We start from the raw sequence: 459,964 nt of genomic DNA, 5'->3' as shown, positions 1-459,964 counted from the left end.
CAGCGGGCACTTCGTGCCCAGGGAAGCCGCCGTCATCGGGATGGTGACCGTGCAGTGCAGGTCGTCGCCGCGCCGCTGGAAGGTGCTGTGCGGCAGCTCGTGGATCTCGACGTAGAGGTCGCCGGCGGGGCCGCCGCCGGGGCCGACCTCGCCCTCGCCCGCGAGCTGGATGCGGGTGCCGTTCTCGACGCCGGCCGGGATCTTGACCGTGAGGGTGCGGCGGGAGCGGACCCGGCCGTCGCCCGCGCACTCGGGGCACGGGGTGGGGACCACGGTGCCGAAGCCCTGGCACTGCGGGCAGGGGCGCGAGGTCATGACCTGGCCCAGGAAGGACCGGGTGACCTGCGAGACCTCGCCGCGGCCGCGGCACATGTCGCACGTCTGCGCCGAGGTGCCGGGAGCGGCGCCCTCACCGGAGCAGGTGGTGCAGACGACGGCCGTGTCGACCTGGATGTCCTTGGTCGTCCCGAAGGCCGCCTCGTCGAGTTCCAGGTCGAGGCGGATCATGGCGTCCTGGCCGCGGCGGGTCCGCGAGCGCGGTCCGCGCTGCGAGGCCTGGCCGAAGAAGGCGTCCATGATGTCCGAGAAGTTGCCGAAGCCCCCGGCTCCGAACCCGCCCGCGCCGCCGCCGCCCGAGTTGGACAGCGGGTCGCCGCCGAGGTCGTAGACCTGCTTCTTCTGCGGGTCCGAGAGCACCTCGTAGGCCGCGTTGATCTCCTTGAAGCGCTCCTGCGTCTTCGGGTCCGGATTCACGTCCGGGTGGAGTTCACGCGCGAGGCGCCGGAAGGCCTTCTTGATCTCGTCCTGGGAAGCGTCGCGGCGCACGCCGAGTACGGCGTAGTAGTCCGTGGCCACTTACGACTCCGCCAGGATCTGTCCGACGTAACGTGCCACTGCGCGTACCGCTCCCATCGTTCCGGGGTAGTCCATGCGGGTCGGTCCGACCACGCCGAGTTTGGCGACTGCTTCGCCGCCCGAACCGTAACCGACCGAGACGACCGACGTGGAGTTCAGCCCCTCGTAGGCGTTCTCGTGCCCGATCCGTACGGCCATTCCCGACTCGTTGGCCTCGCCCAGCAGCTTGAGGAGCACGACCTGCTCCTCCAGCGCTTCGAGCACCGGCCTGATCGTCAGGGGGAAATCGTGGCCGAAGCGGGTGAGATTGGCGGTTCCGCCGATCATCAGCCGTTCTTCGGCGTCCTCCACGAGGCATTCGAGGAGGGTCGCGAGGACGGTGGAGACCGTCGCCCGGTCCTCGGTCTCGAAGGACTCGGGAAGGTCCTGCACCAGCGGCGGCACGTCGGTGAACCGGCGGCCGACGATCCGGCTGTTGAGCCGCGCCCGCAGGTCCGCGAGCGAGGTCTCCCCGAAGGGCGTCAGGCAGTCGACGAGCCGCTGCTCGACCCGGCCGGTGTCCGTGATCAGGACGAGCATCAGGCGGGCCGGGGCCAGCGAGAGGAGCTCGACGTGCCGGACGGTGGAGCGGGTCAGGCTCGGGTACTGGACGACGGCGACCTGCCGGGTGAGCTGCGCGAGCAGCCGCACCGTGCGGCCGACCACGTCGTCGAGGTCGACGGCGCCGTCGAGGAAGTTCTGGATGGCCCGCCGCTCGGGGCTGGACAGGGGTTTGACGCCCGCCAGCTTGTCGACGAAGAGGCGGTAGCCCTTGTCCGTGGGGATGCGCCCCGCGCTGGTGTGGGGCTGGGCGATGTAACCCTCTTCCTCCAGCACGGCCATGTCGTTGCGCACGGTGGCGGGCGAGACGCCGAGCCGGTGCCGCTCGGTGAGCGCCTTGGAGCCGACCGGCTCCTCCGTCCCGACGTAGTCCTGGACGATGGCGCGCAGCACTTCGAGTCTGCGTTCGCTGAGCATCGCGCACACCTCCGTCTGTGATGCCTGTTGCCGTACTGCCCCTGCCCGGACGGGCTGGTCACCGGGTTCTCGTGGTGAGTGCCGCTGGCACTCGCGGACGGCGAGTGCCAGAGATCCCCCGGTCAGTGTACGGCGGGTACGTACGGCGATAGCAAGGGCCGCCCCTCGCGGCCCGCAAAGGTACCGCGCGGGGAGCGGCCGCTCGACTAGCGTCGCGGCATGGACATCGGTTGGGAAGACGCGGGGTGGGAACGGCTGACGGCGAGGTCCGGACGGCTGCGGCTGCCGGTGTGGGACTGCACCGCGGGGCTGGTGGTGGGCGATGACGCGGTCCTGCTGATCGACCCAGGATCCTCGCTGCCGGAGGGGGCCGGGCTGCGGGCGGCGGCGGAGCGGATGACGGGCCGCCGGGTGACGCATCTCGCATTCACGCACGCCCATTTCGATCACGTGCTGGGCTCGGCGGCGTTCCCGGAGGCCGAGGTGTTCGGCGCGGTGGGGCTGGACGCGTTGCTGGACACGGGGCGCGAGGAGCTGTGCGAGGACGCGGTGCGCCAGGGGCTGGCGCGGGCCGAGGCCGTCGAGGCGGCGCGGGCGCTGGTGCTCCCGCGGCACCTGGTGTCGGGCGAGTGGACCCTGGAGCTGGGCGGGGTGCAGGTGCTGCTGGCCAACGTCGGGCCCGGGCACAGCGGGCACGATCTGGCGGTGTGCGTGCCGGGCGAGCGGCAGGTGGTCTTCTGCGGGGACCTGGTCGAGGAGTCCGGTGAACCCCAGGCCGGGCCCGACGCGGTGCCGGGGCAGTGGCCCGCGGCCCTGGACCGGCTGCTCTCGCTGGGCGGGGACGACGCGCTGTACGTACCCGGTCACGGCGCGGTGGTCGACGCGGGCTTCGTGCGTGCGCAACGCGACACACTGGCCCGGCGGTTCGGCGTGTCGCGTGCGTGAGGGCGCCGGGCCTCCTAGCGTCGGCCGGATGCGTGAGTACTCGCCCGACCTGACCCCCGCGTGGAAGCGCCCCCGCCCCGTCCCGGAGGTCCCCGCGGACCCGGACCTGGTGGTCGAGGAGGCCGGTACGGGCTTCTGCGGCGCCGTGGTCGGCTGCGAGGCGGGCACGGTGACCCTGGAGGACCGTTTCGGCAAGCGGCGGGTGTTCCCCATGGAACCGCGCGGCTTCCTGCTGGAGGGGGCCGTGGTGACCCTGGTGCGCCCTTCCCGGGCCCCGGCGGCCCCCGCGCGCACGGCGTCGGGGTCGATCGCGGTCCCGGGGGCGCGGGCGCGGGTGGCACGGGCGGGCCGGATCTACGTCGAGGGGCGCCACGACGCCGAACTGGTCGAGCGGGTGTGGGGCGACGACCTGCGCATCGAGGGCGTGGTGGTGGAGTACCTGGAGGGCATCGACGACCTCCCGGCGATCGTGGCGGAGTTCGCCCCGGGGCCGGACGCCCGCCTCGGCGTCCTGGTCGACCACCTGGTGCCCGGCTCGAAGGAGTCGCGCATCGCGGCCGCGGTGACCTCGCCGGACGTCCTGGTCGCGGGCCACCCGTACGTCGACGTCTGGCAAGCGGTCAAACCGTCCGCCCTGTCCATCCCGGCCTGGCCGGTGGTCCCCCGGGGCCAGGACTGGAAGACGGGCATCTGCCGCGCCCTGGGCTGGCCCGAGAACACGGGCGCCGCCTGGCAGCACATCCTCTCCCGCGTCCACACCTACCAGGACCTGGAACCGGCCCTCCTGGGCCGCGTGGAAGAACTGATCGACTTCGTCACGGCCCCCTGACCCCGCGCGGCCCAGGTCGCGGCCCGGTCCGGTGCCGAAACCCGCCTCGCGGACGTTCGAGGCCGCGCAATCCAGCCTCACTCGCGTGCGACCCAGCCTCGCTTACGTGCGACCCAGCCTCGCTCGCGTGCGATCCAGCCTCGCCGGCGTTTGAGGCGCCCCCGGAGGGCAGACGGAGCGGCACCTGCCCCGCGACCCAGGGTTGGACGCCGTGTGCGGCTGGTGGGCCCTCCGGGGGCGCCTCAAACGCCGGCGGGGCTGGATTTGGCGGGCTAAGCGCCCCCAGGGATACGGGCGCCAGCCGGGCGAAGCCCGGAGGGACGCGGAGGGGCAGCCGGGCGAAGCCCGGAGGAGCGCGGGGGGCAGCGGGCCCGGCCCGCGACCCAGGCTGGACGCCGGGTGCGGCTCGTGGACCCTCCGGGGGCGCCTCAAACGCCGACGGGGCTGGATTTGGCCGGGCTCAGCGCCACAGATGCGGGCGCGGACGGGGCGAAGCCCGGAGGGACGCCGAGGGGCCAGCGGGCTGGCGGGCCAGGCCCGTGAGCCCGGGCCCGGGAGGCCGAGCCCGGCCCGTCAGTCGACCAGGTCGCGGACCACCGCGTCGGCCAGGAGCCGCCCGCGGAGGGTGAGGACGGCCCGGCCCTCGCCGAAGGGCACGGGCTCCAGGAGCCCGTCCGCCAGCGCCCGCCCCGCCGCGGCGCGCCCGGCCGCGGCCAGCAGGGACAGCGGCACGCCCCCCACCAGCCGCAGCTCCAGCAGGATCCGCTCGACCCGCCGGTCCTCGTCGGAGAGCCGCTCCCGCCCCGCCCCGGGCGACCGCCCCGCGGCCAGCGCGGCCGCGTACGCCCCCGGATGCTTCACGTTCCACCACCGCACCCCGCCCACGTGCGAGTGCGCCCCCGGCCCCGCGCCCCACCAGTCGGCCCCGCGCCAGTACAGCTCGTTGTGCAGGCAGCGCCCGGCCTCGGTGGTGGCCCAGTTCGACACCTCGTACCAGTGGTAGCCGGCCTCCGCCATGACGGCGTCCGCGATCAGGTAGCGGTCGGCGTGCACGTCGTCGTCGGTCATCGGGACCTCGCCCCGGCGGATCCGGCGGGCCAGCTGCGTGCCCTCCTCGACGATTAGGGCGTAGGCGCTGATGTGGTCGGGACCGGCGCCGAGCGCGGCGGCGAGCGTGGCCCGCCAGTCGTCGTCGGACTCCCCGGGGGTGCCGTAGATCAGGTCGAGGTTGACGTGCTCGAAGCCCGCCGCCCGCGCCTCCGCGACGCACGCCTCGGGGCGCCCGGGGGTGTGCGTGCGGTCCAGCACCTTCAGGACGTGCTGCTTGGCGCTCTGCATGCCGAAGGAGACGCGGTTGAAGCCGCCGGCCCGCAGTTCGGCCAGGTACGCCGCATCGACCGAATCCGGATTGGCCTCGGTGGTGATCTCGGCGTCCTCGGCCAGGCCGAACTCGTCCCGGATCGCCGCGAGCATCCGGACCAGGTCGGCGGCCGGCAGGAGCGTGGGCGTACCGCCGCCGACGAAGACCGTGCGGACGGCCCGCGGGTCGTCGCCGAGCACCTTGCGGGCGAGGCGCACCTCGTCGATGAGGGTGTCGGCGTAGTTCTCGCGGGAGGCGAGGACCCCGCCGGTGCCGCGCAGCTCGGTGGCGGTGTAGGTGTTGAAGTCGCAGTAGCCGCAGCGCGTGGCGCAGTACGGGACGTGCAGGTAGAACCCGAGCGGCCGGTCCGCCGCACCCGCCAGGGCGTGCGACGGCAGCGAGCCGTCTTCGGGCATGGGTTCCCCGTCGGGGAGGGCGGAAGGCATGCCCCCATTGTCCCGCACGCCGCCCCGCACGCCCGCCGCGGTCGGCGCTGCGTGCGGGACGGCCCGGTCCGGGGCCCGTCAGGCCTCGTTCGCGCCCGCGTACATCTCGTCGATGAGCGCCTTGAACTCGCGCTCGACGACCGGCCGCTTCAGCTTGAGGCTGGGCGTGAGGTCGCCGTGCTCGACGTCGAGGTCGCGCGGCAGGAGCCGGAAGGTCTTGACCGTCTGCCAGCGCTGGAGGCCCTCGTTGAGGGTCTGTACGTACGTCTCCACCAGCCGGTTGGTCTCGGGCGCGGCGACGACTTCGGCGTACGTCTTGCCCTCCAGCCCGTTCTCGGCGGCCCAGCCGAGGATGGCGGGGCCGTCGAGGGCGATGAGCGCGGAGCAGAAGTTCCGGTCGGCGCCGTGGACGACGATGTTGGAGACGTAGGGGCAGATCGCCTTGAAGCGGCCCTCGACCTCGGCGGGAGCGACGTACTTGCCGCCCGAGGTCTTGATCAGGTCCTTCTTGCGGTCGGTGATGCGCAGGTAGCCGTCCGCGGACAGCTCGCCGATGTCGCCGGTGTGCAGCCAGCCGTCCGCTTCGAGGACCTCGGCGGTCTTCTCGGGCTGGTTGTGGTAGCCCTCCATGATCCCGGGGCCGCGCAGCAGGATCTCGCCGTCGTCGGCGATGCGGACCTCGGTGCCGGGGAGCGGCTTGCCGACGGTGCCGGTGCGGTAGGCCTCGCCGGGGTTGACGAAGCTGGCAGCGCTGGACTCCGTCAGGCCGTAGCCCTCCAGGATGTTGATGCCGGCGCCGGAGAAGAAGTAGGCGATCTCGGGGGCGAGGGCCGCGGAGCCGGAGACGGCGGCGCGCAGGTGGCCGCCGAAGGCGTCGCGGAGCTTGGCGTAGACGAGCGCGTCGGCGACCCGGTGCTTGGCGGTGAGGGCGAGGGGGGCCTTGGCGTGGCCGGTGCGGCGGAAGTTGTCCTGGGTGACCTTGGCGTATTCGCGGGCCACGGCGACCGACCACTTGAAGATCTTGTACTTGGCACCGCCGCCGGCCCTGGCCTTGGCCGCGACCCCGTTGTACACCTTCTCGAAGATGCGGGGGACGGCCGCCATGTAGGTGGGCTGGACGATCGGCAGGTTCTCGATGATCTTGTCGATCCGGCCGTCGACGGCGGTGACGTGCCCGACCTCGATCTGGCCCGAGGTCAGCACCTTGCCGAAGACGTGCGCGAGCGGCAGCCACAGGTACTGGACGTCGTCCGCGGAGATCATGCCGGTGGCCACGGTGGCCTTGGCCATGTACGACCAGTTGTCGTGCGGCAGCCGCACGCCCTTGGGGCGGCCCGTGGTGCCCGAGGTGTAGATGAGGGTGGCGAGCTGGTCGGCGGTGATCGCCGCGATCCGCTCGCGGACGGCCTCGGGGTGCTTGGCGAGGTGCTCGGCGCCGCGCGCTTCGAGGTCGGCGAGGGAGAGCACCCAGCCGTCCGGGTCCCCGTCGGCCGCGATCGCGTCGGCGGCGTTCAGCACGATGACGTGCGCCAGGCTCGGCAGGTCGGCGCGGTGCGCGCGGGCCTTGGCGAGCTGGGCGGCGTCCTCGGCGATCAGCACCCGGCTGTCGGAGTCGGCCAGGATGAACGCCGACTCCTCGCCGTTGGTGCTGGGGTAGATGGTGGTGGTCGCGGCTCCGGCGCACATGACGCCGAGGTCGGCGAGGATCCACTCGACGCGGGTGCTGGAGGCGAGGGCGACGCGCTCCTCGGGCCGCACCCCGAGGGTGACGAGGCCCGCGGCGATGGCGAAGACCCGTTCGGCCGCCTGGCCCCAGCTGAGCGACTTCCACTCGTCCGGGCCCTGGCCGGGGGCGGCGATGACCGGGTAGCGGTAGGCCTCGCCGTTCGGAGTCGCGGCGACGCGCTCAAGGAAGAGGGCCGCCACGGTGGGCGGGCGGTTCTCGATCATGGTCTGTGTGTCGCTCACGACATCCTCCGGACCGGTCCACGCGGCTAGGGCGTGAAGACGTGGGGACTGGCGGGTTTCTTGTGACTGGCGAGTAACCAACGAGCAGTGATCAGAGTAGATGGCCGCCCCACCCACGCGTAAGGGTCGGCAGGCGGCCGGTTCATAACGAAACGGGCCCCCGCGCGTGTGCGCGGGGACCCGTTCCGGTGACGCGGGGCGGCGGGGGGCGGGGCCGCGTCCCGGCCCTCCCCCGGCACGCCGCGGGGCACGTTCCGGCCTGCGGCTACTTCTTCTTGCCGCCGGACTCGTCGCTGGACAGCACGGCGATGAAGGCCTCCTGGGGGACCTCCACGGAGCCGACCATCTTCATCCGCTTCTTGCCTTCCTTCTGCTTCTCCAGCAGCTTCCGCTTACGGGAGATGTCACCGCCGTAGCACTTGGCGAGGACGTCCTTGCGGATGGCGCGAATCGTCTCGCGGGCGATGACCCGGGAACCGATGGCGGCCTGGATCGGGATCTCGAAGGCCTGCCGCGGGATGAGCTCGCGCAGCTTGGCGACCAAGCGCACGCCGTAGGCGTAGGCGGCGTCCTTGTGCGTGACGGCGGAGAAGGCGTCGACCTTGTCGCCGTGCAGCAGGATGTCGACCTTGACCAGGCCCGAGGCCTGCTCGCCGGTGGGCTCGTAGTCGAGGGAGGCGTAACCGCGCGTCTTGGACTTCAACTGGTCGAAGAAGTCGAAGACGATCTCCGCGAGGGGCAGCGTGTAGCGGATCTCGACGCGGTCCTCGGACAGGTAGTCCATCCCCAGGAGGGTGCCGCGGCGCTGCTGGCACAGCTCCATGATCGCGCCGATGAACTCGGAGGGCGCGAGCAGGGTGGCGCGGACGACCGGCTCGTACACGTCCGAGATCTTGCCCTCGGGGAACTCGCTCGGGTTGGTGACGGTGACTTCCTTGCCGTCCTCCATGACGACCCGGTAGACCACGTTCGGCGCGGTGGCGATCAGGTCCAGGCCGAACTCGCGCTCCAGGCGCTCGCGCACCACGTCGAGGTGGAGCAGGCCGAGGAAGCCGACGCGGAAGCCGAAGCCGAGGGCCGCCGAGGTCTCCGGCTCGTAGACCAGCGCGGCGTCGTTGAGCTGCAGCTTGTCGAGGGCCTCGCGCAGGTCCGGGTAGTCCGAACCGTCGAGCGGGTAGAGGCCGGAGAAGACCATCGGGCGCGGGTCCTTGTAGCCGCCCAGGGCCTCGGTCGCGCCGTTGTGCAGGCTGGTGATGGTGTCACCGACCTTGGACTGACGGACGTCCTTCACGCCGGTGATGATGTAGCCCACCTCGCCGACGCCGATGCCGTCGGCCGGGGTCATCTCCGGGGAGGAGACACCGATCTCCAGCAGCTCGTGGGTGGCGCCGGTGGACATCATCCGGATGCGCTCGCGCTTGTTGAGCTGTCCGTCGACCACACGGACGTACGTGACCACGCCGCGGTACGAGTCGTAGACCGAGTCGAAGATCATCGCGCGGGCCGGGGCGTCCTTGGGGCCGACGGGGGCCGGAACGGTGGCGACGATCTTGTCGAGCAGCACGTCCACGCCGAGACCGGTCTTCGCCGAGACGCGCAGGACGTCCTCGGGCTGGCAGCCGACCAGGTTCGCGAGCTCCTCGGCGAACTTCTCCGGCTGGGCGGCCGGCAGGTCGATCTTGTTCAGGACCGGGACGATCGCGAGGTCCTTCTCCATCGCCAGGTACAGGTTGGCGAGGGTCTGCGCCTCGATGCCCTGGGCGGCGTCCACGAGGAGGATCGTCCCCTCGCAGGCGGCCAGCGAGCGGGAGACCTCGTAGGTGAAGTCGACGTGACCGGGGGTGTCGATCATGTTCAGGATGTGCGTGCTGCCCTGGTCGTCCCCCGTGGTGGGGGCCCAGGGCAGACGGACCGCCTGCGACTTGATCGTGATGCCGCGCTCACGCTCGATGTCCATGCGGTCGAGGTACTGGGCACGCATCTGCCGCGAGTCGACGACGCCGGTGAGCTGGAGCATCCTGTCGGCGAGGGTCGACTTGCCATGGTCGATGTGCGCGATGATGCAGAAATTGCGGATCAGCGCCGGGTCGGTACGGCTCGGCTCGGGCACGTGGCTGGGGATCGCGGGCACGCAGTGTCCTGATTCTCGGGTCGCAGTCGGAAGCGTGGTCGGGAGCGGAAGTCGGTTCTCGTCGCCTTCGTCGGCGCGATGTCGGATCCATACGCAGACTCCCATGGTCCCATGGCCGGGGCAGTGCGGCCGGTTTGGGCCGGTCGGAGCGCGGCTGGTAGCCTGGGCAGCTGTGTGTCGCATGCCCTCTCAGCAGACGGCACACAATCCGAAGATCAAACTCTGAACCTGAAAAGGCTCTTTCGTGGCGAACATCAAGTCCCAGATCAAGCGGAACAAGACCAACGAGAAGGCGCGCCTGCGTAACAAGGCCGTCAAGTCGTCGCTCAAGACCGCGATCCGCAAGGCCCGCGAGGCCGCCGCCGCCGGTGACGTCGAGAAGGCCACCGTGGCTTCTCGCGCCGCTTCGCGTGCGCTCGACAAGGCTGTCTCGAAGGGTGTCATCCACAAGAACGCCGCCGCCAACAAGAAGTCGGCGCTGGCTCTCAAGGTTGCCGCCCTGCAGGGCTGAGCTTTCTGATGTGAACGCCGGAACGGAACCAGCGGGCCCTCTCTCCCGCTCCTGACCGGCACCCCGCGCCGCACACGGCCTGCGTTCGCCACGCGGGTGCGGCGCACACCAGCAGTACGCAGTACCAGCACCACCCGAAGGCCCCGGTCGCCCCCCTTCCCCAGGGGAGCGACCGGGGCCTTCGCACGTGCGGGCGGGCCTCCGACCCCAGCAGGCCGAACCCAGCCCGGCCGGGACCGGCGAACCTCAGCCCCACCGGACGAACCCAGCCCCGCCGGACGAACTCAGCCCCGCCGGCGTTTGAGGCGCCGCCGGAGGCCCGGGCGACCGATCGGCCGAACTCAGCCCAGCCCAAGACACGGGCGAACTCGGCCCGGCCGGACGAACTCAGCCTCGCCGGCGTTTGAGGCGCCGCCGGAGGCAGGGAGGGCCGAGGGCCACCCGCAGGGCACAGCGGCGGGGCCGAAGTGCGGGCCGGAGCCGGGCCCGGGGGCAGCACGGACCGGGGGCAGCCCAAGACCGGGGCCACGGGCGAGGGCAGCCCGGGATCGGGGCCACGGGCCGGGGGCGGGCCGCGCCCGGGGGCAGCGGGACAGGGGCGGCGCGCCCGGGGTCAGCGGGTCGGCTGGTGGGGGCGGGCGGCGCGGGCCACCGCTACGACCGCCTTCTCCAGCGCGTACGCCGCGTCATCGCCCCCGCCCTTCACACCCGCATCGGCCTGCGCCACAGCCCGCAGCGCCTCCGAGACGCCGTCCGCGGACCAGCCCCGCATCTGCTGCCGGACCCGGTCGATCTTCCACGGCGGCATGCCGAGGTCACGGGCCAGGTCGCCGGGCCGGGCCCCGCGGGGGGCCGACGCCAGTTTGCCGATGGCCCGCACCGCCTGGGCCAGGGCACTGGTGATCAGCACCGGCGCCACCCCCGTGGACAGGGACCAGCGGAGGGCTTCGAGCGCCTCGGCCGCACGGCCCTCGACCGCCCGGTCCGCGACGGTGAAGCTGGAGGCCTCCGCCCGGCCGGTGTAGTAGCGGCCGACCACGGCCTCGTCGATGGTGCCCTCGACGTCCGCGCACAGCTGGGCCGCCGCGCTCGCCAGCTCCCGCAGGTCGCTGCCGATGGCGTCGACCAGGGTCTGGCACGCCTCCGGCGTGGCCGACCGGCCCAGCGTCCGGAACTCGCCCCGCACGAAGGACAGCCGGTCCGCGGCCTTCGTCATCTTCGGGCAGGCGATCTCCCGGGCACCCGCCTTGCGGGCCGCGTCCAGCAGGCCCTTGCCCTTGGCGCCCCCCGCGTGGAGGAGGACGAGGGCGATGTCCTCGTAGGGCGCGTCGAGGTACGCCTTGACTTCCTTGATCGTGTCCGCGGACAGGTCCTGCGCGTTGCGCACGACCAGGACCTTGCGCTCGGAGAAGAGCGAGGGGCTGGTCAGCTCGGCCAGCGTGCCGGGCTGGAGCTGCTCGGACGCGAGGTCGCGCACGTCGGTGTCGGCGTCGGCGGCCCGGGCGGCCGCCACCACCTCCCGCACCACGCGGTCGAGGAGCAGGTCCTCCTGGCCCACCGCGAGGGTGAGCGGGGCGAGCGGATCGTCGGTTGAGTTCTTCCTGGTGGCCATCGCCTCCAGCATCCCACGCCGTACTGACAGCACCCCGCCCCGCATACCGGAGAATGATCCGGTGAACGTGCGACATGTACTGGTCCTGCCCGACCGCGACGCCGCCGACGAGGTGGCCCGGGAGCTGGTCGACCGCTTCGGCCTGCCCGAGGAACCGCAGCTGGTCCGCGACGCCCTGGCCGGCGAGGACGACGCCGAGGACGCCCAGTGGCTCGTGGTCGTGGAGGACCCGAAGGAACTCCTGGACACCGCCGCCCTGGACGACCTCGCCGCCGATCACGACGGCTGGCTGGAAGCCCCTTAGCCGCGCCCCCAGCCCGCGCCGCGGGGCTCCCGTGCTCCTGCGGTCCGTCAGGCCTTGTGGATGATCTGGACGTCCAGCGCGACCTCCACGCTCATGCCGACCGCCGCGATGCCGTGCGCCAGTATCGACTGCCAGTTCAGGGTGAAGTCCTCGCGGTGCAGCTCGGCCGTCGCCCGGCAGGCCGCCCGGGTCTCGCCCTCCATGCCCGTGCCCACGCCCAGGTACTGGGCGTCCAGGGTGACCGAGCGGCTGACGCCGTGCAGGGTCAGGGCTCCCGCGACGGCCCAGCGGCTGCCGCTGCGGTGGATGAACCGCTCGCTGTAGAACTCCACCGTCGGGTGGCGCTGCGCGTCCAGGAAGTCCGCGGAGCGCAGGTGGTCGTCGCGCAGCCGGACCCCGGTGTCGATGCTCGCCGCGTCCATGATCACGTGCATGGAGGAGTCCTCCATGCGGTCGGCTATCCGCACCGCCCCGGCGAAGGTGTTGAACCGGCCGTGGATCCTGGCCATCCCGATGTGCCGGGCCGTGAAGCCGATGGAGGAGTGGGAGGGGTCCAGCTCCCAGTGCCCGGGCTTCGGCAGCAGCGGCGGCTCGACCGCCGCGAGCACGATCTCCGCCCCGCCGTGCTGCGTGCCGTCCCCGATGGTCGTCGCCCCCAGGTAGGGCGCGTACCCCTCGGCCGTGACGGCCAGCCGGTACTCCCCCTCCGGCACCGCGGCGACGAATCCGCCGTAGGGGTCGGTCTCCCCGCTGACGATCCGTCGGCCGATCGGATCGGTGACCTCGAACCGGGCCTGGCGGACCGGCTGGTGGACGGCGTCGAGCACCCGGCAACTGAGCAGACCCGCCATCGGCGGCAGCGTCAGCGTCGCGGATCCGGGCGGGCTGGAACCCGCACCCGTCTCCATACCCCGTCGGCGACTGAACATGGTTGATGCACCCCCGTGCGCTGTGTGAACTTAAGTGGTCGTGAATCGGTCTGGCGGAAACGCATTCGATCACGCTGTCGAGTTGGGAGCAAACAGAACGGTCACACCCCCTGCCGGTCCCGGGACGCCTCCGCCTCCCGCGCCGGCGACCGGCCGGAAATGCACGTAGCCCGGAGCCCGATCCCGTGACCGCCACCGCCCCGTCGGCATCGGTGCGCAGGACGGCCGCCCCCGCCGCCCGCAGCCGCGCGAGCGTCACCGGCGCCGGGTGACCGTAGCGGTTGTGCGCCCCGACCGGAACGATCGCGATGCGGGCGGCGATCCCCGCCTGCAGCGCGAAGTCCTGGTGCGCGGAGCCGTGGTGGGCCACTTTCAGGACGTCCACGGGCCCCCACCGGGGACGGTCCCTCAGCAACCGGCCCTGCGAGGCCGGTTCGAGGTCGCCGAGCAGGAGCAGCCGCAGCCCGCCGCTGTCGACCAGCAGGGCCACGCTCGCGTCGTTGGGACCCTCGGGCGCCGGTCCCGCTCCCGGCCCGGCGGGCGGCGGCCAGAGCACCTCCCAGGCCAGCGGCCCGATCCGGCGCCGCTCCCCCGCGCGGGCCACCTCCACCGCGATGCCCGCGGCGGCCGCGGTCCGCCGGACGAACTCGGCCTGGCCCGGCGGCTGCGCCAGCGTGGTGGTCTGGATCAGGCCGACGGCCCGCCCGCGCAGTACTCCGGCCAGCCCGCCCACGTGGTCCGCGTGAAAGTGCGTCAGGAGCAGCAGCGGTACCCGCCGCACCCCCAGGGCCCGCAGGCACGCGTCCACCGGCCCCGGATCCGGACCGGTGTCCACGACCACCGCGGTGCCCGGCCCGGCGGCCAGCACGCCCGCGTCCCCCTGGCCCACCGCGCACTGCACGTACCGCCACCCCGGCGGCGGCCAGCCGGTGAGGGTCCGGGTGAGCTGCGGGGGCCGCAGCAGGGCGAGGAGCAGGAGCAGGGCCGTCGCCGCGCAGGCCCAGCGGTACCGGCCCAGGCGCGCCGCCAGCCCTACGGCGCCCAGGGTGACCAAGGCCAGCAACAGGCCGCCACCGATCCCGCCGGGCCAGGACAGCTCCGCCCCGGGCAGCCCCGCCCCCGTCCGGGCGACGGCGGCGATCCACCCGGCGGGCACCCCGGCGCACCAGGCAAGCACCCGCGCCCCGGCCGGCCACACCGGGGCCACGGCGAGCGCGCCGAAGCCCAGCACCGTCGCGGGACCGGCGGCCAGCTCGGCCAGCAGATTGCACGGGACCGCCACCAGGCTCACCCGGGCCGCGAGCACCGCCACCACCGGCGAACACACCGCCTGCGCGGCCGCGGCGGCGCCCAGCGCCTCGGCGAGCCGGAACGGCACCCCGCGCCCGCGCAGGGCCTCGCTCCACCGGGGCGCCAGCGTCAGCAGGGCGCCCGTGGCCAGTACCGAGAGCAGGAAGCCGTAGCTCCGCGCCAGCCAGGGGTCGTACAGCACGAGCAGCACCACGGCGGCGGCCAGGGCGGGGATCAGGGATCTGCGCCGCCCGGTGGCGAGGGCCAGCAGGGTGACCGCCCCGCACGCCGCGGCCCGCAGCACGCTGGGCTCGGGTCGGCACACGACCACGAAGGCCAGGGTGAGCGCCGCCCCGCCCAGCGCCGTGCCGCGCAGCGAGAGCCCGAGCCGGGGAGCCAGCCCGCGCCGCTCGGCCTGTTGCGCGGTGCTCGCGGGGCCGATCAGCAGGAACAGGACGACGGTGAGGTTGGACCCGGACACCGCCAGCAGGTGCAGCAGGTCGGTGGCGCGGAAGGCGTCGTGCAGATCGGGCGCCACCCGCGAGGTGTCCCCCACCACCAGCCCCGGCAACAGCGCCCGCGGATCGGGCGCGAGCCCGTCGGTGGCCGCGCGCAGCCCGGCCCGCAACCGCCCCGCGACCCGTTGCGCGAGATCCGGGCCCCCGATCAGCACGGGCCGGGCGTCCTCCACCGGGCGCAGCAGCGCCACCGCCCGCTCCCCCGCGCGCCCCGGAGCCAGCCGGACCACGGCCCGCACCCGGGTCGACGGCAGCAGCCCGGCCCAGCCGGGGTGTCCCGCCATGACCCGGACGGGGCTCTCCACCCGTGTCCGCCTCCCCTCGGGGTCCGTCACCCGGGTCACTTCGGCGTCCAGCATCAGCACGGGCGGTCCCGCCCCGGACGCGGCCCGCCGGGGGTCCGAAGCGACCGTCAGCTCCGCGGTAACCAGGGCGTGCTGCCGCGCGAGCCCGGCCACCGGACCGGAGCGGTCCCCGGCCCGCTCCAGGGCGGCCACGGCGGCTCCGGCGGCGGCGCACAGCAGGACCGCGGCTACGGCCACCCCCGCGGCCCACCGGGGTTCGCCCCGGCGGCACGCCACCAGTACGAGCACCCCCGCACCCGCCACCGCCAGCCCCACCCCGCAGGCCGTCCACAGGGCCGGTGCCTCCAGCGCGAGCGCCGCCGCCCCCCACACACCGAGGGCCGGCCCCACGAGCCGCAGGTCCACCACGGCCGGCCGGCGGCCCGGCGAACGGGCCACCGACCCGCCCGGGACCAGGCCCGACACCTCGCCCGGCACCTCGCCCGGCGGCCCGTTCGCCCCGGTCACGGCCGGACCAAGGGGCGCAGATCGGCGAACCGTCGTTCCCCGATGCCGTTGACCTGGCGGAGTTCCTCCACGGAACGGAAACCACCGCGCACGGTGCGGTAGTCGACGATGTGCCGGGCCAGCACGGGCCCGACGCCGGGAAGTCCGTCCAACTGCTCGACCGTGGCGGTGGCGAGGCTCACCGGAGCCGTCCCGGCACCGGCGGAACCGCCCCCGCCGCCCCCTCCCGGCACGCCCCCGACCGGCGCGGGTGGCGCCGGGACACCGACCAGCACCTGTTCGCCGTCCACCAGGATCCGCGCCCGGTTCAGCCCGGAGAGGTCCGTACCCGGCCGCGCGCCCCCGGCGGCGGCCAGCGCGTCCTCGACCCGCGACCCGGCGGGCAGCCGCCGGATCCCCGGGTCCCGGACCTTTCCGCTGACGTCCACCACGATCCGCGGCCCGCCGGACGGAGCTGCGGGCACCGGCCCCGCCGCGACCCCGCCCGGGGAGGCGAACGCGGGAAACGGGGTGGACGCGGCCCCCGCCGGAGTCAGCGGCGGAGCGTCGACGGCGGGCGCGGTCACCGGCTTCGGCCCGGCCGACCAGTACTGCTGTCCGGCGAACCCCACGGCCGCCACCAGCACCACCGCGACGGCGCCGAGGGTCTTCGGCTCCAGCCCGCACCGCGTCTGCACCCACACCGGCATCCGCTCCCGCACCCCGAGCGCCCACCCGACCCGATCCGCTCGCGGCCCGACCGGACCCACACCCTCAGGACCACCAGCACCACCAGCACCAGCACCAGCACCAACGGAGTCGACACCGGAGCTGACCCCGGAGCCGCCCTCCACCCCGCCGTCCGGCGGGGCCTCCCGCGCACCCCCGGAGCCGTTCAGCAGGGCGTCCGCCCGGCGGCGCAGCGCCGGGGAGACCGGAGCGGCCCCCCGACGGCCCGCACGGCCGTCAGAGGCACGGAACCGGCCGCCGGCAGTGCGGGACCGGCCGTCGGAGGAGTAGGGGCGGCCCGGGCCACTGGTGGCTCGGGAGGTCGGTGCGGTACGCGTACGAAGAGTCATGCGAACGACGGTAGGGACGAATCCGCCGCTCGGTTCGGAGCCTTCGATTCCGGTGGACGGCAGCCCCGTTGTGGACAACTCCGTCACCCGTGAGGGGGAAGCGGGACCCGTCGGCGCGGGTCAGCGCGGCGAGACGACCGCCGCCAGCAGCCCCGGCCCGGTGTGTGCGCCGATCACCGCGCCGACCTCGCTGACGTGCAGTTCCACCAGCCCGGGGACGCGCTCGCGGAGCCGTTCCGCCAGCTTCTGGGCACGCTCCGGGGCCGAGAGGTGGTGCACCGCGATGTCCACGGCCCCCGAGCCGGCGCGCTCCACCGCCAGCTCTTCCAGGCGGGCGATGGCCTTGGACGCCGTACGCACCTTCTCCAGCATCTCGATGCGGCCGCCCTCCAGCGTGAGCAGCGGCTTGACGGCGAGCGCCGAGCCGAAGAGGGCCTGGGCCGCGCCGATGCGGCCGCCGCGGCGCAGGTAGTCCAGGGTGTCGACGTAGAAGTACGCCGACATGCCCGCCGCGCGCTTCTCCGCGGCGGCCACGGTCTCGTCGAGGGAGCCGCCCGCGTCGGCGACCTCGGCGGCCGCGAGCGCGCAGAAGCCGAGGGCCATGGCGACCATGCCCGTGTCGACCACCCGCACGGGCACGGGCGCCGTCCGCGCCGCCACCACGGCGGCGTCGTAGGTCCCGGAGAACTCGGCGGAGAGGTGCAGGCTCACGATGGCGCTCGCACCGGCGTCCGCGGCCGCTTGGTAGGCCCGTACGAACTCTTCCGGGCCGGGCCGGGAGGTGGTGACCGACCGGCGCTTCTGGAGGGCCAGGGCGAGGCTGCGGGCCGAGATTTCCGTGCCCTCTTCGAGGGCCTCGTCACCGAGGACCACGGTGAGGGGCACGGCGGTGATTCCGTGCCGCGCCATCGCCTGTTGGGGCAGGTAGGCCGTGGAATCGGTGATGATCGCGACATGGCGGGACATGAGCCGGAGGGTACCGCCAGCGGGCCGCGTCCGGCAGCCCGGTCCGGCGGTGGCCCGCCCCGCCGCCTGTCCGGACCACCGGCCAAAGGCGTCCGGCGTCCGGCGCCCGCACGCGACGCGGCACGGCCTTACGAGCCCTGCGAGTCGGGCCGGTCGGGCCGGCCGCGCCTCGACCCGGGCACGAACCCCCGTCGAGCCCGTCTCAGGTGGTCGTCCGAAATGGTCGTCCGAAGTGGTCGTCTCAGGTCGTCGTCTCAGGCCGCGCGGCCTTGTCCCACGGGTAGGACGCCCGCCGCGCGGACTTCGGCAGCGCCGCCGCCGGCCCCTGCGCCCGCGGCGCGTCCGGAGCGGCGGAAGGCGAAGGGGCCGACCCGGTGGGCGGCTCGGCCGCCCAGCCCGCGAGGTCGTCCACCGACGGGCGGGACCAGTCCCGCAGCGCTCCGGACTCGACCTCGATCTGCGCCGACAGCACGCTCAGGTCGTCCTCGGCGAACCGCCGGGCCCGGTCGCGCGCGGCCCAGCGCAGCGAATCCGACCCCTGGGTGACCTGGCCGACGCGTTCCCGCAGGTCCGGCAGGCGCTCGGCGATCCGCTTCTTGTCCGGTTCCTGTTCGAGCCGCTTCAGCTCGTCGTCCAGCTCGTGCCCGTGGGCGCTGAGCCGTTCGAACAGGGCGATCGACTCCTTCAGCGAGGCGTCCGTCTGCACGCCCTGGTAGAGGGCCTGCTGCGTGGACCTCATCGACATCCGCAGGTCCAGCCGCATCTGGGCGAGCGCCCCCGCCACCCCGACCTGGCCGAAGCTGCGCGCCTTCAGGCTGGTGTCCTCCACCGTCCGCCGCGCCTGCGTGATCGTCCGGTCGACGCCGCGCTTCGCCGCACCGACCACCTTCACGGTGACCCACACACCCAGTCCCAGGGTGAACAGCACCATCAGGGCCATGATGATCAACGCGGCCTCCATGAGGTTCCCTTTCCCCTGAAACGAGTGAAACGAATGCGGCGGCCGGAGCCGGTACTTCTCCGCCCTCCCACCGTAAACGCCGCGGGCAGGCCAGGGGTTCCAATCGAACCCCCAACCTGCCCGTACGGGATGACCCCTAGACCGGGACCGCATGTTCCCGGTCTGCCAGCGGCCGACCTCAGATGACGATGTTCACCAGCTTCGGCGCCCGCACGATCACCTTGCGGATCTCGGCCCCGCCCAGCGCCTCGACGACGCCCGCGTCGGTCACCGCCAGCTGCTCCAGGTCCGCGTCCGAGATCGTCGGCGGCACCTCCAGGCGGGCCTTGACCTTGCCCTTGACCTGCACGACGCAGGTCACGCTCTCGTCCACGACGTACGCCGGGTCCGCGACCGGGAAGTCCTGGTGGACCACCGAGTCCGAGTGGCCCAGCCGGTGCCACAGCTCCTCCGCGATGTGCGGGGCCAGCGGCGCGACCAGCAGCACCAGCCGCTCGGCGACCGAGCGCTCCAGCGGGCGGCCCGCCTTGGTCAGGGCGTTGTTCAGCTCGGTGATCTTCGCGATCGCCGTGTTGAACCGCAGCCCCGCCAGGTCGGCGCCCGCGCCGTCGATCGCCTTGTGCAGCACGCGCAGCGTGTCCTCGGCCGGCTCGGCGTCGACCACGGTGACCGCGCCCGTCTCCTCGTCGACGATGTTGCGCCACAGGCGCTGCAGCAGCCGGTACTGGCCGACCACCGCGCGGGTGTCCCAAGGACGCGAGACGTCCAGCGGGCCCATCGCCATCTCGTACAGGCGCAGCGTGTCCGCGCCGTACTCCTCGCAGATCTCGTCGGGCGTGACGGCGTTCTTCAGGGACTTGCCCATCTTGCCCAGCTCGCGCTTGACCGGCTCGCCCTCGAAGAAGAACTTGCCGTCGCGCTCCTCGACCTCGGTGGCGGAGACCGGGAAGCCGCGCGCGTCACGGTAGACGTACGCCTGGATCATGCCCTGGTTGTACAGCTTGTGGAACGGCTCGACCGAGGACACGTGGCCCAGGTCGAACAGCACCTTCGACCAGAAGCGCGCGTACAGCAGGTGCAGCACCGCGTGCTCGGCGCCGCCGACGTACAGGTCGACGCCGCCGTGCGGCTGGCCCTCGCGCGGGCCCATCCAGTACTGCTCGACGGCCGGGTCGACCAGGGCCTCGGAGTTGTCCGGGTCCAGGTAGCGCAGCTCGTACCAGCAGGAACCGGCCCAGTTCGGCATGGTGTTGGTCTCGCGGCGGTAGCGCCGGACGCCGTCGCCCCGGCCCAGGTCCAGCTCGACCTCGACCCAGTCCGCCTTGCGCGACAGCGGGGTCTCCGGCTTGCTGGTCGCGTCGTCCGCCTCGAAGGTGCGCGGCGAGTAGTCCTCGACCTCGGGCAGTTCCAGCGGCAGCATCGATTCGGGCAGCGCGTGCGCGACGCCGTCCTCGTCGTAGACGATCGGGAAGGGCTCGCCCCAGTAGCGCTGGCGGCTGAACAGCCAGTCGCGCAGCCGGAAGTTGACCGTGCCCTCGCCGATGCCGCGCTCGGCCAGCCAGTCGGTGATCTTCGCCTTGGCGTCGACGACGCCCAGGCCGTCCAGGGACACGCCCTCGCCCGTGGAGTTCACCACGGCGGCGTCGTAGGAGACGAAGGCGTCGTCCCACTCCGCCGGGTCGGTGCCGCGCCCGTCCGAGGGCTGCACGACGCAGCGCATCGGCAGCTCGAAGGCGCGCGCGAAGGCGAAGTCGCGGCTGTCGTGCGCCGGGACGGCCATGATCGCGCCGGTGCCGTAGCCCATCAGCACGTAGTCGGCGATGAAGACCGGGACCTGGTCGCCGCTGACCGGGTTGACCGCGTAGGCGCCGGTGAAGACGCCGGTCTTCTCCTTGGCGTCCGCCTGCCGCTCGACGTCCGACTTGGACGCGGCCTGCTTGCGGTACGCGTTGACCGCCTCGGCGGGGGTGGCGTGGCCGCCGGTCCACACCGGGTGGGTGCCCTCGGGCCACGCGGCCGGGACGATGGAGCCGACCAGCTCGTGCTCGGGCGCCAGCACCATGTAGGTGGCGCCGAACAGCGTGTCGGGGCGGGTCGTGAAGACGGTGATCGCGCCGGCGCCGCCGACGGCGAAGTCGACCCGCGCGCCTTCGCTGCGGCCGATCCAGTTGCGCTGCTGGAGCTTGATGGCCTCGGGCCAGTCCAGCGCGTCCAGGTCGTCCAGCAGGCGGTCCGCGTAGGCGGTGATCCGCATGTTCCACTGGCTCAGCTTGGCCTTGAAGACGGGGAAGTTGCCGCGCTCGGACCGGCCGTCGGCGGTGACCTCCTCGTTGGCCAGGACGGTGCCCAGGCCCGGGCACCAGTTCACGGGCGCGTCCGAGGCGTACGCCAGGCGGTACTCGTTCAATACGTCGGCCCGCTCGCCGGCGGTCAGCGCGGCCCAGGAGCGGCCGCCCGGCACCTCGCGGGAGCCGTCCTCGAAGGCGGCGACCAGTTCGTCGATCGGGCGGGCCGTCTTCGCCTCGGTGTCGTACCAGGAGTTGTAGATCTGCAGGAAGATCCACTGGGTCCACTTGTAGTAGGCCGGGTCGATCGTGGCGAAGGAACGGCGCTTGTCGTGGCCCAGGCCGAGGCGGCGCAGCTGGACCTTCATGTTCTCGATGTTCGCCTCGGTCGACACGCGCGGGTGCGTGCCGGTCTGCACGGCGTACTGCTCGGCGGGCAGGCCGAAGGCGTCGAAGCCCAGCGTGTGCAGCACGTTGTGGCCGGTCATCCGCTGGTGACGGGCGAAGACGTCGGTGGCGATGTACCCGAGCGGGTGGCCGACGTGCAGGCCCGCGCCGGAGGGGTACGGGAACATGTCCATGATGAACTTCTTGGGGCGCGCCACCACGGCCGGGTCCCCGGCGAGGTCACCGGTCGGGTTCGGGGCCTCGTAGGTCCCCTCCGCGTCCCATACGTCCTGCCAGCGTGCCTCGATGTCGGCGGCCATGGCAGCCGTGTAGCGGTGCGCCTCGGCCGCCTCGGGGGCCGTGGTGTTCGTCTCGCTCATGATTTCTGAAGCTCCATCGATCGTCTCTGCCGTCTCTGCCTGCCCAAACGAAAAAACCCCTCGCACAGGAGGGGGCGCCGCGCCGATGCCGACCGTCTCGCAGGTCGGCGCTCTTCAGCGCGGCTCGGTAAGCAGAAGGCGTACGGCACGCATGGCGTCAGGGTACCGCAGCGGCCCCGACGCCCGCTCGGCCGTCCGGCGGGCCGGGCACGACGAGAAGCGGGCCACCCGATCCGGGTGACCCGCTTCTCTTCACTGTGGAGCTATGGAGAATTGAACTCCAGACCTCCTGCATGCCATGCAGGCGCTCTACCAACTGAGCTATAGCCCCTCGATGCTGCTCTGTACTGCCCGTCGCCCCGGTGTTCCTCGCGGTTTCCCTTGGCGACGTCCCAAACATTACACGGTGATGGCCCTGGTCCAAAAATCGGTTTCGGCCGGGTTCCGGAGCCGCCCGGTCCGCCCGTCCAGGGCCTCGGTCCGCACCTGCGTCACACCCCCGTCACGCCTGCCCCGCGCCCGCGGGTCAGGCTCGCGCGAACTGGTAGAACCGCTTGAGCGTGCAGTGCTCGTCGAGCAGCCGGCCGTAGATCGGCTCCCCTTCGAGTTCCCGGTACGTCTCGATCGGGTCGCCCTTTATGATCAGCGCCCGCGCGCACTCTTCGCACCAGTACTGGTAGTCGGGGTTGACCGGGTCCATGTCCCGCACGATCGGCGTGCCGTTGTTGCACCAGTCGCACCGGCGCCGGTGTGCACCCATCCGTCAGCGACTCCCTCCCGCCCGGGGCCGCCCTCTCCCCTCCGGCCGTCCGATTCTGCCATGCCGTTGGCGGGCGGGGCAGCCGGGACAAAAGCAAGGATCCCGCCCCCTGTTGGGGACGGGATCCTGATTGTGGAGCTATGGAGAATTGAACTCCAGACCTCCTGCATGCCATGCAGGCGCTCTACCAACTGAGCTATAGCCCCGCTCTCCGCCGCGCTCCCCCCGTTTCCGGTGTTCCGCGCTGCGAACAAGAAGAACTCTAGCCTGCGACCCGCCCGAAAGTGAAATCCGGGTCTGCGGGCCGCCGGGAGCAACGTCAGACGTCGTCGCCGAGCACCGGTTCCGGCAGCGTGCCGGCGTTGTGCTCCAGCAGCCGCCAGCCCCGCGCGCCCTCACCGAGCACGGACCAGCAGCAGTTGGAGAGCCCGCCGAGGCCCTCCCAGTAGTGCGCTTCCAGACCGAGCAGACGGCCGATGGTGGTGCGGATCGTGCCGCCGTGGCTGACCACGACCAGCGTGCCGCCCTCGGACAGTCGGTCCACGTGCTTGAGGACCACGGGAGCCGCCCGGTCGGCGACCTCCGTCTCCAGTTCGCCGCCGCCGCGCCGCACGGCCTCGCCGCGCTTCCACGCCGCGTACTGCTCGCCGTACTTCCCGAGGATCTCCTCGTGCGTCAGGCCCTGCCAGGCGCCGGCGTACGTCTCGCGCAGCGCGGCGTCGTGCTCGACGGGCAGACCCGTGACGTCGGCCAGCTCCGCGGCGGTCGCGGCGGCCCGCTTGAGGTCGGAGGCGACGATGGCCTCGGGCCCCAGCGAGGCCAGCAGCCGGGCGGCGCGGCGCGCCTGCGCCACACCACCCTCGGTCAGCTCGATGTCCGTGGAGCCCTGGAAGCGGCGCTCCAGGTTCCAGGCGGTCTGGCCGTGGCGCCACAGGACGATCTTGCGGCCGGTCTTCTTGTCTCCGCCGGTGCCGGCGCCCGCGCCGGTGTCGATCGCGCTCAGAACAGATCACCGTCCAGGTCCTCGTCGCCCTGCGCGGCACGCAGTGCGGCGTGCTCCTCGGCCTTGCCCTTGGTGAGCTTGGCGTCCTCGGGCAGGTCGATCTCGGGGCAGTCCTTCCACAGGCGCTCCAGCGCGTAGAAGACGCGCTCCTCGCTGTGCTGCACGTGGACGACGATGTCGATGTAGTCGAGCAGGATCCAGCGGGCGTCGCGGTCGCCCTCGCGGCGCACCGGCTTGGCGCCCAGCTCCTTCTGGAGCTTCTCCTCGATCTCGTCGACGATCGACTTGACCTGGCGGTCGTTGGGCGCCGAAGCGAGCAGGAAGGCGTCGGTGATCGACAGCACATCGCTGACGTCGTACGCGATGATGTCGTGCGCGAGCCGGTCGGCCGCGGCCTGGGCGGCGGCGGTGATGAGCTCGATGGAGCGGTCCGTGGCGGTCACTGGCCATGCTTTCGGGTCGGCGGGCAGATCCTTACAAGGGTCTCATGTACCGCCGACACCGCCCGCGCCAAAGCCGTGGCGCGGGCGTAAATGCCGGTCAGGGGCGTGATCGGCGGCGCGATCGGGGGTCCGCCGCGGCCGATCAGGGGGCCTTGTAGTCCTTGCCCAGGGTGACCACGACGTCGGCGTTCACCGCGTTCTCGGCCTTCTTGACCACCGTTTCGGGCAGCCCCAGCGTCTTGGAGACGTCGATCGCCTTCGGCCGCTGGGCGTCGTCCTGGTAGGTGATCTGCGAGGTGCTCAGGGCCGTCGCGGCCTTGCCGCCGTCCACGAAGCCGTAGCCGGCGTTCTGCAGCGCCGCCTTCGCCGCGAGCTGGGTCTTGTCGCTGCCGGTGGCGTCGCGCAGGCCCACCCGCGGGGCCGTGCCGGGTGCCGGGGCGGTCAGGGTGCCGCCGAGGACCTCCTTGACCACGGTCTTGTTGGCTTCGTCGGTCAGGGCGCCGTCGGCCTTCACCGGGAGCACGTCGGTGCGGTAGTCGCCGACCTTGGCGTGCTCGGCGAGCTTGGCCAGGGAGCTGCCGAGAGCCTTCTCGTTCAGCGAGGGGTCCAGGATCTGGGCGAGCGTCTCCACGGTGACCGTGGCGGCCGCCGGGTCGCTGGGGATCTTGCGCAGCACGGCGTAGAGGACCTTGCCGAAGCGCTCCAGCTGCTTGGCCTCCGGTTCGCCCTGCGCCCGGTAGGTGGCGTAGGCGACGGCCATGGGCCCGCTCAGGGTCTGCTTGGCGCCCTGGGCGACGGCCGGGGTCTTGGCCTTGTCGTCGGCGGGGACGGCTGCGTCCGTGTCCACCTCGATCCCGCTCTCCAGCTCGACGAGCCGCTCCAGGAAGGGCGTGTCCAGCCGCCAGGTGCCGCCGATGCGGGTGCCGAGCATGGTGTCGAGGGCCTCTCGGGTGCCGCCGAGACCGTCCTCCTGCACGGAGGTGGCGAGGGGGGTGGAGGTGCCGTCGTCCTTGGGCACGACGAGGGTGTTGGGGAGCAGGACGGTGGCGCCGCGCTTGGTGGTGACGTTGTCGACCAGGAGGGCCGTGGAGGTGCCGCCCCGCTTGGTGTTGTGCAGGTGGACGACGATCATGTCGCGCTTCTGCGGCCCGGTGGCGGCCGCGGCGCCCTTCGGCTTCGACGACGCGTGCAGGAAGGGCAGCTCGTCCGCCCACCAGAGGTAGCCGAGGCCGCCCACGACGAACAGGGCGAGCACGACGATCAGCGCGACCACCCGGTTCTTGCCCCGGCGGCGGGCCTCCTCGCGGCGCTCGGTGCGGCTCTCGGTGAACTTGAGCCAGTCGATGACGTCCTCGGAGTCCTCGTCCGGCTGGTCGATGAAGGCGAACTGCGCGGTGTGGTAGCCGTCGGCGTCGGCCCGGCGCGGTTCGGGCACCTGCGCGGATCCGGGCGCCGCGGCCCGCTCGGGCTCCGGTTCGGGGGCCGGCTGCTGCGCGGGGGCGCTCTGCTGCGGGATCCACTGCTGCGTCTGCTGTTGCTGCTGCTGCGGCTGTTGTTGCTGCTGCTGCGGGTAGTAGTACTGCTGTTGCTGCGGGTCGTAGCCCTGGTAGTCGTACGGCTGGACCGGCTGCTGGTACTGCTGCTGGTCGTACGCGGGCGGTTGCTGCTGCTGAGCGGGCACCGGGCCGTACACCGGCTGCCCGTACGCGTCGTAGCCGAGGAGCTGCTGCTCCTGGGCGGCGTACGGGTCGTACGGCTCCTGTCGGTCGTTCACCGCGGGGCCCCTCTCTGCGGAAGCGGAAGCTCAGGCTCCCCGGTACAGCTCACGCTTGTCGATATAGCGCACGACACCGTCCGGTACCAAGTACCAGACGGGGTCGCCCTGGACCACCCTCGCACGGCAGTCCGTGGACGAGATCGCCAGCGCGGGCACCTCGACCAGGGACACCCCGCCCTTGGGCAGGCCGTCGTCGGTGAGCACGTGCCCCGGCCGGGTCACGCCGATGAAGTGGGCGAGGGCGAACAGCTCCTCGGCATCGCGCCAGGTGAGGATCTGCGCGAGGGCGTCGGCGCCCGTGATGAAGAAGAGGTCCGCGTCGTCGTTCAGCGCGCGCAGGTCCCGCAGGGTGTCGATCGTGTACGTCGGACCGCCGCGGTCGATGTCGATGCGGCTCACCGAGAACTGCGGGTTCGACGCCGTCGCGATGACCGTCATCAGGTAGCGGTCCTCGGCGGCCGAAACGGCCCACTGGGACTTCTGCCACGGTTCGCCCGTCGGCACGAAGATCACCTCGTCGAGGTGGAAAAGGGCGGCCACCTCGCTGGCGGCCACCAGGTGTCCGTGGTGGATCGGGTCGAATGTGCCGCCCATCACCCCGAGCCGGCGCTTGACCGGGCCGGTAGGCATTTCCTGCTCTCCCATGAGCGCAGAGCCTACTGGCCCGGTGGCGCGACCAGGACCCCGGAATCGAGCACTTGCGCGACGGGCCGCGCGCGGGTCCCGGGGACCGGCTGGGGGGCGACTAGCGGTCGCGGTTCAGGCGCGTGGTCACCCAGAGCATCAGCAGCAGCAGGAAGAAGGCGCCGCCGCCGGTCAGGTAGGGGTTGAGGCTGTCGTGGCTGCCGCCGTGCTCACCGGCGCCCTCCGAGGCGAGCAGGACCAGGTCGTGGGCGGTGGACTGGAGGCTCATCAGGCTGGTTACCTATCGAGTCGGGGAGCGGGCGGAGACTTCCCTCACATCGTATGCGGGGCCCCGGGGCACGCTCACGCCGACTCAGGCGTTGGAGACGATGGACGCACGGCACAGAGCTGGACCGAGGGGGAAGCGCGATGACAGACGGCACGTCGTTCGAGAAGGCACCGGCCCGGGACCGCAGGAGGTTCCCCGGCATCTCGTCGCGGGCGTACGAGCACCCGGCGGACCGCTCGGCCCTCGTGGCCCTGCGCAGACTGAGCGGTTTCGACACCGTCTTCAAGGCCCTCAGCGGGCTCCTGCCGGAGCGCAGCCTGCGGCTGCTGTTCCTGTCGGACTCGGTGCGGGTGGGCGAGACCCAGTTCCCGCACCTGCACGCGATGCTGCTCGACGCCTGCTACGTCCTGGACCTGGAGAAGGTCCCGCAGATGTACGTCCAGCAGGACCCCAAGCCCAATGCCATGTGCATCGGGCTGGACGAGCCGATCATCGTGGTCACCACGGCCCTCGTCGAGCTGCTGGACGAGGAGGAGATGCGGGCCGTCGTGGGGCACGAGGTGGGTCACGCCCTGTCGGGGCACTCGGTGTACCGCACGATCCTGCTGTTCCTGACGAATCTGGCGCTGAAGGTGGCGTGGATCCCGCTGGGCAATGTGGCGGTCATGGCGATCGTCACGGCGCTGCGCGAGTGGTTCCGCAAGTCCGAGCTGTCGGCGGACCGGGCCGGGCTGCTGGTCGGGCAGGACGTCCAGGCCTCGATGCGCGGTCTGATGAAGATCGCGGGCGGCAACCACCTGCACGAGATGAACGTGGACGCCTTCCTCGCCCAGGCCGAGGAGTACGACGCGAGCGGGGACCTGCGCGACTCCGTCCTGAAGATCCTCAACGTCCTGCCGCGGACCCATCCCTTCACCACCGTGCGGGCCGCGGAGCTGAAGAAGTGGGCCGAGAGCCGCGACTTCCAGCGGATCATGGCCGGTCACTACCCGCGCCGCGAGGAGGACAAGGACACCTCGGTGACGGACTCCTTCCGCCAGTCCGCGGCTCATTACGCCGACGCGGTGCGCACCAGCAAGGACCCGCTGATGAAGCTGGTCGGCGACATCGCGGGCGGTGCGGGCGACCTGGGCGGGATGCTGCGGGACAAGTTCACCGGCGCCGGCGCCGGCGCTCCTGGTCCGCGGGGTGACGGCGGGGACACCGGCGAGGGCGGCGCCCCGGGCAGGGGCGGGGCTACGGACCGGGGCTGACCGCGGGGCCGGCGGTCGGCGGCGGGGCGAGGACCCCGCAGAGGCCGGAGGTGCGTCGCGGCCTGCCCCCGGCGTACGGGTCGGTCGCGGCCGGGCCCACCGTGGTCGCGGCCGCCCCCGCGAGCAGCGGGCGGAATCCGGTGGCCGGGTCGGCGGAGCAGGCCTGCGGCCCGGCCATCACGTAGGCCGACAGCAGCTCCACCCGGTGGGCCACCAGGTCCTCGCGGTCGAAGCGCATGCGCAGTTCGCGCCGGACCGTGAAGAGGGAGGCGCTGTCGAGGCCGGGTCCGGCCTGGGCCGCGCGGACGGTGTAGGCGAAGGTGTGGTCGGTGGTGACCTCCAGGACGTCCGGCGTCACCTCCTCGAAGTGCAGGGTGCCGTTCACCCGGACGCGGGAGTCGGCGAGCACCGCGGTGGCCGGGTCGAAGCGGACCAGCCAGCCGGTGGCCGCGTGCTGCCCGTCCCCGCTGGGGGCGGTCATGCTGCGGTCGAACTGCGCCAGCAGGTCGGGGTCCAGCAGGACCCGCACCGGCCGGGAGGCGGCGCCGCCCAGCACGTCCGGGTCGAGCGAGGACTGGACGAGGTAGTCCTTGGCGGTGGCCAGGGCGGTCAGCACCTGGGGCTCGCTGAAGTGATCGGTGCGGCGCACCGCCGGGAGGGTGATGCCGGCCGCGCCGACCCGGTAGGAGGCGGCCGGGCCGTTCGCGTACAGGTCGGCGGGCTTGCCGCCGGGGACGGTCGTGGTCGGGGCCAGCGGCACGACGGTGGCGGTGAGTGGCTGGGCGCGTCCCGGGGGCGGGGGCACGTACGGATTGCTCAGGCCCAGGTAGACGGCCACGCCGAAGGCCGTGGCGATCAGCAGCACCAGCAGCAGCCCCTGGCGGGCGGCGCGGCCCGGGGCGCCGGTGGGCGGCCGGGGCGCGCCGGAGGACCACATGGAGCGGCTGCGCACGGCCCTGGCGTGCTCGCCCATGCGTTCCTCGGCGGAGAACTCCTGGAGCCGGGCAGCCCGGACGAAGTCCTCGTCGAACACCACCGACCGGTATTCGTCCGGCCGGTACTCGTCCTCGCCACCGCCGACGCCCTCGGGGGTGCCGTCGGGTGGGTCTCCTGGCACGGCCATCGCTTCTCCCCGCTGTCCCCGCTTCAGAGAAGCCCCCTGCCCGGACGTGCGCCGCAATCCGGTCGCGCGCGAGAGGGGTCGTACCTTCAGGGTTGGCGAACGGCGGGGTGCGTAAACTCGCCGGACCCGGTGACTTCCGTCAGCGGGGTACTGGCGGGGGCCGGCGCCGGGTGCGGAGCCGGGTCGGGGTCGCCCGAGGCACCGCGGTAGACGGCGGTGAAGGCGAGCGTGACCATGCCGACGCCCATCACGACGGCGAGCACCCAGGCGACGGGCCGCAGCCACCGGGCGCGGCCGCGGTAGGGGCGCAGAGAGCCCCCGTAGGCCCCGTACGGACCGTACCCATAGCCGTAGCCGTAGTCGCGCCCGGACTCGTCGAGGCCGTAGCCCTCGGGCCCGTAGCCGTACGGATAGCCCTCGGGGCCCTCGAAGTCGTCGTCGGCGACCCAGCCGCCCGCGACGGCGGCCGCGCGGGCCTCCGCCTCGGCGCGCGCCCGGTCGCCCGCCCGCTGGCGCTCCAGGGCGCTCGGCTCATGGATCTCGGCGTTCCGGACGAAGTCCTCGTCGAACACCACGGAGGCGAAGTCCTGATCCGCGCCTCCGCGGTCGTCGTCGGGCTCCCCGTCGTCCGGGAACGGTTTGCCCCCCACGTCGTCCGGCACATCGCCAGCGTAGCCCCGGGGGGCCGCTTTGGGCAGGTCATCCGCCGAAATCCGGCCACCCGGGGTACTCGGGGCCGCTACCGGACGTGACCGTCGCCGGTGACGATGTACTTGGTCGAGGTCAGCTCCGGGAGCCCCATGGGGCCCCGGGCGTGCAGCTTCTGGGTGGAGATGCCGATCTCCGCGCCGAAGCCGAACTGACCACCGTCGGTGAACCGGGTGGACGCGTTCACGGCGACCGTGGTCGAGTCGACCAACTGGGTGAAGCGGCGGGCGGCGGCCTGCGAGGTGGTGACGATGGCCTCGGTGTGCCCGGAGGTCCAGCGCCGGATGTGGGCGACGGCGTCGTCGAGGGAGTCCACGACCCCCGCGGCGATGTCGTAGGACAGGTACTCGGCGGCCCAGTCCTCGTCGGTGGCGGCCAGCGCGGTCACCTTGGATTCCTCGGCGTACGAGAGCACCTCGGCGTCGCCGTGCACCGTCACCCCGGCGTCCGCGAGGGCGTCCAGCGCCAGCGGGAGGAAGGCGTGCGCGATGTCGCGGTGGACCAGGAGGGTCTCGGCGGAGTTGCAGACGGAGGGGCGCTGCGCCTTGGAGTTGACGAGGATGTTCACCGCCATGGCGAGGTCGGCCTGCGCGTCCACGTAGACGTGGCAGTTGCCGGTGCCGGTCTCGATGACGGGGACGGTGGACTCCTCGACGACCGTCTTGATGAGCGAGGCGCCGCCGCGCGGGATGAGGACGTCGACGAGGCCGCGGGCGCGCATCAGCTCGCGGACGGAGTCGCGGCTCTCGCCGGGGACCAGCTGGACCGCGTCGGCGGGCAGGCCCGCGCTTTCGACCGCGTCGCGCACGATCGCGACGAGGGCGGTGTTCGAGGCGTAGGCGGAGGAGCTGCCCCTCAGCAGGACGGCGTTGCCGGACTTCAGGCAGAGGGCGGCGGCGTCGACGGTGACGTTGGGGCGGGCCTCGTAGATGATGCCGACGACGCCGAGGGGGACGCGGACCTGGCGCAGGTCGATGCCGTTGGGGAGGGTGGAGCCGCGCAGCACCTCGCCGACCGGGTCGGGCAGCGCCGCGACGTCGCGGACGTCGGAGGCGATGGCCGCGATGCGGTCGGGGGTGAGGGTGAGGCGGTCGATGACGGTCTCGCTGGTGCCGGCGGCGGCGGCCTTGGCGGTGTCGACGGCGTTGGCCTCGATGACCTCGGCCGTACGGGCCTCCAGCGCGTCCGCGATCGCCAGCAGGGCCTTGTCCTTGGCGGACCGCGGGAGGGGGGCGAGGGTGGCTGCGGCCGTCTTCGCGCGGGTGGCGGTGGCGGTGACGGGGGTGGCGTCGTTGAGCGAGGTCATGGGTGCAGGGTAGTCCCAGGGGGCGGGTCGGTGGCCGGGCTTCCACCCCGCGAGACGGGTCCCTCCGGGCTCCGCCCGGTCCCGGTCCTCAAACGCCGGACGGGCTCGGTGTGCGCCGGGCTCCGCCCGCACCCGCGCCCACCCCGCGAGACGGGTCCCTCCGGGCTCCGCCCGGTCCCGGTCCTCGAACGCCGAACGGGCTCGATGTGCGCCGGGCTCCGCCCGCACCCGCGCCTCAAACGCCGGCGGGGCTGGACAACGCCCCCGGGGCTCCGCCTGACCACGTCCTCAAACGCCGGACGGCTTGAGGTACGGCCGGCGGGACCGGAAGCCGCTCCGGGGCTCCGCGCCCACCCGGTCCTCAAACGCCGGACGGGCTTGGAGTACGGCCGGCGGGACTGGGAGCGGCCCCGGAACTTCGCCTGACCATGGTCCTCAAACGCCGGACGGGCTCTATATGGCCCGCCGCCGCGGCGGGTCAGTACGGGTGGACGCCCACCGGGTGGGCCGGGGGTGGGCCGTAGCCCTCGGCCACGCGTTGGTGGTAGGTCGCGCGGTCGATGACCTCCAGGCCGACGATCTCCCAGGCGGGGAGCTTCGCCGAGGAGCGGTGCTCGCCCCACAGCCGCAGGGCCACGGCGGCCGCGTCGTGGAGGTCGCGGGCCTCCTCCCAGTACCGGATCTCGGCGTGGTCGTCGGCGTACCGGCTGGTCAGCAGGAAGGGATGGTCGTGGGCCAGCTGTTCCAGGCCGCGCCGGACCTCGGACAGCGGGACCGGCTTGCCGGAGACGCTCAGGGTGATGTGCCACAGCCGCGAGTCGTCCCGCTCGTCGCCGCGCCCGGAGCCCGCTCCGTCGCAGTCGCCCGAGCCGACGCTGGTCAGCGCTCGTCTCACCAGCCGCCTCCTGTCTGCCCGCTCCGCGTGTCCGCCCCTCACAGTTGACCAGTCGCCGACCGGCCGCGCGGGGGTTTTGCCCAACATCGCCTCCCGCGGGCCCGGTCCGGCTTCAGTCCTGGAGCAGCACCAGGTCGTCCCGGTGGACGACCTCCCGCTCGTACGCGGGCCCCAGTTCGCGCGCGAGTTCCTTCGTGGAGCGGCCCAGCAGCAGGGGCAGTTCCTTGGCGTCGAAGTTGACGAGGCCCCGGGCGACGGCGCGGCCGCGCGCGTCCCGCAGCTCGACCGGGTCCCCCGCGATGAAGTCGCCGCCGACCGAGGCGATGCCCGCGGGCAGCAGCGAGCTGCCGCGCTCGGTGACCGCGCGGACCGCGCCGTCGTCCAGGACCAGGTGCCCTTGGGGCGCGGAGGCGTGCTGGAGCCACAGGAGGCGGTCGGTGGAACGGCGGCCGGTGGCGTGGAAGTGGGTGCCGGTGCCGCCGCCCGCGAGGGCGTCGGCGGCCTGGCTGGCGGAGGTCAGGACCACCGGGATGCCGGCCGCGGCGGCGATCCGCGCGGCCTCGACCTTGGTGACCATGCCGCCGGTGCCGACGCCCGCCTTGCCCGCGCTGCCGATGGAGACGTGCGCGATGTCCTCGGGGCCGCGGACCTCGTCGATGCGGCTGGTACCGGGGAGGGCGGGGTCGCCGTCGTAGAGCCCGTCGACATCGGAGAGCAGCACCAGCAGGTCGGCGCGGACCAGGTGGGCGACGAGGGCGGCCAGCCGGTCGTTGTCGCCGAAGCGGATCTCGTCGGTGGCGACGGTGTCGTTCTCGTTGACGACGGGCAGGGCGCCCATCGCGAGCAGCTGGTCCAGGGTGCGGTAGGCGTTGCGGTAGTGCGCGCGCCTGCTGGTGTCGTCGGTGGTCAGCAGCACCTGGCCGACGCGGACGCCGTAGCGGGCGAAGGAGGCGGTGTAGCGGGCGACGAGCAGGCCCTGGCCGACGCTGGCCGCGGCCTGCTGGCGGGCCAGGTCCTTGGGGCGGCGGCGCAGTCCGAGCGGGGAGAGCCCGGCGGCGATCGCGCCGCTGGAGACCAGCACGATCTCCTTCTCGCCGCCGCTGCGGGCCTTGGCGAGGACGTCGACCAGGGCGTCCACCCGATCGGCGTCGAGCCCGCCCGCCGCGGTGGTGAGCGAGGAGGAGCCGACCTTGACCACGATCCTGCGGGCGTCGGCCACGCCCTGCCTTGCCGCCGCTGACACGTCTGTCCCCTTGCCCCTCGCCCGATGTACGGGCCTCAATCTACGGGGTGCCCTCCCGGCCGTGCCCGCCGGTTTCAGACCGTGGACGCGGGCGAGGCCTTGGGCGGCTGCGGGTCGGCGGCGCCCTGGTCGGCGGCCGCCGCGGGGTCCGTCCCGGGGATCAGGATGCGCCGCGAGATCACGTAGGTGAAGGGGATCGCGATGACCGCGGCGACGAGCGGGGCGATCTTCTCGTTCATCCCGGCCCAGTCCACCAGGAGCAGCAGGCCCACGGACTGGATCACGTAGTTGGTGATGTTGGTCAGCGGGAAGAGCAGGAACTTCTTCCAGGTGGGCTTGGTGCGGTAGGTGAAGTACGTGTTCATGAAGAACGAGCCGACCATCGCCAGCACGAAGGCCAGCGAGTAGGCGGCGAAGTACGGCATGTACGGGTGCAGCAGCAGGTACAGCACGAAGAAGGTGCCGGTGTTCACGCCGCCGACGAGGCCGAAGCGGACGATCTGGCCGAGCTGGCTCCTCATCGGGCGTCCTGCTCCGTCGGGAGCGCGGTGGGCCGCAGCGTGCGGGGCGGCGGTTCCACGGCGACGCCGTGCGCTTCCTTGACGAGGAAGTGCGGGCGGCGCTTGGTCTCGTAGTAGATGCGCCCGATGTACTCGCCGATCAGGCCCAGCATGATCATCTGGACCCCGCCGATGCCGACGATGATGGCGACCAGCGTGACGTAACCGGGTGAGTCGATGCCGTTCGTGATCGCCATGACGGTGATCCACAGGGCGTACAGGGCCGTCAGGGCGACCAGCGACACGCCCGCCCAGATCCCGATCCGCAGCGGCCGGTTGTTGAAGGAGATCAGGCCGTCCATGCCGTAGTTCAGCAGGGACCCCAGCTTCCACTTCGTCTCGCCCGCCTCGCGCTGCGCGTTGCGGTAGTCGAAGTGGACGGTGTCGAAGCCGATCCAGGAGAAGAGGCCCTTGGAGAAGCGGTTGTACTCGGGCAGCGAGAGCAGCGCGTCCACGGCGGGGCGGGACAGCAGCCGGAAGTCGCCGACCCCGTCGGCCAGCTCCACGTCGACCCAGCGGTTGATCCCGCGGTAGTAGAGCCGGCTCAGGGCGCTGCGCAGCTTCTTGTCGCCCTCGCGGGTGCGCCGGGCGATGATCTGGTCGTGGCCGTTGCGGTAGTGGTCGAGCATGGTCGCGATGAGGTCCGGCGGGTGCTGGAGGTCCGCGTCCATGATCACGACGGCGTCGCCGGTGGTCTCGCGCAGGCCCGCGAGCATGCCGGCCTCCTTGCCGAAGTTGCGGCTGAAGGAGACGTACCGGGTCCGCTCGCCGTGCTCGGCGGCGATCTTCCGGAGCTTGGCGAGGGTGCCGTCGCGGCTGCCGTCGTCGACGTAGCAGACCTCGTACTCGACGGGGAGGGCGTCCAGGACCCTGCGGATCTCGGTGTCGAAGCTGTCGATCACCGCTTCTTCGTTGTAGCAGGGAACCACTACGGACAGCTTCGTCATGAACACTTCCTGCTGGATCCGAACGGGTGATCGTCAGCGGCCGGACCCGACGCTCACCTCTTCCTCAGAAGTATGCACGCCGCCGGACGGCCTGCCTGAGGTGACTGCGGTACACGGTAGCTTTGAACTGGTGGGGGTCCCTCCGGACGGAGTCCGGGGGCGGAAGGAACAACAAGATCGAGGTGCACGTGCCTGACGTCTCCGTGGTCGTCATCGTCTACAACGACGCAGAGCGTCTGCCGACTGCCGTGCGGTCGGTTCTCAACCAGACTCTCAACGGGGTCGAAGTCGTGATCGTGGACGACTGCAGCAAGGACGGGTCCTTCGAGGTGGCCCAGGAACTGGAGGCGGCCCATCCGGGCCGGATCCGGGCGTTCCAGCTCCCCGAGAACAGCGGCGGCTGCGGCGCTCCCCGCAACCACGGGATCGGGCAGGCCACCGGTACCTACGTCATGTTCCTGGACAGCGACGACGTCCTGGAACCCAACGCCTGCCGCAACATGCTCGACGCCGCCGAGCGGACCGGCTCCGACCTGGTCTCCGGCATGTGCGTCCGGGTCCACCTGGACAACCGGTTCGGCAAGACGACCGAGTGGTACCCCTGGATCTACTCCCGCACCCGCACGCTGGAGTCGATCACCGAGTACCCGGACCTGCTGGTCTACGACACCCTCTCGACCAACAAGTGCTACCGCCGCGCGTTCCTGCTGGAGCAGGGCCTGGAGTTCCCCGTCGGGATCCACTACGAGGACCTGCTCTTCTCGGCCCAGGCGTACGTCGCGGCCCGGCGGATCACGCTGATCCCCAACCAGGTCTACTTCTGGAACGTGCTGGAGAACACGGCCGCCAAGTCGATCAGCAACCGGCGCCACGAGATCGCGAACTTCGTCCACCGGATGGAGATCCACCGCCGGGTCGACGAGCTCCTCGCGAGCAAGGGCCACGACGAGATCAAGTCGGCCAAGGACGCCAAGTTCCTCAAGCACGACCTGGTGCTGCACCTGCGCGACCTGCGGCTGCTGGACGACGACTACCGCCAGGAGTTCGCCCGCCTGGCCAACGGCTACCTGGCGGGCATCGACCCGGCCGCCTACGAGCACGTCACCGCGCTCCAGGCGATCTGCGCGTACCTGCTCGGCAAGGAGGACTGGGACAACCTGCTCTCCGCCGCCGACGCCATGACGAACAAGGGGCGGCTGTCCTCCCCGCTCGCCGAGCGCGACGGGCGCGTCTACTGGTGCGCCGAGCACCTCGACGACGCCGAGGGCCGCCGGATACTGGACGTCACCGACCAGGGCTTCCACACCACGCCGCTGACCTCCCTCATCCTGGGCAACCGGCTCACCTCCTACGAGGACGACGGCCGCGGCACGGTCACCGTGGCGGGCTCCGTCGTGAACCCGCTCGGCCGGATCGCGCCCGACGCGGAGCTGAGCGCCGAGCTGGAGTTCCGGGCCCGGCGGCAGATCGGGGTGCGGTCCTTCCGCTTTCCGGTGGCAACCGTGCGCCACGCGGGTGACACGATCGAGTGGACCGCGACGGCCGACATCGGCTCGACGGTGCGCCCCCTCGGCATCATCGACGCCGTCTGGGACGTCCGGCTCAAGATGAAGGCGGGCGGGGACCGCCTCTCCACCCGTGTCTCCGTCGGCGACGTGGACCTGGAGTCGGCCGCCGCCCTGCGCGTGCGCCCGCGGCTGACCCGGCTGGTCTCCGACCGCTTCGAGCCGGAGATCACCAAGAAGGGCAACCTCTCCTACGTCCTGACCGCCGAGGGCGCCGCCGCCGTCCGCACCCAGAACCTGATCAACAACGCCATACACGGCAAGGCCGCCGGCGTCGTCAAGCGGGGACTGCGCAAGGCACTGCGGGCCCGCCGCAACATCGGGTCAGGCGAGCAGAAGGTGAAGGTCTACCACGAGGTCTTCTCCAAGCTGCCCGTCAAGAAGGGCACGGTCGTCTTCGAGAGCCACATGGGCAAGCAGTACAGCGACAGCCCCAAGGCGATCTACGAGGAGATGGTCCGCCAGGGCATCGCCTTCGAGGCGGTGTGGTCCTACGCGGGCGCCCGCCCGACCGGCTTCCCCAAGGAGGCGACCCTGGTCAAGCGCTGGAGCTGGCCCTACCTGCGCGCGCTCGCCCAGGCCGAGTACTGGATCGACAACCAGGGCTTCCCGCTCGCGCTCGCCAAGCGCCCGGGGACGACGTACATCCAGACCTGGCACGGCTCCGCGCTCAAGCGGATGGGCTTCCACGAGCCGCGCACCAAGGCGCAGGGACGCGCCGGGCAGGCCAAGTTCCAGAAGGCGGTGGACCGTTTCGACCACTTCCTGATCCGCTCGGAGCACGACGCCCGCACCCTCGCCAAGGGCTTCCGGCTGCGCGACGAGGTCCTGCTGCGCACCGGCTACCCGCGCAACGACGCGCTGGTCGCGGTGCACCGCGCCGAGACGGACAGCGGGGAGCGGGTGCGCGGTCCGCTCGCCGCGGAGCTGGGCATCGACCCGGAGAAGAAGGTGCTGCTGTACGCGCCGACCTTCCGGGCGAACGCGGACGGCGCGGTGGAGGGCTTCGCCTTCCCCTTCGACGTGGAGGAGTTCGCCGACCGCCTCGGCGACCGCTTCACGCTGCTCGTGCGCACGCACTACCTCAACAGCGTCTCGCTGCCGCCGTCGGTGGCGGGCCGGGTGATCGACGTGTCCCGCAGGCACGACATCACGCCCCTGCTGGAACTGGCGGACGCGCTGATCACCGACTACTCCTCGGTGATGTTCGACTACGCCGTCCTGGACCGGCCGATGCTCTTCTTCGCCTACGACTACGAGAAGTACTCGACGGACATCCGCGGCACGTACTTCGACCTGAAGGAGAAGGCCCCCGGCCCGGTCGTGGCCACGGCCGACGAACTCCTCCAGGCGCTGGGCGCCTTCGAAGAGGCCGACACCAAGTACGCGGAGGCGCGCGCGCGTTTCCTCGCCGAGTTCGGCGAGTACGACCGCGGGGACGCGGCCCGTCAGATCGTCGAGAAGTTCTTCACCAGGGGTGGCAAGTGAGCCAGCAGAGCGACGGGTCGCCGACGGCCGGCGGCCGGGACGTCTTCATCGTCTCCAACAGCGTGGACGAGCTGGGCGGGGTGACGACCTGGTCGCACCAGATGGCCGGGCTCCTCACCGACCGCGGCCACCGGGTGCACGTCATCGGCATCGCCCCGGTCGCCGAGGAGATCCGCCAGCGGCTCCCGGCGGACCTGCCGTACGACACGACCACGCTGTACGACGCCCACCCGCCCGCGGCCCGCCGGCTGCACGGCATCAAGGGGCGCCTCAACGCGCCCGAGCGGCGCCGCCAGGCGGCCCGCCGGGCCGGGATGCGGGCGAAGGCCGAGCAGCTGAGCGCCATGTTCCAGGCGGCCCGCCCCGGCGCGGTCGTCATCGTCACCCAGGTCTGGGCGATGGAGTGGGTGGCGCTCAGCGACACCAAACGGCTCAGTGTCATCGGCATGAGCCACGAGTCCTTCGAGGCTAGCCACAAGTCCACCCGCGCGGCCCGCGTCCGGCGCCACTACCGCGACGTCGACCGGCTGCTGGTGCTGACGCCCGAGGACGCGGACCTCTGGATCCGCTCCGGGATGCAGAACGTCTCCAGCATGCCGAACCCGCTGCCCTTCATGCCGGACTCCCCCGCCCCGCGCACCGGGAAGGTCGTCGCCAGCGTCGGCCGCCTCGCCGACGAGAAGGGTGTCGACCTGCTCCTCGACGCCTGGGCGGACGCCGTCCCGCACCACCCGGACTGGACCCTGCGGATCTACGGCGCGGGCGTGGACGCGCAGATGCTGCGCGAGCGCTGCACCTCGCTCGGCCTGGACGACTCGGTCGAGTGGATGGGCAGCACGGACGACGTGCTGGGCGCCCTGCGCGGGGCCTCGGTGTTCGCCCAGGCCTCGCGGGCCGAGGGGTTCCCGATCACCCTGCTGGAGGCGATGGCGGCGGGCGTGCCCTGCGCCGCCTTCGACTGCGCGCCGGGCGTGCGGGCGATCGTCAGCCACGGCGAGGACGGGCTGCTGGCGCGGCTCGGCAACACCATGGAACTGGCCGGGCACCTGCGCGTCCTGATGGCGGACAAGGAGCTGCGCGACCGGATGGGCGACGCGGCCTTCCAGAGCGTGCGCCGCTATTCGAGCGCGGAGATCACCGACCGCTGGGAGCGGCTGTTCGCGTTCCTGGAACGCTGACCGGCCCGTACGTACGAAGCCGCCCGCCCCGGTACCGGTACCGGGGCGGGCGGCTTCGTACGTGGCGGTGCGGCGCCCGGTCAGCGGCCGCGGTGGGCTTCCCAGCCCGCCCACGCCGAGGTGATCATCTCGCGGACGTCGTGGCGGGCCTTCCAGCCCAGCTCGGCCGAGATCCGGTCGGCCGAGGCCACGACCTTGGCCGGGTCGCCGGGGCGGCGCGTGGCGACGACCGGGGCGATGTCGTGCCCGGTGTGCTCGTTCATCAGCCGGACCATCTCCCGTACGGAGACGCCCTCGCCGCGCCCGATGTTGACGGTCAGGTCCCCGTACTCGCCCCGCGCGGAGCGTTCGACGAGCTTGCGTGCGGCCACGAGGTGGGCCTCGGCCAGGTCCTCGACGTGGATGTAGTCGCGGATGCAGGTGCCGTCCGGGGTCGGGTAGTCGTCGCCGAAGATCAGCGCGCCCTCGCCGGCGTCGTAGCGCTCGAAGACCATCGGGACCAGGTTGTAGACGCCGGTGTCGGCGAGTTCGGGGGTGGCCGCGCCCGCCACGTTGAAGTAGCGCAGGCACGCCGTGGAGATGCCGTGGGCCCGGCCCGCCGCGCGGACCAGCCACTCCCCCGCCAGCTTGGTCTCGCCGTACGGGCTCAGCGGCGCGCACGGGGTCTCCTCGGTGACGAGGTCCACGTCGGGCATGCCGTACACGGAGGCCGAGGAGGAGAAGAGGACGTTGCGGATCCCGGCGGCGGCGACCGCCTCCAGGAGGACCACGAGCCCCTGTACGTTCTCGTGGTAGTAGTACGCCGGCTTCTGGACGGACTCGCCGACCTGCTTCTTGCCCGCCAGGTGCACCACGCCGGTGATGTCGTACTGCTGGAAGGCCTCGTCGAGGACGAGACGGTCCAGGACGGACCCGATCACCAGCGGAACGCCCTCCGGGACGCGGTCGGCGTTGCCCGTGGAGAGGTCGTCGAGGACGACGACCTCCTCACCGGCGAGCAGCATCGCGCGGACGACGTGTGCGCCGATGTAACCGGCGCCTCCCGTGATCAGAAACGTCATGCGGTTCTCCCGAGCTCTAGCGCGGCCGACGGCCCGGACGGGCCCGGCCGAGGCGGTTGCGTACGAAGGTGGCGGCGCCCTCCGCGCCGGGTGCGAGCCGCAGCGCCAGCGATCCCGCGGCGGTGCGGTAGGGCTGCGTCAGCAGAACACCGTACCGGCCGCTGAGCAGTGCCCGGCGCCGCAGCAGGTCGCCCAGCGGGCGCAGGGCGGTGAGCAGGGAGCTGCCGTCGGCGCAGTCGACGCTCACCCGGACGTCCCACGCCTGGATCCCGCGCAGACCGCGACGGCGGCCGGTCGCGGCGAGCGAGGCGAGCCGGAAGGGCAGCTCGGCGCTCCAGCCGTCCGCGCCGTCGGGGCGCAGGGCGACCGCCGGGACGACGACCGGTTCGCCGCCCGCGCGCGGTACGAAGCGCAGCTGGGCGGTGCGGGGCGGGGCCTCGGCGAGGCGTCCGTACAGGTCGTGGACACGCAGGGTGAGACGCGCGCCGCCGCCCGCCGGTTCCGCGTCGACGGTCACGGGCAGCTCGGCGACGGGCAGCTCGGCCAGTCCGTCGAGGACGGCGGGGGTCTCCTCGCTCCACACCGGGACCCCGTCGGCGTTCCGGGCGTACGGGGGCAGCAGCCGGGGCGGCTCGGCGGCGAAGCGCATCAGGCGCCGCACGTCGGCGGGCGGCGCCGGGGCGGCGCGCAGCACGCGCACGATCCAGCGGGCCCGGGCCCCGGCCGCCTCGACGGCGGCCTCGTCGAAGCCGGCGACGTAGTCCCGCGTCAGGGTCCACCAGGCTGCCTGGTAGCCGGGGTCGGTGCCCAGCTCCCGCAGGTACATCCGCAGGTCGTACTCCAGGAACTTGACCTGGCAGGCGAGGCCGAGCGCCGGATCGGCGGCGGTGAGCACGGCGGCCGCGGCCGCGTGGGCCTGGACCCGCGCCGCCCAGTTGCCCACGTCCTTGCGGTCCAGGGAGATCGACACCCGGGCCGCGGCGCGGCGCACGTGCCAGACGTAGACCAGCTCGGGGACGACGGCGATGCGCGGGGCGGCGGCGAGCACGCGGGCGGTGAAGACGAAGTCCTCGTAGACGAAGCGGCCGTCGGGGAAGCGGATCCCGTGCTTGTCGAGGAAGGACCGCTCGTACAGCTTGTTGACGCACAGGGTGTCGCGGACCAGGCCGGGCCGGTCCGCGGGCCGCTCGATCACCTCGCCGGGGGTGTGCAGCCCGGGCATCCAGGGCACGTCGTGCCCCTGCGGCAGCTCGCGCCGCACGCACGCGCCGACGGTGACGGGCGACCGGTGCTCCTCGGCTCCGCGCACCAGCGCCGCGGCGGCCCCCGGGGGGAGCACGTCGTCGCTGTCGAGGAAGAGGACGTACGGCTCGGTCGCGGCCGCGATCCCGTCGTTGCGGGGCGTGCCGCAGCCCCCGCTGTTCTCCGTGCGGTGCACGACCTTCAGGCGCGGGTGGACGGCGGCCAGCTCGTCGAGCACCCTGGCGGTGCCGTCGGTGGAGGCGTCGTCGACGGCGATGACCTCGCCCACCACGAGGCCCTGGGCGAGGGCCGAGGTGACGGCTTCGCCCACGAGCGCGGCGTCGTTGTAGGCGATCACCACGACGGAGACGCGGGGAGTGTTGGTGCTGCTCACCCCAGGATCCTATGGGACGTCCGGGGAGGGGTGACCGGTACCGGCGCACTCCGTGCGAAAGCCCCCGCAAAGGTCCCGGACGGGACCCCGGCGGGGGCTTTCAACGCACGCGGGCCTCGGTCAGGCGCCGGTCTGGTTCTGGCGGAACGCGTCGTACTCCTGCTGCGCCGTGTCGCCGCGCTCGGCTTCCTTGTCGCGGCGGCGGGTCGCCGCCGGACGCGGGGCCTCCAGGCGGTGGTCCTCGCCGCGACGGCCCAGCATCTCGGCGCCGGCCATCATGGTCGGCTCCCAGTCGAAGACGACCGCGTTCTCGTCGGAGCCGATCGCGACGCCGTCACCGGCGCGGGCGCCGGCCTTGCGCAGCCCGTCCTCGACGCCGAGGCGGTTGAGGCGGTCGGCGAGGTAGCCGACGGCCTCGTCGTTGTTGAAGTCGGTCTGGCGGACCCAGCGCTCGGGCTTCTCGCCGCGGACCTTGTAGACGTCCTCGACCTCGTCGTAGGTAATGGTGAAGCCGGAGTCGTCCACGGCCTTCGGCCGGATGACGACGCGGGTCGCCTCTTCCTTCGGCTTGCGGGCGCGGGCCTTCGCGATGACCTCGGCGAGGAAGAAGGACAGCTCCTTCAGGCCGGTGCGGGCGACCGCGGAGACCTCGAAGACCTTGTAGCCGCGGGCCTCCAGGTCCGGGCGGACCATCTCGGCGAGGTCCTGGCCGTCGGGGATGTCGACCTTGTTCAGGACGACGAGGCGCGGACGCTTCTCCAGGCCGCCGCCGTAGAGCTTCAGCTCGTTCTCGATGGCGTCGAGGTCGGCGAGCGGGTCGCGGTCGCTCTCCAGGGTGGCGGTGTCCAGCACGTGCACGAGGATCGAGCAGCGCTCGACGTGGCGCAGGAACTCCAGGCCGAGGCCGCGGCCCTGGCTGGCGCCGGGGATCAGGCCCGGGACGTCGGCGATCGTGTAGACCGTCGAGCCCGCGGTGACCACGCCGAGGTTGGGGACCAGGGTGGTGAAGGGGTAGTCGGCGATCTTCGGCTTGGCCGCGGAGAGCACCGAGATGAGCGAGGACTTGCCCGCGCTCGGGAAGCCGACGAGCGCCACGTCGGCGACGGTCTTCAGCTCCAGGATGACGTCGCCGCCGGTGCCGGGGACGCCGAGCAGGGCGAAGCCGGGCGCCTTGCGGCGGGCCGAGGACAGCGCGGCGTTGCCGAGGCCGCCGCGGCCGCCTTCGGCAGCGACGTAGGTGGTGCCCTGGCCGACGAGGTCGGCGAGGACGTTGCCCTCCTTGTCGAGGACGACGGTGCCGTCCGGGACGGGCAGGATCAGGTCCTGGCCGTCCTTGCCGGAACGGTTGTCGCCCGCGCCGGGCTGGCCGTTGGTGGCCTTGCGGTGGGGGCTGTGGTGGTAGTCGAGCAGGGTGGTGACCGCCTGCTCCACCACGAGGATGACGTCACCGCCACGGCCGCCGTTGCCGCCGTCGGGGCCGCCGAGCGGCTTGAACTTCTCCCGGTGTACGGAGGCGCAGCCGTGGCCCCCGTTACCCGCGGCGACATGCAGCTCGACGCGGTCCACGAAGGTGGTCATGGTTGTTCCTCCAGATACAGCGGGAATATCCCGGAAAGCCCGGGGGGTAGGCCTTGCTACCCATTAAACGTGTCTATGTGACAACGCGCCGAGGGCGGACCTCTCTTCCCGGCTTTCACCGGAAAGAGCTGAGATCCGCCCTCGGGAAGTTACGTACGCGAGACCAGCAGGAGCTGGATCAGGCGGCCGGAACGATGTTGACGACCTTGCGGCCGCGGTGGGTGCCGAACTCGACGGCACCGGCCTGCAGCGCGAACAGCGTGTCGTCGCCGCCACGGCCGACGCCCGCACCCGGGTGGAAGTGCGTGCCGCGCTGGCGGACGAGGATCTCACCAGCGGAAACGACCTGACCGCCGAAGCGCTTCACGCCGAGCCGCTGGGCATTGGAGTCGCGCCCGTTCCGGGTGGAAGATGCGCCCTTCTTGTGTGCCATGTCTCAGTCCCTCTTACTTCGCAGCCGCGGGGATACCGGTGACCTTGATCGCCGTGTACTGCTGGCGGTGACCCTGGCGACGGCGGTAGCCGGTCTTGTTCTTGTACCGCAGGATGTCGATCTTGGCGCCCTTGTGGTGATCCACAATCTCAGCCGTGACCTTGATGCCGGCCAGGACCCACGGGTCGCTGGTCACGGCTTCGCCGTCGACGACGAGCAGGGTCGAGAGCTCGACCGTGTCGCCAACCTTGGCAGTGGGAATCTTGTCAACTTCAACGATGTCGCCGACAGCAACCTTGTGCTGGCGACCACCGCTGCGCACGATGGCGTACACGCGGATCTCTCTCTCACTCGAAGGGAACCCCTGAAGCCAGCCGGCCACCGCGGGAACCCGCAGGCCGGCCTCCCCCGTACCGCCAGGCGGTACGGGAGGTGAGGTGCTCAGTGGATGGCGTATGCATAGACACGCCAGCGACCCAGGTTACGGGCCCCGGTCCGAGGAATCAAACCGGGGCCCGTGGGCGGCGATAGCTCAGAGCGGGCCCGTCACCGGAGGCCACCCTGGGGCGACGTCACCGTACCCGCACACCGATCGTCACGACTTCGGCCATCTCCGGCTTGTCGAGCCCGACGATGACCTCCACCCTGTCGGCGCCGACAGGGAACTGCAGGTAGGACGTGTCACCCACGACGTCCGAGACCTCAAGGACCCGGCTCGGACACTCGATGAGCCCGGTGAACGCGACTTGCTCCTCCTCCACCACCACGTCATGCCCGATCCGTACGCGCACCTGCCCGAAGTCTCCGTGCAGGACCGTGACGGTCACACAGGCCTCGTTGGCCGAGACCGGCCGTCCGTCCGGATCCGCTTCAGGGATGTCTCCAGACCCGCCCACCGACTCGAGCTTCAAGATTCCCCACGGCACGTTTGCCAGGAATTCTTCCACCTATCGCACTCCTTACTCGAACAAGATCCCGCACATTCCGCAGGGGGACGCTACCAATCCCTATAGGGGTTTATGCCGTCCCGCTTCATTTGAGCCGCCGCTCTTCCTTGCTTCCCGCTGCACTCCATGCACTGGGGGAACAACTGCTGCTCGATGTCCTTATCGACGAACGTAGAGACCGGCTGATGGTCCTTGACCCACGTCCCCTTCGGGTAGCCGGACGTCTTGGTACCGCAGGTGTGGCAACCGTGGGTGTTTCCGTTCACATTCGTCTGGTCGATCTCCGCCTGCGTCCAGGACCGGCCCTGATTGCGTGCCGGAATCGTCCCTCCAGCATATTCACCGGGATAGAAGAGCTTACATGCGTCGCCGTATCCGCCCTTCTTACCGCCGATGTTGTGCACGAGGAGGGGAGTGGTGCCGGCGAGCACGTAGTAGGCGTGGATGTCGTCGATGGTGAGGTCGTGCGTCCGGCGCACTTCATTGAAGAACCGCATACCGGACAGCTCGACCGTGGAACCGGCGGGCGTACGCAGGATCATTCCCGGCCGGAGGTCCCCGGCGTCGACGAACCGCTGCTCCGCCTCGACCCAGAAGGGATGTGTCACCGTCGAGACGAGGGAGGCCTCACCGGAATCGCTGTTCACCGTGAGATCCACGAAATGCTTGTCATCCTGGGTGACGATCGTGGCCACGACTTCCCGGGTGACGGTCTCGCCAGTGGTCAGATCCGTGGTGGAGACACTGTCTCCTATCTCGACGTCCTCGATCTTCTTCGTCGATCCGTCACTGAGTAGGACTTCCGTACCGGGCAGGAAGCTGTGCGGGGTGGGACAACCGCCGGAACCCGCCAAACGCTCCGTTGCGGCGGCCAGGGCGCCCTTGGCCTTCTTGACCTTCTCGGAAGCGTTCCACCACGCTTTCGCGCCGTCGATCAGGTCGCCTGCGAGGCCGGCCAGGCGCTTGATCAGCTTTCCGGCCTTCTCCCACTTCCACGGGGCGCCGTACTTGGCCAGGACCTTGCCCGCCAGGCCTCCCGCGAAGCTGCCCGCGATGTTGAGCGCCGTCTCGCCACACGAGCCGAGGTCACCGCTGGAGAAGCAGTCGAGCGCGGCCGTGACGCCGAGCTCGTCCATCAGGATCTTGGTGATCTGCTTGACGGCCTGCTTGACCTTGCCCTTGGCGCTGTTGAGGTTGCCCTCCGCCTGGTTCAGGTCGTCTGTGGCGTCATTGACGTCCTGCTGGTCCGGCGTGGTGTCCGTGTTGACCTTGCCGCTCGTGCAACTGCTCGGGTGCTGCGAGCAGTACGCGCGCTCGTCCGGGTCGTACAGACCCGTCGGGTCGCTCGCCGAGACCGGGCGGTTGTGGGCGTAGGCGTACGCGTTGAGCTGTTGTGCGTCGTTCGTGTCGACGACCGGGTCAGGGGTGGTGAACTTGCCCAGGAACGGGTCGTACTCACGGGCGCCGATGGTCGTCAGACCGGTCGACGCGTCGACCGTGCCGCCGACGAAACCCTTCTCCCCCGGCCAGGTGCCCTGCGGGGTGCCTCGGTTGTTGCCGTACGGGTCCATCCGGCGCTGGGTGACCGCGCCGGTTGTCGAGTCGATGGACAGCTCCGCCGTGCCGTGGTGGTCCGAGGCCAGGAAGGACAGCTTGTTGTCCGAGGTGCGGATGGCGATGTTCTGGCCCGCGAAGGCGTAGTACCGCGTCGCCTTCGCCGTGGTCGCTCCCGCGTCCAGGCGCAGCTCCAGGCCGGGCAGGTACACCGTGGTACCGGTGGCATCCTTGCGCTGGACACGGCTGCCGTCAGCGCCGTAGAGGAAGGTCGTCTCCGACGCCTCGTTCTTGCCCGGGGTGGTGACGTCGTCCGGCTGACTGTTCTTGACCGGGTTGCCGAGGGCGTCGTATTCCAGGGTCTGGGTGTTGCCTCCGATCGTGCGCTTTTCGGTGTTACCGGCCGCGTCGTAGCCGTAGGTGTACTGGCGGGCGCCGCTCGGGGTGTTCTCCAGAACCTGCTGAAGCTGGTGGGTGCCCGCCTTGTAGGTGAAGGTGCGCTTGACGTCCTTCGACGCGTTCAGGCCGGTGTCGTGGGCCGTCTCGGAGAGACGGTTGCCGACCGTGTCGAAGGTGTACGAGTTCCAGTACGGCGCCGGACCGCCCAGGGCGGCGGAGCCGGGAGCCTGGTTGCAGGCGGCGGGACCCGAGCCCGAGACCGGGACCTGGCTGCCGACCGTGCCGACTGCGGCAGCCGCGGCCTTCGTGGTCGCCGGGGTCCAGGACTCCGTCATCCGGTTCTGGTAGTCGTACGCGAAGCACTGCAGGTCGGGCGCGCCCGAGCCCGCCGTGTCTGCGATGGACTTGACGTTCCCGATCTGGTCGTAGGAGTAGTTCGACTCCTTGGCCGGGCCGGTGGTCGAGCCGTAGACGTCCACCTTCGACTGCACCAGCCGGTCGGTGCCGGTCTCGTACTGGAAGGTCTGCCAGGCCTTCTTGCCGCCCGTGTTCAACTCCAGCTGCTGGAGCAGGGTGCGGCCGGACCAGATGGTGTTGGTGACGTACGACGTCGTGCCCGTCATGGACTTCAGGCGTTGGATGTCGTCGTAGCCGTAGGCGAGTGCCTCGGCGGGGAGACCGCCTGCGGCGGGGAGACCGTCGCTCTGCTTGGTGCCGTCACGGTTGTAGGCGCTGGTGAAGACGTAGGTGCCCGTGAGGCCCGTGCCCGAGGAGGCGGGGACCGTGTAGGCAGTCTTCAGCGGCTGGTAGAACTCGTCCATCGCCTGGACGATGGAGGCGAAGTACTCCGTCGCGTTGGTGTAGCGCAGCGACGCCCATTCCTTGCCGAGCCAGCCCGCCTTGTCGTAGCGCTTTTCGGTGAGCTTGACGCCCGTGGTCGCCGGACCGTCCCACGTCGTCAGGATCCGGCCGAGCTTGTCGTAGACGGAGGAGATCGTCTTGCCGCGAGCGTCCGTCGCCGTGACCGGGCGGTCCACCTCGTCGTACGTAGTGGTCCGCTTGCCCGAGTCCGGGTCCACGGCCTCGGTCATACGGCCCAGCTGGTCGTACTTGTAGGTCCAGCTGTTGCCTGCGGCGTCGGTGAGCTGACGAAGCTTGCCCGCCGGCGTGTACGCGTACTTCGTAGTGTCGTATCCCGACGTCGGCCCCACCGGGACCGGAGCGGCGCCCTTGTAGTGGCGGACCTCCGTCGTGCGGTCCTGCGCGTCCGTCAGCGTGGTCGTCGGGGTGCCGCCGACCGGCGGGTCGATGTGGACCCGGTCGCCGCCGTGGACGTACGTCGTACGCCACTGCTCGCCGCCCGCCACCGCGAAGATCTCGGCGGTGGTCCGGCCCAGACCGTCGTACTCGTAGAGGGTCTGCGCGCCGACGTCGCCGTTGCGCACGATCAGCAGTTCGTCGGACGGAGTGCCCGCCGCGTTGTACGTGGCGTTGGCCTTCGCCATCTTGCCCGTCGGGCTGTAGAAGGTGTCGGCCACCATGCGGGTGCCGCTCGGGCCCTCGGTCTGCTTCTGCCTCGGGCGCAGCAGGCTGTCGTACAGCTGGTACTCGGCGCCGTACGAGCCGTCGATCTCGATCTTCTCCGTCTTGACGGAGACCGGCTTGTCGGTGCGGAAGTTGTAGCTGTACTTGATGCTCGGGGTCTGCGGGGCCGCCTTCGAGCGGTCCGGCAGCCAGACGGAGACCAGTCGGCCTAGCGGGTCCAGCGCGAGGTCGCTGCGCTTGCCGTTGGGGTCGGTCTGGCCGAGGGACTGGCCCCAGGCGGGGGCGTAGTCCGTGGTGGTGATGTGGCCGAGGGCGTTGGTGACCTGCACCTGCGAGATGAGGCCGTTGACGTCGGTGTACGCCGTCTTGGTCTCGGCGCCCGAGGCGTCGGTCTGGGAGGTCGGGCGGCCGAAGCCGTCGTACGCCGTCGTGCCGGTGACCTGGTAGGTGGCGGTGGTCCCGTCGTGGGAGGTCATCCGCTCGGTCTTCGTCGCGTTGCCGATGGTGGGCGCGGCGCCGAAGGCCAGGTCGTCGTAGGAGGTGCGCTCGTCGGAGAGCACCTGCGTCTTGCGGTCGGGGGTCGTGGCGCACTTGACCGAGACGGTCTCGACGCGCGAGGCGAGGCTGAGGACGTTGGCCGCCGCGTTGTCCGCGTAGGACGTGCGGGTGCAGGTGTCGTCGGCGGTGGTGGACAGATCGCCGAGGTCCTCGGAGGTGAGGATCCGGCCGGTGCCGTTGGCCAGGTCGTACGTGGTGTTCGACTCGGTCTCGCGGCGGCCGTCGCCGCCCTCGGTCACCGTGTAGCCGCGCGTTTTGACGGTCTTGGTGAGCGAGGCGTGGCTGGTGCCCCAGGTGTTGGTGTCCGTCGCGGTGTAGTGCCGCATCGGGGTCTTGATGACCTTGGAGACGAGCTTGTTGCCGTCGTAGGTGGCGGCCTCCAGCTCGTGGCCGCTGAACTCCTTGTGGTCGGTGTAGGTGCCGCCCTCGGAGTCGGTGATCACGGACGAACGGGCGGTGCCGTCGGGCAGCTTGTCGCCGTCCATGCCCTGGAGGTAGGTGTAGTCGATGCGGGTCGGCTTGGTGGTGGTGCCGCCGGTGGTCACCTTGACCTTGCCGTAGCCCTGCCAGCCGCCCCAGGTGAGGTACTTGTCCTCGGTCATGCCGTCCGGCTCGGCCTTACGCCAGGCTGCCGGGCCCTGGTACTCGTACTGCGTGACCTGCTCGGGGGCGCCGCCGGTCCGGTCGGTCTCGATGACCTGCGCGACGACGTACTTGTGGAACCAGTCGGTGATCGGGTCGAGGAAGCCCGGGGGCGACCAGACGACCGGGTAGCAGCGCTTCGTGGACTCGCCCGGCTTGGGCAGGGCGTCCTTGGTGCACTCCGCGGGGGCGTAGTTGACGTCCAGCTGGGCGCCGGTCTCGCTCAGTACGGTGGAGAGGCGGAAGCGGTGGAAGGGGGCGATGGACTCGTCGAGACCGTCCACCCGGTTGGCCAGCTGGGTTCCCATCAGTTCGACCGAGGGCACCTTGGCGCTGCCGCCCTTGCGCCCCTCGTGGTCGATCTTGGAGAGCCACAGCGTCTTGGACTGGTCACCGTTGTCGGTGAACTCATGGGTGAAGGTCCACGCGTCCACGTCCTCGTAGGTCGTGGCGTCCTTGCGGATCTGGGTGGTGACACCGGTCAGGCGCTGACGGGTCCAGAAGGAGGCGGCGACCTGGGTGGCGTTGCACTTCGTGCTCGGCGCGCAGTACCGGTCCATCGGGACGTCCGGCCAGTAGGCGGCGTTCGCCGTCTTGAAGTCGGTCGGCAGGCACTTGAAGGTGTCGGTGGGCAGGCAGCGCTCCTGCGTCGTGAAGGCGACGCGGGCCGGGGCCTTGGCCGAGTAGACGGTGGCCTCACGCTGGCCGTAGTCGATGCGCTTGACCCAGCCGCCCGAGGTGTACGCGGTGCCGTTGACGTCGGTCTTGCCGTTCAGGGCGTAGTGGTTCGTCTCCTTGCCGTAGAAGTACGACATGACGTTGCCCTGGCGGTCCTTGACGTAGTCGAGGTTCCACCGCCAGCCCTGCTGGCACGACGCGCTCGCGAACGTCGCGTTGTAGCAGGGCTCACCGCTGTTGTTCCCGAAGACGGGAGTGGTCCAGACGGACGAGGTCTCCTCGTTGCCGGCGGCCCAGCCGGGCAGCCGGTTCTTGCCGAAGTAGTACTCCGTGCCGTCGGTCGTGGTGATCTTCCAGTGCTCGCCGTTGTTGTCGCCGTTGACGGCGCCCGTGAGCTGCTCGACCTTCGAGCCGTCGTCGGCCGCGAACCGCCACTTGCCGTCGGCGTCGCCCTTGATCAGCTCGGTGGACGTGCCGTTGAGCATGACGGTGGCGTTGTCGAAGGCCCAGCACTGCTCGGCGGAGGATGCCTGGCCGTCCTTCGCACAGGGCTTGTAGCGGCGCTCTACGTACCCCGCTTCGTACGAGAAGCCTTCGCCGAGCCAGGAGCCCTGGTTGTTGGTGTCGGAGGTGCGGCCGTCCGCGGACTGCGAGGAGTAGCCGAGGCCCACGGTGGGTACCAGCCCGCCCGGGGCGGGCGGGGTGCGCAGCGGGTAGGACCAGGAGAACCCGCCCGAGGAGGTGGCCACGTTCCACTTGGCCGAGGGGGCCAGCGGGGTCGCCGCGTACGAGCCCTGCGAGGAGGAATCGCCGGCCGCGAGGGCGACCATCGTGCCGCTCGCGGAGGGACCGGCCGCCATCGTGGTCATGCCGGCCATGCGCGCCGGGGCGGTGAGGTCCGCGGAGACCGTCTTCGTCTTCGGATTGTTGACCGTCTTGAGCGGCGTGGGCAGCTCGGGGCAGGCGGCGGTGCCGGGTTCGGCGACCGCCGCACAGGCCGGGAGCTCGACCAGCTGGAGGCGCGATCCGTAGCTGCCGCCGAAGCCGTCGGCGAAGGCCGAGTAGTCGACGTTCAGCCGGACCCGGCCCGCTTCGGCGGCCTGGTCGGCCCGCTGGACGCGCAGCAGCGCGCCCGCGCCGAGCTTGGCGGCCCGCTCGGGGGCCAGTACGTCGACCTGGACCTTGCCGGGCTGCTTGGCCCCGGCGACCGCGGCGGCCTTGAAGGAGGCGGCCGGAGCCTTGGCTCCGGCCTCCTTCGGGGCGGTGACGGTGACGGGCAGGCCGCCGACCTTCACTTGGGCGGCGGCGACGCCCAGTTCGGCGCTGCCGGTGCCGGGCCATACCGGCTTGTCCAGGTTCTTGACGGCTGCCTTGGCGGTGGCGTTCGCCGGGCGGCCCTTGGGCTTTGCCTTGGTCCCCTTGACGGGGTCGCCGAAGTCCTGGACTCCGGGCCGCTTGGCGCCGCCGGGGGCGAGTTCCAGTGCCTGGACCGAGGAGGCGGACAGGGCCAGGCTCAGGCCGATGACGACCGAGCCGAGTGTTCGCCGGGACATGCGCCGATTGAGCAATCGGCCGCGTAGAGACATCAGTGCACTCCACAGAAAAGGGGTGGGAAGGTACTGCGGGAGGGGACAGGTGTGCCCGCCCCTCTCCGGGGCGGGCACACCTGTCCGGGGAGGGCCTAGCTCTCGGTCAGTTCGATGGCTGCGGCGAGCTGCGCCACGCCCACCGGGTCGACGGCTCCGTTGTAGGCGCGGACCTCGTCGATGGCTCCGGCGAAGTACTCGGCGTTGCCGAGGGCCGAACGGCCCACCTGCAGACCGCCGTTGGCCGCCCACGTGGTGTTGTCCACGCCCTGCGCGGTGGCCGCCAGCTGTCCTGAGACGTACAGCCGGATCTGGCCGGCGAAGGCGTCGTAGACCACGGCCAGGTGCTGGCCGCCCGGGTTGGCGCTGGGCAGTTCCTGAGCGTCGGAGAAGGCCTTCACGGGGGCCCCGGCCGTGTCCGAACCGGCGACGGCCAGCTCCCAGCGCTTGCTGGAGGCCTGGTAACGGACCTGGACCCGGTTGGTGTTCGTGCCGGGCAGCGAGAACACGGTCTGCGAGACCGTGGCGTCCTGCGAGGCGATCTGGACCCGCGCCGAGAGCGTGAAGCTCGCGGCGCCGGTGACCGGGGCGGCCGCGGTCGAGGCGTAGTCCCCGTTGCCGTCGAGGACCAGGTGCCCGGCGCCCACCATGGCGCTGGTCGCGAGCTCGTCCAAGGGGTCCGGCACGTACGTGTAGGCGTTGCCGGCCAGCGTCAGGGCCTGACCGCCGACGACCTCGGGAGAGACCCCGGACGTCTGCGAGTTGAGCTGCCAGTAGCCCTTGCGTTCGGGCTTGACCGTCTTGATGTCGGTGATCTGTGCAGGCAGCAGGGGCCGGCTGAAGACCCGGACCTCGGCGAGGTCACCGACGAAGGCGTCCTCGTAACCCGCCTTGTCGATGTGGCGGCCGATCTGCAGTGCGCCGTACGACTTCCAGGTCGAGCGGCGGACCGTCTCGCCCTTGAGGTCCTTGTCGACGTACAGCTGGACCTTGCCCGCGGCGCCGTCGTAGATGCCGGTCAGCAGCACCCACTGGTCCTTGACCGGGGTGACCCCGGTGGACAGGGCCTTCCACTCGCCGAGGGTCTCGACATCGCCGACCGGGACGGAGAACTTCCAGGTCTTCGCCATGGCGTCGTAGCCGAGGACGAAGCCCGGCTCGCCGGTGCCGTCCTGGCTGACCATCGTCATGTCCCGGCTCAGGTCCGTGGGCCGGACCCAGGCGCTGACGCTGAAGCCCTTGAGGGTGTCCAGCACCGTGCTGCCCGCGTCGACCCAGCTGCCGTCGGTGCCGTCGAAGCGGGCCGCGCGGTCGATGCTCCCGCCCGGTCCGGGGACACCGAAGGTGACGCCGGGGCCGAAGCCGGCCGGGTACTTGCCCTGCTCTTCGTCGGCGGCGTTGCCGCCGACGTCGTCGGCGAGGTTCCACTGGGCGGCCGCGGCCGCGCCCGCGGCGACGTAGAAGGAGTGACGGGCGGTGGCGCTGGGGTGCGCCGCCTTGTCGACCGCGACCACGTCGACCCAGTGCGGACCGGGGCGGGTGGGCGTCCAGGTCACCGAGGCGGGACCGCCGGCGACGGTGTTGGCGATCTCCTTGTTGGGCTCACCGTCGAAGGAGTAGCGGTACTTGACGACGTCCGTGTCCGGCACGGTGTCGTTCGGGTTGGGCGAGAACTCGAACGTGCCGGCGGCGCCGACACCGTCGTGGTACTCGTTCGTGGCCGGGTACTGGGCGGTGGCCACGTTCGGCTTGCCCGGGAAGGACTTGTCGTACATGAACTCGCACTTGCCGCTCCACGGCCCCCATCCGTCTCCGTCATGGGCGGCGACGCTCCAGGAGACGGGCGTGTTCTCGGGGATCGTCGACCGGACGGTGTGCTCGAACGGGGTCGAGGTGGTCGGCGCCTTGTAGAGCGTGTCCTCCTCGTAGGACTTGGCGACGCCCGCCACGTCCTTCCACTCCACCTTGAAGCGGACCTTGACCTGCTCGCCCGCGTCGACGTCGTTCGCGATCGCGCGCAGCGTGGGCGGTACGTCGGTGTAGGGACGGCCGGTGCCCGTGACGCACGCGCCCCCGGGGTTGGACGACATGGCGGAGGTGTTGATCAGGCCCGGCAGCGTGTTGTAGCTGATGCTCAGGTACGCGTTGCCGCAGACCCGCTTCCAGCCGCCGAAACTGCCCTCGTCCTGGGCCCGGAGGTTGAGGAGGATCGAGGGCCAGCGCTCGTTGGCCGCCGTGCGCACCGCGTTGGTCAGGCCGCCGCCGGAGCCGGACGAGAAGTTCATGTTGGCCTGCGACGTGCAGCTCGTCGGCTGGATCTTCTGGTCGAGCGTCTCCAGCGTCGTCAGCGTCGCGCCCTGCGTGTTGTTCCAGTTGCTCTGGCTGTCGATGTGGGCGGTGCTGCCGCCGATCCGCTGGAGCTGGACGGGTTCGGCACGGGCGTCGGCCCAGTACACGTGCTGGACGCGCGCGCTGAAGGTGGCGCCGAGGATCTGCTTGCCGCCGTAGAAGGACAGCGGGATCTGGAAGGCCACCCGGCGTACGCCGACTCCGGCGCAGGAGGCGGCGCTGTAGTCGGTCGGGCACTTGCCGACGCCGGCGCTGCCGGAGTACTGCCACTCGCCGGTCGTGGGCTTGCCCGACATGACGCCGAGCCAGCCGGAGCGGTCGGCGGTCTTCTGGATCGGGTCGATGACCACGGGGAAGACCGTCGCACCGTCGCGCAGCAGCTTCTGGTCGGGGACCAGGGTCAGCTTGTCCTTGGACACCTCGATGCCGAGGGCCGCGGCCTTGCCGCCGCCGCCCGGGCCTTCGAGGGCCGGAGCGAGCGCCGCGGCGGTGGCCGGCCCCGTGGGCGCGTCGGCGCGGGCCGCGGACAGCGACTGCGCGACGGCCTTGGCGCCCTTGGCGCGGGCCGCGGCCTCCTGGGAGGAGGCCGAGTCCCACATGGACGGGGCGCCGGACTGGAAGACGGTGCCGCCGACGGTGCTGTCCTCGGCGGCGACCGCGCCGTTCCCGTCCTTCTTGTACGTCAGTCCCTTGGCCTTCAGGCCGAGGTCCAGGCGCGCCAGGCGCGGATCGGCGGCGGCCTGCGGGGTCTTGACGACCAGCAGGTGCCCGAAGCCGTTGGCCTCGGCGCGCACCTTGAGGTCGACGCCCGGCAGGGCGTCGGGATAGGTGGCGGTGTCTCCGTCGAGCACGGGCGCGGGCAGCGTGCCGTAGGGCCAGGTCAGCGCCATCTCGTGGGTGCCCCGGCGCATCGTGACGAACGGCTTGGCCGCCGCGCCGTCGGAGAAGGACAGGGCGACGGTGGTCGCCTTCGGGACGACGCTGCCGTCCGCCCGCTTGACCAGGGTCTTGTCGATGTCGACCCACTTGCCGTTCTGGACGGCGTGCACCGGTTCGGTGTACTCGCGGGCCGTGTACGAGCCGTCCGGCGCGGCGAAGATCTCCCGCTGCTCGGTGCGCAGGCCGAGGACCTCGATCTGCTTGCCGCTCTTGCGGGCGACCACCCGCGCCTCGGCCTCCGTCTGGACGGGGCTGCCGACGGCGACGGGCTCCGGGCCGCGGGCCTGGTCGGAGCCGGCCCCCAGGTCCAGGCCGAGGGTGGTGGCGACGAGGGCTCCGGCCGAGACGGCCGCGAACGAGGCGCGGCGCAGCAGGGTGCGGCGCGGTCCCGTGGGCTGGGTCGTCATCATCGGACCACCGTTCCGAAGGTGTTGCGATCGGCGGGCAGACCGCCCTCGCCGGGCTTGAACGTCGCGATGGGCGCGCCGCCCGCGCCGCTGATCGTCCACGGGAACAGGTAGACCGCGCGGCCCTCCGCCGGGCCGTAGGGCATGCCGACGTAAAGGCCGGCCGAACCGCCGCCGATGCTCGATCCGGCGTACTCACGCGGAGCTGTCGGGGTCGGGATCTCGGAGCCCGGCTCCAGTATCTTGTCCGTCTCTCCGGGCGGTCCGACCATCCCGAACAGCTGCACGTATCCCCGGTCCTGGACGCCGATGAGCGAGTCCTCACCCGGAGCGCCCACGGCGAGCCGGACGTTGGCGCCGGTGCTCGTGCTGGTCGGGGCGGTGTTGAAAGCGGCGACGCGCTGACCGAAGGCATCGCCGGCCTCGGCCTCGCCGCCGACGTCGGTGGTGTTCTGGTCGATCCAGTTGACCTCCGTGTACGCGCCCGCCGCGTCCAGCTTGAACACCTGGACGGCGCCCGCGTCGACGGTGGTGGACAGGTCCTCGCCCGGAATGCCGACGGCCAGGAGCGACTCGGTGGTGCTGGTGGCTCCGGCGGCGCGGTAGGGCACCGCTGCCAGCGACGTGCCGAAGCCGTCGCCGCTCTCGCAGGCGCCGAGCACGCTGGGGGTGTCCTGAGTGATCACGTTCAGCGGCTTGGGCGCGCCCGAGGTCAGGGTGTGGCTGAAGATCGTCACCGATCCGGCCTCGCCGAGGACGCCCTGGGCCTCGCCCGGGGCTCCGATGGCGAAGTGCGTGGAGGTCGCCGTGAGGGAGGCGCCGAAGCGGTCGTACGACTCCACCACGTCCGGGACATCGCCGGCCGTCGTGACGTCCTGGTTGATGACGCTGGCGGTCACGGTGGTCGCGCCGGAGAAGTAGACGACGCTGCCCGCGTCGACCGACGTGCCGAGGTCCTCACCAGGGGCCCCGACGAGGAGGAAGGGCTGGCCCGTGGAGGACTTTCCGGCCGCGAGGGAGTAGCCCATCCAGTCGTAGGCCTCGGCTGCGCTCCCGGTCATCAGGCCCGCGCCCTGCACGTATTGGGCGGTCGCCTTGCCGGCACCGAGCCCGGCGGTGGAGCCGTGGACCACGACGGCCCACCCCGCGTCGACGGCAGTGCCGACGTCCTCGTTCGGGACACCGATCGCCAGATCGCTGCAGCCGTCGAGATCGGCGTCGTAAACGGCCAGCGCGTAGCCGAAGAGGTCGCCCGACTCGGACGCGCCGGCCGCGGCGGCCTCCTGGGTCAGTTCCAGGACTCCCTTGCCGCCGCCGTACACGATGTGCACGACCCCGGCCTTGGTGACGCCGTTGACGGTCGCCGCAGGGTCGGCGATCGCGGTGTCCCGGATCCCGTCGCCGTTGAAGTCCGATTCGCCTCCGGCGCACGGGGTGGCCGCCGCGGCCTCGGTCACGAGGGGCGTCGGCCCTGCGGTCAGGGCCAGGGCGAGGACCGTGGCCGTCAGTGCCCACGCCCTTCTGGCGGCACTCCGCCTCGCCGCGCCGTACGGCGCGGTTGTCGTTCTGCTCACGTGTTGTTCCGTTTTCGTCGATTTTCGGAAGGCGCTGAGCGGCAGCCGGAAACCAGGAAGGAGCAACGGAACGTGAAAGATGTGCGACACAGAGCGACGCAAGCGCGGCCCGGCGCGCGTACGTCAGCCCATCCCCCCGCTCGCCATGAATCCCCACCCGTGACAAGCCGCTAAACAGAAAGCGTCCAGCCACCCTGGCCTGAACCTGTCCGGTAAACAAGAGGCAATGTCCGACATCGCATGATCTCGATTTTTAACGGATTGATCACGTGCGAAAACGGCCCCGCCCGGCACCGTGTTCTGGTGCCGGGCGGGGCTCGGTGGGGCGGGGGCCGTGGATCAGGCTTCGGTCGCCGGAGCCGAGACGGACGGGAGCGACTGCTGCTCCGCCGCCGCGGTCTTCTTCGTCGCCGCCTTCTTCACGGTCTTCTTGGCGGTCGCCTTCTTCGCGACCGTCTTCTTGGCAGCCGTCGCCGTGGTCTTCTTGGCGGCGGTCGCCTTCTTGGCCGGGGCCTTCTTGGCGGCCGTCTTGCGGACCGCCTTCTTGGCCGCAGCGGGCGCCTCGGTCTCGGCGTCGGCCTCCGCCTCCGCGACGGGCGCGGCGGCCGGGGCCTCCTCCGCCGCGGTGGCGACCACGACGATCGCGGCGTCCGCCGCACCGGCCGGGGAACCGGCGGGCGCGGTGGCCTTGCGGGTCGCCCGGCGGCGCGGGCGCGCCGGGGCGGCCTCCGCCACGGGCTCGGCGGCCGGCTCGGCCACCGGCTCCGGGGCCACGACGGGCTCCGCGGCGGCCGGGGCGGCCTCGACGACCGGCTCCGGTGCGGGGGCCTCCGCGACGGCCTCGGCCGTCTTGGGGGCACCCGCCGGCGCGGTGGCCTTGCGGGTGGCGCGGCGGCGGGTACGGCCCTGCGGAGCTGCCTCCTCGACCGGGACCGCCTCGACCGTCTGCGCGGCCTCGACGGCCTCGGTGACGACCTCGGAGACCGGCTCCAGGACCGTGTCGGCCGGCTCGGTCACCGGCTCGGCGACGACCTCGGCCACGGGGGCCGCTGCCGGGGCCGGGGCTGCCTGGGGCGCGTTCCGGTCGCTCCGGTCGGTCCGCTCACCACCGCGCGGGGCGCCCGCCGGAGCGGTCGCCTTGCGGGTGGCGCGGCGGCGGTTGCGGCGGCCGCTGATGCCCGCCGCGGCCTCGGCCTCGCCGGGGCTGCTGTACAGCTCCTCGTCCGGAACGAAGGGCGGCTCCGGCAGGGCGCGCGGCGCGGCGGCCTCGGCCGCCACCTCCGCCTCGGTCTCTACCAGCTCCACCTCGGCGTCGATGTCCGCCTCGGCGTCGAGCTCGTGCTCGTGCTCGTGCTCGTGCTCGTGACCGTTCTCGTGGTCGTGCTCGGAGGTGCGGCCCGCACGCTTCTTGGCGCGCTTGCCGTTGCCACCGCCGCCCACGGCCGTCGGCTGCTCCATGTGCACGATCACGCCGCGCCCGTTGCAGTGGACGCAGGTCTCGGAGAAGGACTCCAGCAGACCCTGGCCCACCCGCTTGCGGGTCATCTGCACGAGGCCGAGCGAGGTGACCTCGGCGACCTGGTGCTTCGTACGGTCGCGGCCCAGGCACTCCAGCATGCGCCGCAGGACCAGGTCGCGGTTGGACTCCAGGACCATGTCGATGAAGTCGATGACGACGATGCCGCCCAGGTCGCGCAGCCGCAGCTGGCGCACGATCTCCTCGGCCGCCTCCAGGTTGTTCCTGGTGACGGTCTCTTCGAGGTTGCCGCCCTGACCGGTGAACTTGCCGGTGTTGACGTCGATGACGATCATCGCTTCGGTCTTGTCGATCACCAGGGAGCCGCCCGAGGGCAGCCACACCTTGCGGTCGAGCGCCTTGGCGAGCTGCTCGTCGATCCGGTACGTCGCGAAGACGTCGACCTCGGAGGTCCAGCGCGAGAGGCGGGGGGCCAGGTCCGGGGCCACGTGGTTCACGTAGCCGTGGATGGTCTCCCAGGCGCTGTCACCGCTGACGATGACCTTCGAGAAGTCCTCGTTGAAGATGTCGCGGACGACGCGGACGGTCATGTCCGGCTCGCCGTAGAGGAGGCTCGGCGAAGAGGTCGAGATCTGCTTCGCCTTCTTCTGGATCTCCTCCCACTGGCCCTGCAGGCGCTCGACGTCGCGGCGCAGCTCGTCCTCGCTCGCGCCCTCGGCGGCGGTGCGCACGATGACGCCCGCGTCCTCGGGGACGATCTTCTTGAGGATGGTCTTCAGACGCGCGCGCTCGGTGTCGGGCAGCTTGCGGCTGATCCCGGTCATCGAGCCCTCGGGCACGTAGACCAGGTAGCGGCCGGGCAGCGAGACCTGGCTGGTCAGGCGGGCGCCCTTGTGGCCGATCGGGTCCTTGGTGACCTGCACCAGGACCGACTGGCCGGACTTGAGGGCGGCCTCGATGCGGCGCGGGCCGTGGGCCATGCCCAGCGCCTCGAAGTTGACCTCACCGGCGTACAGGACCGCGTTGCGGCCCTTGCCGATGTCGATGAAGGCGGCCTCCATCGACGGCAGCACGTTCTGGACCTTGCCCAGGTAGATGTTGCCGACGTACGAGGTGGCTTCTTCCTTGTTGACGTAGTGCTCGACGAGCACGTTGTCCTCGAGGACGCCGATCTGGGTGCGCTCGCCGCTCTGGCGGACGACCATCACGCGCTCGACGGCCTCGCGGCGCGCCAGGAACTCGGACTCGGTGATGATCGGGACGCGGCGGCGGCCCTGCTCGCGGCCTTCGCGGCGGCGCTGCTTCTTGGCCTCCAGGCGGGTGGAGCCCTTGATGGACTGCACCTCGTCGGAGGAGGTGGAGGTGGACGCGGACTCGGCGCGCTCACGGGCCGGGCGCGGCTCGCGGACCTTGACGACGGTGCGTACGCCGTCCTCGTCACCCGCGTCGCCCTCGGCGCCGGAGTCACCGCTGCGGCGGCGACGGCGACGGCGGCGACGGCTGGAGCTGGAACCGGCGGGGCCGTTCTCCTCGTCCTCGGCGGACTCGTCGTCCTCGTCGGACTCCTGCTCGGCGGCGGCTTCCTCGCCCTCCTCGGACTCCTCCTCGACGGACTCGTCCAGGTCGGCGGACTCGCCACGGCGGCGACGGCGGCCACCGCGACGGCGGCGGCGCGACGGGCGGTCACCCGACTCGTCGTGCTCGTCCTCCTCCAGCTCCGCGGCCTCGGTCTCGGCCTCGGGCTCCTCGTCCAGGACGGAGGCTACGGAGATCGGGCCGGCGGCCGGGGCGGCGGGCGCCGGGGCGGCCTCCGCCTGCTCGGGCGCGGCGCCACCACGGCGGCGGCGACGACGGCCGGCGGCCGGTGCGGCGGGGGCCGGGGCGGGGGCGACGGCCTCGGTCTCGAAGTCGAGCTCGTCCTCGTCCTCCTCAACGTCCTCGGCGACGCGCGCGGCGGCGGCGAGCATGGCGGCGGTCTCGGGGGTCTGGAACATCGGCTCGGCGAAGACCGGCGCCTGGAAGACGGCGACGGCGGGGCGCGCGGCGCGGCGGCCGCGCGGCTCGGCGGCGGGGGCGGGCGCGGCCGTGGGATGCGGGGCTGCGGCCGGGGCGGCGGACCGGGTGGCCCGGCGGCGCGGGGCGCGGCCCTTCGGGGAGTCCACGGCGTCGGCGACGGTCACGGGGGCCTTGGCGGCGGGCTCCTTGGCCTCGGCCTCCTCGACCGGCTCGGCGGCCTGCGGGGCCGGCGCCTGCGAGGTCTGCGGGGCGGCGGTCTCGGCGGCCGGGGCCGCGACGGCGCGGGTGGCGCGACGACGGGCACGCGGCGCGGGAGCGGCGTCCTCAGCAGGCGCGGCGGGAGCGGCGGCAACCGGCTCGGCGACCGCGGGGGCCTCCTCGACCACGGGAGCGGCCTCGGCAGCCGGGGCGGTGACGGCGCGGGTGGCGCGACGACGGGCACGCGGCGCCGGAGCAGCGTCCTCGGCGGGAGCGGCGGCGACCGGTGCAGCGGCGACCGCGGGGGCCTCCTCGACCACGGCAGCGGCCTCGGCGGCCGGAGCCGCAACGGCGCGCGTGGCACGGCGACGGGCACGCGGCGCCGGAGCGGCGTCCTCAGCGGGCGCGGCGGCAACCGGTGCAGCGGCGACCGCGGGGGCCTCCTCGACCACAGCTTCGGCAGCCTCGGCGGCCGGAGCCGCAACGGCACGGGTGGCACGGCGACGGGCACGCGGCGCCGGAGCAGCGTCCTCAACAGGCGCGGCGGGAGCGGCGGCAACCGGCTCGGCAGCCGCGGCGGGAGCCTCCTCGACCACAGCAGCGGCCTCGGCGGCCGGAGCGGCCACGGCGCGCGTGGCGCGACGACGGGCACGCGGCGCCGGAGCGGCGTCCTCGGCGGGCGCGGCGGCGACCGGCTCGGCAGCCGCGGCGGGGGTCTCCACCGTCTCGGTGGTGCCGACGGCGCCCGGCGGACCGGCGGGCCGCGAGGCGGCGCGGCGCCGCCTGCGCGGGGGCAGGTTGTCGCTGGGGCCGCTGCCGTCGGCGGTGGTGTCGTTGGTGGTGTTCTCGTTGTTGAGCATGTGCGGGGTTCTCCCGTCGCGCTCCCGGGCGCCGCGGCTGACATCCGGTCCGGCACGGCCCCGCACGATGAGCGCGGATCCGGCCTCCGGGGCGCGTGCGCCACACGGGAGCTTGTAGTCCATGGCCGCCGGTTCCGTACGTGGTTGTCCGTACGGCCTGGCGGAAGTCTTCAGGTCTGTGCGCTGCCCGACCCACGGGAATCCCGGATGTCAGGGCGGCGCGGCAACGGCGGTCCTTACGCGGCGGGACCTTCCGGCGCCTTCGCGTCGGCCGCTACGGCAGCCGTGGGTGGGGCGGCCGTGACGGCTTCGCGGTCGGGCGCGAGCGGGTCGGTCACCGTGCCGGACTCCTCGTCGAAGGGCCCCTGCGCCAGCCTGGTCACCGCTGCGGGGACCGGCGGCGCCAGGTCGGCCACGGCTCGAAGACCGGACAGGACGTCGTCGGGTCGCACGGCAGGTGTCAAATGCCGAACAACCAGCCGCAGTATCGCACAAGCACTGTCCAGCGGCCTATCAGCCGCTACAGCCGGTGCCGCGGCCACGTCGAGACTGACTACGGCGCCGCGCGTGTCGAAGGTGCGCATGCCGTTCTTCGTCCGGCGCTGGACCTCGACGGTCTCGGCGGCCAGGAAGAGGGCCACGGCGCGTTCGGCCTCGGCGGGGTCCGTGCCGTCCAGGCGCAGCTCCCAGACCGAAGCGGTCAGCCGGTCGGCCAGGCCCGAGGTGCGGGCCTCTACGGCGTCGGTGATGTCGAGCCCGACCGGCATCGACTCGTCGAGCAGCTCGCGCAGCTTCTGCGGGTCGCGGGCCTCGGCGAGGGCGATCTCCAGGTACTCGGCCTCGCTGCCGGTCCCGGTGGGGGCGGCGTTCGCGTACGAGACCCGGGGGTGCGGGGTGAAGCCCGCCGAGTACGCCATGGGGACCTCGGCGCGGCGCAGGGCCCGCTCGAAGGCACGCTGGAAGTCTCGGTGGCTGGTGAACCGGAGGCGGCCGCGCTTGGTGTAGCGCAGTCGGATGCGCTGCACCACCGGTGCGGGAGGGGGGCCTTCGGGCTGTCGCTTGCCCAGTGGTTCTTCTCCTTGTGCGGGGCGGCCGCTCTCGCGCGCCGCCCGGAGGTCTGTGGAGCCGTCCGGCCGTGCCCGCTGCTCCGGCTCACCCCCGCTGGTGCGGGGAGATCTCGGGTGCGGGCGCGTTGCCGACAGCTGTCGTCCTACCCACACTACGCGTCCGTGACCTCCCCGGTTGCACGGAAGGTGAACCGAACAGGGCCCGCCGTACGTCGGCACGCGCCTCCCGCGCCACCGCGCGGGCCGTCCGCCACACCTCGCGCACGGCCCGCCCGGCCGGAGCGAGCGCGTAGCGGTACACCCGGGACGCGGGCCACCCGACCAGTACCCACCCCGCCCGGCGCAGCGCGCGCCCCACGGCCCGGGTGATCCGCCCGGCCACGCCCCAGGCCCAGGACAGGAGCCGGCCGAGGGGAACGAGCACGTACCGCAGCAGCATCCCGCCGAGCCACGCCAGCCCCCGGCCCACCGGAACCAGCAGGTACCGCAGCAGCAGCCCGCCGAGCCACACCAGCGCGTGCCCGGCCGGGGTCAGCACGTACCGGTGGAGCAGACCGGCCGCCCAGGCCAGGGCGTGTCCGGCGGGGGTGAGCAGGAAGCGGTAGAGGGCCCGGCCGGTTGGAGCGAGCACGTACCGCCACAGCGCGGCCCACGGCCAGACGAAGACCAGCTTGAGCAGCGTCCCCACCACCCACCCGAGCGCCCGCAGCACCGGCCGCAGCAGGTGCGCGTACACCCACCCGATCCCCGCGCCGAGCGGCCGCAGCAGATGGCGGCGCACCAGCCGCCCGAGCGCCGCGAGCACGTCCCACACCGCCCGCACCGGCAGCACGACGAGCACCGCGACCACCTTCGCGACCCCCCGCACCACCCCCACCAGCCATCCGCCGCCGCTGTGCTGACGGTCCGTGTATCGCGTATCCCTTGCGTGCCTTTCCATACAGCCGAGGACACGCGGAAGGCCCCCACCGTTGCGGTGGGGGCCTTCCGGTACTCAGTTGTTACGCGTGGTGCGCGCACACTTCACGCGCTCACTTCATGCGCTCACTTCACGACCGACAGCGGCAGCAGTTTCTGTCCCGTGGGGCCGATCTGGATCTGCGTGTCCATCTGAGGACACACGCCACAGTCGAAGCACGGGGTCCAGCGGCAGTCCTCGACCTCGGTCTCGTCCAGGGCGTCCTGCCAGTCCTCCCAGAGCCAGTCCTTGTCGAGGCCGGAGTCCAGGTGGTCCCAGGGCAGGACCTCTTCGTAGGTGCGCTCGCGGGTCGTGTACCAGGGCACGTCCACGCCGTACGCGGGCAGGGTCCGCTCGGCCGCCTGCATCCAGCGGTCGTAGGAGAAGTGCTCGCGCCAGCCGTCGAAGCGGCCGCCGGACTCGTAGACCGCGCGGATGACGTCGCCGATGCGGCGGTCGCCGCGGGAGAGGAGGCCCTCGACGATGCCGGGCTTGCCGTCGTGGTAGCGGAAGCCGATGGAGCGGCCGTACTTCTTGTCGCCGCGCAGCTTGTCGCGCAGCTTCGTCAGCCGTGCGTCGGTGTCCTCGGCGGACAGCTGCGGGGCCCACTGGAAGGGGGTGTGCGGCTTGGGCACGAACCCGCCGATGGAGACCGTGCAGCGGATGTCGTTCTGCCCGGAGACCTCGCGGCCCTTGGCGATGACGTTGACCGCCATGTCGCCGATCTGCAGGACGTCCTCGTCGGTCTCGGTCGGCAGGCCGACCATGAAGTAGAGCTTCACCTGGCGCCAGCCGTTGCCGTAGGCGGTGGCGACCGTGCGGATCAGGTCCTCTTCCGAGACCATCTTGTTGATGACCTTGCGCATGCGCTCGGAGCCGCCCTCGGGGGCGAAGGTGAGGCCCGAGCGGCGGCCGTTGCGGGTGAGCTCGTTGGCCAGGTCGACGTTGAAGGCGTCCACGCGGGTGGAGGGGAGGGAAAGGCCCACCTTGTCCTCCGTGTAGCGGTCCGCGAGGCCCTTGGCGATGTCGGCGATCTCGCTGTGGTCCGCGGAGGACAGGGAGAGCAGGCCGACCTCTTCGAAGCCGGTCGCCTTCAGGCCGCGCTCGACCATTTCGCCGATGCCGGTGATGCTTCGCTCCCGCACGGGGCGCGTGATCATGCCGGCCTGGCAGAAACGGCAGCCGCGGGTGCAGCCGCGGAAGATCTCCACGGACATGCGCTCGTGGACGGTCTCGGCGAGCGGAACCAGGGGCTGCTTCGGGTAGGGCCACTCGTCGAGGTCCATCACCGTGTGCTTGGACACCCGGTGGGGAACGCCGGATCGGTTCGGGAAGACACGCGCGATGCGGCCGTCCGGGAGGTACTCGACGTCGTAGAAGGCGGGGACGTAGACGCCGCCGGTCTTCGCGAGGCGCAGCAGCACCTCCTCGCGGCCGCCGGGGCGGCCCTCGGCCTTCCACGCGCGGATGATCGTGGTCATGTCGAGGACGGCCTGCTCGCCGTCGCCGATGACCGCGCAGTCGATGAAGTCCGCGATCGGCTCGGGGTTGAAGGCCGCGTGGCCGCCCGCGAGGACGATGGGGTGGTCGACCGTGCGGTCCTTGGACTCCAGCGGGATGCCCGCCAGGTCCAGGGCCGTGAGCATGTTGGTGTAGCCCAGCTCCGTGGAGAAGGACAGGCCGAACACGTCGAAGGCTCCCACGGGACGGTGGGAGTCGACCGTGAACTGCGGCACCTTGTGCTCGCGCATCAGCTCTTCGAGGTCGGGCCACACGCTGTAGGTGCGCTCGGCGAGGACGCCCTCTCGCTCGTTGAGCACCTCGTACAGGATCATGACGCCCTGGTTGGGGAGCCCGACTTCGTAGGCGTCCGGGTACATGAGCGCCCAGCGGACGTCACATTCGTCCCAGTTCTTGACGGTGGAGTTCAGCTCCCCGCCGACGTACTGGATCGGCTTCTGGACGTGCGGAAGCAGGGCCTCGAGCTGAGGGAAGACCGACTCGGTCATCACGCGACTTTCGTGAAGCGGGCAGGGGGCGACTCTCAAGCGTACCCCGGGGCGCGGTCGCCCCCCGCCGCGCCGACGGGAGGGCGGCCGCTCCCCGGTCAGGCCGACATGGGCCGTTGCACCCTGATCGACTGGAGCAGTCCGATGGCCACCCACACGGCGAACATCGAGGATCCTCCGTAGGAGACGAACGGCAGCGGCAGCCCGGCCACCGGCATGATGCCGAGCGTCATGCCGATGTTCTCGAAGGCCTGGAAGGCGAACCAGGCGATGATCCCGGCGGCGACGATCGTCCCGTACAGCTCGGAGGTCTCGCGGGCGATCACGCAGGCCCGCCAGAGCACCACGCCGAGCAGGACGAGGATCAGTCCGCCGCCGACGAAGCCCAGCTCCTCCCCCGCCACGGTGAAGACGAAGTCGGTCTGCTGCTCCGGCACGAACTGGCCGGTGGTCTGGGAACCCTGGAAGAGCCCTTCGCCGAGCAGGCCGCCGGAGCCGATCGCGATCCGGGCCTGGTTGGTGTTGTAGCCGACGCCCGCCGGGTCCAGCGCGGGGTTGGCGAAGGCCGCGAAGCGGTTGATCTGGTACTCGTCGAGGATGCCGAGCTGCCAGATGAGTACGGCGCCCGCCGCGCCGGAGCCGAGCAGTCCGAGCACCCACCGGTTGGAGGCCCCGGAGGCCAGCAGCACGCCGAGCACGATGACCAGCATGACCATGACCGAGCCGAGGTCGGGCATCAGCATGACGATGCCCATGGGGGCGGCGGCCAGGCAGAGCGCCTTGACCACGGTGCGGTGGTCGGGGTGGTCGAGGTCGCCCGCGTCCACCCGGGCCGAGAGCAGCACCGCCATGATCAGGATGATGGTGATCTTGCAGAACTCGGAGGGCTGGAGCGAGAAGCCGCCGCCGATCACGATCCAGGCGTGCGCGCCGTTGATGGTCGCGCCGAGCGGGGTGAGCACGGCGAGGACGAGGACCAGCGAGAGCCCGTACAGGACCGGCACGGCGCCGCGCAGGGTGCGGTGGCCGAGCCAGATCGTGCCGATCATCAGCACCAGGCCGATGCCGGTGTTCATGGCGTGCCGCAGGAGGAAGTAGAACGGGTCCCCGTTGTTCAGCGTGGTGCGGTTGCGGGTGGCCGACCACACCAGCAGCGAGCCGATGAAGGACAGCGCCAGGGCGCTGAGCAGTATCGGCCAGTCCAGCCGGCGCAGCACCGAGTCACGGGCGGTGAGCTTGCCGAGGGCGCCGCGGTCGGGGGCGTAGCGGGAGACGGAGAAGGTGTTGGGTCCGGGCATCAGTCCTGCCTCCCGGTTCCCGGGGCGGGCGGTCCGGCGAGGGGCGGCGGCGCGTCCTCGGGGCTCGGGGGTACGTAGGGCTTGATCTCGGGTGCGTCGATCGAGCCGTCGGCCTGGATCGTGGGCAGGGTCGACTGGGGGCGCGGCAGGAGGGCCTTGGCGGGGTCCTGCTTGCCGGCCATGTCGAGGCCGTAGATGGCGTTGTAGATGTTGCGCACGGCGGGGCCGGAGGCGCCGGAGCCGGTGCCGCCCTGGGAGATCGTCATCACGACCGTGTAGTCCTCGGTGTACGTGGCGAACCAGGACGTCGTCTGCTTGCCGTACACCTCGGCGGTGCCGGTCTTGGCGTGCATGGGGATCTGCTTCTGCGGCCAGCCGCCGAAGCGCCAGGCGGCGGTGCCGCGCGTGGCGACACCCTCCAGCGCTTCGTTTATCTTCGACCGGGTCTCCTCGGTCATGGGCAGCTTGCCGTGTGCCTTGGGCTTGATCTCCTCGACGTTCTTGCCGTCGGCGCTGATGACGGCCTTGCCGATGGTCGGGTTCCAGAGGGTGCCGCCGTTGGAGATGGCCGCGTAGATGGTGGCCATCTGGATCGGGGTGACGAGCGTGTCGCCCTGCCCGATGGAGTAGTTGACGGCGTCACCGGCGCGCATGAGGTTGCCTTCGAGGCAGTTCTCGTAGGACAGCAGCTCGACGTAGGTGCCGCCCTTCTTGCCGGTCTTGCACCACTGGTCCTTGTTGGCCTCCCAGAACTTCTGCTTCCACTCGCGGTCGGGGACGCGGCCCTTCTCCTCGCCGGGCAGGTCCACCCCCGTCTCCGCGCCGAGGCCGAACTGGTGGGCGGTCTTGTAGAAGATCTGGGCCGGGTTCTTGATCGGCTTGAGGCCGCCGTCCTTGAGCCACTGCTGGTGGCCGAGGGCGTAGAAGACGGTGTCGCAGGACACCTCCAGGGCGCGGCCGAGGGTGATGGATCCGTGGCCCTGGGACTCGAAGTTCTTGAAGACCTGGCCGCCGATGGAGTAGGAGCTGGGGCAGGGGTAGTTGCCGTCGAAGTCGTATCCGGCGTTGACCGCGGCCGCGGTGGGGATGACCTTGAAGATGGAGCCGGGGGCTGCCTGGCCCTGGATGGCCCGGTTCATCAGCGGGACGTTGGACTCCTTGGCGGTGAGCTTGGCGTAGTCCTTGCCGGAGATGCCGCCGACCCAGACGTTCGGGTCGTAGGTCGGGTTGGAGGCCATCGCCACGACGCGGCCGGTCTTGGACTCCAGGACGACGACGGCGCCCGCGTCGGCCTTGTAGTTGACGCCGGTGTTGCGGTCGTTCTGCTTGCGGGCCTCGACCATGGCGGCGTTCAGCTCGTACTCGGCGACCGCCTGCACGCGGGCGTCGATGCTGGTGACCACGTTGGCGCCGGGGACCGCGGGGTCGTTCTTGGCCTCGCCGATGACGCGGCCGAGGTTGTCGACCTCGTAGCGGGTGACGCCCGACTTGCCGCGCAGCGCCTTGTCGTAGGTGCGTTCCAGGCCGAAGCGGCCGACCTGGTCGGAGCGCAGGAAGGGGGAGTTGGTGGTCTTGGCGGCCTGGATCTCGCTGTCGGTGACGGGCGAGAGGTAGCCGAGGACCTGGCCGGTGTTGGCGCCGCCGGGGGCCGGGTAGCGGCGTACGGCGGTGGGCTCGGCGGTGATGCCGGGGAAGTCCTCGGGGCGCTCGCGGATCTGCAGGGCCTGCTGGGTGGTGGCTTCCAGGGTGACCGGGATCGGCTGGTAGGGGGAACCGTTCCAGCAGGGCTGGGGGGTCTTGGAGTCGCAGAGACGGACCTTGTCCATGACGTCCTGCGGCTTCATGTCCAGGACCCCGGCCAGCCGGGTGAGGACGCCCTTGCCCTTGTCCTTTATCTTCATCAGCTCGGTGCGGCTGGCGGAGACGACGAGGCGGGTCTCGTTGTCGGCGAGCGGCACCCCGCGGGCGTCGAGGACCGAGCCGCGCACGGCGGGCTGGACGACCTGCTGGACGTGGTTGTTCTTGGCCTCGTCGGCGTACTCGGCGCCGTTGCGGATCTGCAGGTACCACAGCCGCCCGCCGAGGGTGAGCAGCAGCGAGAAGACGAGCACCTGGATGATGACGAGCCGGATCTGCACCCGGGGGGTGCGGCCGGTCTCGGGAATGTTGGTCACGCGTGATCCCCCGTCACAGCTTCTTGACGCTCTTCACGCCCTTGAGGCCCTTGACGCTCTTGACGCCCTTGACCCCCTTTATGCGCACGGCCCGGTCCGCGCGGCCGCGCGCGCTCTTGAGCCGCAGGCCGCCGCGCTGGCTGCCGATGCGCAGGCCCGTACCGCCGGAGAGCCAGCCGGAGGCGACGTCGGCGCCCTGCGCCGGGCCGCCGTTGGCCTCGACGGCCATCGGGTCGTTCTCCGCGCGCCGGGCCAGCGCCATCAGGAACGGCACGGTGAACGGTGCGAGCAGCAGGTCGTAGAGGACCGCGGTGAACAGCAGGCCGGTGAGCCCGACGTGGCGGGCGGCGGTGTCGCCGACCAGCGCGCCGACGCCCGCGTACAGCAGGGTGGAGCTGACGGCGGCGGCCACGACGGTGAGCATCGGCCCCCAGGCGGAGCGGAAGCGGCCGGTGTCGGGCCGCGCCAGCCCGCAGGCGTAGCCGATGAGGCAGAGCACCAGGGCGTAGCGCCCGGCGGCGTGATCGGCGGGCGGGGCCAGGTCGGCCAGGAGTCCGGCGCCGAAGCCGATCAGGGCGCCGCTGACCGGTCCGTAGACCAGGGCGAGGGCGACGACGGTGAGCAGTACGAGGTCGGGGACGGCGCCGGGCAGCTGGAGCCGTCCCAGCACGGTGACCTGGACGACGAGGGCGACCACGATCAGCGTGGCGGAGAGCAGGATGCGGTTGAAGCGCATGACGTTCGGCTCCTACTCGTCGGCCGGCTTGAGGGACGCGCCGGCGGACGGCGTGACGGTGACGGTGACGGTCGGCGTCGGCTTGGGTCCTTCGGGCTTGGGCGGCAGGACGGCGTCGCGCGGGTCCTGGCGGGGCGGCATGACGACGACGCCGACGATGTCGAGGCGGGAGAAGCCGACGTAGGGGCGGACCCAGACCGTGCGGGTGAGGTCCCCGCGGGAGGGGTCGACCTTGACGACCTCGCCGATCGGGACGCCGGGCACGAAGGGCTTGTTGCCGCGCGAGCCGAAGGTGACGAGGCGGTCGCCGGGGCTGATCTTGGCCTTGCCGTTGAGCATCTGGACGGACAGGGCGCGGTCGCCCTGGCCGGTGGCGAAGCCGAGTTCGCCGGTCTTCTCCAGGCGGGTGCCCACCGTGAAGTCGGGGTCGTTGGCGAGGACGACGGTGGCGGTGTCGGGGCCGACGGTGGTGACCCGGCCGACGAGGCCTTCGCCGTTCAGGACGGTCATGTCGCGTTCGATGCCGTCCTTGCTGCCGGCGTCGATGGTCACGGTCCAGGAGAAGCCCTGGGCCGCTCCTATGCCGATGACCTCGGCGCCCTTGATGCCGTACTGGCCGGAGCCGGCCCGCTTGAGCATCTCGTCCAGTTCGCGGATGCGGCTCTTGTTGCGGTCGTCGCTGCCCAGTTTGGCCTTGAGCGCGGCGTTCTCGCCTTCGAGCGCGGTGATCCGGTTGTGGCGCTTCCCGGAGTCCCGCACCGCCCCTATGGCGTGGGCGACCGGGTCCACCGCGGTCGCCATGCCCTTCTCGACCGGGCCGAAGGCCGCTGCGGCGGCCTGCCGGGCACCGTCGACCGGTGACTCCTCGCCCGCTCTGATGTCCACCGTGATCAATGCGAACGCGATGGCGATCAGAAGCACCAGGAGCAGCCGGCTCTCTCGTGTGTCCCTCACGTGCGGCGGCCGTGCCTTCCTCGTCGGAATAATTCCCTGCCTGTATATCAACGATCCGCCGTACGGGAGCGGCAGCACCCGTACGGCGGATCCTTGTGTTCCGCGGCCCTCGGCCGGACGGGTCAGCGACGGGGCTGCGCGTCCAGGACCTGCTGGAGCGCCTCGAACTCCTCGACGCACTTGCCGGAGCCGAGGGCGACCGAGTCGAGCGGGTCCTCGGCGATGTGGATGGGCATGCCGGTCTCCCGGCGCAGCCGCTCGTCGAGGCCGCGCAGCAGCGCGCCGCCGCCGGTCAGGACGATGCCGCGGTCCATGATGTCGCCGGACAGCTCCGGCGGGCACTTGTCCAGGGTCGTCTTGACCGCGTCGACGATGGCGTTGACGGGCTCCTCGATGGCCTTGCGCACCTCGGCGGCGGAGATGACCACGGTCTTGGGCAGGCCCGAGACGAGGTCGCGGCCGCGGATCTCGGTGTGCTCGTCCTTGTCGAGGTCGTACGCCGACCCGATGGTGATCTTGATCTGCTCGGCGGTGCGCTCACCGAGGAGGAGCGAGTACTCCTTCTTGATGTGCTGGATGATCGCGTTGTCCAGCTCGTCGCCGGCCACCCGGATGGACTGTGCCGTGACGATTCCGCCGAGGGAGATGACGGCGACCTCGGTGGTGCCGCCGCCGATGTCCACGACCATGTTGCCGGTGGCCTCGTGGACGGGCAGGCCCGCGCCGATGGCGGCGGCCATGGGCTCTTCGATGATGTGCACCTGGCGGGCGCCGGCCTGCGTGGACGCCTCGATGACGGCGCGCCGCTCCACTCCCGTGATGCCGGAGGGTACGCAGACCACGACGCGCGGACGGGCCAGGTAGCGGCGCTTGTGGATCTTGAGGATGAAGTACCGGAGCATACGCTCGGTGATCTCGAAGTCGGCGATGACGCCGTCCTTGAGGGGTCGTACGGCGACGATGTTGCCGGGCGTGCGCCCGATCATCTTCTTCGCCTCGGTGCCGACCGCCAGGATGCCACCGGTGTTCGTGTTGATGGCGACCACGGACGGCTCGTTCAGGACGATTCCCCGGCCCCTCACGTACACCAGCGTGTTGGCGGTCCCGAGGTCGATCGCCATGTCACGGCCGATGAACGACATGTTGTTCCCCTTGTTCCCCATGAGGAGCGTCTGGCCTTCCAGTTGATAGCGGCTGCTGTCAGGGTCGGCGAGGTGGGTGTGTGGGTGGAGGCCCCATCGTAGTGCCGGTGGTACGGGCACCGCGCTGCGGGACTCCGGCAATCCCGCCGGAACGGAAACCCGCCCCCTTGGTGGTGACGTCGTGTCCTGCTGATGCGTTCCCGGGATCCGCCGTTCATACCGAAGGGCGACCGAAATTACTTCGGTCGCCCCAGGTCATGAGCGCTATTCGGCTGATGTCGCGTCAGTGGCGGGCCGTCGCTGAGCCATCAGAGGGCCGGGAAGAACAGCTTCAGCTCGCGCTCGGCGGACTCCTCGGAGTCCGAGGCGTGGATCAGGTTCTCCCGGACGATGGTGCCGAAGTCACCCCGGATGGAGCCGGGCGCCGCGGCGATCGGGTCGGTGGGTCCGGCCAACTGGCGGACACCCTCGATCACGCGTTCCCCTTCGACCACCAGGGCGACCACGGGACCGGAGGCCATGAAGCCCATGAGGGGCTCGTAGAACGGCTTGCCCTTGTGCTCGCCGTAGTGCGCCTCCAGGGTCTCCTGGTCCAGCGTGCGCAGCTCCAGCGCGGGGATGGTCCAGCCGGCCTTGCGCTCGATGCGGCCGATGACCTCGCCGATCAGGCCGCGACGGACCGCGTCGGGCTTGAGCAGGACGAGAGTGCGCTGGGTCATGTTCGAACTCCTTGCGGCATACGGGTGCGGTGCGTCGAGGCTACAGGGGCCGTACGGGTCCCCGTCACGCAGCGTCAGGTGCGGACGCCTCCGCCTGCGCGGCCCAGCGGGCCTTGATGACGTCGATCCTGCGCCCGTAGTGCACCGAACACCACCACAGGCCCGCGAACACCGCACCGAGGATGAACATCATCGGAACGACGAACCCGCTCAGCACGAGCCCGATCTGCAGCGCCCAGCCGATCTGGACCGCGCCGGGACGCGAGAGCATCCCGCACAGCAGCACCGACAGGAGCATGGCGACCCCGCAGACCGTCCAGACCGCGGCCTGGCCGAGGTCCGGGTTCTTCATCGCGACCAGCCCGGCGAAGCCGATCACGAAGAACTCGCCGATCAGCGTGCTGGCACACAGCGTGCGCATGTCCTCAGCCCCTCTTGAGCAGCAGGCGGGCCTCGCCCACCGTGATCACGGAACCGGTCACCAGGACCCCGGCCCCTCCGAATTCGGACTCTTCCTCCGCCAGGGTGACGGCCGCCTCCAGCGCGTCGTCCAGCCGGGGCTCCACCTGCACGCGCTCGGCGCCGAAGACCTCCACCGCGATGGCGGCGAGCTCGTCCGCACCCATCGCCCGGTGGCTGGTGTTCTCGGTCACCACGACCTCGGCGAAGATCGGCTCGAAGGCCTCGAAGACGCCCCTGACGTCCTTGCCCTCGCTCGCGGCGACCACGCCGATGAGCCGGCTGAAGCCGAAGGACTCGGTGACCGCCTCGGCGGTGGCCCGGGCGCCGGCCGGGTTGTGCGCGGCGTCCAGCACCACCGTGGGGCTGCGCCGTACGACCTCCATCCGGCCCGGGGAGGACACGGAGGCGAAGGCCTTGCGCACGGTGTCCACGTCCAGCGGGCGCGCGTGCTCGCCGCCGACCCCGAAGAACGCCTCGACCGCCGCCAGGGCGACGGAGGCGTTGTGGGCCATGTGGGCGCCGTACAGCGGCAGGAACAGGTCGTCGTACTCGCCGCCCAGGCCGCGCAGGGTGAGCCGCTGGCCGCCGACCGCCACCTCGCGGGAGACGACGCCGAACTCCATGCCCTCGCGGGCCACGGTCGCGTCCACTTCCACGGCCTTCTTCAGCAGCACCTGCGCCGCGTCCACCGGCTGCTGCGCCAGGATGACGGCGGCGCCCTGCTTGATGACCCCGCCCTTCTCCTGCGCGATCTCGCCGGTGGTGGAACCGAGCCGGTCCGTGTGGTCCAGGCTGATCGGGGTGATCACCGCGACCGTCCCGTCGATCACGTTGGTGGCGTCCCAGCTGCCGCCCATGCCGACCTCGATGACCGCCGCGTCGACGGGGGCGTCCGCGAAGGCCGCGTAGGCCATCCCGGTGAGCACCTCGAAGAAGGACAGCCGGTACTCCTCGGCCGCGTCGACCATCTCCACGTACGGCTTGATGTCGTGGTAGGTCTCCACGAACCGCTCGTGGCTGATCGGCAACCCGTCGAGGCTGATCCGCTCGGTGATCGACTGCACGTGCGGGCTGGTGTAGCGCCCGGTGCGCAGCTCGAAGGCGACCAGGAGGGACTCGATCATGCGGGCGGTGCTGGTCTTGCCGTTGGTGCCGGTGATGTGGATGGAGGGGTACGCGCGCTGCGGTGCGCCGAGGACGTCCATCAGCGCCTCGATGCGCGTGACGGACGGCTCCAGCTTCGTCTCGCCCCAGCGGCCGGCCAGCTCCTGCTCCACCTCGCGCAGGGCCCGCTCGACCTCCGGGTCCTCGGGACGGGCGGGGGCCTGGTCGCCCTGCGGCGCCCCGCCATGGGCGCGCAGGGTGCGGCTGCCGGCCTCGATCACCGCCAGGTCGGGGTCGCGGTCGGTCTCTTCGGCCACGATCTCGTCGAACTCGTCGGGCCGGTCGTCGCTCTCAGGCTGCTGCTCACTCACGGACCCCAGTCTACGGACGGGGAGCGGGAGGACTTTCGGCCCGGCCGGTTCGGGACCTTGGGCGCGCGGGCCGAGGGGTACGCCGTGCGAGTGTTGCGGCAGGAGATAGGGGAACGAATGCCGCAGGCCAGCAGCAGCAAGACGGGTTCCAGCCGCGACATAGGGATGGATCTGGGCACCGCGAACACCCTCGTCTACGCGCGGGGGCGCGGCATCGTGCTCAATGAGCCGTCCGTGGTGGCGGTCCGGGCGGGGACGGCGACGGCCGTGGCCGTCGGCGCCGAAGCCAAGGAGACCATCGGCCGCACCCCCGGCTCCATCACCGCGATCCGGCCGCTCAAGGGCGGGGTGATCTGCGACTACGAGGCCGCGGAGGAGATGATCCGGCACTTCGTGCGCAAGGCCGTGCCGGGCCGCAGGACCCGCACCCGCATGGTGGTCTGCGTACCCTCCGGGGTCACCCCGGTCGAGCGGCGGGCCATCGTCCACGCCTCGACCCGGGCGGGGGCCAGGGCCGTCCACCTGATCGAGGAGCCGATGGCGGCGGCGATCGGCGCCGGGCTGCCGGTCGGGGAGGCGCGCGGTTCGATGGTGGTGGACATCGGCGGCGGCACCACCGAGGTGGCCGTGATCTCGCTCGGCGGGATCGTCACCGCGCGGTCGCTGCGGGTCGGCGGGGACCGGTTCGACGCCGCGATCACCGACCACGTCCGCAAGGCGCACGGACTGCTCATCGGCGAGCGGACCGCCGAGGACGTCAAGTGCGCGATCGGCACGGCCTGGCCGGTGCCCGGCGAGCCGGAGCGCGAGGAGCGCACCTTCATGGTGCGGGGCCGTGCCAAGGTCGCCGGGATGCCCACCTCGCTGGAACTGACCGCCACCGACGTGCGCGCGGCCCTCGACGAACCGGTGGAGGCGATCATCGCGGCGGTCCGCGCCACCCTGGAGGAGTGCCCGCCGGAGCTGTCCGGGGACGTGATGGAGCACGGGATCGTGCTGACCGGCGGCGGCGCGCTGCTGCCCGGCCTGGACCTGCGCCTGGCCTCGGCCACCGGGATCCCGGTCTTCGTGGCGGACGACCCGCTGGACTGCGTGGTGCTGGGCACCGGGATCTGCGTGGAGGACATGGACACGCTGAACTCGCTGCTGCCCCCGGCGGCGAAGTAGGCGAAGTAAGCGAAGGAACGGTTCTGCGGACGGGGCGCGGCCCCGGGCGTCGCCCCGGGCGCGGCCGCGTGACGGCTCAGCCGCGCGGGAGGGTGGCGACGACCCGGTAGCGGTCCTCCGTGCGCGTCGCCGTCAGGGTGCCGCCCAGGCTGCGGACCCGCTCGGCCATGCTCGCCGTGCCCGAGCCCGCCGAGACGGGCGCGCGCACCGGGCCGCGCACCGGCAGGCCGTTGCCGACCGAGATCCGCACCTGCGGCCCGTCGAGCGCGATGGACACCTCGATGGTCTCGCCCCGGGCGTGCTTGGCGGCGTTCGTCAGGCACTCCTGGACCACCCGGTACACGGCCGCCTGGCGCAGCGGCGAGAGCGCGCGCACCTCCGGGTCCATGACGAGCCGGACGGGCGAGCCGGCCCGGCCGCTCTCGTCGGCGAGCGCGGCCAGCCCGTCCACGCCCGGGGTCGCGGCCCGCTCGCCGCGCTGCACGATGATGTCGTTGAGGACCAGGTGGGCGCGGCGCGCGGTGTCGGCCAGTTCCTCGAAGTCCTTGGCGTACGCCGTCTCGCGCGCCCGCATCGAGAGCACCTCGGAGCGCACCGTCAGCAGGGTCAGTTCCCGCCCGACGAAGTCGTGCACGTCCCGGGCGACCGAGCGCCGCTCCTGCTCCACGGCCTCGTAGACGGCCGCCTCGCCGCGCCGGACGGCCAGCTCGCGCACCAGGTCGTGCCGGTAGGCGGCGATCCCGACGGCGGCGGCCAGCACGCCGATGGGGATGACCAGGCTGAGGAACCCGCTGAGGGTGTCCGCCCGCTCCTCGGGCCAGCCGGGCAGGTTGAAGAGCGCGAAGGCGAAGAGGACGTACCCGGTGGTGGCCAGGACCCCGGCCCGCCGCCCGCGGTAGCGGCCGACCGAGTACAGGGCGAACTGGATCAGGGTCAGTTCGTGCAGCCAGCCGATGAAGAGCAGCGCGGTGAGGTACGCCGCCCACGGCGTGCGGCGACGCAGCAGCAGCGTGGCCGCTCCGGCGGTGAGCACCACCGCGGCCTGCGGGGCGCTGAGCGAGTTGTCCTCGGCAGCGAGTCCCGGCAGGTCCAGGGCCATCAGCGCGAGGCAGCCGAGGGCGGTGAGGACGTCGAGCGCGCGCGGCGAGGCGGCCCGGCTCCCGGTGAGCCGGCGGCCGGTGTCCCGGACCCACTGGAACGCCGAGGCGACGGGCTTGACGTGCATGTCCTCCATCATCCGTGGTCGGCGGGGCCGATCGGATCCGCCCGGCGCCCGGAAGAGGTGATATGCCGCACTCCGTCCCGGACCGGAAGGAATTCCGGCTGTCTGAATTTCCGCACACGGTGTTCGAATCTCCTGACGGTTTATCTAAGATCGGGGCTCTGCGGCCCTCCGGTCCGGCAGCACACCGACCACCCGAGGCCCGCATCGCGATGAGCACCGCCCCGACCACCGCCGTCGCCCTGCCCGGGGCGGCGGGCAGCCGCACCGGAGCGGAGCGCCCCGCCGCGCCCGCGGGCCGCCGCCGCGCGGGCGCGCTCGCCGCCCTCGTCTCGGCCCTCATGTCCATGGCCGCCTACTGCGCGGGCCTCGCCCTCCACGGCAGTTACCCCTTCGGGCCCTCGCCCCGCGCGGACAACGACCTGCGCCACCAGTACGTCCCCTTCCACACCCACTTGTGGGACGTCCAGCACGGCGCCGCGCACGGCGACCTCCTCTACAACTGGCAGAGCGGCTACGGCGTCGGCTTCCTCGGCGACTTCTTCACCTACCTGGCCAACCCCTTCTCCTGGCTCGTCGGCCTCTTCCCCCGCGACCAGAGCGAGTTCCCGGTCTTCCTGGTCAGCCTGTTCAGCATGGGCCTGGCCGCCGCCGCCATGACCGTCTGCCTCGGCAGGCTGCGCCCCGGCTCGCCGTGGCTGCGCGCCCTGATGTCCGTCGGCTACGCCCTGTGCGGCTGGAACACCTCCGAGGGCGCCATCGTGCCCATGTGGATGTGGGGGCTGGTCGCCCTCCCGCTGCTCTGCATAGCCGCCGACTGGTGTCTGACCGGCCGTCATCCCATCCTCGGCAGCCTCGTGGTCGCGCTCTGCTGGTACGCGAACTTCTACACCGCAGCCATGGCCACCCTGGCGGCCGCGCTCGTCCTGCTGCTGCGGCTGACGAGCGCCGGCACCGACCGGCGCACCCGGCTGCGGGTCCTGGGGCGGGCCGCGGCCAGGACCACCACCGGCATGCTGCTGGCCGCCCCCGCCATCCTGGTGTGCGCGCTCGCCAACGCCCAGGCGCAGCCCACCGACAAATACGTCGTCAGTGTGGCCACCCCCGTCCGGACCTACCTGGCGATGTTCCTGCCCGGCAGCATCGCGAGCCCCTCCGCGCCGAACGTGTTCACGGGCTCCCTCGTCCTCCTGCTGGTCCTCGCGCTGCCCTTCCAGTCCCGCGTCCCGGTCCGCGAACGGGTGGCCTGGGCCGTGCTGATCACCGCCACCGCGCTCTCCTTCGTGTGGACCCCCACCGCGAAGCTGTGGCAGGGCCTCGCCCTCCCGCACGGCGCCCCCTTCCGCGAATCCTTCGTCCTCAGCGGCTTCCTGGCCATGGCCGCGTGGGTCTGCCTGGCCCGCATGCCCCGCCCCCGCGCCCTGCTGGGCGGGGCCGCGCTGCTCGCCCTCCTGCTCGCCGTGACGTACGACGCCCAGCCGGTCGGCGGCCACGCGCTGACCGGCGCCCTCGCGGGCGGCGCCGCCGTCACCGCGCTCCTGCTGCTCTACGCGCGCGGGCTGCGCCGCCCGGCCCGCAGCGCCGTCGTCGCGCTGCTCGCCGTCACCGTCCTGGCGGGGGCGACGTACTCCGCCTACGGGCTCACCGACCTCCTCGACCCCGCCCGGCGCGGCCCGGTCCGCGCCCAGACCATGACCCAGCTCGGCCTGAACACCCGTCGGGCCCTGGTGCCGCGCGAGGACTGGCCCGCCGCGCGCACCGACCCCGGACCCGGCGTCTTCGTCACCAACAACGACGCGATGCTGCTGGGCACCGGCGGCGGCTCGTACTACAGCAGCTACATCACCAAGGAGACCGCCGGGGCGCTGGCCGGACTCGGCCTCGGCGAGGCCATGGGCGGCCGCCACTTGTGGCCCGCCCGGGACCCCGTCCTGCAGGCCCTCCTCGGCATCGGCACCACCCTCGACGTGATCGGCACCGACGGGGTCCGGGTCCGCGAGACGGCCGCCGTGCCGCTGGTCGCCGTACGGCCGCCGGGCAGCGACCGGGCGTACGGCGCCCCCGCGGACTCGGTGTGGGCCCGGCGCCAGGCGGCGCTCGGCGCCCGCGTGTACGAGGTCCCCGCCCTCGCGGCCAAGGACCCGCGGCGCGGGCTGCGGCTGGCCCCCGAACCGGTGGGCACCGCGGGCGAGGCGGCCGGGGACCCGGCGGGGAACACCTTCACCGCCCGGTGCGCGCCGGGGGCGCGCGCCTTCTTCCACGCGCCCGCGCTGCGCGCCGATGTCGCGGCCGCCGGCGGCGCCTCCGAAGGCTTCTACGGCGACCCGCCGCAGCGCCTGGCCCCGCTGAAGGAGCTGGGCACGGTCCCGGCCGACGGCCGCTTCACCTTCACCGTCCACACCGGCGAGGACGGCCAGTCGCTGCCCGCCGACGCCCTCGGCTGCCTGGACGTCCCGGCCTTCGAGCAGGCCGTCAGGACGCTCCGGGAGACCGGCGGCGCCGCCGTGGAGACCAGTGGTCACGCGCTGACCGCCCACCTGCCGAAGGGCTCCACCGGCACCGCCGTGGTCGCCACCACGGCTCCCCCGGGCTGGACCTGCTCGGTCGACGGCGGCCCCGCCCGGCCGCCCGTCCCGTACCAGGGGCTGCTCGGCGTACCGCTCGGGAAGGGCGGCGCCGCACGGATCGACTGCGCCTACCGCCCTCCGGGCCTGACGGCCGGGCTCGCGGGGACGGGCGCGGGCGCGCTGGCACTCGTGGCCACCGCCTTCCTCACCCGGCGGCGCGGCCGGCGCTGACGGGCCGCGCACACGGGGAGGGCCCCGCACCGTCACCGGTGCGGGGCCCTCCCCGTGTCTGCGCCACCCGTCCTCAGGCGGCCGGCAGGGACTCCAGCTGGGCCTTGATCCGGGCGATGTCCGCCTCGGCCTTGGTCAGCCGGCCCTTGATCTTGTCCACGACGTTGTCGGGGGCCTTGGCGATGAACGCCTCGTTCCCGAGCTTCGCCTCGGCCTGCTGCTTCTCCTTCTCGGCGGCGGCCAGGTCCTTGCTCAGCCGCTTGCGCTCCGCCGGGATGTCGATGGTGCCCGACAGGTCGAGCGCGACCGTGGCCCCGGCGACCGGCAGGGTCGCGGTGGCGCTGAAGTCGTCGCCCTCGGGCTGCAGGCGCAGCACCTGGCGGATCGCGGCCTCGTGCGCCGCCAGCGCGGTGGCGGACAGGTCCAGACGGGCCGGGACCTTCTGCTTGTCGTCGAGGCCCTGCTCCTTGCGGAACCGGCGGACCTCACGGACCAGGCTCTGGACGCTTTCGATCTCGCCCTCGGCGGCCGCGTCGCGGAAGCCACTGTCCTTCGGCCATTCGGCGATCACCAGGGACTCGCCGCCGGTCAGCGCGGTCCACAGGGTCTCCGTGACGAACGGGACCACCGGGTGCAGCAGGCGCAGCATGACGTCGAGGACCTCGCCCAGGACCCGGGCGGACGCCTTCGCCGGCTCGCCGCCCGCGAAGAAGGTCGTCTTCGACAGCTCCACGTACCAGTCGAAGACCTCGTCCCACGCGAAGTGGTACAGGGCGTCCGACAGCTTCGAGAACTGGTAGTCCTCGTAGTAGGCGTCGGCCTGCGCGACCGTCTCGTTCAGCCGGGAGAGCACCCAGCGGTCGGTCGCGGACAGTTCCTCGACCGGCGGCAGGTCGCCCTCGATCGTGGCGCCGTTCATCATCGCGAAGCGCGTGGCGTTCCAGATCTTGTTGGCGAACTTGCTGGAGGCCTGGACCCAGTCCTCGCCGATCGGGACGTCGACACCGGGGTTGGCACCGCGCGCCAGGGTGAAGCGGACGGCGTCGGAGCCGTACTTGTCCATCCAGTCCAGCGGGTTGACCGCGTTGCCGAAGGACTTCGACATCTTCTTGCCGCGTTCGTCGCGGACCATGCCGTGCAGGGCGATGGTGCCGAACGGCGGGGTGCCGTCCATCGCGTACAGGCCGAACATCATCATCCGGGCGACCCAGAAGAAGAGGATGTCGTAGCCGGTGACCAGCACGGCGTTCGGGTAGAACTTCGCCAGGCTGTCGGTCTGCTGCGGCCAGCCGAGCGTGGAGAACGGCCACAGGCCGGAGGAGAACCAGGTGTCCAGGACGTCCGTGTCCTGGGTCCAGCCCTCGCCCGACGGCGGCTGCTCGTCGGGGCCGACGCAGACGATCTCGCCGTTCGGGCCGTACCAGACCGGGATGCGGTGGCCCCACCACAGCTGGCGCGAGATGCACCAGTCGTGGAGGTTGTCGACCCAGTCGAAGTACCGCTTCTCCATCTCCTGCGGGTGGATCTTGACCTTGCCGTCGCGGACCGCGTCACCGGCGGCCTGGGCGAGCGGCGCGACCTTGACCCACCACTGGAGCGACAGGCGGGGCTCGATGGTCGTCTTGCAGCGCGAGCAGTGGCCGACCGAGTGGGTGTACGGGCGCTTCTCGGCGACGATCCGGCCCTCGGCGCGCAGCGCGGCGACGATGGCGGAGCGGGCCTCCAGCCGGTCCAGGCCCTGGAAGGGGCCGTGGACGGTGATGACGGCGTGCTCGTCCATGATGGCGAGGTTCGGCAGGCCGTGGCGCTGGCCGATCTCGAAGTCGTTCGGGTCGTGCGCCGGCGTCACCTTGACGGCGCCGGTGCCGAACTCGGGGTCGACGTGCTCGTCCGCGACGACCGGGATGCGGCGGCCGGTCAGCGGCAGCTCGATCTCGGTGCCGACGAGGTGCTTGTAGCGCTCGTCCTCGGGGTGGACGGCGACGGCCGTGTCACCCAGCATCGTCTCGGCGCGGGTCGTGGCGACCACGATGGACGCGTCGCCCTCGCCGTAGCGGATGGAGACGAGCTCGCCCTCGTCGTCCTGGTACTCGACCTCGATGTCGGAGATCGCGGTCAGGCAGCGCGGGCACCAGTTGATGATGCGTTCGGCCCGGTAGATCAGCTCGTCGTCGTAGAGCTTCTTGAAGATGGTCTGGACGGCCTCGGACAGGCCCTCGTCCATGGTGAAGCGCTCGCGCGACCAGTCGACGCCGTCGCCGAGGCGGCGCATCTGGCCGGAGATCTGACCGCCGGACTCGCCCTTCCACTGCCAGACCCGCTCGACGAACGCCTCGCGGCCCAGGTCGTGGCGGGACTTGCCCTCCTTGGCGAGCTCGCGCTCGACGACGTTCTGCGTCGCGATGCCCGCGTGGTCCATGCCGGGCTGCCACAGCGTCTCGTAGCCCTGCATGCGCTTGCGGCGGGTGAGGGCGTCGATCAGCGTGTGCTCGAAGGCGTGCCCCAGGTGGAGGCTGCCGGTGACGTTCGGCGGGGGGATGACGATGGCGTACGGAGGCTTCTCGCTCTTCTCGTCCGCCTCGAAGTACCCACGCTCTACCCAGCGCTCGTAGAGCTTCCCCTCTACGTCGGCCGGCACGTACGCGGTCGGCAGTTCGGAGTCGGGGCTGCTGGGTGTCTGCGCGTTCTCGGTCACGCGCACAGGATACGGGCGGCCCCGGCCCCGTTACGAATCGATACCGCGTGGGGCCATCTGTTGACCTGCGCATGGCAGGTCGGTGTCACTGGGCACATGAGCGAGAACGATCAGCAGCTGACCCAACCTCCCGCCCAGGCGCCTCCGAGCCCCTACGCGGCCCATGTGTCTCCGCCTCCTCCCCCCTCGAAAGCGAAGCGCCTTCTGTGGACGAGCGTGACCGTACTCGCGGCCGTGGCGGGCCTGTTCGGCGGCCGACTCGCCATGAATGCACTGCTCGCCGACGACAGGTCGGCGGACGACGAGCGCTCCGAGCAGCACCAGTCAGTCACAGCGGCCCCCGAATCAGCCGACTCCGGCCGCTACAAGCTGGCGCCGCCCACCTCCTTCCAGGGCCTGACCCTCCAGGACTCCGGGACGCGGGTCGACGCCATAAAGCAGGGTCAGGGGACCGCGAGGCCGGGCACGACGCCAGTAGCCGTCGTGTACGCGGATGAGTCAGGCGACGCCCAGCTACTGGTCAGCGGGTCGGCGGGCCGTTTCGGCGGCAAAGACCCGGCCGCCATGCTGGACAGCGCCTTCGCTTCCCTGGAGATCCAGTACGGGCAGATCGTCACGCACGACGCGGGCACACCGGCAGGCGGCACGATGCGCTGCAGCACACCGACCGTGCAGAAAATGCCGATCCCGCTGTGCGTGTGGGCCGACCACAGCACGGTGGTGACGGTCACGGTCCCGGTCGAAAGGAACGAGTCGGTCACGACCGGTGCACTCGCGGCTCAGGCCCGTGCCCTACGCCAAGCGATGGAAATCCCCGCGTCGTAGTTCGGTAACGCCGGGGGCCCCGGGGCGCGATCGCGCGCGTCCTTCCGCGAGGATGTGAGCAACATAAGAGGTTCCTAAGGGGGACGCGGGTATGAGTTACAACCAGCCAGGGCCGTACGGCGGCCAGCAGCCGCAGCAGCCGGGACCGTACGGCGGCCAGCCGGGACCGTACGGACAACAGCCCGCGCCGCAGCCCGGATACGGCTACCCGCAGCAGCAGCCGGGGTACCAGCAGCCCGGCTACCCCCAGCAGCCCCCGCCCCCGCCCGCCCCGGGCTACGGCTACCCCCAGCAGCCGGGCGTCCCCCCGCAGGGCTACCCGCAGCAGCAGCCCGGCTTCCCCCAGCAGGGGTACCAGCAGCCCGGCTACCAGCAGCCCCCGAAGAAGTCCAAGACGGGCGTGATCATCCTCTCGGTGGTCCTGGCCGTCGCGGTCATCGGCGGCGCGGGCTACTACTTCACGAAGGGCGGCGGCGCCTCGGGCGGCGCGGTGGCCGCGGACACCAAGGGGTACAAGCTGGTGGCGCCCGACACGGTCGCCGAATTCAAGAAGGACCCGGCCTACCAGCAGAAGCCCTTCACCGACAAGGACAAGCAGGAGGCACAGGCCGCGGGCGTCAAGAACCCCGCGCAGGTGGGCATGACGTACCAGGCCGGTGACCCGAAGAACCCTCTGCTGGCCAAGGGCCTCAACTTCCAGGGTGTGTACGGCGAGATCGCCGACCCCGAGAAGGCAGTGGACGGCTACTTCGCCATGGCCAAGCTGAACACCGCGAAGGACTCCAAAAGCACGGAAATGGAGCTCATCGGCAGCCCCAAGACGATGAGCCCGGCGGGCTTCAAGGGCGCCGTGCTGAAGTGCCAGGAGGCCAAGTTGACCTCCAAGAGCACCGTTTCCAAGGGCCCCCAGTCGGCCACGCTTCCGATCTGCATCTGGGGTGACTACAGCACCCTGAGCGTGGTCAGCGCCACGGACTTGGCCTCCGTGCTCGCCGGCAAGCCGGGCTACACGCTGGAGCAGGCCGCAGATCTCACGGCCAAGCTCTACAACACGGCCCGCGTCAAGGCCTGATACCGGCCCGGCGGCCAGACGGCACGCACACGAAGGAGGGGCGCCCCGGCGATCCGGGGCGCCCCTCCTCGTACGTGCTCGGCCGCGGCCGTTACGCCGACTTCTCCTGCGGGCCCTGGTCCTTCGGGACGATCCGCGGGACCAGCGTGGGGTTCACGTTGGAGCGGACGACCTCGGAGGTGATGACCACGCGGGCCACGTCGTTGCGCGACGGGACCTCGTACATCACCGACATCAGGACCTCTTCCATGATGGCGCGCAAGCCCCGCGCACCCGTCTGGCGGAGGATCGCCTGGTCCGCGATCGCTTCCAGCGCCTCGCGCTCGAAGTCCAGCTCGACGCCGTCGAGTTCGAACAGCCGCTGGTACTGCTTCACCAGCGCGTTGCGCGGCTCGATGAGGATCTGGAGCAGCGCCTCGCGGTCCAGGTTGTGCACCGAGGTGATCACGGGCAGGCGGCCGATGAACTCCGGGATCATCCCGAACTTCACCAGGTCCTCCGGCATGACCTCGTGGAACTGGTCGCTGGCCTCGATCTCGCGCTTCGAGCGGATCGTGGCCCCGAAGCCGATGCCCTTGGCCCCGGCGCGCGACTCGATGATCTTCTCCAGGCCGGAGAAGGCTCCGCCCACGATGAAGAGCACGTTCGTCGTGTCGATCTGGATGAATTCCTGGTGCGGGTGCTTGCGGCCGCCCTGCGGCGGGACGGAGGCGGTCGTGCCCTCCAGGATCTTCAGCAGGGCCTGCTGGACGCCTTCACCCGACACGTCGCGCGTGATCGACGGGTTCTCGCTCTTGCGGGCCACCTTGTCGATCTCGTCGATGTAGATGATCCCGGTCTCGGCCTTCTTGACGTCGTAGTCCGCGGCCTGGATCAGCTTGAGCAGGATGTTCTCGACGTCCTCGCCGACGTACCCCGCCTCCGTCAGCGCCGTCGCGTCGGCGATGGCGAACGGGACGTTGAGCATGCGGGCGAGCGTCTGGGCCAGCAGCGTCTTGCCGGAACCCGTGGGTCCGAGCAGGAGGATGTTGGACTTCGCGAGTTCGATCGCGTCGTCCCGGCCCTGCGCGCCGCCGTTCTCGCCGGCCTGCACGCGCTTGTAGTGGTTGTACACCGCTACGGAGAGCGCCTTCTTCGCCGGCTCCTGGCCGACGACGTAGCCCTCCAGGAACTCGTAGATCTCGCGAGGCTTGGGGAGTTCCTCCCACCTGACCTCGGAAGTCTCGGCCAGCTCCTCTTCGATGATCTCGTTGCAGAGGTCGATGCACTCGTCGCAGATGTACACACCGGGACCTGCGATGAGCTTCTTCACCTGCTTCTGGCTCTTTCCGCAGAACGAGCACTTGAGCAGGTCGCCACCATCACCGATGCGTGCCACGAGGTGCTTCCCCTTCGCCTGGGAGACGCCTGGTTCAGCGCTCCTGGTGCCTCTATCCGACGGTACCTTGCCAAGTGCCCCCTGCGGGGCCCCCTTGACGTGGTTCACATCGCCTTCTGCGACGAGCCTCCACGCCAAGGGGCGGCAAGGATCAGACCGCGTTGCTCTTGCGGGTGGAGATGATCTGGTCGACCAGACCGTAGGCGAGCGCGTCCTCGGCCGTGAGGATCTTGTCGCGCTCGATGTCGTCGCGGATCTTCTCGATCGGCGTCGTGGAGTGCTTGGCCAGCATGTTCTCCAGCTGGTCACGCATGCGCAGGATCTCGTTGGCCGCGATCTCCAGGTCGGAGAGCTGCTCGCGGCCGGTGCCGCCGGACGGCTGGTGGATCAGCACGCGGGCGTTCGGCAGCGCCATGCGCTTGCCGGGCGTACCGGCGGCCAGCAGGACGGCGGCGGCGGAGGCCGCCTGCCCCATGCAGACCGTCTGGATGTCCGGCTTCACGAACTGCATCGTGTCGTAGATCGCCGTCAGCGCGGTGAAGGAGCCACCGGGGCTGTTGATGTAGATGGAGATGTCGCGGTCCGGGTCCATCGACTCCAGGCACAGGAGCTGCGCCATGACGTCGTTGGCGGACGCGTCGTCGATCTGCACGCCGAGGAAGATCACGCGCTCCTCGAAGAGCTTCGCGTACGGGTCGTACTCGCGCACGCCCTGCGAGGTGCGCTCGACGAAGCGCGGGATGACGTAGCGGTTGTCCACCTGCGGACCGGTGTGGAGGCCGCTCGCGGAAGAGAGGTTGTTCATGTACATCGGGGTTTTCACCATCCTGGTGGCGTTCTGCGGGCTGTCGGCCGGGTACGGGCGGTGCCGCCGGGGGTCGGGCCCCGGCGCTGCCGGGGACGGGGCCCCGGCGTGCCGGGGGTCAGGCCCCGGTGCCACCGCCGCCCGGAACGTTGGACGCGGCCGAGATGATCTCGTCGATGAGGCCGTACTCCTTGGCCTCCTCGGAGGTGAACCAACGGTCGCGGTCACCGTCGCGGATGATCGCCTCGACAGTCTGGCCCGAGTGGAACGCGGTGATCTCGGCCATGCGCTGCTTGGTGCGCAGCAGGTACTGGGCCTGGATCTTGATGTCCGACGCGGTGCCGCCGATGCCCGCGGAACCCTGGTGCATCAGGATGTCGGTGTTCGGCAGGGCGAAGCGCTTGCCCTTGGCGCCACCGGTGAGCAGGAACTGGCCCATTGAGGCCGCCATGCCCATGCCGATGGTGACGACGTCGTTCGGGATGTACTGCATGGTGTCGTAGACGGCCATGCCGGCCGTCACCGAGCCACCGGGGCTGTTGATGTACAGGTAGATGTCCTTCTCCGGCTCGGCGGCCAGGAGCAGGAGCTGCGCCGTGATCTTGTTCGCGATGTCGTCGTCTACCTGCTGGCCGAGGAAGATGATGCGCTCGCCGAGCAGCCGGTTGTAGACATGGTCGCCGAGGCCGCCACCGATGGACGGCTCACCCGCGGCGTAAGGCTTCAGATTCGTCACGTATCCACCTGCTCGTCTCCGACGGCTAACGTGCCGTCTCAGCGTCTCTTTCAGGGGCCGCGGCTCGGCCGGCGCGGACCTGTCCGCCGGTGTCCGGGTACTCCCGCAACCCTCGTATTCATGGACCCTAACGCGCAGGTCGGACAACGCCATCCCGCTTCCCGAACTGTTCGCTCGGAGCGCAAGGTACGAAGCCGGTGCCCGAGCGGTGTCCGGGCGGTGCGCGGCCTCCCGCGGGGCGAAGCCGAAGGGCCCGGACGCGCGTGCGTCCGGGCCCTTCGGATACCGCTCAGGGGCCGTGCGAGGAGGCCGTCGCCGGCCTCCCGCCTGGGCTTACTTGGCCTCTTCGGCCTTCTCCGCGTCGGCCTCGTCGGCGTCGGCGGTGACGGTGGCCTCGGCCGCCTCGGCGGCCTGCTCCTCGTCCTCGTCCTCGTCCGTCAGGTCGACCTCGACACCGTTGGTGTCGGTCACCTTGGCGGCCTCCACGACGACCGCGAGGGCCTTGCCGCGGGCGACCTCGCCGACCAGCATCGGGACCTGGTTGCCTTCGACGACGGCCTGGGCGAACTGGTCCGGGGACATGCCGGAGGACTGCGCGCGACGCATGAGGTGCTCGGTGAGCTCCTCCTGGTTCACGTTCAGCTTCTCCTTGTTGACCAGCTCGTCGAGCAGGAACTGGGTCTTGATGCCCTTGACGGCCTGCTCACGGGTCTCGGCGTCGAACTCCTCGACCGTCTTGCCCTGGATCTCCAGGTACTTCTCGAGGGTCAGGCCCATCTGGCCCAGCTGGTGGTGCTCCAGGCTGTGCTTGCGGGTGTTGACCTCGTCCTCGAGGAGCTTCTCGGGGATCGGGACCTCGGCCAGCTCCAGGAACTTCTCCAGCACGCGCTCCTGGGCCTGGGTGGCCTGGTCGTACTGCTTCATGTTCTCGAGGCGCTTGCGGCTGTCGGCCTTCATGTCCGCCAGCGTGTCGAACTCGCTCGCGGTCTGGGCGAACTCGTCGTCCAGCTCCGGCAGCTCACGGGCGGAGACCTTGGTGACCTTCACGGTGACCTCGGCGTCCTTGCCCTCGGCGGAGCCGCCCTTGAGCTGGGAGGTGAAGGTGGCCTCGCCACCGGCCTCCAGGCCGGTCACGGCCTCGTCGATGCCTTCGAGCAGCTCGCCCGAGCCGATGGTGTACGAGACGTCGGAAGCGACACCGTCCTCGAGCACCTCGCCGTCGACCTTGGCTTCCAGGTCGATCGTCACGACGTCGCCCTCGGCGGCGGCGCGCTCGACGACGCTGGTGGTCGCGAAGCGGCCGCGCAGCTGCTCGATCGACTTCTCGACGTCCTCGTCGGTGACCTCGACCGCGTCGACCTCGACCTCGATGCCGGAGTAGTCCGGGATCTCGACGGTCGGGCGGATGTCGACCTCGGCGGTGAAGGCCAGCAGTTCGCCGTCCTTCAGCTCCGTGATGTCGACCTCGGGCTGACCCAGCGGGTTGACCTCGGCTTCGTTGACCGCCTCGGTGTAGAACTTCGGGAGGGCGTCGTTGACGGCCTCCTCCAGGACAGCACCGCGGCCGAAGCGCTGGTCGATGACTCGGGCCGGGATCTTGCCCTTGCGGAAGCCCTTCACCGTGACCTGCTGGTTGATCTTCTTGTACGCCGCGTCGAGGCTGTCCTTGAGCTCCTCGAAGGGCACCTCAACAGTGAACCGAACCCGAGTAGGGTTCAGGGTCTCCACGGCGCTCTTCACGGTTAGGTCTCCTTGTGGCTGACTGCTGGGGTTCTGCTGTCGCTGCGATTCAGCGGTTCAGCGGATCGGGCCCGGTACATCAGACACACGGGCACGCAGCTTGCATAGTAACCGCAAGCGGTCAGCAGCCCACAACGCGATCATCAGGTCGACGGTGACGGCGGTCGACGGTGAGGGTGGGGCGCGCGTGACGGTGGAGGCGGGGCGCATACGCCGGCAGTCCCGCCGGACCGCTCCCGCGGGGGCCCGCCGGCGACGGCGCCGGAGGTGAATGTGCGGCGGTGCCGCGTGATGCTGGTCGGGGTGGCCGGATTCGAACCGACGACCTTCCGCTCCCAAAGCGGACGCGCTACCAAGCTGCGCCACACCCCGTCGGTGCGACACGTAGGGTACATGCCCGGAGACGTTCCGACACGCGCACGTGAAGGAAGCGGGCACCGCGACGCGGGACACCCGCCGGGATCGCCGCGCGACACGGACCCGGGAATGCGGTGTGCACCCGCCCACCGGAACCCGCTAGGATGCTGCGTGTGCCACGGTCTGCGACCTGCGGCACGCGCTGTGCGGGCGTAGCTCAATGGTAGAGCCCTAGTCTTCCAAACTAGCTACGCGGGTTCGATTCCCGTCGCCCGCTCTTGATGGCTCAGGGCCAGGTCAGAGGATGCTTCCTCGGACCTGGCCCTGAGGCGTTTCCTGAGAGGGACCCATGACAGAACACGTCGCTCTGCATTTCGAGCGCGTCCGTACCCGAGGGGCTCATAGCGATCTCCGGCTGCGGATCGGCCCTCATCGGCACATCTGCGATTCGTACTATTTCGCACTGGACGACGCCCCTGAGGCGCCGGGCGGCTTGGGGGCGAGGCTTGCGCGCCTCTTGGAGCAGTGGAGCGCCCACGTGCGCGGGCTCACGGATGGAGGCGGCACCGCCTACCTGCCGTATGACTTCTCCGATCAGTGCACGGCATGGCTACGGGTGTCATCCGTAGACGGGCAGCGAGCCGAAGTGCAGGCCGGGTGGAGCCTGATCGAAGCCTGGGGGATCGCACCCTCCGACTACCTGGCCACGGCTCCGGAGGTAACGGACTTCGACCCGATCCCCCGTGCCCGCACCGAGTGCTCACTGACCGATCTGCTGGCACGCATCGAAGCCGACCGCATCACTCTCGCCGCCACGGGGCCGTAGGCCGTCGCACGCAGCTGCGCTGGGCCCGGCCCCGGTTTCGGGGGGCGGGGGCGGTGCGTAGGGAGGATGGTGGGAGGAGGCGCTGTGCGCGGCGTCGGTGTCGGCGGTCGGCTCGGTGGCCGGGCGCGGGCGCGGTACCCATCGGAGGCACGTCATGCGCAAGGTCATCGACTGTCGGGACTACCCGAGTGAAGCCAAGTGCAGCCTCGCCATCTCGGGCGAGGCGGATGAAGTGGTGCGGGCGGCGGCGGAGCATGCCGTGTCCGTGCACAGTGAGGTCGACACGCCGGAGTTCCGCGCGACGCTGCGGACCCTGCTGAAGGACGAGGCGCCGCAGCACGCGTGACGGCGCCGGTCCGGGCGGAGGAGGCGGGCTACAGCTTGATGCCCGCGATGGTGTCCGCGAGGGAGTTGAGGAAGCGGTTCACGTCCGGTGCGATGGAGCTGGACGCCAGGAAGAAACCGAAGAGGACCGCCACGATCGCGGGGCCCGCCTTGATGTGGTTCCCGCGGATCAGCACCACCAGGATGACCGCCAACAGAACCACCACTGACAGCGAAATGGCCACTACTGATCACACCTTCGGTCGTCCCCTGGTCGGCCCGGGGGCGCACGGCCACGCGCGTCCCCAGGAACATCGTGCCACCAACGGGGCCCCGCTATCCGCCCGGTGACGGCCCTTTCTGCCAACAGGGCCCGTTTCAGAGGCCGAGCAGGGAGCGCACGCGGGCATATTTGCCGGTCAAGCGCCGCCGGGTGGGCTCGTCCAGTACGGACAGCCGGGCCGGGTCCGCGTTGTGGGCGAGGTCCGCTTCCTTGACGAGCAGGGCTCCCGGGGTGGCCAGGATGCGGGCGGTGTACGCCTCGACCGGTTCGCCCGGGCGTTTGGTGACCGCGAGGACGATGTCCTTCACGGACTGCGGGAGGGCGGCGGAATCCAGCCACTCGCGGCTGAGGGCGTCGTCCTCGACCGCGTCGTGCAGCCAGGCCGCCGCCTGTTGGTCGGCGCTGCCGCCGCGGACGCGGACGCCTTCCGCGACGGCGGCGAGGTGCTCGGCGTACGGGCGGCCGGCCTTGTCGGTCTGCCCCGCGTGCGCCGCGCGGGCCAGGGCCTCGACCTCGGTCAGGGTGAGCGGTGGGCGGCGGTCGGTCATGCGATCCCCTCGGCGGCGCGGCGCAGGGCCCCGGCGGCCCGCCGCACATCGGCGGACGTGGTGCGCCAGTTGGAGAACGCGGCGCGCAGGGCGGGGGTTCCCGCGTACACGGTGGGGGTGACGAAGACCTCGCCGTTCGCGGCCTCGCGCAGCGCGGTCAGGCGGGCCGGGGTCGGGTCGTCGGCGAGGGTGAAGCAGACGACGTTCAGCCGGACCGGCGCGAGCAGCGTGAAGGCCGGGTCCGCGTCCAGGGCGGCGCCCAGTTCCCGGGCGCAGGTGATGTCCCGTTCGACGATCTCCCGGTGGCCCTGGCGGCCGTACGCGCGCAGCGTGAACCAGGCCGCCAGGGCGCGCAGCCGGTGGGAGTTCTCCGGGGTGAGGTGGACGAGGTCGGGGTGCTCGCCGAGGGGGCCGAGGTAGGCGGCGGCGTTCTGGAAGACGCGGGCCTGGAGGTCGCGGCGGCGGGTGAAGAGGACGGCGCTGTCGTAGGGGACGTTGAGCCACTTGTGGAGGTCGACGGTGACGGAGTCGGCGGCGTCGAGGCCGTCGGTGAGCGGGGCGTGCTCCGGCGAGAGCGCGGCGAAGGCGCCGAACGCGGCGTCGGTGTGCAGCCAGAAGTCGTGGCGTGCGCGGAGTGCGGCGACGGCGCGCAGGTCGTCGAAGTCGACGGTGTTGACGGTGCCCGCGTTGGCGACGACCACGCAGGGGCCGGGGGCGTCGGCGAGGGCGCGGTCGAGGGCGGCCGGGTCCACGGCCTCCCGGCCGGGCAGGGTCGGTACGGGCACCAGGGCCGCGCGGCCGAGGCCGAGGACCGCGAGGGCTTTGGCGATGGAGGAGTGCGGGGCGCCGGAGAGGACCCGGACGGGGCCGAGGGCGGCCACGCCGTCCTGGGCCGGGGAGACCCCGGCGCGCTCCCCCAGCCATTCGCGGGCGATGGCGAGGCCGGTGGTGTTGGACATGGTGGCGCCGCTGACGAAGACGCCGGTGTGGGCGTCGGTGAGGCCGAAGAGGTCGCGGAGCCAGCCGGTGGTCTCGCGCTCCAGGTCCTGGCCCGCCGGGTCGAGGGCGGAGTTGGAGTTCTGGTCGTGCGCGGCGGTCAGCCAGTCCCCGGCGAGGGCGGCGGGGGTGGCGCCGCCGGTGACGAAGCCGAGGTAGCGGGGGCCGGCGGAGGCGGAGAACCGCGGGGCCCAGTGGTCCTGGAAGGCGGCGAGGGTGTCGGCGAGGCCGGTGCCGTGGGTGGGGAGGCGGGCACCTGCCGGTGGGGGCGCGGTGGGGTCATCTACCGGCGGGGCGGTGGGCGTTGCGGTGGCAGGCGGTGCGGTGGCGGAGTGCGGTCCGGTGGTGGGCGGTGCGGTCCGCTGTGCGACGGGTGGCGGTACGACGGGACGTTCGGCCAGGGTGGCCAGCGCGTCGGTGGCTGCGCGGCGGGTGGCGTCGAGCAGGGCGGGGAGGTCGGCGAGATCGGCGGCGAGCGTGCGGTCCATGGGGGCACGCTAGGCCGGTCCGCGGCGCGGGGCCCCGGCCAATCGCCGAGGAGTGGCCGGGCGGGGCCCCTCGCCGGGGGCGGGGGCCGTTGCCGGAGTGGGGCCGTCGCCCGGGGGCTACTGCGGGGGCGGGTCCCCTCGCGGGTGTGGGGCCGTCGCCCGGGGGCCACTGCGGGGCCCCTCGCCGGGGGCGGGGGCACCGCCCGCCCTGGCAGCGGGCCGCGGTGCCGAGGGGTGGGGGCTGCCCCAGAGGGCCCGGGGTGTGCCCCCTGAGCCGGTTCCGACGGAGGTTGAGCGGGGGGCGCGGCCCCGGGCCTAGGACCGGGTCCCGGGCCGGGAGCCCGGAGCACGGGTACCGCCCCCGCGTGCCGCTACCCCGGCCAAGAGGCCCGGCCCAAGGGCCCAACAGCCCCCGAGCCGAGGCGCCCGGGCCGGGCGCCCGCCGCCCCGGGCGCTACGGCCGGCGCTCGGCCCGTCGTAGGGTCGCCGCATGACGGGGAACAGGATGCGGGGCGTGGCGGGCCGGGCGGCGCGGGAGCGGGTGCCGGGGTGGGCGCGGCGGGCGGGGGTGCGGGGCGGGGCGGTCGCGGTGGTGGCCGGGGTGGTGCTCGGGGGGTGCGCGACGCCGCCGGCGCCGCCGGTGGCGCCCGGGCCGACCGGGGTGCCGACCGCGGGGTTGCCCCGGCCGACCGGGAGGCCGAGCGGGGTGGCCACGCACCCGGGGAACCCGCGGCTGACGGACGTCCCGTCGGTGGATCCCGGCGAGGCGTGCCCCGAGGGCGGGATCCGGCTCGTCGAGGAGCAGGGGGACGCGGCGATGGGCCTGCGGGCGGGAGGTGTCCGTCTGGTCAACTGCGCCGCCGGGGCGTACCGGTTGGAGGGGTACCCCGAGGTGCGGGTGCTCGACGCGGAGCAGCGGCCGGTGCAGGTGGCGGTGGTGCACGGGTCGGGCGGGATCGCCACCGAGGTGGCGGGCATGGACGGGCCCCCGCAGGCGCTGGAACTGGCGCCCGGGGACGCCGCGCGGGTCCCGCTGCTGTGGCGCAACACGGTCACGGACGGGGCCGCGGTCGAGGGCCGGTACGTGGACGTGGTGCCGCGGCCGGGGGCGGCGGCCGTGCGGCTGAAGCTCGTCGAGCCCCTCGACGTCGGGACGACCGGGAAGCTCGGCATCGGGCCCTGGCAGTCCGTGCGGAGCGCCCCGTGATCGTCTGGCTCAACGGCCCCTTCGGCGGCGGGAAGACGCAGACCGCCCACGCGCTGCTGCGGCGGCTGCCCGGCAGCGTGCTGTGCGATCCCGAACACATCGGCTTCGGGCTGCACCGCGCGCTGCCGCCCGCGCTGCGCGGGGACTTCCAGGACCTGCCGGCCTGGCGCCAGGGCGTGTTCGAGGTGCTGGACCTGGTGGCCGGGCGCCACCCGGGGGTGGTGCTCGTCCCGATGACCGTCACGGAGCCGCGCTACTTCGCCGAGACGGTCGGCCGGCTGCGCGAACGGCCACGACGTCCGGCACTTCGCCCTGCTGGCCGACCGCGAGACCGTACTGCGGCGGCTGCACGAGCGCGGCCTGGGCCGCGGGCTGAAGCGCGAGAGCTTCGCCGTCGCACGTCTCGACGGCGCCCTGGAGGCCCTGCGCGCACCGGAGTTCGCGGAGCACTTGTGGACGGACCGGCTGCCCGTGTCCCGGGTCGCCGACCGGATCGCCGCGCACACGGGCCTGGCGCTGACCCCGGATACGGACGGCCCGCTGCGCGGACGGCTGCGGCGCGCGCTGGTCGGCGTACGCCACATCCGCTTCGACTAGGAACGGGTCTCTGCTAGGCCGGGCGCCGCAAGGCGTGGCGGGCCGGGAGGGACGTGGCCAGGAGGGTGAGGGCCAGGGCGCCGGCCGCGAAGGAGCCGTAGACCAGCGGGGGGACGTACGGTGCCTCGCCGGTGAGGGCCTTCGCCATCGGGATCAGGGTGGCGGCGGCGATGGCGGTGCCGAGGACCAGGCCCGCGCCGCCGATCAGGAGGGCTTCCCAGCGGATCATGCGGAGCACCTGGCGGCGGGTGGAACCGACCAGGCGCAGCAGGGTCAGTTCGCGGCGGCGGTCCAGGACGGTCATGGTCAGGGTGTTGGCGGCGGCGAGGGCGGCGAATCCGCCGAGGACGGCGGCCATGACGGTATTGGCCCAGGCGCCGAGCCGCCGGTCCAGGCCCTGGGCGGTGGCCCAGCCGCTCTTGTCCGTGACCGCGCCGCCGAGTTCCGCGAGGCCGGGCGAGGAGCCGCGGACCAGGAGTTCGGTGGCGGCGGATGAGGTGCGGTGTCCGGCGAGGTCGGCGGCCGGGAGGGTGACCTCGCCGAAGCCGAGGCCGCGGCCGTAGACCGCGACGATCTCGGGGGTGACCCGGACGCCGTCGGGCAGCCGCAGGGTGATCCGGCCGCCGAGGCGCGCCCCAGCGGCTTCGGCCAGGCCCTGGTCGACGGCGACGGTGCCCGGCCGCAGGGCGGCGAGGGAGCCGCCGCGGACGGCGAGGTCCTGTACGGGGGTGAGGTCGCCGCCGGTGACCTGGGCGGGGGCGCTGCGCAGTTCGGCGCCGGACCCGCTGCCGGTGGGCACGAGGACGGAGGTGTGGCCGAGGGGGACGGCGGCGGTGACGCCGGGCAGGGCGGCGGCCCGGGCCGCGGCGTCGGAGGGGAGGCCGCCGGATCCGGCGGGGGCGGTGACGATGCGGTCGGCCAGCAGGCCCGCGCTCTGCTGGTGGCCGGTGGCCCGGTCCGTGCTGGTCTGGAGGAAGACCAGGGTGGAGGAGAAGGCGACGGCGAGCACGATGGGGGTGAGGGCGGAGGCCAGTCTGCGGGCGTTGGTACGGGAGTTGGCGGCGGCGAGGGAGCCCGCCGGGCCCGTGGCGCGCAGCGGGAGGCCGAGGACGGCGGCGCAGGCGCGGGCGATCAGCGGTCCGAGCAGGGCCACGGCGAGCATGAAGAGCATGACGACGCCGGGTCCGGCGGTGGCGGCGGCGGTCACGGAGCCGCCACCCGCCAGGCCCGCGCAGGCGAATCCGCCCGCCAGGGCGGCGATGCCGAAGGAGGTGCGGATCCGGCCCTGGCGCGGGCGTTCCACCGCGGCTTCGGCGAGGGCCGCGCCGGGGCGGATCTTCGCGGGGCGGCGGGCGGCGCAGCGGCCCGCGAGGAGGGCGGTGCCGAGGCCGACGGCGACGGCGGCCGCGAACGGGATCCAGGAGGGGTGGAGCGTCAGGGCGGCCGGGACGGCCCCCTTCTCCTGGAGCGCGCCGAACCACCACTCGGCCAGGAAGACGCCCGGTACGCAGCCCAGGGCGCCCGCGAGGGGAGCGACCAGGAGCGCTTCGGTGGCGATGGAGCGGCGGATCTGGCGCGGGGTGGCTCCGATGGCGCGCAGCAGGGCGTATTCGCGGGAGCGCTGGCCGACGCAGAGGGCGACGGATCCGGTGGCGGTGAAGACGGCGACGAGGGTCGCGACGCCGCCGAAGGAGCCGCCGAGGCCGATGAGCACTTCCCTGGCCGAGGCGAGCGGCGCGTCCAGGACGCGCGCGTCGCCGGTGAGGACGCGGGCCCGGTCGCCGACGGCGGCGCGCGCCCGGTCGGCGAGGGCGGTCGCGGCGCCGGGCCCGGCCGGGTCCGCGCCGGGGGCGGGGAGGAGCGCGATGGCGTCGAGGGCGAGGGGGTGGCCGGAGAGGGTGCGGGCCTGGTCGTCGGAGAACCAGGCGCCGGGGGCGTCCGTACGTCCGGAGACCCGAAACTCCCGCTTTCCGGCCGGGGTGTCGAGGGCGATCCGCTCCGGGCCGCCGCCGGTGTCCGCGCGCCCGGAGGCGCCGCCGCCGAGGACGACCTCGCCGGGCCCGGGCGCGCGGCCCGCGGTGAGCCGGGCACCGGTGAAGGCGGTGGAGCCCCAGCCGTACGCCGTCAGCGCGCCCGCGCCGGACCGTACGGGGAAGGACACGTCGGGCACGGCCCGGCCCAGCGGGGCGAGCGCGCCCAGCAGTTCGGCGTCCACCCGGGCCAGGTCGGGGACCGGGACCGAGAGTTCCTCGGCGTCCTCCCCGCGTCCGGCGGTCATGCGGATCCGCTGGTCGGCGGCGATGACGACGGGGGCGTCGGCGTACCGGGTGGGCGGGACGGAGGCGCGCAGTCCGCCCTCCAGCAGGATGCCGCAGGCGCAGACGATGGCCACGGTCATCAGGAGGGCGAGGAAGGTGCCCGCGAAGGCGGCGGGTCGGAAACGCACCGCCGCCCGCGCGAGGCCGTTGGGCCGGGAGGGGCGCAGCATCAGGCGGCCGCTCCCGCGTACGCGGCGTCGCCGGTGGTGGGGACGGCGGCGGTCGTCGGGGCGCAGCGGCGGCCGGTGAGCGTGGCCATCCGGGCGGCGACGGCGTGGGCGGGGCTGCGCGGCAGCCGGTCCGCGATCAGGCCGTCGGCGAGGAAGAGCACCTGATCGGCGTGGGCGGCGGCGGCCGGGTCGTGGGTGACCATGACCACGGTCGCGCCGAGGCTGTCGACCGCGCCCCGGAGCAGGGCGAGCACCTCGGCCGCCGTGGTGGTGTCCAGGGCGCCGGTGGGCTCGTCGGCGAAGACCACGTCCGGGCGGGTGACCAGGGCGCGGGCGATGGCCACGCGCTGCTGCTGGCCGCCGGAGAGTTCCCCGGGGCGGCGGTGGCCCTTGCCTTCGAGGCCGACCTGGGCGAGGAGGGCGGCGGCGCGGGCGGCGCCGTCCGCCGTGACCCGGCCGCCCGCGAGGCGCAGCGGGAGCAGGACGTTCTCCTCGACGGTGAGGGAGGGCAGCAGGTTGAAGGCCTGGAAGACGAAGCCGAGGCGGCTGCGGCGCAGCACGGTCAGCTTGTTCTCGTTCATGCCGGTGATCTCGGTGCCGCCGAGGCGGACGGAGCCGGAGCTGGGGTGGTCCAGTCCGGCGGCGCACTGCAGGAAGGTGGACTTGCCGGAGCCGGAGGGGCCCATGACGGCGGTGAAGCTGCCGCGCGGCAGGCTGAGGTCGATGCCGCGCAGGGCCTGGACGGTGGCGGAGCCCCGCCCGTAGGAGCGGCGTACGTCGCTCAGCTGGACGGCGGGCGCGGTGGCGGCGTAACCGGCTCCGGATGTGCGACCGGCGGCGGCCGCGGCTCCGGACGCGTCCCAGGGGCCCTGCCCGCCGCGGGACCGGTCGTCGCTCCCGCCGTGCCCCTGCTGCTGCCTGCCGCGCCCGAACCCCATGGTGTGCCGCCTTCCTCGTCTGCCGTCTGCGTCTCGTGACCTTGACGCTACGGAGCCGGGGGCGGTGCCCGCCATGGTGGAAACGGGCCGGTCAGGGGTGGGGTAAACCCCACCCGGCGCCTTCCGGTGGGATGCGGGAGGGTCAGGGCGAGCGGCGGATCAGCAGCAGCGCGCGGTCGTCGTTGACGTCCTTGGCGACCTTCTCGATCAGGTGCCAGGTCGAGCCCTCCCAGCCGGAGGTGACGTAGCGGTCGGCTTCGCCGGTGAGCCGGTCGATGCCCTCGCTGATGTCGCGGTCGGCCGTTTCGACGAGGCCGTCGGTGAAGAGCAGCAGGACGTCGCCGCGGCGCAGGTTGCCGTGGGCGGCCTCGAAAGTGGCTCCGTCGTAGACGCCGAGGAGCGGGCCCTCGCCGCTCCTCTCCTGCCAGCGGCCGGTGCCCGCGGAGAGCTGGAGGGCGGGCAGGTGACCGGCGGAGAGGAGGTCGTAGTCCCCGGTCTCCAGGTCGAGGACGAGGTGGATCGAGGTGGCGAAGCCTTCGTCCCAGTCCTGGCGCAGCAGGTAGCCGTTGGCGGCGGGCAGGAAGTCCCGCGGGGGCAGCGAGCCGAGCAGTCCGCCGAAGGCGCCGGAGAGGAGCAGGGCGCGGGAGCCCGCGTCCATGCCCTTGCCGGAGACGTCGGTCAGGACGACTTCGAGGGTGCGGCCGCCGTTGGTCCGGGCGGCGACCACGAAGTCGCCGGAGAAGGACTGGCCGCCCGCGGGGCGCAGGGCCATCTCGCGGTGCCAGCCGCGCGGCAGGGCGGGCAGCTTGCTCTGCACCCGGATGCGTTCGCGCAGGTCGAAGAGCATGGTGCCGCCGCGTCTCCAGGGCACGCCGACGCGGCTGCGGAACTGGGCGATGACCAGGCCGAAGAACCCGCAGGCGGCGACGACGAGGATGGTGCCGGGAGTGACCCGGGCGGGGCCTTCGGTGTAGGGACCGAGGGCCAGCGCCTCGACGATCAGCGCGGTCGCGGCGGCGGCGTAGAGGGCGAGCAAACTGGCGGGGCGCAGCAGTAGTCCGCCCGCGACGATGGGCAGGACGAGGGCCGACGGCGAGAACCAGACGGGCAGCAGGAGGGTGCCCCAGGTGATGGCCGGGACGGTGAGGAGCAGGCCGCCGAAGGCGAGCCAGTCGGAGGCGTCCCCGCGGAAGTAGTCGACGGCGGATTTGCGCAGCGCGGTGCGGGCCCGGTGCGAGGTCTTCCGCAGCCGTGCCGTGAGGGTTTCCATCCGTGCTCCGCCCATTGTTCCGGGACCCTATCCATCCTGACTGTGAGCGCGCAGGGGTACCCCCGGACCGCATGGAGATTTCCGGACCAAAACGGGTCGACCAGGATGGATTGCCCTGATAGGGATGGCCCCATGGCTCATGAGACGAGGGTGCTGCGGCCCGAAGAGTGGGATGCCTGGTACGACCATCTGGAACTGGCGTTCGGCGGTGTGCCGGAGGAGGAGGAAGAGCGTGAACTCTACAAGTCCCTGACCGAGGCGGAGCGTTCGCTGGGGGTCTGGGACGGGGACACCTGCGTGGCCTCGGCCGGCGCCTTCACCTTCCGGGTCACGGTGCCCGGCGGGGCGCTGGTGCCCGCCGCGGGCGTGACCATGGTCGGCGTGACGCCGACGCACCGGCGCCGGGGTCTGCTCACCGCGCTGATGCGGCGCCAACTCGACGACATCCGGGCGGGTGGCGAGCCGGTCGCCGTGCTGACGGCGTCGGATCCGGCGATCTACGGGCGGTTCGGCTACGGCACCGCGGCGTACTCGCTCGCCGTGGACATCGACACCAGCCGGGTCCGGCTGCGGCTGCCGCCGGGGGCGGACGGCGTGCGGCTGCGCCTGGTGGATCCGCAGAAGGCGCTGACCGCGTGCGAGGCGGTGTACGCGGAACTGGTGCCGCGACGACCGGGCATGACGGCGCGTCAGCCCGGCTGGGAGCGGCAGGCGCTGCTCGATCCGGCGTCGGGGCGTGCGGGCCGGTCCCCGCTGAAGTGCGTGCTGGCCGAGCGGGAAGCGGACGGGCGCGTAGTGGGGTACGCCCGCTACCGGGTGCGGCCGGGCTGGGAACTGAGCGGCTCGGCCGGGGTGGTGGAGGTCGAGGACCTCGACGCGCTGGACCCGGCGGCGTACGGGGCGCTGTGGGCGTACGTGTTCGGGATCGACCTGACCTGGACGGTACGGGCGCGCAAGCGGCCGGTGGACGATCCGCTGCTGCACCTGGTCAGTGACGTGCGCCGGACCCAGCCGCGCACCCGGGACGCGCTGCACCTGCGCCTGGTGGAGCTGGGGGCGGCGCTGGAGGCCCGGACGTACGGGGCTCCGGTGGACGTGGTCTTCGAGGTGGCGGACACCTTCTGCCCGTGGAACGCGGGGCGCTGGCGGCTGACCGGCGACGCGAAGGGGGCGTCCTGCGTGCGCACGGAGGATCCGGCGGAGCTGGCCCTGTCGGTGGCGGAGCTGGGCTCGGCGTACCTGGGCGGGGTCACCCTCGCGTCGCTGGCGGGCGCGGGCCTGGTCACCGAACTGCGCCCGGGCGCCCTCCAGGAGGCCTCCCGGGCCTTCACCTCGGACCTGGCGCCCTGGCTCCCGCACGGGTTCTAGGCCGGCGCGGTTCAGCGGGGCTGGCAGCCCGGGCACCAGAAGAGGTTGCGGGCGGCGAGGCCGGCGGTGCGGATCTCGCCGCCGCACAGCAGGCAGGGCAGGTGCGCGCGGCGGTACACGTAGACCTCGCCGCCGTGGTCGTCCACGCGCGGCGGGCGGCCCATGGCCTCGGGGGTGTGTTCGGGGCGGACGGTGTCGATGCGGTTCAGTCGGACCCCCTCGCGCATCAGCGCGGCGAGGTCGTGCCACATCGCGTCCCATTCGGCGCGCGTGAGGTCCCGGCCGGGCCGGTAGGGGTCGATGCCGTGCCGGAAGAGGACCTCGGCGCGGTAGACGTTGCCGACGCCCGCGACGACCTTCTGGTCCATCAGGAGGGCGGCGATCGTGGTGCGGGAGCGGGAGATCCGCGCCCAGGCCCGGTCGGGGTCGTCGGCGGGGCGCAGCGGGTCCGGGCCGAGGCGCTCGTGTATCGCCTGCTTCTCGGCGCCGGTGATCAGCGCGCAGGTGGTGGGGCCGCGCAGGTCGGCGTAGTGCTCCCGGCCGACGAGGCGCAGACGCACGGTGTCCGTGGCGGGCGGGGCGGGGACGGGGCCGAAGCCGTACTTCCCGAAGAGGCCGAGGTGGATGTGGATCCAGTCCCCGGCGGGGCCGTCGAAGCCGAGGAAGAGGTGTTTGCCGTGGGCCTCGGCCGTGTCGAGCTCGCGGCCGTCGAGCAGGGCGGCGCTCTCGGCGAAGCGGCCCTGGGGGCTGCTGACGCGCAGCGGCCGGCCGGCGAACCGTTCGGCGTGGTCCTGGGCGAGGCGGTGGATCGTATGCCCCTCGGGCACGGCGCTGCTCCTGGTGCGGTCGGGGCCCGTCGCGTGCGGACGCGACGGCGGCGCCGGGGGTCCCGGCGCCGCCGTCGTACGTCTCGTGTGCGGGGCGGGGGTGTCAGCCCTGCGGGTGGTGCGCCGGGATCGGGGGCAGCTCACCGGTGGTCTCGTAGGCGGAGAGCATCTCGATCCGGCGGGTGTGACGCTCCTCGTCGGAGTACGGCGTGGCGAGGAAGATCTCGACGAACTTGGTCGACTCCTCCACCGTGTGCATGCGGCCGCCGATGGAGAGGACGTTGGCGTTGTTGTGCTCGCGGCCGAGGGCGGCGGTCTGCTCGCTCCAGGCCAGCGCGGCGCGGACGCCCTTGACCTTGTTCGCGGCGATGGCCTCGCCGTTGCCGGAGCCGCCGATGACGATGCCGAGGCTCTGCGGGTCCGCGGCGGTCTTCTCCGCGGCGCGCAGGCAGAACGGCGGGTAGTCGTCCTGGGCGTCGTAGATGTGGGGACCGCAGTCGACGGCCTCGTGGCCCTGGGCCCCCAGCCACTCGACGAGGTGGTTCTTCAGTTCGTAGCCGGCATGGTCGGAGCCGAGGTAGACGCGCATGGGCACGAGTGTGACACGAGGGGCCCGGGCGGCACGCAAGGGGTGCCGGGGCGATGTCGCGTAAGTCACTTCTAAAGCTCAAGTAAACCCAAAGGACGCAGTTGGGGCGGGGTGCAGCGGTTCGGGACCTTGGTCCCGGAGGTTCGTCCTACGGACACGATCCGGATTCAGGTCTTCCGTCTTACGTTCATCCCGGGTTTGAATGCCGGAACTCGCAACCCGAGAACCTAAGGATTCGTCCATGAGCTCCACGACGACCCTTCAGAAGTCAGGCGGCCCCACCGGTGAACCCGATGGCACCCAGCCCTCCGACGGTCTGAAGGCCGGTCTCAAGAACCGGCACCTGTCCATGATCGCCATTGGCGGCGTCATCGGCGCCGGCCTCTTCGTCGGTTCCGGCGGCGGCATCGCCAAGGCCGGTCCCGCCATCCTGATCTCCTACGCGCTGGTCGGCGCGATGGTGGTCTTCGTGATGCGGATGCTCGGCGAGATGGCCGCGGCCAGCCCGAACTCCGGATCCTTCTCCGCCTACGCCGACCGGGCGCTCGGCCGCTGGGCCGGCTTCTCCATCGGCTGGCTGTACTGGTTCTTCTGGGTCGTCGTCCTGGCCGTCGAGGCCACCGCGGGCGCGAACATCCTGGAAGGCTGGGTCCCGGCCGTCCCGCAGTGGGCCTGGGCGCTGATCGTGATGGTCGTGCTGACGGTCACCAACCTCGGCTCGGTCGCCTCGTACGGCGAGTTCGAGTTCTGGTTCGCGGGCATCAAGGTCGTCGCCATCGGCGGCTTCGTGATCGTCGGCCTGCTGGCCGTCTTCGGCGTGCTGCCGGGCTCGGACAACCCGGGCGCGGGCTTCGCGCACCTCACGGACACCGGCGGGTTCATGCCCAACGGGGTCGGGTCGATCCTGACCGGCGTCCTGATGGTCGTCTTCTCCTTCATGGGCAGCGAGATCGTCACCCTGGCCGCCGGTGAGTCCGAGGACCCGCGCCGCGCGGTCACCAAGGCCACCAACTCGGTGATCTGGCGCATCGGCATCTTCTACCTCGGCTCGATCTTCATCGTGCTGACCCTGCTGCCGTGGAACGACAAGTCGATCACCGAGAAGGGCTCGTACGTCGCCGCCCTCGACTCGATCGGCATCGCGCACGCGGGCCAGATCATGAACGTGATCGTGCTGACGGCCGTGCTGTCCTGCCTGAACTCGGGCCTCTACACCGCGTCCCGCATGGCGTTCTCGCTGGGCGAGCGCGGCGACGCCCCCAAAGCCTTCGCGAAGGTCTCCAAGAACGGCGTGCCGGTCGCCGCGATCCTGGGCTCCGTGGTCTTCGGCTTCGTCGCCGTCTACTTCAACTACGCCTTCAAGGACACGGTCTTCAGCTTCCTGCTGAACTCCTCCGGGGCCATCGCGCTCTTCGTCTGGCTGGCGATCTGCTTCACCCAGCTGCGGATGCGCGCGATCCTGCTCCGCGAGGCGCCGGACAAGCTGACGGTGAAGATGTGGTTCTTCCCGTACCTGACCTGGCTGACCGCCGCGATGATCAGCTTCGTCCTCGTCTACATGCTCTTCGACGACGACAACCGCGAGGTGGTCCTGCTCTCGACGCTGGTCGCCGCCATCGTGATGGTCATCGGCACGGTGCTGGACTTCGTCCGCCGCAGGAACGCCGCGCGCGCCTGACCGTACGGAGGAACACGGCGGCCCCGGACCACGCGCGTGGTCCGGGGCCGCCGTGCGTCGCGGTGGGGTCAGCCGCGGCCGGCCAGCTTCCAGGCGGCCGGGAGCAGCCCCATGGCGAGGAGCGCCTTGAGCGCGTCGCCGATCAGGAACGGGGTCAGGCCCGCGGCGACGGCCGCGCCCGACGACATCCCGGTGGACAGGGCCAGGTACGGGACGCCCACCGCGTAGATGACCGCGGAGCCCGCCGCCATCGTCAGGGCGGTACGGACCACCGAGCGGTCGGCGCCGCGGCGCGCGAGGGCTCCGGCCAGGGTGGCGGCGAGCAGCATGCCGAGCACGTAGCCGAAGGAGGCCCCGCTCGCGCCCGAGGTGCCCTGGGCGAACCAGGGCATCCCGGCCGCGCCGGCCAGGGCGTAGAGGGCGAGCGCGAGGAAGCCGCGGCGGGCGCCGAAGGCGGTGCCGACGAGCAGGGCGGCGAAGGTCTGCCCGGTGACCGGGACCGGCGAGCCGGGGACCGGTACGGCGATCTGCGCGGCGAGGCCGGTCAGCGCGGCGCCGCCCACGACGAGCGCGATGTCGCGGACCCGGCTCGCGGGCAGCAGGTCGGCGAGGACGGCACCGGGCCGGAAGGCGGCGGTCGTCGGGACGGAAGCGGTGCTCATCGGGACTCCGGAGGGTCGGGTGCTGAAGGGCGGGGCGGAGGTCGGGTCGCGCGGGGCGATCACGGGACGGGGTGGCCGGACGGGCCGGACAAGGCGACGTTAGTCCCGGCCGGCGGGCTGTCCGGCGTCGCGCGGAGACAAAGCGGTGATCCCCCGCGTGGTGGGGATTCCACAACGAAAGGGCTCCCCGCATCCCGCCGCGGGGCCGAAGTGACCTGGGTCACCCGGCGCTTTGGCCGTCGGTCAGGCGTTTTGCGTCGCCGCGTCCCGCTCGGGGAGACTGTGGAAATGTCACAAGCACCCCTGCCGGAACTCGCTCCGGAGCCGGAACCCCTGGGTCACGGGCTCAAGCAGCGCCACCTGACGATGCTGGGCCTGGGCGGCGTGATCGGCGCCGGGCTCTTCGTCGGCTCGGGCGCGGGCATCACCATCGCCGGGCCCGCGATCGTCGTCTCCTACCTGCTCGCGGGCACCCTCGCGCTGCTGGTGATGCGGATGCTGGGCGAGATGTCGGCCGCCCTGCCCGCGTCCGGGTCGTTCTCGGTGCACGCGGAGCGGGCGCTGGGCCGCTGGGCCGGCTTCTCGGTCGGCTGGCTGTACTGGTTCCTGCTGGTGGTGGTCCTCGCGGTGGAGGCGACCGGCGCGGCGAAGATCGCGAACGGCTGGGTGCCGGGGATCGCCCAGTGGGCGTGGGTGCTGATCTTCATGGTGGTGTTCACCGCGAGCAACCTGGCGGCCGTGCGGAACTTCGGCGAGTTCGAGTTCTGGTTCGCGACCCTCAAGGTCGGCGCCATCGTGCTGTTCCTGGTGCTCTCCACCCTGGCGATCTTCGGCGTGCTGCCGGACACCGATCCGGTCGGCGCGGCGAATCTGACCGGCCGGGGCGGATTCGCCCCCAACGGCCTCGGCGGGGTGGTCGCGGGCATGCTCGCCGTCGTCTTCGCCTTCGGCGGCCTGGAGGTCGTCACCATCGCCGCGGCCGAGTCCGACGACCCGGCCCGCTCGGTGGCGCGCGCGGTGCGCAGCGCGGTGTGGCGCATCCTCTTCTTCTACATCGGCTCGATGCTGGTCATCGTGACCCTGCTGCCCTGGGACTCGATGAAGGCGGGCGCGAGCCCCTACGTGGCCGTCCTGGACTCGATCGGCATCCCGGGGGCCGGGCAGATCATGAACATCGTGGTCTTCGTGGCGCTGCTGTCCGCGCTGAACGCGAACCTGTACGGGTCCTCGCGGATGGTCTTCTCGCTGGCCGAGCGCGGCGAGGCGCCCGGGGCGCTGCTGAAGGTGTCGGGCGGCGGGGTGCCGCGGCGCGCGGTGTTCGCGTCGGTGGCCTTCGGCTTCGTATCGGTGCTGCTGAACCTGCTGTGGCCCGACACGGTCTTCCTCTACATGCTCAACGCGGTCGGCGCGGTGCTGCTGTTCGTGTGGGCGCTGATCGCGGTCTCGCAGCTGAGGCTGCGGCGCCGGATCGAGCGGGAGATGCCGGAGCGGCTGACGCTGCGGATGTGGTGCTTCCCGTATCTGACGTGGGTGGCGCTGGCGGGAATGGCGGCGGTGCTGGTGCTGATGCTGTTCGACGATGCGGCGCGGCCGCAGCTGCTGTGGTCGGGCGGCGCGGCGGTGGTGGTGCTGCTGGTGGCGTGGGTCCGGGAACTGCGGTCCTCCCCCGCGGGCGGATGATCACTTCGCGTGAAGGAGTCGTCCGCATGCTGGACGGGAAACGTCCGGTAATCGGACGGTAGGCAGACTGGTGCGCCGCACCCCGTCCACCCGCACACCGGACAGGCACACCTCCATGAGCCAGCGCACCGCCACCCCTTCCGAGCACCAGCAGCAGGGCCCGGCGCCCGGGGACGGCCCCGGATCCCCCCTCGGCAACGGCCTCAAGCAGCGCCACCTCTCGATGATCGCCCTCGGCGGGGTCATCGGAGCCGGCCTCTTCGTGGGCTCGGGCGCGGGCATCGCGGCCGCCGGTCCCTCGATCGTGCTCGCCTACGCGGCGTCCGGGCTGCTCGTGATGTTCGTGATGCGGATGCTCGGCGAGATGTCCGCCGCGAACCCCGCCTCCGGCTCCTTCTCCGTGCACGCCGAACGCGCGATCGGCCCGTGGGCCGGTTTCACCGCGGGCTGGATGTTCTGGATCCTGCTGTGCGTCGGCGTGGCCATCGAGGCCATCGGCGCGGCGCACATCGTGACGGGCTGGCTGCCGGGCACCCCCTCGTGGATGTGGGTGCTGATCTTCATGGCGGTGTTCTGCGGCGCGAACCTGGGCGCCGTCTCGCACTTCGGCGAGTTCGAGTTCTGGTTTGCCGCACTGAAGATCGCCGCGATCGCCCTGTTCCTGGGCCTGGGCGTGCTGGCCGTCCTCGGCCTGCTGCCCGGCACCTCCTCCCCCGGCGCGGCGAACCTGCTGCACGACGGCGGCTTCCTGCCCAACGGGACGGACGGGCTGCTCGTCGGCCTGCTGGCCTCGGTCGTCGCTTACGGCGGGCTGGAGACGGTGACCATCGCCGCCGCCGAGTCCGAGGACCCCGTCCGCGGCGTCGCCAAGGCCGTGAAGACCACCATGTGGCGGATCGCGGTCGTCTACGTCGGCTCGATGCTGGTGATCGTGACGCTGCTGCCGTGGCACGACCCGGCCGTCACCGGCGAGGGCCCGTACGCGGCCACCCTGAACCGGCTGGGCATCCCGGCCGCCGGCGAGGTCATGAACGTGGTCATCCTGATCGCGCTGCTGTCCGCGATGAACGCCAACATCTACGGCTCCTCGCGCATGGCCCACTCCCTGGTCTCGCGCGGACAGGGCCCCCGCGCGCTGGGCAGGCTCACCCGCGGGGTGCCGCGCCGCGCGGTCCTGGCCTCCTCGGGCTTCGGCTTCGTGACCGTGCTGCTGTCCTACTGGTACCCCGAGACCCTGTTCGCGTGGCTGCTGAACATGGTCGGCGGCGTGGTCCTGGTGGTCTGGGGCTTCATCGCCGTCTCCCAGTTCGTCCTGCGCCGCCGGACCGAGCGCGAGGATCCCGGGAAGCTCGTCGTGCGGATGTGGGGCTTCCCGTACCTCACCTGGGTGTCCCTGGCCGGGGTGGCCGGGGTCCTGGCCCTGATGGCGGCGGGCGAGGACACCCGGGTCCAGGTCCTGTTCACCGGCGGGCTCGCGGTCGCCCTCGCGGTCACCGGGTACGTCCGCCAGCGCGCGGCGGCGGCGCGCACGGCGGCGTAACGACCCTTCACGCACCACCCCGGAGGCCGGGTCCGCGCAGGTCGCGGACCCGGCCTCCGGCGTACCCGGGGCGCGCCGGAGCCAGGGGACCCTTAGCTGCCCGGGCAAACAGATACTGCTAGCGTGCAGTTGCGCATGTGTTGCAATAAGACACTGAGGGGACCGGATACCCGCATGGCCATCTACACGCTTCCCGAGCTGCCGTACGACTACGCGGCACTGGAACCGGTGATCAACCCGCAGATCATCGAGCTGCACCACGACAAGCACCACGCCGCCTACGTCGCGGGCGCCAACACCACGCTGGAGCAGCTGGAGGAGGCGCGCGACAAGGAGAACTGGGGCGCGCTGAACGGCCTGGAGAAGAACCTCGCGTTCCACCTCTCCGGCCACATCCTGCACAGCATCTACTGGCACAACATGGCGAACCCGAAGACGGACGAGGGCGGCGGCGTCCCGGACGAGAAGGACGGCCTCGGCGACCTCGCGGACGCCATCACCGCGTCCTTCGGCTCGTTCGAGAAGTTCCGCAAGCAGCTCACCTTCGCGGCCTCCGCGACGCAGGGCTCCGGCTGGGGCGTGCTCGCGTACGAGCCCCTCAGCGGCCGTCTGATCGTCGAGCAGGTCTACGACCACCAGGGCAACGTCGGCCAGGCCTCGGTGCCGGTCCTGGTCTTCGACGCCTGGGAGCACGCCTTCTACCTGCAGTACAAGAACCAGAAGGTGGACTTCATCGAGGCCATGTGGAAGGTCGTCAACTGGCAGGACGTGGCCAAGCGCTACGCCGACGCCAAGGCGAACACCCCGCTGCTGATCCCCGCCCAGGGCTGAGCGGCCACCGAGCCGCCCGCCTCGTGATCGTCTTCTCACCCTTCACGTGCGGGCGTTTCCACCGGAAGGCCCCCGCGAGGACGTGACTCGCGGGGGCCTTCCGCGTGCGCCGCTACGCGAAGTTCGGACCGACGGTACGGGTCCGCTTGATCTCGAAGAAACCGGGCGTGGAGGCCACCAGCAGGGTGCCGTCCCACAGCCGGGCCGCGGCCTCGCCGCGCGGGGCCGGGGTGACGACCGGGCCGAAGAAGGCCACGTCCTCGCCGTCGGCGCCGGGCACCGAGATCACCGGGGTGCCGACCTCCTGGCCGACCCGGTCTATGCCGTTGTTGTGCGAGGCCCGCAGGATCTCGTCGTACTCGTCGGAGTCGGCGTACTCGATCAGCTCGGCCGGCAGGCCGACGTCGGCGAGGGCGGCGGCGATGGTCTCGCGGCCGGCGCCCTGGTCCTCGTTGTGGAAGCGGGTGCCCAGCGCCGTGTACAGCTTGCCGGTGACCTCGCTGCCGTGCTTCTGCTGGGCCGCGACGACCACGCGGACCGGCTCCAGGCCCTTGGGGCCGAGCAGGTCGCGGTAGCGCTCCGGCAGCTCCTCCAGCTTGTTCTCGTTCAGCACCGCGAGGCTCATGACGTGCCAGCGCACCTCGATGTCACGGACCTTCTCGACCTCCAGCATCCAGCGGGAGGTCATCCAGGCCCAGGGGCACAGCGGGTCGAACCAGAAATCGACCGGGGTCTTCTCGGGCACCTGGGTGTCGGGCATGACTCTCCTCGCGGCGACGGGACTCGGGGGGGCACATCGGGGGCGCACCGAGGTGCACGCCCACGGACGCCAACCGCCCGGCGGTCCGGCGCATTCCCCGTGGGAGGATTCGAACCGAAAACGTGAACACGCACGAAGGAGTGCCCGTGTCCGGTGAAAACCTGTCCCGCGACGAGGCCCGCGAGCGGGCCGAGCTGCTGTCCGTCCAGGGGTACGAGGTGGTCCTCGACCTCCGGTCCGCCGTGGACGAGAACGAACCGGCCGAGGGGCCACGGACCTTCCGCTCGGTGACGACGATCCGCTTCCGCTCCGCGGTCCCCGGCGCCGCCACCTTCGCGGACCTGATCGCCCCCTCCGTGAACGCGGTCACCCTCAACGGCGCCGCCCTCGACGTCGCCGCCGTGTTCGACGGCTCGCGGATCGCGCTGGCGGACCTGGCCGGCGACAACGTCCTGGTCGTGGACGCGAACTGCGCCTACAGCCGGACCGGCGAGGGCATGCACCGCTTCGTCGACCCGGAGGACGGCGAGGTCTACCTCTACACCCAGTACGAGCCCGCCGACGCCCGGCGGGTGTACGCGAACTTCGAACAGCCCGACCTGAAGGCCCCGTACCGCTTCGAGGTGACGGCGCCCGAGGGCTGGCAGGTCTGGAGCAACGGCGTGGAGGAGTCCCGCGAGGGGGACACTCGCCGCTTCGCCGAGACCGCGCCGATCTCGACGTACATCACCTGCGTGGTCGCGGGCCCCTACCACTACGTCACGGACACCTACACGCGCGGTGACCTGACGATCCCGCTCGGCGCGATGTGCCGCAAGACGCTGGCCAAGCACTTCGACGCGGACGACGTCTTCCTGGTCACCAAGCAGGGGTTCGACTTCTTCCACGAGCACTTCGACTACCCGTACCCCTTCGGCAAGTACGACCAGGCCTTCGTGCCGGAGTACAACCTGGGCGCCATGGAGAACCCGGGGATGGTGACCTTCCGCGAGGAGTACATCTTCCGCGGCAAGGTCACCAAGGCCTCCTACGAGCGGCGCGCGAACGTCATCCTGCACGAGATGGCCCACATGTGGTTCGGCGACCTGGTCACCATGAAGTGGTGGGACGACCTGTGGCTGAAGGAGTCCTTCGCGGACTTCATGGGCTCCTTCTCGATGGTCGAGGCGACCCGCTTCGACAACGGCTGGGTCACCTTCGCCAACAACCGCAAGGCCTGGGCCTACCGCGCCGACCAGCTGCCCTCCACCCACCCGATCACGGCCGACATCCGTGACCTGGAGGACGCGAAGCTCAACTTCGACGGCATCACCTACGCCAAGGGCGCGGCCGTCCTCAAGCAGCTCGTCGCCTACGTCGGCCGGGACGCGTTCCTCGACGGCGCGCGCCGCTACTTCAAGGCCAACGCGTACGGGAACACCACCCTGGACGACCTGCTGTCGGTCCTGGCCGAGGTGTCCGGGCGGGACATGGCCGAATGGTCGCGGGCCTGGCTCCAGACGGCCGGCGTGAACGCGCTGACCCCGCTGGTGACCCACGACGCCGACGGGCGGATCACCGAACTCGCCGTGCTCCAGGAGGGCGACGAGCTGCGGCCGCACCGGGTGGCCGTCGGCCTCTACCGGTTGCAGGACGGCGCCCTGGTCCGCTACGCGCGCACCGAGGCCGACGTCGCGGGCGCGCGCACGGTGGTCCCGGAGCTGGCGGGCGCCGAGCGGCCCGACCTGGTCCTGGTCAACGACGACGACCTGACCTACTGCAAGATCCGCTTCGACGAGGGCTCGCTGGCCACGCTGCGCGCCCACCTGGGCGAGCTGACGGACCCGCTGGCGCGCGCGCTGTGCTGGTCCGCGCTGTGGAACCTGACGCGCGACGCGCTGATGCCCGCCCGGGACTTCCTCGCGCTGGTCCTGGCCCACGCGGGCCGGGAGACGGACGTCGGCGTGCTCCAGATGCTGCACGCGCAGGCGCAGAGCGCGGTCACCCACTACGGCGCGCCCGAGTGGCGCGAGCAGGGCGGCCGCGAGCTGGCGGCGGGCGCGCTGCGCGAACTGCGCCGCGCCGAGCCGGGTTCGGAGCACCAGCTGACCTGGGCCCGCTTCTTCGCGGCGGGCGCCGCGACCGAGGGCGACTTCCAGCTGCTGCTGGGCCTGCTCGACGGCAGCGCCCGGATCGACGGGCTGGAGGTGGACCAGGAGCTGCGCTGGGACTTCCTGCTGCCGCTGAGCGCGCACGGCGCGGTGGACGAGGGCGTCCTGGCTGCCGAGCTGGCGCGGGACGACACGGCGTCGGGCAAGCGGCACCAGGTGCGCTGCCTGGCGGCGCGGCCGTCGCAGGCCGTCAAGGCGCAGGCGTGGGCCGTGGTGGTGGAGTCGGACGCGCTGTCGAACGCGCTGGTGGAGGCGACGATCGCGGGGATGCAGCAGTCCTCGCAGCGGGAGCTGCTGGCGCCGTACGCGCAGCGCTACTTCGACGCGATCGAGCGGGTGTGGAGCGAGCGGTCGATCCAGATCGGCATGGACGTGGTCCGCGGGCTCTTCCCCGCCCTCCAGGACCCCGAGCCGACGCTGGCCGCGGCGGACGCGTGGCTGGCGGGGCATGCCGAAGCGGCTCCGGCGCTGCGCAGGCTGGTGCTGGAGTCGCGTGACGACCTGGCCAGGGCGCTGCGCGGGCAGCGCTGCGACGCGGCGGCCACGGCCCGCTGAGGCACCCCGGGGCTCCGCCCCGGACCCCGCGCCTCAAACGCCGGCGGGGCTGAATACGGCCACTGCCGCGGGGCTGGTTTGCCGCTCAGCGGCAATTCCAGCCCCGCCGGCGTTTGAGGCGCCGCCGGAGGCAACAGCCGCGCCCCGGGCGCCAGCCACAAGGGCTCCGGGGACCGCCGGCGGCACGGCGCCCCTATCGACACTCGAACGCCCGTACTTTAGCCCGGGCTTGTCCCGGTTTGTCGACGAGCGTGTAACAGCGGTTAGCGGGGCGGCCGGATGCGGAATCCCCGGCTCATGAACCACGACACGCCCCTCCCCCTCCGGCACCTCACCGGCAGCCGCCCCCGCGTCCTGACCCTCGCAGAGCTCCGCGAGCACGGCGTCACCGCCTCCGACGCCGCCGGGCGGCCCTGGCAGCAGATCCTGCCCGGGGTCTTCCTGCTCCACTCGGGGCCCGCGACCAGCGAGGAGCGGCTGCACGCGGCGCTGCTGTACGCGGGCCGCCGCGGCGGGGAGGTCATGATCACGGGGCTGGCCGCACTCGCCCTGTACCGGTTCACCTCCGCCCCCACCCTGCTCGCGCTGCCGCAGATCGACGTCCTGGTCCCCGGCACCCGCAGGCTCCGCTCCACCGGCTGCGCCCGGGTGGTCCGCGCGCAGGTCCCGCCCCGCCCCCAGGAGGTCACCGGGCTCCCGGTGGCGCCCGTGGCCCGCGCGGTGGCCGACGCCGTCGCGCAGCTCTCGGACGCGCAGACCGTGCGCCGCCTGCTGAGCGAGGCGGTGCGCGGCGGCCACTGCGAACCGGCCGCTCTGGTACGGGAGCTGACGGTGGGCCGGCTGCTGAGCCGTCCGCACGTGGTGGACGCCGTCGAGTCGCTCCTGGCGGAGGGGCGGGCCATCGCCGAGGACCGGCTGTACGACCTGGTGCGCCTGCACGGCCTGCCCGAGCCGCTGTGGAACGTGGACCTGCGGGTCCCCGGCGGCCCGCACCTCGGCGGAGTGGACGCCTACTGGCCCGACCAGGCGGTCGCGGTGGAGCTGGACACCCGGGCCCCGCGCCAGGGCGAGGACGAGGAGTGGTCGCAGTGCGCGCGCAAGCGGGACGCCCTGGAGCGGCTCGGGGTGACCGTCCTGCACCTCACCCCGCGCAAGCTGCGCGACCACGCCGAGCAGCAGGCCGCGGTGGTCCGGACCGCCCTGACGGCGGCGGCCGACCGCGAGCCTGCCGCCTACCTCGTGGTCCTGCCGCGGTGATCCCGAGCGGGCCGGCCGCTCACGTACGCTTGAGGGGATGGGCGCGGCGGACGGTACGGCGCCCCGCTCGGCCCCTGGAGCAGGCATGACGACGACGGACCCGCGGCCGCTGACCGGGGAACCGATCGCCCTGGACCTGCTGAACACCCGCTGGACGCGGGACGGGGTGCCTGTGGACCTCTTCGCCGGGGCCGGAGCCGCCGGGCTGACCCGGGTGGAGGGCGTGGCCCTCTGGCTGCGGTCGACCGGGCTCGACGACCGCTTCCGGGCGGACGCCCCGACCCTGATCCACCTGCTGACCGCGCGCGAGGCACTGGCCCGCGCGGTCGCCGACCCCGCCGACGAGGGGGCGCGCGCGCTCGTCGACGCGGTGCTGGAAAACGGCCGGATCCGGGTCACGCTCACCGCCCAGGGGCCCGGCGAGCGGGCCGAGTTCGCCGACCCGGCCTGGGGTCCGGCCTGGACGGCCGCCCGCGGCTACCTCGACCTGCTGGCCACCGCGCCCGGGCGGATCCGTAGCTGCGCCGGGGAGGACTGCACCCTGCGCTTCTTCGACGCCTCGCGGGGCGGCACCCGGCGCTGGTGCGCGAAGGGCGCCTGCGGAAACCGGGCGCAGGCCCCGCGCCACCCCGCGCGCACGCGCGTGCGCTAGAAGCCCGGAAACTGTCACACCCGGGCCGCGGCCGGGCCGCCGCCATGCGCTGACATCCGGTCAGCGAGTCTACAAATCGCCTCTTCACCGGCCTCGGTTGGTGCGGGTCTGCCCGCCTATGAGCCCGATGGCGCATACCCCGTGGTGGCGAATATCCGCCATGACAGGTCACGGTCAATGACAACCCTCCCCAAAGAGCGGTCACGTGCACCAAGCTGACCGGTCATCCGGCACCGAAATCCGGACCGTTTCTTTCACTACCCAGGGATGCTGATGACCCTCGAATCCCCCGGCCCCATATCCGGCTCGCGACGCGTGGCACGCGTCGCGGCCGCCGCGGGCCTGGTGGCCGCCCTCGCGGCCACCGGCGCGGTGCCCGTGTTCGCTGCGGGTGGCACCGTCGACCCGGCCGCTTCCGCAGCGGTCAAGTCCGCGGACCAGAAGCTCGGTTCCGCCGACGCCGAACTCCTGCAGCAGGCCCAGGCCAAGGGCGAGAAGACCGTCACCGTGATGGTGGCGACCGCCCCCGGCGAGACCAAGCAGGTGGCCCAGCAGCTGGACGCCGTACAGGGCGCCTCCGTGGGCCAGACGTACGACAAGCTCGGCTACGTGCGCGCCACGCTGCCCACCGACAAGGCGGACGCGGCCCTCAAGGCCGCCGCCAAGCTGTCGGCCGTGCACGGCATCGACCTGCGGCACGAGATCGAGCTGCCGGACCCGCGCCCCGACGCCAAGCAGGAGAACGCGGCGGCGCGCAAGACGGCCGCCGAGACCTACCCGGGGCCCGGCAAGGACACCCCCGCGAAGAACCCGTACAACCCGTCCTTCGAGACGGGCGCGGTCGACTTCGTGCAGCAGAACCCGCAGGCCGACGGCCGCGGCGTGACCATCGGCATCCTGGACTCCGGCGTCGACCTCGGCCACCCGGCGCTCCAGAAGACCACCACCGGCGAGCGCAAGATCGTCGACTGGGTGACGGCGACCGACCCGATCGCGGACAACGACGCGACCTGGCGTCCGCAGATCACCCCGGTCACCGCCGCCGGCGGCACCTTCACCGCGGGCGGCCAGAGCTGGAAGGCCCCCGAGGGCTCCTTCCAGTGGAGCCGCTTCAGCGAGTCGATCACCGCCGCCGGTGACATGAAGGGCGACGTCAACCGCGACGGCGACACCACCGACAAGTTCGGCATGCTGTACGACCCGGTGGCCGGCACCGTCCGCGTGGACACCGACCAGAACGGCGACTTCACGGACAACGAGCCGATGAAGCCGTACAAGGACGGCTACCAGGTCGGCTACTTCGGCACCGACAACCCGTCGACCGACGTCGCCGAGCGGATCCCGTTCACCATCGAGATCCGCAAGGACGTCCCGATGGACCCGTACGGCGGGGACTGGGTCGGCAAGAAGGCCGACTTCGTCAACATCGGCATCATCGAGTCCGAGCACGGCACCCACGTCGCGGGCATCACCGCGGCGAACAGCCTGTTCGGCGGCAAGATGAACGGTGAGGCCCCGGGCGCCAAGCTCGTCTCCTCCCGCGCCTGCTCCTGGTCCGGCGGCTGCACCAACATCGCGCTGACCGAGGGCATGATCGACCTCGTCGTCAACCGCCACGTGGACATCGTCAACATGTCCATCGGCGGCCTGCCGGCGCTGAACGACGGCAACAACGCGCGCTCCGAGCTGTACGGCCGCCTGATCGACACCTACGGCGTCCAGCTCGTCATCTCGGCGGGCAACGAGGGCCCGGGCGTCAACACCATCGGTGACCCCGGCCTCGCCGACAAGGTCGTCAGCGTGGGCGCCGCGGTCTCCAAGGAGACCTGGGCCGCCAACTACGGCTCCGGCGTGACCAAGAAGTACGCGCTCTTCCCGTTCTCCTCGCGCGGTCCGCGTGAGGACGGCGGCCTGACGCCGACCATCACCGCCCCGGGCGCGGCCATCAACACCACCCAGACCTGGCTGCCCGGCTCCCCGGTGAAGGAGGCCGGCTACACCCTGCCGGCCGGTTACTCGATGCTGCAGGGCACCTCGATGTCCTCGCCGCAGGCGACGGGCGCCAGCGCCCTGCTGATCTCGGCCGCCAAGCAGCAGCACCTCGCGCTGACCCCGGCGAGCCTGCGCATCGCGCTCACCAGCACCGCGAAGAAGATCGACGGAGCCTCCGCGATCGACCAGGGCGCCGGTCTGATCGACGTCAAGGGCGCGTGGGAGTCCATCCAGCGCGGTCCCAAGGCCAACGACTTCGCCGTCAAGGCCCCGGTCGACACCGCGATCGACCAGTTCCTGAAGACCCCGGGCTTCGGCACCGGCCTCTACGACCGCGAGGGCGGCCTCAAGGTCGGCCAGAAGAAGGTCTACGACGTCGTCGTCACCCGCACCACCGGCGTCAAGTACGGCACCCGCCACGACCTGACCTGGCGCAACAACGACGGCACCTTCAAGGTGGTCGGCGGCTACGACTACGTCACCCTGCCGCTGAACAAGCCCGTCACCATCAAGGTCGAGGCCAACGCGAAGACGGCCGGTGCGCACAGCGGCATCCTGCAGCTGGACGACGCCACCACCGAGGGCATCGACAAGCAGATCATGACGACCGTCATCACGGCGGCCCCGCTGGCGAAGCCGTCCTTCGGCCTCTCCGACACCTCTTCGGTGCAGCGCAACAGCACCAAGTCGTACTTCGTCACCGTGCCGCAGGGCGCCAAGACGCTGGAGGTCGCGCTCGGCGGTCTCACGGCGGGCAGCCAGACGCGCTTCATCTCGATCCACCCGTACGGCGTGGGCGTCGAGGACAGCGCGACCACCCAGTGCTACCCGAACTACGACAACCCGGCGAACACCTGCCGCCCCGACCTGCGGTCGTACGCGGCCCCGACGCCGGGCGTCTGGGAGATCGAGGTCGAGGCGCGCCGCACGTCGCCGCTGCTCGACAACCCGTTCAAGCTGGACGTCAGCGTCCTGGGCGCGGCCTTCGACCCGGCGGTCAAGGTGCTCCCCGAGGTCAAGCTGGGCACCCCCTCGCAGGTCCAGTGGACCGTCAAGAACGAGGGCGCGGCCATCACCGGCGGCAAGCTCAAGGGCGGCCAGCTCGGTTCCGCGAAGGTCGCCAAGCCGACCATCGCCAACGGTGAGGTCCAGACCTCGACCGTGACCATCGGCGAGGGCGTCTCGCGCCTGGACATCGGCATCGGCAACGTCTCCGACACCGCCGCCGACCTGGACCTCGAGGTCCAGCTCAATGGTGTCAAGGTCGCCTCGTCCGCCGACGGCGACTCCGAGGAGTCCGTCAGCCTGGCCAACCCGGCCGTCGGCACCTACACGGTGATCGTCACCGGTTACGCCGTTCCGTCCGGCTCCACCACCTACGACTACCGCGACGTGTACTTCTCGGCCGGTCTGGGCTCCGTCCAGGTCGACGAGGCCGCGGCCGTCAACCTCGCCAACGGCGCTTCGGCGAACGTCTCGGCGAACGTCCTGGTCAGCAGCGCGGCCCCCGAGGGCCGTCAGTTCTTCGGCCAGGTCCAGCTGCTCAACGGCCGCGGCACCGCCGCGGGCACCGGCAGCGTGCAGATCGAGAAGGTCCTCCCGTAGCGGTCGACCGGATCACGGCATGACGGAAGGGGCGGCGCTCTCGGAGCGCCGCCCCTTCCCCGTGTTCCCCGGGCCCCCGCCCGCCGCCGGGGCGCTCCCGCGGCCCGCCGCAGCCGTGCGCCGTCCGGACACCGTCCGTTCCTCGGACAATGGATTGGACAAGGCTCGTGGGGTCGAACGCATGATGGCCTCACGCGCGCCCGCGTCGTACGGACAAGAGGAGTCACCGTGAGGGTCGGAATCGTCGGAGCCACCGGACAGGTCGGCGGAGTCATGCGCGGCATCCTCGCCGAGCGGAAGTTCCCGGTGGACGAGCTGCGGCTGTTCGCCTCTGCCCGGTCCGCGGGCACCGTCGTGGAGTGGGAGGGCCGCGAGATCACCATCGAGGACGCCTCCGCGGCCGACTACTCCGGCCTGGACATCGTGCTGTTCTCGGCAGGCGGATCCACGTCCAAGGCGCTGGCCGAGAAGGTCGCCTCCCAGGGCGCCGTGGTCATCGACAACTCCTCCGCCTGGCGCCGCGACCCCGAGGTCCCGCTCGTGGTCTCCGAGGTCAACCCGCACGCGATCGCGAACCGTCCCAAGGGCATCATCGCCAACCCGAACTGCACCACCATGGCCGCCATGCCCGTGCTGCGCCCGCTGCACGACGAGGCCGGTCTGACCGCGCTGATCGCCACGACCTACCAGGCCGTGTCCGGTTCCGGCCTGGCCGGTGTCGCCGAGCTGGACGGCCAGGTCAGGGCCGTCGCCGAGGGCGCCGCCGGGCTGGTCCACGACGGCGGGGCCGTCGACTTCCCCGAGCCGGGCGTCTACCAGCGCCCCATCGCCTTCAACGTGGTCCCGCTCGCGGGCTCGATCGTCGACGACGGCTCCTTCGAGACCGACGAGGAGCAGAAGCTCCGCAACGAGTCCCGCAAGATCCTGGAGATCCCCGGCCTCAAGGTCTCGGGCACCTGCGTCCGCGTCCCGGTCTTCTCCGGCCACTCCCTCCAGGTCAACCTCCGCTTCGAGCGTCCGCTGAGCGTCGAGCGCGCCTACGAGCTGCTGGCGGACGCCCCGGGCGTCGAGCTCTCCGAGATCCCGACCCCCCTCCAGGCGGCCGGCAAGGACGCCTCGTACATCGGCCGCATCCGCGTGGACGAGACCGCCGACAACGGCCTCGCCCTCTTCCTCTCCAACGACAACCTCCGCAAGGGCGCCGCGCTGAACGCGGTCCAGATCGCGGAACTGGTCGCCGAGGAGCTCCGCGGCTGACCCCGCGCGCACACCCGGAGGGCGGCGCCGCCGTGGCGCCGCCCTCCCGTGCGCCGGTCCTCGGCCGATTTCGCCCGTGGATTACTCCGACGCGGTGACGCGTACCGCATGGAAGGATGGCCGGGCAACGTCACCATCAAAGGAGATGCCGCGTGCCTGGCACGAATCTGACCCGTGAAGAGGCGCAGCAGCGCGCGAAGCTGCTGACCGTCGACTCGTACGAGATCGATCTCGATCTGAGCGGCGCACGGGAGGGCGGCACCTTCCGGTCCGCGACCACCGTGCGCTTCGAGGCGTCGGAGGCCGGCGCGGAGACCTTCATCGACCTGGTCGCCCCGGCCGTGACCGAGGTCGTGCTGAACGGCACCCCGCTGGACGTCGCGTCCGTGTTCGCGGACTCCCGGATCGCGCTGGCCGGTCTGGCGGCCGGGCCCAACGAGCTGCGCGTCGTCGCCGACTGCGCCTACACCAACACCGGCGAGGGCCTGCACCGCTTCGTCGACCCGGTCGACGAGCAGACCTACCTGTACACCCAGTTCGAGGTGCCCGACGCGCGCCGCGTCTTCGCGAGCTTCGAGCAGCCCGACCTGAAGGCAACCTTCCGGTTCACCGTGACGGCCCCCGAGGGCTGGACCGTGATCTCGAACTCCCCGACCCCGGCGCCCGCGGACGTCGAGGACAACGTCTGGCGCTTCGAGCCGACACCGCGGATCTCCACCTACATCACCGCGCTGATCGTCGGCCCGTACCACGCCGTCCACAGCTCGTACGAGGGCCCGGACGGCCAGTCCGTCCCGCTCGGTATCTACTGCCGCCCCTCGCTCGCGGAGTTCCTCGACGCGGACGCGATCTTCGACGTGACCCGCCAGGGCTTCCGGTGGTTCCAGGAGAAGTTCGCCTACGGCTACCCCTTCGCCAAGTACGACCAGCTCTTCGTGCCGGAGTTCAACGCGGGCGCGATGGAGAACGCGGGCGCGGTCACCATCCGCGACCAGTACATCTTCCGCTCGAAGGTGACGGACGCGGCGTACGAGCTGCGCGCCGAGACGATCCTGCACGAGCTGGCGCACATGTGGTTCGGCGACCTGGTCACCATGGAGTGGTGGAACGACCTGTGGCTGAACGAGTCGTTCGCGACCTACACCTCGATCGCCTGCCAGGCCTACGCCGAGGACTCGAAGTGGCCGCACGCCTGGACGTCCTTCGCGAACTCCATGAAGACCTGGGCGTACCGGCAGGACCAGCTGCCCTCGACGCACCCGATCATGGCCGAGATCAATGACCTGGACGACGTCCTCGTCAACTTCGACGGGATCACCTACGCCAAGGGCGCCTCGGTCCTCAAGCAGCTCGTCGCCTATGTCGGCATGGACGAGTTCTTCAAGGGCGTGCAGGCGTACTTCAAGGCGCACGCCTTCGGCAACACGCGCCTGTCCGACCTGCTGGGCGCCCTGGAGGAGACCTCCGGCCGCGACCTGACCGCCTGGTCGAAGGCATGGCTGGAAACGGCCGGCATCAACATCCTGCGCCCGCACGTCGAGACCGACGGGGACGGGGTCATCACCGCCTTCGCCGTCCGCCAGGAGGCCCCGGCGCTGCCCGCGGGCGCCAAGGGCGAGCCGGTCCTGCGTCCGCACCGGATCGCGGTCGGCTTCTACTCGATCGACCGGGCCAGCGGACGGCTGCGGCGCGAGCACCGGGTCGAGCTGGACGTCGCCGCCGCCGAGCTGACGGACGTACCGGAGCTGGTCGGCCAGCGGCGCCCCGACGTCATCCTGCTCAACGACGACGACCTGTCGTACGCCAAGGTCCGCCTCGACGAGCGTTCGCTGGCCACGGTCACCGCGCACATCGGCGACTTCGAGGCCTCGCTGCCGCGCGCGCTGTGCTGGTCCGCCGCCTGGGACATGACGCGGGACGGCGAACTGGCCACCCGCGACTACCTCGCCCTCGTCCTGTCGGGCATCGGCAAGGAGTCGGACATCGGCGTGGTGCAGTCGCTGCACCGCCAGGTGAAGCTGGCCATCGACCTGTACGCCGCCCCGGCCTGGCGCGAGGAGGGCCTGACGGCCTGGACCGAGGCCACCCTGGAGCACCTGCGCGCGGCCGCCCCGGGCAGCGACCACCAGCTCGCCTGGGCCCGCGCCTTCGCGGCGACGGCCCGCACCGAGGGCCAGCTGACCTTCCTGGCGGCGCTGCTGGAGGGCACGGCGGAGATCAAGGGCCTGGCCGTGGACACCGAGCTGCGCTGGTCGTTCCTGGAGCGGCTGGTTGCGACGGGCGTGGTCGGCGAGGCGGCCATCGCGGCGGAGCTGGAGCGGGACAAGACGGCGGCGGGCGAGCGCCACGCGGCGACCGCCCGTGCGGCGCGGCCGACCGCCGAGGCGAAGGCCGAGGCCTGGGCCTCGGTCGTGGAGTTCGGCGACCTGCCGAACGCCGTGCAGGAGGCCGTGATCGGCGGCTTCGTGCAGACGGACCAGCGGGAGCTGCTGGCGCCGTACGCCGAGAAGTACTTCGCGGCGGTCAAGGGCGTGTGGGACACCCGCAGCCACGAGATCGCGCAGCAGGTCGCGGTGGGCCTGTACCCGGCGCTCCTCGTCTCCCAGCGGACGCTGGACGCGACGGACGCGTGGCTGGCCGAGGCCGAGCCGAACGCGGCGCTGCGGCGGCTGGTCTCGGAGTCCCGCGCGGGCGTGGAACGCGCCCTCCGCGCCCAGTCGGCCGACGCGGCGGCCGCGTAACCCGGCCGCCGCCGCGCCCTCGAACGCCGGCAGGCTGAATCTCCGCCCCCAGGGGCGGCACCTCCAGCCCCGCCGGCGTTCGAGGCGCGGGCCCGGGCAGAACCCGGGACGACCCTCCGCGGCGGCCCGCCCTCGCCTCCGGCGGGCCCTCAAACGCCGGGCAGGCTGAATTTCCCGCCCCGGCGGCGGTCCGCAGACTCGGTGCAGGCTGCATTTCCGGCCCCCGGAGCAGCACCTCCAGCCCCGCCGGCGTTTGAGGCGCGGGTCCGGGCAGAGCCCGGGACGGCGGCCCGCGGCCGCTCGTGCTTGCCTCCGGCGGGCCCTCAAACGCCGGGCAGGCTGAATTCCCCGCCCCGGCGGCGGTCCGCAGACTCGGGGCAGGCTGACTTTCCGGCCTCAGGGCGGCACACCCAGCCCCGCCGGCGTTTGAGGCGCGGGTCCGGGCGGAGCCCGGGGGTCAGGTGGGGGCGGCGGTGCGGAGGGCGGACAGGACGCGGGCCACCGCCGGCCCGGCCTCCGCCCCCCGCCGCAGCGCGGCGATGACGTGCCGGGCCGGCCGGTCCGCCTCCAGCACCCGCACCGCGACCCGGTACACCCGCCCCGTCACCGCCATCCGCGGCACCAGCGCCACACCCATCCCCGCCTCGACCATGGCCAGGATCGCGGTCCACCCGGCGGCCGAGTGCGCCTGTTCCGGGACGAAGCCCGCCCCCTCGCACGCGGTCCGGGTGATCTCCGACCAGGGCCCGCTGCCGCCGAAGATCCACCGTTCGCCGGAGAGGTCCGCGAGCCGCAGCCCCGGCGCGCCGGCCAGCGGGTGGTCCGCCGGGAGCGCCACGTCCAGCGGGTCCGCGAAGAGCGGGATCCGGGTGAACCGCGCGTCGCGGGCGGTGGGCGCGTGGGCCGCCAGGGACAGGGCCAGGTCCACCGACCCGGCGGAGAGCAGCTCGTACGCCTCCGCCGCCTCGGCCTCCCGCACCCGGACCTCGATCCCCGGGTGGCTGGCCCGCAGCGCGGCGACGGCCGGAACCACGAGCGCCGGAACGGCGGTGGAGAAGGCGCCCACCCGCACCTCGCCCGCTTCCCCGGCCAGGTACCCGGCCAGCTCGGCGTCGGCCCGTTCCAACTGGGCGAAGACCGCCTCGGTGTGCCGCAGCACCAGGTGCGCGGCGTCCGTGAGCCGGACCCGGCGCCCCTGCGCCTCCAGCAGGACCACGCCCAGCTGCCGGGCGAGGTTGGTCAGCTGCTGCGAAACGGCCGAGGGCGTCATCATCAGCGCCTCGGCCGTCGCGGTCACGGTCCCCCGTTCGGCGAGGGTCCGCAGGATCCGCAGCTTCTTGATGTCCCAGTCGTGCATGGCACCGAACCTACCGGCGGGCACCCAGCGTCACACCGCCCAGGATCAGGCCCATGCACAGCAGCTTCGTCAGGCTGGTCTCCTCGCCGATGAGGAGGAAGCCGAGGACCGCGACGAAGACCGGCTGGAGGTAGTAGACGACGCCCGCGCGGGCCGCGCCGATCATCGAGACGGCCTTGTTCCAGGCGAAGAAGGCGACGGCGGAGGAGAAGATCCCGACGTAGAGGAGCGGGCCGACCGTGCCGGCGGCGACCTCGAAGCCGCCCTGGGCGCGGACGGAGACGGCGTAGACCGGGGCGAGCATCAGGGCGCCGAGGACGAAGGTGGTCAGCAGGAAGGCCGGGCCGCCGATCTCGGCCGGCTTGCGGCGCAGCAGCGCGCTGTACGAGGCGAAGGACAGCGCGGCACCGAACATCCACAGGTCACCGGCGGTGAAGTCGAAGCCGAGCGAGCCGTCGCCGACGAGGAGCAGCACGCCGAAGGCGGCGAGCAGCATGCCGCCGGTCCGGCGCACGCCCAGCTTCTCGCCGCCGATGCGGGAGTAGACGGCCATGACGACCGGGGAGGCCGCCATGATCATGCCCATGGTGCCGGCCGGGGTGGTGAGTCCGGCCTGGTGGACGAGGGTGTTGTACAGCGCGATGCCGAGCAGCGAGGCGAGCGCGAGGTAGCCGAGGTGGCGGCGGATCAGGGCCCGCTGCCGCCAGGCCTGGCGCGCGGCGAAGGGGGCGACGGCGAGGATCGCGATGATCCAGCGCCAGAAGACGGCCTGGACGGGCGGGACGGAGCCCGCCATGTCCCGGGTGGCGACGAAGCTGCCGGACCAGACGACCGTGGCGGTCAGGGCGAGCAGCACGCCGAGTCCGGCGGCGCCCTTCCCGGCCGCGCCCCGCCGGTTCTCCGAGGCGTTCGAAGCGGTACGGACGCGGTCCATGACGGCCACTGGTGTCTCCTCCTGGGATGGGTGTTCCGGTACTCCCGGTGTGTGTCGTGCCGCTACCGTCGCACCTGCCCATTCACCAGGTCCATCGAAATGTTTCGATCAATCTGTTCAGATATCACGAACGATCGCCGGGAGCCGAGGCCGGAGCGGGAGCCGAAGCCGGAGCGCGGACGCGGGGTCCGGCCCGGCAGCTGCCCCACGATCGTCGCCGTGAAGGCGATCGCCATCCCGGTCACCTGGACCGGCGAGAGCGCCTGGCCGAGGGCGGCCCAGCCGATGACGGCGGCGGTGAGCGGCGAGAGCGGGCCGAGCAGGGTCACGGAGGTCGCGGTGAGGCGGCCGATCCCGCGGAACCAGAGCCAGTACGCGATGCCGGTGTTGATCAGCATCATGTAGCCGTAGCCGAGGAAGGCCTTGCCGTCGAGGGCGGGCGGGGCGCCTTCGACCAGGGCGGCGACCGGCAGGAGCAGCAGCCCGCCCGCGGTCAGCTGCCAGCCCGTCAGGGCCAGCGGACCGACGCCGTCCGGGCGGCCCCAGCGCTTCGTCATGACCGTGCCGGCCGCCATCGAGGCGGAGGAGGCGACTCCGGCGAGTACGCCGACCAGGTCGAGCGCGGCGCCGGCCTTGAGCACCACCATGCTGACCCCGAAGGCGCCCACGATCGCGGCGAGCAGCGCCTTGGTACCGGCCCGCTCCCCCAGCAGCAGGGCGGCGAGCCCGATGACCACCAGCGGACCCATCGAGCCCAGGACGGCGGCGACCCCGCCGGGCAGCCGGTAGGCGGCCAGGAACAGCAGCGGGAAGAAGGCACCGATGTTCAGCGCGCCCAGGACGGCGGACTTCCACCACCAGGCGCCCTTCGGCAGGACCCGGGCCACGGCGATGAGCATCAGCCCGGCGGGCAGCGCGCGCATCACCCCGGTGAACAGGGGCCGGTCGGGCGGCAGCAGTTCGGTGGCGACGGCGTAGGTGGAGCCCCAGGAGACGGGGGCGAGTGCGGTCAGGGCGACGGTGGCGAGGCGCTTCATGGCGGACTCCTCGGACGGAAGGCGGAAGGCGGGCGGGACGCAGACGTACAAACGGAGGCGGACGGGATTCAGACGGCGGCCGGGACGCGCGCGACCACGGCGGCCGGGACCGGAGCGACCGCCGGGGCCGGGGCGGCCACCGCGGTCGCGACCGGCGGCTCGGCGTACACGGCCTCGGTCGGCAGGTGCCGTTCCAGCCGGACCAGGGCCCCCGCCGCGCCCAGCGCGGCGACGGCGAGCACGGCCCACGGCAGCCGCCCGTCGACGTCCAGCAGGGCGGTGAACAGGGACGGCGCCAGGGCTCCGGCGAGCGAATAGGACAGCTGGTAGGTGGCGAGGTAGCGGCCGCGCACCGCCTCCGGCGCGGCGGAGACCGAAAGGGCGCCGCCGGAGGGGCTGTGGACCAGTTCGCCGAGGGTGTAGACGGCCACGATCACCAGGAGTCCGGCCAGCAGGCCGGCCGAGCCGGGGCGCAGGGTGCCGAGGACGATCTGGCCGGTGAAGGCGGCGGCGAAGAGCAGGGCCCCCAGGGCGGCGGAGCGGGTGCGGCGGGCGCCGGAGCGGCGGACCCGGCCCGCGATCAGGACGCCGACCCCGGCGCACAGGACGGTGTTGAGGGTGAAGGCGGCGCCGGTCAGCGAGTCGGGGCCGCGCAGCCAGGTGGCGATGTACAGCGGGAAGAGGACCGAGAGGGCCGCGTACCCGAGGGCGGTCAGGAAGTTGGCGGCGGTCAGCGCGAGGAAGGGCCGGTCGGCCAGTACCGTCCGGTACCCGGCGGCCGGGCGGCGCGCCGTGGCGGCGGGCGCACCGGCGGGGTCGCCGACCGGCCGGACGGGGCGGATCCGGGCGGCCAGGAGACCAGCCAGGGCGAAGGCCAGCGCGTTGGCCCAGGCGGTCCAGGAGAAGCCGCCCGTTCCCCACAGGGCCAGCACCCCGGACACGATCATGGCCCCGGCGCCCATCCCGGCGTTCTGCAGGGCCCGCAGCGAGGCCTGGAGCCGGTCCCGGGCCGCCCCGCGCGCCACCTCGCCGATCAGCGACTGCTGGACCACCGCGAAGGAGCGGTCGGCGAGGGCGGTGAAGAGGGCGACGGCGGCGAAGGCGGCCGGCGCGGTCGCCAGCGGGTAGAGGAGGAAGCCGAGCGTGCGGATCCCGTAGAGGACGAGGACGGCCGGCCGGGCGCCGAACCGGTCGACGGCCACGCCCGCCAGCGGCATCAGCGCGAGCCCGGCCAGTCCCGTGAGGGTGAGCACCAGGCCGACGGCCGCGAAGGAGAGGCCGGTGACCTGGTGGAAGAAGACCAGCGTGAAGGGGACGTACATGCCGGTCCCCACCGCGCTGATCCCCGCCGCCACGAGCAGTTCCCGCTCCCCGGCGACCCGTTCCCCCGCCGCTGTCCCGTGCCACCGCTTCGCCGACATCACTGCCCCCCAAGTAGATTGTCAGGAAGTAGCTTACCGCTAAGCTACTTATCGTCAAGCAACTTTCTTGCGGTCGATCGACCGGACTCGGGATACTCCACACATGAGCGAAAAGGACGCGGTCGACGCGATCACGGACCAGTGGAACGCGGTCCGCCCGGAGCTGGACGTGACGCCGATGGCCGTCTTCGGCCGGATCTACCGGATCAGCCGGGCTATGGGCGACGCCATGGACCGGACCTACGCCCGATACGGCATCTCCCGCGGCGAGTTCGACGTCATCGCCACGCTGCGCCGCTCCGGCGCGCCCTACACCCTCTCGCCGCGCCAGCTCTCGGCCACGCTCATGCTCACCACGGGCGGCATGACCGGGCGGCTGGACAAGCTGGAGAAGGCCGGGCTGCTCGCCCGCAGCCCCGACCCGCACGACCGGCGCGGGATCCAGGTGACGGTCACCGAGCGCGGCCTCGCGCTCATCGACGAGGCGGTCACGGCGGGGCTGGAGGTCCAGCGGGCGGGCCTGGCCGGGCTGGACGAGGAAGAGGTCACCGTCCTGACCGCCCTGCTGCGCAAGCTCCTCGGCGGCCTCTGAGCCGGTGCCGCGGCGGCGCCCGGCGGGTACGCGAAAGGGCGCCGGAGGTCCACGAGCCGCCGGTACCTGACGCGTCACGCGTCACGTACCGGGCTGCGGACCTCCGGCGCCCCGGAAGCCTTGAGGGGGCCGACCCCGCGGGGTCAGCCCTGCTGGTCCCGCGTCTTGCGCGACTTGTCGCCGACCATCACGAGACCCGCGATGACCAGGAACAGCACGAGGGGCGCGGCCACGTACAGGCCGAGCGTCTCGGCGATGCTCAGGCCCTTGCCCGGGTCGGCGCCGTCGTCGCGGGCCGCCGCGAGCGCGGGAGACGTCATCAGCAGCATCATCAGCGTCGTTCCGGCCGTGACGGCGCCGGCGCGCAGAGCGTTCTTCTTGTCCACGGTGCAAACGTAGCGAACACCTAAACAGTGCGCGCGCCCGGGGGTGCCGTACGGGGGTGACCGGCTCCGTGCACCGCGCTCAGCAGGGCGTTCGCCCGCGGCGACGCGATCAGCCGCTCCAGCGTGAGCGGCCGCCCCGCCGCGTCGGCGACCGGGAGCCGCCAGTTGGGGTACTGGTCCCAGGTCCCCGGCAGGTTCTGCGGCCGCCGGTCCCCCACCGCGTCCGGGAGCCATACGCCGACCAGCCGGGCCGGGGTGCGCAGCAGGAACCCGTACAGGGCGCGGACGGCGGCCTCCTCGCCCTTGGTGTCCAGGCCGAGCCGGTCCAGCACGGCCAGCCACTCCTCGGTGTCGGCGGCATCCTCCGACCGCTCCTGCGCGGCCGGACGGGTCAGCAGGCCCAGCCGGTCGCGCAGTTCGACGTGACTGCCGGCCAGTTTCGCGGCGCTGGGCGGCAGATCGTGGGTGGTGGCGGTCGCCAGGCAGTCCGCGCGCCACCGCTCCGGGGGCAGCGGGGCCCCGCCGCCCGCCCAGTCCCGCTCGAACCACAGCACGGAGGTGCCCAGCACCCCGCGCCGGGCGAGCGCCTCGCGGACCCCCGGCTCCACCGTCCCGAGGTCCTCGCCGATGACCAGCGCCCCGGCCCGGTGGGCCTCCAGCACCAGCACCGCGAGCATGGCCTCGCCGTCGTACGAGACGTACGTGCCCTCGGCGGGCGGGGTGTCCCGGGGGATCCACCAGAGCCGGAACAGGCCCATGACGTGGTCGATCCGCAGCGCTCCGGCGTAGCGGAACACCCCGCGCAGCAGGTCGCGCAGGGGCGCGTAACCGCTGGCGGCGAGCCGGTCCGGGCGCCAGGGGGGCAGGCCCCAGTCCTGCCCGCGCGCGTTGAAGGCGTCCGGCGGGGCGCCGACACAGGCGTCCACGGCGTACGTGTCCCCCGCGGCCCGGACGTCGGCGCCCAAGGGATGCACCCCGACGGCGAGGTCGTGGACGATGCCCACCGCCATGCCCGCCTCTCGGGCCCCGCGCTGGGCGGCGGTGAGCTGGGCATCGGTGAGCCAGGCCAGCCAGCGGTGGAACGCGAGGTCGGCGGGGTCCGGCTCGGCGCCCTCCGGCCAGGCCGCCGGGTCCGGGCCGTGCCGCTCGGCCAGCGCGCACCAGGCCGTGTGCCGGGCCAGCGCGGTCCCGCCCTCGGCCGCGAAGCGGGCGAGGTCCGCCTCGCGGTCCGGGTCGCGCGGGACGGCGTACAGCAGCTCCAGGGCGGACCGCTTGAGGGCCCAGACCGCGTCCCGGTCGATCAGCGCGTCCTTCTCCAGCACCCGGCGGTTCAGCTCGGCCCCCCGCACGGCCAGCGCGTCCAGGGCCTCCCGGTCCGGGCAGGCGGCGTACTCGGGGAGGTCCGCGATCCGCAGGTGCACCGGGTCCGGGAAGCGGCGGGAGGAGGGCCGGTAGGGCGAGGGGTCGGTCGGGGTGCCGGGGACGGCCGCGTGCAGCGGGTTGACCTGGATGAACCCGGCGCCGTGGGTCTGCCCGGCCCAGCGGGCGAGGTGCGCGAGGTCACCGAGGTCGCCCATGCCCCAGGAGTCCTCGGAGAGCAGCGAATAGAGCTGGACCAGCAGGCCGTGGGCGCGCTCCGGCGCGGCCGGGGCCCGGTCGGGCGCCACGATCAGGGTGGCCCCGCCGGTCCGCCCGTCGGGGTGCGTCACCGTGATCCGGTGCACCCCGAGCGGCAGCCCGCCGGCCGGGAGCGGCCCGCCCGGACCGGTCTCCCACGCGGCGGCCTCCCCTTCCTCCGGGTCCAGCAGGATCCGCGTGCCCGGGGGCAGCGCGGCCAGCGCGGCGGGGGGCGCGGCGCCCTCCCAGTGGACCAGGGTGGTCGGCAGCAGCCGCTGCGCCGCCTCCCGCTCGGCGCGCGCGAGCGCGTCCCGTACGGCCTGCGGCGTCGCCGCGTCCACGCCCAGCAGCCCGAGCACGGTCACGACGGTCCGCTCCGGGACCTGGACGCTCACGCCGGCCGAGGGGTGGTAGGAGGTGGCGACTCCGTGGTGGGCGGCGAGCCGGGCCAGGTCCATGCGTATCCCTCGGCTAACCCGCGGCGGCGGCGGGGGTGGTCGGCTCGCAGGTCAGCGGAGCCTCGTCGGTGAGCGGCGGTTCACTGGTGAGCGGCGCGTGGGCGGTGTCCGCGAGCGGGGACTCACTGGTGAGCGGGCCGGGGGCGTCGCCCCCGGTCACGGAGAGCCGCCGGGGCAGATGGGCGAGCAGCGGTACGGAGCCGGCGGAAGCCGGCCCGGCCCGGACGGGGCGGACAGGACGGACAGGACGGACAGGAACGTTCACGGCGGTACTCCCGGTGTGCTGACGACGCACGGCCGCCCCCCGTTACGGGGAACACCGCAGCCCTACCCATCCGGCGGTACCGCATTCCCGACCCTTCGCCCAGAACCCCTCCCTCGACCGGAACACCAGCCAAACCCAGCTCCGACCCGGCGCAACTCCAGCCCGCCCGGCGTTTGAGGGCCCGCCGGAGGCCCCACAAGGCCGCACGGCCCCACCGCAGACGGAAGCACGGACCCGGCTGGACCAGGACATGGGCAAGGCTGATCCGGGGATGGCGAAGGGGAAGGGGAAGGGGACCCCGGGGACGGCAAAGGCCCGCCCCGGAACCCCCGTCAGGACGCCGCCGCCCCGATCCGCGCAGGATCGGACACCCCGACCCCGATGCGGTCGAGCGCGTCATCGGCCCCGTACGGCTGGAGATACGGCATCCAGCACGGATCCCGGTGCCCGGTCCCGATGATCCGCCAGGCCAGCCCCGACGGCGGCGCCGGCTGGTGCCGCAGCCGCCACCCCAGCTCGGGGAGGTGCCGGTCGGCCTTGACGTGGTTGCACCGCCGGCAGGCGGCGACGACGTTGTCCCAGGCGTGCTGGCCACCCCGGCTGCGCGGGATGACGTGGTCGACGCTGGTGGCGACGGCGCCGCAGTACATGCAGCGCCCGCCGTCCCGCGCGAAGAGGGCACGCCGGGTGAGCGGAACGGGCCCCCGGTAGGGGACCCGCACAAATCGCTTGAGCCTGACCACGCTGGGCGCGGGGACGACTCTCGTCGAACTGTGCAGAAAGGCGCCGGAGTCCTCCAGGGAGACCGCTTTGTTCTCCAGGACGAGGACGAGCGCGCGACGGAGCGGTACGACGCCGAGGGGCTCGTACGACGCGTTGAGGACCAGGACGTGCGGCACGGACTGCCTCCTTGTACGCCGGCGGCGCGTGGCTCGCGCCGGGACGATCTGCTTTCCAGTTTCTCCTTACCGCTGGTCGAAGCGCCACCACGCGCCCGTAACGGGTCGGAGGTGTTTTCGACCACACGGGGGCCGTCCTCGGGTGAGTCCGGTCTCTCCCGGGCGACACGGCAACGGGACCGCTGGATTGCCCCGTTAGTGTGGTTGGTCTGCCCGCGCAAACCCCCGGACACGTCCTGGGGCCCCCGGCGGGCAGACCGCTATGCCTGGAGGTTTTCTGCCGTGCCCTGGCCCGCCGCCCCGTTCCCGCTGGCCGATGACGTCCCCGCCATGCCCCGCAACGCCGAGGAAGCCGGTCAGAGCGTCGACAACGCCGCCGGTTTCATCCAGCAGAACTGGGCCGACTGGCTCTTCCTCGGCCTGAAGATCCTGCTGATCATCGTCATCGCGGCCGCCCTGCGCTCCGTGGTCCGCAAGTCGCTGACCAAGCTGATAGGGCGGATGAACCGCGGCGCGGAGGCGGTGGAGGGCACGGCCCTCGGCGGGCTGCTGGTCAATGCCGAGCGGCGGCGCCAGCGCTCCGAGGCGATCGGTTCGGTGCTGCGCTCGGTGGCGTCCTTCCTGATCCTGGGGACCGCCGGGCTGATGGTGCTCGGCGCCCTGGACATCAATCTCGGTCCGCTGCTGGCGAGCGCCGGTGTGGCCGGTGTGGCGATCGGTTTCGGCGCCCGGAACCTGGTGACGGACTTCCTCTCCGGTGTGTTCATGATCCTGGAGGACCAGTACGGCGTCGGGGACAAGATCGACGCCGGGGTGGCCTCGGGCGAGGTCATCGAGGTCGGCCTGCGCGTGACCAAGCTGCGCGGGGACAACGGCGAGATCTGGTACGTCCGCAACGGCGAGATCAAGCGGATCGGCAACCTCAGCCAGGGCTGGTCGACGGCGACCGTGGACGTCCAGGTCAAGCCGTCCGAGAGCATGGCCCGCATCCGCCGGGTGATCGAGCGGGTCTCGGAGGACATGGCGAAGGAGACGCCGTGGAACGAGCGGCTCTGGGGACCGGTGGAGGTGCTGGGCCTGGACGAGGTGCTCCTCGCCTCGATGACCCTGAAGGTGTCCGCCAAGACCATGCCCGGCCAGCAGTTCGCGGTGGAGCGCGAGCTGCGCTGGCGGATCAAGGAAGCCTTCGACGAGGCGGACATCCAGATCATCGGCGGGATGCCGCCCGCGGAGGACGAGACGGAGGCCCCGGATCCCTCGGCCGCGGTCGCCGCGCCGTCCGCGCTGGCCAACCCGGCCTCGCCGCAGTCGCTGGCGACCGCCCCGATCCCGGCGCCGGTCACGGGTCCGGGGATGCCCCGCATCACCAAGTAGGACCGTTCACGGAGTACGACCGCGTTCGCCCCGCGGGTCCGCGCCCACCCAGTAGGCTCGCGGCCCGCACCGGCGCCCGCACCGCCGCTGCCCCGTCGACCCGCCCCGCCGACCCGCACCGCCGCTGCCCCCGCCGATCGTTTTCCGCGGGGGCAGCGGCATTGTCGCGACCGCCATTGACATGGGCCGACGGCTGATAGGAAACTTACCTAACAGTTCACACCTGATTCAGGGAGAGAACACCCCATGGCCGGCACCACCCCCGGAACCCCCAGCCTGCTGCGCGCGATGAACGACCGCGCCGCACTGGACCTGCTGCTGGCCCACGGTCCCCTGTCCCGGACCCGGATCGGCCGCCTCACCGGCCTCTCCAAGCCCACCGCCTCCCAGCTGCTGGCGCGGCTGGAGGCCCGGGGACTGGTCGTGGCCACCGGCACCGCCACCGGCCGCCCCGGCCCCAACGCCCAGTTGTACGCCCTCAACGCCCGGGCCGCCTACGCCGCCGGACTCGACGTCACTCCGGGCCGCATCATCGCCTCCGTCGCCGACCTGGCCGGGGAGGTCGTCGGCAGCTGCGAACTGCCCAACCCGGGTCCCGGTACACCCGTCGTCGACCAGGTCACCGAAGCCCTGGGCGAGGCCGTCAAGGCGGCCGGCCTCCAGCGCTGCGACGTCCAGCGCCTGGTGATCGCCACCCCGGGCTCCTTCGACCCGCGCACGGGGGTCCTGCGCTACGCCGACCACCTCCCCGGCTGGCACTCCCCCACCCTCCTGGACGAGCTGGCGGCGGCGCTGCCGATGCCCGTCGAGTACGAGAACGACGTGAACCTCGCCGCGGTCGCCGAGCAGCGCCTGGGCGCGGCCCGCGGGCACGAGGACTTCGTCCTGCTCTGGAACGAGGAGGGCCTCGGCGCGGCCCTGGTCATCGGCGGACGGCTGCACCGCGGCTGGACCGGCGGCGCGGGCGAGGTCGGTTACCTGCCGGTCCCCGGGCGTCCGCTGGTGCGCCACGTGACCCGGGAGAACTCCGGTGGCTACCAGGAGCTGGCGGGCGTGGAGGTGCTGCCCGGCCTGGCCGCCTCGCTGGGCCTGGAGATGCCGCACGCGGATCCGCCCGCGCCGGGCACCCCCGGGCACGCCGCCGACGTGGCGAGCGCGGTGACGCTGCTGGAGCGGGCCGCCGCCGAGCCCGTGGGACCGTACCTGCGGCTGCTGGAGGCGTACGCCACCGCGCTCGCCACCGGTCTGGCATCGCTGGTCGCCGTCCTGGACCCGGAGATCGTGGTGCTCTCCGGCGCCGTGACCGCCGCGGGCGGGGACCGGCTGCGCGAGCTGATCGAAGCCGAACTGGGCGACCTCGCCCCCTCCCGGCCGCGGCTGGTGACCGGCGAGGTGCGCACGCGCCCGGTGCTGCGCGGCGCGCTGGAGACCGCGCTCGCCGCGACCCGCGACGAGGTCTTCGACACCTCCCGCTGATCCACCGCGCCCGGCCCTGCCGGGCGCGGCACCGCATCACCCCTCACGCGTCACGCATCACCGCATGACGAAGACCACCCGGCCCACCCGTCCCCCACGCCCCACCCGCACCGCCGGCTCCTCCCCGCTCCTCCCGTTGGACCCCGACCGGACGTTCCCCGCGCAGAGAGAGACACAGCCATGCCCGGACGCACCCGCCGCCTGACCACCCTCGCGGCCGCACTCGCCGCGATATCCGCCCTCGCCACCGGGTGTACCGGGCAGAGCGGTGCCGCGGCCTCCGACGACCCGAACAAAGAGGTCACCCTGAACTTCTGGCACGGCTGGGTGGAGCCCCGCGAGGTCAAGGCCATCGAGGACAACGTCGCCCGGTTCCAGAAGGCGCACCCCAACATCAAGGTCAAGGTCACCGGCAACATGACCGACGACAAGATCAACCAGGCTTTGCGGGCGGGCGGCAGCAAGGCCCCGGACGTGGTGTCGTCCTTCAGTACCGACAGCGTCGGCAAGTTCTGCACCTCGAAGGCCTTCGCGGACCTGAACCCCTTCCTCGCCAAGTCGGACATCGACAAGACGAAGGTCTTCCCCAAGACCCTGCTGGAGTACACCCAGTTCAAGGGCAACCAGTGCACCCTGCCGCTGCTGAACGACGCCTACGGCCTCGTCTACAACAAGACCGCCTTCGCCGCCGCCGGGATCACCGAACCGCCCAAGACGTGGAGCCAGTTCGTCGCGGACGCGCAGGCGCTGACCAAGCAGAGCGGGGACACCTACCAGCAGCTCGGCCTGATGCCCACCTTCCACGGCTACGAGACCACGCCGATGCGGCTGGCCGCACAGTGGAGCCCGACGTACTTCGCCGCCGACGGCAAGTCGAACCTGGCCAAGGACCCCGCCTTCGCCAAGATGCTGAACGCGCAGAAGGACCTGGTCGCCAAGCTGGGCGGCTACGAGAAGCTGGAGAAGTTCCGCACCACCTTCGGTGACGAGTGGAGCGCCGAACACCCCTTCAACAAGGGCCTGGTCGCCATGCAGATCGACGGCGAGTGGCGGGCCGCGATGGCGAAGGCGGCCGGGACGAACTTCGAGATCGCCACCGCGCCGATGCCCGTGCCGGACGACCAGCTCGCCGACTACGGGAAGGGCTACCTGTCCGGCACCGTCATGGGCATCGCCTCCGGCAGCACCAAGCAGAACGCGGCCTGGGAGCTGGTGAAGTACATGACCACCGACACCGACGCGGTGGTGGCCTTCGCCAACGACATCCACAACATCCCCTCCACGCTCGCCGCACTGGACTCGCCGAAGCTCCAGGTCGCGCCGGAGTTCAAGACCTTCATCGACATCGCCAAGCACCCGAAGTCGAACACCACCCCGGCCCAGGCCGACGGCGGCACCTACCAGCTGACCTTCGCGGACTTCGCGTACGCGGTCGAGAAGGGCGCCGTGCCCGACCTCCAGGCCGGCCTCGCCAAGACCGACCAGCAGATCGACACGGACATCGCGAAGGCCGAATAGCCGATGACCACCTTCACCCCGCGCGCGAAACGGCGCCGCTCGGCGCTGCGGACCGCGGCCTTCATGTCCCCGTGGCTGATCGGGTTCGCGGTCTTCTTCGCCTACCCGCTGCTGTCCACGGTGTACTTCTCCTTCACCCAGTACGACGGCTTCCGGCCGCCGGTCTTCAACGGCCTGGCCAACTGGTCGTACGTCTTCACCGACTCCCCGATGTTCTGGCCGGCGATGCGCAACACGCTGTGGCTGGTCGTGGTGATGGTGAGCTTCCGGGTGGCCTTCGGCCTCGGCGTCGGCCTGCTCATCACGAAGATCAAGACGGGGACCGGGGTCTTCCGCACCCTGTTCTACCTGCCCTACCTGGCCCCTCCGGTCGCCGCGACGCTCGGCTTCGTCTTCCTGCTCAACCCCGGCACCGGGCCGGTCAACACCGGGCTGGAGGCCCTCGGGCTGCCGGCGCCCGGCTGGTTCACCGACGCCGACTGGTCCAAGCCCGCGCTGACCGCGCTGGCGCTGTGGGGGGTGGGCGACCTGATGGTGATCTTCATGGCCGCGCTGCTCGACGTACCGAAGGAGCAGTACGAGGCCGCGGAGCTGGACGGGGCCGGGCCCTGGGCGCGCTTCCGGCACATCACCCTGCCGAACATCTCCCCGATCATCCTGTTCGCCGTGGTCACCGGGGTCATCCAGGCCATGCAGTACTACACGCAGCCCCTGGTCGCGGGGAAGGTGGCGGCCGGGGTGATCGGCGGCTCGGGCCAGCGCGTCGAGCCCGGGTACCCGGACAAGTCCACGCTGACCCTGCCGCAGCTCGTCTACAACCTGGGGTTCCAGCGCTTCGACTACGGCACCGCCTGCGTGGTCGCGCTCGTCCTCTTCGCCCTGTCCATGGCCTTCACCGCGCTCCTGCTGCGGCGCCGTGGCGGACTGATCGGAAGCGGTGACTGAGATGGCCGTGACCACCGGCACGACCCCGTCCCCGCGGACGGTCCCGGCCCCCGCCCCCGGCGCCTCCGGCCGGGCGGCGGCCCGCCACCGCCGCAAGGAGGTGCTGCACTGGGTCGCGGTGCACTCCCTCGGGGTGGCCGCCGCGCTCTTCTTCGTCCTCCCCTTCGTCTTCCTCTTCCTCACCTCGGTGATGAGCAACCAGCAGGCCCTCACCCGCGACCTGTGGCCGCACACCTGGGAGTGGGGCAACTACGCGCGGGTCTGGCACACGCCCGGATTCCTCCTGTGGTGGCGCAACACCCTGCTGTACGCGGGACTCGGGACGCTGCTCACCGTGGTGTCCTCGGTGCCCGTCGCCTACGCCCTCGCCAAGTTCCGCTTCCGCGGCCGGCGGCTCTCGCTGCTGCTGGTGGTCTCGATGATGATGCTGCCGCCGCAGGTGGTGGTCATCCCCATGTACCTCTTCTGGGCCAAGCAGCTCGACCTGTCCGGCACGCTGTGGCCGCTGATCATCCCGATGGCCTTCGGCGACGCCTTCTCCATCTTCCTGCTGCGCCAGTTCCTGCTGACCATCCCCGACGAGTACCTCGACGCGGCGCGGGTCGACGGCTGCGGGGAGGTCCGCACCCTGCTGCGGGTCGTCCTGCCCATGGCCAAGCCCGGGATCGCCGCCGTCGCGCTGTTCCAGTTCTTCTCCGCCTGGAACGACTACTTCGGCCCGCAGATCTACGCCTCCGACAACCCGGCCGCCTGGACGCTCAGCTACGGGCTGGAGTCGTTCAAGGGCGCGCACCAGACCAACTGGAACCTGACCATGGCCGCGACCGTACTGGTCATGGCCCCCGTGATCATCCTCTTCTTCTTCGCCCAGAAGGCGTTCGTCGAGGGTGTCACGCTGACCGGAGTGAAAGGCTAGACATGAAACTCGCAGTGGTGGGCGGCGGTTCCACTTACACCCCCGAACTGATCGACGGCTTCGCGCGGCTGCGCGACACCCTGCCCATCGGCGAACTGGTGCTGATCGACCCCGCCGCCGACCGGCTGGAGCTGGTCGGCGGGCTCGCCCGGCGGATCTTCGCCCGGCAGGGGCACCCCGGAACCATCACCACGACCTCCGACCTGGACGCGGGGGTCGCGGACGCCGACGCCGTACTGCTCCAGCTGCGCGTCGGCGGACAGGCGGCCCGCCAGCGGGACGAGACCTGGCCGCTGGAGTGCGGCTGCGTGGGCCAGGAGACCACGGGCGCGGGCGGCCTCGCCAAGGCGCTGCGCACGGTCCCCGTCGTCCTCGACATCGCCGAGCGGATCCGGCGCGCCAACCCGGACGCCTGGATCATCGACTTCACCAACCCGGTCGGCATCGTCACCCGCGCCCTGCTGGGCGCCGGGCACAAGGCGGTCGGGCTGTGCAACGTCGCGATCCACCTCCAGCGCACCTTCGCGGCCCTGCTCGACCTCGCCCCCGGTGACCTGCACCTCGACCACGTCGGCCTGAACCACCTCACCTGGGAACTGGGCGTGCGCCGCGGCGGACCCGGCGGGGAGGACCTGATGCCCCGGCTGATCGCGGAGCACGGGGACTCCGTCGCCGCCGACCTGCGGCTGCCGCGCGCGGTCCTGGACCGCCTGGGCGTCGTACCGTCCTACTACTTGAAGTACTACTACGCGCACGACGAGGTGGTGCGCGAGATGGGCCAGAAGCCCTCGCGCGCCGCCGAGGTGGCCGCGATGGAGCAGGACCTGCTGAAGATGTACGGCGACCCCGCGCTCGACGAGAAGCCGGCCCTGCTCGCCCAGCGGGGCGGTGCCTTCTACTCGGAGGCGGCCGTCGACCTGGCGGCGGCCCTGCTGGGTGACGGCGGCAGCCCCGTCCAGGTGGTCAACACGCTGAACAACGGCGCCCTGCCCTTCCTCGCGGACGACGCGGTCATCGAGGTGCAGGCCCGGGTGGACCGCACCGGCCCGGTGCCGCTGGCCGTGCCCCGGCTGGACCCGCTGTACGCGGGGCTGATCGCGCACGTCTCCGCCTACGAGGACCTCGCGCTGGACGCCGCCCTGCGCGGCGGCCGGGAGCGGGTGGCCAAGGCGCTGCTCGCCCATCCGCTGGTCGGGCAGTTCGACCTCGCCGAGGGGCTGACCGACCGGCTCCTCGCGCACAACAAGGAGCACCTGGCATGGGCGTGAGCGACGCGGTGCTGCTGGCCGTCGACGCGGGCAACAGCAAGACCGACCTCGCCTTCGTCGACGCGGCCGGGTCGGTGCTCGTCACCGCCCGCGGGCCCGGCTTCCGGCCGCAGGCGGTCGGCGTCGAAGGGGCCTTCGACGCGATCGCCCCGGCCCTCGACGAGGCCCGCGCGAAGGCGCGGGCGCTCGGCCTGCCGCTGGACTCGGCCGACTCCGTGGCCCACGTGTCCGCCTGCCTGGCCGGCGCCGACCTGCCGGTCGAGGAGGAGGCGCTGACCGACGGCCTGCGGGCGCGGGGCTGGGGGCGGACCGTCGAGGTCCGCAACGACACCTTCGCGATCCTGCGCGCCGGTCTGGTGGGCAGCGGGCCGCCGCTGGGCGTCGCGGTGGTGTGCGGCGCGGGCATCAACTGCGTGGGCATGCTGCCCGACGGGCGCACCGCGCGCTTCCCGGCGCTGGGACAGCTCTCCGGCGACTGGGGCGGCGGCGGCGGGCTCGCCGCCGAGGCCGTGTGGTGGGCGGCCCGGGCGGAGGACGGCCGGGGCGGCCCGACGGGGCTGGCCGCTGCCCTGCCGCGGCACTTCGGGCTGGCCGCCATGTCCGAGCTGATCGAGGCGGTGCACCTGGGGGAGATCGCGCCGGAGCGCACGCACGAACTGGTCCCGGTGCTCTTCGCGGTGGCCGCCGCGGGCGACCCGGTGGCCCGCGCGCTCGTGGAACGGCAGGCGGACGAGGTGGTGGCGCTGGCCGCGGTGGCCCTGGAACGGCTCGGGCTGCTGGACCGGGAGGCGCCCGTCCTGCTGGGCGGCAGCGTCCTGGCGGCCGGTCACGCCCGGCTCAACGACCGGATCGAGGAGGGGCTCGCCGCGCGCGCCCCGCTGGCCAGGGTGTCGGTGGTGACCGCGCCGCCGGTGCTGGGTGCGGGGCTGCTGGGGCTGGACGCGATCGGTGCGCCTGCCGCCGCGTACGGAAAACTCCGTGCCCATTTCGGGTGAACCCGCCCCGGGCCGGGACAACTCTGGAACCGTGGCGGCCGTAGGAACGTATTGACGGTGAAGGAGTGGCGGGGGCGCTCCGGCCCAAGATCCAGCACCTGGTGCTGTGCGGGGCCGGGAGTACGGCCATACTGCTCCCGAGCAGTCCACGACCGAGGGGGAGGTCACGGTGGCCATCACATCGCACGCACCCGCGTCCGCGCCCGCGTCCGCGCCTTCTGCCGCGCCCGGCCCGGTGGGGCCCGGCGGCGGCGGTCCGGCGCTGCCGGGGCGCCGCAGCGCGTGGGCGGAGGGCGTGGAGCGGCTGCGGGACGCGGCGACCACCGAGCCCGGCCGGCTGCGGATCATCGGGGCGGCCCTGGCCGTCCTGGTGCTGCTCTTCGGGGTGGTGACGGTCTGGGAGGTCTCCGGCCGGTCCGGCGCCGCCGACGACGTGGTCGGCCGCAGCCAGCCGCTCAGCGCGGACGCGGCGAGCATCTACCGCTCGCTGGCCGATGCGGACACGGCCGCTTCCAGCGGGTTCCTCGCGGGCGGCCAGGAGCCGCGCGAGGTCCGCGAGCGGTACGAGAAGGACATCGCCAACGCCTCCCGGCTGCTGGTCAACGCGGCGGCGAACACCGGCGGCGACACGGAGTCCCGCAAGGAGATCGCGCTGCTCGGCGAGCAACTGCCGCGCTACACCGGCCTGATAGAGCAGGCCCGGGCGACCAACCGGCAGGGGCTGCCGCTCGGCGGCGCCTACCTGCGCTACGCCAACGAGCAGATGAGCACCCAGCTGCTGCCCGCCGCACAGCGCCTCTACCGGGCGCAGACGGCCCGGCTCTACCAGGACTACGACGACGCCCGCGCCCTCCCCGTGGGCTCGTTCGCCACGGGCCTGCTCGCCCTCGGGGTCCTGGGCTGGGCCCAGCGGCGCAACTACCTGCGCACCCACCGCGTGTTCAACCACGGGCTGCTGGCCGCGACGGCCGCCTCGGTGGTGGTCCTGCTGTGGCTCGTCGTGGGGCACACGGTGGCGCGCGCCGAGCTGGGCGAGGCCCGCTCGGGCGGCCAGGAATCGCTCAAGGTGCTGAACGACGCGCGGATCTCCTCGCTCCAGGCGCGGGCCAACGAGAACCTGACGCTGATCGCGCGGGGCGCCGTCCTCGCCGACGACAAGAAGTCCGACAAGTACGACGTCGACTTCGCCAGGAACATGAAGGACCTCGACGCGGGCCTGGCCGAGGCCGCGCGGCTCGCCGACGACACCACCGGGCGCACGCCCGTCGCGCGCGCCGCCGACGGCGTGAAGCAGTGGAAGCAGCGGCACGCGGCCGCCCGGGAGACCGACAACAAGGGCGATTACGACCTCGCGCTGCCCCAGGTCATCGGGGGCAAGGACAGCAGCGGGGCGTCCTTCGACACGGTGGACGCCTCCCTGGAGCAGGCGGTCGCCCACGAACAGCGGCAGTTCACGCAGGCGGCCCGGTCCGGACTCGGCGCCCTGGGCGGTCTGGTCACGGGCGCGGCGGCCCTGGCGGTCCTCGGGGCGGCGGCCGCGCTGCTCGGCATCGGGCGCAGGCTTTCGGAGTACAGGTGATGCGGATGCGAGGGCGCCGGGTGGAGCGGAACGACGTCGGCGGGCCGGGCCCGCGACGGCTGCGCGGCTGGGGCGGGGTGAGCGCGATGGCCGCCGCCTGCGCGGTGACGGCCGTCGCCGTCCTGCTGCCGCTCGCCCAGGCAGCGCCGGAGACGGCACAGGCCGGTCCCGCCGCGCCCGCGGTGGCGCCGGCCGCCCCGGCGGTGCAGGAGACCTGCCAGGACCCGGAGGCCAGCCTGCGCCCGCCGGGCGTGGACGGACCGGCCATCGCCCGGATCAAGGCGGCGGGCAAGCTCGTCGCGGGCGTCGACCAGAACAGCTTCCGCTGGGGTTACCGCAACCCGGTCGACGGCAAGCTCGACGGCTTCGACATCGCCCTGGTCAAGGCCATAGCCAAGGACATCCTGGGCGACGAGAACGCGGTGATATACCGGGCGATCCCGACCAGCCAGCGCATACCGGCGCTGGTGGAGGGCCGGGTCGACATCGTCGTACGGACCATGACGATCAACTGCGACCGGCTCAAGGACGTCGCCTTCTCCACGGCGTACTTCGAGGCGGGCCAGCAGGTCCTGGCCCCGAAGGGCTCGCCCATCACCGGCTACGACGACTCCCTCAAGGGCCGCAGGATCTGCACGGCGGCCGGTTCCATCGCCGAGAGCAAGCTCAAGGAGAACGGCTACGGCTCGGTGTCCGTCACCGTCCCGAACCAGCTGGACTGCCTGGTCAGGCTCCAGCTGGGCGAGGTCGACGGCATCGTCACGGACAACGCGCTCGCCGCCGGACAGGCCGCGCAGGACCCGACGGTGCGGCTCGTCGGCTCGCCGTTCACCCGCGAGTTCTACGGCGTGGCCATGAACAAGGACGCGACCGACCTGGTGCGCCGGATCAACAAGGTGCTGGAGAACTACCGGGCGGGCGGGGACGCCGGCCAGTGGGCCAAGGCCTACCGCACGCACCTGGAAGCCGTCCTGCCCGGCATCCCCGGCCCCCCCGCGCCCAAGTACCGGGACGGCTGAGCGCCGTGGCGGGAACAGGAGGGGCCGTGCCGGCGGTGATGGACCGGGACGAGGTCGACCGCGCGCTGGCCCGGCTCGACGCGGAGCACGAGGCCGTGGAGTCCTCGCTGCTCGCGCTCCAGGACCACGCCGGGCGACGGCTCCTGGAGGGCGCGGCGCTGACCGGCACCACCCGCGAGCGGTGGGCCGTCACCGACGCCGCCATCACCCGTCTGTGGACGTACTTCGACGCCTACAGCGGGGCGCTCGCCGCCGCCCGGGAACTGCGCGAGCGGCGCCGCTGGCCCACCCGCGAGGACCTGGCCGAGCTGACCGAACGGCTGCGCGGCGCCGGGGTGGTGATCGCGGGCGGCGCGGTGGAGGGTGCCCAGCTGGCCGAGCGGTTCTCGCTGGCCGAGCTGGTCGCGCGGATGAACGAGCTGTACGCGGCCTCGCTGGACATGGTGGTCGCCGCCGACGCGGTGTGGTCGGCGCTGCCCGCCCGGATAGACCTGCTCGCCGCCGAACTGCACCGCACGCGTGCGCTGGCCCACTCCGTCGGCGTCCGCCCCGGCGAGCACCCTTCGGGCGACGACCTGGAGGAGATCACCGCCGAGCTGGCCGATCTGCGCGCCCGGGTCATCGAGGACCCGCTGGCCTTCTGGACCCCCGCGCCCGGCAGTTCCGCGCCGGGCGGCGGGCGGCCGGACACCGCGCGGTACGACCGGGCGGCGCGCGCGCTGGAGGACGTACGCCGCGAAGTGGAGGCGGTCCTGGCCGTGCGGCAGGACGCCGAGCAGCGGCTGATCAGCCTGCGCGACGTGCTGTCGCGGGCCGACCGGACCCTGGCGGAGGCGCGGACCGCGCGCGTCGAGGTGCTGGCCAAGATCGCCGCCTCCGAGGTGCCCGCGGTGAGCGGGCCGCCGACCGTGCTCCAGGAGCAGCTGGCGGCGGCCGCCGACTACCGGCGGCGCTCCCAGTGGCACCGGCTGTCGCCGCTGCTGGAGTCCCTGGAGGAGCGGGCCGAGGACGAACTGCGCCGGGCCCGCGCCTCCTTGACGGCGGTGACCGCGCCCCTGGCGGTGCGGGCCGAACTGCGGGGCCGGCTCGACGCCTACCGGGCGAAGATGGTCCGGCACGGGACGGCCGCAGACCCCTTGCTCGTCGAGCGGTACGACACGGCCCGGCGGATGCTGTGGAGCGCGCCCTGCGATCTGCGCGCCGCCGAACAGGCCGTCCTGCGCTACCAGCAGGCGGCCGCCGAGTCACTGGTACCGCAGCAGGACCGGCCCCTCGGGCCGGGGAAGGAGAACGCGTGAGCCTGACCGGGACTCCGTGCGGCCGGCCCGGCTGCCCGGGCGCGTACGAGGACATGGGCGGCGGGGAGCTGTACTGCGACACCTGCGGCCTGGCGCCGCTGCCGGGCGCGCCCGCCGCGGCGTCGGCAGGCGCCGCCGAGCTGGTGTCGCCGCCCACCGGGATGACCAGCGCGGCCCGGGGCGCCGGGGCGCGCGGCTCCCAAGGGTCGCAGGCCTCGGCCCGGGGTTCCGGTTCGGCCCGCTCCGCCCGGTCCTCGCGCTCGTCGTCCTCGCGGCGTTCGGTCTCGGGACGGCTCTCGCGCGCCCTGTCGGGGACCGCGGCGTCCGGCCGTTCGGTGTCGGTGCGCAGTTCGGGTTCCTCGTCCGGGCCCTCGGGCCGCGGGCGGCTGGGGGCCGGGCTGGTGAGCGTGCCGGAGGTTCCGCGTCCGGATCCTTCGGCTTCGGTGCTGGCCAATCCCGAGGTGCCGGAGCGCAAGCGGTTCTGTTCGAAGTCGGACTGCGGGGCCCAGGTCGGGCGGGCGCGCGGCGACCGCCCGGGCCGTACCGAGGGCTTCTGCACCAAGTGCGGGCACCCGTACTCCTTCGTGCCGAAGCTCGCCTCGGGCGACGTGGTGCACGGGCAGTACGAGGTGGCGGGCTGCCTGGCGCACGGCGGCCTAGGCTGGGTGTACCTCGCCGTCGACCGGGCGGTCTCGGACCGCTGGGTGGTCCTCAAGGGCCTGCTGGACACCGGGGACCAGGACGCGATGGCCGCGGCCATCTCGGAGCGGCGCTTCCTCGCGGAGATCGAGCACTCCAACATCGTGCGGATCTACAACTTCGTGGAGCACCTGGACCAGCGGACCGGCTCGCTGGACGGGTACATCGTGATGGAGTACGTCGGCGGCAAATCGCTCAAGGAGATCGCCAACGAGCGCCGCCAGGCGGACGGCCGGCGCGATCCGCTGCCGGTGGAGCAGGCCTGCGCCTACGGCATCGAGGCGCTGGAGGCCCTCGGCCACCTGCACAGCCGCAACCTCCTCTACTGCGACTTCAAGGTCGACAACGCCATCCAGCAGGCCGACCAGCTCAAGCTGATCGACATGGGCGCGGTCCGGCGGATGGACGACGACGAATCGGCCATCTACGGCACGACCGGCTACCAGGCGCCCGAAGTCGCCGAGCTGGGCCCCTCGGTGGCCTCCGACCTCTACACCGTCGCCCGCACGCTGGCCGTGCTGACCTTCGACTTCCAGGGCTACACCACCGTCTTCGTGGACAGCCTGCCGGACCCCGACCACATCGAGGTCTTCCGCCGCTACGAGTCCTTCTACCGGCTGCTGGTGCGGGCCACCGACCCCGACCCGGGACGGCGGTTCGCCTCGGCGCAGGAGATGGCCGACCAGCTGACGGGCGTGCTGCGGGAGGTGGTGGCGCTCCAGACGGGGCGCCCGCGCCCGCAGCTGTCCACACTGTTCGGGCCCGAGCTGCGGGTCCCCGACACCGGGCTGTTCGCCGAGGAGGCGGGGGGCGCGATGCCCCGGCTGGGCGCGCGCGAGCTGACGGCGTGGCGCGGGGTGCTGCCGGGCCGCCGCCGCGCGGTGCCCGCGGTGACCGGCGCAACCGCTCCTGCGGGCGGCCGCGCCGGCGCGGTGTCCGAGCTGGCGCCCGTGCCCATGGCGGGTGCGGTGCCCCTCGTGGGCGCGGCGGCGGTGCCCGCGCCGGCGACGACCGCCACGCACGTGACGGTTGCCCCGGGAGCCCCCGGGGCGGCCGCGCGGCCGGCTCCGGCCGAGGTGTCCCTGCCCGCGCCGCGGGCGGCGCCGGCCGCGGCGGCGCCCGTCGTGGCGTACCCGGCCGCGCTCCCCGGATCGGCCGTGCTGGCCGCCCTGGACGCGCGGGCGGCCTCGCTGGCCCTACCCGTGCCGCTGGTGGACCCGGCCGACCCCAACGCCGGTTTCCTGACCGCGCTGCTGACCTCCGCGCCCGCCGACCTGCTGGGCGCGCTGGCGTCGGCGCCCGCCGACTCCGCCGAGCTGCGGCTGCGCGCACTGCGGGCCCACCTGGAACTGGGCGAACTCGCGGTGGCGGGCCGGACCCTGACGGAGCTGGAGGCGCGCCACCCCGACGACTGGCGCGTGGTCTGGGCGCGCGGCATCGCCTCGCTGGCCGCCGGGGACGACGAGGTCGCGGCGCTGTCCTTCGACGCGATCTACGACGCCTTCCCGGGCGAGCCCGCGCCGAAGCTGGCGCTGGGCCTGTGCGCGGAGATCCTGGGCCAGTTGGACAATGCCGCCGAGTACTACAGCCTGGTGTGGGCCACCGATCCGGGATTCGTGAGCGCCGCCTTCGGGCTGGCCCGGGTCCAGCTGGCCGCCGGGGACCGCACGGCGGCGGTGCGGACGCTGGAATCCGTACCGGAGTCGTCCATCCACTACACGGCCGCGCGGGTGGCGGCCGTACGGGCACGCTTGCGCGACCGCTCCCCCGAGGAGCCGCTCCTGGACGACCTGCTGGCCGCCTCGGGGCAGGTGGAGGCGCTGCGGCGGTTCGGCCTGGACGCCGTCCGGTACGAGGTGCTGACGGCCGAGGTTCTGGGCTCGGCGCTCGACTGGGTACTGTCGGGTAGCCGGGGCGCGGACCCCGGCCGGACCTCGCTGCTCGGCAGCCAACTGGACGAGCGGGGGCTGCGCTTCGGCCTGGAACGCTCGTACCGGGTCCTGGCCCGCCTGGCGCAGCGGGGCGAGGAGAGGATCGAACTGGTGGAACGGGCAAACCGTTTCCGTCCACGGACGTGGGTGTGAGTGATGTCGATGCATCGGCCGTCGGGCTGCCCCAGCTGTGCGGAACCCCTGGAAGAGGGTGACCGTTTCTGCGGAGTCTGCGGATATTCCCTCTCCGCGGAGCCCCCGCCCCCGGACGACCACCCGACGGTCGCCCTGACCCCGGACGCGGCGGCGCCCCGGCCCGCCTTCCCGCCCGCCGTCGGCGCGCCCGAGCCCTCGGGCCCCGCCGGCTGGTCCGACGCGTCCCACACCCCGGGTCCGGCATCCGCCCCGCCCGGCTACGGCGCGCCCGAGGCGACCCCCGCACCCGGCGGCTACGGCGCCCCCGCGCCGTCGGCCGCACCCGAGCCCGCCGGGTACGGCGCGGCCCCGGCGCCCGGCGCCGCTCCCGCACCGGCACCCGCACCCGCACCCGCACCCGGCCACGTGCCCACGCTCGTCGACGAGCCCGGCGGCTGGGGCCCCGCCGCCCCGCAGGGGGCCACCACCGGCCACCCGGGCTCGGGCAGCGGCGACGGCGGCGGCAGCGGCGACCCGGCCGGGACCGACCCCGTCGGCGAGCCGACCGGCGGCAAGACCTGTGTCGCCTGCCGCGCCGGCCGGGTCGACACCGACGGCTACTGCGAGCACTGCGGCCACGCCCAGCCCCGCGAGCGGGACCACCTCGAAGAGGAACTCGGCAGCGTCGCCGCCGTCAGCGACCGCGGCCTGCGCCACCACCGCAACGAGGACTCCTTCGCCGTCGCGGCCACCGCGCTGCCCGACGGCTCGGCCGCCACCGTCGCCATCGTCTGCGACGGCGTCTCCTCGGCCAGCCGCCCCGACGAGGCCTCCGCCGCCGCGGCCGTCGCCGCCAACGAGGCCCTGCTGGAGGCGCTGCCCCGCGGCGCGCTGCCTCAGCAGGCCATGCACGAGGCGATCCTGGCCGCCGCCACTGCCGTCAACGCCCTGGCCCCGGAGGTTCCCGGCGCGCAGAACGCCCCCGCCTGCACCCTCGTCGGCGCGGTCACCGCGGGCGGCCTGCTGATCATCGGCTGGGTCGGCGACAGCCGCGCGTACTGGGTGCCCGACGACCGCTCCGCCCCGCCCGCCCGCCTCACCGAGGACGACTCCTGGGCCGCCCAGATGGTCGCGGCGGGCCTGATGAACGAGGCCGAGGCGTACGCCGACGTCCGCGCCCACGCCATCACCGGCTGGCTCGGCGCCGACGCGTACGAACTGGAGCCGCACACCGTCGCCTTCAAGCCCGACCGGCCGGGCGTGGTGGTCGTCTGCACCGACGGGCTGTGGAACTACGCCGAATCCGCCCAGGAAATGGCCCGGTTGCTGCCCACCGACGCCGCCGCCCGGCCGCTGCACAGCGCCCAGGTGCTCGTCGGCCACGCCCTGGACGGCGGTGGTCACGACAACGTGACCGTGGCCGTCGTCCCCTTCGCCGTGTCCGAGGCGGCCGCGGCACCCGCCGCCTGACCGCACCGTCCCCGCCCGCCCCGCACACCGAGGAGACCGTCCTGATGGCGAACTTCGCCAAGCCGAGCGCCCCGCGCTTCACCGTGGAGGTGTACCAGAACGAGTTCCTCCCGGTGGGCGGGCAGGACGTGCACGCCATCGTGACGGTGACGTCCACCGGCGGCGCCGCCGCGACCCGCGCCGCGACCTCCGGCAGCGGTGCGGCCGTCGTGATCATGGTCGACTGCTCGGGGTCCATGGCGTATCCGCCCGCCAAGATGACCGGCGCCCAGGAGGCCACGGCCGCCGCGATCGACACCCTGCGCGACGGGACCTCCTTCGCCGTGATCGCCGGGACGCACGTGGCCCGGGAGGTCTACCCCGGTCAGGGCCGCCTCGCGGTCGCGGACCCGGTCACCCGCGCCCAGGCCAAGGGCGCCCTCGGCGCCCTGACCCCCGGCGGCGGCACCGCCATCGGCACCTGGCTGCGGCTGGCCGACGGCCTGCTGCGCCAGTCCCCCGCCACCATCCGGCACGGCATCCTGCTGACCGACGGCCGCAACGAGCACGAGGACCCGGAGGTGCTCCGCGCCACCCTCGACGCCTGCGCCGGCCGGTTCACCTGCGATGCCCGCGGGGTCGGCACCGACTGGGAGGTCAAGGAGGTGACCGCCATCGCGAGCGCGCTGCTCGGCACCGCCGACATCGTGGCCGACCCGGCCCGGCTGGCCGAGGACTTCACGCTCATGATGGAGAACGTCATGGGCAAGGAGGTCGCGGACGTCGCGCTGCGCCTGTGGAACCCGGTCGGCGCGGAGATCCAGTACGTCAAGCAGGTCGCGCCCGCCGTGCAGGACCTCACCGACCGCCGCACCGAAGCCGGTCCGCGCGCGGGTGACTACCCGACCGGGTCCTGGGGCGACGAGTCCCGCGAGTACCACGTCTGCGTCCGGGTACCGGGCGCGGACGTGGGCCGGGAGATGCTCGCCTCGCGGATCTCCCTGGTCCTGCCGGGCCGCGGCGGCGAGGACGCCACGGTGCTCACCGAGACCCCGGGGCTGGTCCGCGCGGTGTGGACGGCCGACCTGGCCGCGTCCACCAAGATCAACGCCCAGGTCGCCCACTACACCGGCCAGGCCGAGCTGGCCGAGGTCATCCAGCAGGGCCTGGAAGCACGCAAACTGGGAGATCTCGACGGCGCCACCGCCAAACTGGGCCGCGCCGTGCAGCTGGCCAGTGCGTCCGGGAACGAGGACACTGCGAAACTGCTGGCAAAGGTGGTGGATGTCGTGGATGTCGCGGCGGGTACTGTGCGGCTGAAGGCGAAAGTCGCCGACGCCGACGAGATGACCCTCGAAACGCGGTCGACGCAGACCGTCCGCGTGAAGCGGAACTGAAGCGGCACCGAAGCGGTACCGAAGCAGTACGACAGCGCCACGACAGCGGCACCCGAGCGCCACAGAAGCGACACTGACGTCCCGACGCAGGGGAGAAGGGGGAACGGCCGACATGCCGACCTGCCCGAACGGGCACCAATCGGTCTCCGACGACTGGTGCGAAGTATGCGGTCACCGCATGGCCCCCGCGGCCGCGCCCCCGGGTGCCCACGAGCCCCCGCCGCCGCCCTCCTACGACTACGGCTTCCCGATGGCCGGGGGCGAGCCCACCGCGCAGGCGGAGCTGTGCCCGCAGTGCCGGACCCCGCGCGAGGCGATGGCCCCGTACTGCGAGGAGTGCCGCTTCAACTTCCTGACCCGGACGGCGACCTCGTACACGCCGATCGCCCCGGATCCGGACCGCATTCCGGGTCCGCCCGTGAGCACGGGCGCCCCGCACGCGCCGATGCCGACCGCCGAGGCCTCGTACGCGCAGGATCCCTACGACCACCACGTCTCGCGGCCCTCGCAGGTCAACCGGCCCGCCGAGTCCTTGCAGCGCGAGGACGACTGGCTGCTGCCGCCGCCGGTGCAGGAGCAGGAGCCTCGGGGTTACTACGAAGCGCTGCCGTCCATGGCGCAGCCGGGATACGAGCAGCCCGCGCCGGAGCAGCCCTCGATCCCGCCCCAGGGCGGTGCCTGGACCGCGACGATCGGCCCCGACCGCTCGTACTTCATGGCGATGATGCAGCGCAGCGGCCCCGAGGCGGCGGGTCTCAACCTGCCCGCCTACGCCCCGGAGCAGCACCTTCCGCTGTCCGGCGGCCAGATCACCATCGGCCGCCGCCGCGCCTCCACGGGCGAGTCCCCGGACGTCGACCTGTCGGTCCCGCCGGAGGACCCGGGCGTCTCGCACGCGCACGCGGTCCTGGTCCAGCAGCCCGACGGCAGCTGGGCGGTGGTGGACCAGAACTCCACCAACGGCACCTACATCAACGGGGGCGAGGAGCCGATCCAGCCCTACGTGCCGGTCCCGCTGCGCGACGGCGACCGCGTCCACGTCGGCGCCTGGACCACGGTCACCGTCCGCCGCGGCTGAGCGTCAGGCGGCGGCATCCCCCAGGGGCCAGACGTACGGCCCCTGGGGATCGTCCAGCCAGGACCACTGGCCCTCGTCGGTGACCGTCACGCCGAAGCGTTCGCGCGCCGGCCGGTCCTCGCTCCGCCACAGGTCCAGGGCCTCCCGCGGGTGCAGCGCGCCCGCCGTGAGGATCAGCATGAACTGGAAGCGCTCGTTCTCCAGCAGGTCGTACGGCAGCCCGCCCGCCACCCACGCGGGCGCGGCCGCGGCTCCGCGCAGCGGGACGAAATACGCCGGGGTGTGCAGGAAGTGCCCCTCAGCGAAGGCCGCGTCCCGCACGCGCAGCGCGATCAGCCCCGTCGACAGCGGCGCCAGGATCCGCGCGCCCGCTCGGCACTGGGGCAGCCAGGCGGCCGGGATCTGCGGCAGCGTGCAGGTGACGATGATCCGGTCGAAGGGGCCCCGCGCCGGGCAGCCGCGCGCACCGTCCCCGGTGACCACCACCGGGTGGTGGCCGAGCCGGGCCAGGTGGACCCGCGCCGATTCGGTGATCTCCTCGTCCAGGTCCACCGTGGTGACCAGGTCCTCCCCGAGCCGGTGGCAGAGCAGGGCGGCGTTGTAACCGGTGCCCGCGCCGATCTCCAGCACGTTGTCCCCGTCCCGGACCTCCAGCGCGTCCAGCATCCGCGCCATCAGGGACGGCTGGCTGCTGGAGGAGACCAGCTCGCCGTCGCGCAGCCGGGTCGCGAGCGGAGCGTCCGTGTAGACCCCGCGCAGCCAGCGGGCCCGGCGCTCGGGATCGGGGTCCTCGGCCCACAGCCGCTCGTGGCCCGCGCCGCGGCCGGTCCAGAAGTAGGGGACGAAGACGTGCCGGGGCACGGCGGCGAAGGCCGCCCGCCAGGCCGGATCGGGCAGCGCCCCGGCGGCGACCAGCTCGCGGACCTGGGCCGCGTGCGCCGTCTCCCGCAGGTCCCGCGCCGCTCCGGCCTCCGTACCTCCCATGCTTCCACTGTGCTGCCCGCGCCTCCGGGCCGCCCGTCGGACACGAGGGGCCTGCGCCGGGCGGCCGATGGTCCTAGGACCCCGGTCCTCCGTCCGGGCGTCTGAGACGATGGTCGGGTGAACGAGATTCCGCGGGGCACCCTTCAGGAGCAGACCTTCTACGAGCAGGTCGGCGGCGAGGAGACCTTCCGCCGCCTGGTCCGGCGCTTCTACCAGGGGGTCGCCGAGGACCCGCTGCTGCGTCCCATGTACCCGGAGGCCGACCTGGGCCCCGCCGAGGAGCGCTTCGCGCTGTTCCTGATGCAGTACTGGGGCGGGCCGACCACCTACAGCGACCAGCGCGGCCACCCCCGCCTGCGGATGCGGCACGCCCCGTTCCAGGTGGACAGGGCGGCCCACGACGCGTGGCTGCGGCACATGCGGGACGCGATCGACGAGCTGGGCCTGGCGCCGGAGCACGAGGCCCAGCTGTGGCGGTACGTGACGTACGCCGCCGCCTCGATGATCAACACCGAGGGCTGAGCGGAGGCACGGCGCGGGCGGGGCGTACCGGCGTCAGACCGGGCGGACCTGGAGGGCGCCCAGGCCGCCGCCCGGGCGGCGGGTGACCACGGAACCGTACGGGGTGCGCAGCCGCAGCCAGCTGCCGGATGCCAGCAGCGCCACCGGCTCCGGGGCGTCGGGCGCGGCGCTCTGCGCGGGCACGGTGGACCGTACCGGCCGCAGGAAGCCCAGGGACTGGGCAGCGTGCACGGCGCGCAGCGGGAGGGCGGTCTCGCCCACGGTCCGGGACCAGATCTCGCGGCCGATCCGGTCGCGCTCGGAGCGGGTGCGGTGCTGCGGGGGCAGGGCCTCGTCGCGGCTGCGGAACTCCGCGACGGCCAGCGCCACCTGCGCGCGCATCGCGTCGGCGCCGGGCAGCCCGGGCACCTGCTGCCAGCCGCCGCGGGGCGGCAGTACGCCCGCCCAGGGGGGCCCGGTCACGGCCGCGGGCACGACCGCGCTGCCCTCGGCCTCGTCGATCGCCTCCAGGAGTTCCCCGGCGGAGACGGTCCGGTCCAGCGGCAGGGCCGGGGGCTGCGCGAGCCGGGCCGTACGGATCGCCAGCACGTCGAAGGACGGCGGGCGGCCGAACACCGCCAGCGCGCCGCCGCCCACCTGGAGGCGGACCGCGGCGGCGCGGTCGTAGTGCACGAGCCGGCCCAGGAAGGCGGCGAGGTCCGCCGCCTCCCCGGAATCGGCGAGGCGCAGCCGTTCGCTCATGCGGCGACGGCCCCTTCCGGGCCCGTGGGCTCGTCGAGGTACTTCTGCAGGAACTGCTTCTCCTCGGCCGTGATGCGGCGGGGCCGCCCCTCGGCGAGGTTGTAGGGCACGACGACCGTCGAGGCCCGTACGTAGACCTTCTCGGGCCGGCCGTCCTCCGCCACGTCCTTGACCTCGTAGCCGATGGTCAGGGACGCCGCGCCTATCCGGGTCACCCAGGATTCGATGAGGACCGGCTCGTGCCGGTGCACGAGGGGCAGCTTGTAGTCGATCTCGTGGCGGGCCACGACGGAACCGCCCGTGAAGGACTCGCTGCCCTCGCCCGGCGCGAGCCGGAACATGAAGTCGATCCGGGCTTCCTCCAGGTAGCGGAGGAAGACCACGTTGTTCACGTGCCCGAAGGAATCCATGTCCGACCAGCGCAAGGGGCACCGGTAGAGGTGTCTGGCCATGCTTGTTCCAGCCTCAGTCTCAGCCTCGGGTGAGCTTCTTGTACGTGGCGCGGTGCGGGCGGGCCGCATCGGCGCCGAGACGCTCGATCTTGTTCTTCTCGTACGACTCGAAGTTGCCCTCGAACCAGTACCACTTCGACTCGCCCTCGTAGGCGAGGATGTGCGTCGCGACCCGGTCCAGGAACCAGCGGTCGTGGGAGATGACCACGGCCGCGCCCGGGAACTCCAGGAGCGCGTTCTCGAGCGAGGAGAGGGTCTCGACGTCGAGGTCGTTGGTGGGCTCGTCGAGGAGCAGCAGGTTGCCGCCCTCCTTGAGCGTCAGCGCCAGGTTGAGGCGGTTGCGCTCACCACCGGACAGCACGCCGGCCGGCTTCTGCTGGTCCGGACCCTTGAAGCCGAAGGCGCTGACGTACGCGCGGGACGGCATTTCGACCTGGCCGACGTTGATGTAGTCCAGCTCGTCCGACACGACGGCCCAGAGGGTCTTCTTGGGGTCGATGTTGGCGCGGCTCTGGTCGACGTAGCTGATCTTGACGGTGTCGCCGACCTTGATGGCGCCGGAGTCCGGCGTCTCCAGGCCCTGGATCATCTTGAACAGCGTGGTCTTGCCGGCGCCGTTCGGGCCGATGATGCCGACGATGCCGTTGCGCGGCAGCGTGAAGGACAGGTCGTCGATGAGGACCTTGTCACCGAACGCCTTGGAGAGGTTGTTGACCTCGACCACGATCGAGCCCAGACGCGGGCCCGGCGGGATCTGGATCTCCTCGAAGTCCAGCTTCCGCATCTTGTCCGCCTCGGCGGCCATCTCCTCGTAGCGGGCGAGGCGTGCCTTGGACTTGGTCTGGCGGCCCTTGGCGTTGGAGCGGACCCACTCCAGCTCTTCCTTGAGGCGCTTCTGGCGCTTCTCGTCCTTGCGGCCCTCGACCTTGAGGCGGGTGGCCTTCTTCTCCAGGTACGTGGAGTAGTTGCCCTCGTAGGCGATGGCGCGGCCGCGGTCCAGTTCGAGGATCCACTCGGCGACGTTGTTGAGGAAGTACCGGTCGTGGGTCACGGCGATGACGCAGCCCTTGTACTGCGAAAGGTGCTGCTCCAGCCAGTTCACCGACTCGGCGTCGAGGTGGTTGGTGGGCTCGTCGAGGAGGAGCAGGTCCGGGGCCTCGATCAGCAGCTTGCAGAGCGCCACGCGGCGCTTCTCGCCACCGGAGAGGTTGGTGACGGGCCAGTCGCCGGGCGGGCAGCCCAGGGCGTCCATGGCCTGCTCCAGCTGGGCGTCGAGGTCCCAGGCGTTGGCGTGGTCCAGGTCCTCCTGGAGCTTGCCCATCTCGTCCATGAGCGCGTCGGTGTAGTCGGTCGCCATCAGCTCGGCGACCTCGTTGAAGCGCTTGAGCTTGCCCATGATCTCGGCGGCGCCGTCCTGCACGTTCTCCAGGACCGTCTTGGACTCGTCGAGCTTCGGCTCCTGCATGAGGATGCCGACGCTGAAGCCGGGAGACAGGTACGCCTCACCGTTGGACGGCTGCTCCAGGCCCGCCATGATCTTCAGGACGGTGGACTTACCGGCGCCGTTCGGACCGACCACACCGATCTTCGCGCCGGGCAGGAAGTTCAGGGTGACGTCATCAAGAATCACCTTGTCGCCGTGCGCCTTGCGCGTCTTGCGCATGGTGTAGATGAACTCAGCCAAGAGAAACCGTCCGGCAGATCGATGGGTGGGCAGATACACCCCATCTTGCCAGTCGTCCATACCTCGGGGCCAATGGGTAGGTCAGAGGCCCCTGACCTGGGGCGGGCCCGGCGCGGGGTCTCACGCCCAGGTCACCTCCGGTCGACATGGGTCGGCGCCGGGGGCCCCGGACGGCCCACGGGCGGCCCCGGACGGGCCCTCGAGTGCCTGGCAGCGACGGATTTCTCCCCTGAACGGCACCCCCACCGCAGGACCAAGCTGCAAGATGCCCTTGCCGTGAGGGATACGCGTCGTCATCCAGGGGGTCCAGTGGGAAGCACGCTCATCGGGTTGGCAGTGGCTGTAGTGGGTGTCGCGGGGACGCTCACAGCGTCCGTCCTGTCGCCACGCCTGCTGGCCCGCGTGCAGGCGGAACAGTTCGTACGTCAGCAGCAAGCGGGTGAGGCCCAATGGGTCCGTGAGCAGCAGGTGGCCGAACTGGCCCGCCGGCGCGAGAGCTACATGAGCGTCAACGCGGCCTTTCGCCGGTACCGGACTCATCTCATGAACTTTCTGTGGATCGTGCACAAGGGCGCGGTGACCACGGAGGCGAGAGAGGTGGTCGAAGAGGCGCGCCGGGACCACCACTCGGTCTTCGCCGCGGCTCAGCTGGTGGCATCGGGTGAGGTACTGGTCGAGCTGAACGCCATGACCAAGTCACTGTCGGAGGTCTATCGGCGCATCATGTGCCTGGAAGAGGGCGTACCGGATCCGGACGGCTCGTTCGATGGAATTCGCACAGATTTCGTTCGGCTCTGGGAGCAGTGGGAGAGGATGCTCGACGCCATGCGGGCCGACGTGGGCGCGGGAAGCGCGACGGCAGGGCAAGCCCGGATCGGCTGACGGGCCGGGCGGAGCCAGGGCCGGGTGGGAGCGGGGTTCCGGTCCTGGCTTCGGGGTGCTCCGGGGAGTCAGCGGGGGCGGTAGACCGTGAGGGCGTCGGGCAGCTCGTCCAGGACGCAGGACCTGGGGGCCAGCGCGTACTCCCCGTCGTAGGCGAGCGGGGTGCCCTCCGGGATCTCGGAGAGGCGCAGGCTGCGTAGCTTGGTCGCCGTGTGGACGGGCGAGCGCGTCAGCGGCCCGGCGAGGGCCGCGGCGAGCAGGCGCGGGCCGGGGCGCCCGCCGCCGAACACGAGCCGTACGTCGAGCAGCCCTTCGCCGAGGCTCATCCGGTGCCGCGGGGTCGCGCCGCTGCCCTGGTAGGTGCCGTTGCCCGCGAAGAGCAGCCAGACGGCCCGCTGCCGCCCGGCCAGCCGCATCCGTACCGGCCGCTCCGCGCGCAGCACCTTCCAGGACGCCAGCAGCGCGGCGGGGCCGCCGCCGATGCGGTGCCCCCAGCGCAGCCGGTGGCCGAGCAGCTCGGGGTAGGCGCCGATGCTGAAGTTGTTCAGGAAGTACCCGAACTCCTCCCGTTCCGCCGTGGCCTGCGCGACCGGCACGGCGGGGCCGGCCGAATCGGCCGGGGGAACGGGGACGGCGCTCGCGTCGAGGGCCGGTTCGGCCCGGGCGGGGCCGGGGGTGAAGCGGCCCACGCCCACCTTGACGGCGTGGCCCGCGGCCACCGCCCGGCAGGTGTCCTCGGGGCCGACGAGCCCGAGGTCGAGCGCGAAGTGGTTCAGGGTCCCGCCCGGGAACACCGCGAGCGGCACCCCGGCCTTGAGCGCGGCGGTGGCGGCGGCGTTCACCGTGCCGTCGCCCCCGCACACCCCGAGGACCTTGCTGCGGGCGGCCGCCGCGGCCAGCTCGGCGGGCACGTCCGGCCCCTCGCACTCGACCACCTCGGCCTGGGGCAAGGACTTGAGCAGCCGCTCGATCCCCGCTTCGGCGGCGGTCCCGGACCCCTTGTTGACGATCACGGTGAGCCCCTCGCCGTCGGGCAGCGCGGGAGCGTCGGCGGCCGGGCGCTCGTTGCCCGGGGTGACCCGGTGCCGCTCGATGCTCCGGGCCACGAACCGGACGGTGCACGCCGCGGCCACGCCGAAGCCCGCTCCCGCCAGGACGTCGGTGGGGTAGTGGACGCCCGTGTACACCCGGGAGAACGCCACCGAGGCCGCCACCGGCGCCACGACCGCGCCCCAGCCCGGGGATTCCAGCGCCAGTCCGGTGGCGAAGGCGAAGGCGGAGGCCGAATGGCCGGAGGGGAAGGAGGTGGTCCGGGGTTGCCGGGCGAGCCGCCGCGCGGTGGGCACGCCCTCCAGCAGCGGCCGGGCCCTGCGCACCGACCACTTGCCGACGGTGTTGATGGTGGCGGAGGCGAGCGCCAGCGAGGCCATCCCGCGCACGGCCCCGCGCCGGGCCCTGACCGAACCGAACACGGCGAGCGCCGAGGCCGCACCGGCCCAGAGCACCCCGTGGTTGGCGGCGCGGCCGAGTCGCGGCAGCACCTTTTGCGCACCGGGCCACTGCCTGTGGGCGACCGCGTCGAACAGCGCACGGTCGCCCCGGGCGACCGCACCTTGCCAGGTCAGTTCCTGATCAACCATTTCACGCCCTTACCCGCCGCCCCCATTTCGAACCAGCCTCCCCCAGACCCGGCCTCGTCGCGCGCGGGCAGGGCTGGGCGGGGGCCCGTAGCGGCGGGCTAGGGCGTGTTTTAAAAGTAGCGCCGGGGCGCCCGGAGGGCGCAGGCCTGCGGCGTCTGGTGCCGTGCATCGCAAGGCGGAGGGGCGCCCGTGTACTGGAGTACTCGGGCGCCCCGACAACGCGGCGAGGTGCGGTGCCAGGCGTCGCAGGCCAGGCGGGACTTTTAAAACACGCCCTAGGCGTCCTGGTCCGCCCGGGCGGCCGGGGTGTCCTCCTCCAGGGGGCGCTTGCGCAGGAGGAGGACGACCATGCCGCCCAGGACCACCAGGCCCACCGCCAGGCCGGCGATGACCGGGGTGGCCCCGGAGCTGCCGCTGGCCGCCAGCCGCTCCTCGTCACCGCGTCCCGCGGTCCCCGTCGTGCTCCGGGTCTGGCCGGTCGGCGGCCCCACCGAGGTCCCGGCCGAGCCCTGGGCCCCCTGGCCCCCGGTGGAAACCGGGACCACCCGGGTCGGCCACTCCGCGGTGGCCACGGCCGAGGCCGCCGAGGCGCTGGACCCGGCCACGATCAGCGCCCGGGTCTGCTCACCGCCGGTGAAGACCCGGCCCACGGGCACCTTCATCGCGCCCTGCACCGTCACCGACGCCTCCCCGTCGGGCGTGCCCGCCGGGACCTCGAAGTACAGCTTGCTGCCGTTCCCCGCGGTGGTGAGGGGCTGCCCGTCGGCGTCCACCACCCGCACCCCCATCGCCAGGGCCGCCGCGTCCGGGGTGACCGTCACGCTCTGCGCCCCGGTCCGGACGGTCACGGGCCCGATCCTGCCGCCCACCGGCCCGGACACCTCGCCGGGGTCCAGGCCCAGCGAGGCCGGGGGCTCCGGCAGCTGGGCCGCCGCGCGCTGGAGGTAGTCGGCCAGCTTCTCCGCCTCCGGGTCGGCCGCCTCCACCTGCGCCGACTCGGCCAGCCGCCAGATCGCCACCTGGGTCCCGGCCGCCGCGCTCTCGGCGGTGAGCGATGCGGCCCCGGCTGCCCTGGCCAGCCCCGCCAGGTCGTTCAACTGCGGGTAGGAGTGCTCCAGCACCCATCGGATCCGGCCCGCGTCCCCGTGGTCGCCGAGCGGACTGCGGCTCCACGCGGTCTCGGTGTAGTGCGCCTCCGGCTGGGCGAAACCGGTCAGGCCGACCCCGTACGTCTGGAGCATGCCGCCCCCGTCCACCCGCATCTCGTACAGCCCGGCCGGGATCTGCTGCACCGCTCCGTCCTGGGTCCGCAGCACCGCCTGGCCGTACGTCTTGAGCCCGTCCAGCACGGCGCTCGCGCCCTCCGGTGGCCGGGTGGCCGAACCGTCCGCCCCGGCGGCGGCCGCGGCGGTGCCCGGCGCGGTGGCGATGGCCGCCGCCAGCAGGGCCGTGGCGAGCGGCCGTCTCGCGGCGGCCCGCACCCCGCCCCCGGACGCGCCGGGCGCGGCAAACGCCGCGGACGTAGCCGCAGCAGACGTAGACGTGGACGTAGACGCAGAGGATGCGGGAACGGCGATCGACACAGTCTTCCCCTCCGGGCCAGAGACCCAGGTGCCCGTGAGTTCCGGGGAATCCTATCGGCCCCGAACACTCAGCCCACCGCCGCCTTCTGAGGTTCCGTCAGTGGAGTCTCCGCGCGGACGATGCGGCGGAACGCCGAGGTCCCGCGGTTGAGGTCGTGGCCGATGGCCACCGCGTCGATCTCCGCCGAGAAATACCGTTTGCCGTCGCCCTCCTCGTCCCGCACCCGCAACCGCCCGTGCACCACCAGCGGTTCGCCCGACGCGACCGATCCCGCGAGGTTGGCGGCGAGCGCACGCCGTGCCCACACGGTGTAGAAGCTGGTCGCGCCGTCCTTCCAGCCCTCCCGCTGCCGGTCCCAGTACCGCGGGGTCACGGCGAACCGGAATCTGACCACCGCCCCGCTCGGCGATTCCCGGTAGTCCATGCCCGTCGCCACGTTCCCCACCAGCGTCACCAGGGTGTCGTTCATCCCGGCCGCCCCCTCCCCCGCACCCGTCCAGCCTCTCGGACACCCGGCCATCCGCCCCGATCGGCACGTCCGCACCTCGCGTCCGCCCACCCATGCTGACCCGGCCGGCCCGCACCCGCTCCGGCCTGTGGACTACTGACGGGTTGTGGACAACCGCGCCACCGTCGCGTACTGCTCGCGCACCTCCCGGTAGCGCAGCAGCTCCGCCGCCACCGGCTCCAGCACCCGCGCCCGCCCGCACCCGGCGGCGGCCTGCCGCAGCCGCTGCTCCGCGTCCTGCCCGTACCGCCGGGCCGGTCCGCGGGCCGCGATCGAGCAGGCCCACTCCACCAGCGGGCCGCCCACGATGCCCGCCACCATCAGCAGCACCGGCGGCAGCAGCCGCGGCTCCAGCACCCCGGCGATCTGGCCCACCAGCCACAGCCCGCCGAAGATCTGGAGCAGCGTCATGGCCGCCTGGGTGAGCACCGCGGCCGGCCACCACGCGGGCCGCGGCGGCTTCCCGGCGGGCACGCCCAGCGTCGCCGTCAGCTCGTCCAGCGCCTCCGGCAGCCGCTCGCCGCCCCGCACCGCGGTCTCCCGCACCGCCTGCGCCCAGGGGTCCGGCAGCCCGTTCACCGCCTCGTCGGAGACGGTCCGTACGGCCTGCTCCACTCGCTGCCGGGCGGTCACCTCCTCGCCGACCGGCGCCTCCACGATCCCGGATCCGGGGTGACGTCCTCCGATGGCGGCAAGGGCGGCGAGCCCGGCCAGCGTGCGCGGGGCGCGCTTGCCCTCGTACCAGCGCCACAGCCGCAGCCACGGCGTCCCGCAGGCCTTTCCGGCATTGCGCCGCCAGGCCCGTTCGGCGGCGAGCCCGGCGGCGTACGCGCCGACCGCCTCGGCCAGCCGGTCCTCGAACTCGGCCCGGGCGGCCTCGCCGATCTCCGGCCCCGAGTGCCCGTCGGCCACGTACAGCGGGCGCAGCCGCACCGCCGCCTGGTCGACGTCGGCGGCGATCCGCCGGGTGGCGGCGCCGCGCTCCTGGGTGAACTGGCCGAGCAGTTCGCGCAGTTCCCCCAGCCCCTCGCCGGTGAGGGCGGAGAGCCCGAGCACGGTCGCGCCGGGTTCGCCGTGCTCGCCGAGCGCGATGCCGTCCTCGTCGAGGAGCCGGCGCAGGTCGTCGAGGACCAGGTCGGCGGCCTCGCCGGGCAGCCGGTCCACCTGGTTGAGCACGACGAAGGTGACCTCGGCGTGCCCGGCCAGCGGTCGCAGGTACCGCTCGTGCAGCACCGCGTCGGCGTACTTCTCGGGGTCGACGACCCACACCACGGCGTCCACCAGCGCCAGCACCCGGTCCACGTGGTCGCGGTGTGCGCCGACCGCCGAGTCGAGGTCGGGCAGGTCCACCAGGACCATTCCGCGCAGCGCCTCCGCCTCGGAGGTCTCGCGCGGGCGCCGCCGCAGCCGGCCGGGGATCTCCAGCCGGTCCAGCAGGCCGGCCGCCCCGTCGGACCAGCTGCACGCGATGGGCGCGGCGGTGGTCGGGCGGCGCAGGCCCGTCTCCGAAATCTGTACCCCTGCGAGTGAATTGAAGAGCGTGGACTTGCCGCTTCCGGTGGCTCCGGCGATCGCGACGACCGTGTGCTGCGCCGACAGGCCGCGCCGCGCGGCGTACTCGTCGAGCACCCGGCCCGCCTCGGCCAGCGTCTTGCCGTCGAGCCGGGTCCGGGACAGCCCGACCAGCTGGCGCAGGGCTTCGAGCCGGGTCCGCAGGGCCTGTCCCTCGGGGCTGAGCGGCGGCGCGGCGGGCGACTTGCCGCCGTCGTTCCCGGCTCCGGAGACGGCGCGGACGAGCGCCTCGTCGGCGCCCCCGTCGGCGTCCGGGTCGTCGTCCGTACCCGCCCGGCGCGACCGCGCGATGAACCCGTCGTCCCAGCGCGGCCGCCCGTCCGCGCCCTGCTCGGACTCCCCCTCGGGCCCGCGCCCGCTGTCGGGGTCCCCGCCGCGGTCGCGGTCGCGCAGGTGCTCCACCTCCCGCTCGCGGTCGCGGTCACGGTCGTCGGTTCGGTCGGTCAGGGCGGTCACCGCGTCACCTCTCCTTCTGCAGTAGGGACAGCGCGGCGATCAGTTCTGCCTGGGGCTCCGGGGTCACGTCGAGCGCTTCGAGGGGGGCCAGGCGGCGGTCGCGTTCGGCCCGCAGCACCTGGTCGAGGTGGGTCGCGACGAGTTCCGCGCCGCGGTCGCGCAGCCGCAGGGCGACCTGTACGCCGACCCGCTCGGCCAGCTTCTCGCCCGCCGCGCGGGCCCGCTTGCCGCCGAGCAGCACCGCGACGAGGAGGGCGGCCACGCCGTCCGGATCGGGCCCGGGCTGCTTCTCCAGCCGGGCCACCTCCTCCTCGGCCAGCTCCTCCAGGACGCGCCGCCAGCGCCGGACGGCCATCCCGATGCGTTCGCCCGCCTCCCGGTCGGGCGCGGGCAGCGGGACGGCGGCCGCGGCCGGTTCGCGGCGCCAGGCCTGCGCGATCCGCTCGTCGGCGGCGGCCACGGCGCATTGCAGCAGGGCGGCGAGCGACTCGGCGAGGGAGTCGAGGAGTTCGTCGGGAGTGGTGTCGAGGGGGTAGCCGCGCCAGCGGGTGAGGGCGTCCCCGGCGAGTACGGCGCCGTGGTCGAGCCGGTTGCGGACCCGCTTGCCCTCCCGCTTGTAGGCGTCCTCGACGGCGAAGGTCAGCCGTACGGCGGCGGCGTGCTGGGCGGCGACGGCGGAGGCCAGTTCGGGCATCCGCCGCGAGAGCGAGTCCAGCACCCCGAGCGCGGTCCGGCCGACGGCCTGCTGCCGCGCGGCGGGGTCCTGCGCGTGGTGGCTGAGCCAGGCGAACAGCGGCGCCACCGCGCTGGCGGGCAGCAGCCCGCCCTCCCCGGCCGATTCGGGCAGCTCCGGGACGGTGAAGCGCGGTACGTCGCCCAGCCCGGCCCGGGTGAGCAGCGCGGCGTACTGCCGCGAGACCTCGCCGAGCACCTGGTGCGGCACCCGGTCCAGGACGGTGACCAGGGTCGCCTTGTACTCCTTGGCGGTGCGCAGCAGGTGCCAGGGGACGGCGTCGGCGTAGCGCGAGGCGGTGGTCACCATGACCCAGACGTCGGCGGCGCAGATCAGCTGGGCGGCCAGGGTGCGGTTGTCGACGACGAGGGAGTCGATGTCGGGGGCGTCGAGGACGGCGAGGCCGCGCGGCAGGGTGCTGACGGTCTCGATGCGCAGTTCGCGCGGCTGCCCGCCCCCCGGAGCGGCCGGCCGCCGGCCGAGGCCCTTGCGGCCGACCGGAACGGCTTCCTCCTCGCCCTGCGGAAGCCAGACGCGCATCAGGTCGGGCAGCACCCGCATCCCGGCGAACCAGTGGTGGTCGTCCGGATGGCAGACGAGGACGGGCGTGCGGGTCGTGGGCCGGAGCACGCCGGCCTCACTGACCTGACGGCCCACGAGGGAGTTGACGAGGGTGGACTTCCCGGCTCCGGTGGACCCGCCGACGACGGCGAGCAACGGGGCTTCGGGGGCTTTGAGCCGGGGCACGAGATAGTCGTCGAGCTGTGCGAGCAGCTCCGATCTGGTCTGCCGGGCGCGCGGGGCACCGGGCAGAGGCAGCGGCAGACGCACGGAGGCTACCCGGTCGCGCACGGCGGAGAGGGCATCGAGCAGCTGGGGCCGAACATCCAAGGTCACCACATGTGAAGAATGCCCAATTTGTGACCTTTTTTGAAGCTTATACGCCCCCTGCGCGGCGAACGCGACTCCAGTGGTGCATTCCGGGCACTCCGGACAGCCCACCGGCGGGGCCCCGCCGAGACATCACAGACAGACGGGACGAGTGGGGCACAGGCATAACGAGTACACAACACCCGGGGCGCCGCGGCGCAAAAGCGATGCGCGAATCGCACCTGCCTGCGATTATCGGGACCGCTTCACCGAACCTCCACATCGTGGCACGCGGGGGAAGCAACCGGGACAAGGCGGCCGGAGCCCTATCCTTGACCCGGCACGGACCGCAGCCCCACCCCCACGCCGGGGCTCCAGGCCCCACACGGCCACCTTCCGGCCCCCGTAGCTCAGTGGATAGAGCAGGTGCCTTCTAAGCACTTGGCCGCAGGTTCGAGTCCTGCCGGGGGCACCACTTCTCCACCACTCGAAGCCCTCCCCCCGGGGAGGGCTTCCGTGCAGGTCAAGGCACCTTATCGGGGCAGCCGTAGCGCGGCGGTAAGCGCCGGAGCCGCGTGATGTGCCACGCCGTGCCGCTGCGGTGGGGGCCGGGGGCGCGGGAGGATCGGAGCATGACCGTCCACCTCGCGGAGCCGCTCGGCGTGGGGGCTGCCGCCTGCTCCGGCGCGCCCGGGCGCGTCTGGTACGCGTCCTACGGTTCCAACATGCACCTGGACCGGCTGACCGCCTACCTCGCGGGCGGGAGGCCCGCGGGGGCGACGCGGACGTATCCGGGCTGCCGGGACCGCCGGGGGCCGGAGCGGTCGATCGCCGTCGAGCTGGCGGGTTGTCTGTATTTCGCCACCGAATCCCCCGTGTGGACGGGAGGGAGGGGCTTCTACGACCCGACGGCGCCCGGCCGGATGCGGGGGCGCGCGCACCTCGTGACGGTGGGCCAGTTCTCGGACATCGCCGCGCAGGAGATGTACGGGGAGCCGGGGGCCGACCTGGACCTGACGGGCGTTCTGCGCCTGGGGCGGGGGGCGTTGGGCCCGGGGCGCTACGAAACGCTGATCTGCCCCGGGACGATCGAAGGGGTACCGGTGCTGACGCTGACCGCGCCGTGGACCCTGCGGGACGTCGCACCGCTCGCGCCGTCCGCCGCGTACCTGCGGTACCTCGCGGGCGGGCTGCTGGAGTCGGGCCCCTGGGACGAGCCCGACATCGCGGAGTACCTCTCCTCCCGCTCCGGAGCGGCCGGCCACTGGGCTCCGGCGCAGGTACGGGGGCTGCTGACCGACGGCGCCCCGCCTCGCTGACCTCCAGCACCTCCCGCGCCCGTCAGGCCCCGGGCGGCGCCCCGGTCGCCCGGCGCTGCCGTTCGCGGTAGCTGCGCATGGACACCTGGGAGCCGCAGCCGGGGCTGCAGTACAGCCCTCCCCCGTTGCGCGTGCGGTCGAGGAAGCCGAAGTGGCAGGGGGGATTCCGGCACGCCTTGACGCGTCCCCAGTCACCGCTGCCGACGAAGGCCGCCACCGCGGCCAGTACGGTCCCGAACGCGCCCGGCACCCCGGTCTGGGGCGACGCCAGTTCGACACCGTCGGCCGTGATGACCGTCGCCAGCGGGTAGAGCGCGCCCGCGCGCCGCAGGTGCCGTTCGGCGCGGCGCAGCGGTTCGCCGCGGCCCTCCTCGTCGCCCGCGTGCGCGAGCAGGACGGTCACCAGCGCGTCGCGCAGCTCGCGCGCGGCCGCGGCGTCGGCATCGGTCGCCACCGTCGCGCCGCCGAAGGCGTCGTGGCGCGCGAGCCATGCCGCGAACGCGTCGCCGTCCGCGAACGACTCCTCGCGGCCGGAGCCGTCGGCGCGGGTGTTCACGAAGGCGAGCACGGTCTCCACCTCCGGCGTGACCGCGCGGGGGCTGAGTTTGGAAGGTCCGGCCGTCGCACCGCTCATGGTTCCCACCCTACCCCAGCGACGAGAGGCACTAACGCCTCTAACAGGCAACGCAGAGCGCCCACTTGCTTGACTCGTTATGAGCTAACCACTTACGGTCGCAACATGAACGAGACGACAGCACAGCAGACCCAGCCCCGTCCCCGCGTCTGGCTGATCACCGGCGCGACGTCCGGCATCGGCCGCGAACTGACCCTCCAGGCACTGGCGAACGGCGACGCCGTCGCGGCCCTCGCCCGCGACGCGTCCTCCCTGGCCGAACTGGCCGAACTGGCCGAACCACATGGAGCGGCCGACCCCCACAGCCCCCGCGGCCCGCACCACGACCGCCTGCTCGCCGTACCGACGGACGTGCGGGACGAGCAGGCCGTCCAGCAGGCGGTGCAGCGCACCCTCGAACGCTTCGGCCGCATCGACGTGGTCGCCAACAACGCGGGGTACGGGCTGTTCGGAGCCGTCGAGGAGGCCTCCGACGCACAGGCCCGCGCCGTCTTCGACACCAACGTCTTCGGCGTGCTGAACGTCCTGCGCGCCACCCTGCCCGTACTCCGCGCCCAGCGGTCCGGGCACGTCCTCCAGGGCTCCTCCGTCTACGGACAGTCCGCCCACCCCGGCGTGGGACTGCTGGCCGCGACCAAGTACGCGGTCGAGGGGCTGTCCGACGCGCTGGTGGCGGAAGTCGCGCCGCTGGGCATCAAGGTCACGCTCGTCCAGCCCGGGATGGCCGCGACCCCCTTCCTGTCCCACCTCGACGTCGCGGCCGGCCTCGGCGACTACGACGGGACCGTCCGCGAGGTCCAGAAGGGCATCGGCGAACTGCCCCCCTCCGCCTTCTCCTCCGCGGCGCGGATCGCCGAGGGCATCCGGAGCGCGGTCGACAGCCCCAACCCGCCGCTGCGCCTGGCCCTCGGCTCCTCCGGCGCCTCGGTCATGCGCGCCGCGCTGGAGGCGCGCCTCGCGGAGCTGGACCACGGGAAGCAGGTGGCGGACGGCGTCGACGGGTGACCGTGCGGCGGCCCGCCGGAGCGCCCTCCCCGAGCGGGTCCTCGCGCCACGCGGCGGCCCCGGTCCCTGCACCCGCGCAGATGACGCGCAGGGGGTACGTACCCTTGGCCCGTCAGCAGCGGCACGGCGACGAACGGGGACCGGACCATGGCGGATGGGCCACAGGGCGAGCAGACCGGCGCCGAAGCGGCCGCCCCCGGCACCCCCGCCCCCGGAAGCTCGGATTCCGCAGGCGGTAACGGCGGCACGGATTCCGCAGGCGGTACGGGCGGCGAGCCGGTGCGCGATGCCCGGCGGGACGTCTTCCGCGACTACGTCGACGCCGTCGGGCTCCACGGCATGGCGGCGGCGGAAGCGGCCGGACTGCACGCCTCCGAGTGGTACGCCCTGAGCCGGATCACCCTGACCGGCGGGCTGACCTCCGGTGAACTGGCGGCCGGAACCGGCCTGACGACGGGGGCGACCACCCGCCTCATCGACCGCCTGGAGCGCGCGGGCTACGTACGGCGCACCGCCGACCCGGCCGACCGCCGCAAGGTGGTCGTGGAGGCCGTGCCCGGCTCGCTCGCGGCCGTCGAGCACGCGGTGGGGCCGGCCCGCCGCCGCGTCGCCGACGTACTCGCCGCCTACACCCCGGAGCAACGCGACCTGATCTTCGACTACTTCAGCCGCGCGACCCCCGCGTTCCGGGAAGCCACGGAAGAGATCAGGACGGCGTCGGGCGGCAGGCGGATCCGGCCCGCGACGGCGGGACCGCACGCTGCGGGCGGGCCGTTGTGACAAGCCACGGGTGCCGCTGTTATTCCTGTTGTTCCGGGATCCGCGCAGTCCCTACATTGCGGGGGTGACCACCTCGCTCTCGCCGGAACGCTCCGCGACGGACCGCCGGGCCCTGCTCGCCGCGGCCGCCACCGTGCTGCTCTGGGCTTCCGCCTTCGTATCGATCCGGGCGTCCGCCGGGCACTTCACCCCCGGCGCGCTCGCCCTGGGGCGGCTGCTGGCGGGGTCCGTGGTGCTGGTGCTCCTGTTGCTGGCGCGGCGCGGCGGGATTCCGCCACGGCAGGCGTGGCCCGGGATCCTGGGGTCCGGGATCCTCTGGTTCGGCGCCTACATGGTCGTCCTGAACTGGGGCGAGCAGCTGGTGGACGCCGGCACCGCGGCGATGGTCGTCAACATCGGCCCGGTGCTGATCGCACTGCTGGGCGGCTGGTTCCTCAAGGAGGGCTTCCCGCCGCTGCTGCTGGCCGGGATGGCCGTGTCCTTCGCGGGCGCGGCCATCGTCGGGTTCTCGACCTCCGGCGGCGGCTCGTCCTCGCTGCTCGGGCTGCTCCTGTGCCTGCTGGCCGCCGTGGCGTACGCGTCGGGGGTGGTGCTGCAGAAGCCCGCGCTGCGCCACGCGACCCCGATGCAGGTGACGACGTACGGCTGCCTGACGGGGACGGTCGCCTGCCTGCCCTTCAGTGGGCAGCTGCTCTCCGACCTCTCGCGCGCTCCGGCGTCGGCCATCCTCAACGTGGTGTACCTGGGGCTCTTCCCGACCGCGCTCGCCTTCACCACCTGGGCGTACGCGCTGTCGCGGACCACCGCCGGGAAGATGGGGGCGACGACCTACGCGGTGCCCGCCGTGGTGATCCTCATCTCCTGGATCGCGCTGGACGAGGTCCCCGGGTGGGTGACCCTGCTCGGCGGCGCCGTCTGCCTGAGCGGGGTGGCGGTGTCCCGGTCCCGGCCGCGCCGACCGGTTCGCCCGGCGCCGCCGGAGGCCTGACACCGGTCGCCGATGCCGAGCCGCCGGGGCGGAGAGCGGCCCGGTGGGGTTTGGTCGTACGCCTCAAGAATGATGCGATCGCGTCCCGCCGGCCGGCCCGCGGCGGGGACCGCGGGGCCGCACGGAAGGGGCATTTCGCCGATCGCCCGAGGCCGCGGGGGTGCGCGCGGCCACCGCGCAGGGGTCCGGCCTCCCCGGCGCCGGGGGGAGCGGGGAACCGGGCGGGGTGGGCGCATCAGACTTGCGGCGAATACGAGTTCGTCCGCAGGGCGGACCCGCTCGGGGGCCGCCGGAGCAACACTGGAGGCATGAAGCGTCCCTTCGTCATCGCCCTCGCCACCGTGGGAGTCATCGCCACCGCCGCCGTCGCCCTGCCGAACCTGCCGCCGAACCCGCTGACCGACACGGCCAACGCCCGCCTCTTCGGCAACGAGGAGAAGACGTTCGCCACCGCGGCGGACGCGCCGAAGAAGGGCGACCCCGCCTTCGTGCTGCCGGACTGGATCCCGCAGGACGCCCAGAAGGTCAAGGTGAAGGCCCACACGGCCGGCGACGCGAAACTGATCCGCTTCACGCTCGGCCGCACGCCGCTGGACGGCCCCCGGTGCGCGGGCGTCCCGGCCCCGCGGACCGGCGCCCCGAAGCTGGGCGCGAAGTGGTGGCCGAAGGACACCGCGAACGGGAGCCGTCCGCAGTGCCGGGGCCACTACCAGGTCGTGGTGCGCGGCGGGAAGGTCTACGCCTGGACCAACGGCGCGGTCCCGCCCGTGCCGGCCCGGTCCGGCGCCACGATGGCGGGAGCCGCGGCCACGCGCTGAGCGGTGGCCGGACCGCCCTGGTCGACCGTGACCGGCCTCGACTACCCTCGGCCGGGTGATCGAGTACGTGAACCAACTCGGCGGCGCCGCCCCGCGGATCGGCGCGCTGCCCCAGGGTGACGCCGTGTCCCTCTGGGCCCTGGACACCACCCTGGAGGTGGTCGGCGGCCACCGCGTCGCCGGTGCGCTGCCGCTGCTGGACGCGGCCGAACGCGACCAGGCGGGCCGCCGCCGCCAGCAGGCCGACCGGCACCGCTACCTCGCCTCGCACGTCGGGCTGCGGGTCCTGCTCGGCGCCCATCTGGGGCTGGCTCCCGAACGGGTCGAGCTGGTCCGCGAGGTCTGCCCCTGCTGCGGCGGTCCGCACGGCCGCCCCGCCGTCGCCGGGGGCGCGCTCCACTTCTCCCTCTCGCACAGCGCCGACGTGGCGTACATCGCCCTGTCGCGGGTCCCGCTCGGGGTCGACGTGGAGGCCATACCGGGCGCCGATGCGGTGGTCGACGTACTCAACACCCTGCACCCCGATGAGACGGCCGAGCTGAACGCGCTGCCCGAGCCGGGCCGCCCGGTGGCCCTGGCCCGCGTGTGGTGCCGCAAGGAGGCCTACCTGAAGGGCACCGGCACCGGTCTCGCCCTCGGCCTCGTCGAGCCGTACGTCGGCTCCGCGCCCGCGCCGGCCGCCGTCCCGGGCTGGACCCTGACCGACCTTCCGGCGCCCCGCGGCTATGCGGCCGCGCTGGCGGTCCGGAGCGCCTAGGCTGCGCGCATGGACATCCGCCGGGCCCGCACCGTCGCAGAACTCGTCGCCGCCGAGGGCCTGTTCGACGGTCCCGTCCGGGAGGAGTGGGCCACCCGGTTTCTGGCCGCCCCCGGGCACCTGATGCTCATCGCCTCCGTGGCGGGCGTACCGGTGGGGATGGTCTCCGGCGTCGAGATGAGCCACCCGGACAAGGGCACGGAGATGTGCCTGTACGAACTGAGCGTGGACGAGGGCCACCGCCGCCGCGGCATCGGGCGCTTGCTGACGCGCGCCCTCGCGGACGAGGCCCGGGCACGCGGCTGTTACGGCATGTGGGTGGGCGTGGACACCGACAACGAGGCGGCGCTCGCGACCTACGCCTCGGCCGGCGCCGTCGACGAGGGCGTCTTCACGATGCGCGGCTGGGCGCTGCCCCCGGACCCCGCGGCCGGCACGCCGTAACCCCCGTGCGCGGCGTGTCGTGCGCCCACTCGGCGCACCCTCCGCGCGCCCCGCCCCCGCCTCGCCGAGCATCGCCGCATGACCGCATTCACCGCGCTGCTCCCCGCCGCCGCCCTGCTGGCGGCGACCGCCATGCCCCCGCAGACACCCCCCGGCGCGAGCAGCGGCCCCGCCACCGGCACCGCCCCCTATGTCGTCGTCCTCAAGGACACCACCGCGCGCGCCCCCGCACGGGCCCTGGCCGCCGAGGCCGCGCGGGCGGGCGACACCGTCGGCCGGGTGTACGACAACGCCCTGAGCGGGTTCTCCGTACGGACCACCGCGGCCCGGGCCGCCGCGCTGGCCGCCGACCCGCGCGTGGCGTCCGTCGAGCCCGACGCCCTCGTCCACACCACCGCCCGGGCGACGGGCGCGGCGGACGCGCCCGGTTCCCAGACCCCGGCGCCCTGGCAGCTGGACCGCCTCGACCAGCGCACGCTGCCGCTCGACGGGGCCTACGCGTACCCGGGGACCGGGGCGGGCGTGACGGCGTACGTCATCGACACCGGGATCAACACCGCCCACACGGAGTTCGGCGGCCGGGCCGTCTTCGGGGTCAACGAGACCGGCGAGCCCGCCGAGGACCTCAACGGCCACGGCAGCCACGTGGCGGCGAGCCTGGGCGGCGCCACCTACGGGGTCGCCAAGGGGGTCACCCTGATCGCGGTCAAGGTGGCCGACCGGCGGGGCGACGGCAGCGTCTCCGACATCATCGCGGGCATCGACTGGATGATCGGCCACGCGCGCGCGGCCCGGCAGGCGGGCGGGCTCCCCGCCGTCGCCAACCTGAGCATGGGCGGCGGCTACAGCTACGGCATGAACCGCGCCGTGGCCAAGGCCGTCACCTCCGGCGTCACCTTCACCGCCGCCGCGGGCAACGACGGCGCCAACGCCTGCTACTCCTCCCCCGGCAGCACCCCGAGCGCCCTGACGGTCGGCGCGACCGACGCCGCCGACCGGCGGTCCTCCTTCTCCGCTCACGGTCCCTGCGTGGACCTGTTCGCGCCTGGCTCGCGCGTCACCTCGGCCTGGAAGGGCTCGCCGACCGCCCTCCAGAGGCTGTCCGGGACCTCCATGTCCGCCCCGCACGTCGCCGGTGCGGCCGCCCTGGTCCTGGCCGCCGGGACGGCGAAGACCCCGGCGGAGGTGACCCGGGCGCTCCTCGCCGGGGCCGCCGTCAACAAGATCACCGGGCTGCCCGCCGGGACCCCGAACCTGCTCCTGCAGACCCCGTCCGCGCCCGCGCCCGTACCGGCCCCCGCGCCCGTCGTCCCGCCGGTGGCCGCGCCGGTGCCGGCGCCGGTGGTGACGCCCGTGGTCCCGTCCGTCCCGCCCGCCCCGTCCGCATCGGACGTCCCGTCCCCCGCCCCGGCCGCCCCGTCCGTCCCGCCCGCACAAGCCGCTCCCTAAGGCAGGCCCGTACGGCCCGCACTCCGCCCGCCCTCGCGGCCGGCTCGCCGCCCCGTCCTGATGGGACATCAATGTCTGAGTGCTTCGGGCGAAAGCAAGTCATTGACTTCTCATCACCGCGACGCGTCAATATCGGCCACCGCACCGGCTCGGCCTCTCCCCCACAGCGGGTGGGGGGAGGGTTCGTTTGACGAAGGAGTCGCGACCCAGTGAGTACGACAACGTTCCGACGAAGAGTTCTGGCCGGGGCGGGCGCCCTTTCCCTGGCCCTGACGGGTGGCGTGGTGGGCCTGGCGGGTACGGCTCAGGCGGCGACCAAGACCACCCCGGTCGCCATGAAGTGCGTCGCCCCCGCGCCGCAGCCGGGCGCCAACGGCAACCAGGACTACACGATCACGCTCCCGGACGGCGCCAAGGCCGGGCAGTCCGTACCGATCACCATCGACCCGGGCGAGACCCCGGTCATCCCGATGTTCACGATCGACACGGTCAACACCATCAAGGCCAAGCTGTTCGTCGGCGGGGTCGCCCAGACCGTCACCAGCCCGGCCGTGCCCAGCCACCAGGAGGCCAACAAGAAGTCCGACCCGCCGGCGTTCAGCGGGAGCATCACCATCCCGGACGGCACCGAGGGCAGCAGCGTCCAGATCACCATCGACCAGGTGGTCACGGACGCCGACCTCGGCGGCACGGTCTACACCACGACCTGTACGCCGGACCCGCGTCCCAGCGGTCCGGTCGGCTCGGTCGCCGTGGAAGCCCTGCCCAAGGACCCGGTCACCACGAAGGTGACGCCCAACAGCGGCAAGGCGGGCACCTCCGTCGTCGCCACCGGCGCCAACTTCCCGGCCGGGCCGGTCACCTGCTCCGCCCTGCTCGGCGGCGCGGCGACCGGTGACACGGGGGCGGGCACGGCGGACGCCTCGGGCGTCGCGAGCTGCACCCTCACGGTCACGAAGAAGGCCGACGCGATCCGGATCGACGGCTCGGTCACCCCGTACAAGTCCTTCGTGTTCCTGGAGGACCAGGCGGGCGTGCGGAACCCGGTCGACGTCGAGGTGCTCCCCGGTCCGCTGGCGCTGGGTCCGAAGGACGGCCAGCCGGCCGTCAGCTTCGGCTCCGTCACGATCAACGGCAAGGCCCAGTCGGTGGTCGGCATGTTCAACGCCGCGGCCGTCCAAGACTTCCGCGGCGGCAGCCTCGGCTGGGACGTGACGGCAACCCGTACGCCGTTCCTGAACCAGACCACCGGTCACTCCATGGCCAAGGCCCAGATCGGCATCCAGCCGACCTGCACCGTGACCAACCCGGACAGCCCGAGCACCTGCTCGGCCGGTACCCCGGGCGCGATCACGGACACCCCGATGAAGGTGGCCTCGCAGGCGGCCGGCGGGGACGAGCTGACCGGTGGCGAGTTCGCGGTCGGCGGCGCCGGGATGATCCAGCTCCCGCCGTTCATGTTCGCGGACACCTACCAGTCGGTCGTGACCTTCTCGATCGCCTGACCGGCACCACCGCACGGCACAGCCCGGCTCCGGGTGGTGCGGCGCTCCGGCGCCGCACCACCCTTCCCCTTCCCGTTCCCGTTCCCTTTCCCGCTCGCGTTCGCGTTCCCCGTCGCGTCCTGTCGCGTCCCGTCCCGTGGCGTCCCGTCCCGTCCGTCTGGAGCCCGCCCATGCGCCGCACCCGCATCCGTATCCGCCCCCGTCACCATGGATCCCTGATCCGAGGCCAGTTGCTCGGCCTGCTGCTGCTCGTCGGGCTGCTGCTGCCGGCCGGGGCCGCGGACGCCGCCGAGAACGGCACCTGGGGCGTCTTCCCGACCCCTGCGGCGGGTGCGGCGATGACCGACCGGGCGTACTTCTTCCACCAGGGCGCGGCCGGGTCCACCGTCGGCGACAGCGTGACGATCCTCAACACCTCCGCGAAGGACCTCACGTTCCAGGTCTTCGCCACCGACGCCGTGAACACCCCGGCCGACGGCGCCTTCGCGCTGCTGCCCGTCGAGACGAAGCCCAAGGACGTCGGCGCCTGGCTCGCCCTGCCGCCCGGTACGGCGACCGTCACCGTCCCCGCCAAGGGCCGCAAGGACATCCCCTTCACCGTGAAGGTCCCCGAGGACGCGACGCCGGGCGACCACGTCGGCGGGATCGTCGCGCTGAACACCGAGGTGGAGGGCGTCCAGCGGGAGGGCAAGGTCCAGGTCGGGGTGAAGCGATCGGTCGGCGCGCGGCTCTACTTCCGGGTGCCGGGGCCGCTCGCTCCCGGGCTCAGCGTCGAGGACGTCCGGGTCCGCCGGGACGCGCCGCTGCTGCCGTGGCTGCACCGGGCCTCCGCCACCATCACGTACGCGCTGGTCAACCGGGGGAACGTGGTGGTCGAGCCGAAGGTGGCGGTGAGCGCGGAAGGCCTGATCGGGCGGAACGTCCTGAACCGGACGGGGCGCGATCCGCGGCTGACCCTGCTGCCGGGTCAGCGGATCGAAATGAGCGAACCCTGGCCGGACGCACCTCAGTTGGACTGGGTCACCGTGAAGGTGGAAGCGCGTGCGGCGAGGTACGGGGACCTGGTCACCGCCGGTTCGGCGGAGTTCGTCGCGGTGCCGTGGCCGGCGGCCGGCGCGCTGCTCGTCCTCCTGGGAGCCGGGACGGCGTTCTGGGTGCTGCGCCGCCGGCGCCGCCCGGAGGCCGAAGTCCCGGCTCATGACGCGGACTTGGCCGAGGCACGCTTCTAGTGCCTTCGCCGCCTGCTGGCCCTTGTGGATGCCGGCTCGCTTGAGGAGACGCCACGCGGTGGCCTCAGTGGTCGCGGCGCGGGCCGCTTCCGTGTACTCCGCCTTGATGGCGTCAGAGACGCCTATGGCAGTGAGGACGGGCTCCACGTCCGTGGCGCTGGGAAGGAGATTGGCGTTCTCAATCTTGGAGAGCTCGGACGGAGACATGAGGGCGCTACGGGCGACCGCTTTGGCTTCCTTGCCGGATGCCTCTCGCAGTGCCCGCAGCGCGGCCCCGAGCTGTGCCTTGTTCACTCGCCGTACTTGGCCCACCAGTCGGTGAACGGCTCCGCGTGGGCGAGTGCCGTTTCCCGGTAGGCGACGTAAGGGGCAGCTTCGTCCTGTGGCAGAACGTCGGCACCGAGGTACGCCCCGGCTTCGTACCGCATCACGGCCGTGTCCTTGGAGTCGAAGAGCCAGAAGTCCGGAACGGCGTCGAGCGGGTTCAGGGCGTCCGTAACATCGAAGATGAAGAACTCTTCCCCGCCGGTCATGTTCGTCCGGTAGCCCCACGCCAGCTCGAATCGGAGGTACTCCGTGAGGGGGCGCTTGAGGACGTGCACGCGGTACACCCGCTTGCCCTCGTGCGTGAGTCCTCGGAGTTCTTCGACCCATCCGGCGTTGTAGCCCTCAGGCCGCTCCTCTCCGGCCTGGAAAGCACGGTAGGCATCAACGTTCCCGGAGCCGCTGTAGTCGTCGAGAGTCTCCAGGCGGAACGCTTCGTGCTGGAACCGCTCGAAGAGTTCGGCCAGGGTGCTAGACGAGGCCATCGGCAATGGCCTTCTTGATCAGCTCGACGGGGATCTCCACGAGGGCTTCGTGAGCGGGAATCTTGAGCCCGTGGTCGTCGGGCGCCTCGCCCTGCACGAGGAACGTACCTCGGTCGGTGGCGTAGATCGTCGGGCAGTCCTTGAGGTCACAGGTGCTGATCAGCTTGGTCACCTTCATGGCTTCCAGTTCCCCTCTCCCGTTCGGCGTAGTGCCGCGTTCGATGCTCCCGAGCCGGTGGCCCGGGGGTCAAGCGATCACGATTGAGAGAACGGGAAACCGGCCCGGGACAGCAGGAACCCCCGGCCGGTGAGGGTGGGCCGGGGGCTCCTGGGTGCGGGGGTGGCGGGGTGGGTCAGTGGTTGCGGGGGAAGCCCAGGTCTACGCCCGAGGGGGCTTCCGAGGGGTCCGGCCAGCGGGTGGTGACGACCTTGCCGCGGGTGTAGAAGTGGATGCCGTCGTTGCCGTAGATGTGGTGGTCGCCGAAGAGCGAGTCCTTCCAGCCACCGAAGGAGTGGTAGCCCACCGGGACCGGGATCGGCACGTTCACGCCGACCATGCCGGCCTCGACCTCCAGCTGGAAGCGGCGCGCGGCGCCGCCGTCGCGGGTGAAGATCGCGGTGCCGTTGCCGAAGGGCGAGGCGTTGATGAGGGCGACGCCCTCCTCGTAGGTCTCGGTGCGCAGGACGCACAGGACCGGGCCGAAGATCTCGTCGCGGTAGGCGTCGGAGTCGGTGGAGACGTTGTCGAGGAGCGAGAGGCCGATCCAGTGGCCGTTCTCGTTGCCCTCGACCGTGTAGCCGGTGCCGTCGAGGATCACGTCCGCGCCCTGGGCGGCCGCGCCGGTGACGTACGAGGCGACCTTGTCGCGGTGGGCCGCGGTGATCAGCGGCCCCATCTCGGAGGTGGGGTCGTTGCCGGGGCCGATCTTGATCTTCTCGGCGCGCTCGCGGATCTTCTCGACCAGCTCGTCGGCGATGGCGCCGACCGCGACGACCGCGGAGATCGCCATGCAGCGCTCGCCGGCCGAACCGTACGCCGCCGAGACCGCCGCGTCGGCCGCCGCGTCCAGGTCGGCGTCCGGGAGGACCAGCATGTGGTTCTTGGCGCCGCCGAGGGCCTGGACCCGCTTGCCGTTGGCGGAGGCGGTGGTGTGGATGTGGCGGGCGATCGGCGTGGAGCCGACGAAGGAGACGGCGGCGATGTCGGGGTGCGCGAGGAGCGCGTCGACGGCGGTCTTGTCGCCGTGGACGACGTTCAGCACGCCCGCCGGGAGCCCCGCCTCGGTGGCCAGCTCGGCCAGCTTGTTCGCGGCCGAGGGGTCCTTCTCGCTCGGCTTGAGGATGAAGGAGTTGCCGCAGGCCACGGCCAGCGGGAACATCCACATCGGCACCATGGCCGGGAAGTTGAACGGGGTGATGCCCGCGACGACGCCGATCGGCTGGCGGATCGAGGCGACGTCCACGCGGCTGGAGACGGAGGTCGACAGCTCGCCCTTGAGCTGGGTGGTGATGCCGCAGGCCAGCTCGACGATCTCCAGGCCGCGGGCGACCTCGCCCAGCGCGTCCGAGTGCACCTTGCCGTGCTCGGCGGTGATCAGCTCGGCGATCGCGTCGCGGTTGGCGTCGAGGAGGGCGCGGTAGGCGAACAGCACCTTGGTGCGGGCGGCCAGCGAGGACTGGCCCCAGCTCAGGTACGCCTCTTTGGCGACCCGTACCGCCGCGTCGACCTCTTCGGCCGAGGCGAGGGCGACCTGGGTGGTGACTTCGCCGGTGGCGGGGTCGGTGACCGGGCCGTAGTTGCCCGACGCGCCCTCGACGGTCTGGCCACCGATCCAGTGGTTGACGGTCTTCATGCCTTGCTCCTTCACAGATGGCGACGTCGCTGCGCGGCTTGCCGGTCGTACTCTTCACGGGCTCCGGCCGCCGACGCACGGGTCGCGGTCTCGGCCACGGGAACATCCCACCACGCCGCCGCGGGGGGCGGGCCCGACACAGTGTCGGGCGTTCGGGTCTCCACGTAGACACATGTGGGACGGTCCGCATCGCGGGCCGCCGTCAGGGCTTCCCGCAGGTCACCGACGGTGCGGGCGCGGAAGACGGCCATCCCGAGGGAGGCCGCGTTGGCCGCGAGGTCCACCGGGAGCGGCGCGCCGTCGTACGCGCCGTCCGGCCCCCGGAAGCGGTAGGCGGTGCCGAAGCCCTCGGCGCCCACGGCGGCCGAGAGCCCGCCGATGGAGGCGTAGCCGTGGTTGTCGAGGACCACCAGGCGCAGCGGGACGCGCTCCTGGACTGCGGTGACGATCTCGGTCGGGTTCATCAGGTACGTGCCGTCCCCGACCAGGGCCCACACCCGGTCCGCGGGCGCGGCGAGGGCGGCTCCCAGGGCGGCCGGAATCTCGTAGCCCATGCAGGAGTAGCCGTATTCCACGTGGTACTGGTGCGGCGAGCGGGCCCGCCACAGCTTGTGCAGGTCACCGGGGAGGGAGCCGGCCGCGTTGACGAGGACGTCGTCCTCGGTGAGCAGGGCGTCGAGGACGCCGAGCACCTGGACCTGCGTCGGTACGGCGCTCTCGTCGGGCGCGGCGTACGCGCGGTCCACGCGAGCCTCCCAGTCCTCCTTCGCCCGGGTGTAGCCCGCGCGGTACTCCGGGCTCACCCGGTGGCCGGCCAGCGCCTCGCGCAGCTCGTCCAGGCACTCGCGGGCGTCGCCGACCAGGGGCCGGGCGGCCAGCTTGTGGGCGTCGTACGGGTCCAGGTTGAGCCCGACGAAGCGGACCGCGGGGTGCTGGAAGAGGGTCGCGGAGGCGGTGGTGAAGTCGGTCAGCCGGGTCCCGGCCGCGATCACGAGGTCGGCCTCGCGGGCCAGTGCGGCGGCGGTGTCGGTGCCGGTGTGGCCGATGCCGCCGACCTCGGCGGGGTGGCCGTGGAGCAGGGCGCCCTTGCCCGCCTGGGTGGCCGCGACCGGGATGCCGGTGGCCTCGGCGAAGGCGGCCAGGGCGGCTCCGGCCCCGCTGTGGTGGATGCCGCCGCCCGCGATGAGCAGGGGGCGCGCGGCCGACCGTACGGCCGCGGCGGCCCCGGCCAGTTCGGCGCGGTCGGGCCGGGGACGGCGTACGGACCACACGCGCTCGGCGAAGAACTCCTCGGGCCAGTCCCACGCCTGCGCCTGGACGTCCTGCGGGAGGGCGAGGGTGACGGCGCCGGTCGCCACCGGGTCGGCGAGCACGCGCATCGCCTGGAGCGCGGCCGGGATCAGCGCCTCGGGGCGGGTGATCCGGTCGAAGTGGCGGGAGACGGGGCGCAGGGTGTCGTTGACGGAGACGTCCCCGGCCCAGGGGACTTCGAGCTGCTGGAGCACCGGATCGGCGGGCCGGGTGGCGAAGGCGTCCCCGGGGAGCAGGAGGACCGGGATCCGGTTGATGGTGGCGAGGGCCGCTCCGGTGACGAGGTTGGTGGCGCCGGGGCCGATGGAGGCGGTGACGGCGTGCGCGGAGAGGCGGCCGCTGCGCCGGGCGTAGCCGACGGCGGCGTGCACCATCGCCTGCTCGTTGCGTCCCTGGAGGAACGGCATGGCCTCCGGTCCGCTCTCCAGCAGCGCCTGGCCGATCCCCGCGACGTTGCCGTGGCCGAAGATCCCCCAGGTCGCGGCGATCAGGCGGGTGCGGCGGCCGTCGCGCTCGGTGAACTGGCGGGCGAGGAAGGCGACGAGGGCCTGCGCGACGGTGAGGTGACGGGTATCGCTCACCGGACCTCCTCCGATCGGTGCGCTGTGACGGGCCGACCCGGCGTGTCGGACCGCTCCGCCGTGCCGGCCCGGTCCGCCGCCGGGAAGGGCAGCCGGGGGTCGACGGCCTGGCCCGGCCAGGTGTCCCGGATCCAGCCGTGGTCGGGGTGGTCCCGGATGAGCCACTCCCGGGACTCCCCCGGGCCCGCCATCACATTGAGGTAGTACATGTCGTGGCCGGGCGCGGCCATGGACGGTCCGTGCCAGCCATCGGGGATCAGCACCGCGTCTCCGCTCCTCACCTCCGTGAGGATGTCGGTCTTCCCCGCCGGGGACGGACTGACACGCTGGTAGCCGACGCCGGGGGCGGCGCCGTGCGGGGCGATTTCGTAGTAGTAGATCTCCTCCAGCTCGGACTCGGTCCCGGGGTGGTGCTCGTCGTGCTTGTGCGGGGGGTACGAGGACCAGTTCCCGCCCGGGGTGAGCACCTCGACCGCGATCAGCCGGTCGCACGCGAAGACACCCGCGGCGGCGAAGTTGTTGACCTGGCGGGAGCAGCTGCCCGCTCCGCGCAGTTCGACGGGCACCCGCTCGGCGGGGCCGTGGCGGGCGGTCAGCCTGCGCGTGGCGAGGGCGCCGGCGAGGGCGAAGCGGCCGCCGGCGGGCGAGGTGATCCGGGCGCTGCCGTCGCGCGGCAGGTACGCGAAGTCGGTGACGCCCGCGAACACGCCGGCCCGGCCGCGCAGGTCGAAGAGCTGCCCGGGGTCGTCCGGGGCGGGCCCCAGGCTGCGCACCGCGCACGCCCCCGCCAGCGGGAGGACGATCCACTCGTGGTCACCGCACTCCAGCCGGTACGTCTCCCCCGGCTCCAGCTCCAGCACGCGCAGCTGCGTGTACGCCATCGCCCACGCCCCGGTCACCGCCATGACGCCAGCACCTCCTCCACCTCGTCGGTCCGCGGCATCGCCGTGGAACAGGCCAGCCGGGACGCCACGATGGCTCCCGCCGCGTTCGCGAAGCGCACCACCCGCTCCAGCTCCCAGCCGCCGAGCAGCCCGTGGCACAGCGCTCCCCCGAAGGCGTCCCCGGCGCCCAGCCCGTTGACCACCTCCACCGGCACCGGCGGCGCCTGCACCGCGCGGCCGTCGCGGTGGACGGCCAGGACGCCCTCCGGGCCCCGCTTGACCACGGCCAGTTCCACCCCGGCGGCCAGCAGCGCGCGGGCCGCCGCCCACGGCTCGCTCTCGCCGGTGGCGATCGCGCACTCCTCGACGTTCCCCACGGCGACCGTGGCGTGGGCCAGGGCCCGCGCGTACCAGGCGTCCGGCTTCGAGGACCACAGCATCGGACGCCAGTCGAGGTCGAAGACGGTGGTCCCGGCCTTCGCCCGGGCCTCCAGCGCGGCCAGGGTCGCCGCCCGGCTCGGCTCGGCGCTCAGTCCCGTGCCCGTCACCCAGAACACCCGGGCGGCGCGCACCGCTTCGAGGTCCAGCTCCTCCGGGTGGATCTCCAGGTCGGGGGCCTTGGGCTGCCGGTAGAAGTAGAGGGGGAAGTGGTCCGGCGGGAAGATCTCGCAGAAGGTCAGGGGGGTCGGGTAGGCGGCGACCTCCCCGACCCAGCGGTCGTCCACGCCGAAGCCGCGCAGCTCCTGGCGCAGGTACGCGCCGAAGGGGTCCGCCCCGGTCCGGGTGATCACGGCGGTGCGCCGGCCGAGCCGGGCGGCGGCGACCGCCACGTTGGTCGGTGAGCCCCCGAGGAACTTGCCGAAGGTCTCGGCCTCGGCCAGCCGTACGCCGGTTCTCAGGGGGTAGAGATCCACCCCGATCCGGCCCATCGTGATCACGTCGAACGGGTCGGTGGTCACAAGCGTCCTCCCACTCCTCTTCCGGTCCCTGCGGCCTGTCCCGTCGAGCCTCGCACCCTAAGGTGGCGTCATGACGTCCTCCCCGCCCGCGTTGACCCGTATCCGCATCGGTTCGGCTCCGGACTCCTGGGGGGTGTGGTTCCCCGATGACCCCCGGCAGACCGGCTGGCCGCGCTTCCTCGACGAGGTCGCGGAAGCCGGGTACGAGTGGATCGAGCTGGGCCCCTACGGCTATCTGCCCACGGATCCCGCGCGGCTCGCCGAGGAGACCGGCAGGCGCGGCCTGAAGGTCTCGGCCGGCACGGTGTTCACCGGACTCCATCACGGACCCGCCGTATGGGAGGAGACCTGGGCGCACGTGTCGCGGATCGCCGGACTGACGCAGGCGATGGGCGCGGAGCACCTGGTGGTCATCCCCTCCTTCTGGCGGGACGACAAGACGGGGGCGGTCCTGGAGGACCGCAACCTCGACGCCGGGCAATGGCGCGAACTCGCCCGGCAGACCGAGCGGCTGGGCCGCGAGGTGCGCGAGCGGTACGGGCTGCGGATCGTGGTCCACCCGCATGCCGACACCCACATCGACACTCCGGAGAACGTCGCCCGGTTCCTGGACGCGACCGATCCGGACGCGGTCTCGCTGTGCCTGGACACCGGGCACTACGCCTACTGCGGGGGCGACAGCGTCGAACTGATCGAGACCTTCGGCGAGCGCATCGGCTACCTCCACCTCAAGCAGGTGGACCCGCAGATCCTCGCCGAAGTCGTCGCGGAGCAGCTGCCCTTCGGGCCCGCGGTGGGCCGCGGGGTGATGTGCGAGCCGCCCGCCGGGGTGCCCGCGCTGGAGCCGGTGCTGGCGGCGGCCCAGCGGCTCGGGGTGGACCTCTTCGCCATCGTGGAGCAGGACATGTACCCGTGCCCGCCGGATCGGCCGCTGCCGATCGCCCGGCGCACCCGCGCCTACCTCCGCTCCTGCGGCGCCCGTTAGCCCCCCTGGTCGCATCGAACCCTGGAAGAAGAGGTAGCCATGAGCACGCTCGGCATCGCCGTCATCGGCACGGGGAAGATGGGCAGCGACCACGTCCGCCGGATCGGGCGGACCGTCGGCGGGGCCCGGGTGGTGGCCGTGGCAGACCCCGACGGCGACCGGGTCAAGGAGATCGCGGCGGCGCTGGAGGGCGCGAGCGCGCACACCGACCCGGCGGCCGCCATAGCCGCGCCCGGGGTGGACGCGGTCCTGATCGCCTCGCCCGGACCCGCGCACGAGGAGGCCGTCATGCGGGCCCTGGCCCGGGACCTGCCGGTGCTGTGCGAGAAGCCGCTGACCCCGGACCCGGCGGGGGCGCTGCGCATCATGGAGGCGGAGCAACGGCTCGGGCGGCGGCGGGTGCAGGTCGGCTTCATGCGCCGCTACGACGCCGAGTACGAGCGCCTGAAGGAACTGCTGGACGCCGGGGGCATCGGCCGGCCGCTGTTCCTGCACTGCCGCCACCGCAATGCCTCCTCGCCCTCCTTCTTCACCAGCGACATGCTGATCACCGACTCGGTGGTGCACGAGGTGGACGCGGCCCGCTGGCTGCTGCGGCAGGAGATCACGGCCGTCACCGTGCTGTCCCCGACGCCGTCGGGTGCGGCCCCCGAGGGGTTGCGCGACCCCCGGCTGGTGCTGCTGGAGACCTCGGGCGGCGCGATCGTCGACGTGGAGATCTTCGTCAACTGCGGTGTGGGCTACCAGGTGCAGTGCGAGGCCGTGGGCGAGGCGGGCAGCGCCCGGATCGGCGACGGCCACACGATGGTGGTGCAGTCCGGGGGCCGCTGGGGCGGTGAGATCGTCCAGGACTACACCGTGCGCTTCGCCGATGCCTACGACCGCCAGCTGCGCCGGTGGGTGGCCGCCGCGGCGGCGGGCCGGGTCGAGGGGCCCGGCGCGTGGGACGGCTACGCGGCGGCCGCGGTCTCGGAGGCGGGCCTCGCCGCCTCCCGCAGCGGGGCGCGGACCGTCGTCGAACTGGCGGAACGGCCCCCTCTCTACCGCTGATCGGCGCCGTGGCCCGCCGCGACACGCCCTTGCCCCTTCCGACCCTTGTGCCGCTTGTGTCACGGAGGTCGGGGTCTCGTCACACGTGTCCGCATTACGCGGGTCTTGCGTCACAGACATTCGACAGCCCCTCCCCTGCGTTCACTCCGTGTCGTTCTCCGGGCACAACCTTGATTGATCGTCAGTGTCCACGCTCTGGCTCCCCCGACGGCCTCCCGGCCGCCCCCGCGGCGTGGACGAGGAGGTGCCCCAGATGACCGACCGGAAGCTGTGGTCGTACAAGGAGATCGCCGCCCACATCCAGGTCCAGCCGGACACCGTGCGTTCCTACCGCAAGCACGGGCTGCTCCCCCCGCCCGACCACGTCGAGGTCGGCAAGCCCTACTGGTACGCCGACACGATCCGCGCCTGGGTCGCCCGGCGCCCCGGCAACCGGGGCCGCCGCGACGACTGACTCCCGCCGCGCGGAGCGCCGTTCGCCGCCCGGGCCGGGGTGCCACCACCCCGGCCCGGACACCGCCCGCGAGATCCGCGGGCCGTGCTACGGCGCGACCGGCACCCGGCCGGAAGGCTCGGCGGGCTCTACGCGCTCCGCGGCCCCGGCGGCGGGCTCGCGCGGCGCACCCGCCTCCCCGCCCTCGCTCAGCCCGAACCGGTCGTGCAGCCGGCGCAGCGGCCCGGGGGCCCACCAGGTGGCCCGTCCCGTCAGCTTCATGACCGCAGGAACCAGCAGGCTGCGGACCACCATCGCGTCCATCAGCACGGCCAGCGCGATCCCGAGCCCCAGCATCTTGGTGTTGGTCACCCGCGAGGTACCGATGGCCACCATCACCACCGCCAGGATCACGGCCGCCGCGGTGATCAGGCCGCCCGTGCGGGCGAGCCCCGTCCGCACCGCGCCCTCGTGGTCCCCGGTGCGGTCGTACTCCTCCTTGATCCGGGATATGAGGAACACCCCGTAGTCCATGGAGAGTCCGAAGGCGATGGAGAACATCAGCACCGGCAGGGTGGTCTCGATGTCTCCGGTGGAGGTGAAGGAGAGCAGGCCCGAGAGGTTGCCGTCCTGGAAGACCCACACCACCGCCCCGAACATCGCGGTCAGGCTGAGCGCGTTGAGCAGCACCGCCTGGAGCGGTATGAGCAGGCTCCCGGTGAGCAGGAAGACCAGCAGCAGCGTGGCCAGGACCACCAGGGCCAGCGCCCACGGCAGCCCCCTGGCGATCGCGTCCTGCCCGTCGACCAGGACCGCGGCCTGCCCCGTCACGGACGTCTTGAAGTCCGCATCGACCCCCCGGACCTCGCCGACCAGCTCGCGGGCCTGCTGCCCGGCGGCCTCCCCCTCGCCGACCACCGAGAAGTAGGCGTACTGCCCCGGGGCCCCGCCCGGACCGGAGCCCACCGGCCCGTCGACCCGGACCACCCCGGGCAGTTCGCTGAGCCTGCTCCGGTAGGCGGTGTACGCGGACGCGTCGGCCGGGCCCTCGGCGAGCACGAGGAGCCGCGCCGCGGGGTTGCCCGGGAAGCCGTCCCGGATGTGCTGCTGCACCACGTGCGATTCGGCGGTGGCCGGGAGCTGCCGGTCGTCCACCGTGCCGAACTTCACCCCGAGGAAGGGGACGCCGAGCAGCAGCAGCCCGGCGGTGGTGATCACCGCGAAGACGGGCGCCCGCCGCATGACCAGCGCGGCGGTACGCGCCCACCCCCGGCCCTCGCCGCCGCCGGCTTCCGCACGGGGCCCGCGCCGCCCGCGCCGCCACAGCGCCCGCAGGTCGAAGGAGTTGACCCGGTCCCCCAGCAGCACGAGCGCCGCGGGCAGCAGGATCAGCGCGGCTCCCGCCGCGAGCAGCACCACCGCGACCCCGGCGTAGGCGAAGGAGCGCAGGAAGTACATCGGGAAGAACAGCATCGCCGAGAGGGACACCGCGACCGTCAGGGCGGAGAACAGCACCGTCCGCCCGGCGGTGCGCAGGGTGGCGCCCACGGCCTCCCGGGGCTCCCGCCCGGCCGCGAGTTCCTCGCGGAAGCGCCGCACGATGAACAGGGCGTAGTCGATGGCCAGTCCGAGCCCGAGGGCGGTGGTGAGGTTCTGGGCGAAGACGGAGACCTCGGTGATCTCGGTCAGCCCGCGCAGGACCGCGTTGGTGCCGATGATCGCGACGATCCCGACCCCGAGCGGCAGTGCGGCGGCCACCGCGCTGCCGAAGACCAGTACCAGCAGGACCAGGGTGACGGGCAGGGCGATCATCTCCGCCCACAGCAGGTCTTCCTGGATGGTGCTGGTGACCTCGCTCTGTACGGCGACGGGCCCGCCGAGGGAGACCCGCACCGGGCCGTGGGTCCCGCGCAGCGCGGGGGCGATCCGGTCGAGCACCTCGGCGGTGGTCTTCTCGTCGCCCTCGACCCGGGCGGCGATCAGCGCCTGGTGACCGTCCTCGGAGCGCAGCGCGGGCGCGTTGGCCTGCCAGTACGAACCGACTCCGGCGATCCCCTCCTCCGCGGTGAGCCGCGCGATCAGCCGGCGCGCCTCGGCGGCGACGGCCGGATCGCCCACCCCGGCCGCCCCGGCGTCCACGAGCAGCAGCAGATTGGGCTGCGAGGCGGGGAACTCGCGCTCCAGTGCCTTGGTGGCGTAGGTGGACCGGGCGGCCGGATCCTGCCAGCCCCCGCTGGCCATCCGGTCGGCGACGCCGCTGCCCGCGAACACGGCCAGGGCCGTGACGACCAGGGCGAGCAGCAGCGACAGTCCCGGCCGGGCCGTGACGAACCGCGACCAGCCACCGATCTCCGGCCCGGGGACGGCTCCGCGCCCCGGCGGCCCGCCTCCGGGCGAGGGGCGCGGCCCCTCCCCCTGGTCCCGCCCCTGCTCACGCGCTCGCCCCGACGGCGGTTTCTTGACTTCGGACATGTCTCGGTGTCCCCTTCACCGTGATTGCCAGAAGCTAGACTGGCAAACACGAGCAGTCGCTCGCGTTCCCACAGAATGCGAGCGGTAGCTCGCGTTTGTCAATCACCCTCGGGAAGGACGGGGAGCGAAGTGCCCGACATGCCGGAAACATCCGCACCCGGGAAGGCCGTGCAGACGTCGCCGAAGTCGCCGAAGACGCGGAAATCCGCCCCCGGAGCCACCCCGGACCCCACCGGCCCCGCCGCCCCGGACCCCGCCCCCCGCCGCCGACAAGCGCGCGGAGAGCGCCGGATCGCACAGCTCCTGGCAGCCGCCGCGGGGGTGTTCTGCCGTACCGGTTACGCCGCGGCGAGCACCAACGCCATCGCCCGCGAGGCCGGCGTGTCCCCGGGCACGCTCTACCAGTTCTTCCCGAACAAGGAGGCCATCGCGATCGAGCTGGGCGGCGAGCTGCTCAAGCGCGCCCACGACACGCACGGCCAGGCCTTCCTGCCCGAGAACCTGAGCAAGCCGCTGCCCGAGCTGCTCGACGCGGTCCTCGACCCGGTCATCGCCTTCAACTGCGAGAACCCCGCCTTCTGGGCCCTGATGCACGGCTCGGGGGTCCCCGGCATGACCCAGGAGCACGAGGAGCTGCACTCCGGCCTGCTCACCCGGGTCGAGGACGTGCTGCGCGCCTACGCGCCGGACTTCTCCCCCGAGCGGCTGACCCACGTCTCCAACATGGTGCTGGGCATCTTCAAGTCGTCCCTGGACCTGGTGCTCGCCAGCGAGGGCGCCGAGCGGGACGCCTACGTCGCCGAGCTGAAGGACGTACTCCTGCGCTACCTGGAGCCGATGATCACCACGACTCCCCATCGCTGACCGGCACCCGCTCACCCCGGCCGGCCTTCACCCCCGCCCGCCTACCGCCCGCCCGCAGCCGCAGCGCCAGCAGCGGGAACACCAGCACCGAGATCATCCCCGCCCCCACCAGCGCCGCCGCCTCCCCCGCCCGCACCATCCCGTCCTGCACCCCCAGCGTGGTGATCGCGACCACCAGGGGCAGCGCGGTCGACCCGAGCAGCACCAGCGCCGCCCGGTCCCGCCGCCCGAGGTCCCGGGGCGCCAGCCACCAGATCGGCAGCCCGCGCACCAGCAGGAACAACAGCAGGAACACCGGCAGCAGGAGCAGCACCCGACCGCCCCCGAGCAGGGCCTTCAGGTCGAACTGGATCCCGGTGAGCACGAAGAACAGCGGCACCAGGAAACCGAAGCCCATCGCCTCGACCTTGGAGAGCACCACCTCGCCGCTGTCGGGCGCGGCGCCGCGCAGGACCAGTCGGGTGATCAGCCCCGCGGCGAAGGCCCCGAGCAGCACGTCCAGGCCGAGCGCCTGCGCCAGCCCCAGCATGGCCACCAGCAGCAGCATCACCAGCCGCACCGCGAACTGCGCGCTGCTGTCCAGGGTCCGGGTGATGACGTGCGAGAGCCAGGGCGCCTTCGGGCGCAGCGCCCAGAACACGGCGGCCGCCGTGAGCACCCCGAAGGCGGCCAGCAGGGCGGCGGAGCGGGCGGGGGCCCGCCCGCTGAGCAGCAGGGCCATGGCGATGACCGGCCCGAACTCGCCGATCGAGCCCATGGCCATCACCACGGACCCGAACCGGCCCCGCAGGTCGCCCGCGTCGCGCAGCACCGGCAGGACCGTGCCCAGCGCGGTGCTGGTCAGCGCGGTGCCGACGTAGACGCCCTTGCCGAAGCCGCCGCCCTGCGCGAGCAGGGTGCCGGCCGTCAGCCCCGCGGCCAGGGCGATCAGCCAGGCCGCGGCGGAACGCTTGAGGGTGTCGCCGCCGATCCGGTCGAACCGGATCTCGTACCCCGCCAGGAACATCAGCATCGCCAGGCCGAGCTGGCCGAGCACGTCGATCACCTGGCCCGGCGCGGCCCATCCCAGCACGTCGGGCCCGACGAGCACTCCGAGCAGGATCTCGAAGATCACCAGGGGTACGGACAGCCATCGGGAGACGCCGTGGGCGAGCAGGGGCGCCAGCACCGCGATCGACATGATCAGGATCAGCGTCAGACTTCCCGAAGCGGACATACCCGCCATTTACATACGGTGAACACGCCCTGTCCACCGGTCGTCCCGGGCGTCGGGGCTCGCCTCGATACCCCCTAGGGGTATAGTCTGGAGCTGTCGGCAGAAGGGTGGAGGGATCCACCGCCTTCCGGCGACCGCACATGCCCCCGATGAGGAGAACGACATGAGCGCCGAGACGGACACCCGGACCACCACCGTCTACCGGGTGACCGGCATGACCTGCGGCCACTGCGAAGGCGCCGTGACCGCCGAACTGACCGCCCTGCCCGGCGTCGACTCGGTCAAGGCCGTCACCGCGTCCGGCGAGGTCACCGTGGTCTCCGCCGCCCCCCTAGCCGAGGACGACGTGCGCGCCGCCGTCGACGAGGCGGGGTACACCTACGCCGGCCGGGCCTGACCCTCCGCGGCGGGCCCGGCCTCGACGACGGACCGGGCCCCGCGCAACACCCGCAGCACCCGCAGCACCCGCCGGGCCGTACCGTCCAGCTCATACTGGTTCCGTACGGACCCGGCCCTCCCCCTGGAGCCGGACATGACCAGCACAGTGCACGACGGACCGATGACCACCGAGGTCGAGCTGACGATCGGCGGAATGACCTGCGCCTCCTGCGCGGCCCGCATCGAGAAGAAGCTGAACCGGATGGACGGCGTCAGCGCCACGGTGAACTACGCCACCGAGAAGGCGCGGGTCTCCTACGCGCCCGAGGTGCAGGTGGCCGACCTGATCGCCACCGTCGTCAAGACCGGGTACACCGCCGAGGAACCCCCGCCGCCGGCCCCGGCGCCGCAAGCGGAATCCGGCGCGGCGGCGGACGGGGACGCGGCGCCCGATCCGGAACTCGCCGCGCTGCGCGGGCGCCTCCTCGTCTCCGCCGCCCTGGCCCTGCCCGTCGTGCTGCTCGCGATGGTGCCGGCCTTCCAGTTCGACAACTGGCAGTGGCTCTCGCTCACCCTCGCCTCGCCCGTCGTCGTCTGGGGCGCCCTCCCCTTCCACCGGGCCGCCTGGACCAACGCCCGGCACGGCGCCGCCACCATGGACACCCTGGTCTCGGTCGGCACCCTGGCCGCCTTCGCCTGGTCGCTGTGGGCGCTGTTCTTCGGTCACGCGGGCATGCCCGGCATGCGGCACGGCTTCACCTTCTTCGCCGTCCGGTCAGGCGCCGTCTCGCGCGTCGACGGTTCCTCGGCCATCTACCTCGAAGTCGCGGCCGGCGTGGTCGCCTTCATCCTGCTCGGCCGCTACCTGGAGGCGCGCTCCAAGCGGAGGGCGGGCGCCGCCCTGAAGGCGCTGCTGCACCTGGGCGCCAAGGACGTCGCCGTACTGCGCGGCGGCGCCGAGGTCCGGATCCCGGTCGGCGCGCTGGCCGTCGGCGACCGGTTCGTCGTACGCCCCGGCGAGAAGATCGCCACGGACGGCACGGTCGTCGAGGGCAGCTCCGCCGTGGACGCCTCGATGCTGACCGGCGAGTCCGTCCCGGTCGAGGTGGGCGTCGGCGACGCGGTCACCGGCGCCACCGTGAACACCGCCGGACGCCTGGTCGTCGAGGCGACCCGGATCGGCGCGGACACCCAGCTCGCCCGGATGGCCACCCTGGTCGAGCAGGCTCAGAACGGAAAGGCGCAGGTCCAGCGGCTGGCCGACCGGATCGCCGCCGTCTTCGTCCCCGTCGTGCTGATGCTCGCGCTCGGCACCTGGGTGGCCTGGCTGCTGCTCACCGATGACCCGACCGCCGCGTTCACCGCCGCGGTGGCGGTCCTGATCATCGCCTGCCCCTGCGCCCTGGGACTCGCCACCCCGACCGCCCTGCTGGTCGGCACCGGCCGCGGCGCACAGCTCGGGATCCTGATCAAGGGCCCGGAGGTGCTGGAGTCGACCCGGCGCGTGGACACCGTCGTCCTCGACAAGACCGGTACGGTCACCACCGGCCGGATGACCCTGGCCGGGGTGCACCCCGCCGAGGGCACCGACGCGCGCGAACTCCTGCGCCTGGCGGGCTCGCTGGAGCACGCCTCCGAGCACCCGATCGCCCGGGCCGTCGCCGCCGGGGCCGCGGATCGCGCGGGCTCGCTGCCCGTGCCGGAGGACTTCCGTGCCCTCGCCGGTCTCGGCGTCCAGGGCGTGGTGGACGGCCACGCCGTCCTGGTGGGCCGCGAGCAGCTGCTGGCCGACTGGTCGATCACGCTGCCCGAGGACCTCGCGCGGGCCCGGGCGGAAGCCGAGGCTGCGGGCAGCACCGCCGTCCTGGTCGCCTGGGACGGGGCGGCGCGCGGCGTGCTGACCGTCGCCGACGCGGTCAAGGAGACCAGCGCCGAGGCGGTGGCCCGGCTGCGCGCACTGGGGCTGACCCCGGTGCTGCTGACGGGCGACAACCGGGCGGTGGCCGAGACGGTGGCCCGCGCGGTGGGCATCGACGAGGTGATCGCCGAGGTGCTGCCGCAGGACAAGGTCGACGTCGTACGCCGGCTGCAGGCCGAGGGCCGTACGGTCGCCATGGTCGGGGACGGGGTCAACGACGCGGCGGCGCTGGCTCAGGCCGACCTGGGTCTGGCCATGGGCACGGGCACGGACGCGGCCATCGAGGCGGCCGATCTGACTCTGGTCCGCGGGGACTTGAGGGTCGCGGCGGATGCGATCCGGCTCTCCCGGCGTACCCTGGGCACCATCAAGGGCAACCTTTTCTGGGCCTTCGGCTACAACGTGGCGGCGCTGCCGCTCGCGGCGGCCGGGCTGCTCAACCCGATGATCGCGGGGGCCGCGATGGCGTTCTCCTCGGTGTTCGTGGTGAGCAACAGCCTCCGGTTGCGTTCGTTCCGTTAGAAAGCGGCCTCCGCAGCCCGTACACATTTCCTTCACAGGAGACGCAGATCACAGTGATGGGAACGTAACCATCGGGCGTCGGCGCGGGTCTAATGGGGCGGGTGCCAGGAATGTCTTGGGGGACGTTCACGGAGGTCTTGGGGGACGTCCGCAGGCACCGGCCGGCCGGGACACGTGCCCGCGGGAAGCCCGTACGACGCGGGCCTTCCCGAACCGAACGGGTCCCGGCGGACACCCCTGACGGAGCGCCGTTCGCGCTCCTCACCGACACCCTGGTCCGGGTCCCGTGGGGGGAATCCGTACCGGGGAAAGGAAAGCGCCCCGACCGTCGACCCGTGGGGGGATCGACGGCGGGGCGCTTTTCGTACGCGCGGGGCCGGTGACGCGGTCAGCGGGCCTCGACCGGGACGAAGTCGCGCAGGACCTCGCCGGTGTAGATCTGGCGCGGGCGGCCGATGCGGGAGCCGGGCTCCTTGATCATCTCGTGCCACTGGGCGATCCAGCCGGGGAGGCGGCCGAGCGCGAAGAGCACGGTGAACATCTCGGTCGGGAAGCCCATGGCCCGGTAGATGAGACCGGTGTAGAAGTCCACGTTCGGGTAGAGGTTGCGCTCGACGAAGTACTCGTCGGCCAGCGCGTGCTCTTCCAGCTTGAGCGCGATGTCCAGCAGCTCGTCGCTCTTGCCGAGCGCCGAGAGGACGTCGTGCGCCGCGGCCTTGATGATCTTCGCCCGGGGGTCGAAGCTCTTGTAGACGCGGTGTCCGAAGCCCATGAGGCGGACGCCGTCCTCCTTGTTCTTCACCTTGCGGATGAAGGCGTCGACGTCGCCGCCGTCGTTCTTGATGCCTTCCAGCATCTCCAGGACGGACTGGTTGGCGCCACCGTGCAGCGGGCCCCACAGGGCGCTGATGCCGGCGGAGATCGAGGCGAACATGTTCGCCTGCGAGGAGCCGACCAGGCGCACGGTGGAGGTCGAACAGTTCTGCTCGTGGTCCGCGTGCAGGATGAGCAGCTTGTCGAGCGCCGAGACCACGACCGGGTCCAGGTCGTACTCCTGGGCCGGCACGGAGAACGTCATGCGCAGGAAGTTCTCGACGTAGCCGAGGTCGTTGCGCGGGTAGACGACCGGGTGGCCGACCGACTTCTTGTACGCGTAGGCCGCGATCGTCGGAAGCTTGGCGAGCAGCCGGATCGTCGAGAGGTTGCGCTGCTTCTCGTCGAACGGGTTGTGGCTGTCCTGGTAGAACGTCGACAGCGCGCTGACCACGGAGGACAGCATCGCCATCGGGTGCGCGTCACGGGGGAAGCCGTCGTAGAAGCGCTTCACGTCCTCGTGCAGCAGCGTGTGCTGGGTGATCTCGTTGCGGAACGACGCGAGCTGGTCGACGGTCGGCAGCTCGCCGTTGATCAGCAGGTACGCGACCTCGATGAAGGTCGAGCGCTCGGCCAGCTGCTCGATCGGGTAGCCGCGGTAGCGCAGGATGCCCTGCTCGCCATCGAGGTAGGTAATGGCGGACTTATAGGCGGCGGTGTTCCCGTAGCCGCTGTCCAGGGTGACCAGACCGGTCTGGGACCGGAGCTTCGAGATGTCGAAGCCCTGGTCGCCGACGGTGCTTTCGACCACCGGGTAGGTGTATTCACCGTCCGCGTACCGCAGTACTACAGAGTTGTCGCTCACGTCATCCCTCACCGACGTAGTGCCTCTTCTTCGAGGTGCCCTGACTGCCTCTACCTTCCCCCATTTGGCACAGGTGAGTGCACTCGGGGTCGGGGTTTGGTGTGTGTGACGGCACTGAGTGCCTTCAAGCTGCTCATCCTGCCCCCTCCGAAGGGGTGGGGATAGCCCAAATGATCGATCATTTAGGTGATGTTTCCCACCGGTATGCGTCCGGAGAGCCTGGCGGCCACGGCTGTGTACCTCCTGCCTGCGGAAACGGTACGCACCGCCTGGCCCAGCGCCTTGCGGGACCCGACGAGGACGACCAGTTTCTTCGCCCGCGTCACCGCGGTGTAGAGCAGATTTCGCTGGAGCATCATCCAAGCCCCGGTGGTGACCGGGATCACGACCGCGGGATATTCACTCCCTTGGGACCGGTGGATGGTGACGGCGTAGGCGTGGGCCAGCTCGTCGAGCTCGGAGAACTCGTACCCCACCTCCTCGTCCTCGTCCGTGCGCACGGTCAGGCGCTGTTCCACCAGGTCGAGGGCGGTGACGACGCCGACGGTGCCGTTGAAGACGCCGTTGGCCCCCTTCTCGTAGTTGTTCCGGATCTGGGTCACCTTGTCGCCGACCCGGAAGACCCGGCCGCCGAACCGCTTCTCGGGCAGGTCGGGGCGGGCCGGGGTGATCGCCTGCTGGAGCAGGCCGTTCAGGTTCCCGGCGCCCGCCGGGCCCCGGTGCATGGGCGCGAGGACCTGGATGTCGCGGCGGGGGTCGAGGCCGAATCTGGCCGGAATGCGACGGGCGGCCACGTCCACGGCGAGCAGCCCGGCCGCCTCGGTGTCCTCCTCGGCGAAGAGGAAGAAGTCCGGCAGCCCCTCGGTCAGCGGCGGCAGCCCGGTGTTGATGCGGTGCGCGTTGGTGACCACGCCCGACTGCTGGGCCTGCCGGAAGATCCGGGTCAGCCGGACGGCCGGTACCGGCCCGCCCTCGGCCAGCAGGTCCCGCAGCACCTCGCCCGCCCCGACGGACGGCAGCTGGTCCACGTCCCCCACGAGCAGCAGGTGGGCGCCGGGCGCCACCGCCTTCACCAGCTTGTTGGCGAGCAGCAGGTCGAGCATCGAGGCCTCGTCGACCACCACCAGGTCCGCGTCCAGCGGCCGCTCCCGGTCGTACGCCGCGTCGCCGCCCGGTTTCAGCTCCAGCAGCCGGTGCACCGTGGAGGCGTCGGCCCCGGTCAGCTCGGCGAGGCGCTTGGCGGCCCGCCCGGTGGGCGCGGCCAGCACCACCTTGGCCTTCTTCGCCCGGGCCAGCTCCACGATGGAGCGCACGGTGAAGGACTTGCCGCAGCCGGGCCCGCCGGTGAGCACCGCGACCCGCCGGGTGAGGGCGAGCCTGACCGCGTCCCGCTGCTCGGGCGCCAGGGTGGCGCCCGTCCGCCCGGCCAGCCAGCCCAGCGCCTTGTCCCAGTCGACGTCCGCGAAGCCGGGCATCCGGTCCTCCTCGGCCCGCAGCAGCCGCCGCAGCTGGCCGACGAGGGAGAGTTCGGCGCGGTGGAAGGGGACCAGGTAGACCGCGGTGAGCGGGGGGCCGCCCTGCGGGTCGGGCACCTGCTCGCGCACGACGCCCTCGGGATCCGCGGCGAGCTCGGCCAGGCACTCGATGACCAGCCCGGTGTCCACCTGGAGCAGCTTGACGGCGTCGGCGATCAGCCGCTCCTCGGGCAGGAAGCAGTGGCCCTGGTCGGTGGACTGGGAGAGGGCGTACTGGAGGCCGGCCTTGACCCGTTCGGGACTGTCGTGCGGGATCCCGACCGACTGGGCGATCTTGTCGGCGGTCAGGAAGCCGATGCCCCAGACGTCGGCGGCGAGCCGGTAGGGCTGGTTGCGCACCACCGAGATGGAGGCGTCGGCGTACTTCTTGTAGATGCGCACCGCGATGGAGGTGGAGACCCCGACCCCCTGGAGGAAGATCATGACCTCCTTGATGGCCTTCTGCTCCTCCCAGGCGGCGCCGATCATCTTCGTCCGCTTGGGGCCCAGTCCGGGCACCTCGATCAGCCGCTTCGGCTCGTCCTCGATCACTTCCAGGGTCCCGACGCCGAAGTGCTCCACGATCCGGTCGGCGATCTTCGGCCCGATGCCCTTGATCAGACCGGAGCCGAGGTAGCGGCGGATGCCCTGGATGGTGGCGGGCAGGACCGTGGTGTAGTTCTCGACGGTGAACTGCTTGCCGTACTGCGGGTGCGAGCCCCAACGGCCCTCCATGCGCAGGGATTCGCCGGGCTGCGCGCCGAGCAGCGAGCCGACCACCGTGAGGAGGTCGCCGGCGCCGCGCCCGGTGTCGACGCGCGCGACCGTGTAGCCGCTCTCCTCGTTGGCGTAGGTGATGCGTTCCAGAACCCCTTCGAGCACTGCCGTGTTCACTGCGCTGTCCGTCCCCATGGGCGCAACGCTAGCGCCAGGCGCCGACAGCCCGGCCCCCCTGTGGACAACCCCTGGACGAACGAAAGGGGGTCCGGCCTCGCGGCCGGCCCCCCTCACGGTTACCCCTCCCTCGCCGGACTTCCCGATCCCCCCAGATCCCCTCCCGGAAGTTTCCGACGCACCCTATGACCCGCGATCCGGCAGGACGGTTGCACAGAGATCCGAGGCTTTATCTTTCCGTTACCCGAGGTGCCGGTGAAACGCGGCGGACGTAGCGTTTCGGACATGAGCGAACCCTCCTTCCAGGACGACGTGATCAACGAGCTGGGCGACGACAGGCTGACCGAGATCGCGGGTCTGCTGGGCACCGACGCCTCCGGCGCGCGCGACACGATCGCCACCACCGTCGGCGCCATGACCGGCGACCTCCAGCAGAAGGCCCACACGGACGACGACGACGGCGTCCAGGTCCGCCAGGCCGTCGCCGAGGTGAGCGAACCGCCCCTCCAGGGCGTGGCCACCCTGGGCGGCGGCCTGCTGAGCGGCGGCATGATGGCCGCAGTGCTGGCCAAGGTGAGCCGGCCCGTCTCCGAGGCCGTCTCCAAGAAGACCGGCATCCCCGCCCCCACCATCGCCCGGGTGATCGAGATGCTGATCCCCGTACTGCTCGCCGTCTTCGCCAAGCGCGCGGCGGGCAAGGGCGCCGGTGCGGGCGCCGGTACGCCCCAGGCCTCGGGCGCTCCCGCCCCGGGCGGCGGCGGCCTCGGCGACCTGCTGGGCCAGATCCTCGGCGGCGGGAAGAAGTAGCCCGTCCGCGGCCGGAACACCCGCGCGTCCCCCGTACGGTGCGGCGCGGAGCCGGAACCCCCGTTCCCCGGCTCCGCGGCGCGCCGTATCCTCGGACGCCATGGAGACGTCCGGCACGCAGCCAGTACTCCGCCCACCGGAACCCGGCGACCTGGGCTGGATCGTGCAGCGGCACGGCGCCCTCTACGCCGCCGAATACGGCTGGAACAGCGAGTTCGAGGGGCTGGTCGCGCGGATCGTCGCGGATTTCGCGCAGGACCACGATCCCCACCTCGAACGCGTCTGGATCGCCGAGCTGGGCGGCCGTCCCGTCGGCTCGGTGATGTGCGTGCGCGATCCCGCGCCCGGCACCGCCCGGCTGCGGCTGCTGCTGGTGGACCCGGCGGGCCGCGGTCACGGGATCGGCGCCCTGCTGGTGGACACGGTGATCGCGTTCGCCCGGTCGGCCGGCTACCGGGAGCTGGTGCTGTGGACGAACGACGTGCTGAGCGCCGCCCGCTCCCTCTACCAGCGCGCCGGATTCACCCTGGTGGCCGAACGCGAGCACCGTTCGTACGGCGTCACCCTGACCGGACAGGACTGGCGGCTGCCGCTGCGGGAGGACCCGCCGCGATGAGCGGTGCGCGGGGCGTACGGGCTCCCCGCGCCGGAGCGAGCGAGGTGGCCGCGACCCCGCCGACCAGCAGCGCCGCGGCCAGCCAGCGCAGCGGCGAGATCTGCTCGCCCAGCACCAGCGCGGCCGAGGACATCCCGAAGACCGGCACCAGCAGCGAGAAGGGCGCCACCGAGGAGGCCGGGTAGCGGCGCAGCAGGTAGCCCCAGGCCCCGAAGCCGAAGACGGTGGACACCCAGGCGACGTAGCCGATGACCGCCGCGCCGGACCAGTCCAGGGCGCGCAGCGCGGCCAGGTCCCGCCCGGGCCCCTCCAGCAGCAGCGAGAGGCCGAACAGGGGCAGCACCGGCACCGCGCACACCCACACCATGAAGTTCAGCGCGTCCGGCGGCGCGGCCCTGCGCGTCAGCACGTTGGACACCCCCCAGCACGCGGCCGCGGCGACGACCAGCACGAAGCCGGTGACGGGCGCCGGGGTCCCCCGGTCCACGGCCGCGACGGCGATCCCCGCCAGCGCGACCGCCATCCCGGCCAGCCGCACCCGGCCGGGCCGCTCGCGCAGCACGACGGCGGCGATCAGCGCGGTGAAGACGGCCTGCACCTGGAGCACCAGCGAGGACAGCCCGGCCGGCATCCCGGCGGCCATCCCGGTGAAGAGCAGCCCGAACTTCGCGATGCCGAGGGCCGCTCCGACGCCGAGGATCCACTTCCAGGCGACCTTGGGCCGGCCCACGAAGAACACCGCGGGCAGGGCCGCGACGAGGAAGCGCAGGGCGGAGAGGAGCAGCGGCGGGAAGTGGCCGAGCCCGATCTCGATGACGACGAAGTTGACCCCCCAGACGGCGGCGACGAGGACGGCCAGAGCGGTGTGTACGGGACGCATACGAAGAGCATCACGCGCCGAACCATGTAGCACCAGCGATGATCTCTTCCATCAAGGATGAAGCAGCACTTACGATTGCCCCATGCTCGACCTGTCCCGGCTCCGCGCCCTGCACGCCGTCTCCGTCCACGGCTCCGTCGCGGGCGCGGCGGCCGCCCTCGGCTTCACCCCTTCGGCCGTCTCCCAGCAGATCGCCAAACTGGAACGCGAGACCCGCACCACCCTCCTGGAGCGCCGCGGCCGCGGTGTCGCGCTCACCGACGAGGCCCGCCACCTCGCCGCCACCGCCCAGGAGTTGCTGGGGATCGTGGAGCGGGCCGAGACCACCCTGGAGGAGCGGCGCGGACAGCCCAGCGGGCTGCTGCGGGTGGCGGCCTTCGCCTCGGCCGCACGCGGGCTGCTGCCGGGGGTGCTGGCCGAACTCGCCGACCGCTACCCGGCCCTGGAGGTCCGGCTGACCGAGGTCGATCCGCACCTCTCGGTGGACCTGGTGACCCGGGGCGTGACCGACCTGGCCGTGGCCCATGACTGGGACATCGCCCCGCTGCCCGTCCCCGACGGGGTGGAGCAGGCGGTGATCGGCGACGACCTCTGCGATCTGCTCGTGCCCGCGGCCCATCCCTTCGCCGCCCGGGCCGTCGTCCGCCGCGCGGACCTCGTCGGGGAGCGCTGGATCTGCCAGCCGCCCGGCCGGGTCTGCCACGACTGGCTGGTGCGCACCCTGCGGGCGGTCGGCTCCGAACCGGACGTCGCGCACGTCGCCGAGGAGAACCACACCCTGGTGGCCCTGGTCGCGGCGGGCCTGGGCATCGCGGTGGTGCCGCGCCTGGGCAGCGGTCCGCTGCCGCCGGGCGTGGTCGCGGCCCCGCTGCGGCCCGCGCCCTCGCGCAGGCTGCACGCCCTGTGGCGGGCGGGGGCCGCCCGGCGGCCCGCGATCACGGCGGCCGTCCGGGCCCTGCGGGAGCACGGGGCCACCACGTCCGGGGGACCGGGCGAGTGTCCTTAGGCGCTGCGGGGGCGGGCGGCGCTAGCGTGCCCGCGTGCCGAACCACGCGTCCCGCCGCTCCCTGCTGTCCGCCGCCGCCGTGGCCGCCGTCGCCGCCGCCGGAGCCGCCGCTTCCGCGCTGCCCCGCCGGGCGCCGGGGGGCCCGTACCGCCGCGCTCCCGGTCCCGCGGCCGGAGAGGCCCCGGAGCGGCTGATGGCCCGGATGAGCCTGGAGGAGAAGGTCGGACAGCTCTTCGTCACCCGGATCTACGGGCACAGCGCGGCCGCGCCCGACCCGGCCGACGCGGACACCTTCCGGGCCGAGCTGGGCGTCCGCAGCGCCGCCGAACTGATCGCCCGTTACCATCCGGGCGGGGTCATCTACTTCGGCTGGGCGAACAACATCCGCTCCCCCCGGCAGGTCGCCGAGCTGTCGAACGAACTCCAGCGGACGGCCCGCGCGGAGGGCGCCGGGGTCCCGCTGCTGCTCTCCACCGACCAGGAGCACGGCGCCGTCAACCGGATCGGGAAGCCCGCGACCCAGCTGCCGGGGGCGATGGCGCTGGGCGCGGCCACGGGCGGCGGCGCCGAGGCCGCGGCCGACGGCGCACGGCGGGCCGCGCGGATCTCGGGCGCCGAGCTGGCCGCGATGGGCATCCGCCAGGACTACGCCCCGGTCGCCGACGTGAACGTGAACCCGGCCAACCCGGTGATCGGCGTACGGTCCTTCGGCGCGGACCCGCGGGCGGTCGCGGCGCTGGTGGCGGCCCAGGTGGGCGGCTACCAGAGCGCCGGGGTGGCGGCCACCGTCAAGCACTTCCCCGGGCACGGGGACACCGACACCGACAGCCACGTCGGGCTGCCGGTGATGCGGCACACCCGCGCCGAATGGGAGGAGTTGGACGAGCCGCCGTTCCGGGCCGCGATCGAGGCGGGCGTGGACGCGGTGATGACCGCGCACATCGTCTTCGCCGCGCTCGATCCCGCCGGGGACCCGGCGACGCTCTCGCGGCCCATCGTCACGGGCATCCTGCGCGAACGCCTGGGCTTCCGGGGCGTGGTGGTCACCGATTCGCTGGGGATGGCCGGGGTCCGCCAGACGTACGGGGACGACCGGGTGCCGGTCCTCGCGCTCCTGGCCGGGTGCGACCAGCTGCTCAACCCGCCGGACCTGGGGCTCGCGTACCGCAGTGTGCTGGCGGCGGTCCGCTCGGGCGAGCTCACCGAGCGGCGGATCGAGGAATCGGTCCTGCGGATCCTGGAACTGAAGGCGCGCCGGGGCCTGCTGGCGGACCCGCTGGTGGTACCGGCCCGGGTGGCGGCGACCGTCGGCACCCCGGAGCACCTGGCCGGGGCCGACGCGCTCGCCGCCGGGACCACGACCCTGCTGGCCAACACGGGGGGCCTGCTGCCGCTCGACCCGGTGCGTTACCCGAAGCTGCTGGTCACCGGCGCCGATCCGGCCTCGCCCACGGGGACCGGCGGGCCGCCGACGACCGTGCTGGCGCGCGAGCTGGGAGCGCTGGGCTTCACCACGACCGCGCTGCCGGGCGAGCGGGCGGTGGCCGCGGCCCCGGACCACGACGTGGCGCTGGTGTGCACCTACAACGTCCCGGAGGGCGACAGCGCCGCGCACGAGCTGGTGGCGGACCTGGTCGCGGCGGGGGCCCGGGTGGTCACGCTGGCCCTGCGCAACCCGTACGACCCGGCCCGGCTGCCACCGGTGGCGGCCGCGCTGGCGGCGTACTCCTGGACGGACGGGGAACTGCGCGCGGCCGCCCGGGTGATCGCGGGCGCGCACCGGCCGACGGGACGGCTCCCGGTGCCGGTGCCGGGGCGCTGGCCGCTCGGTCACGGGCTGACGTACTGAGGCGGGAAGCGACGCTGCCGCTCCCGTGGGCCCGGGGCCCACGGGAGCGGCAGCTTTCACCGGATCACGGCCGCAGCTGCGGCTCGCGCTCCAGGTCGCGCTTGTCCAGCAGGGCGTCGGCCCGGGCGAGCGGGGCCGCCTTGTTCGGATCGGCCTGCACGGCCGCCGGGGCGACTCCGGCCCACTGGAGGATCTTCGCGGTGGCGAGCTTGCGCTCGCCCTCCTGGAGCTTGGCCACGTTGGCGCCGTGGTTGGCTCCGGGGGCGATCATCACGTAGCTGTCGGTGACCCCGTAGCCGAGGTGGAACGGTTCGGCGCCCCACGGGTCGTTCTGGCCGTACACGAACAGCATCTGGTGGGCGTTGGTGCGCACCCAGTTGTCGACCTCGGCCATGACCCCGGGCTGGAAGCTCATGGGGATGTCGCGGGGCACGAAGTTGCGCGGCGGCTGGTAGCCGTAGCGGCTCAGGCCGGCCAGGTGCGGCTGCTTGATGTCGGGCGAACCGAGCTGGGTGCCCGCCTGGTAGTAGTACGGGGTGTAGGTCTGCAGGCCCTGGTCCGCGTAGGCGGAGAAGCCGGAGATCGCGTCCACCGTGTCCCAGATCTCCTGGTCGGAGGCGGTCGCGGCGGTCGGGATGCCCGCGCAGTCGGCCAGCAGGCTGTACTGCCAGAAGGCCCAGGTGTAGTCGAGGACGACCGCTTCGAAGGCCTTGTCGAGGGTGCCGACGGTGTTGAAGGTCCAGCCGTTCTCGGCGGCGGCGGCCGCGTACTTGGCCTCCAGCGGCTCCCGGCGCACCAGGGCCTCGCGCTGTACGGCGTTGAGCTTGTCGCGGCACTCCTTGGTGCCGACCTTGGTGAAGAACCGGTCGTAGGCCGAGTCCTCCTTGTTGACCACGTCGTTGGGGGCGACGTAGGCGACGACGCCGTCCATGTCGCGGGAGTAGTAGCGCTCGTAGTACGTCGCCGTCATGCCGCCCTTGCTGCCGCCCGTGGCCAGCCAGTTCTTGGTGTAGATCTTCTTGAGGGCGGTGAAGACGCGGTGCTGGTCACTGGCGGCCTGCCAGATGTCCAGCTTCGACCAGTTGGCCGGGTCGGGGCGGGACGGGGTGAAGAATCGATACTCCAGCGACACCTGGTTGCCGTCGACGATGGTCGTCGGCTCGCTGCGGCGCGGGCTGGTGTTGACGTTGTACCCGGAGGTGAAGAAGACCGTCGGGCGGAAGGTGTCCTTGTGCAGCAGGGTCAGCCGCTGCTTGAAGGCGCCCTTCCCCGGCTGCCGGTGGTCGATCGGCTGCTCATAGTTCAGTACGAAGAACCGGTAGCCGGGATACGGCTGTTCCTCGATGAGGGTCATCCCCGGAATCGCGAGGATCCGGTCCTTGATGTCCGTGGCGGCGGCCGGCCCGGCGGCGGTGGCCGCTTGAGCCGTCACGCCCGCCGCGCCCATGGTGCCGATGAGCACCACGAACGACAACAGCCATCTGAGCGCCTTGTGCATTCTCACCCTCCCCTTGAGTTCACTGCGGTACCGGTGAACCTAGCGGGGTCAACGCACGATCGAACAGGGGGCGTTGGGACTCCGTCTCAGCACAGGATCCAGCCGGAGCCGACCGCTTCCGACCCCACCCGCCCCCTTACATACACACAGCGGTTCACCGCGGGCACCGTGACGGGCCCGGCGAACCGGGTGAAAACGCCCGCGTCCCCGACCGGCACCCCACCGCGCGGCTGCACGCTCACCGCCATCCGCTGCCGCGCTCCCGGCCGCGCGGGCACGGTCACCGCGCACACCTGGGTACGGGTCCGGTACACCCGGATCTCGCCGGTCGTCAAGGGCGCCGTCCGCACCAGCTCACCGGGGCAGTTCCCGGTCGCCGCCCCGGCGGCGGGCGCCGCCAGCAGCGTGCCGGACGCGAGGAGCAGCCCCGCCCCGGCCGCCCCCAGGGCCCTGGCCGTCCGGCCCGTCCCCCGCCATCCGAACATCTTCGCCCCCCTCGGTCGTCCGTACGCGTACGCACCCGTACGACGCACGGACCCCCCGGAAGGTTGCAGGGGCAACCTGCTCCGGGGGGCCGTGGCGGGCCGGGCCGCCGGTCAGGCGGCGGCGCGCTCGTCCTCGCCGACGAAGGTCCGCCACAGGCGCGCGTACCGGCCTTCCTGGGCCAGCAGTTCGGCGTGGGTGCCGTCCTCCACGACCCGGCCGCGGTCCATCACCACGACCCGGTCGGCGCGCGCGGCGGTGGTCAGCCGGTGCGCCACCACCAGGGTGGTGCGCTTGCCCGCGAGCCGGTCGGTGGCCTGGTTGACCAGGCCCTCGGTGGCCAGGTCGAGCGCGGCGGTGGCCTCGTCGAGCAACAGGACGTCGGGGTCGACGAGTTCCGCCCGGGCCAGGGCGATCAGCTGGCGCTGGCCCGCGGAGAGGTTGCGGCCGCGCTCGGCCACGGTGTGCAGGTAGCCGCCGTCCAGGGTGGCGATCATGTCGTGCGCGCCGACGGCCCGGGCGGCCCCCTCCACCTCGGCGTCGGTGGCGGCGGGGCGCCCGTAGGCGATGGCGTCGCGCACGGTCCCCGGGAAGAGGTACGGCTCCTGCGGGACCACGCCGAGCCGGTGGCGGTACGCCGTCAGGTCGAGGTCGCGCAGGTCGGTGCCGTCGGCGGTGACCCGGCCCGAGGTGGGGTCGTAGAACCGGGCGACCAGCTTGACCAGGGTGGACTTGCCCGCTCCGGTCTCGCCGACGAAGGCGACGGTCTGGCCCGCGGGGATCCGCAGGCTGATGCCGCCGAGGGCGTCGCCCTTGGCGCCGCGCTCCTCGGCCGTCCCGTACTGGAAGCGGACGTCCTCGAAGGCGATCTCGCCCCGCAGGGCGGGCACCTCGCGCGGCTCGGCGGGCAGCGGGGTGGTGGTGGGCTCGCGCAGCAGCCCCTGGATCCGGCCGAGCGAGACGGTGGCCTGCTGGTAGCCGTCGAAGACCTGGGAGAGCTGCTGGACGGGGGCGAAGAACAGGTCGATGTAGAGCAGGTACGCGACCAGCGCGCCGGTGGTCAGCGTGCCCGCCTCGACCCGGCCCGCGCCGACGATGAGCACGGCGGCAGCGGCGACCGAGGACAGCAGCTGGACGAAGGGGAAGTAGACCGAGATCAGCCACTGGCCGCGGACCCGGGCCTCGCGGTAGGAGTGGCTGCGCTCCGCGAAGCGGGCGGCGCCGACGCCCTCGCGGCGGAAGGCCTGCACGATGCGCAGCCCCGACACGGACTCCTGGAGGTCGGCGTTGACCAGGCCGACCCGGTCGCGGGCGAGCTCGTACGCCGCCACCGACTTGCGGCGGAAGACGATCGTGCCGATCACCAGGAGCGGCAGCGTGGCGAAGACGATCAGGGCCAGTTCGACGTCGAGGACGAGCAGCGCGACGAGGATCCCGAGGAAGGTGAAGACGGAGACGACGGCGGTGACCAGGCCGGTCTGCAGGAAGCTGGACAGGGCGTCCACGTCCGTGGTCATCCGGGTCATGATCTTGCCGGTCAGTTCGCGCTCGTAGTAGTCGAGGCCGAGCCGCTGGAGCTGCGCGAAGATCTTGACGCGCAGGGCGTACAGCACCCGCTCGCCGGTCCGCCCGGTCATCCGGGTCTCGGCGAACTGCGCGGCCCACTGGGTGAGGACCACCGCCAGCGCCAGCCCCGCGGCCACCCACACGGCGCCGAGCGCGAGCCGCTCGACGCCCCGGTCGATGCCGTGCCGGATCAGGATCGGCAGCAGCAGACCGGCGCCCGCGTCCAGGGCGACCAGGGCGAGGCTGATGGCCAGCGGCGCCCAGAAGCCGCGCAGCAGGTGGCGCACGCCGTAGCTGGTCTCGGCGGACGCGGCGCGGGCCTCGTCCACCTCCGGGGTGTCGTCGGCGGGCGGCAGTGCGGCCACCTGGGCGAGCAGCTCGGGGGTGGCGGGCATCCCGGCGACGGCTCCGGCCATGGAATGACCCGCCCCGGGCGCGCCGGCGGTGACGGCCGCGCCAGGAGCCGGGGCCTTGGCGGCGTCCGTGTCCTCCTGGCGCCGCCACAGCTCGGGGGTGACGCCGTCGGCGACCCGGCGCTTGGCGCCGACCTGCTCGGAGTCGATCTCCGCTTCGAGTTCCAGGTCCCGTTCGAGATCGCGCTCCAGATCCCGTTCGAGGCCCGCGATGACGGCGGCCGGCGCCTCGTCCGCCCGCGGCGATCCGGCGCCGAGCGCGTCGGGGTCGGTCAGCAGCCGCCGGTAGAGCGCGGACCTGCCCTCCAGCTCCTCGTGCGTGCCGACGTCCGAGAGCCGCCCCTGGTCGAGTACGGCGATCCGGTCGGCGAGGGCGAGGGTGGAGCGTCGGTGGGCGATGAGCAGGGTGGTGCGGCCGGCCATCACGGAGCGCAGCGCCTCGTGGATCTCGTGCTCGACGCGCGCGTCGACGGCCGAGGTGGCGTCGTCGAGGAGGAGCAGCCGGGGGTCGGTGAGGATGGCGCGGGCGAGCGCGATGCGCTGGCGCTGGCCGCCGGACAGGGTCAGGCCCTGCTCGCCGACCTTGGTGTCGTAGCCGGCGGGCAGGTCCCTGATGAAGCCGTCGGCCTGGGCGGCGCGGGCGGCGGCCTCGACCTGCTCGTCGGTGGCGCCGGGGTGCCCGTAGGCGATGTTGGAGCGGATCGTGTCGGAGAAGAGGAACGAGTCCTCCGGGACGAGTCCGATCGCGGCGCGCAGCGAGTCGTAGGTCAGCTCGCGCACGTCGTGCCCGCCGACGCGGACGGCGCCGCGGTCGGCGTCGTAGAAGCGGGGCAGGAGCAGCGAGACGGTGGACTTGCCGCTGCCGGAGGAGCCGACGACGGCGACGGTCTCGCCGGCCGCGACGGAGAGGGAGAACCCGTCGAGCACCGGCCGGTCCGGGTCGTACCCGAAGGCCACGTCGTCGAACTCGACGGTCGCGGGCGCGTCGGCGGGCAGCGCGTGGGAGCCGTCCCGGATGACGGGTTCGGTGTCGATGAGTTCCAGCACCCGCTCGACGCCGGCCCGGGCCTGCTGGCCGACGGTCAGCACCATCGCGAGCATCCGGACGGGTCCGACGAGCTGGGCGAGGTAGGTGGAGAAGGCCACGAAGGTGCCGAGGGTGACCTCGCCCTTGGTCGCCATCCAGCCGCCCAGGGCCAGGATCGCGACCTGTCCGAGGGCGGGTACGGCCTGGAGCGCGGGGGTGTAGCGCGAGTTCAGCCGGATGGTGCGCATCCGCCCGGCGAACAGCCGCCGCCCGGCCTCGCGGAGCTTGCCGGTCTCCTGCTCCTCCTGGCCGAAGCCCTTCACCACGCGGACGCCGGTCACGGCGCCGTCGACGACGGTGGCGACGGCGGCGGCCTGGGCCTGGGCGTACCAGGTGGCCGGGAAGAGCCGCTTGCGGCTGAGCTTCGCGATGAACCACAGGGCCGGGGCCATCAGCACGGCGACCAGGGTCAGCAGCGGGGAGAGCCACAGCATGATGGCCAGGGATATCCCGAAGAGCAGGAAGTTCCCGATGGTCATGGGGAGCATGAACAGCAGCCCCTGGATGAGCTGCAGGTCACTGGTGGCCCGGCCGACGACCTGGCCGGTGGACAGCTCGTCCTGGCGGCGCCCGTCGAGGCGGGTGATGGTCGCGAACATGTCGGTGCGCAGGTCGTGCTGCACGTCGAGGGCGAGGCGTCCGCCGTAGTACCTGCGGACGTAGGTCAGCACGTACACGAGGAGCGCCGCGCCTATGAGCGTCCCGGCCCAGGGGGCCATGGGCCTGCTCTTGTCCCCGATCACGTCGTCGATGATCACCTTGGTGACCAGCGGCACGAGCGCCATGACGGCCATGCCGCCGAGCGAGGAGCCGAGCGCCAGCAGCACATTGGCCTTGTAGCGCCAGGTGTACCCGGTCAGCCGCCTGCCCCAGCCCTCGGCCTTCCCCTGTTTCTCCGCCGCCGCCACGTGGTGCCTCCCCGTCCGTCCTGCCTGCCCTGCCGGAAGCCCCAACGCCGCGACCGGTCGTTTTCATCCCGCCGCAACAATCGAACGCCGTTGCGGAGCGGTTCGGGGCGGGCCCGGGCGGCCGCCGTCAGAGGTGGGTCGGGGCGAACATCTTCAAGGTCGCGGGGAGCACGAGGACCGAGGGGCCCGGGGTGGCGAGGGACGCCGCCAGGTCCGCGCGCAGGGATTGCGGGGTGGTGGTGGACGCCGGGACGCCGAAGGACCCGGCCAGGGCGACGAAGTCGGGGCGGGCGAGGTCCGTACCCGTGGTGCGGCCGTCGAAGGACAGGTGCATGTACTCGCGCAGGATGCCGTAGCCGCCGTCGTCCACGATCAGCCAGGTCACGTCCAGGTCGTGCTGGCGGGCGGTGGCCAGCTCCGCGAGGGAGTACATCGCGCCGCCGTCGCCCGAGACGGCCAGCACCGGGGTGCCCGGTTCGGCGGCGCAGGCGCCGAGGGCGGCGGGGAAGGCGTAGCCGAGGCCGCCCGCGCCCTGGGCCGAGTGCATGGTGTTGGGGTGCTCGGGGTCGAAGGCGGACCAGGCCCAGTAGGACAGGATCGTCATGTCCCAGAACGACGGCGAGCGGGGCGGCAGGGCCGACCTGATGGAGGCCAGGAGCTGCTGCTCCAGGGTGACGTCCTGACCCGCCAGGCGCTCCGCGACCGCCGCGAGGACGGCGCGTACGCGCTCGGGCGCGCCCGGGTCCGGGCGCTCGGCCACCGTCTCCAGCAGGGCCTGGAGGGCGAGGCGCGCGTCCGCGTGGATGCCGAGCCCGGGGTGGTTCGACTCCAGCTTGCCGAGGTCGGCCTCGATCTGGACGACCCGGCCCTCCGGGAAGAACGTGTGGTAGTTCGAGGAGAGTTCCCCGAGGCCCGAGCCGACCACCAGCAGGACGTCCGCGTCCTCCAGGAAGTCCGTCATGTGGCGGTCCTCCAGCCAGGACTGGAGCGAGAGCGGGTGGGTCCAGGGGAAGGCGCCCTTGCCGCCGAAGGTGGTGACCACGGGCGCGTTCAGGCGTTCCGCGAGCTGCTTCAGCTTGCCCGCCGCGTCCGAACGGATCACTCCGCCGCCCGCGATGATCACGGGGCGCTCGGCGTTCTCCAGCCAGTGCGCGGCCAGGGCGGTGAGCTCGGGGCGCGGGGCCGGCTCGTGCGGGGCAGCGTCCATGGCGGTGACCCGGGGGACGAGGGTTTCCGCGCGCAGGACGTCTTCCGGGATCTCGACCCAGACCGGGCCGTGCGGGGCCGTCAGCGCCGATTCCCAGGCCTCGGCGATGACCGAGGGGATCTGTGAGGGGGCGCGGGCGATGTGGACGGACTTGACCACGTCCCGGAAGGAGGCCGCCTGGTCCCGCAGCTCGTGCAGGTGTCCGCGCCGGCCGCCTCCCAGTCCCGGGGTCGGGACCTGGGAGGCGATGGCCAGGACGGGGGCGGATGCCGCGGCCGCCTCGGCGAGGGCGGGCAGGGCCATCAGCGCGCCGGGACCGGTGGAGAGGAGGAGGGGGACCGCCTCGCCGGTCATCCGGCCGTACGCGTCGGCCGCGAAGGCCGCGTTGTTCTCCGTACGGAGGCCGATCAGGCGGAGGTCCGAGCGGCCGACCGCGTCGAAGAGGCCGAGGGCGTGCTGGCCCGGCAGGCCGAAGACGGTGGTCGCGCCGAGCGAGCGCAGCGTCTCCACGACCAGGTCCCCGCCCGTGCGCCCCGGCGGCGGCGCCAGGGCGGCCGCCGTCTGGGCGGGGGTCGGACGGAGTACCAGGTCGTGGTCGTGCGTCACGTCGTGCGTGCCCTTCGGCTCTGTCCCCGGCGCGCCGCTCAGCCCTGACGTGCCGCGGAGATCTGGCGGCTCATGATCGTGGTCAGCTCGTAGGCGGTGTGCGAGGCCGCGACCGAGGTGATCTCCGCGTGATCGTACGCCGGGGCCACCTCGACCACGTCGGCGGAAACGAGGTTGCAGGACGACAGGCCGCGGATGATCTCCAGCAGCTCGCGGGAGGTCATGCCGCCCGCCTCCGGGGTGCCGGTGCCGGGCGCGTGGGCCGGGTCCAGCACGTCGATGTCGATCGAGATGTAGAGCGGGCGGTCGCCGATGCGCTGGCGCAGCTGGTCGGCGACCTCGTCGGCGCCGCGCCGGTAGACGTCCGCCGAGGTGACGATGCCGAAGCCCATCTTGGCGTCGTCGTCCAGGTCCTGCTTGCCGTAGAGCGGGCCGCGGGTGCCGACGTGCGAGAGCGCCTCGGTGTCGAGGATGCCCTCCTCGACGGCCCGGCGGAACGGCGTGCCGTGCGTGTACTCGGCGCCGAAGTAGGTGTCCCAGGTGTCCAGGTGGGCGTCGAAGTGGAGCAGGGCGACCGGGCCGTGCTTCTTGGCCACCGAGCGCAGCAGCGGCAGCGCGATGGTGTGGTCGCCGCCGAGGGTCATCAGGCGCGAGCCCGTGCCGAGCAGCGCGTCGGCGGCGGCCTCGACCTGGTCGACGGCCTCGTTGATGTTGAAGGGGTTCACGGCGATGTCACCGGCGTCCGCGACCTGCGCGAGGGCGAAGGGGGAGGCGTCCTGGGCCGGGTTGTACGGGCGCAGCAGGCGGGAAGCCTCGCGGATGGCGTTGCCGCCGAAGCGGGCGCCGGGGCGGTAGGAGACACCGGAGTCGAAGGGCACGCCGACGACGGCGACGTCCGCCGAGCCGACCTCGTCCAGGCGGGGCAGCCGGGCGAAGGTCGCGGGGCCCGCGTAGCGCGGGATGCGGGAGGAGTCGACGGGGCCGCGCGGCTGCGTGCTCATGAGGGGTGCCCTTCCGGAGGTCCTACGGGGTTGGTGCGGGTGCGGTGCTTCGAGCGTAAGCGGACACCAGGGGCGGGCGAAGTGTACGTTTCATCCACCGCGTGTCCCCGATGTGTACGGAGTATCCATGGAGGCGGTCCCCGCACCCGCTGCCCCGTCCGCTCCCCCGCCCACCCCGCCGGTCGCGCTCTCCGCGCTGCTGCGCGACCGGGAGCTGGGGCTGCGGCACCTCGCGGGGCCGGCCGAGGCCGCGGTGCACGGCGTGCACGCCTCCGAGATGGCGGACCCCTCCCCCTACCTGCTGGGCGGCGAGCTGCTGCTGAGCGCGGGCGCGGCCGCGGCCCAGGACGCGGAGCGGTACGTCGCCCGGCTCGCCGGAGCCGGTGTCGCGGCGCTCGGCTTCGGCGTGGCGCCCCTGCACGAGGAGGTGCCGCCGGGGCTGGCCGAGGCGTGCGAACGGGCCGGCCTGCCGCTGCTGGAGGTGCCGCCCGGCACCCCCTTCAGCGCGGTCGCCCGGGCGGTCTGGCGGCTGATGGCGGAGGCCCGTACCCGGGAGCTGCGCCGGGTCACCGAGGCCCAGCAGTCCCTGGCGGCCGCGGCGGCCCGCCCCGATCCGGTCCCGGCGGTGCTGCGGCGCCTCGCGGCCGCGCTGGGCGGGCGGGTCGAGCTGGCGCCGGACGGCCGCTCCGCGGGCGCGGCGCCGCCCGCGGCGGCCGCCGGGGCGCTGGCCGCGCTGCTGGAGCGGGTCGGCCGGCCCGGTGGCCCGGCGACGGCCACCGCCGAAGCCGCGGGCTGGCAGCTGGCGGCCTACGCCCTGACCCGCCGCCCGGAGCAGGCGGCCGCCCCGGCCCGCGCCGAGGCGCCCCGCCCCCCGGCCGCCCCGCAGCAGCCGCACGCCGACTCCCCCGCCGCCGCGCCGGAAGCCCCGGACCGGGCCCCCGCCGCGCCCGGGGCCGGGGGGCACGCAAGCGCGCGGGCCCTCGGGACCGCCACGCCGGTCCGCGCCCCCGGGGACCACACCATCGCCTCGGTGGCCGCCGTCCTGCTCGCCCTGCTGACCGCGCACCGGCCCGGCGGCGACGAGGCCACCGCCCTGACCCGGCTGCTGCTCGACGGGGATCCGGCCGAGGCGCTGGGACCGGGGCCCTGGTACGCCGTCCACGCGCGCGGGGCCGGGGATCCGCGGGCCCTGGCGGCCGCGCTGGGCACCGTACTGCTCGACCCGCGCGAGTCCGCGGGAGTGCGCCTGCTCACCGACCGGGACCCGGACCCGCAATCCGGATGGCGCCTCGGCGTCGCGGCGCCCGCGGGCCCCGCGGAGCTGCGCGGGGCCGCCGCCCAGGCCCGGCGGGCCCTGGAGCGCGCGGAGGCCGCCCGCATCCCGCTGGCCCGGCACACCCCGGGCGGCATCGGCGCGCTGCTCGATCCGGCGGAGGCCCGCGCGCACGCCGAGGCGCTGCTCGCCCCGCTGAACCCGGCCCACGCGGACACCCTGCGCGTCTGGCTGGCCCACCACGGCAGCTGGGACCGCAGCGCGGCCGCCCTCGGGGTCCACCGCAACACCGTCCGCCAGCGCATCGCCCGCTGCGCGGCCCTGCTGGCCCTCGACCTGGACGACCCGGACACCCGGATGGAGCTGTGGTTCGCGCTGCGGCACACCGCACCGGGCGGCTGACCGGGTCCGCCCACGGGGCCCGGAGGCGACAAGCGGGGCGGCAGGGGCGAGGCTGGGCACATGAGCCGAGCGGAGGACAGCACCCCGCAGCCGGGGGGATGGGAACGGCGCCCGCCCCCGGGCGGCCCTCCCCCGGGGGCGCCTCCGCATGCGCCGCGCAGGCGGCGGCGGTGGCCGTGGGTGCTGCTCGGGGTGCTCCTGCTGCTGGTCGGCGGGTGCGCGGCCCTCTTCGCCGTCTTTGCCCACGAGGTGTCGCAGGAGGCCGGGCGGACCGCCCGTGTCCGTTACGCGGCGACCGGCCAGGCCACGGGCGTGACCATCACCTACTCCGGCTGGCGCAACGGGAACGTGTCCACGAGCCAGATCGGCGACCGGAGCCTGCCGTGGTCGAAGGAGATCACCACGAAGGGCTTCGTCAAGGGCGGCTCCCTCGTCGTCACGCTGGGCGCCGACGGCGGCGCGGCCACCTGCTCCGTGACCGTGGACGACGCCCCGCCGGTCACGGCGACCGCGCTCGGCCCCTTCTCCTCGGCGGTGTGCAGTGGTTTCTAGCCGCGGGCGTCGTGGTGCGTGCCCGGCGTCACTCTGGACAGCAGGGACAACTCACCGGTAACTTAATCTGAGCAAGCGCTTAGATTGGGCGGCTGACTGCCGCGACGAAGGGAGTCGGCCGTGCGCCGTACGGTGTTCAACGAGGACCACGAGGCGTTCCGCGAGACCATCCGCGCCTTCATCGAGGCCGAGGTCGTCCCCGTCTACGACGAGTGGTTCCAGGCCGGCCAGGCTCCGCGCGAGTTCTACTACAAGCTCGGCGAGCTGGGCGTCTTCGGCATCAACGTGCCGGAAGAGTTCGGCGGCGCGGGCCTGGACACGCACAAGTTCGAGGCCGTCCTCTACGAGGAGACCTCGCGCGCCGGCGTGAACTTCGGCGGCTCCGGCGTGCACGTGCTGCTCGCCCTCCCCTACATCAAGATGCTCGCCAACGACGAGCAGAAGAAGCGCTACCTGGAGAAGTTCGTCACCGGCGAGGAGATGTGGGCCCTCGCGATGACCGAGCCGGGCACCGGCTCCGACGTCGCGGGCATGAAGACCTCCGCCAAGCTCTCCGAGGACGGCACGCACTACGTCCTCAACGGCGCCAAGACCTTCATCACCGGCGGCGTGCACGCCGACCGCGTGATCGTCTGCGCCCGCACCTCCGCCCCCTCGGCCGAGGACCGCCGCTTCGGCATCTCCCTCTTCGCCGTGGACACCAAGTCCGAGGGCTACTCGGTCGGCCGCAAGCTGGACAAGCTGGGCCTGCGCACCTCCGACACCGCCGAGCTGGCGTTCGTCGACGTGAAGGTGCCGGTCGAGGACCTGCTCGGCGAGGAGAACAAGGGCTTCTACTACCTCGGCGCCAACCTGCCCTCGGAGCGCTGGGGCATCGCCTTCGGCGCGTACGCCCAGGCCAAGGCCGCCGTCCGGTTCGCCCAGCAGTACGTGACCGACCGCACCGTCTTCGGCAAGCCGGTCGCGCACTTCCAGAACACCAAGTTCGAACTCGCCTCCTGCCAGGCCGAGGTGGACGCCGCCGAGGCCGTCGCCGACCGCGCCCTGGAGGCCCTGGACGCCGGTGAGCTGACCGCCGCCGAGGCCGCGTCCGCGAAGCTGTTCTGCACCGAGGTCGCGCACCGCGTCATCGACAAGTGCCTCCAGCTGCACGGCGGCTACGGCTACATGAACGAGTACCCGATCGCCCGCCTGTACGCCGACAACCGCGTGAACCGCATCTACGGCGGCACCAGCGAGGTCATGAAGTCCATCATCGCCAAGTCGATGGGCCTGTAAGGGACGTACGGCGCACAGCCTTCCACGGTGAACGACGCACTGACGACGCTCCTCGATCTGCTCGACCTGGAGCAGATCGAGGAGAACATCTTCCGCGGTACCAGCCGTTCGGCGCTGGTACCGCGCGTCTTCGGCGGTCAGGTCGCGGCCCAGGCCCTGGTCGCGGCCGGCCGTACCGTGCCCGAGGACCGCACGGCGCACTCGCTGCACTCGTACTTCCTGCGCGCCGGTGACCCCGGCGCGCCCATCGTCTACTCCGTCGACCGGATCCGCGACGGGCGCTCCTTCACCACGCGCCGGGTCGTCGCCGTCCAGCACGGGCAGCCGATCTTCCACCTCTCGGCGTCCTTCCAGACCGCCGAGGAGGGCCTGGACCACCAGGCCGCGATGCCGGACGCGCCCGATCCGGAGACCCTGCCGACGGCCGCCGAGTCCCTCCCGCGCTACCGGGACGTCTTCCGCGACCCGGGCACGGTGGAGCGGCTGATCGAGGCGCGGGGCGCGGTGGACCTGCGGTACGCGACGACCCCGCCGTGGGGCAGCGTCGGCGAGCCGGTCGAACCGCGCTCGCAGGTGTGGTTCCGGACGGCGGGCAAGCTGGAGAGCGACGACCCCCTGCTGCACACCTGCCTGGCCACCTACGTCTCGGACATGACCCTGCTCGACTCGGTGCTGCTCGCGCACGGCCGGGGCGGCTGGGCGGTCGGAGACGTCGTCGGCGCCTCGCTGGACCACGCGATGTGGTTCCACCGGCCGTTCCGCGCGGACGAGTGGCTGCTGTACGACCAGGAGTCCCCCTCCTCGGCCGCCGGCCGGGGCCTGGGCCAGGCCAGGATCTGGACCCGCGACGGGCGGCTCGCCGTCACCGTCATCCAGGAGGGCGTGGTGCGCGTCCCGCGCGCGTAGCGGGGGCGGCGCTTGTACCGTCGGCTCATGTCGAGCAGCGAGCACGAGGGCCCCGGCCACGCGGGCCGCGGCGACGAGCGCGCCGGCGGCGAGAGCGTCGGCACGGTCCTCGTCGCGGTGGTCACCAACCTGGGCATCGCCGCCGCGAAGGCGGTGGGCGGGATCGTCAGCGGCTCCAGCGCCATGCTGTCAGAGGCCGCGCACTCGGTGGCCGACACGGTGACCGAGGTGCTGCTGCTGGCCTCGCTGAAGCGCAGCGCGAGACCGGCGGACGAGGCCCATCCGCTGGGTTACGGACCGGAGCGCTACATCTGGGCGCTACTGGCCTCGATCGCCACCTTCGTCGGCGGCGCGGTGTTCGCGGTGTACGACGGCATCCACACGCTGGTGCACGGCGAGGACCCGGGGAACCCGGCGCTGTCGTACGTCATCCTCGGCGTCGCGTTCCTGCTGGAGGGCTACTCGCTGCTGGTCGCCTGGCGCCAGGTGACGGGCGAGGCGGCCCGGATGCGGGCGCCGCTCGGCCTATACGTGAAGCACACGCCCGACACCGCGGTGAAGGCGGTCCTGCTGGAGAACGTGGCCGCGCTGATCGGGCTCGTCCTGGCCGCGGGCGGCCTGCTGGGCGCGCAGCTGACCGGGTCCGGGGCGTACGACGGGATCGCGTCGCTGCTGATCGGACTGCTGCTGGTCGCGGTGGCGTGGGAGCTGGGCCGCTCGAACGCCCAGTACCTGATCGGCCGCCCGCTGCCGGCGCCGATGCGGGCCGAGGTCCGCGAGGAGCTGCTGTCCGTGCCGCACATCGAGGGGGTCCTGGAACTCACCACGCTGGTGCAGGGGCCGGACGAGGTGCTGATCGCGGCGAAGATCGACTTCCACGACCTGGCATCGGCCCGCCAGGTGGAGGCGGCGTGCGAGGACGCGGAGGCGCAGCTGCGCGAGCGCTGGCCGGCGGTCCGCCGCGTGTACCTGGACCCGACCCCCACCCCGGGGCGGACGCCGACGCCGGCCCCGGCCGCTCCGCCCGCCCCCGCGGACGGGCCCTGAGCCCGGCCCCGACCGTTCCCGTCCCCAGGAGAGCCCCATGACCCGCAAGACCGTCCTCATCACCGGCACCTCCTCCGGCATCGGCCTGGCCGCCGCGGTCGGGGCCGCCCGGGCGGGCTGGCACACCGTCGCGACGATGCGCGACACGGGCCGGGCCGACGCCCTGCGCCGGGCGGCCGAGGAGGCGGGCGTGTCCGGCCTCGTGGAGGTCGCGCGCCTCGACGTCACCGACGCGGCCTCGGTCGCGGAGTGCGTGGCCGGGGTGGTCGCCGGACACGGCCGGCTCGACGCGGTCGTGAACAACGCGGGCGCCGGGTTCGCCGGCACCGTCGAGCAGCAGGGCATGGGACCGGTCCGCGCCGCGATGGAGGTCAACTACTTCGGCGTCGTGGAGGTCACCCTCGCGGCGCTGCCCCACCTGCGGGCGTCGGGCGGCCGGATCATCACGGTGACGAGCGTCGGCGGGGTGGTCGGCCAGCCCTTCAACGAGGCCTACTGCGCCGCCAAGTTCGCCGTGGAGGGCTTCATGGAGTCACTCGCCCCGGTCGCGGCGAGCGTCGGCGTCCTGGTATCGGTGGTCGAACCGGGCGCCGTCACCAGCGAGTTCGTGGCGAGCCAGCGGCTCGACGTCCCCGCGATGGTGGAGGCGGCCGGTCCCTACGGCGGCGCGCTGCGGGCGTACGTCGAGCACGCGATGTCCTCGTACGGGGCGGACACCTCGCAGACCTCCGCCGAGGCGGCCGGACCCGTCGTCGCCCTGCTGGACGCGCCCCAGGTGCCGCTGCGGGTCCAGACCTCGCCGTGGGCCCGGGACTTCGTCGCGGCGAAGCTGGCCGACCTCGACGGCTCGGCCGTCCAGGCCGTCACGACCGGCTGGCTCCGCTGAGCGGCGGAGGCGGCCGGGGCCCGCTGCGCCGCGCGGGTCAGCCGGACAGGCCCGCCGCGTCCAGCAGGTACGCCACCAGCGGGTCGTAGTGCCGCGGGTCCCGCACGTGGTCGTCCAGCGGCACCGCCACCTGGAGGGTCCCCTCGGCCTCGCCGAGGAAGAGCGCCGGGTCGTTGCAGTCGGCGTACCCGACCGCGTCCAGGCCCCGCTGGGCCGCGCACCCGGCCCACCCGTGGTCCGCGACGACCAGGTCCGGCAGCGGCCGCCCCTCGGCGGCCAGGGCGTCCAGGATCGCGGCCATCGGGTTCGGCGAATGGGTGTGCCACAGGGTCGCCCCGCGCTCCAGCACCGCCACGTCCGCGAACTGCCACACGGAGCCCTCGTCGGCCATGAGCCCGGCCGGGATCACCACGATCTCGCAGCCGGCCGCCCGCAGGGCCGCCGCGGTGGCGCGGTGCACGTCGAGCAGGCCGCCCGGGTGACCGGTCGCGAACAGCACGCGCTGCTGGTCCAGGGCCGCCTTGCGCAGCCGGGCCGCCATCCGGTCGAGGGCGTCCAGGGTCAGCTCGGGGTCGATGGTGTCCTGGCCGTACAGCTGCGCGGGGTCGTCGACGACCCCGCAGCGCTCCGCCATCACGGCGAGGACGTCCTGTTCGTCCGTCCAGCGGTCGCCCAGTTCCAGGCCCAGCCAGTAGTGGCGGTCGCCGTTGGCGAGCTTGCGGTAGTGGGAGAGGTTGTTCTCGCGCGGCGTGGCGACCTGTCCCGCGATCCGGGTGCGGACCAGGTGATCGACGAGTTCGGCGCGGCTGGGTACGGACGTCTCTATCGGCATGGGGGCCATTCTGCCGCCGGAGGACCGGACGCGTCCGTTCCGTCCCGGTCGGCGGACCCCGCGGACCGGCTTCCCGCCGCGGCCCCACCTCACCCCGACAGCGCCCCGAACGCCCCGTGCGCCACCCGGCGCAGCAGCGACTCGGTGGCCTCACGGCCCAGCGGTCCCAGGTGCGGGGTCGAGTTCAGCAGGCCGAAGACGGCGTGGACGCAGATGCGCACCTCCGCCTGCGGCACCAGCGGGTGCAGCTCCCGCACGACCTCGACCCACAGCTCCACGTACTGGCGCTGGAGCTGGCGCACCAGCTTGCGGTCGGCGTCCCGCAGCCGGTCGAGCTCGCGGTCGTGGACGGTGATCAGCGCCCGGTCGTCGAGCGCGAAGTCGATGTGCCCGTCGATCAGCGAGGCCAGGACGGAGGCGGGGTCCCCGGCGGCCTCGGCCACCCGGTGGCGGCCGCCGGTCAGCAGCCGCTCGCTGATCCCGACGAGCAGCTCGGCGAGCATCGCGTCCTTGCCCGCGAAGTGGCGGTACAGGCCGGGGCCGCTGATGCCCACCGCGGCCCCTATCTCATCCACGCCGACCCCGTGGAAACCACGCTCGGCGAAGAGACGAGCGGCCTCGTTGAGGATCTGCTCGCGACGGGTGGGGACGGCCGCTCCGGTGTTCATGGGAATCCATTCTAGACAGGGCCGTTAGCGGTCGTTAACCTATGGCGCGTAAGGCGTTAACGCTCATTAACCGAGCAAGGGAGCTCGAGCGATGCAGCAGGCACCAGTGCTGACGACCGCCGCCGATCCGGCGTCCGAGGCCTGGCGGACCAACGAGGCCGCCCACCGCGAGCTGACCGAGGGGCTGCGGGCCCGGCTCGACGCCGCCCGGCTCGGCGGCGGCGAGAAGGCCCGCGCCCGCCACACCGCCCGCGGGAAGCTCCTGCCGCGCGACCGGGTGGACGCCCTCCTGGACCCCGGTTCGCCGTTCCTGGAGCTGGCGCCGCTGGCCGCCGAGGGCATGTACGGGGGCGCCGCCCCGGCCGCCGGGGTGATCGCGGGCATCGGCCGGGTCAGCGGCCGCGAGTGCGTGATCGTGGCGAACGACGCCACCGTCAAGGGCGGCACGTACTACCCGATGACCGTCAAGAAGCACCTGCGCGCCCAGGAGGTCGCGCTGGAGAACCGGCTGCCCTGCCTCTACCTGGTCGACTCCGGAGGCGCCTTCCTGCCCATGCAGGACGAGGTCTTCCCCGACCGCGAGCACTTCGGCCGGATCTTCTACAACCAGGCGCGGATGTCCGGCGCGGGCATCCCGCAGATCGCCGCCGTCCTCGGCTCCTGCACCGCGGGCGGCGCCTACGTCCCGGCGATGAGCGACGAGGCCGTCATCGTGCGCGGCCAGGGCACCATCTTCCTCGGCGGGCCCCCGCTGGTGAAGGCGGCCACCGGAGAGGTCGTCACGGCCGAGGAGCTGGGCGGCGGCGAGGTGCACTCGCGGACCTCCGGGGTCACCGACCACCTGGCCGAGGACGACGCGCACGCGCTGCGGATCGTCCGCAACATCGTGGCCACGCTGCCGGCGAAGGCGGCCCCGCCGTGGTCGGTGGAGGCTCCCGAGGAGCCGAAGGCGGATCCGTACGGCCTGTACGGCGCGGTGCCCGTCGACTCCCGCACGCCCTACGACGCCCGCGAGATCATCGCGCGCCTCGTGGACGGCTCCCGCTTCCAGGAGTTCAAGGCCGAGTTCGGGCAGACCCTGGTCACCGGCTTCGCCCGGATCCACGGCCACCCGGTCGGCATCGTCGCCAACAACGGCATCCTGTTCTCCGAGTCCGCCCAGAAGGGCGCGCACTTCATCGAGCTGTGCGACCAGCGCGGCATCCCGCTGCTCTTCCTCCAGAACATCTCGGGCTTCATGGTCGGCCGGGACTACGAGGCGGGCGGCATCGCCAAGCACGGCGCGAAGATGGTCACCGCCGTGGCCTGCACCCGGGTCCCGAAACTGACCGTGGTCGTGGGCGGTTCGTACGGCGCGGGCAACTACTCCATGTGCGGCCGGGCCTACAGCCCCCGCTTCCTGTGGATGTGGCCCAACGCCAAAATCTCCGTCATGGGCGGCGAGCAGGCCGCCTCCGTGCTGGCCACCGTCAAGCGCGACCAGATCGAGGGCGCCGGCCAGGAGTGGCCCGCCGACGACGAGGACGCCTTCAAGGCCCCGATCCGCGCGCAGTACGAGGAGCAGGGCAACGCCTACTACGCCACCGCGCGGCTGTGGGACGACGGGGTCATCGACCCGCTGGAGACCCGGCAGGTCCTGGGACTCGCCCTGACCGCCTGTGCCAACGCGCCCCTCGCCGACTCGGCTTTCGGCATCTTCCGGATGTGATGTGTGACGTGAGGACCTCTTCGATGTTCAGCACTGTTCTGGTGGCCAACCGGGGCGAGATCGCGGTCCGGGTCATCCGTACGCTGCGGCGCCTCGGCGTGCGCTCGGTCGCCGTGTTCAGCGACGCGGACGCCGACGCGCGCCACGTGCGCGAGGCGGACACGGCCGTCCGGATCGGCCCGGCGGCGGCCGCCGAGAGCTACCTGTCGGTGGAGCGGCTGCTGGATGCCGCCCGCCGCACCGGCGCCGAGGCCGTCCACCCCGGCTACGGCTTCCTCGCGGAGAACGCCGCCTTCGCCGCGGCCTGCGCCGAGGCGGGGCTCGTCTTCATCGGCCCGCCCGCCGGCGCGATCTCCCTGATGGGCGACAAGATCCGCGCCAAGGAGACGGTACGGACGGCAGGCGTCCCGGTCGTCCCCGGCTCCTCGGGCAGCGGGCTCACCGACGCCGAACTGACCGCCGCCTCCCAGGAGATCGGCATGCCGGTCCTCCTCAAGCCCTCGGCGGGCGGCGGCGGCAAGGGCATGCGGCTGGTCCGCGACGAGGCCCTGCTCGGCGAGGAGATCGCGGCCGCGCGGCGCGAGGCGCGGTCCTCCTTCGGCGACGACACCCTGCTCGTGGAGCGCTGGGTCGACCGCCCGCGGCACATCGAGATCCAGGTCCTGGCGGACGCCCACGGCCACGTCGTCCACCTCGGCGAACGCGAGTGCTCCCTCCAGCGGCGCCACCAGAAGGTCGTCGAGGAGGCCCCGAGCGTCCTGCTGACCCCGCGGATCCGGGCCTCGATGGGCGCGGCGGCGGTGGAGGCGGCCCGGTCCTGCGGGTATGTCGGCGCGGGCACCGTGGAGTTCATCGTGCCGGGCGGGGACCCGTCCTCGTACTACTTCATGGAGATGAACACCCGCCTCCAGGTCGAGCACCCGGTCACCGAGCTGGTGACCGGCCTGGACCTGGTGGAGTGGCAGCTGCGGGTCGCCTCCGGCGAGCCCCTCGGCTTCGGCCAGGACGACATCGCCCTCACCGGCCACGCGATCGAGGCCCGCGTCTGCGCCGAGGACCCGGCGCGCGGGTTCCTGCCCTCCGGCGGGACCGTGCTCGCGCTGTCGGAGCCGAACGCGGGCGCGGTGCGCACCGACTCCGGGCTGACGGAGGGCGTCCCGGTCGGCAGCACCTACGACCCGATGCTGTCGAAGGTCATCGCCTACGGGCCGGACCGGGCCAGTGCGCTGCGGACCCTGCGGGCGGCGCTCGCGGACACGGTGATCCTGGGCGTCCAGACCAACACCGGCTTCCTGCGGCGCCTGCTGGCCCACCCGGACGTGGTCTCCGGCGACCTGGACACCGGGCTGGTGGAGCGGGACCTCGCCAAGCTCCTGCCGGAGGGGGTCCCGGCCGAGGTGTACGCGGCGGCCGCACTGCTGGCCGCGCCCGAAGGCGGCCCGGCGGCGCAGGCGTCATGGGTCGACCCCTTCGGCGTCCCCAACGGCTGGCGCCTGGGCGGCACTCCCGCCTGGACGGTCCACCACTTCCGCCTCCCGGGCGCGGACCCGGTCGAAGTCCGCACCCGCCCCTCGGGCCAGGACACGGAACTGCTCCTCGCCGCCGAGCCACTTCCAGCCGCACCGGCACATCCAGCCCCGCCGGCGTTTGAGGCGCGGGGCCCGGGGCGGAGCCCCGGCACACCGGCCGTGGGCCGGACGGTCACGCGCACCGCCACCCACCTCACCCTCGAACTCGACGGCATCACCCACCGCTTCACCCACACCCCCTCCCCGGAGGGGACCTGGCTCGGCCGCGACGGCGACACCTGGCACGTCCAGCGCCACGACCCCGTCACCGCGTCCCTCACCGGCCGCGGCCGCTCCGGCGCCGACACCCTGGCCGCCCCCATGCCCGGCACCGTCACCGTCGTGAAGGTGGCCGTCGGGGACGAGGTGGCCGCGGGCCAGAGCCTCCTGGTCGTGGAGGCGATGAAGATGGAGCACGTCATCTCCGCGCCCCACGCCGGTACCGTCACCGAGCTCGACGTGACCCCCGGCACCACGGTCGCCATGGACCAGATCCTGGCCGTGGTCACCCCCGCCGCAACCGGGGAGGACAAGTGAACGGGCTCCCGATGACCGTCCCCGCAGCCGGCCTCCCGGCCCGGGTCCGCATCCACGAGGTGGGTGCCCGCGACGGCCTGCAGAACGAGAAGACCTCCGTCCCCACCGCGGTGAAGGCGGAGTTCATCCACCGCCTCGCCGCGGCGGGCCTCACGACCATCGAGGCGACCAGCTTCGTCCACCCCAAGTGGGTGCCGCAGCTGGCGGACGCGGAGGACCTCTTCCCGCTGCTGTCCGACGTGCCGGCGGAGCTGCCCGTCCTCGTGCCCAACGAGCGCGGCCTGGACCGGGCGCTGGCCCTGGGCGCGCGGCGGATCGCCGTCTTCGGGTCCGCGACCGAGACCTTCGCCGCCCGCAACCTGAACCGCACCGTCGCGGAGTCCCTGGCCATGTTCGAGCCGGTCGTCGCCCGCGCCAAGGAGGCCGGCGCGCACGTCCGCGGCTACCTCTCCATGTGCTTCGGCGACCCGTGGGAGGGGGCCGTCCCGGTCCGGCAGGTCGTCACGGTCGCCAAGGCCCTGCTCGACCTCGGCTGTGACGAGCTGAGCCTCGGCGACACCATCGGCGTCGCGACCCCCGGCCACGTCGGGGCGCTGCTCACCGCGCTGAACGAGCGGGGCGTGGGCACCGGCCTGATCGGGGTCCACTTCCACGACACCTACGGGCAGGCCCTGTCCAACACCCTGGCCGCGCTCCAGCACGGGGTCGCCGTCGTCGACGCCTCCGCGGGCGGCCTCGGCGGCTGCCCGTACGCCAAGAGCGCCACCGGCAACCTCGCCACCGAGGACCTCGTGTGGATGCTCGACGGCCTCGGCATCGAGACCGGGGTCGATCTGGCCGCCCTCACCGCCACGAGCGTGTGGATGGCCGGACAGCTGGGGCGGCCCAGCCCCTCCCGCACCGTCAAAGCCCTCTCCCACAAGGAGCAGTAGACCCATGCCCCTCGACCACCGGCTCACCCCCGAGCACGAGGAACTCCGCCGCACCGTCGAGGCGTTCGCGCACGACGTGGTCGCCCCGAAGATCGGCGACCTCTACGAGCGGCACGAGTTCCCGTACGAGATCGTCCGCGAGATGGGCCGGATGGGCCTGTTCGGCCTGCCCTTCCCGGAGGAGTACGGCGGCATGGGCGGCGACTACCTCGCGCTCGGCATCGCCCTGGAGGAGCTGGCCCGCGTCGACTCCTCCGTCGCCATCACCCTGGAGGCGGGCGTCTCGCTGGGCGCCATGCCCATCCACCTCTTCGGTACCGAGGAGCAGAAGCGGGAGTGGCTGCCGCGGATGTGCTCCGGCGAGATCCTCGGCGCCTTCGGCCTGACCGAGCCCGACGGCGGTTCGGACGCGGGCGGCACCCGCACCACGGCCGTCCGGGACGGCGACGAGTGGGTGATCAACGGGTCGAAGTGCTTCATCACCAACTCCGGTACGGACATCACCGGTCTGGTGACGGTCACCGCGGTCACCGGCCGCAAGGCGGACGGCCGCCCCGAGATCTCCTCGATCATCGTGCCGTCCGGCACCCCCGGCTTCACGGTCGCGGCGCCGTACTCCAAGGTCGGCTGGAACTCCTCCGACACCCGCGAGCTGTCCTTCGCCGACGTCCGGGTGCCGCTCGCCAACCTGGTGGGCGCGGAGGGCCGGGGCTACGCCCAGTTCCTGCGGATCCTGGACGAGGGCCGGATCGCCATCTCGGCGCTCGCGACGGGCCTGGCCCAGGGCTGTGTGGACGAGTCGGTGAAGTACGCCAAGGAGCGGCACGCCTTCGGCCGCCCGATCGGCGACAACCAGGCGATCCAGTTCAAGCTGGCGGACATGGAGATGCGCGCGCACATGGCGCGCCTCGGCTGGCGGGACGCGGCCTCGCGGCTGGTGCACGGGGAGCCGTTCAAGAAGGAGGCGGCGCTCGCGAAGCTGTACTCCTCGACGGTCGCGGTCGACAACGCCCGCGAGGCCACCCAGATCCACGGCGGGTACGGCTTCATGAACGAGTACCCGGTGGCCCGCATGTGGCGGGACTCCAAGATCCTGGAGATCGGCGAGGGCACCAGCGAGGTGCAGCGCATGCTCATCGCGCGCGAACTGGGCTTCGCCGGCTGAACCGAGGCCCCCGTACATAAAGAAGACCCGGCGTCCGTCGCTCGCGCGGCGGGCGCCGGATCACGTTTCGAGCCGGAAGTTAGGACCCCCTTACCCAGAGGGCATGAGGTTAGGCTAACCTTCGTTGCGAACGGCCGAGAGCGGCCCCTGCAACGCACGAAAGCGGACACCCACATGCCCAAGTCCCGGTCCTCCCTCCTCACCCGCCGCGGTCTGATCGCCGCGGGCGGCGCCCTCGGTCTCGTCGCCGCGCTCACCGCGTGCGGCGGCTCCGACGCGAAAGCGGAGAAGGGCGGGTCGGACGCGGCCGGCGCGAGCGTGGGCGCCTGGACGTTCAAGGACGACCTCGGCAAGGACGTCTCGCTCAAGGCCAAGCCGAAGAACATCGTCGCCTTCACCGGCACGGCCGCCGCGCTGTACGACTACGGCATCCAGGTCAAGGGCGTGTTCGGCCCGACGACCCTGCCGGACGGCAAGCCGGACGTGCAGGCCGGTTCGATGGACGTGAAGAAGGTCGAGATCCTCGGCAACGTCTACGACCAGTTCAACGTGGAGAAGTACGCGGCCCTGCAGCCCGACCTGCTGCTCACCAACACCTGGGACGGCGCGTACTGGTACGTCCCGGAGGCCTCCAAGGACAAGATCCTGAAGCTGGCCCCGGCCGCCGCCATCGCGGTGGGCGGTGACGTCACCCTCACGAAACCGCTGGAGCGGATGGCCGAGCTGGCGAAGTCCCTGGGCGCCGACATGAACGCGAAGAACGTCGTCGACTCCAAGGCCCGCTTCGAGGCGGCCTCCGCCAAGCTGCGCGCGGCGACCAAGGCCAACCCGGGCGTCAAGGTGCTCGTCGGCTCGGGCGCGGAGGAGATGTTCTACGTCTCGACCGCGAAGACCTCCGCCGACCTGAAGTACTTCGAGGAGCTGGGCGTCGAGTTCGTCACCCCCGAGAAGCTGGACGCGGGCGGCTTCTTCGAGAGCCTCAGCTGGGAGAACGCCGGCAAGTACAAGGCCGACGTGATCATGCTCGACAACCGCAGCTCCGCCCTCCAGCCGGAGGCCCTGAAGGCCAAGCCGACCTGGAACGAACTGCCCGCCGTCAAGGCCGGCCAGGTCGTCCCGCGCGTCACCGAGCCGATCTACTCCTACGACAAGGCCGCCAAGCTCGTCGAGGACCTGGCCGCCTCCATCGAGAAGGCCAAGAAGCTCGGCTGAGCCCGGCAGTGGTGGCGGACGCCGCCCGCGCCCGCCACCGCGCCCGCTCCGGCCGCCGCACGCACCGACTCCCAGGGGGACCCTCCGCATGACCGTCACCGCACCGGCCCCGGCCGCCGTCGCCCACTTCCGGTTCTTCGCGCTCGACGTGCTGCGCACCCGGCGCCTCGGCCACTCCTTCCTGCGCGTCACGTTCGGCGGCCCCTCGCTCGCGAACTTCCGTTCCGGCGGCTACGACCAGAGCCTCTCGCTCTTCCTCCCGCCGCCCCACCGGGAGCACACCGTGCTCCCGTCCACGGACGAGGAGACCTGGTTCGGCGCCTGGCGGGCGATGCCAGAGGAGGAACGTCCGGTGATGCGGTCGTACACCGTGCGCGAGCAGCGGCGCACGGAGGAGGGCGTGGACGAGATCGACATCGACTTCGTCCTGCACGGGGACGGGAGCCCCGCCTCCTTCTGGGCGGGCAGGGCGGTTTCCGGCCGCCGGATCCTGGCGATCGGCCCGGCCGTCGCGGAGAACAAGTCCGTCCGCTTCCAGCCGCCCGCGGCCACCGACCTGATCCTGATGTACGCGGATGAGACCGCGCTGCCCGCGGCCGCGGCGATCCTGGACCGGCTCCCGGCCGGCGCCCGGGTCAGGGCCTGGTTCGAGGTGCCGCACGAGGATGACCGGATCGTGCTCCCGACCGCGGCGGACGCGGACATCACCTGGATCGTCCGCACGGAGCCGGGCTCCGGGCGCACCGACCAGGCCCTCCGGGTGCTGAGCGCGGCCGAAGTGCCGCACGCGCAGGCCCCGTACGCGTGGATCGCGGGCGAGGCCGGTACGGTGCGGGCGGTCCGCCGCCACGTCGTGCAGGAACGGCGCGTCGACCGGCGGGCGGTGCGCTTCACCGGGTACTGGCGGCTCGGGACCAGCGAAGAGCAGCTGCTCGCCGAGGCGTACGCGGGCGAGGCACCCAGCGAGGAACCCGACTCCGCGCTGTAGTACGCGACATGGGAGAGGGGCCCCGGCTTTGGCCGGGGCCCCTCTCTATTTGGTGCACGACTTAGGTTAGGCTAACCTAAGCAACGCCAGCCCACTCCCCGCCTCTTCCCCGCCCCGGAGGAACCAGTTGATGCGTCAGCATCTGCTCAACGAGACGACCGCGGACCTCTACCGGCGTTCCGTCACCGAGGGCGTCGCACGCGTGGCCGCCAAGATCGCCACCACGGAACGCCCCCACACCGGCATCTCCGTCGACGCACTCGCCCCGGTCATCAACGGGATCGACCTCGACGAGCCGCTGGGGGACCCGGCCCTCGTCCTGGACGAACTGGAAGAGGTCTACCTGCGCGACGCGGTGTACTTCCACCACCCGCGCTACCTCGGCCACCTCAACTGCCCGGTCGTCATCCCGGCCGTCCTCGGCGAGGCGGTCCTCTCCGCCGTCAACTCCTCGCTCGACACCTGGGACCAGTCCATCGGCGGCACGCTCATCGAGCGCCGCATGATCGACTGGACCGCCCGGCGCATCGGTCTCGGCCCCCGCGCGGACGGCGTCTTCACCTCCGGCGGCAGCCAGTCGAACTTCCACGCGCTGCTCCTGGCCCGGGACGAGGCCTGCCGGACCGTCATGCAGGCCGGCCAGGGCGCCCAGGCCGGCCCCACCAAGGCGCAGGTGCTCCCGAAGCTGCGCATCTTCGCCTCCGAGTGCAGCCACTTCAGCGTCAAGAAGTCGGCCGCCATGCTCGGCCTCGGCTACGAGGCGGTCATCTCCGTCCCCTGCGACGGCAAGCGCCGCATGGACACCTCGGTCCTCGCCCTGGAGCTGGAGGACTGCGTCCGCGAGGGCCTCGTCCCGATGGCGGTCGTCGCCACCGCGGGCACCACCGACTTCGGGTCCATCGACCCGCTCCAGGAGATCGCCGACCTGGCCGCCGAGCACGGCGCGTGGATGCACGTGGACGCCGCCTACGGCTGCGGCCTGCTGGCCTCCCCCACCCGCCGCCACCTCCTCGACGGCATCGAGCGGGCCGACTCGGTCACGGTCGACTACCACAAGTCGTTCTTCCAGCCCGTCTCCTCCAGCGCGGTGCTGGTGCGCGAGCGCGACACCCTGGGGCACGCCACCTACCACGCGGACTACCTCAACCCGCGCCGGATGGCCGAGGAGCGCATCCCCAACCAGGTCGACAAGTCGATCCAGACCACGCGCCGCTTCGACGCGCTCAAGCTCTGGATGACCCTGCGGGTGATGGGCGCGGACGGCATCGGCTCGCTCTTCGACGAGGTCGTCGACCTGGCCGCCGAGGGCTGGAAGCTGATCGCCGCCGACCCCCGCTTCCAGGTCGTCGTCGAACCGCAGCTCTCCACGCTGGTCTTCCGTTACGTCCCCGGCCCGGACGCGGGCGAGTTCCGCGCCGACCTGGTCGACGAGGCCAACCTGCACGCCCGCAAGGCCCTGTTCGCCTCGGGCGAGGCGGTCGTCGCCGGCACCAAGGTGGACGGCGACCAGTACCTCAAGTTCACCCTCCTCAACCCGCAGACCACGACGTCCGACATCGCGGCCGTCCTCGACCTGCTCGCCGCGCACGCCGAGCAGTACCTGGGAGAATCCCTTGTCCACGCCTCGTGACCTCCGTGAACCCCGCGGGCCGCACGATTTCATCGCCATCGGACTCGGTCCCTTCAACCTGGGACTGGCCTGCCTGACGGCGCCGATCGACGAGCTCGACGGCCTGTTCATCGAGTCGAAGCCGCACTTCGAATGGCACGCCGGGATGTTCCTGGACGGCGCGCACCTGCAGACGCCGTTCATGTCGGACCTGGTCACGCTGGCCGACCCCACCTCGCCCTTCTCCTTCCTGAACTACCTGAAGGACAAGGACCGGCTGTATTCCTTCTACATCCGGGAGAACTTCTACCCGCTGCGCGCCGAGTACAACGACTACTGCCGCTGGGCCGCCGACCGGCTCGACAACGTCCTGTACTCCACCTCCGTCACCGAGGTCACCTACGACGAGGCCGCCGGGCTGTACGAGGTCCACACCGACCAGGGCACCGTGCACCGCGCCCGCCACCTGGTCCTCGGCACCGGCACCCCGCCCTTCGTCCCGCAGGCCTGCGCGGACCTGGGCGGCGACTTCACGCACAACTCCGCCTACATGCGCGGCAAGGCGGAGCTGCAGAAGAAGAAGTCGATCACCCTGGTCGGCTCGGGCCAGAGCGCCGCCGAGATCTACTACGACCTCCTCTCGGAGATCGACGTACACGGCTACCGGCTCAACTGGGTCACCCGCTCGCCGCGGTTCTTCCCGCTGGAGTACACCAAGCTGACACTGGAGATGACCTCCCCCGAGTACGTGGACTACTTCCACGCGCTCCCCGAGGACACCCGCTACCGCCTGGAGACCTCGCAGAAGAACCTCTTCAAGGGCATCGACGGCGAGCTGATCAACGCCATCTTCGACCTGCTCTACCAGAAGAAGGTCTCCTCGCCGGGTCCGGTCCCGACCACCCTGCTGACCAACACCTCGCTGAACTCCGCGGCCTACGACACCACCGCGGGCGCGTACACGCTGGGGCTGCGCCAGGAGGAGCAGGAGCGCGACTTCACCCTCGTCACCGAGGGCCTGGTCCTGGCCACCGGCTACAAGTACACCGTGCCGGAGTTCCTCGCCCCGGTCCGCGACCGCCTCAACTTCGACTCCCACGGCCGCCCCGACGCGGCCCGCAACTACAGCATCGACACCACCGGCCGTGGCGTGTTCCTCCAGAACGGGACGGTCCACAACCACTCGATCACCTCGCCCGACCTGGGCATGGCGGCGTACCGCAACGCGTACATCATCGGGGAACTGCTCGGCCGCGAGTACTACAAGGTCGAGAAGTCCATCGCGTTCCAGCAGTTCGCCGCCCCGGAAGGCAGCCTCGCATGAGCACCACCGACGTCTCCTTCACCCGCACCGATCCGGCCCTCGGCACCTTCGCCCTGCGGCCGCTGGACCCCCTCGTCGACGCGGAGACGCTGCACCGCTGGGTCACCGATCCGAAGGCCGCGTTCTGGATGATGCAGGACGCCTCGCTGCCGGACGTCGAGCGCGAGTACATGAGGATCGCCGCGGCCGAGCACCACGACGCGTTCCTCGGCCTGCACGACGGCCGCCCGGCCTTCCTGATGGAGCGCTACGACCCGAGCCGGGTGGAGCTGGCCGGCCTGTACGACGCCCGGCCCGGGGACGTCGGCATGCACTTCCTGGTCGCTCCGAGCGACCGGCCGGTGCACGGCTTCACCCGCGCCGTCATCACCACCGTCATGGCGGCCCTGTTCGCGGACCCCGCCACCGCGCGCGTGGTCGTCGAACCCGACGTCCGCAACACCGCCGTGCACGCCCTCAACGCGGCGGTCGGCTTCGTGCCCGACGGCCCCGTCACCAAGCCGGAGAAGGAAGCCCTGCTGAGCTTCTGCACCCGCGCGCAGTTCGAGGCCGCCACGGCCGCGCAGGGGGCCTCCATATGAACCTCGCCGACGCCGTCTCCCACCTCTCCCCCGCACTGTGGGAGCGCGCCAACCGCGCCCTCGTCCGCAAGGGCCTCGCGGAGTTCTCGCACGAGCGCCTGCTGATCCCCGAACCGCTGGGCGACGACCGCTACGCCGTCCGCAGCGACGACGGGAGCGTGGAGTACCGCTTCACCGCCCGGCGCCGCGCGCTGGACCACTGGGCGGTCGAGGAGTCCTCGGTCAGCCGCCACCGGGACGGCCGCGAACTCCCCCTCGACGCGCTCGACTTCCACATCGAGCTGCGCGAGACGCTCGGACTGAGCCCCGAGGTGCTGCCGGTGTACCTGGAGGAGATCTCCTCCACGCTCGCCGGATCGGCGTTCAAGTACACCAAGGAGCAGGTCCCGGCCGCCGTCCTCGCCACGTCCTCCTTCCAGGACATCGAGACCGGCATGACCGAGGGCCACCCCTGCTTCGTGGCCAACAACGGCCGCCTCGGCTTCGGCGTCGACGAGTTCCGCGCCTACGCCCCGGAGGCCGCGAGCCCCGTCCACCTCGTGTGGGTCGCCGCGCACAAGGACGTCTCCACCTTCACCGCGGGCGCGGGCCTGGACCACGACTCCTTCGTCCGCGCGGAGCTGGGCGAGAAGGCGGTCGAGGGCTTCGCGGCGCGCCTCGCGGAGCTGGGCCTGGACCTCGCGGACTACCACCTGATGCCGGTCCACCCCTGGCAGTGGTGGAACAAGACCTCCGTCACCTTCGCGGCCGAGATCGCGAACCGGCGGCTGGTGCTGCTCGGCGAGGGCGAGGACGCCTACCTCGCCCAGCAGTCGATCCGGACGTTCTTCAACACGAGCGCGCCCGGCAAGCACTACGTCAAGACGGCGATCTCGGTCCTCAACATGGGCTTCATGCGCGGCCTCTCCGCCGCCTACATGGAGGCCACCCCGGCCATCAACGACTGGCTGCACCAGCTGATCCAGAGCGACGAGACGCTGCGCTCGGTCGACTTCTCGATCATCCGCGAGCGGGCGGCCATCGGCTACCACCACCGCCAGTACGAGCGCGCCACCGACCGGTACTCCCCGTACCGCAAGATGCTGGCCGCGCTGTGGCGCGAGTCCCCGGTGGAGTCCCTGCGCGACGGGGAGCGCCTGGCCACCATGGCCTCGCTGCTGCACGTCGACTCCGAAGGGCGGTCCTTCGTGGGCGCCCTGATCGAGGAGTCCGGGCTGAGCCCCGCCGAGTGGCTGCGCTCCTACCTGCGCGCCTACCTGGTGCCACTGCTGCACTGCTTCTACCAGTACGACCTCGCCTACATGCCGCACGGCGAGAACACCATCCTCGTCATCGAGGGCGGCGTGGTGAAGCGGGCGGTCTTCAAGGACATCGCCGAGGAGATCGTGGTCATGGACCCGGACGCGGTGCTGCCGCCCGCGGTCGAGCGGGTCCGGGCGGACATCCCGGAGGACATGAAGCTGCTGTCGATCTTCACGGACGTCTTCGACTGCTTCTTCCGCTTCCTGGGCTCCATCCTGGAAGAGGAGGGCATCTGCGAGGAGGCCGTCTTCTGGCGGGCGGTCGCCGAGTGCGGGCACGCCTACCAGGAGTCGATGCCGCAGCTCGCGGAGCGCTTCGAGCGCTACGACCTCTTCGCCGAGGAGTTCCAGCTGTCCTGCCTGAACCGGCTCCAGCTGCGCAACAACAAGCAGATGGTCGACCTGGCCGACCCGGCCGCCGCACTCCAGCTGGTCGGCACCCTCAAGAACCCCGTCGCGCCCTTCGCTCGGCGGTGACCGCGGGCCGGGCGCGCCGTGCGATACGGTCCCTCGCACGGCGCGCCCGGCCTCCCCGGCCCCCGGATCACGACCAGGGGACGTCCGGAGCCCGGTAGAACGTCACGCCCTGCTCGTCCAGCCGCGGCCCCTGGTCCGCCAGCCGCCGCGCGTACCCCGTCCAGCCGTGCGCCGTCTTCGGTGCCCAGCCCAGCTCCGCGAGCCCCAGCACCCGCGGGAAGGCCATGAACTCCAGGTCGGCCCGGGTCCCGATGGTCTCGGTCCACAGCGGGGCCTCCACCCCCAGCACCGCGGACTCCGGGACGCCGGCCCCGCTCAGGTAGGTCCCCGGGTCCCAGTCGTAGGCCCGGCGCACCGGCACGTACCCGGCCCAGGTCAGCCCGGGCCCCGTCGTCGCGTCGTACTTCATGTCGAGGTAGAGCCGGTCCGCCGGGGACAGGATCAGCGGGTGCCCGTTCTTCGCGGCGTCCGCCACCTTCCCCTTCTCGGTGGCCGAGGTGGACGCCGTCCCCCAGTACTGGAGCACCGCCCCGTCCGCCGGGCGGGCCCCCGCGAGCTGGTGCCAGGCCACGGCGGTCTTCCCGTACCGGGCCACCGACTCCTGCGCCCGGTCCATGAACGCCGCGTAGTCCTCGGCGGTGGTGCTGTGCGCCTCGTCCCCGCCGATGTGCAGGTACCGGCCGGGGGTCAGCTCCGCCAGCTCGCCGAGCACGTCGTCGATGAACCGGTACGTCACCTCCTTGCGCACGCACAGGGAGCTGAAGCCGACCTTGATCCCGGTGTAGCGCGCGGGTGCCTTGCCGTCGCAGTTCAGCTCCGCGTAGGAAGCCAGCGCCGCGTTGGTGTGCCCCGGCATGTCGATCTCGGGCACCACCTCGACGTGCCGCTCCCGCGCGTACTCCACCAGCGAGCGGTACTCCTCCTTGCTCCACGCCCCGCCGGGCCCGGCGCCGACCTCGCCGGCGCCCCCGTACGTCGCCAGCCGCGGCCACGCGTCGACGGCGAGCCGCCAGCCCTGGTCGTCGCTCAGGTGCACGTGCAGCGTGTTGACCTTGTACTGGGCGAGCTGGTCGACGTACCGCTTTGCCTGGCCGACCGGGAAGTAGTGGCGGGCGATGTCCAGCATGACGCCCCGGTAGGCGAAGCGCGGCCGGTCGGTGATCGTGCCGCCCTGGACGAGCCCGCCGCCCGCCGCGGGGACCAGCTGGCGCAGGGTTTGCACCGCGTAGAAGAGGCCGGCCGGGGTACGGGCGGTCAGGGTCACGGCGCCGGGGCCGGAGGTCAGCTCGTACCCCTCCGCCCCCAGTTGCGCGGCCCCCTCGTCGATCCGCAGCAGGATCCCCTCCCGCTCGTCGCTGTCCACCACCAGCAACGACAGGCCGCTGGTGGCGCGCAGCTGCTCGGCGAGCCGGTCGGCGGCCTCCCGGGTGTCCGGCGAGGAGGGATCGGCGCGGATCACCGTGCCCGGACCGAGGGGGTAGCCGGTGCCCGGGGCGGCCGCCACGGCCCGTTCGGGCGCCGGGAGCAGCCGCTGGAAGGCGGGCAGCACGGGCGCCGGGGCCCCCGGTTTCGCGTCGTCGCCCTGGGCCGCGGAGCAGGAGACCGCCGCCATGAGGACCAGCAGGGCGGCGAAGGTGCGCGGGACTCTCATGAGCCCAGGTATAGGCCAGGAACGGCCGTGCGCACGGTGCGAGAATCCGGGCATGGCGGAAATCATCCAGAAGGATGGCAATTGGAGCTTCGACGGGGACGCGGTGCGCATCGTGCCGGGCCACGACAAGGGGGTGGGGCTGCTGCGGCAGACCCTCGGTGAGGTGGCCGTGCCGCTGGGGGCACTGGCGGGGATCTCCTACGAACCGGGGCGCAAGGCGGGGCGGTTGCGGCTGCGGCTGCGGGACGGGGCCGATCCCCTGCTCCAGGTGGCGGGCGGGCGGCTGCCGGAGGCCTCGGACCCGTACGTGCTGACGGTGGCGGACCGCGCGGGCGTCGCGGAGTACTTCGTGGACGAGGTGCGGCGCGCGCTGCTGCTGGACGGGGTGGACGCAGGGCCCGTGACCGGCTACCTGCTGCCGGGGCCCGCGGTGCCGCTCTCGGTGAGCGCGGGGGACGGATCGGTGTCCTTCGACGGGGACCGGATCGCGCTGGACTGGAACTGGAAGACCGAGGAGTCCAAGAGGTCCGCGGGCCCGCGGGACTTCCGGGCGGCCGACCTGCGGTCGGTGGAGTGGTTCCCCGCGGCGGGGATCGAGAACGGCTACCTCCGTTTCGCCCTGACGGGCGCGCCGCCCGCTCCCGCGCCGAAGTACGACCCGTACGCCGTGGAGCTGTTCGGCTTCAAGAAGGACCCGCTGATGGCTCTGGTGGCGGCGGCCGTGCTGGCGCGGATGCCGCACCCGGCGGCCCCGCGGGACGCCGTTCCGCCGGCCCGGGCCGAGGAGCCGTCGGCCGGGCAGACCACGGCGGCGGACCACGACGCCCTGCTGCGGCGGCTGCGCGAGCTGGCGGACCTGCATCGGGTGGGGGTGCTCACGGAGGAGGAGTTCTCGGTCGCGAAGCAGGCCGTTTTGCGTCGTTTCTGACCGACCAGGGCCGGATTATTCGCTTCCGTTGGTCCGTACCAGCTGAATCCTGCCCGATTCCGGGCAGGATTTTTGCGTTCCGATCGATCTGCGGTCAATATCTACGGGTGCCCGATCGCCGCCCGTCGCATGACGACCTCGTCGACCACCTGGTGCGCAGCACCGCGCTCCCCCGCGGCGAAGCCGCCCGGGTGGTGCTCGACGTCCTCGCGTACTTCGACGAGACGGCCGAGGAATTCGTCCGGCGCCGCCACCGCGAGCTGCAGTCCGGCGGCGCGGTGAACGCGGAGATCTTCGAGCGCATCGCGGCCGAGCTGCCGCACCGCGCCGTGGCGCCGCCGGAGCTGTCGCTGCGGCAGCTGCGCCGCATCGTCTACGGCTGAACCGGCCGGGCGGCCAGGGGCCGCCGCGGGCACACACACCGAACTTCAGGAGGGGCAGAACCGTATGTGCGGAATTGTGGGTTACATCGGCAAGCGTGACGTGGCACCGCTGCTGCTGGAGGGACTCCAGCGACTGGAGTACCGCGGCTACGACTCGGCCGGCATGGTCGTGAACACCCCCAAGTCCGGCGCCCTGAAGATGGTCAAGGCCAAGGGCCGGGTCCGCGACCTGGAGGCGAAGGTCCCCAAGCGCTTCACGGGCACCACCGGCATCGCCCACACCCGCTGGGCCACCCACGGCGCCCCGAGCGACCACAACTCCCACCCGCACCTGGACCCCGAGAACAAGGTCGCCGTCGTCCACAACGGCATCGTCGACAACGCCTCCGAGCTGCGCGCCAAGCTGGAGGCCGACGGGGTCGTCTTCGCCTCCGAGACCGACACCGAGGTGATCGTCCACCTCATCGCCCGCGCCCAGGCGGACACCCTGGAGGAGAAGGTCCGCGAGGCGCTCAAGGTCATCGAGGGCACCTACGGCATCGCCGTGATGCACGCCGACTTCGCCGACCGCATCGTCGTCGCCCGCAACGGCTCGCCCGTCATCCTCGGCATCGGCGAGAAGGAGATGCTCGTCGCCTCCGACGTCGCCGCGCTGATCGCCCACACCCGCCAGGTCGTCACCCTCAACGACGGCGAGATGGCCACCCTGAAGGCCGACGACTTCCGCACCTACACCACCAGCGGAACGACGACCACCGCCACCCCGGAGACCGTGGAGTGGGAGGCCGCCTCCTACGACATGGGCGGCCACGACACCTACATGCACAAGGAGATCTCCGAGCAGCCCGACGCGGTCGACCGCGTGCTGCGCGGCCGGATCGACGACCGCTTCTCCACCGTGCACCTGGGCGGCCTGAACCTGGACCCGCGCGACGCGCGCGGCATCCGCCGGGTCAAGATCCTGGGCTGCGGCACCTCGTACCACGCCGGTCTGATCGGCGCGGGCCTCATCGAGAGCCTGGCCCGGATCCCGGCCGACGCCGAGCCGGCGTCCGAGTTCCGCTACCGCAACCCGGTGGTGGACCCCGACACCCTCTACATCGCGGTGTCGCAGTCCGGTGAGACGTACGACGTGCTCGCGGCGGTGCAGGAGCTCAAGCGCAAGGGCGCCCGCGTCCTCGGCGTGGTCAACGTGGTCGGCTCGGCCATCGCCCGCGAGGCCGACGGCGGCGTGTACGTGCACGCGGGCCCCGAGGTCTGCGTGGTGTCCACCAAGTGCTTCACCAACACGGTGGTCGCCTTCGCGCTGCTCGCCGTCCACCTCGGCCGCATCCGCGACCTGTCCGTCACCGACGGCAAGCGGATCATCGAGGGCCTGCGCAGGCTGCCCGCCCAGATCCAGGAGATCCTGGAGGGCGAAGAGGACATCAAGGCGCTGGCCGCCGAGTACGCCGAGGCCAAGTCGATGATGTTCATCGGCCGGGTGCGCGGTTACCCGGTCGCGCTGGAGGCCTCGCTCAAGCTCAAGGAGATCTCCTACATCCACGCCGAGGCCTACCCGGCCTCCGAGCTCAAGCACGGCCCGCTCGCCCTGATCGAGCCCGCGATGCCCACGGTCGCGATCGTGCCGGACGACGACCTGCTGGAGAAGAACCGCGCGGCCCTGGAGGAGATCAAGGCCCGCAGCGGCCGGATCCTTGCGGTGGCCCACCGCGCGCAGGAAAAGGCCGACCACACCATTGTGGTGCCGAAGAACGAGGACGAGCTGGACCCGATCCTGATGGGCATCCCGCTCCAGCTGCTCGCCTACCACACGGCGCTGTCCCTGGGCCGGGACATCGACAAGCCGCGCAACCTGGCCAAGTCGGTCACCGTCGAATAGCCGTCCCGCCCCCGGGCGGCGAACCGCCCCTCGTGCGTCCCGCGCACGAGGGGCGGCCGCGTTCCGCCCGCGGTCAGCTCGCGGGGACGGCCCCGCGCGAGCGCCTGCCGACCGCCGTCGGCCACTTGGCGAGCGCGGCGGTGGCCCCGTACCAGCCCAGCAGTCCGGCGACCGCCGCGACCCAGCCCGCCACCTTGGCCAGCGAGCCGCTGCCCGCGAAGGCGGATATGGCGAGCAGCACCAGCGAGAGGCACAGCAGGCCGTACAGGCCCTGGCCGAACAGACCGCTCGCCGCGCCCACGGCGAGGCTCAGCGCTAGCAGGGCGAAGAGCACCAGAAACGTTCCGCCCGCGTGCGCGGACACCTTGTCTCCGGCCCCACTGGCCCAGGTGAACCAGAAGGCGCCGAGGCCGGCGAACGCCGTGCCGTTGAAGCCGTTGCCGCCGCGGAATTCGAGGATTCCGCAGACGAACAGGGCGAGACCGCCGATGTACAGGGCGAGCGAGACGGAATCGGCGGCCGACACTCCGCTGATGATGCCGGTGTGGCCGATTCCGAACGCGAGAAGGGTCAGACCCAGGGCCAGGTGCCCCAGGGTCGACGTCGTGGCCGTGCTTCCCGCAGAGACGTCATTGTCCACGGCGGGCTCCCTTCGATCTGCAGTTTTGTGCTGGGTCCCAGCGGCTTTTATGTACCCTTCACAACCGCTCATTCCACCATTCAGCGGGTCACGGCTGGGTCACGGGACGCGTGACCGGGCGATCACAGGCAGTGACGGAGTGCGGGTCGCGGGGGCGGCGTTCGGGAGCCCGGATCAGGGAATGACGACGACCGGCCGCTGGGCCCGCTTCGCGAGACGGCCGGCCACCGAACCGAAGAGGCGCCCGACGAAGCCCTGGGTGGAGCCGACCACGATCGCGTCGGCCGCGTACTCGCGGCCGACCTCCTCCAGCTCGTGGCAGATGTCGCCGCCCCGCTCCACCAGGATCCACGGAACCTCGGCCAGATAGTCGGCGCAGGCGAGTTCCAGCCCCAGCACCTCGGTGCGGTGGTCCGGGACGTCCACGAAGACCGGCGGCTCACAGCCCGCCCACACCGTGGTGGGCAGCCGGTTGGCCACATGGACGATGATCAGACCGGAGCCGGAGCGGCGGGCCATCCCGATCGCGTAGGCGAGCGCGCGTTCGCTGGACATCGAGCCGTCGAATCCCACCACGACCCCGTGCCGGAAGGCCGGGTCGCAGGCGAGACGCGTCTGTTCCACCGCGCGCAGGTCCGCCGACGCGGAGTCGGCGAGGGACTTGCGCTTGCGGTCCGCGGGTTCGGAGAATTCGTGACCGGCCATGGGCGTCTCGGCGAAGGTCCTCGGGATCAGGGTCGCGCGGAATCGGCGACTCAGGGTGACGGGGGTCTGTCCGGGAAACCATCTTCCCGAGCCCTTACCCCCAGGGTACGGCGACACTCCTGCCGTGCACAGGGCTTGGCGCCCCTTGCCGCCCTTGGAGAGCGTCGAAGGGAGCATGCCGGAGCGCGGGCCGCTTGGCAATGGCCGCTGTCCCCTACAGGCAGTGACGAGCCACCCCTGCGCGCAGTGACCGAGCCCCGCCGCGCGGCGTTGGACAAGGGTCCGACCGTCCAGGAAGAGCGCAGGGAGTACGCCGTGCCCGGTCATCCGGTCCACCCCGTCCAGCCAGCTCCGCCGACCCCGCCTGCTCCACCCCTCCCCTCTTCACGCGCCTCCCTCGCCCCGTCCCGCCGCCGCTGCTTTCACTCGTCCGTGCTCCCCGCCCGGGAGGCCGGCGCCGATCCGGCGGGTGACGTGGTGCGCTGGGCCGCCTTCAGCTGCCTGCTCGTCCCCGTGGTCCTCGTCGTCTACGGGACCTCCTTCGGCGGGGCCGCGGTCGCGACCCTGGGCCTGGTGGCCGTCACGGCGGTGTGCCGGGTGATGCTGCGCCAGTCGGAGAAGACCCTGCGGGCCGCCGCGCGGGTTCCGGTGGCCCTGCCTCCGGGCTCCGCGCCCCGCGGCCGGCACTCCCGCCCGGGGGCCGGAACCCACCGCGGCTGCCACGGGTCCGGCGGGATTTCCCCCCACGAATGACTGATTCGCACACGCGCGCCCGCACGTTTTCAGCCAACTTCACTTCCGGACCCCGCCCTTGCCGGAACGTCCGGCCCAGCGCCCCACCACCAGGGACGACGGCGCCGGGGGAACGCTCTGACCCTATGCGTACTGGCCAGGGGCCGACGGCGCACTTCCCACCCGCCTGGCGGAGTGGAAGGGTTCCTGATCGAATGCTTTTCGCCAAGTTGCCAAGTCGACATAGCGCTGCGTGCTGAACTTGTCACGCCGACACCACGGGACGCAGTAGATTCGATCATGTTTTTACGGCGGGGGATCCACGTGCAAGGCCGAGGGGAAACGTGCAGGTGCGACCAGACCAAGGAGTCGCGACACCCAAGGGGGGCTTAGCGCCATGAGCCAGGATTCCACCGCTGTCGTCGCGGACGCCGGCCGGAAGCTCGCAGGGCGCCGCCGCAGGGAAATTGTTGCGGTGCTGCTCTTCAGCGGCGGTCCGATCTTCGAGAGTTCCATTCCACTCTCCGTGTTCGGCATTGACCGGCAGGACGCGGGAGTTCCACGCTATCGACTGCTCGTGTGCGCCGGGGAGGACGGTCCGCTGCGGACCACCGGCGGACTCGAACTGACCGCGCCGTACGGGTTGGAGGCGATCGCCCGGGCAGGCACGGTCGTCGTTCCGGCCTGGCGCTCCATCACTTCGCCGCCGCCGCCCGAGGCGCTCGACGCACTGCGTCAGGCGCACGAGGAGGGGGCCCGGATCGTCGGACTGTGCACGGGGGCCTTCGTGCTCGCCGCCGCCGGTCTGCTGGACGGCCGGCCCGCGACGACGCACTGGATGTACGCGCCGACGCTGGCCAAGCGGTATCCGTCCGTCCATGTCGACCCGCGCGAACTCTTCGTGGACGACGGCGACGTGCTGACGTCCGCGGGCACCGCGGCCGGAATCGACCTGTGCCTCCACATCGTGCGCACGGACCACGGCAGCGAGGCGGCCGGGGCACTGGCCCGCCGACTCGTCGTGCCGCCGCGCCGCACCGGGGGCCAGGAGCGCTACCTCGACCGGTCGCTGCCGGAGGAGATCGGCGCCGACCCGCTCGCCGAGGTCGTCGCCTGGGCGCTGGAGCACCTCCACGAGCAGTTCGACGTGGAGACGCTGGCGGCGCGCGCCTACATGAGCAGGCGCACCTTCGACCGGCGGTTCCGTTCGCTGACCGGCAGCGCGCCGCTGCAGTGGCTGATCACCCAGCGGGTGCTCCAGGCGCAGCGGCTGCTGGAGACCTCCGACTACTCGGTCGACGAGGTGGCCGGCCGCTGCGGCTTCCGCTCGCCGGTCGCACTGCGCGGGCACTTCCGCCGGCAGCTGGGGTCCTCTCCCGCCGCCTACCGCTCCGCCTACCGGGCGCGCCGGCCGCAGGCCGACGCCTCACAGGTGGGGCAGCTCTCGGACGGGCCCGTTCCGCACCAGCGCACACCGCAGCCCCAGCGGGCCGCGGCCGCCCTGGCGGCCACCGGACCGTCGGTGACCGAGCTGTACTCCCCCGGCCGGGTCCTGCGCGAGCACGCGTAGTCCCCGCCCCGGGCGGACACCGCTGAACGGCAGGTGCCCCCGGCCCTTGATCAGGGCCGGGGGCACCTGCGCGTCCGGCGGGTGCATCACCGGCGCCCTCCGGGGGGTCCGTGGAAAGGAAAGCTCCGCATAAGGTGGGACGCATGAACGATCGCATGGTGTGGATCGACTGCGAGATGACCGGGCTCTCGTTGGCGGACGACGCACTTATCGAGGTGGCCGCACTGGTCACCGACTCGGAGCTCAACGTGCTCGGCGAAGGCGTGGACATCGTGATCCGCCCGCCGGACGCCGCCCTGGAGACCATGCCCGACGTGGTGCGCGAGATGCACACCTCGTCCGGCCTGCTCGACGAGCTGGCCGGCGGGACCACCCTCGCGGATGCCGAGGCCCAGGTCCTGGCCTACGTACGCAAGCACGTGAAGGAACCGGGCAAGGCCCCGCTGTGCGGGAACTCGGTCGGCACCGACCGCGGTTTCCTGCTGCGCGACATGGCCACGCTCGAGGCCTACATGCACTACCGGATCGTGGACGTGTCCTCGGTCAAGGAGCTGGCGCGCCGCTGGTACCCGCGGGCCTACTTCAACAGTCCGCCCAAGAGCGGCAACCACCGGGCGCTCGCGGACATCAAGGAGTCCATCGCCGAGCTGCGCTACTACCGCGAGGCGGTCTTCGTCCCGCAGCCGGGGCCGGACTCGGACACCGCCCGGACCATCGCCGCCAAGCACGTCATCCCCGCTGAATAGCGGCCTGCCGCGCGGGGCCCCGCGGGCCGGGGAAAAGGTGGGAGCGAGCACCCTCTCGGACCCTGTACCCTTTTAATCGGCCGGTCGGGATTCCCGCCGGGCATGGTGGGTGTAGCTCAGTTGGTAGAGCACCTGGTTGTGGTCCAGGTGGCCGCGGGTTCAAGTCCCGTCACTCACCCTGTGGAAGGGCCCCGGTTCGCGCGAGCGGACCGGGGCCCTTCGCGTTTCCCCGGTGCGGTAGGCCGCGCGGTCCGCGGGGCGCTCACGCGCCCGCGAACTCGGCGGCGTGATCCTCGGCCCAGTCGGCGAAGGAGCGGGCCGGGTGCCCGGTGAGGCGCGGGAGGTCGCCGGTTATCTCCACCGGCCTCCCGTCCCCCGCGGCCCAGTAGGCCAGCAGCGAGTCGGCGTAGGGGCCCGGTACGTACTGGGCGACGGATTCCTTCCACGCCTGCGGACTGAGCGTCTCGAAGCGGACGGGCCGGCCCAGCACCTCGGCGAGGATCTCCAGCTGCTCCGCGAAGGTCAGCGACCGGGGCCCGGTGAGGAGGTGGGCCCGGCCGTCCGGACCCGGATCGGCGAGGACGGCGAAGGCCGCCTCGACGAGGTCCGCCTCGTGCAGCGGGTCGCTGTGCGCGTGCGGGTAGGGAAGGAGCACCGGCTCGCCGGAGCGGATGGGCCAGGACCAGCTCCGCGCGTTGCTCGCGAAGGAACCGGGGCGCAGCAGGGTGGACCGGACGGGGGCGGCCAGGAGGGCCTCCTCCACGGCGAGGTGGGAGGCGGCCAGGGCGCTCTCGCGGGCGTCCGGAGCCAGCACGCTGGAGGAGGACAGGAGCACGATGTGCTCCACCCCGGCGCGGACGGCTTCGGCCAGGAAGTCGTCTATGCCCTCGGCGGCGGCGTAAAGGAAGACGGAGCGGATGCCGTCGAGCGCGGCGGGGAAGGTCGTGGGGTCGGTCAGGTCGCAGTGGACCGCGCCGGGCGGCGCGGAGCCTCCCGCCGCTCCGGGCTCGCGGGAGGCGAGCCGGAAGGGGACGTCGCGCTCGGCGAGGAGCGCGGCGAGGCCCCGGGCGATGGCTCCGCGGCCTCCGGTGACGAGGATCGTCATGGCGGGTGGTTCCTTTCACGTCGGTGGTGCGCCCGGTTAAGATGAAGACGTGGCGCAGATTCTGTGCGACACATCCTCTGCGTCACACAGACAAATCTGGAGCATGGAGAAGCCGATGTCAACAGATTCACTTCCTTCGGGTGGTTCCCAGCCCGGTGACTCGCAGCCGTGGACCCGCGCCGAACTGCTCGCGCGCGTCGTCACCGAGAGCCAGCGGCACTACGCCGACTACTCCCTCTTCAGCCAGGCCATGGCCGATCACGTCGGTCTGCACCCCACCGACCTGCAGTGCATCGCGCTCCTCGACATCGAGCCCGGCCCCGTCAGCACCGGCGACATCGCCCGCCTCACCGGCCTGACCTCCGGCTCGGCCACCCGCCTCGTGGACCGGATGGTCAAGGCGGGCATCGTCGAGCGCCGGGCCGACCCCCACGACCGCCGCCGCTCCCTGGTCGCCCTCGCCCCCGAGGCCCGGGCACGCATCGGCGCGGCCTGGGACGCCCCGGGCCGCGCCTTCGGCGAGGTCCTGGCCGGCTATTCGGACACGGAACTGGCCGTCATCGCCGACTACCTGCACCGCGCCGCCGAGGTCGGCCGCGCCCAGGCCCGGCGCCTTGCCTCGGGCGCGGCGGACGAACCCGCCCCCTGAGCGGCGCCGGGCGGCCCGTCAGCCGGCCCTGCGGTCGAGCGCCCGCAGCCCCTTGGCGAGGTCGTCCTGATTCATCACGGGGAAGATCTCGATCTCGGCGTTGACCTGCATGAACAGGTCCTCGGCCAGCGGCGGCAGCTGGGCGCTGTCCTGCATGTCGAAGACGATCCAGCAGGACCGGACCCCCTCGGACAGGCCGAAGTAGGCGGACTCGGGCTTCAGGGTCTCCATCAGCCTGCCCACCATCTCGCTCATGGTGCCGTTCTGGATGCCCTCATTGGCGGCGGCCGTGTCGAAGTGGGCGCGGAGCATGACTCTCATGCTGACTCCTTCCGTCACGCCCACCCTCGGCGCGCCCCCCGCACCCGGCAACGCGGCCGCACCCGTCAGGGGCGGGCACGGCCGGGGCGCGCCGGGCCTCAGCCGAGGATGCCGAGGTCGTACAGCAGCCGGTACCTCGTCGGGTCGTCTGGGAGGAACCAGTGGAACCCCTCCTCGAAGAAGACGGCCACCACGTTCACCGCGATCACCACGCCGAGGAACCACAGCGCGAACACCCCGACCGCCCGGTACGGCCCGTCCTCCGGCACCGCCCGGTCCGCCGTCGCGTGCGCGAAGGCCAGTACGACGCCGATCGCGACCACCGAGGCCTGGAAGAGCACCCACGCCCACACGTACAGGTGCAGGCCGAAGACCTCGCTCCCGAACCCCTTGTCCCCCGGCAGGACGTGCAGCATCGTCTGGCGCCAGGAGGCGAAGGACCCGGCGGTCACCGCGACCAGGGCCAGCCCCCAGCCCGTCATGTAGTCCCGCCCGGTCACCGCCCCCGTACCGATCCCCGTACGGATGATGGACGCCGCCCCCATCGCCGCGAGCAGCATGAACATCCGCTGTACCACGCAGAGCGGGCAGGGGTACTCCCACAGCACGAACTGGAAGAACAGGCCCCCGCAGACGACCCCCGTCCAGCCGATGGCGAAGACGCAGGCGAACCAGTACTGGACCCGTCCCAGCAGCCCGCCGGCCAGCGGGGCCTCGGGCATGATGCTGCGCATCGCGGCCACGGCGGTCAGTAGCTCAGGGTCAGGGCGAGGCCGCCGGTGACGTGGTGCGCCATCAGCAGGATCACGGCGACCAGTGCGACCCACCAGGCCGCGAGCACGAGTCTGCGGGAGGAGTCCCGGCACATCGTGACCAGCGTGGCGAGGAGCCCGCCGAAGAGAAGGGTGTCCATGCGCCGGACCGTACCGACCGGGCCGCGCGCCCCTCACGAGGCGCGCCCCCGCCCGCCTGCGGTTACCCCCCTTGAGCCGCCTTCGCCGCCCCGCAGCCGCCGGCCCTCGCCCGCGCTGCCGCCGATCCGCTCAGCGGCCCCGCTTGCGCCGCCCCCGGCGCCCGCGCGCGCCGTCCGGCCCGCCGCGGGTCCGCCCGTCCAGCGCGAGCCACACCCGTACCTCGGTCCCCCCGAGCACCGAGCGCCCCAGCCGTACGTCCCCACCGGTCGATTCCGCGACCCGGCGCACGATGTCCAGGCCGAGCCCCGTGGACCCGTCCCGGCCCCCGTCGTTCCCGCGCCGCAGCGCCGCGTCCGGGTCGGCGATCCCCGGCCCCGCGTCCGAGACCAGCACGATCACCGCGTCCCCGGCGTCGTGCACGTCCACCGCGAAGGGGGTGCCCTCGGGGGTGTGCCGGAAGACGTTGCCGAGCATCGCGTCCAGCGCGGCCGACAACTCCGGCCGGGCCACGGGGATCCGTACGACCCCGTCCACGCCCGCCAGCCGCACCTCGCGGCCCTCGTCCTCCGCCAGCGCCGACCAGAAGTCCATCCGCTCCCGGATCACCTCCGAGGCGTCGCACCCGCCGCCGGAGAACCCCTGGGCGGCGGCGGGCCGCTGCTCGCGCGCGGTGCGGATGATGATGTCCACCTCGCGCTCCAGCTGCTCGACGGCGGCGCGGGTCTGCTCGGCCGCCGGACCCTCCCCGAGCGAGGCCGCGTTGAGCCGCAGCACCGTCAGCGGTGTCCGCAGCCGGTGCGAGAGGTCGGCGGCCAGCTCCCGCTCGCCGGCGAGGAGTTCCACGACCTGGTCCGCCATGGAGTTGAACGCGACGGCCGCCGACCGGAGTTCCTTCGGCCCCTCTTCGGGCACCCGGGCCCCCAGCTTCCCCTCGCCCAGCCGGTGGGCGGCGTCGGCGAGCCGTTCGGCGGGGCGCACCAGGCGCGCGCCGAGCCGGTCCGCGACCGCCACCGAGCCCACGACCAGGGCGAGTCCGACTCCCGCGAGGACCAGCCAGGCGGTGGTGACACCGTTGCTGACCTCGCGCTCGGGCACGTGGATCTCGATCACCGCAATGTCGCCGGAGCCGAGGGCGGTGGGCTGGAGCAGCGCCGATCCCCCGCCCGGGACCGAGGTGGTCATCGCGCGTCCGTAGGAGCGGGTCTCGGCGACCGCCCGGGCCCCCGCCCAGCCCGCGCCGTCCTCCCCGGGTCCGCCGATGTCGACGGCCGGGCCGCCGCCCACCGGCGGCACGTGCACGGCCATCCGGTGGGCGGCGCCCGCCTGCGTGGACTCGACGGCCTTGCGCAGTTGGAGCGGGTCGGTGGTGATGGAGAGGGTGGGGCCGATGGTGGCCGCCTGCCGTTCGGCGTTGGAGAACGCCCGGTCGCCGGCCATCTCGCGGACGACCAGCCCGAGCGGGATCGCGAAGGCGGCGACGACCATGGTGGTCACGGCGAGGCACACCTTGACGAGCGCCCACCTCATCGCGGACCGCCGCGCCCGCCCGGTCCGCCTCGCGCACCGGTCACAACGGCGGTTCCAGCTTGACGCCCACACCCCGCAGCGTGTGCAGGTAGCGCGGGCCGGCCGCCGTCTCGCCGAGCTTGCGGCGCAGCCAGGACAGGTGGACGTCGATCGTCTGGTCGTCGCCGTACGCCTGCTGCCACACCTCGGCCAGCAGCTCCCGCCGCGCCACGACCACCCCGGGCCGCCCGGCCAGGAAGGCCAGCAGGTCGAACTCGCGCCGGGTCAGGTCCAGTGCGGTCCCGTCCAGCTCGGCCTGGCGCCGCAGCGGGTCGATCGCCAGCCCGCCCACCCGCAGCACCCGCGAGGGCGGTTCGCCGCCCGCGGCCGCGCGCGCCCGGCGCAGGACGGCGGCCATCCGGGCGGACAGGTGCTCGACGGAGAACGGCTTCACGAGGTAGTCGTCGGCGCCGTCGTTGAGCAGCCGGACGATCTCCGCCTCGTCGTCGCGCGCGGTCGCGATGATGACCGGTACGTCGGTGATCCCGCGCAGCATCTTCAGCGCCTCCGACCCGTCCAGGTCGGGCAGCCCGAGGTCCAGGACGACCACGTCGAAGGAGTGGTGCGCGACCTCGCGCAGGGCTTCCAGGGCGGTCCCGACGCTGCGCACGGTGTGGGAGGCCTCGGTGAGGTGCCGGATGAGGGCGGAACGTACGAACTGGTCGTCCTCGACCACGAGCACACTTGCCATGAGCGGCACCGTACGCCATTCGGGTGGTACCGCAGGCCCCGGACCGCCACTCGGACGGGTGGTGCAGGATGTCCCCTGATGCAACGAGGACTGGTCCACGCACTGGCCTGGACGCTGTCGACCGGAGCCGCGGTGACGCTCTCCTGGTGGGGCGTCCACACCGTCATGTCCGGTACCGTCTACGATCCTCCGCGCGCCGTGCCGCTGACCGCGCTGCCCCGGTCCTCCTCGACCGGCGACGCCCTCCCGCCCTCCCCCTCCCCGTCGGCCACGCCCTCCCCCGGCCCGTCGGCCGCCGCGTCCCCGCCCCCGCCGTCACCGTCCCCGGCTCCCCGAACGACCTCTGCCGCGCCCCTGGAGCAGCCGCAGGGCCGTCCTTCGGACGAGGCCGCCGGGAGCGTCAGGAGCTACTCGGTCTCGGGCGGCCGCGTCGTCCTCGACGTCGGCGGCGCCGCGGGCCAGCTGGTCTCCGCGACCCCGGAGGCGGGCTGGCGGATGCAGGTGTGGAAGCAGACCCAGTGGATCCGGGTGGACTTCACCCGCGACGACCGCACGGCGTCCGTCTTCTGCACCTGGAACGGCCACCCGCCGCTGGTCGAGCTCGTCGACCGCTGACCGGGCGGGTGACTAGGGCGTCTCCGGGGCCCCGTGCAGGAGCAGTTCGAGCACCGCGTCGACGTGCGCGGCCACCCGGCCCTCCTCGGCGCCGCCGAGCGGGAGCACCCCCGGCAGTCTCGTCTCCAGTTCGTCCTGCCCGACGTACGCGGTGTAGCCGAGCGCCGCGCGCCGCGCGGCGGTCTCCGGCGGGAAGCCGATCTCCTCGAACAGCCCGGTGATGTAGTCGAGCCGACGGCGCACCACCCGGCGCACCACGGGCGCCACCAGCTCGTGGTCGGCCGCCGCGAGCAGGTTGGCCGCCGCGGCGCCGCGCCCGAGGCCGGTGGTCACCCGGGTGAACAGGATGCGCAGCCGGGCCCGCGGGTCGGGCTCGGCGGCGAGGTCCGCGATGGTCGCCTCGGTGAAGCGGCGTTCCCAGAGCGCGAGGGCCGCCTCGATGAGCGCGTCGCGGTGGGTGAAGTGCCAGTAGAAGCTGCCCTTGGTCGTGCCGAGGCGCGCCGCGAGCGGCTCGACGGCCACCGCCGCGAGCCCGCGCTCGCCGATCGCGTCGAGCGCCGCCGCCGCCCAGTCGTCCGCCGTGAGCCGTCGTCTGCTTCGTTCCACGTCCATACGCTACCGTACGGTCAGTCCATACGCCTCCGTATGGAAACCCGTGCAGGGCATGCAGGGAGACGACGTGCAGAACGTGCAGGAACGCACCATTGACGCCCCCGCCACCGAGGTCGGCGCACTCCTCGACCGGCTGGGCACCCCGGACGACCGGATCTGGCCCGCGCCGGCCTGGCCTCCGCTGGTCCTCGACGCCGGCCCGGCCGTCGGCTCGCGCGGCGGGCACGGGCGGATCGCTTACGCGGTGGTCGCGTACGAACCGGGCCGGCGCATACGGTTCGCCTTCGCCCCCGGGCGCGGCCTCGACGGCCACCACGAGTTCGTGGTGATCCCGGAGGGGCCGGAGCGCTGCCGGATCGCCCACGTGGCGCGGGGGCGGCTGGAGGGGCGGATGCGCCTGCTGTGGCCGCTGATGATCCGCTGGCTGCACGAGGCCCTGCTCCAGGACCTCTTCGACAACCTCCAGCGCGCGGCGACCGGCCACCTGCCGCGCCCGGCCCGCTGGTCGCTGCGGGTGCGCTTGCTGCGCCGGGCGCTGGGCCGCAGCGCGCCGTCCGGGACCGCGTAGGCGGGGCCCCTCAGTGGAAGACGGACGGCGGCGGTACCGGCGAGGCCACCGCGGTCGCGTCGGCGACCGGCGCGGCGCCGCCCGCGAAGGCGGCCAGTTCGCGGCCGTATTCGACCCGTCCGGGATGCGGGTCGCTCGCCACCCGGCGGGTGAACTCGGCCACCGGCAGCTCCTGGTCGGCGGCCACGAGCACCGCGTTGCCGAACCGTTTCCCCCGCCACACCACCGGATCGGCGGCCATCGCCAGCTGCCCGAACCGGGAGGCGGCGGTGGCGATCTGGCCGCGCAGGTGGGCGAGCGGCGGCCCGTCCGCGAGGTTGGCGACGTACCACCCGGTGGGGTTCAGCACCCGGCGTACGTCGTCCAGGAACTCGGCGCTGGTCAGGTGCGCGGGGGTGCGCGCGCCGCTGAAGACGTCGGCGATCACGAGGTCCGCCCAGCCGTCCGGGAGCTTCCCGAGCCCGGCCCGTGCGTCGGTGGCCCGGACCCGGACCCGCGCCTGCGGGTCCAGCGGCAGGTGGGTCCGTACGAAGGCCACCAGCCCCGCGTCGATTTCCACGACCTGCTGGGCGGAGCGGGGGCGGGTGGCGGCGGTGTAGCGGGCCAGCGTGAAGGCCCCGCCGCCCAGGTGCAGCACGTTGAGGGGCCGGCGGGCGGGGGCGGCCAGGTCGATGAGGTGCCCGATCCGGCGCTGGTAGGAGAAATCCAGGTACCGCGGGTCGTCGAGGTCCACGTGGGACTGCGGGGCGCCGTCGATCAGCAGGGTCCAGGCGCGGGTGCGCTCGCGGTCCGGCGCCAGCTCCGCCGTGCCGCCGTCGACGGGTCCGGTGAGCGGGCCGGTGGCCGCGGACCGCCCGCCACCGCCGCCGCTCGCGCTCCCGCTCCCGCTGCCGCCCCGTTCGCCGCGCTGCCTGCCCTTAGCCATGCCGTCATTATGACGTCGTCCCAGCTCACGGGCCCGTCCCGGTGGTCAGCGGCAGTTGTCGGCGGCCTCGATCAGCCGGGCGGCCTCGCCGAGGGCGGCGCGCAGCACCACCGGGTCGGTGACCGGACCGGTGGAGTCCGGGGGCAGCAGCCAGCCGGTGCCGCCCGCCGCGGGGGATTCGCCGAACAGCCGGATGCCCCGGCCGTTGGTCTGCGTACACGCGCTGCCCGGCATGTCCCAGGCGTCGGCCGTGCCGGGCGGCACCAGGAATCCGAGGGTGTCGCCAGACCCGTCGTGCAGCACCGGGCCCACTCCGCTGTCCCGGGCCGCGGCGCGGCGGATGATGTCCACCGCCTCCAGCCCCTGGCGGGTCGGCACGGTCACCAGGTCCGGGGCGGGAGCGCCCGCCGCGGCCGTGCCCGGCTCGGGCAGGGTGTCTGTCGCAGTGCTCTCCATGCCGGCCTCCAACAAAGGGAACCCCTCCTCGATGCGCGTGCCGGCCGGGAGTCGCCTCCCGGTCCGCATGGTTCAACGCACGGGGTCGTCAACGGGTGCGGCGACAGGACGCCGCAAAGGATGGCAGTTCATGGCGGATCGCGGGTGAGATATCCGTTTTGTAGGCAAACACCGTGTGAACCCGCCTGCGTCGGCGGTACGTTCATGCGCGCCGGAACTCCAGATCGCCGGCAGCGTTCCTCGCCAGAGAGGCCACGTCCATGGCGGCGTACCCCCACTCACCCAACACGGCGTTCCGACGGCTCCGCGGGCAGCGCTCCCCCGCCGAGTTCGCGGGTTTGGTGCGCCGGGCGGCGAAAGAGATCGGAGAAACGGTTTCCTGCGACGCCCGTTACATCGGACGGGTCGAGTCGGGGGAGATCCGCTGTCCCAACTACGCCTACGAACGCGTGTTTCTGCACATGTTCCCCGGGCACACGCTCCTCGATCTCGGTTTCTCCCCGCGCGAGGCGGTCCGCGGCCGGTCCGCGCACCGGGTCCCCACCCCGCGGGTCCCCTCCCCACCCCTGTCCCTGTTCCCAGGCTCCACGCATTCCTCCAAGGAGAGCGACGTGCTGCGTCGCGCATTCATGGCGGGCGGCTCCGCGACCGTGGCGGCAGCCGCGACGCTGAACCTCGCCCTGCTCGGCGACAACCGCCGCACCCCCGCCCGGGCCGGCGCGGCCGAGGCCGCGGCGGTCGAGGACGCCGTACGCCAGATCCGCCTGCTGGACGACCGGCACGGCGCGGACGCCCTGTACCGCAAGGCCGCCCAACCGCTGCGCGCCGCCTACGCGTTGCTGGACGCCGGGGCCACCCGCCAGTCCACCGAGGACCGGCTGCAGGCGGGCGCGGGCGAACTGGCCATCTCGGTGGGCTGGCTGGCGCACGACTCGGGCCGGTTCGAGGACGCGCGCTCGCACTACGCGGAAGCCCTCGCCACCGCCCGGGTCTCCGGTGACGCGGCCCTGGAGGCGCACGCCTTCAGCAACGCGGCCTTCCTGGCCGGGGACCGCGGGCGGCCCCGCGAGTCCGTACGGGCGGCCCAGGCAGGAGCCCGGGCGGCCCGCGGCCTCGGCTCCGCGCGGCTGCTGGCCCTGCTGGCCCTGCGCGAGGCGGGCGGCTGGGCCGGGATGGCGGACCGGCGGTCCTGCGAGGACGCGCTGACCCGGGCGCACACGCACTTCTCGCGCGGCCCGGCCGCCGCCGACCCGGAGTGGATGTCCTTCTTCGGGGAGGCGGAGCTGGAGTTCCTGGAAGCCCGCTGCTGGGCGGCGCTGGGCGAGTACTCCCGCGCCGCCCGGCACGCCCGGCGGGCCGCCGACCTCCAGGACCCGCACTTCGCCCGCAACGTCGCCCTCTACACCTCGGAGCTGGCCGACGACCTGGCCCGCGCGGGCGCCCCCGACGAGGCGGCCTGGGCGGGCCACCGGGTCCTGGACCTGCTGGCCGAGGTGCAGTCGACCCGGGTGCAGTCGATCCTGGCGGGCACGGCCCGCACGCTGGTCCCGCACCAGCGCTCGCCGCGCGTCGGCGACTTCCTGGTCCGGCACGCCTCGGCCTGACGGGCGGCCCCGCCCGCCCGGGGGCTACGTGTCCAGGTGCCCGGTGTCGTTCCAGCGTTCCAGCGCCGGGGAGCCGTAGGCCCAGCCGAGGACCGACAGCGAGGTCGGGTCCAGCTTGATCCGGGCGCCGAAGGAGATGTCCAGGCCGAGCCAGCGGGCGGCGAGGGCGCGCAGGATGTGGCCGTGCGCGAAGACCAGCACGTCGCGCTCGGACGAGCGGGCCCAGGTCACGACCTCGTCCGCGCGCGCGGAGACGTCGGCGAGCGATTCGCCGCCGCGCGCGCCGTCGCGCCAGATGAGCCAGCCGGGCTGGATCGCGTGGATCTCGGCCGGGGTCATGCCCTCGTAGTCGCCGTAGTCCCACTCCATGAGCAGGTCCCAGGGCGTCGCCTGGAGGCCGAAGCCGGCGATGTCGCAGGTCTCGCTGGCCCGGATCAGCGGGCTGGTGCGGACCTCGATGCCCGGCAAGCCCGCCCAGGGGTCGCGGCCCAGGCGCTCGCCGAGCAGCTTCGCGCCCCGCTTCCCCTCGTCCAGCAGCGGGATGTCCGTACGTCCCGTGTGCTTGCCGGACAGCGACCACGCCGTCTGTCCGTGCCGGGCCAGCAGGATGCGGGGGGCCATGTCTTTTTCTCCCGGTCCATCAGAGTTCACGGGGCATTGCCATGCTTGCCGTGGATCATATGGTTCTGTCTTCAGCTCATCATCCACCACGCGCAGCCCGGGCAACCTCCGGGCACTCATCCGCGTCTTACACCGTATGACTAATTGGCGACGGCCCACTCGATGGTGGGCCGAACTGCTGCTCCTGGGCCTCGTCTACGGCGCCTATTCGGGCGGCCGGCTCCTGGCCCGGGGCGACGTGCAGCTCGCCGTCGACCACGGCCTCGCGATCCTCCGGTTCGAGCGGGGCCTGTCCCTGGACTTCGAGAGCCCGCTGAACCGGCTCTTCACCGCCCACGCCTGGCTCGGCGTACCCGCCGACTTCGTCTACGCCTCGCTGCACTACCTGATCACCCCCGCCGTGCTGGTCTGGATCTACCACCGGCGCCCCGGGGCCTACCGCACCGCCCGGACCTGGCTGGTCTCCTCGACCCTGCTCGGGCTCGTCGGTTTCGCCCTGATGCCCACCTGCCCGCCGCGCCTGCTCCACCTGGCCCACGGGTTCAACGACACCATGGCCCAGTACAGCGCGTACGGCTGGTGGGGCGCGGAGGCCAGCGCGCCGCGCGGGCTCGGCTCCTTCACCAACCAGTACGCGGCGATGCCGAGCCTGCACGTCGGCTGGGCGCTGTGGTGCGGGCTGCTGCTGTGGCGGTACGGGCGCCACCCGCTGCTGCGGGCGGCGGGCGCGGCGTACCCGCTGCTGACCACCGTCGTGGTGATGGGCACCGCCAACCACTACTTCCTGGACGCGGCCGCCGGGGCGGGCGTCATGGGCGTCGGGCTGCTGATCGCGCGCGGACTGGACCGGCTCGCCGCACGCCGCGCGGCCGCCACGCCCGCCGCCCCGGCCCCCGCGGAGGCGGTCCCCGGCGCCGGTTTCCGCCGTACGTCCCCGATTGTCGGTGGCGGATGGGAGACTTCCGCGGGTGAGCTCCTTCCCGCCCAGCGGCCTTCCGCAGACGACGACGCTCCGGCAGCGGCTCGCTGATCTGCGCGGCCCCGCCGTGCCGCCCCGCCCGCTCGACGCCCGGGCGCTGGCGGCCCTGGCCGCCAACCCCGGCTGCGGCAGACGGGCCCTGCTGGACGGCGCCGGGGTGGACAAGACCGCCCTCGCCTCGGCGCTCGGCTCGCCGGCCGCCTTCGGGCAGTCGCAGTTCGCGATGATCCGCGGCAACTCCTTCGAGGCCAAGGTCAAGGGCGACGGCGGCGCCGAGCTGCTGCGCCTGGTGTACGAGCACCTCGGCGCCGGGGCCGATGCGGCGGAGCCGGGTCCGGCCGGGCGCACCCGCGTCCCCGACCTGACCGCCGCCGGTCCCGAGGGCCGCGCCGCCCGGACCGCGCTGGCCCTGCGCGAGGCCACGGCGGCGGCCGCCTGGACCCTGCTCGACCACCCGATGCTCGCGCTGGAGGTCGCCGGGTCCCCCGCCTATCTGGAACCCGACGCCGTCGTGGTGCATCCGGACGGCCGCTGGACCGTCGTCGAGATCAAGTCCTTCCCCATGATCGACGGGACGGCCGACGCGGCGAAGGCGGGCGCCGCCGCCCGCCAGTCCGCCGTCTACGTCCTGGCCCTGGAGCGGATCGCCGCCGTCGTGGAGGGCGCGGCCGTCGGACACCGCGCCCTGCTCGTCTGCCCCAAGGACTTCTCCAACCTGCCCACCGCGGCCGTCCTCGACATCCGCAAGCAGCGCTCGGTGACCGCGCGCCAGCTGGCCCGGCTCACCCGAGTCGAGGAGCTGGCCGCGGCCCTGCCCGAGGGGCTGAGCTTCGACCCGTCCCGGCCCGCCGGGGAACTGACCGAGGCGGTCGAGGCCGTCGAGGCCGCCTACGCCCCGGAGTGCCTGGCCTCCTGCGAGCTGGCCTTCCACTGCCGCGAGCGCTCCCGCACCGCCGACGCCGTGACCTCGCTCGGCCGCTCCGTGCGGGGTGAGCTGGGCGCACTGACCACGGTCGGCGCGGCCCTGGCGGCCGCCGCCGGCGCGGGCAACCAGGACGACCCGACCGCCGCGGCCCTGCACCGGGCGGCCCGGCTGCGCGCCGAGGCCCTGGAATCCGCCGCCCTCCCCACGGACCCCCTTCCGGAGGCCCTCGGATGCCCCTGCTGAGCACCCTGGCCCGGCTGGAGGCGGTCCGCGCGGGGCGCGCGCAGCCGCTGGCCACCGTCCGCCACCGGCACCTGGGCGCGCGTCCGCTGGTCTTCGTCCCGCTGACCACCGCCGGTGAGGCGGGGGCGCCGCTGGGCGCGCTGGTGGGCACGGACCGGGCCGAGCCGCGGCTGCTGGTCGTCGCGCAGCCGCGCGACCGGGACCTGCGCTGGGCGTTCCTGGCCGCGCTGGCGGACGAGGTGCTGCCCTACCTCGACGGCTACGCGGACGTGGTGGAGCCCGCCGAGCGGACCGAGACCGACCCGGAGAGCGGCAAGAAGGTCAAGGTGGCCACCGAGCTGTGCGCGGACGCGCCGCAGCTGATCGTGCCGAGCCGGGCCGGCGTGGAGTACGTGCGGCTGCTGGGGCGGTCGATGCGGTTCCGCCGGACGGCGGAGGAGGATCCGGACGCGCCGCACCCGGCGCCGCCGCGGGTGCCGCTGCTGGGCCGCTGGTTCACGCACCTCGGCGAGCGCGCCCGGGTGCCCGGTTCCTCGATGCTGCTGTCCGCGACGGAACTGCTGGCCCGGCACTGGGCGAGCGGCCAGTCCCAGCTGGAGGACCAGCACCTGGGCGCGCTGCTGGCCTGGCTGGACCCGCCGCAGGGCGCGAGCGGCGCCGAGGCGGCGCTGCGCGCCGAGCTGGGCCGCGACCGGGACGGGCAGCTGCTCGTCCCCCCGGCGGGGCCCGCCACCGACCCGGCCTTCGACAACCGGCTGCTGGCCCCCGCGATGTCCCGCTTCGACGCGGCCCGCGGCGCCGACCCGCGCAGCGAGGAGGCGGTGGAGCGCGCCGCGGGCGAGGTGCGCCGGCTGGTCCGGACGCAGCTGCGGCCGACCTGGGACGCGGTGTGGCGGGCCCTGGACCTGCTGCGCGCGCTGCCGGAGGGGGCGTACGTCTACCAGCGCTGGACCCGGGACCGCTGGTCGTACACCGGGCACCGGGACCGGGTCCGGGCGGGCGAACCGCCGCAGCCGCGCCGGGACGACGCGGTGACGGCGGCGCAGAAGCTGGCCACCCGGGAGACCGAGCAGGTCCGCCTCGACGCCCAGGAGGCGCTGGACGACCCGCTGGTGATGGCGGGGCGGCGGCTCGCGGGCGAGGCCTTCGCGGGCGAGGTCACCGAAGTGGTCATGGAGTGGACCGAGTCCAAGCGGCCCAGCCCCCGCCCCCTGGTGACGGTGGCGACGGAGGACCGGCCGCAGCTGCCCGAGGACGGCGGCCGGGTGAAGGTGTACCGCGCGCTGGACGGCCGGCCGCAGTCGGCCGAGTTCGTCGGCTACGCCGGGCCCAGGGAGGACGGTCTGCTGGTCCTGCGGCTGCTGGACAAGATGGGCCGCGGCCGGGAGCCGGACGCGGGCTCGGTGCCGGGCAAGGGCGACCGGGTGTGCTGGACGCTCTTCGAGCACGACGCGCGGGGCGGGCCGAAGCTGCCCGACCCGGAGAACACGCCGTGGACGCACGGCGGACCGCCAGGATCCGCGGGCCCCGCGAGCACGCCGCGGCCCGACGCCGTGACCGACGAGGACATCCTGTGACCGAGAACCGGCCCGCGCCCGACTCCGGATCCGACCCGGGAGCCGCCGCCGCGCGGGCCACCGAGGCGATCCTGCGCGACACGCTGCACGGCACCGAGCGGGGCGTGGTCGTCGACTCCCCGCCCGGGGCCGGGAAGTCCACGCTGGTGGTGCGGGCCGCCCGGGAGCTGGCCGCCGCCGGGCGCCGGATGATGATCGTGGCGCAGACGAACGCGCAGGTGGACGACCTGGTGCTGCGGCTGGCCGAGAAGGACCCGGAGCTGCGGGTGGGGCGGCTGCACAGCAGTGAGGGCGACGCCTACGATCCGGCGCTGCTGGAGCTGCCGTCGGTCACCCTGGCCGCGAAGGCGGGTGACCTGGCCGAACTCCCGGTCGTCATCTCCACGGCGGCGAAGTGGGCGCACACGCAGGGCGTGGAGCCGTGGGAGCACGCGATCGTGGACGAGGCGTACCAGATGCGCTCCGACGCGCTGCTCGCCGTGGCGGGGCTGTTCGAACGGGCGCTGTTCGTGGGCGATCCCGGTCAGCTGGACCCGTTCAGCGTGGTCGGCGCCGAGCAGTGGGCCGGGCTGTCCTACGACCCGTCCGCCTCGGCGGTCTCCACGCTGCTGGCCCACAATCCGCAGCTGCCGCAGCACCGGCTGCCGGTGTCCTGGCGGCTCCCGGCGTCGGCCGCGCCGCTGGTCTCGCGCGCCTTCTACCCGTACGCCCGGTTTCGCAGCGGTACGGGCCCGGGCGAGCGGCGGCTCGCCTACGGGGTGCCCTCGGACGGGTCCGGCCCCGACCGGGTGCTCGACGAGGCGGCCGAGGCGGGGTGGGGCCTGCTGGAGCTGCCCGCCCGGCACACGCCGCGCACCGACCCGGAGGCGGTGGGCGCGGTGGCCCTGGTGGTCCGGCGGGCGCTGGACCGCGGCGCGGTGACCTCCGACGAGCACGGCGGCCCCGCTCCGCTGACCGCGGACCGGATCGCGGTCGGCACGGCCCACCGCGACCAGGCCGCGGCGGTCCGCGCCGCCCTGGCCGGGCTGGGCGTCACGGGCGTCACGGTCGACACCGCGAACCGGCTCCAGGGGCGCGAGTACGACCTCACGGTGGTCCTGCACCCCCTGTCCGGCCGCCCGGACGCGACGGCGTTCCACCTGGAGACGGGCCGCCTGTGCGTCCTGGCATCCCGCCACCGGCACGCCTGCGTGGTCGTGGCCCGCGCGGGCATAGCGACGCTCCTGGACGACCACCCCTCGACGGAACCGGTCCAGCTGGGCGTGACCATGAAGTTCCCGGACGGATGGGAAGCCAACCACTCGGTCCTGGCCCACCTCGCGGAACACCGGGTGACCTGGCGGCCGTAGGGGGGGAGGGCGCCGCGGGCGCACCGGGGTTCGTACGCGCGTTCCAGGCGGCCGGGCCCCCTTGGGGCGGGCTTGCGCGGCGCTGGACAATGGACGGTGGCCCGGAAGGAATTCGTCCGCGAAGCAGGAGGACACGCATGGCAGAGCCCGAGCGCACCGAGCGGAGGCTGCGGCCCGCGCCGCTGCTCTTCGAGCCCTCGGAAGCGGCCACGGACCCGGAGCACTTCTTCGATCTCGAATCCATCGAGGACCCGCGCGAGCTGCTGGCCCGCGCCACCGAACTCGCGCTCGCCTTCCGGGCGGCGCAGGACCGCGCGGTGGAGTACCAGGCCATGGCGGCCGCCCAGCTGGCGGACCCGCGCCGGTTCGACCGGCTCACGGCGGCGGCGATCGGCGAGCGCGCCCAGTGGTCCGAGGACTACGCCGCGAAGATGATCGACTTCGGCGAGGGTCTGCTGCGGGGCGGCGCGGAGGACCACTGAGGGTCAGGGTGCCGCGCACCCCCGCCCCACCCGTACACCCGTTCTGGCATATGCGCAGCGCAAGATACCCCAGCCCACCCCCCGCTGTCCGGGATTTCCGTAACTCCGCGGAAGCACCGCACTACGCCCGGTAGACCTTCCCCATGACCACGATGACGACGGCTACTGGCTGCCCCGCCCCCCACGGACCCGCCACCCACGTCACCCCGCAGGGCGCCGCGTGGCTCACCTCCGCCGCGCCCTACCCGCACAGCACCCTCACGCTGTGGCGGGACCGGCCCACCGCCCCCGCGGTGCTGCCGTGCGGGACCGCCTTCGACGTGGTCAGCGTCCCCGTGGTCTTCGGGCGCCGGATGCTGGACCTGCTGTGGGCCGAGGGGCCGGGCTCGGGCCCGGTGGCCGTGCACCGCGGCCGCATGCTGCTGTTCGCGACCCCCGGCACCGCCCAGCGGCTGCCCGCCCTGCTGGACTGGGAGGAGTGGGGCGAGGCCCACGGCGCCACCGCGGGCCCGCTGCCGGCCCCGCTCTGCCACGGCCGGGGCGACGCCGTGACCGTGCCGGCCCTGACCCCCGCCCCCGGCGCCGCGCCCGGCCACTCGCGCTGGCTGGTGGCCCCGGACACCCGGCTGCCGTGGCTGCCGGGACCGGAGGCCCTGCTGTGGGCCTGCGTCCGGGCCGCCCGCGGCGCGGCCGCCCCCACCACCCCTCCCGCCCCCGCCCTCGCACCGGACCTGCGGGTATCGATTTTTCCTTCGGCGGATCCGGATGCTAATGTCTACGACGTCAGCACGCGCCGCTAGCTCAGTTGGTTAGAGCAGCTGACTCTTAATCAGCGGGTCCGGGGTTCGAGTCCCTGGCGGCGCACAGACGGAAGAAGGCCCCCACGCGAGTGGGGGCCTTCTTCGTGTGCGCGGGACGCGGCCGCCGTCCGGGCCCGTCCGCTAGCTCGTGATCTTCACCGTGTACGCACCGGACTGGGTGCGGTCGGCGACCTCGATGGTGATCCGCTCGCCCGGCACGGTGAACGTCTCGCCGACCTCCAGCGGCGCGTCCGCCAGCGGCGGGTACACCGAGCGGCCCCAGCAGGCGTCGGTGTCCGGGTGGCCGTCCAGCACCTCGATCGGACCGCCGCCGGACGCGGGCTCGTTGCGCACCCGGTAGACCAGGACGCCCTCGGTGCAGGTGTCCCGGTCGTTGCCCGCCGAGCCCCGGGCCTCGACGGCGATCGCGCTGCCGGGGCCCGTACGGACCACCGCGAGCCGGGTGCCGACCGAACCGCCGCGCTGCGGGGCCTGGGCGAGCGGCTGGAGGGTGTGCAGCGTGGTGCCGCCGCGGACGCAGTCGACCTGGTCCGGGCCGAGCCAGCCCAGCTTCCACTTGTGCCACGCGAACAGGTCCGGGGACATGCCGAACTGGCTGCCCATCACGTCCCAGTCACCGACGTAGGTGTCCCAGTCCCCCTTGCCGTCGGTGGGCCGGTGGTAGAGGTCGGGCAGGTCGAAGACGTGCCCGGTCTCGTGCGCCAGCACGTTGCGGTCCGGGGGGTGCTTCTCGAAGACCGTGACGATCCGTCGCAGGTCGGTGCCGTCGGCGCGCAGCGGCCGGTCGAAGTTGACGACCTTGGTGGCATCGGAATCGACCCCGGGCGCGTCCGGGTCGGCGATGAAGTACACGATGTCGTACCGGGCGAAGTCGACCGCGGGGTCGGCGGTGGCCACCGCGTCGCGCAGGTAGGCCGCCCGCGCGTCGGGGGCCCAGTCACGCTGTATCCCGTAGGCGGTGGACGGCTTCGGCATGCGCATCCAGTGGCTCTGCGGGTGCGGCACCAGCCGGAAGCGGCCATAGGAGGCCCGCTCGAAGAAGTCGCTGGTGGCGGGGAAGTAATCACCTGTCAGCTGCTCGGGGGTGGTGAGCGGCTGGGAATCCGGGAAGGACAGGAAGACCATCAGGGCATTGAGGGAACGTTCCGGCTTGGGGTAGGCGCCGTTCCAGGTGTCCAGGCCCAGCGAGTGGTGCGCCCGCGTGCGGGTGAGCGCGCACGGCCCGGACCCGGGATCGGCCACCGCCGGACCCGCGACGAGCGAGATCGCGGCGATGGCCGCCAGGGACGTGAGGGCGGCCGCGGCACTGCGCACGCGGTCGCGCTCCACTCCCCCGGGTGTCTGCTGTCGCGGCACATCGACCTCCGGTGGTGGATTTCGTAACATCCCACTCACCTTGCGGCGATTGTCTTACTAATGTCCTGTTCCGGTGCCCCACACGAGTGAGGGATCCGGCATCCCGGTGACGGTGCCCCGGGACGCGCATATTCACCTGCGCCTACAGAACGTCACGAGTGATCAGCCGAGGTCAGGTGCGGACTCCGCATGCTCACAGCCGCTCAAGAACGATCGGACGCTGGAGGGCCGACGAACCGTCAGCACGGCGAACCGGAGGCCTCCGCACGGCGACGCCGCTGGATGGGGGCTCCCGCCAGCCTCTATGATCGGCACACTTTCCTGCACGGACACCACGAGCACTGCGGGAGCGAACGGTGAGCGGAACCTCAGAAGGAACCGGTTCGGCGGCCGACAGCATCCGCCCGGCCACTACGGAGCGTCACGCGGCCGTTCCGGCGGCGGCGGCCGCGCCCTCGGGCGGCGGCGGCAGGGCCACGGCGGTCCGCACGGCGGCGGCCCGGACGACGGCGGAGCGACCCGCCCCGGACCGGTCCGCCGCGGACGTGATCGCGGGCGACCGGAGCCGGGCCGATCGGTCCGCGTCTGCGTATGCGCCCGAGTCCGCGTCCGAACGGCGGGACTACCGGGCCGCCTTCGAGGCGGCCCACCTCGCGATGGCCGTCGTCGACCGGGACGGCTGTGTCGTGGCCGCCAACGCGGCCCTCGCCGCCCTGCTCGGCACCGAGCCGCACGCCCTCGGCGGGCAGCGCGCGGCCGACCTGGTGGACCTGACCGCCGATCCCCGCACCTGGCAGGCCTACCGCGAGGTGCTGCGCGGCCGACAGGCGCGGCTGCGCTGTACCCGCCGGCTCAAACACCCCGACGGCCACTCGCTGTGGACCGAGATCACGCTGGGGCCGGTGCCCGGGACCGGTGACGTCCTGCTGTCGGTCACTGACATCAGCGACCGGCGCGACCTGCAGGCCCGGCTGCGGCACCTCCAGATGCACGACCCGGTCACCCGGCTGCCCAACCGGGCGCTGTTCTTCGAGCGGTTGTCGGCCGCCCTGGAGAGCCCGCCCTACGAGCGGGGCGGGACCGGCCGGATCGGGCTGTGCTACCTCGACCTCGACGGGTTCAAGGCGGTCAACGACACCCTGGGCCACCGGGTCGGCGACCGGCTGCTGGCCGCCGTCGCGGCCCGGCTCACCCAGTGCGCGGACCAGTCCGGGTACGGGCGTACGGGCGGCCACCTGGTCGCGCGGCTCGGCGGCGACGAGTTCGCCCTGCTCGTGGAGGACTCCACCGGCACCGAGCAGCTCGCGGACCTGGCCCGCTCCGCGCTGGCCGCCGTACAGGAGCCCTTCGACCTGGCCGGACAGCGGCTGTCGGTGTCGGCGTCCATCGGCGTGGTGGAACGGGTGACGGCCGGCACCTCGGCGACGGCCCTCATGCAGGCCGCGGACACCACGCTGTACTGGGCCAAGGAGGACGGCAAGGCCCGCTGGACCCTCTTCGACCCGGAGCGCAACGCCCACCGGATGACCCGCCAGGCGCTGTCCTCGACGCTGCGGCCGGCGGTGGAGCGGGACGAGTTCGTGCTGGAGTACCAGCCGCTGGTGGACCTGGAGAGCGGGGTGGTGCGGGGCGTCGAGGCGCTGGTGCGCTGGAACCACCCGCAGTTCGGCACGCTCACGCCGAATCGGTTCATCGGAATTGCGGAAGAGGACGGATCCATCGTCCAGTTGGGGCAGTGGGTCCTGCGGACGGCCTGTCGGCAGGCCCGGCGCTGGCAGATCGAGCAGCCCAGCGACGCACCCGTCTTCGTGTCGGTCAACGTGGCCGTGCGCCAGGTGTGGGACTCCGACCTGGTCGGCGACGTCGCGGAGATCCTGGCCGAGACGGGCCTGGCGCCGCAGCTGCTCCAGCTGGAGCTGACGGAGTCGGCGGTGATGGGCTCGGCGGGCCGGCCGCTCCAGGCCCTCCAGGCGCTGAGCGACATGGGCGTGCGGATCGCCATCGACGACTTCGGCACGGGGTACTCGAACCTCGCCTACCTCAGCCGGCTGCCGGTCTCGGTGCTGAAGCTCGACGGCTCCTTCGTGCGCGGCTTCCGCTACGAGGAGGGCACGCACCCGAACCCGGCCGACGAGACCATCGTCGAGGCCCTGGTCCAGCTCGCCCACCGGCTGGGCCTGACGGTGACCGCGGAGTGCGTGGAGACCACGGACCAGGCGGCCCGCCTGCGCCGCGTCGGCTGCGACACCGGCCAGGGCTGGCTGTACTCCCGCGCGGTCGCCCCGGAACGGATCGCCGAAATGATCAGGAGCCGTCCGGAGGACCTCGCCGGGTGAGCGCCGCTGACCAGGGCACTTCCCGGGTCCGGGGCCACTGGCCGGAAAGCGACCGGTGACCTGCGGGCGGCCGTTAGGTTGGATCGATCTTCCCGCCGCCGGCGACGGCGGCGGGACTTCCGACCTTGGGGGGAAACATGAACACGACCCGTGCCGCGCTCATCATCGCATCGGCGGCGCTGGCTCCGGCCCTGCTGCTGTCCAGCCCGTCCTTCGCCGCCGGTCCGGCCACCGCGCCCGCCGCCTCCGTGACGGCGCAGGCGGACTCGGACACCGACAATCGCGTGGCTATCCTCCGGCTCCTCGCCGACCCGGCCTCCGGCAGGGCCGTGAAGCGCGAGGCCCAGAAGGCCCTGAACGGCACCGCGGCCGACCGGGCGGCGTTCCTCGCGACCGGCCTGCGGCTCGCCCGGGCCGAGGACGACCGGGTCGCCGTCGCCCGGATCCTGACCCGTCCCGGCATCAGCGACTCACTGCGCGCGGCGGCCGGGAAGCTGCTGGACAACGGCACCCCGGAGGAGCTGCGGTACTTCGTGACGGTCGGCCAGTACCAGGTGTGACCTGCGGCTCCACCCACAAGTGAAGGCCGGACCGCCCGGTGGGGGCGGTCCGGCCTTTGCGCGTGCGGGGGTTATCCGTTGACGACGTGGTCGTAGCGCAGGGCGACGTAGCCCGAGGCGGCGTGGCCGGCGATGCGGCCGTCGCTGCCGCCGTTCAGGTAGTCCTGGCCGCGCATCATGTCGTCGTTGGTGTTGGCCTCGTGGATGTACGAGAACTTGCCCGCGGCCTTGTCGACCCACTTCTCGAAGAGCACCACGTGCCCGTCCAGGGTGTTCAGCGCGTCACCGGGCTGGAGGTCGGACTTGGAGATGGTGGCGGTGGTGGTCGGCAGACTCTGGGTCGTGTAGCTGGTACCGGCGTGCCAGACCATGGAGACGAAGCCGGAGCAGTCGGTGCGGTAGGTGTGGTCGCCGTCCGGGTCGGAGGCGTACGCGCCCTGGTTGTAGGCGATGTCGCGGCTCAGCCAGTTCGCGGCGCGGCTCATGATCTCGCTGCGGGCGATCTGGCCGCCCCTGGTGGAGGGGGTGGGCGTGGGGGGCGCCGGCGGCTGGTAGGTGCAGTCGTTGGCGAAGGCGGAGAGCAGGCTCTGGGTCCAGCCGCTCGCGTCGACCGGGTCGGCGGGGTGGTAGGCGATGTCGTCGCCCTTGCCGTCGGTGGGGTCGGCATCGTGGTACCAGTACATCCCGCCGTTCGTACGGCCGTAGTAGAGGCCGCCGCCGGGCGAGACGAGGTTGTCGACCGCCGACCAGCCGGAGCTCTTGAGCTCGGAACTCTCCCAGTCCCCGACGCCGTTGATCTGGTACGACAGCAGGCGGCCGTCGGCGGTGGTGGCGATGAGGACGTCGTCGCCGGCGGCGGCGAGCGTCTTCAGGACGAAGCCGGTGTCGATCACGGCGTGCTTGGCGATGTGGGCGGGCCCGGCGGGCTTGGCCTGGGAGACGTTGTAGCGGTGGAGCTCGCCGCCGACCGTGCCGTAGAGGTGGCCGGCGCCGTCGTAGGTCAGCTTGTCGAAGGTCCAGCCGCTGTCCCAGATCTTGGTGACACCGGCCAGGGACAGGGCGCTGTCGTTGGTCTGGATGTCGACGCGGTACAGCTCGCCGGCCGTCGAGGTCACCAGGACGGTGTTGAAGTTGAGGGTGGCCATCGCCTTGGGCGTGAAGCCGAGGTTCGCGCCGACCAGGGTCTTGACGCGGTCGCCGGTGTTGGGGGCTATCGCCGTGTAGGTGAGGCGGCCGTCGGGGAGGGTGCCGTAGACCGACACGTTGCCGCCGCAGATGGCGGCGGCCTGGGCGGGCGCCGAGGCGAGGGTGATCATGCCGAGGGTGGTGGCAGAGACGGCCAGGGTGGCGGCGAGGCGGCGCTTGAGGGACGACGAGGACATGGGTGTCTCCAGGTTCCGGGCAGCCCTGACGTACGCGCGTCGGGCCGGGAGGTGAGGGAAGGGGGGAACTGGCGAGCGGGCGAGCGGGCGAGCGGCGCGGCTCGGGGCCGCTCAGTACCAGTTGTTGTTCACGAAGTGGGTCCAGGCGCCGCAGGGCGTGCCGTACTGGCCGTCGATGTAGGACAGGCCCCACTTGATCTGGGTAAGCGGGTTGGTGCGCCAGTCGTCGCCGAAGGCGTCCATCTTCGACCCGGGTAGGGCCTGGGGGATGCCGTACGCCGTGGAGGTCGGGTTGTCGGCCCAGTAGCGCCAGCCGCTCTCCTTGTCCCAGAGCTGCTCCAGGCAGTTCCACTGGGTGGTGCTGTTCCAGGCGCCGCCGTCGTGCCGGTTCATCAGGTCGCGGCCGGCCGCCTTCACGGCGGGTATGTCGTGGCCGTCGAGCGGGTCCGCGGCGGTGGTGCAGCTGAAGGTCCCCGGCTGGGCGGAGAGCAGCCGCTGCGTCCAGCCGCCGGTGTTCACGGGGGTGTCGTTGTGATAGGCGATGTCGGTTCCGGAACCGTCCGCCGGATCGGCGTCCTTGTACCAGTACAGGGCGCCCGTGGTTTCGATCCGGCCGTAGTAGAGGCCGCCGCCGGGTGAGACGACCTGGTCGAAGCCGGACCAGCCGGACGGCTTGAGGTCGTCCCGGTCCCAGGTGCCATCGGCGTTGATCTTGTAGGAGTAGAGCGCGCCGGCCGACGTGGTGGCGAGCAGCCGGTCGTCCCCGGCGGCCGTGAGGGTCTTCAGGACGAAGCCGCTGCCGATCTCCTTGCGCTGGCCGATGTGCGCCGAGCCGGTCGGTTTGGGCTGGGAGACCAGGTACTGGAGCAGGACCCCGCCCGCCGTGCCGTACAGGTGGCCGTGTCCGTCGTAGGTGAGCTTGTCGTGGGTCCAGCCGCTGTCGAAGATCTTGACGGGCGGGCGTTCCAGCACGAGGGACTCGTTGTTGGTGAGGACGTCGAGGCGGTAGAGCGCGCCCGTCGTCGAGGTCACCAGGACGGTGTTGAAGTCGAGGGTGGCCATCGCCCGGGGCTCGAACCCCAGGTCCGCTCCGACCCGCACCTTCTTCAGCGCGCCGGTGGCCGGGGTGATGGTGCTGAAGGTCAGGCGGCCGTCGGGCAGGACGCCGTAGATCGAGGCGGTCCCGCCGCACGTGGTCGCGGCCTCGGCGGCCGGGGCGGCGACGACGGCCGCGGCGGTCAGCAGGCAGGCGCCGAGGGCGGTCGAGAGGGCGGCTCCCGCGCTCTTACGGGCGGCCTGGCGGAGGGTGGCGGTCACTGTGTTCTCCTGGGGAACGTTCGCGGCGGGGCTCGCTGGGGCGGTAGCCGTGCGCGCCCAGCGGGGCGCGGGCGCCGTCGAGGATGGCGTGGGCCTGGGTGAGGGCCGCGGCTTCGGAGGCGGCCCGCAGGAAGAGGTAGACGTCCACGCCGTCGGCTGCGGCTCTGGTCCGCAGGTGTTCGAGTCCGTGGGCGGCGGGCGTGTGGGCCCAGATCAGATCGGAGACGAGGGCGAGCACGCCCTCCGGGTCCGGATCGGCACGTGGCCCCGAGAGCGAGGCCCGTACGACGCGCATCGCGGTCAATCCCAGTTGATGCTGTCGTCGGCGGACGCGGGCGCCGTGTCCCAGTTGATGCTGTCGTCCACGGATGCCGGGGCGGTGTCCCAGTTGATGCTGCCGTCGGCGGCGGCGCTGACGGTGCGGTCCTCGGCGGCGGCCACCGAGGCGGTGGTGACCGTACCGGCGCACAGGGCGGTGAGGACGGCGGCGACAGCGGCGAAGCGGGCGGTGCGGGACATGGTTTCCCCCAGGTCACGGGCGTGGAAGCGTGGCGTTCGGTGCGGTGTGCTGCGCGCTGGTCCGGATCGTCCTTGCGGCTCTGGCCTGAGTCGGGGAGTTTCTCCCCGCCGTCCCGGTGAACACCATGTTGCTGTCCGCGGGACCTGCGAAGAAGAGGTTCCGGCTGGCACCAACAGGCCTGGCACCTTGGTGACAGACTTCGCCTACGATCGCGGGGGCGACGCTCGCCGGGGGCGGCCCAACTAGAGCCGGGGGGCTGGGAGATGCTGCACACGCTGGGGCTCGGAGCCGACGTGGAAGCCGTGTACCGGGGCATGCTGGCCGACCCGTCGGGAGGCATCGCCGAGCTCAGCGGCCGCCTCGGTCTGACCGAGGCCGCGGTCCGCGAGGGCCTGGACCGGCTCGTCGACCTCGACCTGCTCAGACCGTCCCGGGACTGCCCGGGCGGCCTGCGCGCGGTGCGGCCCGAGCTGGGCCTGGAACTGCTCCTGCGCCGCCAGGAGGAGGAGCTGGCCAGGCAGCAGCAGGAGCTGGCCCGCAGCAAGGCGGCCGCGGCGCAGGTGGTCTCCGAGTTCGCCGGGCTCAGCCCCAACACCGAGGTAGACGGCGCGGAACGGCTCGTGGGGATGGACGCCATCCAGGGCCGCCTGGAGCAGCTCGCCCACGGCCTGACCCGGGAGTGCCTGGCCATCCTGCCGGGCGGCGCCCTGTCGGAAGCGAGCCTGGAGGCCTCCCGGCCGCTGGACCGGCGCGCGCTGGACCGCGGCATCGAGATGCGCTCGGTCTACCAGGACAGTGCCCGCAACGATCCGACGACGCTGGCCTACGCGCGGTGGCTGACCGAACAGGGCGGCCAGGTGCGGACGAGTCCGCTCCTGCCGCCGCGCCTGCTGATATTCGACCGCTCGGTGGCGGTCGTCCCCATCGACCCGGACCGCTCCCGGCTGGGCGCCCTGTGCACCAGCGCGCCCGGGATCGTGGCCTCCCTGGCCACCCTGTTCGAGCAGACGTGGGACGCGGCCGTACCGCTCGGCGCGGACCGGCCCCGCCCCAGCGACACCCGGCCCACCGCGACCGAACTCGAACTGCTGAAGCTCCTGGCCTCGGGCATGACCGACGAGGCCGCCGCCAAGCGCCTCGGGGTGTCCCTGCGCACCGTGCGGCGCCAGATGTCCGCCCTGATGGAACGCCTCCACGCGACGAGCCGCTTCGAGGCCGGCCTCAAAGCGGCGCAGCAGGGCTGGCTCTGACGGTCGGGGTCTTCGACGTCCCGCAGAGGTGACACGCCTGCGCCCCGCCCCGGGAGAGAGGGGCGGGGCGCAGGTGTCGCTCGGCGCGGGGTGGGGGGAGATCAGCAGGCGCCGAGGTCCTTCCAGACACCCCATTCACCGGTGGTGCCCGGCGTCTCGTTCTGCGTCCACCACTGGGCCTTGTACTTGCGGCCGTTGTGGGAGACCTCGTTGCCGGCGGTGTAGACGGTGCCCGCGACGTACGCCGGGAGCGATCCGCAGCCGGTCGGCGGCTGCGTGGTCGGCGGGGTCGTGGTCGGCGGGGTCGTGGTGGGCGGAGTGGTCGTCGGCGGGGTGGTCGTCGGCGGCGTGGTGACCGGCGGCTGCGTGGCACCGCCCAGCGCGTCCGAGATCTGGTTCAGCAGGGTGGTCTTGTCGTCCAGGCCGAGCAGGGAGTACATCATCGCGCCGGCCAGGCCGCGCTGCTTGCCGTAGTCGACCCGGGCCTGGATGGACTTCTGGTTCAGGCCGGTGAAGAACTCGCCGTCCTTGTAGAAGTACGAGGCCTTCGCCTGGTCGTCCCAGAAGGTGGTGGCCGGGTTGTCGACGATCCCGCCCAGTTCCTTGTAGTTGGCGATGCCCGCCTGCTGGCTGGTGGGCCGGGCGGCCGAGGGGCCGGTCGCGCTCTGGGCGAGGCCGTTGGTGGTACCGGCCGGGACGCCCTTCCAGCCGCGGTAGTAGAACTCGTAGCCCAGGGTCAGCTTGTTGGCGGGGAAGCCGCCCGCGATGCCGTAGGCCGCGTTGCCGTCGATCCAGGAGTCGATGGCGTTCTTGATGCCGTACTTCTGGGTGCCGGGCGCGATCGGGTCGGTCGGGTCGGCGGCCGAGTTCAGCAGCGGGGACTGGTGGTAGGTGGGCCCGTCGCCGTCCCAGGCGCCGTGCATGTCGTAGGTCATGATGTTCGCGTAGTCGAGGTACGCGCCGATCTTGTCCGTCTCGATGTACTTGATCTTGTCCTGGCCCGCCGGGAGGGCCGAGGTCAGCAGGTACTTCTTGCCGCCGTTGGCCGCGCCGTAGGCGTCGAGCTGGGTACGGAACTCCTTGAGCAGGAGCGTGTAGTTGGCCTTGTCCTCGGGGCCGGTGTGGTTGCCCAGGTGGCCGCCGGTGGAGCCGGGGTACTCCCAGTCGATGTCGATGCCGTCGAAGATCCCGGCCGCGCTGCCCGCGCCGCCGTAGCCGCCTTCGACCGGCAGGTTGCCCTTGATGTACTGGTCGATGCAGGAGGAGACGAACTTCTTCCGGCTCGCATCGGTGAGCGCCGCGTCGTGGAAGTACTTGGAGTAGGTCCAGCCGCCGATCGATATGTTGATCTTGAGGTGCGGGTACTTCGCCTTCAGCTGCTTGAACTGGTTCATCACGCCCACGATGGGCTGGTCCCACTTGTCCGCGACGCCACTGACGCTGTCGGCGGCGCTGAAGGACTTCTGGTAGTCGGCGTAGGAGTCCCCGGCGCCGTCACCGGCACTGGCGTTGTTGTCGTCGCCCGCCGCCTTGTTGGCCTCGAAACAGGTGAGGTTCGTGGGGTGGATGTTGCCGAACGAGTAGTTCAGGACGTCCAGCTTGCCCGCGATGCCCCGGGTGTCGAGCTGCTTCGGATAGAAGGCGTTCCCGTACACGCTCCACTGGTCGTAGTAGGCGATCCGGACGCCGCCGGCCGCCGTGGCGGCGGTCGTGGCGTCCGCGGCTTGCGCGGTGCCGAGGCCGGCGAAGGTGGCGAGCACCCCGGCGGCGAGGGCGGCCGTGGTGGCCGCCGCGATGAGGGGTTTACGGATGTGCATGGGGGGCCTCCGGAGGCGGGGGGAGGGCAGAACGTTGCGGGTAGGTGAAGTGATAGCGATCACCCCGACTCCGCGTCAATGGTTTGGACCAAACAAGGACTAGACCACTTGAACGGTAAACACCCTTGTCAGAGCCCTGACCGCACAGCAGAAACCGCCCGCCACCCCGGGTGACGAGCGGTTTAAGGCCCCCTTAGGCCACCTCCGCGCAAGGTTTCGGCAACAAACCAGCCGAACCCCCGCCGGGCGCACTCAGGCAGGTCCGGCGCCCTCCGCGGGCAGCCCGTACGCATCTGCGACGAGCCCGTACGAGCGCAGCCGGGCGGCGCCGCTGTGCCCGGTCGCGGTGAGCATCAGCTCGTCCGCGCCCGTCCGCTTCACCAGCGCGTCCAGCCCGTCGCGCACCGCGTCGGGGGTGCCGTACACGACGTTCGCGAGCCAGCTGTCGATGAACTCCCGCTCCAGGGAGCTGAAGGAGTACGCCGCCGCCTCCTCCGGCGTCGGCACCAGCCCCGGCCGCCCGCTGCGCAGCCGCAGCATCGACAGCGCCCCGGTGAGCACCTGCGCGTGCGCCGCCTCCTCGGTCTCGGCGGCGAGCGCGGAGACCCCGATCAGCGCGTACGGCTCGGCCAGCACCGCCGAGGGCCGGAAGCTGCGCCGGTACAGCTCCAGCGCGGGGATCGTGCCCGCGGCCGAGAAGTGGTGGGCGTAGGCGAAGGGCAGGCCGAGCTGTCCGGCGAGGTTCGCGCTGAAGCCGGAGGAACCGAGCAGCCACAGCGGCGGCCGCGCGGCCGGCCCCTGCACCGGTCCGGGCACGGCGTGCACGCGGGCGTAGGGGTGGCCGTCGGGGAAGTCGTCGTCGAGGAAGCGGGTCAGCTCCGCGAGCTGGCGCGGGAAGTCCTCGGCGCCCTCGTCGAGCCGGCCACCGCCGCGCAGCGCGGTGGCGGTGCGCCCGTCGGTGCCGGGCGCGCGGCCGAGGCCCAGGTCGATCCGCCCCGGCGCGAGCGCCTCCAGCGTGCCGAACTGCTCGGCGATGGCGAGCGGGGCGTGGTTGGGCAGCATGACCCCGCCGGAGCCGAGCCGGATCCGGGAGGTGTGCGCGGCCAGGTGGGCCAGGATCACGGCCGGGGAGGAGCTGGCGACCCCGGGCATGGAGTGGTGTTCGGCCACCCAGTGGCGGTGGTAGCCGCGCGCCTCGGCCAGCCGGGCGATCTCCACGCTGGTGCGCAGGGAGGCGTGGGCCGTGCTGCCCGCGCCGACGGTGACCAGGTCCAATACGGACAGCGGCACCGGCGCCGAGCCCCGGACGGTTCCGCGGACCGCGTCCGCCGCGCCCCCGGCGTCCACCGCGCCCCGCAGGTCCCCCGTGTCAGCCATCTTCGCTCCTCTGTCGTCCCTCGGCGGCCCTGTCCGGCCGCCCACTGTGTGCGCGCCCACCGTCGTGACCCGTTCGTGACGGCGGCGTACGAAGGGATCGAACAGCGGCCGCGCCCGGGGCATTCCCGGCACACCGGGGCACGGTGCATGACCCAGGCACATGCCAAGCGGGTAGCCCCTGACCGAGGGCGTAATTGAGCCATCAAGTTCTTCAACAGCTGCTCCGCGTGCTCCTCTTCGTGGCTATCGTGTGAGAGCAAGCGGTAACAACCTGCTAGGGGGAAACCGTGGCGCTGAAGCCCGAGCCGACCGCGCCGTTCCACTCGGTGCAGTACGCCTTGCGCGTACTCGAAACGATCGCCCGGCACACCGGGGGTGTGACGGACGTCCAGATCGCCCGCGAGACCGGGCTGCCCGCGGCCCACCTCACCCCCATGCTCCTCATGCTGCGCCGCGAGGGCTACGTCCTCCAGGTGTCCGACGGCGCCTACGCGATAGGTGACTCGCTCGTCCTGCTGAGCTCCGGCACCGACCGGCAGCAGGCCTTGCAGGACAAGCTCCAGGAGACCCTGGACCGCCTGCGCGACTCGGTGGGGGCGGCGGTCTACATCAGCCGGTACGTGGACGGGGAAGTCAGGATCACGCAGTTCGCGGACAGCCCCCGCACCCCGAAGGTGCACGAGTGGGTCGACTTCCGGTCCGCCGCGCACGCCAGCGCGGTCGGCAAGTGCCTGCTGACGCAGCTCGACCAGAACGGCCGCCGCGACCACCTTTCGCGCCACAAGATCGCCCGGCTGACGTCGAAGACGATCACCAACGAGCGGATCCTGTTCTCGAAGCTGGACAGCCAGCCGGCCACGGTGCCCGTGCTGGACCTGCAGGAATACGCGGTGGGCACGGTGTGCGCGGCGGTGCCGATCACCGCGGGCGCGGCCGTGGGCTGCCTGGCGCTGTCGATGCCGGTGGAGCACGCGCACCGGCTGCGGGCCGCCGCGGACGCGCTGAACCGGAAGGCGGCGCCCCTGCTGCTCTCGCTCACGCTGTGAACCGGTGAGCGCGGGCGCGGAACGCACTTCGGGCGCTTCCCGGTGAACCGGAAACCGCCCGAAGCAGAGGTGCGCCGCCAGGGACTCGAACCCCGGACCCGCTGATTAAGAGTCCGATGGATGACGAGTCGGACGGTGACGAATAATGTCGCGCCGTACCGTTCTCGCAGGTCAGCGGGTGTCAGGCCGTACCAGCGGCAACCGGTCTTCCGTGGGGTGGTTCAGCGCGGCCGTTAGCCCGGCGCTAGCACGCAGACGGATCGTGGCCCTCGTTCTGGGGCGGCGGTCATGAAGCTTCCGGAATATGACGTCTACGCGGTGCTGGGCGTGAAGCTGGACGCCAACCTCGCCGCCATCCGCCGAGCACACCGCGCCTGTGTACGTCACGCTCACCCGGACCGTCGCCCCAAAGCTGACGCGGCCCGTGCCCACGAAGACATGGTGCGGATCAACATGGCCTGGGCGGTACTGAGCGACCCTGCTACCCGTGCCGAGTACAACGCCGGCCGAACCGCCAAGCCGAAGAGTCAGCCGCGTCGAGAGCCTCCGCCACCTCCACCACCACGGGTCGTCGTGCTCAATCCACAGGTGGTGGACTTCGGGCCTGTTGCCGCTGGCGAGATACCGCCGGACCAGGTCGTGACCGTCTGCTTTAGCGAAGGATCGACCATCCGTTACGCCTGGGTGCTGAAGGACCGTGGAGACTTCTGGCAGGTGGTCGAGCCGCAGTCGTATCGCGACGTCTCAGCGGTGACGCTACGGCTGCGGGCCCGGCCGATGACGGCGCACGATGCGCTAGGTCCCCGCCAAGACCGGCTCCGACTCGTGGTTGATGACCTCATCGTGCTGGTGCCGGTCTGCATAACCGTGGTGGAACCGGCTCCACCGCCGCCACCGCCGAGACCGACGCCTCCACGACGTCCAGCCCCGCCACGGTCTACGCCGCCACCGAAGCCGCCGCCAGCATCAGCACCGAAGGCATCGCCGCCGCCTCGCTGGGGCCGCAGACCGCGCCGCCACATCGGACGCGGCCTGGCCGACCTGCTGCTGCTCGTCCTGGTAGCGGTCGTGGCCGGGTTCCTGGTCAATGCTCAGCACGAACTGCCAGCCCAGGAGAGCGCCCACCCAGACCGTTACTGCTCGGTCTCCACCAATCACGGCCAGGTGACCGACTACTACCGCACCAATCCAGGGTCTAGGACGAAGGCTGGCGACGTCCTGTGGTCGGCCGCTACCCCGACATCGGAGAAGGATCCCTTCGTCGCCTGGTGGACGTCAGCGTTTCCGTACTGGGAGCGGGCCAACCAGCAGGCCGACTTCGTCTCGGAAGGCTTCGGCTACGGGCAGTACCAGTACCTGGAGGTCTCGGTGATCTGGGCGCAGGGCTGGGAGCCACTGACGGGGCTGTTCGAGCGCCACCCGGACCTCAACGCAACGGCAGAAGCTGCTCAGCGAGCCAACTTCCTGACCAAGTGGGTGCACGAGTTGGGCGCGCCGCGATGCAGCTGACCTTGTGCGTGACGCCCTCTGACAGATCCCGGCCCACCTGCAAGGCCTCGCGCCAGCCGCAGTGGCCAGCTTCTAGCCTGCGGCTTTCCCGAGCACGTCCTTTTGGCCGTGCCGTCGGCACCAGCTCCGGATGTAGCCGGAGTGCTGGCCGCACCATCGGTAAACCACCTGCGCGTTCATATGTAGATCAGGATCGTGCTCGCCTCGGGCGATGATGAGCGGCCCCAAGTGCTTCACCAGCTTGTTGACGGTGTTCAGCCCCAGCCCTGTCGCCGCCGCCAGCGACTCGGCATCACTGGCTCGACCTGCCCCGATGGCGCCAGCGAGCCGGGCAGCTGTTCTTCCGCTCCGTGGCCGGCTGAAGTACTGGTCAATGGACCACTCATCGGACCTGATGAGTTTCTGCACGGCGGTGCTGGCCGGTGGTGGGTGGTGGTAGGCGGCGGCATGAACCGCCTTGATGAGGTGGGCAGTCCCATCGGCCTTCTGTATCACGCACACAACCTCGGGCTGGTGTAGGGCCTCCTGAAGGTGCTCCCGCTCGCCACCGTGCCCCTGGGCAGCGAAGATCACTGGGGCGGTTCGGTCGCACTCGCGGAGGAACTCCAGCACGTCTAGGCCATCGAAGTCGTACTCCACCCGGTAGTCATTCCAGGTCAGGTCGATGACGACCACGTCGTGCCGGACCTGGTGCGCCACGAGCCGTCGGATGTCCGCTTCGTCAACCGCGGCCAGCACAGTAGCGCCGCGGATCTCCTGCTCTAGAACGGGAGCGATGATCCGGCTCAGCGCTGAGGCGATCAGGATCCTGAGCGGCTGCTCCTCCATACCTTCGATGCTCCTCCGCTGAGCCACAAACGGCAAGATCTTGCCTCGCGTCCCGATTCTCTAGCAAGACTTGCCCGGACAAACTGAAAGTGACCAATCATCTAGCTGTTCTTCTTGGCGTCCTCTCTCAGAATTGAAGTACCGACTACCGAGAGGGATGATGATGGAAACCATGCAGATCGCGCCGCTTTCGAGCATGCAGTTCCAGAGCGCAAGCGAGTACCGGCGGCTCGTGTCGACTGAGCTCTTCGGTCGGCTGATCCACCGGATCATGAAGGACGAAGAAGTCAGCCAAGAGCTGGCCGAGCGAATCATGGATTCGGCTCTCGGCTTCCTCTGCGCTTCAGCGACTGCGGACAGGCGTGACCTGTCGCCGTCGCCACTCGTCGACATCGGCTGGCACACGTTCATCCTCTACACGCGTGACTATGCCGAGTTCTGCGAACGAGTAGCTGGCCGCTTTATCCATCATGAGCCGAACGATAATCCTCGCGCCTCTCGGAAGCCGGGCGGAATCCAGCGGACGATCAGTGTCATCGAGTCCGCTGGCTTGCCGCTCGACAGGATGGTCTGGACCGGTTATCTTACGCGCGGTAAGGCCGCAGCGATCCTCAATTTCGATCCGACGATGCAATCCAATTGCAGCGTCGATTGTGATGGCGGAGGTGGCGGCCCGGGCGGCGAATGCACCTGCTCTTAGAATTCCGCAAGGGTGCAATCCTCAATTGAGGATTGCACCCTTTTGTGTTATAGTTATGCCATATCGAGAATTTCTCAATGGCGGTCGACTGGAATCGGGCATACACTTCGGGAAAGGATTATAGCGGCGTAAGTAGCCTGGTTTTTAGTGATGTTCTCATTCATTCTCGGCTCCGTCCGGGCGGGATCGTCCTCGATGTGGGGTGCGGGACTGGTGAGCTTGTGGAGAAGTTTGCCGAGCAGGATCTCCTGGTCACTGGGATTGACCCCTCGGACGTAGCCATTGAAAAAGCTCATCGTCGAATCGAGAACAGCGACGTCGCTCGAAACGTCCAGCTGTTCACCATGTCTGTAGATGAGCTGTATCGGGCCCCCCACTTAAGTTCGCAGAGATACGACCTGATCTCTTGCAAACTCGCTTTCGCATTCTTTCCCGACAAGGCGAGATTTCTCGACTGGGCAAGCAAACACCTGCGCCCGGAAGGGAGCCTTCTCCTCGTCACTCCAGTCCTGCTCCCTGGCCATGTAGCCACGCCCCGACTGGAGAGAATATCCGTGGAGTACGGGGAGCTGATGAGGCTTATGCGTGGTAGCTTTCGAGCGGTCACGGAGATAGATCGGTACGTCCAACAGCAGGATGACGTTAGAACCTTTCTCCTTCGCCCTTAACCCGGTCCAATAGGTCGGCGGGAGCGGCAGTAGTCGCGGTTGGGGCATGGTTCGGTTTGGGTATGAGCAAGATCTTGCCGTAGCCAGAGATCAAGAGACCAAGACTTGCCAGTCGCCGGAGAAACTCGCTCACATTGCACTTGAGTCCCGGGTGCGGCCGTGAAACGGTTCCTTCTTCGTATGCCTTTCCTTCAACACACAGGTGTGTTGTTGCAGGGCTTCAGCGGGCTTCGGCTACGAGTCGGAGTCGGAAGGGATCACCATGGCTGATCAAGCGTCCGCCGGTGCCGGAGTTGCGGGTCTCAAAGCGCTTATCGCCCGCTATGAAGAGTTGCGGGCCGCAACTCATGCTGACGCCACCGCAGTCGTCTCCGCTGGCTGTCGCCTGCGGGCCATGATCGTGACCAAGCAGATCATCTCGGCCGAGCCGAGTGAGCTGCTGGAAGCGGCCTATGCCGAGGTGACCGGGATCATGGCCATCGTCAGCGCCCTGGCCGGCTCTCTGGCCAACTTCGACACCACCGCGTAGGCGTCATGTCCCCGCACCAGCAGACCGCACTCAAGGTCGTGCTTGTCGCCTTCGCCGTCATCATCGCGGGCCAAGTCCTGCAAGGGCTCATCGGCTACATCATCGTGGCGGCCTTCGTCGGACTGATCCTGAGTCGCTTCTTCGGCCGACGGTAGGCATTCGCAAAGACTGTCGCTAATTAGTACGATCGCGGCAGAACCTGCGCGCCAAAAATGCAATACAAAAGCCCACTCGTGCCAGATACAGAGCCTTAAAGTAATTGACTTTTCGGCTCTGTCGTGCTATAATTGATGGGTGAAGTTGCAATGGATCTACTTGCGCTTCGCGTAACCGCCACCAAATTCGCCTCGGCGGATTTTTGTGGCCAAGGGGGGTGGATGCTTCGTGAAGCACCACGCAATCACTGGCCCGTCTCGGCCGTAGGTGTCCCTTATTCGCTGCCTCCTCATAATGGAGGCCGTCCATGAGCGACACTACAAGGCTTGTCGCAAGCGCCGCGCTCTTCAGCGCCACCATCGCATTTATTCTCTTCTTGCGCTTTCGCGACCAGCTAACCCGAGACACCGCCCGAGTAACGTACCGGCTCGGCTTTCCGCGTGACCTGACCATTGGGCAGGTGACGGCCTTCCTGCACGCCCTGACCCGGCTGCGGCCGTCTCGCGGTTGGCTATTTGGCCGCGACAGCGTCGTGTTCGAGTCGGTCGGATGGCCCGGCCGCATCGAGCACCGGCTCCGGCTGCCCAAGCACCAGGCGGACGTGCTCCTGCGCCAGCTGCGCGGCATCGTGCCCAGCCTGCGCGCCACCCTCATTGACATTCCGGCCCTGCCCTCGGCTCAGTGGCTGCGACGTATCCGCCTGACCACGACCGCCCGGCCGTTGCGAACGGATGCCCCAGAGGCGTTCACCACCGGCGTGCTCAGCGCGCTGCAACCACTGGCACGAGACGAAGCCCTCGTCTACCAACTGGTGGTCTATCCCGTCCGGACGCCGCAGCTGCCGCTGGCAAGGCAGCGCACCGCGGGCTCCGGCCTGCTACCGCCCTGGCTGCAAAGCCTGAGTCAGTGGCTAACGGCCACACCGCCCGCGACTCTGGACAAGCAGGCCGCGGCTGACTTCAAAGCCAAGACGGCTGAACCGTGGTTTGCCGTCGTCGGCACTGTCGGTGCAGCGGCCAGCGACCGGCCGCGGGCTCACCTCTTGGTTGGCCGGCTCATGGCCTCACTGCACCAGCTCGACCAGAACGGTGCGGCCCTGGTGCCTCGCTGGCTGCCTCGCCGGGCAGCCGACTGGCTGGCTCGAGGTGCGACCGGCAACACGGTGGCCCCGGTCTACGTCAATGCCCGTGAGGCCGCGACGATGCTCGGCTGGCCGCTGGCCGGCCCCACGATGCCGGGCCTGGCGCTAACCGGCGGCCGATCGTTCCCACCTGTCCCCGAGCTGCTGTCGTACGGCCGCATCCTCGGTACCGCCACTTACGACGGTCTGCAACGCAGCATCGCGGTGTCGTCCACTGACGGCCTGATGCACCAACTCGTCACCGGCCCCACCGGCTCGGGCAAGTCCACGCTGCTACTTAACGAGCTGGTTCAAGACATCCAGGCCGGGCGGGGCGTCATCCTGCTCGACCCCGGTGGAGACCTGGCTCGCGACGTGGCCGACCGCATCCCCGAGGCGCGCATCCGCGACCTGATCTACCTCGACGCCAGCGATGACCGGCCAGTGGGCATCAACCCGCTGGCCTGCTCCAAGGACGACGCCGAGTTGGTGGCCGACCAGGTTATGGAACTGATCAAGGCCAACGCCGACAGCTGGGGACCACGTCTGGAGGAAGTGCTCAAGGCCGCGCTGGTTCTGTTGGCAGCGACCCCCGGAATGACGCTGGTGGAACTGCCCGCCGTCCTGACCGATGAGGTCTTCCGTGCCTCACTGCTGGCCCATCTCGATCCCGCCTTCGCTCCGACCGTGGGAGCCTTCTTCGCCCGCTTCAACAGCTGGAGCGAAGGTGAACGCGGACAAGCCGTCTCGGCCGTCATCAACAAGATCTCGCCGCTGACCGACCGGCGACAGCTGCGCGCCATGCTCGGCCAGGCGAAGCCCGCCTGGACCATGCGAGAGGTCATGGAGCAGCGCAAGATCCTGCTCGTGGCCCTGCCGTCTGGCCTGGCCGGCTCCTACGCCGTCGATCTGCTCGGCGGTCTGCTGGTCAGCATGGTTTGGAACGCCGCCATGCGCCGGGCTGCCGTCACCCGCGACCAGCGCCGACCGACCTTCCTCTACATCGACGAGGCCGCCCGCTTCCTGCGCAGCGGAGCTGACCTGACCGACATGCTGGCCCGCGCCCGTGGCCACTTCCTTGGCATCATCGCCGCTCTCCAGCACATCACCCAGGTACCGCCGAATCTGCGTGCCGCCTTGCTGAGCGAGGCCCGCACCAAGGTCGTCCTCCAGCCCGGTCCCGATGACGCCACCACCCTGGCTCGTGCTCTCGGCCCGCAGGTGAAGCCGGAGGACCTGCTGACGTTGGAGCCGCGCACCGCGGTCGCCGCCATCGTCGCGAACGGTCAGGTGAGCCCGCCCGTCAGCATCGCCACCAATCCGCCACCTGAGCCCACCGGCTTCGGTGATCAGGCTCGGGCCGCCTCCCGAGCTGCCTACGGCCGAGACCGGGCCGAGGTCGAGCAGGAGATCGCTGACCGACGCCAGGCCAGCCGGCCCCGCAGCGGCGCTCGCGGAGCCCGGCCCGCCCAGTGAGCCTGTCACTAGACCTGTCGTGATGTGGCACAGCTGACCTGCCCGTTCTTCCAGGTCAGACCGCCTTCTTGACTCATCCCCGTGTATGAATCTCTACCCCTTTCCATACACATCTTTTGAAAGGAGCCCTACCGCTATGCCTCCGCCTACTCGTCCCTTCACCGGTGGTCGTCTGGCCCAGCTGGCCGTCGACCTAACCACCCGTGAACGCCAGTTCCTCGCCGAACTCGCCACCCTCCACGTCGCCACGACGGCTCAACTTGGCCGTCTCGTCTTCGGTGAATGCAAGTCGGCCACGACCGCTCGGCTGGGCCAGCGGCATGCTGAACGGCTGGTCCGGTTAAACCTGATCCAGCGCTACGCCAACCGCTCCCGCGACCGCAAGGTTGGGGCACCGGGGTACGTGCTCACCCTGACCGAGGCTGGCTGGTCCCTCAGCGAGGCTGATACTGCCGCCCGCCAACGTCAGCGCCGCAGCTGGATGCCATCCGACGCTTTCCTTGCCCACCGTCTGGCGATCTCGGAGCTGTACGTCCGCCTGACCGAGCAGGGCCGCGACGGTGGACCAACGCTGCGGGAGTTCAAGGCCGAGCCCGACAGCTGGCGGCGCTATCTCGGTCTGGGCGACGAGCCCCAGGTAGCCAAACCGGACGCCCTGGTACGCCTCGTCGCCAATGGCCTGGAGCTGTCCTGGTTCGTGGAGATCGACCGGGGCACCGAAGGCCAGCGCCACATCGCCGACAAGTGCGACGCCTACCGCCGCTTTGAACTGTCCGGTGTCGAGCAGCAGCGCTTCGGCATCTTCCCCGGTGTCATCTTCATCGTCCCGACTGCCACCCGCTGCCAGGCGGTCCAGCGCGTCATCGACCGGCAGACAGCAGCGGCTCGTGGCTTGTTCGTCGTCACCACGGAGGCCGACATGCTGACCGCCCTCGCCTCACCTATCACGTAGGTCCGCACAACCGAATACGTCCAGCTCGAATCAACCAACGAGAAAGGAACCCGGTAAATGACTACATCAGCAAAGCGAGAGGCGCTCATGGACGCAACCGACATCGTCGCGTATTACTACGGCGAGAAGACCGTTTGCCTGGACTGCACCAAGGATCTGGCCGCCCCGTTTTACCTCATCGACAGTCCGGAAATCTTCACCACCGAGCAAGTGCTCGATGAAGCGGCCAAGACTGCCGGGATCAACCGCAACGACGAGGACAGCTACACGTCGTACGAGTTCCCCAAAATCCTCTACGCCGAAGACTTGGTCGACGGCGAAACCTGCTTCGTCTGCGACTGCACGTTGTGACTGGGGTGGCAGACGTCCACTCGACCAGCCGCGGGGGTTCCCGGCTGGTCGGGCGGGCGTCTGCCCGAAGGGCTCTGAGCACTGAGCCTCACCGCTGAAATCAGTGCTTGTTCTTACCTTCGGAAGGGAGTCAGCCATGTCTGACCTCACCACCGAAATGCTGCGGACGATGGAGCCGCAAGACCTGGCCGCGCTACTGCCGGCCCCCGTCCAGATCGGCGACGCGAACGCAGTCGTCCTCCGGGTCGCTGACCCCGACCTGATCGAGGTCTACTTCGCCGGGCGCATCACGGCCTACGGCACCAAGGTGCTGGAGATCCAGCCCATCGCTGACCCGGTGGTGCGCGAGGCCGTTTTGCGTGACGCCGTGGAGGCCCTGTCTATCTGCCGACGCATCGCCATCGAGGCCCACGCCGAGCAGCGTCAGGCCCACGCCACCAAGCTGGACGCGATCCGTGACTACGCCATCGAGGTGCACGAGAACGGCTCCGTCTGCCGCGACGGGCTGGACAGCTTCCTGTCCACGTTCGAGTTCGAGCCGTACGCGACGACCGTCAAGGTCTCCTACACGATCACTGGTAGCTACGAAGTCGATCATGGCGACAAGGCCGCTGCTGAGGAAGACGCCCTGAAGTACCTCCAGCCCGACCTGTCGAGCCTGGACGACGTCGATGACGTGACCTCCACTTACGAGGTCTCGGATATCGACGTCTCGGACGTATAGCCCAGTTCCCTGGCATCCCCACAGAGAGGAGCCATGACATGGACCTCAGGTTGCGGATCATTTTCGCGTCGGGTGACACCGCGATCGACTGCGAGCTGGCCCGTATCTGGCTGGCCCACCAGATCACGTTCTTCACCGGGCTGCTCGTGGCCGGTTTCGAGGACGTCGTCCACCCGTCCAGCAGTTTCCAGATCGAGGCGCTGGAGTACATCGACGCCGAGTAGATCGCACCTTCCAATCCCCAGCCAGTCCAGGGAGCCCACCACCAGGTGGGCTCCCTTTCCTCATGCCTGCGGGCAGAAAGGACGGCAGCTATGTCTGCCAACGTTGAGTCGATGTTCTCCGTCAGGGAGATGCCCTGGCACCGTGAGGGGCTGGTTCCTGACCAGCACCCCAAGACCTGGGACGAAGCCCGGCAGCTTGCCGGCCTGACCTGGGACCCGATCACCGAGGCCGTGTACGAGCTCGTCAGCATCGACGGCCACGGCCGGCCGCTGTACCAGCCCATTGACGGCTGGCAGCGCATCGCCCGGTCTGACACCAGCGCCACGCTTTGGATCAACCGCGACTCGTACGCGGTCATCGACCACGGCGAGATGGGCGAGATTGTGGAAGCCGTCCTCGCCATACCCAACGTCTCGTGGGAAACCGCCGGCTCCCTCGATGAAGGCCGCTCCGTGTGGTGCCTGGCCCTGCTGGACGAGCCCATCGTCCTGCCGGGCGACGACAGCCCCACGCTGCCCTACCTGGCCATCACCAACCGGCACGGCCAGCCGGGCGGCTGCACCTTGCGAGCCACCGCGGTTCGCATCGTCTGCGCCAACACCTTCCGGGCCGCCGAGCTCGAAGGCGACCGCACCGGCACCACCTTCTCCTTCATCCACAAGCCGGGCTGGCGCAACCGCGTCGTCCAAGCCCGCGAAGCGGTGACTGGCGCTCGCCAGGAGATGCGCGCCTACGAAGCGCTGGCCACCGAACTGCTCGGCATGTCCGTCACCGCCCAGCAGCGCGAACTGTTCGTGCGGGAGTTCGTTCCCATGCCGCCCGAGGGTCTAGTGACCGACCGGGTCGCCAGGAACGTTGAGGAGGCCCGAGCGGCCATCCGAGCCATCCTGGCCTCGCCAACTACTGCTCCGGTCACTCACACCGCTTACGGCCTTGTACAGGCCGCCGGCGAGTACCTGGACCACGTACGTCGGTCCCGCACCTGGGAAACCAAGCTCAACCGCACGCTCATCAGGCCGGAGCCGCTGAAGGCCCAGGCACTGAAGCTCGTGCGGGAAGTGGTGCTCACCTGATGGTCTCTTGAAGCTCAAATCTGGCCCGGACCGGCTTCTGCTGGTTCGGGTCTTTCTTATCTAGTAATCGAGGGTTTTTATCATGCCAACCAACGTGCGGACTCAAGCTCAGCGACTGGACGAACTCCAGTCGATCCTTCGTGAAGACTATGGCCAAGACTTCGATCTGGTCGAGGTTACGGAAATTGCCGACTGGCTGAAGCGGTTCTATACCGCCCTCGTCAAGTTAGGCGTGCAGCGTCGAGTTGCTGAGCGTGAAGCCGTCACCCTGCAAAATAAGTTGAGCTTGGATGATTCACCAAAATGAGTCAAAATATCTATGCGGGGAACTATTAGCGATCCGGCATTGCCGGAGAAGGAGGTTCTACGAGTAACACTAAAAATAAATCAACTGCTGTGATCTTGGTCAGGGTGTCAACGAAAGAGCAGGAGCAGGAGGGGTTCTCACAGGAAGCCCAAGAGCGGTACTTGCGCGACTACGCCCAGCGAGCGAGCTTGAACGTAGCCAAGGTGTTCTTTATCGCGGAAAGCGCATCGAAAGCGGACCAGCGTAAGACCTTCAACGAGGCCATCGGCTATCTGAAGCAGCGTGGCATTTTACACTTTGTGTGCGAGAAAGTAGACCGGCTGCTGCGGAACTTCAAAGACACCGTCATGGTGGAGGACTGGCTAGCAGCCGACGAAACGCGCCGACTGCACGCGCCCAAGAACTCGCTCATACTTCACAAAAACTCATCGTCCCAGGAGAAGCTGGTCTGGGGCATGCACGTAGTCATAGCCAAGAACTACACGGACAACCTGAGCGAGGAGGTCCGCAAGGGTCAGCTGGAGAAGCTGCGTCAGGGCTGGCTACCTGCCGCTCCTCCCTTGGGTTATGAGAGCGTCACGGAGAACGGAAGGCGTATCCAAAGGGAAGTCCCAGCGCTCGTCCCTCTGATCAGGAAGATGTTCGAGTTAGCTGCTACAAAGCACTACACGTTGAAGTCTCTGTCTCAAGAGATGGCGAAACGTGGTCTCCTCGTCAATGGACACCCTGTGACGGTGAGTATGCTGCAACGTCTGCTGCATTGCACGTACTACATCGGGGTCATATCGTGGAATGGGAAGACCTATCCCGGCAGCCACATGCCGATTATCGCGGTCGACCTGTTCGATCGGGTGCAAGCGGCGGTCTCGCGGAGCAAGAACCTCTTGCAGCGCTACCGCAAACACGGCCCCCTCTATCAAGGGCTCATCGCCTGCACCGCGTGTGACGGACTCCTGGTATGGGAAACCGCCAAGGGGTATTGGTACGGAAAGTGTCCGAAGCCCCGGAACTGCTCACGCCGCGGTTTCGTGCGAGAGGAGATTGTTGATGCTCAGATGCTGGATCATCTGCGAGCCTTGAAGGCCCCGCATCCCAACCTAGCGGCTTGGCTCAAGACAAATCTGAAGGCCACCCTTGATGCAGAGCTGGCAGGTCGGCGATCGGCGCAGCAAGAGTTAGAGGCCGAGAAAGAAAGAATCAAAAAGAAGGTCGCGACCCTGTACGACGACCGCCTCGACGGACGTATCACGCCAGAGATGTATGACGCCAAGGTCATCTCGCTTCATGCGCAGCAGGCTGGCGTATCGGGACAGATCAAGAGTCTCGGCTCGGAAGATATGGAATATCTAGATAGCGCCCTCGACTTCGTCCAGTTGACGCAGTCGGCCGCAGATGAGTACGTGAAGTCCAGAAGCATCGACCGCAAACGGGAGCTCATTCGCGAGCTGTTCGATGGTCTTTCGCTCCACGAGTGCAACTTAAGCGTCGCCTACAACCGTCGTGCACGCTGGGCGTTGACCGATGTAGTGCCGGTCGGAGCTTCCGCGAGAGTCAAATTCGAACCTGCCGATAACAGCTCTACAAAGCAGAAAAGAGCCTCTGCCGAGACTCTTCAACCTACATGGCTGGCCATGTGGGCCAATATTCGAACACTGTTTATAACTGGCGTCAATAGCTAACGCCTCAGGTTAGCCCTTAGCTCGGCCGATCCCTTCCAGTTTTCCCCGCCTGGGAGAGGGGTCGGTCGCTTGCTTTTGGGGCCAGCTAGCGCAAGTTTAGAACCGACTGCCGAGAGGAGATTTCAAGGCTTCAGCAAGATGAGGCATTTAAATCCCTGGTCTCCGCGTTCGCTTCGGATCTTTCTGCGGCGCGGCCGGAAAAACTGTGGCCGCCGAGGGCAGCCTAGTGTTTACAGTCCTCTGGTTGGCCCACCAGCATGGTGGACCCGTTCCACCACACCTGGAATTACCTCAACTGCTACAGACAAGACTTGACGCACTTCGATAGTCCGGCCCAGCAAAAGCCTCGCACCGTCTCCGGGTGACGTGTCAGAGTGCTGGCCATGTCACCGCAGGCAGACATTAAATCGCGTAGCCTGAGTTCCCCCTTTCAGAGCAGGGGTCTGGACCCTGGTACTTGCTGCAACTCACAGAGGTTGATCATTCTGAAAGGGTGGGCTCAAATTCTGGACACTATACCATCTGTGAGAAGATTTTATTGAGAGTGGTTTGGTAGAGAGCGTCAATCCTTTTATTTCGCTCCTCCATCTTGCGGAGTGCGCCATAGATGCGGTCAAGGTGAGTCGCGATGCGCTTTTGAGTGGCGATGTCGGATGGGACGGGGATCTTGATGCTCTCGAAAGATTTAATGCCGAGTGTGCGATTCCTTCCCGCAGCCCCTGGGGACGCCTTTTGGATTAGCGGGAGTCCGCTTGAACTGAGGAAGAAATACCTCAAATATCGAATGTCGGTTGTATCGGACGATGCCCCGTAGGTCATGAACCGGTGAGAACCGATCATGCCCACCTCAGATTCGCTAGCCAGTGCGATCGCTCCTTCCCACGCGAAGACATTACTTAGGACCATTTCGCCAGGGTGGATTTCGAAGACCCTCTTGTTTCCGAGATCAGCCCCAGAGATCGGTTCCTTGTGGAAGATCCCCTTTCCGAAGGATCGGATGCCAATCTCTCTATACTCGCGGTCGGTATCCACATGAACGGGACGGCGGCGCAGCTCAACGAGTGATCCTACGCGAGTCAATGGGGCATCGAGTTGGCACAGGGCATCGTGAATGTCCTTCACCGTAGCTGCGGCACGCCGAGTGGCTTCAAGGGCATAGGTCCGCGCCTGGTATAGCCGGTCCAGCTGAGCTGTGATAGCTCCTTGCTCATTTAGCGAGCTAGGGAGAGGGATTTGCAGCGACAGGAATTTCTCCGGCTGGATCCGCTGGCGTCGTTGACCGAGTCCTCCGGCGCACTTCGCGAGAGCCTCGTGGAATCTGCTCCACCGGCAAACGTGTTGAATGTACTCGGGTTGAGCCTGTGTATAGTCAATCTTGAAGGTGGGAAATTCCGGGGAAACAAAGTATCCGTCATACTCTTTCGGGACGACGGATACGGACCCCTCCCAGCCAAACAGTCTGCTATAAGCAAGGTCGCCGGCACGCAGTCGATAGAAGTGGGGGTACTTGGTTTCGCTGCCCAGTGTCAACGGCCGAAGAAACATTCCCCGCCCGCGGTTGAGAATGCCGACGGTCTGATATTCCTCGCTGGGGCTGACCGAGACACGGTTCCTGTCCAAAGTGAGGAGATCGCGCAACGGAACAGTGGGATATTTGGTCATCCGTTGGCTCCGCCAAATTCGCCTTGCACCTGCTCTAGGAGGGCGAGGATTTCTCTTTCTGTCTCCACTAGATCAGCAATGAGATCGGCGGGGTCCCTTTGGGAAGCCTCCACGCTTTGATGAGGGTTCTGCAAATCAAGATTGAATTCATCGTTGAGCTGTTTCAGTGGAACTCGCCACGCGTGCGGCGTTTCTTTACGGCCGCCGCGGGTCGGGCCACCCCACCATGCTTCCACTTCAGCAAGATGGACATCTGCCATCGGCTTCGTCTTGGTGAAATTACGCCGGCCATCAGGGAGCGGCACCTCGTAGAACCATGTGGCCTTGGTAGGACCCGTCCGGTCGAAGAACAGGACATTAGACGGGATCAGCGTGTATGGGGCGAACACGCCATTCGGAAGCCGCAGGACAGTGTGGAGATCGAAGTGGTCCAGCATCTGTCGACGCACCTTTTCTCCGACCCCACCCTCAAAGAGGATGTTGTTCGGCACCACAACGGCGCAACGCCCACCCTCTTTCAAGCGCTCCATGATGACCTGGAGGAAGAGCCAAGCCGTGTCGGTGGTGCGCTTTTCCGTCGGGAAGTTCTTCAGAACACGTGATTCTTCTTCGCCGCCGAATGGAGGGTTGGTGAGGATTACATCAACGCGATGATGACGGTGAGATGCAATCGGATGGTGCAAGGTGTTATCTAGTGTCAGACTAGGTCGGTTGACACCATGCAGGAGCAGGTTCATCGTCGCCAACAAATAGGGCAGGGATTTCTTTTCGATCCCCTGCAGGTTGGCATCAATGGCACCGGCTTCTTCTGCGCTCACTCCCTCGGCGTACTGCTTGCGCAGATACTCGAAGGTTTCCACGAGGAAGCCGCCCGTACCGCAGGCTGGGTCAAGAACCGTCTCATGAGGCCGCGGGCCTGCCATCCGAACCATGAAACGCACCAAGGCCCGCGGCGTATAGAACTCACCCGAATCGCCCGCCGCGTCACGCAGCTCCTGGAGCATCGACTCATAGACATGCGCCATGGTGTAGACGTCGTTTTGGGCATGGAAATCAATACCCGCGATGGTGTCTACTACAGAACGCAGGAGATAACCGGATCGCATCCGGTTCTGCACTTCTTTGAAGATCGTCCCAATGACGTCGAGCTCAGGCGAACCAGACCGTCGGGCCAGATACGGCAAGAGCTCGGTGTTCACGAATTCAGTGAGGCTGTCACCCGTGCGGCGCTTCTTCTCCGGGCAGCCCGCCCAGTCACGCCACCGGTAAGGCTCCTCAATGAGCGGCTCGAAGGTTCCCTCGCCGAAGTCCTCCCGATCCTCCTCCTGGGCATCCAGAGCCTTGAGGAAGAGCAGCCAAGAGAACTGAGGAATGCGCTCGATGTCTCCGTTGAGTCCGGAGTCCTTCCGCATGATGTCTCGCGCCCGCTTGATGACGGCGTTGAGATCGGCGACCTTGGCACGCCGATCACCGGCCGGACGTGCAGCAGGGGTCTCATCAGGCAGATTGAACAGAGTGCTCACGCGAGTTCTCTCCGGACAGGACGGTAAGGCTCAGCGGCGGGTAGGCCGGTGGAAGCCTTTCGGATCAGTGGGTGCGGGATCTTCGGTGACGGCTCGAAGTCTCGTCCCCGCCCTCGGGAGGGTAGTCGCTTTCAGGCTGCGTAGAGTACTTTCTGGAGCTCATCCCAGGTCTGGCGGAGTCGCTCCGGTCCGCCAAAGAGGCTCGCGATCTCTCGGAGCGAGCCGTGCTGGCGCATCGGGTCCAGCTTCAGGACCTCGAGCTTCTCCAGTTCCCCGGCACCGTGCACCGCGTAACGTTCGAGCAGCTCGTCGATGACGGCCCGAGCTTCGTCCGGCAATCGCTGGAAGAAGTCGCCCTTGGCGCGCTTGGCCCGGTAGACCCGCTCATGACGACTGATGGCCGGCTCGTTCCAGGCCACGTGGACCAGCACGTCCAGGGGATCAGCGTCGGTCAACCCTGTCCGCTGGCACAGCTCGTCCAGAGCGATGCCTCGGACTCCCAGGGCCTCGGCGATCTCACTTCGCGAAGGGGCCGTACGCCAACGGGTGCGCAGTTTGTCCGGCCCAGGGAAGAGCTTCCGCACCACCCCATGGGCGTAGTCCCTGTATTCAACAAGACGGAGCTGGTCGCCGCCGGGCTCCGTCATCCAGACACCCTCCGCAGTGATGTGCACCTCGGTGTCATCGACCACGAACTTGCGAGGCGGTACCGGGGGCGCGGGCTGGTCCTCGGTGTTGTCCGGCGGGACCGGCTCGGAGGGGTCGGGCTCCGGAGCCTCAGGCTGCGGATCGCAGACCACCTGGCCGGCATCGTCGATCGTCTCCTCGACCTCGTACTCCGCCGGACCGTCGAACTCGGGGTCCTCAAACAGAACGGTGGCACCGACGAAGTCGATGATCTCGAACGACAACTTGTCGTAGTCCTCAGCCAGCCGGGTACCGCGGCCGATGATCTGCTTGAACTCGTGCACAGACCCAATCGGTCGGAACAGCACCACAGTGCGGAGGGTCGGGATGTCGACTCCCGTTGACAGCATCCGTGACGTAGTCGCCACGACGGGCGCCTGTGTTTCAGGATCCTGGAACTGTTCCAGCATCTGCTTGCCCCAGTCGCCCTCCTTGCTCACCATGCGAGCTGCATAGTCCTTGTGGATGCGCGACATGTCTTTGTTGGCGTTCGTTATGGCCTGGCGCATGTCGAGGGCGTGGTCGGAGTCGACGCAGAAGATGACCATCTTCCCCATGCGGTCAGTGTCATGGAGGTAGTCCGTGAGGTACTGGGCCGCCGCGTCGGTCCGCTTCAGCAGCGAAATGATGCGCTCGAAGTCCTTAGTCTCGTACAGGCCCTCGGGGATTTCGCGCCGGTACTTGTCAACCTCGCCAGCGTTGATCTGGACCCCCTCAGCATCCGGGCTGAGTACGACTCGCCGAACCCGATAAGGCGCCAGATATCCGTCCGTGATGCCCTGCTTGAGTGAGTACGTGTAGAGCGGTTCGCCGCCGAAGTACTTGTACGTGTCGATGTTCGCGGCACGCTTCGGGGTAGCGGTCAGACCCAGCTGAATCGCCGGGCTGAAGTACTCAAGGATCGCCCGCCAGCTAGACCGTTCATTGGCACTACCTCGATGGCATTCATCCACAATGACCAAGTCGAAGAAATCGGCCGGGTACTCCTTGAAAAGGTCGGCACGCGCCACATTGGTGAGCGCTTGGTAGGTAGCAAAGTAGATGCTGCGTGCAGTGTCCTTCTCGCCGCGGATGCGGTGAACCGCTTCACCGAAGACGGGGGTGAACTCGTTTCGCATCGGCTGCTCGATGAGGCTGTCGCGGTCCGTCAGGTAGAGCACACGCTTCAGGCCCGCCTGCCCCGTGTGCTCCCAGTACTGCATCAGCTTCCAGACGATCTGCATCGCCGTGAACGTCTTGCCGGTGCCCGTCGCCATGGTGAGCAGCAACCGGTCGCGCTGGCCGCCAAGACAAGCAGCTACCGTGCGGTGGATGGCGATCCGCTGGTAGTAGCGTGGCTCCTTCGGGGTCCCGTCAGCGTGCTTCAGTATGCGGCTGAAGGGCTCTCGCAGTACATCCGCGACGGTGCTGTCGGTGACACCCTGATGGGTCAGGTACAGGCCCCATAGCTCATCCGGGCGCGGGAAGTACTCGGGGTTCGTCTCCTCGCCAGTGAGGAAGTTGAACATAGCGACGCCGTGCCCATTGGTTGAGATGGCCACCGGCAGGTCGAGCTGCTCGGCGTACACCTTGGCCTGCTGCAGGCCGTCGCGGGGGTCGGCGTACTCGCGCTTGGCTTCAACGACTGCCACCGGGACGCCTTCAGCAATCTCCAGAACGAAGTCAGCCTGGAGGGGCCGTTGCCGGCGATGAGAACGACCAGCCCGTACGATCTGCCCGGCGGTGACAGGCACCTGCTCCTTGATTTGCCCAGGCAACCAGCCCGACTCGTCCTTCAGGCGCGGAAGTACGTAATCCCGGCACGTGGTCGCTTCGTCCCGCCCCTTGTCAGCCATGGTCATTACGGTACGCCAAGGCACTGACAATCGACCGGGCGTGGAACCTCAGAGCCCCTTCCGCCAGGGGCACTTGAGCGGAACGCTGTCAGGCGACAGCCGGAAGAGCCCGCAGCCTGTCCCGGAACTCACGGACGGACGGCACCGCGCCGTGTGGCTCCAGGTAGTCGCTGAACTTCGTCAGCCGGACGTACGCCCGGTCGGAGCGGACGCGGTTCTCCAGCAGCTCCAGGCCGAGGTTGGCGGCGTCCAGGGCCCCGTCCAGGTCCCGGGCAGCCAGGCGGGCCGTGGCGAGGCGGCCGGAGCGTACGGCACGGTCGCGCGGGACCGCTTGGTCCACCGCGATCGCGAGGGCGCTGGTGGCGCGCTCGGGGAAGCCGGAGCGGAGCATGATCTTGCCCTCGGTGGACTTGAGCTGTGCTTCCCCGTACCAGCCCAGCCAGTCGGGGAGGTCGCCTTCATGGTGGGCGCCCCAAAGGTCGTAGGCCCGGTTGAGCGACTTGCCGGCCGCCTCGTGCTGGGTGTCTCGGGACAGGGCTTCGGCTTGGTGGAGGTAGAGGTACGAGGCCGCCGCCTGCGGGAGGGCCGTCGGGGCGTTGCCGATGGCGGTGTCGATGAGCTTCACACGCGCGGCCGTGGCACCTGAGTCGGAAAGGTGGATGCCCATCTCGGCCAGGATGAAGGCGCCGAAGCCGTCGTCCTTCGCGCTGTGTGCGCTGCGGAGAGCGCCGACGTAGTAGCGCTGGCCGAGGGAGCGAAGGCCCTTGTCGTAGGCCATCCATCCGGCGAGGTACGACACCCGGGCCGCCGTGGCGTAGAGGCGGTGTTCGACGGCGTCGGTGTAGCGCCCGTGGTCGAGGAGGCCGGTGATCAGGGCGAGGTCGCTGGTGGCCTGGTCCAGGAGGCGAGCGCCGCCCATCTGGTCGTCGAGCGTGCGGAGGGTGTCCACGCGCGCTTCGATGGTGGTCACCATCGCGTCGGTGACGTGGTCACCGTCGAATGCCGAGGCGAACGCCTCTGGCGCGGCTGCCCAGTTGGCCGCGACACCCGTCAGCGCGGCGCCAGTGATGGACAGGAACCCCCGGCGATCCATGTGGCCGCTCCTGACTAGATCGGCGAACACCTTCACGGTGCCGGCCGGAGTCCACGGGGCCACCAAGGCCGTTGACTCCCAAGCCGGTAGCCATCGGGGCCAGGCCGCCGAGCGTACGTGGTCCTCTGGAACCCCCAGCAGGTGGGCGAGCACCAACTGCGCGTCCGTGTCGGGTTCCTGCCCTTGCTCCCACTTCCAGACCGTCGTCCGGTTGGTGGCCAGCGGTACGCCCAGCTCGCCCCCGCGTTCACACATGAGCCGGGCTAACTCGGCCTTGCCCCAGCCCTTGCCTTCTCGCACGTAGGTCAGCGGGTGCAGAGCCATCGGGTCAGACATCCCACCTCTCCCCTCAGGTCGGTAGTCAGGAGGTTACTCCCCGTGCGAGAAACGGGGGTTTCTCTCGCTGGAGAAACCCCCGGGAAACGTTCCGGGCCCGTGGTCCACGGCCGTTCACTGGGCCCCACGCCGTTCGGAGCTCAGCACCCGGGCAACCGGCTCCCCCGCCCCGCTCCGGACGGCTCCCAGGACCGCAGCCCGTCATCGGCGCCCCCTCACGTGGGTGACGGGCTGCACCACCTCCGAGGAGATCGTGATGAGCCAGCCTCTGCCTGTACGCGCGCCCGACGCCAGCGGACGCCAGCACACCGTTCCTGAGCCGCAGGCTGGTCCGGGCCCGGCCCTCCGTGCCCGCGCCGAATCCGGCTGGGCGAGATTCCGCCGTCGCGGAGGGAGCGACCGTGAGGATTCCGAGCGGTGAATCCGGTCGACTTCGAAGGCCGGGAGGAGCACCCCCTACTGCACCGCTGGGTCCGCGACATCGCGAGCCGGTGCGAGGGGGAGCTGACGGAAGTCGTCCACGAGAGGCACGGCGGCCGGCTCATCCGCATCGCCTACATCCAGCCCGCGAACGGCATCGGCTGGTCGGCCGCCGCCGACAACATCGGGCCCGCCCGATGAGGCAGCGCCTCGCTGTCCTGGCCTACGTCATCGCCGTTACCGCGCTCGTCGTCACGTTGGCCATCGCCGGAAGCCCGGACCACTGAGAAATGGGAGGAGCACCATGAGACGTACCGCGAACCGCGGGTTCAACCACCGCCAGGCCGTGACCGAGGAGTGGTTTCGCACTCGGGTTCTTCCCCGCGTATCCGGACTGCGGTTCCTCCCCTACCAGGTGCGGCAGCTGCGGAGCGAGCACCTTCCCGCGATGCTGCGCGATGAGGACCGGAAGAGCATGGCCCGGATCGCAGGGGACCTGGTGAAGGTCACCAAGCGGTGGCAGTGCCTGCCCTTCCACTACTTCCGCTACGGCGGATACCGGCGCGAGGTGTCCGCCGAACGAGCCTGCTCATACCTGCCGGAGACGGCCCTGTTCCACCGGCTCCTTCCCCGCGTGAACCGGGACACGATCGACCTGGACGACAAGGCGTCCTGCAAGAAGATCCTCTCCGCCGCCGGCATCCCGCAGCCCACACTGATCGCGAGCGGCGACCACCGCGGCGGTGTGACGTCCCATGGTGAGGCGGTGTCGCTGCCGGACGTCCTCGATCGCGCTTCCGGCTTCGGGCGCGTGGTGGTCAAGCCCTCCCGCTACTCCAGCGGTGGATCCGGCGTCGTGATCGTGCGGCCTGGCGAGGACGGCTTCGACCTGTCGGCCTACGCGCAGCAGTGGGGTACGTGGCTGGTCGAGCAGCACGTGCCGCAGCATCCCGACCTGGACGTTCTGAACCCGTACGCCCTCAACACGTTCCGCGTGATCACCCTGCTGCGTGAAGGTGCCGCCGAGGTGCGGTACGTGATGCTGAAACTCGGCGGCACCGACAGCACCACGGACAACTCGGCCGCCGGCGGCATGCAGATCCGAGTCCACCCTGACGGGCGACTCGACCGCCACGGCTACGACCGGTACCTGAAGGCCCACACCCGTCACGGGGTCAGTTCGGTGCCGTTTGCCGACCACCGAATCTCCCGCATGACGGAGGTCCGAGAGCTGGCCGAGCGCTGCGCCCGCCTGTTCCCGCAGGTGCCCTTCATCGGCTGGGACATCGCACTCACGCCCGGCGGTCCCGTGGTCATCGAGGGCAACAGCAGCCCTTCCCTCGCACACATCCAGCGCACCCACGGCGGCGTCGCGCTGGAGCTCGTCCCCGCGCTCCGCTCCGTGATGGATCGCCCGATCATCTGACCAGGAGTTCTCGTGGAAAACCTGAAAATGCAGGCCCGCGCCGCGGCCGGGGGTCTGCTCAACACGCTCAAAACGATGCCCGAGGTCCAGGCGCTCTACGTCCTTTCCTCCTCGGCCGTCGCGCCGCGCAACGTCACGCGGTTCAGCACTGACTCCGACTTCGACCTGGCCGTCGTCCTCGACGTCCCGATCAAGGAGGACGAGTGGAGGCCGCGGCCGGCGGACACGTACGCCCTGGTCCGAGACCGGCTCCCCGCCTGGGTCCCGGAGTTCAGCTTCTACCTGCCGGTCCCCTGGGGGCGCATGGAGGTCAACGTCCACCAGCTCCTCTTCCAGTACGAGGCCGACCCGCGCACGACGTGGAACAGCGACAAGTGCGACGCCTACGGGAACAAGGGCGAGCCGCTGTTCGACCGCGAGAGCGCCTTCGAGGCGCTGATCTCCCACAAGACGCGGGAGCAGCTGGAACGGCTGGAGGGCGAGACCCACCGGCTGTACAACCGGATCACCTGGGACGTGCGTGAGATCCCACTGCGCATGGCCCGGCGGGTCGGCGTGCCCACGGGCCACTTCGTCCTGTCGGGCGCGCTGGACGAGGTCGTCGACTGGATGTACGCCCGCTCGGGCCGGCTGCTGCCGAACATGAAGTGGAAGCTGTACTCCCTCGGCGCCCTCGGCCTGATCAGCGGCGAGCAGGAGAACCTGCTGATCGAGGCCCAGCAGTGCGACCCGCTGTCGATGGTCGACCTGGAGCGGCGGTGCGAAGCGCTGGGGGAGTTTTGCCAGTCCGCCGGCATGGACCTGAGCCCCGGCGCGATCGCGAGCGTGCGGAAGGCTTACCAGCAGGCTAACCACCACCTTCTCGGGGATGAGGCAGCGGTCTTCGCCACCCTGCCGTCCCCGTGGTTCGTCCCCTTCGGCGGGCGCGGCGGTTCCAGTTAGACGCTTATGTCCGGGCGTCAGTACGCTGCGTGATCCGCTTACACAGGAGGCATGATGTCGATCAAGGTCCACAACACGCTCACCAACCAGTCGGAGGAGTTCCGCCCCGAGCGGGAGGCCGAGGTGCGGATGTTCGTGTGCGGACCCACCGTCTACGGCCCGAGCCACGTCGGGCACGCGAAGACGTACACGCAGTTCGACTTCATCGCCCGGTACCTGGAAGTGAGCGGGTACAAGGTCACGTACCTCCAGAACATCACCGACGTCGATGACAAGATCATCCGGCGGTCGGCGGAGGAGGGCGTCCCGCCGGAGGAGATCGCGGCGCTCTTCGAGAAGCAGTACCTGGAGGACATGGCCGCCCTGGGGAACACACGCGTCGACGTCCACGCGCGGGCCCACGACCACATCGACGGGATCGTGGACCAGATCAAGCGGCTGATCGAGCGAGGCCACGCCTACCAGCTCGACGACGGCTGGTACTTCGACCTGGCCTCGTTCCCCGCGTACGGCAAGCTCTCCGGCCGCACCGACCTGCGACCCGAGGACTCGGTGTCGCGGATCGACGACAACTCGAAGAAGCGCAACCCGGGCGACTTCGCCCTGTGGAAGGGCCGCAAGGACGGCGAGCCGTTCTGGGAGACCGAGCTGGGCCCGGGCCGGCCGGGATGGCACATCGAGGACACCGCGATCACGGAGACGTTCTTCGGACCCTCGTACGACCTGCACGGTGGGGCCGTGGACCTCATCTTCCCGCACCACGAGGCTGAGGTGGCCCAGATGGAAGCCGCCTCCGGGATCGAGCCGCTGGCCCGCTACTGGATGCACACCGGTCTGCTGCGCGTCGACGGCGAGAAGATGTCGAAGAGCACCGGGAACTTCCTCACCATCCGCGACGCCCTCGACCGGACGGATTTCCGTACGCTGCGGCACGCTTTCCTCTCCCAGCACTACCGCTCCTCCATGGAGCTGAGCGACTCCACGCTGGAGCAGGCCCGAGGGGCACGCCGCCGGATCGAGAACTTCGCCCGGACCATCGACCCCGCGCACACGGACAGCCAGGCGAACGCCGCACGCGCCGCCGATGCCTGGAAGGAGATGCGTGAGCGCCTGGACGACGACTTCGACACCCCCGGCGCCCTCGCCGTCCTGTTCCAGTACATCCGCGAGCAGAACCGCATGGAGGAGCCGGCCGGCCCGGCCGCTCTGCGGCTGATCGAGGACGTGAACAACCTCTTCGGAACCTTCGACATCACCGGCTCCGCCCAGAGCGACGCCGCCGTCGACGAACTCGTGAAGGAGCGCGACCGGCTCCGTGCGGCGAAGAAGTTCGCCGAGGCCGACGCGATCCGAGACCAGCTCACCCAGCAGGGCGTGATCCTCGAGGACTCGCCCGAAGGCACCCGTTGGTGGAAGGAGCCCACCTCATGACCTGGAAATGCCGCTTACCGCTCGTCGTAGAGAGCGCCATCCCCCTCAGCCTCTGCGGAGCGCTGATGGACCACGTGAAGAACCAGACCGCCCGCCCCCGTACCTACCAGGGCGTCATCGATGAATCGCTGCGCAAGAGCGAGTACGTCGAGATCCCGACGCATCTGCAGGAGGCGGTCATCTCGCACTGCGCCGCCCACTTGCGTGGCCACTTCGAGATCGCCCCGCAACGGACACCCACCCAGCCAGCGGTCGTCTACCGCTACGGCCCCGGCGTCGGCTTCGTCGCCCACCACGACGAGGTCACCGCCATCGAACGCGAGCGGGCCCGGACCAACGGACAGCCCGTCGTCGGCGGCGACCTCACCCTCGTGATCTGGCTCAACACCCCTGACTCCTACGGCGGCGGCGAGCTGTTCTTCGAGAACCCCGCCCAGGAGATCAAGCCGCCCTGCGGAACCCTGGTCGCCTTCCCGGCTACCCGCGACCACATCCACGGCGTACGGCCGATCACGAACGGCGAACGCATCACTCTCGTCGTACGCATCGATGCCGAATGCCTTTGAGCACGGCCCACTTGCCCTGCCAGAGCGGGCAGCCAAGCTGCCAGGATGAGCGGCATGACAACGATCGACGGTGAGGTAGCGCCCGGGTTCGAGCCGGTCCGCGAGGCGTTCATAGAGAACTTCACCCAGCACGGGGACATCGGTGCGGCCGTGTGCGTCTACTGGCACGGCCGACCGGTGGTCGACCTGTGGGGTGGCGTCGCCGACCCCGAGACCGGCCGTCCGTGGACACGGGACACCCTTCAACTGGTCTACTCGGCGACCAAGGGCGCCACCGCGACCGCGGCACACATGCTGGTCGAGCGCGGACTGTTGGACCTTGACGCGCCGGTGGCGAAGTACTGGCCGGAGTTCGCGGCGAACGGCAAGGCGGACATCCCCGTGCGCTGGCTCCTGTCCCACCAGGCCGGCCTGGTTGCCCTGGACCAGCCGCTGCCCCTGGCGGAGGCACTGTCCTGGGAGCCCATGGCAGTGGCGCTGGCGGCGCAGCGTCCCCTGTGGACTCCGGGCACCGCACACGGGTACCACGGCCGAACCTGGGGCTGGCTGGTCGGCGAAGTGATCCGCCGGGTCTCCGGCCGCTCACCAGGCCGCTTCTTCGCCGACGAGATCGCGCGCCCTCTCGGACTGGACTTCTTCATCGGCATGCCGGAGAGCGAGCGCGACCGGGTCAGCCGCATGGTGTACCGGCGACCGGCGGTAGACCTTACGACGGTGCCGGCCGAGTCGGTCCCCGAGGAGCTCCGCGAACAGGTCGCCGCTTGGCGGGACCCGAACTCCTTCAGCAACCGGGCGTTCGCCGTCACCGACCCGGCCGCGATCGATTTCGACTCTCCCGAGGTGCAGGCCGCTGAAATCCCGTCCTCCAACGGCATCGGCACCGCACGGGCCCTCGCGCGCATGTACGCCGCGTTGATCGGCGAGGTGGACGGCGTGCGCCTGCTCGCCCGGGAGACCCTCTCCTCGGCGATCCAGGAGCAGGCCAACGGGAAGGACCAGGTCATGGTGATCCCGAGCCGATTCAGCACCGGATTCATGCTGCCCACTGAGGGCAATCTCATGACCGGCCCGAACGCCTTCGGCCACACCGGCCGCGGCGGCTCACTCGGCTTCGCCGACCCCGCACAAGGAATCGCCTTCGGCTACGCCATGAACCACATCGTCAGCGGCTCGGACGATGCGCGCGCGGCTTTGCTTACCGAAGCAGTCCGGAAGTCGCTGGCCAGATCAGGGTGATCAAGGGGGCTGGGCAAGGGAGCGTACACTTCCCGAGCCCATCGCGACGATCATCGATGCTCAGTCGGTGAGGGCCGCCGCGACGATGACGCCTCTGGCATCACTTAGCAATTTCCGGCTGGGGTGTTGGACTGGACCGTGGTGAGGACCCGCTGGTGCTCACGATCGACCAGCGGGATCGGGGCACCCTGCGCCAGCTCGGCGCCAACTGCCCCGGCGGGCAGCGCCCCCAAACCCAACAAGTGCGCTGCCAAGGACCAGGCGACCTTGGTCAGTGCAAGTGACTGCCCGGCTGGGCAGTCTAAGCCGGGTCCATCCCGAGATAGGCCGCGGGCCATCGCTGGGGGCGTGCGCGTGGGCCGAGTGCCGGTGGGGTCGCGAAAAATCTGAACCAGTCTTAACGACCTGAACGTTGGCCTGTAGGGCAGCCGCAGGTCTGGCGATTTTGGGCTCCGAGTCGCGGACTGTTTCTTGGTGTTCCACGATGGCTTAGTGGGACGGCGCCACGGCGAAGTCGGCTCTCGGAAGGCGAAGTCATGATCGAGTCTCGTCAAGATCGCCTCATCAGAGATCCAGTTCATGGCTACGTTCGTGTCCCGCCATCGCTGTTTCCCATCGTTGATGATCCGATGGTGCAGCGGTTGAGGAGAATCTCTCAGAACTCCTTGGCCACAGTCGTTTATCCGACGATGAGCGGTTCGCGCTTCGAGCACTCGCTTGGTGCGATGCACCTGGCGCGCTTGGCGTGGGGTGCGATTTGCCGAAACACGGCCTCCGAAGTAATCGCGGCGATACTGGCGGAGATTCGCGCCGATATGCCCGATATTGCACTTTCCGACGACGAGCTAATCCAAACGATCAGCGACGCCTTGGGCTGCGTTGGGCTGCTTCACGATATAGGCCACCCGCCATTTTCTCACGCCCTTGAGCCGCTACTAATTCCTGTTGTTGACGCGGTCGTGGCCTCGCATGGAACTGAGGCGTCAGAAATAAGTCACCACAATTCCCAGGAGCACGAAATTGCCGGGTGGCTCATTGCCAGGCAAGTGATGACCCGAGGTCTCGCCGATACTACTTTGAGAGACGTCTTCTGGCGAATCTATGACACGTCGGAGCTTCAGACCGATTGGGCTGGTTGCCTTCATGGCATCGTCGCTGGCGAACTCGACGTCGACCGGCTGGATTATTTGATTAGGGATGCGCAGCGGGCCGGGACTGAGTTTGGCGCGATCGATCATCGTCGGCTGATTGAGAACTATGAGATCGTAAAACATGAGGGCGGATACCGAGTCGGGCTACGCCTCGGCGCCCTGTCGGTTGCAGAATCACTGATCTACCAGCGATTGCAAAGCTATCGGTGGATGGTGTTCCACCCTCTCATCGTGGCAGCGAACTTGTTTCTGCTGAGAAGTATTGAAACGCTGAGGGGACTCGGAGAGTCTAGTCAGGTGATCGGAGAGCCGGAGGATGACCCCATAACGATCGGCCAGATCTTCGAGGACTTTCGGCCGGATTGGAACTATCTGGAGCCGCCGAGCCTTGATGCCCAGTTGATTCTAGGGGCAGGAGCGGCGGGCAAGGTACAGCTGTCCGCTGGCAGTGATCCTGATGAGGACTCGTGGGCAGTGGCGAGGCAATCTGGCTTTGACGATGCGACGGTCATTGAGTGGGTGAAACGCGGAAGTCACTGTGCGCGCTTGTTGATCAATTTGAATTCGCCAGGCCCTTCGGAAAAGGGGCAAATGCTGAGGCTCCTTGCCTACTACTCCACCGTTATACTCAGAAAACGCTCCTTCGTTCCGCTTTGGCGAAATTACGCAGAGTTCTGCGACGTGGCAGCCAAACTGTCGGATAGTGAAATAGCGCTGAGCCTGCAGACGCTCGTAGGAAAGGCCCATGAAGATCTTCGGCGGCAGCTTGCAAATCAACCGACGGAGCTTCATCTGCTTGACTCGTTGGTCGCGGAGGCCAATGTCGTGGTCGAAGCTGGCGATCCTTCGACTCTCTTCAATTACGTGGTTGAGAAGGCGGTTAAGGGTGTTGAGGGCGAGCTTAGTCAACATCTTTCCGAGCACTGCGATGCGACGCTCGGTGGCGATGTGCGGGGATTCTGGGAGCTGAAGCGCCTACCGTTCTTGCCCGTGAAAGCTGGTAGCGATGCGGCCATTATGCTGAGGGGCGACGAGATAATTCCCCTCCGGTTTGCCAGTCCCGTGGTCCAGCACCTGGAGTCTGCAGGTCGGGACGGAATTGGCATGTTTGCGTATTTTGTCTCTTTGAGAGAAAATGATCTTGTTGGGACTAGGCGGGACGAGGCCGCACAGCATCTCCGGCGAGTCTTTGCCGAAGTCTTCCCAACAGCGATCGCCGGCTACTACCGTGGGTCGCTACTTCGCTCGGTTAAAGTGGCAGCACAGTCGACCGCTGCCATCGACTCGTGAAGGGGTCTGAGATGACCACGGAGGATATCCTGAAGGGCGACTTCGAATCGTTTCCGGGGGCTGACGGCACTCAGGCTCCCCCTGAGGTCGTCGCCGTCGCAGAGCGTTTGCCGATCGTGCTCTTCGCCTTTAGGGATGAGCCGGAGGCGGCAATCCACATCGGCGAACTAGAGACCGTTGTTCTATCGGCTCTCGCCTCCCGAAAATATGCTGGCCCCGGTATCAGCATCCGCGAGGTTGTGGACAATATGCAGCGGATGATGCTTGTGGAGTACCGCCTAAATGACCGGAGTGTCGTTCTTACGGCCAGTGGGCGAGAGCTCCTTGCGCACCTCCGCCAGAGCTCTGCTTGAATTCCGCAGACGCGGCATAAAAATTTAATTCAGCCTTCAGGAGATTTTCTGGAGGTTTTTTCTGTGTGCGGATTTCGAAGCGGCAGGGGCGATGGCCCTGCTTCAAACGCTAGCGTTGACGTACCCCGGCCAAGGGCCGTCCGTCCAAATAGTTGAGATCCGTCGATGCGGTCTTCACCGATCTCTTCGACTCCGAGCGCGGCATGCGCATTTCCCTAGTTCGCGATGCCCAGCAGTGCCAGCAGTGGCGCAGTCGGCACCCTCCAGGTCGCGCCCACCCGTAGCACCGGCACCGGGAACTCGCCGCGTCTGGCCAGTTCAAACGCCCGCGTCCGCCCGATGCCCAACGCCTTGCCGGCCGTGACCAGGTCCGTGATGGCCGGTAGCCGCAGCAGCTCTTCTCGGGTCATGCCGCCCATGGGGCTCACCTCATCGGTGGTTGATGCTCTGACTTCAGAGCGCATGATGCCCCAACTTGTAACGAATGAAACGCTCTGGCTTGCGAGCTAATGAAGGCGTACCGTGGATGGCTCCAGTCGCGATCTACCGAGGTGATCCATGGAGCCCACGACGCCATCCCTGCGGGACGTGCTGGCTGCTGGCCTCAAGCAGGTCCGGCAAGCCCGTGGACTCCGGCAGGAAGAAGCTGCCGTCCGTATCCGGCAGCAGGGGCTCACCTCGTGGATTCGAGGCACTGTGGGCCAGGCGGAGGTGGGAGCACGGCGCTTCTCCATCGAGGAGCTGTTGCTGCTCGCCCTGGCCCTGGACGCAGCCCCGGTTGACTTCATCACCAGCCCGGACGATCAGCTCATTGAGCTGGCCCCTGGCGCCCACCTGACGGCGGCTACTCTGCGGGCGCTGCTGTTCGGCGACCGGACCACCCTGCGCAAGCTCACTCCGAAACCTGCGGCCACGCCGAGTGTCGAGCCGAGCCAGGTGTCTGAGCTGCTGGACGAAGCCCGGCGGTCGGGCCTGGACGACCCGGCCCTGGTCGAGCGAGCGGTTAGCGCCGTGAGCGACGCCGAGCGGCATGTGGCGCGCAAGGTCGGCACGACGCCGGAGTGGGTCAACCTGGTGGCGCTGTCACGCTGGGAGCGGACTTGGTCGGAAGAACGTGACCGACGGTTGGCCGGTCGGGCAGCCGAGGCGACACCGCGTCAACTCCAAGCCATGCGTGGCCACATCACCCGCGATCTGCTGACCGAGCTGGAAGACGATCTCAAAGCGGGGACGAACCCGCACTCTGAGGAGTCCGCGAAGAAGGTAAGCCATGAAGGGCACGACGTATAAGCGCTGCAAGTGTCCGCCTCGCTTCAACCAAGCGGGGCGACGGTTGGCGTGCACCAAGAAGCACGGCACCTGGTCGTACGTCGTGGATCTGCCGCTGACGGACGAGGGCCGGCAAGAGCACGGCCGCCAGCAGCTCACCCGAGGCGGCTTCGCCACCCAGCGCGAGGCCATCGACGAACTCCACCAGGTCATCCGGCTGCTCGCCGTCCCCGAGGCTGACGACGACGCCGGGCGGCTCGACATCCTGGCGACCATCCGCGAGCATTACCGCAGCTTTCAGCAGCTGCCGGACTTCGCCGAGACGAAGCGGCGGTTCGGCGCGGGCCTGTCGCTGACGTTGCGGCAGAGCGTCGGGGAGTGGCTGGACGAGTGGCTGAGAGCGAAGCGCAAGCTGGCGGCCAACACCCGCCGCTCGTACGCCGGGCACATCGAGCAGCGGCTCAAGCCGTACCTGGGTGACATCGACCTGGAGAAGTTGCGGGCCAGCCACATCCGTAGTGCCTACGACACCATCGTGGCCATCACCGCCGAGACCCCTCGCCCGGTGGGTCCGGCGACCTTGGCTCGCATCCATGCCACCCTGCGGGCGGCCCTCAACGCCGCCAAGCGACAGCACCGCATCGTGGACAACCCTGCCCTGTTCGTGGAGATCGACGCGGCTCCTCGGCCCAAGCCGGTGCTGTGGACCGAGCAGCGGGTCATCGAGTGGATGGCCACGGGCCGCCGGCCCAAGGTGGCGGTGTGGCGGCCGGAACAGGTCGGGGCGTTTCTCGATCTTGTAGCCACTGACCGGCTCTACGCCTACTACCACCTGCTCGTCTTCCGGGGCCTGCGCCGAGGCGAGGGCATCGGGCTGCCGTGGACTGACGTGGACCTGGAGTCCGGAGCGCTGGCCGTGGAGTGGCAGATCATTCAGATCGGCTGGGCCACGGCCATCTCCCGGCCCAAGGACGACAGCGGCGGCGTGGTGGCGCTCGACTCGGTGACGGTCGATGTCCTCCGGGCCCATCGAGCCCGTCAGGCGACCGAACGGCTGGCATTGGGTCCAGCCTGGACCGACACGGTCCACGTCTTCACGACCGAAGACGGCAAGCCGCTCCACCCGGACTACGTCAGTCGGCACTTCGTCCGGATGGTGAAGCGGGCCAACACTCTGCGAGTCGGGGACGTGGGCCAAGCGGTGGCCGATGTGCAGCGGGCGCTCGGGCTGCCCGAGTCAGCCGTCTTCGATGACGACCTACGCCGGGCGGTCTTCGACTTCCAGCGTGAGCGCGGGCTCACAGCCAACGGCATCGTGGACCCACACACGTGGTATCCCCTCACCCCGGACGAGCCGCTGCGGCCGTATCCGCATCCGGGCTACCTGCCGCCCATCCGGCTCCACGACCTACGCCACGGTGCCGCGACGCTGGCACTTGCTGCTGGGGGAGACATGAAGGTGATCTCAGCCATGCTCAGGCACTCGACCATCCAGATCACGGCGGACACCTACACATCGGTCCTGCCGGAGGTCGCTCGCGAGAACGCTGAGGCTTCGGTGGCGCTGGTGCCGCAACCCAAGCCCGCGCGAACCGACGGCGGCGCGGTTAGCCCCTCGCTAGCACCGAGCCCCAGGAACGCCAAAGGCCGTTCTTCCCGAAGGAAGAACGGCCTGGTCAGGCGATTGCCTCGCTGTGCGCCGCCAGGGACTCGAACCCCGGACCCGCTGATTAAGAGTCAGCTGCTCTAACCAACTGAGCTAGCGGCGCCTCACGAGAGAAAATATTACCCGGTCGTCGAGGGTGCTCGCGACCACGTTCCGCACCGGCCGGCAGTCGCCCCTCAGCGGTCCAGCAGCTCCACGCGGGACTGGGCCGCGTACGCCTCCAGCAGGGCGGCGACGTCCGCCGCGGTCAGCGGGCGGTAGCCCCCGGCGCTCGCCGCCGGGCGCCACCACACCGGGTCCGGCGTGCGGAACCCGGCCCGCCGCAGACCGACCCGGTGGACCTTGTTCGTCGCCGTCACGGGCATGGCCGCCACCACCCTCAGGTAGCGCGGCACCATCTTCGGGCCGAGGTCCGGCTGCGCCGCGAGGAACGCCCCGAACGCCTCCGGGTCGAAGACCGCCCCCGGCCGCAGCGCTAGGGCCGCCATCACCTGGTCCCCGGCGACCTCGTCCGGCACCGCGTACACCGCGACCGCCGCCGCGGCCTCCCAGCGGGCCAGGATGTTCTCGATCATCGCGGCGGCCAGGTTCTCGCTGTCGACCCGCAGCCGGTCGTCCGTACGGCCCGCGAAGTAGAGGAAGCCCGCGGCGTCGCGGAAGAAGAGGTCCCCCGTCCAGTACCAGCCGTCCCGGGTGCGGGCGGCCTCCGCCTCGGGGTTGCGCCAGTACCCCTCGAAGAGGCTGCGCCCCCGGTTGACCAGCTCCCCGATGGCCTCCGCGCCGTTCACCAGCCGGCCGCCCGCGTCGAAGACGGCGGGCGGGCACTCGGCGCCGGTCTCCGGGTCGATGACGGCCAGGTCGTCCCCGGCGCCCGCCCGGCCGAGGGCGCCAGGCGGGGTGTCCGGGGTGCGCTGGACGGAGGCGCCGCCCTCGGTGGCCCCGTAGCCCTCGACGAGCCGGACCCCGAACCGCTCGGCGAAGCGGGCCGCGTCCACCGCCCCGGCCTCGGTGCCGAAACCGAGCCGCAGCGGGTGGTCCCGGTCGTCGGGGCGCGGCTCGGTGGCCAGGAGGTACTGGACGGCCCGGCCGACGTAGGTGAAGTACGTCGCCCCGTACGCCCGTACGTCGTCCAGGAACGCGGAGGCCGAGAAGCGGCGGCGCAGCGCCACCGAGGCGCCCGCGGTCAGGGCCGGGAGCCAGTCGGCGATGACGGCGTTGCCGTGGAACATCGGCATGCAGATGTAGTGGACGTCGTCCGGCGTGACGGAGAACTGCCGGGCGAGGGCCGCTCCGGCGGCGGCGAGCCGTCCCTGGGTGCAGATGGCGGCCTTGGGGGCGCCGGTGGATCCGGAGGTGAAGTACAGGAGCAGCCGGTCGCCGGGGCCCGGACCGCCGGGCCGGAGCACGGCGTCCCCGGGCCGGGCGTCCGCGTGCGGGGCGAGCAGGCCGGCGTACGCGCCGTCGTCGTCGGTGACCAGGATCCGTACGCCGGGCAGGTCGAGCCCGTCGAGGAGCGGCAGGTGGGCGCGTTCGGTGACCAGGATCCGGCAGTCGGTGTGCAGGATGTCGCGGGCCAGCTCGGGGCCGCGCCGGGTCGGGTTGATGCCGGCGACGGCGGCCCCGGCGAGGGCCGCCGCGCCGAGCCAGAAGGGGAACTCGGGGGTGTTGTCGAGCAGCACCCCCACGTGCGGCGGCGCCCCCGGCGGCAGCAGGGCGACGAGCAGCGCGGCGCGCGCCGCGCTCTCCCGGGCGCACCGGTGGTGGCTGAGGACGGTCTCGCCGTACCTCAGCCCCGGCCGGTGGTCGCCCCACTGGCGCGCCACGAGCTCCGCGACGGTCCCGGGTGTCGTCGTCGTCCGCATGCCGCCGGAGGATAGCTGACGCGGCGTCAGAACTGAACGTCGGAGCAGGAGTAGAAGGCGTTGGCGGTGTCGTTGACGGTCCACACCGCCAGGATCAGGTGCCGTCCGGTCTTGCCGCCCGGCATCGTGCCGTGGTGGACGGTGGTCATGGCGGGGCGGGCGCCGTTGTAGGCGACCGTGAGGAAGGGCTGGGGGTCGAGCGAGGCCCGGGTGAGGGGCTTGGAGGGGTCCCATCCGTTCTTGGTGACGTAGTAGCGGAAGTCGGTGGTGGAGTGGTTGGCCGTGAACTGCCACCGGAAGTCGTAGGCCGAGCCGCTGGTGACCTTGGTCGTCGGCCAGGTGCCGCCGCGCGGGTCGTCGAGCTCCGCGAACTCGGCGTGGTTGGCGGAACATATCCGGCCGTCGGCGGGTCCGGCCGCCGGGAAGCCCTTGAGGCCCTCCACGCTCTGCGGCTCCCACTGGATGGAGCCGCAGTTGGTGACGGTCTTGTTGGCGCAGAGCTTCTGACGGCTGATCGGGGTGTCGGTGTACCCGTGGCTGCTCGCGGTGGGGGCGCTGAGGACGGAGAGGCCGACGATCATGCCGAGGCCGAGCGCGGCGGCGCCGGCCCGTCTGGGCATGCGGACGGGCATGCGGGTCTTACGCATGATGCTCCTTGAACGTGGGGGGAGTTCGGTGAGCGTGCGCACGCGGGGGAAAGCGGTACCGGTGTGTGCGGGTGTGCGGGTGTTCTGCTCTTCTGCTGTTCTGCCGTTCAGGTCTAGACCAAGTTCCAGATTATTGACGGGAGTTGGCCATGTCCAGACCAAAGGGCGAACGGACGTCCCGCGATGTGGGCGGCCGGACGCGCGCCGGAGGGGCGGCCGGTGGTTCCGGCCGCCCCTCGCGTTCCTGGCGTGAGTGCGCGGTTGCCCCGCGGGGTCTACTCGGGGCGGCCCGTGTAGAAGGCCACCGTCAGGTCCTTCACCAGCGCCTTGCGCTCGTAGTCGTCCAGCTCGACGAGCCCGCGCGAGGTCAGCCGGTTGACGGTGTCGTCGACCGCGTCCACCACCGAGGTCAGCACGCTGTCCCGGTGCTTCGCGTCGATCGCCGCGACCCGACGGCGGCGCATCGCCGCGGCTACCTCCGGGGCGTACTCGATCCGGGTCGGCTGGGCCGAGTACACCTCGATGCCCACGGCCTCGGTCTCGGCCGCCAGCATCCGGGTCAGGGCGTCCCCGACCGCCTCCGCGTCGCGCAGGGTCGGGGCGTCCTCGTGGAAGGCGTCGGCCGGAAGCTGCGAGAGCACGCGGGCCATGGCGGACTCGACCTGCTCGGCGAGGTAGCCGATGTGGTCCTCGACGGCCAGCGCGGCGCGGGCCGTGTCCTTGATCTGCCAGACCACCTGCACGACGACCTGGAGGGCGAGACCGCCCGAGTCGACGGCGGGCAGCGGGTCGCTGCGCCAGTGCCGCAGGCGTACGTCGACCCGGCGGCGCAGCAGCAGGGGGCTGACCCACAGCAGGCCGGTGCGGCGGACCGTGCCGCGGTAGCGGCCGAACAGGGTCAGCACCCAGGCGTGCCCGGTACGGCCCCGGCCCAGGCCGCCCAGCGCGAAGAGGGCGACGATGCCGAGGAAGGCGAGCGGCGGCCACTGATAGGCGCGCAGCCCCCGGTAGGCGCGGGGCGCCATCCCGAAGCCCTCCACCAGTGCGGCGGGCAGCGCCCCGGCCCGCCAGAGCACGGCGGCGCACCCGGCGAGCGCCAGAGCGCCGACGAGCAGGCCGACCGAGCCGGGCAGCACCGGACCGCGGCGCTCGCGCAGCCGGTCGTCCCCGCGGGGCACCCGGCGGCCGGGGTCGGCGGGTGCCGCCGCCGCGCGGGGCCGGGGGGCGGGGGCCGGGCGCAGGACCGCGGTCCCCTCGCCCTGGAAGGGCAGGCCGGCCGGCACCTCCGTGGCCGCGGACCCCGGGCCCGGCAGGGTCACCCGGGGCAGGTCCTGCGTGTCCTCCTCCATCCCCCGCGCCACGGCCTGCGCCACGACGTGCGCGACCCCGGGCCCGGGCACCCGTGAACCACCGGGCGCGGGCGGCCACACGGCGTGCGGGGAGCGGACGGGGGCGATGCCCCGGGCGGGGCGGGCGGCGGGAGCCTGACCGGGGTCGGCGTCCTGAGCGTCCGTGCCGGGCATCGGATCCTGGACCGGGTCGGCGGCGGGGGCGCCGAGGACCGGGGCGGTGCCGCCCGGGTCGGCGGCGGGGGCCCCCGTTACGAGTACCGGGCCCCGGGCCGGGTCGGCGTCGGGGGTGGCCGGGGTGCGTGCCGGATCCCGGTCCGCGGCGGCGACGCGGGTGCCGAAGGCGGGGGTCGCCCCGGCCGGGCCCGCGTCGAGGACGCCCGTCGGCTGGGCCGGCCCCCGCTCCGGGCCGGCGGCAGGGGCGCCCGCGGCGAAGTCCGGAACCTGCACCGGGTCGGCGCTCAACGTGCCCGCCGCCAAGTCCAGACCGGGGACCGGGTCGCTGACGGGCGGGCGGGAGGCGGGTACCGGACCCTGGCCCGGGTCGGCGCTCAACGTGCCCGCGGCGAATTCCGGAACCTGGACCGGGTCGGTGACGGGCGGGCGCGGGGCGAGTACCGGGCCCCACGCCGGGTCGGTGACGAGGGTGTGGGGGGTGGGCGGGGGGCCGCTCGGGTCGGCGTCGCGGAGGCCGACCGGTTCGGGGGCCGCCTCCCCGGCCCGTGCACACGCCAGGTGGGTGACCGTGCCGCCACGGGCCCCGGTCACGGCCTCGGCCTCGGCCTCGGCCTCGACCTCCGCCAGGGCGGGCGCCACGCCGAGCCCCGGCCCGTACCCGGTCGCGCCGTGGGCCGCCTCCAGCCCGACCCCGTACCCGGACATCGTGGGGGCCGTACCGGCCCCGGCGTACCGGATGGTCCCGGCGGCTGCCTCGGCCAGGGCCGGAGCCACGCCGGCCTCCGACCCGTGCCCGAACTCGTACTCGTGCCCGTACGCGTACTCGTGCCCGTGCTCGTACTCGTGCCCGCCTCCGCCACCGGACCCGCCCGTCGCGGCGGGGGCCGCGTCCGGGCCGGCGGCGGCTTCGGCCGGCGCGTAGGCGGTGTCGGGGCCGGTTTCGCCGCGGGCCGCGGGGACTTCGCCTCGCGGCGGGTCCGCGGCCGGGGCGGTGTGGTCCGCGACGGCCGTGAGCACTGCCCGTCGTCCCGGGTCGGAGGGGGCCGCCCCGCTCGGGTGCTCCCCCGCGCCGGCGTGTTCGTGGCCCTGCGGCGCGGAGACCCCGGCTCGGTGGCCGTCCGGCACCGGCATGGCGGCGGAGGCGCCCGTGCGGGACTCCGCACGGGCCGCGGGGGCCCGGAAGTCGGCCCCCTCCTGCGCCAAGGCCACCCCGTGCCCCTCCGGGAGCGCAACGGCGGGGGCCGACAAGGTGTGCAGGCCCGCCCGGGGGGCTTCCGGGGGCGTGGTCCAGCGGCCCGGGGACGGGGCGGCCGGGGGTGCGGGGGTCGGCGGCGCCGGGGGGATCCGCATCGTGCCCGTCGTGGACGTCGTACGCGTGGGGTACATCGTTTCCTCCGTCATGCGAACAGCCGGCGCCAGGTTTCCGGGCCCGGATAGCCGTCGGCCGAGGCGCCGCGCCAGCCCTGCGCGCGCTGGAACGCCTCGACGCCGCGGCGGTCGGCCTCGCCCCACCGGGGGCCCGGGCCGGTCGTGTAGTACTTGCCGAAGCCCTTCTTCGTCAGCTGCCGCCCCAGGGCGGTGACCGCCGGTCCGGACGCGCCGGGGCGGAACGCCGCCGCCCCCGGGTACGGCGGCTCCGACAGCGGCGGCGGGCCCGCCGCCCCGGTCCGCGTCGGCGCGATGTCCCTGCCCTGCTTCTGGACCAGCAGCTTCCAGGTCTGCGGACCCGGCAGGCCGTCCGCCTCCGCGCCCGTCCAGCCCTGGGCCCGCTGGAAGGCCTCGGTGGCCAGCCGGTCGGAGTCGGTCCACTGCGGACCGGTCCCCTGCGGGTAGAACCGCGTACCGCCGCGGTCGACGAGCATCCGGCCGAGCCGGGCGACGTGCGCGTTGTTCGCGCCGGGGCCGAAGGCCGCAGCCCCCGGATAGGCCGCGTCGGCCACCGGCTGGGGCTTCGGTTTCGGCAACGTCACCGGTGTCGCGGGAGTGCCCGGCGTCACCGGCCCCGCCGCGGGCACCTCGGGGACGGCGGGCGCGGCCGGCACCTCGGGAGTGGCGGGGGCCGCGGGAACCGTGCCGCCCGTGATCCCGTTGAAGCGGTAGGGCAGGTACTTCGTGGCGTTGTTCCAGTAGCCGTAGGGCGTCGCCTGCTTGCGCGTGTGCGGGCGCGTCTGCTCGTAGGCGATGTAGTGCGTGCGGGTCCCGTCCACCCAGCCGCCGAAGAGGGTGACGTGCGAGCCCTGGTTCGGGTCGGCCGGGTTGTGGAAGAGCAGCATGTCGCCCGGCAGCAGCTCGTCCTTGGTGATCCGGGTGGCGAACTTGTCGAGGCTGCCGGTCCATTCGTTGGTCCCGAGGTTCCAGGCCATCGAGACGTAGCCGGAGCAGTCCTGGCGGTAGCCGTCGGTCCAGTACAGCTCCATGCTGTACGGAACCTTCGCGTCCAGCCACCGCTTCGCCCGGTTGATGATCGTCGTACGGTCGATGTTCCGCCGCAGTGTCGGCAGCCGGACCGGGCCCGCGGGCGAGGGGCCGTGCAGCGGGGCCCGGCCGCCCTGGGGGCTGCCGGGAGACGCCGGTCCGGGCACCGGGTCCGGGTTGGCGACCGCCGCCGCGACGCCGCCGGAGCCGCCGAGCACCACCCCGGCGGCGGTGGCGAGCACCAGCGCGCGCCGCGCTCCCCGCGCCGCCGGGTGACCGCCGTCCCGCAGCGGTATGGCGCGGGCGCGGGCCAGGGAGCGGCGCCGCTGGACGCAGCCCGGGCACGCGCAGTCGGGCGCGGGCGCGTACTCCTCGAAGAGCGGCGTCGTCATCAGGGTCTGCTGAGGGGGCTGCGTCGTCATGCGGTTCCGTCCACTCCCCTGTTCGTCCACTGGGCGGCCGGGGCGCACCTGGCGGGGCATCAGGTACGGCGCGGCCAGAACACATCGTGCACGATAAACACCCCAAACATGGGCTAATCGGACAAGGCGGACGTGTGTTGTCACGAGCACCGTCACGTGTGGGGTAAAGTTCTCTTTGTCGAAACAAGCGCCGCTAGCTCAGTTGGTTAGAGCAGCTGACTCTTAATCAGCGGGTCCGGGGTTCGAGTCCCTGGCGGCGCACAGACACGAAGAAGCCCCTCGCTCACGCGAGGGGCTTCTTCGCTTGTGCCCTGCGGGTCCCGGAGGGCGCGCTGCCGGGCCGCTCTCAACCGCTCACGGCGGCCGGCTCCGGTGCGGACGGCTCCGCCGACGCCCGGTCCGGGGTCCCCGTGGCCGTCAGGTAGGCCGAGACCACCACGTTCGCCGTGTACTGCTTCGCCGCCTTGTCGTACGAACCGCCACAGGTGACCAGCCGCAGTTCCGCCCGGCCCGGCACCTTCGGCCCGTAGGCCTTGTGCGGGTCGAAGGAGGCCCGCTCGTACACCTGGATGTCCTCGATGGTGAACTCGGCGGCCGTGCCGTCCGCGCGCAGCACCCGCACCTTGCCGCCCGGCTGCGCCGAGCTGAGCCCGTAGAAGACGGCCGGCTTGGACTCGGTGTCCACGTGCCCGACCAGCAGCGCGGTGCCCGCGGCCCCGGGCTGGACCCCGCCCGACCACCAGCCCACCGTGCCCGGCTGCTCGTAGGGCGGCGCGATGATCGCCCCCTGCGCATCCAGGCCCCGGCTGATCACCGGGGCCCGGATGCCTATGGAGGGCACGTCGACGCGCTGCGGCGGCCCGGGCGTGGCGGGCGCGGGGAGGGGGGCGTGCGCGGCGGGCATGCCGGGCGCGGACATCCGGCCCGGCTGGGCGTACGGACCCCCGGGCACCCCGGTGATCTCGCGGCCCCACAGCCACAGCCCCAGCACCAGGACCGTCCAGGCGGCGGCGGTCAGCAGCCGCCCGCCGCCGGAGGCCTTCGGCTCCGCCGTCACCGGGGCGCCCTCACCCGCCGCTGCGGCGGCGGCGCAGGGCCAGCGCGCGGCCCGCGACCGCGAGGGTCGCCGCGGCGGCCAGCACCGCGCCGATCACCGTGTGCGGAAGGCCGGGGCCGCCCGTTTCGTGTTCCTTCTTGGCGGTGGTGCTGGCGGGGGCCCCGGCGGCCAGTTCCGCGGCCATGCCGCCGCCGCCCGCGTGCACCGGCCAGATCGGGGTGGGGTGGTGCGAGGGCTGGTGGTGCTCGACCTCCAGGGAGCCGCGCACCCGGTCGTCCCGGTCGTCGCACCGCACCCGGATCTCGTGGCGGCCGGACCAGGCGTCCGAGCGGATGTGGGCGTCGCCCCACAGTTCCCGGCTGTCTCCGCGGCCCCGGCTGAGGCGGATCTCGGAGACGAAGGCCGAGGACGTGGCGGACGCCCAGTCGCCGTCGCAGCCGCGGACGCGCAGTTTGACCTGCGCTCCCGAACGTGCGGGGTCGGGATCGGCCGAGACGCTGCCGCGGCCGTCCGGGTTCGCGAGGGCGACGGGGGCGGCCACGGTGGTCACGGCGGAGAGTGCCGTCAGGGCGACGGCCACCCCGGCGACACGGAGAGCGATCAGATCACTGCGCATGGTGAACCTCCTCACAAGGAGGTTCACGCGCGGTGCGCCGCTCCGCATCCGGAGCGGCGCACTCTTGGCCCGTACGGGTCGGGCGTACGCCCTACCGCCCTACAGCCCGGTCCCGGCTGCGGGCGCTAGATCAGATCGACCAGGTCCGCGATCGAGGGCACGGTCCGGGTGGGGCGGTAGGGGAACTTCTCGGTGTCGGCGACCGACGTCAGACCGGTCAGCACGAGGAAGGTCTGCATCCCCGCTTCCAGGCCCGCCAGCACGTCGGTGTCCATGCGGTCGCCGATCATCGCGCTGGTCTCGGAGTGCGCCCCGATGGCGTTCAGGCCGGTGCGCATCATCAGCGGGTTCGGCTTGCCCGCGAAGTACGGCTTCTTGCCCGTGGCCTTGGTGATCAGTGCGGCGACGGCGCCGGTGGCGGGCAGCGGGCCCTCGGCGGAGGGGCCGGTCTCGTCCGGGTTGGTGCAGATGAAGCGGGCGCCCGCGTTGATCAGGCGGACGGCCTTGGTCATGGCCTCGAAGCTGTACGTACGGGTCTCGCCCAGCACCACGTAGTCCGGCTCGTGGTCGGTCAGGATGTAGCCGATGTCGTGCAGGGCGGTGGTCAGGCCCGCCTCGCCGATGACGTACGCGGTGCCGCCGGGGCGCTGGTCGTCGAGGAACTTGGCGGTGGCCAGCGCCGAGGTCCAGATGTTCTCGACGGGCACGTCGAGGCCCATCCGCAGCAGCCGGGCCTGGAGGTCGCGCGGGGTGTAGATGGAGTTGTTGGTCAGCACCAGGAAGGGCTTGCCCGAGTCGCGCAGCCGCTTGATGAAGACGTCGGCGCCCGGGATCGGAACGCCCTCGTGGACGAGGACCCCGTCCATGTCGGTGAGCCAGGATTCGATCGGCTTGCGCTCTGCCACTGGAATGTTCTCCGCTCTCGCCGGCCCCGTTCGGGGCGGGCCGCTGACCTCTGACCTCTGGTCTCCACCACCCTACGCGGGCCGGGCCGTGGACGCGTGGGGCGTCCACGACCCGGCCGCGGGGAGGACGGACCGCGGCCCGGGGGTCAGCCGAGCGTGACGTTGTCGACGGTCCAGTACCAGTTGTTGGCGCCGCTGTAGCGGAAGCGGACCTGGACGTCGGTGGCGCCCGCGGGGACCTGGAGGGTGATCGCCTCGGCGCGGGCGACGGCGTCGGCGGTGTAGCTCTTGACCACGGCCGGGGTGCCGCCGTTGTAGGAGACGAGCACCTGGGCGCTCTGGCCGGCCTCGTGGCGGTAGTGCGTCCGGAAGGCGAGGGTCCTCGTCGCGCCGCTGGTCACCGCCCACTTGGGGGTGACGAGGGTGGAGTCGAAGCCGCCGGTGTGGGCCTTGTCGTCCCACTCGTCGGAGTCGGCGACGGCGAAGACGTCGCGCGAGCGGACGTTCAGCTCGCGCCACTGGTCGCGCTGGGACCGGGTCCAGAACTCGTCGGTGGTGAAGGCCCAGCCGGCCCATTCGGTGACGCCGCCCGTCCCCATCCGGGAGTTGTCGACGCTCCAGCCCGCGGGCGGGGTGTGCGTGAAGCCCTTGACGCCGACCGGGACGCCCGTTTCGTCGACCCGGCCCTGGAGGGAGGGGCGCAGGGTGTCGAAGGGGTCGCCGTCCGGGGCGTCCAGCGGTACGCCGTCCAGTCCCGCGGTGGAGACGCCGACCTGCCGGAGCGCGGTGGCCGCGACGTCGACGAGGCGTACGTCGTCGCGGACCGAACCGGCGGCGATGCCCGCGCCCTTGGCGATGACGAAGGTGCCGCGCTCCTGGATCGTGGAGCCGCCGTGGCCGCCCGCATCGGTGTGCCCGTGGTCGGTGGTGACCAGGATCTTCCAGTTCTCCTGCGCGTACGTCGGGCGCTCCTGGACGGCGGTGAGGAGCCGGCCGATCAGCCGGTCGACGCGGCCGATGGTGTCCAGGTACTCCTGGCTGGCGGCGCCCGAGGAGTGGCCCGCGTGGTCGATCTCGCCGAAGTAGACGAAGGCGGCGTCCGGGTCCTGGTCGCGCAGTTCGGCCGAGGCGGCGGCGGCGATCTTCGGGTCCTCGCTGCCGTAGCCGTCGCGGTCGCCCTTGAGGGAGAGGCGCTTGTCCACGGCGGCCGAGAAGACCGGGCCGTTCTGGTCGGTGGAGGTGAGCGGCTCCCAGTCGGCGGCGGCGTAGGTGTGCAGCGCCGGGTTGGCCTTCTCGGCGCGGGTGAGGAAGTCCGGGTAGGCCGTGTAGTTCTTGCCGGTGAAGGAGTTGTCCTTCACGCCGTGCTTGTCGGGCCAGACGCCCGTGGCGATGGTGGACCAGCCGGGGCCGGAGGAGGTCGCGGCCATCGGGTTCGCGTACAGGGTGCTGCGGGCGGTCAGGCCCTGGGCCATCAGAGCGCCCAGGTGGGGGGCGTCGGCGGCCTTGACGCGGTCGAGGACGGCGCCGTCGATCCCGATGACCAGGACCTTGTTGACGGCGGCGGCCGGGGTCGTGGCCGCGGGTGCGGTCGGGGCGGCGGCGGCGAGCAGGGCCGCGGCGGTGGCCGCCACGGCGAGGGCGCGTCCGTGCAGGACAGGGGACACGTACTCCTCCAGGGAGTAAGCGAGGCGAGAACAGCGGCAGTTGGGGCGTGTTCGTGCGGCGGGTCCGGTCCCATCATAGGAGCGTTGGACCAGACCCGTTATGCGAACGTCACTCTTGCGGGAGCGGGTGAAGGGCGGGTGACCGAGGGGCTTCCGGTCAGCTGCCCGTGGCCGACTTCCACGCGTCCACGTACGCGGACAGGTTCTTGTCGATGTCGGCCCAGTCCGGCTCGAACACCTCGACGCCCCCCATGACCTTGGCCAGTTCGACGGCGTTGGCGTCGGTCGGCTTCACGTCGGCGCGCGCCGGGAAGCCGCCGCCGACCTCGCTGACCAGCTTCTGGGCGTCCTCGCCGAGGAGGTGGTCCAGGAGCTTCCTGCCGTTCTCGCTGTGCGGGCCCTTGGCCGTCAGCCCGGCCGCGTAGGGCAGTGCGAAGGTGGTCGGCTTGCCGCCGTCCCTGGCGGGGAACCACATGCCCAGGTTGGGCATGGACTTGGACTGGGCGAAGTTCATCTGCACGTCGCCGTTGGCGACGAGGATCTCGCCCTTGTCGGTCTTCGGAGCGAGCTTGCTGGTCGAGGAGGACGGGCCGACGTTGTTGCCCTGGAGCTTCTTCAGGTACTCCATCGCCGCCTCCTTGCCGCCGAAGTCGTGCATCGCCTTGACGAGCACGGCGGTGCCGTCGCCCGCGACGCCGGGGGTGGAGTACTGGAGCCGGCCCTTGAACTTCGGGTCCAGCAGCTGCTCCCAGGTGGTGGGGGCCCCGGTCAGCTCCTTCTTGTTGTAGACGAAGCCGAAGTAGTTGTTGACGACCGAGGTCCACTTGCCGTCGGGGGCCTTGTTCGCGCCGCTGACCTGCTCCGCGCCCTGCGGCGCGTACGACTGGAGCAGCCCCTTGCCGTCGGCCTGCTGGATGAAGGGCGGCAGGGTGATCAGGACGTCGGCCTGCGGGTTGGACTGCTCGCGGACGGCGCGCTGCACCATCTCGCCGGATCCGCCCTCCACGTACTTGACCTTGATGCCGGTCTTCTTGGTGAAGTCGGCGAAGACCCGGTCGTACCAGCCGTCGCCCTTCTCCCCCTTGAGGCCGTCGGCGCTGTAGACGGTGACGGTCTTCTCACCGCCTGCGGAGTCGGCGGCGGAATCGGCGGCGGAGGAGCCGCCGCAGGCGGTGAGGGCGGCGCCGAGGACGAGGCAGCCGGTGAGGGCGGCGAGCGGGCGCGGCAGGCTGCGGGGCATGCGGGACACGCGGGACACGCGGGACATGGGATTCCTTCGGGATGCGGGAGGGGCAGCGCTCAGCGGGAGCAGGAGCGCTCAGCGGGACCGGGAGCACTCAGCGGTAGGCGGCGCGGGTACGGACGCGGCCGACGGCCAGCAGCACCAGCAGGGTCGCGGCCATCAGCACGACGGCGACGGCGGAGCCGGTGAAGAGCGACCCGCGGTCGGTCGCGGTGAAGATCCGGACGGGCAGCGGCATCCAGTCCGGCGGGTAGAGCATCATCGTGGCGCTCAGCTCGCCCATGGACAGGGCGAAGCAGAGTCCGGCGGCCGCGGTGAGCGAGGGCAGCAGCAGGGGCAGCCGCACCCGCCACAGGACGTACGAGGGGCGCGCCCCGAGGCTGGCCGCCGCCTGCTCGTAGGCCGGGTCCAGCCGGACGATCGCGGCCGCGACGGACTGGTGGGCGAAGGCGGTGACGAGGACCGCGTGGGCCAGGACGACGATGGAGGGCGTGCCGTTGAGCAGGACCGGCGGGCGGCTGAAGGCCACGAGCACGGCCAGGCCGACGACCACGGACGGGACGGCGACCGGCAGCACGAACAGGGCGTCGAGCACCCGCTTCCCGCGCCTCCCCAGCCCGGCGGCGGCCAGCGCCGCCCAGGTGCCGACGGCGAGCGCGAGCAGGCTGGCCACGAGGGCGGTGACCACGCTGGTGGTGAGCGCCTGGAGGGATTCGCCCTGTACCGCCGCCGCGTAGTTCCCGGTGGTCGGACCGGAGGGGAAGGCTCCGGACCAGTGGGTGGCGAAGGAGGCGGCCACCACCACGAGCAGCGGCAGGGCGAACAACGGCAGGAAGAAGAGGCCGAAGGCGGCCCAGGCGGCCCAGCGGCCGGACTTGCTATGCACCAGCACGCTTGCCCACCACCCGGTAGAGGCCGAAGAGGCCGACGGAGATCGCGATGTTGACGACGGCGACCACGCAGGCGGCCGGGTAGTCGGATTCGAGGATGGCCTTGCCGTAGACCAGCATCGGCAGGGTGGTGACGCCCTTGGCGCCGGTGAACAGGACGATCCCGAACTCGTTGAGGCACATGACCAGCACCAGGCTGCCGCCCGCGCCGAGCGCCGGCAGGGCCTCGGGGAGGATCACCTTCCGGATGATCCGGCCAGGTCCCGCGCCGAGCGAGGAGGCCACCTCCAGCTGTGCGGTGTCCAGTTGGGTGAAGGCGGCGAGCAGCGGGCGCATTACGAAGGGCGTGAAGTAGGTGATCTCCGCGAGGAGGACGCCCCAGGGGGTGGTGAGGAAGTGGAAGGGTCCCTGCGCCGCGCCGGTGACGTCCGTCCAGAGGCCGTTGGCCATGCCGACCGTGCCGTAGAGGAAGAGCAGCGCGAGGGTGATGAGGAAGGAGGGGAAGGAGAGGAAGACGTCGATGAACCGGGCGACGGCCTTCGCGCCGGGGAAGGGCACGAAGGCGATGACCAGCGCGAGCCCGAAGCCGAGGAGCAGGCAGCCGGCGCTCGCTCCGACGGCCAGCCACACGGTGGTGCCGAGGGCCTCGCGGAAGGCGGTGGAGGCGAAGACCTTCCCGTAGGCGTTGAGGGCGCCGCCGCCGCCGTCCGGGGTGAAGGACTGCCGGGCGACCAGGGCCAGGGGGTAGAGGAAGACCAGGGCGAGCACGGCCACCGGCGGCAGGGACCACAGCCAGCGGGGAAGCGTACGGGGCGCCCGGGCGGTGGGCGGCACGTGGACGCCGGGCTCCGGGTTCGGGGCGGGGTCGGCGGCGGCCGGGGCGGGGACGGCGGTGCGGGCCGTGGTGTCAGCCATCGCCGACTCCCGCCGACAGCAGCACCGCGTCGCGCGGCTCGAAGTGCAGGGTGACGCGGTCGCCGAGGGCCGGGGTCTCGCGCAGCTCCGGCAGGTCCGCCGTGATCCGGTGGCCGTCCACGTCGACGTACAGCCGGTGCGTCGAGCCGCGCCACTGCACCTCGGTGATCCGGCCGCTGAGCGCGTTGGGGCCCTCGCCCAGGCCGAGCAGGTGCGGGCGCACGCACAGCGTGGCCTTCGCGCCGGGGGCCGCGCGGCCCGGGTCGAGCTCCAGGGTCCGCCCGGCGAACAGCGCGCCCCCGGCGGCGACCGTGACCGGCAGCAGGTTGGCGTTGCCGACGAAGGAGGCGGTGAACTCGGTGCGCGGAGCCCGGTACAGCTCCTGCGGGGTGCCGCAGTCCCGCAGCCGCGCCGCGTCCATGACCGCGATCCGGTCGGCCAGCGTGAGGGCCTCGACCTGGTCGTGGGTGACGTACAGGATGGACACGTCGGGCAGTTCCCGGTGCAGCCGCGCCAGTTCGGTGAGCATCCCGGACCGCAGCTGGGCGTCGAGCGCCGAGAGCGGTTCGTCGAGCAGCAGCACGCCGGGGCGGACGGCGAGCGCGCGGGCGATGGCCACGCGCTGCTGCTGGCCGCCGGACAGCTCGCGCGGATAGCGCCGGGCGTAGGCGGCCATGCCGGTCATCTCCAGCGCCTCGGCGACCCGGCCGGGTATCTCGGCGCGGGGCGCCTTGCGGGCCTTGAGGCCGAAGGCGACGTTGTCCTGGACCCGCATGTGGGGGAAGAGCGCGTACTGCTGGACGACCATGCCGATGCCGCGCCGGTGCGGCGGGAGCGCGGTGACGTCCCGCTCGCCGAGGAAGATCCGGCCCGAGGCGGGGCGCACGAAGCCGGCGACCGCCCGCAGCGCCGTGGTCTTGCCGGAACCGGAGGGGCCGAGCAGCGCCATGACCTCGCCCGGCTCGACGGTCAGGTCGAGGGAGTCCAGGACGGTGGTCCCGCCGTAGGCGACCGAGACCGCGTCGAAGCGGATGCCGCTCACGCGGCGCCCGCCGGGCCCAGCAGGGCGGGGAGTTCGGCGATCGAGCCGAGGACGTGGGTGGCGCCGTGCGCGGTGAGCGCCGCCCGGTCGTGCGCCCCCGTCAGCACGCCGGCCACGATCCCGGCGCCCGCGCGCCGCCCGCTGAGCATGTCGTACGCCGTGTCGCCCACGACGACCGCCTCGCGCACGTCGGCCACCGCGCCGGTGCGCAGGAACGCGGCCAGCACCATGTCCGGGTACGGGCGCCCGCGGCCGCCCGCGTCGGCGGGGCACAGGGTGAGGTCGGCGAGGTCGCGCCAGCCGAGGGCGTCGAGGATGGCGTCCTGGGTGACGCGGGCGAAGCCGGTGGTCAGGACGACGGTGCGGCCCTCGCCGCGGAGCCGCTCGATGGTCTCGCGGGCTCCGGGCAGCGGTGCGACGAGACCGCCGTCGACGAGTTCGCCGTAGGCCTCCTCGAAGGCGGCGTTGGCGCGCCGGGCGAGCTCCTGCGTGCCGAAGAGGTGCCGGAAGACGGAGATCTTCGACTCGCCCATGGTGTCGCGGACGTAGCGGAGCTTCTCCGCGTGGTCGGCGGAGCCGGGCTCGACGCCGAGGGACTCGGCGGCGCGCTCGAAGGCCCGCTCGACGAGGCCGCCGTCGGCGACGGTGGTGCCGGCCATGTCGAGGACGACGAGGTCGCGGCGCGGGGCCGGGCCGGTGGAGTCGGTGGTGCTGTTGTTCTCGGTGTCGGTCATGTCGGTCACCAGCCCAGTTCGTTCGCGGTGGTTTCGGCTATGGCGGGCGAGCAGGTCATGCCCCGGCCGCCGGGTCCGGTCACCAGCCACACGCCGTCCCGCACCTGCTGGCGGTGGACGACGCGGGTGGTGTCGGTGCACTGCGCGTACACGCCCGCCCAGCGGTGGCGCACCTTCGGCAGCGGGCGGCCCAGGAAGGACTCCACGACCCCGGTGAGGTGGTCGTAGGGCTCGTCGAGGGTGTCGAAGGCGAAGGGGTGTTCGTACTCGTGGGTGTCGCCGATGGTCAGGCCGCCGTCGCTGCGCTGCACCATCAGCAGCTGCATCTTGTGCGCGGCGGCGACGGGCGCCTGGGCCTGCTCCGCGTTGAGCGCGTCGAGGGCCCCGCTCCGGTACGCCGGGTAGTAGCGGAAGCTGTCGGGGTCGGCGACGGAGGTGGTCAGCGGCTCGCCGAGCGGCTCGGTCTGCATCATCTGGAGCCGGACCCGGCGCACGGGCAGGTCCGGTGCCAGCTCGCGGACCAGCCCCGAGAGCCAGGCGCCGGTGGCCAGGACGACGGCGTCGCCGCGGTGGACGTCCCCGTGGTCGTCGCGGACGGCGCCTGGGCCGGTCACCTCGCGGACCTCGCGCCCGGGCAGGAAGGTGTAGCGGCCGGAGGCCCGCAGCGCGGCGCGCAGATGGAGCTGCGCGGTGCGCGGTTCGACGGCCGCGTCCCGCTCGCACCACAGCGCCGCCTCGAAGGCGCCGCGCAGGGCCGGGTTGATCACCCGTGCTTCGGCGGCGGTGAGCAGGGCGTAGCCGCGGGCGGCGGCGTCGGGGCGGGCGACGGCCGCCTCGGCGACCGCGTACTCGCGGGCCGTGCGCAGGGGGGTGAGGGATCCGATGGCGCGGAAGCCCAGGCCGGGGACGCGTTCCCCGATCCGCTCCCAGAGCTCGCGGGCCCGCAGCGCCGTGTCCAGCTCCGCACCGCCGGCCCGTCCGCTGACCCATATCTGGCCGAAATTGCGCAGCGAGGCGCCGCGCGCCTCGGCTTCGCGCTCGATCTGGACGACCTCGTGGCCGCGTTCGACTGCTTGCCAGGCGTGCATGGTGCCGACCACGCCGCCTCCGATGACTATGACTCTCACCCGGCCCACGGTGTCCGCGACCCGTGGCCCGGGAGGATCCGCCAGGCGAAGCACCGGTGAACAGCCCCCGACGATTGGACCAGACCCGTTATGATTCCGTGATCGCATGGCACCCAGTTGTACCGTGTTCGCGCGTGCTGCGCCGCCTACTCGGGGCGCAGGTGTGTCGTGAAGCTGAACCGGTCGCCGCGGTAGAGGGAACGCACCCGCTCCAGCGGCCGCCCGTCCTGGTCCCGCGAGAAGCGGTGGATCAGCAGCATCGGCAGCGCGGGCGGCGTCCCGATGAGCAGCGCCTCGCGCGGGGTGGCCAGGACCGTCTCCAGCTTCTCGTCGGCGTCCCCGAAGGCGATGCCGAGCCGCTCCCGGAGGTACCCGTAGAACGAGGAATCCGGCTGGAATTCGCTGTCCAGGCGGGGTGCGCGGGCCACGCGGAGGTACGTGCTCTCCAGCCCCACCCGCTCGTCATCGGCCAGCAGCACCCGCTCCAGGTGCCATACGGGCTCCCCGGGCGCGGCGCCGATGCCGGGCGCGAGGTCGGGCGGGCAGGGGAACCGCTCCAGCCCGATCAGGTTGCGGCCGGGCCGGCGCCCCTGGCGGCGGACCCCCTCGGTGTAACTGGCGAGGGAGAGCGGCTGCTCCAGCTTCGGCCCCGCGACCACGGTGCCGCGCCCGGCCCGGCGCAGCCGCCCTTCTAGCAGCAGCTCGCGGAGCGCCTGCCGGACGGTCTCGCGCGCCACCTCGTACCGCTCGGCGAGATCCCGCTCGGTGGGCAGCACACCCCCCTCGCCCAACTCCTCGACCAGCTCGGAGACCCGGGCCTTGACGGCGTAGTACTTGGGGATGCGCCCGTGCTCGGGAATCCCGGATCGAACGGGCGAACCGGGACGGTGCGAAATCGATTCCACCCTGGGACTGTACGGGGCCCCTGGCCGGGCCGAGCAGCAGCGGCAGCACGGACCGCAGCGATTCCAGCCCCGCCGGCGTTTGAGGCGGACCCACACCCGCGCGCGACTCCGAGACGGGCACCCCCACCCCAGCCCCGCCGGCGCCGGCAGCGCAGCACGGACCGCAACAATCTCAGCCCCGCCGGCGTTTGAGGCGCCCCCGGAGGGCAGACGGAGCCGCACCCTAAGCCGTACGCCCGCTCCCCCCACGCAAGCGCCGCGCCAACAGCACCAACCCTCCACCCACCGCAACGGCCCCCACCGCACCGCCCCCGTACACCCACTCCCGCTCCCGCTCCGCCCCACGGGCAGCACCCCCACCCCCGACCCCCGTCTCGGCAAGGACCCCGGCCCCGGCGGCACCGGCACCGGCACCGGCCTCCCCCTCGTCCTCCTCAGCGTCGGCCCCCACCCCGGCCCCCGCCTCCAGCGGATCCAACGGATCCTGCGGCCCCCGCGGCCCCTCGACAGAGAACCGGTACCCCCCGCTGTCCCCGACCCAGTCCCCGTCATCCCCCTTGCGCTGGACCAGCGCGGCATCGGCCACCACTTCCCCGGCGGGCGCATCGGCCGCGAAGGCCAGCCGTACCTTGACCGTGGCGGAGCCGCCCGGCCCGACGGTGAACCCCGGGAACGCCTCCCCGCCGTCGAAGACGGCGATGACCTCGTCCCGGTCCGTGCCCTCCAGGCTCACGGGGAAGGTGGTCCCCCGCGCGTCGAACTCCATCCGCAGATGGGCCGGCCGCAGGCTCCGCGTCTTGTCCGTGAAGACGACCACGGGGTGGATGGCGGTGCACGCGGAAGCGGTGGTGTTGGTCAGGTCCAGGTACCAGGTCTGCGGCGCTGCGCCGATCCGGTAGACGGCGGGACCGCCGCGGATCCGGGCCCCGATGGGGAAGGCCGTGCTGACGCCGTCGCCACAGGTGGCCCTGGCCCCCGAGGGCAGCGCGGGCGCGGGCCGGGCCCCGCCACCGCCGGGCGGCGCGGGCGCGGCCACCGCGGCCGCCGCGGGCAGGGCGGCCGGTCCGGAGAGTCCCGATACGGCCACCAGGGCCGCGGTGAGTGCAAGGGCTTTGCGCAGTCGCATGGGAGGCCTTCGCTGGCTCGCCGGAAGATGATCTGACGAAGCGACGATCACCCCGCCTTGGCCGCACCCTGCCATGCCGCCACGCTCCCCTCCTGCCGCCGCGCCCCGCCGGCTCCGACGAACCCCCGATCGGCGCACGGCGTCACGCTCCCCCGAAGAGGGGGGCCAGGACCAGTTCCGCGGCGCCCTCGGCCACCCCGCCCGGGGCCCGCTCCACCCGCGCCGGTTCCCCGCCGAGGGCGCGGGCCGCCAGTACCGTACGGACCCCCTCGACGAACACCTGCGGCGCGGCCGCCACCACGCGCCCGCCCAGCAGCACCCGGTCCACGTCCAGCAGCGCGACCAGGTTCGCCGCGGCCTCCCCCAGCACCCGCGCGGCCCGGGCGAGGTCCCCCCGCGCCACCGCCTCCAGGCACAGCGCCTCCGCACAGCCGCGCGCCCCGCACCGGCACGGGGGGCCGTCCAGCAGCAGCACCTGGTGCCCGAACTCCCCCGCGCCCGACCTGCTGCCCCGGTAGACCTGGCCGCCGAGCCGCAGCCCCGCGCCCAGCCCCGTGCCCACGTGCAGGTACACCGAGCTGCCGGAGCCCGGACCGGCGCCCGCCGCGCCCGCGTTGGTGTCCTTGTCCACGACCACCGGCAGCCCGAGGCGCTCCTCCAGCGCCGCCCGCAGCGGGTAGCCCTCCCAGCCGGGGAAGCCGGTCACCCGCCCGAGCACCCCGGTGCGGTGGTCCAGCGGCCCGGGCGCGGCGACCCCGACGCCCGCCGACGATCCGCCGCCCGGCCCCTCGGGGGCCGCCCCGCGCTTCCCCGACCCGCCCGCGCGGGCCCGTACCACCGCGTCCGCGACCGCCGCGACGACCGCGTCGGGGTCGGCGCCGAAGTCCAGCGGCCGGCGCTCCTCGGCCACCACCCGCCCCAGCAGGTCCACCCGCACCACGCGCAGCTCGTCGCGGTCCAGGTGCGCGCCCACGGCGTACCGCGCCCCGGGAACGAGGCGGAGCAGGGTGCGCGGTTTGCCCCCGGTGGAGGCGCCGCGGCCCGCCTCCGCGACCATGCCCTCCGCCGTGAGCCGCGCCGTGATCTTGCTGACGGCCTGCGGGGTCAGGCCCGTACGGGCGGCCAGTTCGCCGCGGCCCGGCCCGGCCTCGCCGCGCAGGCCCGCCGCGCGCAGCAGGCTCAGCACCAGCGCGGCGTTGTGCCCGCGCAGCCCGGACAGGTTCGCTCCGCCGCCGTTCGGGGGGCCCGTACCGCCCGCGCCGTCCGTGCCGCTCATGCCGTCCCCGCTGCCCCTGATCACCCGGCCATTGTCCACCCTCCTTGCACTTAGGCAACAGTGTTGCCAAAGTGGACTCCATGGCTACCACCACCTCTCCCGTCCCGCCCGCCTCGTCCACCCGCCCCCTCCGGGTCGGGCTGATCGGCTACGGACTCGCCGGTTCCGTCTTCCACGCGCCGCTCGTCGCCGCGACCGACGGGCTCGTCCTCGACACGGTCGTCACCTCCGACCCGGCCCGCGGGGAGCAGGTGCGCGCCGAATTCGCGGACGCGCACGTCGTCCCCTCCCCGGACGCGCTGTGGGAGCGTGCCTCCGAGCTGGACCTGGTCGTCATCGCCTCCCCCAACAAGACCCACGTCCCGCTCGCCACGACCGCGCTGACCGCGGGTCTCGCCGTGGTCGTCGACAAGCCCCTCGCCGCCACCGCCGCGCAGGCGCGCGAACTCGCCGCACTGGCGGACCGGACCGGAACCTTCCTGTCCGTCTTCCAGAACCGCCGCTGGGACAACGACTTCCTCACCGTGCGCCGCCTGATCGAGGACGGCGAACTGGGCGAGGTCCAGCGCTTCGAGTCCCGCTTCGAGCGCTGGCGCCCCCAGCTCAAGGGCGGCTGGCGCGAGTCGGGCGCCCCGGAGGAGGTCGGCGGCCTGCTGTACGACCTCGGCAGCCACGTGGTCGACCAGGCGCTGGTGCTGTTCGGCCCGGCCGTGCGCGTGTACGCGGAGGCGGACGTCCGCAGGCCGGGCGCACGGGCGGACGACGACACCTTCATCGCGCTCACCCACGCGAGCGGCGTCCGCTCCCACCTCTACGTCAGCGCGACGACGGCCCAGCTGGGCCCCCGCATGCGCGTGCTCGGTTCCGCCGCGGGCTACGTGAAGTACGGCCTCGACCCGCAGGAGGCCGCCCTGCGGGAGGGCAAGCGGCCCGGCGTGGACCTGCCGTGGGGCGTGGAGCCCGAGGACTGCCGGGGCCGGATCGGCTCCGGCGAATCCCCGCTGACCGGCGGCGGGCGGCCGGTGCCGACCGAGCCCGGCGACTACCCGGCGTACTACGCGGCGGTCGCCGCGGCGCTCCGTGACGGTGGCCCGGCTCCGGTCACGGCGCGGGAGGCGGCGGACTGCCTGGAGGTGCTGGAGGCCGCGCGGCGCTCGTCCGACGAGGGGCGTGCGGTGGACATCTCACCCGGAGCCACTGCTTCCGCCTGAAAATGGACCGGGCGGGTGATCATCACACCGTAAGCTGTGGAAAACCTATGATCATCACAGTTGCGAAGAGTGGGTATCCCCAAGTGAAGTTGTCCCGGATCGCATCGGCCGTCGCCGCGGCCGCCATCGCCCCGGCCGTCCTCTTCTCGGCGCCGGCCTTCGCCGCTGACGCCCCGACGGCGGCGGGGGCGGCCGCCCCCGCCGTGTCGACGCCCGCCGGCACCACGGCCGGTGAGCCCGCGAAGGACGGCAAGCCGGCCGACGGCTCGGACCAGGCCGCGGCCGACCGCGCCCTGATCGAGAAGATCCTGGCCGACCCGAACAGCGGCGTCGGCGTGCGCGAGTACGCCGAGAAGGCTCTCAAGGGCACGGCCGCGGAAATGCGGCACTTCCTGGCGGTCGAGTGGGGCCGGCAGCAGTTCGACGACGACCGCGTGCGGGTCTCGCGGCTGATCGGCACGGGCGGCAAGGCCGTCCAGCGCGAGGGCAAGAAGGCCATGCTGGCGGGGACCCAGGAAGCACTGACCGAGTTCCTGAAGACCGGGCAGCACACGGCGCGGCTGGAGGACGACCGCGTCGAGCTGGCCACGCTGCTCCAGGGCGCCGGTCCCGGCCTGACCGAGGGCATCCAGAAGGTCCTCTCGAACGGCACCCCGGCGCAGATCCGCGAGTTCGTGACCACCAGGCAGCACGAGCTGCGGGACGACGACAACGCCGTCCTGATCTCGCGGATGCTGAACGCCAACCCCGGTCCCGAGCTGAAGAAGGCCGCGCAGGCCGCCCTCAAGGGCAGCGCGAAGGACCGTGCCGAGTTCCTGAAGACCGGGCAGTTCACGGCCCGCGAGAAGGACAAGCAGGCCGGCCACGGCACGCCGACGGACGGCAAGGACCAGGGCAAGGACCCCGCCACCGGCGCGGGCACCGGCAAGGACAAGGACAAGCCGAAGGACGGGGCGGGCAAGCCCGTCGCCACCCCGGCGGCCGGCGGGTCCGGCGCCAACGCCGCCGCCCCGGCGGGCGGCAGCGGCCCGCTCGCCTCCACCGGCAGCGGCTCCGAGACGCCGTGGATCGTCGGCGGCAGCGCACTCGCCCTCGCGGCGGGCGCGGGCCTGGTCCTGGCGGCACGCCGCCGCGGCGCCTCGACCCGCGGCTGAACGCTCCGGAAACGAGCACGGACCCTGGCACGTACGAGGAGGGGCGGGCCCGCCGACCACGGCGGCCCCGCCCCTTTCGCATGCCGACCGGACCACGAGGCGGGCGCGGGGCGCCCAGGCGAAGGGGCGCTCAGGCGCGAGGCGCCCAGGCGTAGGGATGCTCGGGCCCGGGGCGCCCAGGCGTAGGGCGCCCCAGGCGCGGCGGCGCCCAGGCACCGGGACGCTCAGGCGCTCTTGAACTCCTGGCGCTGGCGGCCGAGCTTCTCGATCTCCAGCTCGACGACGTCACCGGCCCGCAGGAACGGCTTGGGTTCCGGCTGCCCCATGGCCACACCGGCCGGGGTGCCGGTGACGATGACGTCGCCCGGGTGAAGGGTCATGAACCGGCTCAGGTACCGCACGACCTCGCCGACCGGGAAGATCTGGTCGGAGGTGGCGCCGTCCTGCTTCAGTTCGCCGTTGACCCACAGCTTCACGTCCAGGACCTGCGGGTCCGGGATCTCGTCGGCGGTGACCAGCCAGGGGCCGAGCGGGGTGAAGGTCTCGCAGTTCTTGCCCTTGTCCCAGGTGCCGCCGCGCTCGATCTGGAACTCGCGCTCCGACACGTCGTTCGCGAGCAGGTAGCCGCCGACGTGGGCCAGCCCTTCCTCGGCCGAGGCGAGGTAGCGGGCCGTGGCGCCGATGACGACGCCCAGCTCCGCTTCCCAGTCGGTCTTCACGCTGCCGCGCGGGATCAGCACGGTGTCGTCGGGCCCGACCACCGTGTCCGGGGCCTTGAGGAACACGATCGGCTCGGCGGGCGCATCGGCGCCGACCTCCGCCGCGTGGGCGTGGTAGTTCAGGCCGATGCCCACGATCTTGCCGATCCGGCCGACGGGCGCGCCGACCCGCAGGCCCTCGGCGTCCAGGGCCGGGAGCCCTCCGGATGCCGCCGCCTCCCGTACGCGGGACAGCAGGGCGTCGTCGGCGAGCAGCGCGCCGTCCACATCCGTGATCAGGCCGGACAGGTCCCGAAGGGTCCCGTCCCGGTCGAGCAGCGCGGGGCGCTCGGCACCCACCGGTCCGACACGCAGCAGCTTCATGGGCATTCTCCCGTGGTCGTGGGTGGTCGGCCCGCGGGCGTGCCCCGGGCCGGCCGATGGGTTGCGGCCATCGGAGGATTGGTCGATCCTCCAAGATGTCCACCCAATCCGCAAGACCCTGTTCACACACTGGAACGCCCGGCTCCGGCCCGGCGGCGCTGGAGCCAGGCCCGCTCCGCCACGGTCCAGGCCGTGGTGGCCACGAGGTAGAGACCGGCGGCCAGCGGCACCATGGCGGCGGTGATCAGCGTGCCGAAGGAGAGCAGGGGCAGGACGCCGGTCAGCTTGCGCAGCGCCTCCTGCTGCTCCGCGGGCACGGTGGCGGGCAGCTCGGGGCCGCTGCCCGAACGGGCGGCCCGCCGGCCCCGTACGGCACTCCACGCGGCGACGGCCGCGATGGCGGCGAACACGCCGAGGAACACCAGCCCCGGCGCCCCGAACGGGCCGCCGTCCGCGAGTGCGTCGGTCCACCGGGCTCCCAGCGGCGCCGCGAACAGCCGCTCGTCCAGCAGCCCGCTGTCCCTGGACGTGAACGCCCGGTACATGAAGAAGAACACCGGCAGCTGCACCAGGGCGGGCAGGCACCCGGCCGCCGGGGTCGCGCCCCGGAAGGCGGCCCGGCTCAGCGGGTGCAGGGCGAGCCGGACGAGCACGGTGAACAGCACGATCGCGGCAGCGGTCGCGGCCGGCGCCGCCACCGGGTCCAGCAGCCGGGCGAGCGCGGCGACGGGTTGCGCCACGCCCTGCGTGAGGGCATGGGCGAGCGGGGTGAGTACGGACACGGGGTCCCTCCGGGAGGTCACGTCGAGCGTCGAAAGATGCGTGAGGTGCATTTCGGCGTGACGGACCGCGCGGGGGCGCATGTGCCGGGGGGGGGCACGATGGTGTGGCACGCGCCGTGGTGGAGCACGTGCAGTGGTGGGGCGCGGGGCTCGGAAAGCCTCGCCGTCCCGGGGAACGCCCCTACGCGGCCGTCGGGACGGACCGCCCGGGCGCCCTGGGCCGGGAGCGGCCGGAGGCGTCGGGATCGCGCTGCGGCAGGAAGGCCGTGCGCTGCTCGCGATCACGGATCGCGGTGCGTATTCGGGTGGGCGGCACGGGCGGGGCGCACCGCGCCAGCAGCGCCGCACAGCCCAGCACCGCGGCGCCGACGGCGGCCGTGGCCGCGAAGGCGACGGCGGCGCTCAGCCCGCCCTCCCCGAGGGAGGACCCCAGGAGCAGCGTGAAGAGCCCGGTGAGCAGGACGACGCTCAACAGCCCGCGGACTCGCGTCATTCGACCCACCCCCCTCGCACACGTCCCGGATCCGATACGGCTTCGATACGGCGCTTCACAGCCTAACGCGGCCCACTGACAACGGGGTCAGCGGCCAGCACATCCGCGTCCGGCCGCCCGTCCGCCTCCCGCGGCCCCAGCCACGCCACCCCCAGCGCGACCGCCAGGTTCAGCCCGAGCGCGACCATCCCCGCGTTCACCCCCCGCACCGGGTCGTTGCCCGTGAAGACGAGCCCGCAGACGACCGCGACCCCGACCACCAGCCCGCTCACCGCCGCGGCCAGGGTCAGCCGCCGCCACACCAGCCCCAGCAGCAGCATCGGAACCAACTGCGCCATTCCCTCGTAGGAGATGAGCGAGAGCCGCACCAAGGTGTTCGGCGCCGTGTACGTCATCACCAGGGCCAGCGCCCCGGCCACCACCACGACCACCTGCGAAGCCGACTTCTGCCGCTCCCCCGCACTCCACCGGGGGACCAGCGACAGCACGCTGCGCCCCCACATCGTCCCGATGACCAGCATGAACACCGCCATCGGCACGATCGACGACAACGCCGCCGCGACCCCGATGACCCCCACCGCCCACGCGGGCAGCGAGTCGACGATCAGCTCGAAGAGCGCGAGGTTGGAATCCGCGCCGGTCAGCCCCGGCACGACGAACAGCGCGGCCATCCCCAGCAGCATCGGCACGAACAGCAGCACGTTGTAGGCGGGCAGCAGGATGGCGTTGCGCCGCAGCGCGTCGGCGTCGCGGGCGCCCAGGTAGCCCGCCACGGTGGTCGGGAAGATGACCACGGTCAGCGCGTTGAGCACGGAGGTCGACACGAACCACCCCGTCCCGAGGCCGCCCCCGCCCCCGCCCGCGCCCCCGCCGGGCAGCGTCAGCCACTGGGGCCGCTCCGCGACCAGCCGGTCGAACAGCTCCCCGTAGCCGCCGAAGTAGTGCACCGGCACGTACACCGCGAGGAAGCCCAGCGTCCCGATCACCAGCACGTCCTTGAGCACCGACACCCACGCGCTCCCGCGCAGGCCGCTGACCACCACGAAGCCGGTGGTCACGGCGAAGGCGACGAAGTACGCCCACTCCAGCGGGACGGCGCCGTAGGTCACCGTCGTGACCACCACCCCCATCCCGGTGATCTGGAGCTGGATGTACGGCAGCAGGAACACCGTCGCCAGCACCGCGACCGCCGCGCCCAGCCAGGGTCGGCCGTACCGGTGCGCGACCATGTCCGAGATCCCGACCAGGGCGTGCCGGCGCGCGTAGTCCCACAGCAGGGGCCCGACGACGTAACCGACGGCGTACCCGCAGGACATGTAGGCGACGACGTACATCACGGGCGCGCCGTAGTTGTAGCCCCAGCCCGCCGCGCCCAGATAGCTGAAACTGGTGTAGCCCTCGCCCGCCATCAGCACCCAGATGAAGACCGTGCCCAGCGACCGCCCGCCCACCGACCACTCGGCGAGCCCGCCCCCACCGCCACCGGCCCCCTTCCCGTTCCCTCCGTCGCTTCCGCCGCCCCGCCCGCGCACCGCGAAGAGGCCCAGCGCCACGGTCGCCACCATGGACACGGCGAAGAGGGAGGTGGCCACGGCCGCCGGGCTCACCGGTGATCACCGCGCCAGGCCAGCCAGACGGCGAGCGGCGTGACCAGGGTCGCCCCGACGCACCACACGAGGAGGAACGGCACCCGCCCGAAGGCGAGCGGTTCCACCCGGTTCACCAGGGGCAGCACACCGAGGAAGAGCACGAAGGGCGCGGCGAGCCACACCAGCTGAGGACGTTTCACCCGTTTCGGACACACGGCCCCACGGTAGACGCACCCTCCCCACCCTTACCCCGGCGCCTCTCCCCTCACCCCTTCAACTTCCCCCACACCACGAGCCGGTACGTGGAGGTGTACTCGGGGGTGCAGGTCGTCAGCGTGAGGTACGCACCGGCCTCGACGTACCCGTAGGAGGGGTGGACCGCGCTCCGCGGCACCGGGGCGATCACCCCCGCGTCCCGCGCGGTCGTCTCCGCGAGCACCTGGTCCACGACGTACGTGTACCGCGCGCCCCGCGCCTCGACCTGGATCTCGTCCCCGGCCCGCAGGCGGTTGACGTACCGGAAGGGCTCCCCGTGCGTGTTGCGGTGCCCCGCGAGGGCGAAGTTCCCCCGCTCCCCGGGCTGCGCGGTCCCCTGGTAGTGCCCCGCGTACCCCTTGTCGAGGACCGCCGCCTTGGACACCCCCTGCGCGACCGGCACGACCAGCCCCAGCCGCGGGATGCGCAGCACGGCGTACGCCTGGGACGCGGCCGGCGGCGTCCCCCGGCCGGCCGGCCCCGCGGCGGGCGGCGCCGCGCTCCCGGCGCCCGCGCCGGAGGAAGCGGACGCGGAGGGCGCCTCCGGGGGCGGGCCGTCCGCATCCGCCCCGGGTCCGGCGCCCTCACCCGCGGCGGTCGGGTCAGGTGCGTCAGACGCGTCGGACGCGTCAGGGACCGCCGGATCGTCCACCGGTCCGCCCCACTCCCGCTCCAGCGCCCGCACCTGCTCCCGCGCCCCGGCCACGGCCTCCCGGTTCGTCCACCACACCAGGTGCACCACCAGCAGCAACAGCACCACGCCCACGGTGACCGCCAGCTCGGCGCAGCTCCACAGCACCCGCGCGGTCCCCCCGCGCCGCGCCCGCCGACCGCTCCCCTGCACCACGACAGGTATGTGATCCCGCACGGCCCGCACCTTAAGTCCTGCCCCACCAACTGACCAGCGGCAGTACGGTGTGAACCATGCGCCCCGACACGCCTGCCGAGCACATCGCCGAAGCCGAGCGCCTCATCCGCACGGCGAACCGCTATCCCGAGGACCAGGAGCCGCTGCTCCTGCAAGCCGCGGCCCACCTCGAACTGGCCGACGTACGCGACAGGGCGAGCGCGCTCTACGACCAACTCCTCTCCGGCAACCCGGCCGACATCCACCTGATCAAGGCGCTCCAGGCCGCGAACCTGTGGGAGTACGGGCACGAGGCCGAGGCCCGCGCCCTGATCTCCGGCATCCGCACGGCGGCCCCGGACGACCCGGCGCCCTGGGAAGTCATCGCCGAGACCCTGGAGAACCACGACGAACTCGACGCCGCCCACGAGTGCTTCACCCAGGCCGCCCACCTGCTCATCACGGACGAGGAACCCCTCACCGCCTCCACGACGGCGCTCCTCACGGGCCGCCACCGCGTCCGCCGCCTCCTCGGGCTCGCCCACGACGACTGGGACATGGTCGCCGACACCCGCCACACGGGCCCCATCCCGCTCGACGAACTCCACGACCCCAAGCGCATCTGGGCCCTGGGCTCCGACGACCCGGCGGAACTGCGCGCCGAGATCGCCCGCCTGCGCGCCGAACTCGGCGACCGCCGCGCCGCGCTCTCCCGCCCCTTCCCGGTGGCCCTGCTGCACTGGCCCCTCGACGAACTGACCGAACTCCTCGCGTCGTACCCGACCCTGGCCTCGGAGTACCCCTCGCACGCCGCGCACCTGACGGACATCGAGACCTCCCTGCGCGCCCTGGCCGCCTCGGGCACCACGAACCTCGGCATCGTCACCGCGAGCGTCCCCTCGTACGAGGCCTTCGCCGCCTCCGAGAAGACCTCCCCGGCCTCCCCGAGCCTCCTGGCCGAATACGCCACCACCCTCGCCGCCCGCGGCAAAGCCACCCCCTGGCCCCCCTCCCCCACCACCCCCTGCTGGTGCGCCTCCACCAAGCCCTACGCCACCTGCCACGGCGCCCCGCTCGGCTGACGAGATCGAGCCATTCTTCGCCTGTTTCTCAGCAAGTGGGTTTCGAACTGGCATGCATTCCGACGGTTTTGACGGCTGTGGTTGATAGAACCAGGGCAGCATTCACTCTGCCGTCGAGGAGACTCCGTCATGTCTGGTTCGTTCCCGAGCCCTCGGAGGCCGGCCACCGGCCTCCACGAGACCCTCATCACGACGGGCCTCGAGACTCAGTTGGCGGAGATCATTGCCGCTGGACGAGTCGTCATACGCAAATCCGTCAGCGACGACTCGTCCGCGCAGGTCCTTACACGTCATGTGGCCGACGCAGTCGCTCGGGCGCTAGAACAATTGGAACCTAGCGAGCAAGTCAAGACTGCCAACGAGCTACTCAGACATCTCGGCAACCTGACTGGGTCCAATGATCTAGCGAGCGTCATCGCGGCAGGGCCGTCCCAACTACTTGCTGTCGCGGAAGAGGGAGCGGCCGATCCCTACAGAGTGCGGCCCACCACTCCGCTCTCCGAATCCGCGTTGATCACCAACGCGCCCGAAGAGCCCAACCTTGGGACTGAGCTGCGAGCCGAGCTGGCTACGGCGGACCACATCGACCTCTTGTGCGCCTTCGTCAAGTGGACCGGCCTGCGAGTGTTGGACCAGCAGCTCAGAGCAGCGGCTGATCGTGGAGTTCCCATACGGGTCATCACGACGACATATATCGGCGCTACCGAGCGCGGCGCCCTGGATCGACTCGTCCGCGACTTCAATGCCGAAGTAAAGGTTAATTACGAAGTTCGCTCGACCCGCCTCCACGCAAAAGCTTGGCTCTTCAGGCGACGAAGCGACTTCAATACCGCTTACGTCGGAAGTTCCAATCTTTCCAGAGCGGCGCTTCTCGATGGCCTGGAATGGAACGTCCGCCTGTCTTCCATCTCTACCCCTGCACCCATGCAGAAATTCGAATCCACCTTCGAGTCCTACTGGGCTCACCACGCCTTCGAGCCCTACGACCCCGACCGCGATGGCGACCGGCTGGACAAGGCGCTACAGGCGGCTCGAGGTATCGACTCCGGAAATCGACAGGCCGCCTACAACATCAGTCATGCAGGCGAGTTTGATCCCTATCCGTACCAGCGTGACATGCTGGACCGCTTGGAAGCCGAGCGCATCCTCCATGACCGGCATCAGAACTTGCTCGTCGCCGCGACCGGGACGGGGAAGACCGTCATGGCGGCCTTGGACTTCAAGCAGCTGCGAAAAAGACTTGGCCACGACCTACGCCTGCTATTCGTCGCCCATCGCCGGGAAATTCTCGATCAATCACGGCGAACATATCGCCGCATTTTGAACGATGAAGCATTCGGCGAGCTGTTTATCGGCGGAGAAAGTTCGATCGACCAGGGACATGTCTTCGCGAGCGTGCAATCCCTGCATGCTCGCACACTGGATCAAATTCCACCTACCTATTTCGATGTGATCGTCATCGATGAATTCCATCACGGAACGTCGGACACCTATCGAAAAATTCTTGACCACTTTGAACCAACAGAGTTCCTCGGCCTCACTGCCACCCCGGAACGCGCGGACGGACTCGTCATCCAGGATGAATTCTTCGACGGCAAAATTTCCGCCGAAATGAGACTGTGGGAAGCCCTGGAGAACGACCTTCTGAGCCCCTTTCATTACTTCGGGATCACGGACGATACGGACATGACAGCCATCGCGTGGAAGCGAGGCGGATACGACGTGTCGGCGTTGAGTGAGCTTTTTACCGATAATGAGAAGCGGGCCGAACTGGTCCGCAACGCTCTCCAAGACAAGCACACCAATCCCGACGAGATGCGCGCCTTGGGCTTTTGCGTCTCCGTGAAACATGCTCACTTCATGGCGGATTTCTTCGTGCGTTCCGGATATCGAGCAGTGGCCCTATCAGGCAACACCCCGGAACCAGAGCGCCGCACAGCGCTGGAAGACCTGAGAGAAGGTCGCCTGCATGTGATTTTCTCAGTGGACCTACTGAACGAAGGACTCGACATCCCTGATGTGGACACACTGCTACTCCTTCGACCCACGTCAAGCGCTACGGTGTTCCTCCAACAACTCGGCCGGGGTCTACGGCGCAGCGCGAGCAAACCCGTCCTGACGGTTCTCGACTTCATCGGGCAACACCGGAAAGAGTTCCGATTCGAGGAACAGTTCCGGGCTCTTACCAACCTAACCGGACAGCGCCTCCTCAGTTCCATCAGAGATGATTTTCCACTCTTGCCTTCCGGGTGCGAGATCATCCTTGAGCCGAAGTCCAAAGAATTGATTATCGGCAATATCAAAGAGCAACTAAAAGCCAACGTCACCAAACTGGCCAGAGAAGTCGCCACCTACGGAACGCGCAACCTTTCCGAGTATCTAAAAGAAAGCGGCCGAAGCATTCAGGATGTTTATCGCGGCGGCAAAGGGTCTTGGACCTATCTACTTCGTCAGGCCAAACTGATCACCAGTCCTGCACACCTTGACGAGGTAGAACTACTGAAGCGCATCCCTGCTTTTCTCCACGTTGACGATCCGAAACGCTTTCGCGCGTACACCGACCTACTCGCGGACGACGCACCGCTCTATGAGCAGCTCGACACCGAGAATCAGGCATTCGCCCGGATGTTCTTCTTCTCTTTGTGGCCCCTAGGTGGCACGTTCACCACCTACCAAGACGGCTTGAGCGCCATCCGGGCACACCGGGACTTTCGTGACGAGCTGAGGCAGGTACTTGCCTACACGTTCCAACAGGCGGACCACCTGCCCATCCGCATGACCGGGTATCCCTCCGATTTCCCTCTCACTATTCATTCCTCCTACAGTCGCGAGGAAGTACTCCCAGCTCTGGGCATTTCAAATCTCGGCGGCTTCCTTCCCGGACATTTTCAGGAAGGAGCCAGGTGGTGCCCCGAAATAAACTCAGATGCCCTCTTCGTTACGCTCGACAAACAAGAGAAGGATTTCTCTCCTCAGACACGATTCAAGGATTACGCGATGAGCGAATCGACGTTCCATTGGGAATCTCAAAATAGGACGTCTGAAACCTCCGCCACGGGTATGCGGTACCAGACGCACAAGAGCCGCGGTTCGCACGTGCTGCTCTTCGTTCGCCGCTACAAGACGAACGACATCGGTCGACCGTACCCTTCGATTTTCCTGGGACCCGCCGACTACATCCGGCACGAGGGCAGTAGCCCCATGGCCATCGAGTGGCGTCTCCACCACCCCTTGCCAGCCGACGTGTGGTCGTATTCCACACCCGCCGGCTAGGTCGGCGGGCTCACCCGGGTAGGAAAAGGGAGAGCTGCTGGTGGCCGCGGGCCGTGGCTGTGGGTGGGGTGTGGCGGGGGGTGGTGAGGGACAGGAGGGTGCGCAGGGCTTCGGTGACTTCCGTGGGGGTGTCGCGGATCATCGACGGGGTCGCGCTGACCACCAGGACGCCGTGGGCCTCCAGGCGCAGGCGGCGGCGCAGGGTGGCGTGCCAGGAGTCGCGCGTGTAGTGGTACTCCGCCGAGTCGATCTCCAGGGCCACGCCCTCGTCCGGCCAGTACGCGTCCGGGCTCGCCAGGAAGGCGCCGTCGCGGGTGTACAGGCGGGCGTTCCACAGCGGGGTCGGCAGGTCCGTGGCCGTCAGGGTGTCGCGGGCCCGGGCCTCGGCGATCGAGCGGACCCCGGCCACCAGTTCGGCGGCCGCGCCGCGGACCGCGGGGCGGCCCAGGGTGCGGGAGGCGCGGAGTTCGCCGTGCAGGTCGTGCGGGTGGCACCAGCCGGCCTGGACCACGTTCGCCAGGACGGAGCGGACCAGGCCCGGGGCATCGGCCCGGGCCGCGAAGTCGGCGGCCGCGCGCACGGGGCGGGTGGTCGGGATGCCGGAGACGGTGATCGTCGCGGGCCAGCGGGAGGTGGTCAGGGTCCGTACCCCGGGGGCGGGCGTGACCGTACGCGGGGCCCGGACCAGGACGTCGAGGGGGGTCGCCGGGGCGTCCCGTACGCCGATCAGCGCGAGGGCGGCTCCGCCGGTGAGGGCGGCCGCCGTCCCGCCGAGCGGGTCGTCCCCGGCGGGCGGGGCGGCGTACAGGACGGCGGAGAGGGCGCGTTGGCGGCTGTCTGGTGGCCCTGTCTGGAGGAGGTAGACCCGCGGCAGCAGCCGCTGCCAGGGCCCGTCGGGGCGGGTGCGCCCGGCGATGGTGGCCGGCGGGATCCGAGCGGCCTTGAGCTGGTGGTAGGTCGCCAGGTTCGACTGGCGGCGCGCGAGCGACGCGAGGGACTCGCCGTGCGGGCCGACGGGGGCGGTGTGGGTGGTGTGGGTGGCGGGGGTCGTCCGCGCGGTCGCGGTGGGTTCGGTGATCATGCCCCCGATATGCCCGTCGGGGCTGCCGCGAAGCATCGGCCTCCCGGGGGCTCGGGCCGCTGTGGGAGCGGGCGCACGGGTGGCTCAGCGGCCCGGGTCGGGCGGCCGCCGAGGACACCGAAGCCATCAGCGGTCCCGGCCGTGCGGGCGGGAATCCGGACGTCGGGGCGGGCGGTCGTCAAGGCGTGGCACTTAAACCGCCCGCGTAGCCGGGGATCAGGACTACGCCGTGGCCGACGGGAGCAGTCGGCCGCCGAGGCGGCCACCTCGGCCCCTCCGGCCGGGGCGGTCGGCGCGCCGGTCGGGTCAGGCCGCCGCCGAGGCCGTCGTGGCTTCCGGGTGGTCCGGGGAGAGGAAGACGATCACGGCGTTCTCGGTGCCCGGGAGGGGGGTCACCTCGTGCCAGCCGAGGCGGCGGTAGGTGGCGACGGTGTCCGTGGCGGCGCGGGCCGTGAGGAGCCAGGCGCGGCGGTCGGGGGCGTCGGCGGTGATCTCGGCCAGCAGGGCGCGGCCGGTGCCCTGGCCGCGGGCGTGGCGGCGTACGGCGAGTTCGTCCACCTCCAGCGCGTCGACCAGGAGCCGCCGGACGCGGGGGCGGCCGAGCTGGGCCGTGACCTGGGCGTAGCCGCGGTCGGCGGGGAAGGGGGCGCGGGTCAGCCAGGCGGTGGCGAAGCCGTCGATGCCGGTCGCGGTCTGGGCGAAGGCGGTGCGGAAGCCGCGTCGGCGGGTGTCGGACTGCAGGCGGGCCGCGAACTGACGAATGGTTTCTTCGCCTTCGTTCCACGGGGGGCCCGAGAAGACGTCGGCGTAGGTGTCGACCAGTTCGTCCGTCAGGTCGAGGACGGCCGGTCCGTAGCAGATCACGGTTGTCCGCTCCTGGGGTGGGTTGGGTGGTTTCTCTCCTGCGGAGAGCGAATCTACGCCCCCGCGGTTGCCTGGTGTGGCGCATGCCTCGATCGGGAGGTTCCCGGCGGATCCCGGCGTTCCCGGCAGATCCGCGGTCGTGCCGTGTCAGGGGCGGGGGCGCGGGCGTTGTCACGGTGGTGGCGCCCGTGCCGTGGGCCCGCTTCGTCGAGGGAGGTACGGACGGTCGTGGACGGATTCCTGCGCGGGCTCGGCGTGTGTGCGGTGGCGTTCTTCCTGGTCCTGGGGGTGGTGGCCATGCTGCCGCCGGGCGTGCCGCACGGCGTCGTCGGCGGGGCCGTGCTGCTCGGCGGGGCCGTGGGGGCTCGCCGGGTCGTACGGCGGTCGCGCTAGCCGTACGTGCGCCCCCGTCCCGCGCCGTTTCGCGCCCCCACCCCGGCGCCCGTGCCGCGTCGGCCCCTCACGCCGTCCCGACCGCGCGCCGCGTTAGCCTCGTGTGAGTCGCGGCGGGAAGTGGACGCCGCGCGGAGCAGCAGCGTAGGGCGTTCGAACGGCGGAGGGAATGGACATGGCAGCACGGGTACCGACCTCGGTGGTGGCCGCGGCAGGACTGGTCGGCGGCTACGCCGTCGCGCGGTGGACGCGCAAGCGCCCGCTCGGCGGCGTCGTCCTCGGTACGGCCGGACTCGTCGCGGGGCGCGAATGGCACCGGCGGGCGGGCGCCCCCGCGGCGGCCGGGCTCGGCGCGCTGTACGTCGCCGGCTTCGCCGGATCGCACCCGCTGGCCAAGAAGATCGGCGCCTGGCCCGCGGTCTTCGGCGTGGCCGGGGTCGTGGCCGCCGCCTCCTGGGCCGTCGCCGACCGGGCGTAAGCCGACGCTCCGGGCCCCGCGAACCGAGGCCCCGGGCCTGGGCGCCCACGCCCAAGGCGCCGCGGGGCCCCGGGGCCCCGCCCCACCGCCGGGCCGGGACAAAAGCGAGACCTGAGCCGAGACCAGAACCTGGCCAAGGCCGGGCGACGACCGCGGCCCCACAGCCAAGAGCGGAACCCGGCGCCCCCGACGCCGGGGCCGAGCCCGACGAGGCCGGGGCCAGGGCCAGCCGGGACCGAGGCCGGGGCCGGGGCCAACCGGGGCCCAGGACCAAGCCCCCCTACCCCCCCAACGCCCGGCTCACCGTATAGATCAGCAGCCCGGCCAGTGCCCCCACCACCGTGCCGTTGATCCGGATGAACTGCAGGTCGCGGCCGATGTGGGCCTCGATCTTGCGCGAGGTGTGCTCCGCGTCCCAGCCCGCCACCGTGTCCGTGATCAGCGAGGTGATCTCGGTCCGGTAGGTGGTCACGACGTACACCACCGCGCCCTCGATCCAGCCCTCCACCTTCGCCTGCAAGCGGCCGTCCGTGGCCAGTCGCGAGCCGAGGGCTAGCAGGGACGCCCGTACGCGCAGGCGCAGTTCGCTCTGCTCGTCCTCCGCCGCCGACAGGATCATCGTGCGCACGGCCGACCACGCCGACGCGATGATGTCCTGGACCTCGCCGCGCGCCAGGACCTCGGACTTGAGCCGTTCGACCCGGGCGCGGGTGTCCGTGTCCGACTGGAGATCGGCCGCGAAGTCGCTCAGGAACCGGTCCACCGCCCCGCGCGCCGGGTGCTCCGGCATGTCCCGCATCTCCGTGACGAACCGCAGCAGCTCCTTGTACACGCGGTCGCCGATCTTGCGGTCCACGAACCGCGGGGTCCAGCCGGGGGCCCCGCCCTGGACCGCGTCCATCACCGACTCGCCGTGCGTGACCAGCCAGTCGTGCGCCTTGACGCACACCAGGTCCACGGCGCGCCGGTGGCCGCCGTCCGCGACGATCCGCTCCAGCGTCTTGCCGATGCCCGGCGCGATCTCCGCGTTCTCCGCGCGCCGCGTGATGGCCTCGCCGACGACGGCCTGGACGTCGGAGTCGCGCAGCACGGTCAGCGCGCCCCGCAGCGCGGCCGCCAGTTCCTCGGTGACCCGGTCGGCGTGCGCGGGCTCGGCCAGCCAGGAGCCGAGCCGGCCGCCGATGCCGAGCGCGTGCAGCCGGGCGCGGACGACCTCGGAGGACAGGAAGTTCTCGCCGACGAACTCCCCGAGGGAGATGCCGAGCTGGTCCTTCTTCGTGGGGATGATCGCGGTGTGCGGAATGGGCAGGCCGAGGGGGCGCCGGAAGAGCGCCGTCACCGCGAACCAGTCCGCGAGCGCGCCGACCATGCCCGCCTCGGCCGCGGCCGCGACGTAGCCCGCCCAGCCGCCGTCCCCGCCGCCGCCCGCGTGCTGGGCCCACTTGGCGAGGACGTAGACCAGCGCGACCAGGACCAGCAGGCCGGTCGCCGTCGCCTTCATCCGGCGGACGCCGCGCTGCCGCTCCTCGTCCGCCGCGTTGAACACGAACTGGCCGGGGGCACCGGGGGCCGCGGGCGCGCCGGGAGCCGGAAGACCCCCTTGCCCTCCGAGCGGCGATGTCGACGACCCTGCCGGTGGCGGCGGCCGTCCGTTGCTCGTCCCTGTGTCGTTCACGGGTTCCTGCCTTCCCCCGGGGGCGCCGGTGTGTCTGCATAGCATCCGACTCCCGGGGCGGCCGCGGAGTTCCCGCCACCACCCGGCGTGTCCCCGGCACCACCCAGCGCACCAGCCCCGCTACGGCCGACTGCAGCCGCACCCACAGCCACGACCACACCCACACCCACAGCTACAGCTACAGGCGCACCTACAGCTACAGCTCCTTGCGCCGCGCCCGGCCCCCGCGACCCGGGATCTTGCGCGCCTTCTGCTTGACCTCGACCCCGCCCCAGAAGGCGAGACCGTTCACGACCACCCGCGGAGCGCCCGGTTCCGCCGGAACGGCCATGTCCCGGTGGTCGAAGGCACCCATCACCCCGATGCCCCGTACGTCGACCTCCACGCCCGGCGGCACGACGATCTTGATCCCGCCCATGATCGCGACGCAGTCGATCACCACCTCGCGCTCCTCGAAGCGCGCCTCGCGCAGATCGATCTCGCCCCCGCCCCAGAACGCCACCGCCGTGAAGCGCGCGGGCACCGTCCACGCCCCCTTGCGCTGGAAGGCGGACATGATCGCCACGCCCCACGACGACGTGCCGCGCCCGCCGATCCGCGCAGGCCAGGACTCCCCCGCGGAAGCCCCCCGCTCCGACGACGCCGCCGGCTCCTTGCTGAACGACACCGGCCCGCCCGGGACCTGCCCCGGCGCCGGCAGATCGATGGTCAGCGGCTCCAGTTCGGCGTACGTGCGCGACCGGTAGGCCGCCTCCAGCCGCTCCTCGAACTCCTCCATGTCGAGCCGTCCCTCGGCGACGGCGTCGCGCAACCGCTCCACCACCCGCTCGCGGTCGGCGTCGGACGCCCTCAGCTCCGGCAACGGCTTCTGCGGCCGCTCGTCACTCATACGGCACAGCCTATGCAGACGACCGCCCGAACCGTAGGGGCGACCCCAACCACCGCACCCCCACGGCCCGTTACCACCGCACCCCCATGGCCCGTTAACGCCACCCCCACCCCGCGTCACCACCCCCGGCGCCCGCTCCCACCCTCCCCGCAACGCCCCCTGCTCCCGCCTACTCCCGCCTACTCCCGCCCCGCGTACATCCGCGCGATCACGTCCTCGATGTCCGGCTCCCGCACCGAGAGGTCCACCAGCGGGTACCGCGCCGCCACCGCTGCCACCAGCGGCGCCGCCGACGCCTCCGCCGGGAAGGCCAGCCACTGCCGCGGCCCCTCCACCTTCACCACCCGCGCACCCGCCACCGTGATCGGCGGCAGGTCCCGCTCCAGGTCCACCACCAGCGTCCGCTCGCCGCGCCCCGCGGACCCGGCGGCGTGCAGCCCGACGAGCGCGCCGTCGTACATCAACCGCCCGTGGTCGATCACCATCACCCGCTCGCACAGCTGCTCGATGTCCTGGAGGTCGTGCGTGGTCAGCAGGACGGTGGTGCCCTGCCGCCCGTTCAGCTCCCGCAGGAACCCGCGCACCTTCGCCTTGCTCACCACGTCGAGCCCGATCGTCGGCTCGTCCAGGTACAGCACCTCAGGATCGTGCAGCAGCGCCGCCGCGATGTCCCCTCGCATCCGCTGCCCGAGCGACAGCTGACGCACCGGTACGTCGAGCAGCGCGCCCAGGTCCAGCTGCTCCACGCAGCGCTCCAGGTTCCGGCGGAACCGGTCCGCCGGGATCCGGTACATCCGCCGCATCAGCCCGTACGAATCCTTCAGCGGCAGGTCCCACCACAAGGTGGTGCGCTGGCCGAACACCACCCCGATCCGGTGCGCCAGCCGCGTCCGCTCGCGCGCCGGGTCGATGCCCGCGACCCGCAGCCGCCCGCCGGTCGGCGTCAGGATGCCGGTCAGCATCTTGATGGTGGTGGACTTCCCCGCGCCATTGGGTCCGATGTAGCCGACCATCTCACCCCGCGCGACCGCGAAACTGATCCCGTCCACCGCCTTGACCTGCACCTTCTCCCGGCGCAGCAGCCCGGTCCTGCGCCGGACGCCGAACACCTTCCGTACGTCCGCCAGCTCGATCAGCGGCTCCCGCACCCGGCCCCCCACTCCCTCGTCCACGCCCGCGTCCACGCCCACCGCCGCACCTCTTCCCGTATCCGTGTCAATGTCCCCACCTGTAGCGCTGTCCCCCAACCCTCAGCTCCCCGTGCTCCGGTACGAGCGCAGCCCCGCCCGCCACGCCCACGACGCCGGGACCAGGACCAGCCCCGCGACCAGCGGGCTCGCGTACGCCACCCACCCCGGCAGCCCCAGCGGATCGGGCCGCCCCAGCACGTGCAGGGCCGGGAGCCAGTTCACGAAGGCCAGCGGCACCACGAAGGTCACCCCGCGCAGCAGCTCCTTGCCGAAGATGCCCGGCGGGTACTGGAGCATCGTGTTGCCGCCGTAGGTAAAGGAGTTCTGCACCTCCGCGGCGTCCCCGGCGACGAACTGGAACGCCGCCCCCGCCACGATCACCGCCCCGAAGATCGCGGCCCCCGCCACCACCATCACCGGCACCAGCACCACCCGCCCCGCCGTCCAGTGCACGTCCAGCGCCGACACCGCCCAGACCAGCACCCCCAGCCCCTGCGCCACCCGGCCGAGGCGCCGCAGCGCGAACCGGTCCGCGGCGATCTGCGCCAGCACCGGCACCGGGCGGACCAGCATCGTGTCCAGCGAACCGTCACGGATCCGGGTGCCGATCCGGCCGGTGTTCCCGAGCAGCAGGTCCGCGAGACCGAGGGAGGCCGAGCAGGACCCGTACAGCAGGGCGATCTCGGGCAGCGTGAACCCGCCGAGGACGCTCACGTGCCGGAACATGATGTAGATCGCGACGAAGTCCAGCAGGCACCCGGCCGCGTTCCCGAAGACGGCGATGAGGAAGGAGGTCCGGTAGGTCATGGTCGCCCGGATCCACATCGCCACGATCAGGCCGTAGCCGCGCAGCCCGGTGCCCGCCTGCCGCCAGACGCCGAAGCGCCCGCCCTCTCCCCCGTCCCCGCCCAGCCCGCCCGGCACACGGGACACACCCGGCTCACCCGAATCCCCCGGCCCGTCCGGCTCACCCGGCAGCTGCGGCCCATCGGGCACATCCGGCGCCGGCGCCCGCACCCGCCCCGCTTCCCCCGCCGCCCCGCGGACGGACACCCCCCGCGCCTCAGCCACCCTGGACCACCACCTTCCGCGTCGCCGCCGCCTGCACGAGCCGCCCCGCGCCCAGGAGCGCGCCCGCCCACACCGCCTGGAACCCCAGCGCCCGCGCCGTCCCCCCGGCCCCCGCCTGCGTGCCCATCAGCACGTCCAGCGGCACCTGGAGCATCGCCGACCAGGGCAGCATCCGGACCACCTCGCCGAACCCGCCGGGGAACACCGTCAGCGGCAGCAGCATCCCGGAGAAGAAGATCGAGACGAGGGTGGCCACCATGTTGATGCCGGACCCGTCCAGCAGCCAGAACGCGCACAGCCCCAGCAGGTAGCGCAGCGCGAAGCTCACCACCAGCCCGAGCAGCACCGACAGCAGGAAGAGCAGCCAGCGCGCCGGTGCGGCCGGCAGCGCGAGCCGGAACGCGAGCGCCCCCGCCGCCAGCGGAACCACCCCGCGCCCCAGCAACTGGAAGGCCGCACGCCCCAGATCGGCGGCCAGCCACCACATCTGGAGGTCGGCCGGACGGTACAGGTCGACCGCGATGTCCCCCGTGCGGATGCGCTCCTGCATCTCCTCCTGGAACCCCCCGCCGATCAGCGCGCCCGCGGCCAGCAGGGACTGGCTGACCCACACGAAGGTCAGGGCCTGCGCCTGGTCGTAACCGCCGAGACCCGGCCGCTGCTCCCACAGCGCGATGTAGGTGTACGCGACGATGAAACCGAAGACGGTGTTGGTGAACACTCCCGCGGCCGTCGCCGTTCCGTAGGTGGCGAAGCGGCGGAAGCCGCCCGCCGCGACGGCCGCGTAGAGGCGCGCGGTCCCGGCCGCGCGCCGGTGCCCGCCCTCCCGCGACACCCGGCCCGAAGTCCTGTCCGAAGTCCTGTCCGAAGTCCTGTCCCGCGTCGTGTCCGAAGTCCTGTCCGTGGTCCTGTGCACCCATTCCTCCGTTTGCACGTTGTTCCCACGACGGCCAAAGCGCGCGAGCTTAGTGCGGGCGGGGCGGTCCACGCGAGGGATTTACCCCTGTCCGGTGCGGAATCAGCGCAATCACCGGCCATCGGGTAGACACCATGAGGTACAACACGGATATTTCGTACGCGCCGAGGAGCCCCGGAGACATGAGCGACCCGTCACCACCCCCGGGCTGGACCCCTCGGGACCCCGACTCCCCCGCCACACCCCTCCCGCCGTCCGGAACCAAGGACAAGGGGAAGAAGAAGGGGAAGGGTGCGACCGGCCCCCCCAAGGCACCCCGGCCCCCCACCCGCGCACGCACCGGCTGGCGCCGCGCCCTGCCCACCTGGCGCATGCTGCTCGCAACGTTCCTGCTGCTCGCCCTGCTGATCGGCGGCGCCCTCGTCGCGGGCTACCTCCTGGTCAACATCCCGCCCGCGAACGCCGCCGCCACCGCCCAGTCCAACGTCTACCTGTACGCGGACGGCTCCCCGCTCGCCAGCGACGGCGAGGTCAACCGCGTCAACGTCCCGCTCACCGAGATCCCGCGGACCGTCCAGGAAACCGTACTCGCCGCCGAGGACCGCGACTTCTACTCCGAACGGGCCGTCGACCCCAAAGCCATGCTGCGCGCCGCGTGGAACACCGCGACCGGCAAGGGCACCCAGTCCGGCTCCACCATCACCCAGCAGTACGTCAAGAACTACTACCTGGGCCAGGAGCAGACGCTCAAGCGCAAGGCCAAGGAATTCTTCATCGCGATCAAACTCGGCCGCGAGAAGTCCAAGGACTACATCCTGGAGGGGTACCTCAACACCAGCTACTTCGGCCGCAACGCCTACGGCATCCAAGCCGCCGCCCAGGCCTACTACGGCAAGGACGTCGGCAAACTCACCACCGCCGAGGGCGCCTACCTCGCCACCCTGCTCAACTCCCCCAGCGCCTTCGACGTCGTCGCCCACCCCCAGGGCCGCCCCCGCGCCCTCGCCCGCTGGAACTACGTCCTCGACGGCATGGTGAAGAAGGGCTGGATGCCCGCCGCCGAACGGGCCGCCACCACCTTCCCCGAACCGGGCAAGGTCCGCCCCGCCTCGGGGCTCTCCGGCCAGCGCGGCTACCTCGTCGAAGCCGTCAAGGAGTACATCGTCGACCGCAAGATCCTCGACGACAAGACCTTCTCCGAAGGCGGCTACCGCATCACCACCACCATCGACAAACGCCGCCAGAACGCCTTCGTCGACGCCGTCCAGAAGCAGCTGCTCGCCAAACTCGACCCGGCCGCCCGCCCCGTGGACCGCGTCGTCCGCGCGGGCGGCGCCTCCATCGACCCCGTCACCGGCAAGGTCGTCGCCCTGTACGGCGGCATCGACTACACCAAGCAGTACGTCAACAACGCCACCCGGCACGACTACCAAGTGGCCTCCACCTTCAAGCCGTTCGTCTTCACCGCCGCCGTCGAGAACGGCTCGCGCACCCAGGACGGACGCACCATCACCCCGAACACGGTCTACAACGGGACCAACAAGCGCCCGGTGGTCGGCAGCCGGATCCCCTTCTTCCCCTCCAACGAGGACGACGCCTCGTACGGGAACATCACCGTCCGCACCGCCACCGACCTCTCCGTCAACGCCGTGTACGCACAGATGGCCGTCGACGTCGGCGGCGCCAAGGTCAAGCAGACGGCCATCGCCCTCGGCATCCCCGAGAACACCCCCAACTTCGACGCGGGCCCCGCCATCGCGCTCGGCACCGTGCAGGCCAGCGTCCTCGACATGACCCAGGCCTACGCGACCCTCGCCGACCACGGCCGCCACACCCCGTACACCTTCGTCGAGAAGATCGCCAAGGGCGACGAGACCGTACCCCTCCCCGACCGCTCCGCACGCCAGGCGGTCACCCGCGAAGCCGCCGACACCACCACGTCGATGCTGGTCAGCGTGGTCGACAACGGCACCGGAACGGCCGCCCTCGCCGCCGGGCACCCGGCGGCCGGCAAGACCGGCACCGCCGAACTGGACCGCTCCGCCTGGTTCGCGGCCTACACCCCGGACCTGGTCACGGTCGTCTCGATGATGGGCCAGGACCCGGACAAGGGCACCCCCGAATCCCTCTACGGCGCCCTCGGCGAACCCCGCATCGGCGGCGGCGGCTACCCCGCCCGCATCTGGGCGGCGTACACCAAGGCCGCACTGGACGGCAGCGACCCGCAGGACTTCGAACTGGACCTCCAGCCGGGCGGCGGCCTGCCGCCCCCGCCACCGCCCGTCACCCCCGACACGCCGTCCGGCCGCCCGCCGGCCACCGCCGACGGCGGCGCCAGCGCGACCCCCACCACCGGCGGCGGAGGCACCAACGGCACCCCCGGCAACGGCGGCACGACCGGCACCCCGACCACCGGCGGCGGGGGCACCACCGGCACCCCCACCACGGGCGGCACCACCGGAACCCCCACCACCGCGGGCACCACCGCCGGAAACCGCGGCGGCACCACCGAGGGCAACCGCGGCGGCACCACGGCGGGCGACCAGGGCGGCCAGGGCGGCGCGACGACGGAGGGCACCCGGGGCGGCACCACGGAAGGACCCGACCCGCTCGGTCAGTGACCGGAGGTCGCCTTCAGCCCCACCACGGCCACCAGCAGCAGACAGATGAAGAAGATCCGGGCGGCGGTCACGGGCTCACCCAGCAGGGTCATCCCCAGCACCGCCGCCCCCGCGGCCCCGATCCCGACCCACACGCCGTACGCCGTACCGATCGGCAGCGTCTTCGCCGCGATGGACAGCAGCACCATGCTCGCGACGATCCCGGCGCCCGTGAACACACTGGGCCACAGCCGGGTGAAACCCTCGGTGAACTTCATACCGATCGACCAGGCCACTTCGATCAGACCGGCGAGCAGCAACAGGACCCAGGCCATGACAGGCACCTTCCGACGAGAACGGACAACAGGTGCGTCGTCTTGTCCAGCCCGGTACGGCGCGTCTCGTCGGGAATCCCCACCACCGTAGCAAAAACCGGGCCAACCCGGCCGAAAGCGGCCGAAAGGCCCGGTGACCTCGGTCACCGGGCCCTTCGCGCACTGCTGGAATTCAGGGTCAGAGATAGAGGCCGGTGGAGTCCTCGGCCCCCTCCAGCCGCTCCGCGGCCACCGCGTGCAGGTCCCGCTCGCGCATCAGGACGTACGTCGCCCCGCGCACCTCGACCTCGGCCCGGTCCTCGGGGTCGTACAGCACCCGGTCACCCGGCTCCACGCTGCGCACGTTCTGCCCGACGGCGACCACGGCCGCCCACGCCAGGCGCTTGCCCACCGCGGCCGTCGCCGGGATCAGGATCCCGCCGCCCGAGCGGCGCTCGCCCTCGGGCGAGTCGGACCGTACGAGCACGCGGTCGTGCAGCATGCGGATGGGCAGCTTGTCGTCGTGGGTGCTGTTCTCGCTCACGCCCCGAACCTACCCGCCCGCGTCACGCGCGCTTGCGGCGGGCGCCCAGCGCGAGCAGCCCGACGACCGCCACGGCGACCAGCGCGACCGGCACGATCCGCTCGATGCGCGGAGCGCCGTCCTCGTGGCGCAGGCCGCCCTTCACGTCGGTGACCAGCCGGTTGACGGCGACGAAGGCGCGGCCCGCCGTGTGGTCCACGATCCCGGCGACCTTGGCCTTGGCGTCCCCTGCAATCGTCTTCGGGTGGACGCGCACACCGATCTCGTCGAGCGTCTCGGCGAGCTGCTCGCGCCTGCGGACGATGTCCGCCTCGATCTGTTCGGGGGTCCTGGCTTCCGGCACCGCGCTGCCTCCGTCGTCGTGGTCCTGGTCGTAAGGGGCGTAGTCCGCCGTGAACAGTCTGTCAGCTTAGTCTCGTCCCGTACCGATCCCCTCCCGAGGAGACTGCTGAGACATGAGCGAGCGACTGCAGCCGGGCGACACCGCCCCCGCCTTCACCCTGCCCGACGCGGACGGCAACGAGGTCTCGCTCGCCGACCACAAGGGCCGCAAGGTCATCGTCTACTTCTACCCCGCGGCCCTCACCCCGGGCTGCACGAAGCAGGCCTGCGACTTCACCGACAACCTCGCCGTCCTGGCCACGGCGGGCTACGACGTCATCGGCGTCTCCCCCGACAAGCCGGAGAAGCTGGCGAAGTTCCGCGAGAAGGAGGACCTGAAGGTCACTCTGGTCGGCGACCCCGAAAAGGAGGTCCTGACGGCCTACGGCGCCTACGGCGAGAAGAAGTTGTACGGCAAGACGGTCACCGGGGTCATCCGCTCCACGGTGGTGGTGGACGAGGAGGGCAAGGTCGAGCGCGCCCTCTACAACGTCAAGGCCACCGGCCACGTAGCCAAGATCATCAAGGACCTGGGCATCTGACCCGCCCCCTTTGCGCCAACGGAGTGGCCCGCACCGAACCGGTGCGGGCCACTCCGCTTATCGGACGAAAACCCCCGTAACCGTCCGACTATCGGTCCGTTACTCCGTACGAGGACCGCACGCGTGGCCGGAACCGGAGGGACACAGGGATGCCGATCAGCCCGTACACGAAGGAACGCCTGGCGGAGGCGGTGCAGGGGGCTCGGACACTGTCCGAAGCGCTCCAAGCCTTGGGGGTGGAACCGAAGAACCCGTCGCGGAGGCGTTACCTGCACGAACGCATGCGGAAGCTGGGCGTGGACACGTCGCACTTCCAAGCAGAAGGCACCAAGTGGACGCAGGAGATCCTCGCAGAGGCCGTCGCCGCCTCCACGACGATGTGCGAGGTGCTCAGGCGAATAGGCCTCGATGTAGTCGGCGGCCACCACACCCACATCAGCCGCAAGGTGAAAACCTTCGGCATAGACACGTCGCACTTCGCGCCGCCGCCGCGCACCGAGAGCATGCGGCACAACCGTCGACGGCGGTCCGCCGAAGAGATCCTCTGCGAGAACCGGTCGACCACCCCCAGCAGAACACCCAACACCCGTCTGCGCCGCGCCCTGCTGGAGACCGGGCGCGAGGAGCGCTGCGCCATGTGCGAGATGGACTCCACATGGCAAGGAGAACCCCTGCCCTTGGAGGTCGACCACATCGACGGCAACTGGCGCGACAACCGCGCGGAGAACCTGCGCTTCCTCTGCCCCAACTGCCACTCCACCACGGACACGTACCGAGGCCGCGGCAAGGGACGCCGATGACGCGCGGGCCCCACTACACGCGGGAGCGCCTGACCGAGGCCGCCGCCGAGTGCAAGGACATCGAAGAGGTCATCGCCCGCTACGGCGTCGAGCCACACCCCCAGCGGCTCAAGCAGTACCTCATGCGCCGGTTCGCGGCTTACGGCATCGACGCTTCCCACTTCAGGCGGCGGCCCTACATTCGCCACCAGATGCCGGATGTGGCGACCCTGCGGGACGCTGTTGCCGCGTCAGAGTCACTGGCGGAGGTACTGCGGCATCTCAATCGGCCTGATGCTCACAGTTGGAGGTCGTCGCTGAAGGCATGGCTTCGCGCGGAGGGAATCGACACGTCGCACTTCCTGGGACAGGCACATCAACGCGGCAAACCAGGTCCCGTTCCCGCCCGCACCGCCGACAGGATCCTCGTGCTGCACGACGGCAGGCGGCGCACCGCGACCAAACTCCTGCGTCGCGCTCTTCGCGAGATCGGCGTTCCCGACGCATGCGCCCGGTGTGGGACGCCTCCGGAGTGGGGCGGGCTTCCCATGACGCTGGAAGTCGACCACATCAACGGGAACTGGAGTGACGACCGCCACGAAAACCTGCGGCTGCTGTGTCCCAACTGTCATGCCCTCACGAGCACCTGGTGCCGCAGCCGCCGTCCGGACCTTGTGGCCCCGGCGAGCGTCGCCCCGTAGACTGGGCACAGCCCAAGCGGCCTTAATGTCCGGATTGAGCTAAATGTCGCGGTTGTGGTGGAATTTGGCAGTCACGCTGGGTTTAGGTCTCAGTGGGGTAAAACCCGTGGGGGTTCGAGTCCCCCCAACCGCACGCTGACGCAGAGGGCCCCGTACACGGCTGTGTACGGGGCCCTCTGCATGACGGGCGTCAGCCCAGCAGCTCCCGGACCACCGGCGCCAGGGCGCGGAAGGCCTGGCCGCGGTGGGAGATGGCGTTCTTTTCCGCCGCCGTGAGTTCGGCGCAGGTGCGGGTCTCGCCCAGGGGCTGGAGGATCGGGTCGTAGCCGAAGCCGCCGGTGCCGGCGGGGGCGTGGCGCAGGGTGCCCAGGAGGCGGCCCTCGACGACGCGTTCGGTGCCGTCCGGGAGGGCGAGGGCGGCGGCGCAGGCGAAGTGGGCCGCGCGGTGTTCGTCGCCGATGTCGCCGAGCTGGGCCAGCAGCAGGTCGAGGTTGGCCCGGTCGTCGCCGTGGGTGCCGGCCCAGCGGGCGGAGAAGATGCCGGGGGCGCCGTTCAGTACGTCCACGCAGAGGCCCGAGTCGTCGGCGACGGCCGGGAGTCCGGTGGCCTGGGCCAGGGCGTGGGCCTTGAGCAGGGCGTTCTCGGCGAAGGTGACGCCGGTTTCCTTGACGTCGGGGATCTCCGGGTACGCGTCCGCGCCGACCAGCTCGTGCGGCAGGCCGGCGTCGGACAGGATGGCGCGGAGCTCGGTGACCTTGCCCGCGTTGCGGGTGGCCAGGATCAGGCGGGGGCGCGCCGGGGGCGTGGCGGGGGTGGAGGGCGTCGAGGTCATGTCCCCATTATCCCGTCGGCCGCCCTCACCCCGGCCGGGGGTCAGCCCGGGGTGCAGACCTTGGAGATCTCCTTGGCCGCGTCCGCGACGGGGGTGATGTCGGGGGCGGTGTTGCCGCCTTCGATCGAGGTGCGGACGTTCTTGACGGCCGTGGTCATGGAGTCGACCGCCTTGCCGAGGTCGGCGTTGCCGGTCTGGTCGCCGACCTTCTTGAGGTTCCGCTCTATCTGGTCGAGGGCGTTCTGGGCGTCCTGGGGGCTGTTGCCGGCCTGGGAGACGGCCTGCTGGAGGTCGTTGGCGCCGTCGGTGATGGCCACGGCCGTGTTCGCGCAGTCCATGGCGGTGGAGATCGCGTCGCAGGAGGTCAAGGCGGGCACGGTGAGGGCGGCCGCCAGGAGGACGGCGGACAGGCGAAGGCGGTGGTGGCGGTGCTGGGACATGTGGTTTCCCCCGGTGGCCGGTGACGTGGACGGGCGCACAGTTCTGACACTGTGCGCCCGTACTCGTCAAGACGCGGAATCCGGCCGCGCGGTTGCCGCCGGTCGCGCCGCCGGGATGCGCGTGCGGCGTCCCTACAGCTGGAGCGCTCCGCGCTGGATGGCTTCGAGGTCGGCGCAGCCGCCGGCGGCGAGGTCGAGGAGGGCGTTGAGTTCCTTGCGGTCGAAGGGTTCGCCTTCGGCGGTGCCCTGGACCTCGACGAAGCGGCCGTCGCCGGTGCAGACGACGTTCATGTCGGTTTCGGCGCGGACGTCTTCCTCGTAGCAGAGGTCGAGGAGGGGTTCGCCGTCGACGATGCCGACGCTGACGGCGGCGACGGTGCCGGTGAGCGGCTTGCGGCCGGCCTTGATCAGCTTCTTCTGCTGGCCCCAGGCGACGGCGTCGGCGAGGGCGACGTAGGCGCCGGTGATGGCGGCGGTGCGGGTGCCGCCGTCGGCCTGGAGGACGTCGCAGTCCAGGACGATGGTGTTCTCGCCGAGGGCCTTGTAGTCGATGACGGCGCGGAGCGAGCGGCCGATGAGGCGGGAGATCTCGTGGGTGCGGCCGCCGATCTTGCCGCGTACGGATTCGCGGTCGCCGCGGGTGTTGGTGGAGCGGGGGAGCATCGAGTACTCGGAGGTGACCCAGCCTTCGCCGCTGCCCTTGCGCCAGCGCGGGACGCCTTCGCTGAAGGAGGCGGTGCAGAAGACCTTGGTGTCGCCGTAGGAGATGAGGACGGAGCCCTCGGCGTGCTTGCTCCATCCGCGTTCGATGGTGACGGGGCGGAGCTGTTCGGGGGTACGGCCGTCGATGCGAGACATGGATCCGAGCCTAGCCGGTGCGGGGCGGCGGTACGGCGGTGTGGGAAGACCCCGTCCGGGTGGGCCCGGGGACGGGGTCTTCTCGTCCGGCCGTTGGGCGGCCGGTGGGGGCGAGCGGGGTGGGCGAGCCGGGTGGGCTCAGCTCACTCGGCTCACATCATGTCTTCGATGTCGGCGGCGATGGGGTCGGCGTCGGTGCCGATGACGACCTGGATGGCGGTGCCCATCTTGACGACGCCGTGGGCGCCGGCGGCCTTGAGGGCGGCTTCGTCGACCTTGGTGGGGTCGATGACCTCGGTGCGCAGGCGCGTGATGCAGCCCTCGACTTCTTCGATGTTCTCGATACCGCCGAGCCCGGCGACGATCTTCTCAGCCTTGGTGGCCATCTGTTTCTCCCTGAGTTCTACGAAGAACGAGTCTCGGCGGCGCATACTCCGCGTGAGCGTCCGATCTGTCACGGTAGCCCACGGTTGGCCCATCCACACGGGCACATGTCCCGTATGTGCCGAATCATAGCGATCAGCACCACCCCACCCGCCGGCCCCCGGAGGGCCCCGCGGAGCGGGCGCGTGCGACCGCGCCAGAAGTGGTCTACACCAGTGTGCCGCACGTGTCGCAACTGCCAAAAACGGGCCGTCGAACGGCCGGCCAGGGAGGACGCCGATGAGCGCGAGCAGCGCCGCAGCAGTGCCGGAGCAGAAGTGGTGGAACGGCATTTTCCAGGGACTCCAGAAGATGGGCCGGAGCCTCCAGCTGCCCATCGCCGTCCTTCCCGCGGCAGGCATCCTCAACCGGTTCGGCCAGGACGACGTCTTCGGCAAGGACGGCCTCGGCTGGACGGACGTCGCCAAGGTGATGGCCAGCGCGGGCGGCGCGCTGCTCAACGCGGACCTGGGCCTGCCGCTCCTCTTCTGCATCGGCGTGGCCATCGGCATGGCCAAGAAGGCGGACGGGTCGACGGCCCTGGCGGCGGTGGTCGGGTTCCTCGTCTACCGCAGCGTCCTGCACGCCTTCCCCAAGGCGTGTCCGACGGGCACGAAGGACATCAAGGGCGGATGCCTGGCGCAGGGCGACCTGTTCGCCGAGTACACCTTCCAGAACCCGGGGGTGTTCGGCGGCATCATCATGGGGCTGCTGGCGGCCTGGTTCTGGCAGCGCTTCCACCGGGTGAAGCTGGTGGACTGGCTCGGCTTCTTCAACGGGCGGCGCCTGGTCCCGATCATCATGGCCTTCGTCGCGATCGTGTTCGCCGTGCTCTGCCTGGGGGTGTGGCCGGCGATCGGCGACGCGCTGGAGAGCTTCTCGGACTGGCTGATCGGGCTGGGTTCGTGGGGCGCGGGGATCTTCGGCGTCGCGAACCGTGCGCTGCTGGTGATCGGGCTGCACCAGTTCCTGAACGTGCCGGTGTGGTTCCAGTTCGGCAGTTTCACGAAGCCGGACGGGCAGGTCGTGCACGGTGACATCGCGATGTTCCTGGCGGGCGACCCGAAGGCGGGGCAGTTCCTGTCGGGGTTCTTCCCGATCATGATGTTCGCGCTGCCGGCGGCGGCGCTGGCGATCACGCACTGCGCGAAGCCGGCGCGCCGCAAGCAGGTGGGCGGTCTGATGCTGTCGGTGGCCCTGACGTCCTTCGTCACGGGCATCACGGAGCCGCTGGAGTACTCGTTCCTCTTCATCGCGCCGGCGCTGTACGCGGTGCATGCGGTGCTGACGGGCGTGTCGATGGCGGTGACCTGGGCGCTGGGGGTGCACGACGGCTTCAGCTTCTCGGCGGGCCTGATCGACTACGTCATCAACTGGAGCCTGGCGACGAAGCCGTGGCTGATCATCCCGATCGGGCTGTGCTTCGCGGTGGTCTACTACGCCGTCTTCCGCTTCGCGATCACGAAGTTCGACATTCCGACGCCGGGGCGGGAGTCGGACGAGGAGATCGCGGAGATGGAGCGGGAGAACGTGAAGTAGTACCGCGGGACGGACCGTCTGCCGTTCGTCCCGAGCGTGAAGGCCTTCGGACCCCATGGGTCCGGGGGCCTTTGTCGTTCATATGCTCATGTGTCCGCCACCACGGAACCGGGGGTTCCTTACGCGGACCTCACCGTGCTAAAACTGGTCTACACCACTTAGTGGTGTAGACCACGCGGGCGTGCAACGCCCCGCGGTCCCCCTTTCTGAGACGCCGCCTCCCCCTTCCATGTCCCCGGGCGGCGCCTTGCCCAATGGAGGAAGTTGATGAGTACGGCTACCGCCGCTCCCGCCAAGAAGCGGGGCTCCGGCCTGATGCAGGGCCTTCAGAAAGTCGGCCGCAGCCTCCAGCTGCCGATCGCCGTGCTGCCCGCCGCCGGCATCCTGCTGCGCCTCGGCCAGCCGGACGTCTTCGGCAAGGACGGTCTGGGCTGGGGGAAGGTCGCCACGGTGTTCGCCACCGCCGGTGACGCCGTCTTCACCAACCTGCCGCTCCTCTTCTGCATCGGTGTCGCGATCGGCTTCGCGAAGAAGGCGGACGGCTCCACCGCGCTCGCCGCGCTGGTCGGCTTCCTCGTCTACAAGAACGTGCTCACCGCGTTCCCGGTGACCGAGGCCATCGTCAACACCACCGAGAACAAGGGTGTCGACGTCGCCGCGACGTACAACAACCCCGGTGTCCTCGGCGGCATCATCATGGGCCTGCTCGCCGCCGTGCTGTGGCAGCGCTTCCACCGCACCAAGCTGGTCGACTGGCTCGGCTTCTTCAACGGCCGCCGCCTCGTCCCGATCATGATGGCCTTCGTCGGCGTCATCGCCGGTGTCTTCTTCGGCCTGGTCTGGGAGCCGATCGGCGACGTCATCTCCAACTTCGGCGAGTGGATGACCGGCCTCGGCGCGGGCGGTGCCGGCCTCTTCGGCCTGATCAACCGCGGTCTGATCCCGATCGGCATGCACCAGTTCGTCAACACCGTCGCCTGGTTCCAGATCGGTGACTTCACCAACGCCGCGGGCGACGTCGTCCACGGCGACCTGAACCGCTTCTTCGCGGGTGACCCGAACGCCGGACTCTTCATGACGGGCTTCTTCCCGATCATGATGTTCGGTCTGCCGGCCGCCGCCCTCGCCATCGCGCACTGCGCCCGCCCCGAGCGCCGCAAGGCCGTCACCGGCATGATGGTCTCGCTCGCCCTGACCTCGTTCGTCACCGGTGTGACCGAGCCGATCGAGTTCTCGTTCATGTTCATCGCGCCGCTGCTGTACGCGATCCACGCGGTGCTGACCGCCATCTCCATGGCCGTCACCTGGGCCCTGGGCGTCCACGCGGGCTTCACCTTCTCCGCCGGCCTGATCGACCTCGGACTGGGCTGGAGCAAGTCCACCCAGGCCTGGATGATCCTGCCGATCGGCCTGGTGTTCGCCGCGGTGTACTACTTCGGCTTCCGCTTCGCGATCCTCAAGTTCAACCTCCCCACCCCGGGCCGCGAGTCCGACGAGGAGATCGCCGAGATGGAGAAGGCCGAGGCGAAGTAGGCCCCCGGCACCACCGCGTCACCCACGCCGAAGCCCCTGCTCTTCCTTCCGGAAGGGCAGGGGCTTCGGCGTGCCGCGGTGCGGCGCGTACGGGGTACGGCGGCTCCCCGTACGGGTCAGACCTCGTAGACGGCGCCCGCGCGGGCGAGGTCCACCGGGCCCCCGTACACGGAGCGGGCGTCGGCGACGTTGCGCCGGGCGTCCGTCCACGGCGGGATGTGCGTCAGGACGAGCCGTCCGACCCGGCCGGCGCTGGCGAACTCCCCGGCCTCGCGGCCGTTGAGGTGGAGGTCGGGGATGTCCTCCTTGCCGTGGGTGAAGGAGGCCTCGCAGAGGAACAGGTCGGCGCCTTCGGCGAGCAGGCCCAGTTCGTCGCAGGCCCCGGTGTCGCCGGAGTAGGTCAGGCTGCGGCCGCCGTGTTCGAGCCGGATGGCGTAGGACTCGACGGGGTGGGAGACGCGTTCGGTGCGGACCTGGAAGGGGCCGATCTCGAAGGCGCCGGGCTTCAGGGTGCGGAAGTCGAAGACCTCGCTCATGGAGCGTTCGTCGGGGACGTCCTCGTAGGCCGTGGTCAGGCGCTTCTCGGTGCCTTCGGGGCCGTAGACGGGGATGGTGCCGCAGCGGCCGCCTTCGTGGCGGTAGTAGCGGGCGACGAAGTAGCCGCACATGTCGATGCAGTGGTCCGCGTGCAGGTGGCTGAGGAAGACCGCGTCGAGGTCGTACAGGCCGCAGTGCCGCTGCAGCTCACCGAGGGCGCCGTTGCCCATGTCGAGGAGCAGCCGGAAGCCGTCGGCCTCGACGAGGTAGCTCGAGCAGGCCGATTCCGCTGAGGGGAACGAGCCGGAGCAACCGACGACGGTGAGCTTCATGGAGCGGGAACCTCCGTGGACGGTCCGTGGACGTTACACGGAGACGGGGAGGGCGACGGGGCGTGCGTGGAGTCGAGCGTAAAGCGCGAAGCGTGCCGTCGCTCCTCCGCGGTGGGCCGTTGTGGGACAACTCACCTGCGCTGTCACCCGGTGGAGCGACGGCGGGTACCCGGGTTGCCGTCCGCGGGGCGGTCGGCGGGCGTGCGCGGGCCGTGCGGGCGGGTCGGGGCGCGGTTACGGTCGATGCATGGACACGTCCTGGTGGCCCGGGATGGCGGCGGTCGTGGCCGTGGCCCTCGTGGTGCTGGTGACGGGTCGGCGGACCCAGGCGGTGCGGCCGCGGCTGCCGGCCCGGTCGGGGCCGTCCGGGCACGGTCCGGGACCGCCGCAGCGGCCGGTGCCCGGCGAGCTGTGGCGGCTGGCGGACGGGAGTCCGTGCCTGGTCCTGGCGGTACGGGGCCCGCGGGCGCGGATCGCCCCGGTCACCGGGAAGTACCGGGACGCCCGGCCGGGGGTGATCGCTCTCCCGCCGGGGGTGCTGGGGGCGGCGCACGGGCGGGCGGCGTTCCTGGAGGCGGACCGGCCGCGGGAGGTTCCGGTGCGGGAGGTGCGGCGGCGGGTCGGGTCGGTGGATCCGGCGGTGTGGGACCAGGTGAAGGGGCTCGGGCTGGGAGGCGAGGGCCGGTGACGCGGGCGAACGCGCGAGCGGGGGCAGGAGCGGGGGGCGGTGAGGTCCGGGTGCGGCGGGTCTACGATCCCCCGGACCCGGCGGTGGACGGCGTCCGGGTGCTGGTGGACCGGCTGTGGCCGCGGGGGCTGTCGAAGGCGGCGGCCGCGGTGGACGAATGGCCGAAGGAGGTGACCCCGTCGGCGGAGCTGCGGAAGTGGTTCCACGGTGGGGGCGGGGGGTTCGAGGAGTTCCGCGAGCGGTACGAGGCGGAGTTGGCGGGGGCGGTGGCGGGGGCGGAGCTGGAACGTCTGCGGGGGCTGCGGCGAAAGGGGCCGCTGACCCTCCTGACCGCCGTCAAGGACCCACCCTCCAGCCACGCCGCCATCCTGGCCGCGGTCCTGTCCCGCTGACGGGGTCCGCGGGGGCGCGGTGCGGTGCCCCCGCGTCGGCCCGGGTGCCTCCGGCGGCGCCTCAAACGCCGGCGGGGCTGGATCGTGCGGGCCGGTGCCGTTGCCCTGCCACCTTGCCGTGCCCGGGCAGCGGGGCTGGATCGTGCCGGGGCCGTGCCTTTGCTTGCCACCTTGCCGTGCCTGGGCAGCGGGGCTGGGTTGTACCGGGGCCGTGCCGTTGCGGCGCCATCCGCGCCGACCGCGCTCGCTCGCGGTGCCTCCGGCGGCGCCTCAAACGCCGGCGAGGCTGGGTTGTGCCGGGGCTGTGTCGTTGCCCTGCCGCCTTGCGGTGCCTGGGGGCAGCGCCTGAAGCGCCGCCGGGTTTGCCGGGCCCGGTTCCCGGGGCACGGCAGTCGGCCAGGACCACGCCGAGCCCACACCAGCCCCGCCGGCGTTTGAGGCGCCGCCGGAGGCAGGCACCGGCCGGGCCAGCCGGCGCGCCGGTTACCGCCCGCGCGGCCGGCGTCGGCGGCACGGGACCAAAGCCGGCTCCGCCCGTGTGACACGGGACCCACACCAGCCCCGCCGGCGTTTGAGGCACCGGCCGGGGAGGCAGCCCGGCGGGCCGGTTATCGCCCGTGCGGTCGGCGTCGGCGGCGCCGCACCACAATCAGCCTCGCCGGCGTTTGAGGCGCCGCCGGAGGCAGGCATCGGCCGGAAGGCCACCGGCGGAGCGGCACCCGCCCGTGCCCTGCGCGTCGGCGCCGCCGGAGGCAGCCGTGCGGCGGCTACGGGCCGGGGCGGGGGTCCGGGTTCAGGCCCAGAGTTGGCCCTGGAGGGTTTCGATGGCTTCGGCCGTCGTCGGGGCCGTGTAGACGCCCGTCGACAGGTACTTCCAGCCGCCGTCGGCCACGACGAAGACGATGTCCGCCGACTCGCCCGCGGCAACCGCCTTTCGGCCCACGCCGATCGCCGCGTGCAGGGCGGCCCCCGTGGAGACGCCCGCGAAGATGCCCTCCTGCTGGAGGAGTTCACGGGTGCGGGTCACCGCGTCCGCGGAGCCGACCGAGAAGCGGGTGGTCAGCACGGAGGCGTCGTACAGCTCCGGGACGAAGCCCTCGTCCAGGTTCCGCAGCCCGTACACCAGGTCGTCGTAGCGCGGCTCGGCGGCGACGATCCGGATGCCCTCGACGTGTTCGCGCAGGTAGCGGCCGACGCCCATCAAGGTGCCCGTCGTGCCGAGGCCCGCCACGAAGTGGGTGATCGACGGGAGGTCGGCGAGGATCTCCGGGCCGGTCGTGGCGTAGTGGGCGCCCGCGTTGTCCGGGTTGCCGTACTGGTAGAGCATCACCCAGTCCGGGTGCTCCGCCGCCAGCTCCTTGGCGACGCGGACCGCCGTGTTCGAGCCGCCCGCCGCGGGCGAGGGCACGATCTCGGCTCCCCACATGGCCAGCAGGTCACGCCGCTCCTGGCTGGTGTTCTCCGGCATGACGCACACGATCCGGTAGCCCTTGAGCTTCGCGGCCATGGCGAGCGAGATGCCCGTGTTGCCGGAGGTGGGCTCCAGGATGGTGCAGCCGGGCCGCAGGAGGCCGGACTTCTCGGCCTGCTCGACCATGTGGAGCGCGGGGCGGTCCTTGATCGAGCCGGTCGGGTTGCGGTCTTCCAGCTTGGCCCAGATCCGGACGTCCTCGGACGGGGACAGCCGGGGCAGCCGGACCAGCGGGGTGTTGCCGACCGCCGCCAGTGGGGAGTCGTAGCGCATTACTTCGATCCGCCGGCCACGGCCGGGAGGATGGTGACGCTGTCGCCGTCCTTCAGCTCGGTGGTGATGCCGGCGAGGAAGCGGACGTCCTCGTCGTTGAGGTACACGTTCACGAAGCGGCGCAGCTCGCCGCCCTTGGCCTCGTCGATGATGCGCTCCTGGATGCCCTTGTGGCGGGTCTCCAGGTCGGCGAAGAGGTCGGCGAGGGTCGCGCCTTCACCGGACACGGCCTTCTCGCCGGCGGTGTAGGTGCGGAGGATGGTGGGGATGCGGACCTCGATGGCCATGGCTGGCTCCAGTCGTGAAGAGGGTGCGGGGAAGTGCGGGGGCTGGGCGGGCGGTGCGGAAGGCGGAACGGGTGGCGGCGCCGCGCGCGGTCGGCCGCGGGCGCCGCGGTGGTGCGGCGGTACTCAGGCAGCGGCAGGACAGATGGCACTGGCGAGGCGGCACAGGTCGACGTGCAGCCGCGCCACGAGCAGCAGCCTGCCGGGCGTCTCGATGCTCACGTCGTGGGGAACCATGCGGTCATGTTAACGATTCCCGGTCCCGCGTTTGGAGTGTGATCCCGCATCGTGGACGCCTTTGGCTCACATACTGGGCGGTAGCCCGCTAGTAACCCGCCACGACCTGCACTTCTTCCTCCGTGACCACGCCGTCGACGATGCGGTACGACCGGAACTGGAACTCCCCCAGGCCGTCCTGGTCCGCCGTGGACACCAGGACGTAGTGCGCGCCGGGCTCGTTCGCGTAGGTCAGGTCGGTGCGCGAGGGGTAGGCCTCGGTCGCGGTGTGCGAGTGGTAGACGATCACGGGCTCCTCGTCCCGGTCGTCCAGCTCGCGGTAGAGCTTCAGCAGGTCCTTGGAGTCGAACTCGTAGAACGTGGGCGACCGCGCGGCGTTCAGCATGGGGACGAACCGCTCGGGGCGGTCGGTGCCCGCCGGACCGGCGACGATCCCGCAGGCCTCGTCCGGGTGGTCCTTGCGGGCGTGCTCGACGATCCGGTCGTACAGGTCCTGGGTGAGGGTCAGCATGAGCGAAAGGATAAACAGACGGGCCCTTCCGTACCGAGGAGTGGTACGGAAGGGCCCGGATGCTGGACAGGATCCCGCTACGAGGCCTTGGTGAAGGCGTCGCCGCTCGGGTTCCTGTTCTTCATGACCAGGTAGGAGACGCCGAGGATCAGGCCCCACAGCGGGGCGCAGTACAGCGAGACGCGGGCGTCCTTGTCGATGCCCATCATCACGATGACCATGGCGATGAAGGTGAGCGCGAACCAGCTCGTGTACGGGGCGCCGGGCGCCCGGAAGGGCGACGCGGGCAGCTCGCCGCGGTCGGACTTGGCGCGGTAGCGGATCTGGCAGACCAGGATCATGATCCAGGCCCACATGCCGGAGATGGTGGCGAAGGAGACGACGTAGTCGAAGGCCTTGCCGGGGGCGACGTAGTTGATCCAGACGCCCACCAGCATCAGCGCGGCGGAGAAGGTCGTGCCGACGAGCGGGGTGCCGCTCTTGGTGAGCCTGGTGAAGACCTTGGGGCCCTGGCCGTTCTGCGCGAGGTCGCGCAGCATGCGGCCGGTGGAGTACATGCCGGAGTTGCAGGAGGACAGGGCGGCGGTCAGCACCACGAAGTTGACGATGGCCGCGCCGATGCCGAGGCCCATCTTCTCGAAGGCCAGGACGAAGGGGCTCTCGCCCGCCTTGAACTGGTTCCACGGGATGACCGACAGGATCATGATCAGCGCGCCGACGTAGAAGACGGCGATCCGCCACGGCACGGTGTTGATGGCCTTGGGGAGGGTCTTCTCGGGGTCCTTGGACTCACCGGCGGTGACGCCGACGAGTTCGACCGCGAGGAAGGCGAACATCACGATCTGAAGGGTCATCAGCGTCTCGCCGATGCCGTTGGGGAAGAAGCCGCGGTCGTTCCACAGGTTCGAGACGCTCGCCGTGCCGGCGGCGTCGGAGAAGCCGATGGTCAGGATGCCGGCGCAGATCAGGATCATGCCGACGATGGCGGTGACCTTGACCATCGAGAACCAGAACTCCAGCTCGCCGAAGAGCTTCACGGAGATCAGGTTGGCGGCGTAGAGGATGAGCGTGAAGATCAGCGCGAAGCCCCACTGCGGGAAGCTGCCGTGGGTCCAGAAGGACATGTACTTCGCGGCGGCGGTGACCTCGACGATGCCGGTGACCACCCAGAAGAGCCAGTACGTCCAGCCCGTCACGTAGCCCCAGAAGGGGCCGAGGAACTCGCGGGCGTAGTCCGAGAAGGACCCCGAGACCGGGCGGTACATGAGCAGCTCGCCCAGGGCCCGCATGATGAAGAAGATGACCAGGCCGGCGATGGCGTAGGCCAGGATGAGGCTCGGGCCCGCCTTGGAGATCGCCTTGCCGGCGCCCAGGAAGAGTCCGGTGCCGATGGCCCCGCCGATGGCGATCATCTGGATCTGCCGCGCGCCGAGCGTGCGGTGGTAACCCTCGCCCGCCTCGGCTCCGCCGCCGGCCGGCTTCGTGTCGTCGTGCTCGACCTGCACAGAGGTCATGTCTTGGTGCGCCTTTCTCCACGCCGGTCCGCGCCTGTGAGGGCTGCGGGCCGGATCCTCGATCCCCCCGGATACGGATGGAGTTGCACCCGGCGGTCAGCCGGTTCGAGCGAGCCGGGGAACAGGGGTGGCGTCCCGTCGGCAGTCGTGAAGATTTATCACGGGCTTACGGGTGATCGAGGCGCGAAAAAGTGATCTGGAGCACGAAAAAATAGGGACAAACGCCGGGAAGGCGATCAGACCACCGCAGGGCGGTGATCTGATCGTTATCCGGATTTGAGCGTCCGCTGAGCGAACGGAGCGGCTACGGGGCCCCGCTCAAAGGGTTTCGATCAGCGTCTCCTGGAGACCACCGAGCCACAGGTAGGCCATCACCATCGGCTTGCGCGGATCGTCGTCCGGGAGCCGGAAGAGAGCGGCGCTCTCGTCGTCCTCGGTGATGTCGAGCCGGGCCGCGATGGTGAGCCGCAGGTCGTTGAGCGCGCCGAGCCAGCGCAGCGGCAGCTCCCCGGTCAGCTCCAGCACCGCGCCGCGCCCGCCATCGGCGTCGTCGGCATCGGCGCCGTCGTCGCCCGCGAGCCCCAGCCCGTCGAGACTGCGTACGACGGCCAGCGCGTCCTCGCGCTTGCGGGTGCGCAGGTCGTTCTCGGTGAAGCGGCGGAATTCGGCCGAGCGGGCCCGCAGCTCCTCGGGATCCACGCCGTTCCCGGCGCCGGGGCCGCCGTAGGCGTCCGGGAAGAGCCGGGCCAGCGCCGGGTCGGAGGGCGGCTCGGTGGGGCCGTCGGCGGCGAAGAGCACGGCGAGCGGGTCCGCGTCCTCGGCCGGTTCGGCGGCGCCGGGACCGATCAGCTCCAGGAGCTGTACGGCCAGCGAGCGCAGGATCTGGATCTCGATCTCGTCGAGGGCGACGGCCGCGCCGCCGCCTTCGAGCGGCACGAAGGTGCCCGTCTCGCGCTCCATCAGTTGCGGTCCTGGGTGAGGGTCGCCCACAGGCCGTAGCCGTGCATGGCCTGCACGTCGCGCTCCATCTCCTCGCGGCTGCCGCTGGAGACGACCGCCCGCCCCTTGTGGTGGACGTCCAGCATCAGTTTGTTCGCCTTGTCCTTGGAGTAGCCGAAGTACGCCTGGAACACGTAGGCGACGTAGCTCATGAGGTTGACGGGGTCGTTGTGCACCAGCGTCACCCAGGGGACGTCGGGTTCGGGGACCGCGAAGGCCTCCTCGGCGGATTGGGTGCGTTCGATCTCAGCGGGGGCGACACTCACTCGTCCCATGCTGCCACTGTGACGGCCCCGTCGCACAAACGGGCCCTAGATCTCGTCACTCTGACGAGATGTGCGCTAGCATCCGTGACATGAACCCTGCGGACCTGGGCCTGCCGGTGGACGTGCCGTCGACAGCGCTCTTCACGGACCATTACGAGCTGACGATGCTGCAGGCCGCGCTGGCCAACGGCACGGCCGACCGGCGCTCCGTCTTCGAGGTCTTCACCCGGCGGCTGCCCGAGGGACGGCGCTACGGCGTCGTGGCCGGCACCGGCCGGGTCCTGGACGCGGTGGAGAACTTCCGCTTCGACCCCGCCGTGCTGGAGTTCCTGCGCGAGCGGGCCGTCGTCGACGTGCGGACCCTGGACTGGCTGGCCTCCTACCGCTTCTCGGGCGACATCTGGGGCTACCCGGAGGGGGAGGTCTACTTCGCCGGCTCCCCGCTGCTGCGCGTCGAGGGCAGCTTCGCCGAGTGCGTGCTGCTGGAGACCGTGATCCTCTCGATCCTCAACCACGACTCGGCGATCGCCGCGGCCGCCTCGCGGATGTCCTCCGCGGCGGGCGGCCGCCCGCTGATCGAGATGGGCGCGCGGCGCACCCACGAACTGGCCGCGGTGGCCTCGGCGCGGGCCGCGTACGTCGGCGGCTTCGCCTCCACCTCGGACCTGGCCGCCGGCTTCCGGTACGGGATCCCCACCGTGGGCACCAGCGCGCACGCCTTCACCCTGGTGCACGACAGCGAGCGGGACGCCTTCGAGGCCCAGGTGGCCTCGCTGGGCGGGTCGACCACGCTGCTGGTCGACACGTACGACGTCGCCGAGGCGGTACGGACGGCCGTCGAGGTGGCGGGGACCGGGCTCGGCGCGGTGCGCATCGACTCCGGGGACCTGCTGCTCGTCGCCCACCGGGTGCGCCAGCAGCTCGACGAGCTCGGGGCCACCGGTACGCGCATCGTGGTCACCTCGGACCTGGACGAGTACGCGATCGCCTCGCTGGCGGCGGCGCCGGTCGACGCGTACGGGGTGGGCACGCAGCTGGTCACCGGGAGCGGGCACCCGACCTGTTCGATGGTCTACAAGCTGGTGGCGCGGGCCACCTCCGCCGATCCGAAGGCGCCGCTGCACCCGGTGGCGAAGAAGTCCTCCGGCGGCAAGACCTCGATCGGCGGCCGCAAGTGGGCCGCGCGGCGTCGCGACCGCGACGGGGTGGCCGAGGCGGAGGTCGTGGGCACCGGGGCGGTGCCGGCTTCGCTGGCCGGGGAGCAGTTGCAGGTGCAGCTGGTCAAGGGCGGTGAGGTGATCGCCCGCGAGCCGCTGGAGGCGGTGCGGGACCGGCACCGGGTGGCGCTGTCCGCCCTCCCCCTGTCCGCGACCCAGCTCTCGCGGGGCGAGGCCGTGATCCCGACCGAGTACGTCTGACCTGGCGGTGGCGGTGCCGCTGCGGGGGCGGGGGCGAACCGGTGGCCCCGGGCGCGCCCGGCCGGCCGGCTGTCCTGGCCGTACCGACCGCCGGCTCGCCGCCCTCCGGCCGCCGTCCCCTCCGGGGGCGCCTCAAACGCCGGCGGGGCTGGGGTGGTGGGGCGGCGGGCCCCGGGCGCGCCCGCACGCACCGGCCGCCGGATCCCGGCCCTCCGGCCGTCCTCCCCTCCGGGGGCGCCTCAAACGCCGGCGGGGCTGGAGTGGGCTGGCGGTGCGTTGCCGGCTTCGCCGGGGCGGGGGCTCCGCGAAATCCGGCGGCTGAAGGTGCGGCCACCCCCGGCCCCGCCGCGCAGCCCCCGTCGCCCACCCCAGCCGCGCCGCGCAGCCCCCGGCAGCCACTTCCAGCCCCGCCGGCGTTTGAGGCGCCGCCGGAGGCCGGGACCACCGGGCCGGAAGACGCAGGACAGGCCTCGACCCCGTCGGCCACCTCCCGGCCCCGGCAGCCACCTCCAGCCCCGCCGGCGTCTGAGGCGCCGCCGGAGGCCAGGACCACCGGGGCGGGAGACGGCAGGGCGGGCCTCGGCCCGGCGGCCACTCGGTCGAGGCGCCGCCGGAGGCGGAGGGGCGGGGCGGCGGCCCGGCGGGGGGCGGGTTCGGGGAGGGGAGGGGCGGGGAAGAGGCCACCGGAGGCACCGGCAGGGAACGGGTAGGGCGCAGACACCGGCGGCGGCGAACGCCGCCACATCGAACGAAGGACACGCGACATGCACCGCGCACTGATCGTCGTCGACGTACAGAACGACTTCTGCGAGGGCGGCAGCCTGGCGGTCGCCGGAGGCGCCGACGTCGCCGCCTCCATCACCGAGCTGATCGCCCAGGCCACCCCCGGCTACCGGCACGTGGTCGCCACCCGCGACCACCACGTCGACCCGGGCGCCCACTTCGCACACCCCCCGGCGGAGCCGGATTACGAGGCCTCCTGGCCCGTGCACTGCGTGGCCGGGACGGAGGGCGTCGGGTTCCACCCGAACTTCGCCCCCGCCGTCGCCTCGGGCGCCGTCGCGGCGGTCTTCGACAAGGGCGCCCACGACGCGGCGTACAGCGGCTTCGAGGGCGCGGATGAGAACGGCGTGACGCTCGCCGACTGGCTGCGCGACCGCGAGGTCAGCGAGGTCGACGTGGTCGGGATCGCCACGGACCACTGCGTACGGGCGACCGCCCTGGACGCCGTCCGCGCGGGCTTCGACACCCGCGTCCTGCTCGACCTCACGGCGGGGGTGGGCCCCGTAAGCACGGAGCGGGCCCTGGAGGAGCTCAGGACGGCCGGGGTGAAGCTCTCCGGCACGCCGCACGTGGCCGACGCGTAGGGGCGCTCAGGCCTGCGCTCGGGTCTGCGCTCAGGCCCCCGGCAGGAGGGCCCGGATCGGGTGCCACAGCTCCTCGGCCCGGTCGGGGGCGCCGCGCCACAGCAGGCCGTCCGGGTGGTGCAGGACCGCCGTCACCTCGTCGGGGGTCGGCGGCTGCGCGTTGCCGCGCAGGTAGACGGCGCGCATGCCGAGGTTCCGCAGCCTGGTCAGGGCGCGGGCCCGGTTCGCGGCGTGCACCAGCACGCGGACGTTTCCGCCCTCACCGGACGGTCTGGGCAGCGTGAGCGCGACCACCACGCTGCCGCCGGGCAATCGGACGAAACCTCCACCGGGCATGCTTGTCATCTCCCCCGTCAATAAGAAACTCGCACGGGCATCTAAACGCGATCGGCCGCCGCCCGCTAGAGGGCGACGGCCGATCATGCTCTGACCTGCGGTTTTGCGTGTTACTTGACGGAGGGACCGACCTCGACCGTCATCTGGAGACCGTCGTAGGGCTCCTTCACGATCTTGATCTTGGTGTTGGTGTCAGTGACCTTCACCGAACCGGTCGGGTTCTCGTCGTAGAAGTACTTGCCCTTGTGGTCGTCGAAGACCAGGTTCGCGGGCTTCGGCTTCAGGAAGAGCGCCTCACCGTTCTTGTGCAGGGTGAAGGCGTCCGTCGAGTACGCGCTGAAGGTGGCGTCGTACGGCTGGATCTTGTTCCGCAGCAGGGTGCCGTCCGCCCACTTCATGGGCTTGGCGTTGGCGTCGATCGGAAGGATCAGGCCCTGGCCCGGGTGCTGGCTGGTGTTGTTGTCCTTCTGGGAGGTGTCCCACTGCCAGATGAGCAGGCCGTCCTGGTACGGGTAGTGCTCGACCCAGCCCGGCTTGGTGTTGGCGAAGCCGAAGTTGTACGGGCCCACCTTGAGGGTGGAGTCGTACGAGACGTAGCGGCGGTTCTCCGCCAGGTAGTACTGGGCGTACTCCTTGGTGAAGTTGGCACCGATGCGCGAGAAGCCCTTGCCCGTCCAGCCGTTGTCGCCGTTCTCGGCGCCGTCGGTGAAGAGGGCCTGGCCGTCCGCGGTGACGGTGACGGCGTCGGCGGTGAAGCCCTTGCCGCCCGCGCCGCCGTCCGTCTGGTAGCGGAAGCGGAGGTCGAACTTCTTGCCCGCGTAGGCGTCGAGCGGGTAGTTCAGGTCCTGCCAGGCGCCGGAGACGTCCGTCAGGGCCGGGGAACCGCCGGCGTCGAGCGGGATGGCCTTGCCGTTGGCCGTGCCGGCGAGGGCGGTCCAGTTGGCACCGCCGTCGGTGGAGACCTCCGCGTAGAGGAAGTCGTAGTCCTTCTCGATGTCCCACCAGCCCTTGAGGGAAAGGGCCGCGGAGGACTTGCCGGTCAGGTCGACCGGGCGGGAGAGGGTGTTCTTGAGGTCGTCACCCATGTTGCTCCACCACTGGGCGGCGCCTTCGGCGGGAGCGACGATGTCGGTGCGGACCTGCTTCTTGGGCAGCTCGACGACCAGCGCCTGCTTGTCCTTGGTGTTGTACTCCGAGACACCGAGCTTGTGGGTCGACTTCGTCGCGGCCTTGGCCGTGTCGTAGTTCAGCCAGCCGAGCTGGTACTTGTCCCACGCCGTCATGTCGCCCGGCATGTCGCCGATGGAGTCCTTGCCCTCGCCGAGCCAGGAGCCCGCCGACATCAGGGACCAGAAGCCGACCGAGTTGTCGCCGCCACCGGAGGTGTCGTAGAGGTCCGGGAGACCGAGGTCGTGCCCGTACTCGTGCGCGAAGACACCGAGGCCGCCGTTCTCGGGCTGCATCGTGTAGTCGCCGACCCAGATGCCGCTGGTGCCGATCTGGGTGCCGCCGGCCTTGTTGCCGGCCGGGCCGGTCTTGCCCGCGTCCGTGCCGTAGGCGTACCAGCGGTGGGCCCACAGGGCGTTGGTGCCCTGCACGCCGCCGCCGGCCGACTCGTCCTCGCCCGCGTGGACGATCTGGAAGTGGTCGATGTAGCCGTCGGGCTCGTTGAAGTTGCCGTCGCCGTCGAAGTCGTTGCGGTCCCACTGGTCGTACTGGGACAGCGTCGCCTTGATCTCGGCGTCGGTCTTGCCGGCCTTCTTCTGGGCGTCGGCCCACGCGTTGACGCCGTCCTTGACGGTGTCCCACACGTTGGCGCAGTTGGTCTGACCGCAGTAGTTCGAGCCGTAACGGGCCTCGTTGTACGGGATCTTGACCCAGTCGGAGACCTGGCCCTCGACCGAGTAGCGGCCCGAGGAGGTCTTCTCGTAGTAGGTCTTCAGCGAGTTCTTGCCGGGGCCGGTACCGAAGTACAGGTCCTGGAAGTACTCGCGGCTGAAGTCCTTGCGCCAGGCCGTGCTGTTGTTCGACGCACGGTCCGGCTGGGCTATCTGGTTGTGCGCCGGGCCGGGGGTGCCGCCGTACTTCTGGACCGGCGGCTTGGGGCCGTCGGGGCCGTCCGGGTCGACCATCGTGGTGCTGTCGACCTGGTCACCGAAGTCGACGAGGACCGTGAAGATCTTGTCGGTCTTCTCGCGGCCCAGCTCGACGTACTTCTTGTCGTCGAGCTTGACGACCTTGGAGGCGCCGCGCTGCTCGACGTTCTTCTTGCCGGACAGCACCTGCTCCAGAGCGGCCTTGCGGGCCTGCTCGTTCTGCTTGCTGAACGGGCCGTCGAGGTTGTGCTGGACCTTGACGTTGGCCGGAGCCGTCGGGTCCTGGTGGTCGGCGGCCGCCACGGGCGCGGGGGCCACGGGGCCCGACGCGGTCGCGGTGGTGAAGGCTGCGCCGGTGGCGGCGCACGCGGCGATGGACACGGCGACGGCCGTGGCGCGCAGCGCTCGCCTTCTGGCGGAGTCTGAGTTGCTGGTCACTTGATGTCGTTCCCCTCCCGCGGCCGCCAGGACGTGTCGGAACGAACGTCTCCATCGGAGCGGGGGTTCCGCGCGGCGCGCGTCTCAAGTGACGACATTTGACCGGAGTAACGCGAGAAAAGACAGACCTTGACTTGTTCCCTACAACTGCACTATGCGGTCAGTCAGTTCCGCTATTCGGACGTTCCCCGGCCATTACGGGCGAAGGGGGAGCTTCCCGCCCGCGCCGCGTTCCGCACCCCGGGCCAACGCATGACTCCGTGCGCCCCCCTGTGCTCCGGTGGACGCGTGCCAACGGGTAAGGACACGCTTACCGTTGGTCGGGCTCGGGCATTCCCCGTCGTAGAGTTCCCTCCCTGCGTGAGGACGGATACCGCCATGCCGCGACCGACCGCCGTTCAGCTCACCTCCGGTTCCGTCACCGTCGTGGTGTCGACGATCGCCATGCTGCTGCTGTCCCAGACGAGTACGGGCCTCGGCGTCGCGGTCATCTCTGTGGCGGCCCTCGCCCTCGGCCTGCTCGTCGCGCTCACCGTGCCCATGCCGAAGCGGCGGCGCCGTGACTCCGCCGCCGCTCCGGACGCGGGCGCGGCGACGGCCGCCCGGGTACCCGTACCCCGGACGGCCGCCGCCGACGACGCCTCAGACGCCGCGCGAGCGCCGCACTCCTCGCGCGCCTCGCGCGCCGAACACTCCGTGCACCGCTAGGGCGTGTGAGCCGAGCTGACCACCACCGTCTTGGCCGCCTTGTCGTGCCAGCCCTGTTTGTACGGCTTGTCGATGAGCATCGAGATGACGAGTGCGATCGGCCACAGGCAGAAGCAGCAGAGCAGCGTCGGCAGCCACAGCACGGCGGCGCGGGTCAGCGCCGCGTTGGAGGGGGGCACGCTGCCGTCGTTGAGCATCGCGACGCGCACGTTCATGACGCGCTTGCCGACCGTCTGGCCGTTCTTCTTCGTCATGAACCAGTCGTAGCCGACGTACGCGAGGATCCCGATCAGCGTCCAGATCAGGCCGCTGCCGCTGTAGGACCGCACGACGACGTCGCTGACGTCGTCGCCCTTGCTGGTGTCGACCACGTAGCGCTTGCTGCTGAAGGCCCACTGCAGCAGGTACAGCGGCACGCTGATGATCAGCAGGTCGATGACGCGGGCCGCGAGGCGCTTGCCGAAGTCCGCGAGCGGGGGCATCCCGGCGAGCGGATCGGGCATGCCGTAGCCGCCGCCCCCGCCGTAGGGGTCGCCGCCGTACGGGCCCCCGCCGCCGTAGGGCGGGGGCGGCGGAGGCGGGTAACCGCCCCCGCCCGGCGGCACACCGCCGCCGGGGGGCGGGGTGGGCCCGCCGGGCGGCGGCGAGCCGTACGGCGAACCGCCCGACGGGGGCGTCGGTTGCTGGGGCTTCTTGAGGAACGGGTCGTCCTCGGGCGACGGGCCCGGCGGCGGCTGGTCGGTACTCATGGCCCGAGTCGAACCCGGCCGGACGCGCCCCGCAACGGGACCGCGTCCGTTCGGGGGGCGGACCGGGCGCACGGACCGTCAACCGGGCGGTACGACCGTCAGCGGGCCACGTACGTCCCCGCCGCCTTGTCGTGCCAGGCCTGCCGGCGCGGACGGTCGATCAGGCACCAGAGGGAGCCGGGCACGCCCAGCAGCGCGTAGACGAGCCAGCGGCGCAGCGCCGCCCCGAAGGACGGCGGCCGCCGGGTCGCGACGGCGAGCACCCGGATCCCGAACAGCTTCTTGCCCGGCGTCCGGCCCCAGCGGGCGGTCGGCAGCACCTCGCAGAACACGCCGCAGAGCAGGACGGCCCCGAGTACGACGCCCAGGTAGCCCGCGGTGGTCCCGTCGAGCAGCCACACCGTGACGGTGTGCCCGCTCCCCCGGGCCGCCTCCACCTTGGCGTCCAGGTGCGCGGTGACGGCGGGCAGGAGCGGCCGGGCCACGGCCACCGCGACCCCGGCGGGCACCAGCGAGTCCACCAGGCGCGCGAGCAGGCGGCGCGGGCGTCCCGCGGGGCGCACGGCGCGCTCGGCCATCCGCTCGAAGACGTCGCTGTCGGTGCGCCGGGGCGCGGGGGCCGGGGCGTCGACTCCGGTGGCGGCCTCGGGCCCGGCGGGCACGGCACGCGCCGCGGCCACCGCGGGGGCGTGGACGGGCGCGTGGGCCGCGGGCGCCGGAACCGCGGCGCGCGCGGGGTCGGGGGCGGGCGCGGGGGCGGCCGGTGCGGGGGCCGAGGGGGCCGCGACCGAACGGGCCGGGGCTGACGCGGCCGGAGTTGACGGGGCCGGAGTTGACGGGGCCGGGATCCCGCCGCTGCCCCGAGGCTCCGGCCAGTCGGGGGCCGGGGCGGGGGCGGCGGGCGCCAGGGGTGACCGCGCCGAGAGGATGCCGGCCTCTTCGGGCGCGCGGCCGGTCCGGACGCCGGAGGCGGACCCGCGGACGGCCGCGGGCTCGCGCACGGGCTCCCGCGCCGGCTCCCACCGGGGCTCCGGACGGGATTCCGGTTCTGCCTCCGGGAGTGGTTCGGGACGGCTCCGGGCGAAGGACACCCCGCCCTGGCGGCCCGCCGCCTCGTGCCCGTGCTCATCCGCCTGGCCCCAGGAAACCAGGTGGTCGCGGGGCCCGCCGAAGCCCGCCTGGTGGAGGGGGTCGGCCTGCCACCCCATCGGCTCCGGTGCGGGCGCCCGTACCGCGACCGGCTCCGGTTCGTGTTCCGGTTCGCGGCAGGCCGCGGTCATCGAGGTCTCGTCGAGGAAGACCGGGCCGGTCTCCTCCACGGGCGCGGGGCGGCTCGTACCCGGGACCCAGGACCCGCCGTTCCAGTACCGGACGTACCCGGGGATGGACGGGTCGGGGTAGTACCCCTCGCGGGCCGCGTGCCCGCCGTCTCCTGGGGAGGCCGTCAATGTCCCCAACTCCGTTCGTGGCGTGAGGCTTGTGCAGGGGAGGACCATAGCCAAGAACCGGTGTCCCGCAGGTCCGGTAACGGGAGAGTGCAACCCTTCGGGCGAACCTCGCCCCATGCGGGAGGTTTCCGGTCAGCCGATCGTTTTCGGCCATCTTGCGGACGGACCGGGAAACCCGCGTCATAGCCGCGCGTGCGCGCGCTCTCTCCGGGTGCGGGGCCGGACACAGGCTCCGCGTGAGACGAGAGACCGAAGCGAGGCACACCGTGCACCACCCCGTCATCGAGCGCGAGCTGGAACTGCGACTGGTCCTGTCCCCCGAGCGCAGCGTCTGCGTCCCCGCCAAGCTGTCCTACCGCGCGGCCGACCCCTACGCCGTCCACGTCACCTTCCACACCGGGACCAGCTCCCCGGTCAACTGGACCTTCGCGCGCGAACTGCTCGTGGAGGGCGTCTTCCGCCCCTGCGGGCACGGGGACGTCCGGATCTGGCCGACGAAGGTCGACGGGCGCAGCGTGCTCTGCATGGCGCTCAGCTCGCCCGACGGGGACGCCCTGCTGGAGGCCCCGGCCCAGGCGGTGTCGGCCTGGCTGGAGCGCACCCTGCGGCTGGTGGCGCCGGGCACCGAGGCCGAGCGCCTGGGGCTGGACGACGCGCTGGCGGCGCTGCTCGCCCCGACCCCGGCGGACGACCTGTGGCTGCGGGACCCGTGGCCCTCCGACGAGTCCGCGGACGGGGAGCTGTGAGGCGGCCGGGCGGGAGCGGCGGCCGCTGCGGTCACCGCTCGGGGCCCGGGCTCAGAACAGCTTGCCGGGGTTGAGCAGGCCCAGCGGGTCGAAGGCGTGCTTGACCGCGCGCTGCGCCTCCATGCCCACCGGGCCCAGTTCGCGGGCCAGCCATTCCTTCTTCAGCACGCCGACGCCGTGTTCACCGGTGATCGTGCCGCCCAGGGCCAGGCCAAGCGCCATGATCTCGTCGAAGGAGGCGCGGGCCCGCGCGGTCTCGTCGGCGTCCGCCGGGTCGAAGCAGACCACCGGGTGGGTGTTGCCGTCGCCCGCGTGCGCGCACACCCCGATGGTCAGGTCGTGGGCGCGGGCGATGGCGCTCGTCCCGTCCAGCATCTCGGCCAGCCGCGACCTGGGCACGCACACGTCGTCGATCATCGTGGCGGGCCGCAGGGCGTCGAGGGCGGTGAGGGCCATCCGGCGTGCCTGGAGGAGCAGTTCGGACTCGGCCTCGTCGTCGGCGGGCACGACGGCGCTCGCGCCGGCGGCCGTGCACAGCGCGCCGACGGCGGCGAGGTCTGCGGGGGCGCCGGGGGTGTCGAAGGCGGCGAGGAGCAGGGCCTCGGTCGTCTCGGGGAGCCCCATCTTGCCGAGGGCGTTGACGGCGCGGACCGTCGTACGGTCCATCAGTTCCAGCAGCGAGGGCGTCAGTCCGGCCTCCATGACCGCGCAGACGGCGGCGCAGGCCGCGGCGGCCGAGGGGAACTCGGCGGCGAGCGCGAGCTGCCGCGGCGGGGCGGGGCGCAGGGCGAGGACGGCCTGGACGACGATGCCGAGGGTGCCTTCGGAGCCGACGAAGAGCCGGGTCAGGTCGTATCCGGCGACGCCCTTGGCGGTGCGCCGTCCCGTGCGCAGCAGCCGGCCGTCGGCCAGGACCACGTCCAGTCCGAGCACGTATTCGGCGGTGACGCCGTATTTGACGCAGCACAGGCCGCCGGAGGCGGTGCCGATGTTCCCGCCGATCGTGCACTGCTCCCAGCTGGAGGGGTCCGGCGGGTAGTACAGGCCGCGGGCGGCGACGGCCCGTGACAGGACGGCGTTGATCACGCCGGGTTCGACGACGGCGAGCCGGTCGACCGCGTCGATCTCCAGGATCCGGTCCATGGCGGTCAGGGAGAGCACGATGCAGCCCTCCGAGGCGCTGGCCGCGCCCGACAGGCCCGTACGGGCGCCCTGCGGGACGACGGGGACCCGTAGCGCGGTCGCGGTGCGCATGACGTGCTGGACCTGCTCGACCGTGCGGGGCAGGACCACGACGGCCGGGGTGCCGGCCGCGCAGAAGCCCGCCATGTCACGGGCGTAGGAGGAAGTCACCTGGGGGTCGGTGAGCACGGCCGCGGCCGGCAGCCCGTCGTGGAGGCGTGCCAAGAGATCGTCCATGGTGCCAGCCTGGCACCCGCCGCCATCGGTGTGAACCCGGACGCGACCCTCTTGCGACACCCCGGTGCACTCTTCATATTGACGCACAGTGACCCCATGGACGAGGAATCGCGGCCCGCGCCGCCCGTGACCTTCACCGGCCGCAAGACGCTCGTGCCGGCCGTAGTCGCCGTGGTCCTGATCATCGGGGCCCTGGTGATCCGGCCGGTCGAGAACGGCGACGACGCCCGCCCGCCCGGGCCCACCGAGCGGGCCGCCTCGGCGGTCGGCCGGGGCGCTCCCGCCGCGGCCGTGGACCTGAGCGCGCTGATCGGCGACCGGGAGAAGTGGGTGGCCGCGCACGCGAACGACGACGGTTCGTGGGCGGTGCTGGGGGCGGCGTACCTGGAGCAGGCGCGGCGCACCGGTGACACCGGCTGGTGTCCGAGGGCGGAGCGGGCGCTGAAGCGTTCGCTGGAGCTGCGGCCCGCGGAGAAGGGCAACTTCGACGCGATGACGGGCATGGGCGCGCTCGCCAACGCCCGGCGGGACTACGGGACCGCGAAGAAGTGGGGCGAGCTGGTGCGGGCGCAGTCCCCCAAGCGGTGGACGGCGTATCCGGTGCTGGTGGACGCCTACGGCGGGCTGGGCGACTACAAGGCCGCCGAGAAGGCGATGAACGAGCTGCTGGAGCTGCGGCCGGGCCTGGCGGCGTTCACGCGGGCCGCGCAGGTCTACCGGGACCACGGCTGGCGCGAGGACGCGGTGGCCGCGATGGCGAACGCCTCGGGCGCGGCGAAGGCCCCGGTGGAGAAGGCGTACGTGCTGTACCGGACGGGCGAGCTGTCATGGGAGCGCGGGGACTCCGGGGAGGCGCTGCGGATGTTCGAGGGCGCGCTGCGCACCGATCCGGCGCAGGCGGAGGCGCTGGGCGGGCGGGCGCGGGCGCTGGCCTCGCTGGGGCGCTCGGGCGAGGCGGTACGGGACTACCGGATGGCGCTGGGCCGGGCGCCGGTGCCGCGCCTCGCGCTGGAGCTGGGCGAGCTGCTGGAGTCGCTGGGCCGCACGGAGGAGGCGCGCGCGCCGTACGAGATGCTGGCGGGGCTGGCGTCGAAGGGCGTGGCGAACGGGGTCTCCGACGAGGTCACCCTCGGCCTGTTCGAGGCGGACCACGGGGATCCGGCGGCGGCGGTGCGGCGGCTGACGGCGGAGTGGGGCCGGCACAAGAACGTGCAGGTGGCGGACGCCCTGGGGTGGGCGCTGCACCGGAGCGGTGACGACGCGGCCGCGCTGGAGTACGCGAAGAAGGCGACCGAGCTGGGGCTGCGGAGCGCGGACTTCTCCTACCACCGGGGGCAGATCGAGCGGGGCCTGGGCGACACGGCGGCGGCCCGGCGCCACTTCCAGGAGGCGCTGCGGACGAACCCGCGGTTCTCGCCGGTGCGCGGGCCGCAGACGAAGGAGGCCCTGGAGGCGGTGGGCCAGCCCGCGGCGGGCGGGCCGGAGAACGTGCAGCCGAAGGGGCCGTGGGTGGCGCCGGTGATGCCGAAGCCCTCGGCGAAGGCGTCGCCCGCGGCGTAGTGGCGCTGACGCGGGTGCCGCCGGGGCCGGGGCAGGCGGTACCCGTGGTACGGCAGGGGCCGGGAGCCGCCCAAGGCGGCCACCGGCCCCGTCGCACGTGTGATTACAGGTTGCCGCGCTTCTCCTGCTCGCGCTCGATCGCCTCGAACAGGGCCTTGAAGTTGCCCTTGCCGAAGCCCATGGATCCGTGGCGCTCGATCATCTCGAAGAAGACGGTCGGCTTGTCCTGCACCGGCTTGGTGAAGATCTGGAGCAGGTACCCGTCCTCGTCGCGGTCGACGAGGATCTTCAGCTCGCGCAGGGTCTCCACCGGCACGCGGGTCTCGCCCGCCCACTCGCCGAGGGTGTCGTAGTAGGAGTCGGGGGTGTCCAGGAAGGCCACGCCGGCCGCGCGCATCGTCCGTACGGTCGACACGATGTCGTTGGTGGCCAGCGCGATGTGCTGGACGCCGGCGCTGCCGTAGAACTCCAGGTACTCGTCGATCTGCGACTTCTTCTTCGCGATCGCCGGCTCGTTGATCGGGAACTTCACCTTCAGGGTGCCGTCCGCGACGACCTTCGACATCAGCGCCGAGTACTCGGTCGCGATGTCGTCGCCCACGAACTCCTTCATGTTCGTGAAGCCCATGACCTTGTTGTAGAAGGCGACCCACTCGTTCATGCGGCCCAGCTCGACGTTGCCGACGCAGTGGTCGATCGCCTGGAAGGTGCGCTTCGCGGGCGGGGTCACCAGCGGCTGGGCGGCGACGAAGCCCGGCAGGTAGGGGCCGGTGTAGCCCGAGCGCTCGACCAGGGTGTGGCGGGTCTGGCCGTAGGTGGCGATGGCGGCGACGACGACGGTGCCGTGCTCGTCCTTCAGCTCGTGCGGCTCGTCCAGGCCGCGCGCGCCCTGCTGGACGGCGAAGGCGTAGGCGGCCCGCGCGTCGGGGACCTCGATGGCGAGGTCGATGACGCCGTCGCCGTGCTCGGCGACGTGCTCGGCGATGAAGCGGCCGCGGTCGGTGGACGGCTTGATGACCGAGGTGAAGACGAAGCGCGCGGAGCCGTTGGTCAGGACGTAGCTGGCGGTCTCGCGGCTGCCGTTCTCCGGTCCGGAGTAGGCGACCAGCTTCATGCCGAAGGCCGTGGAGTAGAAGTGCGCGGCCTGCTTGGCATTGCCGACGGCGAAGACGACCGCGTCCATTCCCTTGACCGGGAAGGGGTCTCCGGCGGGGGCGGTGTCCGTGGCGTGATCGAGGGTCTCAGTCATGACCGCAGAGTCCCGCCGAACCACAAGCTGCGCAATAGTTCGCATTTTCACTGCACAGATTGTCCAGCAGCACCGCAGGATGGGTGCAGCATCCGTACAGGATGTGCAGCGAACGGCGCAGGGAGGACACCGATGGGAATCGACCGGCTGGACGGAAGGCTGATCGTGCTGCTGGCCCGGGAACCCCGGATCGGGGTCCTGGAGGCGTCTCGGCGGCTCGGCGTGGCGCGCGGCACGGTGCAGGCGCGCCTGGACCGGCTTCAGTCGAACGGCGTCATCCGCGGCTTCGGCCCGCAGGTGGACCCGACGGCGCTCGGCTACCCGGTCACCGCCTTCGCCACGCTGGAGATCAAACAGGGCCAGGGAGCGGACGTACGGGCGCACTTGGCCGGGGTGCCGGAGGTGCTGGAGCTGCACACCACCACGGGCCACGGGGACATGCTGTGCCGGCTGGTGGCCCGGTCCAACGCGGATCTCCAGCGGGTGATCGACCTGGTGGTCGCCTTCGACGGGATCGTGCGGGCTTCCACCGCGATCGTGATGGAGAATCCCGTGCCGCTGCGGATCATCCCGCTGGTCGAACAGGCGGCGCGGGACGACTGAGCCGGACGGCCCCGGGCCGGGGCAGTTCCAAAGAAGCCTATGCAAAGAAGTCCTTGCAAACCCTTCTTTGCAACTCTAGAGTGGGGTCATGCCCGATGACACCGACCCCGCTCCCACCGACCCCACCAACCCCAAGGCGCCCAAGGTCCGCACCCTGGACGCCCACGCCCTGCGCGGCCTGGCCCACCCGCTGCGCATACGCCTGCTGGCCGCCCTGCGTCACGAGGGGCCGGCCACGGCCTCCCAGCTCGCCGAGCGGCTCGGCGAGTCCAGCGGGGCCACCAGCTACCACCTGCGCCAGCTCGCCGCCCACGGGTTCGTCGAGGACGCCCCCGAGCACGGCAAGGGCCGCGAGCGCTGGTGGCAGGCCTCCCACGAGGGCACGGGCTTCGACGAGACGCTGATGCGCGACGCCGACCCGGCCACCCGCAGCGCGGCGGAGGTGTTCCTGCACGAGATCGCGTCCATCCACGCGCAGGAGATGAACACCTGGCTCGGCAACTCCCAGCGCTGGTCGACCGAGTGGCGCCAGGGAGCGGACCTCAGCGACTTCACCCTGCGGCTGACCGCCCCTCAGGCACACGAGCTCATCCACAAGATGCACGACCTGATCAACAGCTACCGGGACCTGGGACCCCAGGAAGGCGCCGAGACGGTCCGCCTGCACACCCACGTCTTCCCGCGGACCTCGGACTGACCCGCGCCCGCACCGCACCGCCGCACAGCACCGCACCGCACCGCACCGCCCCGCACGACCACCGGAAATCGTTTGCCCCGCTTCCTGCTGCCCGGAAAGAGTCCTGCCATGTACGCGTTCACACCTGCCGAGACCCACACCGTCCTGCACAGCGCCCGCGCCGGCGAACTGGCCGCGGGAGCCGCCGCAGCCGGCACCCGACGGCTCGCCCTGGCCCACGCCCGGGCGGGCGAGCCCCTCCCGGCCCCCGCCGTGCGCGCGCTGCTCGGCAGGGCTCTCGTCGCCGCCGGGACCCGGCTGCTCGACCACGGTCACGGCTACGGCCGCGGCCCCGCGCACCCGCACGCGGCATGAGCCGGCGCCCGTTCGCGGCCGTCCTGACCGCCAACACCGTCTCCATAGCCGGCAGTTCCCTCACCCTCATCGGCGTCCCGTGGTTCGTGCTCCAGACCACGGGCAGTGCCGGCCGGGCCGGAGTCGTGGCCTTCTGCGCCACCCTCCCCGTCATCGTGGCCGCCCTCGTCGCGGGTCCGGTCATCGACCGGATCGGCCGCCGCCGGGTCTCGGTCGCCTCCGACCTGATCTGCGCCCTCTCCGTGGGCGCCATACCCCTGCTGCACTACGCCGGGGTACTGGAGTTCTGGATGCTGTGCGCGCTGATGGCCGTCGGCGGCCTGGTGCACACCCCCGGCCTGACCGCCCGGGGGGTGCTGCTGCCGCACCTCGCCGAGCACGCGGGCACCACCCTCACGCGGGGCGCCGGGCTGTACGACGCGGTGTCCCGCGGGGCGCGGATGATCGGCGCCGCGCTGGCGGGCGTACTCATCGCCTTCTTCGGGGCGGAGTCCGTGCTGCTCCTGGACGCGGCCACCTTCGCGGTCTCCGCGCTGCTCGTCGGCGCCTTCCTGCGGGGGATACCGGCGGCCGAACCGCAGGGCCGGGACCGGGCGGTGACCCCGGCCGGCTACCGCGCCGAGCTGCACGAGGGGTGGGCCTTCCTCATGGGGTCCCGGCTGCTGACGGGGATCACCTTCATGGTGATGCTGACGAACGGCATGGACCAGGCGTGGGGCGCCGTCCTGCTGCCGGTGCACGGCCGCGAGGCGCTCGGCGGGGCCACCTCGATCGGCCTGCTGATCTCCCTCTTCGGGGGCTCCGCCCTGGTGGGCGCGCTGCTGTACGGCGCCTGGGGCGACCGGCTGCCCCGGCGGCTGGTGTTCGCGGCCGCCTTCGTCCTGTGCGGGGCCCCGCGCTACGTGGTGGCGGGTCTCACGGACACCACGCTGCCGCTGGCCGTAACGATGGCGCTGTCGGGGCTCGGCGCGGGCGTGCTCAACCCGGTCCTCACCACGGTGGTCTACGAGCACGTGCCCGAGGAACTGCGCAGCCGGGTCGCGGGCGTGACCACGGCGGGCTGCGAACTGACCATGCCGCTGGGCGGCCTGGCCGCCGGCCTGCTGGTGGAGGCCTGGGGCATCGGGTCCACGCTGCTGCTGTTCGGCGGGGCCTACCTGCTGACGACCCTCGCGCCGCTGGTCTTCCCGGCCTGGCGGTCGATGGAGAAGCCGTCCGCCGCAATACCGATCCCGCTCAGCAGGACGGAACCGGACCTCCGCGGTTCAGCGCCCGCAGATCGCTGACCGCTCCCGCCAGGGTCGCGACGGGGATCAGCCGCAGGCCGTCGGGTAGTTCGGACTTCGCGTCCGAGCACTCCGCCTCGGGCACCAGGAAGACGGTCGCGCCGTCCCGCGCCGCGGCCTGGGTCTTCAGTGCCACGCCGCCGACCGGGCCGACGTCGCCGTCCGCGGAGATGGTGCCCGTACCGGCGATGTCGCGGCCACCGGTGAGGTCGCCGCCCTGTCCGTCACCGTCGAGCGTGTCGACGATGCCGAGGGAGAAGAGCAGTCCGGCACTCGGGCCGCCGACGTCGGCGAGGCGCAGTTCGACCTTCACGGTGTCGGGGCTCTTGTGGAGGAAGCCGAGCGCGGCCAGGACGGCGTCCGACTGCGACTTGGTCATTTCCTCCAGGTTGTGCGCGTTGATCTCCTTGTCGCTCCCGCCCGTCGGATAGACCGCCGCCTTGGGCATGACCGCCCGGTCCGTGCGGAACCAGTTGTCGACGAGTTCGGCCAGGCCGACGGTGCTGGAGGGGCCGGTGGCCAGGATCGTGGTCATCCGGAGGTGGCCGCTCGTCGCGCGGGTGGGCGCGCCGGTGACCGTGATGACGGGCTTGCCGTCCTTGGCGCCGAGCACGTCCGTGGTGAGCCCGGGGCTCGCGAGGACGTACGGCAGGGGCGCCAGCGCGGCCACGGCGAACAGCCCGAGGACGGGCGCGGCGCAGACGGCGAGGGCGGCGGGACGCGACATGCGTGTGAGACGGGAGAGCACCCGGCCAATCTAACCGCCGGGTGCCGGCTCCGGGTCAGCGCAGCGCGTCCGCGACCTCCCGGGCCGCGTCCACGACCCGCGGACCGACCCGCTCGGGCACGGCGTCGGCGAGCATCACGACGCCGACGCTGCCCTCCAGCCCCGTGATGCCCACCAGGGGCGCTGCGGCGCCGCTGGCGCCCGCTTCCAGCTCCCCGTGGGTGAGGGTGTACCCGGGGTCCGTCAAGGACCCCTGACGGGCGGCCAGGATCGCGCGGCCCGCGGCCCCCCGGTCCAGCGGATGGCGGAAGCCCGCCCGGTAGGCCACGTGGTAGTCGGTCCAGGTCGGCTCCACGACGGCCACGGCGAGCGCCTCGGTCCCGTCGACCAGGGTCAGGTGCGCGGTGGCCCCGATGTCCTCGGCGAGGGAGCGCAGCGCGGGCAGGGCCGCTTCGCGCACGAGCGGGTGGACCTGACGTCCCAGCCGCAGTACGCCGAGGCCGACCCGGGCGCGGCCGCCGAGGTCGCGGCGGACCAGGGCGTGCTGCTCCAGCGTGGCCAGCAGGCGGTAGACCACGGTGCGGTTCACACCGAGGCGGTTGGACAGCTCGGTGACGGTCAGACCGTGGTCGGTGTCGGCGAGCAGTTTGAGGACTCTGAGCCCTCTGTCGAGAGTCTGGGAGGTTTCCGCGGTCACGACGCCTCTCCCTCTTTCGTGAGCGGCGGTGACTCTCGCGGGGTGGAGCGCTGCCGTATCCCTTAGGCGACGCACGGAGAGGCCGCCGGTACAGACCATGGCACCGGCTGCGCTCCCGCGGCGGCGTTGCCACGGGGCGTTCATTGCGGGGACAGTAGCGACCGGGTCCGCTCAGCGGAAGGGCTCGTCCAGAATCCGGGCGCGTGCTACCCGTATGTGCCGTTTCGCTCCGCGCCCCTGTGTCATTTCGTGACCTGCCCCGGCGTGGAGGCGGGGTGCGGGGCCACGGGTCCGAGCGCGTCCGGAAGGACCCCGCCGGGGCCCCGTCCACCACGGCGGACGGGGCCGGGAACACACCGCCGGGTCACCGCATCCGGGTGGCCCACTCCTGCACCTTCTTGATCCGCTCGCGCAGCTGCCCCGCCGTCGCCTCCGCGCTCGGCGGCCCTCCGCACACCCGCCGCAGCTCGGTGTGGATGACCCCGTGCGGCTTGCCGCTCTGGTGGACGTACGCGCCCACCATCGTGTTCAGCGACTTGCGCAGCTCCAGCAGCTCCTTGTGCGAAACGACGGGCCGCCGGTCGGCCGGCAGCTCCAGCAGGTCGGCCTCCGCGTCCGGCTTGCGGCGGCTGTGCGCGATCTGCCGGGCCTGGCGCTTGTGCAGCAGGAGCTGGACCTGATCCGGCTCCAGCAGCCCGGGAATGCCCAGGTAGTCCTGCTCCTCCTCGCTGCCGGGATGCGCCTGCATCCCGAACTCGGCGCCGTCGAAGAGCACCCGGTCGAAGACGGCATCGGACTCCAGCGCCTCGAAGGACATCTGCTCCTCGTCGCCGGTGTCCTCGTCCTCCTGCCGGTTCGCCTCGTCCATCTCCTTCTCGGACTCGGCGTAGGGGTCTTCCTCCCCCTGCTTCTTCGGCTTGTCGAGGACGTGGTCGCGCTCGACCTCCATCTCGTTGGCGAAGCCGAGGAGGTAGGGGATCGTGGGAAGGAACACCGACGCGGTCTCGCCGCGCCTGCGCGATCGCACGAAACGGCCGACGGCCTGGGCGAAGAACAGCGGGGTGGAGATCGTCGTCGCGTACACGCCGACGGCGAGCCGCGGGACGTCGACGCCCTCGGACACCATCCGGACCGCGACCATCCAGCGGCTGCCGTCCTCGCTGAAGGTGTCGATCCGCTTGGAGGCGCCCGTGTCGTCGGAGAGGACGACGGTGGCCTTGGTCCCGGTGATCTCCCGGATCAGCTTGGCGTACGCCCGAGCCGAGTCCTGGTCCGCGGCGATCACCAGCCCGCCCGCGTCCGGGATGCCCTTCCTGACCTCGGTGAGCCGCTGGTCGGCGGCGCGCAGCACGTTCGGCATCCAGTCGCCGCGCGGGTCCAGCGCGGTGCGCCAGGCCTGCGAGATGGCGTCCTTGGTCATCGGCTCGCCGAGCCGGGCCGCGATCTCGTCGCCCGCCTTGGTCCGCCAGCGCATGTTGCCGCTGTAGGACATGAAGATCACGGGCCGCACCACGCCGTCGGCGAGCGCGTTGCCGTAGCCGTAGGTGTAGTCCGCCGAGGAGCGCCGGATCCCGTCGTTGCCCTCCTCGTACGTGACGAAGGGGATCGGGTTCGTGTCGGAGCGGAACGGCGTACCGGTCAGCGCGAGCCGCCGGGTCGCCGGGTCGAAGGCCTCCAGGCAGGCCTCGCCCCAGGACTTCGAGTCACCGGCGTGGTGGATCTCGTCGAGGATCACCAGGGTCTTGCGCTGCTCGCACCGGTTGCGGTGCAGCATCGGCCGTACGCCGACACCCGCGTAGGTGACGGCGACCCCGTGGTAGTCCTTGCTCAGCGGGCCCGCCGAGTAGTCGGGGTCGAGCCGGATCCCTATCCGGGCCGCCGCTTCCGCCCACTGCTTCTTCAGGTGCTCGGTGGGCGCGACGACGGTCACCTGCTGCACGACGTGGTGGTGCAGCAGCCAGGACGCCAGGGTCAGCGCGAAGGTGGTCTTGCCGGCGCCGGGGGTCGCGACGGCCATGAAGTCGCGCGGCTGGGCTTCGAGGTATCGGTTGAGCGCACCCTCCTGCCAGGCACGCAGTTTGCTTGCGGTGCCCCACGGCGCGCGGCCGGGGAAGGCGGGTGAGAGGTGGTGGGAGGCGGTAGTAGTCACGGTCTCCGGTTCGGGCTCTCGGTGGCGTACTGACGGGCAGCGGTACGGGCGGCGGGCAGTCGTACGGAGGACAACCGGGCCACCCTACCGGCCCCGGCCGCGGCCCGCGGAAGGGACGGGGCCGTGACCTCGGCGGGTGCGGCGAGCGTCACACCCGAGCGGCGAGCGCGCGCAGCCGGTCCGCGATCCGCCCGCTGTCCCCCTCCGCGCCGCTGGCCACGTCGATGACCAGGCGGTACGCCGCCTCCTGGTCGGCGTCGGCGAGATCGACCCCGTTCACGGCGAGGAAGGTGGCGGCCGCGAGCCACGCGGTCCGCTTGTTCCCGTCGACCAGGGGGTGGTTCGCCGCGATCCCGTGGAGCAGCACGGCGGCCTGCTCGTACGGGTCCGTGTAGGCGGGGGTGCCGAACATGCGTGCCCGCGGCCGGTGCACGGCGGACTCCAGCAGTCCGGGGGCGCGCACCTCCACGGGCTGGTCCCGGGCCGCGCAGGCGTGCCGCGCCAGGTCGCCCACCTCGGCGAGCGTGAGGTGTCGCGTCCCGGACCGCTCCCCTCCCCCGGCGCTCATGCGCCGAGCCGCTTCAGCAGCGGGGCGTGGCGCACGGCCAGGCGCCCGGCGGCTGCGGCCACGCCGTCGCGCTCCCGGCGCAGGTACGCCCGTACCGCTTCGAGGGCGCACTCCTCGGGCGTACGGCCGCACGCGTCGGCCAGGTCGGCCAGCTCGGCGCGCTCCGCCTCCGGCAGGCTGATGATCAGCTCGTTCATCGGGGAAGCGTAGCCGCGCGTCCGGCGGGCCTCAGCCGGTTTTCGCGGCGGGGGCGTGGGCGGACGCGGGTGCCGTGCCGGCCGGGGGGCCGGTGACGCGCGTCGCGACCCAGGCACCCGCCAGGGCCACCACGGCCATGGGCAGGAAGACGGCGACGAAGGCGGCGGGGTGGGAGGCCCCGGCCGCGGACCCGGCGGCTCCGGTCACGGCGTGCGCCGCCCGCACCGCTCCCCCGCCCAGCGCGGCGAAGGCGGCCCCGCCAAGGGCGAGCAGCACCACATTGGCGAGGGCGTCGGAGATCTGCAGGGCGGCCGAATTGGCGCCCGCCTCCTCCGGCGGCGACAACTGGAGCAGCAGCACGCTGGTCGGCCCGATCACCAGCCCCATGCCGAGGCAGCCCAGGCCCCACACCAGCGCCAGCGACCAGACGGGCACCGCCTCGATCAGCACCGCGGGCGCGGCGGCGATGGAGAACGCGACCAGCAGCATCCCGCCCACCATCAGCCGCTCCCGGTGCGGCACGGCCCGCGCGGTGGACTGCACCCAGGAGCCCAGCGCCCAGGTGGCCCCGCCGAGGGCGAGCGAGAACCCGGCCAGCGTGGGACTCAGCCCGCGCTGCGTCACCAGCATCAGCGGCACGAAGCTCTCGGCGCCGATGAACGCGCCCGCCGCCACCCCGCGCAGCAGCACCACGGCGGGCAGCCCCCGCCGGGCCAGGTACGTCCCGCGCGGCAGCAGCCCCCGCACGGCGGGCACGAGCAGCGCACCACCCGCGAGGGCGGGCACTACCGAGAGCCAGCGCAGGTCCTGGGCTGCGTACTGGAGCAGCCCGGCCCCCAGTGAGATCCCGAAGGCGAGCCGGATCCGGCGCCGGTCCAGGGGCTGCGGGGCGGCGCCCTTGTCGACGGGGCCGCCCGCGGACCGGCGGATCTCCGGCAGCGCGACCAGCAGCGGGACGATCACCATGGCCGGGATCCCGAGGAACACCCAGCGCCAGCCGAGGTGCTCGGTGACGGTTCCGGAGATCAGCGGCCCGACGATGGACGGCACGACCCAGCCCGCCGCGAAGGCGGCCATGATGGCGGGGCGCAGCCGCTCGTCGTAGGCGCGGCCGACGACCACGTACAGGGCGACGATCACGAGCCCGCCCCCGAGCCCCTGCACGGCGCGGCCGAGGACGAACAGCCACATCGTGGCGGCCGTCCCGGAGAGCACCAGCCCGGCGGCGAACGCCGCGATCCCGCTGGTGAGCGCCCCGAGCGGGCCGCTGCGGTCGGACCACTGGCCGGCCAGGACCATGCCGAAGAGGCTGGTGGTGAAGTAGGAGGAGAAGGCGAAGGCGTAGAGCGCGATCCCGTCCAGCTCCCGTGCGGCGACGGGCATGGCCGTCCCGACGGCGGTGGCCTCGAACGCGATGATGAAGATAACGGAGATGATCCCGATGCTCAGCGTCCGGTGCGCGGCCCCCATGATCCCGCCGCGGGCCGTGCCGCCCGTGTCACCTGTCTCGCCCTTCGCGGCCCTCTCGGCCGTCATGGACGTGTCGGCCATCTCGGCCATCAGGGACGTCTCGGCCGCCGTGGCCGTCTCGGGGGCTATGTCGGGTGCACGGGGTTCGAGGGCGCTCATCGCCCCAGGGTAAGGGGCCAACCCGCCGTTCGTCCCTGTCACGACGACCGATCTTCCCCTCCGCCTCCAGCCCTAGGCCGACGGCCCGAGAGCCGCGCGGAGCCACCCCCGGGGACCGACCGCCCCTCCCGGTTGTGAACGCAGCATGGCAGTCGCGTTGCGTCCCCCCGGCACTCCTTCCCTCCGCCCCGCGCGCCCCCGTACGGTCGTCTCACCACCCCAGCCGTGTGCCCGAGTGGTTGAGGGACTCGCCTGCAAAGCGAGTTACGCCGGTTCGATTCCGGTCACGGCTTCTGCTGTGTGCGCAGCAAGCCCGAAGGGCGGCACCCCAAGCGGGGCGCCGCCCTTCGGTCATTGCCCGCACTTGGACTGCTGCTTGGCCGCGTCCAGGAGCTTGGTGATGAGCTTGGTGAAGAGGGGGCGCCGTTCTTCGGGCTTGATTTTGTCCACGTCCCCGCTGACGGTCACCTCCAGGCCGAATTGATCACGGGTACCCTTGCAATTGACCATCGCCATGGCCCCCACGTCATACACAATCGCCTCGTCACCGATGGCGAGCGAATCCGCTGTGGGGAAGGTTTTTTCCCGGTTCCAGAAGAAGCTTTGCCCCAAGGGCTGCCGAGTGGCGCCGGCCTGAAAGTGGTTCGAGTCCGCGGCGACCGTGCAGGTGACGCCTCGACGCCCCGTGGTCAGTTCGGCATCCGCCGGACCGGACACCCGCACTTTTTCACCGTTACCCAGGAACGGGTCCAGATCCGCCCGGGTGAAAACCCCGAAGCAGGTCCGCTCCTCCAGCAGCCGCACCGCCGGTTTGGCTTCCTCGCCGCATCCCGTGAGCGCCACCCCGGCGAACAGAGCGGCGCCGAGGATGAGCGGAGACCGGCCGAGACGCATCAGGAGCCACCGTTGGAGGTCGAGACCTGGCCACGGCCCACAGAGTGCGCGTTCGACGTCTCCGTCGATGCCACACCGGCCCACGCATCGATGGTCCGCTGACTCACGCCGAGTCCGTCCGCCGCTTTGCGCACCGATTGTGCTGCCGAGACACTCGCCGCCTTCTCCGCGTTCGAGTAGTCGTACACCGCCTTCTGGTCGGCCTCGCCGGTCTTGATCGCCTGGTCTTTCTCCGCCCGCTCGACCACGCTCTCGGTCGCGTCTTCCTGGAGCCACTCCACGACGTCTCCCACCACCGGCAACAGCTCCAGGTACTTGCCCCCGGCGGCGCTGATTCCCCGGTTGATCCATTTGGCGTTGTCTTCGACGCCCTTGACGTATTCGTCCGCGTCGTGACCGCTCTTTGCGAACGAACCCTCCGCCCTCGCCTCGGACAGGATGCCTGCGATCTGGCCGCCCGGATGCACGGCGTTCTTGATCCCCGCGTCGACGTCCTCGTACTCCCCGCGATGGACGATGACGTCACTGATCAACGCGGTGGTGAACGCCCGAGATGAGTTGGTCATCGCGCCGTACGCGTCCGGGTCCTGGCCCACCGCGCCAATGAAGGCGGCCATGTCCGCCTTGTTGAAGGTGGCCATGACATCGTTGGACTTGATCATCCCGCTGCCATTCTCGGCCGAAGCCTGGATATCCGGCATGTACTCCGCGGCCATCTGACCGAAATGACCCGACAGACCACTCAGCGGCGCGTCCTTGCCCGGCTTCGGGGCCACCAGTTCGGGCTTGTCGCCGATCTTCTCGACCACCCGTTCCATCACGTCCACCATGCCCTGGGTGTGCGGGACCGGCTTCGCGTCTTCGTCGCCCGCCACCCGGCCCGAGACCGCTGCCTCCAGGGCGTTGCCCAGGGCTTCCTGGCCCGGGTGGGGTTCGCCGGTCTGCGTGATGTCGAAGGCATCGTCGTACGGCTTCTTGTCGAGCATGTAGTCGACCATGCCCTGGGGCTTGCCGTGCTGCCCGCTGACCGCCTTGTCGGCCGTGGTCACGATGCCGTCGCCGTTGCTGTCCTGGCGGACCGGTTCGTTGAAGAGGGCCGTCGCGGCGTCCGGGTTGTTGCCGAGGGCCTCCATCAGGCCCGTCAGGGGGTGGAAGCCCCGGCCGCCCTCGGCTCCGTGGTTGAGGATCGCGTTCAGGTTCATCTGGGAGGTCTGTTCCCAGAGCTTCGGGTTCTTGTTGTCCATCGCGATCATGTCGCGACCGACCGACGTCAGGAACTCCTTGTCGTACTCGCCCTCGCGCAGCAGCGACCCGAGCGCCTGGTAGCCGTAGACCTTCTGCAGGAGGCCGACGTCCATCTCCTTGCGCCCGGCCTTCATCAGCTGCGTCGTCCACGCCGCGTCGAGGTGGTTCGGTACGTCCTTGTGCGTGGCCAGGCCCAGCATGGAGCCCAGTTCGCTCTGGATGTTGCCGACCAGGGCGGTGCGGTCCGCGCCCGTGGGGCCGAGCATGCTGGAGTCCAGGGACATCGACGCGTACATCCTGAGCGTGTCGTCCGGTCCCACCGTGCGGTAGAAGCCGGTGGCGAACTCCGGGTCCGCGCGGTTGTCGTCGAGCAGGTCCTCCAGCTCGCGCAGCGCGTCGAGGTTCCGGGCGGTACCGCCCGGGCCGGTCACCTTCTTCATCAGAGCAGCCGCGCGGTCGACCTGTTCGGCGTCCAGGGTCGTGTACTTCGGTGCGGTGAAGTCGTGGTCGTCCGTGACGTTGGCCCGGAGCACCCGCGCCAGCGAGTCGTCGGCGTCCGCGCAGTCCTCGACCGCGCGGTCGATCCGCGCCTGCCACGCGTCGCGTTGCTCGCGCACCAGCTTCTGGTAGTCGGGGTCGTGCCGGGCGGCGTTGCGCTCCTTGGCGTCCGCGATCGGTACGGGCGTCACGCGGCCCGTGGCGTCGACCTGGTAGCCGGCCGCCGGGGCCTCCACGTCCACGAGCTTCTTGAGCTGGTCCCGGGCCGCCTTGATGGTGGCGTGCCCGTCCGCCAGCACGAGGTGGATGCCCTTGGCCTCCTTGGCCGCGTCGTCGAACTCCTTCGCGGTCTTGGCCACGAACGGTTTCGTCACGTCCGCGTTGGCGCCCTTCCAGTCGGCCTTGTCGGACTTGGCCCGCATGCCGGTACGGGCCGACTCCGCCAGCTCCGCCAGTTTCGTGGCCATCGCGCCCCAGTCCTGTACGGCGGTCTGGAGCTTCTCCAGGGGAGCGTTCATCACGTTCTCGAACGTCAGCACGTGCCTGCGATGCCTTCCTACGGGCCTGGCGGCCTACTTGAGGTACTCGTTGACCTTCGACGCCGACAGGGTGGCCACGAGGTCCGCCTCTTCCCTGGCGTGGGAGGCCACGGTGTAGTCGAGGTGGTTGGAGATGTTCGCGCAGGCCGCCACGAGCACCTTCAGCTGGGAACTCCAGCGGTCGTGCACTTTGAGCAGGGCCGCGCCGCTGGTGAAGTTGCGGTTGGTGAGGGCGATCGACGCGTCGAAGGTGGCCACGCGGGCGTGGTCGCCTTCGCGCGAGAGCCGCTCGTGCAGGACGTACGCGTCGCTGCCGACCGCGCCGAGGGCGTCATCGGCGATGCTCAGGTCCGCCCCGCCGGCGGGGCCGCCGGGTCCGGGTGCGGCGGGGACGTGGTTGAGGCGCACCGCGGCGCGCGCGGAGGACCACTCCTGTTCGAAGGACATCCGGTCCGGTGCTCCTAGGGTCGGCGGTTGCGGCGTACGACGACGGCGGTGACGGCGCCGCCTATCACCAGGCACGCGCCCAGCCCCAGGGCGATCCAGGTCACGGCCCCGAGGCCGCCGCCGGCTTCCGCAGCCTCGGGGACGCGGGTGGCCTTCTCTGGCGTCTTGCCGTCGGTGGAGGCCGAGGGGGCGGAGGAGGGCGTCGCCTTGCCCTTCGCCTCGGCGGCGGCCAGGTCGGGCAGCGGGTAGACGTTGGCCGGCCCGGGGTCGCCGGGGGTGGCGAGCGCGATGCGGGGGCGGACGACGCCGTAGCCGATGTAGTCGTTGCGCTCGACGCCGTCGCGGGGCTTGCCGGAGGTGTTGAGGAGGACGCGGAGAACCTGGTTGTTGGTCCAGTCGGGGTGGGCGGACCAGATGAGGGCGGCGGAGGCGGAGGCTAGGGCGGTGGCGTCGCTGGTGCCGTGGTTCTTGCAGAGCCCCGTCTTCCCGCCGCAGGCGGTGACGATGTCCACTCCTGGAGCCGCAAGGTCCACTTGCAGACCGTGTTGCGACTCCTGTGTGGCGTTCGCCTGCTGATCAATCGCCGAGACGCCCACGACTCCGGGGGTGGCAGCCGGATACAGGACCGGGTTCGCCCCAACGCCTGTATTTCCTACACCCGCAAAGATCAACTTTCCCTTGGAGAGGGCGTATTTCACCGCCTCTTGCCGAGCAGGGTCTTCCTCGTTGGTGGCAAGCGAAATGTTGATGATCTTGGCTTCCGAGTCCGCCGCGTATCGGATGGCGCTGGTCCACGACGGGCTGGACCCATCCTCCTCGTGGGGTACGCGAATGGGCAGGATTTTCGCGCCCGGCGCCAACCCGAATGCTCCGTCGCCGTCCGGCCCTTTCCCCGTTCCGGCGATGAGCGCGGCCATGGTCGTACCGTGCTTCTCGTAATCGGTGCGTTCATCACCCTGGTACGTCGTAGCAAGGTTCTTGCCCGGCAGGACCTGCCCTTCCAGCTCAGCCAATTGGGCCACCCCCGTGTCGATGACAGCGACAGTGACCCCCTTGCCCGTGCTGGTCTTCCACATCTCGTCGGCCTTCATGGAATCGAGATGCCATTGCATGGACCGGATGGTCTCCGCGTGGGCCGGAGTCGCGGCGACTCCGGCCAGCAGGAGGCCCATCAGGACCGACGTGGCTTTCCGCATGCGCATCTCGTGCAGTGTCCCGTTCGCTCAGTCGATCACCGGCGGGACAACACGACGGCTGCCCTGCCAGGTCTCTTCGTCCTCGGCCAGGTAATCCGGGCGTTCGCCCGACTGGTCGTTGCGCTTCTTGCCACCCGTGCGGGCACCCGCGCCGCCGTGGCCCATGGCACCGCCGACGCCGCCGGCCGCACCACCACCCTGGTTCCGCACGAGACCCGAGCCGCCCTGGGTGAACGGCTTTCCGCCCGTGGTCGAACGGCCACCCGCACCCGGCTGACGGCCACCTACCAGGCCGCCGGGCTCACTGGCCAACCGCCGACCAGCGGCCGAACCGCCCTGACCACCGGCGCCACCGCCCATACCACCGGCACCGCCCATACCCCCGGCCATGCCGCGACCTGCCATACCGCCTTCGTTGCCGATGACCGTGCCGCGCGGGATGGAGGACTTCGGTCCGTTCGCGGAGACCGGACGACCACCCGTGATGCCGGCGTCACGCGGCGGCAGTCCTGCGACACCGCCGACCTTGCCGCCGGGAGCCGACGTGTTCGGGAAGCTTCCACCAGGACCCACGCCGCTGATCGGCGAACGACCGCCGCCAGCGCCACCGATACCACCACTGGGCGTCTTCATCCCGCCGATCGGCGGGAGCGTCAGGGGCGGGAGCGATCCTGCCGGACCGACACCGGTAGGCCCGCCCGGGCCGACGCCGGTAGGCGTCCCTGGAAGTTGGGTGACCGGCTTGTCCGGCAGGGTCCCGACTGTGTTGAGGTCGGTACCTACGTTGTGGTCGGGAACGCTCGGAACATGCGTCTGCCCGGTGCTCGGCCCGGTCGTCGACGGGGTCGGCGTCGTGTCGTACGAGGTGTGTTGCCCTGGCACATGAGTCGCTGTGTTCGACGAATCGCTGCTGGACGAAGACCGGGACGTGGATGAGGTGTCGCTCGCTCCCGTGGTCCCGCTCGAACGAGGCCGGGCAAGATCGGATCCGCCGTCGACGGACTGCGGCACGAACGCTGCCGGCGGCGGCGGAAACGTAGGCGGCACCGCCGCGTTCATCTGCGTCGTCGACGCCTCGTACGACTGCGCCAGCTTCGTCATCTGCTGGACAGCCTCTTGGTGGTCGCCGCTCAGCTTCGTGAACGCCTTCTGACCGATCTCCCGCGAGTCAGGGTCGTTGTGGTACTTCTTCGCCGCCTCGTAGTTGTCCGCCGCCGCCGCGTCGTACTTCGGCATGCTCGCCTTGACCTCGACGATCGTCTGCGCCGCCTGGATCATCCACTTGCCGCCGGTCTTGCTGTAGTCCCCCAGCTTCAGCGTCGAGTTTCCCGCGGTGTTGACCCACTCCTCGAAGTCTCGGGCGGCCTTGCCCTCCCAGCCTGCGACCCGGTAGTTCTTGAGGTCGTTGCCGATTTTCGTGATCGTGTCCGCGGCCGTCTGCAGCAGCTCACCGCGCGACTTCACCGTCTCCGCGTTGACAGGAGCCAGCATCGCCAAAAGTTCCTGGTGCGAGTGACCCTCGAAATTGGTCGCCATTACATCCCACCCCCCGCGGTGCTTCCGTTGCCGTTGTCCGGGTGGCCCTGAGCGGCCGCGGTCGCCTTGTCGTGCTCCGCCTTGTGACTGTCCAGCTTCGGGTCGTACCAGCCCTGCGCCTCGGCGTTCAGCTTGCGCATCCGCTGCTTGATGTCGTCGTCGATGTTCTCGTAGCCCACGCGCGAGGCCTCCACCGCGATGCCGAGCGCCTCGATCTGGACGCCCAGCGCCTTCGAGAGGGTCTCCAGCTCGCCGCGGACCTTGTTGTACGCCGTGTAGAGGCCGTCCGCCTCCGGGAAGCCGTGGCCGAGGTCGGTCTTGCCGAGGGTGCCGTCCGCGATCTTGCCGTGGTCGGCCGGCGAGCCCTTCAGCTGCTCAAGCAGCGCGTCCACCCGCTGCTTGTACTTGACCATCGATTCGTGCTCGACGAACAGCGCCGGTGCCTGCGCGGCGATCATCACCTGGTTCGTCGCGACCAGCGCCGGTCCGACGAACGGGATCGCCGCGATCACACTCTTGTCCACGTCCTCTGCTGCCACGTTGGCTCCCCGACTCCCCGTATCCCCGTTGTCCCCGTGATTCCCCGTCGGAGCGGCGTTTCCACCGCCCCCCGTCCGCGGCCTCCGCGCCGAACCCGGCGCGCGTACGCAGACGTACAGATCACTCTAGCGACCGGCACCGACACACCCAAGTCCGGGGTTGCAGGTGCAATGCGGGTCACACGGTCACGAGTTGGGCACCGCGACCGCCGCCGATGGCCGGATCGGGAGCCTGTTGACCGGGCGGCCCGTTGCCGCGCGTACTGCCGAGGCTACCGCCGCGGGCGCCGTCACCACAGGGACCGCGCTCGCCGCCTTCGCGCCGAAGGGCGCCACGACGTCCCGCTCCTCCACCAGTTTCACGATCCGCACGGTCGGCGCGTCCAGCGCCGTCGGCAGGGCGTAGCCCGTCAGGTCGGGGTGGCGGATGAGGCCGGCGGCCGAGCGCAGGTTCTCCGTCAGGGCCGCGCCCACGCCCTGGGTGACGCCCGCCTCGATCCGGGCCTCCAGCTGGCGGGGGTTGAGGATCCGGCCGACGTCCTGGGCCACGGCCAGCTCGACCACGCGCACCGAACCCAGCTCGATGTCCACGTCGACCACCGCGCGGATCGCGCAGAACGCGAGCCCCACGAAGGCGTCGCCCTGCCCGTCCGCGTCCAGCGGTTCCGTCGGGTGGGGGCGGCACTGGGCCGTCGCCCAGAGTTCCTTGCCCTCCATGGCCTCCGCGACCGTGGTGGAGAACGCGCCGTCGTACGACGTGATCCGGCCATCCGTGATCTGGAGCAGCTCCGTGGACATGCCGAGCTTGTGGGCCATCGGCTGGAGCAGCTGCGTACGGACCATCTTGGCGGCCCGCTCCACCGCCCCGCCCGACACCCACGTGTGGCGGCCGTGCGCCGACGCCCCGGCGGGCGGCTGGTCGGTGTCGACCGGAGCGGTCACCACCTCGTCCACGCCCAGCACTTCCTGCACGATCTGGCGGGCCAGCGTGGCGAAGCCCTGGCCGGTGTCGACGGCCGCGCAGATCACCGTCGCGACGCCGTTCTGCACCTTCACGGTGGCGGTGGACACCTCGTCGGTGCCCTCCGCGCCGAGCATGTGGACCATGCCCACGCCGTACCCGACGCCGCGCCGCACCGCGCCCGGTTCGCCCGCGCCCTCAGGACCGCCGGGCAGCAGCCACTCCTCCTCGGGCGTGTCCATGGGCAGCGGCGGCAGCTCGAAGTCGCGCACCGCGCGCAGCAGTTCGGCAACGGGCGCCGGGCAGGTGACGGTCTGCCCGGTGGGCAGCAGGTCGCCGGTCGCCAGGACGTTGCGCATCCGCAGTTCGGCGCCGTCGATGCCGAGGGCGGCCGCGAGCTTGTCCATCTGGCCCTCGTACGCCGCGCACACCTGCATGGCGCCCTCGCCGCGGACGTGGCCCGACGGCGGGTTGTTGGTGCGCACGGCCCAGCCCTCGACGAAGGCGTGCGGGACGACGTACGGGCCGCACGCGAAGGCGACGGCGGCGGCGAGCGACTCCGACGAGGAGTCCGCGTAGGCCCCCGCGTCCATCAGGATCTGCGCCTCCACCTTGACCAGCCGGCCCTCCGCGTCCGCGTGGTGGCGGTAGCGCAGCAGGGTCGGGTGCCGGTGGGCGTGCCCGAGGAAGGACTCCTCGCGGGTGGCGGCCAGTTTGACGGGGCAGCCGGTGCGCAGCGCGAGGAGCCCCAGCGGGAGCTGGAAGGCGGGGTCCTCGCGGTCGGCGGTGGCGCCGGGGACGCCGGTGACGACGACCTTGACCCGCTCGGGTTCGAGACCGAAGCAGGCGGCGGCGAGGTCGCGGTCGGTGTGCGGGTCGGTGGAGGCGGTGTAGAGCTCGACGCCGCCGTCGGGGCGCGGCACGGCGAGCCCGGCCTCGGCGCCGATGGGGGCGGGGTCCTGGCGGCCGATCCGGTACAGGCCCTCGACGACGACCTCGCCGACCGCTTCCGGGTCGCCGTAGCGCAGCGGGATGTGCCGGATCAGGTTGCCGTCGGGGTGCAGGGGCGGCGCGCCGAAGGAGTGCTCGGGGTCGGTGACCGCGTCCAGCAGCTCGTACTCGACCGCGATCGCGGCGGCCGCCAGCCGGGCCGTGTCGGGGTGGTCGGCGGCCACGGCGGCGATGGCCTCGCCGTGGTGGCGGACCAGGTCGTGGGCGAAGACCGGGCGGTCGGCGATGCGGCGGCCGTGGGTGGTGGAGCCGGGGACGTCGGCGTGGGTGACCACGGCCCGTACGCCCGGCATCGCGACGGCGGCCGAGGTGTCGATGGAGCGGATCCGGGCGTGGGCGTGCGGGGAGCGCAGGACGGCGGCCCAGAGCAGGCCCTCGGCCCACAGGTCGGCCGCGTAGGGGAAGGTGCCCTCGGACTTGGCGCGGGCGTCGGCGGCCGGGACGGACGCGCCGATTCCGCGCAGCGCCTCGGGTTCGGCGGCCTCGGCCATCGCCGTGATGGAGAACGATCCGGTGGCGGGTCCGGTTCCCGGGCCCGTGCCCGCCGCTCCCGCGGCCGGTCCCGTCGCCGTCGCCGCGTCGTGCCCGCTCACGCCATGCCTCCGTGCTGGTGGTCCGGGTGGATGCCGCCCTCGCCGGGGGCCGCCTGGTGCGGGATGCGCGCTTCCGCGCCGCCCTGGGCGTCGCCGTGCGGGCCGGCCGTCGCGGCCTCGGCGGCGGCCTCGCGCTCGGCGACGACCTCGCCGACGGCGTCGATGACGCCGCGGTAGCCGGAGCACCGGCAGAGGTTGCCGCACAGGGCCTGGCGGGTCTCCAGCTCGCTGGGGGCGTGGTTGCCCTCCAGCAGGTCGTGGATCGTCATGGCCATGCCCGGTACGCAGAACCCGCACTGGACGGCTCCCGACCGGCACAGCGCCTGCTGCACGTCGGAGAGCTCGCCGTCCGTGGCCAGCCCCTCGACCGTGCGGACCTCGCTGCTCGCGGCGGTCGCGGCGGGCACCAGGCAGGAGGCGACCAGCCGGCCGTCGACCTGCACCGCGCAGGCGCCGCACTCGCCCTGCGAGCAGCCGTCCTTGGCTCCGGCGAGCCCGAGCCGCTCGCGCAGCACGTAGAGCAGCGACTCGCCGATCCAGGCGCCGGTGACGGGCCGGTCGGCGCCGTTGACGCGCAGCACGTAGGAGGCGAGGGGGTGCTCCTCGTGCACCGGAAGCGGCGCCTCCGCAAGAACGGGCACCTCCGCTTCCACCGAAACCGGAACGGGAGCCGGAGGAACCGGAACCACCGGATCCACAGGCGCCGAAGCCGAGCCCGCCTCCGGACCCTCCTCCGGCCCCGCCCCGTAAGCCTCCGCGGAGCCCCCCGCCCCTTCACCCCCGTCGTACGCCGCCCGCTCGTCCGGGACGTCCGCCGCGTCCCCGTCCCCGGGGGCCGTACCGGTTTCCCGGTGCTCCCCCTCGGCCCCGCCCGGCGCGCCGTCCGCTCCGGCGAAGCCCGGGGTCCGCTCCGGCGCCGCGGGGTCCGCGGCCGGGTGCGGGCGCTCCGAGGCCACCGGGGCCGCGGCGGCGCCGTGCGCGGCGTCGATGTCCGGGGCCCCGTGCGGCGCCCCCTCGCCGTGCGCGGCGTGGTCGAAGTGGTCCGGGTGTTCGAGGTGCCGCAGGTGCTCCGGGAGCGGTGTGCCCACGCCGGGGCCGCCGATGACCCGCGGCCCGTACGGCAGCGGTGCGGGCGTGCCGACGCCGGGTCCGCCCAGTACCCGGCGCCCCGACCCGTCGCCGGAGTCGGGGCCGATGTCCGGGCCGGCGGCGGGCAGCGCGCCCGCGCTCATGGTCTGCTCGGGGTCCAGGGCGCCGAAGGCGTCGAAGGCGCTCGGGGTTCCCTGCGCACCCGCAATCGCACCAGCACCGGCGCTGTCACCGGACTCGGCACCGGCCTCCGCACCGGACTCGGCGGGCTGCTCGGCGAACCCCTCGGCGGCGGTGTGCCCGTGCCCGGGCTGGGTGGCCCAGGGGGCCGCGGCGCCGCCCGGCAGGGTGGCCGGGGCCCGGCTCCAGTCCGCCTCCGGACCGCCGCCGTGGCGGAACTCGCCGGACTCCCGGGGCAGTTCCCCGTCCACCACGGGCACCGCCCACTGACCGGTCTGCCCGCCGTGCGTGCCGTACGTGTCCTGCGTGCCGTGCGCGTCCTGCTGGCCGTGCGCGTCCTGCGTGCCGTGCGTGTCCTGGTGGCCGTGCGTGTCCTGCGAGCCGTGCGTGTCCTGCGGGCCCAGCGCGAACTGGCCGGTGTGCCCGCTCTGGTCGCCACCGGCCGCGTGCCCGTTCCCGTGCGCGTACGGGTCGTCGAGGTTCTCCGCGGTCTCCGGGAAGCGCCATTCGGCGGTCGACGCGGATTCGTGCCCGTACTCGTAGGCGTGCTCGTACCCCGGAACCGCACCGGCGCCGGCCGCGCCGTCGCCACCGAAGCCCTGGTCCGTCTCCCCCCGGAGCGAGGCGATCGCCGACGCGGGCATCGGGATGACCGCCGGGATCGGGCCCAGCACCGGCGCTTGGGCGCTCTGCGCCCGGGGGGCCGGTTCCGCGGGGGCCGAGCCGCCCGCCTCCGGCCACCGCACGGGCAGCGTCCAGGTCCCGGTCGCGGCCGGGTCCGTACCGGCCGAGCCCAGCGGGACGATCATCGGCGGCGGCACGAACCCGTGCCCGGGGGCCGCCAGCGGCTCCCCGGTCCCCGCCGCGCCCATCATGTCCGGGGGCAGCTGCACGAACGCCGTCGCGTCCGAGTCGTACTCGCCGCCGTGCGGCACCGGTTCCCAGCCCCACGCGGTGCCCGCGCCGTCATTGCCCGTACCGTCGTCGCCCACGCCGTCGCTCGCGTTCTCGTTCTCACTCATGAGGTCAGCGCCCTCCCCAGGGCCCTCCGTGCCAGTACCGCCACCGTGCGGCGCAGGTGCAGCACCGCCGGAGCCACCGTTTCGCCCTGGTCCGGTACGCAGGCGGCCGCGACGTACTCGCCGAAGGCCTCCAGCGCGTCCGGAGCCAGCGTGCGCTCGCCGTCCCAGTCGATCAGCGAGGCGACCCACTGCTCTGCCTCCAGCGGGCGCAGCGGCATCGGCGCGACCGCGCCCACCGCGATGCGCACGCCCCGGCGCGCGGGGTCCAGTACGAGCCCCACGGACGCCACCGCGCGCCCCGGGCCGGTGCGGCCCGTGGCCTTCAGGAACACCTGCGGCGCGTGCAGCAGGGGCACCCGGACGAAGCCGATCAGTTCACCGGGCCGCAGCATCTCGCGCCCGGCCAGCAGGTGCGAGACCGGGATCTCCCGGCGCGAACCGCCCGGGCCGACGATGACGAGGACCGCCTCCAGCGCCGCGAGGACCGGCAGCGCGTCGCCGGTCGGGGCGGCCGTGGCGATGTTCCCGCCGAGCGTGCCCGCGTTGCGGATCTGCGGCGGCCCGGCCGCGCGTGCGGCGGCCGCCAGGGCGGGGATCAGCGCGGCGAAGTCGGGGCGGCCCATCCGCGCGTGCGTGAGCCCGGCGCCGAGGAGGGCGTGGCCGTCCTGGTACTGCCAGCCGCGGATCTCGTTGATCCGGCCCAGGCCCACCAGCGCGGCGGGGCGCAGCAGCCCGGCGTTGACGGCGGCCATGAGGTCGGTGCCGCCGGCCACGGGCACGGCGGCGGGCATGGCGGCCAGCGCCGCCACGGCCTCGTCGAGCGAGGCCGGCAGCGTCACGGACTGCGTCGGCTGCGGCCCCTGAGGTGAATCCGGTGCGTGCAGTGCGTGCGGTGCGTGCGTGGTCAACCCAGCTGCCCCTTCCCGATGTCCCGGCGCTCACGCCTGTTCCGCCGTACGGTACGTGCTCACGACCGGGAGGTGGCAACTCTGGCACATCTTCCGGGGCACCCGGCGCGAGGGTCGGCCGGGCACGGCCCGCGCGGGCACCCTGCCCGGATCGCCCGTTTCCAACCCTCTCACCCGTATTCGGGGAAGAGTTACCCGAATCTCCCCCCGGCTGCGCCCGCCCCGGCCGCCGCCTCAGACGGTCGGCGGGACGCCCTCCTTGGGACGCCCGAGCACCCCGGGCCGGCGCTGCCACGGCAGCGGGCCGCCCGGAGGCCGGTAGCCGACGCCGAGGGCGTCCAGGCGCGCGTAGTGGCCGCCCATGCGCGCCTCGAACTCCGCGTAGTCCCGCGCCGCCGGGTCGGGCAGCGCGGACCACACCACCTCGGCGAAGGCGGCCAGCCGCGGGAACACCTGGTAGTCCAGGCGCCCCTGGTCCTCCGTCACCTCGGTCCAGATGTTGGCCTGCGCGCCGAGCACGTGCTCCGCGGCCCGGGCGGAGAGCTGCGGCGGCACCGGTTCGAAGCGGTAGACGTCCTCCAGCGTGCGCACGTACCCGATCGGCACCGGCTCGTCCGGGCCCGGCGCCTGACGGTGGTCCAGGTACACCTGCTGCTCGGGGCACATCACCACGTCGTGCCCGGCCTCGGCGGCCGCGATGCCGCCCGCGTAGCCGCGCCAGGAGGAGACGGCGGCGCCGTCCGCCAGTCCGCCCTCCAGGATCTCGTCCCAGCCGATCAGCCGCCGCCCGCGGGCGGCGAGCCACCGGTCGAAGTGCCGGATGAACCAGGCCTGGAGGCCGTCCTCGTCCCCCACCCCCAGCTCCCGGATGCGCGCCTGCGCGGCGGGCGAGGCCGCCCACTGGGTCTTGGGGCACTCGTCCCCGCCGACGTGCACGAAGGGCGAGACCTCTACCGGGAACAGCTCCAGTACCTCCTCGAAGACGCCCTCGTAGAAGCGCAGTACGGCGTCGGTGGGCGCGAGGACGTTCTCGTTGATCCCCCAGTCGTCCCACACGCCGAGCGCCGCCGTGTCGACGACGTCGGTGTTGCCCAGCTCCGGATAGGCGGCGAGGGCGGCCTGCGCGTGGCCCGGCAGGTCGATCTCGGGCACCACGCGCACGTGGCGCTCGGCCGCGTAGGCGACGATCTCGCGGATGTCGTCGTGGGTGTAGAAGCCGCCGTGCGGGGTCTCGTCCCACAGCGGCGAGTCCCGGTGGCCGCGGCGCGAGCGCGGGCGCCAGGCGCCCACGGCGGTGAGCCGGGGGTGGCGCTCGATCTCGATCCGCCAGCCCTGGTCGTCCGTCAGGTGCAGGTGCAGCACGTTGAGCTTGTGGGCGGCCATCAGGTCGATGTAGCGCAGGACGCCGTCCTTGGGCAGGAAGTGCCGGGCGACGTCCAGGAGCAGTCCGCGCCAGCCGAACCGGGGCGCGTCGCGGACCGTCCCGTACGGCAGGCTCCAGCGGGCCCCGGGCAGCGGCGCCCGCCGGAAGGCGTGCGGTCCGAGCAGCTGGCGCAGCGTCTGCGCGCCCCGGAACACCCCGGCGGGTGCGCCGCCGCGGATCTCGGCGCCCTCCGCGGTGACGGTCAGCTCGTACCCCTCGGGGCCCAGCTCGCGCCCGACGCCCTCGTCGACGAGGAGCCGTACGTCGGCCCGCCCGCCGGGGCCGGCGGGCGGCAGCCCCCACCCCGCGGCGGCCCCCAGCACCCCGCGCAGCCAGCGCGCGGTGCCCTGCGTACCGGGTCCGGCGGCGACGTCGGGTTCGGCCCCGAACGCGTAGCGCGCCCCGGCCGGCCCGAAGGCGGCTTCGCGGGGCGCGGGGATCAGGTCGGCGGCGGGGTCGGGTATCGGGTCGCGGTCCATGCGTCAGCCCTCCACGGCGGCCGCCGCGGCGGGCGGGGCGGCACAGTGCGTTGCGCTGTGCGCAACGACCGTTCCGCAGAGCGCTTGTCGGGGCCGACCCTACCCGCGCCGCGCCCCCGCGCGGGGGCGTCCGGGCACGCGAAGGGCCCCCGGGCACGCGTCGGCGCGCCCGGGGGCCCTTCCACACCTGGGGGTGGAGCGGTCAGGACGCGGTCACTTGTCCTTGCCCTTGTCCTTGTCCCCGCCGGATCCCATGGATTCGTAGATCTCCTTGCACATGGGGCAGACCGGGTACTTCTTCGGGTCGCGGCCCGGTACCCAGACCTTGCCGCAGAGCGCGACGACGGGGGTCCCGTCGAGGGCGCTCGCCATGATCTTGTCCTTCTGGACGTAATGGGCGAAGCGCTCGTGGTCGCCGTCACCGTGGGAAACCTGCGGCGTCGGCTCGACGAGGGTTCCCGTGCCAGACCCGCGCTCGGGCTCAAGAGTGCTCATACAAGCCAGGGTACTGAACGCGGGCGGCCTCAGTTCAGCGACGGGTCGTCCGGATAGGTGGCGACCATCGCGAGGTCGCCGCGCTGGCGGCGCAGCACCGACCGCCAGAGCTGCTCGGGGACCGGGAAGGCCACGTCCCCCGGCTCGGACTCGACGACGTACCAGGCCCCCTCGCCCACCTCGTCCTCCAGCTGGCCCGGGCCCCAGCCCGAGTAGCCGGCGAAGATCCGCAGCGAGCCGAGGGCGCCGGCCAGCAGCTCCGGCGGGGCCTCCAGGTCGACCAGGCCGATCGCGCCGTGCACCCGGCGCCAGCCGATGGGGTCTCCCCCGCTCGAGCGCAGCCGAGAGTGTGGGGAAGGGCCCTCCTCGCCGGGGATGACCGCGATGCCGAGGGCGGAGTCGAGGGCGACCGGGCCGCCCTGGAAGACCACGCCGGGGGCGCCGGCCAGCGGCGCCCAGGGCTGCAGGACGTCGCCGACGCCGACCAGGGTGGGCCGGTTGAGGACCACGCCGAGGGAGCCCTGCTCGTCGTGGTCGAGCAGCAGCACCACGGCGCGGTCGAAGTTCGGGTCCGCGAGGGCGGGGGTCGCCACGAGCAACCGCCCTGTGAGGGAGGACACCTCGGTCATGCGGCCATGGTCTCGCACATTCGCCCTCCCGGGGGAGCGGACGGCGCCGACGGGTCCCGCGCAGCTCAGGACGTACGGCGCCGGACCGCGGCGGCGGAGCGGGAAACCACCGGAGCGGACCCGGAGGCTACCCGGAAGGCGACACTCCGCTATGTGGCGTACACACTGGGTGCTGTGGCGAATTCATGACAGTCATACGGCCACGTCGGCCTTACGTACCAGGGGGTCCTGCCGCTTACCCTTTCTCCTGGCCCCCTGCCCACCCCTCTCCGGAACGCGAGATTCATGACCGGCACAGTCAGTGACGATGTACTGCTTGTCCACGGCGGTACCCCGCTCGAGGGCGAGATCCGTGTCCGCGGTGCGAAGAACCTCGTGCCGAAGGCCATGGTGGCCGCTCTGCTCGGCAGCGCCCCCAGCCGGCTCCGCAACGTTCCGGACATCCGTGACGTGCGGGTCGTGCGCGGCCTCCTCCAGCTGCACGGCGTCACCGTCCGCCCCGGTGAGGAGCCGGGCGAGCTGGTGCTCGACCCCACGTACGTCGAGAGCGCCAACGTGGCGGACATCGACGCGCACGCGGGTTCGTCGCGCATCCCGATCCTCTTCTGCGGCCCGCTGCTGCACCGCCTCGGCCACGCCTTCATCCCGGGCCTGGGCGGCTGCGACATCGGCGGCCGGCCGATCGACTTCCACTTCGACGTGCTCCGCCAGTTCGGCGCGACCATCGAGAAGCGCGAGGGCGGTCAGTACCTGGAGGCCCCGCAGCGGCTGCGCGGCTGCAAGATCCGCCTGCCCTACCCCTCGGTCGGCTCGACCGAGCAGGTGCTGCTGACGGCCGTCCTGGCCGAGGGCGTCACCGAGCTGAGCAACGCGGCCGTCGAGCCGGAGATCGAAGACCTCATCTGCGTCCTGCAGAAGATGGGCGCGATCATCTCCGTCGACACCGACCGGACCATCCGCATCACCGGTGTGGACGAGCTGGGCGGCTACAACCACAAGGCGCTCCCGGACCGCCTGGAGGCCGCCTCGTGGGCTTCCGCGGCCCTGGCGACCGGCGGCAACATCTACGTCCGCGGAGCGCAGCAGCGCTCGATGATGACGTTCCTGAACACCTTCCGCCGGGTCGGCGGCGCCTTCGAGATCGACGACGAGGGCATCCGCTTCTGGCACCCGGGCGGCCCGCTCAAGGCGATCCACCTGGAGACGGACGTCCACCCCGGTTTCCAGACCGACTGGCAGCAGCCCCTGGTGGTGGCGCTGACGCAGGCGACCGGGCTCTCCATCGTCCACGAGACGGTCTACGAGTCCCGCCTGGGCTTCACCTCCGCGCTGAACCAGATGGGCGCGCACATCCAGCTGTACCGGGAGTGCCTGGGCGGCTCCGCGTGCCGCTTCGGCCAGCGCAACTTCCTGCACTCGGCGGTCGTCTCCGGCCCCACCAAGCTGCAGGGCGCCGACCTGGTCATCCCGGACCTCCGGGGCGGCTTCTCGTACCTGATCGCGGCCCTGGCGGCCGAGGGCACTTCGCGAGTGCACGGCATCGGCCTGATCAACCGCGGCTACGAGAACTTCATGGAGAAGCTCGTGGAACTGGGCGCCAAGGTCGAACTGCCGAACGGCGACCTCGTCTAGACCGTACGGGTTCCCGCGCACCCGCGGGAACGCAGGAAGGGCGGCCACCCCCGTGGGGGTGGCCGCCCTTCCTGCGTGGGTGCCGCGCTGGGCGCGGCACCACGCGTCACTGCCGGCCAGAGGCCTGCGAGGGACTTACTTGCCCTTGGCGGCTTCCTTGAGCTTGGAGCCCGCGGAGACCTTCACGCTGTAGCCGGCCGGGATCTGGATGGGGTCGCCGGTCTGCGGGTTGCGCGCGGTGCGAGCGGCACGGTGGGTGCGCTCGAAGGTCAGGAAGCCGGGGATGGTGACCTTCTCGTCGCCCTTGGCGACGATCTCGCCGACGGTCTCGGCGAGCGCGGCCAGAACGGCGTCGGCGTCCTTGCGGGTCACCTCGGCGCGCTCGGACAGAGCGGCCACCAGCTCACTGCGGTTCATGTTGTACTCCCGTGTTCAACTTGCCTATGAGGCGTGAGATCGAAGCCGATGCTGCCAGGGCCCTAGGACAGTCCCCGGACCCGGGTCTGAACGTCAGACCCTCCCGCCCGGTTACGCATCCTGCCCCCACCAGCGGCGGGAAAGCCAATCCGGCACCCGCCAGGGTCACACGAAAAGCGCCACAGTCACGCCGCCGTGACGCTCCGTCCGCACCGGTGAACGCGGACCGCGCACCACGCGGGCATCCCCGCAACCCTAGAGGCGCGCCGGGGGGCCCGCATCCCGCGACGCGCCGGGGAAGGGGCCCCGGTGGCTCAGGCGGACGTGGGTCCCGTCACAGAGGTGGAGGCCGCGGGGGCGGCGGCCTTGCGGACCGCTCCGGCGACGGCGCCCGCGACCTTGTCGTTGAAGACGGACGGGATGATGTAGTTCGCGTTCAGCTCGTCCTCGGTGACGACACCGGCCAGCGCGGTCGCGGCGGCCAGCATCATGCCGGTGTTCACCGTCCGGGACTGGGCGTCCAGGAGGCCGCGGAAGACACCCGGGAAGACCAGCACGTTGTTGATCTGGTTGGGGAAGTCCGAGCGGCCGGTGGCCACGACGGCGGCCGTCTCGCGGGCGACCGCCGGGTCGACCTCGGGGTCCGGGTTCGCGAGCGCGAACACGATGGCGCCGTCCGCCATGGCGGCGACGTCGGCGCCGCTGAGGACGTTCGGGGCCGAGACGCCGATGAAGACGTCGGCGCCGACGACGGCCTCCTTGAGCGTGCCGGTGTAGCCCTCGGGGTTGGTGTTGTCGGCGATCCAGCGCAGCGGCGACTCGCTGTCGGCGTCAACCAGGTCGGCGCGGCCGGCGTGCACGACGCCGTGGATGTCGGCGCTGACGACGTTCTTGACGCCCGCCGCGAGGAGCAGTTTGAGGATGGCCGTGCCGGCCGCGCCGGCGCCGGACATGACGACCTTGACATCGCCAACGGCCTTGTTCACCACGCGCAGTGCGTTGGTGAGGGCGGCGAGGACGACGATGGCGGTGCCGTGCTGGTCGTCGTGGAAGACGGGGATGTCGAGGGCCTCGCGCAGCCGGGCCTCGATCTCGAAGCAGCGCGGCGCGGAGATGTCCTCCAGGTTGATGCCGGCGAAGCCGGGGGCGATCGCCTTGACGATGGCGACGATCTCATCACTGTCCTGGGTGTCGAGGCAGATCGGCCACGCGTCGATCCCGGCGAACCGCTTGAAGAGGGCCGCCTTGCCCTCCATGACGGGCAGCGCGGCCATCGGGCCGATGTTGCCCAGCCCCAGGACCGCGGAGCCGTCCGTCACGACTGCGACGGAGTTGCGCTTGATCGTCAGGCGGCGCGCGTCCTCGGGGTTCTCGGCGATCGCCATGCACACGCGGGCCACGCCCGGGGTGTAGATCATGGAGAGGTCGTCACGGTTGCGGATGGGGTGCTTCGACGCCATCTCGATCTTGCCGCCGAGGTGCATCAGGAACGTGCGGTCCGAGACCTTGCCCAGGCTCACACCCTCGATCCCGCGCAGCTCCTCGACGATCTCGTCGGCGTGCGCCGTGGACGTCGCGGCGATCGTGACGTCGATCCGGAGCTTCTCGTGGCCGGAGGCGGTCACGTCGAGGCCGGTGACCGACCCTCCGCTGGACTCCACGACGGTGGTGAGCTGGGAGACCGCGGTACCGCTCGCGGGCACTTCCAGTCGGACCGTCATCGAGTACGAGACGCTGGGCGCCGTTGCCATGTCCGTGTTCCTCTGCTGTCCAAGGTTCGCTGTACACGGGCCCCGGCACGGCAGGCGTGACGGGACCTGTTGTCCGATCGTCCCACCTACCGGCCGGTACGAGGTAACCAGCTACAAATTTCGGAAAGATACTTCCACCATACGAGATTTACCGGTAGTGCGGAAGACCCGCAGGACAACCGGGCCGGTCAGCGGCGGCACGCAAAACAGGTCCGCGCCCTCCCCCGGAGGGGAGGACGCGGACCTGCTCTCTACGTCTATGACACCGACCCGCCATGCTCGCCTCGCGGCAAGTGGTCGCTCTAGGCGACTAAGGTTGGGCCCGGGGGCTTGGATCGAGCCGGTGCCACAACCAGGCTAACAAAGGTTCGCCGGAAGTGATCCCCCTCCCGGGGGACGACCTGAACGTCCATACGTCCGGCTCAGTCGCGCAGCAGCTCCGGCACCCCGGCCGCGTCGGGCCGGTCCCGCTCCCCCGACACCACCGTGAGCTGCTGCGTCGCGCGCGTGAGGGCGACGTAGAGCACCCGCAGGCCCGCCGGGGACTCCTCCGCGATCTCCGCCGGGGAGACGACCACCGTGGCGTCGTACTCCAGGCCCTTGGCCTCCAGGCTGCCGAGCGCCACCGCGCGCTCCCCGAGCTCCGCGAGCCACCCGGCCGCCTCCGCGCGCCTGTCCATCGCCACGACCACGCCGACCGTGCCCTCGACCTGGCCCAGCAGCCGCCGGGTCTCCTCCCGCACCCAGGCGCCCAGGTCGGGGCCCGCGGCGGTGAAGCGCGGCTCCAGGCCGGTGGAGCGGACCGCGGTGGGCGGCTCCATCCCCGGCATGGCCAGGCGCAGCACCCGGGCCGCCAGTTCGGCGATCTCGGCCGGGTTGCGGTAGTTGACGGTCAGGGTGAACTTGCGGCGCGGCCGGCTGCCCAGCGCCTCGTCCCGGGCCGCGGCCGCCTCGTCGGGGTCGCTCCAGGAGGACTGGGCGGCGTCGCCCACCACCGTCCAGGTGCCGGTCCGGCCGCGGCGGCCCACCATCCGCCACTGCATCGGCGTCAGGTCCTGGGCCTCGTCCACGATCACGTGGGCGTACTCGGTGCGCTCCGCCGCCAGCCGCTCGGCCCGCTCCCACTGGGTCTCCTCGCGGCCCGGCATCAGCTCCTCCAGGCCGGTGAGGTGGGCCAGCGGGTCCAGGTCGCGCTTGCGCTTGGGGCGCGCGGGGGCGCCGATCAGCAGCTGGAGTTCGTCCAGCAGCGCCACGTCGTGCACCGAGAGCGGGCCCTTGCCGTCCGCGCCGGTGCGGCGCAGGGAGCGGGCCAGCAGCCGGGTCTCGCGCGGGTTCAGCACCCGGCGGGCCCAGCGGCCCAGGCGCCGCTCGTCGGCCATCGTGGCGAGGACGCCGCGCGGGGTCAGCTCGGGCCACCAGGCGTTCAGGAACTCGATGAAGACGTCCTCGGTGGAGACGTCCTCGTCGAAGCCGGAGCGCAGTTCGGCCGCGAGCTCCCGGTCGGTGTGCCGCCCGGCGCCGCCTGACTTCGCCCACAGGGCGTCCAGCAGCAGCTTGCGGGCGCGCGGACGCAGCAGGTTGACCGGCGCCGTGCCGCCGAGGACGACCTGGCGGATCCGGTTCAGCTCGTCCGCCTCCAGCTCCTGGCGGCGGCCGAAGGCCACCACGCGCAGCCGCTCGGGGGCGCCGCCCAGCTCCAGCGCGCCCCGTACGGCCTTGCGCAGGACCGGCAGCATCCGGGAGGAGCCCTTGACGCGGGCGACCGCCGGTTCGTCGTAGGTGGTCGCCTCGGCGCCGTCGACCAGCGAGCCCAGCGCCCGGATCGCGACCTGGCCCTCCTCGCCGAGCGAGGGCAGCACGCCCTCGGTGTAGGCGACGAGCAGCGGGGTCGGCGAGACGACCAGGATGCCGCCGGAGTAGCGCCGCCGGTCCTGGTAGAGCAGATAGGCGGCGCGGTGCAGCGCGACGGCGGTCTTGCCGGTGCCGGGGCCGCCCGCGACCTCCGCGACGGAGGCGGCGGGGGCCCGGATGACCATGTCCTGCTCCGCCTGGATGGAGGAGACGATGTCGCGCATGGAGTGTGTACGGGCCCGGCCGAGCGCGGCCATCAGCGCGCCGTCACCGAGCACCGGCAGCTCCTGGCCGTCGAGGTAGGCGGTCACCTCGGGGCGCATCAGGTCGTCCTCGACGCCGAGCACCTTGCGGCCCTTGGAGCGGATGACCCGGCGGCGCACCACCCGGCCCGGCTCCTTGGGCGTGGAGCGGTAGAACGGCGCGGCGGCGGGCGCGCGCCAGTCGATCACCAGCGGCGTGTAGTCGTTGTCGAGCACGCCGATCCGCCCGATGTGCAGGGTTTCGGCGATGTCGGCGGTCAGGTCCGGGCGGATCGCGTCCTCGGCGGCCTCGACGGAGGTGAAGGCGCCGTCCGCGCCGCGCTCCCCGTCCTTGCCGAGGACGAGGTCGATCCGTCCGAAGAGGAAGTCCTCGAATTCGTTGTTGAGCCGGTTGAGATGAATCCCGGCGCGGAAGACCTGTGCGTCGCGTTCCGCGAGGGCGCCGGGGGTACCGACCTGACCCCGCTTGGCCGCGTCGTTCATCAGGAACTCGGCCTCGTGGATCTTCTCCTCGAGGCGGCGGTACACCTGGTCCAGATGAGTCTGCTCGACCGCGATCTCGCGATCGCGGACGGAATCCGCCGTGCTGTCGACAGCGGCATCCTGCGCGGCCACCAAGGCCCCCTTCTGACGTGCATTGGGCGACCGTCAACCGTACGCGAACAGAGCGGGTGTCCGCACGCCCGTTCCGCGCGCGGGCGCGCGGAACGCGGGCGCGCAAGGCGCCATGAGGCCGTTATGAGCGTGTATGCGCTACGCGGGACGCGCGGCGAGCACCCGCGCGCGGTGGCGGGCCACCCGCTCCCGGTTTCCGCACAGTTCACTGGAACACCAGCGCCGCCGGTGGCCGCGCGAGGTGTCCAGGTAGACCCGGGTACAGCCCTCACCTTCGCAGGCGCGCAGGCGGTCGCGGTCGCCGGGGTCCGTGAGCAGCTCCACCGCGTCGCGCGCGACGGCCGCCAGCAGCGCCGCGCAGCCCACCCCGGCGGCCCCGCCGCACAGTTCGCGCACCAGGCGCCCGGCGGGGTCGCGTACGGCACACAGTCCCGGGGGTGGACCGGCGGCCCGCGCGTTGACCCGGGCGAGCGGTTCCTCGCCGGGGGCGCGGCCGCTCAGCTCGGCCGCCACCAGGGCGCGCACGTCCGCCCGCAGCGTCCGGAAGGGCTCCAGCCAGTCCTCGGTGACGCGGGCGGGCGGGGTCGGTCCGGGCACCAGGCCGGCCCCGGTGAGCCACAGGCTCAGCCCCGCGCGGTCGGCGAGCCCCTCCGGCGGCCCCAGGGTGGCCGCCAGGTCCAGGCAGACCCGTCCCGATTCGAACCACATGTCCGTCACCGCCTCGGTCGACGCCCCACCAGAGTGCGCCCTCGGCGGGCCCGGGCGGAAGCCTCATGCAGGGGGCGGATCGTCGTGCAGCAGCAGCTGGAAGAGCCGGTGGTCGCGCCAGGCGCCGTCGATGTACAGGTAGCGGGGCGCGACGCCGTACGCCTCGAAACCGGCCTTGGCGAGCACGCGTTGCGAGGCGAGGTTGTCCAGCAGGGTGCCGGCGGCGAGCCGGTGCAGGCCCAGCTCGTCGCGGGCCGCCCGGACGACCTCGGCGAGCGCGGCGGAGGCGAGGCCCCGGCCGGTGTGCGCGCCGTCGACCCAGTAGCCGACGCTCGCGCTGCACAGGGGGCCGCGGACGACGTTGTTCAGCGTGATCGTGCCGAGGAGCGGCGCGGCGCCCTCTGTCCCGAGCAGGACGTACGGCACCGCGCGGCCCGCGTCCCGGTCGCCGAGCAGCGCCTCGATCCGGCGCCGCTGCCCGTCCTCGGTGTAGAAGTCCTCGGGCCGCGGCGGCTCAAAGGGCGCCATGTGCGCACGGTTGCGCCCGAGCGCCTCGGCCAGCCGCCCGGCATCCCCGAGCCGCATCTCCCGCAGTTCCACTCCCTCAGCGATCATCATCCCCCTACGCTACCGACGCCCGTTTCCCGGCCCTCCGGGGGCGCCCGTCCCAGCCCCGGATCCCAGCCCCGCCGGCGTTTGAGGCGCGGGGCCCGGGGCGGAGCCCCGGCAGCGGCGCCGCACCCCTCCCCTCCGGGGGCGCCTCAATCGCCGGCGAGGCTGAATTCCCGGCCGGGCGGCCGGCGTCAGCACCGCAATCCCAGCCCCGCCGGCGTTTGAGGCGCAGGGCCCGGGGCGGAGCCCCCGGAGGGTCAGGGCGACGGGGCGTCGTACTTGGCTTCGCCGCCCGCGTCCAGCGCCAGCCGGTACCCCCGCTTGACCACCGTCTGGATCAGCTTCGGCACCCCCAGCGCCACCCGCAGCCGGGCCATCGCCGTCTCCACTGCGTGTTCGTCGCGCCCCGCCCCCGGCAGCGCCCGCAGCAGTTCGGCGCGCCCCACGACCCACCCCGGCCGCCGCGCCAGCACCCGCAGCAGGGACATCCCGGCCGGCGGCACCGGCCGCAGGTCCTCGTCCACCAGGACCGCGTGGCCGCGGATCTCCACCCGGTGCCCGCCCACCGGCAGCACCCGCGCCCGCCCCGGCAGCTCCTGGCACAGCACCTGGACCAGCGGCCCCAGCCGGAACCGCTCCGGCTGGACCGTCGCCACCCCGAGCGCCTCCAGCGGCAGCGCGGTCACCGGCCCCACGCAGGCCGCGAGCACGCCCGTACGCAGTCCCTCCAGCACCGGATCCGTGATCCCCCGTTCCGCGGCCCGCGCCAGCAGCGAGGCCGCGGCGGGCGCGGAGGTGAAGCTGACGGCGTCCACCGCCCCGGCGGCGACCGCGTCGAGCAGCCGGTCCAGCGGCCCGAGATCCTCCGGCGGCATCCACCGGTACACCGGTACGACGATCACCTCCGCCCCGGCCTCCCGCAGCGCCTCCACGAAGCCCGGCAGCGGCTCCCCGTGCAGCTGGAGCGCGATCCGCCGCCCGGCGACCCCGCCCGCCAGCAGCCGGTCCAGCACCTCCGCGAGCGACTCCGACTTCGGCGACCACGCCTCGACCAGCCCGGCGGCCCGGATCGCGCCCTTCACCTTGGGCCCGCGGGCGAGCAGTTCGGTGGCCCGCAGCCGGGCCAGCAGGTCCTCGCCGATCCCCCAGCCGTCGGCGGCCTCGATCCAGCCGCGGAAGCCGATGGCGGTGGTGGCGACCACCGCGTCGGGCGCGCAGCCCAGCAGTTCCTTGGTGGCGGCCAGCAGTTCGCCGTCGTCGGCGAGCGGCACGATCCGCAGGGCGGGGGCGTGCAGGACCACCGCCCCGCGCCGCCGCAGCAGCGCGATCAGCTCGTCGGCGCGGCGCGCGGCGGTGACCCCCACCGTGAATCCGGAGAGCGGCCCGGTGGCGGGCGGGCCGGTCTGTGTCTCGTCCATGCTGTCCTGCCTCGTGCAAGGGGGGTGTGAGGGTGGTCCGAGCCTGCCAAGGCGTCGTGTCAGGCTCGGTTCACCCGTATTTCGGCGCCGTTAACCGCCGTTACACCGAGGTGAGCTGCGGCTTCGCGGCCGCGTCCGGGGCGGGCCCGGCCGAGGCGGCGGGCCGGCGAAGGTATACCGCCCAGGTCACCGCGCAGCAGACGGCGTAGAAGCCGAGGAAGGTGACGAAGGCGGCGGTGCCCTCGCCGGAGCTGAGGAAGGCCTCCCGGAAGACGAGGTTGATGCCGAGCCCGCCGAGGGCGCCCACGGCGCCGATGAGGCCCATCGCGGCCCCCGACAGCCGCCGCCCGTAGGCGGCCGCGGCCTCGGCGCCCAGCCCCCGGGCCAGCGCCTTGGCCTGGAAGATGCCGGGGATCATCTTGTACGTCGATCCGTTGCCGAGGCCGCTGAGCACGAACAGGGCCACGAACCCGGTGAGGAACACCGGCAGGGAGGCCCGTACCGAGGCCAGGACCACCACGCCGGTGGCCGCCGCCATCGCGACGAAGGTCCCCAGCGTGATCCGCGCGCCGCCGTACCGGTCGGCGAGCCGCCCGCCCACGGGCCGGACCAGCGAGCCGAGCAGCGGTCCGATGAAGGTCAGCGAGGCGGCCTGGAGCGGGGTCCGGCCGAACTGCGTCTGCAGGACCAGCCCGAAGGCGAAGCTGTAGCCGATGAAGGAGCCGAAGGTGCCGATGTACAGGAACGCCATGATCCAGGTGTGCCCGTCGCGCACGGCCTCCCGGACCGCGCCGGTGTCGTTGCGCACGGGCGCCAGGTTGTCCATCCGCGCCGCCGCCAGCACGGCCGCGGCCACGATGAGCGGGATGTAGGCGGCGAGCAGGAACCGCGGGTGCGCCGCCCCGGCCGTCCCGATGACCAGCAGCGCGGCGAGCTGGACGACGGGGACGCCGATGTTGCCGCCGCCCGCGTTCAGGCCGAGCGCCCAGCCCTTCTCGCGCAGCGGGAAGAAGGCGTTGATGTTGGTCATGGAGGAGGCGAAGTTGCCGCCCCCGACCCCGGTCAGGGCCGCCACCAGCAGGAACGTCCCGTACGAGGTCCCCGGCTCCATCACCACCAGCGCGGCCACCGTCGGCGCGAGCAGCATCAGCGCGCTGAAGACGGTCCAGTTGCGGCCGCCGAAGCGGGCGACGGCGAAGGTGTAGGGGACGCGCACCAGCGCACCGACGAAGGTGGCGGTGGCGATCAGGGTGAACTTCTGGGCCGGGTCGATGCCGTAGCGCGGGCCCATGAAGAGGACCATCACCGACCAGAGCGACCAGATCGAGAAGCCGACGTGCTCGGAGAGCACGGAGTAGAGCAGGTTCCGCCGGGCGGTCCGCCGGCCCGTCTCCTTCCAGAAGGTCTCGTCCTCGGGATCCCACCGCTCGATCCAGCGGCCGCCCGTGCGCGGTGCGGTCATCACGCCTCCACTGCTGTCGTGTCCGTGAAGACGACCGTAGGGACGGCTCGTTTCGCCTCCGGTCCCCGCCGGATGACCGCGGCGATACCGTGCACTCACCCGGCGCCGCCGGTCAGTGTGAGCGCATCAGCTCCGCGTCCCCCTCGGGCAGCCAGCCGCCCTCCGGCAGGTCGAGCCAGCCGCGTACGGCGCCCAGCCCGGCCGCGGCGGTGCGCAGCGCGGTCAGTCCGGGGTGGCCGAAACCCCGGCGCCACACCATGGACAGCGGCGACAGCGGCACCGGGTCGGTCAGCGGCCGGCGCACGCAGCCCGGCATGTCGGGGAAGTCGACGGTGGCCAGGACGGGATGGCCGGTCTTGGCCATCACCCGCCGGAACTCCTCCTTGCCGACCGCGACGGGCGCGGGCGGGGCCAGGGCGGTGCCGCGGCCCGCGAAGAGCCGCCGGGCCAGGTCGGTCCACTCCAGGGTGCGCGGGTTCCCGGCCCCGGCGTACACGGTCTCCCCGGCCAGCGCGCCGACCGCGACCGTGGCGCGGGTGGCCAGCGGGTGGTCCTCGGGCAGGACGACGGCCAGCGGTTCGTAGCGCACGGGCTGGTGGGCGAGGCGGGCGCGCAGGGCGGGGGCGAGCCCGCCGAACCGGCCGAAGGACACGTCCAGGCGCCCGGCGGCGATCTCCCCGGCGCTGTGCGTGAGCCCGCTCTCGAAGCGGGCCATCAGCTCCTGGTCGGGGGCCAGTTCGCGGGCCCGGTCCAGGACCTGGCGGGCGGTGCCGGGGCCGTCGGAGTTGAGGTCGACGAGCAGCGGCCGCGCGCTCGCGCCGAAGGCGGCGGCGAGGTCCTCGTGGGCGCGCAGCACCCGGCGAGCGTGCGGGAGCAGCCGCTCGCCGTCGGCCGTCAGCTCGACCTGCCGGGTGGTCCGTACGAAGAGCCGCGCGTCCAGGGCCTGTTCGAGGCGGCGGACGTCCCGGCTGAGGGCCTGCTGGGCGACGTACAGCCGGGCGGCGGCCCGGGTGAAGTGCAGTTCCTCGGCGACGGCGACGAAGGCGCGCAGCAGCCGCGGGTCCACCTCTCGTGCGTTCACCGCGGCAGCGTAACCCGCGCCGCCCGATTGACAACAGGGGTGCGTGAATCACCCCGGAACAGGTGTTGGACCGCTCCGGGGGCCCGCCCCGAGGCTGGTCCCATGCCCACCACCGCGCCCGCCGCCCCGCCGGCCGCCCCCCTGATGACCGTCACCGGCGCCACCCTCGTCCTGGCCGCCGGGCCCGCCGCCCCGCGCCGCGGGGCCGCCGCGCCGGCCGCGCGCCGCCGCCCGGCGGGCCCGTACCGGCGGCTGTTCGCCACCCCGGGCGCGCGGGCCTTCACCGCGGGGAACCTGCTCGCCCGGCTCCCCATGGGCATGTTCGGGGTCAGCGCGGTCCTGATGATCGCGGGCCAGCGCGGTTCGTACGCGCTGGCGGGCGCGGTCACCGCCACCGGGCTCGCCGCGACCGCCGCCGTCGCGCCCTTCACGGCCCGGCTGGTCGACCGGCACGGCCAGGCCCGGATCGCGCTGCCCGCCACCCTGATCGCCGTCCTCGGCTGGCTCTGCCTGGTGTGGTGCGTCCGTACGCAGGCCCCGGCCTGGACCCTCTTCGCCTGCTGCGCCGCCACCGCGACCACCCCCAACATCGGCGGCCTCTCGCGCGCCCGCTGGACCCACCTGCTGCGCGACTCCCCCGCCGCCCGGCACACCGCGATGTCCTTCGAGCAGGCCGTCGACGAGCTGTGCTACCTGCTCGGCCCGGTCCTCGCCACCACCCTGTGCTCCCTGGCGTTCCCGGAGGCGGGCACCCTCACCGGCGCGGCCCTGCTGCTGGCCGGCATGGTCCTCTTCACCTCGCGTCGCGCGACCGAACCGCCGCCCGCCGGCCGCACCCGGCACCGCTCGCCGCTGCGCTCGCCCGGCCTGCCGGGGCTGCTGGCGCTGTTCCTGGCCCTGGGCGCGGTCTTCGGCTCCATGGAGGTCACCTCGCTCGCCTACCTCACGGGCCACGGCCTCGCCGCGGCCGCGGGCCCGGTCCTGGCCCTCCAGGCCGCGGGTTCCTGCGCGGCCGGCCTGCTCTACGGCGCCCTGCGCCCGCGCGCCCTGGCCGGCTGCGTGAGCGCCCTGGCCGCCTTGATGGCCCTGCCCTGGGCGGCGGCCGCCACCGGCTCGGTGCCCCTGCTGGCGGTGGCCCTGCTGCTGGCGGGCATGGCCACCGCGCCGACGATGGTCACCGCCATGGCCCTGGTCCAGCGGGCCACCCCGGCGGCCCGCCTGAACGAGGGGATGACCCTGGCCGTGACCGCCATCCTGACGGGCATCGCGGCCGGCTCGGCCACCGCGGGCGCCGCGGTGGACCACCTGGGCCCCACCCCGTCCTACGCCCTCCCGGCCACGGCGGCCCTCCTGGCGCTCCTCGCCACGACCATGAGGGGCTCGGAGTCACCCACCCGACGCTGACGGACGCGCCGTTCGCCGCCGTGCCCGTACCGGCCGGGTCTACGCTCACCCCAAGCAGGTTTGGTACGCCGACCTCTCCCCCGTCAACGGGAGCGAACGGTCAGGGTGCCGCCCGGTCCTGGTCGTCTCCTCCCCCACCCACGCGGCGTTCCCCATCCCCATGACGATCGTCGTGCCTCTCACCACGAAGACCCGCGGCTTGGATCACCACGTCTCCATCAGCTCGCCCGAATCCGGCCTCGACCGCCCCAGCTGGGCGCGCACCGAGGACATCCGCTCCATCAGTGAGCAGCGCCTTGTCGGCCAGCGCCCCCTCGGCGTGATCACGGACAAGGAGAGGGCCGAGGTGCGCCGGTACCTGCGGCTGATGCTCGACCTCTGACAGGCCCCCGTCACGGCATGACACCGGCATCACGGCATGACAAAGGCCCCGCCGCCCGGAGGCTGCGGGGCCCGTGCCCAACATGGAGGTGGTGGAGATGGCGGGAATCGAACCCGCGTCCAGCGGTGCAGAAGCAGGGCTTCTCCGAGCGCAGTCCGCTGCGCTTTTCTCGGCCCCGGAGATCACACGGACAAGTCTCCGACGGGCTCAGTCACTGTTTGGTTTCCCTCCAGCCCCCGTGACCGGGGCTAGAGGTTTAGATCCCTAGTTGACGCCAGGATCCGGGCCGGGACCACTCCCGGGCTGACGCTCCTCACGAAGGCTTCAGTTCGCTGTTATTAGGCAGCGAGGGAGAAGCGGGAGTTATCGCTGTTGGAATTGGCGATTATTTTTTGCGACAGGTGGTTTACGAGATCATTGCCGCTTCCTCGGCTCGCTTCCCCTGCATCGACATCCGCTGTCGAAACCGATCATCCCCATGTTGCACGCTATTCAGTTGGGTACCGCTCAAGCCGCACGACCCCATCGGGGAGGTGCTGACGCCATGGTACGCGAAGTGGACCACGGGATGCCAGGCGATTACAGCTGACCGCGCTCCTTGCGCTTCACGGCCGAGATCACCCGGTTCGTCTCGCGCGTGTCCTGCTTCTCACGCAGGGACTGGCGCTTGTCGTACTCCTTCTTGCCCTTGGCGAGCGCGATCTCGACCTTGGCCCGGCCGTCCTTGAAGTACAGGGACAGCGGAACGATCGTGTTGCCCGTCTCGCCGGTCTTCGAGTCCAGCTTGTCGATCTCCTCGCGGTGCAGGAGGAGCTTGCGCTTACGGCGGGCGCTGTGGTTGGTCCAGGTGCCCTGGCTGTACTCCGGCACGTGCACGTTGTAGAGCCAGGCCTCCCCGCTCTCCACCGACACGAAGCCGTCCACCAGCGAGGCCCGGCCCTGGCGCAGGGACTTGACCTCGGTCCCCGTGAGCACGAGACCGCACTCGTAGGTGTCGATGATCGTGTAGTCGTGCCGCGCCTTCTTGTTCTGGGCGATCAGCTTGCGCCCTGTTTCCTTAGCCATAGTGCGGCCATTTTCGCACTACGGACCCACCCCGAGGCCACCCAATACCGCGCGGGCCCGTTCCTCGACGCGCTGGTCGGCGCTCACGTCGGGGGTGATGCCCCGCCCGTCCAGGCTGCGGCCGGCCGGGGTGCGGTAGGTGCCCACCGTCAGCTCGGCCACCGAACCGTCCGCCAGTTCGGTCGGCATCTGCACCGAGCCCTTGCCGAAGGTGTGGCTGCCGACGGTCACCGCGCGCCCGCGGTCCTGGAGGGCCCCCGTGACCAGCTCGGCCGCGCTCATCGTGCCGCCGTCGACCAGCGCCACCAGGGGGCGGGCGGTGTCCCCGCCGCGCTCCGCGTACAGGGCGCGCTGGGCACCCCGTACGTCGTACGTCGCCACCAGCCCGCCGTCCAGGAAGGCGGAGGCCGCCGTCACCGCCTCGCCGACCAGACCCCCGGGGTTGCCGCGCAGGTCCAGCAGCACCCCGGCCCCGGCCGGGGCCGCACGGACCGCCGCCCGGACCCGCTCGCCCGAGCCACGGGTGAAGGCGGACACCTTGACGAGCACCACGCCCTTGCCCAGCTCCCGTACCGTCACCGCCTCGGTACTGACCCGGGCGCGGCGCACCGTCTCGGTCAGGTCCGCGCCGTCGCGCTCGACCTCCAGGGTCACCGCGGTACCCGCGTCCCCGCGCAGCCGGGCCACCACCTGGGCCACGCTGAAGCCGGTGACCGGCGCCCCGTCCACGCGGGTCAGCCGGTCGCCGCCGCGTAATCCGGCGCGGTCGGCGGGGCTGCCGGGCTGGACCCGGGTGACGGCGATCCGGCCGCCGGGGCCGCGCTCGGTCCAGAGCCCGACCCCGGTGTAGCGGCCGTCGAGCTCGTCCTCGAAGGAGGCGTACTCGCCCTGGTCGTAGACCACGCCCCAGCGGTCGCCGCTGCGGCTGACGACGTCCTGGGCGGCGTTCTTGCCGGACTTCCCCTCGGCGACCGCCTCGGCGGCGGCCCGGGCGACGGCGTCCCGGTCGGCGGTCGCGGGCTTCCCGGCGCCCGCGGGTGCCTTCGTACGGGCCGCGACCGAGGCGGTACGCCCCTCCTCGCGCGGGTCGGGGCGGAACCCGGTGCTCACGGCGGCGCCGAGCCCGCCCAGGGCGCCGATCAGCGCCAACGTCACGGCGGCCCCGCGACGCAGGTCGCGGGGCCGGAGACAGGAAGGGACGGGGCGGCCCGGCATGGCGCCGAGTCTAGGACAAGGCCCCGGGCCGGCACGGCGTCTCGGCCGCACCGCCCACGGGGCGCTCGTCACACCTTCAGGTACTTGCGCAAAGCCACGAAGGCCGCGAGCGAGGGCATCAGCAGACCGATGACCAGCACCAGCGGGAGCTTGGTGAGGACCGAGTCCCAGCCGATGAAGTTGATCAGCTCCATCTTCTGCCGCAGCCCCGCACCGTGGTCGATCACGAAGTACTGGCCCGAGGCCAGCATCCCGCAGGCGAGCACCGCGCCGATCAGACCGGCGAAGGCGGCCTCCATGATGAACGGCACCTGGATGTAGAAGCTGGAGGCGCCCACCAGCCGCATGATCCCGGTCTCCCGCCGACGGCTGAACGCCGAGACGCGCACCGTGTTGACGATCAGCAGCAGCGCCACCACCAGCATGATGAGCATGATGACCAGCGCGGCGACGTTCAGGTAGCCGAGCAGCCGGAAGAGGTTGTCCAGCACGGTCCGCTGGTCCTCGACGGACTGGACCCCGTCCCGCCCCGCGAAGGCGGTGGTGATGACCTTGTACTTCTCCGGGTTCTTCAGCTTCACCCGGAAGGACTCGGGCATCTGGTCCGGCGTGATGGAGGCGGCCAGGGCGGTGTGCCCGAACTGCTCCTTGTAGTGCTTGTAGGCCTCGTCGGAGGACTCGTACGAGACCGTCTCGACGAGGTCCATCTTCTTGAGGTCGGCCTCGATCCGCTGCTTCTGCTCGGCGGTCACCGCGCCCTTGGAGCAGGAGGCGCCGGCGCTGGCCTCGGCGTCGTTCTTGTTGCAGAGGTAGATCGAGACGTTGACCTTGTCGTACCAGTAGCCCTTCATCTGGCTCACCTGGTCGCGCATGAGCAGGGAGCCACCGAACAGGGCCAGCGACAGGGCCACGGAAATGATGACCGCGAAGGTCATGGTGAGATTGCGGCGGAGGCCTACGCCGATCTCCGACATGACGAACTGGGCGCGCATGGCGTCCTTTCAGTGCTGGTAGCCGTAGACGCCGCGCGACTGGTCGCGCACGAGACGGCCCTGTTCGAGTTCGATGACACGCTTGCGCATCTGGTCGACGATCTGCTGATCGTGCGTCGCCATGATCACTGTGGTGCCGGTCCGGTTGATCCGGTCCAGCAGCTTCATGATCCCGACCGAGGTCGACGGGTCGAGGTTGCCGGTCGGCTCGTCCGCGATCAGCAGCGCCGGGCGGTTGACGAAGGCCCGGGCGATGGCCACGCGCTGCTGCTCACCGCCGGACAGCTCGCCGGGCATCCGGCTCTCCTTGCCGCCCAGTCCGACCAGCTCCAGGACCTGGGGGACGGCCTTGCGGATCTCGCCGCGCGGTTTGCCGATGACTTCCTGGGCGAAGGCCACGTTCTCCGCGACCGTCTTGTTGGGGAGCAGCCGGAAGTCCTGGAAGACGGTCCCCAGCTGGCGCCGCATGTGCGGGACCTTCCAGTTGGAGAGTCTGGCGAGGTCCTTGCCCAGCACGTGGACCTGCCCCTGGCTCGCCCGTTCCTCGCGCAGTATCAGCCGCAGGAAGGTGGACTTGCCGGAGCCGGAGGAGCCGACCAGGAAGACGAACTCGCCCTTGACGATCTCCAGGGACACGTCTCTGAGTGCGGGCTGGCTCTGCTTCGGGTAGTACTTGGACACACTGTCGAATCGGATCACGGGTGCACCACGGTCGCCGGGAGTAGGTGAGCGTGACCATACGCGAAGGGGCGCAGGCTAGGGACCCGGGCTCCGGAGTTGTCCGTTATATCCCCTGGTGCGCACGAGCCCCGATCGCGAGTGACCGGACGGGCCGCGCCGAAAGCCGCGCGAGCTGGCACAGTGGTGGGGGGAACGGACTCGTTCCCCCCACCGTTGTACATGGGGACGAGAGGAGGACAGCGCATGACGTATGACCGGCTCGTGTGCGCGAACTGCGCCGCGCCCGTCAGTCAGGGCCGCTGCCCGGTGTGCCGGGCGAACAGGGAGCGCCTCCAGCAGGAGGACCGCCCCTTCGCCCACCTCAACCCCATGACGTTGATCGTGCTCATGGTGGTGCTCGTGGCAGCGCTCGCGCTGGTGGCGCACCAGGCCGCATGACCCGACCCCCGGGGCGCGGGGAGCCGTAGGGCGCCGCACGTACCGATCGAAGAAGCCCGGACCCCTCACGAGGGGTCCGGGCTTTCGGCTGCTGTCAGGTCGGCCGTGTGCGCTTAGGAGACCTGCTCCTGCTGCTTGCGCCAGCGGATTCCGGCCTCCAGGAAGCCGTCGATCTCGCCGTCGAGCACGGCCTGCGGGTTGCCGACCTCGAACTCGGTGCGCAGGTCCTTGACCATCTGGTACGGGTGCAGGACGTAGGAGCGCATCTGGTTGCCCCAGGAGCTGCCGCCGTCCTTGAGGGCGTCCATCTTGGCCTGCTCCTCCTGGCGGCGCCGCTCCAGCAGCTTGGCCTGGAGGACGTTCATGGCGCTGGCCTTGTTCTGGATCTGCGAGCGCTCGTTCTGGCAGGAGACGACGATGCCGGTCGGGATGTGCGTGATGCGCACGGCCGAGTCGGTGGTGTTGACGCCCTGGCCGCCGGGGCCCGAGGCGCGGTACACGTCGATGCGCAGCTCGCCCTCGTCGATCTCGACGTGGTCGCTCGACTCGACGACCGGCAGCACCTCGACGCCCGCGAAGGACGTCTGGCGGCGGCCCTGGTTGTCGAAGGGCGAGATCCGGACGAGGCGGTGCGTGCCCTGCTCCACCGAGAGGGTGCCGTAGGCGTACGGGGCCTTGACGACGAAGGTGGTCGACTTGATGCCGGCCTCTTCGGCGTACGAGGTTTCGTAGACCTCGGTCGGGTAACCGTGCCGCTCGGCCCAGCGCAGGTACATCCGCTGGAGGCGCTCGGCGAAGTCGGAGGCGTCCACGCCGCCGGCCTCGGCCCGGATGTTGACCAGGGCCTCGCGCTCGGCGTACTCGCCGGACAGGAGGGTACGGACTTCCATCTCGGCCAGCGCCTTGCGGACGGAGACCAGCTCGGTCTCGGCCTCCGCGAGGGTGTCCGCGTCGTCCATCTCCTGCGCCAGCTCGAAGAGGACCGCGAGGTCGTCGATCCGGCCGCGCAGGGTCTCGGTCTTGCGGACCTCGGCCTGGAGGTGGGAAAGCTTGCTCGTGATCTTCTGGGCGGCCTCCGGGTCGTCCCACAGGGACGGCGCGGCGGCCTGCTCCTCGAGCACGGCAATGTCCGCCCTCAACTTGTCGAGGTCCAGGACGGCCTCGATCGACCCCATGGTCGAGGAGAGGGACTTCAGCTCTTCGGAAACATCGACGACTGCCACGGGTCCAGCGTAGCCGGTCCCCGGACGGCCCCGTCCGGCCCGGCCGCCGCCGCGGGGCGGACCAGGCCGGATCCCCCTCTACGAAGCACCCTCCGAACGGGCGTACGCTCACCGTATGACCGTCTTCCTCGTCTCCCGCCGCCATGTGGACCACATGCGTGTCACGACGACGAGCTGTCAGCCGCCGGACCGAACCACAGCCTGATTTCCCAGCTGCTCGATTCGCCCCCGGTCCTGTCACGCGGCTCACGCGGCCCCCCGGCGCCATCCCTGCCGGCGGCCCCTCCCCGCCCGCTGTCCCCGCCACCCTTGGGGAACAGGACCCCGTGACATCCGAAACGGAGCCGTCATGCCGTCCGCGCACCCCTCCCCGTCTTCCCTCGCCCCCTCCCCCGCCGCCCCGCCCGTCCCCGCCCCCACCTCCCTTCCGGTCCTGGACCTGTCCCGGGCGGACGACCCGGCCGAGCGGGACGGTTTCCGCGCGGAGCTGCACGCCGCCGCCCGGGACACCGGATTCCTGCACCTGACGGGCCACGGGATCGGCGCCGCCGAGACCGCCCGCGTGCTGGAGGTGACCCGCGCCTTCTTCGCGCTCCCCGAAGCCGACCGGCTGGCCGTGAGCAACCTGAACTCCCCGCACTTCCGCGGCTACACCCGGATCGGGCACGAGCTGACCGGCGGCGCCTCCGACTGGCGCGACCAGCTGGACGTGGGCGCGGAACGGGCCGCGCCGCCGGTGGGGCCCGGGGATCCGGCGTACCTGTGGCTGGAGGGGCCCAACCAGTGGCCGGCGGCCCTGCCGGAGCTGCGGAGCGTGGTCCTGGACTGGCAGTCCCGGCTGGCGGCGGTGGCGCACCGGCTGCTCCAGGAGCTGCTCGCCTCCATCGGGGCGCCGGCGGACTTCTTCGACGCCGCGTTCGCCGACCGGCCGCACCTGCACACCAAGCTGATCCGCTACCCCGGCTCGGCGCCGACGGGCACCGGCCAGGGGGTGGGCGCGCACAAGGACTACGGCTTCCTGACCCTGCTGCTCCAGGACTCCGTGGGCGGGCTCCAGGTCCGGCGGGGGGACGGCTTCGTGGACGTGCCGCCGGTGCCGGGGGCGTTCGTGGTGAACCTCGGGGAGCTGCTGGAGATCGCGACGCGGGGGTACCTGCGGGCCACCGACCACCGGGTGGTCAGTCCGCCGGGGGCGGTGGAGCGGTATTCGGTGCCGTTCTTCTACAACCCGCGGCTCGACTACGTCGTCGAGACGGTCCCGGGCGACTACCTCCGCTCGGCGCCGGGGCTGTCCGAGGACGCCGCGAATCCGCTCCACGCCGAATACGGTCGCAACGAGCTGAAGGGCTGGTCCCGCGCCCACCCGGCCGTCGCCCGCCGCTGGCACCCGTCCCTCCTGACCCCCTAGCCCCACCGGGCGGCCGCCTCAAACGCCGGCGGGGCTGCATTCCAACGACCCCCGCCACCGCGCGCGGCCCGCACCGCCCTCCGGGCAGGCGCCTCAAACGCCGGCGGGGCTGAAGTGGTCGACGGAGGCCCGGCCCCCGGGTGCGGCCCGCACGGCCCTCCGGGGGCGCCTCAAACGCCGGCGCGGCTGGATTTCCACGAACGCCCGCCGCCGGGCGCGGCCCGCGCGGCCCTCCGGGGGCGCCTCAAACGCCGGCGGGGCTGGGATGGCTGCCCTCGGAGACCTGGGCAACTCGTTGACGTTTGACGCACCTGCCAGCCACATCCAGCCCCCGCCGTCGTTTGAGGCGCACCCGCCCACCCCAGCCTCGCCGGCGTTTGAGGCGCCCCCGGAGGGAAGGGAGGGCCACCACCACCCGCAGGAACTCGGCAAGGGCCGCCACATCCAGCCTCCCCGGCGATTGAGGCGCCCCCGGAGGGGAGGGAGGCCACCGCCGCCCGCAGGCTGGAGACAGGGTCGGTCACACCCAGCCCGCCGGCGATTGAGGCGCCCCGGTCCGGCGGGCTACGGGTGGGACGGGGTCGAGTGTTTGCTGTCCGGGGCGGACGGGGGGTCCTCGCCGGAGGCGGCGAGGTAGCCGCCGACCGAGACGGCCGCCACGAGCACCACCCCGGCCGCGGACAGCATCAGCCGCCGCTTGCGCACCGTATCGGCGCGGTGCCGCGCCGACCCGGGCCGGTGCCCCCCGGCGGGCCTCGGCACGCGCGCCGTCCCGAGCGCCCCCCCGGCCAGCTCGTCCGGCCCCGGCACCCGCATCGAGGTGTGCGTGTCCCGGTTGGAGTCCGTCGCCGACCCCGGCACGAGCGGGACCACGCCCCGCCGCCGCACCGGGTCGGAGGCCGGAGCCTCCTCCGTCTGCGCGGGCTCGTCCTCCAGGTCGTCCGGTTCGTCCACGTCCAGCGGCGGCATCCCGCTCAGCAGCGGCAGCAGGTCCCGCAGCCGGGCGGACAGTTCGGAGGCCCGCAGCCGCGAGGCGGGAGCCTTCGCGAGGCACTGGACCATGAGCTGCCACAGCTCGTCGGGGATCCCCGGCAGCGGCACCACCGTCTCGGTGACGTGCCGCCGCAGCACCGCCCCCGGGTGCCCGCCCCCGAAGGGCGTGAACCCGGCGAGCAGTTCGTACAGGACGGTGGCGAGCGCGTATATGTCGACGGCGGCCCGCGGCGGCAGCCCCTCGACGATCTCCGGCGCCAGGTAGTCGGGCGTCCCGATGATCCGGGTGGTCGGCGCGGTGGTCCGGCTGCCGCCGGGCGGCGGTCCGGCCCGGCGCGGGGAGTCGATCAGTTTGGCGACGCCGAAGTCCGTGAGCAGCGCGGGGTGCGCCCCGCCGGGGCCGATCGGTCCCTGCATGTCGAGCAGCACGTTCTCGGGCTTGACGTCGCGGTGCACCACCCCGGCCGCGTGCGCGGCGGCGAGCGCGTCGGCGACGTCGGCGACGATCGCGACGGCCGCCTCGGGGGCGAGCCGCCGTTCCCGGTCGAGCCGGGTGCGCAGGTCCGTACCGCGGACCAGGTCCATGACGAGCGCGAGGTCGTTGCCGTCGACGACGAGGTCGCGGACCGAGACGACGTGCGGATGCTCCAGGCCGAGCAGCGCGCTGCGCTCCTGGACGAACCGTCCCACCAGCTCCTGGTCGGACGCGAGGTCCTCACGGAGCAGCTTGACGGCGACGGGGCCCTCGGGCCCCTCGCCCAGCCATACCGTGCCCGCACTGCCGCGCCCAAGGATCTGGTGCGCGGTGTACCGGCTGCCGATCTTCCGTGCCACGACTGCTCCCTCAGCGGCTGGCGTACACACCAAAGCTACGCGGCCGCGTGGGGGTTGGAGGCCAGCAGGGGGCCCGATTCGCGACGACCTTCACTTCTGTGGGCGAAATCGTGCCCCAGAAGTCGACAAATCCATGAACTCACCGCTACGGGCGCATGCCGGAGCGCCCTCAGCCGGTGGTCCCGGTGCCCGAGCCGGCGTCGCTGCCGCCGAGTTCACCGATCCAGTCGGTGACCCGCGTGCCCCAGTCCCAGACCTGGTCCCACCAGCCCTTGCCGGTGCCCACCCACTCCTGGAGCGGGGTCAGTTCCCAGACCAGCCAGCCCGCCACGAAGAGCAGGACGAGGGTGAACAGGCAGCCCTTGAGGCAGCCGAGCCCCGGAATCCGCATGGGGTTGGCGCTGCGGCGGCGCGGCTCCCGCGGCTCGCGCGGAGCGGGCTGCTGAGGGCGGCCCGGCTGCTGCGACGGCCCGGCGTACTGCTGCGGCTGCGGCTGGTGCTGCGGCGGACGCTGCTGCTGGGGCTGCGGGGGCTGCTGGTACTGCGGCTGCTGGTACTGCTGCGGCGGGGGCTGCTGCCGGTACGGCTGGGGCTGGTGCTGCGGCGGCTGCTGGTACTGCTGCGGCGGTCCCTGCTGGTACTGCTGGGGCTGGCGGGGCTGCTGGCCGTACTGCTGCCGCGGCTGCTGCTGGGGCTGCTGGGGCTGCTGGGGCTGCTGCGGGGCCGGCTGGCGCTGCGGTCGGCGGCGCAGCGGGTCGTCGGCCGGGTCGAGGTACTGCATCTGGGTCTGCTCGTTGCGGTCCCGGGCGGCCCGCATCTGCGACTGCCACGGGTGCGGCTGGTCCGGTGCCTGTACGGGGGGCATGACCGAGGTCGGGTCGGCGCCGGGGGCGTGCTGCGGGGCCGGGGGCATCGACCGCATGACGCTGGTGGCCGCGTTCGGATCGTAGCCGCCCATCGGCGAGCCCAGGGGCGGCAGCACCTGGGTGGGATCGGCGGCGCCGGGGGTCTCCGGGACGGGCGCGGGCGCCGGGTCGGGCGCGAGCAGCGCGCCGACGCCGAGCGCGGCCTCGACCTCGGCGGCGGAGGAGTGCACGCCGATGCCCGCGGCGACCACGCGCAGGGCGCGGGCCAGGCCGACGGCGCTGGGCCGCAGGTCCGGCTCCTTGCTCAGGCAGCGCTCGATGACCGTCCACAGCGGCTCGGGCAGGGTGGAGGGGCGCTGCGGGTCCTCGCTGAGGTGGCGGTGCAGCACCTCCAGCGCGGTGCCGCCGGCGAACGGCGGCCGGCCGGTGACCAGCTCGTACATCAGGATGCCCGCGCCGTAGATGTCGACGGCGGAGGTCTGCGGGCGGCCCTCGGCGGACTCGGGGGCGACGTAGGCGGGCGTGCCGACGAACTCGTGGGTGCGGGTGAGGCCCGGGGAGTCGGCCAGGCGGGCGATGCCGAAGTCGGTGAGCATCGGGCGCATCTGGCCGTCGCGCTCGTCGACCAGGACGTTCGCGGGCTTGAGGTCGCGGTGGACCACGCCGTCGGCGTGGCTGGCGGCGAGCGCGTCGGCGATCTGCGCGGTGAGCAGGCTCGCGGCGACGGGGGTGAACGGCCCGTTCTCCCGCAGGTACTTGTGCAGGTCGGGACCGTCGATGAGGTCCATGACGAGGGCCAGCAGATCGCCCTCGACGACGAGGTCGCGGGTGCGGACGATGTTGGGGTGGGTCAGGCGCAGCAGGACGGAGCGCTCGCGCAGGAAGCGCATGACCACGTCGGGGTCGTGGGCCAGCTCCTCCTTGAGGACCTTGATGGCCACGGTCTCACCGGGCTGGCCGGCGACCGCCGCCTCGGCGCCCGCGGTCTCGCGCTGGCGGGCACGCCAGACGGTGCCCGTGGCGCCGCGTCCGAGCGGCTCCTCGAGCAGGTATTTGCTGCCGACTGGCCGCACGTCTCGCGCTCCCCTGCTGTCGTGGTGCTGTGGTCCTGCCGCGGTCCCGCCGCGGCGGGTTCCGGGCGTGCGTTTCCGCGCGTTTTTCCGACCCACTCTAGGCGGTGTCCCGAGGGAAGACGCTGGGCGTCAGGCGATGGTTGCCGTACATATATACGAAGAGTGACGTTTGTGGGGTATGCCCGTGGCGATTTTCCGCGGGTTGCTGTCCGTATCTGTACGGGGTGTGGCCACGGGCGCGATCGATCAAGATCACTTGTGGGCGGGTGCCGGGCGTGTTGTCGGTGACAGGTGCGAGGATGCACCCGTACGGAGTGGCGGGGTCGGGAGCCCTGCCTTCCGCATGACCTGACCGGACGACGCGTCCGTGCCGGGTGGGGGGCGAACGGGCAGTCGTGCCCCGCCGGTTCCTGCCGGGCGCACGCAGCGCGCACCGCGCAGAAGGGACCGCTGACGGCGATGCAGATCCGGCTGACCGTCCTCGGGCCGCGCAGCGGCCACCAGATCGCGCCCGCGACGTGTGACGTGCTCGTCACCGCGCCCGTCGGCACCCCGCTGGCCGCGGTGGCCTCGGGACTGGCGGCGACCGTCGCGGGCCCGGACACCGGGGGCACGGTCGTGCTCTACGCCGGGGCGGAGCGGCTCGATCCGCAACGCCGGGTGCTGGGCGAGCCGCCCCTGGTCGACGGGGCCGTCCTGGCCGTGCACGCGCCGGTCCCGGACGTCCTGCCCGCCCTGGAGGAGGGCCTCGGCGCCCCCCAGCTGCACGTGGTGGCCGGGCCGGACGCGGGCGGCGTGCACCTGCTGCACCCCGGGGCGGTCCGCATCGGGCGCTCGGCGGACGCGGACGTGCCCCTGGACGACCCGGACGTGTCGCGGCTGCACTGCGCGGTGACCGTGGCGGAGGACGGCCGGGTCAGCGTGGCCGACCTGAACTCGACGAACGGCACCACGCTGGGCGGCGCCCCGGTGACGGGCACCCCCGTCCCGCTGGCACCGGGCACGCTGCTGCGGGTCGGCGAATCGACCCTGCGCCTCGCGGGCCCCCCGGCGCCCCCGCTCCCGCTGACCCCCGACCTGCACGGCCACCTCGCCCTCCCGGCCCTCCCCGGCACCCCGCCCCCCGCCGCGGACCCCGCCCAGGCGCCGGATCCCGCGCAGGCCCACGCCGCGGACCCGGCCCCCGTCCCGGTCTGGCCGGTCGCGGGCGGCCCCGCCGCCGACCCCGGGCGCGCGGACCCGTACGCCTCCCCCTCCTACTCCCCCGCCCCCTCCTCCGGCGGCACCCACGGCGGCGCCCCCCACCCGGGCGGCCACGCCCACCCCGGCCCTGGACCCGCCACCGACCCGGGAGGCGACGCACCGGCGGGCTCCCGGCGGCGCGGCATAGGGGCCTGGGCCCGCAAGTGGGTCGGCCGCGACGAGGAGGCCGAAGCGGCCGCGGGGATCCCCGCGGCCCCCGTCGTGCGCGTCGCCGAGCCGGGGCCCGACGACCCGGCCTCGCTGCTGCTTGCCGCGCTCGGCCCCACCGGCCGGCTCTGGAGCCGCGGCCCGGGGCACCCCGGACGCCTCGTCGTCGCCCTCGGCGCGGGCAGCCGCGTACCGCTGCGCACGGCCGGGGCCCTCGGGCTGGCCGGGCCGCGCGCCCGGCTGACCGGGCTGGCCCGGTCCGTGGTCGCACAGCTCGCCGCGCTGCACGCGCCCACCACCCTGGAGATCGTGCTGATCGCGGCCGACCGGGCCCGCCCGGCGGCCGAGCGGCGCGCCGACTGGGGCTGGCTCGGCTGGCTCCCGCACACCCGGCCCGCGCACGGCCAGGACTGCCGCCTGCTGCTCGCCTACGACCGCGACCAGGCCACCGCCCGGACCGGCGAGCTGAGCCGGCGGCTCGACGACTCCCCGCTCGGGACGAACTGGGCCGCCGCCGACCGGCAGAGCGTGGCCGAGGCGGCCCGCGCGTACGACGGCCCGTTCACCCTGGTGGTCGTCGACGGCGATCCCGGCCCCGGCCGGCTCCGCGACGTCACCGGGCGGCTCGCCTCGCACGGCCCGGCCGCCGGGATCCACGTCCTCGCCCTCGCCGACGCACCGCCCGCCACCCCGGCCTCCCCGGTCGACGAGACCTACCAGGCCGCCTGCGCGAGCACCCCGGCCTTCCGGGACTGCGGCGCGGTCGCCCTGCTCAGCGGTGACGTGGCCACGGCCGTACGGAGCTTCCGCGTGTCCGGCGGCCGCCCGGTCCCGCCCGGCGAGACGGCCGTCGCCGACGCCGTGTCCGTCGCGTGGGCCGAGCGCTTCGCCCGCGCCCTGGCCCCGCTGCGCACCGACGGCGCGGTCACCGAGCCGCTGCGGCCCGCGAGCGCCACCCTGCCCGCGACCGCCCGGCTGCTCGACGAGCTGGGGCTGGCCCGGGCCACCCCGGCCTCGCTGATGGCCCGTTGGGCGGCCGCCACCGACCAGGGCCAGGGCGTCGGCGGGCATGTGGAGATCGTCCTCGGCAGCGGGCGACGCGGTCCGGTCGGGGCCGAGCTGGTCGCCGACGGCCCGCACCTGCTGATCGGCGGCCCGGCGGGCAGCGGGCGCACCGAGCTGCTGCGCTCCGTCGCCGCGTCCCTGGCGGCCGCCGCCCGTCCGGACCGGCTGGGGCTGGTGCTGCTGGACGGGGCGGGCGGCGAGCGGGGGGACGGGCTGCTGGCCTGTACCGAACTGCCGCACGTCGCCGCGCACCTGGTGGCTTCCGACCCGCTGCGCATGCGTGAGTTCGCGCAGGCACTGGGCGCCGAACTCAAGCGCCGCCACGAGCTGTTGGAGGGCGTCTCCTTCGCCGAGTGGCACGCCCGGCGCGAGGTCGCGGACCGCATGGTCGCGCCGCGCCGCCCCAGCGCCGGCGAACTGCGCGGGGATCTGGACCCGCCGCGCTCGGGGACGCTGCGGCTGCGCTCGGCCGCTGCGCGCAATGAGGCGCCGGGGGCCGGTCCGCTGCCCCGGCTGGTGGTGCTGGTGGACGACTTCGACGCGCTCGTGGCGCCCGCGCTGGGCAGTACGGGCCGCCCCTCGGCCGGTTCGGTGGTGCGGGCGCTGGAGGCGGTGGCCCGCGAGGGTGCGCGGCTCGGCGTCCACCTGGTGGCGACCAGCGCCCGTGCGGACCGTACGGACGGCACCGAGCTGGCCCGGCTCTCCACGCTGCGGGTGGAGCTGGAGGCGCCGGACGCGCCGGGGCCGGGCCGGGGGGTGCTGCGGCACGCCGACGGGCGGGAGGTGCCCTTCCAGGCGGGGCGGGTGACGGGCCGGATCCCGCGGACCGCGACCCAGAGACCCACTGTGGTTCCGGTCGAGTGGGAGCGGATGGGTGATCCACCGGCCCGCCGTCCGGTGCGCGAGCTGGGGAACGGGCCGACCGACCTCGCGCTGCTGGCCAGCGCCCTGGAGCGGGCCTCCCACCTGGTCTCGGCGACCCCCGTGCTGTTCCCGCCCGCCCCCTGAGTCCCGTCCTCCCCGTGCGCGGTGGCGCGGACCGGTGTCCGACGCGGTATTGCGGGGGCGGACCGCTCGGCGTAGACCTTGTGGTCCGGGACACACCATGAACATCGGGGGCAGAGCCATGCGCACGCACGGAACGGGCCGCACGACTCGCACGCGCACCTGGGCGGCGCTTGCCGCCGCGGGCGCGCTCGCGCTGACCGCCTGCGGCGGCGGCGACGGCGACGGCAAGAAGGACGCGACGGCCAGTCCGGAGGGCGGCAGCACGCAGAGCGGCCCGCGGGTCCAGTTACCTTCGCTGGCCGGTGAGAAGCTCCAGGTCGCGGCCGTCTGGACGGGACCGGAGCAGGAGAACTTCACCAAGGTCCTGAAGGAGTTCGAGAAGCGGACGGGCGCCACCGTCACCTTCGTGCCGGCCCAGGACCCGATCGTCACCTTCCTCGGCACGAAGGTCGCGGGCGGTTCGCCGCCGGACGTGGCGCTGCTGCCGCAGGTCGGGGCGCTGGTCTCGGCCGTGACGAACAAGTGGGCGCAGCCGGTGGGTCCGGAGGCGCAGAAGCAGCTGGACCAGAACTACTCGGCGGGCTGGAAGGCCCTGGGCGCGGTCGGCGGGACCCAGTACGGCGTGTACTACAAGGCGGCCAACAAGTCGCTGGTCTGGTACAACGCGAAGGCGTTCACGGCGGCGGGCGCGAAGGTGCCCACGACCTGGGCGCAGTTCCTGGAGACCGCGGACACCCTGTCGGCGTCGGGCGTCGCGCCGGTCTCGGTGGGCGGCGCGGACGGCTGGACCCTCACCGACTGGTTCGAGAACATCTACCTCTCGCAGGCGGGGCCGCAGAAGTACGACCAGCTGGCCAAGCACGAGATCAAGTGGACGGACGACAGCGTCAAGCAGGCGCTGACCACCCTGGGCCAGCTCTTCGGCCGCAAGGACTTCCTGGCGGGCGGTCAGAGCGGGGCGCTGGCGACCGAGTTCCCCAAGTCCGTCACCCAGACCTTCACGGGCGGGGACCGGCCGGGCGCGGCGATGGTCTTCGAGGGCGACTTCGTGGCGGTGAACATCGCGCAGACGGAGGCGAAGGTGGGCACGGACGCCCTCGTCTTCCCCTTCCCCGCGGTCGGCGCCAAGGCCCCGGTGGTCTCGGGCGGTGACGTGGCGGTGGCGCTGAAGCCGTCGAAGGGCGCGCAGGCGCTGCTGACCTTCCTGGCCTCGGCGGACGCGGCGGAGATCCAGGCGAAGCTGGGCGGTTTCGTCTCGCCGAACCGCGGTGTGAATCCGGGCGCCTACCCCAACGCCATCCAGCGGGACATCGCCAAGAACCTGCTCGCGGCGGGCGACGACTTCCGCTTCGACATGTCCGACCAGGCTCCGGCGTCCTTCGGCGGTACGCCGGGCGCGGGCGAGTGGAAGGGCCTCCAGGACTTCCTGGCCAACCCGGCGGACGTCGCGGGCGCGCAGGCCAAGCTGGAGGCCGACGCGGCCAAGGCCTTCGGGAACTGATCCCGGTGGCCACGAAAACGGTCACCGCCACCGGCGCGGCCGGGGCGCGCACCCGCGCGGCCCGGCGGCACCGGCTGGTGGCGGGGGCGTTCCTGCTGCCCTCGCTGGTGCTGCTCGGCGCGCTCGTCGTGCATCCGATCGGCTACTCGGTCTACCGCAGTCTCTTCGACCGTTCCGGTGACTCCTTCGTGGGGGCCGGGAACTTCCGGGAGATCGTCCACGACGACACCATCCGCACCGCGCTGGGCAACACGGCGCTGTGGGTGGTGCTCGCGCCGACGACGGCGACCGCGCTCGGTCTGATCTTCGCGGTGCTGACCGAACGGGTGCGCTGGGGCACGGCGTTCAAGCTGCTGGTCTTCATGCCGATGGCCATCTCGATGCTGGCGGCGGGCATCATCTTCCGCCTGGTGTACGAGGCGGACCCGGACCGCGGGGTGGCGAACGCGGTGTGGGTCGGGGTGCACGACACCTTCGCCCCGTCCTCGGCCTTCCCCAAGGCGCGGCCCGGCCGGGATTCGCCGCTGCAGGACGCGGGCGGCGGGGCGTTCGTGACGCGCGCTCCGGTACGGGCGGGCTCGCCCGTGCTGATCCCGCTGGTCGGGGTCGCCCCGGAGGACCTCCCGAAGGGCACCCGCCCGGCGAAGGCGGCCGCCGCCGAGCCGGACCGGGTGACCGGGACCGCCTGGCAGGACTTCACCCGGGGCGGGGGAGGCCGTGCGAACGCGGTCGACCCGGCCGAGTCGGGGTACGCGGGCATGCGCATCGAGGCGGTCAAGGACGGCAGGGTGGTGGACTCGGCCACGGCGGCGGGCGACGGCACCTTCAGCCTGTCCGCGAAGGCCGACGGGGCGCTGCTGCGGCTGCCCGCCGCGAACTTCGCGGCGCCCTACGGGGGCGTGCAGTGGCTGGGGCCGACGCTGGTCACCCCGGCCGTCATCGGCGCGTACGTGTGGATGTGGGCCGGGTTCGCGATGGTCCTGATCGGGGCCGGGCTGGCGTCCGTACCGCGGGAGCTGCTGGAGGCGGCGCGGGTGGACGGGGCGAACGAGTGGCAGGTGTTCCGCCGGATCACCGTGCCGCTGCTGGCGCCCGTGCTGGGCGTGGTCATGGTGACGCTGGTCATCAACGTCATGAAGATCTTCGACCTGGTCTTCGTGATCGCCCCCGGTTCGGTGCAGGACGACGCGAACGTCCTCGCCCTCCAGCTGTACCGCACCTCCTTCGGCACGGACGCGAACCCGGGCCTGGGCAGTGCGATCGCGGTGCTGCTGCTGGTGCTCGTCCTCCCGGTCATGCTCTACAACATCCACCGGATGCGCCGGGAGGCCTCCCGATGAGTACGCCGAAGACGCCGCGCGGGGCGGCCATACCGGCCGCGCCCGCCACACCGGCCGCACCGGCCACCCCGGCCGCGCCGACCCGCACGGGCAGGCTGGCGGCGCGCGCCGCGGGCGGTGCCGTGCGCGTGTTCCTGGTCCTGGCCGCCATGTTCTGGCTGCTGCCGACGCTGGGGCTGCTGATCTCCTCGCTGCTCGCTCCGGCCGATCTGAACAAGCACGGCTGGTGGCAGGTGCTGAGCGCGCCGTCCCGGCTGACGAGCGCCAACTACGAGCGGCTGCTGTCCAACGACACCATCACCGGGTCGCTGCTGAGCACGGTGGCGATCACCGTGCCGGCGACCCTGCTGGTGCTCGTCCTGGGGGCGTTCGCCGGGTACGCCTTCGCGTGGCTGGAGTTCCCCGGGCGCGACGGCCTGTTCCTGGTGGTGGTCGCGCTGCTGGTGGTCCCGGTGCAGGTGGCGCTGATCCCGGTGTCCGAACTGTTCGGCTCCATCGGGCTGTTCGAGACGACGGCCGGGGTGGTGCTCTTCCACACCGCCTTCGGGCTGCCGTTCGCGGTGTTCCTGCTGCGCAACTTCTTCGCGGAGATCCCGCGCGAGCTGCTGGAGGCGGCTCGGCTGGACGGGGCGGGCGAACTGCGGCTGTTCGCGCGGGTGGTGCTGCCCCTGGGCGGTCCGGCGATCGCCTCGCTGGGCATCTTCCAGTTCCTGTGGGTGTGGAACGACATGCTGGTGGCGCTGGTCTTCGCGGATTCATCGCACCCGCCGATCACGGTGGCGCTCCAGCAACAGGTCCGGCAGTTCGGCAACAACATCGACGTGCTGGCGCCGGGCGCCTTCCTGTCGATGGTGATCCCGCTGGCCGTGTTCTTCGCGTTCCAGCGGCAGTTCGTGTCGGGGGTGATGGCCGGCGCGATCAAGTAGCGGCCACGGGCCGGTCGCGGGCGCCTCGGCGGTGCGAATCGCCGCGCCGACGTGCCGCGTTGACCCTGGGTAACCCGAATGCCACGGCTCGCGTAACCGGATCGGCGCCCCCGTGGTTGCCGGGCCATATGCCCGCGCCGACCCCTGGATGTGCCGTGCCCCGGTTCAGCGTCATCGTGCCCGCGTACAAGGTCCAGGCGTACCTCCAGGAAGGGCTGGACTCGGTCCTGTCCCAGTCGTACCCGGACCTGGAACTGATCGCGGTGGACGACGCCTCCCCCGACGCCTGCGGCCGGATCATCGACGAGTACGCGGCCCGCGACCCGCGGGTCACCCCCGTGCACCTCGCGCACAACGCGGGTCTGGGCCCCGCCCGCAACGCGGGTCTGGCCCGGGCCCGCGGCGACTACGTCGTCTTCCTCGACGGCGACGACACCCTCACTCCGGGCGCCCTCCGGGCCATCGCGGACCGGCTGAAGGCCACCGGCTCCCCGGACGTCCTCGTCTACGACTACGCGCGCACCTTCTGGACCGGCGAGACCACCCGCAACCGGCTCGCGCACCGCCTCCGCGAGGACGGCCCGGCCAGCTTCCGGCTGACCGACCGCCCGGCGCTGCTCGGCATGCTGACGGTGGTGTGGAACAAGGCGTACCGCCGCGAGTTCGTCGAGCGCGAGGGCCTCTCCTTCCCGCCCGGGTTCTACGAGGACACCCCCTGGACCTACCCCGCGCTGCTGGCCGCCGAGTCCGTCGCCGTCCTGGACCGGGTGTGCGTGCACTACCGCCAGCGCCGCACCGGCTCGATCCTGACCACCTCCAGCCGGCGCCACCTGGACATCTTCGACCAGTACGACCGGGTGTTCGCCCACCTCGGCACCCGCCCCGAACTCGACCGCTGGCGGCCCGTGGTGCACCGGCGGATGGCCGGGCACTTCTGCGCCCTGTACGCCGATCCGCGCCGCCTCCCGCGCGCGAGCAGGCCGGAGTTCTTCCGGCGGGCCGCCGCCTCGCTGCGCCGCTACCGGGTCCCCGTGCGCTCCGGCGCGCGTCCGGTGTCCCTGTCGCGGACCGACCGAGTGCGGCACACCCTGATGCGGTACGGGGTGCGGCGCACGTACGGCCTGCTCTCCGCGCTGCGCGCCGGCGCGGTCCGCCTCGGGCGGGGCGCCGCGGGCGGCCTGCGGGGGCTGCGCGAGGCGGCGCTGCGCTGCCACTACCGGATCCAGCGGCTGCTGCCGCTGCGTCCCGGACTGGCGGTGTTCAGCGCGTACTGGCACGGCGGCTACGCCTGCAACCCGGCGGCGATCGAGGCGAAGCTGCGGGAGCTGTCGCCCGGCACGCGCACGGCGTGGATCTGCGATCCGGCGCACGCGGCGACCCTGCCGAAGGAGACCGCCGCGCTGCGGCCCGGCTCCGCGGCCTACTGGACGGCGCTGGCCCGGGCGGGCTACCTGGTCACCAACGTCAACTTCGACCGCGCGCTGGTCAAGCGGCGCGGTCAGATCCTGCTCCAGACGCAGCACGGCACGCCGCTCAAGCGGGTCGGCCTGGACCTCCAGGACCGGCCGGCGGCCACGCCGACGGCCGATTTCGCGGGCCTGCTGCGGGGCGCCGACCAGTGGGACTACCTGCTGTCCGCCAACCGGCACTCGACGCTGGTGTGGGAGAAGGCGCTGCCGTCCTCCTACACCACGCTGGAGTACGGCTACCCGCGCAACGACGTCTTCCACCGGGCCGGCCCGGGTGCAGCGCCGGAACTGCGCGCACGCCTCGGCGTTCCGGCGGGCTCAACGGTGATCCTGTACGCGCCCACGCACCGCGACTACCGGCGCAGCCGGCCGCGGCACCCGGACTTCGAGCGGGTGCTGCGGGACCTCGGGCCCCGTTTCACGATCCTGGTCCGCTCGCACCTGACGTACGCCGACGCGCCGCCGACGTGGGAGCGCCACCCGCGGCTGCTGGACGTGACCTCGCACCCGTCGGTGGAGGAACTCTGCCTGGCGTCGGACGCGTTGGTGACGGACTACTCGTCCCTGATGTTCGACTACGCGGCGCTGGACCGGCCGATCGTGATCCACGCGGACGACTGGGAGGCCTACGAGGCCTCCCGGGGCACCTACTTCGACCTGCGCGCCTTCCCGCCGGGGGCGATCGCCCGCACCGAGGACGAACTGGTCGACATCTTCGCCACCGGCCACTGGCGCGGCTCCCGCTCGTCCCAGCTCCGCGCCGCGTTCCGGTCCCGCTTCTGCCCGCACGACGACGGCCACGCGGCGGAACGCGTGGTCCGCCACGTCTTCCTGCGCGACCCGGCCCCTGGACGCGACGACTCCAGCCCCGCCGGGGGCACACTTAGCCCCGCCAGCGATGCATCCAGCCCCGCCGGCGTTTGAGGCGCACCGCACCCAGCCCCGCCGGCGTCGTCTCCAGCCCCGCCGGCGTTTGAGGCGCCCCCGGAGGGCCACCGCACCCGCAGGGCCCCACCGGCAGCACCCCGCCAGCCCCCATCAGCCCCCGCCCACCCCCGCCACCCCGGCGAGGGACCCGGTTCAGGCCTTGAGCCCCGCGACAACGGCCCCGGCCAGCGAATCCAGGTACTCCCGCGGAGCGGCCTCGTTCACGACGACCACCCGCCAGTACAACGGCCCGATCGCCAGATCGAGCACCCGCTCCGCGTCCACCCCCGCCGCCAGCTCCCCCCGGGACACCGCCTCCGACACGATTCCCTCGGCGAGCCTGCGCTGCCCCTCCCGCAGCGCCCCCCGCACCGCCCCCGCGATCTCCGGGTTCCGCGCCGCCTCGACCAGCAGGTCGGGGATGACGGCGGAGGCGACGGGGTGCCGCAGCACGTGGGACATCACCTCCAGCAGTGCCCGTACGTCCCCGTAGAGCGACCCGGTGGCCGGCACCGGCAGCCCGTCCACCGCGAAGGCGGCCACCAGGTCCAGCACCAGGTGCAGCTTGGACTTCCAGCGCCGGTAGACGGCCGTCTTGCCGACGCCGGCCCGGCGCGCGATCCCCTCGATCGACATCCGTGCGAAGCCGACCGCGGCCAGTTCCTCGACCACCGCCGTCCGGATCGCCTCGGTCACGTCCTCGCGCAGGACGGCCGCCCCGGCGGGCGCCCGGCGCCGCCCCGCGGCGGCGGGCGCCCCGACCGGAACGGCGGCGGACGGGGCGGGCGGAGCGGCAGCGGAAGCGGAAGCGGAAGCGGGAGCGGAAGCGGGAGCGGCGGGATCCGAGGTCATACAGCGAGCATAACCGCGCACGCACCTCCGCACCCGTCACGACGATACGGTTGCGTTCCGACGCGTCGGCCCCTAATCTCGCCGTAGCGACGATACGGACCCGTCCCATCGGACCAGCCCATCGCCGGCGACGCCCCGCCCCCGTCGAAAGCGACCCCCGTGACCACGACCCTGACCGAATCCCCGGCGCCCCTGCCGGACATCGAGGAACTGGCGGCCGCCCACGGCCTGACCCTCAGCGGCGCCCGCCCCTCCCTGCCCGCGTACGTCCGCCAGCTCTGGCAGCGCCGCCACTTCGTGATGTCGTACGCGACGGCGCGGATGTCGGCGACGTACAGCACCGCGAAGCTCGGCCAGGTCTGGCACCTGGTCACCCCGCTGCTGAACGCGGCCGTGTACTACTTCATCTTCGGCATCATCATGAAGGCCAACCACGGCGTCTCCGACTACGTCCCGTTCCTGATCACGGGCGTCTTCGTCTGGGACTTCATCGGCAGCTCCGTCAACGCCGGCACCCGCGCGGTGCACAGCAACCTCGGCCTGGTCCGGGCCCTGCACTTCCCCCGCGCGAGCCTGCCCCTGTCCAGCGTGATCCAGCTCTTCCAGCAGCTGCTCGTCACCATGGGCGCCCTGGTCGTCCTGCTGGTCTGCTTCGGGCAGCTGCCCACCGCGCACTGGTTCCTGGCGCTTCCCACGCTCTTCCTGATGGCCGTCTTCTGCGCGGGCTGCGCCATGGTCATGGCCCGCCTCGGCAGCAAGAACCCGGACGTCAGCCAGCTGATGCCGTTCATCCTGCGCACCTGGATGTACTCCTCGGGCGTCATGTGGAGCATCAGCGACATGCTCAGCAAGGACCACCTGCCGCACTGGGTGATGACGGCGCTCCAGATGAACCCGGCCGCCGTCTACATCGACCTGATGCGGTACTCGCTGATCGACAGCACCAAGCTCTCATCCCTCCCTCACCACGTCTGGCCGATCGCCATCGGCTGGGCCCTCGTCGTCGGCATCGGCGGCTTCGTCTACTTCTGGAAGGCCGAGGAGGAATACGGCCGTGGCTGACACGACGACCACCCCCGTCCCCGCACCCGCCCGCGTCCCCGCGGACACCCGCGTCCCCACCGTCATCGCGGACAACGTGCACATCACCTACCGCATCGTCGGCGCCGGCGCCGGCCGCGGCAGCGCCACCGCCGCGCTCAGCCGGATCTTCAACCGCAAGAAGCCGAAGCCCGGCATCCGCGAGGTGCACGCCGTGCGCGGGGTGTCCTTCATCGCGTACAAGGGCGAGGCCATCGGCCTGATCGGCACCAACGGCTCCGGCAAGTCCACCCTGCTCTCCGCCATCGCGGGCCTCCAGCCGGTGGCGAGCGGCCGGATCTTCTCGCACGGCCAGCCCTCGCTGCTCGGTGTGAACGCGGCCCTGATGAACGACCTGACCGGCGAGCGCAACGTCATCCTCGGCGGCCTGGCCATGGGCATGTCCAAGCAGCAGGTCCAGGAGCGCTACCAGGGCATCGTCGACTTCTCCGGGATCAACGAGAAGGGCGACTTCATCTCGCTCCCGATGCGCACCTACTCCTCCGGCATGGGCGCCCGCCTGCGCTTCTCCATCGCCGCCGCCAAGGACCACGACGTCCTGATGATCGACGAGGCCCTCGCCACCGGTGACGCGGCCTTCCAGCGGCGCAGCCAGAAGCGGATCGAGGAACTGCGCAAGACGGCCGGCACCGTCTTCCTGGTCAGCCACGGCATCGGCACGATCCGCGAGACCTGCGACCGCGTCCTGTGGCTGGAGCACGGCGTGCTGCGGATGGACGGGCCGACCCGCGAGGTCTGCGACGCCTACGAGGAGTTCGGGAAGAAGTAGGAAGAACCAGGGAGAGCGCCACGACGGGGAGGGCCCCGGGACCGGATTCCGGTCCCGGGGCCCTCCCCGTCATCTGCCCGCCGGGCGCCGCGGCGCCCGGCCCGGGTTCAGCTGTGCGTCCGCAGCAGCGAGCGCATCGTGCGCATCGCCACGGACAGGTTCGCCAGGTCGAAGTCGTCCGAGCTCTTGATCTCGTCCAGGGTGGACCGAGCGCGGCCGAGGATCGCCGCGTTCTTCTCCTCCCAGGCCTTGAAGCGCTCCCCGGGAGTGGCGGAGCCGTCGCCGACCGCCAGCACGTCGGCGGTCATCGCCGCGTGCGCGGCGAACAGGTCCTCGCGGATGGAGGCGCGGGCCATGGACTGCCAGCGGTCGCCCCGCGGCAGTTCGATGATCCGGTCCATCAGCTGGGTGATGTCCAGCCGGTCGGCGAGGTCGTAGTAGACCTCGGCCACCTCCAGCGGGCCCGTGCCCGTGCGGTCGGCGATCGCGACGATGTCGAGCGTCGGGAAGGCCGAGGAGAACCCGGCCACCTTGGCGGCCAGGTCCGCCGGGACGCCCTCCCCCGTCAGCTCGTCCACGATCGAGGCGTACCACTCGGCGTCGGCGCCCCGCACCAGCTTGGGCAGCTCGGACCAGACCTGCGTGACGCGCTCGGCGAAGAAGGCGATGGTCTCGGTGATCTGGAGCGGCTGCGGCCGGTTGTTGAGCAGCCAGCGGGTACCGCGCTCCACCAGCCGGCGCGAGTGCAGCCGGATCCGGGTCTGCACATCGGCCGCGACCTTGTTGTCCAGCGCCTCGACCGCGTCCCACACCTCGGCCAGCCCGAAGATCTCGCGAGCCGAGAGCTGCGCCCGGACGATCTCCTCCAGGGAGGCCCCCGTCTCCTCGCGGAGCCGGTGCAGGAAGGTCGAACCACCGCTGTTGACGGTGTCGTTGACCAGGATGGTCGTGATGATCTCGCGGCGCAGGGCGTGCGCCTCGATCTGCTCGGGGAACTTCTCGCGCAGGGCGCCCGGGAAGTAGTCGTGCAGCAGCCGGTTCAGGTAGGGGTCGTCCGGCAGCCCGGTGCCGATCAGCTCGTCCGCCACCGTGATCTTGGTGTAGGCCAGCAGGACGGCCAGCTCCGGCTGGGTCAGGCCCTTGCCGTTGTTCAGCAGTTCGCGGATCTGCCGGTCGGTGGGCAGGAACTCCAGCGGCCGGTTGAGCAGCCCCTCGCGCTCCAGGCGGCGCATGAAGCGCTGCTGGGCGTGGAGCAGGCTGGGCGCCTGGGCGGCGCCGTTGGCGAGCGCCACGTTCTGCGCGTAGTTGTTGCGCAGCACCAGGTGGCCGACTTCGTCGGTCATCGCGGCGAGGAAGGTGTTGCGCTGCTTGACGGTCATGTCGCCGTCGGAGACCACCGCGTTCAGCAGGATCTTGATGTTCACCTCGTGGTCGGAGGTGTCCACGCCGGCGCTGTTGTCGATGGCGTCGGTGTTGATCTTGCCGCCCTCGCCGCCCGCGCCGAGGCGGGCGAACTCGATCCGGCCCAGCTGGGTCAGGCCGAGGTTGCCGCCCTCGCCGATGACCCGGGCGCGCACGTCCTGGCCGTCGACGCGGATGGCGTCGTTCGCCTTGTCGCCGACGTCGGCGTGGGTCTCCGCCGTCGCCTTGACGTACGTACCGATGCCGCCGTTCCACAGCAGGTCGACCGGGGCCTTGAGGATCGCCTGCATCAGCTCGGCCGGGGTCATCTTGGCGGTGGTGGCGTCGATGCCGAGCGCCTGGCGCATCTGCGGGGTGACCGGGATCGCCTTGGCGGTGCGGGGGTGGACGCCGCCGCCCGCCGAGAGGAGCGAGGTGTCGTAGTCGGCCCAGGAGGAGCGCGGCAGCTCGAACAGGCGGCGGCGCTCCGCGAAGGAGGTGGCCGCGTCCGGGTTCGGGTCGATGAAGATGTGCCGGTGGTCGAAGGCGGCGACCAGGCGGATGTGCTCGGAGAGCAGCATGCCGTTGCCGAAGACGTCACCGGACATGTCACCGACGCCGACCGTGGTGAAGTCCTCGGTCTGGGTGTCGTGGCCCAGCTCGCGGAAGTGCCGCTTGACGGACTCCCACGCGCCGCGGGCGGTGATGCCCATGCCCTTGTGGTCGTAACCGGCGGAGCCGCCCGACGCGAAGGCGTCGCCGAGCCAGAACCCGTAGGACTCCGCGACGGCGTTGGCGATGTCGGAGAAGGTCGCGGTGCCCTTGTCGGCGGCGACGACGAGGTAGGTGTCGTCCTCGTCGTGGCGGACGACGTCCTGCGGGGGCACGACCTCGCCCGCGACGAGGTTGTCGGTGATGTCGAGCAGCGCCGAGATGAAGATCTTGTACGAGGCGATGCCCTCGGCGAGCCACGCGTCGCGGTCCACCGACGGGTCCGGCAGGTTCTTGGCGACGAAGCCGCCCTTGGCGCCGACCGGGACGATGACGGTGTTCTTCACCATCTGTGCCTTGACCAGGCCGAGGATCTCCGTACGGAAGTCCTCGCGCCGGTCGGACCAGCGCAGACCGCCGCGGGCGACCTTGCCGAAGCGCAGGTGGACGCCCTCGACGCGGGGCGAGTAGACCCAGATCTCGTACGCCGGGCGAGGCGCGGGGAGGAGGTCCAGCATCGCCTGCGGGTCGAACTTCATCGACACGTAGGAGTGCGGCTGACCGGTCTTCGTCGTCTGGAAGAAGTTGGTCCGCAGGGTGGCCTTGATCAGCGTCAGGAACGCCCGCAGGATGCGGTCCTCGTCCAGCGAGGCGACCTGGTCCAGGGCGCCCTCCAGCTCCTCCAGCATCGCGTCGATCAGCTCGGTGCCGGCGGACTGGCGGCCGGGCGACATGCGCGCCTCGAAGAGCGAGATCAGCAGCCGGGTGGTGTGGACGTTGTTGCGGAGGGTGTCCTCCATGTAGTCCTGGCTGAAGGTGGAACCGGCCTGGCGCAGGTACTTCGCGTACGCGCGCAGCACCACCGCCTGGCGCCAGGTGAGCCCGGCGCTGAGCACCAGGGTGTTGAAGTTGTCGTTCTCCGCGTCGCCCTGCCAGACCGCGGCGAAGGCCTGCTGGAAGCGCTCGCGCGCGTCGTCGCCGACGTGGTCGTGGCTCCCCCCGGAGGCGGGCAGGCGCAGGCCGAAGTCGTAGATCCAGGCGTGCGTGCGGTCGGCGCAGCGCAGCTCGTAGGGGCGCTCGTCGGTGACCTCGACGCCCAGGCGCTGCAGGACCGGCAGCACGGCGGACAGGGAGACCTGCTCGCCCTGGCGGTAGATCTTGAAGCGGCGCTCGCCGGGGCCCGCGCCGACCGGCTCGTACAGCGAGAGGTCGAAGTCGCTGGCGCTGGCGGACAGCCGTTCCAGGCGGACCAGGTCGGCCACGGCGGCGCGCGGCGAGTGGTCGGCCTTGTAGCCCTCGGGGAAGGAGCCGCCGTAGCGGCGCAGCAGCTCGGCGGCGCGCTCCTCGCCGCACTCGGCGGTCAGCGCCTCGCCGAAGCCGTCGGCCCAGGAGCGTGCGGCCTCGACCAGGCGGGCCTCGATGCGCTCGGCGTCGGCGTCGGTGAGCGCCGGCAGCTCGGTGCCCTGCGGGACGCGGATGACGAAGTGGATGCGGGAGAGGATCGACTCGGTGTTCCAGGCGGTGAAGTCGACGCTGGTGCCGCCCAGTTCCTCCTTGAGGATGTCGATCAGCCGCAGCCGGACGCTGGTGGTGTAGCGGTCGCGGGGCAGGTAGACCAGGGCCGAGTAGTAGCGGCCGTACTCGTCCTGGCGCAGGTACAGCCGCAGCCGGCGGCGTTCCTGGAGGTACAGGACGGAGGTGGCGATGGCGCGCAGCTGGTCGACCGGGGTCTGGAACAGCTCGTCGCGCGGGTAGGTCTCCAGGATCTGGAGCAGGTCGCGGCCGTCGTGGCTGCTCGGCGCGAAGCCGGCGCCTTCGAGGACCTCGACGACCTTGCGGCGGATCACCGGGACGCGGCGCACGGACTCGGTGTAGGCGGCCGAGGAGAACAGGCCGAGGAAGCGGCGCTCGCCGATGACGTTGCCCTCGGCGTCGAACTTCTTGACGCCGACGTAGTCCAGGTAGGAGGGCCGGTGCACGGTGGAGCGGCTGTTGGCCTTGGTCAGCACCAGCAGCTTGTGCTCGCGCGCCTTGGCGCGGGCGTCGGCGGGCAGCCGGTTGAAGGACGGCGAGACCGGGTGGCCGTCGTCCTGGCCGCTGTGGTGCGGGTCGGAGCGCAGGATGCCGAGGCCGGTGCCGGGTACGGCGGCCAGCGCGTCCCCGTCGACCAGGTTGTACTCGCGGTACCCGAGGAAGGTGAAGTTGTCGCCGGCCAGCCAGCGCAGCAGCTCCCGGGCCTCGTCCAGCTCGTGCTCGGGCAGGTCGGTGGCGGTGTGCTCGGAGGGCAGCTCTTCGGCGATGCGGCGCGCGGCGTCGCGCATCTTCTCCCAGTCCTCGACGGCCTCGCGGACGTCGGACAGGACGCGGAGCAGATCGGCGGTGATCTGCTGGAGGTCGGCGCGGTCGGTCTCGCGGTCGATCTCGACGTGGATCCAGGACTCGACGAGGGAGTCGTGGGGGCGCGCGGTGGCGGGGCCGAGGGCGTCCGGGGTCCCGGAGGGACTCGTTGAGGGGTGGCGGTCGGGCGACGGGTGGGCGCAGTCGGAACCGAGGATCTCGATCAGCTTGCCGGTGACGTCACGGCGGACGACGACCTGCGGGTGGATCACGACGTGGATGCCGCGGCCCTGGCGGGACAGCTCGTTGGTGACGCTGTCGACGAGGAAGGGCATGTCGTCGGTGACCACCTCGACGACGGAGTGGCTGGAGGTCCAGCCGTTCTCCTCGACCGTGGGGGTGTGGACGCGCACGCGGGCCGTGCCCTGTGGCCGGTTCTCGGCGAGCCGGTAGTGGGAGAGCGCGGCGCCGAAGACGTCGACCGGGTCGCGGTCGGTGAGGTCCTCGGGTGCGGTGTGCAGGTAGTAGCGCTGGAGGTAAGAGAGCGTCGTGTCCTTGCCGGGACGCCCCCTTTGCTCGGACCCAGTCGGAAGTAGCCCCCCGGCCGGGCTGTTCTCAGCTACCCGGGCCGCCCGTACGAGCAGCTCGGCCTTTGCTTCGTCCAGCTTGGTCTGCATGTCCTCTGGCTCCTGTCGCGCGCCATTGCGTGACGTAGGTGAAGGAAGAATCGACATAGCGCCGCGAGGCGGGATGTCCGTTCGGGATCGACGCTATGCCGTCGTATGAGCCGGGCGGGGCGGAACGGGCCATTCTCGGCCACGTGCCCCGGCGGCGGGGATCAGCGATGGCCCGGGCACGATGGTGCGCCGGGCGCGGGCCGGAGGCTTCAGTGCCTCCGAGGACTATCGCGCTGATCACGGGACAAGGCTATCTCGCCTCACCCCCGGCCCGTCATGAGCTGTATGTGTACAAAACCGGGGGTGGAACTTTGACACTCTGGACAGCGACGCGGCCCCCACCTGCGTGCGGGGACCCTTCCGGGGGCTCTTAAACGCCGTTATCCGGCCAATTCGCGAGCTGTCCGGACCGCCTCCGCCAGCGTGTCGACGACCGGGACTCCGGCTGATTCCAGACTGCGGCGGCTGTGCGAACCGCCGGTGTAGAGCACCGCCAGCGCGCCCACGTGAGCGGCGGCCAGGGCGTCGTCCACGGCGTCTCCGATGAGGACCGTACGGGCCGCCCGCACGCCCGTCCCCTCCAGGGCCGCCATGTGGCGTACCAGGTGCACGGCCTTCGAGGTGTGAGAGGGCCCGACGCGCCCGTCGACGCGCAGGAAGTGCCCGTGGATGCCGTGCCGCCGGACCAGGGGCACCAGCTTCTCGTGCGGCGCCAGGGACAGCAGGGACTGGGTGAGCCCGGCGGTCCGCCAGCCGTCCAGCAGCTCGCGCGCCCCCTCGGCCAGCCCGGCGGCGTCGGCCGCGGCCCAGTAGTGCCGGTGGAAGGTCTCGTCCATCAGGAGCCACTCGTCGTCCGTGGGCAGCCGTCCCATCAGCCGCTCGTAGAACTTCGGCACGGGGACGACGTACAGCTCGCGGTAGCGCTCCAGGGTGATCGGCTCGAAGCCCAGTTCGGCGAAGGAGGCGTTCGTCGCGGCCATGACGGCGTCGATGTCGTGGAGCAGCGTGCCGTTCCAGTCCCAGACGATGTGGGCACCGCCGGCGTCGCCCACGGCGCTCACGCTCGCCACCTCGGCCACGGCTATCACGTCGGTCACCGCCGTCACCTCGGTCACCGCCGTCCCCTCGCTCACGCCGGTCACGTGAGCAGCCCCGGGATCTCCTGCACCCCGAACCACAGCAGGTCGTGGTCCTCGGCGCCGTCCACCGTGAACTGCGCGTCCACGTCCCCCGCGTCGGCGGCGGCCACGGCGTCCGCGGCGGCGCTCACGTCCGCCTCGGCGTCCGGCGCGTCCACGTGCACGGCGGCGGCCACGCCCAGGCGCACGGCGGCGGCCAGGGACACCTGGCCGAGGGCCGCCTCGTCCACACCGGGGATCGCGGAGGCGGCCTTGTCGTCGACGTCGAGCGCCACCACGACGCGCTTGCGGGGCGCGGCGGGGTCCTGGGCGATCAGGCGCAGGGAGGCGATCGCGGCCCGGTTCAGGGCCGCGTACTCCAGCTCCTCGATGTCGTCCGAGACGTACCACTCGCGCAGGCCGGGCGTGACGGCGTACGCCCGCAGGGGGGCGGGGCCCAGCTCGCCCGCCTTGTGCGCCTCGGCGAGCCCGGGGAGGGTCAGGGGGACGTACACACGCATGGCCGGCTGCTTTCGGTAGTCGGGAACGCCCTCAGGATACGACCGCGGTACGGGTTCCCGGCGGCCCCCCGGGCCAACTCCCGGGGCTCCGTCCGGCGCAGGGCCCGGTCCCCTTTCGGGGTGCCGCCCGCGGCGCCGGGCGCGTCCACGGCGGCGGGGGCGCGCGGCCGCCGCGCGGGGGCGGGCGGCGCGGCGGCGCCCCTGATAGGCGAATGCCGCGCCGGCCGGGACCGGGCCGCCGGCCCGTTGCGGCGGCGGGCCGGGCGCCCGTACAAGGTCCCCAACAAGTTACCGCCCGGTACAGCCGGGCCCGGCCACTTCGGGGACGCGCCATGACCAGCACGCGGAGCACCACCCGCCCTGCGGGACGCCACGACCAGCGGCGCCCGCCGAGCCCGCCCCGCGGGGCGCGGCCCGGCCCGCACCACTGGTTCGCGGAACGCCTCCTGGCGGTCCTCAGCGGCCGGCGGCCGGTCCACTGCCTGCTCGGCCACACGGTCGGCCCCGCGTACGAGCAGCTGGTCACCCTGGCCACCCCGGCGGGCCCCTTCCGGGACCACCTGCGCCCGGTCCTGCGCCAGTGCGGCCGCTTCCACCCCGGCCCCGGCGTGATCGAGGCCTTCGCGCGCATCGCCACGGGCGACCGCGTCACGGCGATGGCCTTCCGCCTGGAGCAGGGCCAGGACCTGCGCTGGCGCTGCGCGGCCGTGGAGGTCTCGGGACCCCGGCCCTGAACCGCTCCCGGCCCGCGACCCTTGCGCACCCGCGCACGCACCAGGGGCCGGACCCCGCGCCACAGCACGGTGTCCGGCCCCTGTACGACCCCTGTGAGCCCCCGGAGGGCCCGCGGCGGGTGCGGGTGCTACTTCTTGCGGCGACGCCCGCCGGACGCCTTCTGCGCCTTGCGGCGCTCCGCCCGGGTCATCCCGTCGCCGGAGGCCTCGGCCCCGTCGGCGTCGAAGTCGCCCTCGACCACACCGCCCTCGCCGTCCACCGTGGGAGCGGAGAAGTGCAGCCGGTCCGGACGCTGCGGCGCGTCCAGGCCCTTGGCCCGGATCTCGGGCTTCGCCAGGGACGGACCCGCGTCCTGCACCGGAAGCTCCTCGACCTGCTGCTCGACCTGGACCTCCAGGTTGAACAGGTAGCCGACGGACTCCTCCTTGATGCCGTCCTGCATGGCGTTGAACATGTCGAAGCCCTCGCGCTGGTACTCGACCAGCGGGTCCTTCTGGGCCATCGCGCGCAGGCCGATGCCCTCCTGCAGGTAGTCCATCTCGTACAGGTGCTCGCGCCACTTGCGGTCCAGCACCGAGAGGACCACGCGGCGCTCCAGCTCGCGCATGACCTCCGAGCCGAGCTGCGCCTCGCGCGCCTCGTACTGCTCGTGGATGTCGTCCTTGACGGACTCCGCGATGAACTCGGCGGTGATCCCGGCGCGGTCGCCCGCCGCCTCTTCCAGCTCCTCGATGGTGACCTTCACCGGGTAGAGCTGCCGGAAGGCGCCCCACAGGCGCTCCAGGTCCCACTCCTCGGCGAAGCCCTCGACCGTCTCGGCCGTGATGTAGGCGTCGATGGTGTCGTCCATCATGTGCCGGATCTGCTCCTGGAGGTCCTCGCCCTCCAGGACCCGGCGGCGCTCGCGATAGATGACCTCGCGCTGGTTGTTGAGCACCTCGTCGTACTTCAGGACGTTCTTGCGCGTCTCGAAGTTCTGGGTCTCGACCTGCGACTGCGCGGACGCGATCGCCCGGGTCACCATCTTGTTCTCGATCGGCACGTCGTCCGGCACGTTGGCCATCGCCATGACGCGCTCGACCATCTGCGCCTTGAACAGGCGCATCAGGTCGTCGCCCAGCGACAGGTAGAAGCGGGACTCGCCCGGGTCGCCCTGACGGCCGGAACGGCCGCGCAGCTGGTTGTCGATGCGGCGCGACTCGTGCCGCTCGGTGCCGAGGACGTAGAGCCCGCCGAGCTCCTTGACCTCTTCGAACTCGGCCTTGACGGCCGCCTCGGCCCGGGTGAGCGCCGCGGGCAGGGCGTGCGCCCACTCCTCGATGTGCTCTTCCGGGTCCAGGCCCTGCTGGCGCAGCTCGGCCTCGGCGAGGTCGTCCGGGTTGCCGCCGAGCTTGATGTCGGTACCGCGGCCGGCCATGTTCGTGGCGACCGTGACGGCGCCGCGGCGGCCCGCCTGGGCGACGATCGAGGCCTCGCGCTCGTGCTGCTTCGCGTTCAGCACCTCGTGCGGGATGCCGCGCTTGGAGAGCTGCTGCGAGAGGTACTCGGACTTCTCGACCGAGGTGGTGCCGACCAGGATCGGCTGGCCCTTCTCGTGCTTCTCGGCGATGTCGTCGACGACGGCGGCGAACTTGGCGACCTCGGTGCGGTAGATCAGGTCGGCCTGGTCCTTGCGGACCATGTCCCGGTTGGTCGGGATCGGCACGACGCCGAGCTTGTAGATCTGGTGGAACTCGGCGGCCTCGGTCATGGCCGTACCGGTCATGCCCGACAGCTTCGAGTACAGGCGGAAGAAGTTCTGCAGGGTGATCGTGGCGAGGGTCTGGTTCTCGTCCTTGATGTCCACCCCTTCCTTCGCCTCGATCGCCTGGTGCATGCCCTCGTTGTAGCGGCGGCCCGCGAGGATGCGGCCGGTGTGCTCGTCGACGATCATGACCTCGCCGTCGATGACGACGTAGTCCTTGTCGTTCTTGAACAGCTCCTTGGCCTTCAGGGCGTTGTTCAGGTAACCGACGAGCGGGGTGTTCACCGACTCGTAGAGGTTGTCGATGCCGAGCCAGTCCTCGACCTTGGCGACACCGGCCTCGTGGATGGCGACGGTGCGCTTCTTCTCGTCGACCTCGTAGTCGCCGGTCTCCTCGATGCCCTTCAGCGGCTGGCCGGGCTCGCCCTTCTTCAGGCGGGTCACCAGCTTCGCGAAGTCGCCGTACCACTTGGTGGCCTGGTCGGCCGGGCCGGAGATGATCAGCGGCGTACGGGCCTCGTCGACCAGGATCGAGTCGACCTCGTCGACCACGGCGAAGTTGTGGCCGCGCTGCACCAGCTCGTCCTTCGACCACGCCATGTTGTCGCGCAGGTAGTCGAAGCCGAACTCGTTGTTCGTGCCGTAGGTGATGTCCGCGTTGTACTGCTCGCGGCGCTGCGCGGGCGACATGTTCGCCAGGATGCAGCCGACCTCCAGGCCGAGGAACTTGTGGACGCGCCCCATCATCTCGGAGTCGCGCTCGGCCAGGTAGTCGTTCACCGTGATCAGGTGGACGCCCTTGCCGGACATGGCGTTGAGGTAGGCGGGCAGGGTGCCGACGAGGGTCTTGCCCTCACCGGTCTTCATCTCCGCCACGTACCCGAGGTGGAGTGCGGCGCCGCCCATGATCTGGACGTCGTAGTGCCGCTGGCCGAGGACGCGCTTGGCGGCCTCGCGCACCGTGGCGAATGCCTCGGGCAGCAGGTCGTCCAGGCTCTCGCCGTCCTGGAAGCGCTGCTTGTACTCATCCGTGAGCGCCCGCAACTCGGCGTCGGAGAGGTTGACGAAGTCCTCTTCGATGGAGTTGACCTGGTCCGCGATGCGGTGCAGTTTGCGCAGGATCTTGCCTTCGCCTGCACGCATGAGCTTGTTGAAGACGGACACCGAGGTTTGTCTCCTTGCCGGTCGGGCCTGGGCACTGTTCGTACACGGGCACGGCAGGTGGACCCCACCGCAACGGCCATCGTAAGCGAGGACGTGGTCACGCCGGGAGGTCCGCCGTATCCGCAGGGCGGCTGGCACCCGCAAGGAGAACGGACGGGGAGCACGGAAGGTGCCGGTGTGCGGTGAAAACTGTTCGCCCGCCGACCCGCCGCCGCGCAGAATCACCGGATGGAACCGAGCACGCTGACCACCGGACGCCTGGTACTGCGCCCGCACCTGCCCGCCGACGCCGCAGAGGTGCACGCGGCCTGCCAGGACCCCGCCATCCAGCGGTGGATACCCGTGCCCGTGCCCTACGGGGTCAAGGACGCCGAGACCTACGTGGGCGAGACCGTGCCGCGCGGCTGGCGCGAGGACACCGAGTACAACTTCGCGGTCCGGCTCGGCGCGGACGGCCCGCTCGTCGCCACCCTGGGCGTGCACCCCCGCGGCCCGTACGCGCACGAGATCGGCTACTGGTCCGTGGCCGCCCACCGCGGCCGCGGCTACATGACCGAGGCCGTCACCGCCGTCGCCCGCTGGGCCTTCACCGAGGCCGGCTGCGTGCGGCTGATCTGGCGCGCCGGGATCGGCAACGACGCCTCCCGGGCCGTCGCGGAGAAGTGCGGCTTCGTGGTCGAGGGCGTGCAGCGCGCGGGCATGGAGCACCGCGAGACCCTGCGGGACTGCTGGACCGGCGCCCTGCTCCCCTCCGACCTGGGCCTGCCCTCCCGGCTGCCGTACCTGCCCTCGCCCCGGGCGGCCTCCCGGCGGTAGCCGGGGGCGTCCGGATCCCCCGGCCCGGCGGCGTTGTCAGTGGCGCGTCCTAGGCTGCGGGGCATGACCTCCGCCACCGTGTCCCTGTCCGCCGCCGAGGCCCGGCGGATCTCCCTTCGGGCGCAGGGCTTCCTCGGCGCCCCCGACCGCCGGGGCGGGGTCCGCGGGGTCCTGCGCCACCTGGGCGCCGTACAGCTGGACACCATCTCGGTGCTGGCCCGCTCGCACGAGCTGATTCCGTACGCGCGCCTGGGCGCGGTCGGCCGGCCCGCGGTGGAGGCCGCGTACTGGTCGGGCAACCACGCGTTCGAGTACTGGTCGCACGCGGCCTGCATCCTGCCCGTCGAGGAGTGGCCGCACTTCGCGTTCCGCCGCCGCGCCCGCAGGGAAAAGGGCTACCGCTGGCACATCCTGGCGGAGAAGGACCGTTCGACGAAGGCGGTCCTGGACCGGCTGCGCGCGGAGGGCCCGCTCACCTCCACCGAGCTGGGCGGCGCGAAGAACGGCGGGGAGTGGTTCGAGTGGTCCGAGACCAAGATCGCGGTGGAGTGGCTGCTCGACATCGGCGAGGTCGTCTGCACCGAGCGCCGCGGCTGGAAGCGCGTCTACGACCTGCCCGAACGGGCGGTCCCGCAGGCCCTGCTGCACGACGACCTGAGCGACACCGAGTGCCTGCGCCGCCTCGTCACACTCGCCGGGCGGTCCCTGGGCGTCGGCACCCGCAGTGACATCGCGGACTACCACCGCCTGAAGAACGACCAGTTCGACGCGGTGATCGCGGACACCGGGCTGGTCCCGGTCGAGGTCGAGGGCTGGTCCAAGGCCGCCTGGGCCGACCCGGCCGCCCTGGCCACCGCCCCGCGCGGGCGCCACCGTACGACGCTGCTCTCGCCCTTCGACTCGCTCGTCTGGGAACGCCCCCGGACCGAGCGGATCTTCGGCTTCACGCACCGGCTGGAGGCGTACGTACCGAAGCCGAAGCGGATCCACGGCTACTTCGCCATGCCGCTGCTGGCGGGCGGCCTGCTCCAGGGCCGGGTCGACCCGGCCCGCGAGGGCACGACGCTGGTGGCCCGCCAGCTCTCCCTGACCACCCCGGCCGCGGCCCGCCCGATGGCCGAGGCGCTGCGCGAGGCGGCGTCCTGGGTGGGCTGCGACGAGGTCCGGGTGGACCGGGAGCGCAATCCGGTGGAGGCCGCCGCCGTCACCGCGGAGCTGGCCGCGCTGTAGGCCGCCGCCCGGGGTCCACGGGTCGGGTGGGTCGGCGGGTCCGGGGGGCGGCGGGTCAGCGGATTTCGAGGATCTTCTCCCGCATCGCGTAGACCACGGCTTCCATCCGGGAGTGCAGCTGGAGCTTCTCCAGGATGTTGCGGACGTGGTTCTTCACCGTGTTCTCGGAGATGAACAACTCCTTCGCGATGTCACGGTTGTTCATGCCGGTCGCCACCAGCTTGAGCACCTCCAGCTCGCGGTCCGTCAGCCGCGGCGCGGGCACCAGCCGCCGCTCGTCGGTGCGCTGGATCATCGACTTGAACTCGGTCAGCAGCTTGGAGGCCATGGACGGGCTGATCTGCGACTGCCCGTCGGCCACGGCGCGGATCGCGGTGGCGACCTCGTCCGTGGAGATCTCCTTGAGCAGGTAGCCCGTGGCCCCGGCCTTGATCGCGTCGTAGAGGTCGGCCTCCTCGTCGCTGATCGTCAGCATGATGATCTTCGCGGAGGGGGCGACCTCCTTGATCGAGGTACAGGCCTCGATGCCGCCGCGCCGGGGCATCCGCACGTCCATCAGCACGATGTCCGGCAGCAGGTCCGCGGCCTTGTCCACCGCCTCCGCGCCGTCCCCGGCCTCGCCGACGACCTGGATGTCCTCCTCCTGCGCGAGGACGATCTCCAGTCCGCGCCGGAAGAGCGCGTGGTCGTCGACCACGAGGACACGGATCGGTTCACCGCCCGGGCCCGTCCGGCGGTCCGCACCGTCGTCACCGCGCACCGGTCCGAAGCTGTCCGCCATCGTTCCTCCCCCTGCAAGGCCGTGGCCCGAATTCATGTGCCGCTGCCGCACCGATCCGTGCGGTCTGCGCGGATCCGGCGGCGTCCGGCGCCAACGCGGCGCAGTCGGACGCCGGCTGACTGTCCGCCATGATTCCATGCCCAGGCCACCGGGCGGGGGCTCCCCGTGCGCATACGGGTGCCCCCGGCGACGCCGGAGCGTGACCGGGGGCATCGCAGGGGGCTGTCAGCCGCCGAGTGCGCCGCCCGCGCCGCCCGGCGATTCCTCCGTGCTGGAGGCACCGTCGGGGTTCACGTGGATGACGCCGTAGTCGTAGGCGTGCCGCCGGTAGACGACACTGGGCAGCTTCGTTTCGGAATCGACGAACAGATAGAAGTCGTGGCCGACCAGTTCCATTTCGTACAGGGCCTGGTCGAGCGACATGGGCGAAGCCGAGTGCGTCTTCTCGCGGACGATCAGCGGGCCTTCGCCCTGAACTTCGAGCGGTCCGATCCGCGTCGTCGGGACCGCGTCCGCCTTCTCCTGGGACACCACCTCGCCGTTCGCGTTCAGCTCCGCGACACCTGGCACGACGTCGGCGACCTCCGCCGCCGAGAGCCGGCCGCTGCCGCGGCGGTTGTGGCGCTTGTCGTGCTGCTTGCGCAGTCGGGCCTCGAGCTTGTCCTGAGCCAGGTCCAGCGCCGCGTAAGGGTCTGCGGCAGCCGCCTCGGCACGGATCACGGGTCCCCGCGAGTGGAGGGTGATCTCCACGCGGTCGGAACGGTCGGCCTGACGCGGGTTGTGTTCCTTGGACACCTCGACGTCCAAGCTGATCACCTTGGCGTCGAGCCTCTGGATCCGCTCCGGATTCAGTTTCTCGGCCACGTGCTTGCGGAACCGCTCGGGCACTTCGGTCTTGCGGCCCTTGACGACGATGTCCACGCAGAACTCCGTTCCCGGATAGCTCCGCCTCAGCGGCGAAGCGTCTCCCTTTTGCACCAGACCCCGGTGAACACCGGAGCCTCGGACTTGGCGACTTTCACCTCCTCCTCCCCCATCGGCAAGATCACAACCCCACCGACGTTGGAGTCGAGGGGCACGCCTGCCCGATGCGGAGAAGCTCCGAAGCGCGAGTTCTTCTTCAACCGAACATATCCCTCTTGGCCGGTTGTCGACACCCGCTGCCGGAACATACCTCCGTTCAGGTGGCCATTCCCTCTTACTACCTGCAACGATGCGCCTTCCCTTCCAGTTCCTGATCTATTCACCGGTTCCTTGCGCTGTTCGAGTCGCGAGCGCGTCGAAGGACCCGGCCGGGGCGGCCACGACGGCCGCGCGCAGCCCCTCGGGCGCCGCTCCCGACGCCCGCAGGGCGCGGGCCGCCTCCGCGAGGGTGTGGCCGGTGGTGATCAGGTCGTCCACGAGCACGAGCCGGCCGCCCGCGAGCGGCCGTACGCCCCCGGGGCGCACCTCCAGGGCCCCCGCCAGGTTCGCCCGCCGCTGCCCGGCCCCCAGGCCCGCCTGGTCGGCCACCCGGCGCCGTTGGCGCAGTACGGGCGCCACGCGCGCGGGGATCCCGGCCCGGCGCAGCCGCGCCGAGGCCGCCAGCGCGATCCTGCGGGCCGGGTCGTGACCGCGGGCCCGGACCTGGCGCCGTGCGGAGGGCACCGGCACCAGGACCAGCCCCGCCCGGTCGCCCCCGTCCCCGCCCGCCAGGACCGCGGCCGCCAGTGCCCCTCCCAGGGGCCCGGCCAGGGGCAGCGCCCCGCGCTCCTTGTGCGCCAGCAGCACCGCGCGTACGCCGCCCGCGTACCCGGCGGCCGCGTGCACCACGGGCAGCCCCGGCGGCGCCGGGCGCGGCCGCACCACCTCCGCCGAGCCCCCGCCCAGCGCCTCCCGGCACCCCCCGCACAACCACACCCGCGCCACCCCGCACCCGGCACACTCCGCAGGCACCACCAACCCGGCGATCTCCCCCCACCACCCCATCCCCCCACTCTCCCGCACCCCCACCACCCCCACACCCCCTGTGGACAACCCCGGCGGGGCGCCTGCCGCCGGTCGCACGTGCCCTCCGGGTGCGCCTCAAACGCCGGCGAGGCTTGTTTCGTCACCCGACGGGACCGACCACTGAACTGCCCGCCGCCGCCGGGCTCGCGCTGTGGGCCCTCCGGGGGCGCCTCAAACGCCGGCGAGGCTGATTTCGCCCCCGTCACCTCAAGTCGGCCCGCACCCCGTCAACGCTCAAGGCGCCCCGGAGGGCACACCAGGACGAGCCCCACCCTCGAAACCGCAACCAAATCCAGCCCCGCCGGCGTTTAAGGCGCCCCCGCAGGGCACACAAGGCATCCCCGCCCCTCCCACACCGCAACAAAATCCAGCCCCGCCGGCGTTTGAGGCGCCCCCGGAGGGCACACACGGCGAGTCCGCCCCCTCACCCGCACCACCAGCCGTCCACGGCAAAACGAGACCAGAGCCCGGAGACCAAGGATCAGGAACCAGGGTCGGAGGCCCGGAACCCGGATCACCCGCCCGTAACCCGGATCAAAGGTCAGCCCGGATACACCGGCCCCCGCCCCCCCGCCGCGGCCGTGCGCCACTGCGCACCCGGCGGCAGCCAGACGATGCCGTCCTCGTCCGAGCACCCCACCACCGGCTTCTTCTCGTCCTCCGACGCCGCCACCGCCGTCAGCCCCGTCGCCCCCGGCAGGCTCGCCGCGACCATCGACCCGTCGGCCAGCACGTACCGCGCCTGCACCACCCCGCCGCTCTCCCGCCCGACGACCAGCAGCCGCCCCCGCGGGGCCCAGCTCATCGCGGTCACGGTCGCCATCTGCGGCGCGGCCGGACGCAGTTCGCGTACGGACACGGCGGCCGCGTCCGCCTTGTCCTCGGGCCGTTCGATCCGCCCGATGTACAGGTTCCGGCGGCCGTCCTTCGTCACCAGCAGCGCGATCCGCACCCCGTCGGACGACACCCGCAGCTGCGTGATCTGCCCGTTGTCGAGCCCGGCGACGTCCACCCGTTCGGGTGCGCCGGTCCCGCCCGGCACCCGCCACAGCCCCGCGTTCTGCGGGTCCTGGTCCGCGATCCACAGGTCGCCCCGCGCGTCCCAGCTGGGCGCGGTCAGCTTGTTCGCCTTGCTGGTCAGCGCCGACGGCGGCAGCGGCCCGGCCGTGGTCAGCGAGACCACGTGCAGGGCGTGCCCGTCCTCGGAGACGACGGCGGCGCGGTGCTCGTCGTAGGTGACGGCCGCCGAGCCCACCTTGAGGCCGGCGCCCGCCGCGGACAGCGGTCCGGGCACCGGCTCGGCCGGGTCCTGCTGGTCCTCCTTCTCGACCGCGAGGTTCATCCTGACCAGCCGGTGGTCCTTGTCCACGTAGTACTGGAAGCGCGGCGACGGCGCCCGGGTGGCGATCGTGGCCGCCGCACCCTCGGTCACCGCGCACAGGGACGAGCCGTCGGAGCGCAGCAGTTCGACCCGGTCGAGCCGGGAAGTCGTCATGTCCCGCACGGTGTAGAAGAGTTGGGTCGCCATCTTCTGGCACTGCGGGTGCGCGACGTTGTCGGCCTTCTCGTTGAGCGGCACCCGCAGGGTGTTCTGGCCGTCGTACGAGAGGGACTTGGTGCCCTCGCGCAGTTCCGTACCGGTGGGGAAGTTGGAGGCGACGACCGGGCCGAGCCACTTGGAGGGCCCGGTCAGCAGGGACCGCACGGTCTGCGTCATCGGGTCCATCCGCGTGTCCGGATCGGTGCGTTGACGCACGTAGACGGGGTCGGCGACGAGCGTCCCGTCCGCGAAGTAGTACTTGTTGACGGGCCGGAAGATCCGCTGGAAGTCGGACTCGCTGAGCACCATGCCGCCGGGCGGCGAGGCGATCCGCCACTGCTTGTTCTTGTCCTGGACGAGCTGGATGAACTCCTCGTAGCGCCCGCCGCCGGTGTCCGGCTGGTACGCGCTGCGCTCGTCCACCGTCGCGAGCCGCTTGCCGGTGACCTTGAACCGGGGGCCCTCGGGGTCCTTCTCGCCCTGGACCGAGATCCGCGTGATGCCACCGGACAGGACGGTGATGGCGGAGCCGGGCCGCCAGCTCTTCGCCGCGTCGTCGGTGAGGTACTTGCGGGCGGTCTCCAGCTGCGGGTCGTCGCTGGTCATCGCTTCGAGGAAGCCGTCGACGATCTCGGGCGGGGTGGCCTTGTCGGAGGGCGGTACGCCGAACACCCGCACCTGTGAGTCGACGCCCTGGGAGGCCTGCACCTCGCTGATCTCCCCGTGGTCGGGCATGGAGGCGCAGCCGGACGCCAGCAGCGCGGCGCACAGGACGGCGCCGAGTCCGGCCGTCAGCCGCCGGGTGCGACCGGGCACGGGACGGGACGGGCGACCGGACACGGGGCCAGGCGTGCGACCAGGCGCGCCACCAGCCGTTCGACCGCGCGTGGGATCGGGCTCAGCGTCCACCGGTTGCGTCCTCCTGTGCCTGATTCACCGCTCCGCCACCGGCACCACCCGCACCGCTGGGATCACTCGTACCACCCGTACCACTGCCACCACCCGCACCACCGCCACCACCGCCCGCCTCCGCGGTCCGCGACACCACTCGAGCCCCGGACCCCGGCAGCGCGGTGGGGTCCGCCGGTACGGGCGTCGCCGAGGCGACCGCCGAGCGCGGCGGGATCTGCGACCGGTTGGCCGGGCCCGGCTGCGCGGCGTCGGCGCCGCCGCCGATCCGCCCCTCCGCCGCCGCGCGCGCCCGGTTCGCCCGCGAGTCCTCGGGCTCCAGCGGGATCGGGGAGCCGCGCAGCGGTTCGTCGGCGGTGCGGGGCAGCGTGAGGCGGAACTGCGAACCGCCGCCCGGTTCTCCCCAGGCCTGGAGCCAGCCGCCGTGCAGCCGGGCGTCCTCGACGGCGATGGAGAGGCCGAGCCCGGTTCCGCCGGTGGTCCGGGCGCGCGCCGGGTCGGCGCGCCAGAAGCGGTTGAAGACCCGGGTGGCCTCGCCGGGCTTGAGGCCCACGCCGTAGTCCCGTACGGCCACGGCGACCGCCCCGCCCGCCGAGGCGAGCCGGACCACCACGTCGCGGCCGTCCCCGTGCTCGACGGCGTTGACGACGAGGTTGCGCAGCACCCGCTCGACCCGCCGGGCGTCGGCCTCGGCGATGACGGGCTGGGCGTCACCGAGCACCCGCACCCGGCTGCCCTTGCGCTCGGCCAGCGGTTCGGCGGCGTCGATGACCCGGTGGACGACGTCGCGCAGGTCGATCGGCTCCGCCTCCAGCGCGGCGGCCCCCGCGTCGAACCGGCTGATCTCCAGCAGGTCGGCGAGGAGCGACTCGAAGCGGTCGAGCTGGCCCGCGAGCAGTTCGGCGGCGCGCGCGGTGACCGGGTCGAAGTCGACCCGGGCGTCGTGGATGACGTCGGCGGCCATCCGGACGGTGGTCAGCGGGGTGCGCAGCTCGTGCGAGACGTCGGAGACGAACCGGCGCTGCATCCGGGACAGCTCTTCCAGCTGCTGGATCTTGTGCGAAAGGTTCTGCGCCATTTTGTTGAATGCTTCGCCCAACCGGGCGATGTCGTCCTCGCCGGTGACCTTCATCCGCTCCTGGAGCCGCCCGGCGGAGAGCCGCTCGGCGACCCCGGCGGCCATCCGGACGGGCGTGACCACCTGGCGCACGACGAACCAGGCGATGGCGCCGAGCAGCACCACCACGAACAGCCCGGCCGTGGCGATGGTGGTCTTGACCAGGTTCAGCGACTCCTGCTCCTGGGTCAGCGGGAACAGGTAGTACAGGTCGTAGGGCTCCCCGTTGATGTCGGTGAGCCGCTTGCCTATGACCAGCGCGGCCTCGGACTCGGTGCCCGGGGTGCTGTAGTGGATGCTGGAGAAGGTCAGGAAGGTGCCGGTCGCGTGGTCGACGGACTTGCGCAGCGCCATGGGGACGCTGGCCGGGTCGACGTCGCCGGAGGCGCGGGCACCCCGTACGCCGGGCCCCATCTCACCGGTTCCGGCGCCGAGCGCGACCACCTCGAAGGCGGTCTGGCCGCCACTGGCCAGCTGTTTGACCAGGGAACTCATCCAGGTACTGGCGTCCCGGCCGGCCTTGGTGTCGACGGCGGTGGGATCCGGCCCGTCGGAGGTGGAGGGCGCGTTGGCCTTCTCCTGTGCGACCGCGAAGCCGCCCGCGGCCTGGCTCTGCGCGGCCTCCTCCTTGGCGTCGAGGAGCCCCTTGCTGACCGAGGCGATGACGACGAAGCCGAGGCTGAGGACCACCGCGAGCGACATGAGCAGGGTGCCGGCGACCACCCTGAGCTGGAGGTTGCGCCGCCAGAGGCGGACAGCCGGAAGCAGCGGCCTGCGTACGAGCCGTACGAACAGCCGCAGGACGGGACCGCCGGCCGCTCCGTCAGCCACCTGACGGAGCTGCCGACCGCCCCGCAGGGCCCCCCGACGGGAACCGGAGGAGGGCCTGCCGGGCTTCATCTCAGCTCGGTCCGGCCTTGTAGCCGACGCCACGGACGGTCACCACGATCTCCGGGCGCTCCGGGTCCTTCTCGACCTTGGAGCGCAGTCGCTGAACATGCACGTTGACCAGGCGGGTGTCCGCCGCGTGCCGGTAGCCCCAGACCTGCTCCAGCAGCACCTCACGGGTGAACACCTGCCAGGGCTTGCGGGCCAGCGCGACCAGCAGGTCGAATTCGAGCGGGGTCAGCGCGATGGAGGCGCCGTCCCGCTTCACGGAGTGCCCGGCCACGTCGATGACCAGGTCACCGATGGTGAGCTGCTCGGGCGCGGGCTCCTCCGAGCGGCGCAGGCGGGCCCGGATGCGGGCCACCAGCTCCTTGGGCTTGAACGGCTTGACCATGTAGTCGTCGGCGCCGGACTCCAGCCCCACGACCACGTCCACCGTGTCGCTCTTGGCGGTGAGCATCACGATGGGCACGCCGGATTCGGCGCGGATCAGCCGACAGACCTCTATGCCGTCCCGTCCGGGCAGCATGAGGTCGAGCAGTACCAGGTCCGGCTTCGCCTCCCTGAAAGCAGCCAATGCCTTGTCGCCGTCCGCTACGAACGACGGCTCAAAACCTTCTCCACGCAGCACAATGCCGAGCATCTCGGCCAGCGCGGTGTCGTCGTCGACGACAAGGACGCGTCCCTTCATGGTTGACATCATCCCATTAGCTAATCGTTACCTGGCGGTGAGCTGTCCCACAGCCAAAAGGGCTGGAAATCGCCCCTCTGACCTGCGTCGTGATCCAGTCGTCCAGTCTGCCTCGGATCCGGGCGACAATTGAAGGTGCGGGCCGGTCCGATGTACCGGGGGAGGAGCCGGTCCGTCCGGCGTTCCCACGTGGCACGATGGCAGCGACCCGGCGCCCCCGGCGCCCCCGTCAGCGCAGTACACGTGAAGGAGCGACGATGAACGACTCTCCGGGCTGGGCTACGCCCGGACCCTCTCCGTCCGAAGGTGAGCGCGAGAGCGCTCCCGGTACGAACGGTACGGGGGCGCAGCCGCCATCTTCACCGCCTTCCCCCCAGAACCCCGCTCCGGCCGACTCCAAGTGGTCCGCCGAGCAGCCTCCGGCCGGCCAGTGGTCCAGCCCCGGCGCCGCCCCGGCACCCGGCGAGCCCGCCGCCCCCGCGGACGGCTCCGCCCCGCAGCCGCAGCCCCAGCCCGGCGCGGGCTGGGGCTCGTACGGCAGCCCGCAGCCCGGACGGTACGGCGCCCCCTACGGCGGCCACCCCGGGCAGCCCGGCGGCTGGGGCAAGCCCCCCGCCGCCAAGCCCGGCGTGATTCCGCTGCGCCCCCTGGGCCTCGGCGAGATCCTCGACGGCGCGGTCACCACCATGCGCACCCACTGGCGCTCGGTCCTGTCCGTCACCGCGGTCGTCGCCGTGATCGTGCAGCTCGCCACCGTGATCTTCCAGCGGTACTCGATGAACCGCCTCATGACCGACCCGGGCAGCATCACCGGCCCCGGCGAAATGCTCGACGTCATGGGCGGCAGCCTCGCCGTCTCGGCCGTCAGCATCTTCATCCAGGTCATCGGCGGCGTCCTCGCCACCGCCCTGCTCACCATGATCTTCAGCCGCGCCGTGCTGGGTCAGCCCTCCACGGTCGCCGGTGCCTGGCGCGACGCCCGCCCGCAGTTCCTGCGCCTCGCCGGACTGACCCTGCTGCTCACCCTCGCCTCCGCGGCGCTGCTCCTGGTCCTGATGCTCCCGGGCATCCTCGCGTCCAGCACGGGCCTGGCCCTCCTCGGCGGGGTCGCGGGCCTCGCGCTCCTCGCCTGGCTGTGGGTCCGCTTCAGCCTGGCCTCGGCGGCGCTGATGCTGGAGAAGGCCACCATCCCGAAGGCCCTCGCCCGCTCCGCGAAGCTGGTCAGCGGCGCGTGGTGGCGGATCTTCGGCATCTCGATGCTGACCGCGCTCATCGTCGGCATCGTCTCGATGATCATCGCCGTGCCGTTCTCGGCCATGGCCGTCATCTTCGGCGGCGGCTTCGACGACATCGTCGCCGGGAACACCCCCGACAGCTGGCCCTACCTGATCATCATGGCCCTCGGCGGCGTGATCGCCATGGCCGTCACCATGCCGATGCAGTCCGGCGTCACCGTCCTGCTCTACATCGACCAGCGCATCCGGCGCGAGGCCCTCGACCTGGAACTCGCCCGCGCGGCCGGCGTCCAGGACTACGGCACCCCCGGCGCCGCCGCACCGCACCCCGGCGCCGGAGGCTGATGCGGTGATCACCTCGCGGGGACCGATCACACGCACCGCCGCGGGCCTGCTGCCCCGGTCCGAGACACCACCGCTGACGACACCGCGCGACGCGGCCCGCGAGGCCGCCGAACGCGAGCTGTCCAAGCCGCTGTACCACCAGAACGACCCGAGCCCCGTCCAGCGGGCCATCGACCGCTTCTGGGAATGGCTCGGCGACCTCACCGGCTCCGCCGCCGACGCCACACCCGGCGGGCCCGTCGGGATCCTGGTCATCGTCCTCGTGGTCGCCCTGCTCATCGGCGCCCTGTGGTGGCGGCTCGGCTCCCCCCGCCGCGCCGCCACCAGCGGCCAGGTCCTCTTCGACGAAGGCGTCCGCAGCGCCGCCGACCACCGCGCGAGCGCCGAGGCGCACGCCGCCGCCGGCCGCTGGACCGAGGCCGTCCAGGAGCGCATGCGCGCCGTCGTGCGCTCCCTGGAGGAACGCACCCTGCTCGACCCGCGCCCCGGCCGCACCGCCGACGAGGCCGCCGCCGAAGCCGCGCGCTCCCTCCCCGCCCACAGCGGCGAACTGCACGCCGCGGCACGGGCGTTCGACGACGTCACCTACGGCGGCCGGACCGCCGACACCAGTACCTACGCCCGCCTGCGCGACCTCGACGCCACCCTGCAGCGCACCCGTCCCGTCCTCACCACCACGGGAGGACCGGCCGCATGAGCACCGCCCGCACTCCGGCGCCGCCCCCCGCGCCCCCGCACCCCGCGGACCCGGCCGGCGCCGCGCCCGCTGCCGCCCCCACCTCCACCGCGGTCGGCGCCGCCCGCATCTGGCGCCGGGCCCGCGGCTTCCTCATCGCCCTCACCGCCCTGCTCCTCGCCGGCCTCGTCCTGGCCTCCCTGCAGTCCGGCGGGCAGCACGGGCGGCTCGACCCGCGCTCACCCGACCCCACCGGCAGCCGGGCCCTCGCCGAACTCCTCGGGGAACGCGGCGTCACCATCCGCGTGGTGACCACCACCGCCGAAGCCGCCGCCGCGGCCGGCCCCGGCACCACCCTCCTGGTCACCGACCCGGACCTGCTCGGCGCGGTACACCGCTCCACCCTGCGCTCCGCGACGGACCGCGGCGGCCGTACGGTCCTGCTCGCCCCCACCGGCAGCACCCTGCGCGATCTCGCCCCCGGCGTCCGCACCAAGGGCTCCGCGCACGAGACCACCCTCTCCCCCGCCTGCGCGCTGCCCGCGGCCACCGCCGCCGGGCGCGCCTCGACCGGCGACGGCCTCCGCTACACCACCGACCTCCCGCGGGCCCTGTCCTGCTACCCGAGCGCGGGCGACCCCACCCTGCTGCTCCTCCCGGGCGCCGGCGGCGCGGACACCGTCGTCCTCGGCTCCGGACAGATGCTGCAGAACGACACCCTGGCCGACGAGGGCAACGCCGCCCTCGCCCTCCAACTCCTCGGCTCCCGGCCCGCACTCGTCTGGTTCATCCCCTCGGCCGCCGACCTCGCCGACGGCGCGGACGAGCAGGACAAGAGCTTCCTCGACCTCGTACCCGCCGGCTGGGGCTGGGCCCTGCTCCAGCTCACCGCGGCCGCCGCCCTCGCCGCGCTCTGGCGCTCGCGCCGCCTCGGCCCGCTGGTCACCGAGCAACTCCCGGTCGCCGTCCGCGCGTCCGAGGCCACCGAGGGCCGCGCCCGCCTCTACCGCAAGGCCGGCGCCCGCGACCGGGCCGCCGACGTGCTGCGGGAGGCGGCCCGCGAGCGCCTGGCCGCGCTGGTCGGCGTACCGCCCGCCCGCGCACAGGACCCCGCCGCCCTGCTGCCCGCCGTCTCCGGCCGGCTGGCCGGCGCCGAACACGACCCTGCCGGGCTGCTGTTCGGCCCCACCCCCTCCGACGACGCGGCGCTCGTCGCGCTCGCCGACCACCTCGACGCCCTCGAAAGAGAGGTCCGTACCTCATGACGGCCACGCCCGCCGACGCCTACCCGGCCGCCCCCGCCCACCCGGACGCGGACCGCGCACGCGCCTCCCTCGAAGCGCTGCGCACCGAGATCGGCAAGGCCGTCGTCGGCCAGGACGCCGCCGTCACCGGCCTGGTCGTCGCCCTCCTGTGCCGCGGCCACGTGCTCCTCGAAGGCGTCCCCGGCGTTGCCAAGACCCTCCTGGTCCGCGCCTTGGCCGCCTCCCTGGACATCGGCACCAAGCGCGTCCAGTTCACCCCCGACCTGATGCCGAGCGACATCACCGGCTCCCTCGTCTACGACGCCCGCACCGCCGAGTTCTCCTTCCAGGACGGCCCGGTCTTCACCAACCTGCTGCTCGCCGACGAGATCAACCGGACGCCCCCCAAGACCCAGGCCTCCCTGCTCGAAGCAATGGAGGAGCGCCAGGTCACCGTCGACGGCACCCCCCGCCCGCTCCCCGAGCCCTTCCTCGTCGCCGCCACGCAGAACCCCGTCGAGTACGAGGGCACCTACCCGCTGCCCGAAGCCCAGCTCGACCGCTTCCTGCTCAAGCTCACCGTCCCGCTGCCCTCCCGCGCGGACGAGATCGGCGTCCTGACCCGGCACGCCGCGGGCTTCGACCCGCGCGACCTCACCGCCGCCGGCGTACGCCCCGTCGCGGGCCCCGCCGACCTCGAAGCCGCCCGCCGCGCCGTCGCCGCCACCACCGTCTCCCCCGAGATCACCGGCTACGTCGTCGACATCTGCCGCGCCACCCGCGAATCGCCGTCGCTCACCCTCGGCGTCTCCCCGCGCGGCGCCACCGCCCTGCTCTCCACCGCCCGCGCCTGGGCCTGGCTGACCGGCCGCGACTACGTCACCCCCGACGACGTCAAGGCCCTCGCCCTGCCCACCCTGCGCCACCGGGTCCAGCTGCGCCCCGAAGCCGAAATGGAAGGCGTCACCGCGGACGCGGTCATCACCGCGATCCTCTCCCACGTCCCCGTTCCGCGCTGATGGCCCTCACCGGACGCGCCGCCCTGGTGGCGGCCCTCGGCGCGCTCCCCGTCGGCCTGCTCGAACCGAGCTGGTGGGGGATCCTCGCCGTCAACGGCCCCTTGGCCGCGGCCTGCGCCGTCGACTACGCGCTCGCCGCGCCGGTCCGCGCCCTGCGCCTCGCCCGCTCCGGCGACACCGCGGTGCGCCTGGGCGAGGGCGCCGAGGTCCACCTCGCCGTCACCAACCCCGGCGGACGCACCCTGCGCGCCCGGATCCGCGACGGCTGGCCCCCGAGCAGCTGGCTCCCGGGAACCGAGGCCTCAGCCTCCCGGCACGGCCTCACCGTCCCCCCGGGCGAACGCCGCCGCGTCACCACCCGCCTGCGCCCCGCCCGTCGCGGCGACCGGCGCGCCGACCGCGTCACCGTCCGCTCGTACGGGCCGCTCGGCCTGCTGGCCCGCCAGGGCACCCACGTCGTGCCCTGGACGGTCCGCGTCCTGCCCCCCTTCACCAGCCGCAAGCACCTGCCGTCCCGGCTCGCCCGCCTGCGCGAACTCGACGGCCGCACCAGCGTCCTGACGCGCGGTGAGGGCACCGAGTTCGACAGCCTGCGGGACTACGTGCCCGGCGACGACACCCGCTCCATCGACTGGCGGGCCACCGCCCGCCAGAACAAGGTCGCCGTCCGCACCTGGCGTCCCGAGCGCGACCGGCACATCCTCATCTGTCTCGACACGGGCCGTACGTCGGCCGGCCGCGTCGGGGACGCCCCGCGCCTGGACTCCGCGATGGACGCGGCCCTGCTGCTGGCCGCCCTCGCCACCCGCGCGGGCGACCGCGTCGACCTGCTGGCCCACGACCGGCGCACCCGCGCGCAGGTCCAGGGCCGCCCGCCCGGCGACGTCCTGCCCGCCTTCGTGAACGCGATGGCCCCGCTGGAACCCGAACTCGTCGAGACCGACGCCCGCGCCATGGTCTCGACCATCCTGCGCAGCGCCCCGCGCCGCTCCCTGGTGGTCCTGCTGACCAGCCTGGACGCCGCCCCGATCGAGGAGGGCCTGCTCCCGGTGCTGTCCGGCCTCACCCAGCGCCACACGGTCCTGCTGGCCTCGGTCGCCGACCCGCACATCGCGGCCATGACCGCGGCCCGCGGCTCGGTCGACGCGGTCTACGACGCCGCCGCGGGCACCCGCACCCAGGCCCAGCGCCGCCGCACCGCAGACCAGCTCTCCCGCCACGGCGTCCACGTGGTCGACGCCACCCCCGACACCCTGGCCCCGGCCCTCGCCGACGCCTACCTCGCCCTCAAGGCCGCCGGCCGCCTTTAGCCCTGGAACCGGACCCGCTGGGCGATGGCCCGCGCGCACTCCATCGCTTCGGTGCGCGAGGTGTCCACCTCCAGGTCGTAGACCACGCCCCGGTGCACCGCCTCGGCCTGCGCCGCGGCCATCCCGGCCACCCGGTCCCCGCGCGCCACTTCCCGGCCCGCGGCGACCGCGGGGTCGCACCGCACGCCGACCCACAGCACCACGAGCCCGTCCAGCGCCTCCCGCCAGCGCCGCTGCGAATCCGGCCCGCCCAGGAACACCTCGTCCACGATGACCCGCGCCCCGGCTCGCGCCATGGCGGCGACCCCCGCGATCCAGGCCACTTCCAGCGTCCTGAACTCCGGCCCGACGACGACCTCGCCGTCCGCCGCGAACTCGATCCCGTCCCCGGATTCCCGCATCGCGGCGGGCATCGCGTCGACCAGCGTGTCGACGCCGAGGGCCAGCCAGGGATCCGGCAGGACCGCCTGCAGACACCGGGCGATCCCGGACTTACCCGAACTTGAACCACCGTTGAGCACGATCACCTGGGTCATGAACTCACCCTAAACGCAGAAAAGCCCCGCACCATAAGGTGCGGGGCTTTCCCACAATAATTGTTCGGCGGCGTCCTACTCTCCCACAGGGTCCCCCCTGCAGTACC

382 protein-coding genes, 11 tRNA genes, 1 other RNA gene, 5 pseudogenes and 1 riboswitch (1 of these 400 cut by a window edge) are annotated in these 459,964 nt (G+C 72.1%); of the genes and pseudogenes, 172 read left to right on the top strand and 227 right to left on the bottom strand.

Going from position 1 to position 459,964, the window contains the following annotated elements; all coding sequences use genetic code 11:
* Positions 1–855, bottom strand: partial view of a molecular chaperone DnaJ gene (dnaJ, locus tag AC0693_RS07175; RefSeq protein WP_469333891.1) — the 5' portion only. Its footprint begins 282 nt before the window's first position; the window shows 855 of its 1,137 coding nt (coding positions 1–855); its start codon is at positions 853–855; the stop codon falls past the left edge of the window.
* Positions 856–1,872 (bottom strand): heat-inducible transcriptional repressor HrcA, encoded by a 1,017-nt coding sequence (gene hrcA / locus AC0693_RS07170; RefSeq protein WP_356410691.1) that lies wholly within the window; start codon positions 1,870–1,872, stop codon positions 856–858. It lies immediately after the preceding gene.
* 219 nt (positions 1,873–2,091) lie between these two features.
* On the opposite strand from hrcA, the gene AC0693_RS07165 reads away from it, so the two are divergent.
* Both AC0693_RS07165 and AC0693_RS07160 read left to right on the top strand, forming a co-directional pair.
* The gene (locus AC0693_RS07165; protein WP_478801189.1) at positions 2,092–2,817 is read left to right on the top strand and encodes an MBL fold metallo-hydrolase; all 726 of its coding nucleotides are present in this window, start codon (positions 2,092–2,094) and stop codon (positions 2,815–2,817) included.
* Between the two features lie 28 nt (positions 2,818–2,845).
* Positions 2,846–3,646 (top strand): DUF3097 domain-containing protein, encoded by an 801-nt coding sequence (locus AC0693_RS07160; protein WP_469318554.1) that lies wholly within the window; start codon positions 2,846–2,848, stop codon positions 3,644–3,646.
* 573 nt (positions 3,647–4,219) lie between these two features.
* Here the strand turns inward: AC0693_RS07160 and hemW are convergent.
* The 3 genes from hemW to lepA form a co-directional block, all read right to left on the bottom strand.
* Complete coding sequence (gene hemW, locus AC0693_RS07155; RefSeq protein ID WP_478801188.1) at positions 4,220–5,452, bottom strand: radical SAM family heme chaperone HemW; 1,233 nt, start codon at positions 5,450–5,452, stop codon at positions 4,220–4,222.
* Positions 5,453–5,530: 78 nt separating this feature from the next.
* Positions 5,531–7,420, bottom strand: a complete 1,890-nt coding sequence (locus AC0693_RS07150; protein ID WP_468463303.1) for an AMP-dependent synthetase/ligase — start codon at positions 7,418–7,420, stop codon at positions 5,531–5,533.
* 265 nt (positions 7,421–7,685) lie between these two features.
* The gene (lepA, locus tag AC0693_RS07145; protein WP_356410677.1) at positions 7,686–9,551 is read right to left on the bottom strand and encodes a translation elongation factor 4; all 1,866 of its coding nucleotides are present in this window, start codon (positions 9,549–9,551) and stop codon (positions 7,686–7,688) included.
* A gap of 244 nt (positions 9,552–9,795) precedes the next feature.
* On the opposite strand from lepA, the gene rpsT reads away from it, so the two are divergent.
* Positions 9,796–10,062, top strand: coding sequence for a 30S ribosomal protein S20 (rpsT, locus tag AC0693_RS07140; RefSeq protein ID WP_356410674.1), 267 nt, complete (start codon positions 9,796–9,798; stop codon positions 10,060–10,062).
* Positions 10,063–10,675: 613 nt separating this feature from the next.
* On the opposite strand, the gene holA is transcribed toward rpsT, so the two are convergent.
* Positions 10,676–11,674 (bottom strand): DNA polymerase III subunit delta, encoded by a 999-nt coding sequence (gene holA, locus AC0693_RS07135; RefSeq protein ID WP_469318551.1) that lies wholly within the window; start codon positions 11,672–11,674, stop codon positions 10,676–10,678.
* A 61-nt stretch (positions 11,675–11,735) separates the two neighbouring features.
* Here holA and AC0693_RS07130 point away from each other — a divergent pair, with 61 nt between their 5' ends.
* Positions 11,736–11,978 (top strand): hypothetical protein, encoded by a 243-nt coding sequence (locus AC0693_RS07130; protein ID WP_356410669.1) that lies wholly within the window; start codon positions 11,736–11,738, stop codon positions 11,976–11,978.
* A gap of 47 nt (positions 11,979–12,025) precedes the next feature.
* Here AC0693_RS07130 and AC0693_RS07125 read toward each other — a convergent pair whose 3' ends face one another.
* The 14 genes and pseudogenes from AC0693_RS07125 to AC0693_RS07060 form a co-directional block, all read right to left on the bottom strand.
* Positions 12,026–12,886, bottom strand: a complete 861-nt coding sequence (locus tag AC0693_RS07125) for a YceI family protein (RefSeq protein ID WP_468463545.1) — start codon at positions 12,884–12,886, stop codon at positions 12,026–12,028.
* Positions 12,887–13,067: 181 nt separating this feature from the next.
* Positions 13,068–15,497, bottom strand: a pseudogene (locus AC0693_RS07120) (ComEC/Rec2 family competence protein); the annotation flags it as partial.
* A gap of 26 nt (positions 15,498–15,523) precedes the next feature.
* Positions 15,524–16,585: a ComEA family DNA-binding protein gene (locus tag AC0693_RS07115; protein WP_478801187.1), complete on the bottom strand. Its 1,062-nt coding sequence runs from the start codon at positions 16,583–16,585 to the stop codon at positions 15,524–15,526.
* Between the two features lie 120 nt (positions 16,586–16,705).
* On the bottom strand, positions 16,706–17,551 hold the full coding sequence (locus AC0693_RS07110; RefSeq protein ID WP_469333876.1) for a DegV family protein: 846 nt from the start codon (positions 17,549–17,551) through the stop codon (positions 16,706–16,708).
* Positions 17,552–17,792: 241 nt separating this feature from the next.
* Positions 17,793–18,512 (bottom strand): hypothetical protein, encoded by a 720-nt coding sequence (locus AC0693_RS07105; protein WP_478801186.1) that lies wholly within the window; start codon positions 18,510–18,512, stop codon positions 17,793–17,795.
* A gap of 178 nt (positions 18,513–18,690) precedes the next feature.
* Positions 18,691–21,564 carry a leucine--tRNA ligase gene (leuS, locus tag AC0693_RS07100; protein ID WP_469318547.1) on the bottom strand — a complete coding sequence of 958 codons (2,874 nt, stop codon included), beginning with the start codon at positions 21,562–21,564 and terminating at the stop codon, positions 18,691–18,693.
* 258 nt (positions 21,565–21,822) lie between these two features.
* Positions 21,823–21,895, bottom strand: a tRNA-Ala gene (locus AC0693_RS07095).
* Positions 21,896–22,090: 195 nt separating this feature from the next.
* Positions 22,091–22,324 (bottom strand): hypothetical protein, encoded by a 234-nt coding sequence (locus AC0693_RS07090; protein ID WP_008738908.1) that lies wholly within the window; start codon positions 22,322–22,324, stop codon positions 22,091–22,093.
* A 133-nt stretch (positions 22,325–22,457) separates the two neighbouring features.
* A tRNA-Ala gene (locus AC0693_RS07085) sits at positions 22,458–22,530 on the bottom strand.
* Between the two features lie 113 nt (positions 22,531–22,643).
* Positions 22,644–23,327, bottom strand: a complete 684-nt coding sequence (locus tag AC0693_RS07080) for a histidine phosphatase family protein (protein ID WP_478801355.1) — start codon at positions 23,325–23,327, stop codon at positions 22,644–22,646.
* On the bottom strand, positions 23,324–23,770 hold the full coding sequence (gene rsfS, locus AC0693_RS07075) for a ribosome silencing factor (protein ID WP_356410654.1): 447 nt from the start codon (positions 23,768–23,770) through the stop codon (positions 23,324–23,326). Before rsfS ends, AC0693_RS07080 begins: the two co-directional genes overlap by 4 nt.
* Before the next feature lie 142 nt (positions 23,771–23,912).
* Positions 23,913–25,544, bottom strand: a complete 1,632-nt coding sequence (locus tag AC0693_RS07070; protein WP_478801185.1) for an LCP family protein — start codon at positions 25,542–25,544, stop codon at positions 23,913–23,915.
* Positions 25,545–25,574: 30 nt separating this feature from the next.
* Positions 25,575–26,192: a nicotinate-nucleotide adenylyltransferase gene (nadD, locus tag AC0693_RS07065; protein WP_356410648.1), complete on the bottom strand. Its 618-nt coding sequence runs from the start codon at positions 26,190–26,192 to the stop codon at positions 25,575–25,577.
* Positions 26,193–26,292: 100 nt separating this feature from the next.
* Positions 26,293–26,460 (bottom strand): hypothetical protein, encoded by a 168-nt coding sequence (locus AC0693_RS07060; RefSeq protein WP_356410646.1) that lies wholly within the window; start codon positions 26,458–26,460, stop codon positions 26,293–26,295.
* A 140-nt stretch (positions 26,461–26,600) separates the two neighbouring features.
* On the opposite strand from AC0693_RS07060, the gene AC0693_RS07055 reads away from it, so the two are divergent.
* Positions 26,601–27,713: a M48 family metallopeptidase gene (locus tag AC0693_RS07055; RefSeq protein WP_356410643.1), complete on the top strand. Its 1,113-nt coding sequence runs from the start codon at positions 26,601–26,603 to the stop codon at positions 27,711–27,713.
* Here the strand turns inward: AC0693_RS07055 and AC0693_RS07050 are convergent.
* The 7 genes from AC0693_RS07050 to AC0693_RS07020 all read right to left on the bottom strand — a co-directional run bounded on the left by AC0693_RS07050 (position 27,697) and on the right by AC0693_RS07020 (position 34,495).
* Complete coding sequence (locus AC0693_RS07050; protein ID WP_478801184.1) at positions 27,697–28,836, bottom strand: SCO2583 family membrane protein; 1,140 nt, start codon at positions 28,834–28,836, stop codon at positions 27,697–27,699. The genes AC0693_RS07055 and AC0693_RS07050 overlap by 17 nt on opposite strands.
* Before the next feature lie 86 nt (positions 28,837–28,922).
* Positions 28,923–29,498, bottom strand: a complete 576-nt coding sequence (locus tag AC0693_RS07045; protein WP_478801183.1) for an SCO2584 family spore wall biosynthesis protein — start codon at positions 29,496–29,498, stop codon at positions 28,923–28,925.
* 77 nt (positions 29,499–29,575) lie between these two features.
* A complete protein-coding gene (locus AC0693_RS07040) occupies positions 29,576–30,850 on the bottom strand; it encodes a glutamate-5-semialdehyde dehydrogenase (RefSeq protein WP_356410634.1) in 1,275 nt (424 codons plus the stop codon).
* A 478-nt stretch (positions 30,851–31,328) separates the two neighbouring features.
* On the bottom strand, positions 31,329–31,832 hold the full coding sequence (locus tag AC0693_RS07035) for a hypothetical protein (RefSeq protein ID WP_468463296.1): 504 nt from the start codon (positions 31,830–31,832) through the stop codon (positions 31,329–31,331).
* Positions 31,833–31,857: 25 nt separating this feature from the next.
* The gene (gene proB, locus AC0693_RS07030) at positions 31,858–32,964 is read right to left on the bottom strand and encodes a glutamate 5-kinase (protein WP_478740786.1); all 1,107 of its coding nucleotides are present in this window, start codon (positions 32,962–32,964) and stop codon (positions 31,858–31,860) included.
* A 98-nt stretch (positions 32,965–33,062) separates the two neighbouring features.
* Positions 33,063–33,509 (bottom strand): GtrA family protein, encoded by a 447-nt coding sequence (locus AC0693_RS07025; protein WP_478801182.1) that lies wholly within the window; start codon positions 33,507–33,509, stop codon positions 33,063–33,065.
* Positions 33,506–34,495 carry a glycosyltransferase family 2 protein gene (locus AC0693_RS07020; RefSeq protein WP_356410628.1) on the bottom strand — a complete coding sequence of 330 codons (990 nt, stop codon included), beginning with the start codon at positions 34,493–34,495 and terminating at the stop codon, positions 33,506–33,508. Before AC0693_RS07020 ends, AC0693_RS07025 begins: the two co-directional genes overlap by 4 nt.
* A gap of 182 nt (positions 34,496–34,677) precedes the next feature.
* On the opposite strand from AC0693_RS07020, the gene AC0693_RS07015 reads away from it, so the two are divergent.
* Positions 34,678–37,548 (top strand): bifunctional glycosyltransferase/CDP-glycerol:glycerophosphate glycerophosphotransferase, encoded by a 2,871-nt coding sequence (locus AC0693_RS07015; protein WP_356410625.1) that lies wholly within the window; start codon positions 34,678–34,680, stop codon positions 37,546–37,548.
* The gene (locus AC0693_RS07010; RefSeq protein ID WP_468463293.1) at positions 37,545–38,726 is read left to right on the top strand and encodes a glycosyltransferase; all 1,182 of its coding nucleotides are present in this window, start codon (positions 37,545–37,547) and stop codon (positions 38,724–38,726) included. Before AC0693_RS07015 ends, AC0693_RS07010 begins: the two co-directional genes overlap by 4 nt.
* 80 nt (positions 38,727–38,806) lie before the next feature.
* On the opposite strand, the gene galE is transcribed toward AC0693_RS07010, so the two are convergent.
* The 21 genes from galE to folC form a co-directional block, all read right to left on the bottom strand.
* Positions 38,807–39,787 (bottom strand): UDP-glucose 4-epimerase GalE, encoded by a 981-nt coding sequence (gene galE / locus AC0693_RS07005; RefSeq protein ID WP_478801181.1) that lies wholly within the window; start codon positions 39,785–39,787, stop codon positions 38,807–38,809.
* Positions 39,788–39,803: 16 nt separating this feature from the next.
* A complete protein-coding gene (locus AC0693_RS07000) occupies positions 39,804–41,423 on the bottom strand; it encodes a glycosyltransferase family 2 protein (protein ID WP_478801180.1) in 1,620 nt (539 codons plus the stop codon).
* Between the two features lie 120 nt (positions 41,424–41,543).
* Complete coding sequence (gene obgE / locus AC0693_RS06995) at positions 41,544–43,001, bottom strand: GTPase ObgE (RefSeq protein WP_356410616.1); 1,458 nt, start codon at positions 42,999–43,001, stop codon at positions 41,544–41,546.
* 178 nt (positions 43,002–43,179) lie between these two features.
* On the bottom strand, positions 43,180–43,434 hold the full coding sequence (gene rpmA / locus AC0693_RS06990; RefSeq protein ID WP_069920265.1) for a 50S ribosomal protein L27: 255 nt from the start codon (positions 43,432–43,434) through the stop codon (positions 43,180–43,182).
* A 13-nt stretch (positions 43,435–43,447) separates the two neighbouring features.
* A complete protein-coding gene (gene rplU / locus AC0693_RS06985; protein ID WP_330330369.1) occupies positions 43,448–43,768 on the bottom strand; it encodes a 50S ribosomal protein L21 in 321 nt (106 codons plus the stop codon).
* A gap of 238 nt (positions 43,769–44,006) precedes the next feature.
* On the bottom strand, positions 44,007–44,381 hold the full coding sequence (locus AC0693_RS06980; RefSeq protein WP_478801179.1) for a hypothetical protein: 375 nt from the start codon (positions 44,379–44,381) through the stop codon (positions 44,007–44,009).
* 50 nt (positions 44,382–44,431) lie between these two features.
* Positions 44,432–51,310, bottom strand: a complete 6,879-nt coding sequence (locus tag AC0693_RS06975) for an RHS repeat-associated core domain-containing protein (protein ID WP_478801178.1) — start codon at positions 51,308–51,310, stop codon at positions 44,432–44,434.
* 128 nt (positions 51,311–51,438) lie between these two features.
* Positions 51,439–55,041, bottom strand: a complete 3,603-nt coding sequence (locus AC0693_RS06970; RefSeq protein WP_478801177.1) for a LamG domain-containing protein — start codon at positions 55,039–55,041, stop codon at positions 51,439–51,441.
* A complete protein-coding gene (locus tag AC0693_RS06965) occupies positions 55,038–56,612 on the bottom strand; it encodes a VCBS repeat-containing protein (protein WP_478801176.1) in 1,575 nt (524 codons plus the stop codon). The genes AC0693_RS06970 and AC0693_RS06965 overlap by 4 nt, the downstream gene beginning before the upstream one ends.
* A 339-nt stretch (positions 56,613–56,951) precedes the next feature.
* Entirely contained in the window at positions 56,952–61,163 is a 4,212-nt protein-coding gene (locus tag AC0693_RS06960) for an Rne/Rng family ribonuclease (protein WP_478801175.1), read from the bottom strand.
* Between the two features lie 236 nt (positions 61,164–61,399).
* On the bottom strand, positions 61,400–62,188 hold the full coding sequence (locus AC0693_RS06955; protein ID WP_356410752.1) for a TIGR03936 family radical SAM-associated protein: 789 nt from the start codon (positions 62,186–62,188) through the stop codon (positions 61,400–61,402).
* A 127-nt stretch (positions 62,189–62,315) separates the two neighbouring features.
* On the bottom strand, positions 62,316–63,107 hold the full coding sequence (locus AC0693_RS06950; RefSeq protein ID WP_478801174.1) for a hypothetical protein: 792 nt from the start codon (positions 63,105–63,107) through the stop codon (positions 62,316–62,318).
* A 167-nt stretch (positions 63,108–63,274) separates the two neighbouring features.
* The gene (locus tag AC0693_RS06945; RefSeq protein WP_356410597.1) at positions 63,275–65,200 is read right to left on the bottom strand and encodes a TIGR03960 family B12-binding radical SAM protein; all 1,926 of its coding nucleotides are present in this window, start codon (positions 65,198–65,200) and stop codon (positions 63,275–63,277) included.
* 95 nt (positions 65,201–65,295) lie between these two features.
* Positions 65,296–66,495 (bottom strand): rod shape-determining protein RodA, encoded by a 1,200-nt coding sequence (gene rodA / locus AC0693_RS06940; RefSeq protein ID WP_478801173.1) that lies wholly within the window; start codon positions 66,493–66,495, stop codon positions 65,296–65,298.
* The gene (gene mrdA / locus AC0693_RS06935) at positions 66,495–68,669 is read right to left on the bottom strand and encodes a penicillin-binding protein 2 (protein ID WP_478801172.1); all 2,175 of its coding nucleotides are present in this window, start codon (positions 68,667–68,669) and stop codon (positions 66,495–66,497) included. The genes rodA and mrdA overlap by 1 nt, the downstream gene beginning before the upstream one ends.
* Before the next feature lie 13 nt (positions 68,670–68,682).
* Positions 68,683–69,405 carry a rod shape-determining protein MreD gene (mreD, locus tag AC0693_RS06930; protein ID WP_468463285.1) on the bottom strand — a complete coding sequence of 241 codons (723 nt, stop codon included), beginning with the start codon at positions 69,403–69,405 and terminating at the stop codon, positions 68,683–68,685.
* A 12-nt stretch (positions 69,406–69,417) separates the two neighbouring features.
* On the bottom strand, positions 69,418–70,359 hold the full coding sequence (gene mreC / locus AC0693_RS06925; protein ID WP_356410585.1) for a rod shape-determining protein MreC: 942 nt from the start codon (positions 70,357–70,359) through the stop codon (positions 69,418–69,420).
* Positions 70,360–70,481: 122 nt separating this feature from the next.
* On the bottom strand, positions 70,482–71,501 hold the full coding sequence (locus tag AC0693_RS06920; RefSeq protein WP_112453164.1) for a rod shape-determining protein: 1,020 nt from the start codon (positions 71,499–71,501) through the stop codon (positions 70,482–70,484).
* 308 nt (positions 71,502–71,809) lie between these two features.
* Entirely contained in the window at positions 71,810–72,220 is a 411-nt protein-coding gene (gene ndk, locus AC0693_RS06915; protein WP_356410582.1) for a nucleoside-diphosphate kinase, read from the bottom strand.
* A gap of 64 nt (positions 72,221–72,284) precedes the next feature.
* On the bottom strand, positions 72,285–72,641 hold the full coding sequence (locus AC0693_RS06910) for a DUF4233 domain-containing protein (RefSeq protein ID WP_356410579.1): 357 nt from the start codon (positions 72,639–72,641) through the stop codon (positions 72,285–72,287).
* A gap of 4 nt (positions 72,642–72,645) precedes the next feature.
* On the bottom strand, positions 72,646–74,157 hold the full coding sequence (gene folC, locus AC0693_RS06905; protein ID WP_469318536.1) for a bifunctional tetrahydrofolate synthase/dihydrofolate synthase: 1,512 nt from the start codon (positions 74,155–74,157) through the stop codon (positions 72,646–72,648).
* A 117-nt stretch (positions 74,158–74,274) separates the two neighbouring features.
* Between folC and AC0693_RS06900 the strand changes: the two genes are divergently transcribed.
* Positions 74,275–75,324: a rod shape-determining protein gene (locus AC0693_RS06900; protein ID WP_469333841.1), complete on the top strand. Its 1,050-nt coding sequence runs from the start codon at positions 74,275–74,277 to the stop codon at positions 75,322–75,324.
* A gap of 76 nt (positions 75,325–75,400) precedes the next feature.
* Here AC0693_RS06900 and AC0693_RS06895 read toward each other — a convergent pair whose 3' ends face one another.
* The gene (locus AC0693_RS06895) at positions 75,401–76,549 is read right to left on the bottom strand and encodes a sensor histidine kinase (RefSeq protein WP_356410570.1); all 1,149 of its coding nucleotides are present in this window, start codon (positions 76,547–76,549) and stop codon (positions 75,401–75,403) included.
* A gap of 209 nt (positions 76,550–76,758) precedes the next feature.
* Between AC0693_RS06895 and AC0693_RS06890 the strand changes: the two genes are divergently transcribed.
* Entirely contained in the window at positions 76,759–79,344 is a 2,586-nt protein-coding gene (locus tag AC0693_RS06890) for a YfhO family protein (protein WP_478801171.1), read from the top strand.
* A 73-nt stretch (positions 79,345–79,417) separates the two neighbouring features.
* On the opposite strand, the gene AC0693_RS06885 is transcribed toward AC0693_RS06890, so the two are convergent.
* Entirely contained in the window at positions 79,418–82,039 is a 2,622-nt protein-coding gene (locus tag AC0693_RS06885) for a valine--tRNA ligase (protein WP_478801170.1), read from the bottom strand.
* Between the two features lie 216 nt (positions 82,040–82,255).
* Here AC0693_RS06885 and AC0693_RS06880 point away from each other — a divergent pair, with 216 nt between their 5' ends.
* Together AC0693_RS06880 and AC0693_RS06875 are read left to right on the top strand one after the other, a co-directional pair.
* Positions 82,256–82,864 carry a hypothetical protein gene (locus AC0693_RS06880; RefSeq protein ID WP_478801169.1) on the top strand — a complete coding sequence of 203 codons (609 nt, stop codon included), beginning with the start codon at positions 82,256–82,258 and terminating at the stop codon, positions 82,862–82,864.
* Positions 82,865–82,955: 91 nt separating this feature from the next.
* Positions 82,956–83,936, top strand: coding sequence for a hypothetical protein (locus tag AC0693_RS06875; protein ID WP_478740751.1), 981 nt, complete (start codon positions 82,956–82,958; stop codon positions 83,934–83,936).
* Between the two features lie 91 nt (positions 83,937–84,027).
* Here the strand turns inward: AC0693_RS06875 and clpX are convergent, their stop codons facing one another.
* The 5 genes from clpX to AC0693_RS06850 form a co-directional block, all read right to left on the bottom strand.
* Positions 84,028–85,314, bottom strand: coding sequence for an ATP-dependent Clp protease ATP-binding subunit ClpX (gene clpX / locus AC0693_RS06870; protein ID WP_356410558.1), 1,287 nt, complete (start codon positions 85,312–85,314; stop codon positions 84,028–84,030).
* 151 nt (positions 85,315–85,465) lie between these two features.
* On the bottom strand, positions 85,466–86,119 hold the full coding sequence (locus tag AC0693_RS06865) for an ATP-dependent Clp protease proteolytic subunit (RefSeq protein WP_356410556.1): 654 nt from the start codon (positions 86,117–86,119) through the stop codon (positions 85,466–85,468).
* 118 nt (positions 86,120–86,237) lie between these two features.
* The gene (locus tag AC0693_RS06860) at positions 86,238–86,855 is read right to left on the bottom strand and encodes an ATP-dependent Clp protease proteolytic subunit (RefSeq protein WP_030649990.1); all 618 of its coding nucleotides are present in this window, start codon (positions 86,853–86,855) and stop codon (positions 86,238–86,240) included.
* 333 nt (positions 86,856–87,188) lie between these two features.
* Positions 87,189–88,595 carry a trigger factor gene (tig, locus tag AC0693_RS06855; RefSeq protein ID WP_356415418.1) on the bottom strand — a complete coding sequence of 469 codons (1,407 nt, stop codon included), beginning with the start codon at positions 88,593–88,595 and terminating at the stop codon, positions 87,189–87,191.
* A 295-nt stretch (positions 88,596–88,890) separates the two neighbouring features.
* Positions 88,891–88,967 (bottom strand) — tRNA-Pro (locus tag AC0693_RS06850).
* A gap of 191 nt (positions 88,968–89,158) precedes the next feature.
* On the opposite strand from AC0693_RS06850, the gene AC0693_RS06845 reads away from it, so the two are divergent.
* The 3 genes from AC0693_RS06845 to AC0693_RS06835 all read left to right on the top strand — a co-directional run bounded on the left by AC0693_RS06845 (position 89,159) and on the right by AC0693_RS06835 (position 90,124).
* Positions 89,159–89,229, top strand: a tRNA-Gly gene (locus tag AC0693_RS06845).
* A gap of 72 nt (positions 89,230–89,301) precedes the next feature.
* A complete protein-coding gene (locus AC0693_RS06840) occupies positions 89,302–89,778 on the top strand; it encodes a hypothetical protein (RefSeq protein ID WP_478801168.1) in 477 nt (158 codons plus the stop codon).
* Between the two features lie 154 nt (positions 89,779–89,932).
* Entirely contained in the window at positions 89,933–90,124 is a 192-nt protein-coding gene (locus AC0693_RS06835) for a DUF1059 domain-containing protein (protein WP_356415364.1), read from the top strand.
* 28 nt (positions 90,125–90,152) lie between these two features.
* On the opposite strand, the gene AC0693_RS06830 is transcribed toward AC0693_RS06835, so the two are convergent.
* The 3 genes from AC0693_RS06830 to AC0693_RS06820 all read right to left on the bottom strand — a co-directional run bounded on the left by AC0693_RS06830 (position 90,153) and on the right by AC0693_RS06820 (position 92,417).
* Complete coding sequence (locus AC0693_RS06830; protein ID WP_030159386.1) at positions 90,153–90,347, bottom strand: hypothetical protein; 195 nt, start codon at positions 90,345–90,347, stop codon at positions 90,153–90,155.
* Between the two features lie 133 nt (positions 90,348–90,480).
* On the bottom strand, positions 90,481–90,933 hold the full coding sequence (locus AC0693_RS06825; protein ID WP_478801167.1) for an HD domain-containing protein: 453 nt from the start codon (positions 90,931–90,933) through the stop codon (positions 90,481–90,483).
* On the bottom strand, positions 90,930–92,417 hold the full coding sequence (locus AC0693_RS06820; protein ID WP_478801166.1) for a pyridoxal phosphate-dependent decarboxylase family protein: 1,488 nt from the start codon (positions 92,415–92,417) through the stop codon (positions 90,930–90,932). Before AC0693_RS06820 ends, AC0693_RS06825 begins: the two co-directional genes overlap by 4 nt.
* A 490-nt stretch (positions 92,418–92,907) precedes the next feature.
* Between AC0693_RS06820 and AC0693_RS06815 the strand changes: the two genes are divergently transcribed.
* Complete coding sequence (locus AC0693_RS06815; protein ID WP_478801165.1) at positions 92,908–93,624, top strand: DUF4232 domain-containing protein; 717 nt, start codon at positions 92,908–92,910, stop codon at positions 93,622–93,624.
* Positions 93,621–94,221, top strand: a pseudogene (locus tag AC0693_RS06810) (AAA family ATPase). Before AC0693_RS06815 ends, AC0693_RS06810 begins: the two are co-directional and overlap by 4 nt.
* A gap of 13 nt (positions 94,222–94,234) precedes the next feature.
* Here AC0693_RS06810 and AC0693_RS06805 read toward each other — a convergent pair.
* The 3 genes from AC0693_RS06805 to AC0693_RS06795 form a co-directional block, all read right to left on the bottom strand.
* The gene (locus AC0693_RS06805) at positions 94,235–96,709 is read right to left on the bottom strand and encodes an FtsX-like permease family protein (protein WP_478801164.1); all 2,475 of its coding nucleotides are present in this window, start codon (positions 96,707–96,709) and stop codon (positions 94,235–94,237) included.
* On the bottom strand, positions 96,709–97,647 hold the full coding sequence (locus AC0693_RS06800; protein WP_478801163.1) for an ABC transporter ATP-binding protein: 939 nt from the start codon (positions 97,645–97,647) through the stop codon (positions 96,709–96,711). Before AC0693_RS06800 ends, AC0693_RS06805 begins: the two co-directional genes overlap by 1 nt.
* Positions 97,648–97,789: 142 nt before the next feature.
* A complete protein-coding gene (locus AC0693_RS06795; protein ID WP_469318525.1) occupies positions 97,790–98,917 on the bottom strand; it encodes a SpoIIE family protein phosphatase in 1,128 nt (375 codons plus the stop codon).
* A 132-nt stretch (positions 98,918–99,049) separates the two neighbouring features.
* Here AC0693_RS06795 and AC0693_RS06790 point away from each other — a divergent pair, with 132 nt between their 5' ends.
* On the top strand, positions 99,050–100,285 hold the full coding sequence (locus AC0693_RS06790) for a GNAT family N-acetyltransferase (RefSeq protein ID WP_478801162.1): 1,236 nt from the start codon (positions 99,050–99,052) through the stop codon (positions 100,283–100,285).
* 11 nt (positions 100,286–100,296) lie between these two features.
* Here AC0693_RS06790 and AC0693_RS06785 read toward each other — a convergent pair whose 3' ends face one another.
* Together AC0693_RS06785 and AC0693_RS06780 are read right to left on the bottom strand one after the other, a co-directional pair.
* Complete coding sequence (locus AC0693_RS06785) at positions 100,297–101,112, bottom strand: Fpg/Nei family DNA glycosylase (protein ID WP_478801161.1); 816 nt, start codon at positions 101,110–101,112, stop codon at positions 100,297–100,299.
* A gap of 103 nt (positions 101,113–101,215) precedes the next feature.
* The gene (locus tag AC0693_RS06780; protein WP_356415338.1) at positions 101,216–101,701 is read right to left on the bottom strand and encodes a ribose-5-phosphate isomerase; all 486 of its coding nucleotides are present in this window, start codon (positions 101,699–101,701) and stop codon (positions 101,216–101,218) included.
* A 241-nt stretch (positions 101,702–101,942) separates the two neighbouring features.
* Between AC0693_RS06780 and AC0693_RS06775 the strand changes: the two genes are divergently transcribed.
* A complete protein-coding gene (locus AC0693_RS06775; protein WP_356415336.1) occupies positions 101,943–103,379 on the top strand; it encodes an amino acid permease in 1,437 nt (478 codons plus the stop codon).
* Between the two features lie 68 nt (positions 103,380–103,447).
* Here AC0693_RS06775 and AC0693_RS06770 read toward each other — a convergent pair whose 3' ends face one another.
* Positions 103,448–104,041, bottom strand: a complete 594-nt coding sequence (locus AC0693_RS06770) for a biotin transporter BioY (RefSeq protein WP_469333814.1) — start codon at positions 104,039–104,041, stop codon at positions 103,448–103,450.
* 288 nt (positions 104,042–104,329) lie between these two features.
* Between AC0693_RS06770 and AC0693_RS06765 the strand changes: the two genes are divergently transcribed.
* The 3 genes from AC0693_RS06765 to AC0693_RS06755 all read left to right on the top strand — a co-directional run bounded on the left by AC0693_RS06765 (position 104,330) and on the right by AC0693_RS06755 (position 108,092).
* Positions 104,330–105,721, top strand: a complete 1,392-nt coding sequence (locus AC0693_RS06765) for an amino acid permease (protein WP_356415331.1) — start codon at positions 104,330–104,332, stop codon at positions 105,719–105,721.
* Between the two features lie 115 nt (positions 105,722–105,836).
* Entirely contained in the window at positions 105,837–107,261 is a 1,425-nt protein-coding gene (locus AC0693_RS06760) for an amino acid permease (RefSeq protein ID WP_478740762.1), read from the top strand.
* A gap of 174 nt (positions 107,262–107,435) precedes the next feature.
* Positions 107,436–108,092: a superoxide dismutase gene (locus AC0693_RS06755; protein WP_478740763.1), complete on the top strand. Its 657-nt coding sequence runs from the start codon at positions 107,436–107,438 to the stop codon at positions 108,090–108,092.
* A gap of 112 nt (positions 108,093–108,204) precedes the next feature.
* Here the strand turns inward: AC0693_RS06755 and AC0693_RS06750 are convergent, their stop codons facing one another.
* On the bottom strand, positions 108,205–108,852 hold the full coding sequence (locus AC0693_RS06750) for a mycothiol-dependent nitroreductase Rv2466c family protein (protein WP_356404840.1): 648 nt from the start codon (positions 108,850–108,852) through the stop codon (positions 108,205–108,207).
* 146 nt (positions 108,853–108,998) lie between these two features.
* On the opposite strand from AC0693_RS06750, the gene pepN (AC0693_RS06745) reads away from it, so the two are divergent.
* The 6 genes from pepN (AC0693_RS06745) (at position 108,999) to pepN (AC0693_RS06720) (ending at position 121,061) form a co-directional block, all read left to right on the top strand.
* The gene (gene pepN / locus AC0693_RS06745) at positions 108,999–111,557 is read left to right on the top strand and encodes an aminopeptidase N (RefSeq protein WP_478801160.1); all 2,559 of its coding nucleotides are present in this window, start codon (positions 108,999–109,001) and stop codon (positions 111,555–111,557) included.
* Positions 111,558–111,854: 297 nt separating this feature from the next.
* Entirely contained in the window at positions 111,855–112,814 is a 960-nt protein-coding gene (locus AC0693_RS06740) for a hypothetical protein (protein WP_468463270.1), read from the top strand.
* Between the two features lie 85 nt (positions 112,815–112,899).
* Entirely contained in the window at positions 112,900–113,466 is a 567-nt protein-coding gene (locus AC0693_RS06735) for a CGNR zinc finger domain-containing protein (RefSeq protein WP_478801159.1), read from the top strand.
* A gap of 273 nt (positions 113,467–113,739) precedes the next feature.
* Complete coding sequence (locus tag AC0693_RS06730) at positions 113,740–117,063, top strand: S8 family serine peptidase (protein ID WP_478801158.1); 3,324 nt, start codon at positions 113,740–113,742, stop codon at positions 117,061–117,063.
* A 228-nt stretch (positions 117,064–117,291) separates the two neighbouring features.
* The gene (locus AC0693_RS06725; protein ID WP_478801157.1) at positions 117,292–118,320 is read left to right on the top strand and encodes an aspartate-semialdehyde dehydrogenase; all 1,029 of its coding nucleotides are present in this window, start codon (positions 117,292–117,294) and stop codon (positions 118,318–118,320) included.
* Positions 118,321–118,472: 152 nt separating this feature from the next.
* A complete protein-coding gene (gene pepN / locus AC0693_RS06720) occupies positions 118,473–121,061 on the top strand; it encodes an aminopeptidase N (RefSeq protein ID WP_478801156.1) in 2,589 nt (862 codons plus the stop codon).
* Between the two features lie 457 nt (positions 121,062–121,518).
* Here the strand turns inward: pepN (AC0693_RS06720) and AC0693_RS06715 are convergent, their stop codons facing one another.
* The 4 genes from AC0693_RS06715 to AC0693_RS06700 all read right to left on the bottom strand — a co-directional run bounded on the left by AC0693_RS06715 (position 121,519) and on the right by AC0693_RS06700 (position 125,810).
* Complete coding sequence (locus AC0693_RS06715; protein ID WP_468463267.1) at positions 121,519–122,418, bottom strand: LysR family transcriptional regulator; 900 nt, start codon at positions 122,416–122,418, stop codon at positions 121,519–121,521.
* 10 nt (positions 122,419–122,428) lie between these two features.
* Positions 122,429–123,361, bottom strand: coding sequence for a DMT family transporter (locus tag AC0693_RS06710; RefSeq protein ID WP_478801155.1), 933 nt, complete (start codon positions 123,359–123,361; stop codon positions 122,429–122,431).
* A 53-nt stretch (positions 123,362–123,414) separates the two neighbouring features.
* Positions 123,415–124,389, bottom strand: coding sequence for an EamA family transporter (locus AC0693_RS06705; protein ID WP_478801154.1), 975 nt, complete (start codon positions 124,387–124,389; stop codon positions 123,415–123,417).
* A 68-nt stretch (positions 124,390–124,457) separates the two neighbouring features.
* The gene (locus AC0693_RS06700) at positions 124,458–125,810 is read right to left on the bottom strand and encodes an MFS transporter (protein ID WP_478801153.1); all 1,353 of its coding nucleotides are present in this window, start codon (positions 125,808–125,810) and stop codon (positions 124,458–124,460) included.
* A 103-nt stretch (positions 125,811–125,913) separates the two neighbouring features.
* On the opposite strand from AC0693_RS06700, the gene AC0693_RS06695 reads away from it, so the two are divergent.
* The gene (locus AC0693_RS06695; protein ID WP_468463263.1) at positions 125,914–126,402 is read left to right on the top strand and encodes a MarR family winged helix-turn-helix transcriptional regulator; all 489 of its coding nucleotides are present in this window, start codon (positions 125,914–125,916) and stop codon (positions 126,400–126,402) included.
* Between the two features lie 143 nt (positions 126,403–126,545).
* On the opposite strand, the gene AC0693_RS06690 is transcribed toward AC0693_RS06695, so the two are convergent.
* The 4 genes from AC0693_RS06690 to AC0693_RS06675 form a co-directional block, all read right to left on the bottom strand.
* Complete coding sequence (locus tag AC0693_RS06690; protein WP_356404817.1) at positions 126,546–126,788, bottom strand: hypothetical protein; 243 nt, start codon at positions 126,786–126,788, stop codon at positions 126,546–126,548.
* Positions 126,789–126,808: 20 nt separating this feature from the next.
* Positions 126,809–128,863, bottom strand: a complete 2,055-nt coding sequence (locus AC0693_RS06685; protein ID WP_478801152.1) for a 4-alpha-glucanotransferase — start codon at positions 128,861–128,863, stop codon at positions 126,809–126,811.
* 13 nt (positions 128,864–128,876) lie between these two features.
* Positions 128,877–129,128, bottom strand: a complete 252-nt coding sequence (locus AC0693_RS06680; RefSeq protein ID WP_478740773.1) for a hypothetical protein — start codon at positions 129,126–129,128, stop codon at positions 128,877–128,879.
* 332 nt (positions 129,129–129,460) lie between these two features.
* Positions 129,461–130,027, bottom strand: a complete 567-nt coding sequence (locus tag AC0693_RS06675; protein ID WP_356404811.1) for an HNH endonuclease — start codon at positions 130,025–130,027, stop codon at positions 129,461–129,463.
* 330 nt (positions 130,028–130,357) lie between these two features.
* Between AC0693_RS06675 and AC0693_RS06670 the strand changes: the two genes are divergently transcribed.
* The 14 genes from AC0693_RS06670 (at position 130,358) to AC0693_RS06605 (ending at position 149,104) form a co-directional block, all read left to right on the top strand.
* Positions 130,358–131,401, top strand: coding sequence for a mechanosensitive ion channel family protein (locus AC0693_RS06670; RefSeq protein ID WP_356404880.1), 1,044 nt, complete (start codon positions 130,358–130,360; stop codon positions 131,399–131,401).
* 246 nt (positions 131,402–131,647) lie between these two features.
* On the top strand, positions 131,648–132,877 hold the full coding sequence (locus AC0693_RS06665) for an ROK family transcriptional regulator (RefSeq protein WP_478801151.1): 1,230 nt from the start codon (positions 131,648–131,650) through the stop codon (positions 132,875–132,877).
* Between the two features lie 180 nt (positions 132,878–133,057).
* Positions 133,058–134,395 (top strand): extracellular solute-binding protein, encoded by a 1,338-nt coding sequence (locus AC0693_RS06660; RefSeq protein WP_478801150.1) that lies wholly within the window; start codon positions 133,058–133,060, stop codon positions 134,393–134,395.
* 3 nt (positions 134,396–134,398) lie between these two features.
* On the top strand, positions 134,399–135,340 hold the full coding sequence (locus AC0693_RS06655; RefSeq protein WP_356404805.1) for a carbohydrate ABC transporter permease: 942 nt from the start codon (positions 134,399–134,401) through the stop codon (positions 135,338–135,340).
* Between the two features lies 1 nt (position 135,341).
* A complete protein-coding gene (locus tag AC0693_RS06650; protein ID WP_469333789.1) occupies positions 135,342–136,256 on the top strand; it encodes a carbohydrate ABC transporter permease in 915 nt (304 codons plus the stop codon).
* A 2-nt stretch (positions 136,257–136,258) separates the two neighbouring features.
* Positions 136,259–137,524, top strand: a complete 1,266-nt coding sequence (locus AC0693_RS06645) for a 6-phospho-beta-glucosidase (RefSeq protein WP_478801149.1) — start codon at positions 136,259–136,261, stop codon at positions 137,522–137,524.
* Entirely contained in the window at positions 137,515–138,519 is a 1,005-nt protein-coding gene (locus AC0693_RS06640; RefSeq protein ID WP_468463260.1) for an N-acetylglucosamine kinase, read from the top strand. The genes AC0693_RS06645 and AC0693_RS06640 overlap by 10 nt, the downstream gene beginning before the upstream one ends.
* 169 nt (positions 138,520–138,688) lie before the next feature.
* The gene (locus tag AC0693_RS06635; RefSeq protein ID WP_478801148.1) at positions 138,689–140,098 is read left to right on the top strand and encodes a hypothetical protein; all 1,410 of its coding nucleotides are present in this window, start codon (positions 138,689–138,691) and stop codon (positions 140,096–140,098) included.
* A 5-nt stretch (positions 140,099–140,103) separates the two neighbouring features.
* Positions 140,104–141,117: a glutamate ABC transporter substrate-binding protein gene (locus AC0693_RS06630; protein ID WP_469333785.1), complete on the top strand. Its 1,014-nt coding sequence runs from the start codon at positions 140,104–140,106 to the stop codon at positions 141,115–141,117.
* A gap of 38 nt (positions 141,118–141,155) precedes the next feature.
* Complete coding sequence (locus AC0693_RS06625; protein WP_356404876.1) at positions 141,156–142,415, top strand: hypothetical protein; 1,260 nt, start codon at positions 141,156–141,158, stop codon at positions 142,413–142,415.
* Positions 142,416–142,468: 53 nt separating this feature from the next.
* The gene (locus AC0693_RS06620; protein ID WP_469318562.1) at positions 142,469–145,198 is read left to right on the top strand and encodes a serine/threonine-protein kinase; all 2,730 of its coding nucleotides are present in this window, start codon (positions 142,469–142,471) and stop codon (positions 145,196–145,198) included.
* Between the two features lie 9 nt (positions 145,199–145,207).
* Positions 145,208–146,650: a PP2C family protein-serine/threonine phosphatase gene (locus tag AC0693_RS06615; RefSeq protein ID WP_478801354.1), complete on the top strand. Its 1,443-nt coding sequence runs from the start codon at positions 145,208–145,210 to the stop codon at positions 146,648–146,650.
* A gap of 44 nt (positions 146,651–146,694) precedes the next feature.
* The gene (locus AC0693_RS06610; RefSeq protein WP_478801147.1) at positions 146,695–148,026 is read left to right on the top strand and encodes a hypothetical protein; all 1,332 of its coding nucleotides are present in this window, start codon (positions 146,695–146,697) and stop codon (positions 148,024–148,026) included.
* A gap of 112 nt (positions 148,027–148,138) precedes the next feature.
* Positions 148,139–149,104, top strand: a complete 966-nt coding sequence (locus AC0693_RS06605; RefSeq protein WP_478801146.1) for an FHA domain-containing protein — start codon at positions 148,139–148,141, stop codon at positions 149,102–149,104.
* 3 nt (positions 149,105–149,107) lie between these two features.
* Here AC0693_RS06605 and AC0693_RS06600 read toward each other — a convergent pair whose 3' ends face one another.
* Positions 149,108–150,088 carry a methyltransferase domain-containing protein gene (locus tag AC0693_RS06600; RefSeq protein ID WP_478801145.1) on the bottom strand — a complete coding sequence of 327 codons (981 nt, stop codon included), beginning with the start codon at positions 150,086–150,088 and terminating at the stop codon, positions 149,108–149,110.
* Between the two features lie 117 nt (positions 150,089–150,205).
* On the opposite strand from AC0693_RS06600, the gene AC0693_RS06595 reads away from it, so the two are divergent.
* On the top strand, positions 150,206–150,610 hold the full coding sequence (locus tag AC0693_RS06595; RefSeq protein ID WP_469318500.1) for a globin: 405 nt from the start codon (positions 150,206–150,208) through the stop codon (positions 150,608–150,610).
* Positions 150,611–150,643: 33 nt separating this feature from the next.
* On the opposite strand, the gene AC0693_RS06590 is transcribed toward AC0693_RS06595, so the two are convergent.
* From AC0693_RS06590 to ettA, 3 genes are read right to left on the bottom strand one after another with little or no spacing between them, the layout of a single operon-like run.
* Positions 150,644–151,351: a DUF8010 domain-containing protein gene (locus AC0693_RS06590; protein WP_478740783.1), complete on the bottom strand. Its 708-nt coding sequence runs from the start codon at positions 151,349–151,351 to the stop codon at positions 150,644–150,646.
* The gene (locus tag AC0693_RS06585; protein WP_356404785.1) at positions 151,348–151,803 is read right to left on the bottom strand and encodes an acyl-CoA thioesterase; all 456 of its coding nucleotides are present in this window, start codon (positions 151,801–151,803) and stop codon (positions 151,348–151,350) included. The genes AC0693_RS06590 and AC0693_RS06585 overlap by 4 nt, the downstream gene beginning before the upstream one ends.
* A 19-nt stretch (positions 151,804–151,822) precedes the next feature.
* A complete protein-coding gene (gene ettA / locus AC0693_RS06580) occupies positions 151,823–153,487 on the bottom strand; it encodes an energy-dependent translational throttle protein EttA (RefSeq protein WP_356404783.1) in 1,665 nt (554 codons plus the stop codon).
* A gap of 309 nt (positions 153,488–153,796) precedes the next feature.
* Here ettA and AC0693_RS06575 point away from each other — a divergent pair, with 309 nt between their 5' ends.
* Positions 153,797–154,369: a hypothetical protein gene (locus AC0693_RS06575; RefSeq protein ID WP_469318498.1), complete on the top strand. Its 573-nt coding sequence runs from the start codon at positions 153,797–153,799 to the stop codon at positions 154,367–154,369.
* A gap of 68 nt (positions 154,370–154,437) precedes the next feature.
* On the opposite strand, the gene AC0693_RS06570 is transcribed toward AC0693_RS06575, so the two are convergent.
* From AC0693_RS06570 to AC0693_RS06550, 5 genes are all read right to left on the bottom strand, one after another.
* Positions 154,438–156,009 carry a phosphatase PAP2 family protein gene (locus AC0693_RS06570; RefSeq protein WP_469333768.1) on the bottom strand — a complete coding sequence of 524 codons (1,572 nt, stop codon included), beginning with the start codon at positions 156,007–156,009 and terminating at the stop codon, positions 154,438–154,440.
* A gap of 275 nt (positions 156,010–156,284) precedes the next feature.
* Positions 156,285–157,490, bottom strand: coding sequence for a TQXA domain-containing protein (locus tag AC0693_RS06565; protein WP_478801144.1), 1,206 nt, complete (start codon positions 157,488–157,490; stop codon positions 156,285–156,287).
* A gap of 170 nt (positions 157,491–157,660) precedes the next feature.
* Positions 157,661–158,062, bottom strand: a complete 402-nt coding sequence (locus tag AC0693_RS06560; RefSeq protein WP_478801143.1) for a single-stranded DNA-binding protein — start codon at positions 158,060–158,062, stop codon at positions 157,661–157,663.
* A gap of 132 nt (positions 158,063–158,194) precedes the next feature.
* On the bottom strand, positions 158,195–160,129 hold the full coding sequence (locus AC0693_RS06555; protein WP_469318495.1) for a YfjP family GTPase: 1,935 nt from the start codon (positions 160,127–160,129) through the stop codon (positions 158,195–158,197).
* A gap of 4 nt (positions 160,130–160,133) precedes the next feature.
* Positions 160,134–161,753 carry a dynamin family protein gene (locus AC0693_RS06550; protein ID WP_356404872.1) on the bottom strand — a complete coding sequence of 540 codons (1,620 nt, stop codon included), beginning with the start codon at positions 161,751–161,753 and terminating at the stop codon, positions 160,134–160,136.
* Positions 161,754–162,131: 378 nt separating this feature from the next.
* Here AC0693_RS06550 and AC0693_RS06545 point away from each other — a divergent pair.
* Both AC0693_RS06545 and AC0693_RS06540 read left to right on the top strand, forming a co-directional pair.
* A tRNA-Arg gene (locus AC0693_RS06545) sits at positions 162,132–162,207 on the top strand.
* A gap of 157 nt (positions 162,208–162,364) precedes the next feature.
* Positions 162,365–163,051 carry a histone deacetylase gene (locus tag AC0693_RS06540; protein WP_478801142.1) on the top strand — a complete coding sequence of 229 codons (687 nt, stop codon included), beginning with the start codon at positions 162,365–162,367 and terminating at the stop codon, positions 163,049–163,051.
* 22 nt (positions 163,052–163,073) lie between these two features.
* Here the strand turns inward: AC0693_RS06540 and AC0693_RS06535 are convergent, their stop codons facing one another.
* The gene (locus tag AC0693_RS06535) at positions 163,074–163,685 is read right to left on the bottom strand and encodes a CGNR zinc finger domain-containing protein (RefSeq protein WP_478801141.1); all 612 of its coding nucleotides are present in this window, start codon (positions 163,683–163,685) and stop codon (positions 163,074–163,076) included.
* A gap of 105 nt (positions 163,686–163,790) precedes the next feature.
* On the opposite strand from AC0693_RS06535, the gene AC0693_RS06530 reads away from it, so the two are divergent.
* From AC0693_RS06530 to AC0693_RS06490, 9 genes are all read left to right on the top strand, one after another.
* The gene (locus AC0693_RS06530) at positions 163,791–164,690 is read left to right on the top strand and encodes an SDR family NAD(P)-dependent oxidoreductase (RefSeq protein WP_478801140.1); all 900 of its coding nucleotides are present in this window, start codon (positions 163,791–163,793) and stop codon (positions 164,688–164,690) included.
* Between the two features lie 147 nt (positions 164,691–164,837).
* A complete protein-coding gene (locus tag AC0693_RS06525; RefSeq protein ID WP_478801139.1) occupies positions 164,838–165,470 on the top strand; it encodes a MarR family winged helix-turn-helix transcriptional regulator in 633 nt (210 codons plus the stop codon).
* Positions 165,471–165,534: 64 nt separating this feature from the next.
* Positions 165,535–166,458 (top strand): DMT family transporter, encoded by a 924-nt coding sequence (locus AC0693_RS06520; RefSeq protein ID WP_469318490.1) that lies wholly within the window; start codon positions 165,535–165,537, stop codon positions 166,456–166,458.
* A gap of 308 nt (positions 166,459–166,766) precedes the next feature.
* Positions 166,767–167,276 carry a hypothetical protein gene (locus AC0693_RS06515; RefSeq protein ID WP_478801138.1) on the top strand — a complete coding sequence of 170 codons (510 nt, stop codon included), beginning with the start codon at positions 166,767–166,769 and terminating at the stop codon, positions 167,274–167,276.
* A 55-nt stretch (positions 167,277–167,331) separates the two neighbouring features.
* On the top strand, positions 167,332–168,033 hold the full coding sequence (locus AC0693_RS06510) for a 4'-phosphopantetheinyl transferase family protein (protein ID WP_469333759.1): 702 nt from the start codon (positions 167,332–167,334) through the stop codon (positions 168,031–168,033).
* A 9-nt stretch (positions 168,034–168,042) separates the two neighbouring features.
* Positions 168,043–168,477, top strand: a complete 435-nt coding sequence (locus AC0693_RS06505; RefSeq protein ID WP_469318487.1) for a GNAT family N-acetyltransferase — start codon at positions 168,043–168,045, stop codon at positions 168,475–168,477.
* 78 nt (positions 168,478–168,555) lie between these two features.
* Positions 168,556–169,926, top strand: a complete 1,371-nt coding sequence (locus AC0693_RS06500) for a S8 family peptidase (RefSeq protein ID WP_478801137.1) — start codon at positions 168,556–168,558, stop codon at positions 169,924–169,926.
* Between the two features lie 209 nt (positions 169,927–170,135).
* Positions 170,136–171,431, top strand: coding sequence for a hypothetical protein (locus tag AC0693_RS06495; RefSeq protein WP_356404733.1), 1,296 nt, complete (start codon positions 170,136–170,138; stop codon positions 171,429–171,431).
* A 170-nt stretch (positions 171,432–171,601) separates the two neighbouring features.
* Positions 171,602–172,660 (top strand): WxL protein peptidoglycan domain-containing protein, encoded by a 1,059-nt coding sequence (locus AC0693_RS06490; RefSeq protein ID WP_478801136.1) that lies wholly within the window; start codon positions 171,602–171,604, stop codon positions 172,658–172,660.
* Here AC0693_RS06490 and AC0693_RS06485 read toward each other — a convergent pair.
* The 7 genes and pseudogenes from AC0693_RS06485 to iolC all read right to left on the bottom strand — a co-directional run.
* Positions 172,631–172,918 (bottom strand): annotated as a pseudogene (locus AC0693_RS06485) (helix-turn-helix domain-containing protein); the annotation flags it as partial. The gene AC0693_RS06490 and the pseudogene AC0693_RS06485 sit on opposite strands and share 30 nt — an antisense overlap.
* 32 nt (positions 172,919–172,950) lie before the next feature.
* Positions 172,951–173,469 (bottom strand): DUF6879 family protein, encoded by a 519-nt coding sequence (locus AC0693_RS06480; RefSeq protein ID WP_469333752.1) that lies wholly within the window; start codon positions 173,467–173,469, stop codon positions 172,951–172,953.
* Positions 173,456–173,647: a hypothetical protein gene (locus AC0693_RS06475; protein WP_478801135.1), complete on the bottom strand. Its 192-nt coding sequence runs from the start codon at positions 173,645–173,647 to the stop codon at positions 173,456–173,458. Before AC0693_RS06475 ends, AC0693_RS06480 begins: the two co-directional genes overlap by 14 nt.
* Before the next feature lie 175 nt (positions 173,648–173,822).
* Complete coding sequence (locus AC0693_RS06470; protein WP_468463237.1) at positions 173,823–175,322, bottom strand: CoA-acylating methylmalonate-semialdehyde dehydrogenase; 1,500 nt, start codon at positions 175,320–175,322, stop codon at positions 173,823–173,825.
* 11 nt (positions 175,323–175,333) lie between these two features.
* Entirely contained in the window at positions 175,334–177,214 is a 1,881-nt protein-coding gene (gene iolD / locus AC0693_RS06465) for a 3D-(3,5/4)-trihydroxycyclohexane-1,2-dione acylhydrolase (decyclizing) (protein ID WP_478801134.1), read from the bottom strand.
* Positions 177,211–178,119, bottom strand: a complete 909-nt coding sequence (gene iolB, locus AC0693_RS06460; protein ID WP_478801133.1) for a 5-deoxy-glucuronate isomerase — start codon at positions 178,117–178,119, stop codon at positions 177,211–177,213. The genes iolD and iolB overlap by 4 nt, the downstream gene beginning before the upstream one ends.
* Entirely contained in the window at positions 178,110–179,027 is a 918-nt protein-coding gene (gene iolC, locus AC0693_RS06455) for a 5-dehydro-2-deoxygluconokinase (RefSeq protein WP_478739659.1), read from the bottom strand. The genes iolB and iolC overlap by 10 nt, the downstream gene beginning before the upstream one ends.
* A 100-nt stretch (positions 179,028–179,127) precedes the next feature.
* Between iolC and AC0693_RS06450 the strand changes: the two genes are divergently transcribed.
* The 3 genes from AC0693_RS06450 (at position 179,128) to AC0693_RS06440 (ending at position 181,546) form a co-directional block, all read left to right on the top strand.
* On the top strand, positions 179,128–180,042 hold the full coding sequence (locus tag AC0693_RS06450) for a sugar phosphate isomerase/epimerase family protein (RefSeq protein ID WP_478801132.1): 915 nt from the start codon (positions 179,128–179,130) through the stop codon (positions 180,040–180,042).
* A 39-nt stretch (positions 180,043–180,081) separates the two neighbouring features.
* Positions 180,082–181,092, top strand: a complete 1,011-nt coding sequence (locus AC0693_RS06445; RefSeq protein ID WP_469333747.1) for a Gfo/Idh/MocA family protein — start codon at positions 180,082–180,084, stop codon at positions 181,090–181,092.
* A 253-nt stretch (positions 181,093–181,345) separates the two neighbouring features.
* Positions 181,346–181,546: a helix-turn-helix transcriptional regulator gene (locus AC0693_RS06440; RefSeq protein WP_283449034.1), complete on the top strand. Its 201-nt coding sequence runs from the start codon at positions 181,346–181,348 to the stop codon at positions 181,544–181,546.
* Positions 181,547–181,633: 87 nt separating this feature from the next.
* On the opposite strand, the gene AC0693_RS06435 is transcribed toward AC0693_RS06440, so the two are convergent.
* Complete coding sequence (locus tag AC0693_RS06435) at positions 181,634–183,997, bottom strand: MMPL family transporter (protein ID WP_478801131.1); 2,364 nt, start codon at positions 183,995–183,997, stop codon at positions 181,634–181,636.
* Positions 183,998–184,135: 138 nt separating this feature from the next.
* Between AC0693_RS06435 and AC0693_RS06430 the strand changes: the two genes are divergently transcribed.
* On the top strand, positions 184,136–184,861 hold the full coding sequence (locus AC0693_RS06430; RefSeq protein ID WP_478801130.1) for a TetR/AcrR family transcriptional regulator: 726 nt from the start codon (positions 184,136–184,138) through the stop codon (positions 184,859–184,861).
* Here the strand turns inward: AC0693_RS06430 and AC0693_RS06425 are convergent.
* Positions 184,839–186,077 carry a cation:proton antiporter gene (locus AC0693_RS06425; RefSeq protein WP_478739428.1) on the bottom strand — a complete coding sequence of 413 codons (1,239 nt, stop codon included), beginning with the start codon at positions 186,075–186,077 and terminating at the stop codon, positions 184,839–184,841. The two genes, AC0693_RS06430 and AC0693_RS06425, sit on opposite strands and share 23 nt — an antisense overlap.
* A gap of 163 nt (positions 186,078–186,240) precedes the next feature.
* Between AC0693_RS06425 and AC0693_RS06420 the strand changes: the two genes are divergently transcribed.
* Positions 186,241–186,474, top strand: coding sequence for a heavy-metal-associated domain-containing protein (locus AC0693_RS06420; RefSeq protein ID WP_478801129.1), 234 nt, complete (start codon positions 186,241–186,243; stop codon positions 186,472–186,474).
* Here the strand turns inward: AC0693_RS06420 and AC0693_RS06415 are convergent.
* Complete coding sequence (locus AC0693_RS06415) at positions 186,456–186,611, bottom strand: hypothetical protein (RefSeq protein ID WP_469317496.1); 156 nt, start codon at positions 186,609–186,611, stop codon at positions 186,456–186,458. The genes AC0693_RS06420 and AC0693_RS06415 overlap by 19 nt on opposite strands.
* Here AC0693_RS06415 and AC0693_RS06410 point away from each other — a divergent pair.
* Positions 186,610–188,895, top strand: a complete 2,286-nt coding sequence (locus tag AC0693_RS06410; RefSeq protein WP_478801128.1) for a heavy metal translocating P-type ATPase — start codon at positions 186,610–186,612, stop codon at positions 188,893–188,895. The two genes, AC0693_RS06415 and AC0693_RS06410, sit on opposite strands and share 2 nt — an antisense overlap.
* Positions 188,896–189,283: 388 nt before the next feature.
* Here the strand turns inward: AC0693_RS06410 and AC0693_RS06405 are convergent, their stop codons facing one another.
* Positions 189,284–190,573 (bottom strand): citrate synthase, encoded by a 1,290-nt coding sequence (locus AC0693_RS06405; RefSeq protein WP_356404709.1) that lies wholly within the window; start codon positions 190,571–190,573, stop codon positions 189,284–189,286.
* A gap of 182 nt (positions 190,574–190,755) precedes the next feature.
* A complete protein-coding gene (gene recD2, locus AC0693_RS06400) occupies positions 190,756–192,999 on the bottom strand; it encodes an SF1B family DNA helicase RecD2 (protein ID WP_356404707.1) in 2,244 nt (747 codons plus the stop codon).
* Between the two features lie 267 nt (positions 193,000–193,266).
* On the opposite strand from recD2, the gene AC0693_RS06395 reads away from it, so the two are divergent.
* On the top strand, positions 193,267–193,788 hold the full coding sequence (locus AC0693_RS06395) for a DUF937 domain-containing protein (RefSeq protein ID WP_478739434.1): 522 nt from the start codon (positions 193,267–193,269) through the stop codon (positions 193,786–193,788).
* Positions 193,688–194,404, top strand: a complete 717-nt coding sequence (locus AC0693_RS06390) for a GNAT family N-acetyltransferase (RefSeq protein WP_478801127.1) — start codon at positions 193,688–193,690, stop codon at positions 194,402–194,404. The genes AC0693_RS06395 and AC0693_RS06390 overlap by 101 nt, the downstream gene beginning before the upstream one ends.
* Here the strand turns inward: AC0693_RS06390 and AC0693_RS06385 are convergent.
* Complete coding sequence (locus tag AC0693_RS06385) at positions 194,349–195,284, bottom strand: EamA family transporter (protein ID WP_478801126.1); 936 nt, start codon at positions 195,282–195,284, stop codon at positions 194,349–194,351. The two genes, AC0693_RS06390 and AC0693_RS06385, sit on opposite strands and share 56 nt — an antisense overlap.
* An 82-nt stretch (positions 195,285–195,366) precedes the next feature.
* On the opposite strand from AC0693_RS06385, the gene AC0693_RS06380 reads away from it, so the two are divergent.
* Entirely contained in the window at positions 195,367–196,290 is a 924-nt protein-coding gene (locus AC0693_RS06380) for a LysR family transcriptional regulator (RefSeq protein WP_356404701.1), read from the top strand.
* Positions 196,291–196,324: 34 nt separating this feature from the next.
* On the top strand, positions 196,325–198,139 hold the full coding sequence (locus tag AC0693_RS06375; RefSeq protein ID WP_478801125.1) for a glycoside hydrolase family 3 protein: 1,815 nt from the start codon (positions 196,325–196,327) through the stop codon (positions 198,137–198,139).
* 64 nt (positions 198,140–198,203) lie between these two features.
* On the opposite strand, the gene AC0693_RS06370 is transcribed toward AC0693_RS06375, so the two are convergent.
* From AC0693_RS06370 to speB, 5 genes are all read right to left on the bottom strand, one after another.
* On the bottom strand, positions 198,204–199,637 hold the full coding sequence (locus AC0693_RS06370) for an aminopeptidase (protein ID WP_478801124.1): 1,434 nt from the start codon (positions 199,635–199,637) through the stop codon (positions 198,204–198,206).
* 86 nt (positions 199,638–199,723) lie between these two features.
* Positions 199,724–200,122 carry a hypothetical protein gene (locus tag AC0693_RS06365; protein WP_478801123.1) on the bottom strand — a complete coding sequence of 133 codons (399 nt, stop codon included), beginning with the start codon at positions 200,120–200,122 and terminating at the stop codon, positions 199,724–199,726.
* A gap of 111 nt (positions 200,123–200,233) precedes the next feature.
* Entirely contained in the window at positions 200,234–204,094 is a 3,861-nt protein-coding gene (locus AC0693_RS06360) for an ABC transporter ATP-binding protein (protein ID WP_478801122.1), read from the bottom strand.
* Positions 204,095–204,221: 127 nt separating this feature from the next.
* Positions 204,222–205,907 (bottom strand): thiamine pyrophosphate-binding protein, encoded by a 1,686-nt coding sequence (locus AC0693_RS06355; protein WP_478801121.1) that lies wholly within the window; start codon positions 205,905–205,907, stop codon positions 204,222–204,224.
* Between the two features lie 38 nt (positions 205,908–205,945).
* On the bottom strand, positions 205,946–206,908 hold the full coding sequence (gene speB / locus AC0693_RS06350) for an agmatinase (RefSeq protein WP_478801120.1): 963 nt from the start codon (positions 206,906–206,908) through the stop codon (positions 205,946–205,948).
* Between the two features lie 127 nt (positions 206,909–207,035).
* On the opposite strand from speB, the gene AC0693_RS06345 reads away from it, so the two are divergent.
* The 6 genes from AC0693_RS06345 to AC0693_RS06320 all read left to right on the top strand — a co-directional run bounded on the left by AC0693_RS06345 (position 207,036) and on the right by AC0693_RS06320 (position 213,252).
* On the top strand, positions 207,036–208,583 hold the full coding sequence (locus AC0693_RS06345) for a PucR family transcriptional regulator (RefSeq protein WP_478801119.1): 1,548 nt from the start codon (positions 207,036–207,038) through the stop codon (positions 208,581–208,583).
* Positions 208,584–208,763: 180 nt separating this feature from the next.
* Positions 208,764–209,135, top strand: a complete 372-nt coding sequence (locus AC0693_RS06340; RefSeq protein ID WP_478739449.1) for a hypothetical protein — start codon at positions 208,764–208,766, stop codon at positions 209,133–209,135.
* A gap of 120 nt (positions 209,136–209,255) precedes the next feature.
* Positions 209,256–210,413: an acyl-CoA dehydrogenase family protein gene (locus tag AC0693_RS06335; protein ID WP_356404684.1), complete on the top strand. Its 1,158-nt coding sequence runs from the start codon at positions 209,256–209,258 to the stop codon at positions 210,411–210,413.
* A 27-nt stretch (positions 210,414–210,440) separates the two neighbouring features.
* Positions 210,441–211,319, top strand: a complete 879-nt coding sequence (tesB, locus tag AC0693_RS06330) for an acyl-CoA thioesterase II (protein ID WP_469339629.1) — start codon at positions 210,441–210,443, stop codon at positions 211,317–211,319.
* Positions 211,320–211,346: 27 nt separating this feature from the next.
* The gene (locus tag AC0693_RS06325; RefSeq protein ID WP_356404680.1) at positions 211,347–212,366 is read left to right on the top strand and encodes a cation diffusion facilitator family transporter; all 1,020 of its coding nucleotides are present in this window, start codon (positions 211,347–211,349) and stop codon (positions 212,364–212,366) included.
* Positions 212,367–212,403: 37 nt separating this feature from the next.
* Positions 212,404–213,252: an SDR family NAD(P)-dependent oxidoreductase gene (locus tag AC0693_RS06320; protein ID WP_478801118.1), complete on the top strand. Its 849-nt coding sequence runs from the start codon at positions 212,404–212,406 to the stop codon at positions 213,250–213,252.
* A gap of 37 nt (positions 213,253–213,289) precedes the next feature.
* Here the strand turns inward: AC0693_RS06320 and AC0693_RS06315 are convergent, their stop codons facing one another.
* Together AC0693_RS06315 and AC0693_RS06310 are read right to left on the bottom strand one after the other, a co-directional pair.
* Entirely contained in the window at positions 213,290–214,093 is an 804-nt protein-coding gene (locus tag AC0693_RS06315) for a phosphatase (RefSeq protein WP_468463221.1), read from the bottom strand.
* Positions 214,094–214,173: 80 nt separating this feature from the next.
* Entirely contained in the window at positions 214,174–214,752 is a 579-nt protein-coding gene (locus tag AC0693_RS06310; RefSeq protein ID WP_356404674.1) for an SACE_7040 family transcriptional regulator, read from the bottom strand.
* Positions 214,753–214,843: 91 nt separating this feature from the next.
* Here AC0693_RS06310 and AC0693_RS06305 point away from each other — a divergent pair, with 91 nt between their 5' ends.
* The 10 genes from AC0693_RS06305 to AC0693_RS06260 all read left to right on the top strand — a co-directional run bounded on the left by AC0693_RS06305 (position 214,844) and on the right by AC0693_RS06260 (position 228,154).
* Complete coding sequence (locus AC0693_RS06305; RefSeq protein WP_469317511.1) at positions 214,844–216,460, top strand: carboxyl transferase domain-containing protein; 1,617 nt, start codon at positions 214,844–214,846, stop codon at positions 216,458–216,460.
* A gap of 23 nt (positions 216,461–216,483) precedes the next feature.
* Positions 216,484–218,565 (top strand): acetyl/propionyl/methylcrotonyl-CoA carboxylase subunit alpha, encoded by a 2,082-nt coding sequence (locus AC0693_RS06300; protein ID WP_478801117.1) that lies wholly within the window; start codon positions 216,484–216,486, stop codon positions 218,563–218,565.
* An 11-nt stretch (positions 218,566–218,576) separates the two neighbouring features.
* Positions 218,577–219,497 carry a hydroxymethylglutaryl-CoA lyase gene (locus AC0693_RS06295; RefSeq protein ID WP_478801353.1) on the top strand — a complete coding sequence of 307 codons (921 nt, stop codon included), beginning with the start codon at positions 218,577–218,579 and terminating at the stop codon, positions 219,495–219,497.
* Positions 219,498–219,501: 4 nt separating this feature from the next.
* Positions 219,502–220,662, top strand: a complete 1,161-nt coding sequence (locus tag AC0693_RS06290) for an acyl-CoA dehydrogenase family protein (RefSeq protein ID WP_478801116.1) — start codon at positions 219,502–219,504, stop codon at positions 220,660–220,662.
* Positions 220,663–220,836: 174 nt separating this feature from the next.
* Positions 220,837–221,874, top strand: a complete 1,038-nt coding sequence (locus AC0693_RS06285; RefSeq protein ID WP_478801115.1) for an ABC transporter substrate-binding protein — start codon at positions 220,837–220,839, stop codon at positions 221,872–221,874.
* 88 nt (positions 221,875–221,962) lie between these two features.
* A complete protein-coding gene (locus tag AC0693_RS06280) occupies positions 221,963–222,862 on the top strand; it encodes a siderophore-interacting protein (protein ID WP_478801114.1) in 900 nt (299 codons plus the stop codon).
* A gap of 130 nt (positions 222,863–222,992) precedes the next feature.
* Complete coding sequence (locus AC0693_RS06275) at positions 222,993–224,492, top strand: pyridoxal phosphate-dependent decarboxylase family protein (protein WP_469333378.1); 1,500 nt, start codon at positions 222,993–222,995, stop codon at positions 224,490–224,492.
* Positions 224,476–225,795 (top strand): lysine N(6)-hydroxylase/L-ornithine N(5)-oxygenase family protein, encoded by a 1,320-nt coding sequence (locus AC0693_RS06270; protein WP_478801113.1) that lies wholly within the window; start codon positions 224,476–224,478, stop codon positions 225,793–225,795. Before AC0693_RS06275 ends, AC0693_RS06270 begins: the two co-directional genes overlap by 17 nt.
* Positions 225,792–226,376, top strand: coding sequence for a GNAT family N-acetyltransferase (locus AC0693_RS06265; protein ID WP_469333376.1), 585 nt, complete (start codon positions 225,792–225,794; stop codon positions 226,374–226,376). Before AC0693_RS06270 ends, AC0693_RS06265 begins: the two co-directional genes overlap by 4 nt.
* Entirely contained in the window at positions 226,373–228,154 is a 1,782-nt protein-coding gene (locus AC0693_RS06260; RefSeq protein WP_478739466.1) for an IucA/IucC family protein, read from the top strand. The genes AC0693_RS06265 and AC0693_RS06260 overlap by 4 nt, the downstream gene beginning before the upstream one ends.
* 67 nt (positions 228,155–228,221) lie before the next feature.
* Here AC0693_RS06260 and AC0693_RS06255 read toward each other — a convergent pair whose 3' ends face one another.
* Positions 228,222–229,805, bottom strand: coding sequence for a beta-N-acetylhexosaminidase (locus tag AC0693_RS06255; RefSeq protein WP_478739468.1), 1,584 nt, complete (start codon positions 229,803–229,805; stop codon positions 228,222–228,224).
* Between the two features lie 52 nt (positions 229,806–229,857).
* On the opposite strand from AC0693_RS06255, the gene AC0693_RS06250 reads away from it, so the two are divergent.
* The 3 genes from AC0693_RS06250 (at position 229,858) to glmS (ending at position 232,998) form a co-directional block, all read left to right on the top strand.
* Positions 229,858–230,733: a DUF4429 domain-containing protein gene (locus tag AC0693_RS06250; RefSeq protein ID WP_478801112.1), complete on the top strand. Its 876-nt coding sequence runs from the start codon at positions 229,858–229,860 to the stop codon at positions 230,731–230,733.
* 107 nt (positions 230,734–230,840) lie between these two features.
* Positions 230,841–231,116, top strand: a complete 276-nt coding sequence (locus AC0693_RS06245) for a hypothetical protein (RefSeq protein ID WP_356404650.1) — start codon at positions 230,841–230,843, stop codon at positions 231,114–231,116.
* A 64-nt stretch (positions 231,117–231,180) separates the two neighbouring features.
* Positions 231,181–232,998 carry a glutamine--fructose-6-phosphate transaminase (isomerizing) gene (gene glmS, locus AC0693_RS06240; protein WP_356404648.1) on the top strand — a complete coding sequence of 606 codons (1,818 nt, stop codon included), beginning with the start codon at positions 231,181–231,183 and terminating at the stop codon, positions 232,996–232,998.
* Between the two features lie 73 nt (positions 232,999–233,071).
* Here glmS and AC0693_RS06235 read toward each other — a convergent pair whose 3' ends face one another.
* Together AC0693_RS06235 and AC0693_RS06230 are read right to left on the bottom strand one after the other, a co-directional pair.
* Positions 233,072–233,638, bottom strand: coding sequence for an acetate uptake transporter (locus tag AC0693_RS06235; protein WP_478801111.1), 567 nt, complete (start codon positions 233,636–233,638; stop codon positions 233,072–233,074).
* Positions 233,639–233,812: 174 nt separating this feature from the next.
* A complete protein-coding gene (locus AC0693_RS06230; protein WP_478739473.1) occupies positions 233,813–234,343 on the bottom strand; it encodes a universal stress protein in 531 nt (176 codons plus the stop codon).
* 432 nt (positions 234,344–234,775) lie between these two features.
* Between AC0693_RS06230 and AC0693_RS06225 the strand changes: the two genes are divergently transcribed.
* From AC0693_RS06225 to AC0693_RS06210, 4 genes are all read left to right on the top strand, one after another.
* The gene (locus AC0693_RS06225) at positions 234,776–235,096 is read left to right on the top strand and encodes a hypothetical protein (RefSeq protein WP_478801110.1); all 321 of its coding nucleotides are present in this window, start codon (positions 234,776–234,778) and stop codon (positions 235,094–235,096) included.
* A gap of 376 nt (positions 235,097–235,472) precedes the next feature.
* Complete coding sequence (locus tag AC0693_RS06220; protein ID WP_356404640.1) at positions 235,473–236,645, top strand: helix-turn-helix domain-containing protein; 1,173 nt, start codon at positions 235,473–235,475, stop codon at positions 236,643–236,645.
* Between the two features lie 143 nt (positions 236,646–236,788).
* On the top strand, positions 236,789–237,391 hold the full coding sequence (orn, locus tag AC0693_RS06215; protein WP_356404638.1) for an oligoribonuclease: 603 nt from the start codon (positions 236,789–236,791) through the stop codon (positions 237,389–237,391).
* 105 nt (positions 237,392–237,496) lie between these two features.
* Positions 237,497–237,569: transfer RNA gene (locus AC0693_RS06210), tRNA-His, on the top strand.
* 84 nt (positions 237,570–237,653) lie between these two features.
* On the opposite strand, the gene AC0693_RS06205 is transcribed toward AC0693_RS06210, so the two are convergent.
* A complete protein-coding gene (locus tag AC0693_RS06205) occupies positions 237,654–238,496 on the bottom strand; it encodes an NmrA family NAD(P)-binding protein (protein WP_356404636.1) in 843 nt (280 codons plus the stop codon).
* Positions 238,497–238,611: 115 nt separating this feature from the next.
* Between AC0693_RS06205 and AC0693_RS06200 the strand changes: the two genes are divergently transcribed.
* Positions 238,612–239,145, top strand: coding sequence for a MarR family winged helix-turn-helix transcriptional regulator (locus tag AC0693_RS06200; protein WP_469317523.1), 534 nt, complete (start codon positions 238,612–238,614; stop codon positions 239,143–239,145).
* An 18-nt stretch (positions 239,146–239,163) separates the two neighbouring features.
* On the opposite strand, the gene AC0693_RS06195 is transcribed toward AC0693_RS06200, so the two are convergent.
* The 5 genes from AC0693_RS06195 to AC0693_RS06175 form a co-directional block, all read right to left on the bottom strand.
* Positions 239,164–239,466, bottom strand: coding sequence for a DUF3303 family protein (locus tag AC0693_RS06195; RefSeq protein WP_478801109.1), 303 nt, complete (start codon positions 239,464–239,466; stop codon positions 239,164–239,166).
* A gap of 98 nt (positions 239,467–239,564) precedes the next feature.
* Entirely contained in the window at positions 239,565–240,200 is a 636-nt protein-coding gene (locus AC0693_RS06190) for a disulfide bond formation protein B (protein ID WP_478801108.1), read from the bottom strand.
* Between the two features lie 14 nt (positions 240,201–240,214).
* The gene (locus AC0693_RS06185; RefSeq protein ID WP_356404628.1) at positions 240,215–240,379 is read right to left on the bottom strand and encodes a DUF5993 family protein; all 165 of its coding nucleotides are present in this window, start codon (positions 240,377–240,379) and stop codon (positions 240,215–240,217) included.
* Between the two features lie 130 nt (positions 240,380–240,509).
* The gene (locus AC0693_RS06180; RefSeq protein WP_478801107.1) at positions 240,510–241,907 is read right to left on the bottom strand and encodes a sensor histidine kinase; all 1,398 of its coding nucleotides are present in this window, start codon (positions 241,905–241,907) and stop codon (positions 240,510–240,512) included.
* A 40-nt stretch (positions 241,908–241,947) separates the two neighbouring features.
* Complete coding sequence (locus AC0693_RS06175; RefSeq protein WP_478801106.1) at positions 241,948–242,637, bottom strand: response regulator transcription factor; 690 nt, start codon at positions 242,635–242,637, stop codon at positions 241,948–241,950.
* Positions 242,638–242,715: 78 nt separating this feature from the next.
* On the opposite strand from AC0693_RS06175, the gene AC0693_RS06170 reads away from it, so the two are divergent.
* Complete coding sequence (locus AC0693_RS06170) at positions 242,716–243,252, top strand: hypothetical protein (RefSeq protein WP_478801105.1); 537 nt, start codon at positions 242,716–242,718, stop codon at positions 243,250–243,252.
* A gap of 12 nt (positions 243,253–243,264) precedes the next feature.
* On the opposite strand, the gene AC0693_RS06165 is transcribed toward AC0693_RS06170, so the two are convergent.
* Positions 243,265–243,858, bottom strand: coding sequence for a TetR/AcrR family transcriptional regulator (locus tag AC0693_RS06165; protein ID WP_469333366.1), 594 nt, complete (start codon positions 243,856–243,858; stop codon positions 243,265–243,267).
* A 73-nt stretch (positions 243,859–243,931) separates the two neighbouring features.
* On the opposite strand from AC0693_RS06165, the gene AC0693_RS06160 reads away from it, so the two are divergent.
* Positions 243,932–244,432 carry an SRPBCC family protein gene (locus tag AC0693_RS06160; RefSeq protein ID WP_478801104.1) on the top strand — a complete coding sequence of 167 codons (501 nt, stop codon included), beginning with the start codon at positions 243,932–243,934 and terminating at the stop codon, positions 244,430–244,432.
* A gap of 10 nt (positions 244,433–244,442) precedes the next feature.
* On the opposite strand, the gene AC0693_RS06155 is transcribed toward AC0693_RS06160, so the two are convergent.
* A complete protein-coding gene (locus AC0693_RS06155) occupies positions 244,443–245,357 on the bottom strand; it encodes a spermidine synthase (RefSeq protein WP_478801103.1) in 915 nt (304 codons plus the stop codon).
* A 45-nt stretch (positions 245,358–245,402) separates the two neighbouring features.
* Positions 245,403–245,813: a hypothetical protein gene (locus tag AC0693_RS06150; RefSeq protein WP_469333364.1), complete on the bottom strand. Its 411-nt coding sequence runs from the start codon at positions 245,811–245,813 to the stop codon at positions 245,403–245,405.
* Positions 245,814–246,073: 260 nt separating this feature from the next.
* Between AC0693_RS06150 and AC0693_RS06145 the strand changes: the two genes are divergently transcribed.
* Positions 246,074–247,417 carry a tetratricopeptide repeat protein gene (locus AC0693_RS06145; RefSeq protein ID WP_478801102.1) on the top strand — a complete coding sequence of 448 codons (1,344 nt, stop codon included), beginning with the start codon at positions 246,074–246,076 and terminating at the stop codon, positions 247,415–247,417.
* 24 nt (positions 247,418–247,441) lie between these two features.
* On the opposite strand, the gene AC0693_RS06140 is transcribed toward AC0693_RS06145, so the two are convergent.
* On the bottom strand, positions 247,442–248,038 hold the full coding sequence (locus tag AC0693_RS06140; RefSeq protein WP_356404611.1) for a histidine phosphatase family protein: 597 nt from the start codon (positions 248,036–248,038) through the stop codon (positions 247,442–247,444).
* A 136-nt stretch (positions 248,039–248,174) separates the two neighbouring features.
* On the opposite strand from AC0693_RS06140, the gene AC0693_RS06135 reads away from it, so the two are divergent.
* From AC0693_RS06135 to AC0693_RS06105, 7 genes are all read left to right on the top strand, one after another.
* A complete protein-coding gene (locus AC0693_RS06135; RefSeq protein WP_478801101.1) occupies positions 248,175–249,068 on the top strand; it encodes a phosphatase PAP2 family protein in 894 nt (297 codons plus the stop codon).
* Positions 249,007–250,185: a hypothetical protein gene (locus AC0693_RS06130; protein WP_478801100.1), complete on the top strand. Its 1,179-nt coding sequence runs from the start codon at positions 249,007–249,009 to the stop codon at positions 250,183–250,185. Before AC0693_RS06135 ends, AC0693_RS06130 begins: the two co-directional genes overlap by 62 nt.
* Entirely contained in the window at positions 250,173–251,762 is a 1,590-nt protein-coding gene (locus AC0693_RS06125) for a hypothetical protein (RefSeq protein WP_478801099.1), read from the top strand. The genes AC0693_RS06130 and AC0693_RS06125 overlap by 13 nt, the downstream gene beginning before the upstream one ends.
* Positions 251,759–253,111, top strand: coding sequence for an AAA domain-containing protein (locus AC0693_RS06120; protein WP_478801098.1), 1,353 nt, complete (start codon positions 251,759–251,761; stop codon positions 253,109–253,111). Before AC0693_RS06125 ends, AC0693_RS06120 begins: the two co-directional genes overlap by 4 nt.
* Before the next feature lie 137 nt (positions 253,112–253,248).
* Positions 253,249–253,593: a hypothetical protein gene (locus tag AC0693_RS06115; RefSeq protein ID WP_478801097.1), complete on the top strand. Its 345-nt coding sequence runs from the start codon at positions 253,249–253,251 to the stop codon at positions 253,591–253,593.
* Between the two features lie 143 nt (positions 253,594–253,736).
* Positions 253,737–254,393, top strand: a complete 657-nt coding sequence (locus tag AC0693_RS06110; protein WP_356404600.1) for a bifunctional DNA primase/polymerase — start codon at positions 253,737–253,739, stop codon at positions 254,391–254,393.
* Positions 254,384–254,457 (top strand) — tRNA-Lys (locus AC0693_RS06105). The genes AC0693_RS06110 and AC0693_RS06105 overlap by 10 nt, the downstream gene beginning before the upstream one ends.
* 77 nt (positions 254,458–254,534) lie before the next feature.
* On the opposite strand, the gene AC0693_RS06100 is transcribed toward AC0693_RS06105, so the two are convergent.
* Complete coding sequence (locus AC0693_RS06100) at positions 254,535–255,800, bottom strand: M6 family metalloprotease domain-containing protein (protein WP_469333360.1); 1,266 nt, start codon at positions 255,798–255,800, stop codon at positions 254,535–254,537.
* Between the two features lie 326 nt (positions 255,801–256,126).
* Between AC0693_RS06100 and AC0693_RS06095 the strand changes: the two genes are divergently transcribed.
* Both AC0693_RS06095 and AC0693_RS06090 read left to right on the top strand, forming a co-directional pair.
* Positions 256,127–258,106, top strand: coding sequence for a putative bifunctional diguanylate cyclase/phosphodiesterase (locus tag AC0693_RS06095; protein ID WP_478801096.1), 1,980 nt, complete (start codon positions 256,127–256,129; stop codon positions 258,104–258,106).
* Positions 258,107–258,243: 137 nt separating this feature from the next.
* Positions 258,244–258,666 (top strand): ALF repeat-containing protein, encoded by a 423-nt coding sequence (locus tag AC0693_RS06090; protein ID WP_478801095.1) that lies wholly within the window; start codon positions 258,244–258,246, stop codon positions 258,664–258,666.
* A gap of 71 nt (positions 258,667–258,737) precedes the next feature.
* On the opposite strand, the gene AC0693_RS06085 is transcribed toward AC0693_RS06090, so the two are convergent.
* The 4 genes from AC0693_RS06085 to AC0693_RS06070 form a co-directional block, all read right to left on the bottom strand.
* Positions 258,738–260,048 (bottom strand): tachylectin-related carbohydrate-binding protein, encoded by a 1,311-nt coding sequence (locus tag AC0693_RS06085; protein WP_469333359.1) that lies wholly within the window; start codon positions 260,046–260,048, stop codon positions 258,738–258,740.
* A gap of 111 nt (positions 260,049–260,159) precedes the next feature.
* Positions 260,160–261,365, bottom strand: coding sequence for an aggregation-promoting factor C-terminal-like domain-containing protein (locus AC0693_RS06080; RefSeq protein WP_478801094.1), 1,206 nt, complete (start codon positions 261,363–261,365; stop codon positions 260,160–260,162).
* Positions 261,334–261,669: a hypothetical protein gene (locus AC0693_RS06075; protein WP_478801093.1), complete on the bottom strand. Its 336-nt coding sequence runs from the start codon at positions 261,667–261,669 to the stop codon at positions 261,334–261,336. The genes AC0693_RS06080 and AC0693_RS06075 overlap by 32 nt, the downstream gene beginning before the upstream one ends.
* The gene (locus tag AC0693_RS06070) at positions 261,666–261,884 is read right to left on the bottom strand and encodes a hypothetical protein (RefSeq protein WP_478801092.1); all 219 of its coding nucleotides are present in this window, start codon (positions 261,882–261,884) and stop codon (positions 261,666–261,668) included. Before AC0693_RS06070 ends, AC0693_RS06075 begins: the two co-directional genes overlap by 4 nt.
* Before the next feature lie 264 nt (positions 261,885–262,148).
* Here AC0693_RS06070 and AC0693_RS06065 point away from each other — a divergent pair, with 264 nt between their 5' ends.
* Complete coding sequence (locus tag AC0693_RS06065; RefSeq protein ID WP_469317541.1) at positions 262,149–263,135, top strand: LuxR C-terminal-related transcriptional regulator; 987 nt, start codon at positions 262,149–262,151, stop codon at positions 263,133–263,135.
* Positions 263,136–263,236: 101 nt separating this feature from the next.
* Here AC0693_RS06065 and AC0693_RS06060 read toward each other — a convergent pair whose 3' ends face one another.
* Complete coding sequence (locus tag AC0693_RS06060) at positions 263,237–264,952, bottom strand: glycosyl hydrolase family 18 protein (RefSeq protein WP_478801091.1); 1,716 nt, start codon at positions 264,950–264,952, stop codon at positions 263,237–263,239.
* 252 nt (positions 264,953–265,204) lie between these two features.
* Positions 265,205–266,329 carry an LLM class flavin-dependent oxidoreductase gene (locus tag AC0693_RS06055; RefSeq protein WP_469317543.1) on the bottom strand — a complete coding sequence of 375 codons (1,125 nt, stop codon included), beginning with the start codon at positions 266,327–266,329 and terminating at the stop codon, positions 265,205–265,207.
* Positions 266,330–266,616: 287 nt separating this feature from the next.
* Between AC0693_RS06055 and AC0693_RS06050 the strand changes: the two genes are divergently transcribed.
* Positions 266,617–267,375, top strand: a complete 759-nt coding sequence (locus AC0693_RS06050) for an IclR family transcriptional regulator (RefSeq protein ID WP_356404580.1) — start codon at positions 266,617–266,619, stop codon at positions 267,373–267,375.
* A gap of 288 nt (positions 267,376–267,663) precedes the next feature.
* On the top strand, positions 267,664–268,884 hold the full coding sequence (locus AC0693_RS06045; RefSeq protein WP_478801090.1) for a J domain-containing protein: 1,221 nt from the start codon (positions 267,664–267,666) through the stop codon (positions 268,882–268,884).
* A 72-nt stretch (positions 268,885–268,956) separates the two neighbouring features.
* Here the strand turns inward: AC0693_RS06045 and AC0693_RS06040 are convergent, their stop codons facing one another.
* Positions 268,957–269,712: a response regulator transcription factor gene (locus AC0693_RS06040; RefSeq protein WP_478801089.1), complete on the bottom strand. Its 756-nt coding sequence runs from the start codon at positions 269,710–269,712 to the stop codon at positions 268,957–268,959.
* Between the two features lie 172 nt (positions 269,713–269,884).
* Here AC0693_RS06040 and AC0693_RS06035 point away from each other — a divergent pair, with 172 nt between their 5' ends.
* The 12 genes from AC0693_RS06035 to AC0693_RS05980 all read left to right on the top strand — a co-directional run bounded on the left by AC0693_RS06035 (position 269,885) and on the right by AC0693_RS05980 (position 279,672).
* Entirely contained in the window at positions 269,885–270,412 is a 528-nt protein-coding gene (locus AC0693_RS06035; RefSeq protein WP_478801088.1) for a glycine-rich domain-containing protein, read from the top strand.
* Positions 270,413–270,489: 77 nt separating this feature from the next.
* Positions 270,490–271,080: a class I SAM-dependent methyltransferase gene (locus tag AC0693_RS06030; protein WP_478801087.1), complete on the top strand. Its 591-nt coding sequence runs from the start codon at positions 270,490–270,492 to the stop codon at positions 271,078–271,080.
* A 262-nt stretch (positions 271,081–271,342) separates the two neighbouring features.
* Positions 271,343–271,609 carry a hypothetical protein gene (locus AC0693_RS06025; RefSeq protein WP_478801086.1) on the top strand — a complete coding sequence of 89 codons (267 nt, stop codon included), beginning with the start codon at positions 271,343–271,345 and terminating at the stop codon, positions 271,607–271,609.
* Positions 271,610–271,614: 5 nt separating this feature from the next.
* Complete coding sequence (locus AC0693_RS06020) at positions 271,615–271,764, top strand: hypothetical protein (RefSeq protein WP_478801085.1); 150 nt, start codon at positions 271,615–271,617, stop codon at positions 271,762–271,764.
* A 308-nt stretch (positions 271,765–272,072) separates the two neighbouring features.
* The gene (locus tag AC0693_RS06015; RefSeq protein ID WP_478801084.1) at positions 272,073–274,361 is read left to right on the top strand and encodes a type IV secretory system conjugative DNA transfer family protein; all 2,289 of its coding nucleotides are present in this window, start codon (positions 272,073–272,075) and stop codon (positions 274,359–274,361) included.
* Positions 274,362–274,497: 136 nt separating this feature from the next.
* A complete protein-coding gene (locus AC0693_RS06010) occupies positions 274,498–275,313 on the top strand; it encodes a replication-relaxation family protein (RefSeq protein ID WP_478801083.1) in 816 nt (271 codons plus the stop codon).
* Positions 275,314–275,370: 57 nt separating this feature from the next.
* Complete coding sequence (locus AC0693_RS06005) at positions 275,371–275,664, top strand: hypothetical protein (RefSeq protein WP_478801082.1); 294 nt, start codon at positions 275,371–275,373, stop codon at positions 275,662–275,664.
* A 136-nt stretch (positions 275,665–275,800) separates the two neighbouring features.
* Positions 275,801–276,388 carry a hypothetical protein gene (locus AC0693_RS06000; RefSeq protein ID WP_478801081.1) on the top strand — a complete coding sequence of 196 codons (588 nt, stop codon included), beginning with the start codon at positions 275,801–275,803 and terminating at the stop codon, positions 276,386–276,388.
* Between the two features lie 38 nt (positions 276,389–276,426).
* Positions 276,427–276,612: a hypothetical protein gene (locus AC0693_RS05995; RefSeq protein ID WP_478801080.1), complete on the top strand. Its 186-nt coding sequence runs from the start codon at positions 276,427–276,429 to the stop codon at positions 276,610–276,612.
* Between the two features lie 90 nt (positions 276,613–276,702).
* Positions 276,703–277,686, top strand: a complete 984-nt coding sequence (locus tag AC0693_RS05990) for a DUF932 domain-containing protein (protein ID WP_478801079.1) — start codon at positions 276,703–276,705, stop codon at positions 277,684–277,686.
* An 82-nt stretch (positions 277,687–277,768) separates the two neighbouring features.
* A complete protein-coding gene (locus AC0693_RS05985) occupies positions 277,769–277,993 on the top strand; it encodes a hypothetical protein (protein ID WP_478801078.1) in 225 nt (74 codons plus the stop codon).
* An 89-nt stretch (positions 277,994–278,082) separates the two neighbouring features.
* Complete coding sequence (locus tag AC0693_RS05980) at positions 278,083–279,672, top strand: recombinase family protein (RefSeq protein WP_478801077.1); 1,590 nt, start codon at positions 278,083–278,085, stop codon at positions 279,670–279,672.
* Between the two features lie 513 nt (positions 279,673–280,185).
* On the opposite strand, the gene AC0693_RS05975 is transcribed toward AC0693_RS05980, so the two are convergent.
* The 4 genes from AC0693_RS05975 to AC0693_RS05960 all read right to left on the bottom strand — a co-directional run bounded on the left by AC0693_RS05975 (position 280,186) and on the right by AC0693_RS05960 (position 286,808).
* Positions 280,186–281,334, bottom strand: a complete 1,149-nt coding sequence (locus tag AC0693_RS05975) for a restriction endonuclease subunit S (RefSeq protein ID WP_478801076.1) — start codon at positions 281,332–281,334, stop codon at positions 280,186–280,188.
* The gene (locus tag AC0693_RS05970; protein WP_478801075.1) at positions 281,331–282,857 is read right to left on the bottom strand and encodes a type I restriction-modification system subunit M; all 1,527 of its coding nucleotides are present in this window, start codon (positions 282,855–282,857) and stop codon (positions 281,331–281,333) included. The genes AC0693_RS05975 and AC0693_RS05970 overlap by 4 nt, the downstream gene beginning before the upstream one ends.
* A gap of 131 nt (positions 282,858–282,988) precedes the next feature.
* Positions 282,989–285,379 carry an EcoAI/FtnUII family type I restriction enzme subunit R gene (gene hsdR, locus AC0693_RS05965; protein ID WP_478801074.1) on the bottom strand — a complete coding sequence of 797 codons (2,391 nt, stop codon included), beginning with the start codon at positions 285,377–285,379 and terminating at the stop codon, positions 282,989–282,991.
* Positions 285,380–285,467: 88 nt separating this feature from the next.
* Complete coding sequence (locus AC0693_RS05960) at positions 285,468–286,808, bottom strand: transcriptional regulator (protein WP_478801073.1); 1,341 nt, start codon at positions 286,806–286,808, stop codon at positions 285,468–285,470.
* A 417-nt stretch (positions 286,809–287,225) separates the two neighbouring features.
* Between AC0693_RS05960 and AC0693_RS05955 the strand changes: the two genes are divergently transcribed.
* The 8 genes from AC0693_RS05955 to AC0693_RS05920 all read left to right on the top strand — a co-directional run bounded on the left by AC0693_RS05955 (position 287,226) and on the right by AC0693_RS05920 (position 295,623).
* A complete protein-coding gene (locus tag AC0693_RS05955; protein WP_478801072.1) occupies positions 287,226–287,429 on the top strand; it encodes a hypothetical protein in 204 nt (67 codons plus the stop codon).
* A 103-nt stretch (positions 287,430–287,532) separates the two neighbouring features.
* Entirely contained in the window at positions 287,533–288,654 is a 1,122-nt protein-coding gene (locus AC0693_RS05950) for a sugar-transfer associated ATP-grasp domain-containing protein (protein WP_478801071.1), read from the top strand.
* 12 nt (positions 288,655–288,666) lie between these two features.
* A complete protein-coding gene (locus AC0693_RS05945) occupies positions 288,667–289,596 on the top strand; it encodes a hypothetical protein (protein WP_478801070.1) in 930 nt (309 codons plus the stop codon).
* A 51-nt stretch (positions 289,597–289,647) separates the two neighbouring features.
* Positions 289,648–291,027 carry a cysteine--tRNA ligase gene (gene cysS / locus AC0693_RS05940; protein ID WP_478801069.1) on the top strand — a complete coding sequence of 460 codons (1,380 nt, stop codon included), beginning with the start codon at positions 289,648–289,650 and terminating at the stop codon, positions 291,025–291,027.
* Positions 291,024–291,593, top strand: a complete 570-nt coding sequence (locus AC0693_RS05935) for a 2OG-Fe(II) oxygenase (RefSeq protein WP_478801068.1) — start codon at positions 291,024–291,026, stop codon at positions 291,591–291,593. Before cysS ends, AC0693_RS05935 begins: the two co-directional genes overlap by 4 nt.
* A 54-nt stretch (positions 291,594–291,647) precedes the next feature.
* Positions 291,648–292,829 carry a serine hydrolase domain-containing protein gene (locus AC0693_RS05930; protein WP_478801067.1) on the top strand — a complete coding sequence of 394 codons (1,182 nt, stop codon included), beginning with the start codon at positions 291,648–291,650 and terminating at the stop codon, positions 292,827–292,829.
* 536 nt (positions 292,830–293,365) lie between these two features.
* Positions 293,366–295,270 (top strand): HD domain-containing protein, encoded by a 1,905-nt coding sequence (locus tag AC0693_RS05925; RefSeq protein WP_478801066.1) that lies wholly within the window; start codon positions 293,366–293,368, stop codon positions 295,268–295,270.
* An 11-nt stretch (positions 295,271–295,281) separates the two neighbouring features.
* Positions 295,282–295,623 carry a hypothetical protein gene (locus AC0693_RS05920; RefSeq protein ID WP_478801065.1) on the top strand — a complete coding sequence of 114 codons (342 nt, stop codon included), beginning with the start codon at positions 295,282–295,284 and terminating at the stop codon, positions 295,621–295,623.
* Positions 295,624–295,838: 215 nt separating this feature from the next.
* On the opposite strand, the gene AC0693_RS05915 is transcribed toward AC0693_RS05920, so the two are convergent.
* A complete protein-coding gene (locus AC0693_RS05915; protein WP_478801064.1) occupies positions 295,839–296,033 on the bottom strand; it encodes a hypothetical protein in 195 nt (64 codons plus the stop codon).
* Positions 296,034–296,181: 148 nt separating this feature from the next.
* Between AC0693_RS05915 and AC0693_RS05910 the strand changes: the two genes are divergently transcribed.
* Both AC0693_RS05910 and AC0693_RS05905 read left to right on the top strand, forming a co-directional pair.
* Positions 296,182–296,913: a hypothetical protein gene (locus tag AC0693_RS05910; RefSeq protein ID WP_478801063.1), complete on the top strand. Its 732-nt coding sequence runs from the start codon at positions 296,182–296,184 to the stop codon at positions 296,911–296,913.
* Positions 296,894–298,213: pseudogene (locus AC0693_RS05905) on the top strand (tyrosine-type recombinase/integrase); the annotation flags it as partial. The gene AC0693_RS05910 and the pseudogene AC0693_RS05905, both read left to right, overlap by 20 nt.
* A gap of 374 nt (positions 298,214–298,587) precedes the next feature.
* Here the strand turns inward: AC0693_RS05905 and AC0693_RS05900 are convergent.
* The 5 genes from AC0693_RS05900 to AC0693_RS05880 form a co-directional block, all read right to left on the bottom strand.
* Positions 298,588–298,661: transfer RNA gene (locus AC0693_RS05900), tRNA-Lys, on the bottom strand.
* Positions 298,662–298,734: 73 nt separating this feature from the next.
* Positions 298,735–300,420, bottom strand: coding sequence for an AMP-binding protein (locus AC0693_RS05895; RefSeq protein ID WP_478801062.1), 1,686 nt, complete (start codon positions 300,418–300,420; stop codon positions 298,735–298,737).
* Positions 300,421–300,446: 26 nt separating this feature from the next.
* Complete coding sequence (locus AC0693_RS05890; RefSeq protein ID WP_356404865.1) at positions 300,447–301,040, bottom strand: lytic polysaccharide monooxygenase auxiliary activity family 9 protein; 594 nt, start codon at positions 301,038–301,040, stop codon at positions 300,447–300,449.
* A 302-nt stretch (positions 301,041–301,342) separates the two neighbouring features.
* The gene (locus AC0693_RS05885) at positions 301,343–303,979 is read right to left on the bottom strand and encodes an SPFH domain-containing protein (protein ID WP_478801061.1); all 2,637 of its coding nucleotides are present in this window, start codon (positions 303,977–303,979) and stop codon (positions 301,343–301,345) included.
* Between the two features lie 11 nt (positions 303,980–303,990).
* The gene (locus AC0693_RS05880; RefSeq protein WP_478801352.1) at positions 303,991–305,400 is read right to left on the bottom strand and encodes a peptidoglycan-binding protein; all 1,410 of its coding nucleotides are present in this window, start codon (positions 305,398–305,400) and stop codon (positions 303,991–303,993) included.
* A 217-nt stretch (positions 305,401–305,617) separates the two neighbouring features.
* Here AC0693_RS05880 and AC0693_RS05875 point away from each other — a divergent pair.
* Positions 305,618–305,691, top strand: a tRNA-Lys gene (locus AC0693_RS05875).
* A gap of 85 nt (positions 305,692–305,776) precedes the next feature.
* Here the strand turns inward: AC0693_RS05875 and AC0693_RS05870 are convergent.
* From AC0693_RS05870 to AC0693_RS05810, 13 genes are all read right to left on the bottom strand, one after another.
* Entirely contained in the window at positions 305,777–306,487 is a 711-nt protein-coding gene (locus tag AC0693_RS05870) for a class F sortase (RefSeq protein WP_478739522.1), read from the bottom strand.
* Between the two features lie 10 nt (positions 306,488–306,497).
* Positions 306,498–307,103, bottom strand: coding sequence for a hypothetical protein (locus AC0693_RS05865; RefSeq protein ID WP_478801060.1), 606 nt, complete (start codon positions 307,101–307,103; stop codon positions 306,498–306,500).
* Between the two features lie 125 nt (positions 307,104–307,228).
* Positions 307,229–308,008 carry an HAD-IIA family hydrolase gene (locus AC0693_RS05860; RefSeq protein WP_356404570.1) on the bottom strand — a complete coding sequence of 260 codons (780 nt, stop codon included), beginning with the start codon at positions 308,006–308,008 and terminating at the stop codon, positions 307,229–307,231.
* A gap of 146 nt (positions 308,009–308,154) precedes the next feature.
* Positions 308,155–309,672 (bottom strand): alkaline phosphatase family protein, encoded by a 1,518-nt coding sequence (locus AC0693_RS05855; protein WP_478801059.1) that lies wholly within the window; start codon positions 309,670–309,672, stop codon positions 308,155–308,157.
* Between the two features lie 157 nt (positions 309,673–309,829).
* The gene (locus AC0693_RS05850; protein WP_478801058.1) at positions 309,830–310,939 is read right to left on the bottom strand and encodes a 2-aminoethylphosphonate ABC transporter substrate-binding protein; all 1,110 of its coding nucleotides are present in this window, start codon (positions 310,937–310,939) and stop codon (positions 309,830–309,832) included.
* A gap of 70 nt (positions 310,940–311,009) precedes the next feature.
* Positions 311,010–311,807: an ABC transporter permease gene (locus tag AC0693_RS05845; RefSeq protein WP_478801057.1), complete on the bottom strand. Its 798-nt coding sequence runs from the start codon at positions 311,805–311,807 to the stop codon at positions 311,010–311,012.
* Complete coding sequence (locus AC0693_RS05840) at positions 311,794–312,720, bottom strand: 2-aminoethylphosphonate ABC transporter permease subunit (protein WP_478801056.1); 927 nt, start codon at positions 312,718–312,720, stop codon at positions 311,794–311,796. Before AC0693_RS05840 ends, AC0693_RS05845 begins: the two co-directional genes overlap by 14 nt.
* A complete protein-coding gene (locus AC0693_RS05835; protein ID WP_469333338.1) occupies positions 312,713–313,762 on the bottom strand; it encodes an ABC transporter ATP-binding protein in 1,050 nt (349 codons plus the stop codon). The genes AC0693_RS05840 and AC0693_RS05835 overlap by 8 nt, the downstream gene beginning before the upstream one ends.
* Positions 313,759–314,496 carry a phosphonatase-like hydrolase gene (locus tag AC0693_RS05830; RefSeq protein ID WP_469333337.1) on the bottom strand — a complete coding sequence of 246 codons (738 nt, stop codon included), beginning with the start codon at positions 314,494–314,496 and terminating at the stop codon, positions 313,759–313,761. The genes AC0693_RS05835 and AC0693_RS05830 overlap by 4 nt, the downstream gene beginning before the upstream one ends.
* Positions 314,497–314,501: 5 nt before the next feature.
* On the bottom strand, positions 314,502–315,623 hold the full coding sequence (locus AC0693_RS05825) for a TIGR03364 family FAD-dependent oxidoreductase (protein WP_469333336.1): 1,122 nt from the start codon (positions 315,621–315,623) through the stop codon (positions 314,502–314,504).
* 146 nt (positions 315,624–315,769) lie between these two features.
* On the bottom strand, positions 315,770–316,528 hold the full coding sequence (locus tag AC0693_RS05820) for a GntR family transcriptional regulator (protein ID WP_478801055.1): 759 nt from the start codon (positions 316,526–316,528) through the stop codon (positions 315,770–315,772).
* 223 nt (positions 316,529–316,751) lie between these two features.
* Complete coding sequence (locus tag AC0693_RS05815) at positions 316,752–317,654, bottom strand: hypothetical protein (RefSeq protein ID WP_478801054.1); 903 nt, start codon at positions 317,652–317,654, stop codon at positions 316,752–316,754.
* 142 nt (positions 317,655–317,796) lie between these two features.
* Entirely contained in the window at positions 317,797–318,930 is a 1,134-nt protein-coding gene (locus tag AC0693_RS05810) for an ROK family protein (RefSeq protein WP_478801351.1), read from the bottom strand.
* 80 nt (positions 318,931–319,010) lie between these two features.
* Here AC0693_RS05810 and AC0693_RS05805 point away from each other — a divergent pair, with 80 nt between their 5' ends.
* Both AC0693_RS05805 and AC0693_RS05800 read left to right on the top strand, forming a co-directional pair.
* Positions 319,011–320,141: a Gfo/Idh/MocA family protein gene (locus AC0693_RS05805; protein WP_478801053.1), complete on the top strand. Its 1,131-nt coding sequence runs from the start codon at positions 319,011–319,013 to the stop codon at positions 320,139–320,141.
* Between the two features lie 83 nt (positions 320,142–320,224).
* On the top strand, positions 320,225–321,295 hold the full coding sequence (locus AC0693_RS05800) for an ALF repeat-containing protein (RefSeq protein ID WP_478801052.1): 1,071 nt from the start codon (positions 320,225–320,227) through the stop codon (positions 321,293–321,295).
* 224 nt (positions 321,296–321,519) lie between these two features.
* Here the strand turns inward: AC0693_RS05800 and AC0693_RS05795 are convergent, their stop codons facing one another.
* The 6 genes from AC0693_RS05795 to AC0693_RS05770 form a co-directional block, all read right to left on the bottom strand.
* The gene (locus AC0693_RS05795) at positions 321,520–322,377 is read right to left on the bottom strand and encodes a fumarylacetoacetate hydrolase family protein (RefSeq protein WP_356404551.1); all 858 of its coding nucleotides are present in this window, start codon (positions 322,375–322,377) and stop codon (positions 321,520–321,522) included.
* Positions 322,378–322,499: 122 nt separating this feature from the next.
* Positions 322,500–323,159 (bottom strand): YidC/Oxa1 family membrane protein insertase, encoded by a 660-nt coding sequence (locus AC0693_RS05790; protein WP_478801051.1) that lies wholly within the window; start codon positions 323,157–323,159, stop codon positions 322,500–322,502.
* 181 nt (positions 323,160–323,340) lie between these two features.
* Complete coding sequence (locus tag AC0693_RS05785; protein ID WP_356404547.1) at positions 323,341–323,652, bottom strand: DUF6412 domain-containing protein; 312 nt, start codon at positions 323,650–323,652, stop codon at positions 323,341–323,343.
* Positions 323,653–323,714: 62 nt separating this feature from the next.
* Positions 323,715–325,217, bottom strand: a complete 1,503-nt coding sequence (locus AC0693_RS05780; protein WP_478801350.1) for a sodium:solute symporter family protein — start codon at positions 325,215–325,217, stop codon at positions 323,715–323,717.
* 38 nt (positions 325,218–325,255) lie between these two features.
* Entirely contained in the window at positions 325,256–325,441 is a 186-nt protein-coding gene (locus tag AC0693_RS05775) for a DUF3311 domain-containing protein (protein WP_356404545.1), read from the bottom strand.
* 65 nt (positions 325,442–325,506) lie between these two features.
* Positions 325,507–326,373, bottom strand: coding sequence for a class E sortase (locus AC0693_RS05770; RefSeq protein ID WP_478801050.1), 867 nt, complete (start codon positions 326,371–326,373; stop codon positions 325,507–325,509).
* 47 nt (positions 326,374–326,420) lie between these two features.
* Here AC0693_RS05770 and AC0693_RS05765 point away from each other — a divergent pair, with 47 nt between their 5' ends.
* On the top strand, positions 326,421–327,425 hold the full coding sequence (locus AC0693_RS05765) for a hypothetical protein (RefSeq protein WP_469333328.1): 1,005 nt from the start codon (positions 326,421–326,423) through the stop codon (positions 327,423–327,425).
* Between the two features lie 129 nt (positions 327,426–327,554).
* Entirely contained in the window at positions 327,555–330,698 is a 3,144-nt protein-coding gene (locus AC0693_RS05760; RefSeq protein WP_478801049.1) for a DEAD/DEAH box helicase, read from the top strand.
* A gap of 10 nt (positions 330,699–330,708) precedes the next feature.
* Here the strand turns inward: AC0693_RS05760 and AC0693_RS05755 are convergent, their stop codons facing one another.
* Together AC0693_RS05755 and AC0693_RS05750 are read right to left on the bottom strand one after the other, a co-directional pair.
* Entirely contained in the window at positions 330,709–331,779 is a 1,071-nt protein-coding gene (locus tag AC0693_RS05755) for a hypothetical protein (protein ID WP_478801048.1), read from the bottom strand.
* A gap of 306 nt (positions 331,780–332,085) precedes the next feature.
* Positions 332,086–332,643, bottom strand: coding sequence for a GNAT family N-acetyltransferase (locus AC0693_RS05750; protein ID WP_356404535.1), 558 nt, complete (start codon positions 332,641–332,643; stop codon positions 332,086–332,088).
* A 228-nt stretch (positions 332,644–332,871) separates the two neighbouring features.
* On the opposite strand from AC0693_RS05750, the gene AC0693_RS05745 reads away from it, so the two are divergent.
* Together AC0693_RS05745 and AC0693_RS05740 are read left to right on the top strand one after the other, a co-directional pair.
* Positions 332,872–333,036 carry a hypothetical protein gene (locus AC0693_RS05745; RefSeq protein ID WP_478739549.1) on the top strand — a complete coding sequence of 55 codons (165 nt, stop codon included), beginning with the start codon at positions 332,872–332,874 and terminating at the stop codon, positions 333,034–333,036.
* 175 nt (positions 333,037–333,211) lie between these two features.
* Complete coding sequence (locus tag AC0693_RS05740) at positions 333,212–333,514, top strand: hypothetical protein (RefSeq protein ID WP_468463176.1); 303 nt, start codon at positions 333,212–333,214, stop codon at positions 333,512–333,514.
* Between the two features lie 280 nt (positions 333,515–333,794).
* Here AC0693_RS05740 and AC0693_RS05735 read toward each other — a convergent pair whose 3' ends face one another.
* The 5 genes from AC0693_RS05735 to AC0693_RS05715 all read right to left on the bottom strand — a co-directional run bounded on the left by AC0693_RS05735 (position 333,795) and on the right by AC0693_RS05715 (position 339,174).
* The gene (locus tag AC0693_RS05735) at positions 333,795–335,234 is read right to left on the bottom strand and encodes a DUF445 domain-containing protein (protein WP_469317561.1); all 1,440 of its coding nucleotides are present in this window, start codon (positions 335,232–335,234) and stop codon (positions 333,795–333,797) included.
* A 151-nt stretch (positions 335,235–335,385) separates the two neighbouring features.
* Positions 335,386–336,078 (bottom strand): DUF1707 SHOCT-like domain-containing protein, encoded by a 693-nt coding sequence (locus AC0693_RS05730; RefSeq protein ID WP_478801047.1) that lies wholly within the window; start codon positions 336,076–336,078, stop codon positions 335,386–335,388.
* Between the two features lie 179 nt (positions 336,079–336,257).
* Positions 336,258–337,262: an ABC transporter ATP-binding protein gene (locus AC0693_RS05725; protein ID WP_478801349.1), complete on the bottom strand. Its 1,005-nt coding sequence runs from the start codon at positions 337,260–337,262 to the stop codon at positions 336,258–336,260.
* 66 nt (positions 337,263–337,328) lie between these two features.
* Positions 337,329–338,093: an ABC transporter permease gene (locus AC0693_RS05720; RefSeq protein ID WP_478801348.1), complete on the bottom strand. Its 765-nt coding sequence runs from the start codon at positions 338,091–338,093 to the stop codon at positions 337,329–337,331.
* Between the two features lie 238 nt (positions 338,094–338,331).
* Positions 338,332–339,174, bottom strand: a complete 843-nt coding sequence (locus tag AC0693_RS05715; protein ID WP_478801046.1) for an ABC transporter permease — start codon at positions 339,172–339,174, stop codon at positions 338,332–338,334.
* 263 nt (positions 339,175–339,437) lie between these two features.
* On the opposite strand from AC0693_RS05715, the gene AC0693_RS05710 reads away from it, so the two are divergent.
* On the top strand, positions 339,438–341,876 hold the full coding sequence (locus AC0693_RS05710; RefSeq protein WP_478801045.1) for a transglycosylase domain-containing protein: 2,439 nt from the start codon (positions 339,438–339,440) through the stop codon (positions 341,874–341,876).
* Here AC0693_RS05710 and AC0693_RS05705 read toward each other — a convergent pair.
* The 3 genes from AC0693_RS05705 to AC0693_RS05695 form a co-directional block, all read right to left on the bottom strand.
* Entirely contained in the window at positions 341,870–342,190 is a 321-nt protein-coding gene (locus tag AC0693_RS05705; RefSeq protein ID WP_356404524.1) for a DMT family transporter, read from the bottom strand. The two genes, AC0693_RS05710 and AC0693_RS05705, sit on opposite strands and share 7 nt — an antisense overlap.
* Before the next feature lie 31 nt (positions 342,191–342,221).
* Positions 342,222–342,287, bottom strand: a riboswitch (guanidine-III (ykkC-III) riboswitch).
* A gap of 81 nt (positions 342,288–342,368) precedes the next feature.
* Positions 342,369–342,713 carry a GroES family chaperonin gene (locus AC0693_RS05700; RefSeq protein ID WP_356404522.1) on the bottom strand — a complete coding sequence of 115 codons (345 nt, stop codon included), beginning with the start codon at positions 342,711–342,713 and terminating at the stop codon, positions 342,369–342,371.
* 22 nt (positions 342,714–342,735) lie between these two features.
* Positions 342,736–343,056, bottom strand: coding sequence for a DUF3618 domain-containing protein (locus AC0693_RS05695; protein WP_469317567.1), 321 nt, complete (start codon positions 343,054–343,056; stop codon positions 342,736–342,738).
* A 112-nt stretch (positions 343,057–343,168) separates the two neighbouring features.
* Between AC0693_RS05695 and bcp the strand changes: the two genes are divergently transcribed.
* The 4 genes from bcp (at position 343,169) to AC0693_RS05675 (ending at position 345,249) form a co-directional block, all read left to right on the top strand.
* Positions 343,169–343,636 (top strand): thioredoxin-dependent thiol peroxidase, encoded by a 468-nt coding sequence (gene bcp, locus AC0693_RS05690; protein ID WP_478801044.1) that lies wholly within the window; start codon positions 343,169–343,171, stop codon positions 343,634–343,636.
* Positions 343,637–343,932: 296 nt separating this feature from the next.
* Positions 343,933–344,436: an HNH endonuclease signature motif containing protein gene (locus tag AC0693_RS05685; protein ID WP_478801043.1), complete on the top strand. Its 504-nt coding sequence runs from the start codon at positions 343,933–343,935 to the stop codon at positions 344,434–344,436.
* A complete protein-coding gene (locus tag AC0693_RS05680; RefSeq protein ID WP_478801042.1) occupies positions 344,433–345,116 on the top strand; it encodes an HNH endonuclease signature motif containing protein in 684 nt (227 codons plus the stop codon). The genes AC0693_RS05685 and AC0693_RS05680 overlap by 4 nt, the downstream gene beginning before the upstream one ends.
* A 48-nt stretch (positions 345,117–345,164) precedes the next feature.
* Positions 345,165–345,249 (top strand) — tRNA-Leu (locus AC0693_RS05675).
* Between the two features lie 57 nt (positions 345,250–345,306).
* On the opposite strand, the gene rdgB is transcribed toward AC0693_RS05675, so the two are convergent.
* From rdgB to AC0693_RS05655, 4 genes are all read right to left on the bottom strand, one after another.
* Positions 345,307–345,948, bottom strand: a complete 642-nt coding sequence (gene rdgB / locus AC0693_RS05670; RefSeq protein WP_469317570.1) for an RdgB/HAM1 family non-canonical purine NTP pyrophosphatase — start codon at positions 345,946–345,948, stop codon at positions 345,307–345,309.
* A gap of 41 nt (positions 345,949–345,989) precedes the next feature.
* The gene (locus AC0693_RS05665; protein ID WP_356404514.1) at positions 345,990–346,388 is read right to left on the bottom strand and encodes a hypothetical protein; all 399 of its coding nucleotides are present in this window, start codon (positions 346,386–346,388) and stop codon (positions 345,990–345,992) included.
* Between the two features lie 132 nt (positions 346,389–346,520).
* On the bottom strand, positions 346,521–347,246 hold the full coding sequence (rph, locus tag AC0693_RS05660) for a ribonuclease PH (RefSeq protein WP_356404513.1): 726 nt from the start codon (positions 347,244–347,246) through the stop codon (positions 346,521–346,523).
* A gap of 152 nt (positions 347,247–347,398) precedes the next feature.
* Entirely contained in the window at positions 347,399–347,677 is a 279-nt protein-coding gene (locus AC0693_RS05655) for a PTS sugar transporter subunit IIB (RefSeq protein ID WP_356404511.1), read from the bottom strand.
* 232 nt (positions 347,678–347,909) lie between these two features.
* Between AC0693_RS05655 and AC0693_RS05650 the strand changes: the two genes are divergently transcribed.
* Both AC0693_RS05650 and AC0693_RS05645 read left to right on the top strand, forming a co-directional pair.
* A complete protein-coding gene (locus AC0693_RS05650) occupies positions 347,910–349,208 on the top strand; it encodes a PTS transporter subunit EIIC (RefSeq protein ID WP_356404509.1) in 1,299 nt (432 codons plus the stop codon).
* Positions 349,209–349,475: 267 nt separating this feature from the next.
* On the top strand, positions 349,476–350,741 hold the full coding sequence (locus AC0693_RS05645) for a PTS transporter subunit EIIC (RefSeq protein WP_469333320.1): 1,266 nt from the start codon (positions 349,476–349,478) through the stop codon (positions 350,739–350,741).
* Between the two features lie 116 nt (positions 350,742–350,857).
* Here AC0693_RS05645 and AC0693_RS05640 read toward each other — a convergent pair whose 3' ends face one another.
* Entirely contained in the window at positions 350,858–351,610 is a 753-nt protein-coding gene (locus AC0693_RS05640) for an MBL fold metallo-hydrolase (RefSeq protein ID WP_356404505.1), read from the bottom strand.
* A 247-nt stretch (positions 351,611–351,857) separates the two neighbouring features.
* Between AC0693_RS05640 and AC0693_RS05635 the strand changes: the two genes are divergently transcribed.
* Together AC0693_RS05635 and AC0693_RS05630 are read left to right on the top strand one after the other, a co-directional pair.
* Positions 351,858–352,298, top strand: a complete 441-nt coding sequence (locus AC0693_RS05635) for a hypothetical protein (protein WP_478801041.1) — start codon at positions 351,858–351,860, stop codon at positions 352,296–352,298.
* Positions 352,295–352,690 carry a DUF488 domain-containing protein gene (locus AC0693_RS05630; RefSeq protein ID WP_478801040.1) on the top strand — a complete coding sequence of 132 codons (396 nt, stop codon included), beginning with the start codon at positions 352,295–352,297 and terminating at the stop codon, positions 352,688–352,690. The genes AC0693_RS05635 and AC0693_RS05630 overlap by 4 nt, the downstream gene beginning before the upstream one ends.
* A gap of 793 nt (positions 352,691–353,483) precedes the next feature.
* Here AC0693_RS05630 and AC0693_RS05625 read toward each other — a convergent pair.
* The 7 genes from AC0693_RS05625 to clpS form a co-directional block, all read right to left on the bottom strand.
* Positions 353,484–354,434 carry a PLP-dependent cysteine synthase family protein gene (locus AC0693_RS05625; protein ID WP_469317576.1) on the bottom strand — a complete coding sequence of 317 codons (951 nt, stop codon included), beginning with the start codon at positions 354,432–354,434 and terminating at the stop codon, positions 353,484–353,486.
* Positions 354,434–354,721, bottom strand: a complete 288-nt coding sequence (locus AC0693_RS05620; protein WP_356404500.1) for a MoaD/ThiS family protein — start codon at positions 354,719–354,721, stop codon at positions 354,434–354,436. Before AC0693_RS05620 ends, AC0693_RS05625 begins: the two co-directional genes overlap by 1 nt.
* 123 nt (positions 354,722–354,844) lie before the next feature.
* Positions 354,845–354,955, bottom strand: coding sequence for a putative leader peptide (locus AC0693_RS05615; protein ID WP_330330664.1), 111 nt, complete (start codon positions 354,953–354,955; stop codon positions 354,845–354,847).
* An 88-nt stretch (positions 354,956–355,043) separates the two neighbouring features.
* Positions 355,044–355,466, bottom strand: coding sequence for a M67 family metallopeptidase (locus tag AC0693_RS05610; RefSeq protein WP_356404499.1), 423 nt, complete (start codon positions 355,464–355,466; stop codon positions 355,044–355,046).
* A gap of 77 nt (positions 355,467–355,543) precedes the next feature.
* Positions 355,544–356,980: an amino acid permease gene (locus tag AC0693_RS05605; protein ID WP_478801039.1), complete on the bottom strand. Its 1,437-nt coding sequence runs from the start codon at positions 356,978–356,980 to the stop codon at positions 355,544–355,546.
* A gap of 318 nt (positions 356,981–357,298) precedes the next feature.
* Complete coding sequence (locus tag AC0693_RS05600) at positions 357,299–357,940, bottom strand: DUF2017 domain-containing protein (protein ID WP_478801038.1); 642 nt, start codon at positions 357,938–357,940, stop codon at positions 357,299–357,301.
* Positions 357,940–358,254 (bottom strand): ATP-dependent Clp protease adapter ClpS, encoded by a 315-nt coding sequence (clpS, locus tag AC0693_RS05595; protein WP_468463165.1) that lies wholly within the window; start codon positions 358,252–358,254, stop codon positions 357,940–357,942. Before clpS ends, AC0693_RS05600 begins: the two co-directional genes overlap by 1 nt.
* Before the next feature lie 80 nt (positions 358,255–358,334).
* On the opposite strand from clpS, the gene AC0693_RS05590 reads away from it, so the two are divergent.
* Complete coding sequence (locus AC0693_RS05590) at positions 358,335–359,663, top strand: nicotinate phosphoribosyltransferase (RefSeq protein ID WP_469333317.1); 1,329 nt, start codon at positions 358,335–358,337, stop codon at positions 359,661–359,663.
* A 764-nt stretch (positions 359,664–360,427) separates the two neighbouring features.
* Complete coding sequence (locus AC0693_RS05585; RefSeq protein WP_478801037.1) at positions 360,428–361,030, top strand: isochorismatase family protein; 603 nt, start codon at positions 360,428–360,430, stop codon at positions 361,028–361,030.
* 30 nt (positions 361,031–361,060) lie between these two features.
* Here AC0693_RS05585 and AC0693_RS05580 read toward each other — a convergent pair whose 3' ends face one another.
* On the bottom strand, positions 361,061–361,366 hold the full coding sequence (locus tag AC0693_RS05580; protein WP_469317580.1) for a hypothetical protein: 306 nt from the start codon (positions 361,364–361,366) through the stop codon (positions 361,061–361,063).
* Between the two features lie 110 nt (positions 361,367–361,476).
* Positions 361,477–363,837 (bottom strand): immune inhibitor A domain-containing protein, encoded by a 2,361-nt coding sequence (locus tag AC0693_RS05575; protein WP_469333384.1) that lies wholly within the window; start codon positions 363,835–363,837, stop codon positions 361,477–361,479.
* 441 nt (positions 363,838–364,278) lie between these two features.
* On the opposite strand from AC0693_RS05575, the gene AC0693_RS05570 reads away from it, so the two are divergent.
* Positions 364,279–364,608 carry a hypothetical protein gene (locus AC0693_RS05570; RefSeq protein ID WP_478801036.1) on the top strand — a complete coding sequence of 110 codons (330 nt, stop codon included), beginning with the start codon at positions 364,279–364,281 and terminating at the stop codon, positions 364,606–364,608.
* Here the strand turns inward: AC0693_RS05570 and AC0693_RS05565 are convergent.
* Both AC0693_RS05565 and AC0693_RS05560 read right to left on the bottom strand, forming a co-directional pair.
* Positions 364,605–365,357 (bottom strand): RDD family protein, encoded by a 753-nt coding sequence (locus AC0693_RS05565; protein WP_469317581.1) that lies wholly within the window; start codon positions 365,355–365,357, stop codon positions 364,605–364,607. The two genes, AC0693_RS05570 and AC0693_RS05565, sit on opposite strands and share 4 nt — an antisense overlap.
* Before the next feature lie 98 nt (positions 365,358–365,455).
* Positions 365,456–366,805, bottom strand: a complete 1,350-nt coding sequence (locus tag AC0693_RS05560) for an RDD family protein (protein WP_478801035.1) — start codon at positions 366,803–366,805, stop codon at positions 365,456–365,458.
* Between the two features lie 266 nt (positions 366,806–367,071).
* Here AC0693_RS05560 and AC0693_RS05555 point away from each other — a divergent pair, with 266 nt between their 5' ends.
* The gene (locus tag AC0693_RS05555) at positions 367,072–367,551 is read left to right on the top strand and encodes an SsgA family sporulation/cell division regulator (protein ID WP_478801347.1); all 480 of its coding nucleotides are present in this window, start codon (positions 367,072–367,074) and stop codon (positions 367,549–367,551) included.
* A 51-nt stretch (positions 367,552–367,602) separates the two neighbouring features.
* Here the strand turns inward: AC0693_RS05555 and AC0693_RS05550 are convergent, their stop codons facing one another.
* On the bottom strand, positions 367,603–368,970 hold the full coding sequence (locus AC0693_RS05550; RefSeq protein ID WP_478801034.1) for an FAD-binding oxidoreductase: 1,368 nt from the start codon (positions 368,968–368,970) through the stop codon (positions 367,603–367,605).
* Between the two features lie 96 nt (positions 368,971–369,066).
* On the opposite strand from AC0693_RS05550, the gene AC0693_RS05545 reads away from it, so the two are divergent.
* On the top strand, positions 369,067–370,530 hold the full coding sequence (locus AC0693_RS05545) for a tetratricopeptide repeat protein (protein ID WP_356404476.1): 1,464 nt from the start codon (positions 369,067–369,069) through the stop codon (positions 370,528–370,530).
* Positions 370,531–370,633: 103 nt separating this feature from the next.
* On the opposite strand, the gene hppD is transcribed toward AC0693_RS05545, so the two are convergent.
* Complete coding sequence (gene hppD, locus AC0693_RS05540) at positions 370,634–371,779, bottom strand: 4-hydroxyphenylpyruvate dioxygenase (protein ID WP_469333310.1); 1,146 nt, start codon at positions 371,777–371,779, stop codon at positions 370,634–370,636.
* 132 nt (positions 371,780–371,911) lie between these two features.
* Here hppD and AC0693_RS05535 point away from each other — a divergent pair, with 132 nt between their 5' ends.
* The 4 genes from AC0693_RS05535 to AC0693_RS05520 all read left to right on the top strand — a co-directional run bounded on the left by AC0693_RS05535 (position 371,912) and on the right by AC0693_RS05520 (position 374,719).
* A complete protein-coding gene (locus AC0693_RS05535) occupies positions 371,912–372,382 on the top strand; it encodes an Lrp/AsnC family transcriptional regulator (RefSeq protein WP_356404472.1) in 471 nt (156 codons plus the stop codon).
* Positions 372,383–372,470: 88 nt separating this feature from the next.
* Positions 372,471–373,079, top strand: a complete 609-nt coding sequence (locus tag AC0693_RS05530) for an ArsR/SmtB family transcription factor (RefSeq protein ID WP_478739591.1) — start codon at positions 372,471–372,473, stop codon at positions 373,077–373,079.
* 108 nt (positions 373,080–373,187) lie between these two features.
* Complete coding sequence (locus AC0693_RS05525; RefSeq protein ID WP_356404469.1) at positions 373,188–373,433, top strand: hypothetical protein; 246 nt, start codon at positions 373,188–373,190, stop codon at positions 373,431–373,433.
* Positions 373,430–374,719, top strand: a complete 1,290-nt coding sequence (locus tag AC0693_RS05520; protein WP_478801033.1) for an MFS transporter — start codon at positions 373,430–373,432, stop codon at positions 374,717–374,719. The genes AC0693_RS05525 and AC0693_RS05520 overlap by 4 nt, the downstream gene beginning before the upstream one ends.
* Here the strand turns inward: AC0693_RS05520 and AC0693_RS05515 are convergent.
* The 6 genes from AC0693_RS05515 to AC0693_RS05490 form a co-directional block, all read right to left on the bottom strand.
* The gene (locus AC0693_RS05515; protein ID WP_469317586.1) at positions 374,670–375,446 is read right to left on the bottom strand and encodes a S16 family serine protease; all 777 of its coding nucleotides are present in this window, start codon (positions 375,444–375,446) and stop codon (positions 374,670–374,672) included. The two genes, AC0693_RS05520 and AC0693_RS05515, sit on opposite strands and share 50 nt — an antisense overlap.
* A gap of 55 nt (positions 375,447–375,501) precedes the next feature.
* Positions 375,502–376,143, bottom strand: a complete 642-nt coding sequence (locus tag AC0693_RS05510; protein WP_329195594.1) for an IclR family transcriptional regulator — start codon at positions 376,141–376,143, stop codon at positions 375,502–375,504.
* A gap of 364 nt (positions 376,144–376,507) precedes the next feature.
* On the bottom strand, positions 376,508–378,292 hold the full coding sequence (locus AC0693_RS05505) for a DEAD/DEAH box helicase (protein ID WP_478801032.1): 1,785 nt from the start codon (positions 378,290–378,292) through the stop codon (positions 376,508–376,510).
* A 148-nt stretch (positions 378,293–378,440) separates the two neighbouring features.
* The gene (locus AC0693_RS05500) at positions 378,441–378,860 is read right to left on the bottom strand and encodes a type II toxin-antitoxin system death-on-curing family toxin (RefSeq protein ID WP_478801031.1); all 420 of its coding nucleotides are present in this window, start codon (positions 378,858–378,860) and stop codon (positions 378,441–378,443) included.
* On the bottom strand, positions 378,857–379,057 hold the full coding sequence (locus tag AC0693_RS05495; RefSeq protein ID WP_469317588.1) for a hypothetical protein: 201 nt from the start codon (positions 379,055–379,057) through the stop codon (positions 378,857–378,859). Before AC0693_RS05495 ends, AC0693_RS05500 begins: the two co-directional genes overlap by 4 nt.
* Before the next feature lie 31 nt (positions 379,058–379,088).
* Complete coding sequence (locus AC0693_RS05490) at positions 379,089–380,528, bottom strand: MFS transporter (protein WP_478801346.1); 1,440 nt, start codon at positions 380,526–380,528, stop codon at positions 379,089–379,091.
* A gap of 380 nt (positions 380,529–380,908) precedes the next feature.
* Here AC0693_RS05490 and AC0693_RS05485 point away from each other — a divergent pair.
* A tRNA-Cys gene (locus tag AC0693_RS05485) sits at positions 380,909–380,980 on the top strand.
* A gap of 58 nt (positions 380,981–381,038) precedes the next feature.
* Here the strand turns inward: AC0693_RS05485 and AC0693_RS05480 are convergent.
* The 12 genes from AC0693_RS05480 to AC0693_RS05425 form a co-directional block, all read right to left on the bottom strand.
* Positions 381,039–381,581 carry a hypothetical protein gene (locus AC0693_RS05480; protein WP_478801030.1) on the bottom strand — a complete coding sequence of 181 codons (543 nt, stop codon included), beginning with the start codon at positions 381,579–381,581 and terminating at the stop codon, positions 381,039–381,041.
* Complete coding sequence (locus AC0693_RS05475) at positions 381,581–383,863, bottom strand: DUF6571 family protein (RefSeq protein WP_478801029.1); 2,283 nt, start codon at positions 383,861–383,863, stop codon at positions 381,581–381,583. Before AC0693_RS05475 ends, AC0693_RS05480 begins: the two co-directional genes overlap by 1 nt.
* Positions 383,864–383,896: 33 nt before the next feature.
* On the bottom strand, positions 383,897–384,310 hold the full coding sequence (locus AC0693_RS05470; RefSeq protein ID WP_469317591.1) for a hypothetical protein: 414 nt from the start codon (positions 384,308–384,310) through the stop codon (positions 383,897–383,899).
* Positions 384,311–384,324: 14 nt separating this feature from the next.
* A complete protein-coding gene (gene mycP, locus AC0693_RS05465; protein WP_478801028.1) occupies positions 384,325–385,512 on the bottom strand; it encodes a type VII secretion-associated serine protease mycosin in 1,188 nt (395 codons plus the stop codon).
* Positions 385,513–385,533: 21 nt separating this feature from the next.
* Positions 385,534–387,042: a hypothetical protein gene (locus AC0693_RS05460; protein ID WP_478801027.1), complete on the bottom strand. Its 1,509-nt coding sequence runs from the start codon at positions 387,040–387,042 to the stop codon at positions 385,534–385,536.
* Entirely contained in the window at positions 387,042–387,581 is a 540-nt protein-coding gene (locus tag AC0693_RS05455) for a hypothetical protein (protein ID WP_478739606.1), read from the bottom strand. Before AC0693_RS05455 ends, AC0693_RS05460 begins: the two co-directional genes overlap by 1 nt.
* A gap of 186 nt (positions 387,582–387,767) precedes the next feature.
* Entirely contained in the window at positions 387,768–390,044 is a 2,277-nt protein-coding gene (locus AC0693_RS05450; RefSeq protein WP_356404846.1) for a xanthine dehydrogenase family protein molybdopterin-binding subunit, read from the bottom strand.
* A 98-nt stretch (positions 390,045–390,142) separates the two neighbouring features.
* Positions 390,143–392,437 (bottom strand): (2Fe-2S)-binding protein, encoded by a 2,295-nt coding sequence (locus tag AC0693_RS05445; RefSeq protein WP_478801026.1) that lies wholly within the window; start codon positions 392,435–392,437, stop codon positions 390,143–390,145.
* Positions 392,434–393,345, bottom strand: a complete 912-nt coding sequence (locus AC0693_RS05440) for an FAD binding domain-containing protein (RefSeq protein ID WP_468463147.1) — start codon at positions 393,343–393,345, stop codon at positions 392,434–392,436. The genes AC0693_RS05445 and AC0693_RS05440 overlap by 4 nt, the downstream gene beginning before the upstream one ends.
* 234 nt (positions 393,346–393,579) lie before the next feature.
* Entirely contained in the window at positions 393,580–395,247 is a 1,668-nt protein-coding gene (locus AC0693_RS05435) for a beta-N-acetylhexosaminidase (protein WP_478801025.1), read from the bottom strand.
* Between the two features lie 213 nt (positions 395,248–395,460).
* Positions 395,461–395,742 (bottom strand): DUF3039 domain-containing protein, encoded by a 282-nt coding sequence (locus AC0693_RS05430; RefSeq protein ID WP_351053399.1) that lies wholly within the window; start codon positions 395,740–395,742, stop codon positions 395,461–395,463.
* 29 nt (positions 395,743–395,771) lie between these two features.
* A complete protein-coding gene (locus tag AC0693_RS05425; protein ID WP_478801024.1) occupies positions 395,772–396,371 on the bottom strand; it encodes a YqgE/AlgH family protein in 600 nt (199 codons plus the stop codon).
* 285 nt (positions 396,372–396,656) lie between these two features.
* Between AC0693_RS05425 and murA the strand changes: the two genes are divergently transcribed.
* Complete coding sequence (gene murA / locus AC0693_RS05420) at positions 396,657–398,003, top strand: UDP-N-acetylglucosamine 1-carboxyvinyltransferase (RefSeq protein WP_478801023.1); 1,347 nt, start codon at positions 396,657–396,659, stop codon at positions 398,001–398,003.
* A 135-nt stretch (positions 398,004–398,138) separates the two neighbouring features.
* Here murA and AC0693_RS05415 read toward each other — a convergent pair whose 3' ends face one another.
* The 8 genes from AC0693_RS05415 to AC0693_RS05380 form a co-directional block, all read right to left on the bottom strand.
* Positions 398,139–398,420: an HU family DNA-binding protein gene (locus tag AC0693_RS05415; protein ID WP_007264399.1), complete on the bottom strand. Its 282-nt coding sequence runs from the start codon at positions 398,418–398,420 to the stop codon at positions 398,139–398,141.
* Between the two features lie 314 nt (positions 398,421–398,734).
* The gene (locus AC0693_RS05410; RefSeq protein WP_469317599.1) at positions 398,735–400,171 is read right to left on the bottom strand and encodes an NAD-dependent malic enzyme; all 1,437 of its coding nucleotides are present in this window, start codon (positions 400,169–400,171) and stop codon (positions 398,735–398,737) included.
* Between the two features lie 422 nt (positions 400,172–400,593).
* On the bottom strand, positions 400,594–402,900 hold the full coding sequence (locus AC0693_RS05405) for a HelD family protein (protein ID WP_478801022.1): 2,307 nt from the start codon (positions 402,898–402,900) through the stop codon (positions 400,594–400,596).
* A gap of 138 nt (positions 402,901–403,038) precedes the next feature.
* Positions 403,039–403,608, bottom strand: a complete 570-nt coding sequence (locus AC0693_RS05400; RefSeq protein ID WP_469317600.1) for a CGNR zinc finger domain-containing protein — start codon at positions 403,606–403,608, stop codon at positions 403,039–403,041.
* 63 nt (positions 403,609–403,671) lie between these two features.
* The gene (locus AC0693_RS05395) at positions 403,672–404,223 is read right to left on the bottom strand and encodes a GNAT family N-acetyltransferase (protein WP_469333382.1); all 552 of its coding nucleotides are present in this window, start codon (positions 404,221–404,223) and stop codon (positions 403,672–403,674) included.
* Between the two features lie 254 nt (positions 404,224–404,477).
* Positions 404,478–405,638, bottom strand: a complete 1,161-nt coding sequence (locus AC0693_RS05390; protein ID WP_469317601.1) for a uroporphyrinogen-III synthase — start codon at positions 405,636–405,638, stop codon at positions 404,478–404,480.
* A 100-nt stretch (positions 405,639–405,738) separates the two neighbouring features.
* The gene (locus tag AC0693_RS05385) at positions 405,739–407,100 is read right to left on the bottom strand and encodes a nitrate/nitrite transporter (protein WP_478801021.1); all 1,362 of its coding nucleotides are present in this window, start codon (positions 407,098–407,100) and stop codon (positions 405,739–405,741) included.
* Between the two features lie 112 nt (positions 407,101–407,212).
* The gene (locus AC0693_RS05380; protein WP_478801020.1) at positions 407,213–408,181 is read right to left on the bottom strand and encodes a LysR family transcriptional regulator; all 969 of its coding nucleotides are present in this window, start codon (positions 408,179–408,181) and stop codon (positions 407,213–407,215) included.
* 102 nt (positions 408,182–408,283) lie between these two features.
* On the opposite strand from AC0693_RS05380, the gene AC0693_RS05375 reads away from it, so the two are divergent.
* A complete protein-coding gene (locus AC0693_RS05375) occupies positions 408,284–409,585 on the top strand; it encodes an MFS transporter (protein WP_478801019.1) in 1,302 nt (433 codons plus the stop codon).
* Positions 409,586–409,652: 67 nt separating this feature from the next.
* Positions 409,653–409,967, top strand: a pseudogene (locus tag AC0693_RS05370) (type II toxin-antitoxin system PemK/MazF family toxin); the annotation flags it as partial.
* 89 nt (positions 409,968–410,056) lie between these two features.
* Here the strand turns inward: AC0693_RS05370 and ssrA are convergent.
* The 5 genes from ssrA to ftsE all read right to left on the bottom strand — a co-directional run bounded on the left by ssrA (position 410,057) and on the right by ftsE (position 413,938).
* Positions 410,057–410,445, bottom strand: a transfer-messenger RNA (tmRNA) gene (ssrA, locus tag AC0693_RS05365).
* 101 nt (positions 410,446–410,546) lie between these two features.
* Entirely contained in the window at positions 410,547–411,032 is a 486-nt protein-coding gene (smpB, locus tag AC0693_RS05360; protein WP_356413833.1) for an SsrA-binding protein SmpB, read from the bottom strand.
* Between the two features lie 18 nt (positions 411,033–411,050).
* Positions 411,051–412,247, bottom strand: a complete 1,197-nt coding sequence (locus tag AC0693_RS05355; RefSeq protein WP_469333292.1) for a S41 family peptidase — start codon at positions 412,245–412,247, stop codon at positions 411,051–411,053.
* Positions 412,248–412,315: 68 nt separating this feature from the next.
* Positions 412,316–413,239: a permease-like cell division protein FtsX gene (gene ftsX / locus AC0693_RS05350; protein WP_356413839.1), complete on the bottom strand. Its 924-nt coding sequence runs from the start codon at positions 413,237–413,239 to the stop codon at positions 412,316–412,318.
* Positions 413,240–413,248: 9 nt separating this feature from the next.
* On the bottom strand, positions 413,249–413,938 hold the full coding sequence (gene ftsE / locus AC0693_RS05345; protein ID WP_330330715.1) for a cell division ATP-binding protein FtsE: 690 nt from the start codon (positions 413,936–413,938) through the stop codon (positions 413,249–413,251).
* Positions 413,939–414,163: 225 nt separating this feature from the next.
* On the opposite strand from ftsE, the gene AC0693_RS05340 reads away from it, so the two are divergent.
* A complete protein-coding gene (locus AC0693_RS05340; RefSeq protein WP_356413842.1) occupies positions 414,164–414,358 on the top strand; it encodes a hypothetical protein in 195 nt (64 codons plus the stop codon).
* A gap of 113 nt (positions 414,359–414,471) precedes the next feature.
* On the opposite strand, the gene prfB is transcribed toward AC0693_RS05340, so the two are convergent.
* Positions 414,472–415,581 carry a peptide chain release factor 2 gene (gene prfB, locus AC0693_RS05335; protein ID WP_356413845.1) on the bottom strand — a complete coding sequence of 370 codons (1,110 nt, stop codon included), beginning with the start codon at positions 415,579–415,581 and terminating at the stop codon, positions 414,472–414,474.
* 349 nt (positions 415,582–415,930) lie between these two features.
* Here prfB and AC0693_RS05330 point away from each other — a divergent pair, with 349 nt between their 5' ends.
* Entirely contained in the window at positions 415,931–416,989 is a 1,059-nt protein-coding gene (locus AC0693_RS05330; protein WP_468463138.1) for an isopenicillin N synthase family dioxygenase, read from the top strand.
* 564 nt (positions 416,990–417,553) lie between these two features.
* Here the strand turns inward: AC0693_RS05330 and AC0693_RS05325 are convergent.
* On the bottom strand, positions 417,554–418,816 hold the full coding sequence (locus AC0693_RS05325; protein WP_356413851.1) for a serine/threonine-protein kinase: 1,263 nt from the start codon (positions 418,814–418,816) through the stop codon (positions 417,554–417,556).
* A gap of 169 nt (positions 418,817–418,985) precedes the next feature.
* Entirely contained in the window at positions 418,986–420,755 is a 1,770-nt protein-coding gene (locus AC0693_RS05320; RefSeq protein WP_478801018.1) for a serine/threonine-protein kinase, read from the bottom strand.
* A 459-nt stretch (positions 420,756–421,214) separates the two neighbouring features.
* Here AC0693_RS05320 and AC0693_RS05315 point away from each other — a divergent pair, with 459 nt between their 5' ends.
* The 5 genes from AC0693_RS05315 to AC0693_RS05295 all read left to right on the top strand — a co-directional run bounded on the left by AC0693_RS05315 (position 421,215) and on the right by AC0693_RS05295 (position 430,398).
* Positions 421,215–424,238 carry an FHA domain-containing protein gene (locus AC0693_RS05315; protein WP_478801017.1) on the top strand — a complete coding sequence of 1,008 codons (3,024 nt, stop codon included), beginning with the start codon at positions 421,215–421,217 and terminating at the stop codon, positions 424,236–424,238.
* Between the two features lie 118 nt (positions 424,239–424,356).
* A complete protein-coding gene (locus AC0693_RS05310) occupies positions 424,357–425,739 on the top strand; it encodes an ABC transporter substrate-binding protein (protein WP_356413860.1) in 1,383 nt (460 codons plus the stop codon).
* Between the two features lie 74 nt (positions 425,740–425,813).
* Positions 425,814–427,079 (top strand): carbohydrate ABC transporter permease, encoded by a 1,266-nt coding sequence (locus AC0693_RS05305; RefSeq protein ID WP_469317635.1) that lies wholly within the window; start codon positions 425,814–425,816, stop codon positions 427,077–427,079.
* The gene (locus AC0693_RS05300; RefSeq protein WP_478801016.1) at positions 427,076–428,005 is read left to right on the top strand and encodes a carbohydrate ABC transporter permease; all 930 of its coding nucleotides are present in this window, start codon (positions 427,076–427,078) and stop codon (positions 428,003–428,005) included. Before AC0693_RS05305 ends, AC0693_RS05300 begins: the two co-directional genes overlap by 4 nt.
* 155 nt (positions 428,006–428,160) lie before the next feature.
* On the top strand, positions 428,161–430,398 hold the full coding sequence (locus AC0693_RS05295; protein ID WP_478801015.1) for a bifunctional glycosyltransferase/CDP-glycerol:glycerophosphate glycerophosphotransferase: 2,238 nt from the start codon (positions 428,161–428,163) through the stop codon (positions 430,396–430,398).
* 156 nt (positions 430,399–430,554) lie between these two features.
* Here AC0693_RS05295 and AC0693_RS05290 read toward each other — a convergent pair whose 3' ends face one another.
* Complete coding sequence (locus AC0693_RS05290; RefSeq protein ID WP_478801014.1) at positions 430,555–431,253, bottom strand: TetR/AcrR family transcriptional regulator; 699 nt, start codon at positions 431,251–431,253, stop codon at positions 430,555–430,557.
* 159 nt (positions 431,254–431,412) lie between these two features.
* Between AC0693_RS05290 and AC0693_RS05285 the strand changes: the two genes are divergently transcribed.
* Both AC0693_RS05285 and AC0693_RS05280 read left to right on the top strand, forming a co-directional pair.
* Positions 431,413–432,315 (top strand): ABC transporter permease, encoded by a 903-nt coding sequence (locus tag AC0693_RS05285; protein ID WP_478801013.1) that lies wholly within the window; start codon positions 431,413–431,415, stop codon positions 432,313–432,315.
* Positions 432,308–433,123, top strand: a complete 816-nt coding sequence (locus AC0693_RS05280; protein WP_356413874.1) for an ABC transporter ATP-binding protein — start codon at positions 432,308–432,310, stop codon at positions 433,121–433,123. The genes AC0693_RS05285 and AC0693_RS05280 overlap by 8 nt, the downstream gene beginning before the upstream one ends.
* A gap of 107 nt (positions 433,124–433,230) precedes the next feature.
* Here the strand turns inward: AC0693_RS05280 and AC0693_RS05275 are convergent, their stop codons facing one another.
* The 3 genes from AC0693_RS05275 to AC0693_RS05265 form a co-directional block, all read right to left on the bottom strand.
* A complete protein-coding gene (locus tag AC0693_RS05275) occupies positions 433,231–438,249 on the bottom strand; it encodes an NAD-glutamate dehydrogenase (RefSeq protein ID WP_478801012.1) in 5,019 nt (1,672 codons plus the stop codon).
* 380 nt (positions 438,250–438,629) lie between these two features.
* Positions 438,630–439,301: an HAD family hydrolase gene (locus tag AC0693_RS05270; RefSeq protein ID WP_469317636.1), complete on the bottom strand. Its 672-nt coding sequence runs from the start codon at positions 439,299–439,301 to the stop codon at positions 438,630–438,632.
* A gap of 86 nt (positions 439,302–439,387) precedes the next feature.
* The gene (locus tag AC0693_RS05265; RefSeq protein ID WP_478801011.1) at positions 439,388–439,888 is read right to left on the bottom strand and encodes a DUF6912 family protein; all 501 of its coding nucleotides are present in this window, start codon (positions 439,886–439,888) and stop codon (positions 439,388–439,390) included.
* A gap of 332 nt (positions 439,889–440,220) precedes the next feature.
* Here AC0693_RS05265 and AC0693_RS05260 point away from each other — a divergent pair, with 332 nt between their 5' ends.
* Positions 440,221–440,622 carry an Rv3235 family protein gene (locus AC0693_RS05260; RefSeq protein WP_356413883.1) on the top strand — a complete coding sequence of 134 codons (402 nt, stop codon included), beginning with the start codon at positions 440,221–440,223 and terminating at the stop codon, positions 440,620–440,622.
* A 128-nt stretch (positions 440,623–440,750) separates the two neighbouring features.
* Here the strand turns inward: AC0693_RS05260 and secA are convergent, their stop codons facing one another.
* Entirely contained in the window at positions 440,751–443,531 is a 2,781-nt protein-coding gene (secA, locus tag AC0693_RS05255) for a preprotein translocase subunit SecA (RefSeq protein WP_468463129.1), read from the bottom strand.
* 228 nt (positions 443,532–443,759) lie between these two features.
* On the opposite strand from secA, the gene AC0693_RS05250 reads away from it, so the two are divergent.
* The gene (locus AC0693_RS05250; RefSeq protein WP_469333283.1) at positions 443,760–444,347 is read left to right on the top strand and encodes a GNAT family N-acetyltransferase; all 588 of its coding nucleotides are present in this window, start codon (positions 443,760–443,762) and stop codon (positions 444,345–444,347) included.
* Positions 444,348–444,410: 63 nt separating this feature from the next.
* Complete coding sequence (locus AC0693_RS05245; RefSeq protein WP_469333282.1) at positions 444,411–445,577, top strand: winged helix-turn-helix domain-containing protein; 1,167 nt, start codon at positions 444,411–444,413, stop codon at positions 445,575–445,577.
* A 55-nt stretch (positions 445,578–445,632) separates the two neighbouring features.
* On the opposite strand, the gene AC0693_RS05240 is transcribed toward AC0693_RS05245, so the two are convergent.
* The 6 genes from AC0693_RS05240 to mtrA form a co-directional block, all read right to left on the bottom strand.
* Positions 445,633–446,358 carry a response regulator transcription factor gene (locus tag AC0693_RS05240; protein WP_356413894.1) on the bottom strand — a complete coding sequence of 242 codons (726 nt, stop codon included), beginning with the start codon at positions 446,356–446,358 and terminating at the stop codon, positions 445,633–445,635.
* A 225-nt stretch (positions 446,359–446,583) separates the two neighbouring features.
* Positions 446,584–447,279 carry a ribosome hibernation-promoting factor, HPF/YfiA family gene (hpf, locus tag AC0693_RS05235; RefSeq protein WP_468463126.1) on the bottom strand — a complete coding sequence of 232 codons (696 nt, stop codon included), beginning with the start codon at positions 447,277–447,279 and terminating at the stop codon, positions 446,584–446,586.
* 318 nt (positions 447,280–447,597) lie between these two features.
* A complete protein-coding gene (locus tag AC0693_RS05230) occupies positions 447,598–448,203 on the bottom strand; it encodes a ComF family protein (RefSeq protein ID WP_478801010.1) in 606 nt (201 codons plus the stop codon).
* 685 nt (positions 448,204–448,888) lie between these two features.
* Entirely contained in the window at positions 448,889–450,703 is a 1,815-nt protein-coding gene (locus tag AC0693_RS05225) for an LpqB family beta-propeller domain-containing protein (protein ID WP_356413899.1), read from the bottom strand.
* A gap of 82 nt (positions 450,704–450,785) precedes the next feature.
* Positions 450,786–452,813, bottom strand: coding sequence for an MtrAB system histidine kinase MtrB (gene mtrB, locus AC0693_RS05220; RefSeq protein WP_478801009.1), 2,028 nt, complete (start codon positions 452,811–452,813; stop codon positions 450,786–450,788).
* Between the two features lies 1 nt (position 452,814).
* Positions 452,815–453,504 carry a two-component system response regulator MtrA gene (gene mtrA / locus AC0693_RS05215; protein ID WP_283455169.1) on the bottom strand — a complete coding sequence of 230 codons (690 nt, stop codon included), beginning with the start codon at positions 453,502–453,504 and terminating at the stop codon, positions 452,815–452,817.
* Positions 453,505–453,749: 245 nt separating this feature from the next.
* Here mtrA and AC0693_RS05210 point away from each other — a divergent pair, with 245 nt between their 5' ends.
* The 5 genes from AC0693_RS05210 to AC0693_RS05190 are packed head-to-tail and all read left to right on the top strand — an operon-like array spanning position 453,750 to position 459,321.
* Positions 453,750–455,072 carry a hypothetical protein gene (locus tag AC0693_RS05210; RefSeq protein WP_478801008.1) on the top strand — a complete coding sequence of 441 codons (1,323 nt, stop codon included), beginning with the start codon at positions 453,750–453,752 and terminating at the stop codon, positions 455,070–455,072.
* A 4-nt stretch (positions 455,073–455,076) separates the two neighbouring features.
* A complete protein-coding gene (locus tag AC0693_RS05205) occupies positions 455,077–455,769 on the top strand; it encodes a DUF4129 domain-containing protein (protein WP_478801007.1) in 693 nt (230 codons plus the stop codon).
* A complete protein-coding gene (locus AC0693_RS05200; protein WP_478801006.1) occupies positions 455,766–457,013 on the top strand; it encodes a DUF4350 domain-containing protein in 1,248 nt (415 codons plus the stop codon). Before AC0693_RS05205 ends, AC0693_RS05200 begins: the two co-directional genes overlap by 4 nt.
* On the top strand, positions 457,010–458,011 hold the full coding sequence (locus AC0693_RS05195; protein WP_356413913.1) for an AAA family ATPase: 1,002 nt from the start codon (positions 457,010–457,012) through the stop codon (positions 458,009–458,011). Before AC0693_RS05200 ends, AC0693_RS05195 begins: the two co-directional genes overlap by 4 nt.
* Positions 458,011–459,321, top strand: coding sequence for a DUF58 domain-containing protein (locus AC0693_RS05190; protein ID WP_469333275.1), 1,311 nt, complete (start codon positions 458,011–458,013; stop codon positions 459,319–459,321). The genes AC0693_RS05195 and AC0693_RS05190 overlap by 1 nt, the downstream gene beginning before the upstream one ends.
* Here the strand turns inward: AC0693_RS05190 and cpt are convergent.
* On the bottom strand, positions 459,318–459,857 hold the full coding sequence (gene cpt, locus AC0693_RS05185) for a chloramphenicol phosphotransferase CPT (RefSeq protein WP_478739657.1): 540 nt from the start codon (positions 459,855–459,857) through the stop codon (positions 459,318–459,320). The genes AC0693_RS05190 and cpt overlap by 4 nt on opposite strands.
* Between the last annotated feature and the right edge of the window lie 107 nt (positions 459,858–459,964).

The sequence above is a fragment of the Streptomyces sp. NPDC043876 genome, from assembly GCF_056435825.1.
Note: the sequence above shows the minus strand (reverse complement) of the source record. Positions and strands in the feature narration are given on the sequence as shown.

Bases quoted from the DNA above. Each gene is read 5' to 3' on its own strand.
- AC0693_RS06445 (WP_469333747.1), top strand. From the start codon at position 180,082: ATGAGCACGCTCGGCATCGCCGTCATCGGCACGGGGAAGATGGGCAGC.
- AC0693_RS06265 (WP_469333376.1), top strand. From the start codon at position 225,792: ATGAGCACCACCGACGTCTCCTTCACCCGCACCGATCCGGCCCTCGGC.
- AC0693_RS05730 (WP_478801047.1), bottom strand. From the start codon at position 336,078: ATGAGTGACGAGCGGCCGCAGAAGCCGTTGCCGGAGCTGAGGGCGTCC.
- AC0693_RS06585 (WP_356404785.1), bottom strand. From the start codon at position 151,803: ATGGCCAGACACCTCTACCGGTGCCCCTTGCGCTGGTCGGACATGGAT.
- AC0693_RS05435 (WP_478801025.1), bottom strand. From the start codon at position 395,247: ATGGACCGCGACCCGATACCCGACCCCGCCGCCGACCTGATCCCCGCG.
- AC0693_RS06180 (WP_478801107.1), bottom strand. From the start codon at position 241,907: ATGAGGTGGGCGCTCGTCAAGGTGTGCCTCGCCGTGACCACCATGGTC.
- AC0693_RS05385 (WP_478801021.1), bottom strand. From the start codon at position 407,100: ATGACCGCACCGCGCACGGGCGGCCGCTGGATCGAGCGGTGGGATCCC.
- AC0693_RS07035 (WP_468463296.1), bottom strand. From the start codon at position 31,832: ATGTTGGGCAAAACCCCCGCGCGGCCGGTCGGCGACTGGTCAACTGTG.
- mtrB (WP_478801009.1), bottom strand. From the start codon at position 452,813: ATGAAGCCCGGCAGGCCCTCCTCCGGTTCCCGTCGGGGGGCCCTGCGG.
- AC0693_RS07040 (WP_356410634.1), bottom strand. From the start codon at position 30,850: ATGACCTCGCTCAACGACGCCACCCCCGTCACCGCCACCGCCACCCGC.
- AC0693_RS05815 (WP_478801054.1), bottom strand. From the start codon at position 317,654: ATGCGACTGCGCAAAGCCCTTGCACTCACCGCGGCCCTGGTGGCCGTA.
- recD2 (WP_356404707.1), bottom strand. From the start codon at position 192,999: ATGGGGACGGACAGCGCAGTGAACACGGCAGTGCTCGAAGGGGTTCTG.
- AC0693_RS06060 (WP_478801091.1), bottom strand. From the start codon at position 264,952: ATGCACATCCGTAAACCCCTCATCGCGGCGGCCACCACGGCCGCCCTC.
- AC0693_RS06975 (WP_478801178.1), bottom strand. From the start codon at position 51,310: ATGTCCCGGCGAACACTCGGCTCGGTCGTCATCGGCCTGAGCCTGGCC.
- AC0693_RS07020 (WP_356410628.1), bottom strand. From the start codon at position 34,495: ATGACGAAGCTGTCCGTAGTGGTTCCCTGCTACAACGAAGAAGCGGTG.
- AC0693_RS05550 (WP_478801034.1), bottom strand. From the start codon at position 368,970: ATGGACGATCTCTTGGCACGCCTCCACGACGGGCTGCCGGCCGCGGCC.
- AC0693_RS06150 (WP_469333364.1), bottom strand. From the start codon at position 245,813: ATGGAGAGCACTGCGACAGACACCCTGCCCGAGCCGGGCACGGCCGCG.
- AC0693_RS06615 (WP_478801354.1), top strand. From the start codon at position 145,208: ATGCATCGGCCGTCGGGCTGCCCCAGCTGTGCGGAACCCCTGGAAGAG.
- AC0693_RS05840 (WP_478801056.1), bottom strand. From the start codon at position 312,720: ATGGCTGACACCACGGCCCGCACCGCCGTCCCCGCCCCGGCCGCCGCC.
- AC0693_RS06035 (WP_478801088.1), top strand. From the start codon at position 269,885: ATGCAGATCGCGCCGCTTTCGAGCATGCAGTTCCAGAGCGCAAGCGAG.
- AC0693_RS05785 (WP_356404547.1), bottom strand. From the start codon at position 323,652: ATGACGCGAGTCCGCGGGCTGTTGAGCGTCGTCCTGCTCACCGGGCTC.
- AC0693_RS05655 (WP_356404511.1), bottom strand. From the start codon at position 347,677: ATGCGCCGCCGAGACTCGTTCTTCGTAGAACTCAGGGAGAAACAGATG.
- AC0693_RS06825 (WP_478801167.1), bottom strand. From the start codon at position 90,933: ATGACCGACCGCCGCCCACCGCTCACCCTGACCGAGGTCGAGGCCCTG.
- AC0693_RS05650 (WP_356404509.1), top strand. From the start codon at position 347,910: ATGAGCGCGAGCAGCGCCGCAGCAGTGCCGGAGCAGAAGTGGTGGAAC.
- AC0693_RS05600 (WP_478801038.1), bottom strand. From the start codon at position 357,940: ATGGAGCGCGAGACGGGCACCTTCGTGCCGCTCGAAGGCGGCGGCGCG.
- AC0693_RS06200 (WP_469317523.1), top strand. From the start codon at position 238,612: ATGTCAACAGATTCACTTCCTTCGGGTGGTTCCCAGCCCGGTGACTCG.
- AC0693_RS06770 (WP_469333814.1), bottom strand. From the start codon at position 104,041: ATGAGCACCGCTTCCGTCCCGACGACCGCCGCCTTCCGGCCCGGTGCC.
- AC0693_RS05570 (WP_478801036.1), top strand. From the start codon at position 364,279: ATGCCGCGACCGACCGCCGTTCAGCTCACCTCCGGTTCCGTCACCGTC.
- AC0693_RS06815 (WP_478801165.1), top strand. From the start codon at position 92,908: ATGACGGGGAACAGGATGCGGGGCGTGGCGGGCCGGGCGGCGCGGGAG.
- AC0693_RS06735 (WP_478801159.1), top strand. From the start codon at position 112,900: ATGACGACGACGGACCCGCGGCCGCTGACCGGGGAACCGATCGCCCTG.
- galE (WP_478801181.1), bottom strand. From the start codon at position 39,787: ATGACGTTTCTGATCACGGGAGGCGCCGGTTACATCGGCGCACACGTC.
- AC0693_RS06015 (WP_478801084.1), top strand. From the start codon at position 272,073: ATGAGCGACACTACAAGGCTTGTCGCAAGCGCCGCGCTCTTCAGCGCC.
- AC0693_RS05395 (WP_469333382.1), bottom strand. From the start codon at position 404,223: ATGATCGCTGAGGGAGTGGAACTGCGGGAGATGCGGCTCGGGGATGCC.
- AC0693_RS06410 (WP_478801128.1), top strand. From the start codon at position 186,610: ATGACCAGCACAGTGCACGACGGACCGATGACCACCGAGGTCGAGCTG.
- AC0693_RS06205 (WP_356404636.1), bottom strand. From the start codon at position 238,496: ATGACGATCCTCGTCACCGGAGGCCGCGGAGCCATCGCCCGGGGCCTC.
- AC0693_RS06190 (WP_478801108.1), bottom strand. From the start codon at position 240,200: ATGCGCAGCATCATGCCCGAGGCCCCGCTGGCCGGCGGGCTGCTGGGA.
- AC0693_RS05765 (WP_469333328.1), top strand. From the start codon at position 326,421: ATGCGCCCCGACACGCCTGCCGAGCACATCGCCGAAGCCGAGCGCCTC.
- AC0693_RS06260 (WP_478739466.1), top strand. From the start codon at position 226,373: ATGAACCTCGCCGACGCCGTCTCCCACCTCTCCCCCGCACTGTGGGAG.
- AC0693_RS05950 (WP_478801071.1), top strand. From the start codon at position 287,533: ATGAGACGTACCGCGAACCGCGGGTTCAACCACCGCCAGGCCGTGACC.
- AC0693_RS06170 (WP_478801105.1), top strand. From the start codon at position 242,716: ATGCAACGAGGACTGGTCCACGCACTGGCCTGGACGCTGTCGACCGGA.
- AC0693_RS06395 (WP_478739434.1), top strand. From the start codon at position 193,267: ATGAGCGAACCCTCCTTCCAGGACGACGTGATCAACGAGCTGGGCGAC.
- AC0693_RS06500 (WP_478801137.1), top strand. From the start codon at position 168,556: ATGACCGCATTCACCGCGCTGCTCCCCGCCGCCGCCCTGCTGGCGGCG.
- AC0693_RS06365 (WP_478801123.1), bottom strand. From the start codon at position 200,122: ATGTTCGGATGGCGGGGGACGGGCCGGACGGCCAGGGCCCTGGGGGCG.
- AC0693_RS06605 (WP_478801146.1), top strand. From the start codon at position 148,139: ATGCCGACCTGCCCGAACGGGCACCAATCGGTCTCCGACGACTGGTGC.
- AC0693_RS06100 (WP_469333360.1), bottom strand. From the start codon at position 255,800: ATGTTACGAAATCCACCACCGGAGGTCGATGTGCCGCGACAGCAGACA.
- AC0693_RS06700 (WP_478801153.1), bottom strand. From the start codon at position 125,810: ATGTCGGCGAAGCGGTGGCACGGGACAGCGGCGGGGGAACGGGTCGCC.
- AC0693_RS06475 (WP_478801135.1), bottom strand. From the start codon at position 173,647: ATGAAGGTGACCAAGCTGATCAGCACCTGTGACCTCAAGGACTGCCCG.
- AC0693_RS06490 (WP_478801136.1), top strand. From the start codon at position 171,602: ATGCGCCGCACCCGCATCCGTATCCGCCCCCGTCACCATGGATCCCTG.
- AC0693_RS06645 (WP_478801149.1), top strand. From the start codon at position 136,259: ATGAAACTCGCAGTGGTGGGCGGCGGTTCCACTTACACCCCCGAACTG.
- AC0693_RS05680 (WP_478801042.1), top strand. From the start codon at position 344,433: ATGACGCGCGGGCCCCACTACACGCGGGAGCGCCTGACCGAGGCCGCC.
- AC0693_RS06535 (WP_478801141.1), bottom strand. From the start codon at position 163,685: ATGAGCGGTGCGACGGCCGGACCTTCCAAACTCAGCCCCCGCGCGGTC.
- AC0693_RS06440 (WP_283449034.1), top strand. From the start codon at position 181,346: ATGACCGACCGGAAGCTGTGGTCGTACAAGGAGATCGCCGCCCACATC.
- AC0693_RS05245 (WP_469333282.1), top strand. From the start codon at position 444,411: ATGACCTCCGCCACCGTGTCCCTGTCCGCCGCCGAGGCCCGGCGGATC.
- AC0693_RS05530 (WP_478739591.1), top strand. From the start codon at position 372,471: ATGCCCGATGACACCGACCCCGCTCCCACCGACCCCACCAACCCCAAG.
- AC0693_RS05300 (WP_478801016.1), top strand. From the start codon at position 427,076: ATGAGTACGCCGAAGACGCCGCGCGGGGCGGCCATACCGGCCGCGCCC.
- AC0693_RS06920 (WP_112453164.1), bottom strand. From the start codon at position 71,501: ATGTCGTTCATCGGCCGTGACATGGCGATCGACCTCGGGACCGCCAAC.
- AC0693_RS07125 (WP_468463545.1), bottom strand. From the start codon at position 12,886: ATGGAGACGGGTGCGGGTTCCAGCCCGCCCGGATCCGCGACGCTGACG.
- hemW (WP_478801188.1), bottom strand. From the start codon at position 5,452: ATGCCTTCCGCCCTCCCCGACGGGGAACCCATGCCCGAAGACGGCTCG.
- AC0693_RS06345 (WP_478801119.1), top strand. From the start codon at position 207,036: ATGGAGGCGGTCCCCGCACCCGCTGCCCCGTCCGCTCCCCCGCCCACC.
- AC0693_RS05985 (WP_478801078.1), top strand. From the start codon at position 277,769: ATGCCAACCAACGTGCGGACTCAAGCTCAGCGACTGGACGAACTCCAG.
- AC0693_RS05665 (WP_356404514.1), bottom strand. From the start codon at position 346,388: ATGTCCCAGCACCGCCACCACCGCCTTCGCCTGTCCGCCGTCCTCCTG.
- AC0693_RS06470 (WP_468463237.1), bottom strand. From the start codon at position 175,322: ATGAAGACCGTCAACCACTGGATCGGTGGCCAGACCGTCGAGGGCGCG.
- AC0693_RS06715 (WP_468463267.1), bottom strand. From the start codon at position 122,418: ATGCACGACTGGGACATCAAGAAGCTGCGGATCCTGCGGACCCTCGCC.
- AC0693_RS05190 (WP_469333275.1), top strand. From the start codon at position 458,011: ATGGCCCTCACCGGACGCGCCGCCCTGGTGGCGGCCCTCGGCGCGCTC.
- AC0693_RS05735 (WP_469317561.1), bottom strand. From the start codon at position 335,234: ATGCTATGCAGACACACCGGCGCCCCCGGGGGAAGGCAGGAACCCGTG.
- AC0693_RS05760 (WP_478801049.1), top strand. From the start codon at position 327,555: ATGTCTGGTTCGTTCCCGAGCCCTCGGAGGCCGGCCACCGGCCTCCAC.
- AC0693_RS06085 (WP_469333359.1), bottom strand. From the start codon at position 260,048: ATGTCCTCGTCGTCCCTCAAGCGCCGCCTCGCCGCCACCCTGGCCGTC.
- AC0693_RS06175 (WP_478801106.1), bottom strand. From the start codon at position 242,637: ATGGCAAGTGTGCTCGTGGTCGAGGACGACCAGTTCGTACGTTCCGCC.
- AC0693_RS05645 (WP_469333320.1), top strand. From the start codon at position 349,476: ATGAGTACGGCTACCGCCGCTCCCGCCAAGAAGCGGGGCTCCGGCCTG.
- AC0693_RS05780 (WP_478801350.1), bottom strand. From the start codon at position 325,217: ATGGTGGCGACCGTGGCGCTGGGCCTCTTCGCGGTGCGCGGGCGGGGC.
- AC0693_RS05890 (WP_356404865.1), bottom strand. From the start codon at position 301,040: ATGCCCAGACGGGCCGGCGCCGCCGCGCTCGGCCTCGGCATGATCGTC.
- AC0693_RS06775 (WP_356415336.1), top strand. From the start codon at position 101,943: ATGAGCTCCACGACGACCCTTCAGAAGTCAGGCGGCCCCACCGGTGAA.
- AC0693_RS06640 (WP_468463260.1), top strand. From the start codon at position 137,515: ATGGGCGTGAGCGACGCGGTGCTGCTGGCCGTCGACGCGGGCAACAGC.
- AC0693_RS05495 (WP_469317588.1), bottom strand. From the start codon at position 379,057: ATGAACGAGCTGATCATCAGCCTGCCGGAGGCGGAGCGCGCCGAGCTG.
- AC0693_RS06290 (WP_478801116.1), top strand. From the start codon at position 219,502: ATGCCCCTCGACCACCGGCTCACCCCCGAGCACGAGGAACTCCGCCGC.
- AC0693_RS06875 (WP_478740751.1), top strand. From the start codon at position 82,956: ATGAGTTACAACCAGCCAGGGCCGTACGGCGGCCAGCAGCCGCAGCAG.
- AC0693_RS05880 (WP_478801352.1), bottom strand. From the start codon at position 305,400: ATGACGACGCCGCTCTTCGAGGAGTACGCGCCCGCGCCCGACTGCGCG.
- AC0693_RS05990 (WP_478801079.1), top strand. From the start codon at position 276,703: ATGTCTGCCAACGTTGAGTCGATGTTCTCCGTCAGGGAGATGCCCTGG.
- AC0693_RS06755 (WP_478740763.1), top strand. From the start codon at position 107,436: ATGGCCATCTACACGCTTCCCGAGCTGCCGTACGACTACGCGGCACTG.
- AC0693_RS05445 (WP_478801026.1), bottom strand. From the start codon at position 392,437: ATGAGTGAGAACGAGAACGCGAGCGACGGCGTGGGCGACGACGGTACG.
- leuS (WP_469318547.1), bottom strand. From the start codon at position 21,564: ATGAGCGAGACGAACACCACGGCCCCCGAGGCGGCCGAGGCGCACCGC.
- rph (WP_356404513.1), bottom strand. From the start codon at position 347,246: ATGTCTCGCATCGACGGCCGTACCCCCGAACAGCTCCGCCCCGTCACC.
- AC0693_RS05710 (WP_478801045.1), top strand. From the start codon at position 339,438: ATGAGCGACCCGTCACCACCCCCGGGCTGGACCCCTCGGGACCCCGAC.
- bcp (WP_478801044.1), top strand. From the start codon at position 343,169: ATGAGCGAGCGACTGCAGCCGGGCGACACCGCCCCCGCCTTCACCCTG.
- cysS (WP_478801069.1), top strand. From the start codon at position 289,648: ATGATGTCGATCAAGGTCCACAACACGCTCACCAACCAGTCGGAGGAG.
- hsdR (WP_478801074.1), bottom strand. From the start codon at position 285,379: ATGGCTGACAAGGGGCGGGACGAAGCGACCACGTGCCGGGATTACGTA.
- AC0693_RS06895 (WP_356410570.1), bottom strand. From the start codon at position 76,549: ATGCACGTCAAGCCCGTCGCCTCGGCGTTCCAGTGGGTCCGGGACACC.
- cpt (WP_478739657.1), bottom strand. From the start codon at position 459,857: ATGACCCAGGTGATCGTGCTCAACGGTGGTTCAAGTTCGGGTAAGTCC.
- AC0693_RS06505 (WP_469318487.1), top strand. From the start codon at position 168,043: ATGGACATCCGCCGGGCCCGCACCGTCGCAGAACTCGTCGCCGCCGAG.
- AC0693_RS06695 (WP_468463263.1), top strand. From the start codon at position 125,914: ATGAGCGAAAAGGACGCGGTCGACGCGATCACGGACCAGTGGAACGCG.
- obgE (WP_356410616.1), bottom strand. From the start codon at position 43,001: ATGACCACCTTCGTGGACCGCGTCGAGCTGCATGTCGCCGCGGGTAAC.
- AC0693_RS06865 (WP_356410556.1), bottom strand. From the start codon at position 86,119: ATGAACAACCTCTCTTCCGCGAGCGGCCTCCACACCGGTCCGCAGGTG.
- AC0693_RS06765 (WP_356415331.1), top strand. From the start codon at position 104,330: ATGTCACAAGCACCCCTGCCGGAACTCGCTCCGGAGCCGGAACCCCTG.
- AC0693_RS05705 (WP_356404524.1), bottom strand. From the start codon at position 342,190: ATGGCCTGGGTCCTGTTGCTGCTCGCCGGTCTGATCGAAGTGGCCTGG.
- hppD (WP_469333310.1), bottom strand. From the start codon at position 371,779: ATGACTGAGACCCTCGATCACGCCACGGACACCGCCCCCGCCGGAGAC.
- nadD (WP_356410648.1), bottom strand. From the start codon at position 26,192: ATGGGAGAGCAGGAAATGCCTACCGGCCCGGTCAAGCGCCGGCTCGGG.
- AC0693_RS06805 (WP_478801164.1), bottom strand. From the start codon at position 96,709: ATGCTGCGCCCCTCCCGGCCCAACGGCCTCGCGCGGGCGGCGGTGCGT.
- clpS (WP_468463165.1), bottom strand. From the start codon at position 358,254: ATGGGACGAGTGAGTGTCGCCCCCGCTGAGATCGAACGCACCCAATCC.
- AC0693_RS05605 (WP_478801039.1), bottom strand. From the start codon at position 356,980: ATGACCTCTGTGCAGGTCGAGCACGACGACACGAAGCCGGCCGGCGGC.
- AC0693_RS06135 (WP_478801101.1), top strand. From the start codon at position 248,175: ATGACTAATTGGCGACGGCCCACTCGATGGTGGGCCGAACTGCTGCTC.
- AC0693_RS05795 (WP_356404551.1), bottom strand. From the start codon at position 322,377: ATGAAGCTGCTGCGTGTCGGACCGGTGGGTGCCGAGCGCCCCGCGCTG.
- AC0693_RS06315 (WP_468463221.1), bottom strand. From the start codon at position 214,093: ATGGCCCCCATGCCGATAGAGACGTCCGTACCCAGCCGCGCCGAACTC.
- AC0693_RS07050 (WP_478801184.1), bottom strand. From the start codon at position 28,836: ATGGCCGTGCCAGGAGACCCACCCGACGGCACCCCCGAGGGCGTCGGC.
- AC0693_RS06370 (WP_478801124.1), bottom strand. From the start codon at position 199,637: ATGCACAAGGCGCTCAGATGGCTGTTGTCGTTCGTGGTGCTCATCGGC.
- AC0693_RS07110 (WP_469333876.1), bottom strand. From the start codon at position 17,551: ATGTCCCGCCATGTCGCGATCATCACCGATTCCACGGCCTACCTGCCC.
- AC0693_RS06070 (WP_478801092.1), bottom strand. From the start codon at position 261,884: ATGTCCCGCACCGCCCGCTTCGCCGCTGTCGCCGCCGTCCTCACCGCC.
- mycP (WP_478801028.1), bottom strand. From the start codon at position 385,512: ATGCGCATGCGGAAAGCCACGTCGGTCCTGATGGGCCTCCTGCTGGCC.
- AC0693_RS06005 (WP_478801082.1), top strand. From the start codon at position 275,371: ATGACTACATCAGCAAAGCGAGAGGCGCTCATGGACGCAACCGACATC.
- ftsX (WP_356413839.1), bottom strand. From the start codon at position 413,239: ATGCGCGCCCAGTTCGTCATGTCGGAGATCGGCGTAGGCCTCCGCCGC.
- AC0693_RS06145 (WP_478801102.1), top strand. From the start codon at position 246,074: ATGGCGGCGTACCCCCACTCACCCAACACGGCGTTCCGACGGCTCCGC.
- AC0693_RS06820 (WP_478801166.1), bottom strand. From the start codon at position 92,417: ATGGACCGCACGCTCGCCGCCGATCTCGCCGACCTCCCCGCCCTGCTC.
- rdgB (WP_469317570.1), bottom strand. From the start codon at position 345,948: ATGACCTCGACGCCCTCCACCCCCGCCACGCCCCCGGCGCGCCCCCGC.
- speB (WP_478801120.1), bottom strand. From the start codon at position 206,908: ATGAGCACGCAGCCGCGCGGCCCCGTCGACTCCTCCCGCATCCCGCGC.
- AC0693_RS06040 (WP_478801089.1), bottom strand. From the start codon at position 269,712: ATGGAGGAGCAGCCGCTCAGGATCCTGATCGCCTCAGCGCTGAGCCGG.
- AC0693_RS06110 (WP_356404600.1), top strand. From the start codon at position 253,737: ATGACCACGATGACGACGGCTACTGGCTGCCCCGCCCCCCACGGACCC.
- hrcA (WP_356410691.1), bottom strand. From the start codon at position 1,872: ATGCTCAGCGAACGCAGACTCGAAGTGCTGCGCGCCATCGTCCAGGAC.
- AC0693_RS05915 (WP_478801064.1), bottom strand. From the start codon at position 296,033: ATGACCCGAGAAGAGCTGCTGCGGCTACCGGCCATCACGGACCTGGTC.
- AC0693_RS06650 (WP_469333789.1), top strand. From the start codon at position 135,342: ATGGCCGTGACCACCGGCACGACCCCGTCCCCGCGGACGGTCCCGGCC.
- AC0693_RS06910 (WP_356410579.1), bottom strand. From the start codon at position 72,641: ATGCGCACGCTGTGTGCCAGCACGCTGATCGGCGAGTTCTTCGTGATC.
- AC0693_RS06030 (WP_478801087.1), top strand. From the start codon at position 270,490: ATGGCGGTCGACTGGAATCGGGCATACACTTCGGGAAAGGATTATAGC.
- AC0693_RS06835 (WP_356415364.1), top strand. From the start codon at position 89,933: ATGCGCAAGGTCATCGACTGTCGGGACTACCCGAGTGAAGCCAAGTGC.
- AC0693_RS06530 (WP_478801140.1), top strand. From the start codon at position 163,791: ATGAACGAGACGACAGCACAGCAGACCCAGCCCCGTCCCCGCGTCTGG.
- AC0693_RS06115 (WP_478801097.1), top strand. From the start codon at position 253,249: ATGGCAGAGCCCGAGCGCACCGAGCGGAGGCTGCGGCCCGCGCCGCTG.
- AC0693_RS06125 (WP_478801099.1), top strand. From the start codon at position 250,173: ATGCCCCTGCTGAGCACCCTGGCCCGGCTGGAGGCGGTCCGCGCGGGG.
- AC0693_RS06185 (WP_356404628.1), bottom strand. From the start codon at position 240,379: ATGGACACCCTTCTCTTCGGCGGGCTCCTCGCCACGCTGGTCACGATG.
- AC0693_RS06570 (WP_469333768.1), bottom strand. From the start codon at position 156,009: ATGGTTGATCAGGAACTGACCTGGCAAGGTGCGGTCGCCCGGGGCGAC.
- AC0693_RS06045 (WP_478801090.1), top strand. From the start codon at position 267,664: ATGAAGCTTCCGGAATATGACGTCTACGCGGTGCTGGGCGTGAAGCTG.
- AC0693_RS05390 (WP_469317601.1), bottom strand. From the start codon at position 405,638: ATGGACGAGACACAGACCGGCCCGCCCGCCACCGGGCCGCTCTCCGGA.
- AC0693_RS05810 (WP_478801351.1), bottom strand. From the start codon at position 318,930: ATGAGCGGCACGGACGGCGCGGGCGGTACGGGCCCCCCGAACGGCGGC.
- AC0693_RS05740 (WP_468463176.1), top strand. From the start codon at position 333,212: ATGGCAGCACGGGTACCGACCTCGGTGGTGGCCGCGGCAGGACTGGTC.
- AC0693_RS06625 (WP_356404876.1), top strand. From the start codon at position 141,156: ATGGACCGGGACGAGGTCGACCGCGCGCTGGCCCGGCTCGACGCGGAG.
- AC0693_RS05885 (WP_478801061.1), bottom strand. From the start codon at position 303,979: ATGTACCCCACGCGTACGACGTCCACGACGGGCACGATGCGGATCCCC.
- AC0693_RS05895 (WP_478801062.1), bottom strand. From the start codon at position 300,420: ATGCGGACGACGACGACACCCGGGACCGTCGCGGAGCTCGTGGCGCGC.
- AC0693_RS05640 (WP_356404505.1), bottom strand. From the start codon at position 351,610: ATGAAGCTCACCGTCGTCGGTTGCTCCGGCTCGTTCCCCTCAGCGGAA.
- ndk (WP_356410582.1), bottom strand. From the start codon at position 72,220: ATGACCCAGCGCACTCTCGTCCTGCTCAAGCCCGACGCGGTCCGTCGC.
- AC0693_RS06385 (WP_478801126.1), bottom strand. From the start codon at position 195,284: ATGCGTCCCGTACACACCGCTCTGGCCGTCCTCGTCGCCGCCGTCTGG.
- AC0693_RS06280 (WP_478801114.1), top strand. From the start codon at position 221,963: ATGACCGTCACCGCACCGGCCCCGGCCGCCGTCGCCCACTTCCGGTTC.
- AC0693_RS06660 (WP_478801150.1), top strand. From the start codon at position 133,058: ATGCCCGGACGCACCCGCCGCCTGACCACCCTCGCGGCCGCACTCGCC.
- AC0693_RS06305 (WP_469317511.1), top strand. From the start codon at position 214,844: ATGCAGCAGGCACCAGTGCTGACGACCGCCGCCGATCCGGCGTCCGAG.
- AC0693_RS06620 (WP_469318562.1), top strand. From the start codon at position 142,469: ATGGGCGGCGGGGAGCTGTACTGCGACACCTGCGGCCTGGCGCCGCTG.
- iolB (WP_478801133.1), bottom strand. From the start codon at position 178,119: ATGGCGGTGACCGGGGCGTGGGCGATGGCGTACACGCAGCTGCGCGTG.
- AC0693_RS05515 (WP_469317586.1), bottom strand. From the start codon at position 375,446: ATGTCGCGTCCCGCCGCCCTCGCCGTCTGCGCCGCGCCCGTCCTCGGG.
- AC0693_RS05635 (WP_478801041.1), top strand. From the start codon at position 351,858: ATGGACACGTCCTGGTGGCCCGGGATGGCGGCGGTCGTGGCCGTGGCC.
- AC0693_RS05935 (WP_478801068.1), top strand. From the start codon at position 291,024: ATGACCTGGAAATGCCGCTTACCGCTCGTCGTAGAGAGCGCCATCCCC.
- AC0693_RS05590 (WP_469333317.1), top strand. From the start codon at position 358,335: ATGAACCCTGCGGACCTGGGCCTGCCGGTGGACGTGCCGTCGACAGCG.
- AC0693_RS05910 (WP_478801063.1), top strand. From the start codon at position 296,182: ATGGAGCCCACGACGCCATCCCTGCGGGACGTGCTGGCTGCTGGCCTC.
- AC0693_RS06155 (WP_478801103.1), bottom strand. From the start codon at position 245,357: ATGGCTAAGGGCAGGCAGCGCGGCGAACGGGGCGGCAGCGGGAGCGGG.
- AC0693_RS06425 (WP_478739428.1), bottom strand. From the start codon at position 186,077: ATGTCCGCTTCGGGAAGTCTGACGCTGATCCTGATCATGTCGATCGCG.
- AC0693_RS06515 (WP_478801138.1), top strand. From the start codon at position 166,767: ATGAAGCGTCCCTTCGTCATCGCCCTCGCCACCGTGGGAGTCATCGCC.
- AC0693_RS06020 (WP_478801085.1), top strand. From the start codon at position 271,615: ATGTCCCCGCACCAGCAGACCGCACTCAAGGTCGTGCTTGTCGCCTTC.
- AC0693_RS06790 (WP_478801162.1), top strand. From the start codon at position 99,050: ATGGCTCATGAGACGAGGGTGCTGCGGCCCGAAGAGTGGGATGCCTGG.
- AC0693_RS06780 (WP_356415338.1), bottom strand. From the start codon at position 101,701: ATGCGCGTCTACCTCGGCTCCGACCATGCCGGCTACGAACTGAAGAAC.
- AC0693_RS05535 (WP_356404472.1), top strand. From the start codon at position 371,912: ATGGGAATCGACCGGCTGGACGGAAGGCTGATCGTGCTGCTGGCCCGG.
- AC0693_RS06795 (WP_469318525.1), bottom strand. From the start codon at position 98,917: ATGGAAACCCTCACGGCACGGCTGCGGAAGACCTCGCACCGGGCCCGC.
- AC0693_RS07060 (WP_356410646.1), bottom strand. From the start codon at position 26,460: ATGAGCCTCCAGTCCACCGCCCACGACCTGGTCCTGCTCGCCTCGGAG.
- AC0693_RS07055 (WP_356410643.1), top strand. From the start codon at position 26,601: ATGACAGACGGCACGTCGTTCGAGAAGGCACCGGCCCGGGACCGCAGG.
- AC0693_RS06090 (WP_478801095.1), top strand. From the start codon at position 258,244: ATGAACACGACCCGTGCCGCGCTCATCATCGCATCGGCGGCGCTGGCT.
- AC0693_RS05960 (WP_478801073.1), bottom strand. From the start codon at position 286,808: ATGTCTGACCCGATGGCTCTGCACCCGCTGACCTACGTGCGAGAAGGC.
- AC0693_RS05625 (WP_469317576.1), bottom strand. From the start codon at position 354,434: ATGCGCTACGACTCCCCACTGGCGGCGGTCGGCAACACCCCGCTGGTC.
- AC0693_RS06685 (WP_478801152.1), bottom strand. From the start codon at position 128,863: ATGGACCTGGCCCGGCTCGCCGCCCACCACGGAGTCGCCACCTCCTAC.
- AC0693_RS06055 (WP_469317543.1), bottom strand. From the start codon at position 266,329: ATGGCTGACACGGGGGACCTGCGGGGCGCGGTGGACGCCGGGGGCGCG.
- rodA (WP_478801173.1), bottom strand. From the start codon at position 66,495: ATGCCCGGACCCAACACCTTCTCCGTCTCCCGCTACGCCCCCGACCGC.
- AC0693_RS05525 (WP_356404469.1), top strand. From the start codon at position 373,188: ATGTACGCGTTCACACCTGCCGAGACCCACACCGTCCTGCACAGCGCC.
- AC0693_RS05615 (WP_330330664.1), bottom strand. From the start codon at position 354,955: ATGGTTCCCCACGACGTGAGCATCGAGACGCCCGGCAGGCTGCTGCTC.
- AC0693_RS05375 (WP_478801019.1), top strand. From the start codon at position 408,284: ATGCCCACCACCGCGCCCGCCGCCCCGCCGGCCGCCCCCCTGATGACC.
- AC0693_RS06025 (WP_478801086.1), top strand. From the start codon at position 271,343: ATGGCTGATCAAGCGTCCGCCGGTGCCGGAGTTGCGGGTCTCAAAGCG.
- AC0693_RS06590 (WP_478740783.1), bottom strand. From the start codon at position 151,351: ATGAGCGAACGGCTGCGCCTCGCCGATTCCGGGGAGGCGGCGGACCTC.
- AC0693_RS07165 (WP_478801189.1), top strand. From the start codon at position 2,092: ATGGACATCGGTTGGGAAGACGCGGGGTGGGAACGGCTGACGGCGAGG.
- AC0693_RS05490 (WP_478801346.1), bottom strand. From the start codon at position 380,528: ATGGGGGCCGCGCACCGGACGCTGAGCATCGGGATCATCTCCGTTATC.
- AC0693_RS06890 (WP_478801171.1), top strand. From the start codon at position 76,759: ATGAGCACCGCCCCGACCACCGCCGTCGCCCTGCCCGGGGCGGCGGGC.
- murA (WP_478801023.1), top strand. From the start codon at position 396,657: ATGACCGGCACAGTCAGTGACGATGTACTGCTTGTCCACGGCGGTACC.
- AC0693_RS06610 (WP_478801147.1), top strand. From the start codon at position 146,695: ATGGCGAACTTCGCCAAGCCGAGCGCCCCGCGCTTCACCGTGGAGGTG.
- AC0693_RS05260 (WP_356413883.1), top strand. From the start codon at position 440,221: ATGACCAGCACGCGGAGCACCACCCGCCCTGCGGGACGCCACGACCAG.
- AC0693_RS05975 (WP_478801076.1), bottom strand. From the start codon at position 281,334: ATGACCAAATATCCCACTGTTCCGTTGCGCGATCTCCTCACTTTGGAC.
- AC0693_RS05805 (WP_478801053.1), top strand. From the start codon at position 319,011: ATGGCTACCACCACCTCTCCCGTCCCGCCCGCCTCGTCCACCCGCCCC.
- holA (WP_469318551.1), bottom strand. From the start codon at position 11,674: ATGGCCACCAGGAAGAACTCAACCGACGATCCGCTCGCCCCGCTCACC.
- rpmA (WP_069920265.1), bottom strand. From the start codon at position 43,434: ATGGCACACAAGAAGGGCGCATCTTCCACCCGGAACGGGCGCGACTCC.
- AC0693_RS06430 (WP_478801130.1), top strand. From the start codon at position 184,136: ATGCCGGAAACATCCGCACCCGGGAAGGCCGTGCAGACGTCGCCGAAG.
- AC0693_RS07090 (WP_008738908.1), bottom strand. From the start codon at position 22,324: ATGGGTGCACACCGGCGCCGGTGCGACTGGTGCAACAACGGCACGCCG.
- AC0693_RS06900 (WP_469333841.1), top strand. From the start codon at position 74,275: ATGCCGCAGGCCAGCAGCAGCAAGACGGGTTCCAGCCGCGACATAGGG.
- AC0693_RS06670 (WP_356404880.1), top strand. From the start codon at position 130,358: ATGCCCCGCAACGCCGAGGAAGCCGGTCAGAGCGTCGACAACGCCGCC.
- AC0693_RS05620 (WP_356404500.1), bottom strand. From the start codon at position 354,721: ATGGCCATCGAGGTCCGCATCCCCACCATCCTCCGCACCTACACCGCC.
- AC0693_RS05210 (WP_478801008.1), top strand. From the start codon at position 453,750: ATGAACGACTCTCCGGGCTGGGCTACGCCCGGACCCTCTCCGTCCGAA.
- AC0693_RS05925 (WP_478801066.1), top strand. From the start codon at position 293,366: ATGATCGAGTCTCGTCAAGATCGCCTCATCAGAGATCCAGTTCATGGC.
- AC0693_RS05580 (WP_469317580.1), bottom strand. From the start codon at position 361,366: ATGCCCGGTGGAGGTTTCGTCCGATTGCCCGGCGGCAGCGTGGTGGTC.
- AC0693_RS06450 (WP_478801132.1), top strand. From the start codon at position 179,128: ATGACGTCCTCCCCGCCCGCGTTGACCCGTATCCGCATCGGTTCGGCT.
- AC0693_RS06000 (WP_478801081.1), top strand. From the start codon at position 275,801: ATGTCTGACCTCACCACCGAAATGCTGCGGACGATGGAGCCGCAAGAC.
- AC0693_RS05400 (WP_469317600.1), bottom strand. From the start codon at position 403,608: ATGTGGTTCGAATCGGGACGGGTCTGCCTGGACCTGGCGGCCACCCTG.
- AC0693_RS06310 (WP_356404674.1), bottom strand. From the start codon at position 214,752: ATGAACACCGGAGCGGCCGTCCCCACCCGTCGCGAGCAGATCCTCAAC.
- AC0693_RS06740 (WP_468463270.1), top strand. From the start codon at position 111,855: ATGAACCACGACACGCCCCTCCCCCTCCGGCACCTCACCGGCAGCCGC.
- AC0693_RS05355 (WP_469333292.1), bottom strand. From the start codon at position 412,247: ATGCCGGGCCGCCCCGTCCCTTCCTGTCTCCGGCCCCGCGACCTGCGT.
- AC0693_RS05310 (WP_356413860.1), top strand. From the start codon at position 424,357: ATGCGCACGCACGGAACGGGCCGCACGACTCGCACGCGCACCTGGGCG.
- AC0693_RS07160 (WP_469318554.1), top strand. From the start codon at position 2,846: ATGCGTGAGTACTCGCCCGACCTGACCCCCGCGTGGAAGCGCCCCCGC.
- AC0693_RS06275 (WP_469333378.1), top strand. From the start codon at position 222,993: ATGCGTCAGCATCTGCTCAACGAGACGACCGCGGACCTCTACCGGCGT.
- AC0693_RS05545 (WP_356404476.1), top strand. From the start codon at position 369,067: ATGGACGAGGAATCGCGGCCCGCGCCGCCCGTGACCTTCACCGGCCGC.
- AC0693_RS06960 (WP_478801175.1), bottom strand. From the start codon at position 61,163: ATGCTCAACAACGAGAACACCACCAACGACACCACCGCCGACGGCAGC.
- AC0693_RS05755 (WP_478801048.1), bottom strand. From the start codon at position 331,779: ATGATCACCGAACCCACCGCGACCGCGCGGACGACCCCCGCCACCCAC.
- AC0693_RS05250 (WP_469333283.1), top strand. From the start codon at position 443,760: ATGGAACCGAGCACGCTGACCACCGGACGCCTGGTACTGCGCCCGCAC.
- iolC (WP_478739659.1), bottom strand. From the start codon at position 179,027: ATGGGCCGGATCGGGGTGGATCTCTACCCCCTGAGAACCGGCGTACGG.
- AC0693_RS06525 (WP_478801139.1), top strand. From the start codon at position 164,838: ATGGCGGATGGGCCACAGGGCGAGCAGACCGGCGCCGAAGCGGCCGCC.
- AC0693_RS05450 (WP_356404846.1), bottom strand. From the start codon at position 390,044: ATGGCCGAGGCCGCCGAACCCGAGGCGCTGCGCGGAATCGGCGCGTCC.
- smpB (WP_356413833.1), bottom strand. From the start codon at position 411,032: ATGGCTAAGGAAACAGGGCGCAAGCTGATCGCCCAGAACAAGAAGGCG.
- AC0693_RS05610 (WP_356404499.1), bottom strand. From the start codon at position 355,466: ATGCTGACCCTCACCCAGGACCTGTACGACCGGATCGTCGAGCACGCC.
- AC0693_RS05265 (WP_478801011.1), bottom strand. From the start codon at position 439,888: ATGCGTGTGTACGTCCCCCTGACCCTCCCCGGGCTCGCCGAGGCGCAC.
- AC0693_RS06255 (WP_478739468.1), bottom strand. From the start codon at position 229,805: ATGAGAGTCCCGCGCACCTTCGCCGCCCTGCTGGTCCTCATGGCGGCG.
- AC0693_RS06325 (WP_356404680.1), top strand. From the start codon at position 211,347: ATGTCGAGCAGCGAGCACGAGGGCCCCGGCCACGCGGGCCGCGGCGAC.
- AC0693_RS06295 (WP_478801353.1), top strand. From the start codon at position 218,577: ATGACCGTCCCCGCAGCCGGCCTCCCGGCCCGGGTCCGCATCCACGAG.
- AC0693_RS06800 (WP_478801163.1), bottom strand. From the start codon at position 97,647: ATGGGGTTCGGGCGCGGCAGGCAGCAGCAGGGGCACGGCGGGAGCGAC.
- AC0693_RS05865 (WP_478801060.1), bottom strand. From the start codon at position 307,103: ATGCGCAGTGATCTGATCGCTCTCCGTGTCGCCGGGGTGGCCGTCGCC.
- AC0693_RS05330 (WP_468463138.1), top strand. From the start codon at position 415,931: ATGCCGTCCGCGCACCCCTCCCCGTCTTCCCTCGCCCCCTCCCCCGCC.
- AC0693_RS06750 (WP_356404840.1), bottom strand. From the start codon at position 108,852: ATGCCCGACACCCAGGTGCCCGAGAAGACCCCGGTCGATTTCTGGTTC.
- AC0693_RS06760 (WP_478740762.1), top strand. From the start codon at position 105,837: ATGAGCCAGCGCACCGCCACCCCTTCCGAGCACCAGCAGCAGGGCCCG.
- AC0693_RS06250 (WP_478801112.1), top strand. From the start codon at position 229,858: ATGGCGGAAATCATCCAGAAGGATGGCAATTGGAGCTTCGACGGGGAC.
- mreD (WP_468463285.1), bottom strand. From the start codon at position 69,405: ATGCGCTTCAACCGCATCCTGCTCTCCGCCACGCTGATCGTGGTCGCC.
- AC0693_RS06220 (WP_356404640.1), top strand. From the start codon at position 235,473: ATGAGCCAGGATTCCACCGCTGTCGTCGCGGACGCCGGCCGGAAGCTC.
- AC0693_RS05195 (WP_356413913.1), top strand. From the start codon at position 457,010: ATGACGGCCACGCCCGCCGACGCCTACCCGGCCGCCCCCGCCCACCCG.
- AC0693_RS06560 (WP_478801143.1), bottom strand. From the start codon at position 158,062: ATGAACGACACCCTGGTGACGCTGGTGGGGAACGTGGCGACGGGCATG.
- AC0693_RS06600 (WP_478801145.1), bottom strand. From the start codon at position 150,088: ATGGGAGGTACGGAGGCCGGAGCGGCGCGGGACCTGCGGGAGACGGCG.
- AC0693_RS06480 (WP_469333752.1), bottom strand. From the start codon at position 173,469: ATGGCCTCGTCTAGCACCCTGGCCGAACTCTTCGAGCGGTTCCAGCAC.
- AC0693_RS06415 (WP_469317496.1), bottom strand. From the start codon at position 186,611: ATGTCCGGCTCCAGGGGGAGGGCCGGGTCCGTACGGAACCAGTATGAG.
- AC0693_RS07105 (WP_478801186.1), bottom strand. From the start codon at position 18,512: ATGGAGGCCGCGTTGATCATCATGGCCCTGATGGTGCTGTTCACCCTG.
- AC0693_RS06630 (WP_469333785.1), top strand. From the start codon at position 140,104: ATGCGAGGGCGCCGGGTGGAGCGGAACGACGTCGGCGGGCCGGGCCCG.
- AC0693_RS05520 (WP_478801033.1), top strand. From the start codon at position 373,430: ATGAGCCGGCGCCCGTTCGCGGCCGTCCTGACCGCCAACACCGTCTCC.
- AC0693_RS05930 (WP_478801067.1), top strand. From the start codon at position 291,648: ATGACAACGATCGACGGTGAGGTAGCGCCCGGGTTCGAGCCGGTCCGC.
- AC0693_RS05460 (WP_478801027.1), bottom strand. From the start codon at position 387,042: ATGGCGACCAATTTCGAGGGTCACTCGCACCAGGAACTTTTGGCGATG.
- AC0693_RS05200 (WP_478801006.1), top strand. From the start codon at position 455,766: ATGAGCACCGCCCGCACTCCGGCGCCGCCCCCCGCGCCCCCGCACCCC.
- AC0693_RS05850 (WP_478801058.1), bottom strand. From the start codon at position 310,939: ATGTCCCGCGTGTCCCGCGTGTCCCGCATGCCCCGCAGCCTGCCGCGC.
- AC0693_RS05500 (WP_478801031.1), bottom strand. From the start codon at position 378,860: ATGAGCGCCGGGGGAGGGGAGCGGTCCGGGACGCGACACCTCACGCTC.
- AC0693_RS05275 (WP_478801012.1), bottom strand. From the start codon at position 438,249: ATGCAGACCAAGCTGGACGAAGCAAAGGCCGAGCTGCTCGTACGGGCG.
- AC0693_RS05290 (WP_478801014.1), bottom strand. From the start codon at position 431,253: ATGACCTCGGATCCCGCCGCTCCCGCTTCCGCTCCCGCTTCCGCTTCC.
- AC0693_RS05425 (WP_478801024.1), bottom strand. From the start codon at position 396,371: ATGACCGAGGTGTCCTCCCTCACAGGGCGGTTGCTCGTGGCGACCCCC.
- AC0693_RS06730 (WP_478801158.1), top strand. From the start codon at position 113,740: ATGACCCTCGAATCCCCCGGCCCCATATCCGGCTCGCGACGCGTGGCA.
- AC0693_RS06380 (WP_356404701.1), top strand. From the start codon at position 195,367: ATGCTCGACCTGTCCCGGCTCCGCGCCCTGCACGCCGTCTCCGTCCAC.
- AC0693_RS05340 (WP_356413842.1), top strand. From the start codon at position 414,164: ATGACGTATGACCGGCTCGTGTGCGCGAACTGCGCCGCGCCCGTCAGT.
- AC0693_RS05720 (WP_478801348.1), bottom strand. From the start codon at position 338,093: ATGTGGATCCGGGCGACCATGACCTACCGGACCTCCTTCCTCATCGCC.
- AC0693_RS06840 (WP_478801168.1), top strand. From the start codon at position 89,302: ATGACAGAACACGTCGCTCTGCATTTCGAGCGCGTCCGTACCCGAGGG.
- glmS (WP_356404648.1), top strand. From the start codon at position 231,181: ATGTGCGGAATTGTGGGTTACATCGGCAAGCGTGACGTGGCACCGCTG.
- AC0693_RS06665 (WP_478801151.1), top strand. From the start codon at position 131,648: ATGGCCGGCACCACCCCCGGAACCCCCAGCCTGCTGCGCGCGATGAAC.
- AC0693_RS06195 (WP_478801109.1), bottom strand. From the start codon at position 239,466: ATGAGAGTCATGCTCCGCGCCCACTTCGACACGGCCGCCGCCAATGAG.
- AC0693_RS06970 (WP_478801177.1), bottom strand. From the start codon at position 55,041: ATGATGACGACCCAGCCCACGGGACCGCGCCGCACCCTGCTGCGCCGC.
- AC0693_RS05480 (WP_478801030.1), bottom strand. From the start codon at position 381,581: ATGCGTCTCGGCCGGTCTCCGCTCATCCTCGGCGCCGCTCTGTTCGCC.
- AC0693_RS06285 (WP_478801115.1), top strand. From the start codon at position 220,837: ATGCCCAAGTCCCGGTCCTCCCTCCTCACCCGCCGCGGTCTGATCGCC.
- AC0693_RS05585 (WP_478801037.1), top strand. From the start codon at position 360,428: ATGCACCGCGCACTGATCGTCGTCGACGTACAGAACGACTTCTGCGAG.
- AC0693_RS06705 (WP_478801154.1), bottom strand. From the start codon at position 124,389: ATGAAGCGCCTCGCCACCGTCGCCCTGACCGCACTCGCCCCCGTCTCC.
- AC0693_RS05995 (WP_478801080.1), top strand. From the start codon at position 276,427: ATGGACCTCAGGTTGCGGATCATTTTCGCGTCGGGTGACACCGCGATC.
- AC0693_RS06010 (WP_478801083.1), top strand. From the start codon at position 274,498: ATGCCTCCGCCTACTCGTCCCTTCACCGGTGGTCGTCTGGCCCAGCTG.
- AC0693_RS06065 (WP_469317541.1), top strand. From the start codon at position 262,149: ATGCTGCACACGCTGGGGCTCGGAGCCGACGTGGAAGCCGTGTACCGG.
- AC0693_RS05565 (WP_469317581.1), bottom strand. From the start codon at position 365,357: ATGAGTACCGACCAGCCGCCGCCGGGCCCGTCGCCCGAGGACGACCCG.
- AC0693_RS05920 (WP_478801065.1), top strand. From the start codon at position 295,282: ATGACCACGGAGGATATCCTGAAGGGCGACTTCGAATCGTTTCCGGGG.
- AC0693_RS06435 (WP_478801131.1), bottom strand. From the start codon at position 183,997: ATGTCCGAAGTCAAGAAACCGCCGTCGGGGCGAGCGCGTGAGCAGGGG.
- AC0693_RS06300 (WP_478801117.1), top strand. From the start codon at position 216,484: ATGTTCAGCACTGTTCTGGTGGCCAACCGGGGCGAGATCGCGGTCCGG.
- mtrA (WP_283455169.1), bottom strand. From the start codon at position 453,504: ATGATGTCAACCATGAAGGGACGCGTCCTTGTCGTCGACGACGACACC.
- AC0693_RS06540 (WP_478801142.1), top strand. From the start codon at position 162,365: ATGACCGTCCACCTCGCGGAGCCGCTCGGCGTGGGGGCTGCCGCCTGC.
- AC0693_RS06420 (WP_478801129.1), top strand. From the start codon at position 186,241: ATGAGCGCCGAGACGGACACCCGGACCACCACCGTCTACCGGGTGACC.
- AC0693_RS05430 (WP_351053399.1), bottom strand. From the start codon at position 395,742: ATGAGCACTCTTGAGCCCGAGCGCGGGTCTGGCACGGGAACCCTCGTC.
- AC0693_RS05830 (WP_469333337.1), bottom strand. From the start codon at position 314,496: ATGACCGACACCGAGAACAACAGCACCACCGACTCCACCGGCCCGGCC.
- AC0693_RS06320 (WP_478801118.1), top strand. From the start codon at position 212,404: ATGACCCGCAAGACCGTCCTCATCACCGGCACCTCCTCCGGCATCGGC.
- AC0693_RS05410 (WP_469317599.1), bottom strand. From the start codon at position 400,171: ATGGCAACGGCGCCCAGCGTCTCGTACTCGATGACGGTCCGACTGGAA.
- AC0693_RS05415 (WP_007264399.1), bottom strand. From the start codon at position 398,420: ATGAACCGCAGTGAGCTGGTGGCCGCTCTGTCCGAGCGCGCCGAGGTG.
- AC0693_RS06140 (WP_356404611.1), bottom strand. From the start codon at position 248,038: ATGGCCCCCCGCATCCTGCTGGCCCGGCACGGACAGACGGCGTGGTCG.
- AC0693_RS06655 (WP_356404805.1), top strand. From the start codon at position 134,399: ATGACCACCTTCACCCCGCGCGCGAAACGGCGCCGCTCGGCGCTGCGG.
- AC0693_RS05470 (WP_469317591.1), bottom strand. From the start codon at position 384,310: ATGTCCTTCGAACAGGAGTGGTCCTCCGCGCGCGCCGCGGTGCGCCTC.
- AC0693_RS05240 (WP_356413894.1), bottom strand. From the start codon at position 446,358: ATGGCGGACAGCTTCGGACCGGTGCGCGGTGACGACGGTGCGGACCGC.
- AC0693_RS07115 (WP_478801187.1), bottom strand. From the start codon at position 16,585: ATGACTCTTCGTACGCGTACCGCACCGACCTCCCGAGCCACCAGTGGC.
- orn (WP_356404638.1), top strand. From the start codon at position 236,789: ATGAACGATCGCATGGTGTGGATCGACTGCGAGATGACCGGGCTCTCG.
- AC0693_RS06230 (WP_478739473.1), bottom strand. From the start codon at position 234,343: ATGGCCGGTCACGAATTCTCCGAACCCGCGGACCGCAAGCGCAAGTCC.
- AC0693_RS05315 (WP_478801017.1), top strand. From the start codon at position 421,215: ATGCAGATCCGGCTGACCGTCCTCGGGCCGCGCAGCGGCCACCAGATC.
- AC0693_RS07025 (WP_478801182.1), bottom strand. From the start codon at position 33,509: ATGAGGAGCCAGCTCGGCCAGATCGTCCGCTTCGGCCTCGTCGGCGGC.